The organism is Polymorphum gilvum SL003B-26A1, from assembly GCF_000192745.1.
Classification (GTDB): Bacteria; Pseudomonadota; Alphaproteobacteria; order Rhizobiales; family Stappiaceae; genus Polymorphum; species Polymorphum gilvum.
Genome location: NC_015259.1, coordinates 690,136 through 1,144,725, shown reverse-complemented (window position 1 = coordinate 1,144,725; position 454,590 = coordinate 690,136). Strand labels below are relative to the sequence as shown.

The following is a 454,590-nucleotide window of genomic DNA, read 5'->3' as shown; positions in this document are numbered from 1 at the left end:
GGGCGCATCCGCGCCTCAGGGGGCTGCTGTGGGGCGGCGAGGATCTCTCCGTCGACCTTGGCGCAACCGCCAACCGCGACGAGGCCGGCGCCTATACCGAACCGTTCCGCATGGCGCGCAATTTCTGCCTCTATGGCGCACGGCTTGCCGGCGTGCCCGCCATCGACGCCGTCTACACCGACTTTCGTGACACCGGCGGGCTGCGCCGGGAAACAGAGGCCGCCCGCCGCGACGGCTTCGCCGCCAAGGCTGCCATCCATCCGGCCCAGATCGGCGCCATCAACGCCGTCTTCACCCCGGCCGAGGCTGATCTGGCCTGGGCGCGGGCCGTGGTCGACGCCCTGGCGGTCTCCTCGACCGGCGTCGCCGTGGTCGACGGCCAGATGGTCGACGCGCCGCATCTGGCCCGCGCGCGGCGCCTCCTGGACGCCGCGCGGTGAGATCAGACCGCGGAAATGCCGCCGTTGATGCTGATCGTCTGGCCGGTCAGGCGGGCCGCCGCAGGGCTCGCCAGGAACACCACCATCGCGGCCAGGTCCTCGGGCTCGACGATGCCGAGCGAGGCCATCGTCTCGGCCTTGCCGAACAGCCTGTTGCAGAACGGATCGGCCATCAGCGTGTCGTAGAGCGGCGTGCCGCGCACGATGCTCGGCGTCAGGCAGTTGACGCGGATACCGTTGCGCTTGGCCTCGTTGGCCATGCCTCGGCAGAACATGACGATGGCCGCCATGGCCGCGCCGATCGCCGTCTCGCCCGGCGTCGCGACCTTGGCCGCGTCGGAGGCGAGGCAGATCACCGCGCCGCCGCCCTGCCGGCTCATGTGCGGCAGAACCGCCCGCGCCGGATGGATGATGCCGGCGACGATCGAAGAAATCGTCGGCATCAGCTCGGCCGTCGGGATCTGGTGCAACAGCCGCGGCATCGGATCGCCGCCGCCGCTGCTGAGCAGGATGTCGATCGAACCGAGCCGCTCCGCCGTCGCCTCGGCCAGCGCATCCGCCTCCTCCGCATGCACCGCGTTGCATTGCAGATAGTGGATCTCCGCCCCGGGAAAGCGCTCCGCCAGACGCGCGCGTGCGGCAAGGCCGCGCCCAGGCGACCGCCCGGAAATCACCAGCCGCCTCAGCCCCGCCTCGAGCAGCGCCTGCGCACCGGCATGTCCGATGCCCGCCGTGCCGCCGACCACAAGCGCCGATGCCGACGCGATGTCCACCGTCCTTCTCATTTCCACCAAGCCCTCCCAAAAGAAATTGCCTCATGAAACTTTAAATAAATAATCGGATTTATCAACAAAAAATACTTTATATTGTAAATATAAAAATTTACGATACTTGATTAATACTTCAAGTGCTATCAGAATTGCAAGTTAAGTCCGAGTTCCCGCCTTCCTTGACATGAGCCGAGCCCCTTAGGCCGTCTCGCGGTGGATCTGGACCGGCGCCCACGACGGGCCCACCGGCATCCCTCCAGGCTGTTGCGGGTGACAGGAGGCAGCAGGCTCGCGACCCGGCGCATGGTGTTGGCGATACGGTCCGGCTGGATCGCGTTGGCGCCGCCTTGGAGCGCATCATCTGAGCGCGTCAGGCCGGCCGGTTGCCGCCGGCGCGCAGCCGGGTGAAGTCGCTCTCGCACCCGCCCGGCTCGATCGAGGTCACGCGCACACCCGTGCCGTGCAGGTCGCTGCGCAGGCCGAGCGAGAACCGGCGCCCGCTCAGACGCTCATCGTCGCCCGAACGGCCGCCTTCCAGGCGTCGTATTTGCGCGCCCTGACATCGCCCGCCAGGCGCGGCTCGAAGCGTCGCTCGACCGCCCAGCTGCCGGCGAAGGTCTCCTGGTCCGGATAGACGCCGGCGCGCATGCCGGCGAGCCAGGCCGCGCCCAGCGCGGTCGTCTCCAGCACTCGCGGCCGGTCGACCGGCGCGCCGAGGATGTCGGACAGGAACTGCATCGCCCAGTCGCTGGCGCTCATGCCGCCGTCGACGCGCAGCACGCCGCCACCGGCGCCCGACGGCCAGTCGACCAGCATGGCCTCCAGCAGGTCGCGGGTCTGGAAGCCGACGCTTTCCAGCGCCGCGCGGGCGAATTCCGCCGGTCCGGAATTGCGCGTCAACCCGAAGATGGCCCCGCGGCTCTCCGCGCTCCAGTAGGGCGCGCCGAGGCCGGTAAAGGCCGGCACCAGGATCAACGACTGTCTTGGGTCGGCGCTTTCCGCCAGCGCCTGGGTCTCGTCCGCCGCACGGATGATCTTCAGCCCGTCGCGCAGCCATTGCACCACGGCTCCGGCGATGAAGATCGAGCCTTCAAGCGCGTAGGTCGGCTTGCCGTCGAACTGGTAGGCGATGGTGGTCAGCAGCCGGCTCTTCGAGGCCACCGGCGTGTCGCCGGTGTTGAGCAGCGCAAAGCAGCCGGTGCCGTAGGTCGACTTCATCATCCCGGGCGAGAAGCAGGCCTGGCCGATGGTGGCCGCCTGCTGGTCGCCGGCGACGCCGAGGATCGGGATCTCTCGGCCGAACAGGTCGGCGCGCGTGCGCCCGAACTCGGCGGCACAATCGCGCACCTCCGGCAGCATCGCCATGGGAATGTCGAGCAGCTCGCACATGGTCCGGCTCCAGCGCCCCTTGCGGATGTCGTAGAGCAGCGTGCGCGCCGCGTTGGTGGCGTCGGTCGCATGCACCGCGCCGCCGGTCAGCTTCCAGATCAGGAAGCTGTCGACCGTGCCGAACAGGAGTTCGCCGCGCTTGGCGCGCTCCCGCGCGCCCTCGACGCTGTCCAGGATCCATTTCAGCTTGGTGCCGGAGAAATAAGGATCGAGCAGCAGCCCCGTGCGCTCGCTGACCGTCGCCTCGTGGCCGGCCTCGCGCAAGTCCCGGCACAGACCCGCCGTGCGCCGGTCCTGCCAGACGATCGCCCGGTGGATCGGCTGGCCGGTCGCCCGGTCCCACACCAGCGTCGTCTCGCGCTGGTTGGTGATGCCGATCGCCGCGATGTCGGCGCCGCTCGCCCCGACCCGCTCTATCGCCGCGCGGCACGAGCCGGCCGTAGACGACCAAAGGTCGGCGGGATCGTGCTCGACCCAGCCGCTCGCCGGATAGTGCTGGGGGAATTCCTCCTGGGCGATCGATGCGATCGCCATCGTCTCGTCGAACAGGATGGCGCGGCTGGAGGTGGTGCCCTGGTCGATGGCGAGGATGTGGGTCATCGGCAAATGGTCCGTGCGGCTATCGGGGAAAGCGGACGCGTGTCCAGCGGACTATAGACCGGAAGCGGCGGCGCGGTCTGCCCCGGCTCCCGCCGCACTGCCGGTCATGAAGGCGTCCAGCGCGGCGATCGCGTCCGCGGACAGGCGCAGGCCGAGCTTCGACCGCCGCCAGACGACATCCTCTGCGCGGCGCGCGAACTCGCGCTCCATCAGCCAACGCACCTCGCGCTCCGTCAGCGATGCCCCGAACGGTCGACCGAGATCGGCATCGCTTCTGGCGTCGCCCAGCATGTCGGCAGCCTCCGTGCCGTAGGCACGCACCAGGCGGCGCGCCCAGGCGGCATCCAGGAACGGATAGGCCGCCTGCAGCTCCGCGATCAGCTCCGCCACCCCGTCGACCGGGAAGTCGCCGCCCGGAAGTGCCACACCCGCGGTCCAGGGACCCGGGACTGCGTCGAAGAACGGCGCGATCTTGTCGAGCGCGGATTCCGCCAGCCGCCGATAGGTGGTGATCTTGCCGCCGAACACGGTGAGCAGCGGCGCGCCGGCCGCCGTGTCTACGCTCAGCACGTAGTCCCGTGTCGCGGCCGTCGCCGAGGATGCGCCGTCGTCGTAGAGCGGCCGGACGCCCGAATAGGTCCACACCACGTCGTCGGCGGTGACCGGCGTGCGGAAATAGGCCGATGCGAAGCGGAGCAGGTAGTCGCGCTCCTCGGGCGTGCACTCGGGCCTGACGGAAGCGTCCGTGTGGTCGGCGTCCGTCGTGCCGATCAGCGTGAAATCGGTCTCGTAGGGAATGGCGAAGATGATCCGCCCGTCCTCGCCCTGGAAGAAGTAGCACTTGTCGTGGTCGTAGAGCCGGCGCGTGACGATGTGGCTGCCGCGCACCAGCCGCACGCCCTCGCCGGTGTCGATGCCAAGCGTGCCGCGCAGCACCTGTTCCACCCAGGGGCCGGCGGCATTGACCGCCATGCGCGCGCGCCGCGTCGCCGTCTCGCCCGTGTCGGCGTCGCGCAGGACGAGCGTCCACAGCCCGTCCTCGACGCGTGCCGAGACGACTTCGGTGCGCACCAGGATCTCCGCCCCGCATGCGGCCGCGTCGCGGGCGTTGAGCACGACGAGGCGCGAATCCTCCACCCAGCAGTCGGAATATTCGTAGGCATGCGAGAATCGGTCCTGCAGCGGCGCCCCGGCCGGATCGCGGGCAAGGTCGACCGTCGCGGTACCCGGCAGGATCCTGCGCCCGCCGAGATGGTCGTAGAGGAACAGGCCGAGCCGGATCAGCCAGGCCGGGCGGCGGCCCTTCATCCAGGGCATGACGACGCCGAGCAGCCGCGACGTCGGCGTCTCGGCCTCGAACCGCATGTCCTTGTGATAGGGCAGCACGAAGCGCATCGGCCAGCTGATGTGCGGCATGGCGGCGAGCAGAACCTCGCGCTCGATCAATGCCTCGCGCACGAGGCGGAACTCGAAATATTCCAGATAGCGCAGGCCGCCGTGGAACAGCTTGGTCGAGGCCGACGAGGTCGCCGAGGCGAGATCGCCCTGCTCCGCCAGCGCGACCGAAAGCCCGCGCCCGGCGGCGTCGCGCGCGATGCCGCAGCCGTTGATGCCGCCGCCGATAACGAACAGATCGACCGGCACGTCGTCGTTGGAACCCCGTGTCACCTGCCACCTCCGTACCCGGCGCATGCGAACTCAAACGAACCATACGATACGCCCTTCGTCAATTGACGAATTTCGTTTGATTTCGTTTATGATCGAATTCTGTTCCGACGGCATGTCAGTCGCGGGGCCGGCCCAGGATCGCACCGCATCCCGCCCGCCGGGGGTTTCGTTTCCGTTCGGTTCCCGCGGGCGCTTGCAAAACCGAACCCGACCGAACATGGTTGGCGCCTTGGGAGGTCCGAATCCGTGTCGCAGAGCTTTCGCCAGCCCGAAATCCTCGAGATCGCCCGCCAGAAGGGCAAGGTGACGGTCGATGGCCTCGCCGAGCACTTCGGCGTCACCGTCCAGACGATCCGCCGCGATCTGGCCGAACTCGCCGAAAGCGGGCGCCTGGAACGGGTCCACGGCGGCGCCATCCTGCCCTCAGGCGTCGCCAACATCGGCTACGAGGAGCGCCGCAACCTCAACCGGGCCGCCAAGCAGGCCATCGCCCGGCTGTGCGCGCGCGCCGTCCCGGACGACTGCTCGCTGTTCCTCAACATCGGCACCAGCACGGAGGCGCTTGCGCGCGAGCTGCTCCAGCACCGCAACCTGCTCGTCGTCACCAACAACATGAATGTCGCCAACATCCTGGTCGCCAACCCGTCCTGCGAGATCGTCGTCGCCGGCGGCGCGCTGCGCCGCTCCGACGGCGGGCTGACCGGACCGCTGACGACGGCGGCCGTCGAACGGTTCAAGTTCGACTACGCCGCCATCGGCTGTTCGGCCATCGACGTGGACGGCGACCTGCTCGATTTCGATATCCAGGAGGTCGGCGTCAGCCAGGCCATCCTGCGCCAGACGCGCCGCACCTTCCTGGTCTGCGACCATTTCAAGTTCCAGCGCAGCGCCCCGGTGCGCATCGGCTCGCTGGCCGACATAGACACCGTCTTCACCGACCGGCCGCTGGCCGCGTCGCTGGCCGCCCGCTGCGCCGGCTGGGATACTCGTGTCGAGCTCTGCGGGCCCTGATCCGCGCAACGCGACGCAAGACGGCCCGCCGTGGCGGGCCGTCCAGCTTGTTGACAAACCTGCAGACTCTCCAGTGTCATTCCGGCCAAGCGAAGCGCGAGCCGGAACCGGCGAGCCACGGTAACGATGATGTCAACGAAGGAGACCGAGAGGGCCTCGGCTCACCGATCCCGCATCTGCGCTTCGCTGCGTGCGGGATAACGCGCGTGGAGGTTTGTCAGCGGTCTGGTCGATGGCTGCGTGAAAAGCCTGCTTAGCGGGCCATGCCGATCAGCAGCATGGAGTCGCGCTCGCTCTGGTAGGTGTCAGCGTCGTAGGAAGCCGCCTGGTCGAGCTGTTCCTCGGTGAACGGCGCCGCGACATAGAGCGTGCCGCCCTCGTCCTCGAAGAAGCGCAGGCTCTCGAAGGCAACCGCGACCGGCTTGGCGCCGATGCCGAGGAAGCCGCCGACATCGATGACCGCCGCCTCGATCTGGCCGTCGACGGTCAGCACGACCTCGCCGACCTCGCCGAGGTCGTTCCAGGCGACATCATAGACCGTCGCGCCGATCAGGCGTTCGGAATCGATCGCGCCCTGCTGGATCTCGGTCTTGTCCGCCAGCCAGCGCTCGCGATCCGACAGTCCCTCGTTCAGCGCCTCGTTGCGCACGTCCTCGCGCGTCTCGGCGAGCGACTGCCGGATTTCGGCCGCCTCCTCGCGCACCCCGGTGCCGGCGTCGTCCATCGCGCCGGTCACGTCACGGCGCACGGAGGACATGGTCTCGCCCATGGGAATGTAATCCGGACGCTCGTAGGCCGGCGCCGCTTCCAGCTCCTCCCTGGTCGCGTCGGTCGTCACGCGGAACTCGTCCTCGTCGGTCGCGACCATCGTCAGCCGGCCGAAGTCGACGGCAACATCCTTCTCGCCGATGCCGAGGAAGCCGCCCACGCCGACGATCGCGGCACGGACCTCGCCGGTCTCGCCGATGACGATATCGTTGATCTCGCCGACGCGCTCGGCGTCTTCGGCGGACGAGACATGGACCGGCTTGCCGATCAGGTTGGAGGCCAGGTAGCCGCGCATCTGCGCGTTGGCCAGGCCGTTCATGTCGAACATGTAGACCGACGTGTTGTTCTGGGCCGGAGCGGTCGTCTGCGTTTCGGCGAACGCCGGAACGGAGATCAGCGTCACAACGGCAGTAGTGGCAAGCAGCTTGCGCAACATCGTTACATCTCCTTGAGAAAGTGTCTGGTCAATGGCGCACGGTGTCGCCGTGCTGACCGGAAAACGAAACAAGGATCTATTGGTTCCGATACTGATAATTTTCTTTTCATAAGCTTGATAAAGGCTTTGAAAAACAAAAAGCACCCCGCATTTCTGCGAGATGCTTCCGATTTTTCGGAACAAAGCTTGCGAAAGAAGAATTCCGGACTGCTCGTGCCGGCAGGCCGTTCTCGGATCCTTGTTTCAGGGTTTTGATCTCGTCCCCGGCCTCAGGCCATCGAACGTCCCGGGCCACGTGGACCGGCCAGGAACCAGACGATCACGCCGACCACCGGGAAGATCAGGATGCCCAGGGTCCACAGGATCTTGGCGCCGGTCGAAGCGCCGCTGGAGAGGGTCCTGGCGATGGCATAGACGTCCGCAATCAGGACGAGCAGGCCAATGAGTCCATATTCCATGATGTCGCTCCTCGGTTGCGCTGCAGTCACGGCTACAACGAACACACCCGTCGAACGGTTCCCGGCCCGGGCGGACCTTCTCGGCGCAAGGGTCTCCCCACCGAACCGAATGCGACAACGCTCCGGCAGGTTTCCGGCACGTCTCCGGCGGGTCTTCTGCGGGTTTCAGGACGGTTTCAGGACCCGTGCGACAGCCGCTCGCCGGAACTTCACTTCGCCTCGTCCGTTAATCTCCGAAGACACGCCGGAAAGGAGGCACGTTCGATGACCGAAGCCAAGAAAGGCGAACGCCAGAAACAACTTGAGGCACCTCTGACCCTCGCCGGGGATGCCCCGACGACCGGCGGTCGCACCGGCGGCACGCTCGCCCGAGACGTCGGCACCCGCGATCATCTCAAGCGCGCCTTCGAGCGCCCCGCAGGCATCACTCGGGTAAAAGGAAGTGACGAAAAGCAAAAATGAGTCGGCCTTCGCCCCCCCTGTGAAGGAAGATTGGAATTCTTTCCGAAGAGAATGGAACCAAGTCTCCATCAATCCGTTAAGTTGTCGGAATGAAAAACACTGAAGAGCAGGAGAAAAACGATGTTCAGCTGGGCTCTTTTCTTTCTCGTCGTCGCCCTGATCGCGGCTGTCCTTGGATTCGGCGGCATCGCCGGCACGGCGGTCTCGATCGCGAAACTCATCTTCGTCGTGGCCCTGGCGCTGTTCGTGATCTCGGCACTGGTCCACCTGGTCCGCGGCCGGGCCTGAGATCCCTGCCCCAGGACGAAGCTGAACGGGCCCGCCCAGCGCGGGCCCGTTCCCGTTTATCCATTTGTTTTTACTTTATAATTGACAAAAGAACGGAAAAGGCGACGGTCTCGGAGCCGTCGCTTATTCCTAGTCCGAAGCTGATCCGAAGCCGCCTGCCTTAACCCGACAAGGCCTCGCTCAGCAGCGCCGCCGACTGCTGAACGGCGGCATCGTCGCGCCTGAATCCTCCGCCCCCGTTCATCAGTTCTTCCAGCCGCGCCCGCGCCCGCGACACACGGCTCTTCACGGTCCCGACGCGCGTTCCGAGGATTTCCGCCGCCTCCTCGTAGGAAAAGCCGCTGGCTCCGATCAGGATCAGGGCCTCGCGCTGGTCATCAGGGATGGACTGCAGCGCGCTGAGGAAATCCGACAGCTCGAGATGGCCGGGCTGCTGCGGCGTCGACGTCAGCGTGGCCGCATAGGCACCGTCGCTGTCGGCCACCTCCCGTTTCCGCTTGCGCCCTTCCGTATAGTAGTGGTTGCGCAGGATCGTCACCAGCCACGCCGCCAGGTTGGTTCCCGGCGTGTAGCGCTCGCGATTGGCGATCGCCTTGGCGAGGGTTTCCTGAACCAGATCGTCGGCCCGATCTCGGTTGCCGCTGAGCGAGCGGGCGAAGGCCCGCAGCGAGGGGATGGCATTGACCAGGTCCCGCTTGAAATCCTGCTCGCTCATTGAACGCGCTCCTCGTCCGCCGGCTCGGCATCGAGCTGGTTGAGAAGTGCCATCATGTCGTCCGGGATGTCTTCCTCAAGCGCCTCGTTGTAGATGCGCTTCAACTGGTTCCCGATCCAGTCCTCTTTCGTGCTTCCGACAGCCCTCGGCAGTTCCAAGCTGCCGGCACCTGCTGGCCGGCTCACTTTCTTATCACGGGCCATAATCACTCCTTCGGCGAATTTCCGCGCGTTCTCGATGTCTTCCAGATACCGGATCGTAGTTGGAACGCGCCGCCCAAAAAAAAGTTCCCGGCCGCGGAACTTTTTTTTCCTAGGGAGGTTTACGTACGAACGCGAGCCCCAAGCCGCGAATTCGGCCCGTCCTTCGCGGGCTGAGCAAGGACCAGGGAAAGGAATTGGACATCATGTCGGGAAGTCTGTCTCAGCAAATCGCTCCGCATCTCCCGTATTTGCGCCGCTATGCCAGGGCGCTTGCCGGCTCGCAGAAAAGCGGCGACGCCTATGTGAAGGCCTGCCTACAGGCGATCGTCGCAGACGCCTCCGTTTTCGATCCCTCCCTCGGAACCAAGGTCGCCCTTTATCGCCTGTTCCACACCCTCTGGAACGCCACTCAGATGCCCCCGTCCGAAGCGGAAGGCGCGGTGTCCATCTTCGAGAAGACAACGCAGCAGCGACTTGCCGCGATGACGCCGGAAAGCCGGCAGACCCTGCTGCTGACGACGCTGGAAGGTTTCAAGCCGCGCGAAGCCGCGACCATCATCGGCCGTTCCGAGGCCGAAGTCTGAGAGCGGCGGTGCAAAATTCGGCCACGGTAGCGGCGGGATAGTCCTGCCGCGGGCGGCGTAAAAGTCGTCCACCTATTTTCCTTCTGCAACATGTGCAGGAGGGTCAGGGGATCTACACCGTGGACTTATATCTGAAGGTGCGTCTGGCGGTCTCGGAGGGGATGAGCCGACGTCAGGCAGCGAAGCATTTCAATATCTCACGCGACAGCGTTTCCAAGATGCTGTCGTATTCGACGCCTCCGGGCTATCGCCGTCAGGCCCCGGTGCGTCGGCCGAAGCTGGACGCCTTTGTTTCGACCATTGATCATTGGCTGGACGAAGACCTGAAGGTACCGCGCAAGCAGCGCCACACGGCCAAGCGTGTGTTCGACCGGTTGCGGGCTGAGTGCGGGTTCACCGGCGGCTATACGATCATCAAGGACTACATGCGCGAGCGGGAGCAGCGCCGGCAGGAAGTGTTCGTGCCGTTATCGCATCCGCCGGGCCACGCGCAGGCTGACTTTGGCGAGGCTGTGGTTGTCATCGGCGGCGTGGAGCAGAAGGCGCACTTCTTTGTGCTCGACCTGCCGCACAGCGACGCCTGCTATGTGCGGGCCTATCCGGCGGCGGTGTCAGAGGCCTGGATTGATGGCCACGTCCATGCGTTCGCCTTCTTCGGGGCGGTGCCACAATCGATCGTCTATGACAACGACCGCTGCCTGGTGTCGAAGATCCTGGCCGATGGCACGCGCAAGCGGACAGTGCTGTTCAGCGGCTTCCTGTCCCACTACCTGATCCGGGATCGCTATGGCCGCCCCGGCAAGGGTAATGACAAGGGAAGCGTCGAAGGCCTCGTCGGCTATGCCCGTCGCAACTTCATGGTGCCGATCCCGCGCTTTGCGACGTGGGATGAGTTCAACGCCTGGCTGGAAGAGCAATGCCGCAAGCGCCAGCGCGACAGGCTGCGCGGCGAGAGCGAGACGATCGCAGAACGGCTGCAGCGCGATCTTGCGGCGATGCGGCCGCTGCCAGCTTCGCCTTTTGAGGCCTGCGATCAGGCCAGCGGTCGGGTCTCTTCCCAGGCGCTGGTGCGCTACAGGACCAACGACTACTCCGTCCCGGTCGCCTTCGGCCATCAGGATGTATGGATCCGGGGCTATGTCGACGAGGTGGTGATCGGCTGCCGTGGCGAGATCATCGCTCGTCATCCTCGAAGCTGGGAACGGGAAGACGTTGTGTTCGACCCGCTGCATTACCTGCCGCTGATCGAACAGAAGATCAACGCGCTGGATCAGGCCGCTCCTCTTCAGGGCTGGGATCTGCCCGAGGCGTTCGCCACGCTGCGCCGCCTGATGGAAGCGCGCATGGCAAAGCATGGCCGGCGCGAGTATGTGCAGGTGCTGCGGCTGCTGGAAAGCTTCGAGCTTGCCGATCTGCATGTGGCGGTGAAGCAGGCCCTCCAGATCGGGGCCATCGGCTTCGATGCCGTCAAGCATCTTCTCCTGTGCCAGGTGGAGCGGCGGCCGCCGAGACTGGACCTGTCCATCTACCCGTACCTGCCAAGAGCCACCGTCGAGAAGACATCGGCAAAGGCCTATATGCGGCTTCTGTCGACGCATGCGGGAGATGCCGCATGAGCACCCAAGCGTCAGACAATCCCCCTGCGATCCTGCTCTCCCACACGCTCAAGACCCTCAAGCTGCCGACCTTCCAGCGCGAGTATCAGAAGCTGGCCCGGCTCTGCGCCACACAGGGCGTGGACCATGTCGGATACCTCACTCGGCTTGCTGAGCAGGAGATGATCGAACGGGATCGCCGCAAGGTCGAACGCCGCATCAAGGCGGCGAGGTTCCCGGTCGTCAAAAGCCTCGACAGCTTCGACTTCGCCGCTATCCCGAAGCTCAACAAGATGCAGGTGCTGGAGCTGGCCCGCTGCGAATGGGTCGAGCGGCGCGAGAACGTCATCGCGCTTGGCCCCAGCGGCACGGGCAAGACCCATGTGGCGCTCGGTCTCGGTCTGGCCGCCTGCCAGAAGGGCTTGTCCGTCGGCTTCACGACCGCCGCTGCCCTGGTCAGCGAGATGATGGAGGCGCGCGACGAGCGACGTCTGCTGCGTTTCCAGAAGCAGATGGCAGCCTACAAGCTCCTGATCATCGACGAACTGGGCTTCGTGCCATTGTCAAAGACCGGGGCGGAATTGCTGTTCGAGCTGATCGCGCAACGCTACGAACGCGGTGCCACCCTGATCACCAGCAATCTGCCATTCGACGAATGGACCGAGACGCTGGGATCGGAACGGCTGACCGGCGCACTGCTCGACCGGCTGACCCACCACGTCAACATCCTCGAGATGAACGGCGACAGCTATCGTCTCGCTCAAAGCCGCGCCCGAAGGGCAGGCTGAAGCCCCTCAAAAAGTCGCCAACGCCGCACGCGGGAAACTCTGGTCGGGCTACGCCCTCCCGACGTTCCCCGCGTGCGGCGTCAGGTGGCCTACTTTTACGCCGCCCAATGGACGACTTTTGCTCCGCCGTTGACAGGCGGTCACTGTCGATCGCCTTCTCGATGAAATCGCGCGCCGTCGACGCGAACACCGGCCGGCGTTCGGCGTCGTAGCTGTTCAGCAGGGCGGGCCCGCCCCAGCCCTGGAGCACGGCCGCCAGCTTCCAGCCGAGATTGCGGGCATCCTCGAAGCCGGTGTTGACGCCGTAGCCGCCGTAGGGCGGGTGGCTGTGGGCGGCGTCGCCGGCGATGAAGACCCGTTCCGTCCGATAGGCATCGGCGATCGCGATCCGCAGGTCCCAGAAGCCGATATGCTCGAACGCGACCTTGAACTCCGCCCCCACCGCGCGGTGCAGATAGGCCGCGAAGTCGAAGCTGTCGTGCGTCGTGCCCGGCGGCACCGGAGCGTGGAAGAACCACGTGTTGCCGAGATCGACGCGACCGAAGAACTGCCAGTAGCCGTCGAGATCGGGATGCAGCACGTTGTAGAATGACTTGCCCGGATAGCGCGCGAGCAGGTCGTGCAGGTCCGGGGAACGGAATACGAGAAGCACCATCAGCCGGTCGTGGTCGGTCTTGGTCTGGGTCAGTCCGGCCTTGTCGCGGATCGTCGAATGGCTGCCGTCGCAGCCGACAAGATAGCGTCCGCGCAAGGTCCGCCTGCCCGACCCGAGCCGATCGCGCACGACGAGGGTAACGCCGTCCGCATCCTGGTCGAGATCCTCCGCGACGGTGTCGTACAGGAGATCGACGGTCGGAAGGTCGGCGGCACGGCGGCGCAGCACCGCTTCGGTCGCGTATTGCGGCAGGCGTTCGTTGTCGGTGAAATAATACGGCCGGACAAGCTCGCGCTGCAGCCAGTCGTAGTGGTAGCCGCCGAGCAGCGTGCCGTAGCTGGTCAGCCCGCCGATGCCGTAGTCCGCAGGAACCGTACGCGCCGCCCTCAGCTCCCGTTCCGCCCGCCAGAAGTGGAAGTGCTCCATAGTGCGCTGGGTCAGGTTCTGACCCTTGGGGATCGGCTGGATGGTCTCGTAACGCTCCACGACGGCACAGCGCAGGCCGCGCTGGCCGAGTTCGATGGCAAGCCCCATGCCGACGGGTCCGCCGCCGACGATCAGCACATCGTGGACAATCCCGCCGCCGTTCTTTTCCGTCCTGGCCATGGCTTCGCGGTCACCGGCCGTCAGAGCGAAAGCCCGAGCAGGGCGGTCGCGTTGCCATGATAGATCTTGCGCCGCTGCGCGTCGGTGAGGTCGAGGCTGTCGATGCAGCGCATGGTCTCGCGGATGTACATCGGCCCGCCTTCCGGGTCGAACGGCGCATCGGAAGCAAACAGGACGCGGTCCTCGCCGAAGAACTCGATGGCGTGCTCGATTGCCTTGCGCGAGCCGAACGAAGCCGTATCGGCGTAGAATTCCTTGAAATAGTCCAGATGCGGCCGCTTCAGCGCCTTGCGCACGGCGGCAAGGTCGCGGTCTGTGGTGCGCGCGCCCATCTGGTCCCAGCCGGGTCCGACCCGTCCCTCGAAGAAGGGCACCATGCCGCCGGCGTGATGCGTGATCACCTTCAAGCCCGGGTACTTGTCGAACATGCGCGAGAAGACGAGGCGCGCCATGGCGGCCGAGGTTTCGTAGGGCCAGCCGAAGGTCCACCAGATTTCGTATTCGGAGCGCTTCTCGGTCTGATAGTCGGCAAAGGCCTCGCCGCGCGCGGGATGCAGCCAGACCGGCTTGCCGGCCGAGGCCATGTACTCGAAGAACGGCTCGAACTCGGCGAGGTCCAGCGGCTTGCCGGCGACGTTGGTGAAGATCTGCATGCCCGCCGCGCCCAGATCCTCGATCGCGCGCCGGCATTCGCCGACCACCGCTGCGGGATTGCTCAGCGGCGCGGTGCCGATGAAGGCCGGGAACCGCTCGGGATAGCGCTGGCACAACTCGGCAAGGGAATCGGACCCGATCCGCGACAGCTCGAGCGCCTTCGCCGGATCGGCCAGCTTTTCCAGCGGCGGCGAGGCGAGCGACAGCACCTGCATGTAGTCCGGCCCGAACATGTCCATGACCTCGAACCGGCGGTCGAGATTGGTCATCATCGGCACGGCGCCGCTGCGCATGGTGATGTCGGTCATCTCGCCGATATGGGCGATCAGGGCCTTGAAGAAGGGCTCTGGCCAGATGTGATTGAAGATGTCGATTTTCTTCATGAGCGTCCCCCTTGGTGTTGCCCTATTCGGCACAGTTCTGACAATTTGTCAATTTATCTCGCAATATGAGATTATTTCTCAATTTTGTCGCAACGCCGGCGGCTCAGCTCATCACTGATCGCTTCGGCCGCAGCGCGGATTTCGGCGGCCATCTGGTCCAGGCGATTGCCCGAGATGTCGTTGCCCGGGATCGTCAGACAGATGCTCGCGATCGGGCTCTTGCCCGTGTCGAACACCGGGGCCGCGATGCCGACCACGCCGGGCGTGACCTCGCCGTAGGCGATCGCGACCCCCGCCTTGCGCACCTTCCGGAAACTGTCCTGCACCGCTTCCGAAGTCTCGCCCAGGCCGATCGCCCGCAGATCGGCCAGGTTCTGCTCGATCAGGGGCAGCAGCTGCCGCCTCGGCAGAAACGCCATGATTGAGCGGGAAATGGCACCGCGCGCCAACGGCATCGGCCGGCCGCGCGAATAGGAACTGATCGCATCGGGGGTGGAGCATTCCGAGGCCACGCACAGGATTCGGGTGCCGTACCAGCGCACCAGCAGCGCGGCGCACGGATACTTGCCGACGAACCGCTCCAGGTACTTCTGGCCGTTGAGGATCACCGGGTCGGACTTGCGCATCAGGTAGTCCATCTCGACCACCTTCGGCCCCAGCGTGAAGCCCGTGCCTGGCATGGAGATCAGGAAGCCGGCATCCTTCAATGTCTTGAGATAGCGGTAGAGCGTCGGCCGGCTGTAGCCGAGTTCCTCCATCAGTTGCTCGGGTGTCCATTCCAGTCGGTCCTCGGAGAAGACCTCGAGAACGGACAGGACCCGTTCCAGGCTGTTGCGCGCCGTCATGTCTCACCTTCCGCTGCGGGGACAATCCTGCGGCGGCGATAAAGCTCCCGAAGCATCAGGGCAAGCCCCAAGGACACGCCCAGGATGTCGCTGTAGAGCGCCCCCTCGAATGCCTTCGCGGGGATGAGCGCAAGCAGGCCGGACAGCGCGAACAGCCCGCGCATCGGCATGCTCAGCGTGTCGGAGAAATAACCCGCGAGTGCCGAGGAGACCAGCCAGACACCCATGGTCGCCGTGGCGACCGCGATGGCGACGTCGGCCGGTTCGCCGATCAGCAGCAGGGTTGGCGAGAACACGAACAGGAACGGGATCACGTAGGCCGACCAGCCAAACCGGACGGCAGCGAAGCCCGTCGCCATCGACGACGCCTTGGCGATGCTCGCCGCGGCGAAGGCGGCCAGCGCGATCGGTGGCGTGATCATCGACATCATGCCGAAGTAGAGCACGTAGAGATGCGCGGCGACCGGCTCGATGCCGACCTGGACGAGGGCCGGCGCGACCAGCGCGGCGAGCAACACATAGACCCCGAGCGTCGGCAACCCCATGCCGAGCACGATGCAGACCAGGGCCGACAGGACGAGCAGGACGATGGCGCTGCCGCCGCCGACCTGGACGAGCGCATAGGTCAGGTTGAAGCTGAGGCCGGTGACGTTGAGCACCCCGATGACGAAACCGGAGGCCGCCGAGATCAGGATGATCTCGACCACCGCGTGCCCGGTGCGCGACAGGCTCATGAACAGGTCGACGAGCCGCGGGCGCCGGCCCTTGTAGCCGATGGCGAGCGAGGTGACGACGAGACTCACGCCGGCCAGGAGCGCCGCCCGTTCCGGCTGCCAGCGCAGGACGAACAGCGCCAGGATCAGCACAGCGAAGGACAGGATGAAATGCAGGCCCGTCAGCACCGCGCCTCCGGCCGGCAGCTGCGCTTTCGGCACCGGGCGGATACCGAGCCGCGCCGCTTCCAGATCGGCCTGGATGAACAGGGCGACGTAGTAGAGGATCGCCGGAACCAGCGCCGCCATGACCACAGCGGAATAGGGTACGGCCAGGAATTCCGCCATCAGGAAGGCCGACGCGCCCATGACGGGCGGCATCAGCTGCCCCCCGGTCGAAGCAACGGCCTCGATCGCTCCGGCCTTGTGGGCGGGATAGCCGTCGCGCTTGATCATCGGGATCGTCACCACGCCGGTGCCGACGACATTGGCCACGGCCGAGCCGGAAATCGACCCGAACAGGCCCGAGGCGAGAACGGCGATCTTCATCGAGCCGCCGCGGAACCGGCCCATCCCCAGCATCGCCGCGTCGGTGAAGAAATGGGTGCCGCCGGTGACCGCGAGCAGGCCGCCGAACAGGATAAAGGTGATCACGACCGTGGCGGCGACGGCGAGCGGCAGACCGAGGATGCCGTTGGTGTCGACGGCCATGTAGCTTGCCAGCATCTGCCAGTCCTGCGATCGGCCGGACAGGCGACCGGGCAACAGGTTTCCGAACAGCGCGTAGAGCAGGAACACCGCGATGATGATGACCAGCGCCCAGCCGGTCGCCCGGCGCAGCGCTTCCAGCACGAGAACGATGACGAGCAGTCCGGCAATCCAGATCTCCGGCGACCGCGAGAAGATCTTGAGGACGAGGTCTGGATAGCGGATCGCGATGTAGAAGACGGCCGCGAAGCTGAGCACGGCCAAAGCAATGTCGACCCACGGCACCCGCTCGCGCGCCGCATCGCGGCGCGCAGGCAGGCTCAGGTAGGCGATCGGCAGCGCAAGGGCGAGGATGGCCGCAAAGAACTGCTGCGGATAGAAGCCGACGCCGAGGTGGCGCGGCACGGACAGCGCCCAGCAGATCGCCGTCAACGTCAGCAGCAGGGCGAGACCGTCCGCGATGGGCTTCCAGTACCGCCTGGCGAGGCCAGATCCGGCTTCGCCTCCAATCGATCCGGCCATCCCGCTTCCCTTTACTTCAGGCCGGCTTCTTCAAAGAAGCGGATGGCGCCTGGATGGAATTCCGACACGCCCGGATCGCCACGCATCGCGGCCGGGTCGAAGGCCCGGAACGGCGGGAACGTGGCGACCATAGCCTCCTTGCCCTCGTGGATCGCCTTGGCCATGCGGTAGACCGCGTCCTCCGATGCGTTCGCATGGGTGAAGATCACCTGAGGGAAGGCGAAATAGGCCGCATCCTCAAGCACGCCCGGGCTGGAACCCGCCTTCATGTGGGAGAAAAACGCGGTCGGCCAGTGCTCGCGCGCCTTGGCCAGCGTCTCGTCGGTCGGATTATCGATGGCAAGCGCCCTCAAGCCGCCGACGGCCGCATCGGCCTCGCGCACCTTCGCCGCGCCATGCGCGAAGATGAAGCCGTCCGCCTCGCCGGCGATGAAGGCGTTCGCGCCCTCGACCACACTCGGTACGTAGACCGGCGTCATGTCCGCGCGGGTGAGGCCGGCCGTCGAATAGATGGCGTCGAGCTGCGGCAAGATCGTGTTCTGCGCCGTGTAGCCGTCGACCATCCGCTTGCCCTTGAGATCGGCCACGGACTTGATGTCGCTGTCCTTGCGCACGAAGATCGCTTCCTGCAGCGGCATCAGCATTGCCACCACACGCAGGTTCGGAAAGGCGGTGCCATTGAACCAGCCCTTGCCTTCGAGCGCGTAGGTGACCTCCTGCAGATTCGCCACACCGAACTCGATACCGCCCGAATTGATGAAGGGAATGAACTGGTTCGGGCTGGTCGCCGGCTGGATCGTGGTGTTGAGGCCGGCTTGGTTGGCCGCATTGGCGACGGCCGTGCCGATGTTGTGGAACAGCGATCCCGGGTTCGACGTGGCAATCCCGACGACCTGCGCCGAGGCTGACGCAGCGAAGCCCAGTCCGGCGGCGAGCGCCGCCATGGCGATGAATTTCCGCATTGCTTTCCTCCCTGGTTGACCTGGCGCCGAGCAGCGCCAAATCGATCAAAAATCCCTTATAACGAGATTTCTGATTAGAATGCCCTTGAACTACGTAGTTTTACAAGGCCTACTGCGGAAAATTTTTCGGCCGGCGCCTGCCGCCGGAGCGGGAGGAGGCGGATGATGAGAGAACCGGTGAAAAATCCCGGAAAACAGCCGAAGAACGGTGCGGAAGCGGTCCTTCTGGGTCTCAAGCGCAGTGGCGTGAACTATCTCTTTGCCAATGCCGGAACGGATTTTCCGCCGATCATAGAAGCCCTTGCGGCTCTGGGGCCGGATGAGATTCCGGAGCCGGTGACCGTGCCGCATGAGACGGCTGGCGTCGCGATGGCCCATGGCTATTACCTGGTGACCGGCAAGGCACAAGCTGTGATGGTTCATGTCAATGTTGGGCTTGCTAACAGTGTCATGGGCATGATTAACGCAGCGAGCGACAATGTTCCCGTAATCGTCCTGTCCGGTCGCACGCCGATTACGGAGAGAGGACGTCCAGGGTCGCGCATTACACCGATCCAGTACGGTCAGGAAATGTACGATCAGACCGCAATGATCGGCGAGATCACCAAATTCTACTATGAAATGCGCTATCCGGAGCAGGGCGAACCGCTGGTGGCGCGGGCGGCGGCGCTGGCGATGAGCGAGCCGAGAGGACCGGTCTATCTCAGCCTGCCGCGCGAACCCCTGATGGAGGATATCGCGCCCAGCGCCGATTTTTCCGTGCCCGCCAATCCCCCGGCGACGGCGCCCCGGCCGGACCCGGACGCCATTGCCACCGCCGCCACCTGGCTTGCCGGCGCACGCCATCCGTTGATCCTTTGCCAGCGCTCCGACACGCAAGGCCTGCTGGCCGAACGGCTGTCGGCCCTGTGCAACCGCCATGGCATCGGCGTCGTCGAACCCTTTACGATCAGGAACGTGATGGCCTCCGACGACCCCATGTTCCTCGGCTACGACCCCAGGGGGCCGATGGCCGCGGCCGACGTCGTGCTGGTGCTCGACAGCGGCGTGCCCTGGATCGAGGCTCTGCACAGGCCCGGTCCGGACGTACGCGTCATCCATGTCGGTCCCGACCCGCTTTTCCAACGCATGCCGGTGCGCGGCTATCAGGCCGACCTGGTGATAACCAGCGACGCGACCGCGGCCATCGTCGCCCTCGACGCCGCCCTCGACGCCGCCATGCCGGCATCGGACGAGCGTGCGGAAAAGCGCCGGATCGCTGCCGGAACCCTGTCGGAAACCCGCCGGACATCTGCGAAAGCCGCAGCCGTCTCGGGCTGTGCCAGCCCGATGAGCGCGGAATGGATGAGCCTGTGCCTGTCCGAAGCGCTCGACGAGCGGGCAGTGGTATTCGGAGAGCTCGGCGTGGTGCCCGGCGCGATGACGCTGAAGGGCCCCAACCGGATGTTCAACAACCCCCACTCGGGCGGGCTCGGCTGGGCGCTTCCGGCCGCCCTCGGCGCCCAACTCGCCGATCGCGAGCGGCTGGTCGTCGCCTGTATCGGCGACGGCTCCTACATCTTCGCCAACCCGGTCGCCTGCCACCAGATCGCGGAGGCGCTCGACCTGCCGATCCTGGTCATGATCAAGAACAACGGCCTGTGGAACGCCGTCCGCCGCTCGGTGGTCAACGCCTATCCGAAGGGCGCAGCCGCAAGGGCCAACACCATGCCGCTGACCTCGCTCGAACCGGCGCCGGACTATCTGCAGGTCGCCGCGGCGAGCCGCGCCTACACCGAACGCGTCGAGCACGGCAGGGATTTGCCAGCAGCGCTCGAGCGTGCGATCAAGGTGATCCGCACCGAGCGGCGGCAGGCGGTCCTCGACCTGCGCATCGCCGTTTCAGACAGCCACTGAGCCTGCCCATGCCTGCCACACGCCAGATGCACGATCCGGCTCGCCATCGGACGCCCCCGGCATGATCTACGCCTTCATCGCCTTCATCTTCGGTGGCATCCTCAAGGGCGCCACCGGCGCCGGCGCGCCGGTGATCGCGATTCCGGTCCTGGCAATGCTGTTCGACGTCCAGTTCGCGGTCACGGTGTTCATCGTGCCGAACCTACTGGTCAACATCTGGCAGGCCTGGCAGTACCGCGGCCATCTGCTGCCAGGCCGGTTTCTGCTGCTGTTCTCGGTCGCCGGGGCGCTGGGGGCTGGGATCGGCACCCACCTGCTGGCCGCCCTGCCGCCGGACACCCTGTCGCTCGGCGTCGCCGGCGTGGTCTTCGTCTACATCGCCTTCCGCCTGCTGCGCTCTGACTGGAGCCTCGCCTACAAGCCTGGCCTGGCGCTGTCGTTCCCGATGGGCATGGTCGCCGGCATCCTGCAGGGAGCGACCGGCATCTCGGCGCCGGTGTCGATCACCTTCCTCAACGCCCTGCGCCTCGGCCGCGAGACCTTCATCGCGACGATCTCGGTGTTCTTCCTGGTCATGTCGGTGCTGCAGATGGAGCGGCTCTACACGCTCGGCCTGCTCGACAGCGAGCGCTTCCTGCTCGGGCTGGCGGCGACCGCCACCGTGCTCGCCGCCATGCCGGTCGGCACACATCTGGCGAAGAAGCTGTCCCGCCAGACCTTCGACCGGCTGATCCTGGTGCTGCTCGGCGCCATCGCGATCAAGATCGTCGTCGACGCCCTGCTGTGACGGCGGCCGCAGCAGCCGCCGCCGTCAGTCCCGGCTCGCCGCCCGCATCGCCCGCCAGATCGACTGCGCCGTCGCCGGCATGTCGACGTGATGGATACCGAGCGGGGCGAGCGCATGGCAGACGGCGTTGATCACCGCCGGGATCGCCCCGACCACGCCGGCTTCGCCCGCGCCCTTGGCGCCTATGGCGTTGGCTGCGGTCGGCGTCGGCATCGGCTCCACCTTGAGCGGCGGAAAATGGTCCGCCCGCGGCATGGCATAGTCCATGAACGAGCAGGACAGCATCTGGCCGCTGCCGTCCTCGTAGACGATGTCTTCCATCAGCGCCTGGCCGACGCCCTGCGCCACGCCGCCGTGGATCTGGCCCTTCAGCAGCAGAGGATTGATGACAGTGCCGACGTCGTCGGTGACCACGTAGCGCGTGATCCGCGCCTGCCCGGTCAGCCTGTCGATCTCGACCTCGCACACGTGGGTGCCATTCGGATAGGTGCAGCCGTCCGCCGGCACGAAGGCCTTGCTGTCGAGCGCGCCGGGATTGTCCCGGGCAAGCTCTTCCAGGTCCTTGAAGCGGTTGCCGCCGGCATGCCGGAACACGCCGTCCTCGTAGGCGATCTCGTCCGCCGACACCGACCAGGCGGCGGCAAGCAGCGCCCGGCCCTTGGTCTTCACCTGCTCGGCCACATCGGCGAGCGAATGGGCGGCCGCGCCCGAAGTGTGCGAACCGAACGTGCCGACGCCCTTCTCGACACGGCGCGTGTTGCCGATCTCGAAGGAAAAGCGGTCGACGTCGAGGCCGAGCAGCGAGCCGGCAATCTGGGAGAACACCGTCTTCTGGCCCTGGCCGCCCTCGCCGCCGCCGATGCGCACGATCGGGCGGCCGTCCGCCTCGAAAACGATCTGGGCGAACTCCGGCACCGGCGGCAGCTTGCCGCCCGGACCGTTGTTGGCGATCTCGATGCCGTTGGCGAGGCCGAAGCCGAGCAAGCAGCCGCGCGCCGCCGCCTCCCGGCGTCGGACCTCGAAGCCGGCATGGTCGGCAAGCTCAAGCGCGCGCTCCATCACCGCCGGGAAGTCGCCGCTGTCGTAGACGTAATGCAGCCCGGTGCGGAACGGCATCTCGTCCGGGCGGATCAGGTTCCTGCGCCGCAGCTCGATCCGGTCGAAGCCGAGGGTCGCCGCCGCGTAGTCGATGATGCGCTCGATCGCGAACAGGGATTCCGGCCGCCCGGCGCCCCGATAGGGCGCCAGCGGCTGGGTGTGGGTGAGCACGCCATGAACGTCGGCGGTCACCACCGGCGTGCGGTACATGCCGGCCATGCCGCCATGATAGGACACGGCCATGACCAGGGCGGTGGAGCCGAGGTAGGCGCCGAGATTGACGTAGCTCTCGCTGTGCACCGCGCGGAACGTCCCGTCGGCATCGAGCGCCAGGCTGACGGTGACGTCCCAGTCGCGGGCATGCGCGTCGCCGAGATGGCCCTCCGTACGCGTCGACAGCCAGCGCACGGTGCGGCCCGTCCGCCGCGCTGCCCACACCGTCAGCGCGCTCTCGCGCGAGGGCGAGTTCTTCATGCCGAACGAGCCGCCGCAATTGGTCGAGACGACGTGGATGGGCGCGGTGCCTGGGAAATTCTGCTCCGCGAGCAGTTCCCTGGTCCGGTTGGCCGCCGGCGTGCCGGTCCAGAACGTGGTCTCGTCGGTGGCAGGATCGTGGCGGGCGATCATCGCTCGCGGCTCCAGCGGATTGGCGGTGACCCGGTTGATCCGGTAGCTCAGCGTGACGACGTGGTCGGCAGCGGCGAAGGCCGCCTCGCGCGCCGCCCGGTCGCCGAAACTCGTGCTGAACAGCCTGTTGCTGCCGGCCGCTTCCCAGACCAGCGGCGCGGACGCCTCCACCGCCGCGCGCGGATGGATCGCGGCTTCGGCGTCCTCGTAGTCGACGACCACGCGTTCCGCGGCGTCCTCGGCCTGCTCGCGAGTTTCCGCGACGACCACGGCGACCGGATCGCCGATGGCCCGGACACGGTCGATCACCAGCGGGTAGAAGTCCGGCACGAACATCGGCGCACCGTCGGGATCCGGGACGGTGAACTGGGGGCGGAAGCCGCCGATACCGTCCTCCTGCATCTCCGCCGCCGTCAGCACGGCGAGGACACCCGGCATCGCGCGCGCCGCGCTGCAGTCGATCGCCCGGATGGCCGCATGGGCATGCGGCGAGCGCACGATGACCATGACCGCCTCGTCGTCGAACGCGAGGTCGTCGGTGTAGGTCGCCATACCGGTGACAAGGTCGCGGTTTTCCAGCCGCGGAACGGCTTCCCCGATGCGCAGGACGCTCATGCGGCTCCTCCAAGGCAGTCGGCGACGGCACGGCTCGCCATCACGGAAATCAGATGCGCGCGGTAATCGGCCTGCGCATGGATGTCCGACATCAGGTCGTCCGCATCCACCCGCGCCCGCAACGCCGCCTCGGGCGAGAAGTCGACGGCGAGCGCGGCCTCCAGCACGTCCGGCCGGAACACCCCGCCGGAGCCGGCGCCGGTCACCGCGACCCGGATCGTGCCGGCACCGCGCGCGACCGCGACGCCGACCATCGCGTAGCGGGAGGCCGGGTTGGCGAACTTGGCGTAGGCGGCGGCGTCGACACGCGGGAAGCGGATCGCGACGATGAGTTCCCCGGGCTCCAGCGCCGTGGCGAAAAGCCCCTGGAAATAGTCGTCGGCCGCGATCTCGCGCCGGTCGGTGACGATGGTCGCGCCGAGCGCGAGGGCCGCGGCCGGATAGCAGGCGGCCGGGTCGTTGTTGGCCAGCGAGCCGCCGATGGTGCCGCGGCTGCGCACCTGACGGTCGCCGATATGGCCGGCCAGGCGGGGCAGGATCGGCAGCACGCGGGCAAGTTCGGCACTGGCGGCGACATCCGCATGGCGGGTCATAGCACCGATGGTCACGGTCTCGCTGCCGATCGCGATGCCGGACAGGCCCTCGATGAAGCCGAGGTCGACCAGATCGGACGGCGCGGCGAGCCGGTGCTTGAGCGTCGGGATCAGGGTCATGCCGCCGGCGAGCGGTACGGCCTCGCCGCGCTCCGCCAGCAGGGCTGCGGCTTGCGCGACGCTGCCTGCCCGATGGTAGTCGAACCGATACATGTCAGCCCTCCCCCGCCATGGCGCGGGCGGCGTCCTTCACCGCCTCGACGATGTTGTGATAGCCGGTGCAGCGGCACAGGTTGCCTTCCAACCCCTCGCGGATTTCCGCGTCGGTGAGGTCGGGACGGCCCTGCACTAGGGCGACCGCGCTCATGATCATGCCCGGCGTGCAGAAGCCGCACTGCAGGGCATGCAGGCGGTGGAAGCTGTCCTGCATCGGATGCAGGGTGCCATCCTTCGCCAGTCCCTCGATGGTGACGATTTCCGCGCCGTCCGCCTGAACCGCCAGCATCGTGCAGGATTTCACAGGCCGACCGTCGACATGGATCGTGCAGGCGCCGCACTGGCTGGTATCGCAGCCGACATGGGTGCCGGTGAGCCGAAGCGTCCGCCTGAGGAAATCGACCAGCAGCAGGTGCGGCTCGACGTCGGCGGACACGGCCTTGCCGTTGATGGTCACGGCGATGGTACGCATCGCTACCCTCCAATTTTCTCGTATTCTAAGAATCGAGACGAAATTGCCCTGACCGGTTTTAGCCGGAACGCAGCCGTTCCGCCAGCCAGTCCGCAACGAGGGGGCGATACAGCCAGGCGATATTGTTGCAGACGTGATTGCCTTCGGGGAACACGTGGAGTTCGCTTCGTGCACCGGCCCAGTCGACCTGCCGCTGCGCCTCGACCGGCGGAAAGATCGTGTCGCGAGCGCCGTGAAGGACCAGCACCGGGCACTCCGGCGCCGGCACGCCGGCCAGGGTGAAGGCCGCTGCCGCCTCGAAAGCTGCCTCGGCGGATGTCGCACCGAGCGCGAAGCGCATGTTGTCCCTATAAACCTGCGGGAACGTCGGCCACATGGCAGCAAGGTCGTGGAAGCCGTTGACGGAAACGACGCCGGCCAGATCCGGGACCGCGGTCGCAGCCCGCAAGGCCAGGTTGCCGCCGAAGGCCATGCCCATCAGGCCAAGCCGTCCGGACAGTCCGGGCTGCCCGCGCAGGAATGCGGCTGCCGCCGAAACGGCGCCGCCGATGTCGGCACGCAGCGGTCCGAACGCCCGCCCCTCGCCCTGACCCGGACCGTCGAGCGACAGGGTGGCAAGCCCCCGCTTCAGGAAATGAGCTTCCAACGCCGGAAACTCCTCCTTGGTGGAATCCGAGCCCGGCACCAGGATCACCGCGTCGACGGGCTCCTGCCCGGCCGGCCTGCGCAGGCTGGCACGCAGGTGCCCGCCCTCGAACGGGATCGCGACCAGGTCGGCCGGCGGATCGAGTAGCGGCGCGGCGCGCCGGAATGCGGCAAGCTTGCGCGCGTTCGCCGACGCCTTCTGGTCGGGATCGTCGAAGAACATGAACTGAGCGAAGTGGTAAAGCAGCGCGGCGCGCGCGTAGCCGTCGCCGGCGGTCACCCGCCGCCCCTTCGCCTCGGCCTCCTCGGCCAGGGCGAGATGGCGGTCGCCGGCCGCCGTCCAGGCCCTGCACCAGTTCGCCCAGGCGCCGGCCTCGGCCATGATCGCCCGGGCGGTGGCCGAGGCAATGCCGGCCACCTCCATGCGCGGCAGCCAGTGGCCGGCGACCGCCTCCAGTCTGTTTTCGGTCTCGGCCATGGCCCGCTCCGCAGCGTCGTGCCGCCGCTTCAGCCTGGGATTTCCAGGCCGGACGCGACCTGCCGGTTCTCGCTTTCGAGCTTCATGCCGGCGGCGAGCGCCATGGTCTCCATGAGCGCGGAGAAATCCTTCTCCAGATAGGCCGCAGGATCCGGCTGCAGCTGGGCGGCACCGAAATGCATCTGCAGCGCCTCGCGGGTGGCCGCCGTCACCGGCACGCTGACGCCGAGCTCGCGCGCGGCCTGCAGGCCGAGGTCGAGGTCCTTGCGCAGCAGCGCCGGGGTGAAGGTCGTCGTCCAGTCGAGGTTGACCAGCGCCGGCGTCTTGTAGCGGGTGAAGATCGAGCCCATCACCGAGTCGTTGATGAACGAGAGGAAGGCGTGGCGCGGCACCCCGGCCTTCTCGGCCATCAGCGTGATCTCGATCAGGTTCTGCGTGACGACGCCGAGCAGCACGTTGTGCGCGATCTTGCAGAAGCGGGCGAGTTCGCCCTCGCCGACATAGGAGACGCCGTTGCCGGCGATCGTCTGCAGATAGGGCTCGACGATTTCGTAGACGTCCTTGGGACCGGAGGCAACCGAGCTCAGCTTGCCGGCCTTGACGCACTTGCCGTTGCCTGAGACCGGCGCGGCGATCAGCTTCGCACCGCGTTCGGCGAGACGCGCCCTGAGGTCGGCCGACTGGTCGACGCCGATGCTCGAGCAGTCGACGAAGATGCCCGGGAACGAGCCGTTGGCGCCGCTGGCGATGCCGTTGGCGCCGAAATAGACCTGCTCCAGATCCTTGCCGGTGGACACCATCGTGAACACGATGTCGGCCGAGGCGAGCTCCGGCAGCGTGTCGACGATGCGCGCGCCATGCGCGCCGAGCGGTTCGGCCTTGGACTTGGTCCGGTTCCACACGCTGAGGTCGACGCCGGCCTTGGCCAGGCGCTCGGCCATCGGGTAGCCCATGCGGCCCATGCCCACCCAGGCGACCTTGTGCTTTGCATTTTCCATGACGCTTCTCCCTGAAACTCTCGTCCGCTTCCCGCACGCGCCACCGGGCCCGTCCGAAGATCGCCGCGCCTCCCGAGCCGGCTTGGGTCTGATGGAATTCGCACAAAATGTGCAAACGTTTGCATTAATGAACCGGATGTAACACAGCCTCCCGGACAGCGCAAGCCGGCTCGCGTCGCGCACCTACGGGCGCCTGCGCGGGGCCTGTGTGGGGTCTATGCAAAATGGTGATAGCTGCCCTGTTCCGAGGGAAAACCGACGACAAGCCGGAAAGAGCGTCGCAATTACGTCGCCCAGGATGCCGCGGAGCCGCCACCCGCCCACCGCCCCAGCCTGGCCTTTCCTCTTGACGGGCCGGCGATGGCGCCGCATAGTTGTGCAATCGTTTGCGAAGAAAACAACCAAGCGCGGCGATCACATCTGGGAGGAAACCGATGCGCGATATGTTGAAGACGTCGCTCGTGACGGCGGCCGTATGCGGCCTGCTCGGCGGGACGGCCCAGGCTGCGGACCCGATCAAGATCGGCGCGTCCCTGCCGCTGACCGGCAATTTTTCCGTCAGCGGGCAGAAGCACAAGGAAGGCTATGAACTGTGCGTTGACCAGATCAACGCCGCCGGCGGCCTGATCGGCCGCCCGCTCGAATTGATCGTCAGCGACAACCGCTCCGATACGGAGACCGCGATCAACCAGGCCGAGCGCCTGATCAACGTCGACAAGGCCGACGTCATCTTCGGCACCTTCTCGTCCAAGCTGACCTTCCCGGTCTCCTCGGTGCTGGAGAAATACGGCAAGGTCCATCCGGTGCCGGCGGGCGGCGCCCTGCGCATCTGGGAGCAGGGTCATAAGCACGCCTTCTACTTCCAGCAGAACGCCGCCGAATACGTTGGCGAGACCCTGGTGTCGACCATCCGCGACGTGATCCCGGCCGACCAGAGGCCGAAGAAGGCCGCGCTCGTCAACGCCGACGACTTCTTCGCCAACGCCATCGCCGCCGGCCTCCTCGGCCAGAAGGTGACCAACCCCGGTGGCGGCCTCGTTGCCGACCTCGCCCCAGGCTATCTCAAGGAATCCGAGATCGAGGTCGTCTATACCGAGACCTGGCCGGAGGAGGGCTTCTCCGACTGGCTCAACCTTGCCAACTCGATCAAGCGCTCCGGCGCCGACTTGGTCATCGGCCTGACCGCCTCGGCCGAGGAGGCCGTGCAGCTCACCCGCGCGCTCAAGACCGTGCGCGCCGACATCAAGCTGCTCTATCTCAGCCAGGGCACCCAGGCCGAGTTCCATGAAGGCCTCGGCAACGACGCCGAGGGCGTCATGGTGCACTCGTCCTGGCACGAGGAAGTGCCCTTCGTCGGCACGCTGAACGGCAAGGACTACACCAACCAGCAGTTCCTCGCCGACTTCAAGGCGAAATACGGCAAGGACGCTGACGAGGACTCGGCGATTCCCTTCGCCGTGTGCCAGGGCGTCGTGCAGGCGATCGAGGCGATCGGCACCACGGACAACGCCAAGCTGAGCGAGTGGATGCACGCGCGCACCAAGGCCGAACCGGTGCGCACCATCCTCGGCCCGTTCGCCTGGGACGAGCGCGGGCTGCCGATCGACCGGCCCTTCCTCATGGCGCAGTGGCAGGCGGGCAAGCTGAACTTCATCTACCCGACGGACGAGTTCGCCGGCGTCGCCCAGGCGATCCATCCCAAGCCGGCCTGGAAGTAATCGGCCCCGGTTCCCCGTGCGCGGCAAGCCCGCGCACGGGCCATCGCGGCAGCCGCCGGCCGCAGCCGGCCCGCCGAGTTCCAATTCCGTCCGGGAGACCATGCCTCATGCTCGAAGTGCGCAACCTGTCCAAGCACTTCGGCGGGATCCGTGCCGTCGACGACTGCACATTCACCGTCGAGCGCGGATCGATCACCGCGCTGATCGGCCCCAACGGCGCCGGCAAGACCACCGCCTTCAACTGCATCAGCAAGACGCTTACCCCCTCGGGGGGCGAGGTCTGGCTGGAGGGGCAGCGCATCGACGCGCTGCGGCCGCACCAGGTCACGCGCTGCGGCCTCAGCCGCACCTTCCAGATCACCCGCAACCTGGAGGACCTGACTGTCCTGGAAAACCTCGTCGTCCAGTCGAAGACCTCGGGCGTGAAGTCCCTGTTCGGCCCGGCGATCTCGCAGGCGGAATACGACAAGGCGATGGAGATTCTCGAGTTCCTCGGCATCACCCGCCTCGCCTACGAGGAAACCAGCAACCTGTCCTACGGCCAGAAGAAGCTGATGGATTTCGGCGCCCTGCTGATGTCCGACCCCAAGATCATCCTCCTCGACGAGCCCGCAGGAGGCATCAACCCGCGCCTGCTCGTCGAACTGGTCGACCGGATCCGCGCCCTCAACGACCGCGGCCTGACCGTGCTGATCGTCGAGCACAACATGGACCTGGTCATGTCTCTGTCCCACAAGGTCGTGGTCATGGCCCATGGTCAGGTGATTGCCGAAGGCACACCTGAGGCCGTGCAGGCGGATCCGCTTGTGCTCGAGGCCTATCTCGGCGGCGGCGCGACGCCGCATGCCGCCGAACTGAACGCGGAGGCCGCCCATGCCTGAGCTGCTCGAAGTACGCGGCGTCGTCGCCGGCTACGGCCGTGGCCCGGCCATCCTCAACGGCGCCAGCCTGACCGTGAAGCCGGGACAGGTGCAGTGCATCATCGGCCCCAACGGCGCCGGCAAGTCGACCTTGCTGAAGGCGATCGTCGGCCTGCTGCCGCTGCGCCAGGGCGAGGTGCTGCTGGAGGGCGAACGCATCGACGGCTTGCGCCCGGACCAGGTGCTGCGCAAGGGCATCTGCTTCGTGCCGCAGGAACGCGCGCTGTTTCCCAAGATGAGCGTGCGCGAGAACCTGCGCATGGGCGGCTACGTGCTCTCCGACCAGAAGCTGCTGGACCAGCGCATCGAGGAGGTGCTGGAGCAGTTCCCGATCCTGCGCGAACGCGCCCACCAGCACGCCGGGACCATGTCCGGCGGCCAGCAGCAGATGCTGGCCATGGCCCGCACCCTGCTGGTGAAGCCGAAGATCGTCATGCTCGACGAGCCCTCGCTCGGGCTCGCGCCGCAGATCGTCGAGCAGATGTTCGAGATCATGCACATGCTGTCGCGCTCCGGCATGACCGTCATCCTGGTCGAGCAGAACGCCATCGTCGGACTGAAGAATTCCACCTGGGGCACGGTGCTCGACCTCGGCACCACCCTGTTCGAGGGACCGGCGGCCGACGTACTGACCGACCCGCGCATCCAGGAACTCTACCTGGGCAAGACGCGCACCGCCGCGTGACACCGACCGCGAAGGACAGGAACCAGCAATGGTCGACGTGATCCAGATCCTCATCCTCGGGCTGGCGCTGGGAGGCGTCTATGCCCTCATGGCCTCGGGCCTGACGCTGATCTTCGGCGTCATGCGCATCGTCAACCTCGCCCATCCGATCATGATCATCGCCGGCGCCTATGTCAGCTACTGGCTGTTCAGGCTCTACGGCCTCGATCCGATCCTCTCCATGCCGATCGCCGCCGTGTTCATGTTCTGCGTCGGTCTCATCCTCTACAAGCTGGTGTTCGAGAGGGAGGCCGCCAGCGCCAAGTACTCGGAAATGACCGTGCTGCTGACCTTCGCCGTCGCTCTCTGCTTCGACGGCGCGCTCGGCGCCATGTTCTCCAACACCCAGCGCGTCACCTCGCCGTCCTACGCCACCGACGCGATCTTCATCGGCGACCTGTTCATCCCGACCGGCCAGCTCTATGCCGGCATCGCCAGCATCGCCGTCATCGGCGCGCTCATGGTGTTCCTGCACTTCACCCGCTTCGGCTACGCCATCCGCGCCACCACGCAGAACCGCGCCGCCGCCCAGCTGATGGGCGTCAATGTCGGCCTGGTATCGCTGATCACCTTCGGCATCGGCATCGGCCTGGCCGGGGCGGCCGGGGCGTTGGTGTCGTTCATCTTCTCCTTCTTCCCGGCCAAGCACTGGGAATGGATCGCCATCCTGATGTCGCTGGTCGTGCTCGGCGGCATGGGCAAGCTGGTCGGCGCCATCGTCGGCGCCATCCTCCTGTCGGTCATCGCCGCCTTCGTCGGCACCTATGCCGGCGCGACCTGGTCGACGCTGACCTTCTTCCTCGCGCTGTTCGTCATCCTGCTGGTGCGCCCGCAAGGGCTGTTCGGCGACAAGATCGAGGAGGCCTGATCATGACCATGCAAATGGACGTCAGCGACGTCATCGAGGCACGCCGCAAGCACAACCGGAGCCTGGCACGCGAAAAGGCCAGCCAGCGGGTCGTCGCCTTTCCGATCGCCCTGCTGGTGATCCTCGCCGCACTGCCCGCCCTGCAGTTCTTCGGCGGCTACAACTACCTGCTGCACCTCGTGCTCTACGCGATGATGTATGCCGCCATGGCCTCGAGCTGGAACATCCTCGGCGGCTACACCGGCTACATCTCCCTCGGGCACAACGTGTTCTTCTGCATCGGCGGCTATTTCTCCGGCATGGTCCTGGCCTATTCCGGTGTCACCTCGCTGATCACCGCGCCCGTGGCCGGCCTCGTCGCCGCCGCCGTCGGGTTCCTGGTCGGGCTGATCACGCTGCGCATGCGCGGCCCGACCTTCATCATCTCGTCGATCGCCCTGCTGATGGTCGTGCGCATCCTGTTCGACAACTGGCACTTCGTCGGCGGCGCCAACGGCGTCACCCTGCCCCAGCTCGCCATCGACGTGCAGTGGACCAAGCTGCCCTACTACTACGCCATGCTGGTCGTCGTTTCGCTGACGGTCTACGCCTCGTACCGGATCAAGCATTCGAAGTTCGGCCTCGGCCTCAGGGCGATCTCCCAGGACGAGGTGAAGGCGGAGAGCGCCGGCATCAACACCCGCCTCTACAAGGTCTCCGCCTTCGCGCTGTCGGCGTTCTTCGTCGGCATGGCCGGCGCGATCTGGGGTGAATACATCACCTACCTGCGGCCGAACATCTTCCTCATCGTGCTGATCGCAGCCAACATGGTGCTGATGTGCATCCTCGGCGGCAAGGGCACCGTGGCCGGACCCGTCGTCGGCGCGGTGCTGCTGATCGCCTTCAACGAGTTCTTCGTCACCTATTTCGGCGCCAGCGAACTCAACATCCTCGGCACCGGCGTGATCATGGTGATTGCCCTGATGTTCTTCCCGGCCGGCATTGTCGGCACGCTCGCCAAGGCGGGCAAGCTGCCGCGCTTCCTCAACTGGGACTGAGTGTCCGTTCGGCCGGCCCACGGGCCGGCCTCCCCTCCGCCGTCAATCCGGATCCACCACCATGGCCTATGTGCTCTACAACGCGCCGCAATCGACCTGCAGCCAGCGCGTCCGCTTCGTCCTCAACGCCAAGGGACTTGCCTTCGAGGAACACAAGCTGGACCTGTTCGCGGGCGACCAGCTGAAGCCGGACTACCTGGCGATCAACCCGAACGGCGTGGTTCCCGCCCTGCTCGACGATGGCGAAGCCGTGGTCGATTCCGCGGTCATCATCGAATATCTTGACGAGACGCGGCCTCATCCCGAGCCGTTGCGCCCCGCCGACGCGCTGGGTCTGGCCCGGATGCGCTCGCTGATGCGCTTCATCGACGAGGTGCCGACGCCGGCAATCCGCGTGCCGTCCTACAACCTGGCCTTCCTGCCGCATTTCCAGAAGATGAGCGAGGAAGAGTTCCTGGATCTGGCCAATTCCAAGCCGCTGCGCAAGGAGTTCCTGCTCACCATGGGCCGGACGGGCTTCCCGGAAAGCGAGATGAACTCCGCAATGGACCGGCTTAGACGCGGCATCGAGCGGATGGACAAGGTTCTGGCCGAAAGCGGCGGACCCTGGCTGATGGGCAGCCGGCTCAGCCTTGCGGATATCGCGGTGATGCCCGTGATCGTGCGGATGGACGACATCAACCTCGACCACATGTGGGACGACCGGCCCGCCGTAGCGCGCTGGTTCGAGGCGATCAGGTCGCATCCGGCCTACAAGCCGACCTACTACCACGGCGCCTTGCTGACCGAGAAATATCCGCATCTGCGCGAACAACTGGCAAGCAAGAAGGCCGGCCCGGCGTAGACGCGCCGGCACAGCTGCGCCGGACATCAACGCGCAAGCCAGCCGCCATCCAGAACCCTTCCGCGCGCCTCAGGCAACCCCGCAGCGCATTCGCCGGACATTAGCGCGAACTTCATCTCGGCATCGAGCCGCATTCCGACCCGCGCCGGCCCGGAGGTCCGGGCTCGGCGAGACCGGCAAGTAGCCTCATCCCGTTTCCGACATCCAGTCGCGGCTTTCGAGGATCGTCCTTACCCGGTGCAGGAAGGCGGCCGAATAGGCGCCGTCGAAGGCCCTGTGATCGAAGCTCTGCGCCAGCACGCCGACCGGGCGGATCGCGATGCGGTCCTCGTCCTCGCCCTCGATGACGACCGGCCGCTTGCGGATGCCGTCGGTAGACAGGATCGCCACTTCCGGCGCGTTGACGATCGGCGCGGTGAACAGGGTGCCGAACGTACCGGAATTGGACAGCGAATAGGTGCCGCCGGTCAGATCGTCAGCGGTCAGCTTGCCGGCCCGGGCCCGGTCGATCCGGTCCTTCATGGCGCGCGCCAGTCCGGCAAGATTGAGGTCTTCCGCCCCATGCACGACCGGCACCATCAAGCCGTCGTGGTCGAGGTCCACGGCGATGCCGAGGTTGACTCGCCGGTGGACCCTGAGCGCATCCCCGTCGATCGAAGCGTTGACACGCGGAAACTCGCGGATCGCCAGGCATACGGCACGGGCGATGAACGGCAGGTAGGTCAGCCGGAAGCCCCAGGCGGCCGCGTGCGCGTCGTTCAGCCGCCGCCGCGCCTTGTCGACGGCCTGGAAGTCGACCTCGACCGCCTGCGCGACATGCGGCACGTCCGTCCAGGAACGGGCCAGATGCTCGGCCGTCCGCCTGCGGATCCGGTTGAGCGGCACGAGGTCGTAGTCGCCGCCGGCGGGCAGCGACGCGCGCGCCGGCATCGGCCGGGCTTCGACCGTGGCCGGCCGGGGCGCGGCGGCGGCCGGGCTCTGCTTCTGCCTCTCGGCATAGCCCAGCACATCGTCGCGCAGGATCTTCCTGCGTCCCGCCGCAGCCAGGTCGCGCGCCAGGCCGGCGACGTCGATGCCCTGCTGCGCGGCGATGCGCCGGGCGAGCGGCGAGATCCTGAGGCCACCGGCCATGTGCCGCGACCCGAACCGTTCGGTCGGTGTGCGCACCTCGCTGTAGGGACCGAAGCCCTCCGGCGCCGGGGCCGCACCGTTCATCGCCCCCGGACCCGGATTGCCGCTGCTGGGATTGCTGCCGGCGGGATCGGCGAGGCCGGGATTGCCGCCGGTCAGCGCTGCCTGCTCGCCGATCATCGCCACGGTGGTGCCGACGGCAACGGTCTCGCCGGCCTGCACCAGCACCCGGGTCAGCGTGCCCGACTCGATCGCCTGCACCTCCATGGCGACCTTCTCGGTCTCGATCTCGAACAGCACGTCGCCGGCCGCGACGGCATCGCCCTCGCTCTTGAACCAGGTGCTGATCGTCCCTTCGGTGACCGTTTCCCCCAGCTGGGGCATCAGAACTTCCATGAGGACCCCTCGTGCCTTGTGTGTCCGTGGGTCCGCCTCACCAGGCGACCGAGATGTACTGGGTTTCCAGGAACTCCATCAGGCCCTCGTGCGCGCCCTCGCGGCCGAGACCCGACTGCTTAACGCCGCCGAACGGAGCCGCGGGATCGGAGACGAGGCCGCGGTTGAGGCCGATCATGCCGAACTCAAGGCGTTCGGAGACGCGCAGGCCGCGGCCGAGGTCCTTCGTGAAGACATAGGCGACCAGGCCATATTCGGTGGAATTCGCCCGCGCGACGATCTCGTCCTCGTCGGTGAAGGTCTGGATCGCAGCGACCGGGCCGAAGATCTCCTCGCGCAGCAGGTCGGCGTCGTCCGGCACGCCGGTCAGCACCGTCGGCGGATAGAAGAAGCCGCGGCCTTGCGGCGCCGCGCCGCCGCACCGCACCGTCGCCCCCTTTGCCACGGCATCGGCGACCAGTTCCGCGACCTTGTCGCGTGTCTCGGCATTGACCAGCGGGCCGACGTCGACCGACGGATCGAGCCCGTCGCCGACCCTGAGCTTCGCCATCCTGGCGGTGAACCTTTCCACGAAGGCCGCCTCGACCGCCGCGTGCACGTAGATGCGGTTGGCCGCCGTGCAGGCTTCGCCGAGATTGCGCATCTTGGCGAGCAGGCAGCCCTCCACCGCCGTGTCAATGTCGGCGTCCTCGAACACGATCAGCGGCGCGTTGCCGCCCAGTTCCATCGCCGGATTGACGACGCAGTCGGCCGCGCTCCGCAACAGCTTGCGCCCGACCTCGGTCGAGCCGGTGAACGACACCACCCGCACGCGCGGGTCATGCAACAGGGCGTCGACCACCGCGCCCGAACGACGCGACGGGATGACGTTGACGAGGCCTTTCGGCACGCCCGCCTCCTCCAGCAGCGGCATCAGCGCCAGCATGGTCAGCGGCGTTTCAGAGGCCGGCTTGATGATCACGGGACAGCCGGCGGCGAGCGCGGGTGCGAGCTTGCGCGTACCCATCGCCGCCGGGTAGTTCCACGGCGTCACCAGCACGGCGATGCCGGCCGGCTTGTGCTGCACCAGGATGCGCGCGCCCGACGCCGGCGCCGTCGACAGGCTGCCGATGTTGCGCACGCCTTCCTCGGAATACCAGCGGAAGAACTCGGCGGCATAGGTCGCCTCGCCCATGGCGTCGGAGCGCGCCTTGCCGTTTTCCAGCGTGATCAGCCGGGCGAAGTCCTCCTTGCGCGCAGAGAACAGCTCGAACGCCTTGCGCAGGATCTCGCAGCGCTCGCGCGGCGACCGCTTCGCCCAGTCCGCGCCGGCGCGTTCGGCGGCGTCGAGCGCAGCCACGGCGTCCTCGATGCCGGCGCTGGCGACCTCCGCCAGCACCTCCTCGCTCGCCGGGTTATAGACCGTGAACCGCTCGCCGCCGGCGGCGGGACGGAACGCGCCGTCGATGTAGAGATCGGTCGGGACGGAAGAAAGGACGGGCTTGTTCATCGGATGTCTCCTAGCCTCAGGCCATGGACCGCGTGACCGTCTCGACGATCCGGTCGACCGTCGGCAGCACGATGTCCTCCAGGTTGTCGGCGGCGGGCAGCGGAATGTGCGGCGTCGTGATGCGCACGATCGGCCCGTCAAGGTCGTAGAACAGCTCGTCCGCCGCGATGGAGGCAATCTCGGCGCCCCAGCCGCACAGGCGCGGGTTCTCCTCGACGGTGAACAGCCGTCCGGTGCGGGCGATCGAGCCGAGGATCGTCCGCGTGTCGAGCGGCACCAGCGAGCGCACGTCGATGACCTCCGCCTCGATGCCGCGCTCGGCGAGCTTCTCGGCCGCGGCAAGCGCCCGATGCACCATCAGCGCCAGCGCGACGATGGTGCAGTCCTTGCCGGGCCGCACAATCCGGGCCACGCCGAGCTGGTCGACATGCTCGCCATCGGGAACCTCGCCCTTCAGAGCATAAAGCGACTTGTGCTCGAAGAACATCACCGGATCGTCGTCGCGCACGGCGGCGGCGAGCAGGCCCTTGACGTCGGCCGGCGTCGACGGCGCGACCACCTTCAGGCCGGGGATCGCCATCGCCCAGTTCTCGACCGACTGCGAATGCTGGGCGCCGAAGCGCGAGCCGGCACCGTTGCCGCAGCGCACGACCAGCGGCAGCTTGATCTGGCCGTTGGACATGTAGCGCGCCTTGGAGAACTCGTTGGCCGGGAAGTCCCAGCACACGGCCAGGAAGTCGGAGAACATGATCTCGGCGATCGGCCGCATACCGGTCATGGCGGCCCCCATCGCCGCGCCGAGGATCGCCTGCTCGGAGATCGGCGTGTCGATCACGCGCCTGGGCCCGAAACGTTCCAGCAGGCCGACGGTCGCCTTGAACACGCCGCCGGCCGCCGCCACGTCCTCGCCGAGGAAGGCCACCCGCTCGTCGCGCTCCATTTCCTGGGCGATGCCGGCGGCCACGGCCTCGCGATAGGTCAGTTCCGCCATGCCCAGCCTCCATCGGCATATACGTCGGTCGTCAGGATGTCCTCGGGTGGCAGGGGCGCGGCCTTGCACACGGCGGTCGCGCGCTCCACCTCGGCCTTCACCGCCTGCTCGATGTCGTCTATCACCGCGTCGGCGATGCCGAACTCGGCGAGCCGCGCGCGATAGACCTTGATCGGGTCGTGCTCCTTCCAGCGCTCCAGCTCGCCCTTCGGCCGGTAGGCGCCCGGATCGGCGCGCGAATGGCCCGAGTGGCGGTAGGTCTTGCACTCGATCAGGCTCGGCCCCTCGCCGGCGCGCGCCTTCGCGAAGGCGGTCTGCGCCGTGCGGTAGACCTCGTCGGCGTCGTTGCCGTCGATGATGATCTTGTCGAGGCCGTAGGCGCCGGCCCGGTCGGCGGCCGGATGCTCGACCGCGGTGATCGCGCCGATCGGCGTGTATTCCATGTAGAGATTGTTCTCGCACACGAACACGACCGGCAGCTTGAACACCACTGCGTAGTTGAGTGCCTCGTGGAAGGCGCCGATGTTGGTCGTGCCATCGCCGAAGAACACCACCGTGACGTCGTCGTGACCGAGATACTGCGCCCGCCAGGCAGAGCCGACGGCGATCGGCAGATGCGCGCCGATGATCGCATAGGAGCCCATGACGCCGTGATCGATCGAGGTCAGGTGCATGGAGCCGCCCTTGCCGCGCATCAACCCGCAGTCGCGCTGCATCAGTTCGCCGAGCATCTGCTCCATCGGCACGCCGCGCGCCAGCGTGTGCGCGTGGCCACGATAGGTGCAGAAGCTCTTGTCGTCGGGCCGCATGGCGGCGGCGAAGCCGGCCGCGATCGCCTCCTGGCCGAGCGACAGGTGACTGGTGCCCTTGACCAGGTTCTGCAGGAACAGGTCGTAGGCGCGCTGCTCGCAATGGCGGATCTCGAGCTGCTTGCGCCACAGTTCCAGGCGCTTGTCTTCGCCGATGTCGTCGTTGCCCGGACTGGCCACGGGTTTCTTTCTTGGACGCGCCATGGGGGCCTCCCTTTCAGCGGACGATGCGGGTACGGGATTGCAGGCCGATCAGTACCGGTTGGCGATCGGCAGTTCCTCGGCCGGGAACAGCGAGATCACCTCGCAGCCCTTGTCGGTGACGACGACCTCCTCCTCGATGCGCGCGGCCGAATAGCCGTCCGCCGCCGGGCAGTAGGTTTCCAGCGCGAACACCATGCCGGTCTTGATCTCCATCGGATTGTCGAGCGAGACGGCCCGGGAGATGATCGGCCGCTCGTGCAGAGCCAGGCCGAGGCCGTGGCCGAACTGCAGGCCGAAGGCGGCGAGTTCGTTCGGGAAGCCGAGGCTTTCGGCGGTTGGCCAGACTTCCGCCACCCGATCGGTGGTCACCCCCGGCTTGATCCGCTCGATCGAGGCATCCAGCCACTCGCGGCAGCGGACATAGGCGTCGCGCTGCGCCGGCGTCGCCCGGCCGATGTTGAAGGTGCGGTAGTAGCAGGTTCGATAGCCCTGGTAGGATTGCAGGATGTCGAAGAAGGCCTGGTCGCCCGGACGGAAATAACGGTCGGTGAAGTTGTGCGGATGCGGGTTGCAGCGTTCGCCGGAAATGGCGTTGATCGCCTCGACGTCGTCCGAGCCCATCTCGTAGAGCATCTTGTTGGCCATCGCGACGATGTCGTTCTCGCGGATGCCTGGCTTCAGTTCCTCGTAGATCATGTGATAGACGCCGTCGACCATGGACGCCGCCTGGGTCAGCAACTGGATCTCGTCGACGTTCTTGATCTCGCGTGCCCCCAGCATGATCTGCTGGCCGTCGACGATGTTGAGGCCCGCCTCCTGCAGCGCGTAGAACATCGCCGTCTCTGCGTAGTCGACACCGACCGGCATGCCCGCCATGCCGGCATCGCGGATGAGTCCGGCGATCTCCTCGGCATAGAGCTTCATCAGGCCGAAGGACGGCGGAATGGTGCCGCGCATGCCGACCACGCCGGCCCGGCAGTGGTCCGGGTTGAGCCAGTCGGCATATTTCTTGTGGTGCACCGCGGCCGAACCGAAGTCCCAGACATAGGGCTCGTCGTCGCCGGTCAGCAGGCAGAACCGGCACATCTTGTCGCGTTCCCACTCGCCGATCTTGGTGCCGGAAATGTAGCGGATGTTGTTGACGTCGAAGAGCAGGAGCGAGCCGCAACCGCTGTTCTTCAGAGCATCCTTGGCCCGGCTGAGCCGGTAGCGGCGCAGCCGGTCGTGGTCGACGCGGCGCTCGAAATCGACCGACGTGTGGCCCCAGGCCGGCAGGCGGCCCTCCCAACGCCAGTTCGGGTTCATGTCGCCCGGCTGCAGGATACGCGGGTTGAGAGCCTTGTTCATGACAGATCCTCCCTGACGGGCGTGCGCGGCGGTGACCACGCGCCCGGAACCGGGCTGGCCCGGCTGCTTATGCAATCGATTGCATATAAACCGTGCCCGATTGCTTCTGTCAATGAGGATTCTGCCGCAAGGCGCGCCCAGATCGGTAACCGGACGGGAAAACGCCTTTTCCGTCTGATGGATCGCCTTGAAGGCAGCTCCCACTCAATCCTGACGTCGCCGCCGTTGCGCTGCACGGAGGAGGAAATCGAAAAACCGTCCCAGCGTCTTTGGAAACAACTTCTTACAAACGTTTGCACAGTCCTGCTATATTGTTACCAAAGAAGCCTTTTGTCGCAAGGAACCGCTGGTCAAGGCGGCTGACACGGCCGTGTAAAACCGGCTAAACCTTGTCGCGAAGAAGACTACGGATCGGATCAAGGGGACGAATGGACGACCGCACACCACCCGAGCGGAAGAAACGGCCGACGCTGAAGGATGTCGCCCGCCTCGCCGGCGTACATGTGTCGACGGTGTCGCGAACCCTGGATCCGAATGCCGATCACCTCATTCGCGACGAGGTGAAGGAGAAGATCCGGGCTGTCTGCCGGGAGTTGAACTACCGCCCGAACAGCATCGCCTCGTCGCTACGGACCAACCGGACCAAGACGATCGGCGTCGTCATTCCCGACATAACCAACCTGCTGTTCCCGCCGATCTTCCGCGGCATCGAGGACGAACTTGCCGCCCAGGGTTACGCCGCGATAATGGTCAACACCGATGGTGACGCCGACCGCGAGGAACAGCTGACGGAAACCCTGATCGCGCGTGGCGTCGACGGCATCATCGCCGCCAGCGTGCCGCGCCAGGACGCCCATATCGCGCGCATGGCCCAGCGCGGCTTTCCGATCGTCACCGTCAACCGGCGCCTTGACGATCCGTCCGTGCCCTCGGTGACCAACGACGACGATTTCGGCATCAAGCGCATCCTCACCCATCTGGTCGCACTCGGCCACCGGCGCATCGTGCACATCGCCGGTCCGCAATCGCTGTCCACCGGCAAGCTGCGCGCCGAGGCTTTCGCGCGCTACCACGCCGAAATCCTGGAGCAGGCCGAGCCGCCGGTGATCGTCTATGCAGAAAGCTTCAACGAGGCGGAGGGCGAGCGCTGCGCCGAACAGATCCTGGCCAAGGGCACGCCGGTGACGGCCGCACTCTGTGCCAATGACCGCCTCGCCATCGGTGCCATCGCCGCGTTCAAGCGGCGCGGCCTGAAGGTGCCGGAGGACATCTCGGTCACCGGCTTCAACGACATGGCACTTGTCGACCGCATCGACCCACCGCTGACCACGATCCGCATCCAGCACTACGAGATCGGCCGCAATGCCGCGCGCATGATCCTGGCGATGATCGAGAACGGCACCCTTCCGCCGGATGGCCACAAGGTGCTGCCGGTCGAGTTGGTCGTGCGCCAGTCCTCCGGGCCTGCCCCGCGCCCCTGAGGCCCGGCCTCAGCGCTCCAGCTGCCGCTCGACTACGGCGATGCCGTCGACGACCCGATCGCTGGGGTGCACGATCACCGTGTCGCCGGCAGCGAGCCCCGACAGGATCTCGACCTCCAGTCCGTTGCCGTGTCCGATCTCGACCCGCCGCTCCCGCGCCCTGCCGTCGACGACGGCGAAAACGGTCCATTGGCCATCGCGGCGGAACAGCGCGGTCAACGGCAGTTTGAGCACCCGGTCCGCCTCCCACTGCACGATCGCCGCCTCGACCCGGAACCCGTGGGCGAGCCGGGCATAGGCCTCGGACGGATCGGTCAGCGCCACCCGCACGTTGACGCGTTGTTCCTCGATGCCGAGCGCGGACACCTTGGTGAAGCCGAAGGGCTCAATGCGGGTGACCACGCCGTTGAGCGCGCTCTGCCCTCCCCAGGATTCCAGAATTACCCTCTGGCCCGGTTCGACCTTCACCGCGTCGGCAGACAGCAGGTCGATGACGATCTCAAGATTGCGCGGGTCGCCGATCTCGACCAGCGTGGCGCCCGCCTCGACGACGACCTCGCTTTCCTGCAGCACGCGCAACACCTTGCCGTCGACCGGGGAATACACCGGCACGCACGGGCAGTCACCGCGCCGGCCGATCGCGTCGACCGGCGACAGCAGCAAGCTGCGCGACCGCTCCAGTTCGTGCTTGCGCATCTCGGCGGTCGCTTCCGCCTGGGCGACCTCGGCCTTGGCCGTGCGCACCGCCAGTTGCGCTTCTTCCAGCTGGCGCGTCGAGACCGTGCCCCGCCCGGCCAGCTGTTCAGCCCGTTGCAGATCCGCCTCGGCGAAGGCGAGCTGGGCATAGCTGCGCTCCACGTTGGCCCGGGCGAGATCCAGGCCGGCGATCGCGGCCTGCACCGCGGCGCGCAGTTCAGCCTCGGTCCGCAGGTCCCTGAACCCCGGATCGATCGGCTGCAGTTCCGCGATCAGCGTCCGGTCCGCCTCGACGTCGTCGCCGGCGCGCAGGCCGATGCGCAGAAGCCGGCCGGCCACCGGCGCCGAGACCTCGTAGATGTCCCGGATCCGCGTGCGGCCTTCCTCGTCAACCGTGACGCGCAGCGGCCCTTCGGCCACGACGGCGAGGTCGACGGGGATCGGCCGCGGCCACATCATGTAGGCGACGCCGGCCGCCGACACGGCGGCGAGCGTGCCCCACAGCAGGATCCGTCGAAGGGCGACGCGCATGTCGTTACTCCCGGGTCTTCAGCACGGCGATCAGGTCGAGGTGGTCGAGGCGGCGGCGCACCATCAGCGCGGCGCCGGCGGCCGCCGCCAGGGTGACCAGGACGGCGTACCCATAGGTCGACGGCTCGACGACCGCCGGGATCCTGAACAATTCCGTATCGAACGCAGCCGCAAGATAGGTGGCAAGAAGATAGCCGATGACGCAGCCGATCGGCATCGCCAGCAGCGCCAGCAGCAGGCTCTGGCCGAGCAGGATGTAGGAAATCTCGAAGCGCGTGAAGCCGATCACCCTCAGCGTGGCGAATTCGCGCGCCCGTTCCGACAGCGCGATGCGCGCCGCGTTGTAGACCACACCGATGGCGAGCGCAGCGGCAAAGCCGCTGAATAGGCCGGTGAAGATCAGCAGCGTTTCGGCCATCGTCTCGTGGAAGGTTGCCACCGCCGCCTCGCGCAGGTTGACGAAGGCGACGCCGGGCGTGTCCTTGAGCCGGGCAAACAGCTCGGCCCGCCTGGCGTCGTCAAACAGAAGATGCACCGTGTTCACGGCCGGCCTTTCGCCCATCATCCGGTTCAGCGCCTCCAGCCGGATATAGGCCGGATAGCCGAGATAGGTGTCGAAGATGCGCACCACCGGCACCTCCAGCACCGGCCGACGCCCCTCCAGGACCTCCAGCGTGACGCGGTCGCCGAGCCGGACGTCGAGGATTTCGGCCAGCTTGCGCGATAGCACGAGCCCGTCCTCCGGCGTGCCGACCGCCCCGATCGTCTCGTCGTAGATCAGCGTCAGGCTTTGCTCCGCCGGCACGCCGGTCAGGCTGATGCGTTTCTCGCGCGGTCCGGACCGCGCGCGCGCGGCAACGCTGCGCTCGCCTTCCACCGCCATCACGCCGGGCATGGCGCGGAAGCTGTGCTCGACCTGACTCGAGCGCACCTCCGCCAGACTGATGGTCGCGTCCTGGCGCTGCGAGGCGAAGAACTGGATGTCGACCAGTCGGTTGATCGAATCCGCCCATTGCAGGGAGATGATCAGCACGGCGACCGCCATGGCGATGCCGAGCACAGTCAGGCCCGAGCGCAGCGGCCAGCGCAGCACCTGGCGGAAGATCATCCGCGTCGGCTGGTCGAGTTGCGCCGCGATCCAGCTCCTGCTCAACGCCGTGCGCGTGAACACCGGCGGCGACGGCGGCCGCATCGCCTCCGCCGGCGCGAGCCGCACCGCACGCCACACTGCCGAGGCAGTTCCGAGCAGCGCCGCGGCGAGGCTGAAGCCGCCGGCAATGAGGAAACTGTCCGGCTGCGGCCGGAACAACAGGAACGGGAACGAATAGAAGTCGGCGTAGAGGCTGGTCATGTAGTGCCCGAGCAACGCGCCCAGACCCGAGCCGAGCACGATGCCGATGACCGCGATCGCCATCACCAGCTTGATATAGTGCCAGCCAACCTCCAGATCGGAATAGCCGAACGCCTTGAGCAGGCCGACGACCCCGCGCTCGATGGCGATCAACCGGTCGACCACGACATTGGTCAGGAACGCCGCGACCGCGAGGAAGATGCTCGGTAACAGCGCCGCCATGGTCGAGAGCTGGTCGATCTCGCTCTGCAGGAACCAGTTCGACAGCTGGTCCTTGCGCGCATAGGCGCCGGTGCCGCCGTAGCGCTCCAGCAGCAGGTCCAGCCGGTCGATCACCGCCTCGGGATCCGTACCCGGCAGCAGCGTCAGCGACACGTCGTTGAAGGCGTTGTCGAGGTCGAAGGCGCCGGCCAGCGCCGCCTCGCCCATCCACAGCACGCCGTAGCGCTTGTCGTCAGGCATCAGCATGCCCGGGCCGATGGCGTAGCTGTGTTCCGGCGACAGCGCGACGCCGACCACGCGCAGCGTGCGTTTGCGGGTGTTGATCACCGCCTGCAGGCTGTCGCCGAGACCGAGCCCGTGCGCCTCGGCGAAGCGCGCGTTCAGCACTGCCTCCTCGGGCCGGAGCGGATCGGGCAGCCGGCCCTGCTGCAGCGCCAGGCGGTTGAGTAGCGGCTGGCCGCCGCGCGGCAGCGACGAAAGCAGCCCGGTAACCGGCGCGTCGAAGCCGGCGATGTCGAGCAGCGCGTACCTGACGATCCGCGGCTCGACGCTCTGCACGCCGGGGAGGTCCGCGATGCGGCGGGCGAGGTCCTTCGGCGCCCGCTTGACGGTGGCGAACACGTCGGCGAAGCGGTAGCGCTCGTAATAGGCCTCGGCGGTGGCCTCCAGCGACTGGATGTTGCCGAGCGACATGACCATCATGCCGACGCCGGTGGCGATCACCACCGCGATCGCCAGCACCTGGCCCTTGAGGTGGACGAGGTCGCGCATGAGCTTGCGGTCGAGGACGCGCATGCCGTTCACCACTGGATCAGGCTGGCCGCGACCTTGTCGCGGTTGACAGTGGTCTCGACGATCCGCCCGTCGGCGAGACGGACGACCCGGTCGGCCATCGCCGAGATACCGACGTTGTGGGTGATCAGCGCCGTCGTGGTGCCGAGGTCGCGGTTGATCGTCTCGATCGCCTCCAGCACGACGACGCCGGTCTGGCTGTCGAGCGCGCCGGTCGGCTCGTCGCACAGGAGGATGCGCGGCCGCTTGGCGATGGCCCGCGCGATTGCCACCCGCTGCTGTTCGCCGCCCGACAGCTGGGCCGGAAAATGGTCGAGCCGCGCGCCCAGCCCGACCAGTTCCAGCGCCTCCTCCGGCCGCATCGGGTCGGGCGCGATCTCGGTCACCAGCGCGACGTTCTCCGCCGCCGTCAGGCTCGGCACCAGATTGTAGAACTGGAACACGAAGCCGACGTGGTCACGGCGGAACCGGGTCAGTTCGGCATCGTCGAAGTTGGTGATATCGTGCTCCTCGAAGCGCACCGTTCCCTCGCTCGGCCGGTCCAGCCCGCCGATGATGTTGAGCAGGGTCGACTTGCCGCTGCCCGACGCCCCGATCAGCACGGCGAGTTCGCCCTCGAACAGGTCGAGGTCGACGCCGCGCAGCGCCCACACCGCGACATCGCCGCTGCCGTAGACCTTGGTCAGGCCGCGCGCCGACAGCGCCGCGCGCCGCCGCTGCGTGCCGGCCGAAGCGCCTCCGTTCTGTAGCTGAGTCTCGGTCATGCGAGGTCCGGGAGTTCGATGGCCATTGATGCCATCATCGGCGATCCGCAACAATCACGACTTGCGGTCGATCAATCGGCGCCGATGTCGCCCGCCTATCCCCGGCGCAGCCGGATCAGCCCCTTGCTCGGATCGTAGGCATAGATCGCCCCGCCGAGGAACACCGCCGTGCAGCTGGCCACCACCGCCAGCGACGTCCAGTCGACCTGCAGGTAGAGGGCGAAGCGGATCAGTTCGACGGCATAAGTGAACGGGTTGAGGGCGCAGATGTCGGCCAGCAGCACGCTGGAATCGCGCAGGCGCCACAGCGGGTAGAGCGCCGTCGAGGCGAAGAACATCGGGAAGATGACGAAGTTCATCACCCCGGCGAAGTTTTCCAACTGCCGGATCGTCGAGGAGATCAGCAGGCCGAGCGCGCCAAGCATCATGCCCGACAGGATCAGCGCCGGCAGCACTGCGAGGTAACCGAGCACCGGCGGCTCGACCTCCCAGAACCAGGCGATGGCGAGGAAGGCATAGACCTGCACGACCGACACGGCGACACCGGCCAGCAGCTTGGAGGTCAGCAGGAACCAGCGCGGATAGGGACTGACCAGCAGCACGCGCATGGCGCCCGTCTCGCGGTCGTAGACCATCGACAGCGACGACTGCATGCCGTTGAACAGCTGGATCATGGCGCACAGGCCCGGCGTCACGTAGACCTCGTAGAGCACGTAGGTCTCGTAGGGCGGCGTGATCGACAGGCCGAGCACGGCGCGGAAGCCGGCCGCGAAGATGAACAGCCACACCAGCGGGCGCACCAGCGCGGACAGGAAGCGCTCGCGCTGACGGGTGAAGCGCAGACCCTCGCGCCAGACGATGCCGCGGAAGGCGATCAGGCGGCCGCACCAGCCGAGCCGGGTCATGCCGCCGCCTCCGCGTTGAGCCCGGTCAGGCGCAGGAACGCCTCCGACAGGCCCTCCGCTCCGGCAAGTGCACCCGCTGTACCCTGCGCCAGCACCCGCCCCTTGTGCAGCACGACGACGTCGTCGTCGGGCTCGATCTCGTCGAGGATATGCGTCGCCCACAGCGCCGCGACGCCTTCCTGCTCGACCAGGCGGCGCACCAGCGCCACGACTTCGATGCGAGACTTCACGTCGAGACCCACCGTCGGTTCGTCGAGCAACAGCAGCCGCGGCCCGTGCATCAGGGCGCGCGCGATCTCGGCCCGCCGCTGCTGCCCGCCCGACAGCGCCGAGACCCGGCTGTCGAGACGGTCGGCGATGGCGACCAGCGTCGTCGCCTCGTCGATGCGCCGGCGCGTCTCGGCCCGCCCGAGCCCGTGCAACGCTGCGTGATAGGTGAGGTTCTGACGCACGGTCAGGTCTCGGTCCATGGCGCTCGACTGGAACACGACGCCGAGCGAGGCCAGCGCCGGCCCGGGCCGGCGCCGCACGTCGTAGCCGCACACCAGAATCTCGCCCGACACGTTGTCGTAGAGCCGTGTGATCAGCGAGAACAACGTCGTCTTGCCGGCGCCGTTGACGCCGAGAAGGGCCGTGAACGAGCCTTCCTTCACGCTCAGCGACACGTCGTCGAGCGCCCTGGTCTTGCCGAAGGAATGGCGGACGCCGGTGATCTGCAATGCGGTCATTCTGAGTAACCCGGAAAAATTTCGGCAGGAACGGGCCGAAGTCCTACGACATCCGCCGCCCCTGTCAGGCCCCTTGTCAGGCCCCTGTCACGCTACTGTCAGGCCGCCCGTGCGGCGACCGTAGCACTGTCCGGGACGAGGCCCTGCGGCAGTCATCTGGACCGGATCGCACCGGAACCCAAGCAGGTCGGGACCGAAGAGGCCGGAGGCCCGGCATGCGCAGGCCGGGCCTCCGTCGTCATCGCCCTTTCGGACCCATGTCTACATGCCTATTCCTTGCGCCGGTCGGTCACCTCGAAGTTGGCGTTGAGCTTCATGTCGTACTGACCGTCGGCACACTGGACGTCGTCGAGGTCATAGCCGCCATCCTCCATCTCGATGTCGTCCTCGTCGATTTCGCAGTTCATCGAGGCGAGCAGGGCATTGATCTTCTCGACCGCCTCCGGCGTCGGATCGTCGGCGAAGGCCGGAGCGGCGAGGCCGACGGCGAACGTGGCGGACAGGGCAAATGCGCGCAACATTGTATTCCTCCTCTTTCAGGTCTCGGGGATGCGGACGGCGCCGGTTCTCCTACTGGATGACGAAGACGGCCTTCTGGGTGTCGCCGGTCGATCCGGGGATGCTGAGTTCGTAGGTCCCGGGCTTGATGGCGATGAAGGACATCTCCGCTTCGCCGCCGGCGTCGAACTCGATGCTGTGCACGCCCATGGGCCGCACCTCGATCTTGTTGATGACGATCTCGTTGACCCAGACCGCGCGGAAGAACTCGCCGCCGGACAATGCCAGTTCCGCCGACCCGTCGGCGACCATCTTGATCTTGTAGTACATTCCCGACTTGAGCATGTACGGTGCCTCGGCGACCGGCTTGCCGGAGGCAAGCGTCAGCGGCGCCAGCGTCTCGCGGTTGTTCTTCGACAGCAGACCGGCAAAGCCGTAATCATGGGCGGCAGCCGGCGTCGCGAGCACAGCGGCGACGAAAGCAAGTACGGTCTTTTTCATCTGTTCCTCCCTGGTATTCGGTCAGTTCGGCGCCACTACGACGCCCCACGGCTGTTCGCCGACCTGGACGGACTTGACGACCTTCAGTTCCTCCACGTCGATGATCGACACGTCGTTGGAATTGCCGTTGGTGGTGTAGAGCCACTTCTCGTCCGGCGTGAAGGCGAGCTGCCAGACGCGCTGGCCGACCAGCAGGTACTTGTCGACTTCGAGCGTATCCCCGTTGACGACCGCGACCCGGTTCGCCGGACCGAGCGCGACGAACACCTTCTTGCCGTCGCTGGTCACGCGCACGCCCACCGGCTGGAGGGCTTCCGGCACGACGCCGGGCACCTCGAAGGTGATCTTCTTGACGATCTCGCCGCTGGTCGGGTCGATCACGCTGACCGTGCCGCCGATTTCCGCGCTGACGTAGAGACGCGAGCCGTCGGCGGTGAACTGGGCGAAGCGGGGACGCTGGTCGACCAGCACGTTCTGGACGATCTCATAAGTCTCCGTGTCGATGAAATGCGCCATGTTCGTCGTCTCGGACGTGTTGACCACGATCTTGCCGTCCGGGCTGACGCCCATGCCCTCCGGCTCGACGCCGACCGGGATCTCTGCCAGCACCTTGCGCGTCTTCACGTCGACCACTGTGACGATGTTGTCGTCCTCGTTGGCAATGAAGAGCGGATTGCCCGACGGATGCAGCACGAACAGCTCGGGATCCGGCCCGGACGGCAGGGTGTGTAGTTCCTGGTAGGTTTCCGGATCGAACACCCGCACCAGGTCGTCGTCCGAAGCGCAGACGTAGAGTTCCTTGCCGTCCGGCGAGATGGTGATGCCGCGCGGCCGCTGGCCGCCCGGGAAGGTAGCGATCACCTCGTTCGTCGTGCTGTCGAGCACGGTGATCGTGTTGCCTTTCTCGTTCGAGACAAAGACCTTGTTGGCAAGCGCCGGCGTTACGACGAGGCAGGCGGAGGCAAGAAGAAGGGCTCGGAGCATGCAGGGTCGTCCTATCGCTTGAGGGAGCAGGCCGATTCTGGCCGGTCGTGGCCCAGGGTGTCGAGATGAGACACCTGGTGCAGGAATTCCGGCTGCGGCGACACCGAGACGAGGATGCGATCGGCCGTCAGCAGGATCGGCTGGCGCAGCTGGCCGTCCCAGGACCGGAAGGTCAGCTTCTGCCCCTTGAACGCTGCCAGTTCGAAGCTCTCGCCGAGGATGTGGTCGCGCAGAACCTCGAACTCCCCGGACTTCGTCCGCGTCGCCGCTTCGCCCAGCACCCGCAGCGCGGTCCAGACCTGATAGTCCTCCTCGCGCATGAACCGGTTGGAGGCACGTTCGAAACGGTTCTGGAACTGTGTCGCACCCCAGGCCTCCTGCGCGGGGTGCCAGGTCAGCGGCCGAAGGCCCGCCGACCCGGCGACCGGGCGCGCATCCCAGGTGTGATACGGCAGATGCACCGCGAACACATCGTTCTCGTCCGCCGCCACGACGATGTCGTGCGCCTTGGCCCGTTGCGTGAAGGCCGGGATCTGCTTCTGCACCTGGACGTGGCCGGAATCGGTCCTGCGCGCCCCGCCCGTGTCCTCGAAGACGCGTTCCTCGACGATCTTTGCGCCGAATTTCCGCGCCGCGCGCCGGTAGGCATCGGCCAGCGCCAGGTCCTCCGCGTGATCGCCGGAAATGAGGAACCAGTTGCGCCAGCCCTTCCAGACCAGGAACTGCGCCAGCGAATCCGCCACCATCGCGTGGCTCGGCGCGGTGTGCAGCAGATTGGCCCGGCAGGCCTCGTTGCGCAGCCGGTCCTCGCGCGCCATGGCGTTGAGGACCAGGGCCCGGTCGCCGGCCCGGTCCGCCAGCGCCAGCGTCGTGTCGGCATCGGCCATGGTCACGATGAATCGGGTTCCCTGCGCGATCAGTTCCTCCAGCTTCGCGCCCGCCTCCTCGGCGGTGGCGACGGGAACCTCCTCGGTCAGGAACGTCTGGCCCATGAAGCGACCGGTCGTCTGGTTGTCGTCGGTGGCAAGCCGCGCGCCGGCAAAGCCGACGTCGCTTGGCGGCAGATCGAGGCGGGACGTCGGTGTGCGATTGCCCTCGCCGACGCGGATCACGGCGGAACGGATCTCCTGTGTCTCCTTGGCCAAGGCGGCGCAAGGCAGCAAGACGGCAAGCACTCCCGCCAGCGCAGTCAGGCGCATCGGCTTCCTCCCCTGTCGTTTTTCTAGATGGAGACATGCAGCGCGAGGCATGGTCAAGCCACCCAGAACCCTTTTTAATTATAAGATTTTAATAAGGAAATTGAGCCTTGCGACTTTAGGACTATTGTTCGTTCGCGCGCGCGGAGGGCATGGTTTTTCCATGTTCAGACGTCTTCTGCCTGTCGTCCTTCTTGCCCTGCTGGCAACCCCGGCTGTCGGAGGTCCTCTGCCCGACGGGGCTAGGGTCGCCTACTTCGGCCTGACCTTCATCGACACGTCGACCGAAGGGGATTTCAACGGCGAGCGCCCGGACGAGACCGAACGGTTGGCGATGGCGACGGCCTACGTGGCCGAGGACATGACCAAACGCGGCTTCACTCTGGTTTCTCTGGATCCCGTGCGCGCCGAACTGGACCGGGTCTCCAACCCGGCCAAATGCAACGGCTGCACCTTCCCAATGGCGCGCAAGATTGGCGCCGACTACGTTCTCGTCGGCGAGGTCCAGAAGACCTCCAACCTGATCCTCAGCATGAACCTCGTCCTCTCCGAGGCGGCGACGGGCAGGCAGCTTGCCGCCGGCGTCGTCGACATTCGAGGCAACACCGACGTCAGCTGGACGCGGGGCCTCGGCTATCTTCTGCGCAACCGCATCTTCAGGCAATGAGACGGGGCGAAGATTCCGCGATCGCAATCTAGGGAGCACCACATGAAGTTTCTCGCTGTCCTGGCGTCGCTCGCCATTGTCGTTCTCGGCCTAGCACCGGCTTCCGCCCATGGCCCCTCGCGCCAGAAAGTCACCGTGACCGCCAAGCTCGACGCCACGCCCGACGAGGTCTGGACGGCAATCGGCGACTTCCAGGACATGTCCTGGCACCCGGCGGTGTTCGCGACCGCGGGCGAGAACGGCAACGCCATCGATGCCACCCGCGTGCTGACGCTCGAAAAGGAGGGCGGGCCGACCATTTCCGAGCTGCTCTACAAGTACGACGCCGACAAGCGCACCTATTCCTACCGGATCGAGGCCGTGGACGTCGAAGTCCTGCCGGTGACCAACTATTCGGCCCACCTCACCGTCAAGGACGACGGCGGCAAGGCCCTGGTCGAATGGCGCGGGGCCTTCTATCGCGGTTTCCCGAACAATGATCCGCCAGCCCATCTCAACGACGAGGCGGCCGTCGCCGCCGTGACCGCCGTCTACGAGGCCGGCATGGAAGCGCTGAAGGCGAAATTCGGATCGCGCGAGTGATCCGCGTCGCAGCGCTCGTCGCCGCTCTGCTGTGCGGCGGCGCGGCGCTGGCCGGCGACCTCGCCTTCGTCACCAACCAGGGCAGCGGCACTGTCACCGTCGTCGACATCGACGCGCGCACCGTGATCCGCACCGTGGCAGTCGGCGGCAAGCCGGCCGGCGTCGCCCTGTCGCCGGACGGACGGACCGTCTATGTCGTCAGTCCCGAAACCAAAGTGCTGAATGTTCTGGCCGCCGACGGCGCCGACGTCAGCACCCTCCTTCAACTGGACGGCGGCCCCTTCGGCATCGCCGTCAACCCGGTCGACGGCCGCATCTACGTATCGGACTGGTACGGCGCCCGCGTCTGGGAGATCGATCCCGACCGCCTCGCCGTCATCCGCGAACTGGCGACCGGCGCCTCACCCTCCGGCCTCGCCGTCAGCGCGGACGGCGCCCTGCTCGTCACCGCCGACCGCGACGACAGCCAGATCTCGGTGTTCGACACCGCCACCGGCGACCGCCTTGCCGTCGTCGGCACCGGCACGCGGCCCTTCGGCGTCACCCTGCGCGACGGCCGGGCCTATACGGCTGACGTCGGCTCCAACACCGTCAGCGTCGTCGACCTCGCGACGGCGACCCTGGTCGCACAGATACCGACTGGCGAACGTCCCTATACGATCGCCTTCGCCGGCGATCTCGGCTTCGTCACCGACCAGTATGCCGACACCGTCACCGTGTTCGACGCCGAAGCCGGTCAGGTGGTAGGCAGGATGGAAGTGGGAGAGTATCCGGAGGGAATCGGGACGACATCGGACGGCCGCCTTGTTGTCGTCGCCAACTGGATGTCCAACAGCCTGAGCCTGATTGACGTCGAAAAACAAGAAGTTACGGATGAGATCGCGGTCGGAGACGGACCGAGGGCCTTCGGCGCCTTCCTGCTCGCCCCACGCTAGTTGTCCACCTCGAACTTCGTGATCGTCTCCAGCGGGTGACCGGAGAAATCCCACCCGTCGACGCCGTCCGGATACCAGTAGACTTGCCGGTAGCCGTAGCTCACGGCCCGCTTGGCGGCGTTCCAGGACATCCAGCAATCGGCCAGGCAGAAGATCACGAGCGGCTTGTCCCTGTCGCCGCCCGTGATCGCCTCAAGCCCTTGTTTCAGATACATTTCCACGTCCGGATGCAAGGCCTCGTAGCCGGTACCCGGCAGCCAGACAGCATCCTTGATGCTGACGTGCGGCTTGTCCCGCCAAAGCGTTCCAGCCGGCAGGTTGGCCGGCCGCTCGGTCTTCGGCAGCACGTCGACGAAAACGGCTTGTCCCCCCAGCCACAACGCGTGGGCGCCGGCATCGTCGAGCACCTGTGCCCCTTCGAGCGTCTCGGGAACCGGCGCCCGGTAGGGCTCCCCCCGGAACCCGTCCGGCTCCGCAACTCCGCCCGCCTGCCCCGCCGCGCCTGCCACGCAAAGCACGGAAACGAGGACGGCAAAGGCGGCCGCCCGGATCATCTATCCCCCGTCCGTCTTGAGCGCCCGACCCATGTCATCCAGCAGCGGCACACCGGCCTCGCGCAGGATCGCATCGATCTCGTCCTGCTTCTTGCGGATCAGGGAATTCAGCTTGCGCTTCCAGACCAGCTCGCCCTGACGCACCCCCATGGTGATCCGGTAGAACAGCTTCGGGCTTTCCGGCTCCTTCAGCAGGGGCGTTATCTTCAATCCGGCCATGGACTTGGCGAGCGGAGCCCCGGCCGGCCCCCACATGATCGCGGCGTCGAGCCGCCCCTCGGACAGGTCGCGAAGCATCGTCTCGATGGGGCTTTCGACACGGCGATCGACCATCAGGTTGTAGCCATGGGTCGTCGCCATCAATCCATTGCGGGCCAGATGCGACGCTGGCGGCGACCCCGCGATAACGCCGATCTCGCGGCCCTTAAGCCGACTATCCGACAGCGTATCGACCTCCGCCAGCGCACTGTCCGTGCGTGTCACGAGAACGTGAGTCGAGGTGTAGTAGTGGTTTGTATTGAGGACGAGTTCGTGTCCCTGGGCAAAGCCCAGGATCACGTCGCATTGGCCCGTCCGCAAGGTATTGCGGACGAAGCCGGTCGCCATCGGAAACCAGGTGTATTCGACCGGCATTCCGAGTTCGGCAGCGACCAGGTCAGCGATCCTGTTCTCGAACCCCTCGCCCGACTTGCTGGAAAACGGCAGGTTCGCCGGATCCGCACAGACGCGGAACGCCGTGCTCGAGACGAGGTCCGAGACCTGCGCCTGTGCCGCCGTCACCGGCAGGGCCATCAGCACGCACAGCACCAACCACCTGACCATCACCGTCACCCGCTCATGCACTCTTCTTCCTCGGCACGCAGTTCATCCGGCTTGTCGACCTTCTTGGCCGGCCGACCGCGCGCGATCGCATCCATGCCACGCGCCTTCAGATAAACATAGATGTCGTCGACGAAGCACATCACGTTCTTGTTCGTGCCGAACGCCGGCATGACCGAGTTCTCCGACGCGCCGACCTTCTGGCGACCGCTCGCGATGACCTCGATGAAGTCGTAATAGTCCATCGCCAACGCGGACTCCTTCAGGGCCGGAGCATAGGTCGATCCCTCGCCATCCGGTCCGTGGCAGACGTGACATTCGGCGTGATAGCGCCGGAAGCCCGAAAACACCGGCCAGTCGACGGTACCATCCTCGGCGATGAAGTAGGTCGGAATATCGTCCTTGGTGAACGCGCGCCCTCCTTCGACGTACTCCACCGCGACGTCCGGCTTGACCTCTTCGGCGCCGATCGGCGCACTTGCCAGGATTGCCGCAACGGCCATCACGGACGCGGACAGCAACGAGAATTTCTTGGTCATTTCTAGATCTTTCCTCCCAAAAAGCTCGGCCCCAAGAGTAAACACTTGGGGCCGAGCCGTCATCGCCGAGTTTTTACGACCTTAGTCCACAGACCTCAGTTCGGCAGCGCAAACACGGTGAGCTGGCCGCCGAGCGAGGTGTAGTCGGACAGGGCGGCATAGCCGCCGACCGCGCCGAGACCGTCGTTCGGGTTGGTCAGACCGGCCGCGAGGCCGATGCCCGCCCAGCCGCCGACGCCCGACAGGATGCCGACATACTGCTTGCCGTTGTGCTCGTAGGTCATGACGTTGCCGATGATACCGGACGGGGTCTTGAACCGGTACAGCAGTTCACCCGTCTTGGCGTCGACCGCCTTCAGATAGCCTTCCAGCGTCCCGTAGAACACGACGTCGCCAGCCGTTGCCAGGGCTCCGGACCACACCGAGAACTGCTCGGGCAGCGACCAGACGATTTCACCCTTCGTGGCGTCCCAGGCGATGAAGTTGCCCATGCCGCCATGGCTGTCCGGCGCCGGATACATCGACAGCGTCGCCCCGACATAGGGCTGGCCGGCGGTATAGCTGACGCGGAACGGCTCATAGTCCATGCAGACGTGGTTGGTCGGCACGTAGTGCAGACCGGTCCGCGGCGAGAAGGCCGCCGGCTGCTGGTCCTTGGTGCCGAGCGCCGCCGGGCAGACGCCGGTGGTGTTGACGTCCTCGCCGTTCTGCGCGGTCGAGTACTGTGCGACGACTTGCGGCCGACCGTACTGGTCGGAGTTCTTGTCCATCTCGACATGGGTCGCCCAGTTGACGACCGGATCGTACTTCTCCGCCACGAGCAACTCGCCGCTCAGGCGGTCCATCGTGTAGGCGAAGCCGTTGCGGTCGAAGTGGACCAGCACCTTGCGCATCTCGCCGTTGATCTCCTGATCGCTCAGGATCATCTCGTTGATGCCGTCGTAGTCCCACTCGTCATGCGGTGTCATCTGGTAGAACCAGCTGGCCATGCCGGTGTCGGGGTTGCGGGCCATGATGGTCATGGACCAACGGTTGTCGCCGGGACGCTGCGAGGGGTTCCAGGTCGAGGGATTGCCAGTGCCATAGTAGACGAGGTCGGCTTCCGGATCATAGGAGTACCAGCCCCAGGTGGTGCCGCCGCCGATCTTCCACTGGTCGCCTTCCCAGGTGTTCAGGCCGGAGTCCTTGCCGACCGGCTTGCCAAGATGGGTGGTCTTCTCCGGATCGACCAGAATGTCCTCGTCCGGGCCCATGGAATAGGCACGCCACACCCGCTCGCCGGTGTTCATGTTGTAGGCGGTCACGGAACCCCGTACGCCGAACTCGCCGCCGGAGATGCCGACGATGACCTTGTCCTTGACCGGCAGAACCGTCGCGGTGTTGGTCTCGCCGATGGAGGGATCGCCGTTGACGACGCTCCACAGCACCGCACCAGACTTGGCGTCCAGCGCCACGACGGTGGTATCGGCCTGGTGCAGGAACAGCTTGCCGTCGGCATAGGCAAGACCGCGATAGACGGTGTCGCAGCACATCACCGCGATGACGTCCGGATCCTGCTTGGGCTCGTAGCGCCACAGGATCTTGCCGTCGTTGTTGAGATCCAAGGCGAAAACGTTGTTCGGGAACGGCGTGTGGACATACATCACGTCGCCGACGACGAGCGGCGAGCCCTCATGGCCACGCAGGACGCCGGTCGAGAAGGTCCAGGCGACCTGCAGGTCCTTGACATTGTCCTTGTTGATCTCGTCGAGCTGGGAAAAGCGCGTGTTCGCGTAGTCGCCCGTCTGCAGGACCCATTGCTTCGGATCGCTCTGTCCCTGCAGGACAGAGTCATTTGCGAGCGCTGCATAGCTGGTCGAGACCAGCGCGGCAGCCGCGCAGAGAATCAGCTTCCTCATGTGTTTCCTCCCAAATGCATATCCGGCCTCCAATCCTCCCAATCGCCGATCCGGAGGCCGAACTCGATCACAGAGCGCACGCGTGCCTCTTATGATTTTTTTATTAGACGGAAGGGCTCGCTGCCTCGTCAATAAACCCGAGCCGATTTTGAGGCTAAAGTAGTAGGGGTAGCAGAAAGAACTTTTGCCCTACCGCTGAACGGCGAAAACGGACCGAGAAGCGAGGCCGAAACCAGGCAGAAACAGCACATTCCGCATTGCCCGGAATTCGGACAACGCAAGCCAGTTGACCGAACGATTTCGGACCGTCGGCGGCCTTTACGCGAGATCAGAGCAGCACCCGCCGGGTCCCGGCGCCCGTGCCGCCGACAGGACCTGACAGCCGCTCAGAGCGCAAGCCTGTCAGCGTGCCAACGGACGTGGTCCCGCGCGAAGGTGGATACGAAATAGTAGGAATGATCGTATCCCGGCTGCATGCGGAAGACGGACGGGACGCGAGCCTCGGCGAGCGCCGCCGACAGGGCTTCGGGCTTCAGCAGGTCGAGGAACTGATCCTTGCTGCCCTGATCGACCAGAATATCCGAATGCCACCCGACCGACCGGACCAGCAGCGTCGAATCATGGCGCAGCCAGGCGGTTTCGTCCGCCCCGAGATAGGCTCCTAGCTGCTTGCGGCCCCAGTCCGACCGTGTCGGGTGGGCGATCGGCGCGAAGGCGGACAGCGACTGATACCGGTCGGGATTGTTCATCGCCAGAGTCAGGGCGCCATGCCCGCCCATCGAATGTCCCGTAATGCCGTGGCGATCGCTGACGGCGAACTCTTTTTCCACCAGAGCGCGCAGTTCCGTCAGCACGTAGTCGTACATCTGGAAGTGAGGTGCCCACGGAGCCTGCGTCGCGTTGACGTAGAATCCCGCCCCCTTGCCGAGGTCATAGGCCTCGTCGTCGGCGACATCCGCCCCACGCGGGCTGGTATCCGGGAACACCACCGCAAGACCAGCCTCGGCCGCATGTTCCTGGAGGCCGGCCTTGGTCATGGCGTTTTCATGGGTACAGGTCAGGCCGGACAGATACCAAAGGCAGGGGACCGGCCCCGCCTCGGCCTGCGGCGGCATGTAGACCGCGAAGGTCATGTCGCAGGAGCACACTTCGGAGGCATGGGTGTAGACGCCCTGCACGCCATCGAAGCTGCGGTTTTCGGATACGGTTTGCATCAATAGTCCCCCTCGAAATGTGACGAAACTCCTAAGCCTAAGGCAGTCGGCGTCGGCGGCAACGTTTTCAGCGCACTGCCGGCACGGACCGGCGTCCAGCGCAAGCCGCACGATGCAATCGATCCGCTGATACCCGGCGGAAGCTGATGTCCTGTCATGGCGGGAGGCGCAACCGACAGTCCCCGGCGTCTGCTCCGAATGATCATCCGGCGGTCGGCGAGGCCGGGCTGCCTGTTACATCCCGCGTTTTGCCAGCCAATCCTTCATGAAGGCGATTTCGGAATCCTGAGCCTTGACGATGTCCTCCGCGAGCTTGCGGATCTCCGGGTCGGTCCCGTATTCCATCACAATCCGCGCCATATCGATGGCGCCCTGGTGATGCGCGATCATGCCGCGGACAAAATCAATATCGGCATCGCCGGTAAACTCGATCTCCATGCCCCCGTGCATGCGTGCGTTAGCTTCCCGGAACGCGGCCGTCGCCGCCGTGTCCGACCCGCCATGCGTCTCCATTGCATGGCCCTCATGGGCGGCCTTCGGCGTCGGTTGCGGGACTTTTGCCTCATCGCTCCAGCCGGAGGTCGTGAGTGCCGCCATCATCGTCACACCAGCAAATGCAGCCGTCAGCTTCGTCTTGATCGCCATTCCGTTGCTCTCCCGATCTCATGGCAACGACTGCGATTGCCCCCGTCGCATGCCTTCCGGCGAGGTTAGTCCAACCACTTTGTTCACAGTGTGACGAAGCCGAACGCATGGCCTCGCTGATACGATCGCCGCATCATGCCGACCTGTGCTGATCACGTGCGTTTCATGTGTCCAAAGACGCGTAGCCGCAACAGGCTACATGGGGTTGCGGGACCGCTCGAACCCGGGTCGGCCCGGCGTACTGGTGCCGAACCGCCCCGGGTCGACCGTCAGAAGACCACCACAGAGCGGATCGATTCACCGGCATGCATGAGATCGAAGCCCTTGTTGATCTCGTCCAGGGAAAGGATATGCGTGATCATCGGGTCGATCTCGATCTTGCCGTCCATGTACCAATCGACGATCTTGGGCACGTCGGTGCGGCCGCGTGCGCCGCCGAAGGCGGTGCCCATCCAGGTCCGGCCCGTGACGAGCTGGAACGGGCGGGTCGAGATCTCCTGTCCCGCGCCGGCAACGCCGATGATGACCGACTTGCCCCAGCCACGGTGCGCACATTCCAGCGCCTGACGCATGACCTTGACGTTGCCGGTGCAGTCGAAGGTGTAGTCGGCGCCACCGATCTGGTCCGCGCCGCGTTTCGTCATGTTCACCAGGTACGGCACGATGTCGTCGCCGACTTCCTTCGGATTGACGAAGTGGGTCATGCCGAAGCGCTCGCCCCAGGCCTTCTTGTCGTTGTTGAGGTCCACGCCGATGATCATGTCCGCGCCGGCAAGGCGCAGGCCCTGGATCACGTTGAGGCCGATGCCGCCAAGACCGAAGACGACCGCGGTCGAACCGATCTCGACCTTCGCGGTATTGATCACCGCGCCGATGCCGGTCGTCACGCCGCAGCCGATGTAGCAGATCTTGTCGAAGGGCGCGTCCGGATTGACCTTGGCGAGCGCGATCTCCGGCATCACCGTGTAGTTGGCGAAGGTCGAGCAGCCCATGTAGTGGAAGATCTTCTCCTTGCCGATGGAGAAGCGCGACGTGCCGTCGGGCATCAGTCCCTGCCCCTGCGTCGCGCGGATCGCCGTGCACAGGTTGGTCTTGCGCGACAGGCACGACGGGCATTCGCGGCATTCCGGGGTGTAGAGCGGGATGACGTGGTCGCCCGGCTTCAACGAGGTGACCCCCTTGCCCACTTCGACGACCACGCCCGCGCCCTCATGACCGAGGATCGCGGGAAACAGGCCTTCCGGATCGGCTCCGGACAGGGTGAACTCATCGGTGTGGCAGATGCCGGTCGCCTTGATCTCGACCAGGACCTCGAACGCACGCGGGCCTTCGAGCTGGACGGTCGTCACCTCAAGGGGCTTACCGGCGGCAACCGCCAATGCTGCACGCACTTCCATCTTGCGTCTCCTCTCGAAACGCCGGGCCGTCTTACGGAGTTCCCACCCGGTCAATCATGATCGATTGCGCACCCGTCGGAGCGCGCATTGGGCCGACTATATCGGCCCGCTCGCGCGAAAAGAGACAGGACATTAGTCGGAAATCGCAGGGGTTCGGGCAGCCGGCACACCTATGCCCCGGAAATGGAACGCGCCGTCCGGGGATCGGCGAGCGGCTCTTCTGCCAAAGCTTTGGAGGTGTCGCGAGAGCCGGTCTCCTCACCCGGGCCAGGGGAGCGGTGGCGCCCGGATTCTGAGACTCTCTCATTCTTATTATTTTCTCAAGAAATACCCTTTGACAGCACCGCTCCCCATCTTCGACCGTCGGGACAAAGAAATCCGGGGGAGGACAGGATGCGTCACCTGCCATCAAAGCCGAGCCGCAAAGCCCTTTCCGGCCCGCTCGCCCTGACCGCGCTCACCCTGACGCTGACAAGCCTTGTCGGCTTCGGGCAACCCGCAGTCGCCGCCAGTTTCGACGACCCCGAATGGCCCTGCATCCAGCGCAAGGTACCGCATCTCTCAATCGGCCAGATGTGGTCCGGCCCGGCCATCGACGAGGCGGTCGAGGCACGCGCGAAGGACCGGGAAATCATCGATCTTGCCGGCCGCCTTGCCGTCCGCAGGACTGCCCTTGAGGGCGCCGAAAGCCTGATCGACGCCTTCGCCAAGGCCCACGCCAGCGACCGCGAACCCGCCCTTGCCGGGCTCTTCCTCGCAACGTTCGAACGCATCGAACGGGATCGGTCCGCGATCATTGCCGGCATCGGCCGTTACGCAAAGAAACAGACGGCCTTGTCCGAACAGATCGACCGGCGCCGAACCGAACTGCATGACCTAAGGGCAGTTACCGAGCCCGACCATGACCGGATCGAGGAACTGGACGATCAGGTCACCTGGGACACGCGCATCTTCGAGGACAGGCGCCAGTCGCTCACCTACGTCTGCGAGACGCCGGTAATCCTGGAACAGCGCATCTTCGCCCTGGCTCGCATGATACTCCAGCGCCTGGAGGAATAGCCGGCTGGTTATTCCCATTCGAGTTCGGTGAACGCTGCGGTCGCGTTGCGCGGATTGATCTCGTCGAACAGCCGCCAGGTTCCGCGCTGGTCCCGGGCGATCTCCTGCGCCGCCTTGGAAAGGCTGTCGCCGCGTTTGACCGCCGCCCGGGTCTGGTCGCGCAGGGCAACCAGATAGGACCGGGTCGCCATGATGCCCTGCGGCCAGTCCAGGGGCACAGGGCCGTGCCCTGGCACCAGACGTTCGGCGGTTCTGCCCTCAAGCCGCTCGAGCACGGCGATCCAGCCGAGCAGTTCGCCATCGAGCACCGGCAGCATTTCCTCGAACACCAGATCCCCGGACCAGAACGTGCCGGTCAGCCGGTCAAAGACGGTCAGATCGTTGTTGGTATGGGCGGTCGGATGGCTTTCCAGATCGAGAATTCGCCCCCCGAGATCAAGGGTTGCCGCGCCGTCGACGCCGCGGTCCGGCGGTACGATGCCGAGCCCCATATGGACCGCCGGCCCGAGAAAGCGGCGGAAGTTCCGGTCATAGGTGTCGGCGCGGCGCGCCAGCGCGTCCGCGAGCCGATGGTTGCCGATGATCTCGGCGCCGGCCTCGCGGAAGACTTCGCCCCCGAGCGTGTGATCCGGATGCATGTGCGTCAGGACGAGATAACGGATCGGCAGGTCGGTGACCTGTCGGACCGCCGCGTAGAGGCCCTCCCCGATCGGCCGGGAGCCGCCGGCATCGATCACCGCGACCGCTTCTTCTCCGACGACGAAGCTGAGATTGGCGATGTCGCCCCGATTCTGCGGGGTGATGTCCTCGCTGCGTCCCTTGTGCACGAACACGCCCGGCGCAATCTCCGCGACGGCGAGCGCCGGAGCTTCGGCCAGGGGCGCGCAGCGCCATCCTTCAAGCCTCGCCCCGGCATGCGCGGCGACCCAGGCCGCGCTGCGGTCCGCACCGCTGGCGATGCAGGTTGCCTCGTCCAGCGGCGCAGGACTGGGTACAAGCCGCTCAGCGCAGACGTCCGGCATGGCGGCCAGACAAACGGAGAGGAAAAGCGCGAACATGATCTCGCCTTCACGAAGCGGTGAATATCCTTAATCCAGTTTAGGATTCGCCCGTCTCCCGAGTAATCAAGCACCAAGGTCCAATTTACAATCGCCCCGATTTGTGAACTGCATTGACGATAGACGCAACGGAAGGAATGCCCGAATGAGCAGGCCAATTCTTGGGGCTGTTGCTGCGGCTCTCGTTTCGATTGCCGGAAACACCACGGCCGACGAAATCAGAAACCCGCTGATCGAAAGCCAGACGTGGTCTGACCTCAGGGCCGACGTGACCGGCGACAGGGATCTTCTGCCCGGCGAGAGCCTTTTCACCCTCGACGCGCCGTTCCGCGCCCATGACGCTGCCACGGTCCCGATACGGATCGTCCAGACCGATGCATCCGCCGAGCGCATCACCGAGCTGTCGCTGATCGTGGACGAAAACCCCGCACCGATCGCCGCGACCTTCACCTTTGGCGAACTCATGGGCCGCATCGACCTTGAGACACGGGTGCGCGTCAACGCCTATTCGAACGTCCGCGCCCTCGCTACGACCGAGGACGGCAGGACCTTCATGACAGGACGGTTCGTCAAGGCCTCGGGCGGCTGTTCCGCGCCGGCCAGCAAGGATCCCCAGGTCGCCATCGACACGATGGGACAAATGAAACTGCGCCACATGAGCGGGCTGACCGCGCAGTCCGGCGCTCGTATCGAGGCCAAGCTGATGATCCGGCACCCGAATTTCTCGGGGCTCCAGCGAGATCAGGTCACTCTTCTGACCATTCCCGCCCATTTCGTCGACGAAATCGAGGTCCGTCAGGGTGACGACCTGCTGTTCAGGATGACCGGCGGAATTTCGATCAGCGAGGATCCGACGTTCCAGTTTTCCTATACGGACAACGGCGCGGAAACGGTCCATGTTCGCGCGACTGATACCAACGGCGGGATCTTCGAGGCAACATTCCGCAAGGCGGCCGTCGACGGCTGACCCTCGACCGGCCGCAATGTCGCGGAGACCCGCACGGATCGCTCTGCGCGGGTGCCTTCCAGTCATGCCGACAGACGGCGGCCTGCCGATCGCGCCCTCCTTGCCCTAGAAGCAGAGGATCTCAGCCTCAGCCTGGGCCCGCCGCAACTCGGCGACAATGACATTTGCGGGCTGCGAGTCGCGGAACAGCACGTAGCGCTCGCCCGCGGTATTTCTCAGACGCAGCACGGCCTCCGCCGATACGTAGTCGTCGTAGGGCAGCACGCTGGCGATGACGTCGATCGAACAGGAGCATCGCTGCAGGGCATCCTGGGTACGCCCGTTGACGGCCATGCAGGCGAACACATAGTCGGCCCGGGCAGCGGTCGGATAATCGTTGTAGCCCGGCGCGGTCTGGGCGCCGACGGGCCCTACGCCGAAAAGGGCGACAAGAAGCACCATCGCGAACCGATTCATTTCGCGTCCTCCTTCTGAACGAAGCGGATTTCTTCCGAGAAGGCATCGGTCCCCTCGCCTGCCCGCGCGGAAAAGAGAGCAAAATAGCCAGGGACATCAGGCGACACGACGAAGCGGATCTCGAGCTTCGAAAAAGCACCCATGCGCTCAGCATTCGGGTCCGTGGAGAATGGATGGAACACGAGTTCCTGCGCCGCCACCTTGCGACCCTCAAGTTCGTAATCCGTAGACAGCACGTCGCCGCTGGACTGCAGGGCTTCCCTAAGGCGGTTGCGGATATAGAACGGGCTGCCGCCGGTAATGCCGGCCATAGAACGCAGGCTCGATTCCAGGAACGCCAGCAGAACCGGATTGCCGGCGCTAGCGGGAAACGCGTCCAGCACGCGCTTGCGACCGTCCGCGATCATCGTGATCTCGACCTCGCGACCGGCTGCATCTCCGCGCTCCATCCTGAGGACGACCTCGCCGACCTCGATCGGCTGGAACCGCTCCACATCCGGTCCTGACCGGCGATGGCTGTAATGGAGTTCGGTCCCGATGTCCGTGCTGTCGAGAACGCCTGTCGCGAACACGGCATCTCCCGCTGCTCCGGCAAGCACGGGCACACAGGTCGCCAATGCAAATGCGAGCGCTAGAACGCTCTGGCGAAGTCCGGTCATTGTCGCACCTCCCTCGTCATTATGAATCCCCTCCCCCTCACGGTTTTCAACGCCACGCCGTAATCAGCCATCGGGCTGAGCTTGCGCCGCAGATAGCCGATGTAGACATCGACCACGTTGTCCGTACTGCCGCCTTGACCTGCCCACAGCTTGTCGAAGATCTCGCCACGGGTGACGACGGCGTCCGGACGGCTCAGAAAGAAGGTCAGCAGTGCCGCCTCCCGCTCCGTGAGCAACACCTCCCGTCCCCCACCGCGAACCATGCGTTGTTCCGGATCGAGCGTCAGATCGCCGTATCGCAATTGGTTGTCGGCACCGGAATGGCGCTGTTCCTGAACCTTCAGTCGGGCCACCAGCTCTTTGAACTCGAACGGTTTCACGACGTAGTCGTCGGCGCCGGCGACCAGTCCCGCCGTACGGTCCGATACGCGCGACAGGGCGCTCAGCATGATGATCGGAATGCGGACGCCTTTCGCGCGCAGATCCGCGACCAGCTTCGAGCCGCTTTCCTCGCCAAGCATCATGTCCACGATCGCGGCATCGGGCATTTCTGCGACCATGGCGTCGCGGGCGGCGCGGACATCGGCAGCGCACAGCGTTTCATATCCCTCTCTCTGAAGCCCGCGTGCAATCACCGATGCGATGTCCTCGTCGTCCTCAACTATCAGCACGCGCGTCATGCAGCTCCTCCTGTTCCAACGGCATGGCCTCGCCCTTCGTCAGCGGCAGAATCACGCCGACCGCAGTCCCCCGCCCATCCTTCCAGGGGCTGACGAGCCTGATCCGCCCGCCGTGATCCTCCACGATCCAGCGCGCCAGCGCCAGACCGACCCCGAAGCCGCGCCCACCGGCGTCACCCCGGGCGAACCGCTCGAAGACCCGTTCTTGCAGACGCGGTTCGAGACCCGGGCCGTCATCGCGTACCCACAGTTCCGCAGCATCTTCCCGTGCTGTCAGGACGATCGAGATGCGGCAGTTCGCCCCGGCATACTTGATCGCGTTTTCCAGCAGCCCCCCTATCACCTGACGCAGCCAGTCCGCGTCGCCGTCGACGAACAGGTCGCCTGCCAGTTCCTGATCGATAGTCACCCGATTGCGCTTGATCAGCGGCGCCAGATCCTCGAGGGCGAGCATCGCTGCGGCGTGAAGGTCGACCAGCCGCCGATCGAACTCGATCTGGCCGCTCTCGGACCGTGCGATCCGCAGCAGATCGTCGATGCGCCGATTGAGCCGCTGGGCACGCGTGCGGATGATCGAAAGCGCCTCGTCCTTCTGGGCCATGTCCGCGGTCATCCCCAGTTCGGTCTCAGCCAGGATCACGGTGAGCGGCGTTCGAAGTTCGTGGCCGACATCGGCAAAGAAGCGACGCCGTTCCGAATCGACGCGGGACAACCTTTCGTTGGCCCGCCGCAGCGCGCCGGTACGCTCGTCCACCAGATCTTCGAGGCGCGCCCGGTCGACATCGACACGCTGTCGCCGCCGCTCCAGCCGGCGCGCCATCTGGTTGATGCGCGTGAACAGGAGGCCAAGTTCGTCGCGCTGTGTAACGGGCAGCGAGAAATCAAGCGTTTCATCCCCGAGCAGTCCTGCCGCCGCCGTCGCCGCGCCGAGCCGGCGGAGCAACGGACGGACCAGCCCGAAATAGACGAGGAGCAGTATCGCCGGCGCGGCGATGGCGGCGGCAACCGCCAGCGCCGTCAGACGCGCACGCAGATCCTCAGCGGCAGCGAAAGCCGCATCGCGATTGCGCCGCTCCTCCTCGATCTGCACCCCCAGCATGGGCGAGAAGCGGCTCGCGAAACCGTCGAGCGCGATCCGCAGCGCCGTCCTGTCCGCCGCAACCGCGCCGGTGTGCGAGGCCAGCGTCCGGTCGAGATCGTCGAATTGCGCGGCAAGGCGGGCAACCGCCAGGCTCTGCGTGGCCCGCCGCGTTCGTTCGGCGGCGTCCGTTTCCGGAACCGCCAGGACATTCGCCACGACCGCCTCTTCCAGCATGGCGAACGCATCGGACACGATCCGTCGGCGTTCCGACAGGCGTGCCTGCCGGTCCTCGTCGGCCATGGTCGCATTGCCCATCTCGAAGGCAAGCACCGCGTATTCGCCAACCCGGCGCGACAATGTGGAAAAGAGTTCCATCCGCTTGTGCGCCGACAGGCCCTCGTCGGTCAGCACGGCGGCCTGGCGCGTTCCGTGGGCCGCTAGCCCTGCCGTCAGCACGGCGACCGCCGCAAGCATTGTACCGCCTGCCATGAGGCGGAACCGCAACGTCCTGAACAGCCCCCGCAGACGCATCGTTCAGGTTCCGCTCCGCGTCAGCGCCCGGATCGCGGCCATCAGCCGCCAGGGAGAAACCGGCTTCGACAACACCTTGACCCCGAGTTCCGCCGCACCGCGGCGCAGGCTGCGCGAGCGGTCGGCCGTGACGAGCAGCGCGGGGAGGTTCTGGCCCGTCATCGTGCGCAGGGCGGCGATGCTGTCAAGACCCGTGTCGGCACCGTCAAGCTGAAAGTCCGCGATGACGATGTCCGGCGTGACATCGATCTCCCGGATGAGGTCCACCGCCTCCTGGGTGCTGCCGACGTCGAGCGCGCCCATCCCCCAGCTTTCCATCAGCACCGTCATCGCGGCGCGAACCTCCGGGTCGTTCTCGACGACAAGGCCGATGACGTTCTGCATGGGGCCGAACGAACCGGTCGGCTCCATCGGCGGCGATGCGGAAAGGCTCGGGCGGTCTTCCGCGAGGTCCAGACTGACACGGAACACGCTGCCGCGACCCACCTCGCTCGACAGGCTGAGCGCATGACCGAGCTGGGCGCATGCCCGTTGCACAATGGAAAGGCCGAGCCCCATACCGGGCTTGCCACCGGCATCGCCCAGCCGGTGGAACTCCTCGAAGATCCGCTCCTGGTCGTCCGGCGCGATTCCTGGTCCCGTGTCCCACACCTCCAAAACAGCCTTGCCGCCGCGCCGGCGCACGCCGACGAGAACACGTCCGTGCTCGCTGTACTTGATCGCGTTGGACACGAGGTTCTGCGCGATCCGACGCAGGTAGGTCGGATCGCTGCGCACCGTCAGGCTGCTCGGCACGACGCGCAGCGACTGCGCGTAGCCGGTCGCAAGCTCCTGGAACTCGTCCCGCAGCGGATCGAGGATCCTCGACAGCGGCACGTTCGCCCAGTTGAACTCCTCCTTGCCGGTATCGAGGCGCGAGATGTCGAGCAGGGCGTGGAGCAACGCCTCCATCGACATGAAGGCGCGCCCGAGGCGTTGAGCGACATCGGCCTGGCCTTCGTCCAGTCCGCTGCTCTGCAGGGTCGACAGGAACAGCTTGGCCGCGCTCATCGGCTGCAGCAGATCGTGGCTGGCCGCGCGCAGGAAGCGGTTCTTGGACAGGTTTGCCGCTTCGGCCGTTTCCTTGGCCTCTCGCAAGGCGAATTCGAAGGCCTGGCGCTCGCGGATTTCGCGCGTCAGTTCCTCGTTTGCCCGGGTCAGCGCCGCCGTCCGCTCTTCCACCCGAGCCTCGAGCGTGTCCTTGGCCTGCTGGAGCGCCTTGGTCACCTCCCGCTCTGCCGTCACGTCCGTGAACATGGCGATGAAGCCGTTCTCCGGCAGGCGCTGGAAACTGGCGTCCAGGATCACCCCGTCGTTGCGGTGCAGTTCGACCCGCATCGGCGTACGGAAGCGCAGGCCGTGGATCCAGTCATCCTGCTCACCCCAGGGATGCTGGAAGATCTCGTGGCCGACCAGGTAGTCGATGATGTTGTCGATGCCGACGCCCGACCGGGTGAGGGCATAGGGTAGCGGCACCAGGTCCCGGAAGCGGTTGTTGCAGCTCACCAAGTCGCCGTCGCTGTTGAAGGTGCTCAGGCCCTGGATCAGGTGCTCGAAGGTGACGCGCGCGAGGTTGGCCTGCGCATCGATGATCTTTTCCTGCTCGCGCCGCTGCTGGCGCACCATGTCGGTGACGTCCGTGTGCAGGATCGCCAGGCCGCCGCCGAGGGTCTGGCGCTCCGACACCTGCAGCCAGCGGTCCCCCTTGAGCGCGACGGTGAAGGTCGCTTTCGGCCGGCGGCTCTGCGCAATGCGGAAATTGTACCAGTCCTCGGCCGTCTGGCCTTCCGCCAGTTCCAGTTCCTGGCTGGTCGACACCAGCGCCGCATAGCGGTCGAAGGCGATGCCGGGCTCAATGCGATGCGACACGTCGGTGAGAAGGTTCCGGAAACGCCGGTTGCAGATCACCAGCGCGCCGTTGGAAAACAGCGCGAAGCCTTCCTGCATCGCTTCGATCGCATTGACGAGGTTCTGCCGCGCCCTCTCGGCATTCGCATGGGCGAGCGCGAGTTCGCGGTTCTTCAGGCTCAGGTCGGCCAGCGCCGCATGCAGGTCGTGGGTGCGATCGTGAACCTCCTTTTCCAGCGCCGTCGCGGTCTGGAACAGCGAATAGGCCGAGCTTCCGATCGTGCTGCTGCGATCGAGGCGCGTGATGAGTGCCTCGTTGATGCGAGTGAGCTTTTCGATCTGGCGTTCCGGGCTGTCCGTGGGCCTCAGCACATAGGTCTCCGCGCTCAGGTGACGCCGGCCGAGCCCGGCCGGAAGAAGGCGACGCCGACAAATGTCTGATTGACGTGCATGCCGTGATGCTGCTCGCCATACGTGTTGAAGCCGACCATGTTGTGCCGCCGGAAGATCTGCGAGACCGTGCCCGCCATTCCGAGTCGTTCGGCGTCCAGCCGGCGCAGGATGCAGTCGAAGGACAGCACCATGTCGGGCCGGCGCGGCAGGCCGGCGAGTTCCTCTTCGAGACCGACGGCGATGTCCTGCGCATGGCCCAGCGTCAGGATGACGCCTTCGTCGATCGCCGACAGCAGCTTCAGCGCCCGCTCGGGCGTCGCCTGCTGGATTGCCCGGACGTGATAGCGGTCGCCTGCGCGTACGAGCAGGGGATTGGAGGCGAAGTCGAACGGCGACAGATCGTCGACGGATTTGCCGATCAGATAGGCGTATTCTTCGGCCGCCGGTTCGGCGTTGATCTCCATCACGAGCCGCTCGGCCGGATCCGCCCGCGTCACCACCATCCGCGTGCTGGTCGGTTCGAAATGGTCGAAGATCAGTTCCCGGGTCTCGAAGTCGGTCTCGAGCAGGCAGAGGACTGCGCAGTCGGTCTTCACGGTCGTGCCAACCGCGATTTCCGTCTTGCAAAAGGACAGGCCGTCGCCGGTGCTGCCGCCGAGCACCGGCACGCGATGCAGCACGGCATCGATCGCAGCCGCAAGAGCATCCTCCTGCCGGCTCAATCCGTCGACCAGCAGAAGGCCCAGCCGGTTCCAGCCCGGCCGCTCATCCAGGTCGGCGCCGAAACCGCGAACGATGCGCATGCAGTCAGACACGGACTGCGACCGCAAGTTCTCGATCATCTTGATCCGCGCCCGGAAATGGCGGGCCGGGAAGGCGATCGCGACGACCGAGTCACTCGTGTACCCCTCGACGGAAACTTCGCCGGCGGTCGTGCAGCCGACGCATGGAATACCAGGAAAGCTAGCGCACATCGCCCCGGCAAGCCGGGAAAAATCATAAGAACTCGATGAGAAATACATGATGAGCGAGGCCGTCATGCCGGCGAATTCCGCCTTGAATTCGCCGGCGACGGCTTCCGGATCGCCCGCCCGCGAAACCGCGAAGCGGGGTACCGCGCCTGTCAGGTCGCTGCAGATGAGTGGCTTGGTCAAGGGTGTCTCCTCCCCGAAACACCGTCAACGCCGAGGCGCCAGGGCGGGCGCCCTCAGGGCGTTTCGTTGAAAAAGAGCGCCTCCTTGGCGACAAGGACCGCCTGGGTTCTGCTGTGCGCCCCCAGCTTGCGCAGGATCGCAGTCACATGCGCCTTGACCGTCGTTTCCGCAATCGACAGGTCATAGGCGATCAGCTTGTTCGGCTTTCCGGCGCAGACGAGCTTGAGGATCTTGGTCTGCTGCGGCGTCAGCGTCGCCAGACGGCTGAGGATATCCTGCTGCGACAGGACCAGTTCCCCTTCCGCCTCCTCCGGCGTGTAGCCGTCGGGAATGTAGACCTCACCCGACCACATCTTGCGAAAGGCGGCACACATGTGCTCGCGGTCGACGTCTTTGGGCACGAAGCCGCAGGCTCCGGCAGCGAGGCTCGCCGAGACAAGCCGGGGCTTCATCAGCGCGGACACGACAGTGATCGGCACGTCGGGCAAGCGTCGCCGCAAGGCCACCAGACCTTCCGAGCCGGAAACGTCCGGCAGATTCAGGTCCAGCACCACGGCGTCCGGACGCAAACCGCCCGACAGGAGACCAAGGGCCTGGCTGAGGCTGTTGGCGGTCCGCACGTCGGTGAGGGCGAATGCCATGCGCAGCGTCAGAACCAGCGCATCGCAGAACAGCGGATGGTCGTCGATAACCAGAACCGTACCAATCTCGCCGCCCCGGCTCCGCATCTCGGGCTTCAAGCGCTCTACCGCCATGGGATGCCTGTTCCTTCGCTCGGTGACGTGTCCAAATCAGCCCTCCCGGTTTTTCATCACTCTAGACCTGGAAGCGAAATCGAACGAGACCTCATTCGCTCCGCTTGCGACTAAAGGACTAATTCTTGAAATCCGCGCGACTCTTAAGGTGAATATCCAGATCCGGAAAAGCCACGACAATTGGCTGAAGGGAGGATTCCATGACGCTTCATCCAGGCCGCCTTCTTGCGGCGGCGCTGCTGCTCGCCGCAACCGCTTGGCCGCTCGGTGCCGGCGCCGAGACCCTGCGCTTTGCCACCCTGAAAACCGGCACGGTCAACTGGGAACTCGACACGATCAAGCACTACGAACTCGACAAGAAGGCCGGGTTCGAGATGGAGATCCTCGAGATGGCCGGCAATCCCGCCACGCGCATCGCCTTCCAGGGCGGCGAGGCGGATTCCATGGTCGCGGACTGGCTCTGGGTCGCGCGCCAGCGCGCCGAGGGCAAGGACTATGTCTTCATCCCCTATTCGACCGCCGTCGGCGGCCTGCTGGTGGCACCGGACAGCCCGGTTCAGAAGCTGTCCGACCTCAAGGGCGGCAAGATCGGCATCGCCGGCGGACCGCTCGACAAGAGCTGGCTGATCCTGCTTGCCTATGCGAAGAAGACGGAAGGTCTGGACCTCGCCGCGGAGACCGAGCAGGTGTTCGGCGCGCCGCCGCTGATCTTCCAGAACGCCCTGCAGCGCGAGATCGACGCCACCATCAACTTCTGGCACTTCCTCGCCAAGATGAAGGCGAAAGGCTTCCGGGAGGTGGTCAGCGTCACCGAAGCCTCCACGGCGCTCGGCCTCGACCCCGAGACGCCGCTGCTCGGCTACGTCGTCAGCGGCGATCTGGTGAACAATAAGCCGGAGCTTGCCAAAGGCCTTGCCGAGGCGTCTCGGGCGGCCAAAACTCTGCTCGCCACCGACGATGCCGCCTGGGAGCGGTTGCGCCCGATGATGAACGTGGCCGACGCCGCCGAATTCGAGGCCTTGAAGGCCGGCTACAGGGCAGGTATCCCCGGCGAGGATTCCGTCGACGTCGAGGCGGCCCGGTCCATGTACGCCCTCATGGCCGAACTGGGCGGCGAGGAACTGGTCGGGGCTGCGAAGACCCTGCCGGACGGAGTCTTCTATCAAGGTGAGTGAGGCGAGGCAGCAGGGACGTCTGATCGGCTTCGCCTCCGGCGCATTGCTGCTGCTCGCCTGGGCCGTGGCAGCCCATCTCCACGGCGACCGGACCGTTCTGCCTTCGCCGGCGGCGGTTCTCGACGTCCTGTGGCGCGAGGCGCGCAACGGGAACCTCTGGACCCATCTGTCGGCGACCCTGCTCCGGGTTCTGGCGTCCTTTGCCATCGCCATGAGCATCGGCACGTTGCTGGGCCTGCTCATGGGGCGCAGCAGGCTGGCCAACACCTGGCTCAATCCCTGGCTGATCGCCCTGCTCAACCTCCCGGCGCTGGTCGCGATCGTGCTGGCCTACATCTGGATCGGTCTGAACGAGGTCGCGGCCGTCGTTGCAGTCGCAGTCAACAAGATCCCGGTCGTCACGGTCATGCTGCGCGAAGGCACTCGCGCCCTCGACCCGCGCCTCGACGAGATGGCACGCAGCTTCCGCATGCCGACACTCACGCGATTGCGCCACGTGGTGGTGCCCCAGCTTGCCCCCCACGTCGCCTCCGCCAGCAGGGCCGGAATCTCGCTGATCTGGAAGATCGTCCTGGTCGTGGAATTCCTCGGCCGTTCGAACGGCATCGGCTTCCAGATCCACCTCTATTTCGAGCTGTTCAACGTCGCCTATGTCCTTGCCTATGCGATCAGCTTCATCGTCGTCATGCTGACGGTCGAATATGCCGTCCTGCAGCCGTGGGAGCAGCGTGTCTCGCGCTGGCGCCGCGATGCGGATTGACATCGCCGGAAAGTCGTTCGGCTCCGTTTCCGTCCTCGGCCGGATCGAGCTGGACATCGCGTCGGGAGAACGCATCGCGCTGCTCGGGCCGTCCGGCATCGGCAAGTCGACGCTGATCCGCATGGTCGCGGGGCTCGATCGGGACTTTGCGGGACGCATCGAGGATGTGGGACGAACGGCCATCGTGTTTCAGGAGCCGACACTCCTGCCGTGGCGATCGGCCGTGCAGAATGTCACCCTGGCGACCCGCTGCAGCGCGTCAGACGCGCGGGCACTTCTGGCGGAGGTGGGCCTGGAAGGGCGCGAGGACGCATTTCCGCGCCAACTGTCGCTCGGCCAGCAGCGTCGGCTGGCGCTCGCCCGGGCCTTTGCCGCCAAACCGGCTATCCTGTTGCTCGACGAGGCCTTCGCCTCGCTCGATCCGGAAACCGCCGACCGGATGCACGCCCTGACCGAACAGATGATCCGCACCCATGGCACGGGAGCGATCCTGGCGACCCATGACCTCGACGAGGCACTGCGCCTCGGATCGCGGCTGATCGTGCTGAGCGGCCGGCCGGCGACAGTCAAGCTGGACCTTTCGCTGGCCGGCGTCCGAGACGACACCGGCCGCCGCGACGAAATCGCTGAACGGCTGAAGGTCCTCTACCAGGCCTGACGCCGCAGCCACGCGGCGTCGACGGTGGTTTCGACAATGCTCCGGGCTTTTTTGTCGCCTTTGACCGGCGTCAAACAGCCGTCACCTTGTTTGCCTATCTAATGCGGCTCTAATGCGGCCTCGTCCGCCACAACGCGGACGCTGCGACTTGTCGCGCCTTTCGAGAGCTGGAATGCGGCTGCCCATGTGGGGTATGAGCGTCGAACATGCTGCGGTGCCCGGACGTCTGCGGGTCCGCATTGCCGGGTTGCAGGGCGACGATGCGGCGTGTCGAAGCCTCGAGGAGGCCGTCAAGGCGACAGGCCTGTTCGACAGGGCCAGCGCCCGCGCCCGGACCGGCAGCCTGATCGCCGAATTCACGCGGCAGGTGCCGCACGAGACAGCGCTCGACCGGCTCCGTTCGGCGGTCGAGGCGATGGCGCCGCTTCGCGAGTCCGTACCGGCGAAACAGCCGGCAGACGGCAGGCGGCCAGACGGCAGGCAGCCGCCCGCAAGCAAGCCGACACGGGCCGGAACGGCGGACGGCAGCGCGCTCAGGTTCAGCCGCGGCTCGCTCGCCGAGATCGAAAGACGGTTCGAAACCGACCTCAAGGCCGGCCTGTCGGGCGAGGTGGCGCGCAACCGCCTGAAACAGCACGGCCCGAACGCGTTGCCCGAAGGCCAGGCCGCATCGCCGCTCCAACTGTTCATGAAGCAGTTCGAGAGCCTGCCCGTCGTCCTGCTCGCCGGGTCGGCTGTCGTCTCGGTCGCCACCGGCGGCGTCGCGGACGCGGTCGCCACGATGGCCGTCGTCGTCGTCAACGGCGTGCTCGGCTATGTGACCGAAGGCCAGGCCGAACGCACCATCCGCCGCCTGATCGACACATCGGAACAAAGTTGCACGCTGCTCCGCGACGGCGTGGAATGCGTCCTTCCGGCCCGGACCATCGTTCCGGGCGACATCATGCTTCTGCGCCCCGGCCATCATGTCGCCGCCGATGCCCGCCTCATCGCTGCGAAGGGCCTGTTGATCGATGAATCCGCGCTCACCGGCGAGAGCGTCCCGGTGATGAAATATCCTGGTGATGACGCGCCGGACGCACGGGTGCTGTCGGCACTGTCCAACATGGTGTTTGCCGGGACGATCGTCACCGCCGGCTCGGCCCTAGCGGTGGTGGTTGCAACCGGTGCCGACACTCAGATCGCAGCCATTCAGCATCTGGCCGACGCCGCCGAACGGCCCAGGGCGCCCGTGGAACAGGATCTCGACGACATCGGCAGACGGCTCGTCGGCCTCAGCCTTGCGGCTTGCGGGGTATTCTTCGGCGTCGGCTGGCTGCGTGGCTACAGCGTCTCGGTGATGCTGAAGGATGCGCTTGCCCTTGCCGTGGCTGCGGTCCCGGAGGGTCTGCCGACGGTCGCGACGACGACCATGGCCCGCGGCATCCGACGGATGGAGAAGAGCGGCATCCTGATCCGCCGTCTCGATGTCGTCGAAAGCCTCGGCGCCCTTCAGACGCTTTGCCTCGACAAGACCGGCACGCTGACAGCCAACACGATGGCCGTCGCTGCCGTCATCGCGGGCAGCACGCGTTACGACGTCGAGCGCGGGCGGCTGGTGCCCGCCGGTGGCGACGGAGACGGCGACGCGCTCCGCGCCCTCATGGAAGTGATGATCCTCAACAACGAGGCGCAGATCGACCCCGTCTCGGGTGCCGTCGATCCAGCCTCCTCGTCGGCGACCGAACGGGCCCTCCTGCAACTGGCGCTCGACTGCGGCGAGGACATTTCCGGCCTGCGCGCGGCCAGGCCCTTCACGCGCTTCATCGAACGGGAGGATGGCCGGCGCTACACCACGACGGTTCACGAAGACGCGGGAGGGCGCTTCGTCACGGTCAAGGGCAGTCCGGCCGAGGTTCTGTCCCTGTGCGAGCGGCATCGCGACGAAGCGGGGCTGCGTCCGCTGACGTCTGCAGACCGGACCCGGATCATGGCAACCAACGACGCGCTGGCGTCCATGCCCGCCCGCGTGCTGGCCTTCGCCAGCGGCGCCGCCGGAGCGGACCCCGACGACACGCAGGGTCTCGTCTGGCACGGCATCGCCGCCATGATCGATCCGCTGCGGCCGGGATCGAAGGACTTCATCGCTGCCCTGCACCGGGCCGGTATTGCCACGACCCTGATCACCGGCGATCAGATGGCCACCGCCCAGGCGGTCGCCGAACAACTCGACCTCGGCCAGGGTGCCCCGATCCGCGTCATCGACGCGGGTGACCTCGCCGCGCTCGATCCCGCGCTTCTGTCGCGCCTTGCCACCCAGGCCCACGCCTTTGCCCGCGTCAGTCCGCAGCAGAAGCTGGCGATCGTCCGCGCGATCCAGGACAGCGGCCGCGTGGTCGGCATGACCGGTGACGGCGTCAACGACGGTCCTGCGCTGAAGGCGGCGGACGTGGGCATCGCCATGGGGCAGTCCGGCACCAATCTCGCCCGCGACGTCGCCAATGTCGTGATCGCCGACGACCGGCTGCCGACGCTGGTGTCGGCCATCGCCCAGGGTCGGACCGTCTACCGCAACATTCGCCGCTCGCTGGAATATCTCGTCACCACCAATCTTTCGGAGATCATGGTCAGCATCGTCGAGGCCGTCCATGGCCCCGGCGAACTCGAAACACCGATGGAACTTCTGTGGATCAACCTGGTTACCGACATCCTGCCCGGCCTCGGCCTTGCCATGGCGGAGCCGGACGCCGACGTCATGGACGTTCCGCCGCGTGACGGCAACGGCCACATCATCCCCGGGCGCGATGCCACGCGGATGGGGATCGACGCCTCGCTGATCGCCGCCGCCGCGCTCGCGACCCATTTCCGCGGCCTGGCGCAATACGGACCGGGGCCGCAAACCCGCGGCATGACGTTCAACACCCTGGTGATGAGCCAGTTGCTCTATACACTGGGCGCCCAGCGCTTCGAGAAAGGCGGCGGGGACGACATGCAACGGCTGTTCGCCAACCGGACGCTGGATGCCGCTCTGGTCGGCGCGATCGCCCTGCAGGTGCTGCCGTTCTCCGTCCCGTGGCTCCGCAGGCTGCTGGGCATTGCGCCCATGCGCTTGGGAGATCTTGCTTTTTCGCTTGCAGCGGCGGCCGTCCCGGTCGGTTTCGCCCTTGCCCGCCATGCCCTCGACGCCGGACCCGACCGGCGTGGAAAGGAGGCCTGATGCGCAATTTCATCCACACCTCGGAATCGGTCACCCGCGGCCACCCGGACAAGCTCTGCGACCTGATATCCGACACCGTCGTCGACGCCTTCCTCGCCGCCGAGACGCCGGCGCCGGTGAATGCGGAATGCGCCCTGGCATCGGGGATCGCCTTCCTGGCGGTGCGCTGCGCCGGCGATCCGAAGACCGACCTCGCCGCCCTCGTCCGCCGCTCCATCGCTGAGGCGGGCTATACGGGACCCGGCTTCAATGCTGACAGCTGCACGATAATGACAAGCGTTTCCAAGGACTTGAGCTTCATAGGCCATGGCCCAGGCGATCCGCTCCACGTGCAGCATTCGGCCACCGTATTCGGGTATGCCTGCCGGCATACGGCGGAACTGATGCCGTTGCCGATCGTCGCGGCGCATCGGCTGACGCGGGCGCTGGAGGCGGCGCGGGCGGACGGGCGCGACCATCTCAGCCCTGATGGACAAAGCCAGGTGGCGGTGGAATTCCGCGACCGCCGGCCGGCCCGCCTGCACAACATCGGCCTAACCGTCGCCGTCGACGGCCGCACCCAAATCCCCGCCCGGGACATCGAGGAGGATCTGCGCGAGACCGTGATTGTTCCGGCGCTTCAAGGTCTTGGCACCGAAGCCGACGCGGCGACGCGGGTCGTTATCCGCCAGGTCCCGGCCGGCGGCGACGGTCTCGCCGGCCACTCCGGGCTGACCGGCCGCAAGTCGGCCAACGACGGCTACGGAGGATATGCCCGCCAGAGCACGGCCGGAATGAGCGGCAAGGATCCCTCGCGCATCGACCGCACCGCCGCCTATGCAGCACGGCACATTGCGAAATGCATTGTCTCCCAAGGACTTAGCGATGAGTGCGAGGTGCAGCTGTCCTACTGCGCCGGCGAGGACCGCCCGATCAGCCTGGAAATCGACAGCTTCGGCACCGGGAGATATCCCGACGCCGAGATATCCGCGAGCGTTTTCAGGCACTTCGACCTGACGCCGGCAGCCATCGCGACCCGCTACCGGCTCTGGCAGCTGCCCGGCGAGCGCGGCGGGCGCTTCTATGCCGATCTGGCGACCTACGGCCACATGGGCCGTACGGAGATCGACCCTCCTTGGGAAAATACAAGCGATATCATAGACTTGACTTCATAGACAGGCGCCGGCCAGAGCCCTGGAGAAAAACCGCCGGAAAGCGGCGGGAAGGGTGCAGCCCCCCTCTGGCCCGCGTCCTGAAACCGTCCTGAACCTGTCCTAAGAGTGTCTTGAGGATGTCCGGCCACCTGCACGCAGTCCGCCAAAGGTCTCCGTCACGTCGCCGGCGCCTCTCCGCTCAGGCGCCGCCGTCGCCGTTGGAGCCGCCCTCCCCCGCGCCGCCGTCGAGAGAGCCGAGCAACGACAGCGCATTGAGCGACAGGGTGGTCACCGGTCCGAACAGGTTTCCCCGTACCAGCTGGTACAGCGCGGCGGCGGTCAGCAGCGCCACGGCCGCCGAGCGCAGGTCCCACTGGCCTTCTGAGGATCGGGCGATCGCCCGGTCGACCAGGGCAACGGCGAAGCGGGCCTGCACGCCAACCGGGACGGGCTTCGGCGGCCGGCGCAGCCGCAACGGTCCGGATCCGGTCAGCCGCTCGAAAACGGCGTCGGCGGCATCGCATTCGACGATGACGCTGCCGGTGCCGGGCCGGACGAGGACGCGGCTGACGCCCTCGACCCCGGCGATGCGATCGGCGAGGTCCTCGGCGAGGCCGGCCTTGCGGTGCAGGACCTGAACGCGGAAGCGCAGGCGGGTCGCGGTCCGGTGCACCAAGTACGCCTGCACCCTGGGTTCCTGCACCCTGGGTTCCTGTCCGCTTGACGCCTGCCCCCGGGCGGCGGTCGGGTCGGCCGCTCCGGCCATGGCCGCCTCAGGCCTTGCCGGCTTCGACCGGCGCCTCGGCGGTTGCCGCGTCCTGCGCCTCGGCTGCGGCGGCGTGAAGATCCTCCTTCACCTCCGCGGCGAGATCCTCCAGATCCTCGTAGACCTCGGCGCCGGCGTTCCGGGCGGCGGCATAGGCGGCGGCACCGGCCTTGGCCGCGCCCTTGACGGCCGGCCGCACGACCCGGATCACGGTCCTCGCGACGCCGGGAACCAAGAGCAGGGCGCCGGCAGCAACCGCCGCACCGAGAAGAAACTTGCGATCGAGCAAGAGTGCTTTCCTTCGATCCTGTCGCGCCCGACGGGCGCCCGATACATGGACGGCAAGTCTATCAGCGTTTTTTGTGACACGACAATGATTGGGCAAACGCGTAGCCCGGGATTGCCGCAAAGGCGCGGGATCGCAGGCGAATCCTGTGCAGAAGCGGCCGCGGCGCACCGACGCCGCAGGCGCACTTATCCCCGCACCGCCGGAAGGTGGTAGGGTGGCGGCAATGACGACCTGCGGCACCAGACAAGACGCGCGGCCCCCATGTCCCCGGTCCTGATCGGTTTCCTCGGCAGCCTAGCGGCCGGCCTGATGACCGGCCTCGGCGCGCTGCCCGTGCTATTCGGGCGCTCGGTCTCCAAGCGCACCAACGACGTGCTGCTCGGCTTCGCCGCCGGCGTCATGCTGTCGGCGTCGTTCCTGTCGCTGATCCTGCCCGGCATCGACTCTGCCACGGACCTGTACGGCTCGCGCCTGCTCGCCGCCGGCATCGCGGCCGTCGGCATCCTCGCCGGGGCCGGCTGCATGGCGGTGCTGAACGAGGTCGTGCCGCACGAGCACTTCGTCCAGGGCCGACAGGGCCCGGAGGCGCGCGAACTGGCGCGCATCTGGCTGTTCGTGTTCGCGATCACGCTGCACAACCTTCCAGAAGGCCTGGCGGTCGGCGTCGGCTTCGGCGCCAACGGCTTCACGGCCGGGCTGCCGCTGGCCATCGGCATCGGCCTGCAGAACGCCCCGGAGGGCCTGGCCGTCGCGCTCACCCTGCTCGCCACCGGCTATCCGAGGGGCAAGGCGGTGCGTGTCGCCACCCTGACCGGCCTCGTCGAGCCGGTGACCGGCCTCGTCGGCGCCGCCGCGGTCAGCCTGTCGACCCTGGTGCTGCCCTGGGCGCTGACCTTCGCCGCCGGTGCAATGCTCTACGTCATCAGCCACGAGATCATTCCCGAGACGCACCGCCACGGCTACGAGAAGGAAGCGACGCTCGGCATCACCGTCGGGCTGGTGCTGATGATGGTCCTCGACGTCGCCTTCGCCTAAGACGGCACCGACCGGCTCTTGCCCTGAATCAAGGCCGAAGCCGGGAGGATCGCCTATCTGAACGAGACCGTCTTCCAAGCCCGGACCCGCGCATGCACGCCGTCGCAAAGCTCCTCGTCCTCGTCGCCCTGCTGAGCGGCTGGGCGCTCGCACCGGCGCCGGCCGGCGCGGAGGGCAGCCGCAGCCTCAGGGTCTACCTGTTCGCGCAGCAGGGCTGCCCCTATTGCCGCTCGGCGGCGAGCGACCTGTCGGCGCTGGCCGCCGAGGACCGGCGGATCTCGCTGGTGACGCTCTACATCGACGGCGCGAGCCCGCATCCGGCCCGCTGGTTCGAGCGCAGCCTCGCCCATTTCGGCCACGACCAGGCCGCCGTGCCGCTGGTGGTCATCGGCGACATGTCGTTCCTCGGCCACCTGTCGGGCGGCCGCAGCCGTGCGGCCTACGAGCGGGCGATCCGCCAGTGCCTGCGCGACGGCTGTCCGGACGTGGTCGCAGGCTTCGCCTTCGGCGCGCTCGACCGCGACGACACGCAGACGGTCGCCGCCGGGCACGGCAGCCGACCGGCCGGCGGCGGCCCCGATCCGGGAGCCGGGACAGGTCAACGAGAGGGCACAGCGCCCGCGCTGCCACCGACCGTGCGCCTGCCGCTCGTCGGCGACCTCGACACCGCCAGCCTGTCGCTGGCCGCGCTGACCGTGGTCATGGCCGCCGTCGACGGCTTCAATCCCTGCGCCATGTGGGTGCTGGTGTTCCTGATCGGCCTGCTGCTCGGGCTGGACGACCGGCGCCGCATGTGGATCCTCGGCGGCGCCTTCTTGTTCGCTACCGCCGCGATGTATTTCGCCGTCATGGCCGCCTGGCTGAACCTGATCCTGTTCCTCGGCGCGGTCGCCTGGCTGCGCGCAGCGATCGGCGTGCTGGCGATCGGCGCCGGCGTCCTGTTCCTGCGCGAATACTGGACGCAGCCCGATGCCGCCTGCCGGGTCACCAGCCCGGAACAGCGCTCGCGCGTGATGGCGTCCATGCGCGCGGCGGTCAACGGAAAGAACCTCGTCGTCTCGGTCGTCGGCATCATGACGCTGGCGGTCGCCGTCAACCTGATCGAGCTCCTGTGTTCCGCCGGCATCCCGGCGGTCTACACCCAGGTGCTCGCCCTCAACGACCTGCCGGCGGTCCTCCACCACGCCTACCTGCTGCTCTACGTCGTCGTTTTCCTGCTCGACGACGCGGCGATCTTCGTCACCGCGATGGTGGCGCTGCGGGTCAGCGGGCTGACCGGGCAATATGCCCGCTTCAGCCATCTGATCGGCGGCGTCGTGCTGCTCGGCCTCGGCGCGGTGCTGGTGCTGCGGCCGGACCTGCTGGCCTTCGCCTGAGCTCGCGGTTGCCCCCGTCCTCCCCGTCCCCCGCGCGTAGCCCGCGCTTCGGACCTCGCCCCGGCCGCAACGCAGCGGAGAGCCGGGGCCTACTCGCCGAGCCGCTTGCCGAAGGGACGGAAGGGGCGCGGTACCGCAGCGGCGGAGTGGGCGCGGTGCTGGTGGGTTGAACCGACCGCCCTGGCAACGAGTGGATCCCGGGTCTCGCTGCGCTCGCCCGGAATGACCTCCCGGGAGGAGTGGCAGGCCGTGCCTTGCACGCGCCCGGGGCGACGGCCCTTGCCGACGATCCGCTACAGGCGGGGGATGAAGTCGGTGCGCCGCTCGACCAGGAAGGCCTCGAACACCTCGGCCGCCCGGTTGGGCTGACGGTCTGCACGGCGGATCAGGAACCATTGCCGCAGCAGCGGCAGGCCGACATGGCGCAGCGCCACCAGCTTGCCCTCGCGCAGTTCCGAGTAGCAGGTGTGGGCGGAGATGACGGCAAGCCCGAGACCGGCCATCACCGCCTGCTTGATCGTCTCGTTGGTGCCCATCTCGACGACCTCGAAGGCGCGGCCGTGGCCGATGCGGTCGAGGAAACGCTCCATCAGGAGGCGCGTCCCGGAGCCCGGCTCGCGGGCGAGGAAGCGCTCCTTCAGCAGGTCCTCGGCGAGAATGTCGGGATCGGCGGCAAGGCGATGATCGGGTGGGGCGATCAGAACATGCGGATGGTCGCCGAGCACCGTCTGATGCACCGCGACGCCGGGCGGCGGGCGGCCCATGACGGCGAGATCGTATTCGTCGCGCTCCAGCGCCGCGATGACGGCCTCGCGGTTGCCGATCGCAAGCTTGACCCGGATGTCCGGGTGCCGTCTCTGGAACGCGGCGATGATCGCCGGGGCGAAATACTTGCCCGTGCTGACGACACCGACGACGACGGTGCCGGCGGCGCCGGTCTTGAGCGCCTGCAGCCGTTCCTGCGCCAGCGCCAGGCGCGTGTCGATCGCCTCGGCCGCGCGCAGCAGCTCGGCGCCGATCTCGGTCGGCAGGAAGCCCTCGGCGCCGCGCTCGAACAGCGGCGCACCGACGATCGACTCGAGCGTCTTCAGCTGGGTCGTCACCGCCGGCGGGGTCAGGTGCAGCACCTTGGCCGCACCGGTGACGGTGCCCTGCCCGACGGTCGTAGTCAGGGCGCGCAACTGCTTGAGGGTGAGGCTTCGCAGATCCGACATTAAATTTTTCTAACACAACATTCCAAATTTTTAAATTTTCTTTTTGGTCGCAGTCCGACATGGTCGAGCCCTGACGCGGCGCACGACCGCGGGGAGGAACACCAAGATGTCCGAGCCGACCTGCCGGCCCATAGCGATGGGCCGAACGCTGGAGCTTTGCCTCAAGCCCTATCTCGAGCGGACGGACGCTCATGCCTCCGCGGCGCGGGCCGTGCTGGCGCTGGCCGAGGCGGCGGCGGCAATCTCCGGCCTCGTCGCACTCGGGCCGCTTGCCGGCGCCCTCGGCCAGGCGACCGGCGGCGCCAATGCCGACGGCGACGAGCAGAAGCAGCTCGACGTGCAGGCGAACGACGCCGTGCTGGCGGCGCTGACCAAAACCTCCACCGCCTACTATGCCTCCGAGGAGGAGGACGCCATCCTGACCCTCGACCCGGCCGGCGACCTCGCGGTCGCCGTCGATCCGCTCGACGGCTCCTCGAACATCGACGCCAACGTCTCCATCGGCACGATCTTCTCGATCCTGCCGGCCGCGCCCGAGGGCGCCAGCGCCTCCTTCTTCGCTCCCGGCCGCCGGCAGATCGCCGCCGGCTACGTCATCTACGGCCCGCACACGGCGCTGGTGGTCTCGCTCGGCGACGGCGTCGAGCTGTTCGTGCTCGATCCCGCCGACCGGAGCTTCAAGCAGGCCCGCTCGGGCCTCGCCATCCCGGCCACGACGCGCGAATACGCCATCAACGCCTCCAACTACCGGCACTGGACCGCACCGGTGCGCCTGTTCATCGACGACTGCATCGCCGGCGCCGACGGTCCGCGCGGGCGCGACTTCAACATGCGCTGGGTCGCCTCGCTGGTCGCCGAGACGCACCGCATCTTCTCGCGCGGCGGCGTATTCCTCTATCCCGGCGACCGCCGCCCCGGCTACGAGTCCGGCCGTCTTCGCCTGCTCTACGAGGCCGCGCCGATCGCCTTCCTAGCCGAACAGGCCGGCGGCGCGGCGAGCGACGGCCTGCAGCCGATCCTCGACAAGGTCCCGACCACCCTGCACGAGCGCACGCCGCTGATCTTCGGCTCCAGCGAGAAGGTCGCCCGGCTGGTCAGCTACCACACCGATCCCGCCTTCGAGCGGTCGCAGTCGCCGCTGTTCGACCAGCGCGGCCTGTTCCGCGCCTGAGGAATAAGAGCCATGTCCATCAAGCACCCCATCATCTCCGTGACCGGCTCGTCCGGGGCCGGCACCTCGACGGTCAAGCACACCTTCGACCAGATCTTCCGGCGCGAGGGCATCCGCTCGGTGTCGATCGAGGGCGACGCCTTCCACCGCTACAACCGCGCGGAAATGAAGCGGGAGCTGGAGCGGCGCTCGGCCGAGGGCGACAACACGTTCAGCCATTTCAGCTTCGAGGCCAACGTCCTCGACCGGCTGGAGGGCGTGTTCCAGCGCTACGGCGAGACCGGGCGCGGCGAGACGCGCCACTACGTCCACGACGACCAGGAGGCCGAACGCTACGGCGTGCCGCCGGGCAACTTCACCGACTGGGCGGAGTTCGAGGCCGGCTCGGACCTGCTGTTCTACGAGGGCCTGCACGGCGCCGTGCGCGCCGAGGACATCGACATCGCCGGCAAGGCCGACCTGAAGATCGGCGTGGTGCCGGTGATCAACCTGGAATGGATCCAGAAGATCCACCGCGACCGGGCCAGCCGCGGCTATACGACCGAGGCCGTGACGGACGTCATCCTGCGCCGCATGCACGCCTATGTGCACTGCATCTGCCCGCAGTTCTCGGAGACGGACATCAACTTCCAGCGCGTGCCGGTGGTCGACACCTCGAACCCGTTCATCGCCCGCTGGATCCCGACCGCCGACGAGAGCCTGGTCGTGATCCGCTTCAAGAGCCCGCGCGGCATCGACTTCGCCTACCTGACCTCGATGATCCAGGGCAGCTGGATGAGCCGGGCGAACTCGATCGTCATCCCCGGCGGCAAGCTGGATCTGGCCATGCAGCTGATCCTGACGCCGATCATCCTGCGCCTCGTCGACACGGCGCGCCGCGCCTGACGGACACAACCCAAGGAACCGCGCCATGAACAAGCTCGCGACCGATTTCTCGCCCGCCCTGGAGGCGCAGATGGCCAATGCCGTGCGCGCCCTGTCGATGGATGCCGTGCAGATGGCCAATTCGGGCCATCCGGGCATGCCGATGGGCATGGCCGACGTCGCCACGGTGCTGTTCAACCGCTTCATGACGGTCGACCCCGCGCAGGCCGACTGGCCGGATCGCGACCGTTTCGTGCTGTCGGCCGGGCACGGCTCGATGCTGCTCTATGCGATACACCACCTGCTCGGCTACGAGGACATGGACATCGAGCAGCTGCGCCGCTTCCGCCAGCTCGGCAGCCGCACCGCCGGCCATCCCGAATACGGCCACGCGCTCGGCATCGAGACCACCACCGGCCCGCTCGGCCAGGGCATCGCCACCGCCGTCGGCATGGCACTGGCGGAAAAGATGCTCAAGGCGCGCTTCGGTGCCGACCTGGTCGACCACTGGACCTACGTCATCGCCGGCGACGGCTGCCTGATGGAGGGCATCAGCCACGAGGCGATCGACCTTGCCGGCCACCAGCGCCTCGGCCGCCTGATCGTGCTGTGGGACGACAACGCCATCACCATCGACGGTGCCACCAGCCTGTCGACCTCGATGGACCAGAAGGCGCGCTTCGAGGCCGCCGGCTGGCACGTGCAGGGCGTCGACGGCCACGACCATGCCGCCGTCGCCGCCGCCATCGAGGCCGCCCGCGCCGACGCCCGCCCGTCGCTGATCGCCTGCCGCACCATCATCGGCTACGGCGCGCCGAACAAGCAGGGCACCGCGGCGACCCACGGCTCGCCGCTCGGCGCCGCCGAGGTCGCCGCCGCGCGCGAGGCGCTCGGCTGGCCGCACGCGCCGTTCGTCGTCCCCGACGAGTTGCGCGCGGCCTGGACGGCGGCCGCCCGGCGCGGCGCGGCGGCACGCGCCCGCTGGCTGGAACGGCTGGCACGCAGCCCCAAGACCGACGCCTTCGAGGCTGCCCTCGCCGGCCCGGACCGGAGCGCGCTTGACGCCGCGGTCGATGCCTACAAGCGCCGCCTGGCGAGCGACGCGCCGACGGTCGCCACGCGCAAGGCCTCCGAGATGGCGCTCGAGGTGGTGACCGCGGCGGTGCCGTCGATGGTCGGCGGCTCCGCCGACCTGACCGGCTCCAACAACACCCGCACCAAGGCGATGCGGCCGGTGACGGCCGACGACGCCGGCGGCTCCTATCTGCATTACGGCATCCGCGAGCACGGCATGGCGGCGGCGATGAACGGCCTGGCGCTGCACGGCGGCATCGTGCCCTACGGCGGCACCTTCCTCGCCTTCGCCGACTACAGCCGGCCGGCGATCCGCCTCGGCGCGCTGATGGGGGTCCGGGCGATCCACGTCATGACCCACGATTCCATCGGGCTGGGCGAGGACGGGCCGACGCACCAGCCGGTCGAGCACCTGGCCAGCCTGCGCGCGATCCCGAACCTGCTGGTGTTCCGCCCGGCCGATGCGGTCGAGACCGCCGAGGCCTGGCAGACGGCCGTGCTGGCGCAGGCGACGCCATCGGTGCTGTGCCTGTCGCGCCAGAATCTGCCGGCGGTGCGCCTCGAACACAGCGACGAGAACCTGACCGCGCGCGGCGCCTACGTGCTGAAGGACGTCGCCGGTCGGCGCGACGTCACCCTGGTCGCGACCGGCTCCGAGGTCGCCATCGCCCTCGAGGCCGCCAGGCTGCTGGCGGAGACCGGCGTCCGCGCGGCGGTGGTTTCCGCGCCCTGTTTCGAGCTGTTCGAGCGGCAGGACGAGAGCTATCGGGCGAGCGTGCTCGGCACCGCGCCGCGGGTCGGCGTCGAGGCCGCCGTCGCCCAGGGCTGGCACCGCTGGCTCGGCACCTGGAGCGCCTTCGTCGGCATGGACGGCTTCGGTGCCTCCGCCCCGGCCGAGCAGCTCTACGCCCATTTCGGCATCACGCCGCAAAGGGTCGCCGAGGCGGCCCGCACCCTGATCAGCGCCTGAGGAGGAGGACCAAAGCCATGGCACGCATCACGCTTCGACAGCTGCTGGACCACGCCGCCGAGCACGGCTACGGCGTCCCGGCCTTCAACATCAACAACATGGAACAGGGCCTCGCGATCATGGAGGCGGCCAGGGCCTGCGACGCGCCGGTCATCATTCAGGCCTCGCGCGGTGCGCGCTCCTACGCCAACGACATCATGCTGGCGAAGATGATCGACGCATTGACCGAGATCTATCCCGACATCCCGGTATGCATGCACCAGGATCACGGCAACAACGAAGCCACCTGCATGACCGCGATCCGGCACGGCTTCACCTCGGTGATGATGGACGGCTCGCTGATGGCCGACGCCAAGACGCCGGCGAGCTACGAGTACAACGTCGCCATCACCGCCCGCGTCGCCGAAATGGCGCACTGGGTCGGCGCCTCGGTGGAAGGCGAACTCGGCGTGCTGGGCTCGCTGGAGACCGGCGAGGCAGAGGCCGAGGACGGCCACGGCGCGCAAGGCAAGCTCGGCCACGACCAGCTGCTGACCGACCCGGACCAGGCGGTCGACTTCGTGGCGCGCACCAAGGTCGACGCCCTGGCGATCGCCTGCGGCACCTCGCACGGCGCCTACAAGTTCTCGCGCAAGCCGACCGGCGACATCCTGGCGATGAGCGTGATCGAGGAGATCCACGCCAAGCTGCCGACGGTGCACCTGGTCATGCACGGCTCGTCGTCGGTGCCGCAGGAACTGCAGGACGTCATCAACCGCTACGGCGGCGAGATGCCGCAGACCTTCGGCGTACCGGTCGAGGAGATCGAGCGCGGCATCAAGCACGGCGTGCGCAAGGTCAACATCGACACCGACTGCCGCATGGCGATGGCCGGTCAGTTCCGCAAGATCGCCCAGGAGAACCCGCGCGAGTTCGATCCGCGCAAGTTCCTGAAGCCCGCCATGGACGCCATGCGCGACCTGTGCCGCGACCGCTTCGAACGCTTCGGCACCGCCGGACACGCCTCGAAAATCAAGGTCGTGCCGATGGACGAGATGGCCAGGCGCTATGCCAGCGGCGCGCTCGACCCGCGCCTCGCCGCCGCCCGGGCCGCCTGACGCCCGACAGACCAGACAGACGCAGAAGGACCAAGACCATGGACGCCAAGATGAAGGAAATCAAAGGCAAGGAACGCTACAAGGCCGGCGTGCTGAAATACGCCCAGATGGGCTACTGGGACGGCGACTACGAGCCCAAGGACACGGACGTCATCGCCCTGTTCCGCATCACGCCGCAGGACGGCGTCGATCCGATCGAGGCGGCCGCCGCTGTCGCCGGCGAAAGCTCGACTGCGACCTGGACCGTGGTGTGGACCGACCGGCTGACCGCCTGCGACAGCTACCGCGCCAAGGCCTACCGGGTCGACCCGGTGCCGGGCACGCCGGGCCAGTACTTCTGCTACGTCGCCTACGACCTGATCCTGTTCGAGGAAGGCTCGATCGCCAACCTGACCGCCTCGATCATCGGCAACGTGTTCTCGTTCAAGCCGCTCAAGGCGGCGCGGCTGGAGGACATGCGCTTCCCGGTCGCCTACGTGAAGACCTACAAGGGCCCGCCGACCGGCATTGTCGTCGAGCGCGAGCGGCTCGACAAGTTCGGCAAGCCGCTGCTCGGCGCCACGACCAAGCCGAAGCTCGGCCTGTCGGGCAAGAACTACGGCCGCGTCGTCTACGAGGGCCTGAAGGGCGGCCTCGATTTCATGAAGGACGACGAGAACATCAACTCTCAGCCGTTCATGCACTGGCGCGACCGTTTCCTGTACTGCATGGAGGCCGTCAACAAGGCCAGCGCCGAGACCGGCGAGGTCAAGGGCCACTACCTCAACATCACCGCCGGCACGATGGAGGAGATGTACCGGCGCGCCGAACTCGCCAAGGAACTCGGCTCGGTGATCGTCATGGTCGACCTGATCATCGGCTGGACGGCGATCCAGTCGATCTCGGAATGGTGCCGGCAGAACGACATGATCCTGCACATGCACCGCGCCGGCCACGGCACCTACACGCGCCAGAAGAACCACGGCATCTCGTTCCGCGTCATCGCCAAGTGGCTGCGGCTTGCCGGCGTCGACCACCTGCATTGCGGCACGGCCGTCGGCAAGCTCGAAGGCGATCCGCTGACCGTTCAGGGCTACTACAACGTCTGCCGCGAGACGCGGAACGCGGTCGACCTGCCGCGCGGCATCTTCTTCGAGCAGGACTGGGCCGACCTGAGGAAGGTCATGCCGGTCGCCTCCGGCGGCATCCATGCCGGCCAGATGCACCAGCTGCTCGACCTGTTCGGCGACGACGTCGTGCTGCAGTTCGGCGGCGGCACCATCGGCCATCCGATGGGCATCCAGGCGGGCGCGACGGCCAACCGCGTGGCGCTCGAGGCCATGGTGCTGGCCCGCAACGAAGGCCGCGACATCGTCAACGAGGGGCCGGAAATCCTGCGCGCCGCCGCCAAGTGGTGCAAGCCGCTGGAGGCCGCGCTCGATACCTGGGGCTCGATCACCTTCAACTACACCTCGACCGACACCTCGGACTTCGTGCCGACGCCGGCGGTCGCCTGACCGGCCGCGACACAAGGAGACACGACCATGCGCATCACCCAAGGCTGCTTTTCCTTCCTGCCCGATCTCACCGACGAGCAGATCGTCGCCCAGGTCGACTACTGCCTCGGCAACGACTGGGCCATCGGTATCGAGTTCACCTACGACCCGCATCCGCGCAACACCTATTGGGAGATGTGGGGCAATCCCATGTTCGACCTGAAGGACGCCGCCGGCGTGATGATGGAACTGAAGGAATGCCGCAAGGCTCATCCCGAGGCCTACATCCGACTCAACGCCTTCGATTCCACGCGCGGCTTCGAGACCGTTCGCATGTCCTTCATCGCCAACCGGCCGAAGGAGGAACCCCGGCTGAGGATGACCCGGACCGACGTCCGCGGCCGTTCGCAGCACTACTCCTGGACCCTCGACGCCTGACAGGAAAGGGCCGGCCAGCCATGTCGACACACGCAATCGCCGCAGACGGACCCGTCACCTCCGTCGACCTCGCCGAAGAGTACAAGGCCTCGGGCGTGGCGGAGATCCTCGACGAACTGGACAGGGAACTGGTCGGCCTGAAACCCGTCAAGCAGCGTATCCGCGAGATCGCCGCGCTGCTGCTGGTCGAGCGGGCGCGGAAGGCGATGGGCCTCGCCCACGAGACACCGACCCTGCACATGAGCTTCACCGGCAACCCCGGCACCGGCAAGACGACGGTGGCGCTGAGGATGGCCGGGCTTCTGCACCGGCTCGGCTACGTGCGCAAGGGCCATCTCGTCTCGGTGACCCGCGACGACCTGGTCGGTCAGTATATCGGCCACACGGCGCCCAAGACCAAGGAGGTGCTGAAGAAGGCGATGGGCGGCGTGCTGTTCATCGACGAGGCCTACTATCTGTATCGGCCCGACAACGAACGCGACTACGGCCAGGAGGCGATCGAGATCCTGCTGCAGGTGATGGAGAACAACCGCGACGACCTGGTCGTGATCCTGGCCGGCTACGCCGACCGGATGGACAGGTTCTTCTCCTCCAACCCGGGCTTCCGCTCGCGCATCGCGCATCACATCGACTTCCCCGACTATTCGGACGGGGAACTGCTGCACATCGCCGAACGGCTCCTGGCCGAGCAGAACTACCGGCTCGACGACGAGGCGAAGGCGCTGATGGCGCGCTACATCGAACTGCGCCGCGCCCAGCCGCATTTCGCCAATGCCCGCTCGATCCGCAACGCGCTCGACCGCGCACGCCTGCGCCAGGCCAACCGCCTGTTCGAGACCGCGTCGGGACCGGTGACGGCGGACGACCTGTCGACTATCACCGCCGCCGACATCGCCGTCAGCCGCGTGTTCACGATGGGCAGACCGGACGGCGAGGACTGAAGATACCTCACGCCGGAAAGGGCGTGACACAAGGGGCGGCGGGGTATACCTCCCTGACCATCCGCGACCGCCGCCCCTTTTTTCCGTTGGAGACGAGCCGACCATGACCCAGACCAGCACCCTGATCGCCCCCTCGATGCTTGCCAGCGACTTCTCGCGCCTGCGCGACGAGATCAAGGCAGTGGTCGGCGCCGGTGCGGACTGGATCCACCTCGACGTCATGGACGGGCATTTCGTGCCCAACATCACCTTCGGCCCGGACGTCATCGCCGCCATGCGCCCGCACACCGACAAGGTGTTCGACACGCACCTGATGATCGCGCCCTGCGACCTCTATCTGGAGGCCTTCGCCAAGGCCGGCTCCGACATCATCACCGTGCATGCCGAGGCCGGGCCGCATCTCGACCGCTCGCTGCAGGCGATCCGCGCGCTCGGCAAGAAGGCGGGCGTTTCGCTCAATCCCGGCACGCCGGAAAGCGTGATCGAGTACGTCCTCGACCGACTCGACCTGGTCCTGGTGATGAGCGTCAACCCGGGCTTCGGCGGTCAGAAGTTCATCCCGGCCGTGGTCGACAAGATCGCCCGCATCAAGGCGATGATCGGCGACCGGCCGATCGACATCGAGGTCGACGGCGGCGTCACCGCGGAGACCGCGCCGCTGGTCGCCCGGGCCGGCGCCAACGTGCTGGTCGCCGGCTCGGCCGTGTTCAAGGGCGGCACGCCGGAGACCGCCGACGTCTACGCCCGTCAGATCGCGGCGATCCGCCAGGCGTCGGACGCGGTGCGGACGGCGGCATGAGAGCGGTCGTCTTCGACCTCGACGGCACGCTGGTCGACAGCGTCGCGGCGATCGCCGACATCGGCAACACGCTGGTCGGCGAACTGGGCCTGGCGCCGCTCTGCCTCGACGAGGCGCGCGGCTACATCGGCAACGGCGCGGCGAAATTCGTCGAGCGCGCGCTCGCCGCCCGCGGCCGGACGCCAACCGGCGCGGACCTGCACATCCATGTCGAGCGCTTCGAGACGCTCTATGCCGCAGCACCCGGCGACGCCAACCGGCCGTTTCCCGGTGTCGAAGCGACGCTGCGGCTACTCAAGGCGCGCGGCGTCGCCCTCGGCCTGTGCACCAACAAGCCTGGCGCGCCGACGACAAACCTGCTCGCCGCGCTCGGCTGGAGCGAGCTGTTTGCGGCGGTGGTGACCGGCGACACGCTGGCGCAGAAGAAGCCCGATCCGGCGCCGCTGCACCATTGCGCGCGCCTGCTCGGCCATGCCGCAGCCGGCGGGCACATCGCCTATGTCGGCGACAGCGAGGTCGACGCGGCGACCGCCGAGGCCGCCGGCGCGCCGTTCCTGCTCTACACCGAAGGCTACCGCAAGGCGCCGGTCGAGGCGCTGCCGCACCGGGCCGCCTTTTCCGACTACGGCCGGCTGCCGGAGTTGCTCGACGCGCTGTTCGTCGACCTGGCGGAGACGCGCTGATGGCCCTGCGCGCGCTGATCTTCGACGTTGACGGTACCCTGTCGGAAACCGAGGAGGTGCACCGGCGCGCGTTCAACGAGGCCTTCGCGGCAGCGGGCCTCGACTGGCACTGGGACGCGGCGCTCTACGGCCGGCTGCTGAAGGTCACCGGCGGCAAGGAGCGCATCGCCGCCTTCGTCCGCGACCATCTGGGCCAGGCGCCCGATCCCGAGCGGATCGCCGTCCTGCACGCGGCCAAGACGGCGCGCTACGGCGCGCTGGTCGCCCAAGGCGGGCTGACCCTGCGCCCCGGCATCGCGGCGCTGATCGCCGATGCGCGCGCGGCCGGCCTGCGCCTCGCGGTGGCGACCACCACCAGCGGGCCCAACGTCGAGAGCCTGTGCCGGAGCTGCTTCGGCGCGCCGATGGCCGAGGTGTTCGACGCGATCGCCGCCGGCGACGAGGTCGCCGCCAAGAAGCCGGCGCCGGACGTCTACAGGCTCGCGCTCGACCGGCTCGGGCTGGCTGCGCAAGACTGCGTCGCGCTGGAGGATTCCCGCAACGGCCTGCTGTCGGCCAGGGCCGCCGGCCTGCGCTGCCTGGTCTCGCCCAGCCGCTACACCGCCGGCGAGGATTTCGCCGAGGCCGACGCGCGGGTCGACTGTTTCTCGGCCGTGGCCGGGATCGAGGCCCTGCAGGCGCGGCTCGGCGGCTGAGACACGCTCAGTCCGACGGGCCGAGCATCAGCCTGGGATCAACGATGCGGTCGAAGTCCTCGGCCGCGACAAGCCCGAGATCGAGACAGGCCTCGCGCAGGCTCATGTCGTGCTCGTAGGCATGGTGGGCGGCCCGGCTCGCCTTGTCGTAGCCGATCACCGGGCTGAGCGCCGTGACCAGCATCAGCGAACGTTCGACATAGGCGGCGATGCGCGCCTCGTTCGGCTCCATGCCCTCGACCAGGAAGCGGGCGAAGTTGGCACCGCCGTCGGCGAGCAGGCGCACCGACTGCAGCACCGCGTTGATCATCAGCGGCTTGTAGACGTTCATTTCAAGATGGCCGCCGGAACCGCCGATGCCGACGGCGACGTCGTTGGCCATCGCCTGCACGCAGACCATCGCCAGCGCCTCGCACTGGGTCGGGTTGACCTTGCCGGGCATGATCGACGAGCCCGGCTCGTTGGCCGGCAGCTTCAGTTCGTAGAGGCCGCAGCGCGGGCCGCAGGCCAGCAGGCGGATGTCGTTGGCGATCTTGAACAGCGAGCCGGCCAGCGTCTTCAGCGCGGCCGACAGCATGACCAGGCCGTCATGCGCGCCCTGGGCGGCGAACTTGTTCGGCGCGGTGACGAAGGGCAGGCCGGTGAGCGCGGCGATATGGGCGGCGGCCGCCTCGGCGAAGCCCTTCGGGGCGTTGATGCCGGTGCCGACCGCCGTGCCGCCCAGCGCCAGCCTGAACACGTCGCCGAGCGCGAAGTCGATCCGCGCCAAGTTGTCGTCGAGCATGGCGACATAGCCGGAGAACTCCTGGCCGAGCGTCAGCGGCGTGGCGTCCTGCAGATGCGTGCGGCCGATCTTGACGATCTGCGCCCAGGCCTGCGCCTTGGCGTCGAGGGCGTCGCGCAGGCCGGTCACCGCCGGAACCAGCCGTTGCGTGACCTGCACGGCGGCGGCGACGTTCATCGCGGCCGGGAAGCTGTCGTTGGAGGACTGCGACATGTTGACGTGATCGTTGGGATGCACCGGCCGCTTCGAGCCGAGCGTGCCGCCGGCCATCTCGATGGCCCGGTTGGCGATCACCTCGTTGACGTTCATGTTGGTCTGGGTGCCGCTGCCGGTCATCCACACGCGTAACGGAAAGTGGCCGTCGAGCCGGCCGCAGGCGACTTCCCCGGCGGCCGCGACGATCAGGTCTTTCAGATCCGCCGGCAGGACGCCCAGTTCGGCATTGGCGAGGGCGGAAGCCTGCTTCAGGATCCCGTAGGCGTGGATCAGCTCGATCGGCATCAGATCGGTGCCGATCGAGAAATAGGTCAGCGAGCGCTGCGTCTGCGCGCCCCAGTAACGGTCCTCTGGAACCTCGATCTCGCCCATGCTGTCGGTTTCGCGCCGCATGTCCGCCTCCTGCCGTTCGTCGGGCGGCGCCGGACCCGACGCCGCTCCCGTCCGAGACATGGACCGGAAGGCGCCGCGGGACAAGGTCGAAGGCGCCGGTCCCGCCCGCGACGGCGGCAGTCGGAACCGGACGGCGGGCACTAGATAGGATTGCAACTCATTCGCAATTATATTATCTTTGCAAATCGTTCTTAAAAGCGTTTGTGTTTTGCCGCGCGACGCGCCAAAGTGACATCGAAAGGCCTTCAACCGATGACCCTGTCGCCGCGTTTCCTGGTAACCCGCGCCACCGCGCTGATCGCCGCCGGCACGCTTGCTCTTATCCTTGCCCTGGCTCTTGCCCCGGCGCGGGCCGCGGCCGAGCCGCTGAAGGTGGTCGCCACCACGGCGATGATCGCCGACGCAGCCCGCCAGGTCGGCGGTGACCTGGTCGAGGTCCGCGCCCTGATGGGACCGGGCGTCGATCCGCACGCCTTCCGCCAGACCCGCACCGACATCGTCGCCATGACCAAGGCCGACCTCGTGCTGTGGCACGGCCTCTACCTGGAAGCGCAGATGGAGGGCTTCCTGCAGGGGCTCGCCGAGAAACGTCCGGTCGTCGCCGTCGCCGGGGCGCTGCCGAAGGACCACCGGTTGATCACGCACGAGGATTACGCCGACAAGTTTGATCCGCACGTGTGGATGGATCCGGCGCTATGGGCCGAGGTCGTGACCGCCGTCCGCGACGCGCTCGCCACGGCACGCCCGGAGGCCGCCGAATTCTTTACCGCCAACGCGCAGGCGCACCTGAAGGACATCGCAGCACTCGACGCCTACAGCCGCCAGGTGCTGGCTAGCGTGCCGGAAGGCGCGCGGGTGCTGCTGACCGCCCACGACGCCTTCGGCTATTTCGGCAGAGCCTACGGCTTCGAGGTCGTCGGCATCCAGGGCATCTCGACCGAGAGCGAGGCCGGCCTCAACCGCATCGCCGCGCTCGTCGACCTGCTGGTCGAGCGCAGGATCGGCGCGGTCTTCGTCGAATCCTCCGTTTCCGACCGCAACATCCGCGCCCTGATCGAGGGTGCCGCCGCCCGCGGACACACGGTCGCCGTCGGCGGCGAACTCTTCTCCGACGCCATGGGCGCGCCGGACAGCTACGAAGGCACCTATGTCGGCATGATCGATCATAACGTCACGACCATCGCCCGCGCCCTCGGCGGACAGTCGCCCGACCGCGGCATGGCCGGCCGGCTTTCCGCCGGCCTGTAGGGGGAGCCCCAGACACCATGAGCGGCCCGACCCTCGAACTGGCCACCTGCGACGGCGCGGCCACCGGCGACGACAACGCCCCGGCGGCGCTGGCGATCCGCGCCATGACCGTCAGCTACGGCGACAAGCCGGCGGTGTTCTCGGTCGACGCCGAGATGCCGGCCGGCAGCATGACCGCCATCGTCGGGCCGAACGGCGCCGGCAAGTCGACCTTGCTGAAGGCCGCGCTCGGCATCGTGCCGCGCCTGTCGGGCACGGTGACCGTCCATGGGGAGCCGCTGCGCGCGGCGCGCCACCGCATCGCCTACGTGCCCCAGCGCGCCTCCGTCGACTGGGACTTCCCGACCCGCGCGCTCGATGTGGTGCTGATGGGCCTGTCGCGCGAACTCGGCCTGCTGCGCCCGGTCCGCGCCCGCCACCGCGAGCGGGCACGCGCCTGCCTGGAGCGGGTCGGCATGGCGGATTTCGCTGACCGCCAGATCGGTCAGCTGTCCGGCGGCCAGCAACAGCGGGTGTTCCTGGCCCGCGCGCTGGCCCAGGATGCCGACCTCTACCTGCTCGACGAGCCCTTCGCCGGCGTCGACGCGGCGACCGAACGCACCATCATCGACGTCCTCAAGTCGCTCAAGGCCGAGGGACGCACGGTCGTCTGCGTCCACCACGACCTGGCCACCGTCGCCGCCTATTTCGATCGCGTGCTGCTGATCAACCTGCGCAAGATCGCCGAGGGACCTGTCGCCACGACCTTCACCGCGGCGACCTTGCAGGCAACCTACGGCGGCCGCCTCGCCGGCGCCCACATCGACCAGCTGAAGCTGCCGGCGGCCTGACGCGTCATGGTGCAACCGATCCTCGACGCCCTCCTGCTACAGGCCGGCTACAACGCCGCGCTCGTCGCCGTCGGCGCGACGCTGCTCGGCGTGTCGGCCGGCGCCGCCGGCACCTTCCTCTACCTGCGCAAGCGCACGCTGGTCAGCGACGCAGTCGCCCATGCGACGCTGCCGGGCGTCGGTCTCGCCTTCATGGCCATGGTCGCCCTCGGCGGCGACGGCCGCAGCCTGCCCGGCCTGCTCGCCGGCTCCGCGTTGTCGGCGGGTCTCGGCCTGCTCGCCGTCGACTGGATCGCGCGGCGCACGCGACTTGCCGAGGACGCCGCCATCGGCGCCGTGCTGTCGGTGTTCTTCGGCTTCGGCATCGTGCTGCTGACGGTCATCCAGAGCCTGGCGACGGGACGACAAGCCGGTCTGGAAGGGTTCCTGCTCGGCTCCACCGCCGGCATGCTTTACCAGGATGCTCTGACGATCGCCGTCGGCGGCGCGGCCGCATTGGCCGCCATCGTCGTCCTGCGCCGGCCGATGACGCTGGTCTGCTTCGATCCCGACTACGCAGCGGCGACCGGCATCGACAGCCGGCGCATCGACCTCGCCATGATGGCGCTGGCGCTCGCCATCACGGTGATCGGCCTGAAGCTGGTCGGCCTGATCCTGATCGTCGCGATGCTGATCATCCCGCCGGTCACCGCACGGCTATGGAGCGAGCGCACGGACACCGTCGTGTGGACTGCGGGCGCGCTCGGCGGCGTGTCGGGCTATGTCGGCGCCGCGCTGTCGGCCGCCCTGCCCGGACTGCCGACCGGGCCGATCATCGTGCTGGTCAGTTTCGCCCTGTTCCTCGCCTCTCTGGCCTGCGCGCCGCGCCGGGGTGTGCTCGCCGCGGCCCTCGCCTATCATCGCTTCCAGCGTCGCGTGCACCGGCGTCAGGGCCTGCTGGCGCTGGCTCACGGCGAGCCGATCCTCGACCCGCTGACTCTGCGCGTGCTGATGCGCGCCGGCCTGATGCGCCCCGACCGCGTCGCCACCGAGGCCGGCCGCGCCCAGGCGGCCAAGGCGCTGCGCGACGAGCGCCGCTGGCAGGTCGCGCGCCAGATCCACAGCGACGACGCGCTTGCCGGCCGCTACGACGGCCTGACGCCGATCGAGACGGTGCTCACCCCGGACGAGGTCGCCGACATCGATGCCCGCATCGGCGGACCGAACCCGGCGGCGGGAGGTGCATGATGAGCGAGGAATTCGTCCAGCTCAGCCTGACGCCGCTGCTGATCGGCGTGCTCGCGGCAATCGCCTGCGCCCTGCCCGGCAACTTCCTGATCCTGCGCCGCCAGGCGCTGATCGGCGACGCCATCTCCCATGTCGTGCTGCCGGGCATCGTCGTCGCCTTCCTGGTCACCGGCGCGGTTTCGACCTGGCCGATGATGCTCGGCGCCGCCGGCGCGGCGGTCGTCGCCGTCGTGCTGATCGAGGCGATCAAGCGGCTTGGCCGGATCGAGCCGGGGGCGGCCATGGGCGTCACCTTCACCGCCCTGTTCGCTGGCGGCGTGCTGCTGCTGGAGCAGAGCGACACCAGTTCGGTCCAACTCGACGTCGAGCACGCGCTCTACGGCAACCTGGAAAGCCTGATCTGGCTCGCCGCCGACGGCTGGCCGTCGTTGCTTGACCCGGTCGCGCTCGCCGGGCTGCCACCCGAACTGCCGCGCATGGCCGCCGTCGCGGGGCTCATCGCCGTGTTGACCGTGCTGTTCTGGCGGCCGCTGAAGCTGTCGACCTTCGACGAGGGCTTCGCCGCCGCGATCGGCCTGCCGACCGCGACGATCAGCTTCGGCCTCGTCATCGTCGCCGCGGTCGCCGCGGTCGCCGCCTTCGACGCGGTCGGTTCGATCATCGTCATCGCCATGTTTATCTGCCCGCCCGCCGCCGCCCGGCTGATGACCAACCGGCTTGAGGTCCAGGTGCTGTGGAGCGTCGCCTTCGCCGCCCTGTCGGCCGTGCTCGGCTATGTGCTGGCCGGCTACGGCCCGCTGTGGCTCGGCGCCGACCACGCCGTCAGCGCCGCCGGCATGATCGCCACCGTCTCCGGCGCGATCCTCGCGCTCGCCTGCCTCGCCGCCCCGCAGCGCAGCCGATAGGCGACACCCAGGCGCGTGCGTCACGAGACGACAAAGCGTGACATGCAACACAAGGGAAGATACACGAAAAAGCTACCTTTCTTCACGCGGACGACACGCAGTCCGCACCCCAGGAAGAGAGGAAAGCAAGATGATTACTTCGAAGAAAATTGCCACCTGCTTCGCCGTTATCGGGACGATGCTGTCGGTCGCGACGTCTTCGGCCAGCGCGGCCCCGAACGACGGAGCGACCCTCGGCGAGTGCTACAACAACTGGATCTCCTACTGCAACGGCCACGCGCCGAACGGCGGCGTCACCTCCTGCCACACCCAGAGCCTCGACCGCTGCGACAAGATCCACAAGGCCACTATGAGCCAGATCCCCGGCAGCCAGATCAAGGCCATGCGCGCCAACGCCCTGAAGCGGGTGACCCCGGCGCGCGCCTCAGTCCGCTGATCGCCCAGACGCGAAAAAACGGCCGTCCGGACGTCCCGTCCGGCGGCCGTTTTTCGTCTGGCGCCTCGCCGCCTAATGTTCGGCGGGCGTCACCATCGCGGTGATCGTGTCGTGGATCGAGATCGTGCCGATCGGCCGGCCCGACCCGTTGACGACATTGGCGACGCTCTCGCCGGCATCGGCGAACGTGCGGGCCGCGTCCTCAAGCCTGCTGCCGCTCTTGACCGACAGCTGCGTCGGCGCGGTGCGACCCGTTTCCATCACCGTGTCGACCCTGATCACCCGGCCGCGGTTCACCTCCTTGACGAAATCGGCGATGTAGCCGTCGGCCGGCTTGAGCACGATCTGCTGGCCGGTGCCCTGCTGGACGACGGCGCCGTCGCGCAGGATGGCGATGCGGTCGCCGAGGCGCAGCGCCTCGTCGAGGTCGTGGGTGATGAACACGATCGTCTTGTGCAGTTCCTCCTGCAGGTCGAGCAGCACCTTCTGCATGTCGACCCGGATCAGCGGATCGAGCGCGGAGAAAGCCTCGTCCATCAAAAGGATATCGGCGTCGTTGGTGAGCGCCCGGGCGAGGCCAACGCGCTGCTGCATGCCGCCAGACAGTTGATTCGGATAATAGTCCTCGTAGCCCTCCAGCCCGACACGGGCGATCCAGCGCGCGGCGCGCTGCTCCGCCTCCCGGGCGCCGATGCCCTGGATCTCCAGCCCGTAGACGACGTTCTTCATCACCGTGCGATGCGGCAGCAGGGCGAACTTCTGGAACACCATCGCCGTCTTGTGGCGGCGGAACGCGCGCAGTTCGGTCGCCGACATCCGGCACACGTCGATGCCCTCGTGGAGCACCTCGCCGGCCGTCGGCTCGATCAGCCGGTTGATGTGGCGGATCAGCGTCGACTTGCCCGAGCCGGACAGGCCCATGACCACCTGGATCTTGCCGCCCGGCATGGAGATGTTGATGTCGTTCAGGCCGAGCACGTGGTTGTAGCGCTCGTTCAGCTCGGTCTTCGACATGCCGTCTCGGACCTTGTCGACCATCGCCTTGTCGTCCGGGCCGAAGATCTTGAAGAGGTTGCGGATCTCGATGCCGCCCTGCGGATCAGCCATGGACCACCTCGGAATGCTTCTGCAGGCGCTTGCCGTAGGCCTGGGTGGCGCGGTCGAAGATGATCGCGATGGCAACGATGGCGAGCCCGTTCAGCACGCCGAGCGTGAAATACTGGTTGTTGATCGCCTGCAGCACCGGCTGGCCGAGGCCGCGCACGCCGATCATGGAGGCGACGACGACCATGGCGAGCGACATCATGATGCACTGGTTGATGCCGGCCATGATGGTCGGCAGCGCCAGCGGCAGCTGGACGTTCCTCAGCTTCTGCCAGGACGACGAGCCGAAGGCGTCGGCCGCCTCGAGCACGTCGGGGCTGACCAGGCGGATGCCGAGGTTGGTCAGCCGGATCATCGGCGGAATGGCGTAGATGACCACGGCGATGACGCCCGGCACCTTGCCCAGACCGAAGATCATCACGACGGGGATCAGATAGACGAACACCGGCATGGTCTGCATCAGGTCGAGCACCGGGTTGACCAGCGCCTGCAGCCGGTCGGAGCGCGCCATGGCGATGCCGATCGGGATGCCGAGCACGATCGCCGTCAGCGTGCACACCGCCACCATGGCAATGGTGCGCATGGTGTCCTCCCACATGCCGAGATAGCCGATCGCCATCAGCGCGGCCAGCGAGCCGAGCGTGATGCGCCAGCTGCGGCTCATCAGGAAGACAATGCCGACGATGGCGGCAAGAACGAGCGGCCAGGGCGAGGTCAGCAGCAGCTGCTCGAGCCCGATCAGGAACTGCCTGAGCGGCTCGAAGACGGTCTCCAGGGTCTCGCCATAGGCCCGGGTGAACGCCTTGAAGCTTTCGTCCACCGTCCGGCGCAGCAGCCTGAGGTCGCCGCGGCTGAGGGAAGGAAATTCGATCCAGTCCATGTCCTTGTCCTGACCTTTCAGGCCCAGTCTGCGAAGGCCCGCGCGGACGCGGGCCTCCGATCCTCTTTCAGGTCACGCCTCATCGCCTAAAGGGCTGCCTTGACCTTGTCGGCGACCTCCGGGCTGACCCATTCGGTCCAAACCTCGGGGAAGGTCTCCAGGAACCAGTAGGCGCCGTCCTCGTTGGACGCTTGGTTGTCGGACATCCAGGCGAGCACCTTGTTGGCGGTCTCGTTGCCCCAGCTGCGGGTCTTGACGTAGTCCATCGCCACGCCGGCCTTGTCGGCGAATTCCTTCGTCACCAGCGTGTAGACCTCGGACTTAACCCAGGCGTTCGGCTTGGGGTCCGGGCAATCCGCAACGACGGTGCAGGTATCCCAGTGCTCCTTGTCGTGCTCGACCTCGAAGTCGAGCCGGGTCATGTCGTACTTGCCGAGCAGGGCGGTCGGCGCCCAGTAGTAGCCGAGCCAGCCTTCCTTGCGTTCGAAGGCACGCGCGATCGAGCCGTCGAGGCCGGCCGCCGAGCCTGTGTCGATCAGCTCGAAGCCCCTCTCGTCGCCCTTGAAGGCGCGATACAGGTTGTCGGTGTTGATCTGGCAGCCCCAGCCGGAGGGGCAGTTGTGGAACGCGCCCTTGGAGCGGTCCTCTGCGCCGGGGAACAGGTCCGGACGCGCCAGGGCATCCTCGACGGTCTTCAGACCGTGCTCCTCGGCCAGATAGGTCGGCACCCACCAGCCCTCGACGCCACCGTCACTCAGAACCTCCCCGCCGATGATGAGGCGGTCTTCCTCGACCGCCTGGTCGAGCGGCTCGCGCACGGCGTTGATCCAGAACTCGGGCGCCATGTCCGGCTGGGCCTTCTCGTTCATGGAAGTGAAGGTGGGCATGGTGTCGCCGGTGACCAGTTCGACCGTGCAGCCGTAGCCTTCTTCCAGGATGATCTTGTCGATATGGGCGATCGCCCCTGCCGACGCCCAGTTCATCTCGGCCAGCGTGACCCGGCCGCAGTCTTCCGCCGCGAAAGCGGACGAGACCCCCAGCCCCATCAGGGCGGCGGTGGTGAATAGAAGCGTCTTTTTCATAGGTTCTTCTCCCATGGAGTTTCGGTTACCCCCTCACGGGAAGAGGAGATCGAGTAATAGTGCCCTGTTATATTTGGAGTAGTTCCGATACCAGGATACATTTGACGAGGAATCTTGAAAGTCAACATAGCGATCCCTCACGCCGGCCACAAATATATGACCGAAACCAAAAATGCAAATCCGTGAACCCGAACTAATGGTAACTCGCAAAATTGCCACAGGAAATACTGCATGAGAATTACCTATAGCCAGTCCATCTAATCGAAAACGCACATGCCATCAAAAAGTTCCATTTTCGATTCAGTCATGCCCATGTTCATCTGCGGAGATCGAGGTGATCGCATCCGCAGCCGGCAAGCGGACGGCAGGCCGGACGAAGCACCGCGCAACCGGCTGACGGAGGTCCCCGGCCATGCTATGGCTCGCACAGGCCGACAGACCGCCCTGCAAGGACCAACGCATGCATTCTCGCTTCGCCTCTGCCTGTCCCCTTGACGGCCCCGTCGCCTCATGACGCGAACCGTTCCCTTTCTCGCCCGCATGCAGGACGACGAACGGGCGGCCTGGATGGAGGCCCTGCCGGCAGCCTTGGCCGCGGCCGGGCTCGCCGACGTCGCCGTGCACCCTCTCGACCGGCTGGATACGGACGCGCGGCAGGCGGCGCGGGTCGCCATCGTCGCCAATCCCGAACCGGCGGACCTGCTTGAGCTTCCCAATCTCGTCTGGGTGCAGAGCCTGTGGGCGGGTGTCGAGCGACTGCTTTCCGAACTGCCGCCGTCGGCGCTGCAGATCGTACGCATGACCGATCCGCAGATGGCCGAGACCATGGCCGAGGCAGTGCTGGCCTGGACGCTCTACCTGCATCGCGACATGCCGCGCTACCGCGCCCAGCAGCGCGCCAGGGTGTGGCACGAACTGCCACTCAGGCTGCCGTCGCAGCGGCGCATCGGCCTGCTCGGTCTCGGCACGCTTGGCCGCGCCGCGGCAAGGCGCCTGATCGCCAACGGCTTTGCCGTCGCCGGCTGGAGCCGCACGCCCGCCGACGTCGCAGGCGTCGACTGCCACCACGGCCCCTCGGGCCTCGTCGCGGTGCTGGAACGCGCCGACATCGCCGTCGCACTGCTGCCGCTGACCGCCGAGACACGGGGCCTGCTGGACAAGACCCGGATGGCCCTGCTGCCGCGAGGCGCGGCGGTGATCAACTTCGCGCGCGGGCCGATCCTCGACACCGACGCGCTCCGCGACCTCCTCGACAGCGGGCATCTGTCCCATGCCGTGCTCGACGTGTTTGAGCACGAGCCGCTGCCGGCCGACGATCCGCTGTGGGCGCATCCGCAGATCACCGTGCTGCCGCATATCTCGGCGCCGACCACGCCGCAGACGGCGGCGAAGATCGCCGCCGACAATCTCGCTGCCTTCTTCGCCACCGGCGCGATACCTCAAGCGGTCGACCGCGCCCGCGGTTACTGAGTCGGGGGAACGGCTGTCGCCGTCCTGTCAAACAGCTCCGTTATAGGATCGCCGCGCGGCGCCCCGCCGCGCCCGGTGTCGCATGCCCTGGCCCCAGCCCGGGCGCCGCGCCGGATCTCCCCCTGTCACGGATGCCCCCATGCCCTCTCTTCCGATCGTCGGTGCGGCGATGACCCTCGACTTTCTCGAACTCCACCGCACGCTGATGCTGGAAAAGCCGCGCGACCTGGAACTGCAGGATTTCGTCAATGCGGACACGCTCAACGGCGACTGGCAGCCGCTGGTCGAGCGCGCGAAGGCCCTGCTCGACGGCCATCAGGGCCGGCTGGGAATCCACGGCCCGTTCTGGGGCATGAACGTCGCCAATCCCGATCCGGACATCGCCGCCATCGTCGGCAAGCGCCTGCTGCAGGGGCTGGAGGTGTGCGAGGCGCTTGGCGCCACGCACATGGTCGTGCACAGCCCCTATTCGACCTGGGACCACAACAACCTCGACAGCTACGAGAGAGGCCGAGAGAAGGTCATCGAGCGCTGCCATGCGACGATGAAGGAAGCGGTCGCCCGCGCGGAGGCCATCGGCTGCGAGCTCGTCATCGAGAACATCGAGGACAAGGATCCGCGCGACCGGGTGATCCTGGCCGAGAGCTTCAACTCGCCGGCGGTTGCCGTGTCGCTCGACACCGGCCATGCCCACTACGCGCACGGCTCGACCGGCGCGCCGCCGGTAGACCACTACGTCGCGGCGGCCGGCAACCGGTTGCGCCACGTGCACCTGCAGGATGCCGACGGCTATGCCGACCGGCACTGGAGCCTCGGCGAGGGCACGATCCGCTGGACGGCGGTGTTCGAGGCGCTCGGCCGGCTATCCAGCACCCCGCGCCTGATCATCGAGCTGCGCGACCTGACCAGGATCCCGGATTCGATCGCCCATCTCGCCGCGCTCGGGCTCGCGGAATAGCCCGCACCACGGCGCGCGGGCAGACCGCTCGGCGCGGATGAAAAACTGTCACAGAAGACTGCTACAGGGCCTCAGCCGTGCGAACCGCCCGGCACAGGATCACGCAAGGACCGTTCGACATGAAGAAACTTCTCATCGCCGCGGCCGCGCTCGTCGCCGCCGGCCAGGTTCATGCCGCAGACATTTCCGGCAAGCTCGTGCTCTACACGTCGCAGCCGAACGAGGACGCCCAGCAGACCGTCGACGCCTTCAAGGCCAAGCATCCGGCGGTCGAGGTCGAATGGGTCCGCGACGGCACGACGCAGGTCATGGCCAAGCTGCGTGCCGAGTTCGAGGCCGGCGCACCCAAGCCGGACGTGCTGCTGATCGCCGACACGGTGACCATGGAAAGCCTGAAGCGCGAAGGCCGGCTGATGGCCCATGACGGTGCCGACGTCTCCACCTACGACCCGGCGATCATGGACAAGGACAAGACCTACTTCTCCACCAAGCTGATCACGACCGGCATCATGTACCACGCCGACGCGCCGGTGAAGCCGACCTCGTACAAGGACCTGCTGAAGCCGGAAGTGAAGGGCCAGCTGGCGATGCCCTCGCCGCTGACCTCTGGTGCGGCCACCATCCACATGGTCGCCGTGACTTCGCATCCGGACCTCGGCTGGGCCTATTACGAGGGCCTGGCCGAACAGGGCGCCAACCCGCAAGGCGGCAACGGCGGCGTCTACAAGGCGATCGCCGGCGGCGAGAAGCTCTATGGCTTCATGGTCGACTACCTGCCGATCCGCGGCAAGGCCGACGGCGCGCCGGTCGAGTTCGTGTTCCCCGAGGAAGGCGTCTCGGCGGTGACCGAACCGGTGGCGATCCTGTCCACTGCGCAGAACCCGGACGCTGCCAAGGCCTTCGTCGACTTCCTGCTGTCGCAGGACGGCCAGACGCTCGCCGCCGCACAGGGCTACCTGCCGGCGCACCCCGCCGTCGCCCCGCCGGCCGGCTTCCCCGCGCGTGACACCATCAAGCTGCTCGACTTCGACCCGGCCGCGGCGCTCGAAGGCGACGCCGCCAACAAGGCCAAGTTCACCGAGATCTTCGGCGGCTGATTTCCCGCCGTGGCGCGCATCTTGAATCATGCGAACGGCGAGGGCCTCACCCTCGCCGTTCTCGTCGTGCTGGTGACGCTGCTGTGCGGCGTGCCGATGGCGCTGCTGTTCAAGGTCGGCCTGACGGTCAACGGCGAACCGAGCCTCGGCCCGCTGGTCGAGGCCGTGGCCAGCCGTTCGGTGCGCACCGCCCTCTGGCAGTCGGTCGAGAGCGGCCTGCTGTCGGCGCTCGCCGCCACCCTGCTCGGCACCGTGCTTGCGCTGGCGGTCGGACTGACCGACGTACGGCTGAAGGGGCCGCTGGTATTCTGCCTGCTGCTGCCGATGATGATCCCGCCGCATGTGACGGCGATCGCCTGGATCCAGGCCCTCGGCCCGTCGAGCCCGGTGCTGAAAACGCTCGGCCTCGCCCCGGCGATCGGGTCCAGCCATCCGATCTACTCGCGCGAGGGATTGGTCGCGCTGCTCACCCTGCAGCACACGCCCCTGGTGTTCCTGATCGTGCGCGCGGCGCTGCGCCGCTTCCCGCGCGAACTGAGCGACGCGGCGCGCATCTGCGGCGCGGCCCCCTTCGCCATGCTGCGGCGGGTGACATTGCCGCTGCTGGCACCGTCGCTGCTCGCCGGCTTCGCCCTCGCCTTCGTCGCCGCCCTCGGCAACTTCGGCATCAACGCGCTGATCGGCATTCCGGCGCGCTACACCACCCTGCCGGTCCTGCTCTGGCGCAGGCTCGCCAGCTTCGGGCCCGACGTGCTACCCAACGTCGCGGTCGTCTCGGTGCTGCTGGCGGCGGTCGCACTCGCCGCCATCGCCGTGCAGATGCTGCTCCAGCGGCGGCTGCGCACAGCGCTGGTCGGCCTGCCGCAGGCCCCGCTCGCCATCGCGCTGGGACACCGCCGGCTCGTTGCCGAGGCCGGCCTGTGGCTGTTCGTCGTCGCCACGCTGGCGCTGCCCGGCGCCTCGCTCCTCGCCACCGCCCTGGTCAGGACCTACGGCCTGCCGCTGACCGGCGACACGATCACCTTCGCCAACTTCGCCGAGGTGCTGTGGCGCCAGTCGGTGACGCTGCGCGCCTTCGCCAACTCCACCGCGATCGCCGCCCTGGCCGCCGCCGCCATCGCCCTGATCTCGATCGGCCTCGGCTATTTTCTGGCCCTGCGCCCTGGCACGCCCGGGCGCCTGGCCGCCATTGCCTCGGGTCAGGCCGATGTCGCCTTCGCGGTTCCTGGGCTGGTCATGTCGATCGCCTTCATCCTCGCCTTCATCCGGCCGCTGCCGCTCGTCGGCGTGTCGCTCTACGGCACGCTATGGATCATCCTGATCGCCTATGTCGGCGTGTTCCTCGCCGTCGGGCTGAAGCCGGTCGCTGCCGCCTACGTGCAGATGGACGCGAGCCTGGAGGACGCCGCACGCGTCTGCGGCGCCGGCTTCGCGCGGCGCCTGTCGCGCATCTTCGCGCCGCTCGTCGCCCCGGCCGCCGCCTCCGGCGCGATCCTCGTGTTCCTGACCGCCTACAACGAGGTGACCGTTTCCGCGCTGCTGTGGTCGTCGGGCAACGAGACCATCGGCACCACGATCTTCAACTACGAGGACGGCGGCTCGACGACGCTCGCCGCCGCCATGTCGACCGTCGTGGTGCTGGCGACGGTCGTCGTCATGGTCGCCATGAACGGCCTCGCCCGGCGCGTGCCGGCGGGCACGATCCCCTGGCGCGACTGACTGCCCCGACCAAGATGTAAAGGTAACTTGACATTTGCCGGCTGCACGCATATGTCAAGTTACCTTTACATTCGAGCCCAAAAGGGGAAACGTCGTGACCCGCCGCTTCTTTCTTGAACTCGCAGGAGCCACGCTGCTTTATGGGTTTGCGCTGGCCGTCGGCCTGGCGCTGGCGAACCGGCTGCCGACCGGCAGCCTCGGATGGTACGCGGCCTCTCTCGCCCCGGTTCCGACCCTGATACCAATCACGGTGATCCTAGTGCGCACCGTCGCCCGGCTGGACGAACTGCAGCGCAGGATCCAGCTTGAGGCGCTCGCCGTCGCCTTTGCCGGAACCGGGCTCCTGTCCATGAGCTACGGCTTTCTGGAGGACATCGGTTTCCCGCAGCTTTCCATGTTCGTCGTCTGGCCGACGATGGCCTCGCTCTGGGCCGCCACCGTCGTCATCAACCAGACCCGCTACAAATGAGAAACCGCGTCAGAGCCTTGAGACAGGAGAACGGCTGGTCTCAGGCAGATCTGGCGGCGCGGCTCGACGTTTCCCGTCAAACGGTCATTTCCATCGAAACCGGGAAATACGACCCAAGCCTGCCGCTCGCCTTTGCGATCGCCCGCCTGTTCGGGAAGAAGGTCGAGGATGTCTTCGAGGCGTGACCGCCTGATGGTCACCCATGTCCGCCGACGGGCAGGACCCATCCCGCCTCGAACGCAAGCGGCAGGACCTCGCCGACCGATACCTTGTGCGGGACGTTGACCAGGATCGGCTGGTCGCTCCCCTGCGCGCGACCCAGCGCCTCCCAATGGCCGCCCCGGTAGGTCGCCCGCTCGATCACCGTCTCGATCGCCCCCTCCCCGGCTATCCGCACCTGTTCGGGGCGCACAACGACCCTTGCCGGTCCGGTGCCGGTCCCTACGCTGCAGGACATCTCGAATGTCTGTCCGAAAACGTCGACACGGGCCCGGGGGCCGTACACCCCGGTCACGACGGCGCTCACGATCGTGCTGCGCCCGATGAAGCCGGCCACCCGCGCGTCGGCCGGCCGGCTGTAGAGGACGTCCGGCGCATCCGCCTGCAGGATCTGCCCCTGCCAGAGGATCGCGATCCGGTCGGCGAGCGCCATCGCCTCGCGCTGGTCGTGGGTGATGAACAGCGTGGTCGCGCCGCTGGCGCGGTGGAAGGCGGCAATCTCCTCCTCCATCGCGCCGCGCAGATGTGGGTCGAGGTTGGCGAGCGGCTCGTCCATCAGGATCGTCCGCGCCCCTTGCGCGAGGCAGCGCGCAAGGGCGACGCGCTGGCGCTGGCCACCCGAGAGATCCGCCGGCCGGCGCTCGGCAAAGGCGCCGAGTTCGACCGTCGCAAGGCAGTCGGCGGTGCGCCGCGCCACCTCGGCGCCGGCAAGCCCGGCTGTCTGCAACGGAAAGGCGACGTTGCCGGCAACCGACATGTGCGGCCACAGGGCGTAGGACTGGAACACGACGCCGACGTTGCGCGCCTCGGGCGGCAGATGCAGGCGCGGACCGGCCACGTCCCGGCCGCCGATGCGGATCGTCCCGCCGTCGAGCGGTTCGAGCCCCGCGATCAGCCGCAGAAGCGTGGACTTGCCGCAGCCGGACGGGCCGAGCACGACGAAAAACTCGCCGTCGCCGATGTCGAGCGACACGCCGTCGACGGCCCTGTGCGACCCGAATGCCTTGGAGACGTCGGTGAGAACGATGGACATGGCGCGGACATAGGCGAGCCGTATGACAGGACGATAAACCCCCGCGCCCGCCGCCGCGTCACTTGCCGCGCCGGTTCAGCGCGGCGGCCAGCGCCGCAGCCATGGCGCCGGTCTCGCCGCCACCGGCCGGGCGCCCCCCGCCCGGCCGGCCGCCCTTCGGCGCGCCGCCGCCGGGGCGGGGTCCGCGCGGATCGCGCGGACCGCCGTCGTCGCGGCGCTCGCGGGCGGCCTGGTAGTCGACCGCCTGGCGCATGCTCAGCGAGATGCGCTTGCGCTTCTGGTCGACTTCCAGGACGGTGACCGACACGATGTCGCCGGCCTTGACCACCTTGTGCGGGTCGTCGACGAACCGGTCGGCGAGCTGCGACACGTGGACAAGCCCGTCCTGATGCACGCCGATGTCGACGAAGGCGCCGAAATTGGTGACGTTGGTCACCGTGCCTTCGAGCTTCATGCCCGGCTTCAGGTCGGAGATTTCCTCGACGCCCTCCTGGAGGGCTGCGGTCTTGAACTCGGGACGCGGGTCGCGGCCGGGCTTCTCCAGTTCGGCGATGATGTCCCTGACCGTCGGCAGACCGAAGCGCTCGTCGGTGAATCGCTCCGGATCGAGGCTCTTCAAGAAGCCGCTGTCGCCCATCAGCGCGCGCACGTCGCGGCCGCAGGCCTTCACGATGCGCTCGGCGAGCGGATAGGTTTCCGGGTGCACCGACGAGGCGTCGAGCGGGTTGTCGCCGTCGGGGATCCTGAGGAAGCCCGCGCACAGTTCGAAGGCCTTGGCGCCGAGGCGCGGCACCTCCATCAGCTGCTTGCGGTTCCGGAACCGGCCGATCGCCTCGCGGTGCTCGACCACCGCGCGGGCGAGGCTCTCGCTCAGGCCGGAGATGCGCGCGAGCAGCGCCGGCGAGGCGGTGTTGAGGTCGACGCCGACCGCGTTGACCGCGTCCTCCACGACCGCGTCGAGGGCCCGGGCGAGCTTCGACTGGTTGACGTCGTGCTGGTACTGGCCGACGCCGATCGACTTCGGCTCGATCTTGACCAGTTCGGCGAGCGGGTCCTGCAGGCGCCGGGCAATCGAAGCGGCGCCGCGCAGGGACACGTCGACGCCAGGCATTTCCTTGGCGGCGAGTTCGGACGCCGAATAGACCGAGGCCCCGGCTTCGTTGACGATCACCTTGACCGGACGCTGCGCCGCCGGGATGTCGGCGAGCACGTCGGCGGCGAGCCGGTCGGTCTCGCGGCTGGCCGTGCCGTTGCCGATGGCGATCAGGCCGACCTTGTGCTTCGCGATCAGCGCCAGCAGCGTCGCGCGCGACCCCGCGACGTCGTTCCTCGGCTGGAACGGATAGATGGTCGCGGTGTCCACGAGCTTGCCGGTGGCGTCGACCACGGCGACCTTGACGCCGGTGCGGATGCCGGGATCGAGCCCGAGCGTCGCCCTCGCGCCGGCGGGAGCGGCGAGCAGCAGGTCCTTGAGGTTGCGGGCAAAGACCTGGATCGCCTCCTCCTCCGCCTTTTCGCGCAGCACGCCCATCAGGTCGAGCTCCAGGTGAAGGGCGAGCTTCACCTTCCAAGCCCAGCGCGCCACGTCCATGAGCCACTTGTCCGCCGGCCGGCCCTTGTCGGCGATGCCGGCGGCATGGGCGACCATGCGCTCGGCCGGCTTCAGCGGCGACGGATCGTCAACGTCGACGACGAGGTCGACGGAAAGCACGCCCTCGTTGCGGCCGCGAAACAGGGCGAGCGCCCGGTGGCTCGGGATCTTCGACCATTTCTCCCGATAGTCGAAATAGTCCGCGAACTTGGCACCCGCCTCCTGCTGGCCGTCGACCACAGCCGACTTCACGACGCCATTGTCCATCAGGTGCTGCCGCAGCCGGCCGACCAGTTCGGCATTTTCGGAAAACCGTTCCATCAGGATCTGGCGCGCGCCGTCGAGCGCCGCCTTGACGTCCTCGACGCCCTTGTCCGCGTCGACATAGGCGACCGCCTCCGTCTCCGGCACCTTCAGCGGGTCGGCGAGCAGCGCGTCGGCGAGCGGCTCGAGGCCCGCCTCCCTGGCGATCTGCGCCTTGGTGCGCCGCTTCTTCTTGTACGGCAGGTAGAGATCCTCCAGCACCGCCTTGGTGTCGGCGGCGGCGATCCGGGCCGCCAGGTCGTCGGTCAGCTTACCCTGTTCCTCGATCGACTTCAGGATCGCCGCGCGGCGGTCCTCCATCTCGCGCAGGTAGATCAGCCGTTCCTCCAGCTTGCGCAGTTGGGTGTCGTCTAGGCCGCCGGTCGCCTCCTTGCGGTAACGGGCGATGAACGGCACGGTCGAGCCCTCGTCGAGCAGCGTCACCGTCGCATTCACCTGATTGGGCTGGCAGCCGATCTCCACGGCGATGCGTCGTGCGATGCGGAGCGCAACGTCGGGGCTGACGGCGGCGGGCTTCCTGGCCGGGGCGGTGGCGGTCTCGACGATCTCGGACATGCTTCTACACTTGCGTTCGTTGGATCAGGACGGGCGACCATAGGGCGCGCGCGGGCCGCGATAAAGCCGAAGCGGCCGGCGATTAACAGGGAAGTGACGGGCCGGTCTAGCGCACCACGGTGATCGTCTCGGCGGCGCGGGTGACGGCGGTGTAGAGCCAGCGCTCGCGGTGGTCGCGGAAGGCGAAGCTCTCGTCGAACAGCACGACGTCGTCCCATTGCGAGCCCTGCGCCTTGTGCACGGTGAGCGCGTAGCCGTAGTCGAACTCGTCGGCCTTGCGGCGGATAGCGTAGGGGATCTGCTCGGCGCCGTCCTCGAACATCGCCGGCAGAACCTTGACCTGCACCGCCTGCTTGCCCGGCTCGTCCTCCGGCAGCACGTCGAAGCGCAGCGTGTTGCCCTGCGGCGGGCGCAGACGCTTGACCGTCCACAGGCCGCCGTTGAGCAGGCCCTTGGTCTTGTCGTTCCTGAGGCACACCAGCTTGTCGCCGACCGCCGGCATCGGCGTGGTGAAGCCCTTCAGTTCGCGGATGCGGTTGTTGTAGAGTCGCCGGGTGCGGTTGGTGCCGACCAGCACCTGGTCGGCGGCGAGGATGCGCTCCTTGCCGATCTCCTTGCGCGAGATCACCCGGCTGTCGCCGTAGCTGCCGTAGGCCAGGTCGCCGCCCTCGCGGATGGTCATCGACAGGCGCACGATCGGATTGTCCTGCGCCTGGCGGTGCACCTCGGTCAGCATCACGTCCGGCTCGGCCTCGGTGAAATAGCCGCCGCCCTTGACCGGCGGCAACTGCGCGGGGTCGCCGAGCACCAGCACCGGCGTGCCGAAGGAAAGCAGGTCCCGACCGAGTTCCTCGTCGACCATCGAGCATTCGTCGATGACGATGAGTCGGGCGCCCGCCGCGGCGCTGTCGCGCTTCAGCGCAAACTGCGGTCCCGGATCGGCGTCATCCTCGCCCATCTCGTCCTCTTCCTTCGCCGCGCGCGGCCGGTAGATCAGCGAATGGATCGTGCCAGCGTCGGCGCAGCCCTTCTGACGCAGCACATGCGCCGCCTTGCCGGTGAAGGCGCCGAAGCAGACGTCGCCGTCGACGCCCTCGGCCAGGTGGCGGGCGAGCGTCGTCTTGCCCGTGCCGGCATAGCCGAACAGGCGGAACACCTGCCGGTCGCCGCGCTTCAGCCACGCGGCGGCCTCCGTCAGGGCCTTGTCCTGTTGCGCCGACCAGAGCATGAAGTGATTCCCGTTTCGTTCTCGCGGGCTAGGAATAGCCGGTTTCGACCAGACGCGCACGGGGGAATTGACCATGCTTGTGACCCGGCCGCCGTCGTCGCGCCAAGACGGAACCGTACACTCCGCCCGCGGTATGCCATTCCGGCGCAAGCTGGACTCCATCAGCCGCCGGCGTATGGTGATGGGCCGAGAGAGCGCGGCGTCCCGGATCCCGGCCTGCGCAGACATGACGACCGAGTAGTGGCAAGGTCACGCGGCGTGGATTCCCGATCAAGTCGGGGACGACCGACCGGGGATGCCGTGTGGATCCTCCGGTCCGCTCAAGCCACCTTCGCCGCCAGCCGCTTGCGGATGCTGTCGACATCCGCCTTGGGCGTCGCGGCGAACAGCGTCTTCGTGTAGGGGTGCTGCGGATCGCCGAACACCGCGTCACGGCTGCCGTATTCGACCACCTCGCCGAAATACATCACCATCACCGTGTCGGCGATATAGCGCACCACCGAGAGGTCGTGGCTGATGAAGACATAGGTCAGGCCCATCTCGTCCTGAAGGTCGGCGAGCAGGTTGAGGATCTGCGCCTGGACAGAGAGATCCAGCGCCGACACCGGCTCGTCGAGCACCAGCAGCTTCGGCTTCAGCATGATCGCCCGGGCGATCGCCACCCGCTGGCGCTGGCCGCCGGAGAACATGTGCGGATAACGGCCGTAGTGCTCGGGCTTCAACCCGACCTTCTCGAGCATGGCCAGCGCCGCGTCGCGCCGCTCGGCCGCCGGCATGTCGGTGTTGAGCAGCAGCGGCTCCTCCAGCACGTGGCCGATCTTCTGGCGCGGGTTAAGCGAACCGTAGGGGTTCTGGAACACGATCTGCACCTTGCGGCGCATCTCGCGCGACACGCCGGTCTTCGCGATGTCGATCGGCAGTCCGTCGATCTCGATCGTGCCGGAGGTCTGCGGGTCGATCATGGTCAGGATGCGGGCCAGGGTCGACTTGCCGCAGCCGCTCTCGCCGACCACGGCAAGCGTCGTGCCGCGCGCAACGTCGAAGGACACGCCCTTGACCGCCTGCAGCACCCGCGGCCTGGAAAACAGGCCGCCGCCGATGACATAGTCACGCGTGATGTTGCAGACCTTGAGGATCGGTTCGCTCATGCTCCGGCCTCCGTGCTGTAGCTGGCAGCGAAGTCGCTCACGGTCGGCAGGCGGTCGCCGGTGGCGTTCTCCGGCAGCGCCGACAGCAGCGCGCGCGTGTAGGGATGCTTGGGCGCCTCGAACAGCGACAGCACGTCGGCCTCCTCCATCTTCCGCCCCTGGTATTGCACGATCACCCGGTCGGCGGTCTCCGCGACCACGCCCATGTCGTGGGTGATCATGATCAGCGCCATGCCGCTGTCCCGCTGCAGGTTCATCAACAGGTCGAGGATCTGCTTCTGGATCGTCACGTCCAGCGCCGTTGTCGGTTCGTCGGCGATCAGGAGCCTGGGCGAACAGGCGATCGCCATGGCAATCATGACGCGCTGGCACTGGCCGCCCGACATCTGGTGCGGGAAGGCCGACAGCCGGCGTTCGGGCTCCGGGATGCCGACGGCGCGCATCAGGTCGAGCACCCGTGCCTTGCGCTGCTTCGCGGTCAGGCCGGTGTGCACCTTGAGCGCCTCGCCGAGCTGGAAGCCGACCGTGAAGCACGGATTGAGGCTGGCGATCGGCTCCTGGAAGATCATCGAGATGTCCTTGCCGATGACCTTGCGGCGCTGCTTCGGGCTGAGGCTGCGCAGATCGAAGCCCTCGAAGGTCATCCTGTCGGCCGTGATGGTGGCGGTGTCGGGCAGCAGGCCCATGACCGCCAGCATTGCGACCGACTTGCCGGAGCCGGATTCGCCGACGATCGCCAGCACCTCGCCGGCATCGACCGTGTAGTCGACGCCGTCGAGCGCCCGGAACGGACCTTTCGCCGTGTCGAACTCGACCCTGAGGTTGCGGATTTCGAGAAGCGGCATGGTCAGCTCCTCTTCAGCTTGGGATCGAGCGCGTCGCGCAGGCCGTCGCCGACCAGGTTGATGGCGAGCACCGTGATCAGGATGGCGAGGCCGGGGAAGGTCACCACCCACCAGGCGCGGAGGATGAATTCGCGCGCCTCGGCCAGCATGGTGCCCCATTCCGGCGTCGGCGGCTGGGCCCCCATGCCGAGGAAGCCGAGCGCGGCGGCGTCGAGGATCGCGTTGGAGAAGGACAGCGTCGCCTGCACGATCAGCGGTGCCAGGCAGTTGGGCAGGATGGTCCTGAACATCAGCCTGAGATGGCCGGCACCGGCGACGCGGGCGGCGATCACGTAGTCGCGACTGCGCTCGGCGAGCACCGCGGCGCGCGTCAGGCGGACGAAATGCGGCTGCAGCACCAGCGCGATGGCAATCATCGCATTCATCAGGCCGGGTCCCAGGATCGCCACCAGCACGAGGGCAAGAAGCAGCGACGGGAACGCCAGGATGATGTCCATCACGCGCATGATGAAGGTGTCGACCGCACCGCGCAGATAGCCTGCCACGAGGCCAAGGACGATGCCGCCGGTCAGCGCGATGACCACGACGATGACGCCGATGAACAGCGAATAGCGGGCGCCGAAGATCAGCCTGGAGAGGATATCGCGGCCGACGGCGTCGGTGCCGAGCAGGAACGTCGCCTTGCCGCCCTCGGTCCAGGCCGGCGGTACGAGGAAGCTGTCGCGGTACTGAATGTCGGGGCTGTGCGGGGCGACGAGCGGCGCGAACACCGCGGTCAGCACCAGCAGGGTGAACACGACGAGCCCGACGACGGCGCCGCGGTTCTGCGAGAAATAGTACCAGAACTCGGCCAGCATCGCCCGTCTCGCGTTGCGGCTTTCCTGGCTGATCTTTTCGGCCGAAACCGGAGCGGCCGGGGAGGATTGCGTCATGACTTGGTCCTTCCGCTCAGGTGTGGCGGATGCGCGGGTTGATCAGCCCGTACAACACGTCGACGATCAGGTTGACCAGCATGATGATGCCGGCGATCAGGAGCAGCCCGCCCTGCACGACGAAGTAGTCGCGCCGCGAGATGCTGTCGACCAGCCACTTGCCGATGCCCGGCCAGGAGAAGATCGTCTCGGTCAGGATCGCTCCGGCGAGCAGCACGCCGATCTGCAGCCCGATGGTGGTGATGACCGGAATGAGCGCGTTGCGCAGCGCATGCAGGCCGATCACCCGGGCGGGCGGCAGTCCCTTCGCTCGCGCCGTGCGCACATAGTCTTCGCCCAGCACCTCCAGCATCGCCGAACGGGTCTGGCGCGCGATGACGGCGAGCGGAATGGTGGCCAGCACGACCGACGGCAGGATCAGGTGGCGGACCGCCGACACGAAGGCGCCCTTCTCGCCCGACAGCAGGCTGTCGATCAGCATGAAGCCTGTCACCTGCGGGAAGAAGTACATCAGCGAGATGCGACCGGAGACCGGCGTCCACTGCAGGATGCCGGAGAACAGGATGATCAGCAGCAGGCCCCACCAGAAGATCGGCATTGAATAGCCGACCAGCGCGGTGCCCATGATCGCCTGGTCGGCGACCGAGCCGCGCTTGACCGCAGCGAAGATGCCGGCGGGGATGCCGAGCGCGACGGCGATCACGATGGCACAGAGCGAGAGTTCGACCGTCGCCGGGAACAGTGTCAGGAACTCGGTCAGGACCGGCTTCTTGGAGGCGAAGGACGTGCCGAGATCGCCCTGGAAGACGTTGAGCAGATAGTCGAGATACTGCTGCCACAGGGGCTTGTCGAAGCCCATCTGCTTCATCAGTTGGGCCTTGCGCTCGGGGTCCATGCCGCGCTCGCCGGCGAGCAGGTCGAGCGGATCGCCAGGCAGCAGGCGGATGAAGCTGAAGGCGACCAGGGTCACGCCGAGAAAGGTCGGGATCAGCAGGCCGAGGCGGCCGAGAAGGAAACGTATCATGGTCGGGTCCGGATCGGGCGGACCGGCGGCGGCCGCGATCAGCGGCGCGGGACGCCAGCCCGACAAGCGCGGACGCCGGCGGAGAACCACCGGCGCCGCCGAGCGTACGGGGCCTTATTCGGCGATGTCGACGCCGTCGAACCGGTGGCCGCCGAGCGGGTCCATGACGTAGCCCGAGACCTTGGCCGACATCGGCATGAACACGACGGAATGGGCGATGGTCGCCCACGGCGCCTGCTCCTTGAACACGACCTGCGCCTGCTCGTAGAGCTTGGTGCGTTCCGCCTTGTCGGAGACGGTCTTCGCCTTCTGGATCAGGGCGTCGAAATCCTCGTTGCACCACTGGGCCCGGTTGGCGCCGCCGACGGCATCGCACCCGAGCAGAACAGCGAGGAAGTTGTCCGGATCGCCGTTGTCGCCGGTCCAGCCGAGCAGCACCGCGCCGTCGCGGTTCACGTCCTTGGAGCGGTTGAGGTATTCACCCCACTCGTAGGACACGATCTCGACCTTGACGCCGACCTTGTCGAAGTCGGACTGGATGACCTCTGCCATGCGGCGGGCGTTCGGGTTGTACGGACGCTGCACCGGCATCGCCCACACCTTCATGGAAAGATCCTTGACGCCAGCCTCCTCGAGCATCTTCTTCGCCGCTTCGGGATCGTAGGGATCATCCTGGATGGCGTCGTTGTAGGACCACATGGTCGGCGGGATCGGGTTCTTCGCTGCCTCGCCGGAGCCCTGGAACACGGCGTCGAGGATCGCCTGCTTGTTGATCGCCATGTTCAGCGCCTTGCGGACGTCCGCCCTGTCAAACGGCGCCTGCTTGGTGTTGTAGGCGAGATAGCCGACGTTGAGACCCTGCTGCTCCAGCATCTGAAGGGTCGAATCGGCCTTGATGTCGGCGATGTCGGCCGGCGCCGGATACGGCATCACATGGCACTCGCCGGCCTTGAGCTTCTGCAGGCGCACGGCCGCGTCCGGCGTTATGGCGAAAACGAGGTTGTCGATCGCCTGCTTGCCGCCCCAGTAGTCGGCGAAGGCCTGGTAGCGGATCACCGCATCCTTCTGATAGCCGACGAAGGCGAACGGACCGGTGCCGACCGGCTGCTGGTTCAGCAGTTCCTTGGTGCCGGCCTTTTCAAGCTGCGCGGCGTATTCGGCCGAGAACACAGACGCGAAGTCCATGGCGAGGTTGGCCAGCATCGGCGCTTCGGGGCGCGACAGCACGAACTTCACGGTGTGGTCGTCGACCTTGACGATCTCCTTGATCAGGTCCGGCATGGACATGCCGTTGAAATATTCCCAGGCCGTCCCGGCGGTGTATTCGTGCCACGGATGGTCCTTCTTGAGCTGGCGCTCGAAGGAGAAGATCACGTCGTCGGCGTTGAACTCGCGCGTCGGGGTGAAGAAGCCCGTGGTATGGACCTTGACGCCCTTGCGCAGGTTGAACGTGTACTCCAGGCCATCGTCGGACACGCTCCAGCTTTCGGCCAGGCCCGGGACGACTTCGGTGGTGCCGCGCTTGAACTCGACCAGACGGTTGTAGACCGGCTTGGACGAAGCGTCGAAGGTCGTGCCGGAGGTGTAGAGCGCCGGGTCGAAGCCTTCCGGCGACCCTTCCGAGCAATAGACGAGGGTCTTGGCCGAAGCGCCCGAAGCCGCGATGACGGTCATGCTGACGCCAAGCAGCGCCGCCTTCAGCGATTTGCGGATAATCATCAAACTATTCTCCCCTTGATGACATGAACGGATATCGCGACGTCGAACGCGTGCGCGTGTCTGCAATCCGCCCTGGCGCGCAATTAGGCGCCTTTTCACACCGAAATCAACCGGCGCCACATTTCTAAATTAACGTCGAAAACGAAATTTTTTTACTGGGTCAGCAGCTCTGACATAAGCGAAATTCCGAAATGAACCTGCCTCTCAGAACAACGTTCCGTTACGTCTGTCTGTTTTTGATCATCCGGTCAAATTATTGAAATTGCAACACGTTTCAGGCCGATCTCAACAGCCTGCCGGGCTGACGCGGTTGCCCGCGCCGCCCGCAGGACCGACCGCGGCAACATCCATCCCTTGCCGCACCGCACCATCGCGCGCAGGAGCGGTTTCTCCCGGATCGGCCCGAAAAGGGAAAATTTCTTGCGCCCGACGGGCGGCTCGCCGAGGCGGGACGCCCGGCTATGCGCTGCCCGGAGCCCCGGCAGAGCCGGCCGGAGCATCCGCATCCCCCGCATCCTCGCCCGCCGGTGCCTGGCCGTCGCGGCCCCTGCCCGCGGCCGGATGCGGTCTGCCTTCGTGATAGGTGACCTGCGGGAACGGGATCTCGATGCCCCGCTCGTCGAAGACGTCCTTGATGAACTCGTTGTAGGCCCGTCCGGTCGCCCACTGGGAACCCGGAAAGGTCTTGATGCGCGCGCGCAGATCGACGGACGAGGCTCCGAAGTTGACCACGCCGTGCATCTCCAGGTCGCCGATGATGGAGGCGCCGGCCGGACTCGCCTTGAGCCGGTCGAAGGCCTCCTGCATCGCAGCCTTCGCCTGCCTGATGTCCGTGTCGTAGGACACGCCGACCAGCGCGACATGGTAGGAGAAATCGCGCATGAAGTTCGACACCATGTCGACCGAGGAGAACGGCACGATGTGGGTGGTGCCGTCGAGGTCGCGAATGCGCACGGAGCGCACGGTCAGCCGCTCGACGACGCCGGTCACGCCGCCCACGGTGACGACGTCGCCTTCGTTGATGGCGTTCTCGATCTGGATGAAGGCGCCGGTGATGATGTCCTTGACCAGCGTCTGGGCGCCGAAGGAGACCGCCAGGCCGAGCACGCCCGCACCGGCGATCAGCGGCCCGATGTCGACGCCGAGTTCCGACAACGACAGCAGCGCCGCCATGATGATGACGACGACCGTGAAGGCATTGCGAAACAGCTGGAACAGCGTCCGCTCTCGGGACGAGATGATGTAGCCGGAGCGCTCGCGTAGGCGCAGGTCAACCCACGACATCACCGTCAGCCAGATCGCGAACGCGACCAGGACGGTGATTCCGGCCGACGCGAAGCGACCGAGGAAGGCCGACCCAACCTCGCTGCGCACCAAACTCGAGAAATCCAGGACCGACCAGATGTCGGCGAGGATGAATATGGTGCCGAGGAACACGATCATCCGCATGATCTTCAGCAGGCGCGGCACGAAGGCGTTGAGGCGGCCTTCGAGCGCCGGCAGGGTCTGCCTCAGGTCGGCCGGAACCCGGATGCCGCCGTCGATCGCTCGCGTCATCACCAGCGAGAGCAGGAAGCCCGCCATGATGGTCAGGATCGACAGGCTGGTCGAGCGCATCAGCAGGCCGACGGCCTCGAACGGCCGGGTGATCCAGATACCGAACACCGTGAGGATGTAGGCAACCGCCAGAACGGCCCATGTCCGTCCGAGGATCGTCAGAGCGTGTCGGGCCAGTTCGCTGTCCAGGGTGGCGGCGTAGCGGATCGTCTCGTCGCGGACCTTGACGCGGTTGATCAGAATGATGGCGATGGACAGCGCTGCGGCGGCGAATACGATCACCACCCGCAGGGCGTTGCCGACGACGAAGGAGATCGTGAGATTCGCCATCGGCACCGCCAGCATGACGCCATAGCCGAGCAGCGCGATCACGAAACCGATGCGCGACGACCAGTACTTCGCCGATGGCGTGCTGAACGGCAGCAGGCGCAGTTTCTCCCGCCGCGGCGCAAACACGAAGCGGACGGCCACCCGGGCGAGCGCGGTGGCGACGAAGGCGTTGAGCGTCAGGTTCTCGAACAGCGAGATGCCGGGCAACAGGGGGCCGAACTCGGCGAGCGCGGCAACCGTTCCGCCGATGAAGCCGAGGCCGATGGTAACGACGTCGACCAGGGTCCCCAGCACCAGCACGCCCGCCTTCCACAGCCAGCCCCGGCGCTCCGCCTTTTGCTCCAGAGCGTCGAAGAACCGGATCGCGACCATCTGGGCAGCGAGATAGACCACCATCGCGCAACCGAACACGGCGATCAGTTCCACCAGCGTCTGCTGGACCCGATCCCATTTGACCGTGACGTCGCCCTTGACCAACAGGGTGAAGCCCTTGAGCGAGGACGTCAGCCGGGCGGTGACGTCGGCAACGTCCGCGATCAGGCCACGGGTGTAGTCGCCTATCCACAGGGCGAAGGTTTCCCGCGCGGCGGTCTCGGCGACCGATGTCCCAGCGGTCGGCGCAACCGCCGGCGCGGCGGCTGGCCGGTCGGCGCCTGCACCTGCATTCAGACCCTGCAGAAGACCGATCAGGGCGGCCCGCCCCGCGGGATCCTGGAGCAGCCGCACCAGGGCGTCTCGCGCCGCCGCAGTGTCCTCGGATGCGGTACTGCCGTCCTGTCCGGGCAGTTCGGACGCCGCCGGCACGGGCTCCTCCGCCACCTCGGTGCTTCCCCCTGTCGGCGCCGTGTCCTGGGCCAGGACGGGCACGGCAAGCAGCAGGACGAGAAGGAAGGAGGCGAACGGGCGAAGCAGGGTGGGCATGCGGACGGATCCAGACGGTCGGCTGTGTGATCGTTCTGTGAAATAGCAGAGATAGGCCGGTTTGGCACATGTGCCCAGCCCACCACGGTTCGTTTGTGGGCGAACGCCCTACCGGCAGCAAGGCCACGGGAGGGAAGCGAAGGAAAAGGCGAGCCTGCCCGCAAGGAGAACACCAGCGTCGCGGTCCGGTTCCGCACTGTCCGCCGCGCGACGGGCCAAGCCGGCCCGATGGTCCGGTTAATGGCAGTTCACCATGTTCCCTAACGCTATCCTAACCTAGGCAGTTCTAACATCGGCGGTGGCCTGAGGTAGGGAACATGCTGGACAGTCTCATCGATCTTGCGCGACAGTCGTCGACCGACGCTCGGGGCGCCTTGATGCAGAGCATCGCCGACGTGTTCCTGAAGGGCGTTGGCAAGCATTCCGAGGCCGAATTGAGGCTGTTCGGCGACATCCTCCTACGCCTGCTCCAGTGCACCAGCGTCGAGCACCGCGCCGCCCTGTCGCGTCGCATCGCGCCGTGCAAGGACATGCCCTCCGCCGTCGCCCTGCAACTGGCCGGCGACGTCATCGCCGTGGCACGGCCTGTGCTTGAGAAATCCCAGGCCCTTGGCGAAGAGCAGCTGCTTGAACTGGCCCGCCGTCTCGACGAGAGTCACCTCGCTGTCCTCGCCCGCCGGGAGGATCTCACGCCGCCGGTTTCGGATACCCTGGTCCGGCGCGGCCGCACCACGGTGTGGCGGACGATCGCCGGCAACCGCAAGATCCAACTGTCCGAGGGCGCCATGCGCAACCTCGCCCGCCAGGCGGTCAAGGATGCCGTCCTGCGCGAGGACATCACCACACGGCGGGACCTGACCCCGGCGATCTGCGCCTGGTTGATCCCGCACGTCAACCCGAGGACTAGAGCGCGCCTCGAGGCCGTCGCCTCAGGACGCATCTCGGGAGAGGAACTCGACGCCATCGCAGCACGCAAGGCCCTGCGCCGCCGGCTAGGGCCGAGCCTCGACACCTCCGACGCCACCAAGCTGTGGCAGTTCGTGCAGGCGGAGGAGACTACCCTCGACGAACTCATGCTGGTGCTGCTGGAGGACAACCGGCTGCTGCATGCCGCCGACCTGCTGGCCAGCGCCACGCGCACGCAGAAAGCCCATGTCCGCAACGCGGTGTTCGGCGGCGATTCGGACAAGATCGTCGGCTTCGCCCGCAACGTCGGCCTCAAGCCGGAGACCTTCGCGGCGCTGGTTCGGGCCCGCTGCAAGAATCTGCGCATCCCGGAATCGCAGGCCGACAGCCTGATCGAGAAATACGAGGCGCTGACGCCCGGGCGCGGGACGCGCCGAACGGACCCCGTCTTCGCCCGCCGCCGACCGGCCGCACCGCGCCTATCCGCCTAGTCCCGCCGGCACAGCATCGCGGCAAGGGCGGTCGTCAGGGTCGCCGCAGCATAGAACCACAACCCGGGCAAAACGCTCGCCTTGGCCAGACCGCTGGTCTTGGCCGCGAACAGCACCAGCGCGACCAGCATCACGTCCATCATCGACCATTTGCTGACCGCGCCGAGCAGGGCGAGCGAGCGCGCCTTGCCGCCGGTCAGAGCCGCGACGTGGATCAGGCATAGCTTGACCGCGGGAAGGCCGACGGAGAACAGCGCGACGGCAACCGCGATGACATGGTCGCCCTTGGTCCATAGTCCCTCGACCATCTCCAGCAGCGACGGCCGGTCCTCGAGAAAATACAGCCGCTCCATGCGGATCATCGGCTGCGTGATCCCGAGCGCGAAGCAGAAGGTCGCGACGGGCAGCAGCAGGGCGGTGGCGAGGCGCAGGATCACGGGCAGGCGGCAGCCAGACGAGTGGAGGCCGCGTGCCGCAGGGCGCCCGGCCGGAAGGACGACACCGCACTATCGGCCAGAACGGGTCGGATTGCCAGAGCCCGGCAAGGCTCCGGATCAGGCGCCCTTCGGGCGTCAAGGGTCGGATCAGATGGTCTTGAAGACGATCGGGATCGATCCGCGCAGCCGGCCGACAGGCCGGGCCGCGCATCGGGCTGCGGTCAGCGCGCGCGCATCCGGCCGGCGACCTCGTCGAGTTGGTCCTGCTCCGCCTGGTCGAGGCTGTCGCGCTCGCGCTGCTGATCGCGTTCCTCGAGCTGCTCGAACTTCTTCAGTTCCTCGATGGCTTCGCTCAGGTCGTCGCGGGCGCGTTCGAGCTGCTCGTTCAGCTCGAGGGCAGAATTCCGAAGGTTGTCGCGCCGCGTCGCCGCAGCCTTGGCATAGGTCGGATAGGCGAAGTGAGTCACGTCGGTGATGCCGACGCGCTCCTGCTCGGAGCGGATCTGGTCGTCGAGTTCGTCCGCCATGCGGTTGAACTCGGCGATCATGGCTTCGATCTGCGTCACCTGGCGCCGCTTCTCGTCAACCTGGAAACGCTTCAGGCGAATGAGGCTGTCTCGGGACTTCATTACTCGTTACTCCCCTAACGCTCCCAGATTACGCCGGAGTCATTTCCAAAAGGTTGGCGAGCCGCAAATACCCCTCTTCCAGCGCCGTCGCCTCGTCCTTGGTCTGGCTCAAAAAGCCTTCCAGCGCGTCGTGGCGGGCGATCGCCTCGTCGACGACCGGATCCGAACCGCGCCGGTAGGCACCGAGCCGGATCAGTTCCTCCATGTCCGAGAAGGTCGCCATCAACTGGCGTGCCTTGCGCAGCACCGGCACGAGCGGTTCGGGCACGCAGCGCGGCATGGTGCGCGAGACCGACTTGAGCACGTTGATGGCCGGATAGCGACCGCGCTCGGCGATCGAGCGCTCCATCACCACATGGCCGTCGAGGATGCCGCGCACGGCGTCGGCGACCGGCTCGTTATGGTTGTCGCCCTCCACCAGAACCGTGAACAGGCCGGTGATCGAGCCAGAGCCGACCCGGCCCGGCCCGGCGCGCTCGAGCAGGCGCGGCAGTTCGGTGAATACCGTCGGCGTGTAGCCCTTCGAGGTCGGCGGTTCGCCGATCGACAGTCCGATCTCGCGCTGCGCCATGGCAAAGCGCGTCACCGAATCCATCATGCACAGGACCTTGGCGCCCTCGTCGCGGAAGTGCTCCGCCACGGTCATCGCCAGATAGGCCGCCTGGCGGCGCATCAGCACGCTCTCGTCGGACGTCGCCACCACGACGACGGAGCGGGCGAGGCCCGCCTCGCCCAGATCGTCCTCGATGAACTCCTGCACCTCGCGGCCGCGCTCGCCGATCAGCCCGATGACGGCAACGTCGCAGTCGGTGTTGCGCGCCAGCATCGACATGAGAACGGACTTGCCGACGCCCGAGCCGGCGAAGATGCCCATGCGCTGGCCCTCGCAGCAGGTCACGAAGGTGTTGAGCGCGCGCACGCCGAGATCGAGCGGCGGCCCGACCCGCGCCCGCTCGGAAGCCGGCGGCGGCGCCGAGCGCAGGCGCCGCGGCGTCTCTCCGCCCGGCAGCGCGCCCTTGCCGTCGATCGGCTCGCCCATCGCGTTGATCACCCGGCCGAGCCAGGCATTGGCGGGATGCACGACGCTCTCGCGCGCGGCGATCACCGCCTTGCAGCCCATGCGCACGCCTTCAAGCCCTGCAAACGGCATGCACAGCGCGTGCCCGTCGCGAAATCCGACCACCTCGGCCGAGACCGGCGTGACGCCGTCGCCGATGTCGATGGTCAGGCGCGAGCCGACGCTCATCTCGTGAATGGGCCCCGCGATCTCGACCAGAAGCCCCTGGACGGCCACGACGCGGCCGTAGATCTGGGTCGGCAGAAGCGATTCGATTTCCGCAAAGAGCGCTTTCAAGCGACATCTCCTCAATTCAGCCGCCCGATGGTAACCGATCGTTTACGTCTCTGCTTAATGTTAATGAACGAAGCGTTGAGAGGCGAAAGCCATTTCAGGGCCGACGGCTTGGTGAAAACGAGTCCGTGGGGATCGGCTGTGCCGGTTTCTTAAAGTGAAACATGAAGTGGTTGGATCTCACGTTTTTTTAGAGATCTCAGCCTCTTGACCGGTTTTTCACAGATTCGTTTTCATGGCGCTTGCTGCTACGAATCAGAATTTGTTAACCATTGGACATTAGCTTTGAGTCGGGGTTAACAGCAGTCCTTCGTAGCCGGCGCCGACAAAGCCGTTGCGACTTGCCCAGGATAGGCAGCACAAGGGGATTGGCATGCGTGTGTTGTTGATTGAGGACGATAGCGCCACCGCGCAGAGCATCGAGCTGATGCTCAAGTCCGAGAATTTCAACGTCTACACGACGGATCTTGGCGAGGAAGGAATCGACCTCGGCAAACTCTACGACTACGATATCATCATGCTGGATCTGAACCTCCCGGACATGTCCGGTTACGAGGTTCTGCGCACATTGCGCGTGTCCAAGGTGAAGACGCCGATCCTGATCCTCTCCGGCCTCGCCGGCATCGAGGACAAGGTGCGCGGCCTCGGCTTCGGCGCCGACGACTACATGACCAAGCCGTTCCACAAGGACGAACTGGTCGCCCGCATCCACGCCATCGTGCGCCGTTCCAAGGGCCATGCCCAGTCGGTGATCGTCACCGGCGACCTGCGGGTCAACCTGGACACCAAGACCGTCGAGGTCGGCGGCCAGCGCGTGCACCTGACCGGCAAGGAGTACCAGATGTTGGAGCTGCTTTCGCTCCGCAAGGGCACGACGCTCACCAAGGAAATGTTCCTGAACCACCTCTACGGCGGCATGGACGAGCCGGAACTGAAGATCATCGACGTCTTCATCTGCAAGCTGCGCAAGAAGCTGGCCGCCGCCACCTCGGGCAAGAACTACATCGAGACCGTCTGGGGTCGCGGCTACGTGCTGCGCGAGCCGGACATGGAAGCCGCTGCCTGACCGGCGCTGACCGTCCCTGAGGTCGACCGATATGTCCCCCGCCGGCTCACCGGCGGGGTTTTTGCTTGGTCGGCTGCGACGGCCGCGGGCAAGGGTGCCCCGGCGGGACGTCCCCTGCCCCGGAGTCGCAGGTCACAGGCTCAGTTGATAGCTCGCCGGAACGTAGCGGAAGCCGTCGCCTTTCGTCTCGACGAAACCGAGCGCCGGGAACGGCATGTGATAGCCGACGAACGGAATCCGGTCGGCCGCGATCATGCCGAAGACGTTCCGGCGTGCCGCGGCGGCGGCTTCCTTGTCCATGTCGAAGCGCACCTCCCAGTCCGGATAGGCCAGAGACCAAACGTAGTGGTTGGCAGTGTCGGCCGTCACCAGGAGCCGCTGGCCGTCCGATTCCAGATGGAAGACCATGTGACCTGGAGTATGACCGAAGGCCTCCATCGCAGTCACCCCCGACGCTACCGAACCGCCGTCGGAGACGAACGTCATCTTGTCGGCGAACGGCTTCACATTTGCGGCGAACAGCTTTGCCGCGCCGTTCGCTTCCGGATCCTGGGCGGCCCAGAAATCGTATTCCTTCTGTCCGGCGACATACCGGGCATTGGGGAAGGCCGGCGCGCCGCCCTCCAGCAGGCCGCCGATGTGGTCCGGGTGCATGTGGGTCAGCACCACGACATCGATCTGTTCCGGCGAGTAGCCGGCGCTTGCGAGCGCGGCGCGCATGTTGCCGCGCCCCGGCCGTCCGCCCTCGCCGACGCCTGTATCGAACAGGATCAGTTCGCTGCCGGTGTTCACCACGCTCGGCGTGAAGAACATCTTCATCCTGTCGATCGGCAGATGGTTTTCGGCCGATGCCGCACCGAACGCCTCGACGGAGGCGTTCATGCCGAAGGTCTTCTGCGGCTCGTCGGCGGTCACCGCGCCGTCCAGCAGTGTCGTCACTTCGAAGCCACCCAGCGTGAAGCGGGCGACGGGCGAGAACATCGGTCCCTTTATGTCCGCGGCGGCAAATGCCGGCAGGGCTCCGGATCCGGCCATCGATCCGGCCAGCACGGCGCCGCCGGCGCCCAGCAGCGCCGCACGGCGCGAGAGTTGGACTTCAAACCCTGACATGGTCTTCTCCCCATTTCGCTCTGACAGATCTGGCGCCGGCGCATGCCGGCTCAGGCCTAATCTGGGGCACGGCGAGGCATCCTCCAGCAAAAACGGGTGCTGAATTCGGATAGCGGTTCACGATTTCTTGAGTGGCGGAGAACCGATGCCGGTCTTTGCAACGCAAAGACCGGCCGGGATCGAATGATCCCGACCGGCCGTGGAGCGAAATTTCGCGTCCGGAACGCCCTAGACGCCAGTCAATCCACCGGCGACGGCGTACCGGGGCACTGCCCGCGCCGCAGGCTGCTTGGGTTGGTACAGACCGCGCTGCCCCGGCACGGGCTGGAACGCGTCGGTCAGGCCGACCACGGTTTCCGCCGCCCCGAGCACCAGAAAGCCGTCCTCGGGCATCAGCTTGGCGATCCGCTGCAGGATGTCGATCTTGGTCTGCTGATCGAAATAGATCAGCACGTTGCGGCAGAACACGATGTCGAACTCGCCGAGATGGCTGAAGTTCTCCAGCAGGTTCAGCTTGCGCCACTCGATCATCGCGCGCAGGTCCGGATTGATCTGCCACAGGTCGCCCTGCTGCGTGAAATATTTCAACAGCATCTGGATCGGCAGCCCGCGCTGGACCTCGAACTGGCTGTAGATGCCGGCCTTGGCCTTTTCCAGCACTTCCGTCGACAGGTCGGTGCCCAGGATGCGCACCCGCCATCCGGCGACCTTCGCGCCCGCTTCCCTCAGGCAGATGCCCAGCGAATAGGGCTCCTGCCCCGTCGATGCGGCGGCGCACCAGATCTTGAAGCTGCGGGTCTTGGATCGCTTATCCAGCATGGCCGGCAGCATCGTGTTGGTGAAATGCTCGAACGGCGTCTTGTCCCGGAAGAAGAACGATTCGTTGGTCGTCATCGCTTCCACGACGTTGCTGGCCAGCGCGGCATTGCCGCCGCGCTGCAGCGCGGACACCAGCGCACTCAGCGTGTCGATGCCGGTCTTTCGGGCCACCGGCACGAGGCGGCTTTCGACGAGATACTGCTTGTCGTCGGACAGCACCAGGCCGGAGCGCTCCTTCAGGAACCTCTTGAGGAACTCGTACTCGCTCGGCGTCATCGGACCATCCCTTTCAAAACGCGGACGATCTTGGGTCCGATTTCCGCGAGCGGCAGCACGTCGCTGCACATGCCCGTGTTGGCGGCCGCGCCCGGCATGCCCCACACGACGCTCGAGGCTTCGTCCTGGGTGATGACGCTGCCGCCGCCGGCGGCGATCGTCTTGACGCCGTTGGCTCCGTCATGGCCCATGCCGGTCAGGATCAGGCCGAGGGTCGCCGACCCGTAGACCTTGGCCACGCTGTCGAACAACGGGTCGACGGCCGGCTTGCAGAAGTTGACGGGCGGGTCGTCGGTCAGACGCACCTTCACCGCTCCGGCATCCTTCTCCAGGATCATGTGCTTGCCGCCCGGCGCGACGTAGATGTGTCCGGGCATGAGGGTGTCGCCGGTCTCCGCTTCCTTGGACGGGCGTAGCGCCGCCTTGCCGAGATGCTCGGCCAGGATCGCTGTGAACGTCGGCGGCATGTGCTGAGTCACGACCACCGGGATCTCGCCGATCGATGTGCCGATGTCGCGCATGACCTGCTGCAACGCCTGCGGACCGCCGGTCGAACTGCCGATCGCCAGGATCCGCGGCCGCGCCGAGGAATAGGGCCGCAGCTTGAGCGCGCCCTTGGCCGCCGGTTCCGGCGCTGCGGCGCGGGCGGTCATCGCGGATGGCGCGGCGCGGGCCGCGAGCGCGCCGACGGGCGCCAGGGAGGCCGTGCGGCCGGCGTTCGTCTCGGCCCGCATCACGCGACCACGACCGCGCAGCCTGCGGGCGCGCTCGCCGAGGGCCTTGACCTTGTCGATCAGTTCGCGCCGGAAGTCGACCGATGTGGTCACTTCCGAAGTGGTTTCCGGTTTGGGGACATAGTCGGCGGCGCCCAGCGACAGCGCCTTGAGGCTGATCTCGGCGTTGCGACGGGTCAGGGTCGACGCCATCACGACGACCAGGTCGCGCTTCTTGGCGAGCATCAGCGGCAGCGCCGTCAGGCCGTCCATCTCCGGCATCTCGATGTCGAGGACGACCACGTCCGGATCGCTGCGCAGGATGTCGTCGACCGCCAGCTTGCCGTTTCGGTGCGAGGCCACCACGGCGAGGGCGGGATCGGCGTCCAGCCACCGGCCGAGCAATCCGCGAATGACTACCGCGTCATCGACGACCATGACCCGGATGGGATCGGTGTTCGGGGTTGAGCCCGTTGTATAGTTCGTTTGAGCGAAGGCCATGGCACAATCCAACTGTACGGCTCAGATCAGGCCGACTTCCTGAAACTTGGCTTCGACGATCTCGCGATCGAAGGGTTTCATGATGTATTCGTTGGCCCCCGCACGGATGGCGCGCGCGATATGCGCGACATCGTTCTCGGTCGTGCAGAACACGACGATCGGCTTCTCCCCGCCGGCTTCGCGGCGCAAGCTGGTCAGGAATTCGAGCCCGTCCATGACGGGCATGTTCCAGTCGAGCAAAATGGCATCCGGCATGCTCTTGCGGCAGGCGTCCAGGGCCTGCTGCCCGTCCTCCGCTTCGGTGATCTGGAACTGCATGTCTTCCAGGATCCGTCGGGCGACCTTCCGGATCACGCTGGAATCATCGACGACAAGACACTGTTTCATCTGCCCGTTCTCCACATTGGCCACCGTTCTTTGGAGCGGCTGCCTCAGGCTGCCATCGGTTCGTTCATCATTGCGCCCAGCAGGCGCTCGACATCGAGGATCACCATCAGTTGACCGTCGAGCCGATGCACGCCGCCGGAGATTTCCGCCCAGCGCTTGTCGAGGTTGGTCGGGTTGGGCTCGGCGCCCTTGGCCGGCAGGTTCAGGACCTCGCCGACGGTGTCGATCACCAGGCCGTAGGATTCGTGCTTGTACTCGATGCCGACCGCCATCATCTGGCCATCCTCTCGCGGCGGCAGGTGCAGGCGCCGGCGCATGTCGATCGCCGTCACGATCCGGCCGCGCAGGTTCAGCACGCCGGCGACTTCCGGTGCCGACAGCGGCACGCGGGTGACGCTTTCCGGCACGAAGACGTCGTGCACCTGGGAGATGGGCAGCCCGAACAGCTGCCCGCCGATCACCACGGTGACGTACTGAATCGTGTCGCCGCCGGTAGCGACGTTGTGTTCGAGCCCGTTCATGCGGCTACTCCCATTTCACCCGAGAACACGTCCTTGAGGGCAGCGATCAGGCCCGGACGGTCGAATTTCGCCACGTAGTCGTCGAAGCCGGCCTGGCGGCCGCGTTCGATCGATGCCGGCGTGACCATGGCCGACAGGGCCAGGATCGGCATCTTGCGGAAGCGCGGGTCGCGGCGCAGGGCCTCGCAGAATTCGAAGCCGTTGACGCGCGGCATCTCGATGTCGCTGACGATCGCCTGGAACTCGGCGCCGTTTTCCAGCAGTTCGAAGGCTTCGTCCGGTCCGCTGCAGGTGGTCACGTCGTAGCCCGCCGCCTTCAGCACCGGCGTCAGCATGTTGCGGAAGAACGGCGAGTCGTCGACGAACAGCACCTTCTTGGTCAGCGAGCGGATGTCCATCTCCTTGCGCATGAACCAGTCTTCGAAGGCCTGCGGCAGGTAGTAGCCGAGGTCGATGATCTCGGTCGCGCGCTCCTTGATGACCGCCGAGCCGAGGATGCCCGGCCGTTCGGAGCCGACCTCGATCTGCAGCCGGTCCTCGACGATGTCGACGATCTCGTCGACGACGAGGCCCATGGAGCGGCCCGAGTCGGAGAACACCAGCATCGGCTGGGTGCCCTCGGTCTTGTGGTGATCGCCTTCGTTGACATAGACCAGCGGCATCAGCGCGCCGCGGTACTGCACTAGGTCGCGGCCGTTGGAGCGTTCGATCTTGGAGACCTCGAACTCCTCCAGGCGGGTGACCAGCGACAGCGGCACCGCCTTGGGCTCCGGCGCACCGGCGCGGAACAGCAGCAGCGAGATCGTCGACTGTCCGTCCATGGCCTTGCGGCGCGAATCCTCGGCCTCTTCCTCGACCTGCTCTGCGACCGCGCTGGACGCATGGCTGGCCATGGCCGAGGCGATGCCGTTCGGGTCGATGATCATGATCACCGACCCGTCGCCGAGAATGGTGTTGCCCGAGAACATGACCAGGTTGCGCAGCATGGTCGACATCGGCTTGACGACGATTTCCTCCGTATGGAACACACCGTCGACGACCACGCCGAAGGTCTGGCTGCCGACCTGCATGACCACGATGAAGCCGTTATCCTCGTCGATGGCGTTCTTGTCGTTGTCGCCCTCGTAGATCCCGAGCAACTGCGACAGGTGCAGCAGCGGCAGCAGCTTGTTGCGCAGGCGCAGGACCGGGGTGTCCTTGATCCGCTCGATGCGGTGTTCGGAATTGGTCTGGACGCGCACCAGTTCGACGACCGACAACTGCGGGATGGCGAAGCGGTCGCCGCTCGCTTCCACGATCAGCGTCGACACGATGGCCAGCGTCAGCGGGATCTTGATGATGAAGCTCGAGCCCTTGCCCGGCGTCGAGCGCAGGTCGACGGTGCCGCCGATCAGTTCGATGTTGTTGCGCACCACATCCATGCCGACGCCGCGGCCGGACACGCTGGTGACGGAGGCGGCGGTGGAGAACCCGGCAGCAAAGATGAAGCGATGGATCTGTGCATCGGTCATCTTCTCGAGTTCGGCTTCCGTCGCCAGACCGCGCTCGATCGCCTTGGTTTTGATCTTGTCGACGTCGAGGCCCTTGCCGTCGTCCTTCACCTCGATGATGATGTGGCCGCCCTCATGATAGGCGGCAAGGGTGATCGTTCCCTTCTCCGGCTTGCCCTTGGCGCGACGCTCGGCCGGCATCTCCAGGCCGTGGTCGGCGGAGTTGCGGACCATGTGGGTCAGCGGGTCCTTGATCATCTCCAGAACCTGGCGGTCAAGTTCCGTCTCGGCGCCGATCATGTCGAGTTCGATCGGCTTCTCCAATTCCTGGCTAAGGTCGCGCACGATGCGCGGCAGCTTCTGCCAGGCGTTGCCGATCGGCTGCATGCGCGTCTTCATGACGCCTTCCTGCAACTCCGCCGTCACGTTGGACAGGCGTTGCAGCGGCACCTTGAACTCGCTGTCCTCGTGCCGGCGGACGATCTCGAGCAACTGGTTGCGGGTGAGCACCAGTTCCGAAACCATCGTCATCAGGTGTTCGAGGGTCTCGACCGCGACCCGGATGCTCTGGTTTGACACCGATGACCCGCCGGACTTCTTGTCCTTGGCCGGAGCGGCGTCGTCATCCTGGACGGCGTCGGCGGTCGCCGTCTTGCCGGCGGGACGCGCCGGGGCCTTGGCAGTTGCCTGCGCTTTGGCGGCTTCCGCCGCCTGCGCGGTGGCTTCGATGTCCACCTCGACCGAGGTCTCGCGGAAGGCACGCTCCAGTTCGTCGAGCGACACCTCGCCCGGGCGCAGCGGGCGCTCCAGTTCCTGATAGAGTACGCTCGCATCGGCGGCCGGTTCCGGCTCCGGCTCCGGCTCGGGCGCGGCTGCCGCGGCGTCGGCGCTCGTCGACATGCGCTCGAGTTCGGAGATCAGATCGCTGTCGTCGCCCTGCGGCTCCTCGCCCTCGGCGGCCTCGAGTTCGGCCAGGATTTCCTTGATCCGGTCGATCGAGCTGAGGATCAGCGACACGGCCTCGGGCGTCACCGGCACGCCATCGCGGAACTTGCCCATCAGGGTCTCCGCTGCGTGAGCGATTCCTTCGAGTCGCGGCAGGCCCAGGAACCCGCAGGTGCCTTTGATCGTGTGCACCAGGCGGAAAATGTTATCGAGAATTGTCGCGTTGTTCGGTTCTTGCTCGAACTTCACGAGTTCAACGTCGACAACATCGAGACTTTCGCTGGTCTCGGTCAGAAATTCCCTGAGGAGGTCGTCCATGGCCTGCACTCACCCGACTTGTTACTGGTTCCGCGTCCCGAGAGACGGCTGGACCGGGATGTCCATGCGAGCGAGGTTGAGCCTAAACTGTTAAGATACACTGAAACAAAGACAGGGGTGGATGAGGATTTCAGCTAGCCTGACGTGCGGTAAGCCGGACGACATCATCGTCCTTGGACAGGCTGATCGTCATGCCGCATTCGCGGGCGAGCAGGAATGTGTAGATCGGCTGAACGGAATGCGCGTCGACCCGCTCGGGCTCCTGTCCGCCAAGTGTTTCCTGCATTCCCAGGGGAATGCGCGGATTGAGCCCCTTGGCCTCGAGCGTGAACACCGGCGCGGCGGGTTCTCCGGTCATGGACACGGTAATGTCGCCGCCGCGCGGAACGCATTGGTTGGCGATCAAGACTAAATTAAGCAAAAGTTTAACAAAGTTCTTCGGCATCAGGTGCCGGTCGACCTGCCAGATCAGGTTTGATTTCTCGTTCTCCATGAAACCGCTAGCGACGACTTGGGCGTCGCCGAGATCGATTTCCGCACCGGCAGAGCCGGCTGCTCCGAATGCCAGCCGGGCGAACTGCAGCTTCGCCGAGGCCTGGCGGGCGCTCTTGCGGATCAGGTCCATGGCGAATTCGCGCATGTCCTCAGACCCCTCCTCGTCCAGGACCTCCAGTCCGTTGATGATCGCGCCGACCGGACTGATGATGTCGTGGCAGATCCGGCTCGAGACGAGGGCCGACAGATCGAGCGACGAGAGGTCTTTGAGTTCGGACATGGCGGGGTGGTGCTCCTGGTCGACGCAAGCCGGTCGGATGATTCGCGGATGTGGACGAAAACGTTACACAGCACCGACTGCCCTGCCAAGCCGCGCCGCCCCTTAAAGCCGCGGAGAACAGCCGGTTTTCAGCGCATTCGCATCGGCCTGTGTCGTCGTCGATTCCAGTTCGATGATGAACAGGAAGCGGTTGACGACGGAGTGGAAGAAATACAGGCGGCCGTCGAGGATCGCGAAGATGGCGGGATTGCCCGCAGTGGCGTACCCTTCGGCCAGCGCGTAAGCTCCGCAGCCCGTGTATTGCGGCACATAGACCTCCGGCGAGCGCTCGAAGGCGGCGCGATTTCCCTCGTTGACGAACAGCCATTTCACGCCGCGCCACTGGTGCTCGAACCTCCGGTCGCCCAGACGCGCCCGGCGGTCGACGAAATAGGCCACCGGATCGTGCCCGCCGATCGCATAGCCGCCGATCGGATCCGTCAGGTAGTAGGCCGGCCGTGCCTGGCCCGTGCCGGAGCCGGCGAGCGGCACCGCCGCCGTCAGAACGCCCGGCACGACAAGACGGAGCCATATCCTGGTCAGAATTCGACTACACTCTCGCATCGATTCGGCTCGCGGAACTGTCGGCCTGCCTGCGAATCGGCACAGGCATGTCACGATAGCACACGCGGTCCTCACGGCGCCTCGCGAGCGGGTGCTCGCGCTACGGGAGAAGCGACAGCATGACGGCATCGACACGAACCGCCCCGTTCGGATGGATCAAGGCGGCGCTGGCCACCGCCATGGCAATGATGGCGTTGGCCGGCCCGGCATCGGCCCAGAACACGCAGGCACCGGGCAGCAACTACAACCAGAACGAGATCGTTGCGGCCGGCCACAAGTTCTTCGGCTCCGTCTCCGGCGGGCTGGCGTCGGTGGTCGAGAACGCGGTCAAGCAATACGGCGAACCGAACGGCTACATCCTCGGCGAGGAAGGCTCCGGCGCCATCGTCGCCGGCGCCCGCTACGGCGAGGGCGAGCTTTATACCCGCAACGCCGGGGTCCATAAGATCTTCTGGCAGGGCCCTTCGATCGGATGGGACTTCGGCGGCGACGGCGCCCGCGTGATGATGCTGATCTACAACCTGCCGACCGTCGAGGCCATCTATCGCCGCTACGTCGGCGTCAACGGCTCCGCCTATCTGGTCGGCGGTTTCGGCATGACCGTCCTGTCCAACGACAACATCATCGTCGTGCCCGTGCGCTCCGGGGTCGGCGCCCGCCTCGGTATCAACATGGGCTATCTCAAGTTCACCCAGAAGCCCACCTGGAACCCCTTCTGACCGAGCGTTCCTCGGGTCTTGCGACGCATCCCCTTGGCCTGCAACGCTGTGTCGGGTATTCATGGTATTCGTTTCCTGCCATTTCCGACAGCGAGGCAGCTTGTGATCGAAGCGGCGATGTATGTGGCTCTCGGGTTTTTATCGGCCAGTCTGGCCGGGCTGGCCATCGCCTCGGCGGTCTGGAAGCGGGCCGTTCGCCTGACGCGGGAAGCCGTTCTGGCCACCAACCCGTCGAGCTACGCCGAGGTTCGCGCCGCTCAGGACAGCGCGCGCGCCGAGCACGCCCTGACAGTCCGCCGGCTCGAACGCGAGTTGGAAAGCCTGAAGGAAGCCTCCGTCGCCATGCGCCTGGACCTTGGCCGGGCCTTGCGCGCCGAGAAGGCGCTCGTCGCCGAACGCGACGCCCTCGCACAGCAGCAGCGGGAATTGAACGCTACCCGCGAGGCCCAGACAGCGGAACTCGACCGCCTGCGCAAGGAAGCAGCCCAGGCCCGTCACCAACTGGAGGCGGCCTCCCGTGCCGAGGCCGCAGCGGCCAAGGCAGATGGCGGGCACCCATCAGGGCATGAGTGGAGGGAAGCGGCCGACACCATGGCGCTCGCCACCATTACCGGCCTGGAGGCCCAGATCGCCACGCTCAAGCGTCGCCTGGAGGATTCCGAACGAGGAGCGGAGATCCTCGCCGAACAGGTCGCCCCGGATGCTGATGCGGACGGTCTTCGGCATCTCGTCGCCCGGCTGGAAAGTCAGCTCGTCGACATGGAAGCCGACTACATCGCTGCCCAGGCCGAGGTCGCGCGCCTGACGCTGCATCTCGACATGGCCGATGCCGCTCCCGACGAGAGGATCTCGCGTCTCGACGGGCAACTTAAGCAGGCTGCGGCCGAACAGGCGCGGCTGGCCGCCCGTGTCCAGGACCGCGAGCGGGTGCTGTCGCGCAGCCGTACCGAGATTGCCCGCCTGCGTCGCGAAATGGCGCGGGGCGAAGGCATCGCTGCCCTGCGGCAGGACTTGAAGGACCTCGCCAGAAAGATTGCCGGACCGTCCGGCGCGGATGCCGCGGAAGCACCAGCCCGGGATATGCCGGAGGCCGGGAACCCGGCGCGAACCGCAAAGTCGGAGACCAAGACGACAGCGCCCGCGAAACGCCGCGCCCCGACCGCCGAGGGAGAGGCCCGCTCGGCAGCCGAACTCGCCGGCCGCATCGTCAAGGCGAGCAAGGCCGCCGCAGCTGCCGGTCCGGCCGCCTCGGCCAATCCGTCGGCTCCGGATCCGGACAAGAAGAAAGTCGTCGCCTAGCTGCGGGCTTCGGCCCGCGAGCCGTCGAACCAGTGCTGCGTTCGATTGGCCAGGGCGACCAGCGACAGCATCACCGGCACCTCGACCAGCACCCCGACCACCGTCGCCAGCGCCGCTCCCGAATTGAGGCCGTAGAGGCTGATCGCCACGGCGACCGCCAGTTCGAAGAAATTCGACGTGCCGATCATCGCGCAGGGCGCGGCGATGCGGAACGGCACCTTGAGGGCGTAGGCGGCTCCGTAGGCGACTGCGAAGATGCCGTAGGACTGGATCAGCAGCGGCACGGCGATCAGCACGATCAGCATCGGCTGGGCGAGGATAACCTGACCCTGGAATCCGAACAGCAGCACGACGGTCGCCAGCAACCCGCTGATCGACGCCGGCTTCAGCCGGTGAAGGAACGCCGCCAGCGCCTCGCCGCCATCCCGGCGGGCCGTCAGGCGGTGGCGGGTGAAGACGCCGGCCGCGAGCGGCACCACCACATAGAGCACGACCGACAGCAGGAGCGTGCCCCAGGGCACCGGGATGTCGGTCACCCCGAGCAGCAAGGCAACGATCGGCGCGTAGGCGAATACCATGATCACGTCGTTCACGCTGACCTGCACGAGCGTGTAGTTGGCGTCGCCACGGGTCAGTTGCGACCAGACGAAGACCATCGCCGTGCAGGGCGCGGCGCCGAGCAGGATCAGCCCGGCAATGTAGCCGTCCGCATCCGCCGGCGGAATGAGATCCGAGAACAGCCCCTTGAAGAACAGAACGCCGAGCACCGCCATGGTGAAAGGCTTGACCAGCCAGTTGACCACGAGCGTGATCAGCAGCCCCCTGGGCTGTTCCGCGACGCGCGGCAGGCTGGCGAAATCGACGGCCACCATCATAGGATAGACCATCGCCCAGATCAGCACGGCGACGACCAGATTGACCTTGGCGACTTCCATCGCTGCAAGGACCTGGAACACGCCAGGCATCAGTTCGCCGAGAGCGAGACCGGCAGCTATGCACAGCGCGACCCAGACGCTCAGGTATTTTTCAAAGAACGACATGCTCGGTCTGGCCTCACTCTGCCGTGGATTGGGCTTGGGTGGCGCCGTCCATGCGGCCGATGTCGTGCATGCGGGCGCGCAGCGTCAGCGTATCGAGGCTGCGGATCGGCAGGCTGACGAAGGCGATTATGCGGTTGCGCATGAACTGCATCGCCTGCTTGAAGGCGGCGCGCCGGACGTACTCCGGACCCTCGACGGCGGCCGGATCCTCGATGCCCCAGTGCGCGGTCATCGGCTGGCCGGGCCAGGCGGGACAGGCTTCGCCGGCGGCGTTGTCGCAGACGGTGAAGACGAAATCCATCATCGGCGCGCCTTCGGCGGCGAATTCGTCCCAGTTCTTGGAGCGTAGGCCCGCTGTCGGGATCTCGGCGGCCTCCAGCACTTCCAGGGTCATCGGATGGACCGCCCCCTTCGGCGCGGAGCCGGCCGAATAGGCGCGGAACCGGCCGCCACCGAGATGGTTCAGCAGGGCTTCGCCCAGGATGGACCGGGCGGAATTGCCCGTGCACAGGAACAACACGTTGTAGACGCGATCGGAAGGCTCGGCAGTCGGCATGGCATCCTCCTCAGCAGGCGCAGGCGATTTTTTCGATGAGGGGCTGGCACAGGTCCGGCTCCCCCCCACAGCAGTTCTCCAGCAGGAATCCGAGCAGGCCCCGGATACCCTCGAAATCGGCGAAATAACGGACGGCACGCCCCTCGCGCCGGCTGGCGATCAATCCGGCGCCCTGCAGGATGCCGAGGTTGGTCGACAGGGTGTTCTGGCGGACGTCGAGCTTGCGCGCGATGTCGCCGGCCAGGCAGCCGTCCTGGCCGCACTGGATCAGCAGGCGGAACACGGCGAGCCGCGTTTCCTGCGACAAGGCCGAGAAGGCCTGGAGGGCTTTAATTTCATCCATATTTCTTGATTACTCGATATTTTGAAGTATGGCAAGGGCCGCCTTGCCGTTCTGTTCGATGATCGGCACGACCTGCACCGCCTGCCACGGGCAGGCGAAGATCCTGCGGGCTTCGGAACGCGACGCACGGCTTCCGAGGCGCACGGACGCGCAGGAAGGACGAAATGTGGGAAGGATATGGCACTCCCAAGGGGACTCGAACCCCTGTTTCCGCCGTGAGAGGGCGGCGTCCTGGACCGCTAGACGATGGGAGCGTCGGCGCGCCATCGCGCGCTTCGCTTGAGGATTGCGGATATAGGCTGCCCGGCGCGTCGGCGCAAGGCCTTTTGCCGGCTGCGCACAAAAAGTCTCAGCGGGAGACCAGATCGGTCCGGCCGATCAGCGCGCCGCTCGTCGCGTCGTAGTGCAGGATCGCAGCCGCCTCGCCCTCGCGGATCAGCACGATCAGCCGGCCACCGCTCAGTTCCACGTCCTCGACGCGCGCCTGCGACGGCAGGGCGATCGTCGCGGCAATCGCTCCGGAGGCCGGTGTGCTTGCGGAATTGACCTTGTAGAGGATAGCTGCGAAGACGGCGACGAAGCCGGCGACCATCACCAGGCTCGAGCCGGCCAGAAGCCGCCGCAGCTTGGTCTGGACGCGCGCGGTCGCCGGATCAAGCGGCGTCTCGTCCTCATCGTCGCGCCGCCCCTTGTCGTCGAAGACGGGATTGTTCATGAACGAAACTTCTCCTGAAGCGCGCCACACCGGCCTTTCGGACGGTCCGGACGCGCGGTTCACCCTGCAGGTCGGGGCGGAAGATGCCGGCAAGCGGCTCGACGCCGTGCTGGCAGCGCACCTGGCGGACCTCAGCCGCACGCGCGTGCAGGCCCTGATCCGCTCCGGCGAGGTCACGGTCGACGGCGGCAAGATAGTGGAGCCGAAATACCGGGTCAACGAGGGGGCGACGCTCGCCCTAGGCCTGCCCGAACCGGAGGAGGCCGAACCAAAAGGCGAGGACATCCCGCTCGTCGTCGTCTACGAGGACGACGACCTGATCGTCATCGACAAGCCGGCCGGCCTGGTCGTTCATCCCGGCGCCGGCAACTGGACCGGCACGCTGGTCAACGCGCTCATCCGCCATTGCGGCGACAGCCTATCTGGCATCGGCGGGGTCAGACGCCCGGGCATCGTCCACCGGCTCGACAAGGAGACCTCCGGGCTCCTCGTCGTCGCCAAGACCGATGCCGCCCACAAGGGTCTGTCCGAGCAGTTCGCCGACCACGGCCGTTCCGGTCCGCTCGAGCGCGCTTATGCAGCCCTCGTCTGGGGCGCTCCCGCCACCCTGCGCGGCACCGTCGATGCCAATCTCGCCCGTTCGGACGCCAACCGCCAGAAGATCTCCGTGGTGCGCAACGGCGGGCGTCACGCCGTCACCCACTGGCAGGTGCTGGAGCGTTTCGGACCGGCCGACCAGCCGGCGGTCGCTTCGCTGCTCGAATGCCGGCTGGAGACCGGCCGCACCCACCAGATTCGCGTCCACATGGCCCATATCGGCCACCCGCTGATCGGCGACCAGATCTACGGCGCGGGGTTCAGGACGAAAGCGAACCGGTTTCCGGAGCCTATCCGGACACATGTAGGAGGGTTTCCGCGCCAGGCTCTGCACGCCGGCCTGCTCGCCTTCGCCCATCCGCGGACCGGCGAGACCCTGCGCTTCGAGAGCCCCTATCCCGATGATTTCCAACAGCTTCTCGGCGCATTACGAAAATTTTAGGATCGTAAAACACCGATAAGTCGTGTTTTTGGCGTATTCGGGCTTATATTGGTCGCCACGCGGGCCGGGAACCGGCCGCCGGATGCAAGCGTTTGCCATTGAGATTCCTCGGCAATCGGCCGCGGGAACGGCCTTTGCGAAGGCATCGGGGGAACGCTTAGAACGGGAGAAAGGGGGCGCATTTCATGGCCCAGAACGTGCCGATGCTCACCGCCGGGGAAGGCGGACTGAGCCGCTATCTCGACGAGATCAGGCGGTTTCCGATGCTGGAACCGCAGGAAGAATACATGCTCGCCAAGCGCTACAAGGAGCATGACGACCCCGCCGCAGCGGAACGGCTGGTCAACTCTCACCTCCGCCTTGTCGCAAAGATTGCAATGGGTTACCGCGGCTACGGGCTGCCGCTCGGCGAAGTCGTGTCCGAGGGCAACGTCGGCCTTATGCAGGCCGTCAAGCGCTTCGAGCCGGACAAGGGCTTCCGCCTGGCCACCTATGCCATGTGGTGGATCAAGGCCGCCATCCAGGAATACATCCTGCGCTCCTGGTCGCTGGTCAAGATGGGGACCACCGCCAACCAGAAACGCCTGTTCTTCAACCTGCGCCGCCTCAAGGGTCGCATCCAGGCGCTCGAGGAAGGCGACCTGAAGCCGGAGCAGGTCCAGGAGATCGCCACCAAGCTCGGCGTGCCCGAAGAAGATGTCGTGTCGATGAACCGCCGCCTGGCCGGCGACGCCTCGCTCAACGCGCCGATCCGCGCCGCCGAGGCCGACTCCGGCGAATGGCAGGACTGGCTGGTGGACGAATCCGAAAGCCAGGAAACCCTGCTGGCCAATCAGGAGGAACTGGACATTCGCCGCAAGCTGCTCGGCGACGCCATGGACATTCTCACCGAGCGCGAGCGTCGCATCTTCGAGGCTCGCCGCCTGGCCGAAGATCCGATCACGCTGGAAGAGCTGTCCACCGAATTCGGCGTCAGTCGCGAGCGCGTGCGCCAGATCGAGGTTCGCGCCTTCGAGAAGATCCAGAAGGCCGTGCGCAAGAGCGCACGCGACCTGGAGCAGCCGTCCCTCGCCTGAGCGCGACGGCACTGGCATCGAACACAGACGGGCCGCGCGGCAGATGCCGCGCGGCCCGTTTTCCTGTGCAGGACCGGCCGTTTGTCGCGCCGTCCCGGCTCAGCGGATCTCGGCCGCGTAGGTCTCGACCGGAACCAGTTCCTTGATCAGGCCGTTCACGTGCAGGAATTCGGCGAAGCGGCGGTAGCGCCCGGCGTCGAGGGCGGACGGCCGCTTGGCGAAGCGGGCCAGCGTGTCGCTCCAGGCACGCCGGTTGAGATCATCGTCGAGATTGGGATAGGCCGCGACGAACGCCTGCCAGGCCTCATCCGGATGGTTGGTCAGATAGATGGTCGCCGCCTCGACCGCCGAGAGAAAACGGACAAGACGCGGGTCGCCCGTCCTGTCCTTGTGCGCCACGTAGATCAGCTCGTCGAACACCGGCACGCCGTTCTCCTCGGGATAGAAGGCCCTGCCCCGCTTGCCCTCCAGCTCGAGCTGCGTCAGTTCGAAGTTGCGGTAGCCGCCGATGACGGCGTCGACCTGTCCGGACAGCAGCGCCGGCGACAGCGCGAAGTTGACGTTGATCAGTTCGACGTCAGCGGCGCTCAGGCCCTGCGACTTCAACATCTGGCCGAGCATGGCGTCCTCGAAGCCGGACACCGAGAAGCCGATCTTCTTGCCCTTAAGGTCCGCAAGCGTCCTGATCGGACCGTCCTCCAGCACGATCAGCGAGTTCAACGGCGTCTCCACCAGCGTGCCGATCCAGCGGATCGGCAGGCCCTCGTCGATCTGCGCGTGCAAGGTCGCCTGATAGGAGATCGCGATGTCGCCCTGTCCTGCCGCGACCAGCTTCGGCGGCATGGCCGGATCGGCCGGTTCGATCAACTCAACGTCCAGGCCTTCGGCCGCGAAGAAGCCCTTGGTCAGGGCCGTGATCACCGGCGCGTGGTCCGGGTTGGTGAACCAGTCGAGAAGCACGGTCAGCTTGTCGGCCGCCCGCGCCGGCGTCTGTAAGGCAAGAAGCGCGGCCAGGGCAAGGGGAATCAATCGTGTCATTTGTCAGCTCCCGTTGGATTGAAAACGCGGAATGGGGGATCAATCCTCGCGCTGCCAGGGCACGAGGCGGCGCGTCGCCCGCTCGACGGCAAAGCGCAGAAGCAGGACCATCGCGGCAAGAAGCACGAGGGCGGCGAACATCATGTCCGTCTGCATGCGGGCGTTGCTCTGCAGCATGATGAAGGCCAGCCCGCCCTTGGCGCCGACCCACTCGCCGACGATTGCCCCGATCGGCGCGAACACGGCGGCGATCCGGATACCAGACGCCAGCGCGGGCAAAGCCGAGGGAATGCGAAAGTGGATCAGCTCCCGAAAACGCCCGACCCGGTAGAGACGAGCAAGGTCGGCAAGGCCCGCGTCGAGCCGACGCAGGCCGTCGTAGTAGGTGGAGGTGACCGCGAAGAAGATCACCAGCACCGCCATGACGATCTTCGAGGACAGGCCGAAGCCGAGCCACAGCACCAGGATCGGCGCGATAGCAAAGACCGGCAGCGCCTGGGTCACCAGCACGGCCGGCAGCAGCGCCCGGCGCACCAGCGGCAACAGCCACATCGCCAGCGCCAGGGCCGAGCCGGCGACGATGCCCAGCACGAAGCCGAGTACCGTCTCATAGGCGGTGATCGCCGCATGCTCGAGCAGGAAGCCTCCCTGCCGGCGAAAGGCGTCCGCGACCCGCAGCGGCCCGGGCAGCATGTAGGGAGGCACGTCGAACAGGCGAACGGCGCCTTCCCACAGACCGATAAGCAGAGCCGCGCTCGCAAGACCGGACAGGATGGTCTTCATGGCGCCCCGCAGAAGTCAGCGGGACGATCGACGTAGGAACCGGCCGCGCGAGGCCGAGCGATGCAAAAGAACGGCCGGAGCCGGCCGAAGACATATGACACGTCAGGATCTCCCGTCTTCGGCAGTTGCCGAATGCGACATTGGAGATCCGGGATAAGGCTAAAGGCTTCCGTCCCTTCGCCGGCATGACCCGGATCAGGTTCTAAGGGTTCGGCGCAAGCGCCATCTCAGCTCCCTGGAGCACCCCTCGGACCGTGTCTAGGATGAAATGATCGGCCCCTTATTGCAAGGGGTTTTGTGCATCCCGCAAGACCGGAACGGGGCTGGCAGATCAGCCGCCGCTGCCCCAGACCGTCATGGCCTGCTCCAGCGCCCGCGATCCCGGCGTCCCCTTCTCCAGGGTCAGGATGGCGCGCTTGCCAGTGTCGTAGAGGATCGGGATATCGATCCAGCCGCGCTCGCGCATGAGCGCGATATTGCGTTCGCGTTCGCTCTCGATGCTCGACAGGGCGATCCAGAAATAGCCCGGTGCGACCTTGACCGACGCCCCGAGCAGGGCGTCACCGCGCGCTTCTTCGGTCGGCTTCATGACCAGTCCGGGCACGTTCGCGACGTCCCGGCCGGAGAAGCCCTCAGGCAACTGGAACTGGACCTCTACCAGATGGCTAGCTGGCAGCGAACTATCGGTGTTCGGCTTGATACGGATCGTCACCGATACGTTGCGGTCGGGAATTTCCGCATTGGCCGCCAGAACGGTCTCCTTGCGGCCCGAGGCGTCGGTTTCCTCGGTCACGGACCAGGCGACTCGCCCCTGCGACGCGGTGCCCGAACCGCTTGCATCTTCGCCCTCCTCATAGAGGATCGAGCGCTGCGCGACGATCGTTTCCGGCGCCACTTCCGCCGTCGGAGCAGCCGGCGCGGGCACCACCGCCGGGGCCTCGGCCGCCGGTGGCGGCTCAAGAGGCGCCGGGGCGGGTGCGGGCTGCGTCGGCGCGGGCGTCGCTTCGACGTCGCCGGACGGCGTGACGATCGTGCCGCCGGCAGGCTGCGTCGGCGTGATCAGCGTGGTCGTCACCGACCGGGCGTCGGGCGCCGCCGGCTGCCCATTGTCGTCCAGCAGCCGGTCGGTGCTCTTCTCCGAACGTGCGCCGTTCTCCTCCACCGGAGCCGGTGCCTGGGCAGGTTCGGGAGCCTGCGGCGCTACCGCGACCTCCGGCGGACTGCTGTCGCCGGCAAACAGGTCGGACAGCGTATCGCGTTGCGAATAGACGACGGCACCGATGCCGATCACGATCAGGACGAGGCCTGCCAGCAATACGTAAGATGTAAGGGTACTCGCCTTGCCGCGATCGCTCGCGCGCGGTTGCGGCCGCCGCGGACGCTTTGCCTCCTCGGCGACCGGAGCCTCCTCCGGAGCTGCGGTCGCACCGAAATCCCCGCTGCGCTTGCGTTCGCCCGCATCCGCCGTCCGTATCCGGGTGTCGCCGGAAAAATCCCTCGGGCCGGTGAGCGCGGAAAGAGGACCCGGTTCGGGCTGGACCGGCGCCCTGGGACCTGTGGAAGCACCGAAGGTCGGCTCCCTGCGCGGCGGCGACGCCTCGCCCGCCTCCGCGTCGGGGGAAAAGGCATCCTTTGCGCTCTGAACGGCGCGGCTGGAAGCTGCTCCGAGCTTTTCGGCGTCGCGTACGGCCGTTCCGAGCGGCGCCCCAAGCGGAGCCCTGGCCGGCGCTGCCGGAGAGGGCGCTGCCGGAGAGGGCGCGGGCGGAGACGGGGGCGGCGTGGCGGCTGGCGCGGTCGACACGCTCTGCGTGGCGGAAGACGGTACCTGAACGGTCGGGATCGGCGCCGCCTGCTCGGCGGCCGCAGGTCGGCCGAGACCGAGCGTCTCGCGCGCGGCTTCGGCCTCGACCTTGCGGATCGCCTCTTCCAGGCGCAATTGTTCGGCGGTGATTTCGGAGGGCGAGAGCGGCGGTTCGTAGGCCTTGAGCTGATTGACGATCGCGTTGCGTGCGCGGCTGTAGACGCTGCGGCGCGCAGCGCCGTTGTTCTCCGGCAGGGAGGCGATTGTTTTCTTCAGGATCGAATAATAGTCAGCCATAGGCTCGCTCGCGGGGAGTTCGCATCCGAAACAAAGGCTTATACCAAAGTCATCCGAATGCGAACCTTTTGTTGACGCTCCGGCGACCTGCACGTGCTGCCTGCACGCATCCGCAGGCACACGCCGCACCGACCAGTCGCGGTGCCCTCGTCATCGGATCGCTCAATCCTGGAACGGGTTCTGCACCAGGATCGTATCGTCGCGTTCCGGACTCGTCGACAGCAGGGCCACCGGCGCTCCAATCAGTTCTTCCACGTGGCGGACGTATTTCACCGCCTGCGCCGGAAGGTCCGCCCAGCTGCGTGCGCCTTCGGTCGACTCTTTCCACCCCGGGAGGGTTTCGTAGATCGGTACGACGCGCTCCTGGGCACCCTGCGATGCAGGAAGATAGTCGATTCGCTTGCCGTCCAGTTCATAGCCGACGCAGATTTTCAGCTCTTCCAGACCGTCCAGCACGTCAAGCTTGGTCAGTGCGATACCGTTGATGCCGGAGGTGCACACAGTCTGGCGGACCAGGACGGCATCGAACCACCCGCACCGCCGCTTGCGCCCGGTCACCGTGCCGAACTCGTGGCCTCGGGTGCCCAGAAAATCGCCGATCTCGTTGACCTGCTCGGTAGGGAACGGACCTTCTCCGACGCGCGTCGTGTAGGCTTTGGTGATCCCGAGCACGTAGCCGACCGATCCCGGCCCGAGACCGGAGCCCGTCGCCGCCTGTCCGGCCACAGTGTTGGACGAGGTGACGAACGGATAGGTCCCGTGGTCGATGTCGAGCAGCGCGCCCTGCGCGCCTTCGAACAGCAGCCGCTTGCCCTCGCGGCGCTGGCGGTCGAGCAGGCTCCAGACGGAGTCCATGTAGGGCAGGACCTTGTCGGCGACCGAGGCGAGTTCGTCGTAGATCGCCTGGGCAGACACCGGATCCTGGCCGAGCCCCATGCGCAGGGCATTGTGATGCACCAGCAGCCGGTCGATCTTTGCCGGCAGGGTCGACAGGTTGGCGAGATCCATCAGCCGGATCGCCCGGCGACCGACCTTGTCCTCGTAGGCCGGGCCGATGCCGCGCTTGGTGGTGCCTATCCGGGTGCCGGTATTCGAGCTTTCGCGCAGCGCGTCGAGTTCCCGATGCAGCGACAGGATCAGCGTGACGTTCTCGGCGATGCGCAGCATCTGCGGGTCGACCGTGACGCCCTGGGCGCCCAGCCGGCCGATCTCATCGACCAGCGCGTGCGGATCGAGCACCACGCCGTTGCCGATCACCGACAGCTTGCCCCGGACGACGCCGGACGGCAGCAAGGACAGCTTGTAGCTGACGCCGTCGATCACCAGGGTGTGGCCGGCATTGTGCCCGCCCTGGAAGCGGACGACCACGTCGGCCTGCTCGGACAGCCAATCGACGATCTTGCCCTTGCCTTCGTCCCCCCACTGCGACCCGACGACAACCACATTGGCCATAGGTGCCATGCCCTCCTGAAACCGGTCCTTCTTGCCCCGGCGCTCCACCGCGGAGCGCCGACGCGCAAAGCCCCGGCAGGATACCGGGGCAAACAGCGCGCGACTATAGTCTTTCCCGGCGCCGGTTGCGAGCCCCGGACGGTCCTTTTCCGCCGGTCCCTGCACCGAGTGATCGCTGTGTCCGCGCCGCGCCTGTACCGGTAGTTCCAAAGCTCGCGTTTCGGGTTTTGCCCCTCGGTCCGCTGTGCTACGCCGCTCCCACGTCGCCTGGCCGTCCGGCCAGACCTTCGACTTCGGAACCCTCGAATGACGCTTGTAAACTGGCTGCTTCTCGGACTTCTCGGCGCGATCTGGGGCGGGGCGTTCCTGTTCGCCAAGGTCGCCGTCGCCGAAATTCCACCCTTCGTGCTGGTGTTCCTACGGGTCGCCCCTGCCGCTGCCGTGCTCCATCTGGCTCTGGTCCTGACCGGCCGGCGGTTCCCGCGCGAGGCGAAGCTGCTCGGCGCATTCTGCGTCATGGGGCTGCTCAACAACACGATCCCCTTCTCGCTGATCGTCTGGGGGCAGACCGAGATCGCCGCTGGTCTGGCGTCCATCCTGAACGCCACCACGCCGATCTTCACCTTTCTGGTCGCCGCAGTGCTGCTGCATCAGGAGACCGTGGCAGCGCACCGCGTGGCCGGCGTTCTGGTCGGCTTCTGCGGGGTCGTCGTGATGCTCTCTGCCAGCATCGCCGGCCTCGCCGACGATCCTCTCTGGGCCCAGGCAGCCTGCCTCGGGGCGGCGCTGTCCTATGCTCTGGCGGCGGCCTTCGCCAGGCGATTCCGCGATCTTCCGCCCCTCGTCACGGCCACAGGCCAACTCACCGCCTCCAGCGTGATCATCCTGCCGGTCGCCGCCGTCACGGCGGGCGCGTGGTCGCCGCTTGCGACCAGCGGCGTCGTCTGGCTCAACGTGCTGGCGCTCGGCATCGTCGCCACAGCAGGGGCCTACCTGATCTATTTCCACCTGCTCGCCCGTGCCGGCGCGACCAACGCCTCGCTGGTCACGTTGCTGATCCCGGCCAGTGCCATCCTGTCCGGCCACCTGCTCCTCGGCGAGCGTTTGTCGCTCGCCCAGGTCGCCGGCCTCGGCCTCTTGTTCGCCGGGCTCCTGCTGCTCGACGGCCGGATCCTGGCGCTCGCGCGGCGCGGGGCTGCCTGAACGCGAAAGGGGCGACTCGCAGCGAGTCGCCCCTGACCGGTTTTGCGGCGAACGCGGATCAGAACTTGAGCAGCTTGACCTGCTTCACCAGCGGCAGCGCGTTGATCTGCTCCAGCGTCCGGGCGGGGACGTCGCCGTCGACCTCGATCAGGGCGATCGCGTCGCCGCCGGCCTCGGTGCGACCGAGGTTGAAGGTGGCAATGTTGACACCGGCCTGGCCGAGTAGGGTGCCGAACTTGCCGATAAATCCGGGCTTGTCCTCGTTCGTGATGTAGAGCATGTGCGGGCCGAGTTCGGCTTCCATGTTGATGCCCTTCACCTGGATGATGCGCGGCTTGCCGTCGGCAAACACCGTGCCGGCGACCGATCGCTCCTGGCGCTCGGTGATCACAGTCAGGCGGATGTAGGTCTCATAGGCCCCCATCTGCTCCCGCCGGACCTCTTCGACATGGATGTCGCGCTCCCGCGCCATGGCCGGCGCCGAGACCATGTTCACGGTCTGCAGCAGCGGCGTCAGCACCCCGGTCAGGGCCGCCGCTGTCAGGGCCTTGGTGTTCATCTCGGCGACCGCACCTTCGTATTCCAGCCGGATGCCTTTGATTCCGGTCTCGGTGAGTTGGCCGGCGAAGGAGCCGAGTTGTTCGGCGAGGCGGACGAAGGGCGTCAGCCGCGGCGCCTCATCGGCCGAGATCGACGGCATGTTGAGAGCGTTGGTGACCGCGCCGTTGATCAGGTAATCGGACATCTGCTCGGCCACCTGCAGCGCCACGTTTTCCTGCGCTTCCTCGGTGGAGGCGCCCAGATGTGGCGTGCAGACCAGGTTCGGCGCACCGAACAGGACGTTTTCCTTTGCCGGCTCCTCCGTGAACACGTCGAAGGCGGCGCCGGCGATCTTGCCGCTGTCGAGCCCCTCGCGCACCGCCTTCTCGTCAACCAAGCCGCCGCGGGCGCAATTGATGATGTAAACGCCCTGCTTCATCTTGGCGATCGCCTCTGCCGAGATGATGTTGCGCGTCTTGTCGGTCAGCGGCGTGTGCAGCGTGATGAAATCGGCACGACGGAACAACTCGTCCAGTTCCACCTTCTCGACACCGAGGTCCTGCGCGCGCTCGCCCGAGAGGAACGGATCATAGGCGAGCACCTTCATCTTGAGCCCGATCGCGCGGTCGGCGACGATCGAGCCGATGTTGCCGCAGCCGATCAGGCCAAGCGTCTTGGCGGTGATCTCGACGCCCATGAACTTGGACTTCTCCCACTTGCCGGCCTGGGTCGAGGCGTCGGCGGCTGGGATCTGGCGCGCGACCGAGAACATCATCGCGATTGCGTGTTCGGCGGTGGTGATGGCATTGCCGAACGGCGTGTTCATCACGATGATGCCCTTCGCCGTGGCGGCCGGGATCTCGACGTTGTCGACACCGATGCCGGCGCGACCGATCACCTTCAGGTTGGTTGCCGCCTCGATGATCTTGGCCGTCACTTTCGTGGCAGAGCGGATCGCCAGACCGTCGTACTGGCCGATCACTTCGAGCAGCTTGTCCTTGTCCTTGCCGAGGTTCGGCTGGAAGTCGACCTCGACACCGCGGTCCTTGAAGATCTGGATGGCGGCCGGCGACAGACTGTCGGAAATGAGGACTCGGGGAGCCATGATGCGTGTCCCTTGAAAACGGCGCGCTGCGCCCGCCAGGACCGGAGCGGTCGGGGCACGGCCCGGGCACGGGGCCCGGGCGCGGCAGCGCAGGTGGTTGGATGCGTTGTCGGATCAGGCGGCGTTGGCCAGCGCGGATTTCTGGGCCGCGAAGGCCCAATCCAGCCAAGGCACCAACGCCTCGATGTCGGACGTCTCTACCGTTGCCCCGCACCAGATACGGAAGCCGGACGGTGCGTCGCGATAGGCGCCGATGTCATGGGCGACCCCTTCGGACTCCAGCGCCGAAACCATCGCCTTGGCGAAGGCGGCCTGACCGGCCTCGTCGAGTGCGGTCACCACCGGATCGACGATCTTCAGGCAAACGGAGGTGTTGGAGCGCGTTGCCGGATCGACGGCGAGGAAGTCGACCCAATCGGTGCGCGCCACCCAGTCGGACAAAACCTTGGCATTGGCATCGGCGCGGCCGATCAGCCCGTCGAGGCCACCGATGGAGGCTGCCCAGTCGAGCGCGTCGATATAGTCCTCGACGCACAGCATGGACGGGGTGTTGATCGTCTCGCCCTTGAAGATGCCCTCGTTCAGCTTGCCCTTGGAGGTCAGCCGGAAGATCTTCGGCATCGGCCAGGCCGGGGTATGGCTCTCCAGACGCGCGACGGCGCGTGGGCTGAGGATCAGCATGCCATGAGCTGCCTCGCCGCCGAGCACCTTCTGCCAGGAGAAGGTGACCACGTCGAGCTTGGCGAAATCCATCGCCTGGGCGAAGGCCGCCGAGGTGGCGTCGCAGATGGTCAGCCCTGCGCGGTCAGCGGGGATCCAGTCGGCATTCGGTAGCCGCACGCCCGAGGTCGTACCGTTCCAGGTGAACACCACGTCGCGGCTGAAGTCGACGCTCGACAGGTCCGGCAGTTCGCCGTAGCCGGCCTCGATCACTCGGGCGTCGAGCTTGAGCTGCTTGACGACGTCGGTGACCCAGCCGGAGCCGAAGCTTTCCCAGGCCAGCATGTCGACGCCGCGCGCGCCGAGCAGCGACCACAATGCCATCTCGACGGCACCGGTATCGGAGGCCGGAACGATGCCGATCCGGTAGTCGGCCGGAACCTGGAGGACGCTGCGCGTCTTGTCGATCGCTTCGGCGAGCTTGGCCTTACCGACCTTGGCGCGATGAGAGCGCCCGAGCGGCGCATCGGCGAGGACCTCGAGGGACCAGCCGGGTCGCTTGGCGCAGGGACCGGAGGAAAAATGGGAATTTGCCGGCCGACGGGCCGGTTTTGCAGTCGCTGTCATGATGCTACCCTTTCAGATAGGCGCCCCTCGTTGGGGAGGGGTGTCCCGCTGACCGGCATAGGCTCATTGAGACGCGCGGTCAATGACCGAAAAGCAGCAGACCCCGTTTCGCCCGGCACCGACGAACAAAGGCCGGCGTTGCCGCCGGCCTTGCTGCGAAACCGAATGCCTCGGAGGCGATCAGAACCTGCGCGTGATCGGCTCGGACGGATAGAGCATCGACTGCGGCGCCGAAGCCGCGTAGCTGTCGAAGTTGTAGCGCACGCCGAGACGGATCTCGTGGGCGGTCAGATCTTTGTACTTCACGCGGCTCTGGCCGGTGCCGACGTTGTGCAGCTTGACCGACTTGGCGTCGCCGAGGTTCTTGTAGCGATAGCCCGCGTCGATGCTCCAGTTCGGCGTGACGGCATAGGAAGCACCGGCCATCAGGGCCCAGGCGAGGTTCCACTGGCTGTGCGAGCCGTCATAGGAGGTCGTCGCCGCCCCCGGGTTGGTCGACTTGACGTTCGAGACGTTCACCCAGGCCGCGCCGATGCCGGCGCCGACATAGGGCGTGATGTTGTACCACGTGCCGATGTCGACATAGCCGTTCAGCATCACGGTCCACACGTCGATGTCGGCGGTTTCGACCGAATAGCTGCCGAAGCAGGGCGCGCAGGGCGCCAAGCCCTTGTAGCCGGCCGGCGTCTCGTAGTCGACGGTCAGGTCGGCGCGGAAATAGTCGGTGAACTTGTAGCCGACGCCCGCGCCGATCATCCACGCGTCGTCGAGCTCGTTGCTGCGGAACCGCAGGTTACCGACCACCGGATCGTTGAACGACCCCTTCGGCTCTTCGTAGAGCTTGTAGCCGATGTCGCCGCGCAGGTACCAGCCGCCGACGGCCGGCACTTCGGGAATATGTTCGATAATCGGCGCCGGCATGTCGGCCGCGAAGACCGCGGTTGAAACGGCCATCGCGACGCCGGCCAAAGACAATTGCTTGAATACGCTGCCCATGTCCTGGTCCTTCATAAGAAGCGTCCGCACCGTTCGGCCGCGGCCCGCACTTGGAACACAGGCAATTATTTCACGAAAACGATTAAGGCAGACTTAACCGTATTCTTTAACCCAGATTTTTTACCTTAATACAGAGTTAACACGACAAGTGATCCGTAACATTGCCTTAAGTAAAGCACCCGCCATGGCAGCAGCCGTCCAAAAAGGGGCTATCGAACGGCGCGAACCGACGGCGATCAGGCCGCGGACTGGGCGACCACGTCGGCGATGTCGTTGACCACCTGGTTGACCAGGGCCGCGTCGTCGCCTTCCGCCATCACGCGGATCAGCGGCTCGGTTCCCGAGGCGCGGATGACGAGGCGACCGTCCTTGCCGAGGCGGCTGCGGCCGTCGTCGATCGCTAACCTGACGCGGTCGGTCTCCAGCGGCGTCCCGCCGGCGTAGCGCACGTTCTTCAGCACCTGCGGCACCGGCTCGAACTTGCGGCACACTTCCGACACCGACCGGTTCTGCTCGCGCACGCAGGCGAGCACCTGCAGCGCGGCGATCAGGCCGTCGCCGGTGGTCGCGAAGTCCGACAGCACGATGTGGCCGGACTGCTCGCCGCCGACGTTGTAGCCCTCGGCCCGCATGTGCTCGACCACGTAGCGGTCGCCGACCTTGGTGCGGGCGAGGCTCAGCCCGAGCCCGCCGAGATAGCGTTCCAGTCCCAGGTTCGACATTACGGTGGCAACGATTCCCGGCGCCGACAGGCGGCCGCTGGATTGCCAGGATTCGGCGACGACCGCCATCAACTGGTCGCCGTCCACGGTCCGCCCTTGCTCGTCGATGATGATCACGCGGTCGGCGTCGCCGTCGAGCGCAATGCCGATGTCGGCGCGCACCTCGTGCACCTTCGCCACCACCGCCTCGGTCGATGTCGACCCGCAGTCCCTGTTGATGTTGAAGCCGTCGGGCGCCACGCCCAGGCTGACGACCTCGGCACCAAGCTCCCATAACGCCTCGGGGGCAACCTTGTAGGCGGCCCCGTTGGCGCAGTCGATCACCACCCGCAGGCCCTCCAGGCTCATCTCGCGCGGCAGGGTGCGCTTGGCGAACTCGATGTAGCGCTGCTGCGCCCCGTCAATTCGCTTGGCCCGGCCGAGGTCGGTCGACGCGGAAAGCCGCGACGTCAGATCGCTGTCGATCAGGCCTTCGATCTGCAACTCGATCTCGTCGCTGAGCTTGTAGCCGTCTGGGCCGAAGAACTTGATGCCGTTATCACCGAACGGATTGTGGGAGGCTGAGATCATCACGCCGAGATCGGCGCGCAGCGAGCGCGTCAGCATGGCGACCGCCGGGGTCGGCATCGGCCCGAGCAGGAAAACGTCGAGACCGACGGAGGTGAAGCCGGCGACCAGCGCGTTTTCCAGCATGTAGCCGGACAGCCGCGTGTCCTTGCCGATCACGACCCGGTTGCGGTAGCCGCCGTTGCGGAACATCAGGCCCGCCGCCATGCCGACCTTGAGGGCGACTTCCGCCGTCATCGGATGAATGTTGGCCGTGCCCCGGATTCCGTCGGTTCCGAAATATCTGCGCATGGTCTTGTTCGCTGCCCTCACTTCGCGTGCATGCCGCTCGTCTTAGCGCGAACGATGGCAGAAATCGGTTCAAAATTTGTGAGCGACTGTTACGACGGAAAACGCCCGGCCGCTTCGGCCGGGCGTCGTGTCTCGGGTTGACCGCTCCGGGGATCAGACCTGAGGCTGGGGTTCCATGCCGCCGGCCGGCTCGCCGCCCTCGCCGCCGCGCTTGGCGCCGGTGGTCGGCACTGCCGAGGAGCGGCCGATCGGCTGGTCGTCGTCCGTCTCGCGGATCGGCGGCTTGCCGGCGAGAAGGTCCTTGATTTCCTCGCCCGACAGGGTCTCGTACTCGAGCAGGCCCTTGGCGATCGTGTGCAGCTGGTCCTCATGCTCGCTGAGGACCTTCTTCGCCGTCTCGTAGCCCTGGTTGACGAAGGCCTTGATCTCCGCGTCGACGATCTTCTGGGTCTCGTCGGAGACGTTCTGGCTCTTGGCGACCGAATGGCCGAGGAACACCTCTTCCTGGTTCTCGCCATAGAGCAGCGGGCCGAGCTTGTCGGACATGCCGAACTGGGTCGCCATCGCCCGGGCAAGACGCGTCGCCATCTGGATGTCGCCCGAGGCGCCGGAAGTAACCTTCTCGTAGCCGAAGATCATCTCTTCCGCCACGCGCCCGCCCATGGCGACGGCAAGGTCGGCCTTGCACTTGGCGCGTGTCAGCGACACCTGGTCCTTTTCCGGCAGGCGCATGACCATGCCGAGCGCGCGACCGCGCGGGATGATGGTCGCCTTGTGGATCGGGTCGGAGGCCGGCATGTGCAGGGCGACCAGCGCGTGTCCCGCCTCGTGATAGGCGGTCAACCGCTTCTCTTCCTCGGTCATCACCAGCGTGCGGCGTTCCGCACCCATCATGACCTTGTCCTTGGCGTCCTCGAACTCGGCCATGGTGACCAGGCGCTTGGACCGGCGGGCAGCCAGCAGCGCTGCCTCGTTGACCAGGTTCATCAGGTCCGCGCCCGAGAACCCCGGCGTGCCGCGCGCCAGCGTCTTGACGTCGACGTCCGGCGCCAGAGGCACCTTGCGCATGTGCACCTTGAGGATCTTCTCGCGACCGGTGATGTCCGGGTTCGGCACAACGATCTGCCGGTCGAAGCGGCCCGGGCGCAGCAGGGCCGGATCGAGCACGTCCGGCCGGTTCGTGGCCGCGATGATGATGATGCCCTCGTTCGGTTCGAAGCCGTCCATCTCGACCAGCAGTTGGTTCAGCGTCTGCTCGCGTTCGTCGTTGCCGCCGCCGAGTCCGGCGCCGCGATGACGGCCGACCGCGTCGATCTCGTCGATGAAGATGATGCAGGGCGCATTCTTCTTGGCCTGCTCGAACATGTCACGAACGCGGCTGGCACCCACGCCGACGAACATCTCGACGAAGTCGGAGCCCGAGATGGTGAAGAACGGTACGTTCGCCTCGCCGGCGACCGCGCGCGCGGTCAGCGTCTTGCCGGTGCCCGGAGGACCGACCAGAAGCACGCCGCGGGGAATGCGTCCGCCGAGACGCTGGAATTTCTGCGGGTCGCGCAGGAATTCGACGATCTCCTGCAGATCTTCCTTGGCCTCGTCGATGCCGGCCACGTCGTCGAAGGTGACGCGACCATGCGCCTCGGTCAGCAGCTTCGCCTTGGACTTGCCGAAACCCATGGCCTTGCCGCCCGAGCCCTGCATCTGGCGCATCACGAAGATCCAGATGCCGAGGATGATCAGCATCGGGAACCAGGAGATCAGCGCGCTGATCAGCGAGAAGTTCTCCGACGGCGGACGCGCGTTGATCAGCACGCCCTTCTCGCGCAGCTGCTCCACATACTGCGCGTTGTCCGGAGCATAGGACTGGAACGCGCCGCCATTGGTGTAGCGGCCAGTGATCTGCTGCTGCTGGATCGTGACTTCGCGGATTTCGCCCTGCTCAGCCTGGTTGAGGAACTGCGAGAACGGGATCTCGTTCGTTGCCGTCCGCTGGTTCGGGCTCTGGAACAGCTGGAACAGCGCGATCAGCAGGAGCGCGATGATCACCCAGAGAGCAAAGTTTCGGAAATTTGCGTTCATTTCGGTCCCTTGTCCACCGTGCGGTGGCCGTCTGCGCGCGGGTCTGTGCCCTTTGCCTGACAAGATAGGTCGGCGCGATGCCCCTGCCAAGGAGGTGCGCCATTGTTGCCCAGTTCGACTGACTTTTTTATTAAACCGCGCAATGAATCTTTGCCCGTCGCCTCCTCGCCCCTGACAGATGTCGCAAGGGTCCCGTCACCCCGTCCGCACAGCTCCCCCGACCTCCGGCGGAAACGGGCGGAATCGCGACACCCTCGCCTGCCCCTGATGCGCACGCGGCGCCATGAGGCCGGGGACGAACAGCAACCTTCCGTCCGCGTCGACGATCGCCGGCGCGCAGGCAAAGGCGTCCCGCGGCCAGCCCGTCGGCCACGTCAGCCGATCGATCTCGACGCCGGCCTCGGCCAGCGCACGCACGGCCAGTGACCCGCCATCGACCGGCGCCCGGACCAGGTAGCGGCCGTCCCAAATGCCGTCCTCGCCCGGTGCCAGGTCGAGCGGCGCCGGCCAGGTCCGCCCGCGCTCGCGCCACAGCCGCAGTACCGGCCCGCTGCGCCGCAACACCACCCCCCCCAAGGTCCGGCTCGCCGCCTCGCCGGCCAGCAGCGCCGCCGTGGCCGGCTCCAGAGCCTCGAGGCGCGGGCCGTGCTCGGCACCGCCGGTCGCTCGGATCAGGCGCGACAGCGACCGCAACCGCACCTCTTCGGGCGCTTCGGCGAGTGGCGCGACCGCGATCTCGGCCGGGCCCGCCGGATGGACGCGGCAATGGTCGCGGACCAGCCGCTCGGCCCAGCCGTCGAGCGCGTCGGCGGCCCGGCGCAGCCGCGCGGCCGTCGCCGCCAGGCGCGCCTGGTCGAGGCCTTCCTCCGCCAAAAGCAGGCCCAGTCGGCGCAGCCGGGCGCGCTTGTAGCGCAGGTCCGTGTTGGAGGGGTCTTCGAACCAGCTTAGGCCGGCCGCCTCCAGTGTTGCGATCAGCCGCGCCTTGGGCACGTCCAGCAGCGGTCGCAGGATCCGTACGCCGACTGGCCCGTCGGCCTCGTCGGCGGCCATTGCGGCCAGTCCATAAACGCCGCTGCCGCGCGTCAGCCGGTCGAGGAACGTTTCTGCCTGGTCGTCGCGGTGATGGGCGACGGCAAGCGCAGAAAGCGACAGCGCGCGCATGCGGGCGCCGATCAGGGTGTAGCGTGCCTCCCGGGCGGTCGCCTGAAGATTCGGCGCTCCCTTGCGTCCTGCCCAGGTCAGGATTTCGTGCGGCAGACAATAGCCAGCGCACAGGCGGTGCACATGCTCGGCCTCGGCGCGCGCCTCGGCGCGCAGACCGTGGTCGACGGTGAAGACATGGGCCTGAGGTGCACGCGCGGTGCGGCGCTGCCAGTCGGCGAAGAGATGAAGCAGGGCGAGAGAATCCGCCCCCCCGGAAACCGCTATGGCCAATCGGTCCAGATCGAGCAGCGGCATGAACAGGGCGTCGGCGTCGTCCGACGAGAATGGCCGAACGGCGTCGGTCTCAGGAGCATCCGGCACGTTGCTGTTCGGCCCGCGCCTGGTCCAGGACCGCCTTCGGCGCCCCGGGGAATTTGGTCAGCAGTTCGGAATAGGTTGCGCAGGCAGCGTCGGTCTGGCCGAGACCGTTGAGCGACAGGCCCAGCTTCAGCAGACTGTCCGGCGCCTTCTGGTCGCCCGGATAGTCCGTGTAGGTCTTCAGGAAGGCATCGGCCGCGGCACGGTACTCGCCCTGCGCCAGCAGGCTCTCGCCCAGCCAGTACTGGGCATTGGAGACCAGCCGATCGTTCGGATAGGTGTCGATGAAGATGCGGAACGCCTGTTCGGCCTGAGCATAATCCCCATTCAGCGCGAAGGAATAGGCTCGATCGTAGTCCGTGCGGGCGTCGCCCGTCACGTCGAGGCTGGCGATCTGGCCGCCGATCGGATCGCCGACGCTCACGCCCGGCGGCGCCGTGCCGGTGGCAGGCGGCGACACCACCGCCTGTCCGCGGGCAAGCGCAGAGAGGTCGAGCGGACCGGCTCCCGGACCGGCTTCAACAGCCGCGCCCGCCGGTGCATCCCGATAGCCGCCGCTAGCGGCCCATTCGGCGTCGCCGGATCCCTCGGCCGGCAGGGTTCCGAGCGTACCGGAGGAGGCCGGCGGGATCGCTCCCGCCGACGTTGTCCCGTTTGCGGCCGTTGCCGGCGCGCTCGCGGGCGGCACGTCCGACCGTTTGGCCGGGCGTCCGCCTTCCAGTTGCTGGAAGCGATACTCGTTGTCTTCCTGCATGCGCCGCATCTGGTCCTGCAGCTCGCGCAGCTGGTAGGACAGCTGCTCGATCTGCCCGGTCAGCCGGCGCAGCCGTTCTTCCATGTCGTTGAGCCGCACCTGCGACTCGTCGTTGCCGCGCCCGAACAACTGGGCGCTGACGGGCGTGGACAGCGCCCCGATCATCCATACCGCAGCGGCCAGGGCCGCCAGGGTTCTTGCCATTGCCATGCTTTCCCTCCGGTCTGCCAAGAGGCATCCGATGGATAGCACAGGGCACGCCGACTTCGGCCAAAATTTGGCGGCTTCGGCAGAATGCGGCCGGCCGGTCATGCACGCATGCAAAAACGGCCGGAGGAGGACCCGCCGGCCGTCCGCAACGCGCGCGCCGCGCCGGTCAGCTGCCGGCGTTGTTCAGCACGGTGACCGCGCGCCGGTTCTGCGACCAGCAGCTGTCGTCGTTACACACCGCCACCGGACGTTCCTTGCCGTAGGAAATCGTGCGGATGCGGGACGCCGCAACGCCGCGCGAGACCAGATAATCCCGCGCCGAATTGGCGCGCCGGGCGCCGAGTGCGATGTTGTACTCGCGGGTGCCGCGTTCGTCGGCATGCCCCTCGAGCGTAATCGTGTACCTGCTGTAGAGGTTCAGCCACTGCGCCTGCTTGTCGAGCGTCGCCCGTGCCTGCGTGGACAGCGTCGATTGGTCTTCCGCGAAGAAGACCCGGTCGCCGACGTTGACGACGAAATCCTGGCCGCTGCCCGGCGTGACGTTGCCGTCCAGCCCGTCCGGCTTGGTCTGCGCGCATGCCGCAAGAGCCAGGGTCAGACCGATGATCGCCGCGATGCGCGCGCCGCGCGCCATCATACCCGTATTCAACATTCCGATACTCCTCGTCCCCACCGTGCCCCGACAGGGTGAACAGAACCTATACGATGGTCGTTAAGGGCCGGTTGGCAAATATGGTTGGCAAACCGTTAATCCGCCTTCCCGCCCCGGCGCGGCGGCATTGCCGCGCCGGGGTTTGCGTCGCGTGTAGCGACGGTAGACGTCCCGCCTCAGTCGATCAAGGGCGACCAGGACGGATCCGATGCGAAAGCCGGCGTGGTGACCCGCTGTTCGTTGTAGCCGGTCAGGTCGACCGTCCAGATCTGCGGCCCGCCGTTGGCTCCCGGCGTGTCGCGGAAGAACACCAGGACGCGGCCGTTCGGCGCCCAGGACGGGCCTTCGTTGTGATAGCCTTCGGTCAGGATGCGCTCGCCCTTGCCGTCGGGCCGCATGACACCGATCATGAACCGTCCCTGGTGCTGCTTGGTGAAGGCGATCAGGTCGCCGCGCGGCGACCACACCGGGGTCGAATAGCGACCGGGTCCGAAACTGATGCGTTGGGCGTTGGAGCCGTCGGCGTTCATGACATAGAGCTGCTGCGAGCCGCCGCGATCCGATTCGAACACGATCTGGCGCCCGTCCGGAGAATAGGACGGGCTGGTGTCGATCGCCGGCGTATTGGTCAGCCGCGTCGTCGCCCGCGAGCGCAGGTCCATGACGAAGATGTTGGCGTTGCCGCCCTGCTGCAGGCTCATGATCACCCGCTGGCCGTCCGGCGAGAAGCGCGGCGCGAAGGTCATGCCGGGGAAGTTGCCGACGATCTCGCGCTGTCCGGTCTCGATGTTGAGCAGGAAGACGCTCGGGTCGCCGCTGCCGAAGGACATGTAGGTGATTTCCTGGCTGGTCGGCGAGAACCGCGGCGTCAGCACCAGTTCGTCGCCGCGCGTCAGGTAACGCATGTTGGCGCCGTCCTGATCCATGATCGCCAGACGCTTGACCCGCTTGCTCTTCGGGCCGGACTCGTCGACGAAGACGATGCGCGTGTCGAAATAGCCCTTCTCTCCGGTCAGCCTCTCGTAGATCGCGTCAGCGATGATGTGGGCGAGCCGGCGCCAGTTTTCCGGCGTGGTGAAGAACTGCTGACCGAGCATCTGCTCCGACGCGAACACGTCCCACAAGCGGAATTCGGCCCTCAGGCGACCGTCCGCCTGGCGCGTCACCGATCCGGTGACCAGCGCCTGCGCGCCGATCGTCCGCCAGTCGCCGAAGCGTGGCGCCGTGTTCACGCTCAGGTTCTTCTCGATGAAGCTCGCCGGATCGAGCGGCCGGAACAGGCCGGAACGTCTCAGGTCCGCCGCGATTACCGACGTCAGTTCGCGTGCCAGCTGCGCGTCGCCGCCCTCCGGCGAGAAGTCCGGCAACGCGATCGGCATCGGCTCGATCTGGCCCTGCGTGATGTCGATCTCGATCAGGGCCGCGGCCGGTCCGGCGTGGAGAAGGCTCGCGGCCGCAAGAAGGCAGCCGGCCGCCGCCGCTTTGACGCGGGACAGGAAGCGGGTCGGGTTCGGCAAGTCTCTCATTGGCATAGAGGCTCCTGGTTCTTCGTCCTAACCGCCCAGCAGCTCGCGGGGGTCGAAATTGATGATCACGTCCTTCCAGGTCTCGTATTTGTTGCCCGGCAGCGAATACGGCGCGCAGCGCATCACCGCGCGCACGGCACTGTCGGAGGCCGCGCGGAAGGACGGGTTGGAACTGGAATTGAGCACGCGCGGGCTGCCGTCGACAGCCCCGTCGACGGTCAGCTGGAATTGCAGGCGCACCAGCAGGTCGTCCGCGCCGGCGGCACCGACCGGGGGATTCCAGCAGCGCGAGATCTGGCCACGCAGCGCGTCGAGTTCCGACTGCGACATGCGCACGTTGGCCTCCCCGCGCGCCGTGCCGAGCGATGCCGGCTGCGTCGAGGCGGCAGTGCCGCCGCCGGACGGATCGATCTTGTTGAGCAGCGCCGAGATCTGGTTCGGGTTGAAGGTGTCCTCGCGCGGCCTCTGGGCGGTCTGGGTCTTCGGCGGCGGCGTCGGCTTCGTGCGCGGCACCACCTTGACCGGCGTCGGCTCGGCCGTCTTCGGGGCAGCCTCCGCGGGCGCTTCGGCTGCCTTGGGTTCCGGCTCGGGGGCGGGGGCGGGCTCCGGGGGCGTCGCGACCGGCTCCGGTTTCGGGGGTTCGGGCTTCACCGGCGCCGGCTCGGGAGCGGGCGCCGGAGCCGGCGGCTCGGGCGCCTTCACCGGTTGAGGCGCTGGCCGCGGGCTCGGCGGCGTCGGCATTTCCACCTTGGCCTCGCCGGTCGTCTTTTCGGGATCCGGTGCATCGTCGCGCTTGGTTTCTGTCGGTCTGACCGCCGCCACCTCGCGCAGTTCCGCGTTTCTCTCGCCCTTCAGCACGCGCGTGACGTCCTCGATCGGAATCAGATCCACCGACAGGGATTCAACCGGCTTGACCTCAAAGCGTTCCGAAGCCGGCAGGGCGATGAAACCCCAGGCCAGAACCGCCAGATGACCCGTCACTGAGGCGATGAAGCCGCCGCGCATGATTTCCTTAGGAACCCCGTTCCTCGAGTGTCACCAGCCCGAGCCGCTTGAACCCGGCCGCGTTGATCCGGCCCATGACCCTCATCATGGTGCCGTAGTCCGCATTGCTGTCACCGCGCACATAGATGCGTTCGTCATATCCGTTGGCCGCGATGGCCTCGAGTTTCGGCACGACCTCGTCCAGAGGGATTTCCGTGTTCTGGATGAAGATCTGGCCGGCGGCGTTGACCGAAATGGTGATCGGCTCGGTGTCCCCTTCGAGCGGTTTGGCACGAGATTCCGGCAAATCGATGGGCACGCCGACCGTCAGCAGGGGTGCTGCCACCATGAAGATGATCAGCAGCACGAGCATGACGTCGACAAACGGCGTCACGTTGATTTCGCTCATCGGCGCATGGCGGCGGCGCCGGCGGCGACCGCTGCCCGAACTTCCGCCCGTTCCCAGTTGCATCGCCATCGGCTAGATCCGCTCGTCGATCTGGCGCGACAGGATCGCCGAGAATTCGTCGGCGAAGCCCTCCATACGGGCCGACAGCTTGCCGACATCCGTCGACAGCTTGTTGTAGGCGATGACCGCGGGAATGGCGGCGAGCAGGCCCAGTGCGGTCGCGAACAGCGCCTCGGCGATGCCCGGCGCCACGACGGCGAGGTTGGTGCTCTCCGAGGCAGCGATCGCCTGGAACGAGGTCATGATGCCCCACACCGTGCCGAACAGGCCGATGAACGGCGCCGCCGAGCCGACAGTCGCCAGGATCAGCAGGCGGGCCTCAAGGCGCTCGATCTCGCGCTGGATGGTCACGTCCATGACACGGTCGATGCGCTGCTGCAGGCTTGCCAGCGCCGGCCGCGCGCCTTCGTGGCTGCGCTTCCATTCGCGCATCGCCGCCACAAACAGCGCCGCCATCGAATGGTTCGCCCGGTTCGACAGGGTCTTGTAGAGCTCTTCCAGCGACTGGCCCGACCAGAACACGGTCTCGAACCGCGTCATCTGGCGCTTGGTTCGCGCGAAGAGCACGACCTTGTCGAAAATGATCGCCCAGCACCACACCGAGGCGCCGATCAGCCCGATCATGACCAGCTTGACGACGATATGCGCCTGCAGGAACAGGGCGAAGAACGACAGGTCGCCATGGGGGGCCGCCAACGTCGACTGCGCGATTTCATTCATGTAAGTGGGACCTCTTGGCCGTGGAGTATGAGCCTGTTGCAGCGCGTCGCGCCTGCCATCATGTCCGTACCGAAACATTCGGTCCAACTCCCGGACCGGCGGCTTTCCTGACCGCTGAATTTGGCAAAACTGGGACTTCGCAAGGAGAAACGGTTCAGCCTAAAGGAATCGATTAAGGTTACTCCCGTGTTAAAGACACGGTCGGTTCACGAACATTTTTTCGCAATCGGATAGGTGCTGCTGCATCGCGCCCGCTGCCAGCACGCGCCGCATCGGCTCAGGCGGGCCGAAGCCGGTCGGCGATGGTGCGGGGCAATCGGGTCGGGCGGCCGTCGGCACCGATCACCGCGACGGTGACCGCCGCAGAAGCGATGAGGTCGCCATCGCGTTGCGCCTCCTGGAGGAGCACGATGCGCGCCCCGCGCAACTCCACCAGGCGCGTGCCGATCTCCAGGACGTCGTCGATGCGCGCAGGCTTGAGGAAGTCGATGTCCATATGCCGCACAGCGAATGCCAAAGCGCTGCCGTGCTGCCCCTCGGCGAGCGCGTGGTGATGGACGCCGGCAAGACGCAGGAAATCGGAACGGCCGCGCTCGAAGAATTTCACATAGGCCCCGTGATAGACGACCCCGGTGAAATCGGTGTCCTCGTAGTAGACGCGGACGGCAAGGACGTGGCTGCCGTCGCTCAATCGCCCGGAGAGGTCGGGCCAACGCGCTGTCATTGCTCGCATCCTGCGTTGTCGCGGGGCTCCCATTTCCGACAATCCGGCACCTTGCGCAAGGCCCGCGCCGGAGACCGCCAAAGGAAAAGGGCTCCGCCGGGACAAGCCGCTGCGAAGCCCTTGCCGAAGGGGTACGACCGGGTCAGGCTGCGGCCACCTGGTCGAGGAAGCGTTCCACGGAGCGGCGCAGCGTCTCGGCCTGCCGTTTCATTTCGAGTGTCGCGCTTTGCATGGTCGCCGCGGATTCGGAGTTTTCCGTGACGTCCTCGTTGAGGGCGGCCACCGCCGAAGTCACGGCGAGGGTCCCCTGCGCGGCCTCCGCGACGTTGCGCGAGATCTCGCCCGTCGCCGAGCCCTGCTCGCGTACCGCGCCGGCGATCGAGGCGGTGTAGTTGTTGACCTCCTCCATCGACTGCGACACTTCCGCGATCTTCTCGACCGCGTCCGAGGTCGATGCCTGGATGGCGGCGATTTGGGTTGAGATCTCCTCCGTCGCCTTGGCGGTCTGACCGGCCAGTTCCTTGACCTCGGCCGCGACCACGGCGAAGCCCTTGCCCGCATCGCCGGCGCGCGCCGCCTCGATGGTGGCGTTCAAGGCCAGAAGGTTGGTCTGCTCGGCGATCGCCTGGATCAGCGTAACCACCTCGCCGATCTTGTTGGCCGCATTGGCAAGGCCCGAGATCTTGGCGTTGGAGGACTGCGCATTGGCCGTCGTCCGGCCGACGACATCCGCCGTCGTCGCCACCTGGCGAGAGATTTCCGCGATGGATGCGTTCAGTTCCTCCGTCGCCGAGGCGACGGCCTGCACGTTCGCGGAGGCGTTTTCCGAATCGCCCACCGCCTGCGCGCCCCGACTTGCCGCTACGGCCGAACGGTCGCTCAGCACCGCCGAAATCGCCTCGACGCGAGTAATGTTCTCCTCCACCGCACCGAGCACAGACTGCGCCTCGCTGCGGAAATTGCTGATCAGCGTATCGATCGCCATCTCGCGATTCTCCCGCGCGATATGGCCGACCTTGCGCTCCTCCGCCAGGCGTTCTCGTTCGATCGAGCTGTCCTTGAACACCGCGATGCAGCGGGCCATCTCGCCGATCTCGTCGCTGCGCTCGATCGCGTTGATCTCAACGGCAAGCTCGCCGTCGGCGATACGCCGGGCCGCCGCCGACAGCGTCGCCAGCGGCGCGAACATGCGGCCCGTGAGCCACCAGACGATCGCCATCATGGGCAGCAGGCACACGACCGCCGAGATGATCACGCCGTAGGTGATCCTGGAGGCGGCGGCGGAAAGTTCGGTCTGCTCGACCGCTTCGGCGACGGAGAACGCCTTGTCCCCGACCGTGCTCTCCACCTTGGAGAAGCGCATGGCGGTGCCGCCGATGGTGAGCGTGTCCGGCGCCGTGTTGATCTCCGCCAGGCGATGGACCTCCACCGGCCCGCCCCCGGCCGCGAACATGGCCACGGTGCCCTCGCCGTCGATCAGCAGCGCGCGCTCAGTCTCTCCAACGCCGGTCCTGTCGCTCATCAGGGCGGCCAGGCGGTCCATGTTCACCGTATAGGCGACAACGCCGAAGAAGCGGTCGAGATAATAGACGGGTGCGGCAAGGACCAGCTTGACCGTGCCGTCCGGCCGGATGCTGAAACCGGACGTGGCGGTTTGCCCGGCGGCCAGCGTTCCGGCCCCATTCGCCGCCAGCAGCGGTGCGACGGCAGCCTTCAGCGGACTTGCCGCCAGTTCGGGCGCCTCGACGTGGCGGGCGAAGTCCTCCTCCTTGCGGAAGGTATAGATGATGTTGCCCTCCACATCCGACAGGGCGACGTCCGAGAACAGGCCCTGCCCGATCAGGTCCTGGAAGGCGATGTGCACGGCCCCGTGATTGCTGGCGTAGTAGTTCGAGTTCGCGACCTCGACCAGGAGGTGGCGTTCGCCTTCCGGATGCGGGTTGTTGTCGACGAAGACGTCGCGCAGCTGTGCGGTCTGGTTTTCCTTGAGCGCCTTCCAGCCCGCTGTGGTCTTCATCAGGGCATCCTTGGCGTCGGTCAGCGACGCGAAGAACTTCGCGGCGTCGGTGACCTGGGCAAGCGCCAGTTCCAGCGTCTTGCGCTTGCCCTGGGTCGCGCTCGTCAGTGCCCGGTCGGCCTGTTCGTTCGCGACGCCGCTCGCAAGGTTTGCGGTCACGACCACCGTCGCAGCGCACATCACGGCGGCACCGGCGAAGAACATCAGCGCAAGCTTGTTCGAAAGGCGGTTTCTGATCATTGAAAGGCTCCCCCCAAGATGCGGCATTGTCGCCAGAAGGGGGAAACAAAACCTTAAAACGGGCGCGACCTCCACGCACAACTGTCGATAGCGCAGGTAACATGGTCCTGCGCATCCTGATCGTCTTTCGCGGTGCGGCGAGATCTGGCAAGACCGGCGTAAGAACCGGCGTCCGCCTCACGACGCGTCGTCGGCGAAAAGCCCCAATTGCGGTACGTCGGGACGCTGCGGCACGGCAAGGCCGAGGTGGCGGAACGCCAGGGCGGTGAGCAGGCGGCCGCGCGGCGTGCGCTGCAGGAAGCCGTTCTGGATCAGGTAGGGCTCGACGATTTCCTCGATGGCGTCGCGCGGCTCGGACAGCGCCGCCGCGATGGTCTCGATGCCGACCGGTCCGCCGCCGAAATTCAGCGCGATCTGCGTCAGGTAGCGCCGGTCGAGGCTGTCGAGCCCGGCACCATCGACCTCCAGTTGCGACAGCGCCCGGTCCGCCACCTCGCGGTCGACCGCCTGCTTGCCGGCCACCACCGCGAAATCGCGCACCCGGCGCAGCAGCCGCCCGGCGATACGCGGCGTGCCGCGCGAGCGCTTGGCGATTTCCCGCGCCCCGTCCGGCGCCATGCCGATGCCGAGGATGCGCGCGCCGCGGTTGACGATCAGTTCCAATTCCTCGACCGTGTAGAATTCGAGCCGGACGGGAATGCCGAACCGGTCGCGCAGCGGCGTCGTCAGCAGCCCGAGCCGGGTCGTCGCCGCCACCAGCGTGAACTTGGCGAGGTCGATCTTGACCGAGCGCGCCGCCGGCCCCTCGCCGATGATCAGGTCGAGTTGGAAATCCTCCATCGCCGGGTAGAGCACTTCCTCCACCGCCGGGCTCAATCGGTGGATCTCGTCGATGAACAGGACGTCGCGTTCCTCCAGGTTGGTCAGCAGCGCCGCGAGGTCGCCCGCCTTGGCGATCACCGGCCCGGAGGTGGCGCGGAAGTTGACGCCGAGTTCGCGCGCCATGATCTGGGCCAGCGTCGTCTTGCCGAGACCCGGCGGGCCGACGAACAGCACGTGATCGAGCGCCTCGCCGCGCGCCTTCGCCGCCTCGATGAAGATCTTCAGGTTGGCGCGCGCCTGCGCCTGGCCGACGAACTCGTCGAGCGCCTGCGGGCGCATGGTGGTGTCGATCTCGTCGCCCCGGATCTGCGGCGTCACGATCCGCTGGTTGTCGTCCATCCGCCCTCGTCCCGCCCTCGTCTCCGGGCCCTTACTGGGCCAGTTCCCTCAAGCCGAGCCGGATCAGCGTCTCGGTTGTCGCGGCCTCTCCGGCCGCCTTCAGCGCCCTGGCCACCGCCGCGCTCGCCTGCGGCTGGGCATAGCCCAGGTTGGTCAGCGCCGAAACCGCCTCGGCGACCGGCCGCGCCGCGACATCGTCGCCGACCGCTTGCGCCACGGCCAGCGTGTCGGCGTCGATGCTGGCATAGCCTGGCGCCTTGTCCTTCAGTTCGGCGAGGATGCGTTCGGCCACCCGCTTGCCGACCCCCGGAGCACGCGAGATCGTCGCCTTATCGCCGAGCGCGATGGCATTGGCGATCTCGCCCGCCTTGAGCACGCCGAGCACCGCCAGCGCCACCTTGGCCCCGACGCCCTGCACCGTCATCAGCAGGCGGAACCACTCGCGTTCGGCCTCCTGGGCGAAGCCGTAGAGCCGGATCATGTCCTCGCGCACCAGCGTCTCGATGAACAGCACCGCCGCCTCCCCGGTGCGCGGCAGGCCCTGCAGCACGCGCGAGGGGCAATGCACCTGGTAGCCGACCCCGTGCACGTCGAGGACGACATGGTCCTCGCCGTAGCTGTCGACGATGCCCTTGAGCTTGCCGATCATGCCGCACCCGCCTCCGCCAGGCGCGCCTGCGCCGAGCCCCTGTGATGCGCGTGGCAGATCGCGATGGCCAGCGCGTCGGCCGCGTCGTCGGTGTCGAACCGCGCCCGCGGCATCAGGATCTTGACCATCGCCCGAATCTGCTCTTTCTCCGCGTGGCCCGTGCCGACCACCGTCTTCTTGACCAGGTTCGGCGCGTATTCGGCGACGGGCAGGCCGGCCAGCGCCGGCACCAGCAACGCAATGCCGCGCGCTTGACCGAGCTTCAGCGTCGCGCCCGCGTCCTTGTTGACGAAGGTATGCTCGACCGCCGCCTCGGCCGGCTCCTCGCGGGCGACGATCGCGGACAGGCCGTCGTGCAGCTGCACCAGCCGCTCGGCCAGACCCCGCTTGTCGTCCGAGGTCACCGTTCCGGCGCCCAGAAAGGTCAAGCGGTTACCGAGCGCCTCGATCAGGCCCCAGCCGGTGCGGCGCAGTCCCGGATCTATGCCGAGGATTCGAATCGGATGCATCATGGAACAAAGCGGTAACAAAACTCGCGCCTTGACGCCACAAAAGCCTGCCGCTACGCCTCGCGCTGCCGTCCTTTTCCCGCCTGCGGGGCTTCATGCTCGATTTCGCCGCCGTCGACCCGGCCAATCTCTGGCTCGCGATCGCCACGCTGACCCTCGCCGGCCTGGTCCGCGGCTTCGCCGGCTTCGGCGCCGGCATGATCTACATGCCCGTGGCCGCCAGCCTGATGCCGCCGCCGATCGCCGCCGCCAGCTTTCTGGTGCTCGATTCCGTCGTCGCGCTGCCGCTCGTGGTGCGCGCTGCGCGCATCTGCGACTGGAAGACGGTCACGCCGACCGTCGTCGGCGCCGTGCTGTTCGTCCACGCCGGCGCCTGGCTGCTCGCAAACACCGACGTCCTGCTGCTGCGCTGGACGATTTCCGCCCTGGTGATCGCACTGCTCGCCCTGCTGGTGTCGGGCTGGCGCTATCACGGCACGCCGACGCGACCTGTCTCGTTCGGCGTCGGCGCGGTCGCCGGGGTGCTAGGCGGTGTCAGCCAGGTGTCGGGACCGCCGGTCGTCGCCTTCTGGCTCTCCGGCACCCAGTCGCCCGCCATCGTGCGCGCCAACCTCATCATGTTCTTCGCACTGGCCAGCCTGGGCAGCTACGTCGCCTACTGGCTCGCAGGGTTCTTCACCCTCGATGTCCTGCGCCTGATCGCGCTCGGCTTTCCCGCCTATGCGTTGGCGATCTTTCTCGGCTCGCGCGGCTTCGGTAAGGCCAACCCGGCTCTCTACCGCGTGATCGCCTACACCCTGATCGCCGTCGCAGCGCTCACCAGCCTGCCCATCCTCGACGGCCTGCTGCGCTGACGCCAGACCGGCGCGCACGAAAAAGGCGGGGTCGAGCCCCGCCTTCCGACCGATCCAGCTGTTTCGCCTGGCCACGTCAGCCGGCGAGCGCCGCCATCGTCTCCTCGTCGATGTCGAAGTTGGCGTAGACGTTCTGCACGTCGTCATCGTCCTCGAGCAGGCCGACCAGCTTCATCAGCGTCTGCGCCTTTTCGGAATCGACCGGCGTCAGCGTCTGCGGCTTCCAGACGATCTTGACCGATTCCGGCTCGCCCAGCGCGCCTTCCAGGGCCTTGGACACGTCGCCCAGGTCCTCGAATGCGCAGATGATCGTGTGGGTGTCGGCATCGGACTGGACATCCTCCGCCCCCGCCTCGATCGCCGCCTCCAGCACCGTTTCCGCGCCACCCGCCTTGCCCGGGTAGAGGATCTCGCCGACCCGGTCGAACATGAACGACACCGAGCCCGTCTCGCCCATCGCCCCGCCGCACTTGGTGAAATAGGAGCGCACGTTGGACGCAGTGCGGTTGCGGTTGTCGGTCAGCGCCTCGACGATGACCGCGACGCCGCCCGGACCGTAGCCCTCGTAGCGGATCTCGTCGTAGGATTCCGCATCGCCGCCCTGCGACTTGTTGATCGCCCGCTGGATGTTCTCCTTGGGCATCGACTGCGCCTTGGCGTTCTGGATGGCGAGGCGCAGGCGCGGGTTCGAGGCTGGGTCCGGATCGCCGTGCTTGGCGGCGACGGTGATTTCCTTCGACAGCTTGGAGAAAAGCTTCGAGCGGACCGCGTCCTGGCGGCCCTTGCGGTGCATGATGTTCTTGAACTGTGAATGTCCGGCCATGGTATTCCCGGCAGTTATTGATCGTTTGTCGTGCGGAATGCGACGCTTATAGGCAAAGGCGCCGGCAAAATCCAGTGGCCGCGAACGCCGCCCGTCAGCGTCCTGCGCTGCTCCAGAACGGTGGCAGCACGGGCTCGAGGCGCCCGCCGATGCGCACAGGTGCAACCACCGTCGCGAGCCCCGTGGCGTCGTCCGTCTCCACCGCCACCCCGCAGATCGTCGCTTCGCCGAGCGCCGGGGTGAAGCGGCTGCCCGGCACCTTGCGCAGGAAACGCTGCAGGGGCTCATCCTTTTCCATGCCAAGCACGCTGTCGTAGTCGCCGCACATGCCGGCGTCCGAAAGATAGGCCGTGCCACCCGGCAGGATCTGGTGGTCGGCCGTCGGCACGTGGGTGTGGGTGCCGACGACGAGGCTGGCCCGGCCGTCGAGGAAATGGCCCATCGCCTGCTTCTCGCTGGTCGCCTCGGCGTGAACGTCGACCACGATGGCATCGACCACCACGCCGAGCGGGCAATCGTTGAGCGCCCGGTCGATCGCCGCGAACGGATCGTCGAGGCTTTCCATGAACACCCGGCCCATGACGTTGGCGACCAGCACCCGTGCACCGTTGCGCGCCGTGTAGAGATTGACGCCGCGCCCCGGCGTGCCGGGCGGGAAGTTCAGGGGCCTCAGCAGGCGGTCCTGACGCTCGATGTAGACCAGCGTTTCCCGCTGGTCCCAGATGTGGTTACCGGTCGTCACCACGTCGGCCCCGGCGTCGAGCACGTCCTGCAGGATCTGCTCGGTGATGCCGAAGCCCGAGGCGGAATTCTCGCCGTTGACGATGACGAAGTCGAGCCCGTGGTCGGCAACCAGGCCCGGCAGCGCCTCGATGACCGCGGTCCGGCCGGCGCGTCCGACCAGGTCGCCGAGAAACAGCAGCTTCATGTGTCCACGCTCGTGTCGAACCGGCGGTAGCCCGCCTCGGTCAGGATGGCCTCGAGCGGCTGGTCGTGCGGCTCGGTCGGCACGTGATCCACCTCCTGCACGGAAAAGGCAAGGCCGATGCGCCGCACCGGCCCGAGCCGCTCCAGCGCCGCGATCGCCGTGTCGTAGTGGCCCTTGCCGTAGCCGAGCCGTCCGCCCCTGCGATCGAACGCCGCCAGCGGCACCAGCAGCACGTCCGGCCGCAGTTCGGGCGACGCCTCCTCCGGCTCCACCGTGCCGAAGCCCGCCGGAACCAGCCTGGTCTCGCGGTCGAGCCGGCGGAAGATCATGTGGGGCTTCCTGACCACCGGCAGGCACAGCTGGTGGCCGGCCTGCTGCAGGCGCGCCATCAGCGGACGCGGATCGATCTCGTCGCGGATCGGCCAGAAACCCGAGACGACTGCCCCCGGCACGATGTCGAGCACCTCGGCGGCTTCGGCGAGCGCGAGGCCGGCCTCGATCCGCCGCGTCGGTGGCAGCGCCGCACGCCGCCCCAGCGCCTGCTCGCGCAGGGCTTCCTTCAGGTCGGCGATGGCGGTCGGGGCTGCGGTCACGGCACGATGGCTGGCTGATGCGGGGCGGATGTCGGGCCGCGCGCACGGCCTTGCGAAGAGCGGACGCAGCCACACAGACCGTTGGAAGGTGCAATCCCGGGAAACCTACAGTGTAGGTGGGCGCCGTGTGCTCCAGCCCAGGGGCCGGAACAGGGACAGCTCCCTAGGGAATGCGTAAGGCCCCGGGGATAGTGTTTCCTGACGAGTCGCGCAGCCGCGCCGTCCCGAATATAGGCTGCCGGCTCGGCCATTGCCAGAGCGATTGGCAGAGCGACTGGCAGAGTCCCGGCCCTGCTTCGGCCGCCGCTCGGCTCACCCCTGCCGGAGGCTCCGGTTCAGCCCCTCGGCCAGTGTCTCGATGCGCCTGGCCGCATCGTCGATCTTGGCGACCAGGTCGGCCTCGCTGCGGTTCATGTGGTCGAGCGCCGCCGCCCGCGCGTCGCGGGTCGCCGCCAGTTCGCTTTCCAGCGCCTTGACCTTCTTCTCCATCTCCGCCAGCTCGTCGGTGACCATGATGCCTGCCATTACCGTCAGCCGCTGGTCGCCGATCTCGCCGAAGTTCCGGCGCAGTTCGTCGATACAGCCGTCGAACCGCCGCGCAAGCCCGATCAGCCGCTCCTCCTCGCCGTCGTCGCAGGCCATGCGGAACGAGCGCCCATTGATGGTGACGTTGATCTGCGCCATTCGCGGGTCAGCCTCCGTGCGCGTCCAGAACCGTGCGGATCGATTCCATTGCGGAGACCAGCCGCCGCGACACGTCGCGATTGGCTTCCTCCAGCCCCTTGGCGCGCGCCTCGACCCGGTCAAGCGTGGCGGCAAGTTGCGAGCGGTCCTCGCCGAGCCGCTGCAGGTCCTCGTGCAGCGCGTTCAGCGAGCGATCGCTGTCCAGACGCCGCTCCACCGACGCTTCCAGGTGCCCGAGGGCCGTTGAAAGCCGCGCCAGTGCGGATTCGAGTGTACGGCTCGCCCCCGAGCCTGCATCTGCCATCAGGTCAAACCCACCTTGTCAGGCATACCACCACGGCGGCGCCAACCGAAAACCGGCCCTGAACACAACTCCTGGCGGTGTCCCGGAGAGCCCACGCAAGATTTAAAGCAAGCTGCGAGCGCGCGGCAATAAGAGGATGAACAAACTTAACGGTTTTTGAACGCGCTCACCGTCCGAGGGAACTTTAGGCAAACCGCAGAGGCTGCGTCAATGGCGCGCAGGCCGCCTCCGCAACGCGGCTTGCGCCCTGCGGCACTTTCGCCTTTGTTGACTCGCCAAGGGTTCCTGATATTTGTCGGGCGCCTTTGGTCGGCCCTCGGGCGGATGCCGCCTGCGACAGGCGCGGCGACCCGCGCATCGACCCCGTGTCCCAAGCCGGAGAGAAGGCGCACCTCGAAGAGACCGGCGCTTCGCCGACCCAAGCAGCGGGATGAATATGACCGATCTTGAAAAACACCAGCGCATGGCGAACGCGATCCGCTTCCTGGCGATGGATGCCGTGGAAAAGGCCAAGTCCGGCCACCCGGGTCTGCCCATGGGCGCAGCCGACATCGCGACGGTGTTGTTCACCCAGTTCCTGAAATTCGACCCGACCGCTCCCGACTGGCCCGACCGCGATCGCTTCGTGCTGTCCGCCGGCCACGGTTCGATGCTTCTCTACGGCGCGCTCTACCTGCTCGGTTACGAGGACTTCAGCCTCGACGAACTGAAGAACTTCCGCCAGATCGGCGCCAGGACCGCCGGCCATCCCGAATTCGGCCATGGCGCCGGCATCGAGACGACCACCGGCCCGCTCGGCCAGGGTCTTGCGAACGCCGTCGGCATGGCGATCGCCGAGCGGCTGCAGGCCACCCGCTTCGGCGACGATCTCGTCGACCACTACACCTACGTGCTCGCCGGCGACGGCTGCCTGATGGAAGGCATCAGCCAGGAGGCGCTGACGCTGGCCGGCCACCTGAAGCTGAGCAAGCTGATCGTCATCTGGGACGACAATGGCATCTCGATCGACGGCCGCGTCGACGTCACCGATTCCACCGACCAGATCGCCCGTTTCGAGGCCTCCGGCTGGGCGACCATCCGCGTCGACGGCCACGATCCGGCTGCCATCGCCGCCGCCCTGCGCACCGCCCAGGCCAGCGACCGCCCGACCCTGATCGCGGCCAAGACCACCATCGGCTTCGGCGCGCCGACCAAGGCCGGCAGCGCCAAGGTTCACGGCTCGCCGCTCGGCGCCGACGAGATTGCCGCCACGCGCAAGGCGCTGAACTGGCCGCACGCCCCCTTCGAGATCCCCAGCGACGTTCTCGACGCCTGGCGCATCGCCGGTCTGCGCTCGGCCCACGCGCACAAGGACTGGGAAAAGCGCTTCGCCGCCAAGGACGCCGAGACGCGCGCCGAATTCGAGCGCCGCAACCGCGGCGACCTGCCCGCCGCCCTCAAGCCGGCGCTCCAGGCCTACAAGAAGAAGTTGGCGGAGGAGCGCCCGACGCTCGCCACCCGCCAGGCCTCGGAAGCGGTGCTGACCGTCATCAACGAGGTGGTGCCCGAAACGATCGGCGGCTCCGCCGACCTGACCGGCTCCAACAACACCAAGACCCCGCAGACCCTGCCGGTGACGCCGGACGATTTCTCCGGCCGCTACATCCACTGGGGCATCCGCGAACACGGCATGGCCGCGGCCATGAACGGCATGGCGCTGCACGGCGGCGTCATTCCCTATTCCGGTACCTTTCTGGTCTTCTCGGACTACTGCCGTCCCGCCCTGCGTCTCGCCGCGCTGATGAAGCAACGGGTCATCCACGTCATGACCCACGATTCCATCGGCCTTGGCGAGGACGGCCCGACGCACCAGCCGGTCGAGCACTTCGCCGCCCTGCGCGCCATTCCCGACCTGCTGTTCTTCCGCCCCGCTGACGTCACCGAGACGCTGGAGTGCTGGCAGCTGGCGCTGGCCGCCGACGACAAGCCGTCGGTGCTCGCCCTGACGCGCCAGGGCCTCGCCGCCCAGCGCACCGCCTTCGAGGAAGACAACCTGTGCGCCCGCGGCGCCTATGTCCTGGCCGACGCCGAGGAAGGCGCGGCGGCGACGATCTTCGCCTCCGGCTCGGAGGTCGAGATCGCCATGGCCGCCCGCACCGCCCTGGCCGCCGACGGCATCGCCACCCGCGTGGTGTCGGTGCCCTGCTTCGAGCTGTTCGAGCAGCAGTCGGACGACTACCGGGCTGCCGTGATCGGCAACAGCCCGGTCAAGGTCGCGGTCGAGGCCGGCATTCGCATGGGCTGGGACCGCTTCATCGGGTCGGACGGTCTGTTCGTCGGCATGACCGGCTTCGGCGCCAGCGGCCCCTACAAGGAACTCTACGCGCATTTCGGCATCACCTCGGCCGCCGTGGCGGCCGCGGTCAAGGCCGGCCTCGCCGGCAAGGAGAACGTCTGACAGACGGCGGCGGCGTCCCCGGCCCGGCGGGCGCCGTTCTTCTTTCTCACGGGCAGGTGGACTCCTGCCCACAACTCGGTCGGCGCCCGCCGACAGGCCGGCGCCGCGGTGCCGGCGGCGGCGCCCGCAAGGAACGGGAGTGAACTATGGTGACCAGGGTTTCCATCAACGGGTTCGGCCGCATCGGCCGCAACGTGCTGCGCGCGATCGTCGAGTCCGGCCGCACCGACATCGAGGTCGTGGCGATCAACGACCTCGGTCCGGTCGAGACCAACGCCCACCTGCTGCGTCACGATTCGGTGCATGGCAAGTTCCCCGCGAAGGTGACTGTCGAGGGCGACAGCATCCGCATCGACGGCGGCAAGCCGATCAGGGTCACCGCCATCCGCGACCCCAAGGACCTGCCCTGGGCCGATCTCGGCGTCGAGGTCGCGATGGAATGCACCGGCATCTTTACCGACAAGCCCAAGGCCGAGGCCCATCTGGCCGCCGGCGCCAAGCGCGTGCTGGTCTCCGCCCCCTCCAACGGTGCCGACAAGACCATCGTCTACGGCGTCAACCACGACGCCCTGACCGGCGCCGACATGGTCGTCTCGAACGCCTCCTGCACCACCAATTGCCTGGCGCCGGTGGCCTACGTCCTCAATGCCGCGGTCGGCATCGAGAAGGGCTTCATGACCACCATCCACTCCTACACCGGCGACCAGCCGACGCTCGACACCATGCACAAGGACCTCTACCGCGCCCGCGCCGCGGCCATGTCCATGATCCCGACCTCGACCGGTGCCGCCAAGGCCGTCGGCCTCGTCCTGCCCGAACTGAACGGCAAGCTCGACGGCGTCGCCATCCGCGTGCCGACCCCGAACGTCTCGGTCGTCGACTTCAAGTTCATCGCCAGGCGCCCGACCACCGTCGACGAGATCAACGCCGCCATCCGCGACGCCGCCAACGGCAAGCTGAAGGGCATCCTCGGCTTCACCGACGAGCCGCTGGTGTCCATGGACTTCAACCACGACAGCCACTCCTCGGTCTTCCACATGGACCAGACCAAGGTGATGGACGGCACGCTGGTGCGCATCCTGTCCTGGTACGACAACGAATGGGGCTTCTCCAACCGCATGTCCGACACCGCGGTGGCGCTCGCCAGCCGCATTTGATAGGTTGCCCACAAGGGAAGCCTGCATGAACGAAGCATCGAAGCCAACGGAAGAGTTCTCGAAGCTGGTCGATCTCATTTCCGACCGTCTTCCGGATCTTCGTTGTCTTCGATGCCATCACGATGGGTTCTACCTGTCGCAGGACTTGAGTCCTCCTGGGTACTCCTTTGGCGAAGTTCCCGACCTGATCATTCAGTCGGAACGGGCGGGAATTCCTCCGATCACCACGCTGGTGTGCCGGCGTTGCGGACATATCGAACAGCACCTCACCTCTGTGCTGATCAATATCAAGCCGACCGAGGCAACTCCCTGATGACGAGTATCGTCCCCTTTCCCCCAGGCAAGGGCTCAGCCTCCGGAGGGGGACCAGAGGGGCCGACGATGGAACAGCGCGTTGCAGCCTTGGAGGCGACCTGTGGCAGGATCGAAGCCGCGCTAGGACGCCTCGAACCGGCAATCCGCCAGATCGCAGAGGACAGCAGGGACTTCCGCAAGAGCGTGTCCGGAATCGAAACCGATATCGCACGGATGGAAGGAAGGATGAGCGGCCTCGAGGGGCGCGTCTCGTCCATCCCCACCACACTTCAAATGGTCGTGCTTGTCCTCACCACCTGGGGTGCGGGCGCAGCACTTGTCTTCACCGTTGTGAGATACGCCCAACCATGACCTTCAAGACCCTCGACGATCTGGCCGGCATTGCCGGCAAGCGCGCCCTCGTCCGCGTCGACCTCAACGTCCCGATGAAGGACGGCAGGATCACCGACGACACCCGCATCCGCGCGGTCGCGCCGACTATTCTCGATCTCGCCGCCAAGGGCGCGAAGGTCGTCCTGCTCGCCCATTTCGGCCGGCCCAAAGGCCAGGCGGTCGCCGATATGAGCCTCGCCCCGGTCGCCCCCGCCGTTGCCGAGGTGCTCGGCAGGCCCGTCGCCTTCGCCGCCGACTGCATCGGCGACGCTGCCTCCGCGGCCGTCGACGCGATGGCCGACGGCGAGGTCCTGCTGCTGGAGAACACCCGATTCCACGCCGGCGAGGAGAAGAACGACGACGCCTTCGCCAAGGCGCTCGCTGCCAATGGCGACCTCTACGTCAACGACGCCTTCTCGGCCGCCCACCGCGCCCATGCCTCGACCGAGGGCCTCGCCCGCCTGCTGCCGGCCTATGCCGGGCGCACCATGCAGGCCGAGCTGGAAGCCCTCGGCGCCGCGCTCGGCGCGCCGAAGCGGCCGGTGCTTGCCGTCGTCGGAGGCGCCAAGGTGTCGTCCAAGATCGATCTTCTGGAAAACCTCGTCGGCAAGGTCGACATGCTGGTGATCGGCGGCGGCATGGCCAACACCTTCCTCGCCGCCCGGGGTGTCGACGTCGGCAAGTCGCTGTGCGAGCATGACCTCGCCGAGACCGTGCGCACCATCATGGCCGCAGCCGAAAGGTCGGGCTGCGAGATCGTGCTTCCGGCCGATGCGGTCGTGGCGCGCGAATTCAAGGCGGGCGCGGCCAACGAGACCGTCGGCCTCGACGCCATTCCGGCCGACGCCATGATCCTCGACGTCGGCGCCGCCTCGATCGAGGCCGTGAAGGCCGCGATCGACCGCGCCGCCACCCTGGTCTGGAACGGCCCGCTCGGCGCCTTCGAGATCGAGCCCTTCGACAAGGCCACCGTCGCGGCCGCGCGTCACGCGGCGGATCGCACGAAAGCGGGCAAGCTGCTGTCGGTCGCCGGCGGCGGCGACACGGTCGCGGCCCTCAACCATGCCGGCGCGGGCGCCGACTTCTCCTATGTCTCGACCGCCGGCGGCGCCTTCCTGGAATGGCTGGAAGGCAAGGAACTGCCGGGCGTCAAGGCCCTCGACGCCTGAACCGGCGACTGAACCGGCCGGAAATCAGGCCCCGCGCCCGGAAGGGGCGCGGGCGTCGCATGCACCGGCCGCCGTTTAAATCGATATAAATCTCGCCGGCTGCCTTCTCGGCCGTTGGACTGATTTGCACGGATCGAAAATCACGCTAGACACGCAGCGCCCGGACCCTGACCCCGCCCGCCGGAACCCGGACCGCCCTGCGGCCGTTTCCGGCTCGAGCGACCTTGTCCATGGTCCGCGATCCGTTTCATCCCGCGCGCGACGCGCCGACCGCATTCAAGTGGAGACGCAACATGGCACGAATTACCCTCCGGCAACTGCTCGATCATGCCGCCGAGCATGACTACGGCGTGCCCGCCTTCAACATCAACAACATGGAACAGGCGCTCGCGATCATGGAAGCCGCGGACGCGACCGACTCGCCCGTCATCATCCAAGCGTCCCGCGGCGCCCGCTCCTACGCCCACGACGTCATGCTCAAGCACATGATGGACGCGGTCACCGAGATCTACCCGCACATCCCGGTCTGCGTGCACCTCGACCACGGCAACGAGCCGGCGACCTGCATGACCGCCATCCAGGCCGGGTTCACCTCCGTGATGATGGACGGCTCGCTCACCGCCGACGGCAAGACCCCCGCCGACTGGACCTACAACGTCGGCGTGACGAAGACCGTCGTCGACATGGCCCATCTCGGCGGCATCTCGGTGGAAGGCGAACTCGGCGTGCTCGGCAGCCTTGAGACCGGCATGGGTGACAAGGAGGACGGCCACGGCGCCGAGGGCAAGCTCTCCCACGACCAACTGCTGACCGACCCGGACGAAGCGGTCAAGTTCGTCAGGGAGACCAAGGTCGACGCGCTCGCCATCGCCATGGGCACCTCCCACGGCGCTTACAAGTTCACCCGCAAGCCGGACGGCGAGATTCTGGCGATGCACGTGATCGAGGAGATCCACCGGCGCCTGCCGGAAACGCATCTCGTCATGCACGGCTCCTCCTCGGTGCCGCAGGATCTTCAGGATATCATCAACAAGTACGGCGGCAAGATGCCCCAGACCTGGGGTGTGCCGGTCGAGGAGATCCAGCGCGGCATCAAGAACGGTGTGCGCAAGATCAACATCGACACCGACAACCGCATGGCGATGACCGGCCAGATCCGCAAGATCCTCGCCGAGAACCCGGGCGAGTTCGACCCGCGCAAGTACCTCAAGCCCGCCCGCGATGCCATGACGAAGCTCTGCACGGAGCGCCTGGAAGCCTTCAACACCGCAGGTCAGGCTTCGAAGATCAGAAAGGTCCTCACGCTGGCCGAAATGGCCGCCCGCTACAAGTCCGGCGCCCTGGACCCGAAGATCGCCTGACGCGCTTCGGCCGTCGCTTCGCCTGCACCACCGGAAGAGGGGCCTTGCGTCCCTCTTTCGCCGTCTTTAGGGACATACAGTCGATATAGTGATCGACGCCTCGAGCCGATGACGCTGTCGGCCGCATCAACGGACACCGCCTTGAACCGCCCGCGCCTCTTTCTCGTCACGCCGCCCGATCCCGTGCCGGCCGATTTCCTCGGTCCGCTTGAGCAGGCCCTCGGCGGCGGCGATGTCGCCTGCGTGCTGATCTACTGCCCGACCTCGGAGTCGCGGGCCCTGCAGGCGACCGCCGAGGCTTTGGTGCCGTCGATCCAGGCCGCCGGCGCGGCCGCCCTCGTCTACCGCGACACCCAGGCCGCCGGCCGCTCCGGCGCCGACGGCGTCCATGTCGACACCTCGCTCGAGGACATCAAGCTGGCCGTCGAGAGTCTTCGGCCGACCCGCATCGTCGGCGCCGGTGGCACCAAGCTGAAGCACGAGGACATGGAAATCGCCGAGACCGGCGTCGACTACCTGTTCTACGGCCGCCTCGACCTCGACGAGCGCCCCGAGCCTCACCCGAAGACGATCGAGCGCGCGGCCTGGTGGGCCGAGCTGTTCCAGACGCCCTGCGTCGCCCTTGCCGGCAACACCGCCGACTCGATCGAGGCCGCGGCCGCGACCGGCGCTGATTTCGTTGCCATCAAGGATGCGGTCTGGCAGCATCCCGACGGACCGGCCGCAGCGGTGCGCGCGGCCAATGCCATCCTGGAGCGGCACCCGTTCGAAGAAGCGAGTTGATGCACATGCGGGACCGGCCCCGTAACGCAGCCCGGAGTACCTCTCCGCAAACCGCTCTGTGCACCGCCGTGCTTGCGTCCCTGGTCGCCCCCCTTGTCTGCGGCCTCGCCGTGCTTGCGGTGGCCGCCGCGCCCGCCGTCGCACAGGCCCAGACACCCGTTCCGCCGCCCGCGCCCGAGCAGGTCGCTCCGGCCGATGCCCAGCAGGAGGCGGCTCCAGAGGGCGACGGCGCTGCCGGACCGCTGCGTCTGGTCAGCCTGATCGAGGTCGGCCCGCCGGGCCTCGACGCCGACGCCGAGGTCACCGCCGACATCGCCTACGGCGCTTTCCAGCGCGGCTGGTACCTGACCGCTGTCGCGCTTGCCACGCCGCTCGCGGAAGCCGGTGACGCCGCCGCCCAGACCCTGCTCGGCGTGATGCAGGAAACCGGTCTCGGCATCGCCCAGGACAAGCGTCGCGCCGCCGAATGGTATCAGGTCGCCACTGTCACGGGCGATCCCGGCGCGGCGTTCCGCCTGGCCCAGCTCTACCTGCTCGGCCAGGGCGTGGAGCGCGACAAGAAGAAGGCCGCCGACCTGTTCGAGATCGCCGCCGATGCCGGCAATCCCTCGGCCATGTACAATCTCGCCATCCTCTACCAGGAGGGAGAAGGCCGGCCCTACAACGAGGCCGAGGCCGCAAAGCTGCTCGAACGCGCCGCCGACCTCGGCGACACCGAGGCCCAGTACTCCCTCGGCCTGCAGTATCTGGAGGGCAACGCCACCATCCGCGATCCCGCCCGCGGCGCCTTCTGGCTCGGCCGCGCCGCCCGCCGCGGCCATGTCTCCGCGCAGGTCTACTACGGCATCCTGCGCTTCCAGGGAAAGGGCGTCGAACCGGACGAGGCGGAGGCCGCCGACTGGTTCGAACGCGCCGCCGCCGCCGGCAATCCGGTCGCCATGAACCGCCTCGCCCGCATCTATGCCTACGGCCGTGGCCGCGATGTCGATCCGGTCGCCGCCGCCTCCTGGCACTACGTCGCGCGCGCACTCGGCCTGTCCGACCTCGAACTCGACGGCTATGTCGCCGGCCTCGACCAGCAGACGGTTGACCGGGCCCTCGCCAGGACGCGCGACCTCGCCGCCACCTTGATGCCGAAACGGGAGGACCCGTCGCTCGCCGCGCCCTGAGGCGCCGGACCGCTCCGGCTTTTTTCCTTGAAACGGCGCCCGTTTTGTGTTGGACAGGCGCGTCGTCGGTGCCAGCGCCGCCTGCGGCTCCCGCCGGCCGGCGCGCGCCGTCCCCCGTTTCACAGCTTTTGCAATCGGTCGTTCCATGAAAATCAACGGTAACGAGATCAAGCCCGGCAACGTCCTCCAGCACCAGGACACGCTCTGGGCCGTCGTCAAGGTCGAACACGTCAAGCCCGGCAAGGGCGGCGCCTTCGCCCAGGTCGAAATGAAGAACCTCCTCGACGGTCGCAAGCTCAACGAGCGTTTCCGCTCCGAGGACAAGGTCGAGCGCGTCCGCCTGGAACAGAAGGACTTCCAGTACCTCTACACCCAGGAAGACATGCTGATCTTCATGGACACCGAGACCTACGAGCAGCTGGAACTGCAGAAGGACTTCGTCGGCGACCGCTCGGCGTTCCTGCAGGACGGCATGATGGTCACCGTCGAACTGCACGAGGACCGGCCGATCGGCATCACCCTGCCCCAGTATGTCACGCTTCAGATCGCCGAGGCCGACGCCGTCGTGAAGGGTCAGACCCAGTCGTCGTCCTACAAGCCCGCGATCATGGAGAACGGCGTGCGCGTCATGGTGCCGCCCTTCATCACCGCCGGCGAGAAGATCATCGTCGACACCGGCACGCTGGAATATGTCCGCCGCGCGGACTGACCGTCCGACACGCCATATCCACGCCGCGCGGGTCCGCGCGGCGCACCACCCGACAACCGGCAGCAGTCCATGGCGCGCACAGCCCTCCTCAACGTAATGGTCCAGGCCGCGATAAAGGCCGGCCGTAGCCTCGTCCGCGATTTCGGCGAGGTGGAGAACCTCCAGGTGTCCCGCAAGGGCCCGAGCGACTTCGTCTCCGCCGCCGACCGCCGCGCCGAGGAGATCGTGCGCGCGGAGCTGACCAAGGCCCGCCCCGCCTATGGCCTGCTGATGGAGGAATCGGGCGCGACGGAGGGCACCGACGGCCAGCACCGCTGGATCGTCGACCCGCTCGACGGCACCACCAACTTCCTGCACGGCATCCCGATCTTCGCCGTCTCGATCGCGCTGGAGCGCCAGGGCCAGATCGTTGCCGGCGTGATCTTCAATCCGGTGATGGACGAGCTCTATACGACCGAGCGCGGCCGCGGCGCGTTCCTCAACGACCGCCGCCTGCGCGTCGCCGGCCGCACCGCGCTGCCCGACTGCCTGATCGGCACCGGCATCCCCTTCCTCGGCAAGGGCGACCACGGCCGTGCCTTGAGGGAAATCCGCCAGGTCATGCCCGAAGTCGCCGGCATCCGCCGCTGCGGCGCCGCCGCCCTCGACCTCGCCTGGGTCGCCGCCGGTCGCTACGACGGCTTCTGGGAGCATGGCCTGTCCCCCTGGGACATGGCCGCCGGCATCCTCATGGTGCGCGAGGCCGGCGGCTTCGTCTGCGACATCAACGGCCGGGACGACATGCTGGAGACAGGCTCGATCGTTGCCGGCAACGAGGCCGTCCAGGGCCATCTGCGCAAGCTGCTCGCCGCCGCCAGGGACTGAACCGAGGCAGAACCGACGACCGAACCGGGCACGACGCCGGGCCGCCGGCCCTTGCCATTAATGCGTGGTTAACCGTTTGCCCCGGTCGGATTAACGGTTTTCAACGGTCCGGCATTCGCGCTATCACAGGGGCCATGTGAAACAGGCGGAAGCTTGGCGGCTCATGGCACGCGAATTCGATCCCTACAGTCTGTCCAGCCCGAAGGCATACCTGTCCTTCATGATCATCTTCCTGGTGATCGTCGCCTTCATTGCCTTCATCCTCTACCGGCAGATCTCGACCGCCTTCATGAGCAACCCGGGCCTCAACGGCCTGATCGTCATGGTCGCGGTGTTCGGCATCCTGCTCACCTTCGGCCGCGTCATCCGCCTGTTCCCGGAGATCACGTGGGTCAACGGCTTCCGCCTCGGCGATCCCGGCCTCGAGGTGCGCCGCCCGCCGGTGCTGCTGGCGCCCATGGCCACGCTGCTCGGCAACAAGGTCGGCGAAATGGCGCTGACGCCGATGACCGCGCGCTCGATCCTCGATTCCATCGGCATGCGCCTCGACGAGGCGCGTGAGATCTCGCGCTACCTGACCGGCCTTCTGGTCTTCCTAGGCCTGCTCGGCACCTTCTGGGGCCTGCTGCAGACGGTCAGCGCCGTCGGCGCCACCATCCAGTCGCTCGACGTCGGCTCGGGCGACGCCAACGTCATCTTCGAGGACCTCAAGGCCGGCCTCGAGGCCCCGCTCAGCGGCATGGGCACCGCCTTTTCCTCGTCCCTGTTCGGCCTCACCGGCTCGCTCGTCCTCGGCTTCCTCGACCTGCAGGCCGGCCAGGCGCAGAACCGCTTCTACAACGAGCTGGAGGACTGGCTGTCGACCCTGACCGACATCGAGCCGGAGGAAGGCGTGCTGCGCCCCCCGCCCGCCCCCACCGAGCAGCTGCAGCAGGCGATCGACCGCCTGCGCCGCTCGGTCGAGGAAGGCGGCGGCAAGCAGGCCAACCAGGCCATGGCCAACCTCGCCGAAGGCATCCAGGGCCTCGTCAAGCACGTGCGCTCGGAGCAGCAGATGATGCGCGACTGGGCCGAGACCCAGGCCGACCAGCAGAAGCGCATCGAGGCCCTGCTGGCCTCCATTTCCGCCGCCTTCGACCGCGCGAAGGACTGAGGCCGTGGCCGGCTCGCGCGTCCGCAGGCGACCCCAGGGCACCGACTACTGGCCCGGCTTCGTCGACGCCATGGCGACGCTGCTGCTGGTCATCATCTTCCTGCTGTCGATCTTCATGCTGGCGCAGTTCTTCCTCAGCCAGCAGCTGTCCGGCCGCGACACGGTACTCAACCGCCTGAACGCCCAGATCAGCGAGCTGACCGAACTGCTGGCGCTGGAGCGCGCCTCCAGCCGCGAACTGGAAGACACCATCACCACCCTGCAGGCGAGCCTCGGCGAGGCCACCTCCGAGCGCGACCGGCTGGTCGGCCTGCTCGACGACCGCTCCGGCGCCGCCGCCGCGGCCGGCGGTCGCGCCGCCGCGCTGGAGGGCATGCTCGACGAGGAGAAGCAGATCAGCCAGCGGGCGCTTGCCCAGGTCGAGCTGCTCAACCAGCAGATCGCCGCCCTGCGCCGCCAGCTCGCCGCCGCCAACGCCGCGCTCGAGGCCTCCGAAGCCAAGGAGCAGGAAAGCCAGGCCAAGATCGCCAGCCTGGGCCGCCGGCTCAACGCCGCCCTCGTCCAGCGCGTGCAGGAGCTGTCCCGCTACCGCTCCGACTTCTTCGGCCGGCTGCGCGAGATCCTGTCCCAGCGCTCCGACATCCGCGTCGTCGGCGACCGCTTCGTGTTCCAGTCCGAGGTGCTGTTCCCGTCCGGCTCGGACGAGATCAACCCCGCCGGTACCGTCGAACTCGGCAAGCTGGCCGAGGCGATCCTGGAACTGGAGGCGCAGATCCCCGAGGAGATCAACTGGGTCCTGCGCGTCGACGGCCATACCGATTCCCGTCCGCTGTCGGGCACCGGCCGGCTGCGCAACAACTGGGAACTGTCGTCGGCCCGCGCGATCTCCGTGGTCCGCTACCTGATCGACCGCGGCGTCGACCCCAAGCGCCTGGTTGCCGCCGGCTTCGGCGAGTTCCAGCCGCTGGAGGACGGCGACAGCCCCGAGGCGCTGGCCCGCAACCGCCGCATCGAGTTGAAGCTCACCGAACGCTGAGCGCAGCGCTACGTTTTGCGGCCTCGGGCCAGCCGTTCTCGCAGCCACACCCGGATCTCCTTGCCGCTCAGGAACAGCGGCAGCCGTGAAGGCCCTTCCTCCTGCGCGAAGGACAGGCCCACCCGGTCGATCTCGCCGGCGCCGGTGACGTCGCGCACGATCAGGTCGACCTCGCCGCAGGTGACACGGTCGCCAACCTCCGCCGTACCGCCCAGTCGCTGCAGCATGAAGTCCGCGATGCTCTGGTCCAGGTGCCGGTCCGGGATGGAGCGCAGGCCGTAGGCGTTGATCAGGTCGATCAGCGGCTGGCGCGGATCGAGGACAAACTTCCCGAAGAAGTCGGCGTCGTCGACGGTCAGTTTGGCGGGGCTGGCGAACAGCCGGTCGAGCAGGTGGATGTACTGGGGCGCGACGAACATGTAGACGAGATCGTCCTCCTGCAGCCGACCGGCATACTGGTAGCGCATGGACCGACCGTCGCGCACCACGAGCGACGGCCGGGCCCAGCGCGGCAGGCGTTCGCCGAGCAGCACCGGGCTTTCGCGCACCACGCGATAGACGATCAGCTCGTGGTCCGCCCGACCGGGCAGTTCGAGACCGACGCGCTCCACCGGCCCGATCCGCACCGGCACGATCAGACCGAGCCAGCGGGCCATCGGCCGGATCGTCCAGCCCTGCAGCAGCAGCGACGTCAGCACAATGATATAGGCGATGTTGAACAGCAGCTGGCCGTCCGGCAGACCGGCAGCGAGCGGGATGATGCCGAGCAGGATCGACACCGCGCCGCGCAAGCCGACCCACGCGATGAACGCCGTCTCGTTGCGCTGGTAACCGAACGGCAGCAGGCAGAGCCAGACCGCCATCGGCCGGCAGAAGAGCGTCAGCGCGACCGCGAGCGCGACGGCCGGCAGTGCGATGTCGAGGAACTGCGACGGCGTTGCCAGCAGGCCGAGGGTAAGGAACATGGCGATCTGCGCCATCCAGGTCAGGCCTTCCAGGAAGCGGCGCAGGCCCATGTAGCCGGTGATGCCGCTGTTGCCGGCGACAAGCCCGGCGACATAGACCGCCAGGAAGCCGCTGCCGCCCACCATGCCGACGAAGCCGAACAGGCACACCGCCGCCGACAGCACGCCGATCGGATAGAGCGCCCCTTCGAGCGTGATCCGCTTCGCGGCGGCGACGAGGGCGTAGCCGCCGGCAAATCCCATGACGGCGCCGATGCCCATCTGGATCGCGAAGCCTGCGGCCAGGTCCTGCCAGACCTTCGCCGCCGCGGCCTCCCCGGCAAGGATCAGTTCCAGCAGCACGACCGTCAGGAAGATCGCCATCGGGTCGTTCGAACCCGATTCCACCTCGAGGGTGGACCGCACCTGGTCGCGGAGCGTGATGCCGCCCACCCGCAGCAGGAAGAACACGGCGGCCGCATCGGTCGATCCGACGATCGCGCCGAGCAGGAACGCCTCCAGCCTGGGCAGGCCGAAGATGAAATGGGCGAAGACGCCGACCAGTGCCGCTGTCAGCAGCACGCCGAGCGTCGCCAGCGTCACCGCCGGGGCGGCCGCCTGGCGGAACGAGCGCAGCTTGGTGTCGAAGCCGGAATCGAACAGGATGACTGCGAGCGCGAGACTGCCGATCAGATAGGCGGAGTTGGCATCGTCGTACCGGATGCCGAGCCCGTCCTCGCCTGCGAGCAGGCCGATCGACAGGAACACCAGCAGCAAGGGGGCGCCATAGCGGAACGCCAGGGCACTGGTCATAACCGAGGCAAGGACGAGACCGGAGCCGATGAGGAAGACCGGAAAGATCAAGTCTAGCATCGCCGGCTCTGCTCGCTTCCTCGCCCGGTTTGCCGTCGTTCCGCTTCGCATGCGGACACTCGCCGCTGCCAATGACGGTCTGGTCCACGAGACCCGTCAGCGCATTGCGGCAGAAGTGGGGCGGACCCTTCCTTTCTGCCCGCGCAACCTTGCGCGGACACGGATTCGCCGTGGCGCGGCGGGTCACGCGTCAGCGCGAGGGGTGCCGAATCGTCGCGCGAAGGCGTGACAATTCGGCAACCCTGTCTCCGTTGCTTCCGGTTCGCGATGCCGCCACGCCATGCGGGATGCCGGACAGGGGCGGGCACGAAAAAGCCGCCGGACGCGTCCGGCAGCTCAGCGTGTCGACACACCCGCAGCTTCTCCGCTGTCATTCCGGCCAAGCGGAGCGCGAGCCGGAACCGGAGAGCCACGGTGTCGATGATGTCAAGACGGAGACCGGGAGGCCCCGGCTCGCCGATCCCGTATCTGCGCTTCGCTGCGTGCGGGATGACGCGTTTGGAGCTTTGTCGGCCCTCGGCCGCCGGACGGTATCCGGCGGCTGGTCCGCTCGACGGTCGCCCGTTCAGAGCCGGTGGTCGTCGTCCTCGTCCCGCTTCGACTTCTTGAGCGAGTTGAGCTTGGCGAACACCGCGTCGGCGTCGATCGCCTCCTCTTCCTCGCGCGGCCGGCGGTCCATGGTGAAGGCGGCGGCGATCGCCTCCTCGCTGGTCGACTCCTCGACCGGCACCAGGGTCTCGGCGTACTCCGGCTCCGGCCGCGGCGGAGCGTTCTTGGCCGCCTTCTCGACCTCCATGTCCAGTTCGATCTGGCTGCACAGGCCGAGGGTGACCGGATCGGACGGCGTCAGGTTGGCCGAATTCCAGTGCGTGCGCTCGCGGATCGCCTGGATCGTCGGCTTGGTCGTGCCGACCAGGCGCATGATCTGCGCATCCTTCAGTTCGGGATGGTTGCGCACCAGCCACAGGATCGCATTCGGCCGGTCCTGGCGGCGCGACACAGGCGTGTAGCGCGGGCCGCGGCGCTTGCTCTCCGGCACCACCACCTTCGAGCCCTGGAGCTTGAGATGGTAGTTCGGGTCGCGCTGGCCCTTCTCGATCTCTTCGCGGGTGAGCTGGCCGGTCAGCACAGGGTCGAGGCCCTTGATGCCCTGGGCCGCCTCGCCGTCGGCGATCGCCTTGACTTCGAGGGGATGGAGTTTGCAGAAGGCCGCGATCTGGGTGAAGCTCAGGGCCGTGTTGTCGACGAGCCAGACGGCGGTGGCCTTCGGCATGAGGGGCGTGTTGGCCATCGGGTGTAATCCTCCTGTGGGCTTCCTCGCCCGGCAGGGCGAAAAAGCAACATTCCAATCGATTTGATGGGAGATTGACCCGAATATAGGCATCAACGGCGCGAAACGCAATTGCTGCGCGTCGCGACGGCACAGGTTTTCCGCGTGTCTGCGGCTTCGGCGACCCTCCCGCGCCCCAATCGGAGCTTAATCGACCGTCAGCACGATCTTGCCGATGTGGCCGGAACTTTCCATGCGCCGGTGCGCATCCGCCGCCTTCGCCAGCGGGAAAGTCGAATCCATCACCGGCCTGACGGTGCCGGCCTCCAGCAGGGGCCAGACCTTGTCTTTCAACGCGGCGGCGATCGCCGCCTTGAATGCCGTGTCGCGCGGCCGCAGCGTCGAGCCGGTATGGATCAGGCGCTTCTGCATCAGGCGGGAGAAATTGACGTTTTCAGAGATGCCGTTGAGCGTTGCGATCTGGCAGATGCGCCCCTCCACCGCGGCCACCTTCCAGTTCTTCTCGACATAATCGCCGCCGACCATGTCGAGGATGACGTGCACGCCCTCGCCGCCGGTCTCGGCCAGGATCTCGGCGACGAAGTCCTGCTTGTTGTAGTCGATCGCCACGTCGGCGCCGAGCGCCCTCACCGCGTCGAGTTTTTCCGCCGAGCCGACGGTGGTATAGACCTTGGCGCCGAACGCCTTGGCGAGCTGGATCGCCGTCGTGCCGATGCCCGACGTGCCGCCATGGACCAGGAACCGTTCTCCGGCCCTCAGCCCGACCCGGTCGAACACGTTGCTCCACACGGTGAAGAACGTCTCCGGCACGGCGGCAGCCTCCTCCATCGTGAAGCCCGCCGGCACCGGCAGCGCATGGCTCTCGTGCACCTTGCAGTATTCCGCATAGCCGCCGCCCGGCACCAGCGCCGTCACCCGGTCGCCGACCGCGAAGGCGGTGACCTGCGTGCCGACCGCCGCCACCGTCCCGGCGACCTCCAGCCCGGGCAGGTCGGAAGCGTCCTTCGGCGGCGGATAGGCGCCCATGCGCTGCAGCACGTCCGGCCGGTTCACCCCGGCAGCCGCGACCTTGATCAGGATCTCGCGGCCGAGCGGCACCGGCACATGCCTCTGCTCCGGTGCCAGAACGTCCGGCCCTCCGGGGGCGGTGATCGCGATGGCAGTCATCATGCTCGGCAGTTCGCTCATCGGGGCCTCCTCGGATCGGACGGTGGTGCCGTCGTTCGACGGTGCGGCCTGTCATGTACCGCGCCCGTCCGCGGCTGGCAATTCGGGGCTCTTGGGCTATCCTGAACCGGAAACGCTAGGCGTACCGAGTCAAGGCGCAGGTGTCGCGCTCTTCCGGCAGCGCTCCGGCGGGTCTCCGGCCGGTCTCCGGAGACAAGTAGGACAGGTTCAGGAGGCCTTGATGGACGATTTCGAGACACGGGGACGAACGGCCAAGGCGGTCGGGACAGTATTCGCAGGCCAGGAGCTAGACGCCCTGTCGGAGACAGAACTTGCTGAAAGAATTGAGAAACTTGAGGCAGAGATCGAGCGGACAAGGGCTGAACTGACGAAAAGGAGATCCGTCAGAGCGGCCGCCGACGCGCTCTTCACGAACGGATCTGCGTAATTATCACAATGTTTACGATAACAGATATGTGATGATCCAATTCGAGTCACTCGAATCGGTAAAAGTTTAGTCGTTTACTTCTTGTTAAGCTTTCTGATTGATAACTAAAACGTCCAGTCATCTGGATTTCGAGTGGCTCCTGTCCACTCTGTTTGACGCCTCCCTGTTAATGACTTCGAGCCGCGGGTTCCGCGGCTCTTTTTTTCGTCATCCCGCCATAGTAGGGTTAACCCCGTTCCGCGACGCCGGACCGCATTTTTGGGCGAGTGGCACGGCAGTTGCTCCGTAGGACCCGAGCGTCACGCGGTGTCCCGAAATCGGACGCCGGTGGATAAGGGTCCCGGCGCGGGACCGGGTTTCAGGTAGAAGGCGTAACGACCCATGACGGACGATTCCAGGAAGCGCAGCACGTCGCCCGAGATGGTCAGCTTCGCGGACCGTTTGGCTGCCTCGCAGAAGTTCCAGGCCCTGTTCCAGGAAGGCATGGGTTTGGTTGAGGAAACAGCAACTTACCTCGACGGCGAGGGCCGCTCGCAATCCAAGCGGCTGCCGCGGCCGGCGTCGCTCGCCTATGCGACGGAATCGATGCGCCTGACCACCCGGCTGATGCAGCTAGCGTCCTGGCTGCTGCTGCAGCGCGCCGTCAATGAGGGAGAAATGACCGTCGAGCAGGCCGGCAGCGAGAAGAACAAGGTCCGGCTCGACAAGCTCAGCAGCGCCACAGGCGGCTCGGCATGGAATGACCTGCCCGAACACCTGCAGGATCTTATCCACCGGTCGATCCGTCTTCAGGAGCGCATCCGCCATCTCGACGCCATGCTCTATCCGAAACCCGACGACACCGCAGAAGCAGTTGAAAACACTATGGAAAATCCGGTCGCGTCGCAACTGAACCAGCTCTACGCGGCCTTCGGCAGAGCGGGCTGAAAAGCCCTTCCTTCCGCCTGATTCCCTCCTCTGCCAACAAAAAACCCGGCACGAGGCCGGGTTTTTATCCGCGCAATCTGGCGGCCTTACGACCCCAGGAAACCCGCGTACTTGTTCTTGAACCGGGACACGCGCCCGCCGCGGTCCATCAACTGGCGGTCGCCGCCGGTCCAGGCCGGGTGCGAATTCGGATCGATGTCCAGCTGCAGGGTATCCCCCTCCGACCCATAGGTCGAGCGGGTAAAATACTCGGTGCCATCGGTCATTACGACCTTGATGGTGTGGTAGTCGGGATGGATATCCTTTTTCATCGCCGGTCCTTTCCAGCACCTTCCGCAGCCCGTCGGCACGGGCCTGCCAGCGCGGTGCATGTATCAGAAAACGGGCCAGCGTACCGAAAGCGGACGCAGCCCCTGGAAACATGAGGCGCTGCTATACCCCAAGACGGCCGTCAAAACAAGGCTGCCGGACCGGCCGGCGCCGGCATTTTTCTTCTTGGAATCGGCGCCCGGTTGTTCCAAGTGGAAGGCAGCAAGAGGAACCATCTGGAGATCCGCGTTTTGGCCCGAAACCGATCCGGCGCCCCGACAGGAGGCGAAGCCGCCGAACGGCGGTCCCTTCGTCCCCTGCGCCAGCTCCTTCCCTACCTGGCGCGCTACAAGGCGATGGTTGCCGGCGCGCTGCTCGCCCTGCTGGCCGCCGCCTGCGTGACGCTGGTGCTGCCGATCGCGGTGCGACGCATGATCGACAGTGGCTTCGGCGCCGACGATCCCGCCCTCATCAACAATTATTTCCTCATGCTGATCGGCGTAGCGGCCGCCCTCGCGCTGGCCAGCGCCACGCGCTACTACCTCGTCATGTGGATCGGCGAACGCATTGTCAGCGATGTCCGCACGGACGTGTTCGCGCATCTCACACGCCTCAGTCCCGCGTTCTTCGACACCGCGAAATCGGGCGAGATCCTGTCGCGGCTGACCGCCGACACCACCCAGATCAAGTCCGCCTTCGGCGCCAGCGCGTCCATCGCCATGCGCAATCTGGTCATGTTCGTCGGCGCGGTGACATTGATGATCGTCACCAGTCCGCGGCTGTCGGTCATCGTCCTGGCGGCCATTCCGATCATCGTCCTGCCGCTGATCGGCTTCGGTCGAGCCGTCCGCCGCCGCTCGCGCACAGCCCAGGACACTCTTGCAGCAGCATCGGCCTTCGCCGCGGAGATGCTCGGCGCCGTCCGCACGCTCCAGGCTTTCACGAGCGAACGCTTCGCCGCCCGCCGCTTCGGCCAGTCTGTCGAAACCGCCTTCACGGCCGCCCGCACCGCAACGGCAGCCCGAGCCGTCCTGACCGGCTTCGCCATCTTTATCATCGCCTCCAGCGTCGTCGCCGTGCTCTGGATCGGCGCGGCCGATGTCTTCGCCGGACGGATGACCGGCGGAGAACTCGGCCAGTTCCTGCTTTACTCGATCCTGGCGGCAGGCGCCCTCGGCGAGCTTTCGCAGGTCTGGGGCGAGATCTCCCAGGCAGCGGGTGCGGCCGAGCGGCTGAGTGAAATCCTGCGCATCGAGCCGGAAATCCAGCCCCCCAGGGATCCGATCCTCCTTCCCGAACCTCCGCGCGGCGCAATCGCCTTCGAGGGCGTTTCCTTTGCCTATCGCGGCAGCGGCGCGATGCCCGTCCTGCACGACATCGATCTCGCCGTCGCGCCCGGAGAGACGGTCGCCGTCGTCGGCCCCTCGGGGGCCGGAAAGTCGACGCTGTTCCATCTGCTGATGCGGTTCTACGATCCGACCAAGGGCACGGTGCGGCTCGACGAGATCGACCTGCGCGCGGCCGAGCCCGAAGACGTCCGCCGTCGCATCGCGCTCGTCCCCCAGGACACCATGATCTTCGGGGCCAGTGCCGCCGAAAACATCGCCTACGGCCGCCCCGAAGCCAGTCCGGCGGAAATACGCAAGGCGGCCGAGGCAGCCCTCGCCGGCGACTTCATCACCGCGATGCCGAACGGCTATGACACGGCGATCGGAGAACGCGGCATCACCTTGTCCGGGGGGCAGAGACAGCGGATCGCGATCGCCCGTGCGATTCTCAAGGACGCTCCGGTGCTGCTGCTCGACGAGGCCACGAGTGCCCTCGACGCCGAGAGCGAAACGCTGGTGCAAATGGCGCTGGAGCGGCTCATGGCCGGCCGAACCACGCTCGTCATCGCCCACAGGCTGGCCACCGTGCTGAAGGCCGACCGTATCGTCGTGATGAACGAGGGACGTATCGTCGAGTCGGGTCGCCACGACGACCTTGTCGCCGCCGGTGGCCTCTATGCCAAGCTGGCGCGGCTTCAGTTCCAGGCCGGCGCCGAAGCCCTCGCGGGCGCTCCCGCCAAATAGATCACCCGATGCTTCGCCTATTCGGCGTCCGGAACGGCGACCGTGTAGTTCAACGGCAAGCGACCACCATCGGCGTAGAGCGTCTGGCCGGTGACGTAAGAGGCATCGCCGGATGCCAGGAACGCGGCAACACCGGCAATTTCGGAGGGCTCGCCGACCCGCCCCATCGGCGTCCGCGACAGGATGCGCGCCCGCGCGGCAGGATCGCTGTTCACCGAGGCCAGCATCTCCGTCATGATCGACCCTGGACCGATCGCATTGACCCGAATGCCATGGGGCGCCAGCGCCAGGGCGGTCGCCTTCGTCAGTTGCGCGACGCCGCCCTTGGAGACGCAATAGGGAACCTGCCCCGGAATGGCGAGCACCGCGTTGATCGACGACATGTTGATGATCGTGCCGGGCTCGCCGCCGGCTTCGACCTTCTCGACCATGTGGCGCGCGACGGCCTGGGAGCACAGGAAGGTACCCTTCAGATTGACCTGCAGGACGCGATCGAAATCGGCTTCCTCGAGATCGAGGAAATCGGCGCCGACCGCAATGCCAGCGTTGTTGACCAGAATGTCGATGTCTCCGAAGGCATTGAGCGTCTCGGCAACGAGGTTGCGCACGTCCAGCCTTTCAGCGACGTTGCAATGGATGAAGAGCGCTTCACCGATCGCCCGCAGATCTTCCGCCGCGGCTTCACCGGCATCATCGTCGACGTCGGCGATCACCACCTTGGCCCCGTCGATGGCAAAGCGTCTTGCGATTGCCAGTCCGATGCCACGCGCGGCGCCGGTGATGATCGCGACCTTGTTGGTAAGGGACACGGGCATTCCTCACAGGTCCTTGAACGAAACGAGCCGCCGAAACGGCGGCTCGCACAATAGGAGCAACAACGGGTGCTGTCGATGCCCGGCTCGACCTTACGATTCGCCGACGATGCCATGGGCGCGCAGGGCAGCCTCGATTTCGTCAAGAATGGCCGGATCGTCGATCGTCGCCGGCATCTTGTATTCCTGGCCGTCGGCGATCTGACGCATCGTGCCTCGGAGGATCTTGCCGGACCGCGTCTTCGGCAGACGATCGACGGTGATCGCGATCTTGAACGCGGCGACCGGCCCGATCTGGTCGCGCACCAGGCGGACGAGATCGGCCTCGATCTCCGCGTGCGGGCGCGTGACGCCGGCCTTCAGGACAACGAAGCCGCAGGGCAACTGGCCTTTGAGCTGGTCCGAGATGCCGATCACGGCGCATTCGGCGACATCCGGATGCGCCGACAGGACCTCCTCCATCGCGCCGGTCGAAAGCCGGTGGCCGGCGACGTTGATGATGTCATCGGTCCGCGCCATGATTGACAGATAGCCATCTTCGTCGATGACGCCTGCATCCGCCGTCTTGTAGTAACCCGGAAATTCGGCCAGATAGCTCGAACGGAACCGTTCGTCTGCATTCCACAGCGTGGGCAGGCAGCCAGGAGGCAACGGCAGTTTGACCACGATGTTGCCGAGCGTGCCGGCCGGAAGCGGATGGCCGGCATCGTCAAGCACGCGCACGTCGTAACCGGGCATCGGCACGGTCGGAGAGCCATGCTTGACCGGCAGCATGCCGAGTCCCATCGGATTGCCGACGATGGCCCAGCCGGTCTCCGTCTGCCACCAGTGGTCGATCACCGGCACGCCGAGCTTGTCCTCGGCCCATTTGATCGTGTCGGGATCGGCCCGCTCGCCGGCCAGGAACAGCGTCCGGAACAGGGCGAGATCGTAATCGGCAATCAGCCTGCCCTCCGGGTCCTCCTTCTTGATCGCCCGGAATGCCGTCGGGGCGGTGAACAGCGCCACCACGTTGTGATCCGAGATCACCCGCCAGAACACGCCCGCATCGGGCGTTCCGACCGGCTTGCCTTCGAACACCACCGTCGCGCAGCCGTGCAACAGCGGCGCATAGACGATGTACGAATGTCCGACCACCCAGCCGACATCCGAGGCCGCCCAAAACACCTCGCCCGGCTGGATGCCGTAGAGGTTGGACATCGACCACTTCAGAGCGACCATATGTCCACCGTTGTCGCGCACGACCCCCTTGGGTTGGCCGGTCGTGCCGGACGTGTAGAGGATGTAAAGAGGGTCGGTCGCCTTGACCGGGACGCAATCCACGGTGCGCCCAGAGGCAAGCGCATCGGCCATCAGGGCGCCAAGATCCCGGTCGCGCCCCTCCACCAGTTGCGCGGTGACCTGCTCGCGCTGGACGATGAAGCAGTGGGCCGGCTTGTGCCGGGCCTGGGCGACAGCCTCGTCCAGCAGCGGTTTGTACGCGATCACGCGCCCCGGCTCGATGCCGCAGGACGCGGAGATGATCGCCTTGGGCAGGGCGTCGTCGATCCGGGTCGCCAGTTCATGCGCGGCGAAGCCCCCGAAAACCACGGAATGGATCGCGCCCAGCCGGGCGCAGGCGAGCATCGCCATCACCGCTTCGGGGATCATCGGCATGTAGATGATGACCCGGTCGCCCTTCTCGACCCCGCCGTCGCGCAGCACTGCCGCCATGGCCTGCACCTTCGCCAGCAGTTCCTCATAGGTGTAGGTCTTCCGGGCACCGGTGATCGGACTGTCGTAGATCAGTGCCGGCTGGCCGGGCCGTCCTCGCTCGACGTGCCGATCAAGACAATTATAGCAAGTGTTGCATTCGCCGCCGACGAACCAGCGACCATAAACGCCGGCATCCGGATCGAAGACCGTGTCGTAGGGTTTGAACCAATCGATGTCCGCAGCAGCATCGGCCCAGAAGGCTTCGGGATCGCGCTTCCAGGCCTCATAAGTTTCGTTGTAGCGACTAGCCATCTCAGTTCGTCCTCCCCGGAAACAGCTTTCCGACCACGCTGCCGCACTCGGTTTTTCGCCCCGAGAGTGCGAAACGGCGGCCGTTTTCGCAATAGCTACGCGCTAAGACATTCGAAGGGATGGGGTCTTTACGTAAACCTCCGGACTATGTTTGATACGGCCACTCTCCTCGATGGCCTGCACCGGCCCCTACATTGGATCCTCTCCCACATGGCGCCGATCACCGACCCGATCTTCTATGCCGCGGCCATACCTGCGGTCATTCTCGCAGGCCTCTCCAAGGGCGGCTTCGGCGGCTCCATAGGCATGCTGGCCGTGCCCCTTATGGCGCTGGTGATTCCCCCCTTGCAAGCGGCCGGGATCATGCTGCCGATCCTGCTGGTCATGGATGCCGTCGGACTGTTCGCCTACCGCGGCACATTCGATCGGCGCACCCTCCTGATCCTGTTGCCGGCCGGCGTTGCCGGCGTAGGCATCGGCTGGGCCACGGCAGCCTGGGTCGAGGATGCCCATGTGCGCCTGATCGTCGGCGTGATCGCGCTGCTTTTCGTCGCCGACTACCTGCTCGGCGGCGCCCGCTCGCGCGAACCGCGCCCGCAGCGTACCGGGCCCGGCCTGCTGTGGGGATCGGTCGCAGGCTTCACCAGCTTCGTCAGCCATACGGGCGGCCCGCCGTTCCAGCTCTACGTCGTACCGCTGCGCCTCGCTCCGGCGGTCTTTGCAGGAACGGCCGTGATCTTTTTCAGCGTCATCAACGCCATCAAGCTCGTGCCCTATTTCTACCTCGGCCAGTTCGACGCCACCAACCTGGTCACCTCGGCGGTGCTTCTGCCCCTGGCTCCGCTCGCAACCCTTGCCGGCGTGCGCCTGGTCCGGCTGGTCGACCAGGGCCTGTTCTACCGGCTGATCTATGCCTTCATGGCCATCGTCGGCCTGAAGCTGGTCTGGGACGGCGCCTGGCCCCTGCTCGGCTGAGCATTGCCCGGCCGCTCCACCCGCGCGCCGATTCCATTGCCAGCGTTGGGAATCCGCGGTTTGATGGCGCCAACGACGAAGAACGGGAGGAGCCTCGATGGCCGGCAACGGCAGCCCCTACACACGCGATCTCGACCGGACGGCGGCCAACTACGCGCCCTTGAGCCCGCTTAGCTTTCTTGCCCGCGCCGCCGACGTGTTCCCGGACCGAACGGCCGTCGTGCACGGCTCGCAGCGGTTCGACTATCGCACCTTCTACCGGCGATGCCGCGCGCTCGCCTCGGCGCTCGCCGGGCTTGGCATCGGCAGGAACGACACCGTCACCGTGATGCTCTCCAACGTCCCTCCGATGCTGGAGGCCCATTACGGCGTACCGATGGCCGGGGCGGTGCTGCATTCGCTCAATACCCGCCTCGATGCGGCGATCATCGCCTTCCAGCTGGATCACGCGGAGTCGCGCGTCGTCATCACCGATCGGGAGTTCGCGCCTGTGATGAGGCAGGCGCTCGCCCTGGCCAGGGTGCGTCCGGTGGTGATCGACTATTCCGATCCAGTCTACCCGCAGGAGGGGGAACGGCTCGGCTGCATCGACTACGATGCGTTCGTCGCGTCCGGCGACCCGAACTTTGCCTGGTCGTTGCCGGAGGATGAATGGGACGCGATCACACTGAACTACACGTCCGGCACGACCGGCAACCCGAAGGGCGTGGTCTACCATCATCGCGGCGCCTATCTGCTCGCCCAAGCCAACATCCTGACCGCCTCGATGGCCAAGCACCCGGTCTATCTGTGGACCCTACCGATGTTTCACTGCAACGGCTGGTGCTTTCCCTGGTCCCTCTCGGTCGTCTCCGGAACCCATGTCTGCCTGCGCTGGGTCCGGCCCAAGGCGATCTGGGACCTGATCGCCGACGAAGGCGTCACCCATCTGTGCGGCGCGCCGATCATCATGTCGACCCTGCTCGGCACCCCGCCAGTGGACAAGCGGAGCCTCGACCGGACCGTCGAATTCTTCACCGCCGCCGCTCCTCCACCTGAGTCCGTGCTTGCCGCCATGAAGGACGCCGGCTTCAACGTCACTCATCTCTATGGGCTGACAGAGGTCTACGGGCCAGCCGTGGTCAACGACTGGAAAGGCGAGTGGGACGGGCTACCGGCCGACGAACAGGCCGCCAAGAAGGCCCGCCAGGGCGTGCGCTACGTCGCACTCGAAGGCCTGACGGTCATGGATCCGGCGACCATGACGCCGGTACCGGCGGACGGCCAGACCCTCGGCGAGGTCATGTTCCGCGGCAACGTTGTCATGAAGGGCTACCTCAAAAACCGCGAGGCGACCGAGGAGGCATTTGCCGGCGGCTGGTTCCATTCCGGCGACCTCGGCGTGCTTCACCCCGACGGCTATATCCAGCTCAAGGACCGCTCCAAGGACATCATCATTTCCGGCGGCGAGAACATCTCCTCCATCGAGGTGGAAGACGTCCTCTACAAGCACCCAGCCGTCCAGGCCGCCGCCGTGGTCGCCAGACCCGACGAGCGATGGGGCGAGACGCCCTGCGCCTTCGTGGAACTGAAGGCCGGCGCGCAGACGAGCGAAGAGGAGATCATCGCGTTTTGCCGCGCGCGCATGGCGCACTTCAAGGCGCCGCGAACGGTCGTCTTCTGTGAATTGCCGAAGACCTCGACCGGCAAGATCCAGAAATTCGCGTTGCGCGAACGAGCGCGCGGCCTCTGAACTGCCGACCCGGGCCGGGAAACGAAAAAACGCCGCGGCACGCCGCGGCGTTTTTTTTCGGGCCAAATGGCCAAGAACGAAGGAGCAGGCTAGTGGACCGTCTCAATGGTCCTGAGCTTCTGGATTTCGTCCTTGAGCCGCAGCTTGTGTCGCTTCATTTCCGCCAGTTCCAGGGAATCTACGCTGGGATGGAGAAGCGCATCTTCGATTTGCCGCTCGAGGGCGGCATGACGGCGCTCCAATTCGGCGAGATGCGACTGCATTGACATGGATGGGCCTCCTTGTCTATTGGCTCAGACGCAAGCATAGTGCCATAGCTACGACCGGTTTGTCGAATGCGGAAAATACGTGCTGCTTCAATTCCCGCAATACCGCAGCGCGAAACGCATCTTACGATTACGTAAGATTTAAGAATAAACCAAGTACCCACAACTTTTTCAACAGTCGGGAACCCGACTGCCACCGCAATTTGCGGACAAAAACAAAATGTTAGCCTTTTCCGACCGAAATTCGGCTCGATCCGCCTCCAAACGCGGTGTACCTTCATTCAAGTGTCGGCAAGACGGGATCAAGTAGATTGCCGGCGAAGGACTTTTGCCCGGCTTGGGCATCAGCGTCCGACGTGATTTGTGTCTGGGGAGTTCCATGTCGGAAACCGATGAAAAAGCTCTCAGGATGGAACTGGCGCAACTGCGGCAGGAACATCGCGACCTTGATTCGGCAGTCCAGGCGCTCGCATCCCTCGGCTCCGCCGACGCCTTGCAACTGCAGCGCCTGAAGAAAAAGAAGCTCATGATTCGCGACCGTATCGCCGTGCTCGAAGACCAACTCTTCCCCGACATCATCGCCTGACAGAAAACTTGACCCGGACCCCTGCGAAGGACGCAGATGACTGCCCTTGCGCGCCGGGGGCGCACACCTATAATCCGCGCCTTCCCGAGTCCAAAGGGTCGACAAGGAGAGCTTATGGCCAACGGGGGCGTACCGGTCGCGATCATCATGGGCAGCCAATCGGACTGGCCGACCATGAAACATGCCGCCGACATTCTGGACCATCTCGGCATCCCCTATGCCGCCAGGATCGTGTCGGCCCATCGCACCCCGGAGCGGATGTATACCTTCGCCAGGAGCGCGCGCGCCGAAGGCTTCAAGGTGATCATCGCCGGTGCTGGCGGCGCCGCGCACCTGCCGGGCATGACGGCTTCGCTGACCCCGCTGCCGGTCTTCGGCGTGCCGATCGAATCGCGCACGCTAAAAGGCGAGGACAGCCTGCTGTCGATCGTGCAGATGCCCGCCGGCATCCCGGTCGGCACGCTGGCCATCGGCAAGGCCGGCGCCGTCAACGCCGCCCTTCTGGCTGCCGCCGTGCTGGCCCTGACCGACGAAACGCTTGCCGAAAGACTCGACAGCCATCGCAAGGCGCAGAGCGACTCCGTCGCCGAGTTTCCTTCCGACGAATTTTGAGGTTCCCATGGCGGACACCGTGCGGCTTCGGCCCGGCGATACGATCGGAATCCTCGGCGGCGGGCAACTCGGCCGCATGTTGGCGCTCGCCGCCGCGAGCCTGGGCCTCAAGACCCACATCTTCTGTCCGGAGCCCGACAGCCCGGCCTTCGACGTGACGGCCGACTTCACCATCGCGGCCTACGACGACATCGGCGCCCTGAACGCCTTCGCCGCCGCCGTGTCGGTGGTCACCTACGAATTCGAGAACGTGCCGGGTCCGACGGCGGCGCATCTTGCCGCCCGTGTTCCGGTTCGCCCCGGCCCGACGGCGCTCGAAGTCTCCCAGGACCGGCTGAGCGAAAAGGACTTCCTGAGTGGCGCCGGCATCGAGCTTGCCACCTACGCCCGCATCGACAGCGACGACGACCTGAAGGCTGCCCTGGAGCGGTTCGGCGGCCGCGGCGTGTTGAAGACCCGGCGCTTCGGTTACGATGGCAAGGGCCAGGTGATGCTCCGGCAGGCGTCCGACCAGCGCGGCGCGCGCCGGGCCATAGGCGATGCACCGGCGGTGCTCGAACAACTGATCACCTTCGAGAAGGAGGTGTCCGTCATCGTCGCGCGCGGCGTCTCCGGACAGACCGAAGTCTATGACGTCACCGAAAACCGCCATGAGCACCATATCCTGAAGACGTCGACGGTGCCGGCGTCCGTTTCTGCGTCAACCGCGGCGACGGCAAAGACGATCGCCGGAAAGATCGCCGAAAGCCTGGACTATGTCGGCGTCATGGGCGTCGAGATGTTCGTCGTGGCCGACGGTGATGGTGAACGCCTGCTCGTCAACGAAATCGCGCCGCGTGTCCATAACTCCGGTCACTGGACAGAGGACGCCTGCCTGACCTCCCAGTTCGAACAACACATGCGCGCTGTCGCCGGCTGGCCGCTCGGCTCGGCGGAACGCCACTCGGACGTGATCATGGAGAACCTGATTGGCAACGAGGCTGAGTCCTGGGAGGAGATCCTTCGGGAGCCCGGCGCGCGACTGCATCTCTACGGCAAGCGCGCCAGCCGTCCCGGGCGGAAGATGGGCCACGTTAACCGCATCCGGCCGAAGTCCGCCTAGACCCGCACCAGGCCGAGCCGCTCGCGGTTGGCGAACCGCCAGATGGCCATGGAAGCCGTGGCGGCGAGACCGCCGGCAAGCCCCCACCAGATGCCGATGCCGCCGAGGCCGACACCGAAGGCAAGGCCATAGGACAGGCCAACCCCGATCACCCAGTAGCCCAGCAGCGCGAAGACGAGCGGGACGACAGTGTCGCCGAGGCCGCGCAGCATGCTGCCGCCGCTGATCTGCGCTCCGTCGAAAAGCTGGAAAAGCGCTGCCACGCTCAGAAATGACACCGCGATCGCCAGCACGTCGGCCGCCTGCGGGTTGTCGAAATCGAGGAACAGCGAGACCAGCACGTCCGGGACGGTCCAGAAGGTGACGGCCGCACAGCCCATGAACCCGAGCGTCAGCCCGAGTGCCGTCCAGCCGGCCCTGCCGATACCCGCCAGGTCGCCCCGGCCCATCGCGAGGCCGACCCGCGCCATGCCGGCCTGGCTCAATCCGACCGGAACCATGAACACGATCGACGCGATCTGGAGGGCGATCCCGTGCGCGGCCAGCGGCAGGGTGCCGATCCAGCCCATCATCACCGCCGATCCGGAAAACAGGACGCCCTCGGCCACGATGACCGTCCCGATCGGCCAGCCGAACCGGACGATCTGGAAGAACACCGGCCAGTCGGACCGCCACAGGCGGCCGAAGATCGTGTACCGGCGCAGCCGGCGATGCCGGGTGACGTAGACGACCAGCAAGACAAAGTTCATCGACGCCGTGAACACCGAAGCGATCGCAGCACCGACCAGTTCCAGGCGCGGCGCCCCCAACAGGCCGAAGATCAGGACATAGTCCAGCCCCGCATTGACGACCGCACCGCCGAGGGTGGTCCACAGCAGGATCTGCGTGCACTCCATCACGGTGAGGAAGGCGCGAAGCGCCATGATCGCGAGCGACGGCAGCAGCGTCCACTGCATCACCAGCATATAGCCGCCGGCAAGCCGGGAGATCTCCGGATCCTGTCCCAGCAGCACCAGGATCTGCTCCGTGAAGGACAGCGTCACCCAGACCGGCAGGCAGTAGAGCGCGACGACCCAGAGGCCCATGCGAACCACCCGCCGGAGGTCTCGCGGCGTCTTCTGGCCGACCGCCCTGGCCGCCAGCGGGATCACCGCCTGGGTCACGCCCATTCCGAAGAACCAGAACAGGATGAACAGGTTGAACGCGAGGACCGCCGCAGCGAGTTCCTCTGCGCCGAGCCAGCCGATCATCACCACGTCCGTCGTGTTGATCGCCATTTGCGCCAATTGGGCGCCGACCAGCGGCAGGCCCAGGGTCAGGGTCGGCTTGATGTCGCTGCGCCACAGACCGATGGCAGCGCCGTCCTCCGCGGCTATACGGTTCACGTTAGCCATTCCCGGCTCCCGAAATCGCACGGACGGAAATACGCTCGTGCGCGCCAAGAGTTAGTCGGCCGGAGCGAGACTGTCCAGCGGATCGCTCCAGTCGTCCCGCCGCCCGTCAAGGCGACCGGTTGCGCCGGTGCAAGCACCCGGAAATGTCCCGAAATCCGCCGCTTCCAGCTGGGTAGACGCCAGTGGACAAAGCGCCGTGATTCTGGTAATGACCCGCGCCAGTGAGCGACGCGTCAGCGGCGACGTGGTCGTATGACCCAGCCGGCGGCATGGCTTCGCTTCCTGAACATGAATTCTGTAGCACGCCCGCAACGCTGTTTGCAGGCAGTGGAAGGATGGGATTAGACGCGTGCAGGTTCTGGTTCGCGACAACAACGTCGATCAGGCGCTGAAGGCGCTGAAGAAAAAGATGCAGCGCGAGGGCATCTTCCGCGAGATGAAGCTTCGCGGCCACTATGAGAAGCCCTCGGAGAAGAAGGCGCGCGAAAAGGCCGAAGCCATCCGCCGCGCCCGCAAGCTGGCGCGCAAGCGCGCCCAGCGCGAAGGACTTGTCCCGGGCAAGGCTACCCGTCGTTGAGACCCGGGCGCATCCGCTCGATGCGCCGCGCGATGCCCTGGCAACGGCCATGAACCGGGCCGGTCGGACTTCCGGCCGGCCTTTTGGCTTTTCCGGCGAAATTTCCTATATCCCTAACGAATTGGGCAGAGCGCCTGCAATCGGTTGGTTGACAAGATGACGCATGCCAGCAGACTTCGCATGATCGCCACCCTGGCAGGCCTGATCCTGCTCGGCGGCTGCCAGACGTCCGAAATCTACAACGACGTGCCGATCGACCGGGCCGCCGGCTCGGACGCCAATATCGCGTCGCTGACCGCCGTGATCACGGCCAATCCCGCCGACGCGCAAGCCTACAACACCCGCGGCATCGCCTACGGCCGGGCCGGCAGGCTCGACAAGGCGTTGGAGGATTTCAATACCGCCTTGCGCCTGGATCCCTCGTCCTATCAGGCCTATGCAAACCGCGCCCTGGTGGAAAGGCGGCGCGGCCAGATGCAGAATGCCATCGCCGACTACGACCGCGCCCTGCGGGTCAAACCGGACTACGACGTCGCGCTGGTGGGACGCGGCAACACCTATCGCCAGCTCGGCCAGTACGCCCAGGCGCTGCGCGACTTCGACACCGTCATACGGCGCAACAGTTCCGACGCGCGGGCCTTTCACAATCGCGGCCTGATCTATCAGGCCCAGGGCCTGCATGCCTTCGCGATCGAGGATTTCGCGACGGCGATCGGGCTCAATCCGAATGCGGCGGAGCCCTATATCGCGCGGGGAATTTCCTACCTGGCGATCAACGATCCCAACGCCGCCCTGTCCGATCTCTCCGATGCGGTCAATCTCGACAAGAACTCCGCAAGCGCCTGGGCGAACCGGGGTATCGCCTTGGAAATGCTTGGAAAAAAGAACGACGCGCAGCGCAACTACAACCGCGCGATCGGCCTCGACGGCAGCAACGTGGTCGCCCGGGACGGGCTTTCCCGCGTGAACCGGGGCTGAAACGGCATCCCGAACGCCTCCTACTTGTCTGCTACATCCCTGCTAAAACCCACCGGATACCCACCGGAGACCTGCGGCGGTCAGAACGGGCACGGCGCATGGAAGGCGCAGCGCCGCCCGTCGGCCGGATGATGGATCTCCAGATCCTCGGCATGCAGCTGCAGCCGGTCGGCGGCGCTCAGGGCATCGTCGTGGGCGTAGAGATTGTCGCCGAGGATCGGATGGCCGAGACTGAGCATGTGCACGCGCAACTGGTGCGAACGACCGGTGACCGGCATGAGGCGGACCCGGGTGACGCCGCGCTGACGCGCCAACACCTGCCAGCGGGTCAGGGCAGGCCTGCCGGTTTCGACACAAACCTTCTGCATGGGCCGGTTCGGCCAGTCGCAGACGAGCGGCAGGTCGACCTCGCCGGCCTCGCCCTCCAGTTCGCCCCACAGGCGGGCGACATAGGCCTTGGCCGTCCTGCGACGCTCGAACTGGAGGCCGAGGTGGCGATGGGCGGCGGCGTTCAGCGCCAGCACCATGACGCCTGAGGTGTCCATGTCGAGCCGGTGGACGATGCGCGCCTGCGCGAAGCGCTCCCGTGCCCGGCTTTCCAGGCAGTCGGCATGACCTTCGCCCTTGCCCGGCACGCTGAGCAGGCCGCTCGGCTTGACGACGACCAGGATGTCGTCGTCCGCATGCAGCACGTCGAGGCGCGGCTCGCGCGGCGGGGCGTAGCGGAACGGCTTGGGGACTACGCTCGTCATCGGCCCGCCTATACAGCGTCCGGCGCAAAAAGGGAAAGGCGCAGCGACCGCGGATCGCTGCGCCGGATCTCCCGTTCAGGTCAGGCGTGCCCGGAGCAGTACCCGGAGCAGTACCCGGCTCAGACGGTGAGGATCGCCAGAATGCCGGTCAGGACGAAAACGGCGGCGGCCGGGATCCAGCCCTTGGCGCCCATCGCCATGCCGACCGCCAGGGCGACGATGTTGGCGATCATCATGACCCAGCCGAGGATGGTGGCCGAGGTGCCGCCGAAGGCAAACATGATCAGGCACAGGACCACCGTCAGGACGACGATAGTGCCGATCTTGGAAAAGTTGATGAAGCCTTCGTAGGTACGCTCGTGTTCGGCGTAGTCCATGGCCGGCGCGGAATGTTCAGACATGCGTTCCCCCAGGATCTCGTTAGAGTCGGTTCGTCCGGCCCTTTATAGCAAAGCCCTCGGTCCGGGCAATCGCCTGCTTGCCGGACAATGCAAGCGAAGCCGCACCGCCTGAGACGGCCTCAGGCGGCCGGATGCTGCGGCCCGAGCCCGGCGGCGGCGAGCACGGCGTCCTGCCGGGCACGCACCTTCGCGGCCTCGAAGCCCTCGATCTGTTCGTTGAACAGCCGGTAGAAGTTCAGTTCCGCACGCAGGTGCAGGAACACGCCGCCCAGCCCGATGGCCGCCCGGTCCATGAACACGAATTCGCGCGGCACGCGCACCGGACCCTGTTCCTTCAGCGCCTTGTGCACCCGGAACGCTTCCCGCCGGCCATATTCCGCCGGACTGATGCCGTCGGCGATCGCCCGGACCCGGTCACTCAGCAGCGGACCGTAGATGAACCGGGCCCAGATGTTCAGCGTGTCGATGAGCTCCCTCGTCAGGCCCTTGAAGCCCCAGCGCTCGTAGGCCGAGACGATGCGCTCGTCGTCATCGTGGAGCAGGCCGAGATAGAGGTCGACGACGCCTTCGACGAAGCTTTCCGGGAAGATGCGGATGCAGCCGTAATCGAGCAGGTTGATGCCGGCCGGCTCGTCGGCGTCGGAAAACACCGTGTAGTTGCCGAGATGCGGATCGCCGTGGATGACGCCGTAATGGCTGAAGGGATGCCACCAGGCGTGGAACATGGTCGCCGCCAGCCGGTTGCGCGCCTCCAGGCCGTGGTCCTTGAAGTCGAGCAGCGGCCGGCCATCCAGCCAGCCCATGGTGAGCAGGCGCCGCGTGGACAGGTCGGGCACGACCTCGGGCACGCGGATGCGCGGCTCGTCGGCCAGGATCCGGCGATAGACGACGATGTGAGCCGCCTCGCGGGCGTAGTCGAGTTCCTCGCGCACCCGGGCGCCGATCTCCTTGGCGATCTCGCGGGTGTCGATAGCCGGCCGCATGCGCCGGTGCAGCGAGAACAGCATGGACAGCTGCTGCAGGTCCGCCTCGACCGCCGAGGCCATGTCCGGATACTGCAGCTTGCAGGCGAGCGGGGCGCCGACGAGGCTGGTCGCCCGGTGCACCTGGCCGAGCGAGGCCGCGGCGGCCGGCTCGTGCTCGAAGGAGGCGAAGCGCGCCTGCCAGTCGGCACCCAGTTCGGCGCGCATGCGCCGCTTGACGAAGGCCCAGCCCATGGGCGGCGCGTTGGCCTGGAGCTTGGCCAGTTCGGTCGAATATTCCGGCGGCAGCACGTCGGGGATGGTCGACAGCAGCTGCGCGACCTTCATCAGCGGCCCCTTGAGGCCGCCTAGGGCCGCGGCCAGGTCCGCCGCGCCCTTCTCGTTGTCCAGGTCCATGCCGAGCAGGCGAGCACCGGCAAGCTTGGCAGCGATGCCGCCGACATTGGTGCCGACCCGGGCATAGCGGCCGACCCTTGCGGTCAGGCGGTTGGCTTCGCGGTCGCGTTCGGACGCCATGACGGGTCTGATCCTCCACAATGATACCGGCCAGGGCACAGGCCCCTCCGCTATGTAGGCCGTTTCGATGGCCGGACCAGAGTCAGGCCAGCGTCAGTCAGACCGGAGTCAGTCAGGCGGGCGCCGCCGCGAAGGCCTGCAGCGCCGCTGCGATCCGGTCGCGATGGCGGGTCAGGCCCTTGTAGGCGAGCTGGTCGACGTCGAGCGCCAGGAGCTGGGTGAGCAGCCCGGCGGCGAGTTCCGCTCTCCTCGGGTGGTCCTCCAGGGCGCGGATCGGGTCGTGATGGATCTTGATCGTGAACAGCACGTCGCCGCTGTCCGGCAGCCGGCGCAGGGTCTGGCGCTCGACCCGAACGAACAGCGCGGCCAGCGCCGAGGCGCCGTCGGCCTCGATCTGCGGCGTCAGCTGCTTCGGTTCGGGATGATGCAGGTCGGCATCGTCATAGATCGACCAGTTGAGCCGCCCGACCAGCTGATCCGGTTTCAGGTTGTCGAAGATGCGGTCGACGACCTGGCCCATGCGGCCGGCGAAGCCCGGCACCTTGGTGTGGATGGCCGCCATCGGCTGGCCGAACTTTTCGGCCAGCGACCAGGACGAGGGAAAGCACAGCGAGGCGGCGGCGAGCCGGTAGCCGCCCTCGCCCTTGCGCATGATCACCAGGTCTTCCTGCACCAGCCGGGAGGCGGTCAGCAGCGGCGGCTCGTCGGCGTCGAGCGCGACGCGGCGATCGGTCGCACCCTGCGCTCCGGTGACGATCACGGCATCGCCGGCGCGCCGGTAGCGCGTCGGATGGGCCTCGGACAGATGCGCGACGAGCATGCGCAGCACTTCGGCCTGCGCCGCCCCGGTCTCCGGCTCGGCGCGGAAGACGACGTCGCGACGCTCGGCAAGCAAACGCGCCTTCTGGTCGAGATGGGCAATCAGATGGCCGTCGGGATCGAACCATGCGGCCGGCGCCACCGGTTCCAGCCCGATGGAGAACGGTTGTTTCGAGCCGTCATAGGGGGTGTGCCGGAAAACGTTCATGATGCGGCGGGGGCGGGTGTGCCGCGTGCCGCATGGGCCAGCTCCAGCCGCACCATCGCGCGCAGCCCTGGCATGTCACTGATCGCCCTCATCGGTCCAACTGCTCCATGACCTCGTGGTCCAACCCGTTCAACGGATTTGCGTCGAAGATAATCCGGGCTCACGGAAAGGTCGAGCAGCCCGTCCGGGCTGGTCTCGCGGCGCGCGACGTCGCAGGCCGGCAGCAATGTCGCCTGCACGCGGGCCCTCCTCTGGCAGCTTCGGTTCCTTGCCGATCCACCGACCCGGTCCCAGCCGCAGGCCCGCCTTCGGAACGCAAGGGATGGCTCAGGAATACCCCGCTTCTTTCTGGTGGCGGACGGCCAGGACCACCGCCACATCGCCGTCCAGCCGGTACAGCGCGACATAGCCGCTGTCGCCAAAACCAATCAGCCATTCCCGGAACGCCGGATCCATCGTCTCGACCGGGCGCCCCGCGCCGGGATGCGCCGCCACCACCTGCATTTCCTCGCGTATCGCCCGCACGGCACGGGACGCGGCGGCGGGGTTCCTCAAGGCGAGGAAGCGGTAGCAGCGCTGGACGTCCCGCAGGGCTTCCGGCGTCCAGATCAATCGCGGCATTGCGGCGGGTCCACGTCCTCCCCAGCCTCGAGCCGCGCCAGCCAGTCATCAGCCTCGGCGTGGGGGACGTGCCGACCGGTCGCCTGATAGGCTCCCCAGGCGGTCATCGCATCTTGCCTGAGCGCCTCGCGCTTTTCCTCGCGCTCGACATACTGGGTGATCGCCTCGCGCATCAGGAAATGCGCGGAGCGGCGCTGCGCCTTGGCGAGCTGGCGGACCCGATCGTGAACATCCGGATCGAGCTTCACGGTGACGGGATGGGCAGCAGGCATGGACGCTCCTCGGGTATCAAAAGGTAATACCAAAAATATCACATGTCCTTCCGCCGTGCCACGGGCATCGCCCCGGCGGATCGCCTCTCGCCGCGCCTGCGGACGCTTCGCCTTCCGAGGCATGCCCGCGACTCACGCGCCGTCCATTGCCTCCAGTTCGTCGATGATGCGCTCGATCACGGACAGGCCCTTCTTCCAGAAGTCCGGGTCCGCCGCATCGAGGCCGAAGGGCGCGAGCAACTCGGAATGGTGCCGCGTGCCGCCGGCCTTCAGCAGGGCGAAGTACTTCTTCGCGAAGCCTTCCTCGGCCTCCTGGTAGACCGCATAGAGCGAATTCACCAGGCAGTCGCCGAAGGCATAGGCATAGACGTAGAACGGCGAGTGGATGAAATGCGGGATGTAGGTCCAGAAGGTCTCGTACCCCTCGCCGAGCCGGATCGCCGGACCGAGGCTCTCGGCCTGCACCTCGAGCCAGATCTCGCCGATCCGCTCCGACGTAAGCTCGCCGTCGCGGCGCTCCGCGTGCACCTTGCGCTCGAAGGTGTAGAAGGCGATCTGGCGCACGACGGTGTTGATCATGTCCTCCGCCTTGGCTGCCAGCATGACCTTGCGCGCGGCCGGCGTCGTCGCCTTGTCGAGCAAAGCGCGGAAGGTCAGCATCTCGCCAAACACGGACGCCGTCTCGGCGAGCGTCAGCGGCGTCGGCGCCATCAGCGGCCCGTTCGGCGCCGCCAACACCTGGTGGACGCCGTGGCCGAGCTCATGGGCGAGCGTCATGACGTCGCGCGTCTTGCCCAGGTAGTTGACCAGCACATAGGGATGCGCGCTCGGCACGGTCGGGTGGGCGAAGGCGCCGGGCGCCTTGCCATCGCGCGCCGGGGCGTCGATCCAGTTTCGGACGAAGAACCGCCCGGCGATCTCCGACATCTCCGGCGAGAAGCCGGCATAGGCGGCAAGCACCGTGTCGCGCGCCTCCTCCCAGGGAATGACGCGCGTGTCGGCCTTGGGCAGCGGCGCGTTGCGGTCCCAGTGGTTGAGCCGCTCCATGCCGAGCCAGCGCGCCTTGAGGCGGTAGTAGCGGTGCGACAGGCGCGGATAGGCCTCGCGCACGGCGGCGACCATGGCGTCGACGACCTCGCGCTCGACCCGGTTGGCGAGGTGGCGGCTGTCGGCGATGTCCTCGAACTTGCGCCAGCGGTCGGAGATTTCCTTGTCCTTGGCCAGCGTGTTGGTGATCAGCGTGAACAGCCGCAGATTGTCGCGGAAGGTCGCCGCCAGCGCCTCGGCGGCCGCCTTCCGGGTCGCAGGATCCGCGTCCTGCAGCAGGTTCAGCGTCGGCTCGACGGCGAGCTCGCGACCGTCGACGGAAAAGCGCAGCGAGGCGATGGTCTCGTCGAACAGGCGGTTCCAGGCGCCGCGCCCGGTCACCGACTTCTCGTGGAACAGCTGCTCGACCCGGTCCTCGAGCTGGTAAGGCTTCTCCTTGCGCAGATCCTCGAACCAGGGCCGGTAATGGGCAAGGCCCGCGTCGGCGGCAAGCGCCGCCTCCAGCACCGCGTCGTCGATCGAGTTGAGCTCCAGGGTGAAGAACAGCAGATGCGAGCCGGCGGTGGTGATGCGCTCCTGCACGTCGCCGTAGAACTTCTGCCGCGCCGGATCCGTGGTCTGGCCGGAATAGACCAGGCCGGCGAAGGAGATCAGCCGGCCGAGCAGGTCCTCCAGCGCCTCGTAGGCCTTGACCGCGGCGAGCAGGCCGGCGCGGTCGCCGGACGCCAGATCCGCCAGCGTGCCCTTGTAGGCCGTCTCGAAGGCCTTCGAACGGTCCAGCGCGGCGGCGAGGTCCGCCTTGACCTCCGGCGCATCGGGCGCGGGATAGAGATCCGTCAGGTCCCATTCGGGCAGGCTGCCGAGGGCGGCGGCGGATCGGGCGGGATCGGAACGGGTCATGGGTCCTCCGGTTGGATGTCGCGGCCGGCTGGACGCGGACGCGAGCCGGCATTCCCCCTGTTTAGGGCGCAATGCCCCGGTTCGGCAATCGCCGGCCTCAGCACGGGCTGCCATCGGGTGGACGATTTGTTTACCCGCCTTCGACCAAGATGGCCCGAATTGGAACAGTTGCCAGCCGTTCGCGGCGCAGACGAGGCCCCATCACCATGCAGCCGGCCACCGGGCGCATCCTGATCGTCGACGACGACCCGATCCAGCGCCGCCTTCTCCAGGAGGCGGTGCAGCGCTTCGGCTACCGGTTCAAGACCGCCGACAACGGCGCCGAGGCGGTGCGCATCATGACCGGACCGGAAGGCGCCGAGATAGACCTCGTCATCCTCGATATGGTGATGCCCGAACTCGACGGCATCGGCGTGCTGCGCCGGCTGCGCGCGGAACGCATCGCCACGCCGGTGATCGTGCAGACCGCCCACGGCGGCATCGACACGGTGGTCAACGCCATGACCGCGGGCGCGCAGGACTTCGTCGTCAAGCCGGTGGCGCCGGAGCGCCTCGACGTGTCGATCCGCAACCTGCTCAAGGTCTCCGCGCTGGAGGGCGAGATCACCCGCATCCGCAAGCAGGCCGCCGGAACGCTGACCTTCGCCGACATCGTCACCAAGTCGCCGGCGATGGAACGGGTGCTCAGGCTCGGCCAGCGTGCCGCCTCGTCCACCATCCCGATCCTGATCGAGGGCGAGAGCGGCGTCGGCAAGGAGCTGATCGCGCGCGCCATCCAGGGGTCGGGCGAGCGCAAGTCGAAGCCCTTCGTCACCGTCAACTGCGGCGCGATCCCCGACAACCTGGTCGAGTCGATCCTGTTCGGCCATGAGAAGGGCGCCTTCACCGGCGCCGTCGACAGGCACGTCGGCAAGTTCCAGGAGGCCCATGGCGGCACCCTGTTCCTCGACGAGGTCGGCGAACTGCCGATGGAGGTGCAGGTCAAGCTGCTGCGCGCCCTGCAGGAGGGCGAGATCGACCCGATCGGCGCGCGCCGGCCGGCGAAGGTCGACTTCCGACTGATCTCGGCGACCAACCGGCGGCTGATCGACCTGGTCAAGGAGGGCCGCTTCCGCGAAGACCTCTACTATCGGCTCAACGTGTTCCCGATCTGGATCCCGCCGCTGCGCGACCGCACGGAGGACATCCCGGCGCTGGTGCGCCACTTCCTCGCCCGCTTCGCCGCCGAGGAGGGCAAGCCGCAGGTGAGTTCGGTCGCGCCCGAGGCGCTGGCGATGCTGCAGGCCTATGCCTGGCCGGGCAACATCCGCCAGCTGGAGAACGCCGTGTTCCGCGCCGTCGTGCTGTGCGACGGCGACCATCTGACCGTCGCCGACTTCCCGCAGGTCGCAGCCGCCCTCGACCATCCCCTGCCCGCCGCCGAGATGCCCGCCGTCGAGGCGCCCGCCGGCGCCCGTCCGGCCGCCGAGCCCGCCTTCGCCGCGCCGGACGGCTCGGCGCCGTTCGGCTTCATGCGCAGCCTCGCCGACGACGGCCACGTGCGCACGCTCGAGGCGGTCGAGGAGGAGATGATCCGCACCGCGATCCATCACTATGCCGGGCGCATGACCGAGGTCGCCCGGCGGCTTGGCATCGGCCGCTCGACGCTCTACCGCAAGCTCAAGGACTACGGCCTCGACGACGGCGACGCGCAGGACGCGGCCGAATAGGCCGGGGGCCGCCCGAACCGACGAATCCGCTTGCGTGTCCTCCTTTCGCGACAAGATCAGGCGCCGGAAAGGCCCGTCGGGGCGACGCAAACGGTCGACGTTTTGATATTTTTTCATTTAAAATCATATATTTGAATGAAAACAGAGGACTGCGGGATATTTTCTTGTCAGACGTTGCATTTCCGCCACTATTGGGCCTCAAATGAAATCACGGTAAAATGTTCTTAACTTGGGGCGGCTAGTTTCACTCCCGTGATCGGGGGGGTGCAAACCGGTCGGAAGACCGTCAGACTGCGAGAAGTGATTTGCGTGAACGGATAGTTCGAAGCTACGCCGTCAAGGGGTTGCAGCGTGCCGCGGCTCTTGTATGCGTATTGGGCGCCCTCCTCCTGGCGCCGCTCCTGATCGTTCCGGATCTTTCCGCCGCTCATGCGGAAACCAGGACCCTCAAGCTCTACAACACGCACACCAAGGAACGGGTGGAGATCACCTTCAAGAAGAACGGTCGCTACGTTCCCTCCGGCCTGCGCGACATCAACCGCTTCCTGCGTGACTGGCGTCGCAACGAGATGACCACCATCGACCCGCAGCTGCTGGACCTAGTCTGGGAAGTGTATCAGGAGGTCGGCGGGCGCGATTACATCCACGTGGTCTCCAGCTACCGCTCTCCGGCCACCAACAACATGCTGCGCCAACGTTCACGCGGGGTAGCCCAGAACAGCCAGCACACGCGCGGCAAGGCGATGGATTTCTTCATCCCCGGCGTCGACCTGACAACCCTGCGGGCCACGGGCCTGCGCAAGCAGGTCGGCGGCGTCGGCTTCTATCCGACCTCCGGCTCGCCCTTCGTCCATCTGGATACCGGCAGCGTGCGGCACTGGCCGAAGATGTCCCGCGCCCAGCTTGCCAAGGTCTTCCCCGATGGGCGAACCGTTCACATCCCGTCCGACGGCAAGCCGATGGCCGGATATCAGCAGGCGCTCGCCGACCTCAAGTCCGGGCGCCGTTCGTCGCCGACCGTGGTCGCCGCCGCCGCGCCTTCGGGCACCGGGCCGCGTACCACCGGCCAGAATCTGACCGCCGGCCAGGATGGCGACCTGGTCCGCCCCGCCCCCGGACGCAGCAGGAACTTCCTCGCCGCCCTGTTCTCCGACGAGGAGGAGGACAACGAAGAGGCGGTCGCCTCCGCCCGCGTCGCGGCCGTGCGGCCGGGCGCACCGGTTCCGCCGGGCGCCGTTCCGGGCAACGCTCCGGGCGTCGGGCAGACCGCCAACGCCTCGACGGCCGGCGCCAACGCCCCTGTCACCGTCGCACCGCCGGTGCCCGTGCTCAAAGCGGAAGCCGCCCCCCAGCCGACCGAAGACCCCGCACCGGCCGTGTCCGTGCCGGCACTGGTGGCCACCGCGCTGCCGCGCACCAAGCCGCAGCCGGCGGCCGGCACTCTGACCCTCGCCTCGGCTGCCACGGCCGCGCCGAACACGCTCGATTCCCAGCGCCTCGCGCTCGAAAGCGGCGCCGCACCCGCGGCGGCCTCCACCCCGATCATTGCGAGCACTGCGACCGTCGCGCCGGCCGACGCCGGCCGCTTCGCCCTGCCGCCGATCAAGCCCGCCGCGCTCGTTGCCTCCACGGCGACGGACCCGGTTGCCGCCATCGTCGCCGCGACCGGCGGCGATCCGGACGCTGCTCGCAAGCCCCAGATCGGCACCAGCACCCTTGCCTATGCCTCGGCGACCGGAACGCCGGCCCAGCCGACAGCCCAGTCTCTGCTGCAGGAGAAGGTCGCGGCAGCTGCCGCAAGAGCCGCCGAGGCCCGCAACAAGCCCGCCAGGCCGACGTCCGTTTCCGGTCAGGTTCCGCCGGCCGTGATTCACGATCCGCTGGCCGGCTTCGCCAGCCTGCCCGACAAGTCCGCGCCGCAGCTGATCTCCGGAACCGCGACGACCCGCAACGGCACGTTCTCGATGCTCAGCCACCCGAACCAGCGCGCCCTGAACACCTTCCTGGCGCCGGGCAACCGGTTCCTGAGCAAGGGCTTCGACAGACTGCCGTACGACGACCTGCGCACGGACCGCTTCGCCGGCGCCGCCGTGGTCGTCCTTCCGGTCATGTTCACCCGCTGAGCCGCAGTCCGACGAGCCGCAAGCGGTGCGAGGCGGGCTGTCCCGCCCGTGCCCTGCGTTCCTAGCGTGAGATCGGCCGCAGCCAAGCGCAGAATCGGGGCCAAGCGCCAAGGGCGCAGCGGTGCGCACCGAGCCAATCAACCAACGCTCTGGCAACGAACAGGCCCCGGGTCTCGCGCTGCTCGCCCGGGGTGACGGCGGAGGGCTGCTCGCCCGGGTGACCTCCGGGAGGGAGGCCCGACCCGATGACCTTCGGGCGGGTCGTGACGAGGCTGCGGCGGCCGGGCCCGCACGGGCGCGAGTGGACCGCGATGGGGCGAACCCATCGCAGTCCGAGGTTACATGTTGCCCTGAACCGCCATGCCGAGGGCCTGCAGGTAAAGGTCGAGGACGGCCTCTTCCTCTTCGCGCTCATGCGGCTGCTTCTTGCGCAGCGAGATCACCTTGCGCAGGATCTTGACGTCGAAACCGTTGCCCTTGGCCTCCGCATAGACGTCCTTGATGTCGTCGGAGATGACCTTCTTCTCCTCTTCCAAGCGCTCGATACGCTCGACAAAGGCTCGCAGCTGGTCCGCGGCAACGCCGCCCGGATCTGACATGGGTAGGCTACTCCTGTTGGGTTGGATCGGGGCATTGCCCTGCCAGACTCCCGGCGGCCGGTCAAGACGCCTGGCCGCCACACCAGACGCTGGTCCCGCTATGGCAATCGGTCTCAATGGCCGGGATGGCTGGTCTTGAACGCTTCCTTCTGGGCCTCGGAGGCTTCGGTCTGGTACTTTTCCTTCCAGACATCATAGGGCATGCCGTAGACGGTCTCGCGTGCCTCGTCCTTCGGCATGTCGATACCGCGTGCCTGCGCCGCCTCCTGGTACCAGTTGGACAAGCAGTTGCGGCAGAAGCCGGCGAGATTCATCAGGTCAATATTCTGCACGTCGGTCCGCTGGCGCAGGTGCTCGACCAGGCGCCGGAACGCGGCGGCTTCCAGTTCGGTGCGGGTCTTCTCGTCAAGGCTCATCGCTGTCTCTCCCTGGCATTGGCCGCTCGGGCGGGCCGGTCAGTCGCCGCGCGATCCATAGTGGCAGATTTCGCGCAACGCGGGCATTCCGGCAAGACCCGCGAGCAACGGCGTCAGGCGCTCCGCCCAGTCGGCGACGCCGGTCTCGTCCGCGATCAGGTCCTGGCGCACCTCGATCAACGCATGGGCGAGGCCGCGCGAGGTGCAGTGACGGTACATGGTGTCGTTCTTGAGCGCGCCGTCATAAGGCTCATTGTCGCCGACGACCAGGGCGGGATCGCGCGCGAGACCCTCCAGCAGGGGAACCACCGCGCGCGGGTCCTTGTCCCACAGGATGCCGGCGTGCCACGGCCGCGGCGTGCCGCGCCAGACCGGCGTGTAGCTGTGGATCGATATCACCACCGGCGGGGAGCCAAGCGCGAGCATGCGGTCGAGCGTCGTCTCGATCAGATCGTGATAGGGCCGGTGGAAGCGCTCGATGCGGGACTGCCGCTCCGCCGCATCGATGCGGGCATTGCCCGGCACCACGGCCCCGTCCGACAACCGCATGACGATGGTCGGATCGTCCTCGCCGCGGTTGGGATCAATCAGCAGCCGGGAGAAGGTCGTGAACAGGGCCGGCGCGTTCAGCCGGCGCGCCAGTTCCAGCGTCAGCGGACGCACGCCGATGTCATAGGCGATGTGACGCCGGAACTGATCTGCCGGCAGGCCGAGGTCGCCGTATTCGACCGGGATGTCGTTGCGGGCATGGTCGCAAAGGAGCAGCAACCCGCCGGCAAGGTCACCCTCGACGGATTCGGTCGGCACGAAGGGCGCGCTATGGGCCTGGGGCCGGGCGGAGGTCTGGCAGGTCATGATCGGCACGGACGGGCGCAATTGCGGATGACGCAGGGATCGGAGTTCCGTAGGAATAGAGCAACACACCCGGCGAACCAACACCCATTGCATGGCAACCGACACCCGTTTCGCACCTTTCCTCAAGAGCCTGTTCGATGCCGCCGTGGCAGCGGCGCATCCCGCACAGTGCCTGCCAGCCCACCTGCCCGAAGCCGACGGACGCATCGTCCTGCTGGCCGCCGGCAAGGCGGGTGGGGCGATGACCGAGGTTGCCGAACGGCACTACCGCGAGGACCGCGGGCTGGGGCCCGACCGTCTGACCGGGCTGTGCGTAACGCGCCACGGCTATGCGCGGCCAACCGGCAGCCTCGAACTGGTCGAGGCCGGTCACCCCGTGCCCGACGAGGCCGGCGTCGAGGCCACACGGCGGGTGCTCGACCTCGCCCGGACCGCCGGCCCGGGCGATCATGTCGTGGTGCTGCTGTCGGGCGGCGGCTCGGCCAACTGGATCGCGCCGGTCGCCGGCGTCTCGCTGGCGGACAAGCAGGCGCTGACCAAGGCCCTGCTGCGCTCCGGCGCGACGATCGACGAGATCAACACCGTGCGCAAGCACCTGTCACGCATCAAGGGCGGCCACCTGGCCCAGGCGCTCGGGCGCGGCGCACGGCTGACCACGCTGGCGATCTCCGACGTGCCGCGCGACGACCCGGCGGTGATCGCCTCGGGACCGACCGTGCCGGATCCGACGACGCTCGCCGATGCCCGCGCGATCTGCCTTGCGCGCGGCATCGAGCCGGCCGCCTCGATCCGCGCCGCGCTTGCCGATCCGGCCAACGAGACCCCCAAGCCGGGCGATGCCGCCTTCGAGCCGACCACCTTCCGGATCGTCGCCCGGCCGAAGGCCTCGCTCGAGGCGGCGGCGCGCGTCGCCGAGGCTGCCGGCTACGTGGCCGTACTGCTCGGCGACAGCCTGGAGGGCGAGGCACGCGATCGCGCGGCGGAGCACGCCCGCCTGGCCCGCGAGATGGCGGGGGCCGGACGGCGCTGTGTGCTTTTGTCGGGCGGCGAACTGACGGTTACGATTCGCGGCGACGGACGCGGCGGACCGAACCAGGAATACGCGCTGGCTCTGGCGCTGGCTCTTGACGGGGCTCCCGGCATTGCGGCGCTCGCGGGCGACACCGACGGCACCGACGGCGGACGCGGGCTTTCCACAGATCCGGCCGGCGCCCTCGTCGATCCCGGCACACTGGACCGCGCGCGGGCCAGGGGCCTTGATGCCGCCTCATTTCTGGCCAGAAACGACAGCACGGGTTTTTTCGAGACACTCTCGGATCTGCTCGTCCCGGGACCGACCTATACGAATGTCAACGACTTCCGAGCCATCGTCGTTGACAAGACCTGACCGGCCCCGCAAAAAGCCTAGATTCGAATGCCGCGAGACAAGCGATTGCAGATGAACACAAATGGGGTGCGCCGCCTGTCGGGATCGATCATCCACCGACTGCTTGCCGGAATGCCGGCAAGTGCCCTGGCCGCACTTCTCGCTCTGGCGGTGTTCGTGGATCCTGCCCGGGCGGACTTGCGCCTGTGCAACAAGACCGAAAGCCAGGTCGGTGTCGCCATCGGCTACAAGGACAAGACCGACTGGGTCACGGAAGGCTGGTGGAACCTTTCCCCCAATTCCTGCGAGACGCTGGTTCCGGGTGCCCTGGTGTCACGGTATTATTACATCTACGCGGTTGATTACGACCAGTTCGGCGAATGGGGCGGACGTGCCTACATGTGCACGCGCGAAAAGGAATTCACCATCCGCGGGATAGAGGATTGCGTGGCGCGCGGCTACGAACGCACGGGCTTCTTCGAGATCGATACGGGCGAACAGAGCAATTGGACGGTTCAACTCACCGAACCGGTACAGCAGGGGACAGGCGGACGATGAGGCGCAACAGACGGGTAAAGATCCTCGCAACCCTCGGCCCGTCGTCCTCAGATCAGGCTAGCATTGAGAAGCTCTACCAGGCCGGCGCGGACGTGTTCCGCATCAACATGAGCCATGCCGACCACGCTCTGATGCGCGAGCTGGTCGGGCGGATCCGGGCGGTCGAGGACGCCGTGCGCCGGCCGATCGGCATCCTGGCCGACCTGCAGGGCCCCAAGCTGCGCGTCGGCAAGTTCACCGACGGCCCGGTAGTGCTTGAGGACGGTGCGACCTTCGTGCTCGATTCCGATCCCGCCCCCGGCGACGTCACCCGCGTCCATCTGCCGCATCCGGAAATCCTGCGCGCACTGGAGCCCGGCCACCGCCTGCTGCTCGACGACGGCAAGATCCGCCTCAGCGTGAGCGAATGCACGGCCGAGCGCGCGGTGACCCGCGTCGAGGTCGGCGGCAAGCTGTCCGACAAGAAGGGCGTCAGCGTGCCCGACAGCGAGATCGCCATGAGCGCGCTGACCAACAAGGACCGCAGCGACCTGACGGCGGTGCTCGACGCCGGCGTCGACTGGGTCGCCCTGTCCTTCATCCAGCGCCCGGACGACATCGCTGAGGTGCGCAAGATCGTCCGTGGACGCGCCGGCGTGCTGGCCAAGATCGAGAAGCCGCAGGCGATCGACCGGCTGGACGAGATCATCGAGTTGTCGGACGCGCTGATGGTGGCGCGCGGCGACCTCGGCGTCGAGATGCCGCTGGAGAAGGTTCCCGGACTGCAGAAGCGCATCACCCGCGCCGCGCGGCGCGCCGGCAAGCCGGTCGTCGTCGCGACCCAGATGCTGGAATCGATGATCACCGCGCCGGTGCCGACACGCGCCGAGGTGTCGGACGTGGCGACCGCGGTGTTCGAGGGCGCCGATGCGATCATGCTGTCGGCCGAATCGGCCGCCGGCCAGTTCCCGGTCGAGGCGGTCCAGACCATGGACCGGATCGCCCAGGAGGTCGAGCAGGACGCCAACTACCGCACCATCGTGCACGCCCAGCGCACGGACCCGGAAGCCACCGGCGCCGACGCGATCTCCGCCGCCGCGCGCCAGATCGCCGAGACTCTGAACCTCGCCGCCGTGGTCTGCTACACCTCCTCGGGCGCGACCGGCCTGCGCGCCGCGCGCGAGCGCCCGTCGACGCCGGTCATCGCCCTGTCGCCGGTCGTCTCCACCGCGCGCCGCCTGGCGCTTGCCTGGGGCCTGCACTGCGTCGTCAGCGAGGACGCCCACGACGAGAACGACATGGTCGACCGCGCCTGCCGGATCTCCTACCAGGAGCATTTCGCCAAGCCGGGCCAGCGCATCATCATCACCGCCGGCGTGCCCTTCGGCACCCCCGGCTCGACCAACATGCTGCGCATCGCCTTCGTCGGCAGCGACGGCCTCGGCGGCATCTGAGCCGGAGGCCGGAAGCCGGCCCGCAAGACGGCCGGGATCAGACCGCCGTCTTGTGCTGTCCGGCGCGCGCGATCACCTCGGCCAGCGCGGCGATCGCGGTCCGGGTTTCCTGGCCGTGGGTATGGTGCGGCATGTGGCCGGCGCCTTCCAGCACGATCAGCCGGACGTTGGGCAGGTCCTGCTTGAGGCCGGCCGCATGGATGGTCGGCCACACGACCCTGTCGTCGTCGCCGGTGATGACCACGGCCGGCTGGCGCAGCGAGGGATAGAACGGCGCCTGTTCGGCCAGGTGATCGTTGAGCGCGGCGAGGTCGCAGGCATTGGCGCGGAAGCTGCGCGGACGGAACACCAGCGGCAGCCCGATGGCGCGCGCATAGCCCTGCGGCGGCTCGCCCGGAGCGAACACGCCACGCAGGGACGACGGCGCCATCAGTTCGGCCGCCGGCAGCGCCAGCGTATGACACAGCAGCGGCCCCACCCCGGGCAGCGCGGCAAACCGGTAGTACCAGGACACCTTGCCCGGCCAGGGGTGGCTGGCCGGCGCGACGAGGGCGAGGCCGCGCACCCGCGCCGGCTCCTCAAGCGCGAGCGCGGCGGCGACTGCGGCGCCGAAGGAATGGCCGACGGCGACGCAGCGGTCGATGCCGCAGTGCTCGAGCAGGGCCGCGATACGGCGCGCCTGGGCGGCGGGCGCGGCCTGCAGCGGATCCGAGCGCTCGGAATGGCCGAGGCCGGGGCGATCGACGAACAGCATCGGATAACGGCCGCGCAACGGCTCCAGGAAGGCCAGTTCGAGATCGGCCAGGTTGCCGCTCGCCCCGTGCAGGAACACCAGCACGGGCAGGTCTGCGCGGCCAGGGTCAGGAGGCACGAAGCGATAGTGCAGGCGCTCGCCGGCGATCTCCGCGAAGGAGCCCGTCGGACGGTGCGCAGCAAGGATCCTGCGCCGGCGGAATTCGGTGTAGCCCGCCAGCAGGGCCAGCACGGCGAGAAACGTGGCAATCATGGCGTCGACATAGCGCGGTTCACGCCGAAACGGAAGCGGGCTCCTGCGCCGCCATCCGGACCGCGCCCCGGACCGCGCCCCGTCCGGCCCTTGGCCCGCCGGCCGGCATCAGATCGGCGCGCCCTGCTCGGCCTTTTCCAGCGCCTCGACGGCCTTGCGGGCAGTGTCGAGACCGGGATTGATCTCGAGCGCCCGCCGGAAGGATTGCAGGGCGGCAGCGCGCTCGTCGAGCTGGCGCTGGATGATGCCGAGGCCGGACAGCGCACCCCAGTGGCGCGGCTCGAGCGCGAGCACTCGCTCGATGTCGACCAGCGAGCGGCCGTAGTCCTGCAGCAGGTAGTGGGCGGTCGCGCGCCGGTTCCAGCCTTCGGTGTAGTCGGGCCTGAGGGACACGACGGTGTCAAGCAGGTCGAGGGCGAGCGGATGGTTGCCGGCCTTGAGCGCGCTCGCGGCCCGTTCCATCAGCAGGTCGACGGTGTCGCTGCCCGACTGCAGCCACAGGATCTGGATCTTGCGGGCGATGCGCCGGGCGGTCTCGTCGTCGGGAGCCGCGGCGAGGTTGCGGAAGAGGACGTCGAGCGGTGTGTCCTCGGGCGGCGCCTCGACACCCTCGACGCTCTCGTCGGGCAGCGTGCCGAGATCGTCGGGCGAGGCCTCCTCCTCGCCCGGCCCGAGCTGGGAAGGAAGGGCGGGCGGCGCGGCCTCAAGGGCCGGCAGCCAGACGAACAGGAATCCGAGAAGCACAAAAATCCGCATGCCGACGAGTATGATCCGTCGGCTGCGGCGGTCAATCCGAGAAACGCACAAGGAGGCGCTCACGAGTTCGCGAGCGCGTCTGCGGCTCAGCCCTGGCGGGCCTTGTAGCGCGGGTTCTTCTTGTTGATGATGTAGACGCGGCCCTTGCGGCGAACCATGCGGTTTTCCCGGTGACGCGCCATCAGCGACTTGAGCGAGTTCTTGATCTTCATCGTTCCGTCCCCCGGAAGGGCCCTGCTGTTCAACTCAAAAGAAACGGGCGCGTGAAGCGCCCGCATGGACGGCGGCCTTGCGGGCGGGACCGCATCGCGCCGAATGGCGCACGATCCCTCTCCCCGGCTGCCTGCACAGCGACCGGCCGTGACCGTCCGCTGCGCGAAAATGGTGGGCGTGACAGGGATTGAACCTGTGACCCCTACGATGTCAACGTAGTGCTCTCCCGCTGAGCTACACGCCCGAAAACCTCGGAAAGAAGCGCCGAAGCGCTGCGGTGGACAGCGATATAACGGGGATCGCCGACCGGTGCAAGACCCGAAATCGGAGAACCGTCAAACAATCGACGGCCTTCCTGCCGCCCCCTGCCAGCCTGTGGAAAGCCGACTCAGGCTGCCAGCATGCGCTCCACTTCCTGGACCAGGTCCTTCAGGTGGAACGGCTTGGACAGCACCTTGGCGTCCTTGGGCGCGTTGGAATCGGGATTGAGCGCCACGGCGGCGAAGCCGGTGATGAACATCACCTTGAGATCCGGATCGAGCTGGGTCGCGCGCCGCGCCAGTTCGATGCCGTCCATCTCGGGCATCACGATGTCGGTCAGCAGCAGGGCGAAGGGTTCCTCGCGCAGCCGTTCATAGGCGCTCCGGCCGTTGTCGAACGAGACCACGTCGTGGCCGGCATTTTCGAGCGCCTTCGCCAGAAAGCGCCGCATATCGTTGTCGTCTTCCGCCAGAAGGATCCGCGACATGTTCTGCAACCGTCAAACTCCACCATGAACGCTCCAGCGCAGGCTGCCCCGCTCCGGACTTTCCGGTTTTATAGTTCCAATTCGCCGTAAAGATAGAGTGAAGCACGGCCGAACGCGCAGCGCCACGACTTGTTGTGGACAGGTGCGTTGATTCCTTGGCAACATTACGGTGTGACAATTCCCGGTCGAAAGTGGGCGCGGGGGTCGGGCGCCGGATCTAAAGAGCGGAAGAGCAGAATGCGGATCGTGACAGACTTTCGCGAGGAACCGGCCTTCGAGGTCCTCGCCCCGGCCGACCAGCGACTGCCCTTCGTGTTCAACTCGCCGCATTCCGGCCACTGCTATCCGCACGGCTTCCTCGCCGCCTCGCGCCTCGACGCCCTGGCGATCCGCCGATCGGAGGATGCCTATGTCGACGAACTGTTCGCCTCGGTCGTGCCGCTCGGCGCACCGATGCTGCGGGCGCATTTCCCGCGCGCCTATCTCGACGTCAACCGCGAGCCGTATGAGCTCGATCCCAAGATGTTCGACGGCCGCCTGCCCTCCTACGCCAACGTGCGCTCGATACGCGTCGCCGGAGGGCTCGGCACCATCGCGCGGGTGGTCAGCGAATCCCAGGAGATCTACGCCGGTCGCCTGCCGGTCGACGAGGCGATGTACCGGATCGAGGAGATCTACAAGCCCTATCACAACACGCTGCGCCGGCTGCTGGCGCACACCCATGTCGCCTTCGGCTATGCGGTGCTGATCGACTGCCACTCAATGCCCTCGTCCGTGCGCTGCCAGACCACCGGCACGCGGCCGGACTTCATCCTCGGCGACCGCTATGGCACGAGTTGTCCGGTCGAGCTGACCGACGCGGCGGCGACCATTCTGAAGGCCAAGGGCTACACGGTCAGCCGCAACAAGCCCTATGCCGGCGGCTTCATCACCGAACACTACGGCCGGCCGGCCAAGGGCCTGCACGCCCTGCAGATCGAGATCAACCGCGGCCTCTACATGGACGAGGCCACCCACGAGCGCACGCCGGGATTCGACGCGCTGGCACGCGACCTTGCGGACTTCGCCTTCGAACTGACGGCCATGCCGGACGGCGCCTTCGCCACCGGCGCCATCGCAGCCGAGTAGCCGCGCCTAGCCATGACGACGGAACTGCCGTCGGGACCTTCCGCCCGGGCAAAAAAAGGGGCCGCTCTCGTGAGAGGCGGCCCGAGTCTAGGGAGGAAACGCCCAAGGAGGGCGGCGCTACAACGCAACGCGTCGTATCGCGCTGCAACAAGTTCGCATTGCAATGCACAAAGGTCAAGGGCTCAGATGTCGCATTTCGCGTTTCGCTTTGACGGCCGATGGCGCGACCCGCTACAAGGCGGAGGCGCGGAGATTTATTTAAGTCGCTGAAATAAAGGGAATTCTGCGCAAAAACCCGTAACCCGGACCGCCCGGCTGACGTCTCAGGTCGCCAGGCCATGCAACAGGCGCAATCCACCCATGCAGCTGGAACATGACTTCTTCCCCTTCCTGGAGCGTCTGGCGGCAGCGTCCGCGGCGGCGATCCTGCCGCATTTCCGCACCGATCACGCCGTCGAGAGCAAGCTCGCGGGCGGCTTCGATCCGGTGACCATCGCCGACCGCGCCGGCGAGGCGGCGATGCGCGCGCTGATCAACGAGACCTACCCGGACCACGGCATCCTGGGCGAGGAATACGGCCTGGAACGCACCGATGCGGAACATGTGTGGGTGCTCGACCCGATCGACGGCACGCGCGCCTTTATCACCGGCCTGCCCACCTGGGGCACGCTGATCGGGCTGAAGACGGCCGGCAGACCGTGTCTCGGCATGATGGTCCAGCCCTATGTCGGCGAACGCTATTGCGGCGACACGCAGTCGGCCTGGTACAAGGGGCCGCTCGGCGAGCGCAGGCTGACGGCACGGCCCTGCCGGGCGTTGAAGGATGCGGTCGTGCTGACCACGTCGCCGCGCATCCTGCAGGAGGTCGAGCGCGAGGCCTACGACCGGCTGGAAGCGCAGGCGCGCCTCGCCCGCTACGGCACCGACTGCTATGCCTATTGCATGGTCGCGGCCGGCCACGCCGACCTGGTCGTCGAGACCGGCCTGCAGCCGTATGACGTCGTCGCCCTGGCGCCGATCGTCGAGGGCGCCGGCGGCGTGATGACCACCTGGACCGGCGGTTCGCCGGTCGACGGCGGCCGCATCGTCGCCAGCGGCGATCCGCACCTGCACGACATCGTGCTCACCGAACTGTCGCGCGTGCCGGTCTGAGAACCCGATCGCTTCAGTCCTGCCCGGGAATGAAGGCGTCGAAGGCTGCCCAGAACTGGTCACGGTAGACGTCCGCTTCCATCATCAACTCATGCTGTGCGCCGGGGATCTCGACATAGCCGGCCGCCTTGGTCCGCGTGGCCAGATCCTCGGCCGCGCGGGTCGAGACGATCCGGTCGTTACCCGCCGCGACGATGAGCATCGGCAGGCGCACGCTGGGGCCGAAATCCGGATGGCGGAACCGGCGCAGGGCGCGGGCCGCGGCGTAGAGCCAGCCGTTGGTCGGCGACCCGACGCCGAGATGCGGAGCCGCGGCCAGCACCGCGTTCATACGCTCGAAGCGGACGCGGTCGCTGGTCAGCTTGTTCGCCTCGAAGGTCGTGGTCACCACGCCATTGCCGGTGGGGATGAAGGCGCGCCCGAAACCGAGCCAGGTCAACACCGCGGCGACGCGATAGATCAGGCGTTCCTTCGGGCCGAAGTCGCGCAGGCCGATCAGCGGCGCGCAGAGCACCGCCCGGTGGATCTGCGTACGCAGGCGTTCGGCCGCCGACAGCAGCACGGCGCCGCCGGTCGAATGGGCGAGCGCGAAATGCGGTCCCGGACAATCGGCAAGCGAAACGGAGTCGATGACGGTTTCGAGGTCGATCCGGTAGCGGGAAAAGTCGCGGATGTGGCCGCGGACCGGGTTGCGCAACTGGCGGTTCGAGCCGCCCTGGCCGCGCCAGTCGAAGGCGACGACGGCAAAGCCACGCTTCCGGAGGTCGGCCACGACCTCGAAGTACTTCTCGATGAACTCGGCGCGCCCGTGCAGCAGGGTGACCGTGCCCCGGATCGTCCCGCCGGCCGCGGGCCAGCGCGCATAGCGAATGGAGGCGCCGTCCGGCGTGTCGACATAACCGCAGACCGCTCCGGGCGGCACGGGGTTTTCGGGAAGATCGATGAGGCTCATGAATTCTTTCGCGTGCGGACGACTGCCAACTGATACAGATCCGTCCGGCGGGCCTCAACAGGAATTGCCCCGCGATCCGGCCGGCACAGGGCTCGGACGGACCGCGGAAGCGCACCTTCGCATGCCGCTTACCAGCGATGGCCGCCGTGCGGGCCGTAGCCGGCCGGCCGACGCTCGAGGATGCGTGCGGTATAGGCGTCGACGATGAGCTGCTGGGGCATGCCGCGCCAGCCGACCGCCCGCACGACATAGACCGAACCGCGCGGTTGCATGTCCGCCACGTGCCGGTAGCCCTGGTGGACGAGGCTCCTGCGGATCTCGTGCGGTTGCAGGCGGCCGTGCCGGCCATGGCGGCGATCGTCATCCCAGCCCCGACCGCCGCGGCGATAGTCGATCTGGACGGCAGCCGGTACCTCGGCGGTCGGGCCGCGGGACGCGGCCTGCGCCTGGGCGCCGGAGAACTGGGCGGCGAAAAGGGTCGCTCCGGCAAGGATGGCGGTGGCGAAGGTCTTCTTGAACATCGGTGCATCTCCGTCTCTACGAGGGGCATTGGACGACCGGTCTCGCCGATCGTGGAGACGACTGTGCCGCACAGCGCTTGAACGGCAGCGGAAGGCGCCGTTCATCGCCCGTTCACACGCCCGGCCCGGGATGCAGGGACCAGGATGCAGGGACTTGAAACGCCGGGTCGGATTGCCCACCTCATTCCCGCAGGCGCCAGTAGGGCCTGCGGAAAAGACCGGCTTCCCGCCGCAAAATGGGGGAAGCGTCAGTCGGATGTTCTGTTGCTCAAGAAGAGGACTCACGAACCATGCGTCATCTCGATTTCAGCCCGCTCTACCGGTCGACCGTCGGCTTCGACCGTCTGTTCTCCATGCTGGACCAGATGAATTCCGATGCGCCGAGCTATCCGCCCTACAACATCGAGCGCACCGGCGAGAACGCTTACCGCATCAGCATGGCCGTGGCCGGCTTCGCGGACAAGGACCTCTCGGTCGAGGCCAAGGAACACGTGCTGACGGTCAAGGGCGAGAAACCCGCAGAGGAAGACGGCCGTGACGTGCTCTATCGCGGCATCGCCTCGCGCGCCTTCGAGCGCCGTTTCCAGCTTGCCGAATTCGTCCGCGTCGAGGGCGCGCATCTGGAGAACGGTCTGCTGCACATCGACCTGGTGCGGGAAGTTCCCGAGGCGATGAAGCCGCGCCGGATCGAGATCGCGACCGGCGCGCCGAAGCAGATCGAGACCCTGTCGGCATAACGCGCCGCTCGAAACGGCCCCATCAGCCACACGAAGGCGCCCGCATCTCGGGCGCCTTTTTCGTTCAAGGCCCGAGGCCAGGACCGCTCAGTCCGCGCCGGCTGCCAGCGCCAGGAACCGGTCGACCTCGTCGACCGTGGTGGCGAAGGAGGCGACGAGGCGCACCAGCGCCTCGTCCGCAGCGGGACGCTCGCCCTCCGGCAGGCCCTCGGCCGACCATTCGTGGCAGCGCTGGCCGGCCGCCTCAAGCCGGGCCAGCCGGTCGCGCGGCAGGATCGCGAACACCGCGTTGGCCGCAACCGGCCAGGCGAGCCGGGCCGCGCCCGAAGCCACCAGGCCGGCGCCGAGCCGCGCGGCCATGGCATTGGCGTGACGGGCGTTGTCGAGCCAGTGGCCGTCGGCGAGATAGCCGTCGAACTGGGCGGCGACGAAGCGGCTCTTGGAGAGCAGGTGCCCGGCCCGCTTGCGCAGGTAGCCGAACTCCTTCGCGGCGGCGGGATCGAAGAACACGACGGCCTCGGCGCACCAGCAGCCGTTCTTGGTGGCGCCGAAGGACAGCACGTCGACGCCGGCCTTCCAGGTCATCTCAGCCGGGCTGACATCGAGACCAACGAGGGCGTTGGCGAAGCGGGCGCCGTCCATGTGCAGCGGCACGCCGCGGCCTGCGGCGACGCGCTTCAGCGCCCGGATCTCGTCGACCGCGTAGACGGTGCCGGATTCGGTCGCCTGGGTGATCGACACGGCTGCGACCTGGCCGTGATGGACGACGCCGTCCGGATGCGCCGCCATCGCCCGCTCGAGGGCGGCCGGGCCAATCTTGCCGCCCTCCCCGTCGATACCGCGCAGCTTCATGCCGCCGGTCAGGAACTCCGGGCAGCCGCATTCGTCGACCTGGATGTGCGACTCGGCATGGCAGAACACCACTCCGCCGGGCCGCGCGACGGCCGACAAGGCGAGCGCATTGGCCGCCGTGCCGGTCGCGACGAAGAACACCGCGACGTCGCGTTCGAACAGCTCGGCAAGGCGCGCGGTGACGGCTTGCGTCAGCGGATCGGTGCCGTAGGCGGGCTCAAAGCCGGCATTGTGGCGGGCCAGTGCCGCCATCACCGCCGCGCTGGCGCCGGCCCAGTTGTCGCTTGCGAAGGTCATCACACGCTTTAATCAGGAACCCTGCAGCCTGGCAAGGCGCCGTCTCGGTCCGGACTCCGGCTCAGTAGTACCGCTTGCCGCCGCGCCAGAGCCGGCCGAGCAGGCCGTCCAGCGACAGGCCGCCCGGCCCCTTGAGCACCAGCACCAGGAGCACGAACGCCCACAGCAGCCGCTGGTCGGCGATCATCGCGCCCGGATTGCCGTCGAACAAGGCGCCGACGGTGGCGGCGCCGACATGGTGGCCGGTGATGTCTACATAGCTCATCACGATCACGAAGCCGATCATGCCGAGGCTGGCGGCGCGGGTGAACAGACCGGCGACAACCATGACCGGCAGGAGAAACTCGGCCCAGGTGCCAAGCAGCACGATCAGGCCGTAGGGAAAGAAGGCGATCCGGCCGGTATCGTAGCTGACCGCTTCCATCATGGCGGGCAGGATCTGTGCATAGGCCCCGACACTCGGTTCGAGGAATCCGAACGGCCCCGGCCCGACCTTGGTCAGCGCCGAGTTGAGAAAATAGACCAGCAGCACGGAGGCGAACACGAAGCGGGCCGCCAGACCGACGAACCAGCCGTCGGTGAGCCGTTCCAGACCGCCGAACACGGCCACATAGAGACGAACGGAAAAACCGATCAAAGCAGACATGCTGTAAACCTTCCCCCATGCCGGCACGCGGTCGCCGGCGTTCAAGTAAGATGGACCGCTACGGCGCAAGCCCGGCGAACGCCCCGGAGGCCAGCAGGACGGCCAGGCCGTCGGCAAGAACCAGATCCGGATCAGCGGACACGGCCAGCTCGCTCGCCGCGCCGAGCGTCGCCCCGCCAAGCAGGGCGGCGGCGAGCGCGGCTGTTCCCGGATCGAGGCTGCGGAGTTCCACGTCGACGTCCGGACGCGTGACCAGAACAGTCTGGGCGGCGTGCAGATCCCCTGGCTGCGGGCTGCCCAGCTCGAAGCGGTTGGCGCGCGCAAGCTCGAACACCGGCCAACGCGACGCGACAAGGCGGGCGGCCGGATGGGCGACAAGGCGCAGCCCGTCGAGCGCCTCGGCGGGCAGCAGCGCCAGCGCCCCGGGCGCAAGCACTGCCTCATCCACCGCATGATAGGCCGACAGCCAGGCCCACTCGAGCCGTCCGACGTCGCCGAGGTAAGGATAGTCGGCAAGCGGCGGAAAGCGCTCGACGAAGTCCGGAAAGGTGTCGCCATACAGGATCAGCACCGGCGAGCGGGGCGGATGCCCGGCGACATAGAGGCGCGCAAGCGCACGGAAATAATCCGCCCCGAGCAGCGCGGCGAGCGCCGGAAACGTCGCCAGCAGGCAATCGACCAGACCGACGACGACGTTGTTCCGGTAGACGCCGAAACGGCGCTTCGGCGAGCGGCCTCCGGACACGGAAAGCCCCTCCGGCACCGGCAGGTCGGGGCGCAGCAGCGCGGCGCCGAAGCCGGCGTTGCCGTCAGGCGAGGGCACAGCGCGCCTCCCCGGGACCGAGATCCGCCAGGATGCGGTCAGCCTCCTCTGCCTGGCCCTTCAGTACCGGCCAGGACGGCACGTCGTTGTCCCATTCGATCAGCGTCGGCAGCGGCCCGCTGCGCGCAACGGTGTCGGCAAAAAGACGCCAGACCTGCGCGTCGACGGCCCGGTCGTGAGCGTCTATCAACAGCGGTCGGCCCTCGTCGTCGGCATCCGGCGCATGGCCGCCGAGATGAATCTCGCCGACGGCGGCGAGCGGAAAGGCGGCCAGATAGACCTCCGGCGAGCGGCCGTGATTAATGGCAGAGACATAGGCATTGTTGACGTCGAGCAGCAGGCCGCAGCCGGTGCGGCGCACGAGTTCGGACAGGAACTCGAGTTCGCTCATGGTGCTGCGCTCGAAGGCGACATAGGTCGACGGATTTTCCAGCAGCATGGGGCGCCCGAGCCTCTCCTGGACCTGGTCGACATGCTCCGCGACCCGGCCCAGGGTCAGCGCGTCGTAAGGCACCGGCAGGAGGTCGTTGTAACAGACCGTATCGTGCGATGACCATGCCAGATGCTCGGAGAACAGACCTGGTTCGTAGCGTTCGACGAGGCGCTTGAGACGGGAAAGATGGTTCGTGTCGAGCGGGTCCTCGCCGCCGATCGACAGGCCGACGCCGTGCAGCGACAGTGGATAGTCGCGCCGGATCGCCTCGAGCGTGCGGTGCGGCGCGCCACCGTCGCCCATGTAGTTCTCGGCATGCACCTCGAAGAAGCCGATGTCCGGCCGGGTTGCGAGGATCTCGGCGCAATGGTCCGGCTTGAGGCCGACACCGGCCCGTCGGGGAACGGCGGTCGCGGTCCGCGCGGACCGGTGCGAAGGCATAACGGCATCTCCTCCAGAGCCGGGTCGGTGGGCAAAGCGTGGTTCCGCTCAGGCGGCGGGCAAGTCGCGTTCGAGTTCGGTCAGCGATCCCTTGCGGTCGCCGGGCAACTCCATCGTCTCGCAGGTGCCCTGCGGCACCAGCGTCCAGGCGTTACCCTGGTAGTCGACCGTCGAGGTGCCGGCGCAGGTAGTGCCCGGCCCGGCCTTGCAGTCGTTCTTGCCCTTCAGCGAAACGCCGTAGCACTTCTCCTTGGCCTGCGCACCGGCAGCGGTCGGCGCGGCCACGGAAGCGACGGCGGTAGCGACGGCGGCGGCCAGGCAGGCCGTCGAAAGAACTTTGTTTCTCATGCGATTTTCCCCTTCTGTGCATCGGTGGCGGCAATCAGACCGCCTCGGTCGAGACCCTCAGAGAGTGGCGATCAGCGGGATCACTGGGAAATCAATCGGCCGTGACATTTTGGCCCGCCGGACATCACTTTACGGAAAGCGGGCGTGAAATTTTGTTGCGCCGAACACCGGCAGGGCAACCGAAAGCGCCAAAAGGGCCGGTCCGGGAGAAATAAATACAATTTCTCGGCCGATAAACGGTCTTGCTCCCCCGGACGAAATCTGGCATGGTCGCGCGGCTCGGAATAGGGCAGGAATGCTGTCCCTTTTGGAACGTCGGCAAAACGTGATAGGGACTAGCACGTAGACAGGCCGAAGCACCTTTGGGCGCCGCCCCCGTCCGCCGAACGGCGCGGGTGATCCGGCGCTCGCAAGGCCGGGCGGCGCGGCAAGGCCGCTCCGACCATGGAACGGTTCGCTTTGTGGGGGCGAAGCGTTAAAAACTGACAGAGCCGCGGCACATCGCCAGGGTCGTCGCACGGGTCGCAAACCGACAGGGGCGCTATCCGAACGGAACCCGCGACGGCATGGGCCGCGGAAGCACTGGTACTACAGTGAGGGCGCTGATGACGAAGAGAGAGCTGACGACCAGCACAGCCATGGCGACGAGCGGGCGCGAGACGGGCGTGAAGGCCCGAGCCGCGACCACGTTCGCCACCCGACTGAGCGAGGCGGCGGACAAGGGATTGTACAATCCCGCTCGCGAGCACGACGCCTGCGGCGTCGGCTTCATCGCGCAGATGAAAGGCGTCAAGTCGCACCGTGTCGTCGCCGATGGCCTGAAGATTCTCGAGAACCTGACCCACCGTGGCGCCGTCGGCGCCGACCCGCTGATGGGCGACGGCGCCGGCATGCTGGTGCAGATCCCGCACGCCTTCTTCGCCGCCGAACTGGCGGCGAGCGGCATCGCCCTGCCCGAGCCCGGCCAGTACGGCGTCGGCTTCCTGTTCCTGCCGCAGGACGCCGCCCTGCGCGCCAAATGCGAGGAGATCGTCGAGCGCGTCATCCACCAGGAAGGCCAGCGGGTGATCGGCTGGCGCGACGTGCCGGTCGACAACTCCTCGCTGTCCAAGGCGCACGACATCGCCGCGACCGAACCGGTGTCGCGCCAAGTGTTCATTGCCTGCACCGACTGCGCCGACCAGACCACTTTCGAGCGCCGTCTCTACGTGCTGCGCAAGGTCATTTCCAACACCGTGCGCGCGGAAACCGGCACGGCGAAGAAAGGCTTCTACGTCGTCTCGATGTCGAGCCGGACCGTCGTCTACAAGGGCATGTTCCTCGCCTACCAGCTCGGCGCCTACTACAAGGACCTGAAGGACGAACGCTTCGTGTCGGCGCTGGCGCTGGTGCATCAGCGCTTTTCGACCAACACCTTCCCGTCCTGGGAACTGTCGCATCCTTACCGGATGGTCGCCCACAACGGCGAGATCAACACGCTACGCGGCAACGTCAACTGGATGGCGGCGCGCCAGGCGTCGGTGTCGTCGCCACTGTTCGGCGACGACATCGGCAAACTGTGGCCGATCTCCTACGAGGGCCAGTCGGACACCGCCTGCTTCGACAATGCGCTCGAGTTCCTGGTCATGGGCGGCTATTCGCTCGCCCATGCCGCGATGATGCTGATCCCGGAAGCCTGGGCCGGCAACCCGCTGATGGACGAGAACCGGCGCGCCTTCTACGAATACCATGCCGCTATCATGGAGCCGTGGGACGGCCCGGCGGCGGTCGCCTTCACCGACGGGCGCCAGATCGGCGCCACGCTCGACCGTAACGGCCTGCGGCCGGCCCGCTACATCGTCACCGACGACGACTATGTCATCATGTCGTCCGAGGTCGGCGTGCTGCCGGTGGCGGAGGAAAGAATCGTCCGCAAGTGGCGCCTTCAGCCGGGCAAGATGCTGCTCATCGACCTGGAGCAGGGCCGCATCATCTCCGACGACGAGATCAAGCGCCAGCTGTCGACCGCCAATCCCTACAAGGACTGGCTGCATCGTTCGCAGATCGTGCTGGAGGACATGCCCGGCGTGCGCGAGCGCGCCCCCGTCGCCGGCGAGAGCCTGCTCGACCGCCAGCAGGCGTTCGGCTACACGCAGGAGGACATAAAGCTCCTGATGCAGCCGATGGCGACCGTCGGCCAGGAAGCCGTCGGCTCCATGGGCACGGACACGCCGATCTCGGCGCTGTCGGACAAATCCAAGCTGCTCTACACCTATTTCAAGCAGAACTTCGCCCAGGTGACCAACCCGCCGATCGACCCGATCCGCGAGGAACTGGTCATGAGCCTGGTGTCCTTCATCGGTCCGCGGCCGAACCTGTTCGATCTCAAGGGCCTGTCGACGTCCAAGCGTCTGGAAGTGCGCCAGCCGATCCTGACCAACGACGACCTGGAGAAGATCCGCGCCATCGGCGACCTGGCCGACAACCAGTTCTCGGCCAAGACGCTGGACATCACCTATGCCTCCGAGAAAGGCGCGGCCGGCATGGAGGACGCGCTCGACGGATTGTGCCAGCGCGCCGAGAAAGCCGTGCTCAACGGCTACAACATCATCATCCTGTCCGACCGTCTGATCAGCCGGGCCCGGATCGCGATTCCGGCGCTGCTGGCGACCGCCGCCGTGCATCATCACCTGATCCGCAAGGGTCTGCGGACCTCGGTCGGCCTCGTCGTCGAGACGGGCGAGGCGCGCGAGGTGCATCACTTCTGCGTGCTTGCCGGTTACGGGGCAGAGGCGATCAACCCGTATCTCGCCTTCGAGACGCTGTTGTCGATGCATGCGGAACTCGACTTCCCCGAGGAGGTCGACGCCGACGAGGTCGTCTACCGCTACATCAAGTCGATCGACAAGGGCATCCTCAAGGTCATGTCCAAGATGGGCATCTCGACCTACCAGTCCTATTGCGGCGCGCAGATCTTCGACGCCGTCGGCCTGTCGTCGGAATTCGTCGACAAGTACTTCTTCGGCACGGCGACGAGCATCGAGGGCATCGGCCTCGGGGAAGTCGCAGAAGAGACCGTCGTGCGCCATCGGGAAGCCTTCGACGACGTGCCCGTGCTGCGCCGCGCGCTCGACGTCGGCGGCGAGTACAATTACCGCGTGCGCGGCGAAAGCCACATGTGGACGCCCGATTCGATCGCGGTGCTGCAGCACGCGGTGCGCTCCAAGCTGCCCGACAAGTTCCGCGAGTTCTCCGACATGGTGAACAGGGAAAGCGGGCGCTTCGCGATCCGCGGCCTGTTCCGCATCAAGAGTGCCGAGGAACTCGGCCGCACGCCGATCGACCTTGCCGAGGTCGAGCCGGCGGAGGCGATCGTCAAGCGCTTCGTCACCGGCGCCATGTCCTTCGGCTCCATCTCGCGCGAGGCGCACACGACGCTGGCGATCGCCATGAACGCCATCGGCGGCAAGTCGAACACCGGCGAGGGCGGCGAGGAGGCGGAACGCTTCATGCCGCTGCCCGACGGGTCGACGAACCCGCAGCGCTCGGCGATCAAGCAGGTTGCCTCGGGCCGCTTCGGCGTGACCACCGAATACCTGGTCAACGCCGACGTGCTCCAGATCAAGGTCGCGCAGGGCGCCAAGCCCGGCGAGGGCGGCCAGTTGCCCGGCCACAAGGTCGACGCGGTGATCGCCAAGGTGCGCCACTCCACCCCCGGCGTCGGCCTGATCTCGCCCCCGCCGCACCATGACATCTATTCGATCGAGGATCTGGCCCAGCTGATCTACGATCTGAAGAACGTCAACCCGGCGGCCGACATCTCGGTCAAGCTGGTGTCGGAGGTCGGTGTCGGCACGGTCGCGGCCGGTGTCGCCAAGGCGCGCGCCGACCACATCACCATCTCCGGCTACGACGGCGGCACCGGCGCCTCGCCGCTGACCTCGATCAAGCATGCCGGATCCCCGTGGGAAATCGGCCTCGCCGAAACCCAGCAGACCCTGGTGCTGAACGGCCTGCGCTCGCGCGTCGCCCTGCAGGTCGACGGCGGTCTCAGGACCGGCCGCGACGTGCTCGTCGGCGCCCTGCTCGGTGCTGACGAGTTCGGCTTCGCGACCGCTCCGCTGATCGCGGCCGGCTGCCTGATGATGCGCAAGTGCCACCTGAACACCTGCCCGGTCGGCATAGCCACCCAGGATCCGGTGCTGCGCAAGCGCTTCAAGGGCACGCCCGAACACGTCATCAACTACTTCTTCTTCGTCGCCGAGGAACTGCGAGAGCTGATGGCCGCGCTCGGAGTCGCCCGGCTGGACGACATCATCGGCCGCACCGAATTCCTGGACAAGGAGCGGGCGATCGAGCACTGGAAGGCGAAGGGTCTGGACTTCGGCCGGATCTTCTACCATCCGGACGCAAAGCCGGAAGAGATCCGCTGGACCAGCCGCCAGCAGCATCCGATCGACGACATCCTCGACCGCAAGCTGATCGCCGCCGCCAGGCCGGCTCTAGAGGACAAGGTGCCGACCGCCATCGAGGAGACGATCTGCTCGGTCGACCGCTCGGTCGGTGCCATGCTGTCGGGCGAGATCGCCAAGCGTTACGGCCACAAGGGCCTGCCCAACGACACCCTGCGCATCAGCTTGAAGGGCACCGCCGGGCAGGCCTTCGGCGCCTTCGTCGCCCGTGGCGTGACCATGGATCTGGTCGGCGACGCCAACGACTATGTCGGCAAGGGCCTCTCGGGCGGCCGGCTGATCGTGCGGCCGTCCGAGGCGTCACGGATCGTCGCCGAGGATTCCATCATCGTCGGCAATACGGTGCTCTATGGCGCGACGGAAGGCGAATGCTACTTCCGCGGCGTCGCCGGCGAGCGCTTCGCCGTGCGCAACTCGGGCGCCGTCGCGGTCGTCGAGGGCGTTGGCGACCACGGCTGCGAATACATGACCGGCGGCGTGGTCGTGGTCATCGGCGCGACGGGACGCAACTTCGCCGCCGGCATGTCGGGCGGCATCGCCTATGTGCTGGACGAGGACGGCACCTTCGCCTCGCGCTGCAACCTGGCGATGGTCGACATCGAGCCGGTGACCGAAGAGGACGACCTGCTGGAAAAGCTGCACCATCACGGCGGCGACCTGGAGCACAAGGGCCGGGTCGACGTCAGCGGCGACATGACCCGTCACGACGACGAGCGCCTGCGCCAACTGCTGACCAACCACCTGCACTACACGGGTTCCACCCGGGCCAAGGCGATCCTCGACGCCTGGGACGTCTACCGGCCCAAGTTCGTCAAGGTGATGCCGGTCGAATACCGCCGCGCGTTGCGCGAGATGGAAGAAAAACGCATGGGCATGGTGGCAGCCGAATAGCCGCCGAAACGTCCGTCGCGGACCGGCTCGCCGCCGGTCCGCGACCACCGACAACAACAGGCAGTCTCCCGCACCATCCTTCGGTCGAGGCTGCCGGGACCAGAGACTTTTTGAGGAGGTCGCCTTGGGCAAGGTAACCGGATTTCTGGAGATCGACCGGCAGGAGCAGAAGTATCAGCCGGCCTCGGATCGCATCCGCCACTTTCGGGAATTCACCATCCCGCTGAACGAAGCCGAGGTCGAACGCCAGGCAGCGCGCTGCATGGACTGCGGCATTCCCTATTGCCACGGCCCGACCGGCTGCCCGGTGCACAATCAGATCCCGGACTGGAACGACCTAGTCTATCAGGGCGACTGGGAACTGGCCCTGCGCAACCTGCATTCGACCAACAATTTCCCCGAGTTCACCGGCCGCATCTGCCCTGCCCCCTGTGAGGAGGCCTGCACGCTGAATCTCGAGGACGTGCCGGTCAACATCAAGACAATCGAGCAGGCGATCGCCGACAAGGGCTGGGCCGAGGGCTGGATCGTGCCCGAGCCGTCGAGCACCAAGACCGGCAAGACCGTCGCCGTGGTCGGCTCAGGTCCCGCGGGCCTGGCCGCCGCCCAGCAGCTGGCGCGGGCCGGTCATACGGTGCATGTCTACGAGCGCGAACCCAAGGCCGGCGGCCTGCTGCGCTACGGCATCCCCGATTTCAAGATGGAGAAGCACTTCATCGACCGCCGCGTTGCGCAGATGCAGGGCGAGGGGGTCACCTTCCACTACGGCGTCAATGTCGGCGTCACGGAGTCGCTCGAAGGCCTCGCCGCCCGCCATGACGCGGTGATCCTCGCCGCTGGCGCCGAACGGCCGCGCGATCCGGGCGTCGGCGGCATGGACCTTGAAGGCTGCCACTGGGCTATGGACTATCTGGTGCAGCAGAACCGGCGCATCGGCCGGGAGGACGTCTCGCACGAGGCGCCGATCTGGGCAGCCGGCAAGCATGTCGTGGTCATCGGCGGCGGCGACACCGCCTCGGACTGCGTCGGCACGGCCTTCCGCCAGGGCGCCCTGTCGGTCACCCAGCTCGACATCCGCCCGATCCCGCCACTCAAGGAAGACAAGCTGACCATCTGGCCGTACTGGCCGACGAAGTTCCGTACCTCCTCCTCCCAGGCCGAAGGGGCCGAGCGCGAGTTTTCCGCCGCGACGCTCGAACTTGTCGGGGAGGACGGACATGTCACCGGCGTTCGGTGCGCCCGCGTCGACGACAAGCGCCGGCCGATCCCGGGCACCGAATTCATCCTGCGCGCCGACCTGGTCATGGCCGCGATCGGCTTCTCCGGCCCGCGCCTCGACACCTTCATCGCGCAGTCGGGCGACAGGCTGAAGCTCGACGGCCGCACCAACGTGCTGGCCAACACCACCGACTACAAGACCAGCATGGACAAGGTGTTCGCCGCCGGCGACGTCCGCAAGGGACAGTCTCTGGTGGTGTGGGCGATCCGCGAGGGCCGCCAAGCCGCCCGCGCCGTCGACGAATTCCTGACCGGGTGCTCCAACCTGCCGCGCTGACGGCGGACCGTCGCTCAGCGCAGGACTGAGCCGGCGGGAAGACGGGTGTCGTCGACCCGGCCGGCGACCGGTTCCAGGCTCTCGCCGCGCACAAAGAATCGATGGCGCAGGCTGTCCGGCTCGGGCGCCGGCGGCGCGCCGGCCTCGCCGACCAGTTCGTCCTCCGGCGAGGCCGTCCGGCCGGTCAGCACGATGAAGTTCGGATCGTCCTCGACGCCCTCGAAGGCAAGGCCGCCGTATCCGCCCAGCAGGCGCGACAGCTCGCGCTCGACGAAGAAGGCGACCTTGCGGTAGCCCGCCCAGGTGAAGGCGATGCCGTCCTGGGTCCGCAGGCGCCGGCGCTGGCCGTCGACGTCGGGACCGAAGGCGGCGTATTTCTCGTCATCGTCAAGAAACACTTTCGAGATGTCGACATAGACGCCCCGCGCCGCTTCGACCTCCTGCTGGAAGATCCGGTTGAGGAGGGTGAACTCGGCATCGGTGCGCGCCGCCTCAGCCGGCGGCAGCCCGACCCAGACGACCGGCTTGCGCTCCTGCCGCACCACCTGCACCAGCGACTTGACGCGGGCACCATAGGCCGCGATCCAGGCCTCCGATCCGAACGGCAGCGGCTCTGCGGCACCAGGCAACTCGATCAGATCGTGCCACCCCAGCATGACGACCACTGCCTTGACGTTGTCGCCACGCAAGCGCGCCAGGACGCGCTCGTTCCACGCCGGGGCGGTCGCACCGGCAAGACCCCGCCCGGTTTCGATCAGCCCGTCGATCCGGACCACCGGCTTTTGAGCCAGCGTGAAGGCGAGACCGTCCTTGACGCCCTGGGCCATGCGGTCGCCGACGACGAGAATGACGCCCGCGTCGGGATCCTTCGGCAGCTCGGCAAAGGCCGGCGGCGTGCCGGCCGGGACGGCGGGCTGCGCCGGCGCCTGCCGCGCCACCGGTTTCTGCTCCTGGACGGGACGCTGCGGCCCGGTAACGCCGAACAGCCGCATCAGCGGACGGAACGGATTGAAGCCGCTGCCACGCTCTTCCGGCGGCGGCATGACAGGCCGGCCGCTGTTCTGGGCAAACGCCGGTTCGAGCGCAGCCGTTAGCGACAGGCAGATCGCCAAGGCAGCGCAGGACACCAGCATCCAAAACTTCGACCTGTCACCCGGCACCGCATCTCTCCCGGCATTTCGGCCAGCAGTATAGCGCAGCGCCAGACCACGCCGAAACCACTAGCTGTCCATTTTGAGGCGTGCCAGCAGAACTACGGAAGCGTAGCCGTCCGGAATCAGGCCGCGCGCCTGTTGATAGGCCCTGATGCCGCGGCGGGTAGCCGGTCCGATCTGGCCGTCCGGTTCGCCGACATGGAAGCCCTTGCGGTTGAGCGCAGTCTGCAACTCGATCGTCTCCTCGCGGGTCAGCGGCAGATGCTCGCGCGACCAGTCGCCGACGAAGCCGGACCCGCCGATGATGCGGTCCGCCAGATGTCCGACCGCTAGCGCATAGGACGTGGCATTGTTGTAGCGCTTGATGACGAAGAAGTTGCGCAGCATCAGGAAGGCGGGCCCGGCCGCACCGGCCGGAAGCACGAGGACGGCATTGTCGTCCAAGCGCGGGAAGTCGCGTCCGTTGGCGCGCCGGATCCCCATCCGCTGCCATTCGCGCAGAGTCTTGGTCGTGCTGTCGTCGGCAAGTCCGTAGTCGAAGCCACGCGGCAGAGCGATCTCGTATCCCCACGTCTTGCCGGTCTGCCAGCCGTGTTCCTTCAGGTAGTTGGCCGTGGATGCCAGGGCATCGGGAATCGACGTCCAGATGTCGCGCCGACCGTCGCCGTTGTAGTCGGCGGCATAACGCTTCCAACTCGACGGCATGAACTGGGTGTGGCCCATCGCGCCGGCCCAGGACCCGATCATCTGGTCGTGGCGGATGTGACCGGCCTGCACGATGCCGAGCGCGGTAACCAGTTCCGAACGCCAAAACTCCTGGCGGCGCGGCGCGCCATAGGCAAGCGTCGCCAGCGCCCGGATCACGTTGTGCTTGCCCATGAAGCCGCCGTAGTTGGTCTCCATGCCCCACACGGCGAGCACGACGGCGCGGTCGACGCCATAACGCTGCTCGATCGCGCGCAGCACGTCGCCATACTGGGCGAGCATGGCCTTGCCGGTTTCGACACGGGTGTCCGACACCGCCCCGGCCAGATAATCCCAGATCGGCTTGACGAACTCCGACTGCCGGTTCATCAGGCGGATCGTGTCGGGATCCGGGCTCATGCCGGTGAAGACCGCGTTGTAGGTCGCCGCCGAGATCCCCGCCGCCCTCGCTTCGGGCCAGAATCCACGCACCCACGTATCGAACGCCGCATCGGCACGCGCCACCTGCGCCGTGCCGAGCGACAGCAGCGACAGGATCAGCGCGATCCGGCCGGCAGACCGGCCCGTGCCACCGCGAACAAACGGCATCAAGAGCATGCCGCACACTCCGGTTTTCGTCATTCAGGCCTCCTTCTCGCCTGGACTGCCCCCGCACCCCGCAGCGATGTCCGGCTTCGACGCGGTCGTCGAGCCTTCAATGACGGATCCGCACGCCGGCCTGGATCCTGTTCTCGTCATAGTCCGCTCCGCCGACCGTGCTGTCGAAGTTCCGATAGGTGTATGACGCGGTCAAGGCGACGTTGCGCGTCAGCGCATAGGTCGCACCCGCGAGCCCGGTCGCCGTCCGTTCGTCCAGCGCCATGCCCTGATAGGTACGCAGGGAATAACCCGCGCCGACCTCACCGGTCAGGCGATCGCTGAACGCATGCGCGACCCGCAGATCGGCCGAATAGAGGATCGAGCCGGAGGCGCCGTCGATGTCGGTGGCGTTGAACGCCGTGCCGACGCCGCCGGTGACGGTCGTCAACCGGCTCGGCGACCAGACCAGGGATCCTTCGGCGACAACGCCCGCAAGATCGCGCAGCCGCGCATCGTCGAGCCTCTCCACCCGCCAGCCGGCGCCGATCTCGCCCGCAAGCTTCGGCCCGGCGAGGATCCTGGTGCCGACCTTGGCCTGGTAGCCGACCGCATCACGCCGTTCGCACAGCGCATCGGAACAGGTGTGGTCGAAACTCCGGTGCAGGACGGTGCCCTCGACGAAGGGCTCGAGCATCGCGCCGGTCAGTCCGTCGAGCCTGAGACTGGCCGACAGCACGGTGTTGTCGCGTCCGCCCCGCCGCCCGGTCGCCGGCGCCGCCGTGTAGACGGTGCGTTCGATGTCGCCGCGCAGGGTCACGCCCAGCAGGCCGGCGGCCTGGGTCACGCCGACGGACGCGTTCAAGCCGTGCACGTCGCCGTCGCCGGACGGATTTTCCGCGCTTGACGCATCCTCGCGCGAATAGGACCAGGCGGCATTGGTGTTCACCGCGGTCTGATCCGACAGGTCCAGGCGCAGGGCTCCCGAGACCGACAGGCTTGGGTCGTCGTCCGCGCTGGAGTCGGGGTAGACCACATAGGCGCCGCGCAAGGCGAGATCGAGCCGGTGCCGCGACCAGTCCGACGATACGGTAACGTCAGGCGCCAGGCTCGTGTAATAGCTTCCGGAACCTCCGGCACTGCCCTGCGCGTTGTCGGTCCAGCCCGTGGTCAGGGTCATCTGCGGACGGATCGTGAAGGTGCCGACCCGCAGCCCTTGGGCCGCATCATAGAGCGTATCGCCTTCGAAGATGCCGTCTTCGGCCATCCCGCGCCGGCCGCCGATCGAGCGGATGCCGTCCACGGTCGCGAGGCGATCGGAGAACGGGCGCACCGGATCCTGCCGACCGCCTCCGGTGAGTCCGGTCGAGCCGATCTCGGTCGCTGCGGCATTGGTTTCGTCGGCCGCACCGGGCCGACGCCGCACCGGCCGCGGCAGCGTGTCCGAGGTGGCGTCGACTCCGTCGTCCGGCCCGTATCCGGCCTCGTCCAGCGGATCGGCGACACCATCAAAGGTCGATCTGCGCAGGTCGCCGCCAAAAGTCTGCGCCTGCAGCGGCGCAACACCGCCGGCGAGGAGAAGCGCAGCAAGGGCGAGACGGCGGAACATGCAAAGACCGGCAACGGGATGACAAGGTCGGTTTCCAGCAGCCTGCCCGAACATGGTTAATGCACCGTTTCGAAACGGCCCGTCAGTTGTCCCCAGCCGGCCGTCCGCGACGGCTGCTGCGCCAACTCGGCGCTTGCGCGGCCGGACGCGCTGGCATAGACAAAACAGGGGTTGGGCAAGGAACATGGGCGAAACAGGAACATCACGATGCAGAGCTCCATTGCGCCCCTCGACACCAACGGCCTGAAGGCGGAAAGCAAGGCCTGCCTGGAATCGGCGGACCGGACGCTCGCGACCGAAATCTCGGCCCTGATCGCGCTGCGCGACGCGCTGCGTAACGGGCTTGGCACGCCGTTCGTGCGCACCGTGGACCTCCTGCGCAGCATCTCCGGCCGCGTCATCGTCACCGGCATCGGCAAGAGCGGCCACATCGGCACCAAGATGGCGGCATCGATGGCCTCCACCGGCACGCCGGCCTTCTTCGTCCATGCCAGCGAAGCCAGTCACGGTGATCTCGGCATGATCACACCGGACGACGTCGTCGTGGCGATCTCCTGGTCCGGCGAGACCATGGAACTTGCCAGCATCATCGCCTACACGCGCCGCTTCAAGGTGCCGCTAGTCGCGATCACCTCCTCGCCGCAGAGCGCGCTCGGCAAGGCGGCAGATATCGTCCTGGCCATGCCCCAGGTCACCGAGGCTTGTCCCCACGGTCTTGCCCCGACCTCGTCGACGCTGATCCAGATGGCAATCGGCGATGCCCTTGCAGTCGCGCTGCTTGAGGCACGCGGGTTCACGGCTCAGGAATTCCGCATCTTCCATCCCGGCGGCAAGCTCGGTGCCAGCCTGCGCCTAGCCCGCGACATAATGCATTCGGGCGAGGCCATGCCGCTGACACCGAAGGGGACGCTGATGCGCGAGGCGATCGTGATGATGACCCAGAAGGGTTTCGGTATCGTCGGCGTCGTCGACGAACTGAACCGCCTGGTCGGCATCGTCACCGACGGCGACCTGCGCCGGCACATCAGCACCAACTTCCTCGACAAGACCGTCGAGGAAATCATGACATCGACGCCCAAGACCATTCCCGGCGACATCCTTTCGGCAGCGGCGCTGGAGTTCATCAACGCCTCCTCGATCACGGCAGTGTTCGTCGTCGAGGACGGCCGTCCGATCGGCATCATCCACCTGCACGATCTGCTGCGGATCGGAGCCGCCTGAACCGGCGCTCCGGGCGCGGCCTTGCGCAAGACATGATCGTTTTGCAGCGTAACTTTTCGATCCGGTTAGGGATTGATTAGCGACGACACCTCTACACTCGCCACCGACAAGCAACGGGCGCAAGCCCCAGTCGTGGTGTGCATTTATGGATCTGGCCACTCTACTCGGTATTGTGGGCGCGTTCTGCGTCGTGCTCGTCGCCATTTTCCTCGGCGGCAGCTTCACTCAGTTCGTCGACATCCCCTCGATCCTGATCGTCGTCGGTGGCGGCATGGCGGCGACCCTGGTGCGCTTCCCCCTCGCCGGCATCGGCTCGGCTTTCGCCGTCGGCGGCAAGGTCGCCTTCTCCGGCAAGACCATCAAGCCGCGCGACCTGATCGAGGAAATCAGCCATCTCGGCGAGATCGTGCGCAAGTCCGGCCCGCTCGGCCTGGAGAATGTCGACGTTTCCGACCCGACCCTGGCCAAGGGCGTCCAGTACATCGCCGACGGCTACGAGATCGACTTCATCCGCGAATCCATGGAGCGGGAGCGCGACCTGACGCTGACGCGCCTGTCGGAGGGCAAGCGCGTGTTCAAGGCGCTCGGCGACAGCGCGCCGGCCTTCGGCATGATCGGGACCCTGGTCGGCCTGGTGCAGATGCTCGCCAACATGGACGATCCGTCGGCGATCGGCCCGTCGATGGCGGTCGCGCTGCTGACCACGCTCTACGGGGCGCTCATTTCCAACGTCGTCTGCTTGCCGATCGTCGACAAGCTGGACGCCAAGTTCGATGTCGAGGAACTGAACCAGACGCTGATCATCGACGGCATCCTGCAGATCCGAGAATCCAAGAGCCCAGCGCTGATCCGCGAGATGCTGATCGCCTACCTGCCCGAGAAATCGCGCGCCGGTCTGGTCGACGCGGCCTGACCTGACGAGGCCGGGAGACCCGCCATGGCGAAGAAGAAACAGCAATCAAGCGGCGCCCCGGAATGGCTGGTGACCTTCGCCGACCTGATGTCCCTGCTGGTGTGCTTCTTCGTGCTGATCATCTCCTTTTCCATCCAGGACCGGGAGAAGATGCAGGTGGTCGCCGGCTCCATGCGCGACGCCTTCGGCGTGAAGGAGAGTTCGCGCCGGACCGGCATCATCGAGATCGAGGGCATCCCGATCCGCGACTACATGAAACATGTCACCCAGGTTCCGCAGGAACTGGATTCCGACTTCGCCGCCGAGCGGCATGAGAAGAAGTCGAAGCAAGGCCCCGAGGCGAACACCCACGATACCGTCGAGGCGGACATCGAGAAGTCCCGCCAATTCGCCACGGCCGCCGCTTCGCTGCGCCAGGCTTTCCAGGAGATGCCTGAGATCACGGAGATTTCCAGCAACATCATCATGGAAGAGACCGAAGAGGGCCTGAACATCCTGATCGTCGACCAGGACGGCCGATCGATGTTCCGCGAGGGCTCGAAATATCCTTACGAGACGACCCGCCGGCTGCTCGCCAAGATGGCGCCGGTACTCGCGGAAATGCCGAACCGAATCCAAATCACCGGGCACACGACGACCGGCGGAACAACGGCCGACCCGAGCTACACCGGCTGGGAGCTGTCGTCAGACCGCGCCAATATCGCCCGCATGATCCTCACGGAATACGGCATCCCGGCGGACCAGATCCACTCCGTTGTCGGCAAGGCGGACTCAGAACCGCTGTTCCCGAACGATCCGTTCCTGGCCGCGAACCGCCGGATCGGCATCCTGCTGATGTCCGAGGCCCCGCCGGTGCCGCCCGGTCACAGGCTCTAGGGGTACCCGGACCAGAAGTCAGGCCGAAGCATCCGCATCCGACACAACGAGTTGCGCTCCTTCAATCCGCTCGATCCGCACCCTGGCCCCCGCCGGAAGGTCCGGCCCTGTGACGCGCCAGACCGTGTCGTCGATCGACAGATGACCGCTGCCCTGTTCGAGCGGCCGTTCCAGAATGAACACGCGGCCGATGTAGCGGCTGCCGCGCCGGTTCAGATTCGGATCCCCCTCCGTCCTGCCGGTGCGGTTCATGAGCCGCCGGCCGACGAACAGGCTGACCAGAGACAGAACGAGAAACAGGCCCAGCGCGACCTGCCAGGACAGATCCACGACCAGGGCGAGCGTGCCGACGAGAATGGCCGCGATGCCGAACCACAGAAAGATCGTGCCCGGAACGACGACCTCAAGCCCCAGCAGCAACAGCCCGAGCACCCACCAATTCCAGGGGCCGAGTTCGTAGATGAGGCGCTCGACCAGGCTCATGCAACTCCCCCGGCACCGCCCTCGTCGCCGCGACCGCGTCCCGTGTTCGGCACCCGAGCCGGTCCCGCCGCCGCGCCGCCCTCTCCGCCGTCCTTGCCGAAGGCCTCGCGAGCGATCTCGCCGATGCCGCTCAGCGCGCCAAGCAGCGAGGACGCTTCCATCGGCAGGATCAGGGTCTTCTGGTTGCGCGAGACGGCAAGCTCGCGGAACGCCTCGATGTACTTGTTGGCGACGAAGTAATTGATGGCCTGGACATCGCCGGCGGAGATCGCCTCGCTGACCATCTGCGTCGCCTTGGCCTCGGCCTCGGCCTCGCGTTCACGCGCCTCTGCATCGCGGAAGGCGGCCTCCCGGCGGCCTTCGGCCTCCAGGATCAGCGACTGCTTGTGCCCCTCGGCTTTCAGGATTTCCGCCTGGCGCTTGCCCTCAGCCTCAAGAATCGCTGCCCGCTTGTCGCGCTCGGCCTTCATCTGGCGCGCCATCGCGTCGACCAGGTCGCGGGGCGGGTTGATATCCTTGATCTCGATGCGGGTGATCTTGATGCCCCACGGCTCCACCGCCGCGTCGACCACGCGCAGCAGCCGGGCGTTGATCTCGTCGCGGTTGGAGAGCAGTTCGTCCAGGTCCATAGACCCCATGACGGAACGGATGTTGGTCATGGTCAGGTTGAGGACCGCATTTTCCAGTCCCATGACTTCGTAGGCCGCCCGCGCCGCATCGAGCACCTGGTAGAAGGTCACGCCGTCGGCGGTGACGGTGGCATTGTCGCGCGTGATGACCTCCTGCGAGGGAACATCGAGCACTTGCTCCATCATGTTCAGCTTGTGCCCGATGCGGTCGATGAACGGAACGATGAAATTGAGCCCCGGCATCAGTGTCTTGCGGTAACGCCCGAAGCGTTCGACGGTGTGGTTGTAGCCCTGCGGAATCGTCTTGACCCCGGCGATGACGACCAGGATGACGAGAACCAGTAGAACGATCAGGACGATATCCAGTCCGAACAGCTGCTGCGGCATCCGGTTCTCCCCGTGTTCTGCCAATCCATGAACCGGGGCGAGTATGCGTCGGATTCGGATGGGCGGCTAGATCGGCGCCCGCCTCCGGGCACGAAAAAGGCGCGGCCGAGTGTCCGGCCGCGCCCATTGCATTCATTCGCGCTCAGATCCAGCCGGACAGCTCGCGCCGGACGACGGCCTCGATCACATCCATGCCCAGATCGCTGTCGTTGAGACAGGGAATATGGGTGAAATGCTCGCCACCGTGTTCGTGGAAGATCTCTCCCGCCTCACCGGCGATCTCCTCCAGGGTTTCCAGGCAGTCGGCGACGAAGCCCGGATTCATCACCGCGATCCGCTTGACACCATCCTTCGCCAGCGCCTCGACGGTCTTGTCGGTGTAGGGCTGCAGCCACTCCTCCGGACCAAAACGCGACTGGAAGGTGACGCGCAGCCTGTCCTTGTCCCAGCCGAGCCGCTCGCGCATCAGCCGCGTCGTCTTCTGGCAGTGGCAATGGTAGGGATCGCCCTTTCGGAAATAGGATTGCGGGATGCCGTGATAGGAGGTCAGCACAAGGTCCGGCTCGAAGTCGAGGCCGGCGAGGTGCCGTTCCACCGAAAGCGCCAGCGCCTCCACATAGACCGGATCGTCATGGTAGGGCGGCACGGTGCGGATCGCAGGCTGCCAGCGCATGTCGAGCAACGCCTTGCATACCTCGTCGTTGACCGTCGCCGTCGTGGTCGCCGAATACTGCGGATAAAGCGGGAATACGAGAATTCGGTCGCAGCCATCCGCCTTGAGCGCTTCCAGTCGCGACCGGATCGATGGCTGGCCGTAGCGCATGGCCCAGTCGACCGACAGCCGGCCGCCGGTCAACCCGAGCCGCTCGGCCAGCTTGTCGGACTGGCTGCGCGTGATGGTACGCAACGGAGACTCGTCGCGTTCCTTGTTCCAGATCTCTTCGTAGGCCTTGCCGGATTTCTTCGGTCGCGTCATGAGCACGATGCCGTGCAGGATCGGATACCAGATCGCCTTGGGCCACTCGATAACCCGCTTGTCCGACAGGAACTCGCGCAGGTAGCGGCGCATCGGCCAGTAGCTTGTCCCGTCCGGCGTGCCCAGATTGACGAGCAGCACGCCGATCCGTCCGGTCTTTACGGGCGGGTGGTCCTGTGGCAGCCGGACGGACTGCAGGACACGGATGTGGTCTGCCGGAAACTGACTGGCGGTGATCTTGGTCATGAACTCCCCGGGGGAACGAGCGGACGCGGGTCACAGGGCCCTTGATAGCCCTACAATGTCCAAGGTCCAATACGTCAATTCCACCGAGTCAGATCAGTCCGCCCGGAACAGCCTGTCTCCCGGCACGACCACCGGCGAGACTTCAGCCGTAATCGCGCTCGTCTGAGATGACCTTTCCGTCGTTCGGCAGGCTGCCCGGCGGGACCAGGGACACCTCTCCCTTGAGCTTGGTGACCTCGCGCAGGGTCGCGGAAACCGCCTCAGCCAGCCCTTCCGCCGGAGCCTCGGCCTCTACGGCAAAGGTCATCGCATCCTGGTCACCCTTGCGCAGCACGGTCAGGCGCGCTCTGGCAATGTCGGGATGCCGGGCCAGGATATCGGCGATCTGAACCGGGTCGACGAACATGCCCTTGATCTTCGTCCGCTGGTCGGCCCGCCCCAGCCAGCCGGCTATGCGCTGGTTGGTGCGCCCGCAGGGCGACAGGCCCGGCAGAACCGCCGACAGATCGCCGGTGCCGAAACGGATCAGCGGATAGGTGCGATTGAACACCGTCACGACGAGTTCGCCGACCTCGCCGTCGGCGACGGGCGTGCCTGTGCCGGGGCGAACGATCTCGACGATGTAGTCCTCGTTGACGATCATGCCGTCCATGGCCTCGGACTCATAGGCGATGACGCCGAGGTCCGCCGTCGCATAGCACTGGCGCACGGCGATGCCACGATCTGCATACTCGGCCCGCAAGCTCGGGAACAGGGCGCCACCGGAGACCAGCGCCCGAGTCATCGACGAGGCATCGCGCCCCATGTCCTTCGCCTTGTCGAGCAGGATCTTCAGGTAGTCCGGCGTGCCCACATAGGCGGCAGGCCGCAGGGTCGCGATCGCCTCGACCTGGGCCTCGCTGTTGCCGACGCCTGCGGGAAAAACCGCGCAGCCGAGCGCCCGCGCACCGTGATCGAGGATGAAACCGCCCGGTGTCAAGTGGTAGGAGAACGCATTGAGCACGACGTCCCCCGGCCGGATGCCAGCGGCGAACAGCGCCCGGGCGCCGTTCCACGGGTCATCGCCTGCCGCCTGCGGCTCCCAGATCGGGCCCGGCGACATGAACACGCGGGCGACACCGGCGAGCGACCCGGCGAGGAAGCCGCCGAACGGGGGCTCCTCCTTCTGCCGAAGCAGCAAGTCGGACTTGCGCAGGACTGGCAGCGCGGCCAGCGCCTCGCGCGAGGTCACCGAACCGGGGTCGACACCGGCGAGATGGCGCGCCCAGCCCGGCGCCCTGTCGATGGCGTGACGCAGGAGGCCCGGCAATCTGGCAAAAAGTTCCGCCTCGCGCTGTTCCGGCGACTGCCGTTCGCGCGCATCGAATTCAACACGGCTCATGATCGGTCCTCGCGTTCCTGCCCCGTTACGCCAGCCAGCGCTTGCGACGCTTGTAGTGTTTGACATTGCGGAAGGACTTGCGGCCCTCGCCACCGACGCCGAGGTAGAACTCCTTGACATCCTCGTTATCGCGTAGCGCCTTGGCATCCCCGTCGAGCACGATGCGCCCCGATTCCACGATGTAGCCATAGGTGGCGTATTTCAGCGCGACATTCGTGTTCTGCTCGGCCAGCAGGAACGACACGCCTTCCCGCTCGTTGAGCTGCTTGACGATCTCGAAGATTTCCTCGACCAGTTGCGGCGCCAGTCCCATGGACGGCTCATCCAGAAGAATCATCTTCGGCCGGCTCATGAGGGCCCGGCCGATGGCGCACATCTGCTGCTCGCCGCCCGAGGTATAGCCCGCCTGACTCTGACGGCGTTCCCGCAGACGCGGAAAATAGGTGTAGACCATTTCCAGGTCGGCCTTGATGGCGCTCGCGCCATCGCGCCGCGTATAGGCACCGGTCAGGAGGTTTTCCTCGATGGTCAGATGGCCGAAGCAGTGGCGGCCCTCCATGACCTGGATGCAGCCACGGCGCACCAGATCGTTGGGCGACAGGTCCTGTACCTGTTCACCCTCGAAGGTTATGTTGCCCTTGGTCACGTCGCCGCGCTCGGCGCCGAGCAGGTTGGAAATCGCCTTCAGTGTCGTGGTCTTGCCCGCCCCGTTGGCACCGAGCAGGGCGACGATGCCTCCCTTCGGAACGGTTAGCGACACGCCCTTCAGCACGAGGATGACGTGGTCGTAGATCACCTCGATGTTGTTGACCTTCAGGATCGGGGCATCCGCCGCCGCGGTCGTCGCGTCTGAACTGATTGCCTGATGTTCCATTCGGCATCTTCCCGATGCTTGGCCAAAGACCGGGAACCGGTTTCGGCGGTCAGCGGTTGAGGAGTGTGACAGTCGTCCTGCCGGGCGACCCGCAAGATGCAGGACGCACGGATCACCTTTGTCTTCACCCGTTCGAGGACTGGCTGCGGGCGGGTACCGCCCGCAGCCCTTCGTCAGATCCGGTGACTTACTCGCCGGCGCAGGGAACGTCGCGCTCCGGCCACGGGGCATTGGTCTTGACGTATTCCTCTGCGGCGGCAACCAGCAGGGGCTGCACCACATCAACCATCGGCGAGAACCAGTCGGTGGCCCTCTGCCAGGTCGTCCCGTCCCATTCGACGACATAGACGTCGTTGTGGCCGTTGTGGTCTTCACAGGACAGCTTGAGGGGGGCCATGAAGTCCGTCATGCCCATCTCGGCGATGCGGGCAGCGTCGATGTCGAGGGCTTCGAAACCGGCCCGAACGTCCTCGGCGTTGACCACTTTCTTGCCGGTCAACTGCTGGGCCCGCCGGATGGCCTCGGCGATCAGCATCGAGTTGTAGACGCCACGGTTGTAGAGATTGTCGGCGAACTTGGCCGGATCCACCTGGCTCTTGCCGGCGTCGACGACATACTTCTTGATGTCGGAGATGACCGGGAAGTCGGTACCAACGCCGTGGAAGTTGAGGGTCCGGTAGCCCTTGGCGTCCATGCCGCCAGCGGCCGCGTCGTCGTTGCCGCCCGACCACCACACGCCGTAGAAACGGTCCATCGGATAGCGGATCTTGGTCGCTTCCTTGACGGCGGTCGGGTTCATCGCGCCCCAGCCCCACATGATCATGTAATCCGGACGGTCGCGGCGCACGTTCAGCCACTGCGACGACTGGTTCTGCATTTCGGTAGCCGGAACCGGATACTGCGTCAGCGTGAAGCCGTAGTCCTTCGACAACTGCTCCATCAGCGGAATCGGCTCGCGTCCGTAACCGGCGTCGAGGAAGATGTAGCCGATCTTCTTGCCCTTGAGATTTTCCAGGCCGCCCTCGCGGTTGGCTATGTCCTTGACGATGGCGGACGCGCCGTCCCAGTAGGTCGCCGGGGGGTTGAAGATCCACGGGAAGGTCTTGCCCTCGGCCGCAGCCGACAGGCCGTAGGCCATCGACAGGACCGGGATCCTGTCAGCGGATGCCTTCGGGATGACCTGCAGCGTGATGCCGGTCGAATAGGGGTTGAGCACGACGGGGTTCTTCGGCTTGACGAGTTCGTAGCACTCCACACCCTTTTGTGTATTGTAGCCAGTCTCGCATTCCTCGACGACGATCTTGACGCCGCCGATGCCGCCGTCACGCTCGTTGAGCATGGTCAGATAGTCGCTCATGCCGTTGGCGATCGGAATGCCCGAGCCCGCGAACGGTCCGGTGCGATAGCTGAACAGCGGCACGTAGATGGAGTCCTCGGCCTGGACCTGAGGCGCGGCAAGGCTGCCGGCCATGATCGCCCCGGCGAGGCCGTAAGCCAGATAGCTGTGTTTCATCATCTTCCTCCCAAGTTCCCGGCCCTCCAGTGCCGGGATGTGAAGCCATCAGCCGTGGCACCGGGCCGGCTTCCATGCCCGGACGACTTTTCGCGGTCCCGCGAGGCGCGGTCTGCGACGGGATCAGCCGTAGGGGAACGGCCAGACCCTCAGTTTTTCCTTCCCGATCCGCCACAGCCGGGCGAGCCCGTGCGGTTCCGTGATCAGGAAGAAAATGATCAGCGCGCCGACGATCATGAACGTCAGGTGCTGGACGGTTTCCGCAGCCACGGACAGACCCAGCGACGGCAGCAGGACGCGCAGGAGAACGGGCAGGATCCAGATGAACGCAGCCCCCATGTAGCAGCCGGTCAAGCTGCCGAGACCGCCGAGGATCGCCATGAAAAGGACTTGGAACGACAAGCTGATGGCGAAAGCGGACGGTTCGGCAGCGCCGAGCCAGAAGAACACCATCATCGCGCCGGCGACGCCGCACAGATAGGACGACACCGCGAAGGCCGACAGCTTGGCCGTCAGGGGACGCACGCCGATCAGTTCGGCAGCGATGTCCATGTCCCGGATCATCATCCACTGGCGGCCGATGCGTCCCCGGATGACGTTGGACACCAGCCAAGTCAACGCGATGACGATGCTCAGCACGATGAAATACCGGGTCAGCGGCGTTGCTGCGGCGCCCGTGGCAATCACGCCGAACAGTTCGCGCTGCTGGACCTCGATCGCGCCCGAGGCGTTGTAGTTGTAGAGCCAGGGAATGCGGATGAAGCACCATTCGAGAAAGAACTGCGCCGCCAGCGTCGTCACGGCCAGGTAGAGACCCTTGATCCGCAGGCTGGGTAGACCGAACACCACACCGATGCCGGCGGAAAACACGCCTGAAAGCAGGATCACCAGGATCAGGTTGGCCTCGGGGAAGATGCTCGTCAGCTTGTAGGCAGAATAGGCACCGACGCCCATGAAAGCCCCGGTTCCAAGCGACAGCTGTCCCGCGTATCCGGTCAGGATGTTGAGTCCGATGGTCGCCAGCGCAAACACCAGGAACGGGATCATGATCGACGTCAGGAAGAAGGCGTTTGCGGTTAGCGGTATGACGACGAACGCGATGGCCAGGATGATGCCGAGCCCGATCCGGTCCTGCCGGATCGGGAACAGTGCCTGGTCCGCCTCGTAGCTCGTCTTGAACTGGCCGGCTTCACGATAGAACATGGAACCTCACACCCGCTCGATGATGCGTTCGCCGAAGAGACCCTGCGGACGGAACAAGAGGAAGATCAGGGCGATGATGTAGGCGAGCCAAGACTCGATCCCGCCGCCCACCATCGGCCCCCAGTAGATCTCGCCGAGCTTCTCGCCGAAGCCGATGATAAGCCCGCCGATGATCGCTCCGGGGATCGAGGTGAAGCCGCCAAGAATGAGTACCGGCAGCGCCTTGAAGGCGATGATCTCGAGCGCGAAGGAAACGTCCGAGCGCGCGCCCCACATGATCCCGGTCGCAAGCGCGACGATGCCGGCGGCGAACCAGACGATGGCCCATATCTGGTTCAGCGAGATGCCCACCGACAGCGCCGCCTGATGGTCGTCGGCGACCGCCCGCAAAGCGCGCCCGATGCGGGTCTTGTTGAAGAAGACGCCGAGGCCTGCCACCATGACCATGGCGATCACCGCCGCAGCGATGTCGATGTGCTGCAGGATGACGAGGCCGCCGTCGCCCATTTCGATGGCAGTCGATCCGGTCGGCAGCCAGAGTTCGTCGGCGATCATGCGCTTGGGCTCGCCGCCGAAGACGAGCTCACCGAATCCGATCAGGAAGTAAGTCAAGCCGATCGTCGCCATCAGCAGGATGATGTCCGGTTGGTTGACCAGCGGTCTCATCACCACCCGCTCGACGCCATAGGCGAGAACGCCCATAACGCCGATGGTCAGAAGCAGGGCAAGAAAGGCCGGCACGCCGTTCTCGTGCAGGCCGACAAGGGTCAGGCCGGCGAACACGACCATGATGCCCTGCGCGAAGTTGAACACGCCGGAAGCCTTGAAGATCAACACGAAGCCGAGCGCTATGAGGGCGTAGAGGATACCCGAGACGAACCCCTCCCACAGGACCTGCAGCAAGAAATCCGGTTGCTCGACCATCTGGACGAAGGGATCGATGATGATGTCGTAGACCATGACTGTCCCCTCGTTAGTGCGCCACGCCCAGATAGGCGTCGATAACGTCCTGATTGGCCTGCACTTCCGCCGGGACCCCGTCGGCGATTTTCCTGCCGTAGTCGAGCACCACGACGCGGTCGGACAAGTCCATGACAACCCCCATATCGTGCTCGATCAATGCGATCGTGGTGCCGAATTCCTGGTTCACGTCGAGGATGAAGCGGCTCATGTCCTCCTTCTCCTCCAGGTTCATGCCCGCCATCGGCTCGTCGAGCAGCAACAGATCGGGCTCCATGGCCAGCGCCCGGCCGAGCTCGACGCGCTTCTGGAGGCCGTAGGGCAGCTTGCCGACCGGCGTCTTGCGAATCGCCTGGATCTCGAGAAAGTCGATGATGTCCTCGACCTTCTTGCGGTGCTCGATCTCTTCGTTGCGCGCCGGGCCGTAATGCAGCACCTGCCAGAAGAAATTCCTGTGCATCTTCAGGGTCCGGCCGGACATGATGTTGTCCAGCGTGGTCATGCCCTTGAAAAGCGCCACGTTCTGGAACGTGCGAGCGATCCCCTGGCTGGCCGCCTCGTAGGGTCTCATCTTGCGCCGGACCTGACCGCGCCAGGTGATCGTGCCCTCCTGCGGATGATAGAAGCCGTTAATGACATTGAGCATCGACGTCTTGCCGGCGCCGTTGGGGCCGATAATGGCGCGGATCTCGCCCTTGCGGATGTCGAAGGAAATGTCGGTGATCGCCTTCACGCCACCGAAGGACAGCGACACGTTGTCGACCCGCAGCAACACTTCGCGCTCGGCCGCTTCCGGTTCTTCGACCGCCGTCTCGGGCAGGTGTCTGACAGCCGTCACAGCACTCATTCCGCGGCCTCCCGCATCCTCTCGCCCGCAACATGGGGCGTCATGTCCCGGATTTCGATGGTGGCCTCGATCGCGCCGACGCGGCCGTCCTCAAAGGTGACCTCGGTGCGGACGTGCCGCGACCTGGAGCCGTCGTAGAGGCCTTCGATCAGCGGCGCGTAACGCTCCGCTATGAAGCTCCGGCGCACCTTCTGGGTGCGCGTGAGTTCGCCGTCGTCCGCGTCCAGTTCCTTGTGCAGGATGAGGAACCGCCGGATCTGCGCACCCGCCATCATGGGCTCGTTGGCAAGGTCCCGGTTCACCTGATCGACGTGGGACTCGATCATTCGGTACACGTCCGGATGCGCGGCGAGTTCCTGATAGCTGGCGTAGTTCACATTGTTGCGTTCCGCCCAGCTGCCAACCGCGGTCAGGTCGATGTTGATGAACACGGCCGTGAAGTCGCGCTCATGGCCGAAAGCGACGACTTCCTTGATGTTGGGGAAGAACTTCAGCTTGTTCTCGATGTATTTCGGAGCGAACAGCGACCCGTCGTTCAGCCGGCCGACGTCCTTGGCGCGGTCGATGATCTTCAGGTGACCGTTGTCGGCGATGAAGCCGGCGTCGCCGGTGTGCACCCAGCCGTCCCCTGTCTTGGTCGTGCGGGTTGCTTCGTCGTTCTTGTAGTAGCCGATGAAGACGCCGGGCGAACGGTAAAGCACCTCGCCGTTGTCGGCGATCTTGAGTTCGACCTGCGGCGCCGGCTTGCCGACGGTGTCGCCGTAGATCTCGCCGTCCGGCTGCAGGGTGATGTAGACGCTGGCTTCGGTCTGGCCGTAGAGCTGCTTGAGGTTGAGGCCGAGCGAGCGGTAGAAGCGGAAGATCTCCGGCCCGATCGCCTCGCCGGCGGTATAGCCGACCTTGAGCCGTGTGAAGCCTATGCGGTTCTTGAGCGGACCGTAGACCAGAATCTCGCCCAGCGCATAGAGGATCCGGTCCGAGACCGGCACCGGCTCGCGGTTGAGGATCTTCTCGCCCGACCGGCGCGCGACGTCCATGAAGAAGTCGAACATCCGCTTCTTGAGGCGTCCGGCGTCCTCCATGCGCACCATGATCCTGGTGAGCAGCGCCTCGAAGACGCGAGGCGGCGCGAAGAAATAGGTCGGCGCGATCTCGAGCCGGTCGAGGTCGACCGTGTCGAGGCTTTCCGGACAGTTGACGCAGTACCCGGCGGTGTAGGCCTGAGCGAGCGAGAACACGTGGTCGCCGATCCACGCCATCGGCAGGTAGGCGAGCACCTCCTCGGTCTCATCCAGCTTGTCGAAGGCATTGCCGTTGCGGGCCGAGACGATCAGGTTGTCGAAAGACAGCATCACGCCCTTCGGCCGGCCGGTGGTGCCGGAGGTGTAGAGAATGACGGCGAGGTCACTGCCGTCATACGGGGCAAAACCGTCCTCCCATGCCTTCGCGACGGCGGGATCGCTCTTCTGGATGGCGCGCCCTCGCTCCTGAACGGACGTGAAATCGTGCAGATGGGTGTGGTCGTAACCGCGCAGTCCGCGGGGCTCGTCATAGACGACGGTCCTGAGCGACGGGACCTGCTCCTGCATGGAAAGCAGCTTGTCGACCTGCTCCTGATCCTCGACCACGGCAAACCGAACTTCCGCGTGACCGAGAACGAAGGCCATCTCCTCCGCAACCGAGTCCGCATAGACGGGTACCGGAACGGCGCCCAACGCCTGGGCAGCAACCATGGACCAGTAGAGCCGCGGCCGGTTGGAGCCGACGATGGCAACCTTGTCGCCCGCCGTCATACCGAGGTCCTTGAGCCCCAGCGACAAGGCTCGGGTCTCTTCTAGGACCTCGGCCCAAGTCCAGCTTTGCCAGATCCCGAGATCCTTCTCGCGCATTGCGGTCCTGTTCCCGAGATCCCGCGCGTTGCGCAGAAGAATCTTGGGAAAGGTGTCCGCGTCGCGTGCGGCGACGTCGGCCAGCCCTGCCATAGCGTATTCCACCCTCTTCGCACGCCCCTTTTCGGGGTCGCATTTGATTACGCATGAGACTACTTCCGCGCCCTTTCGTTCAAGTCTTTTCCGGACCGGCGATCGGATCGGAGGGCTGTCTCATGCGTTCGGACGTGACGCTAGCCATGGGGCATTGCGCCAATATGTGTGAATTGTGTCGAATTGTGTCATCCAGAGTCATTCCACCGCGTGGCTGACTGGCGTGCGCGGCAGGCCTTGCCTAGAGTGACATCATGACACGGTCCGATCCCCAATCCGAACTGCTGGACCTGCTCCAGGCGGCCCTCGATCATGTCAATCAGGGCTTTTCGGTGTTCGATGCCGATCTCCGGCTTGTCGCGTGGAACCGCGGCCTATGGGAGATGCTCGATTTCCCCCAGGCGCTGGCCAAACGCGGCACGCATCTGGCCGATTTCCTGCGCGTGAACGCGGAACGTGGCGAGTACGGTCCGGGGGATACGGAGGCCAAGATCGCTCGCCGCGTCGAGCGCGCAAGACTGTTCCAGCCCCACTATTTCGAGCGCATCCGCCCCAATGGCCAGGTGATCGCAGTCAGCGGGCGACCTTTGCCGCAAGGCGGCTTCGTCACCACCTATACCGACGTCACGGAGGAGCGGCGACGCCAGGAGAAACTTGAACGGACCGTGGAAGAACGGACCCGGGCCCTGCGACAGAGCGAGGACTGGCTGCGCCTCGTCACCGACAACGTGCCGGCGCTGATCGCCTACATGGGACCCGGCCCGGTCTTCCGGTTCGCGAACCGCCGCTACGCCGACTGGTTCGGTCACTCGATCGCCTCGATCGTCGGCCGCTCCCCGCAGGACGTGGTCGGCCAGGAACTCTATGCCGAACTGGAGCCGCATATCGAACACGCGTTCGCCGGCAATGCAGTGTCCTACGAATACAGCCGCCGCAAGGCGGACGGCGACGTCGCCTACATGCGCTCGACGCTGATCCCGGACATGACCATCGACGGACGGACGCTCGGCGTATTCGTGCTGTCGCTCGACGCCACCGAGCAGAAGCGCAGCGAGGCGACGCTGGTCCAGTCGCAGCGCATGGATGCGGTCGGCAAGCTGACCGGCGGCCTGGCGCATGACTTCAATAACCTTCTGGCCATCCTGATGGGCAACCTTCTGAGCCTGAAGCGCAAGGGGCAGGACGTGACCGTGCAGGAGGTCCTCGCGCATCTGGAGCCCATGCTGCAGGCAGCGCAGCGCGGCACCGACCTGACCCAACGGCTGCTCGCGTTCAGCCGCGGCAAGGCCACCGAGACCCACGACGTGCCGCTGCAGGGCGTGCTCAACAATGTCGCAACCCTGCTGAAGGGGTCGATGCCCGGCAACGTTGCCCTCGAGATCCGCTCGTCCACAGACAGACTGATCGCCAGGCTCGACCCGACCCAGATCGAGAATGCGATCGTCAATCTTGTTTTCAATGCCCGCGACGCCCTGCCCGACGGCGGCAAGATCACCATCACGCTCGACGAGACCGACCTGCCGGTCAAGGAGGCCGCGAAGGCGGGCCTCGGTCCGGGCCTATATGCCCGCCTGACCGTCCGGGATACGGGCATCGGCATGAGCGAGGACACCCGTCTGCGGGTCTTCGAACCGTTTTTCACCACCAAGCAATTCGGCACCGGCAGCGGGCTCGGCCTGTCCATGGTCTATGGCTTCGCGCGGCAGTCGGGCGGGTCGGTGGACATCGAGACCGTCCCCGGGGAGGGTACCGCCGTCACATTGCTTCTGCCGGCACGCAGGAGACCGGATACGATCAGAGCCGCAGGCCCGTGGCCGGACGACCTACCACCGCTGCCGGAGGGCAACGGCGAACTGATCCTGCTGGTCGAAGACGATGCGGCCGTGGCCGCAACGATCACCGAACAACTCCAGGACCTCGGCTACACGGTGCTGGCTGCCGAAAGCGCCGAGGATGCGCGCAGCCTGGCGCGCGACGTGCCGGAAATCCGTGCGCTGCTCACGGATATCGTCATGCCCGGCCAGGTCAATGGCCTTGCCCTCGCCCGCGCGATCAGCACCGAGCGCGCGAGCCTCGGCATTGCCCTCATGACCGGATACGCTGACTGGAGCGGACTCGGCGCAGACGGCTCCGAGCCCCCGTTTCCGGTACTCGCCAAACCGTTCGACAGCCGGACGCTCGCGGAAACCCTTAGGACGATCCTGACGACATGATCCCGACCGCATCAGCCCCCGCCGCCTCATCCGACGGCAAGCAGAATGCGCCGCTCGTCTATATCGTCGACGACGAAAAGGACATCTGTGCCTTGCTGGCGCGGACGCTGGAGGTCTACGGCTTCCAGACGGCGAGTTTCCCGCGGGCCGGCGACATGCTGAAATCCCTCGACCGACAGCCTCCCGACGCCTGCCTGATCGACCTCGGCCTCCCGGACATGGAGGGGCTGACGCTGATCAACGAGATCCGCCGCCGGACATCGGTGCCGATCATCGTCCTTTCGGCGCGCAGCCATTCCTCCGACCGGGTCATGGGACTGGAGATGGGCGCAGATGATTATGTGGTCAAGCCGTTCGACCCGCGCGAGGTGGTGGCGCGGATAAGATCGGTGCTGCGGCGCTCGTCAGACCGGCCCAGATCCGGCGAAACCGGCAGGATCGCGCGATTTTCGTCGTGGCTCTTCGAACCCGGATCGCACCGTCTGGTGTCGCCGGAAGGGGAAGAGACGTTCCTGTCGACCGGCGAGGCGGCGCTGCTCGAGGCGCTGCTGCGCGCGCCGCGCCGGGTGCTGTCGCGCGACTACCTGCTCGAGCACGGCGGCCGCGACGAAAGCCTCGACCGGTCCATCGACGTGCGCGTCTCGCGCATCCGCAAGAAGCTGTCGACCTCCGACGGGCCATCGCTTATCCGCACCATCTACGGATCCGGCTACATGCTGACCACCAGCGTGGAGTGGGACTGAGGCGGCACTCATTCCGCCGCCGCGCTCAGCGGACGGCCGGTCCGGAAGGCCTCGCGCAGGGCCGGAACCTGCGCATCCGATCGGCGTATCGCCTCCTCCCTGACCGGGCCGAAGCCCCGGATCGCCGCCGGATAGGCCGCCAGCACCACCGCCGCGTCGTAGCGTTCCGCATCGAGGCGTTCGGCGATATCCGCCACCACGGCCCGGTACTCCGCCAGCACCCGGCGCTCCATCCGCCGCTCCCTGGAGTGCCCGAACGGATCGAGCGGCGTGCCCCGCAGCCCCTTCATACGCGCCAGCAGCCGGAAAACGGGCAGCATCCAGGGACCGAAGCGGCGCTTGGCCGGGCGGCCGGTCCTCGGGTCGGGGCGCGACAGGAGCGGCGGCGCGAGGTGGAATTCGAGTCTCGTCCATGTCTCGAACGTGTCCTGCAACCGTCCGACGAACCTCCGGTCCGTGTAGAGCCGGGCGACCTCGTACTCGTCCTTGATCGCCATCATTCGGAAAAGCTGCTCGGCGACCGTCCGCGACAGTTCGTCCCGGCCGGGAGCGACCGCCCGCTCGCGCGCCCGGATGCGCTCGACCAGTTCGCCGTAGCGATGGCCGTAGGCGGCGTTGTGGTAGTCGGTGAGAAAGGCCTGGCGACGGCGTACCATCTCGCCGAGACCCTGCTCGGCAACCGGCCTGCCGCCCTGCGCTGTGCCGGCAAGGCGCGCAACGCCGTCCGGATCGGCGGCAGCGGCCCGGCCCCAGCGGAAGGCGTCCAGGTTCATGGCGACCGACACGCCGTTGAGTTCGATCGCCTGTTCGATGCTCGCTGCTTCCAGCGGCACGGCGCCCTGCTGGTAGGCGCAGCCGAGCATGAACAGGTTGGCGGCGATGGTGTCGCCGAACAGATCGCCGGCAAGCCGGGTCGCATCGAGGAACAGCGCCCTGCCGGCTGCGGTGCGATCACGGATCGCCTTTTCCAGCCGCTTGCCGGGCAGGCTGAAATCGGCGTCGCGGGTGAAGTCGCCCGGCAACGTCTGATGGGTGTTGACGACCGCCACGGTCCTGCGCGGATCGCAGGCCGCGAGAACCTTGGCGGTGCCGGCGACGACGATGTCGCAACCGATGACGAGATCCGCACCGCCGGCAGCGATGCGGATGGTCGAGATGTCCTCAGGGCGCAGCGCCAGCTTCAGGTGGCTGGTCACCGCTCCGCCCTTCTGAGCGAGCCCCGCCATGTCGATGATGCCGCAACCCCGCCCCTCGATATGGGCGGCCATGCCGAGGATGGCGCCGACGGTGACAACGCCGGTGCCGCCGACGCCCGTGATCAGGATGCCGTAGAGGCCGTCGAGCGGAACCTTGTCCGGCTCGGCGACAGCCGGCGGCGCGCGCCGCACCGCCTCGCGCGTCTTCAGTCGGGCGCCATGGACCGTGACGAAGCTCGGGCAGAAGCCCTTCAGGCAGGAGAAATCCTTGTTGCAGCTCGACTGGTCGATCTGGCGCTTGCGACCCCATTCGGTCTCCAGCGGCTGGATCGCGACGCAGTTCGACTGCATGCCACAGTCGCCGCAGCCCTCGCAGACCAGATCGTTGATGAATACCCGCCGGTCGGGGTCGGGAAACGTCCCGCGCTTGCGCCGCCGGCGCTTCTCGGCCGCGCAGGTCTGGTCGTAGATCAGCACCGTCAGGCCGGGCGTTGCGGCCAGGTCCTCCTCCACCGCGATCAGGTCGTCGCGGTGATCGATGGTGGTGCCCTGCGGCCAGGCGGTCCCGGCCGTATACTTGCCAGGCTCGTCGGTGACGACGGCGATGCGTGTCACTCCCTCGGCAGCGACCTGGCCGGCGATCTGCGGCACGGTCAGTCCGCCGTCGTTGCGCTGGCCGCCGGTCATGGCGACCGCATCGTTGAACAGGATCTTGTAGGTCATGGTGACGCCGGCCGCCCGCGCCGCCCGGATCGCCATCGAACCGGAATGGTTGTAGGTGCCGTCGCCGATGTTCTGGAACACGTGCCCGCGGGTCGAGAACGGCGCCTCGCCGACCCAGTTGGCGCCCTCGCCGCCCATCTGGGTGTAGCCTTCGGTGTTGCGATCCATCCACTGGACCATGTAGTGGCAGCCGATGCCCGCATAGGCACGCGCGCCGTCCGGTATACGAGTCGACGAATTGTGGGGGCAGCCGGGGCAGAAATAGGGGATGCGGCTGGCGACGTCCTTCGTCGTCGCCAGGGTCGCCTGCAGGTCGCGCAGGACCTCGACCCGTCGCGCCAAGTCCTCGTTGGGTGCGCTCAGCAGAAGCCGCTCGCCGATCGCGATGCCGATCTCGTTGCTGTCCAGCGCCCCCTGCGAGCGGAACAGCGGCCTGCCTTCCTCGTCCGCCTTGCCGACGATCCGCGGCGCATTCGCCGTGCCGTAGAGCGCTTCCTTGAGCTGCGTCTCGATCAGCGCGCGCTTCTCTTCCACGACGACGACAAGATCGAGCCCCCGAGCGAAGCTGCGCGCGCCGGCGGCATCGAGCGGCCAGGGGCAGCCGACCTTGTAGAGCCTCAGCCCGAGTGTCGCCGCGCGCGTCTCGTCGATGCCGAGGTCTTCGAGCGCCTGCAGCACATCGAGATAGCTCTTGCCCGTCGAAATGATGCCCATCTTCGGCGATCGGCCACCGCGCAGGATCATGCGATCGATGCCGTTGGCGGCCAGGAAGGCGCGGGCGGCCGGCAACTTGAACTCGTGCAGGCGCGCTTCCTGGACCACCGGATGATCGTTGGGACGGATCGACAGGCCACCGGCCGGCAGGTCGAAGTCCGGGGTCACGAAGCTCATGCGGTCGGGTCGGCCGTCGATCGAGGCGGTCGATTCGACCGTGTCCTTGACGCATTTCAGACCGGTCCAGATGCCGGCATAGCGCGACAGCGCCCAGCCGAACAGGCCGTAGTCGAGGATCTCCTGCACGCCTGCCGGATTGAGGATCGGCATCATCGCGTCGACCAGCGCGAATTCCGACTGGTGCGCGGTGGTCGAACTCTCGCAGGTATGGTCGTCGCCCATCAGCGCCAGCACGCCGCCAAGCGGCGCGGTCCCGGCGAGATTGGCGTGCCGGAACGCATCGCCGGAACGGTCGACGCCCGGCCCCTTGCCGTACCAGATGCCGAACACGCCGTCGAAGCGTCCCTCGCCACGCATCTGGGCCTGCTGGGTGCCCCACAGCGCGGTCGCAGCGAGATCCTCGTTGATGGCGGTCTGGAACAGCACGTCGGCCGGCGCGAGCACCCCGGCGGCGCGCTGGAACTGCTGGTCGAGCGCGCCTAGGGGCGAGCCGCGATAGCCGGTGACATAGCCTGCGGTGTTGTGGCCCGCCGCCCGGTCGCGGGCCTTCTGCATCAGGGTGAGACGGATCAGCGCCTGGGTTCCGGAGACATAGATCCGCTCCCTGGAAAGATCGTACTTATCATCCAGATGAACCGAATTGCGCGTCATGCAGGGCCTCCCTCGCGCCTGGCCCGGACCATCCTCCTTCCGAGTCAGCGCAGGAGACCAGTTAAGACGGCGAGGCGGGGCCGGATCAAGTGCGGGCAGCAGACTGGCGGATCCCGACGGGACAAAACTGTTTCAACGCGCCGCGCAGCGGCCAGCGCCTCGGCCCGGCCAAGTCAAGGCCATCCGCACCCTTCGGCGCCCTCGTCAAGCCCTTTCAGCCGTAGATCGTCTTCGGCAACCAGGTTGCCATGCCCGGAAAGACCCACAGGATCGCCAGCATCAGCAGTTGGAGGAGCACGAAGGGGATGATGCCGCGATAGATGTCCGAACTGCGTACCGCAGCCGGCGCGACGCCGCGCAGATAGAACAGCGCGAAGCCGAACGGCGGGGTCAGGAACGAGGTCTGCAGGTTGATCGCCATCATGACGCCGAGCCAGGCCGGGCTCATGGCGCTGCCGTCGGGCATCGGCAGCTTGAGCAGGATCGGGGCGACCAGCGGCACGACGACGAAGACGATCTCGAGGAAATCGAGGAAGAAGCCGAGCACGAACATCACCAGCATCACGGCGACCATGGCGCCGAGCGCGCCGCCGGGTAGGTCCGCAAGAGCGCGATGCACCAGTTCGTCGCCGCCGAGGTCGCGGAACACCAGCGAGAAGAAGGTCGCACCGATCATGATCGTGAACACCATCGCCGTGATCTCGGTCGACGAGCGCAGCGCCGAGACGAGGACCTTGTCGCGCAGGATGCGGTGGAGCGAGACGAGTACACCCCAGGCGACCGCCGCGCACAGGACGCTGGCAGCGGCGATGCCGATCTGTTCGAGCGGCGCGATTTCCGTCCGGGCGACGCGCAGGTCGACGACAGCCGACAGCACGAAGGCCGCGACCAAGGCCAGGGCTGCAACCCAGATCGGCGCCGGCCGAGCCGGATCGGCCCGCTGGCCGGCGAGCAGCACGGAGCCGACGGCGCCGACGGCGGCGGCTTCGGTCGGCGTCGCGACGCCGCCGAGGATCGATCCCAGCACGGCGACGATCAGCGTCAGTGGCGGTACCAGAACCTTGGCGATGCGCGTCCAGTCCAGAGCCTCGGACGACGATGCCAACGGCGGCGCGTCATGCGGCCTGCGGATCGCGACGGCGGTCTGGTAGACGATGTAGAGCCCGACCAGGCCCAGTCCCGGCAGCAAGGCGGCGGCGAACAGATCGCCGACGGAGAACGGATCCGGCGACCAGTTGCCGAGCTCGCGCTGCGCGGTCTGATAGGCCGTCGAGAGCTGGTCGGCGAGGAACACCAGCACGATCGAGGGCGGGATGATCTGGCCGAGGGTACCGGCGGCGGCGATCGAGCCGGTCGCAAGGCGCGGGTTGTAGCCGTTGCGCAGCATGGTCGGTAGCGACAGCAGCCCCATGGTCACCACCGTGGCGCCGACGATGCCGGTCGACGCGGCGAGCAGCGCGCCGACGATCGACACCGACAGGCCGAGGCCACCGGGAAAGCGCCCGAACAGGGTGCCCATGGCCTCGAGCAGATCCTCGGCGACCCTGGACCGCTCGAGCATGATGCCCATGAAGATGAACAACGGCACGGCAATCAGCGTCTCGTTGGTCATGATGCCGAAGATGCGCAGAGGGATCGCGCCCAGCGACAGCGACGCGCCGGCCAGCTGGCCGAGCAGGGCGAAGACGAGGGCGACGCCGGCGAGCGTGAAGGCGACCGGGAAACCGGCCATCAGGCAGATGCAGGCGGCCGCGAACATGAGCAGGTCGAGCATCGGCAGAAGCGTTTCGAACATGCCTCACTCCCGCCCGGCGCTGTAGGCCGACCGTACGGCGTCGGGCCCGGCGAGCGCCGCTGCGGCGCGCAGGATCAGCGCCAGGCCCTGAAGGGCAAGCAGGCCGGCATAGGCGAGGATGGCCGTCTTGAGCACGAAGATGGCCGGAATGCCCGAAGTCTCGCGCGAGCCTTCCAGGATGCTCCAGGCCATGGCGACGAAGGGCCAGGACTGGACCCAGATCACGACGCACATGGGCAGCAGGAACAGGACGGCACCGACAAGATCGACCGCCGCCCGCGCCGCCGGCGCAGCCTCCCGGTAGAAGACGTCGACGCGCACATGGGCGTTGACCGCCAAGCTGTAGCCGGCCGTCAGCATGAACAGGAACCCGTGCATGTAGAGAATCGATTCCTGCGCCCAGATCGAGCCGACACCGAACACATAGCGCAGCAGCACGACGGCGAACTGCACGAACACGATGGCAATCATCAGCCACGAAACGGCTGCGCCGACCGCGAGGTTGAAGGTCGTGATCGCCCTGGCGATACGGTTCATCTTCTGCCCTGATTCCTGCATATGAAAACGGGAGGAGACCCTAGCCTCCTCCCGCGCCTTTGTCTCGCCCGACCTCGCGGTCAGAAGTTGAGCGACACGTCGCGATGGTTGGACAGGCAACCGGCGACGGCGAGGGCCATGGCCTCGGGCAGCCGGGCCTGCTGGCGCAGGCCGATGGTGTCGCCGATGGCGGCATCGAGCGCATCGAGTTCGGGCAGCAGTTCGGCCGCCGCCAGCTGGCGCCAGGCGAGATCCGCCTGCAGGGCGGCGATGGACTGATCGACGGCCTCGACCGCCTTGGCCGCATCGGGGGAGGCGCTGCGCATGATCTTGCGCGCCTCGTTGAGGCCCGTGCGGATGTCGCTCGTGCCGTCGATGGCGCCGATCCGGGCGCGCACATCCTCGATCCGCTCCAGGGCGGCCGGCGTCTCCATCGACAGGATCGCGTCCTTGAGCGCCGTGAAATCCACCTCCATCGCCGCCAGGGCCGACGCCCCGCCGAGCACGCCGCGCAGCTTGGCGATCGGCTCATAGGCCTGGTCGACCGTCCGCCGATAGGTTTGCCGAGCCTTGTTCTCGGCCGTCTGGATCGTGGCGAAGACGGTGTGCTTCTCGTCCCACTCGACCGGGATCCGCGCCAGTATTGCGTCGTGTTCGACCTTCAACTCCTCGATCCGCTCGCGGGCAGCCTCGCCGCGCTCGGCCGAGTAGATCTGGCCCTCACCGGAGCGCGACACGATCACCTGCAGATCCTTGATGGTCTCATCGATGCGCCGGGCGTCGCGCTGCATGGCGCGGACCTCGACATGGAGCGGGCGGTAGGCGACGGCGGCCTCGGCGACGGCGCGCTCCGCCGCAACGATGTCCGCCATCAGCGGCATCGCCTTGCCGGCCGCGTCCAGCCCGGTCTCGAAGTCCTTCTGGAGGTCCTTCGGCAGGTAGTCGACATCAAGTGCGGTGGCGCGCGCCAGGGCGGCGGAGATCCTGTCGCCCTCGGCGACGAAGCGCTGCGCCATCAGGCTTTCCATGCAGTACTGCAGGCGCGGGTTCTTCGGCGGCGGCGCGGTTTCCGACAGGAGCGACGAGCGGTTCGGCAGGTAGTTCACCAGCGGCGGATAGTAGCCGACGATGCCGAGCGCCAGCAGTTGCAGCGAGATGAAGGCGATCACGCCCTTGTACATGTCGAGCGTGCGCACCACCGCTGGTGCCACGCCGCGCAGGTAGAATAGGGCGAAGCCGAACGGTGGTGTCAGGAACGAGGTCTGGATGTTCAGGCCGATCATGACGCCGAGCCAGACGGCGGTGATGTTGGCCGACGGGTCGGCGAGCAAGATCGGCGCCACGATCGGCACCACCACCACGGCGATCTCGATGAAGTCGAGGAAGAAGCCCAGGATGAAGATCACCAGCATGACGATGAAGAACTGCGCCCAGAAGCCGCCGGGCAGGCTCTGCAGGAACTCGCGCACCAGTTCCTCGCCGCCGAAGGCGCGGAAGGTCGAGGTCAGCATGGCCGCGCCGATCAGGATGATGAACACCAGCGACGAGGTCTTGGCGGTCTCGACCATCACCTCGCGCAGGGTGTTTTCGATCTTCAGCGTACGCCAGCCGCTCCAGGTCACGGCGATCAGCAGCAGCGAAACCGCTATCAGTGCGATCACCAGCCCGAGCACGTCGTCGCTGGTCTGGATGCGCTTGATGTTGAGATTGTAGAAGCTGAGCACGACCGCGAGGGCGAGCAGCGCCAGGATGGCGATGATCGCCGGCGTGTAGGCACCGCGCGCCTCCCCCCGCAGCCGGTAGCCGGCCATCACCATGGCGCCGATCGCACCGATCGCACCGGCCTGGTTGACGGTGGCGATGCCGCCGATGATCGAGCCGAGCACCATGAAGATCAGCGCCAGCGGCGGCACCAGGGTGACCACCACCTGGACGGCGAACTTGCGGTCGAACCTGCCCTCGAAGGGCACGGCCGGCGCTGCCTTCGGATTCAAGAGGGCGAAGCCCAGGATGAACGCCATGTAGAGGCCGACGAGCACCAGCCCCGGCAGGAACGCGCCAAGGAACATCTCGCCGGCGCTGGTCGAGGAGATGGCGAAGTCGGACGGCAGCGTGACCTCGCCGGTCGTCTCCCGGTACAGCGCCTGGCGAATCGAGCCGGCCTGGTCGACCGCACTGGCGAGCTGGTCGGCGAGGATGATCAGCACGATCGACGGCGGGATGATCTGTCCGAGCGTGCCCGAAGCGGCGATGGTGCCGGTCGCCAGCGGCACGGAATACTTGTTGCGCAGCATCGCCGGCAGCGAGATCAGGCCCATGGCGACGACGGTGGCGCCGACGATGCCGGTGGTGGCGGCCAGCAGCGCGCCGACGAACACCACCGAGATGCCGAGGCCGCCGGGGATCGGGCCGAACAGGCGGGCCATGGTGACCAGCAGGTCTTCCGCGATCTTGGAGCGCTGCAGCATGATGCCCATGAACACGAAAAGCGGAATCGCGATCAGCGTGTCGCGGTCGGCCTCCCAGTAGATGCCGCGGAAGTTGGTCACGCCGGCCGACAACCACTGTCCGGGCCCGCCGAGGGCGAAATAGGCGTCGACATTGCCGGCGAAGACGTAGCCGGCGAGCGCGGCGAGGCCGACCGTGAGGATCGCCGAACCGGGCAGCGCGAAAGCGACCGGAAAGCCGGAACCAAGCGCCGCGGCCATCAGCACGATGAGGAGGATGAGAAAGAACAGTTCCATGGATGGCGGTCTCTGGCGGTCTCTGACGTCTCTGGCGCTTTACTGAACGGCGTGGACGTCGTGGTTGCGCCCGCCCGGCTCGCCCCGGATGTCGGCGACGGCATCGAACAGGTAGCTGACGAACTGGATGAGCATCGACACGGCGAACACGCCGAGGAAGCCTGCCATCAGGTATTTGACATAGAGGCCGAAGCCCGCCTGGGTCGTCTCGTAGGCGAGAATCGGACTGTTGATGACGTTCTGCCTGCCACCCATCCCGATGATCAGGATGACCCAGCACATGGACATGCCGAGCAGAACCGAGCCGACGGCGTTGACCCAGCCCTTGGTGCGCGGCGCGAGGCCGGCGTAGAACACGTCGACGCGCACATGACCTTCCTCCAGCAGCGTGTAGGCGCTGGCGAACAGGAACAGGGCTGCGTACCAGAAGCGGACCAGGTCGGCCATGAAGGCCTGCTCATAGGAGAAGATGAAGCGTCCGATGACGATCAGCAACTCGGCGACGACCACGAGAAGCGCCAGCCATGTGAAGCCGAGCGTCCGGGTGAAGGCTGCGATCAGCACCGACAGGGCGATCAGCGGCATGTGCACATAGGCGCCGCGGAACTGCGACCGGCCGAGGTCGGCGGTCAGTTGCGTGCCGACGACACCCTCCAGCAGGCCTTCGACGCGAAGGAACGAGATGACGGCGTCGGCAATCCCAACACTCAGGACCGCCCAGAAGGCGGCGCGGATGAGAAAGGCGTTGATGTCGCTGACGCAGCGGCTGTCGACCCGAAGCGGGCGTGTCGCCGTCCGCAGCACGAACAGCACTGCGACGACCGACAACAGGCCATAGAGACCGGCCTGGGCCCAGGCGAAGCCGATCGCCATGCTGCCATTGCCCGATCCGCCGAAGACCGGCGCGATGCCGGGCAGCCCCTGCCAGTAGGTCAGGTAGTTGTTCAGGAGAAAGGCCGCCATCACCGCGAGGTTCACCCAGCCGAACAGCCGGATGAGGATGACGCCGCGGACAGGAGCGGAGGGCATGCGCGTCGAGGACGACGCTGCATCTTGAACCGGGTTCAAGGCCGTCATTTCGGGGTGCCTCTACAGCCGCTTGGTTGGTCGATGGAAGACGGAGCGCACGTGCGCCCCGTCCCCGCCATCTTTTCGAACCTCGATTGACCTTAGACGGTGATACCCAGAACGCGGTTGCGCTGCTCGGTGTAGCCGGTGTCGGCGAGCAGCATCCAGCGGCCGATCTCGCTGCGCGCCTTGGCGAAGCTCTCGTGGGTCCGCCGCGCCAGGTCGCTGTGCTGGACAGTCTCGTCGAACACGGCTTCGGAAGCCTCGCCGAAAGCGTCATAGACCTCGTCGGAGAACTTCTTCAGCACGACCCCATGCTCGTTGATCAGCTTGTCGAGATAGGCGCCGTTGTTCGCGTTCGCCTCGGCCATCGCCTTGGCGTTCTCCTCGTTGCAGGCGGCCTCGATGATCATCTGGTCGATCGATGACAGCTTGGAGAACCAGGACTTGTTCATGCCGAGCGCCAGCGCGGAACCCGGCTCGTGCATGCCCGGATAGTAGTAGTACTTGGCGGCCTCGTAGAATTTCATGAAATAGTCGTTCCACGGACCGACCCACTCGGTCGCGTCGACGGCACCCGACACCAGGTTTTCGTAGATCTGGCCGCCCGGCAGCGATACGGGCGACGCGCCGAGCTTGGCCATGACGTCGCCACCCAGGCCCGGGATGCGCATCTTCAGGCCCTTGAGGTCGTCGGCGGTCTCGATCTCCTTGTTGAACCAGCCGCCCATCTGCACGCCGGTGTTGCCGGCATTGAAGTTCTTCAGGCCGAACTGGTCGGCGAGTTCGTCCCACAGTTCCTGGCCACCGCCGTACTTGATCCAGGCGTCGAACTCGGTGTAGGTCAGGCCGAAGGGAACCGCGGTGAAATAGCCCCAGGCGGGATGCTTGCCCTTCCAGTAGTAGTCGGCGCCGATATAGGCTTGGGCGTTGCCGGAAGCGACCTCGTCGAAGGAGTCGAACGCACCGACGCGCTCGCCGGCGGCGAAATACTGGACGTTGATGCGACCTTCGGTCAGTTCGCCGATGCGGGCGGCGAGGCGCTGCGCGGAGATGCCGAGACCCGGCATGTCGCGCGGCCAAGTGGACACGATCACCATGTCGGTGCGTGCCTGGGCTATGGCCGGCGCGGCCAGCGAGCCTGCAACCACGGCACTGCCCGCACCGATACCTGCATTCTTGATAAACGAACGGCGATCCATACTACTAGTCCTCCCGACTATGGACGTTTGGTCCATCGGCACCACCACGTGCACCGATCAATCTATGTGTCTAGGTGATCGGTCGAGGGTCGCGCTAGTCGTGTTACTGCGCATGAGATCGGTATAAATACTGAATACAATGGATGAGTGGGTAGCCCGGGAACGGCGCCAGAAGAACGAGACGATCTGGAGTCCGAAGGACGTGACATTCAAGACAAAACTGTTCGTTATTACCGTCCTTCCGCTGGTTGCGGTGTCGATCCTGGTGGGTGCGATCACCGCCTTTCAGGCGTCCCGCCTCATCGAAGTCCAGACATCTACCGTGGAGCAGAGAATCCTGGCCAGCAAGCGCCAAGAGCTCCAGAACACGGTCGCGCTGGCCCTGACCTCGATCAAGATCCTCTACGACCACGAGCCCGGCGGCCGGCAGGCCGCGCAGGAGGAAGCCAAGAGGATCCTGCACGACGTCACCTTCGGCGAGGACGGCTATTTCTTCGTCTATCTGCGCGACGGCACCAACATCGTGCATCCGAAGCTGCCGCATCTGGTCGGTAACAAGTGGTGGGACCTGCAGGATCCGAAAGGCGACTTCGTCATCCGCAACCTGATGCTCGCGGCACAATCGGGTGGTGGCTTCCACCGCTACATCTGGGACAAGCCGAGCATCGGCGTCGAGGCGGAAAAACTTGGCTACGCGGTGATGCTCGACAAATGGGACTGGATGCTGGGAACCGGACTTTACATCGACGACATCGCCCAGCAGGTCGACGCGATCCGGGCCGACTTCACCGCCAACGTTCGCCAGACCCTGCTGGTCATCTTCCTGATCACCATGGTCGCCATTCTTCTCATCCTCAGTGCCGTGGCCACGGTGAGCTTCTCCGAACAGAAGTTCGCGGACGGAAAGCTGAAGGAACTCACCCATCGCATCGTCGACATCCAGGAACAGGAACGCAAACGCGTCTCCAGCGAGCTTCACGACAGCATTTCCCAGTTGCTCGTGTCCGTACGCTACGGCATCGAAATGATCCATTCCAAAGCCGCCGGCACCCTGGACCTGCAGCGGCAGGCGGAGAACTGCCTGCGCATCCTGGACGATGCGATCAGCGAAGTGCGCCGGATTTCCAAGGACCTGCGCCCGAGCGTGCTCGACGACATGGGGCTGGCTGCGGCGCTGGTCAGCCTGGCCAAGGATTTCGAGTCGCAATCGGGAATCACAGTCCGCGTCTCGACCGAGCGGTGCCGCGCCCGCCTTTCGGATTCGGCCAAGACCGGTCTCTACCGGGTCGTGCAGGAAGCCCTGACGAATGTCGCCAAGCATGCCGCTGCCGACGAAGTGCGCATCGCCCTGTCGGCAGGGGTGAAAGATCTCACGCTGTCGATCGAGGACAACGGCGTCGGCCTGCCCTCGCCGATCCCGACGGCCAACGGCCTCGGCATCCGCAACATGCTGGAACGGGTGGAGACGCATGGCGGCACGATGACCATGTCGCGACTGCCGCTCGGGGGAACAGCCATTCGCGTCACCATGCCGCTTGCCACTTCCAACGGACCCGTTGAAGCGGCATGATGTCTGTCCTTCCAGAGGTGTTGCGATCATGACATCGACACAGACCCAACGTCCGATCCGAATACTTCTGGCGGACGATCACGAACTGGTCCGGGCCGGGATCCGCACCCGCCTGGAGGAAGTCGATAACTTGCTCATCGTCGGCGAGGCGTTCGACGGACGCCAAGCGCTCGAAATGGCCGGATCGCTGGTCCCCGACATCGTGCTGATGGACATATCCATGCCGGTGATGAACGGCCTCGAGGCAACGGAGGCGATCCGGCGACGCTATCCGCACATGAGCGTTCTGGTCCTGTCAATCTATGACAATCCGGAATACGTGCGCGGCGTGATGCAGGCCGGAGCCCGCGGCTACCTGCTGAAGGACATTTCCGCGCGCGAAATGATCAATGCAGTCACAGCCATCGCCGATGGCGGCTATTATTTCTCCTCCAAGGTCGGGCCGACCCTGATGGAGGCCAGGCCCAGTTGTTCGGGCGTCGATCGTTACGGCCTCACCGAGCGCGAGCGGGAAGTCCTGCAGGGCGTTGCACGCGGACAGGCGAACAAGGAAATCGCCAAGGCACTCGGCATCAGCGTCCGCACCGTGGAATCCCATCGGCTTAACATCCGCGACAAGGTCGGCAGCGGCAACGCCGCCCATCTCTACCGGATCGCCCAGGAACTCCAACTCGTCTGAGACGGACAGCCGCGACCGCCGTGGTGTGTGGCGCGCCCGCCGGCTTTATGTCAGACTCCGGCCCAAAATCCCTTCAGCTCACGCACGAGCCCATCTTCGACAACGAGGCATCATGACGAAACCCCTGGTTCTGGTCACCGCGGACGTGAAGGCCGTCGACGGCTACCGTTGGCATGCCGCCACATCCACCTATCTGGAAGCGGTTCTGAAAGGTAGCAACGCGATTCCGATGATCCTGCCGTCGCTCGGCGCCGCCATCGATCTCGACGCCGCACTCGACCGCGTCGACGGCGTGCTCGCGACCGGGTCACGCTCCAACGTCAATCCCGACCTTTATGGCGGCGAGGCGAGCGAGGCGAACGGGCCCTACGACCCGGACCGCGACGCCACCACGCTGCCGCTGCTGCGCCGGGCGATCGAACGCGGCATCCCGGTTCTGGCGATCTGCCGCGGCATGCAGGAACTCAACGTCGCCATGGGTGGCACGCTCCTCACCGAGATCCAGGATATGGAGGGCCGGCACGACCATCGCGCCCCGGCGTCGGACGTCCAGGACGAGCGCTTTGCAATCGCCCATCCGATCGAGATCCGTGCAGGCGGGGCGCTTCACGCCGCGCTTGCCGCCGACAGCGTCGAGGTCAATTCCCTGCACCGCCAAGCGCTCGGCGACCTCGGACGCAACCTCGTCGTCGAGGCCCGCGCAGAGGACGGCACGATCGAGGCGGTGTCGGTGAAGGAGGCACCGGGCTTCGTGCTGGCAACGCAGTGGCATCCCGAGTACTGGATCGCCTGCGACGGCCCGTCGCAGAAGCTGTTCGGCGCCTTCGGACGCGCCGTCGAAGCCTATCGCTTGTCCAGGTGCGCCAGCCTCGCCGCCGAATAGACCGGAGACGCCCCATGGCCCGCGATCACGACCATGACCACGACCATCCGCATGACCATTCCGAACTATCGGAAACGGAGGTTCGGGTCCGGGCGCTAGAGACCGTCCTGACCGAAAAGGGCTATATCGATCCGGCCGCGCTGGACGAACTGATCGAGACCTACGAAACGAGGGTGGGGCCGAAGAACGGTGCCCGGGTCGTCGCCAGGGCCTGGAGCGATCCGGCGTTCCGGACCTGGCTGCTGGAGGATGCGACCGCGGCGATCCGCTCACTCGGCTATATCGGCCGCCAGGGCGAGCACATGGTCGCGGTCGAGAACACCGCAACAACGCACAATCTGGTCGTCTGCACACTGTGTTCCTGCTATCCGTGGCCGGTGCTCGGCCTGCCTCCGGTCTGGTACAAGTCGCCCGCCTACCGGTCGAAAGCCGTGCGCGACCCGCGCGGCACCCTGGCCGATTTCGGCGTCGCCCTGCCCGAAGAGACCGAAATCAGGGTCTGGGATTCGACCGCCGAAGTGCGCTATCTGGTCGTGCCGATGCGCCCAGCCGGAACCGAGGGCTGGAGCGAGGAGGCGCTTGCCGGCCTCGTCTCGCGCGACAGCATGATCGGCACAGGCCTCGCCCTGGCGCCCGGCCGCACCGGGGAGATGAAGCCATGAACGGCGCCCAGGATCTCGGTGGCATGATGGGCTTCGGGCCGGTCCAGCCGGAACCGCACGAGCCGCCGTTCCATGCCGAATGGGAACGGCGGGCGTTCGCCATCACCCTCGCCATGGGGGCGGCCGGATCCTGGTCGCTCGACGCTTCGCGCTTCGCCCGCGAGAGCTTGCCGCCGGCACGGTATCTGACGTCGAGCTACTATCAGATCTGGCTCGCAGGCCTTGAGCGTCTGCTCGAGGAACGTGGGCTGGTCGGTGCCGACGAGATCGCCACTGGGCACGCCCTGACCCCGCCCAAGCCGGTCAGGCGCGTGCTGAAAGCGGCAGACGTCGCCGCCACACTCGGCCGCGGCGGCCCGGTCGACCGTCCGCCGACGGCGCCCGCCCGCTTCGCCGTCGGTGATGCGGTGCTGGCAAGGAACATGCACCCTGAAGGACACACCCGGCTCCCGCGCTATGTGCGTGGGCGTGCCGGCGTGGTCGAGGCGATACACGGCTGTCATGTCTTTCCCGACAGCAACGCCGCGGGTCGGGGCGAACAGCCCTCCTGGCTGTATGGCATTGCCTTCCGGGGCAGGGAGCTGTGGGGCGAGGGCACCGATCCCCGGCTCGTCGTGCGGGTCGACCTGTGGGAGCCCTATCTTGAAGGCGCCTGAGCTTTCTTCCGATGCGGTCAGCGTGATCACCGACACCATGCCGGGCCTGCCGCGCGACGGCGACACCCCGGTATTCCGCGAACCCTGGGAGGCCCGCGTCTTCTCGATGACCGTCAAGGCCCACGAAGCCGGGCTGTTTTCGTGGAGCGAATGGACCCGGGCGCTCGGAGCGGAGATTGCCCGCGCCGGAACGACCGATGGCGGCGAAGACTATTATCGCCACTGGCTGGCGGCGTTCGAACGCCTGGTCTCCGAGAAGGGCGTGGCTTCGTCCGAGGCACTGGAGGAGACCCGGCGGGCCTGGGACCGCGCCGCCCGCGCGACGCCCCACGGCCAGCCGATCGTGCTCGCGCGCTGATCGGAGCGCTCAGCCCCAGCCGAGGGTGGCGATCAGGAGCGTCGCCCCGAGCAGGAACACCACGGCTGCGGCGACGATTTCGATCGCCCGGTGCAGGCGCACTGCCCAGACGCTGTCCCCGCCGAAGAAACGCACCGCCGCACCCTTGGCGCCGACGGCGAGCGTGGCGAGCGCCGCGACGGTGATGCCGGTGCCGAGCGCCATCGCCAGCGTCGAACCGATGCCCGCGACAATCATGCCCTGCGACAGGGCGAACACCAGCACGATCAGCGCTCCGGAGCAGGGCCTCAGCCCGATGGCGAGGACGATCGAGGCCGCACGGCCGACCGTCAGTTCCTCCTTCAGCATCTCCGGCGTCGGCGCGTGAATGTGGCCGCAGGAGGAACAGACGCCGTCCGGCGCGTGATCGTGATCATGGGACGGATCACCGTGACCATGATGATGGCGGTCTTGATCGTGAGCGTGATCATGGTGATGGTGATGGTGATGGCCGCCGGTCGTGGCGCCGGCCAGCATCGGCCGCAGCGCCTTGACCCAGAGCAGCCAGGCGCCGAGCGCCGTCACCAGCGCGTAGGAGCCGATCTCAAGCCAGCGCGCCGTGTCCTGGATGGCGATGGAGGTGAGGCGGAACACTACGGCCGCAGCGCCGACCAGAAGGATCGCGGTCAGCGCCTGGGCGAAGGCGGAGACGAAGGATAGCGCAACACCCTTCTTCAGCGTGTCGCCGCTGGCCAGCACGTAGGACGCGATGATCGCCTTGCCGTGGCCCGGGCCGGCGGCGTGGAAGATGCCGTAAGCGAAGGACAGGCCGGCCAGAAGCCAGGCCGCATCGGAGTTGGAGCGGAAGGCACGCAGGGCGGCGACCAGCTTCTGGTAGAACTCCGACTGCAGCCGCGCGACGGTGCCGAAGAGGCGGTCGGCCATGCCGACGGACGCGCCCGGCGCGGTTGCCGCGCCATCGTCCGCGCCCGCCAGCGTCCGCAAGCGGACGCCTCCCTCGAGCGCCGGCATGTCCACAGCGGCGGCAGGCATCTCAGCCGGTTGGGCGGCTACACCGGGCATCCCTGCGCAGGTGACGATCATCTGGTTGACCTGGGAGGCGGCCGCGTCCTGAAGCTCGGGCGGCAGGTCACGCTGGTCGGGACCGATCGACGCGAGGGCGGCCGCCGTCGCGCTGTCAAGTTCCGGCGGCTCGCGCCGCTCGATGCTGCAACCCGCATCCGGCGCGTTGCGCAGGCCGAGCGCTTCCTCGCCCCGGGCGAAGCGGAAATCGACGTAGTAGGTCGGGTCATAGACGTCGAGCGTGATCGGTCGGCTCGCGTCGGTCGGCTCCTTGAGCGGCAGGGTGAAATGCAACTCAAGCAGCTGCACGCTCTGCATCGCCGTCTCGCCGCTACGCGCGGCATCCTCGCGGATCGCCGCGATGTCCTCCGGCTTCATCGCCCAGTAGTCCTGAAGCGCGACCTCGACCACCTCCAACCAATAGGTTTCCGGTTTGCGAAAATCCAGCTCCACGCGCGCGTTGTCGCCGAAGGTGAAGTAGCCGTATTCCTCCATGCTGTCGACGTTGACCTTGGCGAGGTCGGCCAGTTCCTCGCTGCTGAAGATGCCGTCGCCATCGGTATCGAAGCCCTGGATCGCGAAGGCGGTATAGGCGTCGTCGAAGCGGAACACCTGATGCACGGCGACGGCGCCACCGCTGTCGTCGAACACGAGCTGCGTGCGCGCCTCGACGAACACGTGCGGATGCGCACCGGCCGGCACGAGCGGCACGCATAGCAAAGCCGCCGCCACCAGCCCCCTGACCAGCGTCCTGCGCAGCGAATTCAACGTCGATATCCTGGTGCAAGCCACGGCGAAACCCCGAAAGATCAGATGACGCTGCTGTGCCCGCCGATCGCGGCAGGATCAAGGCCCGCGCCCCGGTTTTCCCGTCCGGCAAGAAGAGCTTTAGCCGGCCGACGGGTCACGCTCAGCCCGGACAGTCTTCGCCGGACTTGCGGCGCTCAGCGGCCCAACCGGACAGGAAATCGACGAAGGAGCGTACCTTGCCGGACAGGTGACGGCGGTGCGGATAGACGGCATATATGGCCGGGCCGTCCAGTTCATAGGCTTCCAGCATCGCAACGAGCCGCCCGGCCTCGATGTCGGCGTTGACGAACATCAGCGGCGTGCGCAGGAAGCCGAGGTTGCACAGCGCGGCGTCGCGGGCCGCCGAGGCGCTGTTGACCTCGACTCGGCCCTTCACCGGCACGCTGATCCGTTCGCCGTCGACCATGAAGGCCCAGTTGGCCTTGAATCGGTAGTTGGTGTCGACGATACAGGGCCGCTGCGCCAGATCCGCCGGGACCTGAGGCACGCCATGGGCGGCGATCACCTCGGGCGTTGCCACGATGACCGTCCGGAACGGCGCGATCTTGCGCGCGATCAGACTGGAATCCTCCAGGTCCGTCACCCGGATGGCGACGTCGAATCCCTCCTCGACCAGATCGACGAACCGGTCGTCGAGCCTCAGGTCCAGTGTGATCTCCGGCTCGGCGACCAGGAATTCCATCACCGCCCGGTTGAGCAGCCCGTCGCCCATGGAGCGCGGCGCCGAAACACGCAGGCGCCCGCGTGCCTCCCGATGGGTGGACTGTACCGAGGCCTGCAGGTCGTCGATCCGCTGAAGTATGTCGGCTGCTTCCTTGTAGTAGGCCTCACCCACCTCGGTCAGCGAGATCTGACGCGTCGTGCGGTTGAGCAGGCGGACGCCGAGTTCGTCTTCCAGTTCGCCGATGTATTTCGATACCAGCGCCTTCGAGCGGCCCATTTCCCGGGCGGCAGCGGAAAAGCCGTTGCTCTCGACGACCTGCAGGAAGCAGCGCATGCGGGTTATGGCGTCCAAGGTATCCTCCGCGGGATCGGCAATCAGGCAAACAGGTCGCGATATTGTCCGGAGAAGCCGCTTCCCTGCGCCCGGTCGCAGGCACTCAGCATGTCGAAGGCATGATCGAACCACCTGAAGACGAAATGGCTCACGGCCGCCTGCCGGATCATCCGGTCCGGCGTGAGGCCCCCGAGTGTCTTGACGAAGCCGGCATCGGCCCAGAACAGACGGGTGGCGTGGAGGAACGGCATCGCCTCGTGGCAGTTCTTGCCCAGCAGCCGCTGCTGGTTGACGATATCCTGCAGAATGAAGTCCGCCTCGGTCAGGAGTGCGAAAATCCGATCGAACAGAGGCTGGCCCAGATACACGCTCTGGAATTCGACCTCGGTGTAGACCGCCAGTGTATCGGCCAGCGTCCGCCTGGCGTTCTTCATCACCTCGAACTCGTAGCCCTGGATGTCGATCTTGAACAGGTCGACGCAGTCGAGCGCCGCCACGTCGTCCAAACGAAAGGTCGGGATCCGCCTCTCTTCCACCGTGTGAAGGAAATCGAGGCCGGCGGTCGCCTCCGTCACCGCCCGGTTGAGGGGATAAAGTGTCCACTTAACCTTCTTGGCTAACGAATGACATGACGGTTTCGACAGGCCGTCTGCCTTGGTTGCGGTAGCCCAGATGCGGGCGCTCTGTGTTGTAGTGGACGAGCCAGGCGTCGAGATCGGCCTGCAGGGCTTCGACGGTCTCGTAGAAAGTCTCGCGCATCTTCACCCGGAAGAACTCGTCCAGCACCGTGCCGTTGAAGCGCTCGACGAAGCCGTTGGTCTTTGGCGTCTTCACCTTCGTGCGGCGGTGCTCGATGCCATTGAGGTCGAGATAGAGCTCGTAAGGATGCCGGTCCGTCCCGCAGAACTCGCGGCCATTGTCGGTCAGCACGGCTTTCACCGGCAAATCGAGATGGCGGTAGAAGGGCAGCACGTCGTTGTGCAGTACTGCGACCGCCGCCTCGGGCTGCTTGGAGACGTGCAGGAAGCCGAAGGCGTAGCTGCCGAAGGTATCGACCACGGCGTGCAGATAGACCTTGCCGACGCCCTTGAGACTGCCCACGAAGAACGTGTCGGCCGACAGGAGCTCGCCCGGCGCGCTTGATTCCACGTGCCTTTCCCGGAAGCAGGGGTTCAGCTTCTCCAGGAAGGCGGCCTGTTCGGGCGTGATCTCGATGGCCGTCTCGGCGTTCTGTGCCTCCAGCGCCAGCCAGCGCTCGACCTTGGTGCCGAGGCCGCTTTCGTTGAGGATCTTCTGGATGGTGATCGACGACACCCGGACACCTTCCAGCGCCAGCATCGCCTCGTGCCGATTACAGCCATAGGCGGGATGCGCCAGCGCAAGCTCCTTGATCCTGTCCACCACCTCGGGCGCCGTCGTCTGCGGATGGCTCTTGTGGATCGGCGGCAGGTCCTTCAGCCCGTCGAACCCTTGCGTCTGAAACCGGCGCTTCCACTCGTAGAAGCTGGTCCGGTCCATGCCTCGCTGACGGCAGGCCTCGGCGACGTTGCCGAGTTCCCTCGCCAGCTCAAGCACGCTCAAACGCTGCTGCGCCACCTTGCTGGCGGCATCACGAGGCGAGGCCTGCCTTGCTGTTGATGATTGTCCCATGGGATCTTCCTCCTTTCCAACGATAGCACGGAAAGAAGGTTAAGTGCACAGATAAAGCGACGACGTGGCATCGAAATTGTTGACGTACAGCGTTTGTTCGTTGCCGTCGCCGAGCGCGTAGGGACGGATGTCGGCGAGCGGCTCGTGTTCATTCCTGTAGCGGGCCTTGTCCTCGAGCGGTTCGAAGCCGACGATCTTCTCGACCAGATCGAAGTCGATCAAGGACTGGTAGATGTGTCGTTCGGTGTCGAGATTCTGGGCGCCTATATCGATGATGGTCAGCTTCGCCGGCAGGATCGTCGAAAAAAGCCGGGCAGCCTCGCCGTCAATGGCCGCCTGGCGGTCGGTGGCCGACGCGGCGTTCCTGCGGGCTTCGGCTTCCGGGGAGCCGGCGATCGCGGCAGCGATGTCGAGCGTAGACGCGCCGCCGTCGAGTTGCGACACCCAATGATCGAGTCCGCCTGCGTCGGCTTCACGTCCGAGAATGCCGCGGTAGAAAACCCTGACCAGTTCCCTGTTGTCCATTGCCCATCGCCCCACTTGGCCCGAAGTGTCCAGTTTCCCGCAACCGAGCCGGCGAATGCCGGCCCCGTTTCCCCTAAGCCACTGCAGCGCCCCCATCGGCACGCGAATCGTGTGCCCCTTCAAGGCCGCCGCGCGCGTTGCGCACAATCATGCCGGCGTGGCCCATCGTATCGGAATAGCCCTCGCCGAGCACCACCACTTGGTGGCCGGCGCGCTCCAGCGCCCGCACCACATCGGGATCGAAACGCGCCTCGAGCCGGAGCGCGGTCGTCTCGTCGCCCCAGGTACGCCCGAGCAGCCAGCGCGGCGCATCGATGGCCGCGCCGACCGGCATGCCGTTCAACACGTGACGGACGAAGATCGCCGCCTGAGTCTGCGGCTGGCCCTCGCCGCCCATGGTGCCATAGGTGACGAGCCGGCCGTCGTCGAGCCGGGCCATAGCCGGATTGAGGGTGTGGAACGGCAGGCGCCCGGGTTCGAGCGCATTGAGCGCGTCGGGATGCAGCGAGAAGCTGGTGCCGCGGTTCTGCCAGATGATGCCCGTGCGCGGCAGCACGCAGCCCGAGCCGAACTCCCAGTAGATCGACTGGATGAACGAGACCGCACAGCCCTTTGCGTCGACCGCGCCCATCCAGACCGTGTCGCCGGCCGACGGATCGCTCTGCCAGTCCTGCACGCGTGTCAGACTGATGCTGTCCGCCGCCGCCGCCAGCCAGTTCGGCGCAAGGAAGGCGGAGGGACTTTCCGGCAACCGATCCGGATCGGTAACCACCCGGTCACGTACCAGGAAGGCGCGCTTGGTCGCCTCGACCAGACCGTGGACAAGACCGAAGCCCTCGCACGCCGGCACGGCTAACCGGTCGTAGAGGCCGAGGATGATCAGCGACGCTAACCCCTGAGTCGGCGGCGGCGCGTTGAAGATCGTCCCCGCCCGGACTCGGACCGAAAGCGGCAGGCGCACGCGCGCCTCGTAGTGCTGCAGATCCGCCTTCGTGACCGGCGAACCGATCGCTTCCAGATCGGCAGCGATCTCAGCGCCGACGTCGCCGCGGTAGAACTCGTCGAACCCCTCCGCAGCCAGATGCTGCAGCGTATCGGCGAGTCGCTCCTGTCTCAGCAGGTCACCTTCCTTGGGTGCCGCGCCCTCCTTCAAGAACACGGCGGCGAAGCCGGGCTGGTCCTTGAGTTCCGCCAGCTTCTGCGCCGTCAGTTCAGACTGGCTACGGCTCACCCGGATGCCATCCTTGGCATGGCGGATCGCCGCGGCGAGCAACTCGCGATTGGGGATCCGGCCTGCGCCGACCGCCAGAGCGGCGTCCTTCGCCTTCGCCCAGCCTCCGACCGTGCCGGCAACCGTCAGCGCGGCCATCGGGCCGCGCGTCGGGATCGCTCCATGGCCGGCCTTGTTGTAGGCGGCGATGGTGGCCCCGGATCCTGCCGGGCCGCAGGCGGCAATGACCTTCGGATCCCTGCCCGGCTCGGCGATCATCCAGAAGCCGTCGCCACCAAGGGCATTCATGTGCGGATAGACGACGGCAATGGCCGCCGCTGCCGCGATCATCGCCTCGATCGCCGAACCGCCTTCGGCGAGGATCTCCGCGCCGGCCTCGGCAGCCGCCATGTGGGGCGCGACGACCATGCCGCCCGATGAGGTGATCGTATCCATTGCCTCTCCGTGGATCCTCTATCGGTTCCTGGCAGGACCGCGCCGCCGTCGAGCGCCACGGATGGCCAGGACAACCGCTAGCGCAGGGAAATGATGCCCGCCTCGCCGGCCTCCGAACCGAAGACCAGGCGCTCGCCGCCCCTGTCCCAGGCAAGGCTCGACACGGGCGCCTTGCCGGGCCGGCGGAGCAGCACCTCGGCGTTGTCCTCGAACCGGCAAATCAGCACCATGCCGTCCTGGTAACCGACCGCCGCGACCTCTTCCTTCGGATGACAGGCGACCGCCGTGACCAGAGCATCGCCGCGAGAACCGAGCTGGAGCGGATTCTGGCCCATCGGTCCCGTCTTGCCGAAGAAGGGCCAGGCGATGGCGGCATTGGCTCCTGAGGTCATCAGGTAGCGCCCCTTCGCCGACCAGCTCCAGGACTTCACCTTCGCTGGATAGCCGGTCATGCGCATGTCTTGGCCGTCCTTCAGCCGCCAACCGTGAAGCGCGTTCTCCTGCATCGCCGTGACGAGATATTTGCCATCGGGCGAGAAGGTGATTGCGAGGTGAGCGCCCTTCCATTCGAGTTGCTGCGGCTTTCCGAGCGTGTTGACCCACCACAGTGTCGCGCCGTCGTAGCGGGCGACCGCGAGCCGCAGCCCCTTGGGCGCGAAGGCGAGACCTCCGACCGCGCGCTCGTGCGAGAACTCCTTTTCGGTGCCATCGGCAAGGCGCACCCAGGCGGTCCGTCCGCTGGCGAAGGCGACGGTCCCGGACGGGCCGCAAGCCACGAGGTCGATCCACTTGCGCGGCCGCTCGGCGAGTGTGGTTACTCTTCCGTCAGCAGTAACCTGCCGGATCAGGCCGTCATCGCCGCCGGTGACCAGCCCCGATCCGTCGGGGCGCTCTTCGGCAGCGAGCAGGCCGCCCTTGTGCGCGGCAAGCCGCATCTCGCCGCCGGTGGCGAGCACGACGCTCCCCTCGCCGAGGGCAAAATAGGGCGTGTCGTTCAGGAACCCCGCGCGGACGACGAAGCCGGCGACATCGACAGGGACAACGGTCGTCACATCCGCCTCACGCTGCGCAGGCTTCGAAGCTTTGCTTCAGCTGGTCGAAATCCAGATCCCGACCGATGAAGACGAGGCGGCTCTCCCGCGCCTCCTCCGCCTTCCAGTCGCGCTGGTGATCGCCCTCGACGATCATGTGCACACCCTGGATGACGTAGCGCTGGGGATCGCCCTTGAACGCCAGGATCCCCTTCAGACGCAGGATGTTCGGCCCCTTGAACTGGGTCACCTGGTTGATCCAGGGGAAGAACATGTCCGGGTCGAGGTCCCCTGCCTTCAGCGAGATGCTGCGCACCGAATGCGGATTTTCGTGATGGTGATGACCCTGATCATGATGATCGTGGCCGCAGTCCGGACCGCAGACGTGGTCAGGATCGTGATCGTGATGGTGGTGTTCGTGTTCGCGGCCGTGGTGATGATGCTCATGATCGCAGTCCGGGCCGCATTCGTGCGCGTGGTGGCCGTTGTCCAAGAACTGCGGGTCGAGCGACAGGATTCGATCGAGATCGAAGGCGCCCCGGTCCAGAACGGACGCAAGGTCGATCGCGCAGCGCTCGGTACGATGGCGTAGCGCATAGGGATTGATGGCCCGGATCCGCGCCTCGACCTCCGCCAGCTCCTCTGCCGAGACCAGGTCGGTCTTGTTGATCAGGATGACGTCGGCGAAGGCGATCTGGTCTTCGGCCTCCTCGGTGTCCTCCAGTCGCTGCAGCACGTGCCGGGCATCGACGACCGCGACAACGGCATCGAGCTTGGCAGCCGCCCGCACGTCCTCGTCCATGAAGAAGGTCTGCGCCACCGGCGCCGGGTCGGCGACGCCTGTCGTCTCGACGATAATGGCGTCGAAGGCGCCGCGCCGCTTCATCAGGTTCTGCACCGTGCGGATCAGGTCGCCGCGCACCGTGCAGCAGATGCAGCCGTTGTTCATCTCGAAGATCTCCTCGTCGGATTCGACGAGCAGGTCGTTGTCGATGCCGATCTCGCCGAACTCGTTGACGATGACGGCGTAGCGCTGGCCGTGGTTCTCCGAGAGGATGCGGTTGAGCAGCGTCGTCTTTCCCGCTCCCAGATAGCCGGTCAGCACGGTGACCGGGATCTGGGCTGCGGCGGCGCCTTCGGTCGGGGCGGTGGTCATGGCGACTGTATCCTGTTGCTTGACGGCGGACGGCGCGGCCCGTCGACCGCTCTCGTCCGACTCGCGTCGGGTGTTGGCCGCACTATAGGTCGTCGCGGCGTCAAGTTCACGCGCTCAAGTTAGGCACGAAAGTCGAAAGCGGGATCGGAGCAAAGGCCTGCGGACGGCGAAGATCCCTTTCCCGCGCACGCCCTTTTCAGTCTGCAGCCGAGCGGCTAATGCTCACCAGGACAAGATACGCAACGCCAGGCCGCCCTGCGGCCCGGCAAAGAAGCGGACCGCAGGGAGGAACCATGCTGAAGACCATTGCCGGCTTCGACCGCATCGGCGAGGAGAACGCCTTCGCCGTGCTGGCCCGTGCCAACGCCCTCGCCGCGCAGGGCCGCGACATCATCAATCTCGGCATCGGCCAGCCGGATTTCCGCACGCCCGAGCACATCGTCGAGGCGGCGATCAAGGCGCTGCGGGACGGCCACCACGGCTACACCCCGGCGACCGGCATCCTGCCCCTTCGCGAGGCCGTCTGCGCCGACCTGAAGGCGCGCCTGAACGTCACGGCAGATCCGGACAACGTCGTCATCGTGCCCGGCGGCAAGGTGACCATGTTCATGGCGATCCTGATGTTCGGCGAGCCGGGCGTGGACATCCTCTATCCGGACCCGGGTTTCCCGATCTACCGCTCGATGATCGAGTTCACCGGCGCCCGGCCCGTGCCGGTGCCGATCCGCGAGGAAAACGACTTCGCCTTTTCCGCCGAGGAGACCCTGGCGCTGCTGACCCCACAGACGCGTCTGCTGATCCTGAACTCGCCGGCCAACCCGACCGGGGGAATCACTCCACGCGCCGAGATCGAAACATTGGTCAGGGGCCTGGAAGCTAGACCCGACATCGCTGTCCTGTCCGACGAGATCTATTCGCAGATGACCTACGACGGCAACGAGCACGTCTCGCTGCTGGAGTTCGACTCTATCCGCGATCATGTCATCCTGCTCGACGGCTGGTCGAAGACCTACGCCATGACCGGCTGGCGCATGGGCTATGCGGTGTGGCCGGACGCGCTGGTCGACAAGGCCCGCAAGCTCGCCGTCAACTGTTGGTCCTGCGTCAACGCGCCGGCCCAATACGCTGGCCTCGCCGCCCTGACCGGCCCGCAGGACGCGGCGCGCGCCATGGTCGAGGAGTTCGATCGCCGCCGGAAGGTGGTCGTCGACGGTCTGAACGCCCTGCCGGGCGTTTCCTGCCGCACCCCGCTCGGCGCCTTCTATGCCTTTCCCAACATCACCGCGACTGGCTGGAAAGCCAAGTCGCTCGCCTCCGCGCTGCTGGAGCAGGCCGGCGTCGCCACCATCGGCGGACCCGACTTCGGCATCCTCGGCGAGGGCTACATCCGCCTGTCCTATGCCAATTCGACCGAGAACATCCAGAAGGCGCTCGCCCGCATGGGCGAATTCCTGGACACCAACCGAAAGGATTGAGCGAGGGGGGTCAGGGACCGAACACCAGCGGCGCCAACGTCGTGGCAACGACCGCGACCACCGCGATGGCGATCACGTTGAGCAGCATGCCGGCGCGCAGCATCTGCGCGCCGGTGACCGCGCCCGAGCCGAACACAATAGCGTTCGGTGGCGTCGCCACCGGCAGCATGAAGCCGAGCGAGGCGGCCAGCGCAACCGGCAGGGCAAGGCTCAGCGGATCGGCGCCCATCCCCACGGCGGCCGCACCGGCGACCGGCAGGAACACCGCCGCCATCGCCGTGTTGCTTGCCAGTTCGCCCAGATAGACGATGATCGCCATCACCAGCAGGATCATCAGCGCCTCTGGCAGCCGCTCCAGCGCCGACAGCATCGAGCCGATCCACTCGGCGAGGCCGCTGTCGCCAATCGCCCCGGCCAGCGCAAGGCCGCCGCCGAACAGGATCAGAACGTCCCAGCGCAGGGCTTTCAGGTCCGCCCAGCGCAGCAGGAACTCGCCCTTCTTCCAGTCGGCCGGCAGCAGGAACAGCAACACGGCACCGGTCATCGCGATGCCGGCGTCGGTCAGGCCGAGGCCCGGAACGAGGCTGTCGATCAGCGGCCGCGTCAGCCAGCCGAGCGCGACCAGGCTCATGACTGCGGCCACCGTCTTTTCGGGACCGCCCATCGGCGGCAGGACATCCTCGGCGGGCGCTTCGCGTTGGATAATCGCAGCGTCGAGCGCCGGCATCCGGAAGGTGACACGGGTCAGTTGCAGCCAAGCAAGCGGCAGCAGCACCAGCACGACCGGGATGCCGACCAGCATCCAGGTAGCGAAGCCGACGTCGACGCCGTAGGCATCCTTCATGTAGCCGGCGAACAGGGCGTTTGGTGGCGTGCCGATCAGCGTACCCATGCCGCCGATGGTTGCCGCATAGGCGATTGACAGCATCAGAGCCGGGGAAAAGCCGTTCGGCCGGGTCGGGTCGGCGATCCCGCGGTCGACGTAGCGGGCAACGATCGACTGGCCGATCGGCAGCATGACCATCGCCGTGGCCGTGTTGCTGATCCACATCGACAGGAAGGCGGTGATCGCCATCACCCCGCCGATCACCGCGGCCGGCTGCTCGCCGACCAGCCGCACCACGCGCGCGGCCAACCGGCGGTGCAAGTTCCAGCGTTCCAGCGCGCGCGCCAGGATAAAGCCGCCAAGGAACAGGAAGATCAGCGGGTTGGAATAGGACACTGCAGTGGCGTCCAGCGTCCGCGCTCCGAGCAGGGGAAACAGCACCAGCGGCAGGAGGGCGGTGATGGCGAGCGGGACGGCTTCCGTCATCCACCAGACCGCCATCAGCACGCCGACCGCGGCAACCGCCTGCGCCGACGGACCGAGGCCGGCCGGCGCCGGCGTCAGCAGGATGGCCAGGCTCAGGATTGGCCCGGCAATGAGCCCGACCCTGCGGATGCCCGACGGGGCGGCGGTTTCGGAAAAAGCGGCTTGCTCGGACATGGTCTCGATGGCGCTCCCGGACGAGATCGGTAAGGGTTTTCCAGCGGCGTGGAAGTTCAGCGGCTGAGTTCAGGGGCAAGCCGTACGCCCGGCGGCGGCGAACTGTCCCGCACCCGAAGATCCGGCTCGATCAGAATCAGCGTGTCTGGGACCTGCTCGCCGGCGATCTGGCGCAGCAGCGTCCAGGCAGCCAGGCGGCCGATTTCATCCGGGTGATTGCGGACTGTGGTGAGCGCCGGCGTGCGGCTGGCCGCCCCGTCGATGTCGTCATAGCCGGTCACCGCCATGTCCCGGCCGGGCTCGACGCCTCGGCGTCGCAATTCCGGCATCATGCCGAGGGCGATGAGGTCGTTGAAACACATCACCGCGGTCGGCCTGTCGGCATGATCGAGGACCTGCGGCACCACGGCACGTCCGTCGGCCTGGGTCATCAACTCCGGGATGTCGATCTGTCGTTCCGGATCAAGGCCAGCTTCCTCCAGTGCACGCCTCCATCCGCCATGGCGATCGCGCCCGGTCGAGCTTGCCCGCCGGCCGCCGACCATGGCGATCTTCCGGTGCCCCTGCTCTATCAGGTGGCGGGTAACCGTATGGGCGCCCTTGGCATCGTCGCCGCGCACGCAGGGCGCATGAGCGCCTGGCACCTCGCGGCACACCAACGTCACCGGAATACCCTGCTCGACCAATCGGTTGATCTCCTCCGCCGAGGTGCCGACCGATGGGCACAGGATCAGGCCATCGGCGCGATGCTGTAGCAGCATGTCGATGAAGGCGCGCTGGCGGGCGACGTCGTCGCGGTGATTGCAGATGAACACCATCTGCCCCTCCGCCTCGAGGACATCCTCGAGCGCGGAGAAGATCTCGGCAAAATAGGGGTTGAGGATGTCATGCACCGCGACGCCGACGATCTGTGTGCGCGCGGTGCGCAGCGAGGCAGCTGACCGGTTGTAGATGTATCCGATCCGGTGCGCGGTTTCCTTTACCCTCCGGCGCGTATCCTCGGCCACCAGCGGCGAATCGCGAAGGGCCAGCGATACGGTAGCCGTGGATATGCCGAGTTGCTCGGCAATATCGCCGAGCGTCAGACGGCGCGTCCGCGCCTCGTCCCCGCCCGGCTCCCCTGCACCGCGTCGTGCGCTCATCGGCGCGCCTTGGATCGGTGCTCGGCAGGCGTGCAGGTCGACATCGCGGCGGTCCGGAACAGAAGGCGGGTTCGGCCGTCAGTCTGCCCGGAAGCTCTCGCCCATGCAACAGCCCTACATGCAAAGCCCTAGCGGCGGGCGGCCTCGTCGAACTCTTCGCGCAGGTTGACGACGACGCGCCGGTTCTGCACGTGGCAGGTCAGTTCGTCGCAGTCGGTCACCGGCCGTTCGATCCCGTAACCCTTGATCCACATCCGCTTGCCGTCGACGCCGAGGGCGACCAGCGCATCCCGCACGGCCTCGGCCCGCTTCGTCGACAGCGCCTTGTTGGCCGCCTCGCTGCCGGGATCGTCGGCATGGCCCTGGATCTTGACCAGCCAGCGCGGGTTCGCCCTGAGCCAAGCGGCCTGCTTGTCGATGGTCATGCGTGCGGTTTCGGTCAGCTCGGCCGAGCCCCTGTCGAAGAAGATCCGCCGACCGACGTTGATCATGAACTCCTCTTCAGAGCCCGGCCTGATGTCGACGAATCCCGCCGCCGCCGCATTGGTCACGTCCGGGGTCGTCAGCGTGTCGACGCTGCTGCATCCCGCAAGCATAAGCAGAGTCGCCGCCGCTGTTAGGCCGGCGCGGCGGACAAATGTCTTCGAAACCAAAACTCAGCCCCCTCGTGGTCTAGGCGCCGTCAGCCCGGATCGGCGCCGAGATGCTCCAGCACGAGCACCCGGGTGCCCTGCGGGCAGCGCTGGTAGAGATCGATGACGTCCTCCGGAAACATGCGGACGCATCCGCTCGATACGTTCCTCCCGATGCTCCACGGCTCCAGCGTGCCGTGCAGTCGGTAGCCGAGATCCTGGCCGTCGCGGTACAGATAGAGCGCCCGGGGGCCGAGCGGATTGTTCTCGGCGCCCCCCTCGACCATACGCGGCAGGTCGGGTTGGCGTTGGAGCATCTCCGGCGGCGGCACCCAGCGCGGCCACAGCGCCTTGCGGTCGATGCGTGCGCGGCCGAACCACTGGAAACCCTCGCGGCCGACGCCGACGCCGTAACGCAGGGCCGTGTTGTTCTCGAACACGACATAGAGAAAATGGTTGCGGGTATCGACCACCACCGATCCCGGCGGCTCCGGGCTGAAATACTTGACCATCTGGCGGTGCCAGACCGGGTCGATCCGCTTGAAGTTGGTCAGCCGGTAGCGAAAGCCATTGTCCTGCGCATAGCCGGCGAAATAGGCATTGGCGGCGGTGTTGGCGAAGGCCGACCCGCCCATGGCGAGACCGGCGCCAATTGCAGCGCCTCCGGCAAGCAAATCGCGTCGTGTGATCGGCATGACGGCCCTCCTGTCCCTGGATCCGTGCAACCGCTCCCGCCCCTCCGGGCGCGCCGTGGCGCAATCCGCAGCCGGGACAAGAGCCGACCCTTCGTATTTGTGCCGAAGTGTTCCGTTCCGTCAACCGTGGCACCGGCGTCAATGTCGTTTGACGATCCGCTCGCGGTAGAGGATGTAGAGACCCGAGGCGATCACAACGGCCGAGCCGACGAGGGTCCACGGACCCGGAACGTCGCCGAACACCAGAAAGCCGAGGCCGACCATCCAGACGATCTGCAGGTAGGTGAAGGGTGCCAGCAGCGGCGCCGGCGCCAGCCGATGGGCGATGATGAAGATCCAGTGGCCGAACCCGCCATAGAGCCCGGTCGACAGCAGCAGCAGCCAGTGGAACCCGCTCGCGGGCGTTTCCCAGAGGGAGAGCCCGGCCGGCGTCATCGCGACGGTCGGCACGGCCGCCGAGATGATCAGCATGCCGATGGTCGAATTGCTGCCCGCGAGCATGCGCGTGAACAGGGCGTAGAAGGCATAGCAGATCATCGCGCCGATCGAGTAGATCGCTGCCCAGTGCATGCCGCCCAGGCCCGGGCGTGCGATGATCAGGACTCCGATGAAGCCCACGATGATCGCGATCCAGCGCCGCAGGCCCGCCCATTCGCCCAGCAACGGGCCGGCAAGCGCCGTGACGACGAACGGGCCCGCGAACATGATCGACATGGTCTCGGCAAGCTGCAGGTACTGGACAGCAAGGAAATTGAAGAAGGTCGAGCCAAGAAGGGCGAGGCCGCGGACGAACTGCAGGCCCGGCCGATCGGTCCGGAAGATCTCCGGCGCGCGCCAGACACGGAACACGACGACAGCGAAGACCAGATGGGTCAGGAAGCGGACCCAAACCACCTGCAGCGGCGGCAGGTCGACGACCAGGTATTTCGCCGTCGCGTCCAGGCAGGAGAAGCACAGGCAGGCGAGCACGATGAGCACGATGCCCATGACCGGCGTCCTGGGCGTCTCGGCCGGGACGGCTGCCCGCGCCGCATCACCCGCGTCGACGGCCGGAGCCGCGACCTCGTCCCTGTTGTTCATGAGCATCGTCCAGAAAGGATTGCGGCGTAGCAGGCAGCCGCGATCATCGCCCGAAGCGTAAGCCTTCGCGGCATGACCCGAAAGGCCGGATTGCCGGCAAGCGGTACGGCGCGGACACGACGCGGCCGGATGGTCTACCATGCCCCCGAACGAGAACCGAAAGGGACCCCATGCCGACAGCTTCAATCGACACGCCGGTGGGGCGACTTTTCGTCACCGAGGAAGACGGCGCAATCGTGCGCCTGTCATGGCAGGCGAAGGCGAAAGGCGACGTGACACAAGTGCTCGCCGAGGCATTGCGCCAGATCGGCGCCTATTTCGCCGGCGAGCTCAAACGGTTCGACCTGCCCCTGGCGCCGGCGGGGCCGGAACTGCACCAGCAGGTGTTCAAGGCGATGCTGGCGATCCCCTACGGCGAGACCCGGACCTATGGCGAGATCGCACGGGAACTCGGCACCTATGGTCAGCCTGTCGGTCAGGCCTGCGGAGCCAATCCGATTCCCGTCGTCATCCCCTGCCACAGGGTGCTGTCGGCGGATGGCCTAAGGTCTGTTGAGATTCATCGGGAGTTTATCACGGCGGCTGCGAGATGAATGATGGCGATAAAGCTTGTGTCGGTTTTGTCAGCGCGCATGGCGATGCGTTTGAACTCCTTGAGCTTGCAGAAGAAATTCTCGATGAGGTGACGCCATTTGTACATCTCGGTATCGAGCGGCAGCGGCTTGGCGCGGCGCGGATGCTGGGAGATGACGACCTTGGCGCCGCGCTCGTCGAGGTCGGCGATGATGGCATTGCTGTCGAAAGCCTTGTCGGCGATCAGCGCGTCGAAAGAGAGGCCTTCGATGAGCGGCGGCACGCCGACCGTGTCGAAGCGATGGCCGGGCAGCAGGACGAAGCGCACGAGATTGCCGAGGGCATCGGTGAGCGCGAGGATCTTGGTGGTCATGCCGCCCTTGGAGCGGCCTATGGCCTGGCTCTGAGTCCCCCTTTTGCGCCCTGGCCATGGCGGTGGACCTTGACGATGGTGGCATCGACCATGGCGTATTCCATGTCCGGCTCCTCCGAGCAGGCCTCGAAAAGCCGCACGAAAACATCGGCTTTGACCCAATCTCGGTATCGCTTGAAGACGGTGTTCCAGTTGCCGAAGAAAGCCGGCAGATCACGCCACGGACTTCCCGTCCGCACAATCCACAGAACCGCTTCGACGAAGCGCCGGTTGTCGCTGCCGCTGCGTCCGGGGTCCGTCGGCTTGCCCAGACAATGCGGTTCCATTTTCGCCCACTGGGCGTCAGTCAGTACGAATCGTTCCATCCAAAGCTTGAAGCACGATCAAGCCCAAAGTGGAATCCTGAATCTCAACAGACCTTAGGCGGCTATTCCGGCACCGGTGGCCTCGACACCAAGATCGCGCTGCTGAAGCTCGAGGGCGGCTATCCGTTCCTGCTGTGACAAGCGCGCACGCCGCTCAGGCCGCGGCAACGCCGGCGAGGAACTTCTCGATCTCCGACCGGAAGCGTCGCGTGGTGTCGAACGCCATGCCCGTCGCCTCCAGCACCGAGGACGCCGAGCGGTTGGTCTCGACCACGGCCTTGTCGAGCACGCCTATGTTGGCGACGACCGTCTCGCTGCGCTGCGCCGCACTCTGGATGTTGGCGCTGATCTCGTTGGTCGCCGCGCCCTGCTCGGTGACGGAGGCGGCGATCGCTCCGGTGTACTCGTTGACCTCGGCCATGGTCGCGGCAATGGCCCGGATCGCTGCCGCGGCATCGTCGGTGGAACCCTGGATGGCGGCGATCTGGCTGGAGATCTCCTCGGTCGCCTTGGAGGTCTGGTTGGCCAGTTCCTTCACTTCCGCGGCGACGACCGCGAAGCCGCGGCCGGCCTCGCCGGCGCGCGCCGCCTCGATCGTGGCGTTCAGGGCCAGAAGGTTGGTCTGCTCGGCAATCGCCCGGATCAGGACCACGATCTCGCCGATCTTGCTGGCCGCCGACGCCAGACCGGCAACCTTCTCGTTGGTCTCCCGGGCACCGCTCGTCGCCTTCTCGACGATGCTGGTGGTACGCGTCACCTGCTGCGAGATCTCCTCGATCGACGAGGCCAGTTCCTCCGCCGCACCGGCCACCGACTGTACGTTGCTGGACGCTTCTCGGGAGGCGCCGCCGGCTTCCCTGGCCTGGTCGGCACTGGTCTTCGCGACGCTCTCCAGGCCGCGGGCAGTCTCCTCCAGGCTGGCATTGGCGCTGTCGACGGATGCCAGCAGATCCTGTGCCGTGGCCTGGAACGCCGCGATCATGGCCTCGACGCGCCGCTGCCGCTCCTCGCGGGCAAGCCGGTCGCCCTGCTGCTGGCGCTCCAGCCGGCCCTGTTCCTCTCGGTTGTCGCGGCACACGACCACGGCGCGCGCAATGTCGCCGATCTCGTCCGGCCTGCCCGTGCCCTTGACCTCGAAGGCGGTGTTGCCCTGGGCGAGGTCGGCGATCTGCGCCGTGACCCTGCGCAAGGGCGAGAAGATGCAGCGGTTGGCGTAGAACAGCGTGCCGCCGGCAAGCGCCAGCAGGAGCAGCCCGATGCCGATGCCGACCGACCGGGCCGAGGCGGCGATCGACAGATAGGCCGTCCGGTCGACCGCGATCAGCGCCACGACAATGGGAGTGCCAGAATAGTCGCCGATCTGCAGCTGGTCGACGAAATACCGGCCGGAGGCGGCTTCCGCCCCGCCGGCGGCGGTCACCGCCAGCAGGCCGACCGGATCCATGTCCTGCGGCAGCCGGCTGCCGATCACCTCGTAGCCCTTGTCCGTGTTGCGCAGGATTGCGACCGGATAGCCGGTCTTGGCAGTAAAGTTCTCGACGAACTGATCGTGGAAGTTGAGACCGAACTCGACGGATCCGACATGAGTTCCGTCGTGCAGGATCGGCACCACGCCGCGGTTGCCAATGCCCGCGACCCCGCTTTCCAGTCCCGAGATCGGCGCAACCTTGCGGTTCGTCTCCACCACCGTCTGGCGGAACGAGGACAGGTCGTCGCCGAACTGCTCCGGCTTGTGCACGCGCAGGAGCGTAGTCGCCGGCGGCAGGTGGAACTGGAACTGCTGGATGCCGTCCTGCTTCATTGCCGGGAAGGTCGGCAGGAACTCTGCCGCCAGGCCGTCACGATCCTGGGCGGCGACCTTCGACTGGACGCCGGCCTGGCCGGCGACGACCTTGGCAAGCATCAGCGCCTGGCGGCTTTCCGCCTCGACCTGCGCCATCAGCTGCTGCTTTGCCGCGCTCACCTCGCGGGCGAGCGCCATGGCGGTCAGGTCGCGCGACAGCCACTGTGCGATGCCGACGGACGCCGCCGCGCCGACGACGGCAAGGCCGAAGATGACGAGCAGAAGTCTGGCACGCATGGTCTTCATCGGGATCTCCAGAACGACGGACGGGCAACGGTCCTTTCGCTCGACCGGCAATGCCGCCCCGTTTCAAGGGAGAGAATGAAGAAACAGGCTTTCCAAATCCTTAAACACGCTGCACGGCAAATAATACACGCTCAGTACATATATCAACCGACGAATATCGCCTAATCATAGCCCATTTTTTCAGCAGAACCCTGGAAATCAATTAGCTCCTGACACCCTGGACTTGGACAAATACCCTCGCCACAGGTTCGGCATCCGCTGCAGCAAGCCGGGTCAGCGTCCCCACAAACCGCGGACGCTCCTCTTGTCCGCTACAAGCTGGCATAAGCGGGAACGCCACGCCGATCATCGCCGCTGGTGAGAAAACAGCCGCACCGGTCCGCCATGAGGTGAATCTCCCCACGCGCGCTTTAGACAGCAGCCGCCGTCACGCCTCCAACGCGACCGGCTCGGTCGTGGCTTCCGCCGCAGCGGCGATATCGTCCTCGCCGTCCGAATCCGGCTCGTCGAGCGCGGCGAGCGACAGGTTGCGCTCGACGTGGCGTAGCAGCTTGCGGAGCTTCTTGCGGTCCTTGTCGTCGAGGCCGGCCATGGCGTCCTTCTCCAGCCGTTTCCAGGCCTTGTCGACGGCACCGATGCGCCCCCGCCCTTCCTCGGTCAGGAACACCCGCGCCAGGCGCCCATCGCTCTCCGACACCTGGCGGCTGACCAGCCCCTGCGCCGACAGGCGGGTCACCATCTTGGTCACGGTCGGCGGCTGGACGCCGAGCGCCAGGGCCAACTGGCTCATCGTCCGCCCGTCCGCGTCGGCCAGTACCTTGAGCACCAGTTCCTGGCCCGGATGCAGACCGATGCGCATCAGATGGCCGCCCGAGCGCGCCCGCTGCGCCTTGGCCGCCTGCAGCAGACGATAGGTCACGCTTTTCTTGTAGTTGAACACCATGGCGGGATTCCTCCGACAGGTTCGCTCGATCCGGACGGCGCCATCGCAGCACCGCGATTCGCCGGAACCGTAGACGGCTTGCTTAACCGTCGAATGACGATGCACCATCCGGCGTACAATTTCAGAACCGTTTCAACCTGCGCGTCACCATGGCAAGATAACAGGATCTGCTCTCCGAGGTCGAACTGTCCATCTTGTAGTGCGCAAGATAGAGCGTCCTGCAGCGCGGCGCGCACAGGGCACGCATGCCACGCAGGAGCGTCCTGCGCCCCGGCTCGCCGATCAGTTTCGACACCCACCAGCTCGCTCCGCAGGTGGTCACGACGGCAATCTTGCGGATGTGCTGCATGCGCGGACGCATGCCGCTCGCCTCGGTCGGCATCTCGAAGGTGACATGCGGCACCCAAACCCGATCGAGCCAGCCCTTCAGCATTGCCGGCAGGCCGAACCACCAGGTCGGATAGACGAACACCAGCATCTCGCACCACAGGATGTTCTCGACATGTGTCCTGACCGGCTCGACGTTGCTGCCATGGTCATGGTAGCCGCGCCGCTCCTCGGCGTTCATCGCCGGCTGGAAGCCTTCGGCATAGAGGTCGACCAGGCGGATTTCGTGGCCAGCAGCCTCCAGGCTCGCCAGGACGGTCCTGAGTACGGCCGCGTTGAAGCTTTCCGCGCAGGGATGGCAATAGACGACCAGCGCGCGCATCAGAACCGCTCCATCGCCTTTCCGACCCTGCCGAGGAAGGCGGCGCGGTCGTCGTCTGTGGCACGGTTCATGTCGTAGAGTGCCATGTAGGACAGCGGCGCGGCCGGCTTGATGACCGCGCGCAGCACCCGTGTCGCGATCTTGCGCGGCGGATCGCCGACCAGGAAGGCGCGCAGGCGGGTGCCGCCGTAGGTGGTGACCACGGTCAGCTTGCGGATGTTGTGCAGGCTGGGCGCGACCTTGCCATTCTTCATCTTGAACGACACGCCGGGCAGGAAAACCCGATCAAAGAAGCCCTTTAGGATCGCCGGCAGACCGAAGTTCCACACCGGGTGCACCAGCACCAGGGCCTCGGCGGCGAGCAGCCGGTCGACGTAGGAGGCGACGTTCGCCCGGTTGATGTCGAGGTCATGGTAGGCCAGCCGCTCCTCGCGGGTCAGCCGCGGATCGAAGCCTTCGGCATAGAGGTCGCAGTCGTCGACCTCGTGCCCCGCCGACCTCAGTCCGTCGAGGACCCGCTGGTGCAAGGCGGCGGCGAAACTCGTCTCGACCGGGTGGGCGAAAAGAACCAGAACGCGCATGGAAAACATCTCCGGCATGCGGGCATGCGGAAGGGACGGCCCGAAGGATTCGCGGGTGCAATCCCTTCGGGCGGCCTGGCCGGCGCCCCCGATGTGTCAAATGTCAGGCCCGTTTCAGGCCCGGGAACAGAAACAGCTTGTCGCTCGAATAGTCGTAGTTCGGATCCTCCCAGGCGATCATCTTGCCCGGGTTGAGCAGGCCCTTCGGATCCGCCTCGCGCTTGAAGGCGAGCTGGACGTCGTCGGTCTGCTTCATGCCGCCCTCTTCCAGCGTATAGCGGTGCGGATTGAAGATCGGACAGCCGTTCTCCTCGTGCAGCCGCATGATCTCGTTCAGCCGTTCCTCGGTGGTGTAGCGCACGACCGGCAGGCCGAAGCAGGTGATCTTGCCGTCGAAGCGCACGAACTCCAGATGGGCCGGCACCTCGTCGCCGAGCAGGTCGGTCATGATCCGCACCTTCTCGACATGGTTCGGGAACGGATACAGCACCTGCAGGTAGGTAATCGCCGGATCGACCCTGAGGCCGCGCAGCGTCGTGTGGTTCCACGCCAGTTCGTAGACCGGCGGCAGGCCCTTCTTAGCGTCCTCGTCGACCGTATCCGAGCGGTACAGGATCGAGGCCTTCGGCTGACGGCCGACGAAGGCCGCGAACGCGTCCATGGCGAAGGGGGCCACCATGCACACCACCACCGACTGGTCCTTGCGGATGTATTTCTGGTGGCGCAGGAAATAGTCGTGCGGCAGCGGCGCGGAGATCGGCGCCAGTTCCTTCAGCAGCAGGCCGTCCTGGTTGCCGACGGCATCGGCGAAACGCACGCCGTCCATGAAGGCATCGAAGCCGACGACGACGTCGACCCAGTCGTAGGCGGCGGTCAACGGCATCTCCACTTCGGTGATGACCCCGTTGGTGCCGTAGGCATGCATGACCTTGTGCAGGTCCTCGCCGGTCATCTCCAGGACGCGCGGCTCCGCCTCCAGCGTCAGCACCCTGAGCCGGATGACGTTGCCGAGATCGCGCAGCCCGCCCCAGTTGATCGAGCCGATGCCGCCCGAGCCGCCGGCGATGAAGCCGCCGATCGTCGCGGTCCGGTAGGTCGAGGGATGCAGGCGCAGTTCCTGGCCCGAGTGGGCCCGGGTCTCCTCGTCGATTTTGGAGATGATCGCGCCCGCCTCGGCGACCACGACTCCCGGCCGGATCTCCTTGACCTTGTTGAGTTCGGCAAGGTTCAAGATGACGCCGCCCGACAGCGGCATGGCCTGGCCGTAGTTGCCGGTGCCGGCGCCGCGCACGGTGACCGGCACGTCGTGGGCGTAGCAGGACTTGAGGACGCGGATCACCTCGGCCTCGGACTTCGGCGTGACCACGAGGTCGCCGGTAACATGGTCGAGTTGCTGCTTGAGAACCGGCGAGTACCAGAAGAAATCTCGGCTCTTCTGTTTGACGATCTGCGGATTGTCCTCGATCTGCAGGCCGGACAGATCGGCCTTGAGGCTGTCGAGCGCGCTCATTGTGCTGCTCCTTGTGCTGCGGAAGACGCAAGAACCATGATGTCGTCGAGTTCCCGGTAGTCGGGCAGGATGCGGTCGATCGCGCACCCGGCGCGCAACACCTCGCGAGGACCGTGCGGACGTGACAACGTCTCGCTCCAGGTGCGCGTCCGGAACAGGATCAGGTCGGCGGGTGCCCCCTCCGCCAGCCGGCCGTGGCCGGGCTGGCGCAGCATCGCTGCCGGAGCGGTCGTCACCGTCCGGATCCAGTCCGCGATCGGATGATCAAAATGCAGGATCCGCGTCGCCTGCGCATAGACCTCGATCAAATCGAGATCGCCATAGGCATAGAACGGATCACGCGTGTTGTCGGAGGCGACTGCGACCGGGATGCCGCGCGCCTTCATCTCGTGCAGCAGGGTCACGCCGCGCCAGCGCGGCGTACGCCCCGCGACACGGTCCTGCAGGTACATGTTGCACATCGGCAGCGAGACGACGCCGATCCCGGCCTCAGCCACCAGATCGAGCGTGCGGTCGGCCTCCTCGGCGCCCTGGTTGGCGAGCGAGCAGCAGTGACCGCAGACGATCCGGCCCTCGAAGCGGTTGCGGATCGCGGCCTCGGCGATGCGGCGCAGGGTGACGGCGGCCGGATCGGCGGTCTCGTCGACATGGAAGTCGAGGTCGAGACCGCGCGCCATCGCCGCCTGAAAGACCGCGTCAAGATGCGCGTCGATGCCAGGAATCATGTAGGTGACGGCACCGAGAATGCCGCCGGCCTCCCGGACCCGGTCCGCGATGCGCGCGAGGAAATCACCATCGAGGTCGAGCCGGTCGATGCCGAACAGGCAGGAGCCCTGAAGCTCGATCCTGCCCCGCCATTCGGCGCGAATCTCCTTGAAAACCGGCCAGGAGATCTCATCCTGCGGCGGCAGGCTGTCGATATGGGTCCGGATCAGCGACGTGCCGTGGGCATGGGCGCAGCGCAGGCCGAATTCCATGCGGCGGCGCACGTCCGCGGCGGTCCAGTTGGCCGCCCGGTCCTCGCCGACGGCGGCGAGCGCCCCCATGAACGTGCCGTCCGGATTGGCCTTGCGCGGCGCGATGTGCCCCTTGTCGAGGTGCGTGTGCATGTCGACAAGGGTCGGCAGCACCATGCCGGCATCGAGATCGAACACCGCCGGCCCGTCCCCCGCGAGGGTCCCGGCCGGCGCGATGCGTCTCAACCGCCCGCCGCAAATCTCCAGATCGACCGCAATCAGCGCCGCCGCCGCGCCGCCGCCGAGCGGCGCGGGCAGCAGGCAGGATGGAACCGAGGCGTTGGCGAGAACGCCCTCGCCCGCGAGCGGGCGCGTCAGGACTGCGCCCATCTCAGTTCTCCCGCTTCAGGGCACTCTCGTGCCAGCGGCGCAGCAGCAGATGCGAGATGAGGCTGGTGACGAAGAAGATCACCACGCCGGTCACCGACAGCAGGATTAGCGCTGCGAACAATCGGGGAATGTTGAGACGAAATTGGGATTCCAGCAACCGGTAGGCCAAGCCCGACTGGGCGCCCGCCGAGCCGGCGGCGAACTCCGCCACGACAGCCGCGATCAGCGCCAGGCCGCCGGCAATCCGCAATCCGGCCAAGAAATAGGGCAACGCGTTGGGGATCTTCAGCAGCATCAGCGTCTGCCAGCGGCTGGCGCCGTAGAGCTCGAACAGGTTGAGCAGATTGTGATCGGTCGACTTCAGCCCCTGCGTGGTGTTCGACAGGATCGGGAAGAAGGCGACGATCCAGGCGCAGATCAGCAGCGCCGCCTGGGTGGTCGGCGCATAGATCAGGATCAGCGGCGCAATGGCGACGATGGGCGTCACCTGCAGGATGACGGCATAGGGATAGAGCGCCAGTTCGATCCAGCGCGACTGCGCCATCAGGATCGCGATGCCGACGCCGCCGACAAGGGCGATCCCGAGCGCCGTCAAGGTGATCTTGAGCGTGATCAGCAGGGCGCCGGACAGCGTGCCCCAGTCGTCGATCAGCGACTGCAGCACCCGGGACGGGCTTGGCAGGATGTAGTGGGGCACGTCGTAGGCGCTGACGTACCAGGCCCACACCACGATCAGCAGGGCGAGCATCGTCAGCGGCACCGCGATCTTCAGCAGCCGCTCGCCGAGTCCCTCGGCCCGCGGTGCGATCGGTGCCGGTTCGTCCAGTTTGGCCGGCGTCACGTCGACGCCCTTTTCAGTGTCGAGCGCTGTCATAGGTGGTCATTCACGTCCATGGCTGCATGCAGCGCGGCGGACGCCTCCCGGCAGAAGTCGTTGTAGACGGACGAGGTGCGGAACTCTTCCTCGCGCGGATAGGGCGCGTCGACGGCCATGTCGTTGACGACCCGGCCCGGGCGCGCGGCCATGACCACGATCCGGTTGGACAGGTAGACGCTCTCGAACACCGAATGGGTAACGAAGATCACGGTCCAGCCGAATTTCTCCCACAGGTGCAGCAGGTCGTTGTTCAGCTTGAAACGGGTGATCTCGTCCAGCGCAGCGAAGGGCTCGTCCATCAGCAGCAGCTTCGGCCGGGTCACCAGCGCCCGGGCGATCGACACGCGCATCTTCATCCCGCCGGACAGTTCGCGCGGATAGGCGTCGGCGAACTTGTCCAGGCCGACCATCTGCAACGCAGCGAGCACCTCGTCGCGGGCGGCAGCTTTCGACACGCCCTTCAGCCGCAGCGGCAGCCAGACGTTGCCGAACACCGTCGCCCAAGGCATCAGGGTCGGTTCCTGGAACACGAAGCTGATCTCGGGATGGGCCTTGCCGGAGGCGTCGTGACCGGAGGTCGGCCAGTCGATCGATCCGGCCGACGGATCCCCGAGGCCGGCGATGATGCGCAGCACGGTCGACTTGCCGCAGCCGGACGGGCCGAGCAGGCTGATGAATTCCCCCTGGCGCACGTCGAGCGTCATGTCCTGAAGCGCGACGGTGCCGTTGGAGAAGATCTTGGAAACGCCCTCGAGCCGGACAAGCGGACGGCCGGAACGCGCCGACGGCGTCACGGCCGGCCCCTGGGCCGGGCCGGGCACGGAATTGGTTGGACTCGACACCCTGAAGTCTGCCTTTTTCTGGTCGCAGGAACGCACGGCACAGCCCTCGGAGCCGGCAACAAGTCCGGCTCCGAGGGGGCAAGCCGGACGACTTACTTCTTCAGGTTCATCCCGACGCCCTTGCAGACGAACTCGGTGGTGTAGACCTTGGTGATGTCGATGCCTTCCTTGACGACGCCGGCCTTGACCATCGCGTCATAGAAGGCGCTCTGCTTCTCGTCGGTCATGCAGCCGATGCCCTTTTCCAGGGCCTCGCCCGATTCGACCAGACCGAACGACTTCATCGTCTCGATCGAGAACGCGATCTGGTCGTCGGTCATTTCGGGGTTGTCTTTCTTGATCAGCTCGTTGGCGGCCGCGTTATCGCCATAGAGATAAGTGTACCAGCCCTCGATGGTGGCATCGACGAAGCGCTGGGTCAGGTCCTTGTTGGCCTCGACGAAATCCTTGCGACCCTCGATCATGGTCGAATAGGTCTCGAAGCCGGCGTCGGCGAGCAGGAACAGCTTCGGCTTGATACCGCCTTCCTTCTCGATGGCGAAGGGCTCGGAGGTGATGTAGCCCTGCTGCGCGGACTGCTTGTCGGCGAGGAATGGACCCGGGTTGAAGGTATAGGGCTTGTACTGCTCGTCGCGGAAGCCCTCGTAGGCCGACTTCATCCACTGGAAATAGGAGGCAAAGCCATCCTTGCCCATGAAGATCGTCGGCAGTTTGGCGAGGTCTTCGAACTTTTCCAGGCCCTGGTCCGGATGCGCAATCAGCACCTGCGGATCCTTCTGGAAGATCGCTGCTACCTCGATGACCGGGATGTCCTCGGCCAGTGCATTGAGCGGCTGCAGCATGTTGCCGGCCATGTAGAACTGGATCTTGCCGGCGAGCAGTAGGGCGCGGTTGGCCGCCTGCGGACCGCCCTGCACGATCTCAACCTTCAGGCCGTACTTCTCGTAGGTGCCGTCGGCGACGGCCTGATAGTAGCCGCCGTGCTCAGCCTGGGCGAGCCAGTTGGTGCCGAACTTCACTTCGTCCAGAGCCTGAGCGCTGGTCGAAGCGGCGAGCGCCGCGGCGAGGATGCCAAGGGTGGAAAGGATACGCATGTTGTCTTCCGCCTCCATATGCTTTTTCAAAGCTCTGCCGCTGTGCCTCCTCAGGCCCTGGGAGCGGTTCAGGCAATCACGCCAGATCGTTTTTGCAAGCCATGTGCCAGACGCCCCGGCAGGACTACCCGCCCGGCCGGTAGTCACGCGACCCGCCCCGATTCGCCTTCGCGATCGCATCCGCACCGCCTGGATCCGCCCCCCGAAACGGCGCATGTCGGCCCGATAATGTGCACAAAAAAACGGCAAGCGCCACAAGCTTCGCCACCCTTGAAGCTTGCGACGAAGCTCCTGGGCACCTAGCGTCTGGAGATCCAGCCCAATCCGGAAATATGCGAGTGTTTCCATGTCCCGTGCCCTCACTCCCCTCACCATTCGCCGGCCGTTCGCCCGCTACAGCCACGCCGTCGAAGTGCCGGCCGACCACCGGCTCGTCTTCGCCTCCGGCCAGCTTGGCATTGACGCCAATGACACCGTTCCCGAGGGGGTCGAAGCCCAGGCGCGCCTGTGCTTCCAGAACGTCGGAGCGATTCTCGCCGATGCCGGCATGGGCTTCGAGAACATCGTCCGGATCAATGCCTTCGTCACCGGCCGCGAACACCTGCCGGGCTACATGAGAGTACGCGACGAGTTTGCCGGCACGCCGCCACCGGCCTCGACGCTGATGATCGTGTCGGGATTCGCGCGCGAGGAATTCGTCGTCGAGATCGAAGTGATCGCTGCCAAGGCCGCGCTCTGAGCATTCGACTTCCCCTTCCCTGCTTCCCCGTCCCTGCCCGCCTGCTTGCATTCGCTTCGGCGAGGTCGCATAAGGCGGCGGGACAACGGGAGGGACCGCTTGATGTTGCGAACGCTGGGGGCGCTGGCATCCGCCCGTCCGCGGGATATGCTCGCCCTTTTCTGCCTGAGCCAGATCGTCCTGTGGACCGTGCTCCCGGGCCTCGCCAGTTCGGCACCCGCCCTCGACGTTGCCAACCTGATCGTCTGGGGCCAGGAATGGCAGCTCGGCTACTACAAGCACCCGCCGCTGCCGGCCTGGCTGCTGGAGATCGCCCGGCTCGGCCTCGGCGGGCCGATCTGGGGTCCGCTGCTGCTCAGCCAGATCTTCATCGCGCTGACCTACCTGTTCGTCTTCCTGCTCGGACGGCGCCTGCTCGGCGAGCGTGATGCGGTCATCGGCACGGCCCTGCTGGCGGGCGTCTACTACTTTTCCTGGCCGACTCCGGAATTCAACCACAACGTCGTCCAGATGCCGCTGTGGGCGGCCGCGTTCTTTGTCTTCTCCCTGATCCACGACACCCCTCGACGGCTCTTTCCCTGGCTCGCGCTCGGCCTGATCGCCGGCATTGGCCTCTATGCGAAATACTCGGTCCTCGTTCAGTTCGCCGTGTTCGGCCTGTGGGTGCTGGCGGATCCGCGGCTTCGCCCGGCTTTACGTTCGCCGGGTCCCTGGCTCGGCGCAATCCTGGCCGTCGTGCTGGCGCTTCCGCATCTCCTCTGGCTGATCGAGTCCGATTTCCTGCCGATCGCCTATGCACGCGAACGCAGCGCTCTCGAAAGCGGCTCTCCGTGGCGAGCGTTCGACTTCGTCCTGACCCAGGCCGCAGACCATCTGCCGATGCTGTTACCGCTGGCGCTCGGCCTGTTGCCCTGGCGCCGGGCTGCACCGGCCGCCGTCGCGCCTGCCGGTGCCCTGCGCTTTCTCGCGATCGCCACCTTCGGCCCCGCTCTTTTCACCGCGCTTGTCGCCCTCACGGGCAACACGGGGGTCAAGGACATGTGGGGGGCACCCATGTTCGCCACCTCGGGGCTCTTCGTGACCGCCTTGATCCGTTCGCGCCTGGGCGAGGCCGACGCCGGACGGCTGCTGGCCGGCTGCTTCGCGCTCGTCGCCGGGTTTTCCCTCGCCTATGCGCTGCAGGTGCCGGTCGCAACCGCATTTGACCGCAAGATGCCCCGCATCGGCTATCCGATGGCCGAGATCGGCGCGGAAATGACCCGGATCTGGCGCGACAAGACCGGCAAGCCACTGGTCTTCGTCGGCGGCGACGGCTGGATCTCCTGCCTCGTCAGCCTCGGCAGCGACGACAGTCCGTCGGTCCTGTTCGACTGGAACCACGACTTCTCGCCCTGGATAGGCGAACGGGACATCGAGACCTACGGCATCCTCGCCGTCTGGCGCGCCGGCCAGACCGTCCTGCTGCCACAGGATCGCAAGCCCAGAGCGGAAGGGAGCGTCAGTATTCCCTGGGACGGACCGGCGACGCTCGACCTTCACTACGCAATCTATGATTAGGCCGAGCAGCCAGTCGGAAACGGATGACAAGCGTCATGCTCAACAAAAATTTCTTTCGTTGAGCATGACGCTTGCCTGATGTTCAACAAAAAAATATTCTGTTGAACAAAGGCTGGTTACACAATGTTCGAACGACACTCGACGACGGCCCATGCTGCCTACAACGATTTGCTCCGGTCGCTTCTCGACGACGAAGTCGCCGAGATACGCGGGACGCCTACCCGCGTCGAGAGGAATGGAAAACACTATTGGTATGACACCTTCCGTGTCGGATCGGACGTCCGCAAGCGCTACATCGGCGAAGACAGCGCCCCCCTGAGAGCACGGTTAAAACGCCACGCGGACCTTCGCGCCAGGGCCGCGGAACGCCGCGCGCACCGCTCCCGCCTGGTCCGTCTGCTGCGTGCGGAACGCTTTCTTGGGACCGACGGTGCAACGGGCAGCCTCCTGTCCGCCATGGCCGCGGCCGGCGTGTTCCGCCTCGGCGGCACCGTCGTCGGCACCCACGCCTTTCGCCTTTACGAAGGGGAACTTGGCGTCAGATACGGTTTCGACCAATCGGCATCGACGGACGACGTCGACATCGTGAGTTTTGAACGATTGTCGCTGGTCCTGCAGGATGTCGTGGAGCCGCCGGCGCAGGATGTATTGGCGGACTTCGACTTCGAGGCGGTGCCAAGCCTGCACAAGGGCAGCGTCTGGCGCTGGCGTCAGACCCGCAGCAACACGCTGGTCGAATTCCTCACGCCGTCTTTCGCCGAAAGCGAAGATTTGCGGCCCTTGGCAGCCCTCCGCGTGACGGCGCAATCCCTCCACTACCTGAATTACCTGATCGCCGATCCGATCCCGGCCGCAGTCCTGTACCGCAGCGGCGTGCTGGTTCAGATTCCGAGACCGGAGCGTTTCGCCATCCACAAGCTCATCGTGGCCGACCGCCGGCTAGAAGGAGCCGACAGCCTGAAGGCCTACAAGGACCGCATGCAGGCCGATTTCCTCATCGAGGTCCTGTCGGAGGACCGGCCTGACGATCTGGCCGAAGCCTTTGCGGAGGCACAGGCGCGTGGCGCGCGCTGGCGGGAGCGGATCGAGCGGACGCTGTCCCGGCTGCCAGACGCCGCGAACCGCCTCGAAGCCCTTGTGTGACCGACGTCGACCCCTGCCCAATAATTCATCGCGCCGAGGACTTGCACAGGCTCGCGAAGCGCTTCAAGACTAGACCTCGGCTCGCCTCCGGGCCAGTGTCGCTTCGCGCGAGGCGCACCTTTCAATGACATTTCCTGCGCGGAACTCGGGCGGCTCCGGCCGCTATCAAAGCCTGCAGGTCCAGGGATAAGGACCATTTTCATGCGCATGTGGATCAAGGATCCGATCGCCATCCTGGCCGAGGGCGCGGAACGCGGCGTGGTCGTCGAGGACGGCGTCATCGTCGAACTGGTGGCCTCGGGCAAAGAACCGATGCTGCCGGTCGACCGGAGCTTCGACGCCTCAAGACACGTCATCATTCCCGGCCTCGTCAACACGCATCACCACTTCTTCCAGACCCTGACGCGCGCCCATCCCCAAGCCATCAACAAGGAACTGTTTCCCTGGCTCAACGCGCTCTATCCGATCTGGGCGCGCAACGTCACGCCGGAGAATTTCCGCCTCGGCACGCGCCTGGCGCTGACAGAACTGCTGATGTCCGGCTGCACGGCGGCCTCCGACCACCATTACCTGTATCCGGCCGGCCTGGAGAGCGCCATGGACATCCAGGCCGAGGAGGCGATGCGGGTCGGCGTCCGCATGACGCTGACGCGCGGCTCGATGAACCTGTCCCAGAAGGACGGCGGCCTGCCGCCCGACGCGGTGGTGCAGGACGAGGACACCATCCTCGCCGACTGCGAGCGGGTGCTGTCGCGCTACCATGACCGGTCGAAAGGCGCGATGCTGCAGGTCGCGCTCGCCCCCTGCGCGCCGTTCACCGTTACCAAGCGTCTGATGCGCGACAGCGTGACGCTGGCCGAGAAATACGACTGCCGCCTTCATACGCACCTCGGCGAAACCCTTGACGAGGACGCCTACTGCCTTGAGCATTTCAAATGCCGACCGGTCGACTATCTGGAGGAGTGCGGCTGGCTGAACGAACGGGTGTGGCTGGCGCACGGCATCCATTTCAACGACGACGAGGTGAGGCGCCTCGGCCATGCCTGCGTCGGCGTCTGCCACTGCCCTACCTCCAACATGGTGCTTGCCTCCGGCCAGTGCCGGACCAGGGAACTGGAGGCGGCTGGCTCGCCGGTCGGGCTGGGCGTCGACGGCTCGGCGTCGAACGACAACTCCAACCTGATCGAAAGCGTGCGCCACGCCCTGATGATCAACCGCCTGACCTACGACGCCGCCTCGGTCACTCATTTCGACGCCTTCCGCTGGGCCACGGAAGGCTCCGCCCGCTGCCTCGGCCGCGACGACATCGGCGCCATCAAGGTCGGCAGGATGGCCGACATGGCCTTCTACACCCTCGACGAACTGCGCTTCTCCGGCGCCGGCGACCCGATCGCCGCCCTTGTCCTGTGCGGCGCCCACGCCGCCGACCGGGTCATGGTCGGCGGCGACTGGAAGGTCGAGGACGGACTGCCGACCGGCATCGACGTCGCCAGTCTGCGCCACGAGCACGGCCAGGCGGCACGACGCTTCCTGGAGAGCCTGTAAGGATCCCACCGCACCAGGGCCCGGCCGTTTCTCCCGGCCGAGGCCGGGCGGTCACGGACAGGGCACGGCGCCTCCGCCGGCGGGGTCGGCGCCGCAGATCGTGAGCGGGTTGCCGCCATCGTTCACGGCCACGAGATCGAGATAGTTGGTCGACTCCTCCGGATGGCCTTGCGGTGCCGGCTGCGAGAACTCCTGCAGGACGGTGTTGACAAAGTCCTCGACCGAAGCGCGGTCAAACGGATCCGTCCGCACATTGCAGACCTCGGCATAGCTCTGAACGCTCGCCGGATAGGGACCGCTCCACTTCTGCTCGATGTTGTCGATAATGTCCTGATAGAGCTGATCGTCGCTGTGGGTGACGTCGATCAGGTAGTCGGCGTTGGCGAGGTCCGTGCTGCCGTTGCCGACCAGGGCGCAGCCGGTCACGCCGCCGCTGAGCTTCCTGATCGCGTCAGCATACTGCGCGTTGGTCTTCTTCAGCAGGCTGTCCGGCCCGGCACCCGATCCGCACACGGCGAAGAACACCTCCGTCGGCGTTGCCGGATGCGCCGCCTTCAGGTTAGCGGCAAATGTGTCGTGGTTGAAGCCGTCGATGACGTCCTGTCCGCCGTGCGCGGCGATGTAAAGCGTCGGGAAACCGTCGAAGGCCGCTGGCGTGTCGGTGATCGCGGCGACGGAGCCATCGGCCTTCATGAAATACAGCGCCGCCGACCCGTGCTTGACGCGCGACCACTCCCAGTCGAATGCCGCCGACGGATCTTCGCACAGGTCGGCCATGACGAGCGTCGCCGTCTGCGCGCCGGCCGCCGCCGGCAGGATCGAAAGTACCAGGGCAAGGCAGGTCGTTTTCATGTCCATCTCCCAGTCGTCGGACCGGCTCGGTCCGGATGACGCGAAGGACGCTGGAAAACGCCGGTTGTGAATGCCTCAGTCGACGGCTTTCAGCGCCTGCGCCAGCACCGCGATCAGCAGCGCCAGCACGGCGACGAGCAGGAACGCAGCGCGCAACGAAAGGACCTCTCCGATGAAGCCGAGCAGCGGCGGTCCCATCAGGAAGGCGCCGTAGCCGAGCGTCGAAACGGCGGCGAGCGCGGCGCCCGGCGACATGTCCGGATCGGACGCGGCGCGCGAAAAAGCGATCGGAAAGATCACCGCATAGCCAAGACCGAGGATGGCGCAACCGGTCCAGATCAGCCAGGCATCGCTGCCAAGTACCACGAGCAGGCCGCCGGCAAAGGCGGCCAGACCGCTCGCCCGCGCCGTGGCGATCTGGCCGAAGCGGGCGATCACCTTGTCGCCGGCAAGGCGCATGACGACCATGGCGACGGAGAAAACGGCAAAGCCGATCGCCGCTTTCGACGGCGCAATGCCGAGTTCCTGGATCTGGTAGATGGCTGCCCAGTCGGTGACTGCACCCTCGCCCACCGCCGCGCAGAAGGCCATGCCGCCGACCAGGAGCAGCGCCCCGCGCGGCAGGGCGATGAACGGCGGCCGCTTCGCCTGCGGCCCGGCTCGGGTCGAGGTCCACGGCACCAGCACCAGCGGTGCCGCGCTTAGCGCCAGCACCGCGGCGGAACTCCAGAAATGCAGCGGCAGAGACCAGCCGAGCCAGATCGTCAGCGCACCGGCGCCGGCACCCGCGCCCGCCCCGAGGCTGTAGAGACCGTGCAGCGACGACATGATCGGCCGGCCGGCGGCCCTTTCCACCTCGGCCCCCCAGGCATTCATGGCCACATCCGTCGCGCCGATCGCAGCGCCGAACAGCAGCAGCAGCGGGGCCATCACCCAGACCTCGGTCGCGAACGGCAGGACCGTAAACATGACAAGGAACGCCGCTGCGAATGCCTTGGCGCCAGGCGCCGCGCCCAGCGTGTCGATCGCCCGCCCGGCGAGGGGAAAGGCGAGGATGCCGCCGCCGGCCATCAGCAGCAGCAGCAGGCCAAAGGACGCCTCCGTCAGGCCGAGCATCGCCTTGATTTCGGGCACCCGCGCAGCCCAGGCGCCGATCACGGCTCCGAAGACGAAGAAGATCGCGGAAACGGCGAGCCGCGCGCGGCCGGTCAGGGACATGAAGGAAAAACCGAAGGGCTGAATGAAAACCGAGCAGGCCGAGCCGGGCTTTGCGACCGGGAACTTTCTGACCGGATTTCGCCGCCTTGGCAAGCAGGCGCCGGCAGACCGCCCGTTCAGAACGTCATACACGGACCGATTGCAGTGCCGACAGAACGGGCATGACGTGCCGGCCAGCTGCCGGTAAGGTGCCGGAAAATTGCCAACGCACGAGGTTCCCATGACCGCCCTTCCGCTCCGCTACTGGCATGAGATGACCACGCTCGACTTCGCCGATCCGTCCGTGAAGGACTGGATCGCCGTTCTACCCGTCGCCGCGATCGAGCAGCACGGCCCGCACCTGCCGGTCTTCACCGACACAGCCATCGCGATAGGCCAGGTGCGCCGCACGCTCGACATGCTGCCCGCCGACATCCCGGCGACCTTCCTGCCCGTGCAGGCGATCGGCAAGTCGAACGAGCACATCTCCTCGCCCGGCACCCTGACCCTGTCCTGGGACACGGTGACCCGGGCCTGGCTCGAGATCGGCCACAGCGTCGCGCGCGCCGGCATCCGCAAGCTGGTCATCATCAACTCCCACGGCGGCAACGTGCCGATCATCGACATCGTCGCGCGCGAGCTGCGGGTCACCCACGAGATGCTGGTTACCGCCACCGCCTGGTCGCGCTTCGGCCAACCCGAGGGCCTGTTCCCGTCCGAGGAATTCACCTACGGCATCCACGGCGGCGACGTCGAAACCTCGCTCATGCTGCACCTGCATCCGGAGCTGGTGCGCATGGAGCTGGCCGAGGACTTCACCTCGGCCCAGCAGGACTTCATCAAGGAGTTCAAGTATCTGCGCGGACACGGCCAGCAGCAGTTCGGCTGGAAGGCGCAGGACCTCGGCGCCAAGGGCGCGCTCGGCAACGCCGCCAACGCCAGCGCGGACAAGGGCAGGGCCTCGCTCGACCACGCCGCGCGCGAATTCGTAGAGCTGCTGAAGGACGTGCATGCCTTCGACATCAAGCGCCTGTGGTCGCCCGAGGGGTGACGGTCCGCCGAAGGCGGCGCCGAGTCGCCAGGCCTCGCCGACACCCTACATCCTGTGCGGGATATGGAGCGCCAGCCCCGGCCAGGCGTGAAGGGCCAGAACGGTCGCCAGCATCAGGGCGAGAAACGGCAGCACGCCCCGCGCGACGTCGGCAAACGGCACCCGCGCGAGCGCCTGGACGACGTAGAGATTGAGCCCGACGGGCGGCGTGATCAGGGCACATTCGACCAGAACGACCATGTAGACGCCGAACCAGACCGGATCGAAGCCCATGGCGAGGGCCGACGGCAGCAGCACCAACGTCACGATCAGCATCATCGACAGCGCCTCGAGCACCAGCCCCGCGAGCAGCAGCACCGCCGAAACGACGATCAGGAAGGCCAGCGGGCCGAATGCCGCATCGAAGACGAAGGCGGCGATGTCCTGCGGAATCCGGTAGAGCGTAATCGCCTCGCCGAACAGTCTGGCGCCGCAAACGACCAGCAGGATCGCAACCGTGGTCGCCATGCTCTCGAAGACGGAGTCACGCAGGCCCTTCCAGCTCAGAGAGCGCAGTACGCCGGCGGCGACGACCAGGGCTCCGGCAAAGCCGATGGCCGCCGCTTCCGTCGGTGTCGCGGCCCCGGAATAGAGGACACCGATGACGACGGCTGCAAGAACCACCGAGGGCAGCGCCCGCACGCTGGCCTGCGAGCGCTCGTTCCAGGCGGCCGGCGCTCCCGGCCGGACGCCGGACCGGCGCGCGTGGAGCATGGCAAAGGCAACGAACAGGCAGATCAGGAGCAGGCCCGGACCGATGCCGGCGAGAAACAGGTCGATCACCGGCTGGCCGGTGACGAAACCGTAGACGATCATCGGGATCGATGGCGGGATCAGGATGCCGAGCGTGCCGACTGCGGCCAGCAGGCCATAGACGAACCGCCGCTCGTAGCCGCGCGAGATCATCTCCGGCATCGCCGCCGTGCCGATGGTCGCCGCCGTCGCGACGGACGAGCCGGAAACAGCGGCAAACACCGCGCAGGACAGGATCGTCGCCAGGGCGACACCGCCCGGCCAATGACCTACCCAGGCATGGGCGGCGGCGAACAGGTCCCGCCCGACTCCGGCCTTGAGCAGGGTGTTCGACATCAGCAGGAAGAGCGGCACCGACAGCAGCAGAGATCCGTCCAGAGTCGACAGCACCGTCTGCGGCACGGCAAGCGGCGACGCACCGGCGGCGACCAGCATGGCGAGGCCGAGTCCGCCGAGGGCGAAGGCAACGGGCACGCGCAACAGCAGCAGGGCGAACAGCCCCGCGAGGAGTGCCGTCGCAGTCATTCCCGCGCCCCGGGCCCGTTGGCAAGCGCGTCGAGCTCGCCCGCCAGCGCCCGCTTCGCCTCGATCAGAGCCTGAACGAAGAGCAGCGCGAAGCCGAACGGGACGGCCAGGTCGGCGGTCCAGGCCGGCAGATGAGGTACCGCTTCCGACCCGGGGCCGCGAGAGATCGACTCGACTGCAATGGCCCAGCCCTGCCAGACCACCACGGCGCTGAACAGCGCCACCACCAGCATGGCGAACGCCTCGGTATAGCGGCGTTGCTGCGCGCTCAGCAGCGCAACCAGGACGTCGACAGCGATATGCCGCCGGGCCCCGAGCAGCCAAGCCATGGCGAGCAATGTTCCCCAGACCAGGCACAGCTGCGCCAGGTCCGCCGCCCAGGCAACCGGCCCGACCGGCAACCGTCTGGCCAGCAGGTCACAGGCCAGCAGCGCCCCCGCCATCACGAAGAGCACGGCCGAGACCCAGGCCAGCCGGACGGTGAGGCGCAGGAACGCGGCCGTCATGGGACAACACGGCCCTCAACGGCGGCATCGGAATTCCGCTTCATCGAGCCGGCACGCAATCGGGACCCAATGCCATTCCCCGCCATCCACATCCCGGCACCCAAGGTGATGATCTCATTGGTTTTCCTCCGCAGACCGATCCGGAACACTGGCGCACCCGGGCAGATCGGTCAACACGAGCGCCGGACGGATGCGGAGCGTACCCTGCCGTCCATTGCCGGCCTTGCGCCGGTCTCCGTCATCGTTTGATATGGCCCGACGCACCGACCTGTTTTCCAGAGCGAAGGACCCCTGCGCCATGACCCGTCCCGACATCCTGATGCCGTCCCCCATGCGCGACATCGTCACCGCCGGCCTGGAAGCGGCGTTCACCGTGCACAAGACCTATGACGCCGCGGAGCCGGAGGCCGCGATCGATGCGGTCGCCGACCGCATCCGGGGCATCGCCGTCGTCGGCCGGCGGATCGACAAGGCGATGGTCGACCGGTTCCCGAACCTGGAGATCGTCGCCAACTTCGGCGTCGGCTACGACAATGTCGACGCGGCTTATTGCGGCTCGAAGGGCATCGTGGTCACCAACACGCCGGACGTGCTGACCGAGGAGGTCGCCGACACGGCGATCGGCCTGATGCTCATGACCGTGCGCGAACTGTCGGCCGCCGAGCGCTGGCTGCGCGCCGGCAAATGGGAAAACGAGGGACCCTATCCGCTGACCCGCGCCACGCTGCGCGGGCGCACCCTCGGCATCCTCGGTCTGGGACGTATCGGCAAGGCCATCGCGCATCGCGCCGAAGCCTTCGGCATGCCCGTGCACTATCACGGTCGCCACCGTCAGGCGGATGTCGCCTACACCTATCATGACAGCCTGGTGAGCCTGGCCGAGGCGGTCGACACGCTGATGCTGGTCGCCCCCGGCGGCGCGGACACCCATCACATGGTCGGCGAACGGGTGCTCAAGGCCCTCGGCCCCGACGGCATCCTGATCAACGTCGGACGCGGCACTGTGGTCAGCGAGACGGCACTGGTCGCGGCCCTGCGGAAGGGGACGATCCTCGCCGCTGGCCTTGACGTGTTCGAGAACGAGCCGCACGTGCCGCAAGCTCTGGTCGACTGCCCCAACGTGGTGCTGCTGCCCCATGTCGGCTCCGCCTCCGTGCATACCCGCAACGCCATGGGCCAGCTCGTCGTCGACAACCTCACCGCCTGGTTCCGGACCGGCAAGGCCGTCACCCCGGTGCCCGAAACGCCGCAGAGGACCTGACGGCCCGGTGCCGACCAGCCCTGCGCAAGCTTGCCCGGCTAGATTCTCGCATGATGCCAGCCCCGCGGCGAGCCCGCGTGGGGACGGAGGGAGGACAGGCATGGCCGCAGGGACCCCAGATTCGGAGCACCGCCGCCATCCGCGACGACGCACCCGCCTGCGGACCGGCAAGATCGCCGATGCGGACAACCGTTTCCTGAGCGAATGCACCATCTTCGACGTCTCCGCCGGCGGCGCACGACTGATGGTGCCCGAGCACCTCAACCTGCCTGCCGAGATCATCCTCTTCGACGATCTGGAAAAGACCGTCGCACTCGCCTCGGTGCGCTGGCGGCGCGGCAACCAGGTCGGCATCCAATACGAAGTCACGCCGGCCAGCCTCAGGTATTTCGCCTCCCCGAAGCTGCGCTCGCTCGCCCAGCGCTACTACGCCCGCACCGACTGACGCGCCGGTCGCCGCAGCCGCTCGGCGGACAGGGCAAATTGCCGCGCGCCTTGACTTCGCCGCTTTGCTGGGGCCTGTTGCCGGCAAGGGATCCCCCTTCCAAGTCAGACGAGGACGCGATGATCAGGTCGTTCGCAGCCGCACTCCTGTCCCTGTTCGTGGCGCTGCCCGCCAGTGCCGAGGAGCTCATCATGAAAGACATTACGATCGGCACCGGCGAGGAAGCCGATGTCGGCAAGACCGTGGTCGTCCACTACACCGGATGGCTGATGGACGGCACCAAGTTCGATTCCAGCCTCGACCGCAACCAGCCGTTTTCCTTTACCCTCGGCGAGCGTCGGGTGATCCCGGGCTGGGAGCAGGGCGTCGTCGGCATGAAGGTCGGCGGCAAGCGCGAACTCGTGATCCCGCCCGAGCTCGCCTATGGCGCGCGCGGCGCCGGCGGCGTCATTCCGCCCAACGCGACGCTGAAGTTCGAGGTCGAGCTTCTGGCGGTGAAGGGCAAGAGCTATTCCGACCTCGGCAACGGTGAACTCAAGGCTAAGATCACCGCCGGCGTGCCGGTGATCGACATCCGCATGCCCGACGAGTGGAAGCAGACCGGCGTCGTACCGGGCAGCCATCTGATCACCTTCTTCAACGCACAGGGCCAGGTGAACCCGGAGTTCGGCACCGAACTGCAGAAGGTCGTCTCCGGCCCCGACGCCGAGGTGATCTTCATCTGCCGGACAGGCAACCGCAGCTCGGTGCTCGCCAAGTATCTCGCCGAACAGGCCGGCTTCACCCGGATCGCCAACGTCGAGAAGGGCATCGTCGACTGGATCGCGTCGGGCGGCGAGGTTACGACGGCCACCATGCCGGACAACTGCTGGCTCTGCTGAACCGGTCTTGCGGCCCGGCGGCGTCGGTTAACGCGTATCGCCGGGCCAGGGTTGAGCCTTAACCACGTTTTTCACGACAATCTTAACCGTTTGCGCCGACCCTTGAGCCGTTCCCGTACGAAACGGCAAGGAGTTGGGCGTGCGCAGTCGGTCCTTGACGACGGCGATCCTGATCGGCAGCGGCCTGATCCTGGCGGGCTGCGGCAGCATTTCCGGGGTCACCGGCCTCGGCTGGATGACGCGGTCGTCCGATCTGGTCGCCTACAACGACACCGAATGGTGCGTGCCGCGCCCGCTCAAGAAGGTGCTCAACCGCGTCGCCGCCCGCTACGGCAGGGTCACCGTGCATTCGACCAAGCGCTGGTGGCTGGAGAACTGGTGGAAGGGCGGCGCCAGCAATTCCTATCACCTGAACTGCAAGGCGGTCGACTTCTCGGTGCGTGGCGACCCGAACGCGGTGCTCGCCTTCCTCAAGGCGCAGCCGGAGGTCGGCGGCTACAAGCGCTACGCCTCCGGCCACTACCACATCGACACCGGCCCGCGCCGCACCTGGTAGGGTTCGCTCCGGCAGGCGGCCGTGGCCGTCAGCCGAACTCGCCCATCTCCAGCGCCAGTTCCCAGGCCACGGGGTCGAAGCCGAGCAGCGTCCTGGTCTTGCCCTCGGCGATCGGTCGCTTGATGGTCGAGGGATGCTCGAGCATCACCGCCAGCGCGCTGTCGGCATCCGTGACGCCGTCCTTCACCCCGTCCGGAAGCTTGCGCCACGTCGTGCCGCGCCGGTTCAGCACGGTGTCCCAGCCGAAGGCCTCGACGAACGCCGCGAGCTTGTCGCGGTCGACCCCCTGCGTCTTGTAGTCGTGGAACCGATAGGCGACGCCGGCCCCGTCCAGGAACGCGCGCGCCTTCTTCACCGTGTCGCAGTTCTTGATACCGTAGACGATCATGGAAGTCCTTCGCGAAAGGGAATAATCCGGGACAAGGATGCAAACTGCCCTGAAGATGCCGATCTGACCGGGCGAGGCAACCTTGAAATTGCCAAATCGAACGCACGGGCGTCGCTCGTGGCACTGTCAGCGGCGTTTCTGGACGGCATCTCCAACCGGTAGAAATTTCCTGCTGTCCGGATCCAGGTTCCAGACCGAGGCATTCGCCACTTGCGCCGGCTCAATGGCTTCCGTGGGGTCCAGCGCTCCGTACCGATCGGCGCGGATCAAGAGCGTGAAATCAACGGACGTGGTCCCGTGCCACTCGGGATCGTCTCCGACCTTGCTCCAACAATCGTAGACATAGTGAACCTGGACGAGACCCGGTCCATGGAACCGCTGCGGATCCGTCTCCTCGTTGTAGACGATCTCGCAGCCCTTGAAGGCGAAACGGTCGGTCTTGTGCTGCCCGTACGCCTCTCCATCGCCGGCCGTGTTGGTCTTCCGCGTGCAGGCTGAAGCGCCGAAGCTTGGCGGAACGGCGGATATTTCCACCTTGTCGATGACCGCCGAGCCGTGCCCGAAAGGCGCGAGAACGAGAGTCGTGAGGCCGCGATCATCCGCCTCGAAGGCCGAGGCGGGGCGGACCAGGAAGTCTCCGGCGATCGTGACGGTGACGGGTATGCGAACGACCCAGTGCTCGGCAAATCCGGGTTCGCCGAGCTTGCGCAGCTTCGCGGACTCCGGCACCGACGCGCTGTTCAGGAACGCACCATGGAAGGCGTATTCCTTGAGGTTGTGCGCGCCCTCGCCGACGGCCGGCTGGATCAGCATCAGCGACCGGCGAAGCTCCATGTGGAAGGTGTGAACCACCGACCGGGTCTTGCGTTCCTGCACTTGGATGACCGTCCTGGTGCTCGCCGCCCGCAGATCCGGGTCGGTGTCAGCCGGTACCGGCCTCAAGCATCGGCAGCTTTCGGCCGCGATCACCCGATCCGGCTCGCCCCGTTCGGGCCGCCCCTCGCGCATCCGGCAGGAACAGGTCGGAGGCAGCTTGCCTTTCGGAATCCGCCGCGTCTTGAGAACCTTGCCGAAAGCCTCGATCAATTGCTCGTCCGTGACAGTGGCGACCGATCGGCAGTCCGCCGGATGGAGCCGGTCGAGTCGGCCGTCCGTATCGTACCGGGCAATGGACCCCCGCAGGTCGATCTGCACCTGGCCCTTGCGGAACCCCAATCCGCCGGGGTGATAGGGGTCGAGCAGCGCACCGACGTCACGATAGCTCCTGCCGCGTACCTTGAAATCGAGCGCCAGACCCTCGGCATGCAAAGCCGCCAATGTCCCCGACCCGGCCCGGCCCTTGTCGGAGGGCGCCTTCCAGCCCGCAAGCACGGTTACGGCCTCGCCATCGAGCAGCGTGTTCTTATACGCCTGCAGCAGGCTCGCGATCATCAGCAGATTTCGCAGGACCCCGATCGAGGGAGTCTGGGTCTGACCCTTGAGCAGGCTCTGCCAGTCCACGTCTGGCGTGCACGAGGCGCCCTCGGGAACGGCAATCCCTCGTCCCTTGCGATCCTTTGAGGCTCCCTTGGTGACGAGCCAGGCGTGAAGCGCCTCCGGCGTCCAGATATCGCGGGCCGAAGCGGTCACCGTGACGATGGCCTCGATTGTCTCGCTGCAGTCGGCCGTCTCGGGGCAGGACAGGCTCATCTGCGGTATCAGCAGCTGGATCCGGCTTTGCCGTCCCCAGAGCTCGGCGGACAGGATTCCCTCCCCCGGACATGCTCCGACATTGAACGTCAGCGTGCTGGTGTGACGGTTCTTCGCCGCTTTGGACAACCGGCTTCGGTGGATCTCGGTCGCCTCATGGCTGGCCGCCGGCGCCCACTTCCAGACGACCTCGAAATCCTTGAGCGAAACGTCCGTTGGCGGCAGGCTTTCGCCCTCCGGCTTGGCCGTTCCCGTCTTGCGGAAACTGTCGTCGTCACCGATTTCGATCTCATGCAGGATGCATCGGGGACAGGGCTTGAGCAGGGAAAGACCATCAGGCCCGGCCGCGTATTCGGACTCCACGCCGATCGGGCGCAACTCTTCGCCGGATTGCACATTGCAGAAAAGGCGCAGCAGGCGACAGTCACGATCCTTGTGGTAGAAGGCGTCGCCGTGTCCCGTCCAGAAAGGATAGGCCTTGGTGTCCTGCGCCGGCGGCGTCCAGGGCGCGGTCTGCCGGGGTACCGCGTCTTCGGCCACGCAACCGCACGGTTCGTAGCCGGCCTTCAGGGCGTCCTTGGCGTTTCGGAACGTTTTCAGCCCGAAGCCGCGCAGGATGTTGCCCAGCGCGCAGTCCTTTTCGTGGAACCGCTTGTCGATCGTGGTCCCGACGAACCGGTGGTAAAGGATCCCGTGGCCGTCGGGCTGCTTCTGCCCTTGGGCTCGATCGCTGCGGCCAGAACCCATTATCGCCTCCCCTCCCTGCGGCCCGCCCGCACCCGGCCCGGCGGGCTCCGATACACGTCGCCCAGGCTTGACGGGTCAGTATGGCCACAGCCTCGGAAAACCGGCCAGTCGGGGAACTACGGTCTCGACCCGCTCACGTTCCGGCGAGCTTGCCGGGGTTCATCAGGCCGTGCGGATCGGCGACGCGCTTGAATTCCGGCTGCGGCGCGTCGACGCGTTTCCAGCCGGCGTTGTCGAGCACGAAGGTATGCGGGTTGGACACGGCCGCGCCCATGGCATCGAGCGTGGCGATCACCTCGTCCAGCCGGGCATCGGACGTGTAGCGGACCAGCGGCAGGGCCGAGCAGACGACGCGTCCGAAGCGACGCTGGAACTCCAGGTGCAGCAGCAACTCGTCGCCGAAGGTCGCCGCCACCGTGTCGACCAGTTCGAGCATGCCGTCCGGCGGGAAGCGGACCTGCAGATAGGTGATGTCCGGCTCGCGCTTGAGGGCATGCAGGGTGGTGTGGTTCCAGGTGTATTCGTAGAGCGGACCGGGCGACCCGAGCCCCTCGAAGGCGACCCTGTCGGCTTCTTCGGCGCTGCGCGCGAAGGTGACCTCGCCGCCGAAGCGCGCCGCCATGTCGATCAGCGCCCCGGCCTGCGGTTCGCTGACCATTACGATCGCCGCCGCGCGCCCCTCCGGCACGTAGGCCGAGAGCCGGCCGAGCTTGGGCGGGATCCGCGGGTCGAAGACGCTGACCAGTTTCTTGGCGATGCCCTCCGCCTCCGTGAGTGCCTGGCCGAACCGCGCCGCCCTGGCCAGATCGGGAAAGGCGAGGATGCGCTCCGCCCAGGGATGGCGCGGCGCCAGCGGCACGGTCACCGACAGGAGGATGCCGTTGATGCCATAGGCGTGCAGCACCTTGAGCACGTCCGGGCCTTCCAGCCTCAGCACCCGCGGGTTTTCCTCGACCGTCGCGACCTCGACGGCGAGCACGGCACCCGGATCGGCGATCTGGCCCCAGGTGCACGAGCCCGCGCCTGCCGCCCCGCCGGCGACGAAACCGCCGATGGTCGCCTGCTTGCGCGTCGAGGGATGGAAGCGCAGTTCCCAGCCCTGCGGCGCCAGCGCCTTGTCGATCTCCAGCATAGTCGCGCCGGCCTCGAAGGTACCGACGCCCGGACTGACTGAAACGACGCCATCGAGTGCCCCCATGTCGAGCACGACGCCGCCCGAAAGCGGGATCGCCTGACCGTAGTTGCCGGTTCCGCCGCCGCGCACGGTCAGCGGCAGGCGCGTCCGCGCCGCCGCGGCGGCGACCGCCAGCACCTCGTCGCGATTGCGCGGACGCACCGCAATGTCGCCTCTGCAGTCCGCCAGCTGACGCTTCAGGATCGGGGAGAACCAATAGAAGTCAAGGCTCTTCAGCTTGAGCGTGGCCGCGTCGTCATGAGCGGGAACATCACCAATCTGCTTGCGGAATTCGTCGAGCGGCGGCATACGGTTCCTCGTGTCTTGGGGCAGCGAAGCCCGGAGCATCAGCCGCACGGTGAAGCAAGCTGCGGGCCAAAGGCAAGCCTCGCGGCACCCGGGACGGCGGATCGGAGCAACGGCAAGGCAGGCGGAGCCCTTCATGGCAAAGGCCGTTCAGCGACATCCCCCGGGCGCCGGCACGCTGCCGCAGCGCCTGCGCCTGATCGCGGGGCTGATCCTGTTTGCCTTCGCGGCCACCCATTTCCTCAACCACGCCCTCGGCAACGTGTCGCTGGACTGGATGCAGCGTGGCCAAGACATGCGCTATGCGGTGACGCACAGCCTGCCCGGCACGCTCCTGCTCTACGCGGCCCTGCCCGTTCATGTGCTCCTGTCGCTGTGGAAGTTCGCCCGCCGGCGCACCTGGCACATGCCCGCCTGGGAAGCGGCGCAGATCCTGCTCGGCCTCGCCATTCCTTGGTTCATGGTCAAGCACATCATGGCAACGCGCGGCGCCGAGACGCTGTTCGACTCAATGATCGACTACCGGCACGAGCTGTCCGTGCTGTGGCCGGGCGACGCCGTCCTGCAAAGCCTGTTCCTGGTCATCGTCTGGCTGCACGGCTGCATCGGCGTGCACTACTGGCTGCGCCTGAAGGCCTGGTACGCGCCCTGCCGGACGCCGCTGTTCGCCCTGGCGATCGCCATCCCCCTGCTCGCCCTCACCGGCTGGATTTCCGCCGCCCGCCGCCTCGTGCTCGAAGGCCAGGTCAAGCTCAACGTCACGCCTGAGCAGAAGGTCGAACTGCTCGCCTTGACCGAGACCGGCCGCATGCTGTTCTACGGCCTGCTCGCCGCCGCCGTCCTGCTGTTCGTCGCCCGCAAGCTGCTGGCGCTGACCCGGCCGAGCATCACGATCCGCTATCTGGGCGAAAAGGCGGTCAAGGCGCGTCCGGGACCGACCCTGCTCGAGATCAGCCGCATGAAGCGCGTGCCGCACATGTCCGTGTGCGGCGGCCGCGCGCGCTGCTCGACCTGCCGGACGCTGATCGTGGCCGGCGCCGACGGCCTGCCGCGGCCCGATCCGGCCGAACTGCAGGTGCTGAAACGCATCCATGCCGGCAGCGACGTGCGCCTCGCTTGTCAGGTCCGCCCCTGCGGCGACCTCGTCGTCCGCCCCCTGCTCGCCAGCGGTGCGTCCCTGCCCAAGGACGCGATCCACGACCGCTACCGCTGGGGCACGGAACAGCCGGTCGCGGTCATGTTCGTCGACCTGCGCGGCTTCACCGCGCTCAGCGAGGGCCGCCTGCCCTTCGACGTCGTGTTCATCCTGAACCGCTACGTCGACAGCGTCGTGCGCGTCATCCGCCGCCACGACGGCGTCATCGACAAGGTGATGGGCGACGGCATCATGGCGCTCTACGGCATCGAGAGCGATCTGGCCGCCGCATCCCGGGCGGCGCTGCGCACCATCGTCGACCTCGGTGCGGAACTGCACCTCATCAACCGCGACCTCGCCGACCAGATCGGCGCGCCGCTGCGCATCGCCGTCGGCCTTCATGGCGGTCCGGCGATCCTCGGCCGCATCGGCCTCGACGGTCGCAACGGCGTCGCCTCCGGCCTGACCGCCCTCGGCGACGTCGTCAACGTCGCCAGCCGGCTGGAGGGCGTCGCCAAGGAACAGAACGCCTTGGCCGCCATCTCCCTCGACATCGTGAACGCCGCCGGTCTCGACCGCGACGCGCTCGCCCCCCTGTGCCAGGTGTCGATCCGTGGCCGGACCGCGCCGCTCGACGTCGCCTGCCCGCCCGATGTCGACATCCTGCGCAGCGCGATGGAGACGAGCCGGGCCGGTTGATCCGGGCTGCCACGGCGCGTCTGCAACCGGCTCAACGTCAATTGGTTTCGAAATTACCCTGATATCACAAAAATCTAGCTCTGGACGCGGTGCTGTCCCGTTGCGATGATGACAGATGCGATCAGCCACAGGCAGTCATGGCCTGGTCATGGCCGGACGCAACGCTGCCGACGAATCGGGGACCAAACTCCCGCAGGGGCAGAGCCGGAGAAGGAGCAGGGGAACATGCTGAATCGTCGTCTGACCGCGGCGGCCGCCCTGGCAGCCGCAATCGCCGCGGTCCCCGCGAGTGCGGAAACGCTGAAATATGCCTATCAGGGCACGCTCAACCAGCTGGACCCGTACAGCCTCAACGAGACCTTCACCCTGTCGGCCGTGGGCAACGTGTACGAAGGCCTGACCCGGCGCAACGAGAACCTGGAAATCGAGCCGTCGCTCGCCGAAAGCTGGGAGATCGTCGAGCCGAACCGCTGGCGCTTCCACCTGCGCCAGGGCGTCAAGTTCCACAACGGCAACGATTTCACCGCCGAGGATGTGGTCTTCTCGGCCACCCGCCTGCGCTCGGAGGGCTCCGATCTCGCCAAGCGTCTGGGGACGGACGTCGAGGTCGTGGCGGTCGACGACCACACGGTCGATTTCGTCCTGCCGGGACCGAACCCGATCCTGCACCACGAGTGGGACACCTGGTACATCATGGACAAGGAGTGGACCGAGGGGAACGGCGCCGTCAGGGTCACCTCGGCGTCTGACACGAGTTCGAATTTCGCCGCCTTCAACACCAACGGCACGGGCCCCTTCAAGCTGGTCAGCCACGAACCGGGCGTGAAGACCGTATTCGAGAAGAACCCGGACTGGTGGGACACGACCAGGCACAACATCGACCGCGTCGAGTTCACCCCGATCGCCTCCGACGCCACCCGCGTCGCGGCGCTGCTGTCGGGAGAACTCGACATGGTCTATCCGGTACCGGTCCAGGACATCAGGCGCGTCGAGGACAATTCCGGCACCCGCGCCCTGACCGGGCCGGAACTGCGCACGATCTTCCTCGGCCTCGACCAGCGCCGCGACGAACTGCTCTACTCGGACGTCAAGGGCAGGAACCCGTTCAAGGACGTCCGGGTGCGCAAGGCCTTCTACCAGGCGATCGACATCGAGGCGATCAAGTCCAGGGTCATGCGCAACATGGCGGAACCGACGGCCCTGCTCATTGCGCCGCTGCTCTTTGAGCGCGCCGACGAGTTCCAGCGCTTCCCCTACGACCCGCAAGCCTCCAGGGCCCTGCTCGCCGAGGCCGGCTATCCCGACGGCTTCTCGGTCACGATGGACTGCCCCAACGACCGCTACGTGAACGACGAGGCCATCTGCCAGGCGGTTGCCGCCATGCTCGCCCGCGTCGGCGTCAAGGTCGCCCTGAACGCCCAGCCCAAGGCGCAGTATTTCGCCCGTATCCTGCCCTCGGGCGGTTACGACACGTCGTTCTACATGCTCGGCTGGACGCCCGGATCGCTCGACGGCTGGAACGTGATCGACAACCTGCTGACCTGCCGCGACGATGCCGGCAAGGGTGGCGCGTTCAATCTGGGCGGCTACTGCAACGACAAGGTCGACGCCCTTGCCGCCGAGATCCTGTCGGAAAACGACCCGGCCAGGCGCGACGCGCTGATCGCCGAGGCCTTCCGCATCACCCATGAGGAGATCGCGCATCTGCCGCTGCACCAGCAAAGCCTCGCCTGGGGCGTCTCGGACCGGCTCACGGTCGCCCAGCGCGCCGACGACCAGTTCCTGTTCCGCTTCGTGACCAAGAACTGACCCCGCCAGACCCCGCCCGCTTGCGGATCGAGGTGTCCGGAAGCGGGACCGAACCCCGGAACGGTTCCTGATGCTCGGTTTCGCATTCCGCCGCCTGCTGCAGGCGGGCATCGTCATGGTTACAGTCGCGCTGATCGCGTTCAGCCTGTTCCGTTTCGTCGGCGACCCCGTCAACCAGATGGTCGGCATGGAGACCTCCGTCGAGCAGCGCGCCGCCCTGCGCCAGGAACTCGGCCTGAACGATCCGGTCCTCGTCCAGTTCGCCCGCTTCGTCGCCAACGCCGCCCGCTTCGACTTCGGCACGTCCTACCAGTTCCGCCAGCCGGTCGCCGACCTGTTCGCCAGGCGCATTCCGGCCACCCTGGAACTCAGCTTCGCGTCTGCAGTGCTGGCCCTCGCCCTCGGCATCCCGATGGGCGTCTATGCCGGCCTCAAGCGCGATTCACCCCTGTCCCGCCTGTTCCTGTCGCTGTCCCTGGTCGGCATCTCGCTGCCGACCTTCTTCATCGGCATTCTGCTGATCTTCCTGTTTTCGGTGACCTTGCAGTGGCTGCCGAGCTTCGGCCGCGGTGAGATCGTACAGGTCGGCTCCTGGTGGACCACGGGGTTCCTGACCGCGTCCGGGCTGAAGGCCCTGGTGCTGCCCTCGATCACCCTCGGCCTCTACCAGATGACGCTGATCATGCGCCTGATCCGAGCCGAGATGCTGGAGGTCATCCGCACCGACTACATCAAGTTCGCCCGCGCCCGCGGCCTGCCGGACCGGCTTGTCCATTTCCGCCACGCGCTTAAAAACACCCTGGTGCCCGTCGTCACCATCACAGGCCTGCAACTCGGCTCCATCATCGCCTTCGCCACCATCACCGAGACCGTGTTCCAGTGGCCTGGCATGGGCCTGATGTTCCTGCAGGCGGTGCGCAACGTCGACATCCCGATCATGGCTGCCTACCTGATGCTCACCGCCTTCCTGTTCGTGACGATCAACTTCGTCGTCGACATCCTCTATTACCTGATCGACCCGCGCCTGCGGGTCGATCAGGCCTGAACGGGAGACGAGCGATGGCCGCTCCCGCCGCTCCCGATCCGCCCCCTGCGCGCAGCGGCGCACCGAAACGCGCGCTCGCCCGCGCCCTCGACAGCGACCTGCTGCATTCCTTCCTGCGCTCCAGGGTGACGGTGATCGCCGCGCTCGGCACCCTCGCCTGCGTCGCTGCGGCGTTCCTGTCGCCCTGGATCGCGCCGCACGATCCCTTCGACCTCGCCGCCATCAGCATCCTCGATTCACGCCTGCCGCCGGTGTGGCTGGAAGAGGGCGATGCCCGCTTCCTGTTCGGCACCGACGACCAGGGCCGCGACCTGTTGTCCGGCATCCTCTACGGCATGCGGATCTCGCTCGTGGTCGGCGTCTGCTCGGTCGCCGCCGCCGCCATCCTCGGCATCGCGCTCGGACTCATCGCCGGCTATTTCGGCGGCCGCACCGATGCGCTGATCATGCGCATCGCCGACGTCCAGCTCACCTTTCCGGCGATCCTGATCGCGCTGCTGGTCGACGGCGCCGCGCGCGGCCTTTTCGGCTCCCTCGACCGAGAAGTCTACGCCTTCTGGATCCTGATCTTCGCCCTCGCGCTGTCGTTCTGGGTCCAGTATGCGCGCACCGTCCGCGGCTCGACGATGGTGGAGAAAAGCAAGGACTACGTCCAGGCGGCGCGCGTGATCGGCATTCCCGCCCCCGTCATCATGGTCCGCCACATCCTGCCCAACGTCATGGGGCCGGTCCTCGTCATCGCCACCCTCAACCTCGCCATCGCCATCGTCACCGAAGCGACGCTGTCCTTCCTCGGTGTCGGCATGCCGCCGACCCAACCCTCGCTTGGCACGCTGATCGCGACCGGCAACGACTTCCTCTATTCCGGCGAATGGTGGATCGCGATCTTCCCCGGCCTCGCCCTCGCGCTGCTGGTGCTCGCCGTCAACCTGCTCGGCGACTGGCTGCGCGACGCGCTGAACCCGAAGCTGCGCTGAGGAGATGCCATGACCGTCCTCGAGATCCGCGGCCTCAGGGTCGAGTTTCCCGGTCGCAGGTCGACCTTCGTCGCCGTCGACGGCCTCGACCTGGCGCTCGATCCCGGCAGGATCCTCGGCATCGTCGGCGAGAGCGGCGCCGGCAAGTCGACCGTCGGCAACGCGGTCATCGGGCTTCTGGCCGAGCCCGGCCGCATCGCCGCCGGCGAGATCCGCCTCGACGGCGAGCGGATCGACACGCTCGACGAGGCGCGCATGCGGCGCCTGCGCGGCCGGCGCATCGCCATGATCTTCCAGGACCCGCTGACCTCGCTCGACCCGCTGCAGACGATCGAATCCCAGCTCGTCGAGACCATCCGCACCCACTTGCCGCTGTCGCGCGCCGAGGCGCGCCGGCGCGCCGTCGACCTCCTCGACGCCGTCGGCATTCCCGACCCGGCCATACGCATCCGCCAGTACCCGCACCAGTTCTCCGGCGGCATGCGCCAGCGCGCGGTGATCGCGCTGGCGCTGTGCGCGAACCCTGAGATGATCGTCGCCGACGAGCCGACCACCGCGCTCGACGTCTCCATCCAGGCGCAGATCCTCACCCTGCTGAAGGACCTGTGCGCCCGTCGCAACGTCGCCATGATGCTCATCACACACGACATGGGCGTCATCGCCGACATCACCGACCATGTCGCCGTCATGTACCGGGGCAGGCTGGTCGAATACGGCGAGACCGCCAAGGTGCTGGGCGATCCCGATCACCCCTACACCCGCAGCCTGATCTCCGCCGTGCCCAGGCCCGACGTCAAGGTGGAGCGGTTCCCCGTCGTCGACTACATCGAGGCGGCCGGCACGCCGACGCGCCGCATCGACGTCGCCACCCACTGGCTCGGCCAGGCGCGCGCCTACGGCCGCATCGACGGGCCGCTGCTGTGCGTGCGCGACCTCGACATGCGGTTCCGCACGCGCACCTCGATCCTGCCCTCGCGCCGGCGCCATGTCGATGCCCTGAAGAAGGTGAGCTTCGACATCTTCCCCGGCGAGACCTTCGGCCTCGTCGGCGAGAGCGGCTCGGGCAAGTCGACCATCGCCCGCGTCATCGCCGGCCTCTGCCGGCCGACCGGCGGCTCGGTCGCCTTCGCCGGCACGGAGCTCACCGCGCCGGCGCGCCGGCGCGAGGTCCTGGCCATGCGCCGCCAGATGCAGATGATCTTCCAGGATCCCTATTCCTCGCTGAACGCGCGCATGCGCGTCGCCGACATCGTCGCCGAGCCGATCCGCTTCCACCGGCTGGCCGGGTCCGGCGCCGAGGTGCGCCGCATCGTCGACGACCTGCTCGATCACGTCGGCCTCGGCACCGCGGCCGGGGCGAAATACCCGCACGAGTTCTCCGGCGGCCAGCGCCAACGCATCTCGATCGCCCGGGCGCTCGCCACCCGGCCGCGGTTCCTGATCTGCGACGAGCCGACCTCGGCGCTCGACGTCTCGATCCAGGCGCAGATCCTCAACCTGCTGAAGGACCTTCAGGACGAACTCGGCCTGACAATGCTGTTCATCAGCCACGACCTCGCCGTCATCCGCCAGATGTGCAGCCGCATCGGCGTCATGCGCCACGGCGCGCTGTGTGAGGTGGCGACCGCCGACGACCTGTTCGAACGCCCGCAGCATCCCTACACGCAAGACCTGCTGCGCCTGATGCCGTCCATGACGCTGCTGTCGCGCGCCGGACTGGGCGAGGCCCCTGACCGGGTGGAAACGAAAATCGGGGAGGGGTTGCCCCCTCCCCAGTGAGAAACGCCCGGATGAATGTCGAGAAACGGATCGGACCCTTAAATGCGGCGGATCGCAAGGACTTCCTATACGTCAAGTGTACCGCAACAGGCTCGCGCCGGAAGGGCATACACGCTCATATTTCAGGCAGAAGCGGCGGGATCTGCGCAAAAAAGCGCGGCAACCCGCACAAGGCTTGACCTTCCAGTGACTGGAAGGCCTATCTAGGCGCACGATACCTGAATTCCTGACAGGACACATCAGCCATGGACGCTGCCGTCACACCCCTTGCCGGGCAGGTTACCCTCGCCATTGACGGACTGCATTGCGGAAGCTGCGTCCGCAAGGTCGAGGCGGCGCTGAACCGCGTCGACGGCGTCGGCAGTGTTGCCGTCGACCGGAGCAACGCCCGCGCCGAGATCGCGCTGACCCGTCCGGTTCCGACCGACGCCCTGATTGCGGCGGTCGAGGCCGCCGGTTTCGGCGCCCGACTGCCCGGCCCCGCGCAACGGATCGTGCTCGACGTCACCGGCATGCACTGCCGCAGCTGCGTCGGCCGAATCGAACAGGCTCTGGCCGGCCTGCCCGGCGTCGGCGGCGTCGCCGTCGACCTCGCCCGCAAGCAGGTCGAGGTCTCGCTCGTCGACCCGGTCACCACTCCTGCGACCCTGGTCGAAACGCTGGAACGCCTCGGCTTCGGCGCCAGCATCCCTGCGCCGGGCATTCCCGCGCAGTCGACAACGGCCCAAGCCGCATCCAAAGCCGACGCCACCGTGCTCGAACGCCGGCCCGTCCCTCCCTCCGCGCCCGCCAGAGGAGACGGCGACACCGTCACGCTCGACATCACCGGCATGACCTGCGCCAACTGCGCCGTCAGCGTCGAGAAGGCGCTCGCCGGCACGCCGGGCGTGATCGGGGCCAGCGTCAATGTCGCGCTCGAGAACGCCACCGTGTCGCTGGCACAGCCGGTGCCGGCCGAGACGCTGATCGCAGCCGTCGAGAAGGCCGGCTATGGCGCCCGCCTCCAGCCGCGGGACCTCGCCTCCGTGCGCGCCGCGCGCGAGGAGGCCGAAGCGACCGCCCGGGCCCACGAACGCCGGATGCTGCTGCTCTTTGTGCTCTCCGCGCTGCTGACCGCACCGCTCGCCCTGCCCATGGCGCTGATGCCCTTCGGCATCCACTGGATGCCCGCTCCCCTCGTCCAGTTGGCCCTCGCCGCCCCGGTCCAGGTGCTGGTGGGCGCCCGCTTCTACAGGGGCGCGTTCCACGCCCTGCGCAGCGGCGGCGCCAACATGGATGTGCTCGTCGCGCTCGGCACCTCGGCGGCCTTCGGCTACAGCCTGTTTCGTGTCTTCGTGCCCGAAGCGTCCGGTCCCGGTCACCTCTATTTCGAGGCCTCTGCGGTGATCCTGACGCTGGTGCTGCTCGGCAAGCTGCTGGAGGCGCGCGCCAAGCGTTCCACCTCGGCCGCCGTGCGCGCCCTGCTGGCGCTGCGGCCGGACGTGGCCAACCGCCTGGTCGGCGACGCGATCGAGACCGTTCCGGTGGCGCAACTCCGCCTCGGCGACATCGTGCTGGTGCGCCCAGGCGAACGCGTGCCCGTCGACGGACGGATCCTCGCGGGTGCGAGCGAACTCGACGAAGCGCTGATCACCGGCGAAAGCCTGCCGGTCGGCAAGGGCGTCGGCGATGCCGTGACCGCCGGCACCGTCAACGGCTCGGGCGCATTGCGCGTCGAGACCACCGCGCTCGGCGAGGACACCACCCTTGCCCGCATCATCCGCCTGGTCGAGGGCGCCCAGGCGAAGAAGGCTCCGGTGCAGAAGCTGGTCGACCGGGTTGCCGCCGTCTTCGTACCGATTGTCGTCGTGGTCTCCCTCGTCACCTTCGGCGCCTGGATGGCCTTCGGCCCCGGCCTGGAGCAGGCGATCGGCGCCGCCGTCGCCGTGCTCGTCATTGCCTGCCCCTGCGCTCTCGGCCTCGCCACGCCGACCGCCCTGGTCGCCGGCACCGGCGCCGCCGCCCGCGCCGGCATTCTGATCCGCGACATCGACGCGCTGGAGATCGCCCACCGGGTCCGCACCGTCGCCTTCGACAAGACCGGCACGCTGACCGAGGGGCGCCCCGTCGTCACCGACATCATCGCCTTCGACAAGGACGCCGACCGCCTTCTTGCCGTCGCCGCCTCGGCCCAGATGGCGAGCGAACACCCGCTCGCCCGCGCCATGGTCGAGGCCGCCCAGGCAAGGGGCCTGCCGCTCGCCCCGCCCGACGAGTTCGAGGCAGTGCCCGGCCAGGGCATGGTCGCCATGATCGGCGCCCATTCCGTCGCCATCGGCAACACCGCGCTCATGGACCAGTTGAAGGTCGACCGCTTCACCGCCGACTCCCTGCGCCGCACGCTCGAGGCCGAGGCGAAGACCAGCGTCACCGTCGCCGTCGACGGCCGCGCCGTCGGGGTCATCGCACTGGCCGACACCGTCCGCCCTGGAGCCGCCGCCGCGATTGAGGCGCTCCGCAGGCGCCAGGTACGAACAGTCATGATCACGGGCGATTCGGAAGCCGTCGCCAGGACGGTTGCCGGCCAGATCGGCCTCGACGATCTGCGCGCCGGCGTCCGTCCGGAGCAGAAGGCGGCAGCCATCGCCGAGTTGCGGGCCGGCGGCGACGCCGTCGCCATGGTTGGCGACGGCCTCAACGACGCCCCCGCGCTCGCCGCCGCGGACATCGGCATCGCCATGGGCTCGGGTGCCGATGTCGCCATGGAGACCGCCGGCATCACCCTGATGCGGAGCGATCCGCGGCTGGTTCCGGCCGCCCTCGACGTATCGCGCGTCACCTTGCGCAAGATCCGTCAGAACCTGTTCTGGGCCTTCGTCTACAACGTCGTCGGCATCCCGCTCGCAGCCTTCGGCCTGCTCTCCCCGGCGCTCGCGGGCGCTGCCATGGCGATGAGTTCCGTCTCCGTGGTCACCAACGCCGGGCTGTTGCGGCGCTGGAATCCCACGATATAGTCCTCCAGGATTCGAAGGAGGAGTTGGTCGAGGTGGACATTCCGGATCGTTGCGACGTGATCATCGCCGGCGGCGGTCCCTGTGGGCTGATGCTGGCCAACGAACTCGGTCGGCGCGGCGTGACCGCCGTGCTTGTCGATCTGAAGCCGGACACGGCCTTCAATCCGCAGGCCAACGCCACCCAGGCCCGTACCATGGAGCACTATCGGCGGCTCGGTTTCGCCGACGAGATTCGGGCGCTCGGCCTGCCTTCGGACTATCCGACCGACATCGCCTATTTCACCCGCCACACGGCGCATGAACTGGCGCGCATCGAACTGCCGTCCGCATCCCGGGCCGCGGATGTCGCCAAGCACTCGAAGGGTGCCTGGAGCACGTCCGAACTTCCCCACCGCGTATCGCAGAAGTTCGTCGAGAAGGTCCTGCGCGCCAAGGCCGAAGCGCTGGACGGGATCTCCGTCAACTACGGCTGGAGGCTCCGGGACTTCACCGACACCGGCGACGGCGTAGTGGCGGAGGTCGAGAACGTTTCGGACGGCAGCCGGACAACGGTGTCCGGCCTGTGGCTGGTCGGCGCCGACGGCGCTCGCAGCTTCGTGCGCCAGAAGCTGGGCTTTTCCTATGCCGGCGAGACCGGCGTCGTCCGCGACTTCATGGGCGGGCGCATGTACGCCGTCTACCTGCGGGCTCCCGCCTTCTATGACGTCGTCCCGCACAAGCGCGCTTGGATGTACTGCACCTTCAATTCCGAGCGGCGCAGTTTCATGGCCAGCGTCAACGGGCGCGACGAATTCGCCTTCCACACTCAGCTGAAGGACGGCGAGGACGAGGAGGCGATAACCGACGAGCGCGCGCGGGCGATGGTCCTGCAGGCGGTCTTTGCCGGCGCGCCGCCTGCGGATTTCGAGATCGAGATCCTGTCGCGCGGCGGCTGGACCGCCGGCCATGCCCTGGTGTCGGACGGCATGCAGGCGGACCGCGTCTTCATCGGTGGCGATGCGGCGCATCTGTTCACCCCCGCCGGCGGGCTCGGCTACAACACGGCAATCGAGGACGCCGTCAACCTCGGCTGGAAGCTCGCCGCCGTCGTCAAGGGCATCGCGGCGCCGTCGTTGCTCGACAGCTACGCGGCGGAGCGCCGCCCGGTCGCGGTGCGCAACACCGGCTATGCCCGCGCCTTCGCCGACTCCATGGGTCATTTCCGCCCCGATCCGGACCTGGAGCGGGACAGTCCTGCCGGGGAGGCCGCGCGCCGGCGCGCCGGCGCGCACTTCAACGCCCATGTCCGTCGCGAGTTCGACATTCCCGGCGTCACCTTCGGCGCGCGCTACGACGGCTCGCCGATCATCGTCGCCGATGGCACCGAGCCGCCGCCAGACGCCGCCAACGACTATCGGCCGACCGCCTGTCCGGGCGGCCGCGCGCCGCACATCTGGATCGACGGCGAAACCTCTCTCTACGACCTGTTCGGCTTCGAATGGACCCTGCTGCGTCTCGGCGCCGATGCCCCGCCGGGCACAGCCTTCGAAACCGCCGCCCGTGCCGCCGGGCTGGACCTGAGGCTGGTCCATGTCCCCACCGCAGAAGCCCGCGCGCTCTACGAGGCACGGCTCGCTCTGGTGCGTCCGGATCAGGTCGTCGCCTGGCGCGGCGACGCCGACGAGGAGGCCGACGCAATCCTCGCACAGGCCGCCGGGCTCGCCTGACTGCCTACCCCGAGGCCCGTCAGGCATGCTAATCATCGCGATCTAATCGATTGAGTCCGGCCGCGCCGGCGACGAGGGAGAGACGCTCATGCCCGACCGCACCCGACGCTACCTGCGTTCGACCGCCTGGTTCGACAACCCCGATGACCCGGGCATGACCGCGCTCTACATCGAGCGCTACCTGAACTTCGGCCTGACGCGCGCGGAGTTGCAATCCGGCAAGCCGATCATCGGCATCGCCCAGACCGGCTCGGACCTGTCGCCCTGCAACCGCCATCACCTCGAGCTGGCTAGGCGTGTGCGCGAGGGCATCGTCGCCGCCGGCGGCGTCTGTTTCGAGTTCCCGGTCCATCCGATCCAGGAAACCGGCAAGCGCCCGACCGCCGCGCTCGACCGCAACCTCGCCTATCTCGGCCTCGTCGAGGTGCTGCACGGCTATCCGATCGACGGCGTCGTGCTGACAATCGGCTGCGACAAGACCACGCCGGCCTGCCTGATGGCCGCCGCGACCGTCAACATCCCGGCCATCGCCCTGTCGGTCGGGCCGATGCTCAACGGCTGGCACAAGGGCGAGCGCACCGGCTCGGGCACCATCGTGTGGAAGGCGCGCGAAATGCTCGCCGCCGGCGAGATCGACTACGACGGCTTCATGGACCTGGTGGCCTCCTCCGCACCCTCCGTCGGCTACTGCAACACCATGGGGACGGCAACGACGATGAACTCGCTCGCCGAGGCACTCGGCATGCAGTTGCCCGGAGCCGCCGCCATTCCCGCACCCTACCGCGAGCGCGGCCAGATCGCCTACGAGACCGGCCGGCGCATCGTCGACATGGTCTGGGAGGACCTCAAGCCTTCCGACATCATGACGCGCGCTGCCTTCGAGAACGCTATCGTCGTCAACTCCGCCATCGGCGGCTCGACCAACGCGCCGATCCATCTGAACGCCATCGCCGCCCATCTCGGCGTGCCGCTCGACAACGACGACTGGCAGGATATCGGCCTCGACGTGCCGCTGCTGGTCAACCTGCAGCCGGCGGGCGAATATCTCGGCGAGGACTATCATCACGCCGGAGGCGTGCCCGCCGTCGTCGGAGAGTTGCTGCGCGCCGGCCGCCTGCCCCATCCCGAGGCGGTCACCGCCAACGGCCGGACCATCCGCGAGAACTGCATCGCCTGTGAGATCGCTGCGCCGGAGGTCATTCGCCCGTTCGACCGGCCGCTGAAGGAGCGCGCCGGTTTCCTCAACCTGAAGGGCAACCTGTTCGACAGCGCGCTCATGAAGACCAGCGTGATCTCGCCGGACTTCCGCCAGCGCTACCTGTCCAACCCCGACGATCCGGACGCCTTCGAGGGCCGCGCCGTCGTCTTCGAGGGGCCGGAGGACTATCACGCCCGCATCGACGACCCTGCGCTGGAGATCGACGAGCACTGCCTGCTGTTCATCCGCGGCACCGGCCCGATCGGCTATCCGGGCGGCGCCGAGGTGGTCAACATGCAGCCGCCGGCCGCGCTTCTGAAGCGCGGCATCCGTTCCCTGCCATGCATAGGCGACGGCCGCCAGTCCGGCACCTCCGGCTCGCCGTCGATCCTCAACGCCGCTCCGGAGGCTGCCGCGATGGGCGGGCTGGCGCTCGTGCGAACCGGCGACCGGGTCCGCATCGACCTGAAGCGGGGCACGGCGAACATTCTGGTCTCCGACGAGGACCTGGCCGCCCGCCGCGCCGAACTCGAGGCCGCCGGCGGCTTCGCTTACGCGCCGCACCAGACGCCCTGGCAGGAGATCCAGCGCGGCATGGTCGAGCAGTTCGACAAGGGCATGGTCCTCAGGCCGGCGGTCAAGTACCGCGACGTCGCCCACACCGGTGGCCTGCCACGCAACAACCACTGACCGGCTGCCCCGGGTCGGCCTCTGGCCGGCTTGGGGCCACGCCGCGGCGTTCAACTCTCGGCCGATGTCGCAACGGCACGACTTGACGATTACGTAAACGGCATGTTTGGGTCCCGATGAACCGGCGCCGGCTGCGTCGACTTTCCGGAGACCGACCCATGACCCTTGAAGGCCTGACCGAAACCGTGCGTGCCAAGGTGGCCGGCGGCGGCATTGACCGCAGCGTGACGTTCGATTGCGGGGACGCCGGCGTCATCCGTGTCGACGGCACCCTCGTCACCAACGAGGACGTGCCGTCCGACTGCACCGTCATGATATCCGCCGGCACCCTCGCAAGCCTTCTGGCCGGCGAGCTCAATCCGACCATGGCCTTCATGATGGGCAAGATCAAGGTCGCCGGCGACATGAGCGTCGCCATGAAGCTCGGCAAGATCGTCTGAGCCATCGCCGTCCAAGCCTGTCGCGGCGCTTGACGCGATCGGGACGAACGGCGTCGGTCGGACGGACCGGCGCCGCTTTCTTCCGCTTGCGCGAACCTCCTGTCAGGCCGGCAGCGCGCCGGACTTCTTGGCCGCGTGGGTGGCGATCAGGTCCATGATCGGGGGCGACAGGGCATCGTAGGGCTCGAGCCCCAGGTCGCGCAGCCGCGAGCGCACCGCCCCCATCTTCGACGGATCGTAGCCGGATTCGATGATCGACGACACGAAGGCGGCGAATTCCGGCGGCGACCAACCCTGCTCGTCCGACAGCTCGGTATGGATGAAGTCGAGGCCGTAGAGCGGATGCTCGGTGTTCTCGATCCGCCCGTACATGTGCACGCCGCAGTCCTTGCAGGCGTAGCGCTGGATCGGCGCGGCCGGGTTGACGATCTGCAGCTTGTCGCCGTTGGCGATCACCTGCACCGCCTCGCGCGGCACCACTGCGATCTGGCTGAACACCGCCCCCTTCGGCTTCCAGCACTTGGTGCAGCCGCATACGTGGTTGTGCGCGCTCTGGGCGCTGATCTTCACCTTCACCGGATTGGTCTTGCAGTGGCAGGTCAACGTGCCGCCGCTGAAGCCCGCCCGAGCCGGCGGAAAGCCGTTGTCCACCTGGGGGTGGATCTTGATGTTGCTCGGCATCGGCCGGGCCGGTTTCGACGGGGCGCTGCCTCCGCCGAAGATACTGGAAAGGAATGACATTGCGACGCACCTCCCTGCGTGTTTGCTCGCGCGCCTTCTGGGAAGGACGCGCCGGGAGCCCGCTCGTCTGATACCGAAAGCTGCGCGGTACCGGCGGTGGCCGGCCATTGCCTCGACAGCAAAGACTTTCGCCCGTCAAAACGGACAACCCCACGAAAATAATAGGAACGTCAGCCGCGCCGCCGCGAGCCCCACCTAGGTACAAATCCCGGTTGCGCTGCACACAAGCGTGGCGGTCATCTTGCGGCTCCGACGCGAAGAGCCGGAGCGATGCCCCGGCCCTTGTCCGTGTCGCGCCGGTCGCGCTCAGCGGTTGATGATGAGCTCCGGTCCCATGAGGCTGTAGGGCAACCAGGTCGACAGCACCGGCACGTAGGTGACCAGGATCAGGAACACGAACAGGATCGCCACGAAGGGGGCCGCCGCCCGTACCACCTGCACCAGGCTCATGCCGGTGATACCGGAGGTGACGAACAGGTTGAGCCCGATCGGCGGCGTGATCATGCCGATCTCCATGTTCACCACCATGATGATGCCGAGGTGGATCGGGTCGACGCCGAGCTGCATGCCGATCGGGAACACCACGGGCGCGACGATCAGGAGCAAGCCGGACGGCTCCATGAACTGGCCGCCGATCAGGAGCAGGATGTTGACCGCGATCAGGAAGGTGAACCAGTTGAAGCCGGCGCCGACCATCCAGTCGGTGATCGCCTGCGGGATGCGCTCCGAGGTCAGCACATGGGCGAACAGCAGCGCGTTGACGATGATGAACATCAGCATGATCGTCGTCTTGGCCGCGTCGACCAGCACCTTCTTGGTGTCGGCATGGACGCAGCCGGGCAGGAAATAGACCGCCGTGAGCCACAGGTTGCGCAGGATCGCCCCCTGGATGGTCTCGCTCTCCTTGCGCATCGGCACGCCCTTCAGTGGTCCCATGTCGCGGTAGACGAACACCGCGATCAGAAAGGCATAGACCGCCGCCACTGCTGCCGCTTCGGTGGGCGTGAACACGCCGCCATAGATGCCGCCGAGGATGATGATGATCAGCAGCAGGCCGAAGCCGGCCTCGCCGGCCGCCGACAGCACTTCCGGCACGCCGGCGAACGGCTGCTTCGGCATCTTCTTGAGCCGCGCGTTGACGTAGATCGCGATCATCAGCATCAGGCCGGCAACGAGGCCGGGTATGACGCCGGCCAGGAACATGCGTCCGACCGACACGTCGGTCGCCGCCGCGTAGACCACCATGACGATGGACGGCGGGATCAGGATGCCGAGCGTGCCGGCATTGGCAATCACGCCGGCGGCGAATTCCTTGGTGTAGCCGACCTGGCGCATGCCCGCGATGGCGATGGTGCCGATGGCAACCACGGTGGCCGGCGAGGAGCCGGACAGCGCCGCGAACAGCATGCACGAGAACACCGCTGCAATGGCGAGGCCGCCCCGCACATGGCCGACGCAGGCGATGGCGAAGCGGATGATGCGCCGCGCCACTCCGCCCGTCGACATGAAGGCCGAGGCCAGGATGAAGAACGGGATCGCCAGCAGCGTGTAGTTCTGCGACGCCGTGAACAGCTGCAACGCGACCGATGAGATCGAGTCCTTGGAGAAGAAGGCGATCGTCAGCACGCTCGACAGGCCGAGCGAGATGGCGATCGGGACGCCCAGGAAGAGGAGGGCGAGGACCAGGATGAACAGGGCTGCGGCTTCCATGATGTCCCCCTCAGTCCTTCAGCACGTCTTTGTTCTCGGCGACGAGCTCTTCCGCCTCGTGCGCCGCGATCATCATCTCGCGCTCGCCACGGACGATCTGCCAGGCCGCCTGCAGGCAGCGGAAGGCGAACAGCGCGAGGCCGATGGGCAGGATCAGGTAGGCGATCCAGCGCTGCACGCGCTGCTTGGTGCCGAAGGTCTCCTGGATGAACTCCGGATAGCGCAGGTCGTCGAGGCCGATGCCGATCTTGTACATCTTGGACCAGTAGTCGATCGCTCCGCCCCGCGCGTTGGCGCCGAACAGCTGCAGCCAGTCGGACGACAGCAGGATGACGCCATAGGCGACGCCGCACAGCGCGCCGAACACGGCGACGGTGCGAAACAGCCGGGTGGGCAGCAGCCGCACGACGGCATCGACGCCCAGATGCGCGCCGATCTTCACGCCGTAGCTCATGCCAAACAGGATCAGCCAGGCGAACAGGATACGGGTGAATTCAAGCGCGCCGGTCCAGCCCGAATTGAAGCCGTAGCGCGCAACCACCTGGGTGAAGGTCACGATGGTCATCGCCGCGAGCAGGAACGCCAGCACGCCCTCCTCGAAGCGCGTGACCCAATTGTCGACGCGTTGCATGAGTTCCCCCGCACGGTGCCGATTGGCTTGTTGCTTGTTCTGCCGCGCGTTCTCCGCGCGCAGGCTGCGGAAAGGCCGGGACGGCCTTTCCGCGTCTCGGACGTGTCCGCTCAGCTCGCGTTGTTGGCCGCGACGGCGGCGTCGATGAGCTCCTTGCCGATGTCGCCCTCGAAGCGTTCCCAAACCGGCTTCATGGCATCCATCCAGGCCTTGCGCTGATCGGCGTTCAGCTCGCGGATGGTCGAGCCGGCGTCGAGAATGCGCTGGCGGTTTTGCGCTTCCATGTTGGCGACTTCGGCATTCGCTGCGGCCGTCACTTCCTCGGTGATCTTGAGGAACTGCTCGCGCACGTCCGGCTCCAGGCTGTTGAGCCATTCATCGGAGGTGACCAGCAGGTAGGCCAGAACCTGATGATTGGTCTCGGTGATGCCGTCCTGCACCTCGAAGAACTTTTGAGTGTAGATGTTCGACCAGGAGTTCTCCTGGCCGTCGACGACGCCGGTCTGCAGCGCGCCGTAGACCTCCTTGAAAGCCAGCTTCTGGGCGTTGGCGCCCATGGCGGCGATCATCGCCTCGGCGACGTCCGAGGTCTGGATGCGGAACTTCAGGCCCTTGGCATCGGTGGGCAGCAGCAGCGGCTTGTTGGCCGAGAACTGCTTCAGGCCGGAGTTCCAGTAGCCCAGCCCGAGGTAGCCGACGTCGGTCATCGAGTTCAGCAGGTCCTTGCCTGCATCGCTGGCCGTGAACCGGTCAACGGCCTCCAGGTCCTGGAACAGGAACGGCAGGTCGAACAGGCGGAACTTGAGCGTGTAGGCCTCGAACTTCGACAGCGAGGGCGCCGCCAGCTGGACGTCGCCGAGCAGCAGCGCTTCCATCACCTTGTCGTCGTCGAACAGCTGCGAGTTCGGGAACACCTGCATGCAGGCCTTGCCGTTCATCTCCTCGTTGATGCGCTTGGCCAGCAGCGTCGCCGCATCGCCCTTCGGATGGCCGCTTCCGGCAACCACGTGGCTGAACTTGATGACGATTTCGCCGTCCTGGCAGTCGTCGGCAAGCGCCGGACCGGCAAGGGCGAAGGAGACGGCCGCGGTGGCCGCCAGCAGGAACTTTTTCATGAATGTCCTCCCAGACATCTTGGTTTGGGCCGCGGGCGCGACCGGACTTGATTTTGGCCGCAGGGCGCGGCCGGACGCCGTAAGGTTAGCAAGCCGCATGCCAGGAACGGCTCACCCGCCGTCTGCACGCAATCCGCAGGCAATCCTGGGTCTGCGTCCGCTTCGAACGCGCCAATCGCAATGCCGATGGGTCGAAAGCCACCCTTCGCATCCCTCCGATGTGTCGATTCCGACACATGCCCGTGCCGTCAGACTCGGTCGGCGTCCTCACGCCCCAGCCCGTATTTGCGCATCTTCTCGTACAGCGCCTTGCGCGACAGCCCGAGCGCCTCGTAGGTAGCCTTGATGCTGCCGTCGTTGCGCGCGAGTTCCGCGGCGATCAGCGATTTCTCGTAGGCGGCAACCTTGGCGAACAATCCGTCGGCGCCAGCCTCGGACGCGTCGTCGACCGCCTCCAGCCCGAGCACGAAGCGGTCGGCAACGTTTCGTAGTTCGCGCACGTTGCCCGTCCAGGACCTCGTCATCAGGTCGGCGACGAAATCGCTCGGGACGTCGGGGATCTCGCGGCGGTAACGGGCGCGCGCCTCGCGCGCCAGATGATGGAACAGCAGCGGGATGTCCTCGCGCCGCTCGCGCAACGGCGGGATCGCGACCGTCACCACATTGAGGCGGTAGAACAGGTCTTGGCGGAACCGCCCCTCCGCGCTCGCCCGCTCCAGATCGTCCTTGGTCGCCGCAATGAAGCGCACGTCGAGCGCGATCGCCCTGTTGGAGCCGAGTCGCTCGATGGTCCGCGTCTCGATCACCCTGAGCAGCTTGACCTGCAGTTCCAGCGGCATGGATTCGATTTCGTCGAGGAACACCGTGCCGCCGTGGGCATGCTCCAGCTTGCCGATGCGCTGGCCGCTGGCGCCGGTGAAGGCGCCCTTCTCGTGGCCGAACAGCTCCGACTCGATGATGTCGGCCGGCAGCGCGCCGCAGTTCAGCGCCACGAACGGCTTGTCGCCGCGCGGCCCTTCCTCGTGCAGGGCGCGCGCCACCACCTCCTTGCCGGCCCCGGTCTCGCCGAGGATCAGCACGTCCGCGTCGGTCGTCGCCAGCGCCAGCACCTTGCGGCGCAACCGTTCCATGCCCGCCGACCGGCCGACCAGGCGCCCTTCCAATCCCGAACGATCGGCCAGTTCCTGGCGCAGCGCCCGATTCTCCAGCACCAGCCGCCGCTTTTCCAGCGCCCGCTCGATGACCGCGGCAAGCCCCGCCACGGCGAAAGGCTTTTCCAGGAAGTCGTAGGCCCCGGCCCGCATCGCCTCCACCGCCAGCGGCACGTCGCCGTGGCCGGTGATCAGGATCACCGGCAGCGCCGGATCGATCTCGAACGCCCGGCGCATCAGGTCCAGTCCGTCGGTCTTCGGCATCTTGATATCAGTTACCAGCACCCCGTAGAAGTCCCGGCCGATCCATTCCGTCACGCCATCGGCACCGTCGAACGCAATGACGTCGTGGCCGACGAGTTCGAGCCCCTGGGCAAGCGCGTCGCGCAGTTCGTCGTCGTCGTCGACCAGCAGGACTTTGATCCGATCCATGGAGTTCCCTATTCCGCCGCCGTCCGCACGGCCTGTGCCAGGGGCAGGCGCATGACGAAGCGCGCGCCGCCCTCGGGCCGGTTTTCAGCCGTCAGGCTGCCCGAGAAGTCGTGGACGATCTTGTAGGCGATCGACAGGCCGAGACCGAGACCGGCGCCGACGTCCTTCGTGGTGAAGAACGGGTCGAAGATCTGTCCCATCGCCACCTCCGGAATCCCCGTGCCGTTGTCGGCGACGGACAGCCTCACCTCGCCATCGGCGACATCGACGTCGAGGTCGATTGCCGGGTCCTCCCTGCCGCGCACCGCGTCGATGGCGTTGGCGACGAGATTCATGATCACCTGTTCGAGCCGGATCCGCCCCGCCAAGACCACCAGGTCGCCATCCGGCAGCCGGGTCGTCAGCCGGATGCCCTGCTGGCGGACCTGCGGCGTCAGCAGCAACAGCGCCTCGTCGATCGCCTGGCGCAGCGACACGGGCTGTAGATCGGTGCCGGCCCGCCGTGTGAAGCCCTTCAGCGTGCGCGCGATCTCGGCCATGCGCGCCACCAGGCCGCCGATCCTGGCGAGGGACTCGGTCGCCCGCTCCGGCTCGCCCCGCGCGATCAGCAGCGTGGCGTTTTCCGCATTGGTGCGGATCGCCGCCAGCGGCTGGTTGTATTCGTGGCTGAGCGCAGCCGACATGTGGCCGAGAGTCGCCAGCTTGGCCGCCTGCACCAGTTCGGCCTGAGCCCGCCTGAGCTCCGCTTCCGCCGCCAGCCGCTCCTCGATCTCGGCTTCCAGGCGCTGGTTGGCGCGCGTCAGGTCGATCGTCCGGCTGCGCACCCGCCGCTCCAGCCGCAAGGCGGCCGCCCTGTCGCTGCGCAGGCGCCGGATCAGGCCCTCGCGCCGCTCGACCGCCGACCAGACCGCGCCGGCCCCGATGACGCAGAGCAGGAAGGCGATCAGCATGGCGTTGGCCGACTGCGTGCGCGCCTCGGCGACGTCCGACAGGATGACCACCTTCCAGCCGAGCACCGGCAGGTCCTCCCTGAGTTCCAGGAAGGCCCGTCCGCCCGCCTGCTGCGCCGGGCGCACCAGGCGGAATCGGCCCAGGTGGCCGCCCGCGCGCAGCAGATCGATCGCTGCGCCGCGCCCCGGCGCCGTATCGGTGCGCAAGGTCGTGCCGCGCCAGTCGTGGACGTTGGTCACCACCACGACATCGTTCTCGTCGAGCGCGACCAGCGCGTCCTTGCTCAGCGCCCAAGCCTGCTCGACGTCGTCGAGGCGAACCCGCACCGCCACCACCCCGGCCAGCCGGTCGCGCACGCGGATCGGCGACGCGAACACGTAGCTTGCCGGCTGCCAGCCGTTGCCCGGGATCAGTTGCCGACCGAGCTGGCCCATGGCTGCCTCGCGGAATGCCTTGGGGATCCACTGCCGTCCGAGCAGCGCGCCGGAGTTGGTCGAGGCATCGCTGGTGGCGATCGTTTCGCCCTGCGGCGACAGGAACCACACCTCCTTGGCGCCCGACATGCCCGCTGCGATCGCCGCGATCCGGCCGCCCTCCTCCGCATCGCGCCGCTCGACGACGTCGGCCACGTCCGGGCGACGCGCCGTCAGCGGCGTCATCAGGCGGAACTTGTCGAGCAGGCGTTCCAGCGCGCCGCTCTGTACCGCCAGCGCCGCGTCCTTGCGCACTTCCAGGTCGCTCAGGAAGAAGCGCAGGCTAATCGCCCCGGTCAGCCAGACGATCGCCGCGCTCGAAGCCAGCAGGGCGACCGCGACGACGAGTTTCAGGCGGCGCGCGCGCCGGCGTTGGTAGCGCTGGGTCATGGCGCCATCATAGCAGCAAGCTGCCTGCGAAGAACCGGCTCACGACGCCGCCTTCGATCCGCCCCGCCTGCGGTCCTCCCGCATCATCGCGGCCCCCTTTTCTGCGATCATCACGGTCGGCGCGTTGGTGTTGCCCGAGGTGATGGTCGGCATCACCGAGGCGTCGGCGACGCGGATGCCGGCAAGTCCGCGCAGCCGCAACCTGCCGTCGACGACGGATGCCTCATCGGCGCCCATGCGGCAGGTGCCGACCGGATGGAAGATGGTCGTGCCGATGTCGCCGGCCGCCCGGGCCAGGTCCTCGTCGGTCTCGATCCGCGCCCCCGGCAGGTATTCCTCCGGTGCGTATTTCTTCAGCGCCTGCGCCGCCATGATCCGCCGCGTCAGGCGGATCGAATCCGCCGCCACCTTGCGGTCCGAGGATGCCGACAGGTAGTTCGGGCGGATCTCCGGCTGCACGGCCGCGTCGGCGCTGGCGATGTGGACGTGGCCGCGGCTGTCGGGGCGCAGGTTGCACACGCTCGCCGTGATCGCCGGGAACGCATGCAGCGGCTCGCCGAACCTGTCGAGCGACAGCGGCTGCACGTGATATTCGATGTTGGCCGTTTCGAACGAGGGATCCGAGCGCGCGAACGCGCCGAGCTGACTCGGCGCCATCGACATCGGCCCGGCGCGCCTGAGCGCATAATCCAGCGCGATGCGCGTCTTGCCGGCGAGCGTGCCGGCCAGCTGGTTCAGCGTCCGCGCGCCCCTGACCTTGAAAATGGTGCGCAGCTGCAGGTGGTCCTGCAGGTTCTCGCCGACCCCCGGCAGCTCGTGCTGCACGGCCAGACCGACCTTCTCCAGCACATCCGGGCGGCCGATTCCGGACAGTTCCAGCAACTGCGGTGAGCCGATCGAGCCGGCGGCGAGCACCAGTTCGCCGGAAATCGAAGCCCGCGCCGGCCGGCCGGCGACCGTCAGTTCCAGCGCGCTTGCCCGCCCCTCCTCGATCACGATGCGGCGGGCATGCGCGCCGGTGACGATCTTCAGATTGGCCCGCCCCAGCGCCGGCCTCAGGAAGCCCTTCGCCGTGTTCCAGCGGATGCCGGCGCGCTGGTTGACCTGGAAATAGGCCGAGCCGAAATTGTCGCCGGTGTTGAAATCCCTGATCTTCGGGATGCCCACTTCCTCGCAGGCGTCGCGGAACGCATCCAGCACCTCCCACGACAGCCGCTGTTCCTCGACGCGCAGCCCGCCGCCTTGGCCGTGCAGCGCGTCGTTCCAGGCATAGTGGTCCTCGGACGCGCGGAAATGCGGTAGCACGTCGTCCCAGCCCCAGCCGGTCAGGCCGAGCTGGCGCCAGTGGTCGTAGTCGCGTGCCTGGCCGCGCATGTAGATCATGCCGTTGATCGACGAGCAGCCGCCAAGCACCTTGCCGCGGGGATAATTCAGCGCGCGCCCGTTCAGGCCCGGCTCGGGCGCCGTCGTGAAGCACCAGTCGGTGCGCGGGTTGCCCATGCAGTAGAGATAGCCGACCGGGATGTGGACCCAGATATAGTTGTCCTTGCCGCCAGCCTCCAGCAGAAGAACCCGCACGTCCGGATCCGCCGACAGCCTGTTGGCCAGCACGCAGCCGGCCGAGCCGGCCCCGACCACGACATAGTCCCAGGCGCCCAGATCCTGCATCGGTCCTCCCCGCGCATTGGCGTCACGGCCCTGTCATAGGCGCATCGCGCAAGGGCGCGCAAGTAGGGCGAAACCCGACGCGGCGTCGCGCCGCGGCCCCAGCTTACGACAGTTCGGCCTCGCGTACGGCGTATTCGATCTCGTCGACCAGCGCGGGGTCGAGGTCGAGCCGGGCAGCCAGCATGTCGAGATAGGCTTTCTCGGCCCGATGGTCGGGATCGATCGCCAGCCGCGAGGCGGCATAGATCTCGGCCGCCTCCTCCGGCGTGCGCGCCAGCGTCACCACCTTGTCCATGTCGAGCGGCGCGCGCAGTTCGTCCATCAGGAACGCCTTTTCGTCCGCGCCAAGCCCGGCTTCGTCCATCTTGCCGAAGATCCTGCGCTGTTCTTCGGCGTCGATATGCCCGTCGGCCTTGGCCGCCGCGATCATTGCGCTGAGTAGGGCGGTCGCCACGCGTGCCTCGCCGCCCGGCGCCTGCGCCGGGTCGAAGCCCGTGCCCTTCGGCGCCTCCAGGCGGAAGTCGGTGCCGCGCGCGTCCGTCGGCCGATGCGGCTCGATCCGGCCCTGCTTGCCGGCCTGGTAGTCCTGATAGGCCCGGTAGGCAAGCCCTGCAACCAGCGCCAGCCCGCCGTAGGTGACCGCCGTCTTGCCGAGCTTGCGCCCGGTCTTGGTGCCGAGCAGCAGACCGGCCAGCCCACCGACCGCCAGTCCGCCGCGCTGCGAAGACAGCAAGTCGCGCCCACGCCGCATCAGGTCGTCGGACCCGGCCTTGCCGGACGCGCCGGACGAACCGGCGCCGAGAACCTGGTCGAGAAGGGATTTGGGATCGAACATGACGGCGGTCTCCGCGAGGGGTTGCAGACTGGATCGCCGGTGACATGGTGTCGGGCCGGACGCCCTGCAAGCCCCTCTGCCAGGGCTGCGGTCAGGGCTGCGGTCAGTGCCTGGCCAGCGGCAGGATGTTGTCGTCCTTCAGCGTCTCCATGGCGATCGACGAGCGCACGTTCTGAACCGCCTCGTGCGGCAGCAGATCGTCGTTGATCACCCGGCTCAGCGCCTTCAGGTCCGGCACCACGATCTTCAGCATGTAGTCGACGTCGCCGGTCAGCGTGTGCGCCTCCTGCACCTCCGGCATCGCCGCCACCATGGCCCGGAAGCGGCGCGCGTTCTCGCGGCTGTGCGCGCCGAGCGTCACGCCGACGAAGGCAGTCACCGAGAACCCCAGCCGCTCCGGCGCCAGATCGGCCCGGTAGCGGCGGATGATGCCTTCCGCCTCCAGCCTCTGTCGCCGCCGCGACACCTGGCTCGCCGACAGGCCGATGCGCTCGCCGAGTTGCTGGTTGGTCAGCGCCGCGTTCTCCTGCAGCGCGGCGAGCAGCTTGAGATCGAAGCCGTCCGTTTCCTCAATCATTCGCCAGACCCGATTTTTTTGCACGTTCCATGCGTGATGATACGTGTTTTCGCGCAGTTTGCACACATCTTGCGCGCAAGCCGCCGCATTCTGGATCTCACGCACACCCAGAGGAGGACAGCATGGGACCCTTTCCGCACGACGCCCCGCCGGCGAAGATCGGCACCGACAACCCCGCCGGCACCGACGGCTTCGAATTCGTCGAATTCGCCCATCCCGAGCCGGAAAAGCTCGATACCCTGTTCCAGCGGATGGGCTACACGCCGGTCGCCAGGCACCGGACCAAGGCGATCACCGTCTACCGCCAGGGCGACATCAACTACATCCTCAACGCCGAGCCGGGTAGCCACGCCATGCGCTTCGTCGACGCCCACGGCCCCTGCGCCCCGTCCATGGCCTGGCGTGTGGTCGACGCGCGGCACGCCTTCGACCATGCCGTATCGAAGGGGGCTACCCCCTATGAGGGCGACGACAAGGCGCTCGACGTTCCGGCCATCGTCGGCATCGGCGGCTCGCTGATCTATTTCGTCGACATCTACGGCGCCAAGGGCTCGCCCTATTCGGCCGAGTTCGACTGGCTCGGCGACGTCGACCCGCGCCCGGAAGGGGTCGGCTTCTACTATCTCGACCACCTGACCCACAACGTCTATCGCGGCAACATGGACAAGTGGTGGGACTTCTACCGCGAACTGTTCGGCTTCTCCCAGATCCATTATTTCGACATCGACGGCCGCATCACGGGCCTGGTCAGCCGCGCCATCACCTCGCCCTGCGGCAAGATCCGCATCCCGCTCAACGAGTCCAAGGACGACACCAGCCAGATCGTCGAGTACCTGAAGAAGTACAAGGGCGAGGGCATCCAGCACATCGCCGTCGGCACCGATGCGATCTACGACGCCACCGACCGGCTCGCCGACAACGGCCTGAAGTTCATGCCCGGCCCGCCGGACACCTATTACGAGATGTCCCGCGACCGCGTGCGCGGCCATGACGAGCCGATCGAGCGGATGAAGAAGCACGGCATCCTGATCGACGGCGAGGGTGTTGTGAACGGCGGCATGACCAGGATCCTGCTGCAGATCTTCTCCAAGACCGTGATCGGTCCGATCTTCTTCGAGTTCATCCAGCGCAAGGGCGACGAAGGCTTCGGCGAAGGCAACTTCCGCGCCCTGTTCGAGTCGATCGAGGAAGACCAGATCCGCCGCGGCGTACTCAAGGTCGACGCTGCCGAATAGGCCGTCTCGACGGCAGGCGCCTCCGCAGGGCAGGCACACTTCCCTCCCTGCGGGGACGGATCAGGGGGGATGGTCAGCGGCGTCGACCGGACGCAAGGCGCGCCTCGGCCGGCCTGCGTCTTACGCCACGCTCCGCAGGTCGCTCAGAATCGCCTGCGCCCAGGCGTGGGCGTCCTCGCGGCACAGGCGGTCGAACATCGCCTGCCATCGGTCGCGCCGTTCCTCCAGCGGCATGGTGATCGCACTCTGCAGTCCCTGGGCGACCTCCTCGGCCGAATGCGGGTTGACGACCAGCGCTTCCGGCATCCCCTCAGCCGCGCCGGCGAAGCGCGACAGCACCAGCACGCCCGGATCCTCCGCCCGCTGGGCAGCGACATATTCCTTCGCGACCAGGTTCATGCCGTCGCGCAGCGGCGTCACAAGGCCGACCCGGCTCGCCCGGTAGATCCCGGCCAGCACGCGGCGCGGGAAGGAGCGGGTCAGGAAGCGGATCGGGGTCCAGTCGATGTCGGAGAACCGGCCGTTGACGTGGCCGGTCAGTTCCTCCAGCGTCCGGCGGATCTCGATATAGGCGTCCAGTTCGGAGCGCGACGGCGGCGCGATCTGCATCAATGACACTCGGCCGCGGTTTTCCGGATAGTCGTCCAGCAGCCGCTCGAACGCCCGGAAACGTTCCGGCAGGCCCTTGGAATAGTCGATCCGGTCGACGCCGATGATCTGCTGGCGCCCGGCCAGCTGCTTCTCCAGCCGCGACACGCTGCGCCGCGCTTCGGGCGACATGGCGAATTTAGAGAACGCCTCCGCGTCGATGCCGATCGGATAGGCCTTGACGATGACGGTTCGCCCTCCGGCGCTCAGCCTGCTGTCGCCGACTTCCGTCCCGCCCAGTTCCTCGACCACGAAGCGGCGGAAATTGGCCGCGTCCCGCCGCGTCTGGAAGCCGATCAGGTCATAGGCCAGCATCGCCCGCACGATCGAGCCGGCATTGGGCAGCGCGGCCAGGATCTCCGGCGCGGGAAACGGGATGTGCAGGAAGAAGCCGATCGGATTGCCAACCTCCATCGCTCTCAGCGCCGCGGCGAAGGTCAGGAAATGGTAGTCGTGCACCCACAGGACGTCGTCCGCCTCAATCAGCGGGCGCAACCGGGTCGCGAAGCGGTCGTTGACCTGGCGATAGCCGGTCTCATGGCGCCTGTCGAATACGGCGAGGTCGAGCCGGTAGTGTAGAACTGGCCACAGCGTCCGGTTTGCATAGCCGGCGTAGTAATCCTCGTAGTCGGCCGGCGTGATGTCGATCTGAGCCAGTTGGACCGCCTTGGTCCTCTGCTCTTTGATCTGGCCGAAGGTGCCTTCCTCCGACACCTCGCCGCTCCAGCCGAACCACAGTCCGCCGGTCTGCGTCAGCGCGTCGACCAGCGCGACTGCCAGACCGCCGGCCCGGCCGGTGTCCTTCAGTGGCCCGACCCGGTTGGATACGACGACCAGGCGCCCCATGCGTTCTGTCCTCCTGCTCCGCGGCCTGCCGCCGGCGGGGCGAGGCCGTTCAGACGACCGTCTCCCAGCCGGCGCTCAGCCGCACCGCTCCGTTGATAATGCCGACCATCGAGTAGGTCTGCGGGAAATTGCCCCACAGCTCTCCCGTGGCCGGCGCCGTGTCCTCCGACAGCAGGCCGACGTGGTTGCGGCAGGACAGCATGGTTTCGTAGATCTCCCGGGCCTCCTCCCGGCGGCCGATGCGCGCGAGCGCATCGATGTACCAGAAGGTGCAGATGTTGAACGCGTTCTCCGGCGCGCCGAAGTCGTCCGGCGCGTGGTAGCGAAACAGGTGGCTGCCGCGCCGCAGTGCCGCGCCGATGCGGTCCACCGTGGCGATGAACCGGGGATCTTTTGCCGGCAAAAAACCGACCTCGGCCATCAGCAGCAGGCTGGCGTCGAGATCGGAGCCCTCGAAGCTCTCGACGAAGGCGCCGATGCGCTCGTTCCAGCCACGCGTGCAGATCGTCGCATGGATCGTGTCCGCCCGCGCCCGCCACGCGGCCGCCCGTTCGGGCAGCGAGAATTGTCCGGCGATCTTGGCCAGCCGGTCGCAAGCGGCCCAGCACATCAGCGACGACGAGGTGTGAACGCGCGCCCGCGTCCGCAGTTCCCACAACCCCGCGTCCGGCTGGTCGTGCATGGCGAAGGCCCGCTCGCCGACCTTCTCCAGCCGCTGGAAGTCCTCCAGCCCCGGCTGGTGCAGCAGGCGCCGGTCGAAATAGGCCTGCGCCGCGCCGAGCACGATGTTGCCGTAGACGTCGTGCTGGAAATGCTCGTAGGCCTGGTTGCCGACGCGCACCGGGCCGTCGCCGCGATAGCCCGGCAGGTCGACCGTCTCCTCGACCAGGCGCTCCTCCAGCCCGATGCCGAACAACGGCTGGACGTAGCCGCCGTTGGTCACCGCGACGATGTTGTTGAGGTAGCGCAGGTAGTTCTCCATCGTCTCCATTTCGGAGAGCGAATTCAGCGCGCGCACGACGAAGAAGGCGTCGCGCAGCCAGCAGTAGCGATAGTCCCAGGTGCGCCCGGTGCCGGCGGCCTCCGGGATCGAGGTCGTCGCGGCGGCGACGATCGCGCCGGTCTCCTCGTAGGTACACAGCTTCAGCGTGATCGCCGCCCGGATCACCGCCTCCTGGTATTCCAGCGGCAGGCCGAGCCGGCGCGTCCAGGCCCGCCAGTGCTGCTCGGTCTGCTCCTCGAAGTCGCGGCACAGCGTTTCCGGGTTGTCTGTCAGCGATTCGTCCGGGCCGAGATGGAACGACAGCGGCCCGTCGAGCAGGAATGGCGTCTCCGCGCGCACGTAGGTCACCGACGCGTTGGTGGTCAGCCGCAGCGTCGTGCCGTTGCCGACGAAGCGGATGTGGTTGGAGCCGGTGGTGATCTCCGGCGCGCGCTGGCCCCAGGCGAAGCGCGGCCTGAGCCGCACCCGGATGCGCGGATGGCCGACCAGCGGCCGCACGCGGCGCACCAGCGTAGTCGGCCGGTACATGCGGCCCTTGGCGGAAAAGCGCGGCGCGAAGTCGGTGATCTCGATGCCGTTGCCCTCGCCGTCGAACACGCGCGTCTTCACGATCGCGGTGTTCGGCACATAGGCCTGCTCGCTGTGCACGGCGCCGTTGAGCTCGATGGCGAAGGCGCCGTCGCCGGCCTCGCCGGCGCTGCCGAGGAGCGCGTGGAACACCGGGTCGCCGTCGAAACGCGGCAGGCAGCACCACACCACCGTCCCCATCCGGTCGATCAGCGCCGCGAACGAGCAGTTGCCGACCATGGCCAGATCGAGCGAGGGCGTGATCGCCGCGGGCGCGCTCCAGCTCACGGCTGGCACTCCAGCGCCGGCGCCAGCGTCTCCAGCCAGGCATGCACGGCGGCGACGTCGGCGAGCCGGTACGACGCGCAACTCTCGCCCGCCCCGACCTTGATCGCCAGCCCGCCGGCGGCAAGCGCCGCGCGCATGCCGTCCTCGTCGGTGACGTCGTCGCCGACATAGACCGGGACACGGCCCTCGAACGGCGCATGCGCCATGAAGGCGCGCAGCGCGCTGCCCTTGTCGCGGTCGAACGGCTTGGCCTCGACCACCATCTTGCCGCGCACCAGATGCAGCCCCGGCATCACCGCGGTCGCCTCGACGAGCAGCGCCTCGACCTCGCCAGCGCGCTCCGGCGCGGCGCGGTAGTGGACGGCCAGCGCCGGCCCCTTGTCCTCCAGGAACACGCCGTCGCGCAGCAGCCCTGAGGCGTTCAGCAGCCCGCGCAGCGCCCGGATCTCGGCGCCCGCCTCCTCGCGCCGCACCGGCGTGTCCGGCGCGTCGCGGTGCTCGAGACCGTGCAGGCCGGCGGCGGCCAAGTGCAGCGGCGCGAGATGGACGTCGATCTCGGCGATCGGCCGGCCGGAGATGATCGCGACCGCGCCGCCGAGGCGGCGGCGCAGCCGGTCGAGGGCGTCGACGAGGGCGCCGTCGACCTGGACGGCGTCGGGTCGCGGCGCGAGATCGACCAGGGTTCCGTCGAAATCGAGGAACAAGGCCGCATCCGCGGTCAAACGGGGCGCTTCCATCATGGCCCCTTCTTAGGCGCTGCCTCGCCGCGATTCCAGTCCGGCGGCCCGCTTTTTCCCCCTCCGGACTGCCTCAAATGCGGGCACTGTCGCCGCAAGGCAACGCCCGCGCGCCCCGTGGCGCGCGGGCCGGAAGCCGTGGCTCACACGAACAGGTTGACCAGACTTTCCAGGTACTCCTGCCGTCCCGACACCGGCTGCGGCTCCAGGCGGTCGCGGCTGACCCGCTCCGCCAGATCCTCCAGCGACCGCTCGCCCGAAAGGATCGCCGCGTTCTCCGGCCTGTCCCAGCCGGCATAGCGGGCGTCGGCGGTCGCCTGCAGCCGCCCGTCCTCGATCATCGCCGCCGCCGCCAACAGCCCGCGCGCGATCGCGTCGGCCGAACCGACATGGGCCTGGATCAGATCGACCGCATCGAGCGACTGGCGCCTCAGCTTGGCGTCGAAGTTGGTGCCGCCGGTCGTGAAGCCGCCGCCCTTGAGGATCTCGCGATAGGCCAGCGCCAGTTCCGGCACGTTCATGGCGAACTGGTCGGTGTCCCAGCCCGACTGATAGTCGTTGCGGTTCATGTCGACCGAACCGAAGATGCCGAGCGCATGGGCGAGCGCCAGCTCGTGCTCGAACGAATGGCCGGCCAGGATCGCATGGCCCTGCTCGATGTTGACCTTGACCTCGGCCTCCAGCCCGTAGGCCTTCAGGAAGCCGTAGACCGTGGCGACGTCGAAGTCGTACTGGTGCTTGGTCGGCTCCTGCGGCTTCGGCTCGATCAGGATCGTTCCCGTAAAACCGATCCGGTGCTTGTACTCGACCACCAGGGCGAGGAACCGTCCGAGCTGGTCCAGCTCGCGCTTCAGGTCCGTGTTGAGCAGCGTCTCGTAGCCCTCGCGCCCGCCCCACAGCACGTAGTTGGCGCCGCCGAGGCGATGGGTGACGTCGAGCGCGGTCTTCACCTGTGCGGCCGCGTAGGCGAACACCTCCGGGTCCGGGTTGGTCGCCGCCCCGGCCATGTAGCGGCGGTTGGAGAACAGGTTCGCCGTGCCCCACAGCAGCCTCGTCCCGCTGTCGGCCATCTTGCCCTCGAACACATCGGCGATGGCGTTGACGTTGGCGTTGCTCTCCGCCAGCGTCGCGCCCTCCGGCGCGATGTCGCGGTCGTGGAAGGTGAAGAACGGCAGGCCGAGCAGGTCGAACATCTCGAAGGCGACGTCCGCCTTCAGCCGCGCCTGCGCCATCGGGTCGCCCGCCGCCATCCAGGCGCGCTGGAACGTCTCGCCGCCGAACGGGTCGGTGCCCGGCCAGCAGAACGAATGCCAATAGCACACGGCCAGCCGCAGATGGTCCTCCAAGCGCTTGCCGAGCACCACCCTGTCCTTGTCGTAGAAGCGATAGCCGTAGGGCTCGCGGGCATCGGCGCCGACGAAGCGGACCGGCTCCAGTCCGTCGAAAAATCCAGTGGCCACCTCAGATCTCCTTCAATGCGGGATAGAGCTTGCGCCAGCGGGCATGGGCCTCGCCGTAGGCGCGCGAAAGGGTCGGGTCGGGGTCGATGCTGACGCTGAGCGGCGGCGGCTCGAACAGGCCGTCGAGGCGGCCGAGCGCAGCCGCCTGGCCGAGCCGCGCGGCGCCGAAGGCGGCGCCGAAGTCGCCGTCGGCGGGAATGTCGATACTGACGCCGAGCACACTGGAGAGGATCCTCACCCAGGTCCGCGAGCGCGAGCCGCCGCCCACCGCCGTCAGCCGGTCGATGCGCGCGCCCGCCGCGACCAGCGCCTCGAGGCAGTCCTTGAGCGCGAAGGCGACGCCGTCGAGCACAGAATGGGTCAGGCTGTCGCGCCCGCTCTCGTGGCCGAGGCCGACGAAGGCGCCGCGGATGGCGGCATCGTTGTGCGGCGTGCGCTCGCCCGAAAGATACGGCAGGAACAGCACCGGCGCCGGCCCGTCGACCGGCCCGAGCGCCGCAGTCAGCGCCTCGGGCCTTTCGCCCAGCGTCCTTGCCAACCAGTTCAGGCTGTCGGTCGCCGACAGGATCACGCCCATCTGGTGCCAGGTCTGCGGCACCGCGTGACAGAACGCATGCACCGCGCTGGCGACATTGGGCGAGAACCGGTCGTTGGTGACAAACAGCACCCCCGAGGTGCCGAGGGACACGAAGGCCGTGCCCGGCGCGACGGCGCCGACACCGCAGGCAGACGCCGCATTGTCGCCCGCCCCGCCGGCGACCACCGGGACCTTTGCGAAGCCCCAGCGAGCGGCAAGTTCCGCGCGCACCGCCCCGGACGCCTCTGATCCCTCGACCAGCCGCGGCATGTGGTCGAGGCCCAGGCCCGTCGCCGCCAGCAGCGGTTCGCACCAGGCGCGCGCGCCGACGTCCATCCACAGCGTGCCGGCGCTGTCGGACATGTCGGAGGCGTGCTCGCCGGTCAGCTTCAGCCGCACGTAGTCCTTCGGCAGCAGCACCCGGGCGGTCCGGGCGAAGATCTCCGGCTCGTGCGCGCGCACCCAGGCGAGCTTGGGCGCGGTGAAGCCGGGCATGACCCGGTTGCCGCCAAGCGTCCAGAACCGCGGCTCGGCCGCCTCCAGCGCCGCACATTCCGCCGCAGAGCGCCCGTCGTTCCACAGGATGCACGGCCTCAGCGGCCGGTCTGCGGCGTCCAGCAGCGTCGCCCCATGCATCTGGCCCGACAAGCCGATGCCGGCGACCACAGCCATCTGTACCGGATATTCCGCGGCGAGACCGTCGAGCACCGCAACGCAGGCGTCCCACCAGGCGTCCGGGTCCTGTTCGGACCAGCTCGGCTGCGGTCGCTCGACCGTCAGCGGCGCGCTCGCCGAGGCGACCTGGTCCTGGTCCTCGTCGAGCAGGATCGCCTTCACCGAACTGGTGCCGATATCGAGGCCGAGATACATGAGGTGCGCCCCTCATTCTGATGCAGGGAAAACCCGGACGGCGACGGTCCGGGCGTCGGTGGAAATCTGCGGGCCCAGGAATCAGGCGGCGGCGCTCTCCCCGCCGACCGCCCCCGGACCCGGCGCGGCGCCGGGCGGGCACTTGCCGAGGATGATCATCCCCAGCACCTCGTCCTTGGTCACCTGCCGGGTCTCGGCGGTGCCGACCAACTGGCCGTTCTTCATCACCGCCAGCCGGTCGGCGAGTTCGAACACGTCGTGGATGTCGTGGCTGATCAGGAAGATGCCGAGGCCCTGCTTCTTCAACTCCTGGATCAGGTCGGCGACCATCTGCGTCTCCTGCACGCCCAGCGCCGCCGTCGGCTCGTCCATGATCAGGATGCGGGCGTTGAAATACACCGCCCGGGCGATTGCTACCGACTGCCGCTGGCCGCCGGAAAGCGCCTTCACCGGGGCCTTGAACTTGCGGAAGTTCGGATTGAGCCGACCCATGATCTTGCGCGTCTCGGCCTCCATCCGGTCGTCGTCGACGAAGCCGAGCGGCGTCACCAGTTCGCGGCCAAGAAACAGGTTCGAGGCGGCGTCCAGGTTGTCGGCCAGCGCCAGCGTCTGGTAGATCGTCTCGATGTTGTGGGCGCGCGCGTCGCGCGGGCTGTGGATCGTCGCCTTCTTCCCGTCGATCAGGATATCGCCGCTGTCGGCCCGGTAGGCGCCCGACAGGATCTTGATCAGCGTCGACTTGCCGGCGCCGTTGTGGCCGAGCAGGCCGACGACTTCCCCGGGACGCAGGTCGACGGAGACGTGATCGACCGCGCGAACGCCGCCGAAGGAGATGCAGATGTCCTTCATCTGGACCAGGGGCGCCGCCATGGCTCAGTCTCCCGTCCGCTTGCGGTAGAGGATGTCGACCAGCACGGCGACCACGAGCACGATGCCGACCACGATGTTCTGCAGCGGCGCGTCGACGCCGACCATCGCCATGCCCGACTGCAGCGACTGCATGATCAGCGCGCCGAGGATGGCACCGTAGATCGTGCCAACACCGCCCGACAGGGCGGTGCCGCCGATCACCGCGGCCGCGATCACGCGAAGTTCGTCCAGCGTGCCGATGTCGTTGGTCGAGAAGCCGAGCCGGGCCGCCGCCACCGCCGCCGACAGGGCGCACAGCCCGCCCATGATGGCGAACACCTTGACGGTCAGGAGCCGGGTGTTGATGCCCGACAGCTCGGCCGCGTCCGGATTGCCGCCGGCGGCGAAGATGTAGCGGCCGAGCCGCGTACGCCTTGCGACGACGGTCATTGCCACCGCGACCGCGATCAGCAGCAGCACCGAATAGGGAATGCCGTAGCCCATGGTCAGGCCGTCGGGCAGCGTCTCGTCGCGCTGCTCGAACATCCGCTGCAGGCGCGCCGTCGGGATGTCGTAGGCGTTCAGCGTCGCGACGAAGCCGAGGATGATCGCGGCGATCAGCGCCCCGATCACGCCTTCCGCCCACGCCGGCTTGACCGGGAACCCGTGCACCGCCTTGCGCCGGCGTGAGGCGATCAGCAGGGCGAGCGCGGCCGCCACCGAAACCATGCCGAACGCCCAGGAGGCGGCCTCGCCGAGCGTGCCGCCGATGCCGCCAATCGTGGTGAAGGTCTCGTCGAGCGGCCCGATGGTCTGGCCGTTGGTGATGAACCAGGCGGTGTTGCGCCACACCAGCAGTCCGCCGAGGGTGACGATGAAGGCGGGAATGCCGAGATAGCCGATCATCCAGCCCTGGAACGCGCCGATGGCGACGCCGACGACAAGCCCGGCGAAGATCGCCAGGATCCAGATCGCCGGATGGCCGAGGCCGAGCCACTGCGGCAGGATCTGCGTCTGCACCACGGCCATCACCGCCGCCACCGTGGCGAGCAGCGCGCCGACCGACAGGTCGATGTGGCGCGTGACAATCACGAACACCATGCCCGTCGCCATGATGGCGACGGACACCGTCTGGATGGTCAGGTTGAAGATGTTGCGCGGCGTCAGGAAGCGGCCGTCGGTGAACACGTTGAAGATCAGGCACAGTACCACGAAGGCGCCGATCATGCCGAGCAGGCGCGTGTCCAGCTGCAGCGCGGATAGGAAGCGTCGGGCCGTCGGGGTCTTCGACCCGGACAGGGCGGCATCGGACATCGGATGGCTCCCGTTTGGCGACCGTTGCGTCAGTGCGGATTGGACACCCGGCCGGCCTGTCGGTCAATAAGGCCTCGCTCGGCAAGGCTCGGCACTGCCCCGGCCTGTGCGGCCGGGGCAGTGTCGGCGAGGTCTGGACGGATCAGTTGCAGGGTGCCGGGCCGGCCTCGACGCCCTGGCACAGGGCCTCCTTGGAGATCCAGCCGGCGTCGACGACGACGGTCAGATTGTCCTTGGTGACCGGCAGCGGCTCGAGGAAGCGGGCGGTCAGCTCCGTCCCCGCCGGCGAGGTCCACGTGCCGGCCCCCTCGATGGAGTCCATCGCGCCGCCCTTGGCCAGCGCCACGGCGATCTCGCCGGCCGCCTTGCCGAGCTCGCGCGCATCCTTCCACACCGAGACGGTCTGCGTGCCCTTGGCGACGCGGTTCAGCGCCGCGTGGTCGCCGTCCTGGCCGGACACCGGGATGCCCTGCATGCCCTGGGCGGTCAGCGCGGCGACCACGCCGCCGGCCGTGCCGTCGTTGGAGGCGACCACCGCATCGACCTTGTTGTCGTTTGCGGTCAGGATCTGTTCCATGTTGCGCTGCGCGTTGGCCGGCAGCCAGCCGTCGGTATAGGCCTCGCCGACGATCTTGATCTTGCCGGCGTCGATCGCCGCCTGCAGCACCTCCTGCTGGCCGCCGCGCAGGAAGTCGGCGTTCGGGTCGGTCGGCGAGCCCTTGATCATCACGTAGGTGCCTTCCGGCGCCAGCTTCTGCACCTCGCGCGCCTGCATGCGGCCGACCTCGACATTGTCGAAGGTCAGATAGAAGGCGCGCGCGTCCTCGATCAGCCGGTCGTAGCCGACCACCGGGATGCCCTCGTCGGCGGCCGCCTGCACGGCCGGGCCGATCGCCTGCGAATCCTGCGCGAGGATGATCAGCGCATTGGCGCCTTGGGCGATCAGCGCCTCGATGTCGGACAGCTGCTTGGCCGAAGAACTTTGCGCGTCGGCGGAAATATACTTGGCGCCGGCGGCCTCGAGCGCGGCCTTGATCGCCGCCTCGTCGGTCTTCCAGCGCTCCTCCTGGAAATTCGACCAGCTCACGCCGACGGTGATGTCCTGGGCGAAAGCGGGAGAAAGGACGGTGGCGGACATGAGCGCGCCCGCGAGAATCCTGGCAATCGTGCGCATAGCGGTGTTTCCTCCTGAAGACGCAGCCCCTTGTCTCGAGGCGTCGCCTTGTTCATCCCGAGGGCGGGTTCGGCCCTCACCTGCCGGACGCGCGGCGATATTTTTTTTAGCGTCCGAAAAAAAGTTGCTCCAAACCATGACGGCTGTCAACATGGTTTTGGAACCTGCTATGCAGGTCGACGCACCGCACCGGCCGGCAAGAAAGACCGGCACCAGGACCGGCGGCGGCAGGAAACGCTTCAGGAAAGACACGCCACGCGATGACGAAGAAGGCGGACAAGGACCAGATCCGGCGGCAGAACCGCAGCATCATCCTCCAGGCCCTGCGCCGCGAGGGCCAGATGGCGCGCATCGATCTCGGCCGTGCCACCCGCCTCAGCCCGGCGACGATCACCGCGATCACCTCCGACATGCTCGACGAGGGCCTTATCGTCGGCATCGAGGCCGACGAGCCTAAGGCGCCGCTCGCCCGCGGCCGCCCGCGCAGCCTGCTCGCCCTCAACGGCGCCGCCGCCTCGGTCGTTGGCGTCCGCCTCTCGGTCAACTCGATCGACCTGGCGCTCGCCGACTTCACCGGCCGCATCTCCTGCAGCCGCCGTGTCCCCTTCGACACTGCGCGCGCCGACCGCGACAGCTTCCCCGCCCTGCTGGTCGCCCGCATCCGCGAGTTCGTCGCGGACTCGGCGGTCGATCCCGCCTCCGTGCGCGAGATCGGCGTCGCCTCCCAGGGCATCGTCGACACGACCACCGGCGAAATCGTCTGGAGCCCAGCCTTCGCCGGCCGCCACATCCCGATCGTCGCGCCGCTCTGCGACGCCTTCTCCGCCGACTGCACCTTGTCCAACGACACCAACATGATCACCGAGGCCCTGCACTGGTCGGAGCCCGGACGCTACAGCGGCACCTTCGCCGTCGTCATGATCGACTACGGCGTCGGCATGGGCCTCTTTCTCGACGACCACCTATTCGTCGGCGCGACCGGCGCGGCGGCCGAGATCGGCCATGCCAACCACATCCCCGGTGGCGCCCTGTGCCGCTGCGGCCGGCGCGGCTGCCTCGAGGCCTATCTCGCCGACTACGCCCTGCTGCGCAGCGCCACTGGTCTTGCCGAGGACACCGACCCGGCCCGCGTGCCGGTCACGGGCCGGACGTTCGAGGACCTGGCCCAGCGCGCCGGGGCGGGCGACCGGGCGGTGCTCGACACGCTGGAGCGGGCCGGGCGCGCGCTTGGCTACGGCCTCGCCCGCCTGCTCGCCGTCATCGACCCGCAGCGCGTGGTGCTCACCGGCGCCGGCGTGTGCACCGTCCCCTACATGCGCGCCGCCATGGACGCCGCGCTGGAAGACGCCCTGGTCGAGGACCTGCGTCGCGCCGTCGAGATCGATGTCGTGCCCTGGAACGAGGACTTCATCCGCCGCGGCCTGATCGCACGCGCCATGCGCCGCCTCGACCGCGGTATCTTCGCCGCCGCCGGCAGTTCCCGCCGCCGCCCCTCCGACGCCCGCCCGCAACGGCGCACGGCCTGACCTCGCGCGTCCGGTCGGACGGTGCCGGCCTCCGGTTTGCGCCGCGATTCCGGGATCGGCGAAAAAAGTGCATGATCGGGTCTCCGAAAAGCTGATTCCTTCGTTTTTTCGTCGTCGCTTTTTCCTTATGGTCCGGCCTCGGACATTTCCCGTCGAAGGGGGCATACGCAGCATGATCCTACCGTGCATCCTGTCGGGCGGCGTCGGCACGCGCCTGTGGCCGCTGTCGCGCCGCAAGCGGCCCAAGCAGTTCCTGCCCATCTTCCAGGGTCAGAGCCTGCTGCAGAAGACCTGCCTGCGCTGCACCGGCGACGATTTCGCCGCGCCGATCGTCATCGGCAACCAGGAACACCGCTTCCTGATCGGCGAACAGCTGGCCGAGATCGGCGTCAGGGCCGACACCATCCTGCTCGAGCCGGAAGGGCGCAACACCGCCGCGCCGGCCGCCGCCGCGGCGCTGATCGCGCTCGAGCGCGATCCCGACGCCCTCGTCCTGCTGCTGCCCTCCGACCACCTGATCGAGCGCGAAGACGTCTTCCGCGCCGCCGTGGCGGATGCCGTCGAGGCCGCCCGCGCCGGCGCCATCGTCACCTTCGGCATCACCCCGACCGAGCCCAACACCGGCTTCGGCTACATCCGCCTGAAGCCGGGCGACGATCCCGTGCGCGCGGTCGAGGCCTTCGTCGAGAAGCCCGACCTCGACACCGCCCGCCGCTTCCTGGACGACGGCAACTACGTCTGGAACGCCGGCATCTTCCTCTATTCCGCCGCCGCCATGGTCGCCGCCTTCGAGCGCCACGCGCCGCAGATCCTCGATGGCGTGCGCGCCGCCCTCGCCGCCAGCTACGCCGACCTCGACTTCACCCGCCTCGACGCCGAGACCTTCGGTCAGATCGACAACATCTCGATCGACTACGCCATCATGGAGCGCGTCGACTCCATCGCCTGCGTGCCGATGGCGCCGCAGTGGAACGACCTCGGCTCCTGGGCCGCGGTCTGGGACGTCATGCCCAAGAACGGCCACGGCAACGCCGGCCTCGGCGACACCCGCTTCCTCGACGCCGACAACTGCCTCGCCTATGCCGAGGACAGCCTCGTCTCGGTCATCGGCCTGACCGACATCCTGGTCGTCGCGACGCGTGACGCCGTGCTGGTCGCCGACAAGACCCGCTCCCAGGACGTCAAGAAGCTGGTCGAAAGCCTGGATGCGGAGAACCGCCCGGAAACCGTCGCCCACCCGCGCTCCTACCGGCCCTGGGGCTGGACCGAACGCATCAACACCGGCGACCGCTTCGCCGTCCATTCGATGCTGATCAAGCCGGACTGCGAGCTGTCGCTGCAGAGCCACGTGCACCGGGCTGAGCACTGGGTGGTCGTCTCCGGCACCATCGAGATCACCATCGAGGGCGAGACCAAGCTGCTGACCGAGAACCAGTCCGCCTACGTCCCGCTCGGTGCCCGCCATCGCCTGTACAACCCCGGCAAGATCCCGGCACGCATGATCGAGGTCCAGTCGGGCAGCTACCTCGGCGACGACGACATCCGCCGCCACGCCTGATGCCATTCGCCCCTTGCGGGCGGGAACGGACGCAGTCAAGCCCGCCTCGGGCTGCTGACAACCCTCGGCTTCGTCATTCCGGCCGCAGCGAAACGGAGAGCCGGAACCGGAGAGCCGAGGCGTTGCCGGTTCCGGCTCTTTGACCTGTCGGGACCAGGGCTCACCGACCCCGCATCTCCGCGTCGCGGCCTGCCGGATTACGACGGTGTTCGTTTGTCGTTAATCTGCGCACGGGCTGGACGGCTGCCGGGAGTGGCGGAAGCGCAAACGCCGGCTCACACGCCGTAATAGTCCCGATACCAGTCGACGAAGGCCCTCACCCCGTCGGCGACCGGCGTGCTCGGCCGGAAACCGGTCGCCGCGACGAGGTCCTCGACGTCGGCCCAGGTGGCGGAGACGTCGCCCGGCTGCATCGGCAGCAGCTCGCGTCGGGCGGTCCGGCCGGTCGCCGCCTCGATCGCCTCCAGGTAGGTCAGCAGTTCGACCGGCTGGCTGTTGCCGATGTTGTAGATCCGGTAAGGGGCGGCGCTCGACGCCGGATCGGGCCGTTCCGCTTCCCAGGCCGGATCAGGCGCGGCCGGCCTGTCGGCGATCCGCACCACCCCTTCCACGATGTCGTCGATATAGGTGAAGTCACGCACCATGCGCCCCTCGTTGTAGAGCGGCACCGGCTCGCCCGCGAGGATCGCCTTGGTGAACTTGAACAGCGCCATGTCCGGCCGACCCCACGGGCCGTAGACGGTGAAGAAGCGCAGCCCCGTGCAGGGGATGGCGAACAGATGGGCGTAGGCATGCGCCATCATCTCGTTGGCCTTCTTGGTCGCCGCATAGAAGGACACCGGATGGTTGCCGCCGCGGTGCGGCGACAGCGGCATCGCCTTGTCGAGGCCGAACACCGACGAGGTCGAGGCGAACACCAGGTGGTCGACAGGATGCGCGCGCGCCGCTTCCAGGATGTTCAGGAAGCCGGTGATGTTGGCGTCGACATAGTCCTGCGGCGCGTCGAGGCTGTGGCGCACGCCCGCCTGGGCGGCCAGGTGGATGATGCGCTCGGGCGCGTGGCGCCGGAACACCGCCGTCACCGCCTCGCGGTCCTCGACCGACACCTGCTCCTCGTGGAAATGGTTCGATGCCCTCAGCCGGGCGAGCCGCGCCTCCTTCAGCGCCGGATCGTAATAGGCATTGACGTTGTCGATCCCGACGACCCGCCAGCCGTCGTCGAGCAGCCGCTGCGCCACATGCGACCCGATGAACCCGGCCGACCCGGTAACCAGAACTGTCCGCACCCTCTCGCCGCTCCTTCGTCAACCCGCCCGTCCCGGGCCCCGCTTCACTACCACCTCTCCCGGTCAGGTCAACGCCAATCGCCTGCGCTGCCCCCCTGAGGCGGGCCGCCGCGGCAGCGGCCGGCAACAGGAGCGACCGGATCGGGCCGCCGCGCCTCGACGTGCCGTCGCCACCGCCATCGGCCGGCCTGCAAGTCGTCCGCTGCCGCCTTTTTGATCATGTCGAATGAGCACGCATTTTCAAGCACTTACAGTCATTAAAAATATGACTAACTAACTCATATTATTTTGTTTTTCGAAAATATTTGACTATTTGGCCAAATTTTTTTCCAATGCTTCCAAGGCAGTCCGTTCGCGAAAAGAAACGGACGCCGGACATAGATCGCCACCCTTCCGGAGATCCCGATGACCGAGACCGTCCAAGGTCCCGACGTTGCGCCCGCACGCCTGACGCCGGACCAGTACGCGCGCAATTTCTGCGACCTGCATCCGCGCCTCGATCCCCACGAGGCGCAAGTCGAGGCCGACCGCTGCTACTTCTGCCACGACGCTCCCTGCGTCCAGGCCTGCCCGACCAGCATCGACATCCCGCTGTTCATCCGCCAGATCGCCACCGGCAATCCGACCGGCTCGGCCAGGACGATCTTCGCCCAGAACATTCTCGGCGGCATGTGTGCCCGCGTCTGCCCGACCGAAACCCTGTGCGAACAAGCCTGCGTCCGCAACGAGGCGGAGGACAAGCCGGTCAAGATCGGCGAGCTGCAGCGCTACGCCACCGACCACTACATGGACACTCATGCCACGACGCCGTTCACCCGCGCCGCGCCGACCGGCAAGCGGGTCGCGGTCGTCGGCGCCGGTCCCGCGGGCCTGTCCTGCGCCCACCGCCTCGCCGTCCACGGCCACGAGGTCACGATCTTCGACGCCCGACCCAAGGCCGGCGGCCTCAACGAATACGGCATCGCTTCCTACAAGGCGGTCGACGATTTCGCGGCCCGCGAGGTGGCGTTCATCCTGTCGATCGGCGGCATCCGCGTCGAGACCGGCCGGCGCCTTGGCACCGACCTCGACCTCGCCGCCCTGCGCGCCGACCATGACGCCGTGTTCCTCGCCATCGGCCTCGCCGGCGTCAACGGCCTCGGCGTGCCCGGCGAGGACCTCGGCAACGTGCTCGACGCGGTCGACTACATCGCCGACCTGCGCCAGACGAGAGACCTGTCGAGCCTGCCGATCGGCCGCCGGGTCGTCGTCATCGGCGGCGGCATGACCGCCATAGATATGGCCGTGCAGGCCAGACTGCTTGGTGCCGAGGACGTCACCATCGCCTACCGGCGCGGCCAGGAGCAGATGAACGCCAGCGAATACGAACAGCATCTCGCCCAGACCAACGGCGTCAGGATCATGCTCTGGGCCCAGCCCAGGGCGATGAGGGGCACGAACGGCCCGAGCAATGGCCAGGTGACGGAGATCGAACTGGAGCGCACCGCCCAGGGCCCCGACGGGCGCCTGGTCGGCACCGGCGAGACGGTGACGCTCGCCGCCGACATGGTGTTCAAGGCGGTCGGCCAGAAGCTCGAGCAGGGCGATCTCGCCGGCATCGGCGGCCTGACCGTCGACAAGGGACGGATCGTGGTCGACGCCGACCGCCGCACCAGCCTCGACGGCGTCTGGGCCGGCGGCGACTGCGTCCTCGGCGGCGAGGACCTGACCGTCGCGGCGGTGGAGGACGGCAAGATCGCCGCCGAAGCCATCCACCGCGCCCTGTCCGCCTGAGCCTTGTCCGCCTGACCCAGTCCGGCCTGACCCTGGCCGCCTGACGCCCGTTCACGCCCTATCCGGAGATCGCACCATGGCTGATCTGAGATCCGAATTCGCCGGCATCAAGTCCCCGAACCCGTTCTGGCTCGCCTCCGCGCCGCCGACCGACAAGGAATACAACGTCGTACGCGCCTTCAAGGCCGGCTGGGGCGGCGTCGTCTGGAAGACGCTCGGCGACCCCATCGTCAACGTCAACGGCCCGCGCTACGGCGCTATCCACGGCAAGGACCGCCAGCTCATCGGCCTCAACAACATCGAGCTGATCACCGACCGGCCGCTGGAGGTCAACCTGCAGGAAATCAAGCGGGTCAAGCGCGACTGGAAGGACCGGGCGCTGGTCGTGTCGCTGATGGTGCCCTGCGAGGAACACTACTGGCAGACGATCCTGAAGCAGGTCGAGGACACCGAGGCCGATGGCGTCGAACTCAATTTCGGCTGTCCGCACGGAATGAGCGAGCGCGGCATGGGCTCGGCGGTCGGTCAGGTGCCGGAATACATCGAGATGGTCACCCGCTGGTGCAAGCAGCACACCCGCATGCCGGTCATCGTCAAGCTGACGCCGAACATCACCGACATCCGCAAGCCCGCCCGGGCGGCCAGGGCCGGCGGGGCCGATGCGGTGTCGCTGATCAACACCATCAACTCGATCGTCTCGGTCGATCTCGATCGCATGTGCCCGAGCCCGACCATCGACGGCAAGGGCGCCCACGGCGGCTATTGCGGTCCGGCGGTCAAGCCGATCGCGCTCAACATGGTCGCCGAGATCGCCCGCGATCCGGAGACCGCCGGCCTGCCGATCTCCGGCATCGGCGGTGTCACCACCTGGCGCGACGCGGCCGAGTTCATGGCGCTCGGCGCCGGCAACGTCCAGGTCTGCACCGCCGCCATGACCTACGGCTTCAAGATCGTCGAGGACATGATCGAGGGCCTGAAGGACTGGATGGACGGCGCCGGCCATTCCGGCGTGTCGGAGTTCGTCGGCCGCGCCGTGCCGAACTGCTCCGACTGGCAGCACCTCAACCTCAACTACATCGCCAAGGCCAAGATCGACCAGGATCTGTGCATCAAGTGCGGTCGCTGTCACATCGCCTGCGAGGACACCTCCCACCAGGCGATCACCAGCATGGTCGACGGGGTGCGCCGGTTCGAGGTCATCGACGCCGAATGCGTCGGCTGCAACCTGTGCGTCAACGTCTGCCCGGTCGAGAACTGCATCACCATGGAACCGATGACGCCGGGCAGCGTCGACCCGCGCACCGGCAGGACCGTCGATGCGACCTATGCCAACTGGACGACCCATCCGAGGAACCCCAACGCCCTGCAGGCGGCGGAGTAGCGACGGCAGCAAGGGGCCGGCAGGGGATCGGCGGGTTTCGAGCCGGAAGCCGGAGCGAAGTGGGACAGAAGCAGGACACGCCGGGGCGGGGCGCGATATCTGCCATTTTCCATATTAGCTTCAAGGTCTTATCAGGATAAAACCCAGAAAAGGGCGCCCGGTGGGCGCCCTTTCCGCAAGATATCGGTCCGACTCAGAGCTTGTCGGTGACCACCGTCGTGGTGGCGCCTTCCGGCTCCTTGGTGATGACCGGATCGGAGCCGCCGGAGAGCAGCGACTTGACCGTCCGCTCATACGCCTCCATGTCCAGCCGGCCATCGGAGCCATCGACAAGCTTGTTGATTTCGCTCACCATTCTGACCTGATGCTTCTCCGTCTGGGCGCCGGTGGCGTCGTTCTCGAGCACGATCTCGGCGGCCTCTTCCGGGTTCTCGGCGGCATAGGCCCAGCCCTTCATCGACGCGCGCACGAAGCGGGCGAGCTTGTCGACCATCGCCTCGTCCTTGAGGCTGGCCTCGAGCACGTAGAGCCCATCCTCCAGGGTCGCAACCCCTTGATCTTCATACTTGAATACGATCAGGTCGTCCGGGGAGATGCCCGCATCGATGACCTGCCAGTACTCGTTGTAGGTCATCGTCGAGATGCAGTCCGCCTGCTTCTGCAGCAAAGGATCGACGTTGAAACCCTGCTTCAGCACGGTCACCCCGTCCGATCCGCCCTCGGTCGGGATGCCGAGCTGGCTCATCCACGACAGGAACGGATACTCGTTGCCGAAGAACCAGACACCGAGCGTGCGCCCCTTGAAGTCGTCCGGAGAGGTAATTCCCGTTTCCTTCAAGCAGGTTAGCATCATGCCCGACTTCTTGAACGGCTGCGCGATGTTGACCAGCGGCACGCCCTTCTCGCGGCTCGCCAGCGCCGACGGCATCCAGTCGATGATCACGTCCGCCCCGCCGCCGGCGATTACCTGCGGCGGCGCGATGTCCGGCCCGCCCGGCTTGATCGTCACGTCGAGGCCTTCCTCGTCGTAGAAGCCCTTGTCCTTGGCCACGTAATAGCCGGCGAACTGGCCCTGCGTGACCCACTTGAGCTGCAGCGTCAGCTGGTCCGCCGCCTGCGCCGCGCCGGCAACCAGTGCGCCGGCCAGCGCCGTTGCGGCGGCCAGGGCCTTGAATGTCATCTGCGCCATTTCCGTTCTCCTCATGGTCTGCCGCGACTGCCGTCGCCGGCCTGGAAAGTCTGTGTCGCCTGGGATTGCGTCACGCGATCCGGGCATCGCAACCGCCCCGCCGCGGCCATCCGCCTGGCGGAACCTATTGATATCCGGTCGAGAATCAGGTCCCTCCTCCACCCGGTTGGCCCGGGCTTGCTTGTGCGACATACGGCTGCGGCATCTCCGCCGCCCCGTTCAATCGGCCCGCCCCACCGCTGAAACCGGCTTGCCGCCGGCCCGCCGCAAGCTGACCAATTGGTCAAAAAACCTAGGAATATGCCGGCCGTTTGGTCAAGCCGATTGTTTGCGCAAGCGGGCTTATTTTCGCATCAGACCAACCCCGCCGCACCCCGCCGGATCGTCATTCTACATTCATATGAACGTCGTTCAGCATTCATGTGAGCCCACTATGCGTCACTCGGCAACGCACAGGCGCGCGGTCGACACCGCGCCGTCCCTGGAAGGACCTTGGCACGCGGACGATGCAGGCTCAATACGACGTCACGAAACGGCAAGCGGACATCGCCGATCTGGTACAGGCCCACGGCTTCATGGCGGTCGATGCGCTCGCCGAGCGGTTTGACGTCACCACCCAGACGATCCGCCGCGACCTCAACCGGCTGTGCGAGATGGGTGTGCTGCGGCGGACCCATGGTGGCGTCGAGCCGCCGGTCCTGTCGGCGAACATGCACTATCGCGCCCGCCAGATCCTCAACCTCCCGGCCAAGCGCCGGATCGCGGCCTGCGTCGCCGCGATGATTCCGGACGGCGCCTCAATCGCGTTTTCGATCGGCACCACGCCCGAGATCGTCATGCAGGCCCTCGTCGCGCACGACCGCCTCAAGATCTTCACCAACAACCTCAACGTCGCCTTCAGCGCCTGCGAGAACGCCGGGTTCGAGATCACGGTTGCCGGCGGCCGTCTTCGTCCGGGCGATCGCGACATTCTCGGCACCTCGACGCAGGAATTCTTCGCCAGCTACAAGGTCGATTTCGGCATCTTCGGCGTGGCCGGCGTCGACGAGGACGGCACCCTGCTCGATTTCCACGAGGAAGAGGTCGCCGCACGCCAGGCGATCCTCGCCAACTGCCGGCAGTCGATCCTGGTCCTCGACCACAGCAAGTTCGGCCGGGCAGCGCATGTTCGCGGCGGCCATATTTCCGAGGTCGCGCAGATCGTCTGCGACCGGCAGGTCCCCTCTGCCCTGGTCGTTCTCCTGGCGCGCACGCGAACGCGTATCCTATCAGCAACCACAGAGGACGGCGGATGAGACCGGCCGACACGTCCACGGCCCTGCGCGGCCAGTCGATCGAATGCGCCGCCGTCACCAAGCAATGGAGCGGCGCCGCTGCCGTCGACGGCATATCGCTGCACGTTCCACAGGGAACCTTCACCGTGCTGCTCGGCCCCTCCGGCTGCGGCAAGTCGACGACCCTGCGCATGATTGCCGGCCTGGAAGCGGCCGACGGCGGCAAGATCGCGATCGGAGGGCGCGACGTGACCCGCCTGCCGCCCGCAAGCCGCGACATCGCCATGGTTTTTCAGTCCTACGCCTTGTTTCCGCATCTGACCGTGGCGGAAAACATCGTCTTCGGGCTGAAGGTCCGGCGGCTGCCGCGCGCCGAACGGGACCGGCGGCTGCGGAAAGTCGCCGATCTCCTTGGCCTCTCGGCCTTGCTCGACCGCAAGCCGGCTCAGCTGTCAGGCGGCCAGCAGCAGCGTGTCGCCCTCGGCCGCGCGATCGTCTCCGAGAAGCCCGTCTGCCTGATGGACGAGCCGCTGTCGAACCTCGACGCGAAGCTGCGCCACGAGATGCGGATCGAGATCCGCGCGCTGCAGCGGCAAATCGGCTTCACCATGGTCTATGTCACCCATGACCAGATCGAGGCGATCACCATGGCCGACCAGATCGTGCTCATGAACAAGGGCCGGATAGAGCAGGTCGCCGCACCCCGGGACATCTACGCCCGTCCCGCGTCTCCCTTCGTCGCCCGTTTCATCGGCACACCGCCGATGAACATCCTGACAGCCGCCGAGATTCCCGGGACCGCGCCGGACCAGGCAGGCCTGTTGCTCGGCGTCCGGCCGGAAGCGCTGCGCATTGCCGAAGGCGCCCGTCTCCGCGCAACGGTCACTGCGGTCGAGTACCTGGGTGCCGATGTGCTCGTCGATTGCACCCTCGGATCGCAGATCATGCAGGTTCGCGTGCCCGGATCCCAGGAGATCCGCGTCGGATCCGAGGTCGGCCTGGTCGCGAAGGAAACGGACCTGCATGTGTTTGACGCCGAGACCGGGGGGCGTCTGGACGAGCGCATCCACGAGTTCGGGCCGCTGTTGCGGCCCTGAGTCGGCTTCCGCAAGGAAGCGCACTCCGCCGCGCAGCGTCGCGGCGGCCAACAAGGGAAGGCAGCCAATGTTCAAGACCATCTTCATGAAGGCCGTCGCCACGACGGCACTTACCGTCGGCACCTGGGCGTCCGCCCAGGCCGTCGACCTGCAGTTCTATTTCCCGGTCGCCGTCGGCGGCGGCGCGGCGGACGTCATCCAGAGCCTGACCGACGAATATGTCGCGGCCAACCCGGGCGTGAAGATCGACGCCGTCTACGCCGGCTCGTATCAGGACACCATCACCAAGGTCATCACCTCTGCCCGCGGCGGCACGCCGCCGCAGCTGTCGGTCGCCCTGTCCGCGGACATGTTCACCCTCATCGACGAGGACCTGGTCATTCCCTTCGACGACTTCATCAAGACCGACGAAGACAAGGCCTGGCTCGAAGGCTTCTACCCGGCCTTCATGGAAAACAGCCAGACCGGCGGCAAGACCTACGGCATCCCGTTCCAGCGCTCCACGCCGGTGATGTACTGGAACAAGGAAGCCTTCAGGGAAGCCGGACTTGATCCGGACGTTGCGCCGGCAACCTGGGAAGAACTGGTCGAGTTCGGCAAGAAGCTGACCAAGAAGGACGCCAACGGCAACGTCACCCAGTGGGGCGTGCGTATTCCGACCTCCGGCTTCCCCTACTGGCTGTTCCAGGGCCTGACCACGCAGAACGACGTGATCCTCGCCAACAGCGACGGCAACAAGACCAACTTCGACGACCCCAAGGTGGTCGAGGCCGCTCAGTACCTCGTCGACCTCAGCAAGGTCCATGGCGTGATGGAGCCGGGCATCGTGGAATGGGGCACCACGCCGAAGGCCTTCTTCGAGCGCCAGGCCGCCATCATGTGGACCACCACCGGCAACCTGACCAACGTGCGCAACAACGCGCCCTTCGACTTCGGCGTGGCCATGCTGCCGGCCAACAAGCGCCGCGGCGCGCCGACCGGCGGCGGCAACTTCTACCTGTTCAAGGGCTCGTCCGAGGAACAACTCGCGGCTGCCGTCGACTTCGTGAAGTGGATTTCCGCCCCTGAGCAGGCCGCCAAGTGGACGATCGCAACCGGCTATGTCGCCCCGCGCCCGGATGCCTGGGAAACCGAGGCGATGAAGGCCTATGCCGCTGACTTCCCCGCCGTGACCGTTGCCCGCGACCAGCTCGAGTTCGCCGTCGCCGAGCTGGCAACCTACCAGAACCAGCGCGTCACCACCCTGCTCAACGATGCGCTCGCCGCAGCCATCACCGGGCAGAAGGACGCTGCAAGCGCGCTGAAGGAGGCCCAGGCCCAGGCCGAGGAAATCCTCAAGGAATACCGCTGACAGAACCGACCGCGGGGCGGCTCGCGCCGCCCCGCCCCTTCCGGCCTCGCCTTGCGAGCCACCGGCATCACCAGAAACGGCAGAGACACTTACGGTGACGAGCGGACTGATGCTGCGGCGGGAATGGATCTATGGCTGGCTGCTGCTGTTGCCGGCGCTGGTGTTCCTATTCGCCTTCACCCACCTGCCTGCGATCGCCACGATCTGGCACAGCTTCCACTCGACTCCGCGCGGCCGGCGACCGGCGCGCTTCATCGGGCTGGACAACTACGAGAAGCTGATCGGCGACCCGGTGTTCTGGAAGGTGCTCGGCAACAACGCCTGGTTCGCCCTCGGGACCATCCCGACCTCGATCGGCATCGCCTTGCTGATGGCCCTTTGGGTCAACGACAGGCTCGCCGGTCGTGCGGCGGTGCGCATGGCCTACTTCGCCCCGACCGTCCTGCCGCTGATCGCGGTCGCCAACATCTGGCTGTTCTTCTACACGCCCGGCTTCGGCCTGTTCGACCAGATCACGGCAGCGCTGTTCGGCTGGCCGCAAAGCAACCTGCTCGGCGACCACACCACCGCCCTCGGCGCGATCATCGTGGTGACCATATGGAAGGAGGCCGGCTTCTTCATGATCTTCTACTTGGCCGCCCTGCAATCGATCCCGGTCTCGCTGGTAGAAGCGGCACGGGTAGAGGGCGCCGGACGCTGGACGATCTTCCGCCGGATCATCTTTCCCCTGCTGATGCCGACCACGCTGTTCGTGTCCGTCAATGCAGTCATCAACTCGTTCCGGCTTGTCGACCACATCTTCCTCCTGACCGGCGGCGGGCCCGACAACGCGTCCTCGCTGCTGCTGTTCTACATCTACGAAATCGCCTTCAAATACTGGGAGACGGGCTACGGGGCGACGTTGACGGTCGTGCTCCTTGCCCTGCTGTCGGCGTTGGCGATCGGCCAGTTCTTCCTGTTCGACCGACGGATCCACTACAAATGACCCGCTTCGCTCCGGACATCGACCGATGGCTGAACACACTCGGCGCCTGGGCTCTGGCGGTGCTTTGGGTGCTGCCGCTCGCCTATGCGGTATGGACCGCGGTACACCCGGCTGCCTATGAGGCCCGCTTCGACCTGTTTGCGCCGCTGACGGCAGACAATTTCGCCAAGGCCTGGAACGCGGCTCCCTTCAGTCGCTATTTCCTCAACACCTTCATCCTGGTGACGGGCATCCTCGCCTGCCAACTCGTGCTGTGCACCCTGGCGGCCTTCGCCTTCGCCCGGTTCCGGTTTCCCGGCAGATCCGCCCTGTTCGCCCTCGTGCTGCTGCAATTGCTGGTGATGCCCGACATTCTAATCGTCGAAAACTACAGGACCATGCGCCAACTCGGCCTGGTCGACACGATCACGGCGATCGCCCTGCCCTATGTCGCGTCCGGCTTCGCGATCTTCCTGCTGCGTCAAACCTTCATGACCATCCCGCGCGAACTGGACGAGGCCGCGCGCGTCGAGGGTTCGTCCTATCTCGGCCTGTTGTGGCGCATCTACATACCGTTGGCCAAGCCGACCTATCTCGCCTTCGGCCTGGTGTCGGTAAGTCACCACTGGAACAATTTCCTCTGGCCGCTGATCGTCACAAACTCAGTCAATACCCGGCCGGTAACCGTCGGGCTCAGCGTCTTCTCGGCCGTCGATTCCGGCATCGAATGGGCGACCATCAACGCGGCCACGTTGATGACCTCCGGACCACTGCTGATCGCCTTTCTGCTGTTCCAGCGCCAGTTCGTCCAAAGTTTCATGCGCGCAGGGATCAAGTAGGGAAGCTTCGCGGCCCCCGGCTCTTGGGTCGCTTCCAGCTTGCGTGTAGTGTCGGCGCCATCGGGAAGCGGGAGGAAGGCGCCGATGACACGGGTTGCGATCGTCGCGATGGGCGAGATGGGAGCGGCGATCGGCGGCAAGCTGGTCCGAGCCGGCCTCCCGGTGGCGAGCGTGCTTGGCGGCCGCAGCAACGAAACACGGGCGCGGGCTGACGAGGCACGCGTCGCCGACGCCGGCAGCCTCGACGCCCTGCTGGCGGACTGCGACCTGTTCCTGTCGATCGTGCCGCCCGCGCAGGCCATGGCGCTCGCCAAGGCCGTTGCCGTCGTCGCCCGGCGCGACGGCCGAGCCTTCACCTTCGTCGACTGCAACGCCATCTCGCCCGCGCAGACGCGCGAGATCGGCGCCCTGTTCGCGGGCAGCCTTGTGCGGTTCGTCGACGGCGGCATCATCGGCCAGCCACCTGGCGCGAAGATCCCCCGCTTCTACCGCTCCGGTCCGGCCTGCCCCGCGCTTGACGGCCTCGACGGTCTGGCCTTCGATCTGCGTGATCTCGGGCCGGAGGTCGGCGCGGCATCCGGCCTGAAGATGAGCTACGCGGCGATCAGCAAGGGCCTCAATGCCCTGCTGACCGCCGCCGCACTGACGGCGGACCGCCTCGGCCTGCTCGACGCATGGCTGGCGGAACTCGCCGCCAGTCAGCCGGACCTGTTGCGCAGGGCGGAGACGGCCATCCCCAGGCTTCCCGCCGACGCCGGCCGCTGGACCGCGGAGATGGAGGAGATCGCGGCGACCTTCGCCGCGGTCGGCGTGCCTTCCGGATTTCACGAGGGAGCCGCCCAGACCATGTCCCTGCTGGCGCACTCGCCGTTCGGCGCCGAGACGCGCCGGACGCTCGACACGAGCCGGGATCTGCGCGCCACCTTGCGCGGCCTTTCCGAAACCTGAGGCCTGCTAATCCGACGACCGAACCAAGACGGCTTCCGCGTCCGTGCCGTGGATCTTCCTTGCCCCTCAGAAGACGCCGGACGAACGCCGACATCACCGGCCGATTTGGGCTTCCCCAGACCCGCGAACAATGATTCAAATTATCCCGGACGGGAGACTGGCGGCAGCTGCGGTGTTGCCGGCAAACATGCCGGCAAACGTGATAGCCCCCTGCAGTCCCGCGAAACCTCGACGCACGCAGGAAAAGGGAACAAGTGCATGGCAGCCCAAGCGGAATCCGTCACGCATATCGACGACGACCGATTCAAGGTGACGGAATGGCGGTTCGCCCCCGGCGCCGAGACCGGCTGGCACGTCCACGGGCATGACTATGTGATCGTCCCGCTGACCGACGGGACCCTGGAACTCAGCCATCCTGACGGTTCGACCAGCACGGCGCCCCTCTTACAGGGCGTCCCCTATTCGCGCCGTACCGGCGTCTCCCACAACGTCGTCAACGGCGGCGACGGCTATCTCGCCTTCCTGGAAATCGAGGTCGTGGACGACGCGCCGGTCCGGCGGCGGCTCGCCACGCTCGAGCGCTTTGCCGACGCCTGGAACGCCGGTGACGTCGACGCGCTGATGGCCTGCATGGCCGATGGCTGCGAATTCCTCTCCGCGCTCGGACCAACGCCGGAAGGCACGCGCCACGTAGGACGCGATGCCGTGCGCGCCGCCTATGAGGCGATCTTTGCGGCCTATTCCAGCGCGGCGTGGACCGAGGTGCGCCACAGCATCAGCGGCGATATCGGCTTGTCGACCTGGCGATTCGTCGGCACGGACAGGGAAGGACGCGACGTGGATGTCCACGGCTGCGACGTGTTGACCTTCGCGGGTGACCTGATCGCGGTCAAGGATTCCTACCGCAAGGCGCGGCCCTGAACCCGCAGGCATCCATTCTTCGCGCCGGAGGCACGGCAGCCGCCGGCAAGCGGGTACTGCTTGCCGGCCGCCGGATCTCCGGCGGCCGGCTTCGGCACGGTTACTTCATCAGGTCGGCTACCGGAATGGCCTCGGAGATGGTCCATTCGTCGACGACGCCCGGCTTGCCATTCGACGTTTCCACGATCAGGTAGCGCGCGCGGTTCTGGTGGTGCAACTCGCTGGTGAAGGTGCGCGGGCCGAACAGGGTCGGCTCGTCGCGCATCTTTTCCAGTTCCGCCACGACGGCACCAGCCTCGGTGGTGCCGGCCCGTTCCACCGCCTTCGCCCAAACGTCGACCATCACATAGCCGGGGTAAGTATACTGCGTCGACGGCTCGGCGCCGGTGACGGCCTGGAACTTGGCGTTGAAGGCGGTGACCTGCGGGTTCGGATCATCGCCGTAGATCGAGCCCTGCACCGGAACGAAGAAGTTCGACAGGTCCGGGACGGCGGACAGCCAGTAGCTGCCGTCGACGCCGGAGCCGTTGAGGATCATCGAGTTGATGCCGGCGGCGCGGAGCTGCTTGATGGCCGAGACCGCACCCGGCATCATCGTGCACAGCATGATCGCGTCCGGCTCTTCCGGCAGCGACTTGATGCGCGTGATCTGGGCTGCGATCGAGGCATCCTCGTTCTTGAAGGTGTCCTCGCCGACGAGCTTGGCGTCCGCGAGCTTGGGCAGCATCCAGTCGAAGCCGTCGCAGATGCCCTTGTTGTATTCCGTCCAGGTGTCGAGCAGGCGATAGAAGGTGCGGGCTTCCTTCTTGGTGTAGGCCCATTCCGCCATCGTCGCCCCTTGCACGGCGGCCAGCACGGACGCCGAGAAGCTGTGCGGGCCGACGCCCTGGATGCCGGCCTTGATCGATTCCGCGCACAGGAAGAACGACACCCTGCCGGAGCTTTCCGCCGCCAGAGCGGCCGGCGCACCGAAGTCGTAGTCACAGGAGACGACAACGAGATCGGCGCCTGCGTCGACGACACTCAAGCCGGCCTTGGCGCCCTCGGCACGATCCGTCTTGGTGTCGGCATTGACGACTTCGATCTGCTTGCCGAGCAGGCCGCCAGCGGCGTTGATCTCCGAAATGCGGATCATTGCCGCATCCTGGGCGGGCTTGTCATAGGCCTGCATGAAGCCCGATTCCGCCGTGGCGAAGCCGATGATGATCCGGTCGTCATCGGCCAGCGCGGGAAGAGCGCACAGCGCAGTGCTCGCGAGAGCGACCGCCCAACGTGTCATCAGTGTCATGTCATGAACTCCTCTGGTGGTTTACCTTGCAATGGAACCGGCAGTCCCGGCCTCTGAGGTCCGGGTTGCTTCCGGTGTGGCAGACCTGGCGCGCGGCCAGGAAAGTTCGCGGTTACCCATGATGCCGGCGGGCCGGAACATCAGGATCACGATCATCACGATCCCCAGGGCGATTTCCTGCATGCCGTTCGGCAGGGCGAACGTGGAACTGCCCACGGACACGCCCTGCTCCAGCCAGCGCAGTACCTGGATCAGGATCGACAGGAGGACGACGCCCAGCACCGCCCCCGAAAGACTGCCCATGCCGCCCACAACCAGCATCGACAGCGTGATGAAGGTCAGGCCGAGGTAGAAGGTGTCGGGCGTCACCAGACCGATCGAATGTGCGAACAGCGCGCCTCCAAGCCCCATGATCGCTCCCGACACGGTGAAGGCGATCAGCCGCTCGCGCGGAATGTCCACTCCGGATGCCGCCGCCGCGGTCGGCTCGTCGCGTGCCGCCCGCAGCGCAAGACCTGCACGGCTGATGGCATGGAGCCAGGCCAGAAAGATCATCGCGATCGCGGCGATCAGATAGGGCCAGGGACTGCGCACAATCGGAATGCCCACCACCGAGGAGGTTGCGCCGGTGACGCTCGCCCAGTTGGAATAGATCGTGTTGATCATGGCCAGCATGGCGAAGGTGGCGATCGACGCCGCAATGCCGGACAGACGCATCAGCACGCGCCCGAACAGAAACGCGAAGATGGCCGCGAAGAGCGCCGCTAGCACCGCAGCACCCCAATAGGGAAGCTGTATCTGGATCAGCCAGTCCGGCAGGCCCGGCAGCGACATGCGCTTCATCATCGGCGGTATCGTCAGCCAGGCCGCCGCATAGGCGCCGAGGCACGTGAAGCCGATATGCCCGAAGGAAATCACTCCGGAATTGCCGATGAAGACGTAGAGACCGACGACGAGTATCACGCGGAGGAAGATGTCGATGACGGTCTGGTTGAACGGCCTCGATTCGACGAAGAAGGCCAAAAGGGCCAGACCGACGAGGATGAGAGACAGCAGAACCGGCGTGAGGATCGTGCGGCGGGCGACCGAAGCTCTCCTGGACATGGATCAGACCCTTTCCTTGGTACCGCGTGCGGACAGGAGCCCCTGCGGCCGCCAGATCAACACGAGGATCACCGCCCCGTAGACGAAAGCGTCGCGGAACGGCCGCGCCTCGACGGGGAGCGCAAACTGCATCGTCACCGAGGCTGCACCGAGCAAGAATCCGGCCAGGACGGCGCCGGGCAGACTGCCCAGTCCTCCGATCACTGTGGCGATGAAGGCCATCAGCATGACCGCGCCGCCCATCTGGATGTCGGCCGTCCCGGTCTGACTGCCGAGGATCAGCGCGATGGCGGCGGCCAGGGCTCCGGAGAGCGCGAAGGCGCCCATGATCACACGGTTGGCCCTGACCCCGAGCATGCGCGCCATGGTGAAGTTTTCCGCCGCTGCGCGCATTTCGAGGCCGAAGCGGGTACGACGCAGGAAGGCGGTGAGCGTGAGCAGGATGGCGATGGTCACCGCGATGGTGATCACCTGGAGCAGCGGAATGCGCGCTCCGAAGAGCTCGATGGGCTGCGCCAGACCGGGCAAGAGCAGGATCGACTTCGGCCGGCTGGAGAACAGCATCAGCAGGAAATAGCGAATGACGAAGCCGAGCGCGAAGGAGGCGATCATCATCGTGGCCGGGTTGGCCCGCCGGAACCGACGGAACACGACCAGTTCGGAGAGCACGGACAGGCCGGCCCCGACCGCAAGCATGAACGGAATCAGCAGGAACCAGGGCAACTGGCCGGCAAAGACGATGGCCACGGCATCCACGGACGGCCAGAGCAGCGCGAACAGCGAGAAGGCGATGACGTCGCCATGGGCGAAGTTCACCAGCCGCATTACGCCGAAGATCAGAGCGATGCCGAGCGCCCCGAGCGCGTAGAGCGATCCGAGGCTCAGGGCATCGAAGAGGATTTGCAGTGTCCCCGGCATCAGTGGTCTCCATATCCGAAATAGGCTGCCTGGAGCGCCTCGCTCTGCCCCATGGCGCGGGCATCGCCGTCCAGGAGCACCTCGCCGCCCCGCATCAGGATCATCCGTCCGCCGACCATCATGGCGCGGGTCGAGCTTTGCTCGACGATCAGCAGGCTCAGAGCATGCTGCGCCCGGAGCGCGATCAGCCGGTCGTAAACCTGGTCGATGATGTTGGGGGCAAGCCCCAGGGACGGTTCGTCGATCGCGATGAGCCTCGGATTGGTCATCAGCGCGCGACCGATCACCAGCATCTGCTGCTGGCCGCCGGACAGGAGTCCGGCCTGACCGTGCCGTCGCTCCTTGAGAATCGGAAACGCATCGTAGATCAGTTCGAGCTCGCTGGCCGCGCGCGAGCGCCAGTTACGTTCGCGCGCATGCATGCCTGTGCCGAGCAGGAGGTTCTCCTCGACGGTGAGGCTGCCAAAGACCTCGCGCCCCTCCGGCACCATCGACAGGCCGAGCCGGGCGATGTCCTCCGGCGCCCGGCCGGTAATGTCGTTGCCTGCGAGGTCGATGCGCCCGCCCGCAGGCGGCGTCACGCCTGCGATCGCGCGCAGCAGCGAGGATTTGCCCGCCCCGTTGGGACCGGTCACGAACAGGATCTCGCCCTCTTCCATCGACAGGGAAACGTTGCGCACCGCGGTCAGACGGCCGTAGCGGATGGTCACGTTGGACAGGGAAAGCAGGCTCATTGCATCACCTCTAGGACAGGCAGCCTCGTGTCGGCGGCCGTACCCATGTAGGCGTGGCGGACCTTTTCGCTGTCGCGGATAACGGCAGGCGGGCCGGATTCGATCACCGCGCCCGAGTCCAGCACGACGATATGGTCGCACAGGTCCAAGACCAGCCCGACATTGTGCTCGATCAGCAGCACGCCACAGCCCATTTCACCGGCGATGCGGCGGATCAGGCCGGCGAGATCAGCCACCTCCGGAGCGCTCATGCCCGCGGCCGGCTCGTCAAGCAGCACATAGCCCGGTCGCCCCATAAGGGCGCGACCGATGGCGACGCGCCGCTCGTCCGTGTATGGCAGGGTGCCGGCGATCCGGTCGGCCAGGGGCGAGATGCCGATCCAGTCGAGCATCGTCTCGGCCTCGGCGATCGCAGCCGCCCGGCTCTGACCAAGACCAACGCCGGTGACTTCCAGATTGTCGATCACCGGCAGGTCGCGGAACAGCCGCCCTCCCTGGAAGGTGCGGGCGACCCCGCGTCGGCGCACCTCGTGCGGCTGCAGTCCAGTCAGGGCGGCGCCGTCCAGCGTCACCGCCCCTTCCGTCGGGCCCTGAAAGCCCGTCAGCACATTGACGAGGGTCGTCTTTCCGGCCCCGTTGGGACCGATGAGGCCGGTGATCCGGCCCGGCTCGATGGAAAGGGTCACATGCGACAGGGCTCTGAGCCCCGCGAAGGCGACCGACACCCCGTCTGCGCTGAGTTGCTTCATTTGCCCTCCGTCCGGTTGCGGGTGATCAGGTAGGAACCGCTTTCGTCAAGCACGGCCGTCCATCCCGGTTCGATCACGATGGTTGTGGTGACTTCCTCGATGATCGCCGGTCCTTCGACCCGGGCGCCGGCCCCAAGCAGGCCGCCGTCGATGATCGGTGTGCTGCGGCGGGAGCCGTCGGCGCCGAACACCGCATCGCGGTGGCCCTTCAGGGCCTCATCCGGTCGGACACCTGCTCCCAGATGCATGCGCTTCGGCTTGTCGAGAAGGCCGTAGAGGGTGCTTTCGATGTTGACGACCTCGACCGTCGAATGCCGCTCCGAGTAGGTGTAGAGCTGCTCGTGCCGCCGGTGGAACGCCTCGCGGATCGCCTCGACCGAACTGGCGTCGACGGTGAAGCGGTCAATCTCGACCGTGCATTCGTGCACCTGTCCGACATAGCGCATGTCCAGGCTGCGCCGGATCGCGATGCTGCCGTCGTCGAAGCCGTCGGCCTTCAGATGTGCGATGCCCTGCGCCTCGATCTCGTGGAAGAGGGCATCGACCCGTGCATAGGCGGCATCGTTGTCGAGCCGCAGCGGCGCGGTCGCCATGTAATTGTACTTGACGTCGGAGATGATCTGCCCGAAGGCGCACAGGCCCGACGCGAGCTTCGGCAGGACGATCGTGTTGATACCCATGGCTTCGGCAAGCGCCGTGATATGGGCCGCCGTCGCACCGCCGGCCCCGACCAGCACGAAGTCGCGCGGATCGTAGCCGCGTTCCACCGTCACGCGCCGGATGCCGTTGACCATGTTGGCGTTGACGATGGTGAACATGCCGTAGGCTGCTCGCTCGACCGTCAGGCCGAGTGGCTCCGCAAGGTTGGTACGGATCGCGTCATGGGCCTTGCGGTAGTCGAGCGGCAACCGGCCGCCCACCAGACCGTCCGGGTTGAGATAGCCGAGCACGAGGTTCGCGTCCGAGACGGTCGGCAGCGTACCGCCCTGGCCGTAGCAGGCCGGCCCCGGATCCGACCCGGCCGATTGCGGCCCCATCTGCATCAGGCCCATCTCGTCGATCCAGCCGATCGAACCGCCGCCGGCGCCGAGCGTCTCGACCTGGATCATCGGCACGCCAATCCGGTAACGCAGAAAATCTATGTTCTTGTTGATGTTGGTCAGACCATCCTTGGTCAGCGTGATGTCGAAGGATGTGCCGCCCATGTCGACCGTGATGACGTCGCGCTTGCCGAAGGGCTCGCAGACATACTGGCCGGCGGCGGGGGCCGAGGCGGGGCCGGAGTTGATGGCATAGACCGACCTGTCGGTCATCGCCTGACCGATCGCCAGCCCACCGTTGGACTGGAAGTAGCGCACCGGCTGCCTCGCCCCGAGCGCCTGGAAATAGGCATCCACGGCATCGACATAGCGCTTCATGATCGGCGCCAGATAGGCGTTGACCACGGCCGTTGAGGTCCGCGTGTACTCGCGCACCTGCGGATAGAGTTCCGATCCCAGGGTGAGGATGGCGCCCGGCATCATCTCGCGCACGATCGCGCCGGCGCGGCGCTCGTGATCGGGATGCAGCACCGACCAGACGAAGCTGATCGCCACGGTCTCCACGCCCTCGGCACGAAACAACTCGCATGCGGCGCGCACATCGTCCTCATTGAGCGGCATGCGGACCCGGCCGTCGGAGAGCACGCGCTCGCGCGCACCGCGCCGCAGGTAGCGCGGCACGAGCATCGTCGCAGGCGGATATTCGGGATCGTAGCGGTAGCCGTCCTCCTTGTGGCCGAGACGGATCTCGAGGCTGTCCTCGTGACCGGCCGTACAGATCAGTCCGGTCTTGGCACCCTTGTGCTGGATCAGGGCGTTTAGGCCGACCGTGGTGCCGTTGATGCACAGATCGCAGTTCGGAATGATCTCGCTTGCGGCAACCCCGAGGTCCTCGGAAATCAGCGCCAGCCCGTTGCGGATTGCAAGGGTCGGGTCCTGGGGAGTGGACAAGGCCTTGTAGAGGCGCACCTGGCCGCTCCTGTCAGCCAGGACGAAGTCGGTGAACGTGCCGCCCGCGTCGATACCCAGTCGATATTCGGTTCTCATCGTCTCGTCTCCCTCACAGTGCGGTGCCGGCGCGGCGTTGCGCGCGCAGGGCATCGGTTGCGGCCATGTCCACGGCCAGGGTTGCGGGGTCAGCGATGACGACGCCGTAGTCCTCCTTTGCTCCTTCGACGGACACCAGTCCGTTCTTCACGTCCCAGACGACCTTCTCCACGGCGCGTTCCATCGGGTCGCCGTAGCCGCCGCCGCCGGGGTTCATATTGGTGATGCGGTCGCCCGGGCGGATGACCTCGATGACATTTTCCCGGATGATCCGGCTTTCGTCGCCCTTGACGAGCTCCAGCCGCCCGACCTTGCGGTCAACCAGCGTCGAGGCCGCCCCCGCGGCGCCGACCGCCGGAATGCGCCGGCCTTCTCCGAAGGTGATGAAGGTCATGTCGTCGTTGAGAGGCTCGACCTCCCAGGCGGTCCCGGATCCCCCCCGGAACTTCCCCGCCCCGCCGGAATCGGTCATCAGCGAGTAGCGGTGGATGATGATCGGGTAGCTGTATTCCAGCAGTTCGACGTCGCCCGAGGTGAGCGCCCCGAAGCAACATTCCGGTCCGCAGGCGTGCCAGCCGTCCTGGCTGGGCGTGGCGCCGGCGCCCGAGATGATGGTCGCCAGCACCATGGTGACGTATTCCTCGTCGTGGCGCTTGTCCCAGCCGGCGATGTTCAGGCCGTTGGCGTGTCCCCAGCTGGCCGAAACCTTGGACGGCACAGCCTTCTCGAAGGCAAGGCGCACCGCGTCGGTGAGCGTTTCCATCGGCGTGGTGGTGCAGTTCATGTGCGGTGCGGGTTCTTTTGCGTTGCACAGGGTGCCCTTCGGCCCCATGTCCACCGTCACGCAGCGGTAAAGCCCCTCGTTGTAGGGCGGCGGCAACTGGGCGAACATCATCAGTCCAAGGTAGACGCCGGAATAACTGTTGCCCTCGTAGCTGTTGATGAAATACGGGATTTGCGGCGGGCTGGAGATCTCGATGTGGCAGTTGTCGCCGGCGATGGTGACCTTCGCCTTGATCTCGAAATCGCCGAAACCGTGGCCCGCGTCCTCAAGGATCGCCGAGCCCTCGTAGCTGCCGTCCGGCACCGAGGCGATCAGCCCGCGCATCTGGCGCTCCGCCATGTCGAGAAGGGTGTCGATGCAGGCGTCGACCTGTTCCTCGCCATACTTGTCGAGCATGGCAATCAGCGCGCGCTCGCCCACCTGGCAGGCGCCGATCAGCGCATTGAAGTCGCCTTCCTGATCGCGCCTGGCCCGCATGTTGGTGAGCAGCAGGTTCAGCACGTCCTTGCGCGGGACGCCGCGATCCCACACCTTCACCGGCGGAATGCGCAGGCATTCGGCGTAGATTTCCTTGGCGTTGGGGTTGTAGCCCGCCGGCACAGGTCCGCCGACATCGGTCAGGTGCCCCTTGCAAACCGTCCAGTACTTCAGCTTGCCCTTGTAGAACACCGGCCGGTAGAAGCAGGTGTCGATGGCGTGGCTCCCGCCCCAGGCCGGGTCGTTGTGGATGATCAGGTCGCCCTCGTGGATGTCGCCCTCGAAGTACCTGGCGACGACCTTCATTGCCGGGATCAAGGAGCCGAGGTGGATCGGGATGTCCTGGCCCTGCAAGATCATCTCCGGCCGCGCGTTAAACAGGGCGGTCGAATAGTCATGGGCGAGATTGAACACGCTCGAGCGCGCGGTCTTTTCCAGCGACAACGTCATCTCGCGTTGCGTGGTTTCCAGAATGCCGCGCACCACCGACAGGGTGATCGGATCGACGTCGGCTCTTCCGGGGGCGTTCCCCTTTGTCATGTTGCAGCCTCCATAACGAGGCCGCGCAAAAGGGCGACGTTCGGGCCGAAGGCCCGTCCGGACTGCCAATTATCCCCTCTGCGCGGCGTCTTATGCACCGTTGAGGGGAACAGGCTAGACACGTTTGCCGGGCGCCGTCTTTGCAGCCGGTGCATGGCTTTTTGACGCTGAGCGCACTTCGCCTTTCTGGAGGCAGGTCGCGCTTTACAGGCGCACAAAGGCATGGCCAACTTAGGCCAACGGAGGGTCGCGTCTTGAAGACCACGATCACGACCAAGGACATCGACATCGCGGGGCGCAGCCGACATTGGCATGAAGCCATAGGACGCGCCTATTTTCCCCTCGACCTCACATTCCGCTCGCCGGAGGCGTTCGACGGGGAGCTCAGCATGTGGCAACTGGGCGAGGTATCCCTGTCCCGGCTTACCTCCGATGCCCTGTTGTACCGGCGGCTGCCGAAACACTTCCAGCAGCCAGGTCCGGAGGAGTTCCTGGTCACCCTGCCCGCCAAGTCCGAGGTCCGTTTCAGCCAGGGCGGCAAGGAAGTCCGCGCGGCGCCCGGGAGCTTCTTCATCGAGCGCAGTCACGAGCCGTACGAGTTCAGCCATGCGGAGCATGCGGATCTTTGGGTCATGAAGCTGTCTTCGGCGATGCTGGGCACACGTCTGCGCGCACCGGGCCGCTTCTGCTCGCTGGAGTTCGATGCGACGAACGGCGCCAACGGTCTCTTCGTCGACATGATCCATCTCATCCCGCAACGATACGACGCCATGACCGAGGAAACCCGGTCGACCGTCGGACGGCAGCTGGTCGACCTGCTGGCGCTTGCGCTGCAGTCCGACGAGCGGGTCCTCACCTCGGGGGCGAGTTCGGTGCGTGCCGCGCATCTCGGCCGGATCGAGGCCTTCGTACGCCGTCACATCGCCAACCCCGATCTCGGCCCCGATGAGGTCGCCGCCGGCTGCGGCATTTCGGTGCGCTACCTGCATGAACTTTTGCGCGACACGAACCAGACACTCGGCCAGTGGATCCGAGACCAGAGGCTGGCCGCGGCCTACGAGGATCTTCGCAATTCCGCCGACGGCCGATCCATCGGCGAGATCGCCTATGCGCGCGGCTTCACCGATCAGGCTCAGTTCTCCCGTGCCTTCCGGAACCGCTACGGCATCACGCCCACGGAAGCGAGAATCGGGCAACGCGGCGAGGGCTGAGAAAGTCACGGCCCCCGCCTCCACTCTCAGCGCCCGAGATGCGCGCGGACGCGTTGCAGCGCCGCCGCACGGTCCGCGCGTGCCGCCAAGGCCTGTTCCATCGTCACTTCGACGAAACGGGCAGGCATGTGCGGCTGGAGCTGACCGATGAGGTCCATGTCGGCAGAGATCACGGTGCCGACCATCATGTAGCCCCCCCCGGAAACCGCGTCGCGATGCAGCACGATCGGTTCGGTTCCGCCCGGCACCTGAATCGAGCCGTAGGGATAGCAGGCATCGACGATGTTCGACGGATTGGAACCTGCACCGAACGGCTGCTTGCGCGGCACGAAGTCGAGCGGCGTACCGCCCCGGAAGCGATAACCGATACGGTCGGCCTCGGGCGCGACCTTCCAGGTATCGGCGAAAAAGCGCCGGCCGGCATCGGCCGTGATGCGGTGCCAGTAGAGCCCAGGCAGCATCCGCAGTTCGGCTGGATTGCCCGGTTGCCGCCGCAGATTCGACGGAACCGACCCACCGCCGGCTGCAGCGCTCGCACCGATAGGTAACTCGTCGCCGGCCTGCAGGGCGCGCCCCTCGTGGCCTCCGAGCGCTCCGAGGGTATAGGTGGAGCGCGAACCGAGCTTCAGCGGCACGTCGATGCCGCCGGAAACGGCTATGTAAATGCGTGCGCCGGACTTCAGGAATCCGAAGGACAGGCGATCCCCCGCCTTGACCGGAAATGCCTCCCAGCCGCTGCGTTCCTCGCCGTTGACCTTTGGGGGCAGGTCGCCGCCGGTCACGGCTACCGTGGCGGGAGCGGTAAACTCGAGTTCAGGGCCGAGAAAAACGGCCTCGAGAACGGCCGCCCCTTCGTCGTTGCCGACCAGCATGTTGGCGGCACGCAGGCTGAAGCGGTCCATGCCGCCCGAAAGCGGAATGCCCAGATGGTAGTAGCCGGGCCGGCCAAGGTCCTGCACGGTGGTGGAGAGACCGGGAGAAATCACCTTAACGGCCATGGAGAACCTCCATCAGCTTGGTGTTGGTGCCATCGATGTCGCGGTTGAAATCGGACAGGCTGAAGGTGCAGTCGCGGATAAGCGGTTCGAAGCGGTTGGCCTCGACCTCTTCCAGCGCCGCGTCATACTCGTCGCGGGTAATCGGCTTCCACTTCACGATGTCGCCTGGACGGAAGAAGCACATTTCGTCCTGCAGATAAGACACTTTCTGGTTCGGGTCGTAGATTGGCATTGGCGTGATCCCGAACATCTGGTAGCCGCCGGCGCCTCTCACCGAATAGATACACGAGAAGCAGCCGCCGTGACCGACGGTCAGCTTCGGCGTATCGGTACGCGGGCGCAGATATTTCGGCACCTCGAGTTGCCGTTTGCGTTCGACCATCTGATAGAGGAACGGCAGGCCTGCAACGAAGCCGACCATGGACACGAACCACGGCTGGCTGGAGTGCGCCTTGACGAACTCTTCGACCGATCCGAGGCCGTTCACCGCGGCGGCATATTCCAGGTCGGTCGACTTAGGGTCCTGGTGGCGCTCACGAAAGCGCATCAGCGTCTCATGCGTCCAGGGATCCTGGTAGAACACTGGGACTTCCATGATTCGGGTCTTGAGGCTGGCGTCGGACTTGGCCGCCGCCCCTTCCATCGACTGCAATTCCTTCAGCAGGTCATCCGGCTTGATCTGATCCGGATCGAACTTGATCTGGAAGCTGGCGTTGGCCGGACAGATCTCGGTAACACCGCGGATCGACGCGGCGCGTACCGCATTTGTCATCGACAGGCTGGTGAAGAATGCCTCAAGCGACATCTCCTCGGAGACCTCGGCGAAGATGTGTTCGTCGCCGCCGAACGAAAAGCGTATCGACATGGAATCGGCCCTCCTTTCTCAGGTTTCAGGGTCGGGGATCAGGGTGCCAGCATGCTGGTCGAGCCAGGATTCAAGCCACCGCGTGTGCACGTCCGCAGCCTGCACGGCGGGATCGGCGGCCAGAGCGGTGAACAGCGGCTTGGTCGTCTTGAGGCCCGCGATACGCAACTCGGCCAAGGCGCGCACGAGGCGGACGATGGCAGCCTCGCGCGTTTCGCCGTGCACGATGAGCTTGGCCAGAAGCGAATCGTAGAAGGGCGGGACCGCATATCCCGGGTAAAGCATGGAATCGAACCGAACACCTGGGCCGCCTGGCACACGCAAGTCGCCCACCGTGCCGGGAAAGGGCACGAAATCGCGCGCAGGGTCTTCCGCGTTGATCCGGACCTCGATCGCGTGACCGCTGACGGCGATGTCGCGCTGGCGCAGCCGCAGAGGCTCGCCGCCTGCAATCCGGAGCATCTCGGCGACCAGATCGATGCCGGTGATCATCTCGGTCACCGGATGCTCGACCTGGATACGGGTGTTCATCTCGATGAAATAGAAGCGATCTTCGGCATCGTCGTAGAGGTATTCGATCGTCCCGGCGCCGGAATAGCCGACGGCGCGGGCAAGGCGCACCGCGGACGCGCACAGCTCCTCTCGCACCTTGTCGGACAAGGCCAGCGACGGCGCCTCTTCCCAGACCTTCTGCCGGCGCCGCTGCAGCGAGCATTCGCGTTCGAAGCAGTGCACCGCATCGGCGCCATCGCCAAGGACCTGAACCTCGATGTGCCGGGCCCGGCCGATGACCTTTTCCATGTAGAGGCCGCCGTCGCCGAAGGCGGCGAGCGCCTCGGCGGCAGCCTGCGGAAACGCCTTCTCGAACTCGGCGAGATTGTTGGCTATGCGGATGCCCCGGCCGCCGCCACCGGCCGCGGCCTTGATCATCACCGGAAAGCCGGTATCGATCAGGATCGCGCGGGCTTCCTCGATGGATGCCACCCGCCCCATGGAGCCCGGCACCACCGGTACGCCCGCCGCATGGGCAGCCGAGCGTGCCGCTACCTTGTCGCCCATCAGGCGGATAGCATCCCCCGAGGGACCGACGAACACCAGCCCCTTCGCGGCGACCGCGTCGGAAAAAGCGGCATTCTCGGCCAGGAACCCGTAACCCGGATGGACGCTGTCGCAACCGGTGTCGACCGCCGCCTGCAGGATGGCGCCGATGTCGAGATAGCTTTTCTTCGGGGCCGGCGGACCGATGTGGACCGCCTCATCCGCGAGTTGCACATGCAGCGCGTCTCGGTCGGCGTCCGAATAGACTGCCACGGTCGCTATGCCGAGATCGCGCGCGGCACGGATCACCCGCACCGCGATTTCGCCCCGGTTGGCGACCAGAAGCTTGCGCAGCATCAATCGATCTCCGCCAGAACCGCCCCGGCCATCACGGGCTCCTCGTTGTCGGCGACAAACCGGATATTTGTGCCGGCCACCTCGGCCTTCACCTCGTGAAAGCTCTTCATCACCTCGATCAGTCCGATCACGTCACCCGCGGCAACGCTGTCGCCGTCGGCCTTGTAGGGCGGCTGATCCGGCGCCGGGCTGCGGTAGAAGGTTCCGGGCAGATGGGAAAGGATCTGGGCCATGAGATGCTCCTGTCAGGCGGTAAACGGGGCGACGGCGGCGCTTACGGCGCGCGCGATATCCGGGGCGTTCGGTGTGTCGGAGTGGATGCAGATCGTTTCGCATCGCACGGGGATGTCACTGCCGTCTGTGGCGGTCCCCTTGCCCTCGGTGATGGCGCGCACGCAGCGGGCCGCCATCAGTGCAGGGTCCTTGGCCTCATGCTCGCGCGTGACGATCAGACTGCCGTCAGGCCGATAATCGAGATCGGCATAGAATTCGGCCACGAAGCGATGGCCGCGGGCCGGATAGATCGTCTCGTGCAGCGTCCCCGTCATGCCCAGGATCGGAACCTGAAACACATCCGCCGCATCGCAGACCGCGTGGGCGATCTCTTCCTGACGCGCGGCCATGCCATACAGGCTGCCATGGGGCTTGATGTGGTTGAGTTCCATTCCCTCAGCCTTCAGAAAGCCGAGCAGGGCACCGATCTGGTAGATCAGGCAGTTGGCCATCTCCTCGCGGCCGATCTTCATTTCGCGGCGGCCGAAGCCCTGCAGGTCCGGAAGCGAGGGATGCGCGCCGACCTTCACCCCGTGGCTCTTCGCCAGGCGGACAGTTTCGCGCATGTGATTGAAATCAGAGGCATGAAACCCGCATGCGACATTGGCGATGTGGATGAACGGCATGATGCCGGCATCGTCGCCGATGCGGTACAGGCCGAAGCTCTCACCCATGTCACAGTTTATGGTTACCGCCATAGCCCCCTCCGAAATGCTTCTTTGGAGGAAGTGTTGGACGCGCGAACGATATTGTAAAATACGAAATTTTAAATCACCGTATCGAAAATTTCGATACGGACGCGCCATGACCCTGACCCTGAAGCAAGTACGATATTTCATAGCCGCCGCAGAAACCGGCCAGATCAGTCACGCGGCCATGGAGATGAACATCTCGCAGTCGGCCGTGACGGCGGCGATCCAGGGGTTGGAAACTCAGCTCGGCGTGCGGCTGCTTGAGCGCAGACCCACCGGCGTGACCATGACCGCCGAGGGAGCGCGCTTTCTCAATCATGCCCGCGCCATCGTCGCTGCGGTCGACGATGCCGTACGCAGTCCTCTGGGCGAAGGCGCGCGCATCACCGGGCGCGTACGTCTCGGCGTCACTTACACGGTCGCCGGCTACTTCATGGCACGCCACTACGCCCGCTTTCGCCGCAGCTATCCGGGCATAACGCTGGACATGATCGAACTGCCGCGAAGCGCCGTCGAGGAGGCGCTGGTCGACGGCCAACTCGATCTGTCGGTCATGCTGACCTCGAACCTCTCCAACCACCGCGTCCTGGACCACGAAACGCTGTTCCGCTCGCGTAGACGACTGTGGCTGCCCTCCGATCATCCGCTGCTGTCCGCTCCGGCCATCACCCTGGCCGATGTCGCGCAGGAACCCTACATCATGCTGACGGTCGACGAGGCCAGCGAAACGGCGGGGCGCTACTGGGAAAGGGCCGGGCTGCAGCCGGAAACGGTTTTCGTGACGTCCTCGGTCGAGGCCGTCCGCTCCATGGTGGCGGCAGGCATGGGCCTCACGATCCTGTCGGACATGGTTTACCGGCCTTGGTCCCTGGAGGGTCAGAGGATCGAACTGCGTACGCTGGTCGACAGCATCCCGAGCATGGATGTGGGCCTCGCCTGGGCCCGTGAACGGCCGATGCAAGAAGCCGCCGCCGTCTTCCGTGCCTTCATTTCCGTAGCGCTTGGCAGCGGCTGACAGACCCAGACAGCAGGACGCACCGAAGCCACTCGGCGTGTCCTGCCGTCTATGACCTGGAGTTCGGGCGATCAGGCTGTCAGACCGCCGATGCAAGCGTATTTCAGCTCTGTGAACTCGGCGATGCCGTGGTGCGATCCTTCGCGAGAGTTGCCGCTTTCCTTGATGCCGCCAAACGGCGCCAGTTCGGTCGAGATACGACCCGAATTGACCCCGACCATGCCGTACTCGAGCGCTTCCAGGACCCGGAAGATACGCCCCACGTCCCGCGCGTAGAAATAGGCGGCGAGCCCCGACTCCGTGTTGTTGGCAGCCGCGATCGCCTCGGCTTCGGCATGGAAGCGGAAGACCGGCGCGACGGGCCCGAAGGTCTCCTCGGCCGCGATCTGCATGCCTTCTGCCGCATCCGCAATCACCGTAGGCTCGAAGAAGGTGTGGCCGAGTGTGTGCCGTTTGCCGCCCGCCACCACCCGCGCTCCCTTGCCGAGCGCATCGGAAATGTGCCGCTCGACCTTGGAAACCGCCCGCTCGTTGATCAACGGTCCCTGGACGACACCCTCTTCAAAGCCGTTGCCGACCTTGAGCGTGGCCACGCGCGCCGCCAGCTTGTCGACAAAGGCGTCGTACACCGCATCATGGACGTAGAAGCGGTTCGAACAGACGCAGGTCTGACCCATGTTGCGGTATTTCGACGCAATCGCTCCCTCGACGGCCGCATCGAGATCGGCATCGTCGAAGACGATGAACGGCGCATTGCCGCCGAGTTCGAGCGCCACCTTCTTGACCGTCGTTGCCGCCTGAGCCATCAGCAGCTTGCCGACAGCGGTCGAACCGGTGAAGCCGACGAAACGGACCTTGGGGTGGCTGGTAAGCACGCCGCCGATGGCCACGGCATCGCCGGTCAGCACGTTCACTGTGCCTTTGGGGAAGCCGGCGCGATGGGCCAGTTCGGCCAACGCCAGGGCCGTCAGTGGCGTTTCTGGCGCCGGCTTGACAACCACCGTGCATCCGGCGGCGAGTGCCGGCGCGATCTTGCGGGTGATCATGGCCGCCGGAAAGTTCCACGGCGTGATCGCAGCGACGACGCCGATCGGCTGGCGCAGCACCAGCAGGCGGGCATCAGTGGTGTGCGAGGGCAGGATCTCGCCCAGCACTCGCTTGGCCTCCTCGGCGTAGAACTCGACGAACGACGCCGCATAGTCGATCTCGCCCAATGCTTCAGGATAGGGCTTACCCTGCTCGCTGGTGAGGATCGCGGCGAGGTCCGCCCGGTTGGCCATGATCAGGTCGAACCAGGCGCGCAGCACCGTGCTGCGCTCCCGGGCCGTCAGGGCGGCCCAGGACTTGAACGCCGCCGCAGCAACCTCGACGGCCTGCACAGCCTGGTCGGCGCCCATGTCGGGCACCTTGGCGAGGACCCGACCGGTGGCCGGGTCGGTGACGTCGACGCGTCCCTCGCCCACGAAGCAACCGTCGATATAGCACTGGGATTTCAGCAGCGTCGGATCGGTAAGCGACCGCATGCCGTACTCCTTTTCCTTGTCGTCAGGCCTTGGCGGCAACCAGCGCCCGGGTCAGCTTGTCGAGCCCCTCGTCGAGCAGTTCGTCGCTGATCGTCAGGGGATTGAGAATGCGGATCGTGTTGGCGTGAACCCCACAGGACAGCACGATGAGGCCGTCGTCCAGAGCGGCATTGACGACCCGTTTCGTTGCGTCGGCATCCGGCGTCCACGTCGCCCCGGGCGCAATGACGTCGAACGCGATCATGGCGCCGGGTCCGCGGATCGCGGCAATCGCAACGGTGTCGTTGCGCATGCGCGCCCGTTCGAGGCTGGCCTTGATCCGCGCACCGATGGCATTCGCGCGGTCGATCAGCTTCTCCTCGGCGATGACGTCGAGGACGGCGAGCGCCGCCACGCAGGCGATTGGGCTGCCGGCGTAGGTGCCGCCGAGGCCGCCGGGCTCGGGCGCATCCATGATCTCGGCGCGGCCGATCACCCCGGACAGCGGAAAGCCTCCGGCAAGCGACTTCGCCACGGTGATCAGATCGGGCTCGACGCCCGAATGCTCGATGCCGAACATCTTGCCGGTGCGCGCGAAGCCGGTCTGGACTTCGTCGGCGATCAGCACCATGCCGTGGCGATCGCAGAGGTCGCGCAGTGCAGCGATCAGCTCAGTCGGCGCCGGCAGAAAGCCGCCCTCCCCCTGGACCGGCTCGACGATGATGGCCGCGACCTCGCTCGGCTCGATGTCGGCGCGGAACAGGAAGTCGAGGCTCTTGAGCGCATCGGCGACGCTGACGCCGAGTTCGTCCGACGGGAATGGCGCGTGGAAGATCCCGGCCGGAGAAATGCCGAACTTCCTCTTGTAGGGCGCCACCTTTCCGGTCAGCGCCATGGTCAACGCGGTGCGACCGTGGAACCCGCCGGCAAAGGCGATGACGCCGGTACGCCCTGTGTGGGCACGAGCGATCTTGATGGCATTCTCGACGGCTTCGGCGCCGGTCGTGAACAGAAGCGATTTGGCAGGACCCTTGAACGGCGCCAGGGCGTTCAGCCGCTCGCACAGCTCGACATACGGCTCGTAGGGCGCGACCTGGAACGCGGTATGGGTGAAGGCGTCGAGCTGACGGGCGACCGCCGCCATCACCTTGGGATGCCTATGACCGGTGTTCAACACCGCGATACCCCCTGCGAAATCGATGTAGCGCTTGCCCTCGACGTCCCACAGTTCGGAATTATCGGCCCGCGCCGCAAAGATCGGATAGGCGGTCGAAACGCCGCGCGGGATGGCACCCTGTCGGCGCTGCTGCAAAGAGGAATTGTCCACGGTGTGATCTCCAGACTGGTTTTCGGCCGTGATGATAGGGACGATGCGCGGCAGGTGGTACGACATTGATTTACACAGTGTGGTGCATCATAGTTTCCACTGCTCTTCATGGCCCGGAGCCCTATGACTGTCAAAGGTCCGAACGATAGCGCGACCAGAACCCTTTCGCGCCTGCCGCCGCTGATCCTCCTGCGCGCCTTCGAAGCGGTCGGCCGCACCGGCAGTATGCGAAAGGCGGCCGACGATATCGGTGTAAGCCACACCGTGGTCAGCCGGCACGTGCGCAATCTGGAGGCCTGGATGGGCTGCAAGCTTGTGGCCGCCGGTCCACGCGGAGTGGCGCTTACCGACGCGGGCGAGATCCTGCTGGCGAGCGTGAGCCGCGCGTTCCAGGCGATCGCCACGACTGCATCCGAACTGCGCCCCCGCCCCCGCGGCGGCAGCATTCGAATCTGGAGCATGCCGGGCCTCGCATCGCGCTGGCTGACGCCGCGAATCTCGGAGATCGAAAAGCAACTCGCTGGCGCGGACATCGTCTTGCGCTCGACGTCGGTCCTGCCTGATTTTGCCCGGTCAGAAGCGGATCTCGTGATCGGCTTCGGTCCCTTTGACGGTCTGCCGGACGGCGCGATCCGTCTTGTCCAGCCGCGTATGTTTCCCGTCGCCTCGGTCCGCTGGCTTACAGAAAACGGCATGCCGGAAAGCCTGGCACGGCTGCCGATGTTGCCGCTCATTCACGAGGAGAGCCACCGCCAGTGGCACGACTGGTTCGAGGCTGCTCAGGTACAGGTCCGGGGGCCGCTCAGCGGACCACGGCTGGGCGACGCCAATCTCGGCTTCGACGCCGCCCTCGCCGGTCAGGGCATTGCCCTCGTCAGCCGGGTGCTCGCTCAGCGCGAACTGGAAACCGCAGCGCTGCACGAACTGTTCGACACAGACATACGGCTCGGAGGTTACTATCTGCTGGCGTCTCCCGAGCGCCGCGCGGATCCCGCCATCGGCCATTTCACCCGGTGGATCGCGGACGAATTGGCCAAATCCGAGCAGACATGACCACGGCAGCGACTACCACAAGGGCGGATCTTTCGGAGGTGCCCCGGCTGCATAAAAGATGGCACCAGTCTCCTTGCCGACAGACCCGCATGATCTGCTGCCTCCGCTCAGGCGTTGCCCTGCCCCCATTGCCTGACGTCGCCATAGGCCTGAGGGAACTCGGCTAGGTCGTGATGGACAAGACCACGCACACCGACCAGTCGGTGGCGCCAGCTTCCGTCGGGATCGAACTCGTGCATCAGATAGCCGACCGCTTTCAGGCCATAACCGGGCTGCCAGGGATCGGAGATCATGAACGACGTCGCCGGCGCCCACACGTGCCGCGTGGCCGCCACTTCGCTATCGCGGTACTGATGCACATGGCCACTGGCCACGATCGCCGGGACGGCGCCGCCCAAGGCCTCCAACAGGCGCTGCCGCGGGCCGTGGGTGGTGAAGCGGTTGCTCGCGAGCATCTCGTCGTAGCTTAAGTCCATCAACGGCTTGTGCAGGAAGAGTGCAAGCGCGCGGCCGCCGAGCGTCGAACATGCCCGCCTGACCATTTCCTGCTGCTCCGCCTCGCCGGGCAGGTCGAGGCCAAGCAGAAGCGCGTTCAACCCGATCAGGCGCCAGCCGGGAATGTCGATCGACCAGAAATCGTCGCCGACGACGCGGCGATAGCGCTCGAGGCGCGTCGCATCGACCGGCTGGCGGCGGGCGACATCGAGATGTGAGAGCGGCGGTGCAAAATTCGGCCACGGTAGCGGCGGGATAGTCCTGCCGCGGGCGGCGTAAAAGTCGTCCACCTATTTTCCTTCTGCAACATGTGCAGGAGGGTCAGGGGATCTACACCGTGGACTTATATCTGAAGGTGCGTCTGGCGGTCTCGGAGGGGATGAGCCGACGTCAGGCAGCGAAGCATTTCAATATCTCACGCGACAGCGTTTCCAAGATGCTGTCGTATTCGACGCCTCCGGGCTATCGCCGTCAGGCCCCGGTGCGTCGGCCGAAGCTGGACGCCTTTGTTTCGACCATTGATCATTGGCTGGACGAAGACCTGAAGGTACCGCGCAAGCAGCGCCACACGGCCAAGCGTGTGTTCGACCGGTTGCGGGCTGAGTGCGGGTTCACCGGCGGCTATACGATCATCAAGGACTACATGCGCGAGCGGGAGCAGCGCCGGCAGGAAGTGTTCGTGCCGTTATCGCATCCGCCGGGCCACGCGCAGGCTGACTTTGGCGAGGCTGTGGTTGTCATCGGCGGCGTGGAGCAGAAGGCGCACTTCTTTGTGCTCGACCTGCCGCACAGCGACGCCTGCTATGTGCGGGCCTATCCGGCGGCGGTGTCAGAGGCCTGGATTGATGGCCACGTCCATGCGTTCGCCTTCTTCGGGGCGGTGCCACAATCGATCGTCTATGACAACGACCGCTGCCTGGTGTCGAAGATCCTGGCCGATGGCACGCGCAAGCGGACAGTGCTGTTCAGCGGCTTCCTGTCCCACTACCTGATCCGGGATCGCTATGGCCGCCCCGGCAAGGGTAATGACAAGGGAAGCGTCGAAGGCCTCGTCGGCTATGCCCGTCGCAACTTCATGGTGCCGATCCCGCGCTTTGCGACGTGGGATGAGTTCAACGCCTGGCTGGAAGAGCAATGCCGCAAGCGCCAGCGCGACAGGCTGCGCGGCGAGAGCGAGACGATCGCAGAACGGCTGCAGCGCGATCTTGCGGCGATGCGGCCGCTGCCAGCTTCGCCTTTTGAGGCCTGCGATCAGGCCAGCGGTCGGGTCTCTTCCCAGGCGCTGGTGCGCTACAGGACCAACGACTACTCCGTCCCGGTCGCCTTCGGCCATCAGGATGTATGGATCCGGGGCTATGTCGACGAGGTGGTGATCGGCTGCCGTGGCGAGATCATCGCTCGTCATCCTCGAAGCTGGGAACGGGAAGACGTTGTGTTCGACCCGCTGCATTACCTGCCGCTGATCGAACAGAAGATCAACGCGCTGGATCAGGCCGCTCCTCTTCAGGGCTGGGATCTGCCCGAGGCGTTCGCCACGCTGCGCCGCCTGATGGAAGCGCGCATGGCAAAGCATGGCCGGCGCGAGTATGTGCAGGTGCTGCGGCTGCTGGAAAGCTTCGAGCTTGCCGATCTGCATGTGGCGGTGAAGCAGGCCCTCCAGATCGGGGCCATCGGCTTCGATGCCGTCAAGCATCTTCTCCTGTGCCAGGTGGAGCGGCGGCCGCCGAGACTGGACCTGTCCATCTACCCGTACCTGCCAAGAGCCACCGTCGAGAAGACATCGGCAAAGGCCTATATGCGGCTTCTGTCGACGCATGCGGGAGATGCCGCATGAGCACCCAAGCGTCAGACAATCCCCCTGCGATCCTGCTCTCCCACACGCTCAAGACCCTCAAGCTGCCGACCTTCCAGCGCGAGTATCAGAAGCTGGCCCGGCTCTGCGCCACACAGGGCGTGGACCATGTCGGATACCTCACTCGGCTTGCTGAGCAGGAGATGATCGAACGGGATCGCCGCAAGGTCGAACGCCGCATCAAGGCGGCGAGGTTCCCGGTCGTCAAAAGCCTCGACAGCTTCGACTTCGCCGCTATCCCGAAGCTCAACAAGATGCAGGTGCTGGAGCTGGCCCGCTGCGAATGGGTCGAGCGGCGCGAGAACGTCATCGCGCTTGGCCCCAGCGGCACGGGCAAGACCCATGTGGCGCTCGGTCTCGGTCTGGCCGCCTGCCAGAAGGGCTTGTCCGTCGGCTTCACGACCGCCGCTGCCCTGGTCAGCGAGATGATGGAGGCGCGCGACGAGCGACGTCTGCTGCGTTTCCAGAAGCAGATGGCAGCCTACAAGCTCCTGATCATCGACGAACTGGGCTTCGTGCCATTGTCAAAGACCGGGGCGGAATTGCTGTTCGAGCTGATCGCGCAACGCTACGAACGCGGTGCCACCCTGATCACCAGCAATCTGCCATTCGACGAATGGACCGAGACGCTGGGATCGGAACGGCTGACCGGCGCACTGCTCGACCGGCTGACCCACCACGTCAACATCCTCGAGATGAACGGCGACAGCTATCGTCTCGCTCAAAGCCGCGCCCGAAGGGCAGGCTGAAGCCCCTCAAAAAGTCGCCAACGCCGCACGCGGGAAACTCTGGTCGGGCTACGCCCTCCCGACGTTCCCCGCGTGCGGCGTCAGGTGGCCTACTTTTACGCCGCCCAATGGACGACTTTTGCTCCGCCGTTGACAATCGATGAACGCCACCGCCGAAGCGACAGCGAGCCGCGCATGTCGGGGTTCAAGTCCCTTATGCTTTCCATCTCGGCCGTGTCCGGTTCCATAAAGGCCCCGCAACTCGGCCATGTACTGGGTCAACGCGGACAGATTCCTGAGTATCAACCTGATGTTCTCGGCTCCCTTCGCAGCATCAGGAATTCCTTCAGGCACCAACTTTAATTCTTTCGTCAGAGCCTTCGTTAGCTTTGGAAGATCATCCGATTTACCGAACGAAACGCCTCGTTTGGTAAGGATCGTTTTGCAGCAGCTTTCCAGTAATTCTTTCGCGGTGCCAAGTGCTAACGCTGGATCAGCATCTATGGCGTTCTCGACGCGCTCGATCTCCTTTTGCATCCAAGCGGCATCCAGTGCATCCGCAACGGTACGCGCCCGCGATACAGAGCGGTGATGATGGTTGCGAATCGCCTGACCGACATAACGGGGACGACCGGCGATCTTCTCTTCCTCTATCAAATGCCAACCATGCGGACGTAGCTGATCATTGAAGTGTTGCAGCAGCTTCAGCGTTTCGTTTCGATCCGGTCTGACAACCGGATGTAATACCTCGCACAAGAATCGAAGAAACTCATCGGGTGGAGCGCTCATCAACCGAAAGCGAGAATCGTCGAAAATCCAATCCTCGGGCCAGTCGTCGTTGTTTACGCGGTGCTGCCAGATATCGCCGGCTGCGTCCTGAAATCGGGAATCTGTGGAAGGTAGACTTTCTAGGTCGTAGAGACGGCCCAGAAACTCCACGTCCCCTAAGGACCCAAACCAACTCACATTCTCCAATCGCATGCCGTCAAAAATATTTTTTCTGGCGCTTCTTGGGATATCGCCAGCAGGTTTTCTCCAATCCGACTTTGGTTGAATTTTCGGGGAAATGACCACTGAATACCAATCAGTCGTTTCTTGTTCCAGAAGAGGCGACAAACGGCTATTGATCTGATTGGCCAGCGTATCTTTCTTGTTGCCTAAGCGGGCATACTCCTTTGGATTCAACTGCAAATAAATGGTCCAATTTGTCGTGCCGCCGTTCCAATTGTCGTACCCGGTGGCCTCGACTCTATGGACTGCCGACTGGACAGTTCTAAAAACCTCGCCATTTCAGTGAGATTTTGATTCAATGCCTCCGTTGGAACAGGAGAATGATGCGGGATGCGGGGCCAGCCAGGATTTTTCGATATCGACGAACGGTTGAAGCGTCTGAGCGACCTCGGCGATCAACTCGAGGCCTTTGCCGGAGCGGTTGATTTCGAGATTTTCCGGGCCGATCTGGTGAAGGCGCTGGCCTATTCGGATGGATCCCAAGGCGGCCGACCGCCCTTCGACCCCGTGATGATGTTCAAGGTGCTGGTCATCCAGGCCGCCAATAGCCTGTCGGATGAACGGACCGAGTTCCTGATCAGCGACCGATTGTCTTTCATGCGCTTTCTCGGGCTTGGGCTTTCGGATCGCGTTCCGGATGCGCGGACGATCTGGCTGTTCCGGGAGAAGCTCACCAAAGCCGATGCGATCCAAGCCTTGTTCGACCGGTTCGACGCCGCGCTGCGGGCCTCGGGCTACATCGCCATGGGCGGGCAGATTGTGGATGCCAGCCTGATCGCCGCGCCGAAGCAGCGCAATACCGAGGATGAGAAGAACGATCTCAAGGAGGGGCGTATCCCGGAAGAATGGAAGGCCAAGCCGGCCAAACTCCGGCAAAAGGATCGGGATGCCAGATGGACCGTCAAGTTCTCGAAGGCGAAGGAGCGGCCTGATGGAACCAAGCCGCCGGTTGATATCGCGATCCCGGCCTTCGGGTATCAAAACCACATCTCGATCGACCGGCGGTTCGGCCTGATCCGGAAGTGGCAGGCCACGGACGCCGCGGCGTATGAGGGCGCACGTCTGCGTGAGGGGCTGCTCGACAAGTCCAACACAGCCAGCCACGTCTGGGCAGATACGGCGTATCGGTCCAAGGCCAACGAGATGTTCATGGACGAGAACGGCTTCGTCTCATGCGTTCATCGGAAAAAGCCGAAGGGGCGGCCAATGCCGCGTCGGACAGCGATCGCCAACGGCCGCAAATCGAAAATCCGCAGCCATGTCGAGCATGTCTTTGCCGAGCAGAAATCGAGAATGAGCCTCGTGATCCGCACGATCGGCATTGCTCGCGCCACGCTGAAAATCGGCATGGCCAACATCGTCTATAACGTGAAACGGCTGATCTGCCTCGAAAAGGCGGCGATGGCATAGCGGGATCGGCCGAGGCGTCGGGTCGACAGCCGAAATCTGTCGTCTTCGCGCCGATCATGAGCCTGCTTCACAACTCTGCCGGGGAAATGCTGGTGTCAAAATCGGCAAGGGTCGAGTTGATAGAACCGTCCGACTTCAAAAGATCGGCAGCATCGACCAAACCATCCGCAACCAGCATCTCCGCCGTCGTCGCCAAAAAGTCCTCGAAGTTGTCCGGGTAGCTATCCATTTCGTCTATAGCTCCCCCTTGAAAGCCCGATGTTGGAGGGAGGCGAATAGTGTTGAAGCGATGTCCAAGGATGCTTGAAACTGGGCCTCTTCAGCTCTGAGGGACATCAGTTTCTCGGCGTAAACGCGTTGAATTTCGACAGGAGGAATCGCTGTTGGAATGGATTGAAACTCCTTCGCGTTGATGTTGGCCATACCCACAATATTCTTGCACATGTTGCGGAGCACAGCCTTGCCGTGGGTCGAGTTCAGATAGCCGCTGATATAGTGGGTGTTTCCTCGTGCATTCGCCCGCCCGCGAACAAGATAACCAGCAATCGCCATAGGTTCCGCCTGGGTGACTACGGCAGTCTTTCCGACGAGTTCCTTACTGTTGGTTCGGTTGAAAAGAAGGTCGCCGGGGCGTGTCGTGTACTTGTCAAATTCCTTATCGGACAGCTCAATGTGTTTCAGGTCGGACAAGTCGATGCGTCCGTCGTAGGTTACATTGCCCATGCGCAACATCGGCAAACCGCGCCCTTCAGAGTTTGCCTTGCCGGACGAGCCGTATTTTGCTTCCTTCAGCAGGTCGCCAATGACGCCCATTGGCCAACCTTTCGGGTTTGTCGCCGGGTCCCCGAACATCTCATGAAAGATGGCCTGGCCGAGGGTGTTGAGTTTGTCGAGGGCGCGGGAGCGGAGGCGGCGCAGCGCATCCGCCTGATCAAGTATTCCCGCAATACGTCTCTGCTCGTCCAAGGTCGGAAGCGGTATCTTAAGCTCTTTCAGGCTATCAATCGGAAAGTTATCGGCCGTCGTGGCGCGAACCCATTTAAGGATGATGGGTTCGGCCGCTTTTACAATATGAGCGAGATACTCTGGATGTGCCCTGTCAGAGCAAATCAGGGCTTTCAGATCCTGATTGATCGCAACTTCGCGACGCGTGATGCCTACAGGGAGCGTATGCTTGAGAATGCCGGATCGGTTGACCAGTAAAATGGACCTCGCCGGAATTAGGTTCGTTGCGCTGTCGGCCACTGCCTCAGGTGTTATCTTGTCGATTGCGTCGGATATATCCCATACCTTCATGTCCTTGGGTGTAACCCAAGGGATATCGCCTTGGTAGTATTCTGGTTTGCGCTTGGACGGAGTTCCTCCGCCCTTCACTTCAGTCACATCACCAATTGGCACCATGGTCATCCCAGCATCTCCTCAAGCCGGTCCAGACCTTCGGTGATTTCGGCCTCGATCGCACGCAGCTCGGCGACGATCTCCTTCGGGGATTGGTAGGCGACCTCTTCGTGCTGCACCTCCTTGTAGCGGTTGAGCGACAGGTCCCATGATCCGGTCGCCCGGATATCGGCCACTGGTACCAAGAAGCTCTGCGCGGTGCGGGGGCGCTCAGCCTCGGCGGCGAGATTTCCCCACCGGGCCAGGATGTCGGGCAGATTGTTCTTTTCGTGTTCTGCCTCGGTCAGCGGCTGAGCAGGTGTCGGCCCCTGCTTTTCGGGCGGCAAGAGTTCCGCACGCTTGTCATCGAGGCTGAGACCGTCGGCCGCCACGTCATAGAACCAGACATTCTCGGTGCCACCGACGCCAGTCTTGGTGAAGAGGAGGATTGCGGTGGACACACCCGCGTAAGGACGGAACACGCCCGAGGGCAGCTTGATGACCGCATCGAGCTTGTGGTCCTCGACAAGCATGCGGCGGATGTCCTTGTGCGCACCGGACGAACCGAACAGGACGCCGTCAGGCACAATCACCGCCGCCCTGCCTCCTGTTTTCAGGAGACGCAGGAAGAGCGCGATGAACAGAAGCTCCGTCTTCCTCGTCTTGACGATCTTCTGGAGATCCTTGGCGGTCGCCTCGTAATCGAGCGATCCGGCGAAAGGCGGATTCGCCAGCACCAGGGAATAGGCACCCGCGTCCTCGGCATGGTCCTCGGCCAGGCTGTCGCGATAGGTAACATTCGGGTTCTCGACGCCGTGCAGCGTCATGTTCATGGCGCCGATGCGCAGCATGGTGGTGTCGAAATCGAACCCGTGGAACAGACCCTCGTGGAAATGCTTCCGCAATGCAGGGTCGCGCATCAGTTCGGGATGCTTTTCGCGAAGATACTCACCAGCGGCTACGAGGAAGCCGCAGGTGCCGGCGGCGGGGTCACAGATCGCGTCGGTGGGCTTCGGCGCGGTCATCTCGACCATCAGCCGGATGATGTGCCGTGGTGTGCGGAACTGGCCATTCTGACCGGCGCTCGCGATCTTCGCGAGCATGTACTCATATACGTCGCCTTTGGTGTCGCGATCCTCCATGGGGATGCGATCGAGCTTCTCGACCACCTTCGCCAGCAGCGCCGGATTGGAGAACCCAAGGCGGGCGTCACGCATCAGCTTGCCGTAGCTGGACTGACTTCCGTTGAGCGCGCGCAGGAACGGAAAGACGTGCTCGTCGACCACGTCCATCATCTCGCGTGGCTCGAAGTTCTTGAACCGCGACCAACGGAGATCGTCATAGGGGCGGCCCTTATCGTCCCGCCCCTCCGGGAAGATACGGCGCTCCATTGGAATCTTGAGCGTCTGGCTCTTGCGCTCTTCAACGGTGTGCAGGTCGTCCAGACGCTTGATGAACAGCAGATAGGTCATCTGCTCCATGACGGAGAGCGGATTGGCGACGCCGCCTGCCCAGAAGTCGTTCCAGATGCTGTCGATCTGGCTCCGGATTTCGCCGGTCAGCATGATTTGCCCCACCTCATAATGTTGTTCTTGACCTTCAAGCCGGCGTCTCCCCGTTTCACTGCATCGCCTCAGCCAAGGCGGCATCAAATTCCACACGGTTGGTGACGACGACGGGCGTCTCGTGTGGATCGTCGAGGACATCCGCCACGTCCAAACGCAAGCGTTTTCGGAAGTAGTAAAGCAGCGCCCGCCTGACGGGGATTGCGATACTGTCGTCGCGCATGCCGTAATCCTGCGCGATTATCTTTCTCTGATTCTCGCCGATCTTCGGATTGGGCGAAAGTTCCACGTCGAAGAAAACTGCCCACTGCTTATCTTCTTCGGGTCGCGCCCCGGGCTCCCCGAGCGACCGGACCTCAAGGCATCGCGAGAGAAGGAAATCCTTGAACCTGTTGTCGATGTGACAGAAGGCGCGGACGTGCCAGCGAAAGCCATCGCTGCCGAAGGCATGAGGGCTGATACGCCTCCAAACAGGCTCCGGCCGCTGCTCGTTCATCGACTGATAGAGAACCTCAACCGAGGCTTGGCCCCGGACCGCAGCCAGGATCATACGGAGGACAGCGATGTCCACCCGGCGATGCGGCACGGGCATGGTATCCACGCTCGGGGGGCTGGTCAGCCATGTCCGCTCACCGTGGAGAGCGGGATCGGCCGCGAACAGAAGCTGCGCGAGGTAGCGATCTGCGTCCGGTTTCAGGAAGCGCGGGCGGAACGACTCGGTCGCGAAGTAGCGCTTCTCGCTGCGGTCATACCGCACGTTATCGGGCGCGAGTTCCTGGTACTGGGTCAGGTCCTTCGACGCCTGCGGCACCGATACGCCGAAAAATCCGGTGATGTCTGAGCGGTTGATGCCGCCCTCCCAGAAGAGGCGGAACTCAATAAACTCAAGCCGTTGCTCGACCCCCCACCGTAGCTCTGGGCCACCTCCCGACATGTGCGCTCCGATCCGTACAGTAACTTTATTGACAGCGAAACACTGCCCGTATACTTTCTTATCCCATAGGGGAATCGCCGTCAACGCATTTGGAGAGAGCGATGTCGAAGAACGACCGGTATGTGGTCAAACACCCGAAGGGCTGGGCTGTGAAAGGCGCTGGCGCGGAGCGGGCCAGTAGCGTCCATGAACGACAGGCGGATGCCGAACGTGCGGCCAAGCAGGTCGTGGAAAAGGCGGGAGGCGGCGAAGTGCGGATTCAGGGCCGCGACGGAAAGTGGCGCGATTCCGATACGGTTGCGCCTGGCAATGACCCCAACCCGCCCAAAGACATGAAGCATTAGACGCAAGGAAGGGCCGATCATGAAGCTCAAGCAGTTCCGTATCCAGAACTACCGCTCGATCACCGACAGCGGGCTTATTCATGTCGGCCAACTCACCTCACTTCTCGGCCGGAATGAAAGCGGCAAATCCAACCTACTGCGCGCGCTTCACAGCTTGAACCCGAGCGACGGCTTCAAGGCGCTCAGCAAGGTGAAGGATTTTCCCCGGCATCGCAGACTTGAGGAGTGTTCCGACACCACCCCTGTCGTCGCCACGTTGTGGGAGTTGGACAACGCGGACAGGACTGAACTGGGCAAGCTATGGGCGCGCGGTGGAACCGCCATAGCGGTCCGAATTGGCCGCGCTTATGGCGACAGGAGGACAGTGGGATTCGAGGGCGTGTCCGCCCAAGAATTTGATGCTGCCGCGATCAAGTCGAAAATTCGCAAGATCGTTCCAGCAGTAAAAGCCAAAGCCGCCAAGCTGGACGAACAAGTGCGTACCGTTCTGGAGGCTGCCGCTGACAAGTTTGACGCGGACGTTGCCCCGTCGGCAGATGCGCTTGCATGGGCCAACAAGGCGAAGCCTGCTCTTGCTGCGTTGCGCCAGGCAATGGCTACAGCCGATGCCGAACTTACCGACACACAGGACGCTCATGTGGCCGAGCTGGAGGACCTCGCCAACACAATCGCCGGGGACATAGAAGGCGAAAAGAACGCGCGCCAATGGGCGATCGCACAGATGCCCGTATTCATGTATCTGGATGAATATCCCGAACTGAACGGCCACCAAAATGTCGCGGAATTTCTTCAGCGAAAAGAACAGAACCAGCAGACGCCTGCCGACGTCAATTTCGAGAAGATGTGCAAGGTTGCGGGACTTCGACCTCAGGAACTGCAAAGCCTCCTTGGCCAGAAAGTGTAGAAGTTTAGACTTCGTCGGACAGTTGACATCTGGATGTCGGTCGGGTCGCGCCTGTCGGATGCCGATCAGGCTGCGATCATTTTCTCCTTTGCGAGCGGCTTGGCGTCAAGAAATGTCTGCATCGGCGTCTTGCCGAAGCACCATCTGCCCTGGTGCTCACGCTGCTCGTTGTAGCTCCTGATCCAGTCGTCGAGGTCGGCTTGCAGCTCGTCCACGGACCGATAGATCTTCTTTCGGAACACGACGCGGTAGAACTCCTCGAGCACGGTCTTGTGGAACCGCTCCACGATGCCGTTCGTCTGCGGGCTCTTCGCCTTCGTCCTGGAATGGTCGATATCCTCGACCGCGAGGTAGAGCTCGTATTCGTGGCGCTCGGGGTTGCCGCAGAACTCCGTGCCGCGGTCGGTCAGCACCCGGCACAGCTTTACCTCCTGGGCATCGAAGAACGGCACCACGCGGTCGTTCAGGAGATCGGCCGCCGTGATCGGCGTCTTGCGGTCGTAGAGCTTGGCGAAGGCCACCTTCGAGTAGGTGTCGACGAAAGTCTGCTGATAGATCCGTCCCACGCCTTTCATGTTGCCAACGTAAAAGGTGTCCTGCGCGCCGCAGTAGCCCGGGCATTCGCTCTCGAACTCGCCATGGGCTTCCTTGTCGGCCTTGGCCTTCTCGAGGGCGGCGAGTTGGCTCTCGGTCAGCACGATCCCGTCCTGGGCGACTTTCGCCTCCAGCGCCTTCAGGCGCTTCTTCATCGTCTCCAGGTCATTGCGCTGCCAGACGCCGCGCACGCCCGCCGGCGAGATCGAATGCCCGCGCTTGCGCAGCTCGTTGGCGATCCGCACCTGTCCATAGGCCGGCAGCTCCAGCGCCAGCTCGATGACCAGCGCTTCCACCTCCGGCGCCACCCGGTTCGCCAGAAGCGGCTTGCGCCGGCTGAGTTCCTGCAGCGCCATCTCGCCCCCGGTCTCGTAGAGCTCCTTGAAGCGATAGAAGCTGTCCCGTGAATAGCCCATCATCTTGCAGGCCTGGCTTACATTGCCGAGCTGCCGGGCGAGCTCCAGCAGCCCCACCTTCGCACGAATGATCTTCTGGTCCTTGGTCATCTCGACGTCCTCCAACGCCGAGGCCGGGCGTTACGCCACCCCAACCGCTCCACGCCCGGCCTCGGCTCTCACCTCAGCTTCACGATGCCGCCTGTCAGATCAAGTCATAACTTATACACAGAAAGAACATGAGACGCGCAACCAGCTCGCCAATCGGGCTAGCGCAGTTATTACGTCAGAAATCCGCCGGCTTTGGAAAGACCGCCCGTTGAAGGTCCGGTTCGATACGGATGCCGAGCATATCAACACCTTCGTATCCGACCCGAATGCTACCTTCGATGTCGAGGTAAACCTCAACGAACGGAGTCGCGGCTTTCAGTGGTTCTTTTCGTTCTATGTGACTTTTGCAGCCGACACGAAAGGCGGTGCGGCCGAAGACGCTATCCTTCTCCTCGATGAACCGGGGCTTTATCTTCATGCAAAATCGCAACGAGATTTGCTGAACCACTTCGAGGCCGACTTTAAGAACCAGATTCTGTATACGACACATTCCCCGTTCATGGTTCCGACGCACCGGCTAGATACCGTTCGCACGGTCAGCATTGCTGAAGAAGTCGGAACCACCGTGTCGAACGACCCCTCTGGGGACGCGCGGACACTGTTTCCGCTGCAAGCAGCGCTTGGCTACGACCTGGCACAGAGCCTATTCATTGGGCCGAACAATCTTGTTGTCGAAGGCGTCACCGACTACTGGGCATTGTCCTCGATCTCCGAATACCTGAATTCCAACGGCGGAGGTGGGCTGAGAGGGGACATCACGATCACGCCAGCAGGCGGTGCACAGAAGATCCCCTACATGGTCGCCTTGCTTTCATCGGAGCAATTGAACGTGCTGGCCCTTCTCGATCATGAGAAGGACGCGAAGACCACACGCGATGAGCTGGTGAAGTCGAAGCTCATCAGCGACAAGAACGTGATCTTCATTGCAGATGCGTTCGGCTCGTCGCCGCCGAAGGAAGCCGATATGGAAGACCTGATTGATCCCAAGGTGTACGAAACCCTGGTACATGAAAGTTACGCAAAAGAGCTAAAAGGCGTCTCCCTCAAGGTGAACGACAAAATTCCGCGTATCGCGAAGCGCTTCGAAGATGCATTCAAGACAGCCGGCTTGGACTTTCACAAGACCAGACCGATGCGGCTATTGCTTGCAAAGATGGGGACGGACCCAAAGCAGATTGTGACACAGGACGTAGCGGACCGGTTCCGGACGCTATGTGAAGTCGCCAACAACCGTATTTCGGCCGGATAAGTTGTGCACTTAACCTTCTTTCCGTGCTATCGTTGGAAAGGAGGAAGATCCCATGGGACAATCATCAACAGCAAGGCAGGCCTCGCCTCGTGATGCCGCCAGCAAGGTGGCGCAGCAGCGTTTGAGCGTGCTTGAGCTGGCGAGGGAACTCGGCAACGTCGCCGAGGCCTGCCGTCAGCGAGGCATGGACCGGACCAGCTTCTACGAGTGGAAGCGCCGGTTTCAGACGCAAGGGTTCGACGGGCTGAAGGACCTGCCGCCGATCCACAAGAGCCATCCGCAGACGACGGCGCCCGAGGTGGTGGACAGGATCAAGGAGCTTGCGCTGGCGCATCCCGCCTATGGCTGTAATCGGCACGAGGCGATGCTGGCGCTGGAAGGTGTCCGGGTGTCGTCGATCACCATCCAGAAGATCCTCAACGAAAGCGGCCTCGGCACCAAGGTCGAGCGCTGGCTGGCGCTGGAGGCACAGAACGCCGAGACGGCCATCGAGATCACGCCCGAACAGGCCGCCTTCCTGGAGAAGCTGAACCCCTGCTTCCGGGAAAGGCACGTGGAATCAAGCGCGCCGGGCGAGCTCCTGTCGGCCGACACGTTCTTCGTGGGCAGTCTCAAGGGCGTCGGCAAGGTCTATCTGCACGCCGTGGTCGATACCTTCGGCAGCTACGCCTTCGGCTTCCTGCACGTCTCCAAGCAGCCCGAGGCGGCGGTCGCAGTACTGCACAACGACGTGCTGCCCTTCTACCGCCATCTCGATTTGCCGGTGAAAGCCGTGCTGACCGACAATGGCCGCGAGTTCTGCGGGACGGACCGGCATCCTTACGAGCTCTATCTCGACCTCAATGGCATCGAGCACCGCCGCACGAAGGTGAAGACGCCAAAGACCAACGGCTTCGTCGAGCGCTTCAACGGCACGGTGCTGGACGAGTTCTTCCGGGTGAAGATGCGCGAGACTTTCTACGAGACCGTCGAAGCCCTGCAGGCCGATCTCGACGCCTGGCTCGTCCACTACAACACAGAGCGCCCGCATCTGGGCTACCGCAACCAAGGCAGACGGCCTGTCGAAACCGTCATGTCATTCGTTAGCCAAGAAGGTTAAGTGGACAGATAAGTGACGTTCAGACTGCACCCGCTCGCCCGCCCGGTAGGTGCCGGTATAGTGTAGCGGGCGACACATTAAGGCGTTTGGCCACTTCCGCGACGCTTACCTCAGGGTCGCGCAAGAGGGCTCTGGCGTCGCGGATGTCCGATTGGGATAGTTTCGGTCGACGGCCGCCCTTGCGGCCACGGGCACGGGCGGCATCCAGTCCAGCTCTTGTGCGCTCGCGGATGATTGCGCGCTCGAACTGTGCCAGCGCGCCGAAGATGTGGAACACCAGCATGCCGCCGGCGGTCGTCGTGTCGATGGCCTCGGTCATGGAAAGGAAGCCCATGCCCTTCGAGTGGAGAAGCTCCACCGTGTCGATGAGCTGCCGCATGGACCGGGCCAGGCGGTCGAGCTTCCAGACGACAAGTGTGTCGCCGGGCCTCATAAAGTCGAGCGCACGCTCAAGCTCCGGACGGTCGCGCTGCGCGCCGGAAGCGGTCTCGACGAAGACCCGTTCGCACCCGGCCGCCTCAAGGGCGTCGGTTTGGAGGGTCAGATTCTGTTCCGCGGTAGATACTCGGGCATAACCAATATTCACTCTTCTCAAATTCCGTTAATTGAAACGTGTTTAGTTTATCAGGTTTCGGGATGAGTTTTGAGAAAAAGACGAAAGGCGGAAACTGGTTCCGCCTTTCTCAAATCGACCGCGCCCTCATGAACGGTCGTTTTTGCGAGGCAGTTTTACAGCCTCCAACGCTGCCGCCGTCTCGTCGAATCCGCTGCGACGGGCTTCGTCCGCAAGATACCGGATGCACCACGCGAGGCGATTGGCTTCGATGCGGGACTGATGTTCACCGCTATGCGGCGAGGATGCCGGCCATTCGGTATCGTGGGTCATGCCGCAACCCTTTCCTGACGAAGCTCGGCAAGGTTGGCGATGAGGGAGCCCGTCGCGCCAGCACGCTTGCGTACACGCGCCAGATACTCGGACGACACCTCCAGCCACTCAGCCGCAGCCGTGTCGGTGCCGGTCTCCATGGTCTTGCCAAGGCGGATGGGGTTCCAGCCGGCCCGGCGCATGATCGGCTCCATGCGGATGTCGGACACCGACACATAGGCGCGGAGCCCGGTGAACTGGCCAAATTCCAGCATCCCGGCCATGAGGACGGCCGCGATGTTCGCCGGCGCCGTCGCCTGATCGGCACAGAAGCGGGTGCTTTCCCAGATGTCGTGCGCGCACGGCATCTCCCCGTCCACCAGCTCCGGGAACACATCGGCCAGCAGGTACGGACCTGTCGTCGGCAGGAGCCGCGTGCAGGCGTTCACGCGGCCGTCCAGCGCAGTGTGAACAAGGTAATGCGCGTCCGGCAGGTCGAACTGGTCGAGCTCCAGCCCGTTGACAACAGTGACATCCCAGCCAAGCCGTTCCCTGAAGACGCTCCGGCGGAGCTGGTGCATGGACGCGAGCGCATCCCAATGCAGGTGTGCGTTCTCTTTCGATATGATGTGAAGCAATGGCTTCCCTCCCAAATTGTTTGGGAGCATTCAGCCAGAGATCGCGTGCGCTGCCATCCTGTGAACCGTCACAGGTTACTGGCGAGTAAAGCGGTTTCACGGGGAAATCATGCCCTCCATGATGGCCTTGACGACCGCATGGTAGACATTGGTCACGCCCATCTTGGCGCGGACGTTGTCGAGGTGGAAATAGACCGTCCGGGCGGAGATGCCGAGGATGCGGGAGATTTCCCAGGCGGACTTCCCGGCAGCTATCCACAGAAGGCATTCGCGCTCCCGCCGCGTCAGGCTGACGGTGGTCCGGCCGGAACGCCCAAGGGCGAGAAGCTCGCGGGCGTGATTGTGGAAGGCGAGCGACATCAGGTGAACGTCCTTACCGACAGTGGACATCAGGCGGGCAAGGCCCCTCGCGCCATGGTCGGACACCATGGATGCCATCGCGAGCGAACCGCGGGCGCCATGGATCGGAATGCCGACCCCCTCCCCCAACCCGAACTCGGTCGCTTCAGCGAAGAGCCTGCGCTGTTCGGGTGACGGCTCCATACCAAAGGACATGGCGCTCCAGGTGAAGGGTGCGACCTGCGACGGTCCGTTCAGGATGACCGGATCGACACGGTGGTAGCCGTTGTCGATGTAGTGGCTGTACCAGGCGTCGGGGAAGGTGGTCAGGATGAGCGGCTTCTCGTCCGGTAGCGCGTCCGTGCGAATGACCTGATAGGCCCACTCTCGGAAGCCCAGATCCCAGAGCGATTTCGAGAATGCGGCTTCAAGAGACGCAACGTCCTCCACGTCGCGGATATGGTCCAGAAAGCCGATGACGGTCGATCGAATGTCCTGACGGTCCTCTCATGTGAATAGGTGAATACTTATGAAGTTGAACGAAAATTCGTGAAATAACGAAATGTGTATGTCATCATTTACTGAATTCGTCCTTTCGACAAAACAAGAACAAGAAAGAATGGACATGACCCTTTTCATCGGAACCATTTCCCAGAAGGGCGGCGTCGGCAAAAGCACGCTGGCGCGGCTGATCGCCCGTGAGTACGCGCTCGCAGGCTGGAACGTGAAGATCGCGGACCTAGAGCAGATTCCCATCATTCTGGTTCATACCCGGCAGCGGTGAAGAATCCTCGGCAATCGTCCGTGGTGACGGCGTCGATGGCGTCACGGATGGCGTCCCAGAGGCTGGTGACGGTCCGCGCGGCCGTCTTCTTCAGGAGAGCCTTGACCTTCGAGAAGGCCATTTCGATCGGGTTGAAGTCCGGACTGTAGGGCGGCAGGAAGCAGAGTTCCGCGCCTGCTCGCTCGATCGCCGCGCGGATCGCCGGCGGCTTGTGGGCCGGCAGGTTGTCCATCACCACGATGTCGCCGGGCCGCAGGGTCGGGACCAGGACCTGGTCGACATAGGCGAGGAAGGCGGCGCCGCTCATGGCACCGTCCAGGGTCATCGGCGCGGTCATGCCGGACAGGCGGAGGGCTCCGACGAAGGTGGTCGTCTTCCAGTGACCGTGGGGAACCGGCGCCCGGCACCGCTCGCCGCGGGCCGCACGGCCATACATCCGGGCCATCTTGGTCGAGGTCCCGCACTCGTCGATGAACACCAGTCGCTCCGGGTCGAGATCGGGCTGCCTCTCGAACCAGGCGAGGCGGCGCCGGGCTACGTCGGCACGCGCTTGCTCGGCGGCGTGCGCAGTCTTTTTTTCCGCGTCACGCCGTGACGCTGGAAGAACCGGCAGACGATGCTCGGCGTCGGACGATAGGCCACGGCCGCATCCAGCCGCTCGGCGATCTCCGCCAAGGTCAGATCCGGCGTCTGATCGATCCATTCCAGGATCAGGCCGCGGTGCGCGTCGATCCGGTGAGAGCGATGATTGCCGCCCCGCTTGTCGGCTTCGACGTGCCCGCGCGTCCGCGCGCGCTCGACCCACCGGATCGCCGACGACACGCCAACCCCGAACCGAGCCGCCGCAGCTCGGCGCGACGCACCGGCTTCTACGGCTTCGACAACACGGCGGCGCAGATCAACGGACAAGGATTTGGCCATGAGGGCTGGCCTCCTTCACCAGCCCTCATCTTGAATCACGATCCCGCAAATTTGGGAATCCCTCTTGATTCCGAAACCACACAAAACGCTCTAGACATCCAGCAGGGCACTAGCTTCAGCTGGCAGGCGCGGCGCCTTCAGCGCAGCGTCGAGCCGGTGGTCGCGGTCGAACGCTTCGGCACCGTCGGCCAGGCCGTGAAGGCGGCGGCCGGATACGACCTGATGATCCTCGACGGCCCGCCGCACGCGACCATGGGCACGCACCAGATTGCCGAGGCCAGCACGCTCGTCGTGCTGCCGACCGGACTCGCGTTGGACGATCTCGAACCGACCGTGCTGCTCGCCCATGAGCTGACCAAGAAAGGCGTGCCCGCCGACAGGATCGCCGTCGCCTTCTGCCGCGTCGGCGACAGCGAAGCCGAGCTTGCGGAGGCCAGCGCCTATGTGCGGCAGGCCGGATACCGGCATCTGACGAACGTGCTGCCGGAGAAGACCGGCTTCCGCCGCGCCAGCGACGAAGGCCGCGCACCGACGGAAACGCGCTTTCCCTCTCTCAACGAACGCGCGGCGGCCATCGCCCAGGAACTGGCCGACATCATCGAGACGCGCACCGGCAGGGAGGCGGCATAGGATGACGAAGATTCTCCCACCGCGTCGCAATGGCAAAGGTCTGCCGCCCGCGCCCATGCAGGTCGTGCACAATCTCGACCGCGCGGAAAGCGGCGCCCAGAAGCCGCTCAACTTCAAGGTCAGTCCGGAGTTTCACCGCGAGTACAAAGCCTACGCGGCTGTGCACGGCATCTCGATGGTGGACCTGCTGCGCGAAGGCTTCGATCTGGTGAAGCAGCGGCGCGGATGACGAAATAACGCAAGGACGATTTCGTCATATAGAGAAATAACGCCAGACTACAACCTGTGAAGATTCACAGGTTATGTAAGCCGCTTGCGATTCCGACATGAAGTACAGGAAGGCGTTGCCGACCCCCTGGGAACAGTCACTTCTCGGAGTGTGCTGGAAGGGTCGGCAACACTTCCATTATTGTCTTAATCGAGACGAATTACCACACGTCAGCCAAACAAATCGGCACCCGGCCCATAAGCCCTTGGGAACAGTAAACACCAAGGAGTGTGCTATGGGACATTTTCGTCTGCTATGGCGTCTCGCCAGATTCGCCCTATTCGAGCTACCCATCTGCCTGCTGATCGCGGCGCTGATGTGGGCTCTCATCGACAACCTCACCGTCGGCACCGACAGGCTGCTCGTGCTGGGAATGGCGGGAAGCATCGCCTTCGCCGGAATCCTCTTCTTCGCCTATAGCCTCTTCCGCCGACCGAGCGACGCGCACGGCACGGCCGCGTTTGCGACGACGGCCGACATCGGTCGCGCAGGCCTGCGGTCACGCGGCGTCATCCTCGGCAAGAAGGGCGGACGCTTCGTCCGCTTCGACCGGCCGGGCCACCTGCTCACCTTTGCGCCGACCCGTTCCGGCAAGGGCGTCGGTGTCGTCATCCCCAACCTGCTCGACCATCCGGGTTCGGTGGTGGTGACGGACATCAAGGGAGAGAACTATCGCATCACGGCGCGGCACCGCGGCACGCTCGGGCCGGTGCATGCCTTCGCGCCTTTCGATCCGGACATCGAAAGCGCCTGCTACAACCCGGTCGAGTTCATCCGCGCGGGCACCGTCAACGATGTGGATGACGCACGGCTGATCGCCGAGATGATTGTCGCGCCGGAAAATCACGAACCGAACCACTGGGAGCGCGAGGCGCGGGTGCTCGTCACCGGCCTGCTGCTCCATATCGCCCATGATCTGCCGCCCGGCCGCCGGAACCTGCGCGAGCTGCGGGTTCTGCTCATGCGGTCGCGCGAGGGATTTGACGGCGTGCTCGTCGGCATGGCCGATGCCAAGCACCCCATTGTGCAACGGATCGCGCAGGGGTTCTCGCAGAAGGAGGACAAGGAGCGCTCGGCCGTCATATCGACGGCGCAGACGCGGACGGAGGTGTTCGACAGCCCCCAGCTCGGGGCGATCACCAGCCGCTCCACCTTCCGGCTCGAAGACCTGAAGAACGGCGTCATGTCCGTTTTCCTGATCATCCCGCCGGAGTACGTCTCCGTCTACCAGCCCTTCCTGCGCCTGATGGTCGGGCTCACCACGGCCGCGATGACACGCAACAAGCGGATACCCCGGCATCCGGTGCTGTTCCTGCTCGATGAGCTGCCCGCTCTCGGGCCGATGCGGCCGATCGAAGACGGCATCGGCTACCTGGCTGGCTACGGCGCGCACCTGTGGCTGTTCGTCCAGGACCTCGACCAGCTCCAGAAAACCTATCGCAAGTGGCGCTCGATGATCGCCAACTGCGCGGTGCGGCAAGCCTTCAATGTCCAGGACGATGAGACGGCGCTGTTGCTCTCAGCGATGCTCGGCCAACGCACCGTTAGGGTCTCCAGCGGCGGCAAGAGCGGGCAGTTCCCCTGGCTCGGGCTGGCATCGAACTACAGCGAACAGCACAGCGAGATCGGGCGGCAGTTGCTGGCACCGTCCGAAATCATGCTGCTGCCCGAGAGCTGCCAACTTCTGTTCGTGCAGGGATGCCGCCCGATCCTGGCACAGAAGCTCCGCTACTTCGAGGAGCGCGCCTTCAAGGGGCGCTGGATGCCCTGGCGGATGGAGGCGGCCGAGGACGATCCCGGCGCGCTCATCTCCGCCGACATGATGAAATAACGAAAGGATGAAAGGATGAAATCGTTCAATGAAGATATCGGCGGATATGCCTTCCTCGGCCTGCTCATCGCCACAGTCTGGGCCATCCCGCTCGCTGTGTTCCTGCACCGCGACGCGCATGGAAGTCCGATGGAGTTGCCCCGCTGCGACGAAGCACGCTCTTTGGACCAGGTTCGCACCGCGCTCGAAGCGCAGGGAGGTCGGACCGTCCTCGGTCTATACGCCGCATCGGAAGTCCGAAGCGGCGCCAGCCGCGACTATAGGCGCTGCACGGCGACCGTCGTCACAAGCGACCGGGAAGCCCACATTGGGTTCACCATCGGCTGGCATGACCGCCGGAACGGCATCCCCTTCTGGACAGGCGACGGGCTGTAGCCTCCTGGACCGGGACTGTCGAACCATTGACATGCTCGCCCAAAGTAATTACATTGTTACTACATAGGAGGATATGGCAATGAAAGTGAATCTGGTTCCGATCGGCAATTCCAAGGGCGTGCGGATTCCAAGCTCGGTCATCAAGGAATGCGGCTTCGGCGAGCAAATCGAGATGCGCGTCGAGCACGGCATTGTGGTGCTGGCGCCCGCCCGCCGTACTCGCGATGGCTGGGATGGCGCGTTCGCGAAGATGGCTGCCGCCAAGGACGATGCCCTGCTTGTCCCCGACACGATGGATCATGATTGGGACAAGGAGGAATGGGAGTGGTAGCGGATGTCCGGCGTTATGACGTGTATCTGGTGAATCTCGACCCCACACTGGGGTCAGAGATCAAGAAGACCCGGCCTTGCCTGGTCATCTCGCCGGACGAGATGAACCGGCACATCCGGACGGTCATCATCGCTCCCATGACTTCCGTGCGGCGGGACTACCCGAGCCGCGTCGATGTCACCTTCCAGCGCAAGAAAGGACAAGTGGTTCTCGACCAGATACGGACAGTGGACAAGGCGCGCCTCGCCAAGCATCTCGGACGCCTCCCGGAGCCGCGTTGTCGCGAGGTCGCCGACCTTCTTCAGCAGATGTTCGCCTACGAATAGCCTTCGTTCCGTAATGACACCATCAAGGTGTCAGTGTCCGGCCCTGAACGTGCTTTTTCCGATGGGAACCGGCTGGCCCATCGGCGACGCACGCCTTCCAGCACGCTGCCGATGCTCCCGGCCTGTCGAACCGCCATACGGTCTCCACGACAGATTGGGCGGGCAGGCTGTTTTTGCTCACTGGCCGCAGCGTCAGCGTCCGCTCTTCCTCATCGCAGGTTTCCACCAGAATCTCGCCATCCCCGATCGCGAAATGCTGGTGCAGAAGGCAGATACCGAAGCGGTCGGTCTTCCCGTAGCGGTCCAGCACGGCTCGTATCTCGTCGAGGCAAGCGCCGTCATCACCAGATATAGGCGCGATATCGTCAATATGGGGAAGTCCTTGGTAAACGAGCGCAAGCATGTTCATTTTTCGTCCTCCCTGTCATTCGCGATATTCGGGCTCGGTCACATAAGGCACTGCAAGAATTTTGGGAGTTATTGTGCCATGCAGTGTTTGGCAGACAAGTGGCGAGAAGCGGACGCAACAGAAGACATCCTCCAATCAGCCAGGGACTTCAATCAAGCAATGATTGGGCGCGAAATACGCGCCGGCGAAAGCCTGGCGCGAATGAAAGCCGAGGACGTGCTGCAGGGGATCCAATCCTGCATGTCGCGCGGCGGCCGTATTCTTGGGCTTCCGCTTGACAGTGCATTCCTGGGAACCCGCGCGCTGTCAGAGTTTCTGGGATGGTGCGACACACAAGACCTGCGCGTGGCTATCGAACCGGAAAGCCGGGACCAAGCACTGTTGCTCATCAGTCCGAAAGAATGCCGGTAAGCAGCTAATGCAGGCCACCAAACTTCCCACGTTCAAGGTGGTCATGGCTGACGGAAGCCCCAGCCTCGTTCCGCGTAAAGCGCACAGACCGCACCAATCAGCGCGTTTGCCTGCGACAAGCTGAACACCTCCGGCTCGAAGCCGCCCGCCCAATCCACCATGTCCCGGTGTTCGGGGTGGCCGGGATCGGCCAATGCGTCCAGAAACTCCGGATAGCGATAGTCCCCACCACAATCCTCCGGCGGACATGCGCGCGTGCCGGCGATGCAGCGCGGCATGAAATGGCGCGCGGAGGCGGGCGCCGCGACATCCTCGACTGTGATCAGGTGCTTCCAGTTGTCGCCGAAATCGTAGACGTAAAGGAACTCCATTCCCTTTGTGAGGATTTTCGCCAGCGTTTGCTTCCGCTCGTCCGCATAACCGTCCTCCGGCCCGAACTTGTCGTTCTCCGGCACCTCGAAGCGCTTTCCCTCGATCTCGAACATGTGCAGGTGGTAGTCCTGCCAGCCCATGGCCCCTTGCAGGACGGCGTGAAGTTCCCGCAGTGTCAGCGTGCCCGGAACAATGATGCGACGCCAGATTTCCGGCTCAATGCCGATTAACTGAACCTTGATCTGAAATGCCGAGTTCGCGGCGGTGACCTTCTTCTTGCTGGGCATACGCTGCTCCCCTTTTTGTTGTTCCTCTCAATCCTACCAGCCGGTTCGGCACCTGCGATGCGAAAGCCGCGCGGTAGGAAGCCTCATTTATCGAACAGCGTCAGGTCGAGCCCGAACGCCCGGCCCCGTTCGCGCTTCCGCTCCCGCTCAAGTTTGCGTTCCTTGGCCACGCGCCAAGCGCGATGGAGCTGTTCGCGCCGCTCGTCCGACAGGCGGCTGCGTTGGATGGCCTTCTCGGTCACGCGCGACAGTGCCCGCGCCCGCGCCTTGATCTTCTCCAGCATCGTCTCCTTCAGCACCTGCGGGCTGCCCGCGATCTGCTGTAGCATCTCGTAGTCGCGGATGGCCTGCTTCACCCGCCGCCTGGCCTGCTCGATCTCAGAGCGCGTATGCTCCAGCCGGTTCCGGGCATCCCGCCACCGGCGGCGGCGCTCGATGATGTAGCGGTAGTAGCGCCTGGCCTCCTTGCGGTCGGCCGTCCGCGTGTCGCCCAGCCGCATCCCGCGCACCGCCCCCAGGATGAAGGGGTCCTTCTCGATCATGCGTTCGGCGTCGCGGATGCCGAACTTCTCCTCCAGGTCATCCCAGACCGCGCGGGCCTTGACGGCATCCCGGTAGACCTTGCCCAGAATGTCGTCGAGGCTGCGGTCGCGCTTCTGAAGCCATGCCTCGTCACGGGGCACCTGCTTCTCGGCGAAGGACTGCTGACGCTCCGCATAGCGCACCTTGCCCGCGGCTGTCCGGTAGGACGCCTCGATCTGGCTCCAGTAGCGGAAGTCCATGTCGGCTTCGTCGAAGCGCCGCACGGCCGCCTCGGCCGGGTCGCGGTCCGGCTCCTCGGCGAACATGCCCTCCACGGTGCGCCGCTCGGGCGGGGCCATGCCCGACGTATCGGGCGTCGGCTCCTCTTTGCCCCGATCCCGCTGTGCAACACGCGCGGCCCGCCGCGCCATGTGGTCGTCGAAGCTCTCCGCGAAGCGTTCCTCCAGGGTATGGAAGCGGACACCCTTGCCCATGTCGGACAGCTTGGCGAAGCGCTCCCCGTCGGTGAGGATCAGCCCCTGCCCCTTGCGCTCCAGGGTGACGCCCTTGTCGGCGAGCCGCTGGGCCAGGTCATCCCAGTCGCGGGCGCGGATGAAATCGTCCTTCAGGCGTCGGCGCAGGTCGGCGATGTCGTCCTTGGCGAAGGGGATCTGCGCCTCGCGCTGCTCCCGCCGCGCCTGCCAGTATTCGGCGTCAGAGACGGTGGGGCCGAAGTCCTCCACCACGTCCCGGCCGAGTTGGCGCTCGTACTCGCGGTTGCGCAGGATGTTGAGGCCATGCTCCTGCGCCAGCTCCTGCACGATGCCGGTCAGCCGCCGCCCGTCCTGATGCCGGTCATAGGCGACGTGCTTCTCGGGATGCACCCGGTTGACCAGAAAATGCAGGTGGGGGTGTTCCGTGTCGCGGTGGCTGTAGACCAGGAGCTGATGCTCCGTCAGGCCCATCCGCTCGATGACCTGCTGGGCGACCTTGCGCTTTACCTCCGGCGTCACCTTCCCCGCCGCCGCGTCCTTCGGGTCGAAGGTGATCATGAAGTGATAGGCCGGCTGCTTACAGCGGACGGATTTCGCGGCCGTCGCATCCATGACGGCCGCCGCTGCGCGCGGGTCGTCGGTCAAAAGGTTGCGGGTCTCGACGAACTCCACCCGGTCGGGGGAGAGCCCCTTGATCTGGCCGGCGAGATAGAGTGCCGAGCCTCGGAAGCTCTCCGGCTGACGGGCGGGCACCTTAAAGCGCATCGCTGCCCTCCGGGCCATCGGGCTTGCCCTCCGGCTCCCGTCCCTTCGGCCCCTTGGCGACAGCCTTGTGGATCGGGGCGAGCACGTCCTTCAGGATGGTGAGCGCCTCGTCGCGTTCCTCGTCGTCGATGTCCTTGCCGGAGTTGGCGCGGCGGGCGAGGCTGTTGATCAGGTGGCCGATGCCGTTGACGGCCTCGACGTGGCTCATGAGGACGGGCGCCAGGTCGGCGCGGTCGGTCAGGCGCTCGACCATCTCCTTGCCGACATAGACCGCCCATGGCCGGTAGGTCTCATCGCCGGTGGCGGCTTCGAGCTGGGCGAGGTTGTTGGCGATCCGCCCCAGTTCGTAGAACACGTCCTCGATGGCCTTTGCTTTCGCCGGCTTGGCCCGGGGTTTCCGACCCATCGCGGTCTCACGGACATAGTCGGCGAAGGTGACGCCGGCCTCGACGGCGCGCTGCTGGATGGCGCGCTGCTCGGCGCGGGTCAGGCGGATGCGGGCGACGACATCGCGGCGATCCTCGGGGGCTTTCGGTCTGCGTCCTGCCATGCCGGTGCCTCCCCGTTCAACAGTCCCGGAAGGGGAGGATCAGGGTGCCGTGACTCTCCCTCCCTTGAGGCCGCAGGGCCGAATGGCGAGGCAAGATGGCGACGCTTGAGACCCCGGCAGGGGGTCGAATGCGGAGCCTGTTGGGCGAAAAACAATGCCGTCGGTCGTCCCCGTCAGGGGCGAGCGGAGGGGCTGGCCGCAGGCCGCCCGTCAGGTATTTTTGTAGACCAACATCCATCTTGCCTCCCCCCTGTGACGCGAAAACCCTCCCCCACTTATGGGGTCGGTCCACAGGGCGGAGTGGATTCGGACTGACAGGTCAGATACTTAATGCCAACGATGGATAACGCGAGACTAACCGCAATCGCTCTGAATCACAAGCCTCAACACGTGCCAACGGCCACCAACAACATCCGCCGCCGGAACCCGGCACAGCACCAGCGGGCGGTCGGCGGCGCGTCAGCGCCGTCGCGACCGGCCGGATGGGGCGACGGATTGCCATGCGAAAAGCCCGCCGAGGACAAACCCGGCGGGATGGATGATGGGCTCAGCACGGGCCGGTCTGACCGGCGGCGACCTTCGCCAGGATTTGCTCGATGCAGACTTCCACGGGGCGCCCGATGGTCCACGAGATGTCTATATGGAGCGTCATCCAAAAGTCCGGGGTCTCGATCCCGGCTTCGCGCAGAGCCTGGCGGACCAGCGCTTCATAGTCCTGCGAGTAGTATCCATGACGGGGTTCTCGGCTTGGCAACATGATCATTCCTCCTTGTGGTTTTCGGCCGCGACCGTCGCGGCCTTCGTTGGCGTCATGACCGGCGTCGCCTGAGTGGGTCGGTGCACCCGCAGGGCCGCAGCAACGCGAAGGACCTCGAAGCGCGACTTTCTTGATGATGTGGACACCCACCACTGCTAAACGGCAAACTAAATTGATTGCCGAAATGAATAATGAAAGGGTTTTTGAATGTCCGGCCTGACAATAGGTATTGATATCGCTAAGCGTGTTTTTCAGGTGCACGCCATAGATAATGAAACTGGTGAAGTGATCGCCAAAAAGCTACGGCGCTCTGAATTTCTCTCCTATTTTGAAAAGCTGCCAGCAAGTCTGGTTGGACTTGAATCTTGTGGGTCAGCCCATCACTGGGCACGTGAGCTGACCAGGCTCGGCCATCGCGTCAAAATGATGAATGCGATGTATGTGAAGCCCTACGTCAAGCGCGGAAAGAACGACGCTGTTGATGCCGAAGCCATCTGCGAGGCGTTGACACGGCCAACAATGCGCTTTGTCCCGGCTAAATCAGTAGAACAGCAATCCGTACTGATGATTCATCGCACAAGAGCCTTGCTCGTGCGGCAGCGGACAATGCTGATAAATGCGTTGCGTGGCCATTTGGCCGAGCTTGGGATTGTTGCCCCACAGGGGATTGAGAGGGTATCCGAGCTCATCGGCCGAACCTTAGGGGCCGAAATCGATGAGGCGAAGGTTCCAAAGCTCGTTCGCGAAATGATTGTCATTTATGCGGAGCAGATCAAGAAGATCAACGAACAGATCAAGGACCTGGAACGCAAATTGCGGTTATGGCATCGAACGAGCGAAGACAGCCGGAGGCTGGCGACGATCCCCGGCATCGGATTTATAACCGCAACCGCATTGGTCGCCACCATAACGAACCTGTCGTCGTTTCAATCAGGACGCGCTTTTGCTGCATGGCTCGGCCTGACACCGAAATCCGCTTCGACAGGTGGTCGGGTGCGTAATGGCCGTATCAGCAAAGCGGGAGACCGGCACCTACGCGCGCTCCTTGTGCTCGGTGCAACATCAGTCATCAGAAGGGTACGAGCCGGTCAGCCGACACCGCTTTATGCATGGGCGAACAGGTTGCTTGCCAAGAAGCCAGCGCGGCTTGCAACAGTTGCGCTAGCTAGAGCAGATTCCCATCATTCTGGTTCATACCCGGCAGCGGTGAAGAATCCTCGGCAATCGTCCGTGGTGACGGCGTCGATGGCGTCACGGATGGCGTCCCAGAGGCTGGTGACGGTCCGCGCGGCCGTCTTCTTCAGGAGAGCCTTGACCTTCGAGAAGGCCATTTCGATCGGGTTGAAGTCCGGACTGTAGGGCGGCAGGAAGCAGAGTTCCGCGCCTGCTCGCTCGATCGCCGCGCGGATCGCCGGCGGCTTGTGGGCCGGCAGGTTGTCCATCACCACGATGTCGCCGGGCCGCAGGGTCGGGACCAGGACCTGGTCGACATAGGCGAGGAAGGCGGCGCCGCTCATGGCACCGTCCAGGGTCATCGGCGCGGTCATGCCGGACAGGCGGAGGGCTCCGACGAAGGTGGTCGTCTTCCAGTGACCGTGGGGAACCGGCGCCCGGCACCGCTCGCCGCGGGCCGCACGGCCATACATCCGGGCCATCTTGGTCGAGGTCCCGCACTCGTCGATGAACACCAGTCGCTCCGGGTCGAGATCGGGCTGCCTCTCGAACCAGGCGAGGCGGCGCCGGGCTACGTCGGCACGCGCTTGCTCGGCGGCGTGCGCAGTCTTTTTTTCCGCGTCACGCCGTGACGCTGGAAGAACCGGCAGACGATGCTCGGCGTCGGACGATAGGCCACGGCCGCATCCAGCCGCTCGGCGATCTCCGCCAAGGTCAGATCCGGCGTCTGATCGATCCATTCCAGGATCAGGCCGCGGTGCGCGTCGATCCGGTGAGAGCGATGATTGCCGCCCCGCTTGTCGGCTTCGACGTGCCCGCGCGTCCGCGCGCGCTCGACCCACCGGATCGCCGACGACACGCCAACCCCGAACCGAGCCGCCGCAGCTCGGCGCGACGCACCGGCTTCTACGGCTTCGACAACACGGCGGCGCAGATCAACGGACAAGGATTTGGCCATGAGGGCTGGCCTCCTTCACCAGCCCTCATCTTGAATCACGATCCCGCAAATTTGGGAATCCCTCTTGATTCCGAAACCACACAAAACGCTCTAACAAGATGGCCAGAATTTCATGGGCAGTTTTGGCGAGAAATACAGCTTATCAGCCGGAGCAAGCCGCAGCCGCGGCTTAACTGATAGGCTGATCACCAGTTCGGGAGGGCGTGCACTGTAAATGATGAATACCGGTTTGAACCGGAAACCAGGAAAACCCGTTCGCGTGGATGCATCGTAACGTATGCGATTTCTTGATAGGGACCTAGGTTTGCGGATTTCATCAGGGCCCCGCAGTGTTTGTGCTGCGATATCAGAGGCCGGACACATGTGAGCACTCTGCCGGATTTATTCATTTCAAATGCACTTCTTCTTGACAGGGTGGGTGTCCACACATGCCCCGCGAGGAATGCGGCGTCAGCCGCAGGGGAAGAAAGTCGGGGAGAGAGGTTGCGCCGCACACGGGTGACGCCATGACAGCCAAGAACGAAAGGCCGCCGCCGGTTGTCGGATGGGGTCGCAAGGAGGATGCATCTGTCGGTAAGACGCCGTCATGGGCAGTTTCGCAGTACGGCGACCGAGACGTCTCACAAGTGACCGCAGGGATGCGCGGCCATGGCGTTGGCAGGTCACCGCTCGGTGGCCAAGGGTCCACAGAGTGATGCAAACAAAGACCGCCGAAGCTGGCAGCATCGAAAACCCTCCCGAGGGAAACCGGCATCGTGCCGTCGCGCCCCAGCGGCAGCAGTGACCTCGCACGGATATGACGAAGCCCCGCCGGGATACCCGACGGGGCTGGGTGCGCGGTCGCGGCTGGGTCAGGCGGCCAGCGGTCGACCCTGGTGGCGCCGCAGGTCCATCAGGGCGATGGCGCAGCCGATCGGGCTCAGGCCCCGGTCGTAGGCGCGGACGATGTCGGCGTACTGGTCCTCGTCAATGTCGTCGCCCGTCTCCAGCAGGTAGTTGTCCTCGACCTCGATGACGTACTCGTCCCAGGTCAGGTCCAGAAAGCTGTCGGTGGTGTTCAGTCGGTTCATGATCTTTCCTCCTTCCGTTGTCCTGGCCGCGACCGCGGCCTTCCATGGGCGACGAAAGGCGGCGGCAAAGGCGGCCAGCCGCACCCGCAGGGCCGGAACGAAGTGGAGGACGGCGAGGCCCGTCTTTCTTGAGCGAAGCGACCGCGAGGAAGGCGCCGCAGGCGCCGGGGAAGAAAGTCGGGCGCGAGCCGTTGCGGCGGGCGCCGCCGACGCCACGTTCGCCCAGGTCAGGAAGGCCCGCCGGTCACGGCCAGAGGAAGGATGGAAAGGCCCCGGCTGAACACGCCGGCTGTCTCGCAGTCTGACATGCCGGACGGCGGCATCGGGGCTCCAGGCGCCTGCCGGGCAAGGCGACGATCAGCGGGAGGCAGGTGTCCCCATCGGCCTGCTCACCGAGGCTGAGCCAGTGCGTGTCCTTCGGCCTGTTCGGCGGTGACTCATGGCGTCCGTCAGCCAACCCACCACACGACAAAAGCCGCCCGTTACCGGGCGGCTTCGTCGATGGTGCAAGCGGCTCACCACCATGATGTGTAGAACACCGTCTTCCCTTCGGCGATGGCCGCGCGCGCTTTGGCGATGAAGTCGAGGTCGAGCTCGATCTCATCGGGGCGCGTCGTGCCGAAGAAGAAGCCCTCGGTGTGCGGCAGTGCGTTCGCCTCGATGTCTGCCTCCAGCCGGTCGAGGTCGTCCACCGTCAGCGCGACGTTCACGCAGTTGAAGGTGTCGTCCTGCCCGCCCTTCTCGCGGTAGAGCTGCTCCATCCAGCCATGCAGGTTGGGGTGCTTTCGCCAATAGGCGAGTTCGGCGGCGGTCTCGGCGGTGAAGTCCACTTCGGCCTCGACGGCTTCGGCGGTGGTGAAGGCGTACATATCCAGTCCCATGATGATCTCCTTTCGATCGTTGGTTGCTCGTCCTGACGGACGCGACCGAAAGGGCGGGCGGCATGAGCCGCCGCCGTCCTGACCAACACGGGCGGGCTTGCCCGCTGGCGCGGGCGGGTCATGGACGGCAAGGCGCCGTCCGCCAGGCACGCGGAACCTCCTTAGGACGGGCAACGGACCGGAAGGGGTCGGGACTGGATGCGTTCGCCCGCCGAAGCACGGCGACCGGAGAGCACGAAGAGGCCCCACCGTCAGGGCGACGGAGGCGTCCTCAGCTGCACCAAGAAAAATCCCTCCCGCGTACGCGGGAGGGAAACCGTTCAAGTGTTGAGGCGACTAGCCGTTCCGGACGCACCGGACGAGGAGGCTGCGCTTCTTGTCGACGGGCTCTTCGCTGCCGTCGTACAGGTACTTGGACCACGCGGCATGACTGTGGAACTGGTCAGACGTCCAGTACCACCACTCCGTCAGGCCCCCGATGACACCGTCTTCCTGAAGACGATGCAGCAGGGTGAGTTCGGCCAGCGTCGGCAGCCGCCAGTTCTCGTGGCCTCCGTGAGCCTGCTGCGCCGCCAGGTCGCGTGCCTCCGGCCACGTGTGAGAGCCAGACACGTCGTACGGCATCGCGAAAAGCGCAAGTCCAGTGTCAGGCGAAACCCCGACATAGACCGATCCGTCGAGCATGATGTCGCCCGGCTTCGGACCTTTGGAACCGAACGTTTCACCGCAGCCAGCCGCCCTCGCCGCTTCGAGTCCGTGGTATATCATCGCCCTCGTAGCTTCGAGCGCGCCGATCACTTCGCGCTCTTTCATGAGGGAATCTTCGAGCGCTTTGACGATGCCGCGCTCCCAGGCCAGAGCGTTCTCGATCTCGTCCAGAGTGTCCAGTTTTGACTTAGACATGTATAGAAATCGCCGCAATCTGTTGCGGCGAGCCTCCTGTTGAAAGTCGAAAAGAGAAGGGTGCGCATTTCGCCTAAATGTCGACACATATAAAAAAGAAATGAAACATTTCTTTGTTTATAAATAAAAAACATAACTATGTCGATCTATTTTAAATATAACTGCGAATTTTTGCCTAGTGTCGACGCTTATTGCTTGAACTCAATCTCAATGAAGCTCGCAGCCTGTAAAAAAAGCACAATAGGCAGAGTGAGGGCGGTTCGCAGCTCCGACCAAAAAGCCCCCGCTGCCGAAGCGACGGGGGCGGTTGGTGGAAGTTCAATCGAGGCGGATTGCGAGCTGACCTTCGCCGGCCCGAGGGCACTCGGTGATAAGGTAGCCAAGACGGTTGACGAAGTGGAAGCCACTCAGAAGGTAGAGACCGTCGTCGTCATCGCCGCTGACGAGCGTCCAGACGCAGGCCGGGTCGGCGGCCTTCACGGCATCGAGTTCGGGGCCGAAAGTCTCGAACATCAGGCCATCGAAGGGCGCATCCGTTCGGATGGTATTGCGGACGGGGCGATTGGAAGCCAGCCAATCGTCGTAGCTGATGGCTGGCATGGGCGGCGTCGGTTCGGGGTTGGCCGCCTCGCGGGCGACCTCCTGAAGCGCGAGCTTGAAGCCGGTCGCGACGCCGTCGGCTTCTTTCCACGCATCCCAGTCGTCAGGGTCGTCGGTGTCTTCGGCGAGACGTGCGGCCTCGGCGTGCAGGCGTTGCAGATGGATGTCGGTCAAAGTGAGCATGATGAAATCGTCCATTCGTTAAATCGTTAAACTATCGGCGAGGCAGTGCCGCCCGCCGTGTGGCGGGCGACGTCGCCTGCGGTCAGCGGCTCCAGATGAGGGCGAAGCCCTTGTCCTGCTGCTCGACCAGGTTGGCGTAGATCGGGGCGACGAAGCTCGGGTCGTCCAGCTTGACCGAGATGTACTCGTTGCCGCCCTTGCTGGTGCGGTGCCAGGCCGCGCCGATCTCAACGGTGCCCGCCTTGACGCGGAAGTCGGGGGCGGAGTCGTTGGTCTTCTCGACGCCGGCGATCGCGACCTTGGTGGCCTTGAGGCCGAGGGTCTGGATGGTGCCGGTGAAGCCGCTGTCGGTCTTGGTGAAGGTGCCGATGGTTGCCATGATGAAAGTCTCCTTAAGTTTGGTTCTGGCGGTCGCGCCCATCGCGACCTTTCCATGGCCCATGACAGAGACCGTCGAAGCACGGCCCCGCACCCGAAGGGCTTAAACGCAGTGGGAGACGGCAAGCGGGCTGTTTCTTGGAGCGAAGCGCCCGCGAGGAATGCGGCGCAGCCGCAGGGGAAGAAACCGACCGCGCGCCGTTGCGGGGCCGGGCGACGGGCTCAGATGTGGCCATGACAGGAAAGGACGCAGATGGGTGCTGACCGACCCAAACAGTCAGGAAGCTCAGCCTTGGCGACCTCGGCCGCCCTTCATCCGACAAAGCGGCGCGGCGGCATCAGATCCCGCTGGCCGATGTCGGCCAGTCGCGTTCATCGGTGATGTCGAGAAGCCGCCCTTGCCCCCGTCACGACGCCAAGGCGGCAGACGAGTAAACGGCGCACGCCGCACCTGCATTGGCACGGCGCACCCGAGGGTACGGTCAGCGGGAATCCGACCCGTTTCGGATCGCCTTCACAAGCCAACCGACGAGCATCAGGACATAGAACAGCCCGACAGCCGCGAACGGGCCGACGAACAGCACCGCAATGAAGGCGTCGGCGCTGCCTGTGCTGGTGCTGACGAAAGCGGCTAGGACGATGACCGCGAGGGTGACGATGATGGGCATGACGAACCTGCCAGTAACGAATTGACGAGAGAACGAAAGGAAGCCCGCCCCGCAGGGCGGGCTTCCTCGGACGGTCAGGCCGCCGCTTGCGCGAGGTCGTCCTCGTCGGCCTCGATGTCGGACGGGTCGGCATTGTCGTCGTGTTCGTCCGCCTCGATGTCCTCGGCCTCCTGCTCGGCGGGCGCATCCGCCGTCACGGCGGGGAACAGCATGGCTCCGGGCAGCCAGTTCCGCCCCTGCTCCCGCAGGTCGGCGGGCAGGGTCGCGTCATTCTCGGCGCAGCGCTGGAAGTGCTTGGCCAGCGCATCCGCCAGCTTGCCCTTGGTGTAGTCCTTGAGCTTGCCGAGGCGGGATACCGCCCCGCTCTCGCGGGCGATGGCTTCCAAGTGCTCCTTGCGGCGGCGATAGAGGAAGTCCTCGTCGGGCACCCAGCGGTCGCGCATATCCACGCCCAAATCCACGGCCACCTGATTGAACAGGCTGTCGGTGGTGTCGAGCGCCTCCATGCTCTCCTGCCCGAAGGCCAGCGCCGTCAGCAGCAGGTGAAGCTGTTCAAGCTTGCTGTCGGACAGCGACTTGACCGCCGCGTAAAGCTGCTCGGCGCTCTTGTCGTCGCCCAACAGCACATCCCATGCGCCACGGCTCGGGCGGGCGTAAGGGTGGCGCTTGCCGCCCTCCAAACCCAGCGCCGCGACGAACTCCTGCGCTGTCCGTTCCACGGCGCTGTAGCTGACGGGCGGGTTGTCGCTCGTGCAGAAATACGCCAGCGCGGGGTGGGCATCGACGGCGATGCGTCCGTGATAGCGGATACCGCGCATCATCTGGATGGCGGCGACTTCCTTGGCCTTGCGGGCATCGGCCAGCAAGGCTTCCATCACGGCCATGCTCTTATGAGCGGCGACCATCCGCACCACAGGCCCCGTGTATTCGGGTTGCGGCTTGGGCGTTGCGGGCGCTGCCGCCGTCGCCTCGGCCACGCTCGGACGCACGTCGCGGCGGACAAGCCCTTCGCGCACTTCCACCCGACCGCTCGGCTTGAAGTGGATGACCACGCCGCCCGCTTCATCCTGCTCGGTGTCGGCCTCGCGGTACTGCCACCACGGCGCATAGCCCTCCGTCAGCAACTCCACGAAAGCCGCACCCGCTTCGCGGTGATGCGCGGCCAGCGCCTCGACTGCTTGCGACTGCAAGCGGAAGAACTGCTCGGCATCGTCAAAGAAGGTGTTGTCGTCGGCGGCGAACAGGTCGGCGGTGACGGTGCCCTCGTACTGCTCCATCGGAAAGATGGCCAGCGCCACGGCGGGCTTTTCGCCCGTCAACATGCCGCGCACATCGTCGGCATCGTAGTGATACCCCTGCTCCAACCGCTCGATGAGGGCGCGTTGCTGGTCATGGGTGGCCAAGGTCAGCGCCTCGGCAATCGACAGGGAAAACTCGCCCTCCCGCACCAACGCTTTGGCCTCTTCACAGAGTGAGGCGAGTGCCACGCGGCGCTTGACGGTCAGCACCGACACGCCCGCTTTCGCGGCCACGTCCTCAAGGCTGGCACCCTCGCCCAACAGGGCGGCGAACGCCTCGGCCTCGTCCATGGGGGCAAGCTGCTCCCGCTGGATATTCTCGACGGTGGCCAGCCGCAACGCGTCGGCCTCGGTCAGTCCGCCACGTACCTCGACGGCAACGGGATAATCCTTCCCGATGTCGCCACGCTCGGCCAACAGCGACAGGGCGCGATAGCGCCGCTCGCCCGACACGATGCGGAACTTCCGCCCGTCCTTGCGGACAACAAGGTTTTGCAGAAGGCCGTCGGCTTTGATGGATGCTGCCAGCCCGTCGAGGGCGGCAGCATCCATGCTGCGGCGGGGGTTGTTGCCGTCAGCGACGGTCAGCTTGTTCAGGGGGATGGTCTGGATGGTCATGGGTAGGATTCCTTTCGATTGAATGAGCGCCCGCGCCGAGGCACGGGCGCGGTTTGGTCAGGCGCGGATGAAACCGTGTTGTCGGGCTTCGTCGGCGTAGGCCGTCAGGCTCTTGTTCGGCGTGAAATGCTGGTCGCGCTCGATGGTCAGGCCACCGGGGCCACGGATGGCGGCAAGCTCCGACAGGCGGACGCTTCCCAATTCGGGGCTGCCCATGCCCAAATCGCAGAGGCCAAAGGCGATGTCCTCGTCCTCGGGGTCGAGTTCGGACAGCAGCCACGTCGCCGCGCCCCATGGGCAGAACAGCTTCACCACAGGCCAAAAATCGTGCGTGTCGCCGTCATCCTCGATGCGCGCGGCGTTCTCGCGCCCCTTGGCACGCATCCGGGCGCGTTGCCCGTCGGTCAGCAGCGCGGCAGCGCTGCCAAGGTTCGTCGTCGTGTCATTCATTGGCTCAATCCTCCGTGCAGTCGTTACAGGCGGCACAGGACACACACGCCCCGCGCCTGAACCTCTGCCCAGCGGCGAGCGACGACAGGAGAACCAGTGATATTCAGTGAGTGCCGTCGGCCTGGCGGCGTCGCGCCGACCTCCGACGGGCTCCAAGAGAGCCGCCCCAAAGGGGTGCAATCCGGCCAACACGGGAGCGCAGCGAACGGAGCGGGCAGGCCGGACGGCGACCTTGGGCAAGCCCGGCGAGGTCGGCACAAGCTGGCCAGAGAGGTTCCGCGCGCAGCGCGATCAACAAATCAACCGCGGCCCAAAGGGCCGACCGCTGCCGCCGCACAGGGTAGTGAAGCGCGGGTCCCGGTGCGGCGGTAATTACGGGATCATGACCGAGTGGCGCCGATGATCGCGCAGGGCGACGTACGGCGATGAAGCGGTATCAAGATGGTTCGGTCACGAAGGTTTATGCGCATGCGCGCAAGCGCTTCTGCCTGACGGAGCGTTGCGGGGCGACAGCCCTGCTCGAAGGGGTGACGGAAAACGCCGAAGGCGGTTGCAGGCAGGGGAAGACGTTCCCCTCCGAAACTGACCTCACCTTCTGCCAGCCGACTGACTAAGGTCTGTTGAGATTCATCGGGAGTTTATCACGGCGGCTGCGAGATGAATGATGGCGATAAAGCTTGTGTCGGTTTTGTCAGCGCGCATGGCGATGCGTTTGAACTCCTTGAGCTTGCAGAAGAAATTCTCGATGAGGTGACGCCATTTGTACATCTCGGTATCGAGCGGCAGCGGCTTGGCGCGGCGCGGGTGCTGGGAGATGACGACCTTGGCGCCGCGCTCGTCGAGGTCGGCGATGATGGCATTGCTGTCGAAAGCCTTGTCGGCGATCAGCGCGTCGAAAGAGAGGCCTTCGATGAGCGGCGGCACGCCGACCGTGTCGAAGCGATGGCCGGGCAGCAGGACGAAGCGCACGAGATTGCCGAGGGCATCGGTGAGCGCGAGGATCTTGGTGGTCATGCCGCCCTTGGAGCGGCCTATGGCCTGGCTCTGAGTCCCCCTTTTGCGCCCTGGCCATGGCGGTGGACCTTGACGATGGTGGCATCGACCATGGCGTATTCCATGTCCGGCTCCTCCGAGCAGGCCTCGAAAAGCCGCACGAAAACATCGGCTTTGACCCAATCTCGGTATCGCTTGAAGACGGTGTTCCAGTTGCCGAAGAAAGCCGGCAGATCACGCCACGGACTTCCCGTCCGCACAATCCACAGAACCGCTTCGACGAAGCGCCGGTTGTCGCTGCCGCTGCGTCCGGGGTCCGTCGGCTTGCCCAGACAATGCGGTTCCATTTTCGCCCACTGGGCGTCAGTCAGTACGAATCGTTCCATCCAAAGCTTGAAGCACGATCAAGCCCAAAGTGGAATCCTGAATCTCAACAGACCTTAGTGCGTCTCCACCGTAACTCCGAGGCCCGTCAGGGTGGCTACCGCTGCGTCTGAAGCCGCCGTTCGTGCGCCGACGCCCGGCTCTTGCAAGTCAATCAGACGTTCATTCGTCCAAGTCCCGACAGATGAAAGAGCGATGAGCAGGTTATCCGTGAAGCTCGACGGCTTGGGAACAGTCCCATTGATTCGTACCTGTCTCATGGACGTGGCGGCTGCCCATATGGTCCCGGACATCGTGAGCGTATTCGCCCCCATGACGGTCATGAAATTCACCCCGGCCGGCAGGTCGGCCAAGTCGCCGCCGAGGGTGGTCGATCCGAAGAGCCGCAGGTGGGTAAGGCCGGCCGGCAGGGCGGCGACGTCGCCGCTAAGGGTGTTCGAACCCGTGACGTTCAAGTAGGTCAGACTGGACGGCAAGGCGGCGACGTTGCCGCTGAGTGAGGTGTTCGGCCCCTGAACGTTCAGGTAGGTCAGACCGGCCGGAAGGGCGGCGATGTCGCCGACGAACGAGACGTTGGCCCCTTGAAGGTTCAAGTAGGTCAATCTAGCCGGTAGTTCGGTGATATTGCCAAGGAGGCTGTTCGACCCCGTGACCTGCAAGTGGGTCAGACCGGTCGGCAGGTCGGCGATGTCACCGCTGATTGTATTCGGCACGGTGATTTGCAAGTGGGTCAGACCTGCCGGAAGGTCGGCGACGTTAAAGGCCCAGCCGGGCTCCGCGGCGGTATTTGATTGGAGACGAGTGATTGCTGCGCCTGTGGTCGATCGGACGCGAACGCTGCCGTTGAAAGGGGCCGCATAGGCGTGGGATCGGTTGCTGCCGGAGTTAACCAGCTCAACCGTACCATCGCCCCAGTCAACCTCCCATTGCGAGCCATCAGCGGTATCGATACGGAGCACGGTGGCTCCGGCCGCACTCAGGTTGAGCGCGAGGGGCAACCAAGTCGCATAGGAGACGGAGGCGACATTGGAAGCAGGATGACCCATGCCTGACGGATTGCGAGCGGCGTTCGCCGGGACTTGAACGCTGACCGTACCTTGCGCGGTGGGGGTCACCTCGACCGTGTAGACGATGTTGTCAGCGGTGGCGAGGTTGGCCGCGGTGCCGTTGACGACGACGAGTTCGCCGAGGGTGAGCGGGTCGCCGGTCATCGGCTGGTTGAAGGTGATGGTGAAGGGGATCGGCACCACGTCGGTGGGCGAGACGGCGTTGGTGGAGACCACTGCGGCAGGCGACGGCAGGATGGGACTGCCGCTGCCGAGATCCACGACTGTGTCTGCGAACGTGACGACGGCCGGCAACGTGCCGGTCAGGATGTCGCCGCCGTTGAGGTCGATGCTGGTGATCGTGGCCGATGATGCACCATCGTCGCCGGGGAGCAGCGTGTAGGTGAACAAGAGCGTTGCGCTGCCGGAGCCCGAGGCATAGTCGGCGGTGCGAGGCGTGCCGTTGATGGTCAGCGTCATGCGCGGCGCGCCGCTGACAGTGACGGGCCGCGAGAAGTTCAAGGCTAGAGCAGCGGTCTGGCCTACGGTGGTGGCAGTGGCGGCGACAGCGGGCGCGGCCACCGGATAGGGAGCGACCTTGCTCTCCGTCAGCGGGGTGCCGACCCAGTCAAGCCTCAAGCTGACGCTCTCGGCGTGGTCCTCGAAGGTCGGAGTGCCCGCTGCGACCGGTGAGACACTGCCACCGCCGAGCACCACCATATCCCGTGCAGTAGCTTCCTGAATTGGCCCGGCCGAGGCGCGAGCACGGATTGCACCATCGCGAACCCGAACGGTCGAGATGCCTGCGGCGGATCGTGCGTCAATGTCGGTACCCAGCAATTCGATGGTGCCGCCTGGCACATTGATGACGTGAGCGACCGACCCCGACGTGTACTGGAACAGTCCCGATATGAGCGTGATAACGCCGACCCCGATCTCGACGGTGGAGTTCTGGCCGACGGTGAGCAACGCGCCGCTGCCGAAGCGGATGCGCAGCACAGCGCCCGGCGTGTCGGCGACCACAATTGTGGCGGCCACGGGCACAGTTCCGCCAACGCTAGCCGCGAACGTCAGTCCGGCGGAAATAATGGTGTTGGCGCCGACTGTCTCGGTGACCGTGCCGCGCAGCTCGGCCTTCAGACGCTCCTGAGTGCGGATGATGTTCTCGCGCCGGACCTTCTCGTAGCGGCGATCGAGGACGGAGCTTTCGGGCGCATCAACGACGCGCAGCTGCTCGGACAACGGCACACCGAAACGGTAGCGCAGCTGTGTGCCGGCCTCAGCATATCGTGACGCGTCATTGGGGTCGACGAGGGCCAGACGCATGCGGAGCACCGGGACGGGGCTGTATTCAACGGCGTACTGTCGGCCAGTGAGATTGGTCTCGCCATCGCGCCACCACAAGAACTGGCGGGCGAACAGTTCGACGTTCGGCGCCCCCGGCAAGCGGCCTGAGATCTCCAGGTCGTAACCCGACAAGGCGCGCTCCTCATAGCCGAAGCGGCTGTCCTTCCAGTCTTTGAGGCGGAAATAGCGGTTGGCTGATAGGCCAAATCGCTCGGACTTGGCATCGAGACCGATGCTGAACCGCGTGTGGCTACGCTGGGTACTGTAGTCGAAGAACGCATTGGGGCCGATGAGCCATTGGCGGTCGGGAGTGAGGCCACGATAGGCGAGGCCGGCATTGTATGTGGATGCCGCCGCCTCGCGCGTCATGCCGAGTTGGGCGAAGGCGCTGTGATGGCTGTCGCCGGTCTCGTAGAGCGGTTGCACGGCGATGGCCGACCAGATGGGGCGGCCACTGCTCGACAGAGTGTAGTCCAGTTCCAAATGCGCCAAGGCATGCAGGTCGGACGCGGCTCCCGTGGAGCGTGCCGCCTCAGCGGCGGCACGGACGCCGCTGAAGGCCAGTTCGGTAACGAGATCGCTGGCCTCCCCATCGCCTACCCAAAGCCGGCGCACCAAGTTGCGTGCGGTACTCGTTCCTTCAGCGGCGAGATTGCGGGTCAGATGACTTTGAAAGACGGACAAGAGGTCATCGCCCTCCATCGGCGCATCGCCACCCTCGAACACCGCAAGGCCGGTGGCCAAACGGTCCTCAGCGAGACAGGTCAACCGCCGCTCGGCAACGGCGCGCACCGCGCGGGTAGCCGTACGGTTGTTGACGCCGTCACCAACGGAACGCAGATCACGGTCCCAATCGAGAAAGACCCCGCCGAGTGCCGAGGATGGGCGCCGCTCCAAGCGGTCAGTCGAGAAGCCAGATGAGGCGGAAAGCTCGCTGTCGGCAGCCATGAACGGCGCACCTGGAAACGCCGTCGATCCGCCGGCTGATACCGGCATGCCAGTCAGAACCAGCGCTGCACAAAGCACATGACCAAGCCAAAGTCCAACTCGCGGCAAATGAAACACACTCAACAAACAAAATTGTTTTCAATTATACTCAACTGTAACACAATATAATTTTGATTGTAATTGGATTGGTGGCTGTATTTGGCCAATTTATCTGAATATCTGCTGGAATTTTTTTCTGTGTCAGAAGCGCAACTAGTATCGATCTATATAAGTGGACGCGTAATTCATTACATCAAAGGCAAGAGTTTTTATGTTCATTGGCGTTAAGATTTTCCTTGGAATATCGCTTAGCATGGTCCCTGCGTTGATCAGCTTCGACGCAAGGGGACAGGAGCCGCAACGCACGGGGCAGCATTTCACGTCGCAGTCCTGCTCCCTTGAGCCTCCTGTTCTTGAGACAAGCCTCTACAGGGAACAGCTTTTCACTGTGCTCGACGAAGAAATACGTCGTCTGGAAACTATAATTTCGGAGTTTACGTCGGAGGTAGAAATCGTCTGGGTTTCACCGCCACATCCACGGGAGCCAAATGTCTGGGTTTCACCGCCGCCGCCCGACAAGCTGTCCACTTAACCTTCTTGGCTAACGAATGACATGACGGTTTCGACAGGCCGTCTGCCTTGGTTGCGGTAGCCCAGATGCGGGCGCTCTGTGTTGTAGTGGACGAGCCAGGCGTCGAGATCGGCCTGCAGGGCTTCGACGGTCTCGTAGAAAGTCTCGCGCATCTTCACCCGGAAGAACTCGTCCAGCACCGTGCCGTTGAAGCGCTCGACGAAGCCGTTGGTCTTTGGCGTCTTCACCTTCGTGCGGCGGTGCTCGATGCCATTGAGGTCGAGATAGAGCTCGTAAGGATGCCGGTCCGTCCCGCAGAACTCGCGGCCATTGTCGGTCAGCACGGCTTTCACCGGCAAATCGAGATGGCGGTAGAAGGGCAGCACGTCGTTGTGCAGTACTGCGACCGCCGCCTCGGGCTGCTTGGAGACGTGCAGGAAGCCGAAGGCGTAGCTGCCGAAGGTATCGACCACGGCGTGCAGATAGACCTTGCCGACGCCCTTGAGACTGCCCACGAAGAACGTGTCGGCCGACAGGAGCTCGCCCGGCGCGCTTGATTCCACGTGCCTTTCCCGGAAGCAGGGGTTCAGCTTCTCCAGGAAGGCGGCCTGTTCGGGCGTGATCTCGATGGCCGTCTCGGCGTTCTGTGCCTCCAGCGCCAGCCAGCGCTCGACCTTGGTGCCGAGGCCGCTTTCGTTGAGGATCTTCTGGATGGTGATCGACGACACCCGGACACCTTCCAGCGCCAGCATCGCCTCGTGCCGATTACAGCCATAGGCGGGATGCGCCAGCGCAAGCTCCTTGATCCTGTCCACCACCTCGGGCGCCGTCGTCTGCGGATGGCTCTTGTGGATCGGCGGCAGGTCCTTCAGCCCGTCGAACCCTTGCGTCTGAAACCGGCGCTTCCACTCGTAGAAGCTGGTCCGGTCCATGCCTCGCTGACGGCAGGCCTCGGCGACGTTGCCGAGTTCCCTCGCCAGCTCAAGCACGCTCAAACGCTGCTGCGCCACCTTGCTGGCGGCATCACGAGGCGAGGCCTGCCTTGCTGTTGATGATTGTCCCATGGGATCTTCCTCCTTTCCAACGATAGCACGGAAAGAAGGTTAAGTGCACACTCTAGCGTTTGACATCTCAACCCCGCCCCAGCGGCGGCGTAAGCATCGTTTCGGCGTGCACATCTTCCACACCAACGTGAAGGAACTGCCCGCTGGAATGCGGCGGTTAATTTTAATGTCCAAGGACCTTGCAAAAGCTCTTGCGATCGTCGCTATCATCGCCGCCATCTTTGGCGGTTTCCTGCTCGGCCTCTCCCTCCCGGAGGGGGCGGCCTGGCTCGTCGCTGGCGGCGGTCTGGCGATCGTTGCGATTGCCGGCTGGCTGGCCGTCGCGCTGCTCGGCTCGGAGCAGGCCGCGGCCGGCACCGTGTTGACTGGCCTGGTTATGTGGGTCGTGATCCTAGCTGGAACCATGCTCAGTGGCCTGGCCGTGAGCGTTGGGGCGGTGGCCATGGCTATGGTCGGGCTGGGCGCGGTCGGTGCGATCACCGCTGTGACCTGTGTCGCAGCGAATGACGCCATCAACGACAGCTACGCTGGTCGATAACGAAGGAGCCGTCCCCGCAAGGGGGCGGCTTTTTCACGGCTAGGCGTTGCTGGAAACGCTCGACCTCTGCCTCTTGGCCCAGCCCTTCCCCTCTGTGACGGAATGGGCAATTCAGTCACAGAAATCAAGATCGAAAAATCCAGTTAATCCCAGAGCTTCCGGGCCATCCGTCGCTCTTCGGCGCCGACAGCGTCGCCGTAGATCGCCGTGGTCGCCAGCTTGGCGTGGCCGAGCCACTTCTGAAGCAGGGTGATCGGGATGCCGCGCTCCAGCGCGGCCACGCCAAAGCCGTGGCGCAAGCCCTTCGCCGTCGCGTGCGGCCCGCTAACGCCGGCCGCCGCCATGACTTCCTTCACGCGACGGTGCCCTGTCATACGGTGCCATGGCCAAAGCCGCGCCGACGCGCCACCATCGGGCGCACCCTGAGCGGCGCGCACGTTGTGCACGCGGTCGAGTTCGGCCAGCACTGTCGGCGACACCGGTACGGCCCGATGCACGCCGATACGGCGCTTCTTCAGGCTTCGGAAGACGATGACGCCCGCCCGCATGTCGATATGGTCGGCAGTCAACGCGAGCGCCTCGGAGAGGCGGCAGCCCGTGTCCTTCAGCACAAGGCAGAGCGTGTAGACCTCCGGCGCCTGGTTCTTCGCAGCCCTGATGAAGGCCCGCCGTTCGGCCTCGGTCAGGTATTTCCGATGACCGGCCGGGTCGAACAGGCTCCAGTCCATATCGCCTCGCGCGTGATTGAAGGCCGTCCCTCCGTCGCTGTTTCAACTTCTTGAATCGTAACGCAGGACCGCCCGAGCGAGCGACAGTATTGCCCATTCTGTAACTCGATTTGCCGAAGGGTCTGTGGCAGCCGCGCAACGTGGGTTTTCAACTGCGGCTAATGGGTCCAGAGCGATCAATATCCCTTTCTCCTTCTCGTGAGGCTCCCATGTCGAAGGCTTCCCGCTCTTTCAGCCGTATTCATGCGGCGCTCGTCGGCGCTGTGCTGACCATCGGTATTGCCAGTGCGCAGGCTCAAGAGACGAACCGAGCCGACCGCGTCCCCGAACTTGAGGTGCGCCGCACCTTTATCGATCAGCATTGGGCCATTCATGCCCCAACCGCTGACCAGGTCACTTTCGATCTGTCCACGGGCGGCCGGGGGCGAATAACTCGCATCGGGCTGTTCATTCAGGGGACATGGTCCGTCGATGGGCAGGGAGAGCTATGCCTCACGGCAGAGGCGGGCTCAGACATCGCGCCCGGCACGCGGCTTTGCCATGTGTTCCACCGCGAGGGCGAAGGCTATGCGGTGGCGGTTCAGGGCCACACGCCCATGCCGGTGTTCTTCGTGGACCAGCAGACGAGACTGTTCGTGGACAGCACGAAACGGTCGGGCGGGTGACCCATGCAGGAAGTGACGATGACGCGGCGCTTCACCCTTGAGCGAGACACGACTCTCGCGCAGGCGACGGCCGCAACCATGAAGGCCGTGGAAGCGGCATTTGGCGGGATATTCGAGCAAACCTCGGATGGCAGCTTCTCCGGCACGGGACGCGCCTTTCCGCAGCAACAGCGGAATGCCTTCGACCGGAAGACAGGCGCCGAGGTCGGCTACAACATCAAGATCAGCGGAAAACTCAAGGATCACGGAAACGGTGAGTTTTCAGCGATGGTCGCCCTGACCGGCGATGGCGCCAACACGGTCGGTCGGCTGATGAAGGCTGGCAGCGTCCTCAACATCGTCGTATTGCCGGTTCTGGGTGGGGTCCTGAGCCTAGGCATGTTCCGGGGGGCGTTGTTCGCCGGTCTGATCGGCGCCGGCATCGGCCTTGCACTCGCTCTCGCGATAGCCAGCGCCTTCCGGAAGCTCCCCGAGAAGGCCATGCACAATGCCCGCGCTGCCGTGGAAGGCAAGCTCGCAGCAATTGAGTTTCAAAGCGCTGACTAGCCACAGACAGTCTAGCCAATGGCATCGACGGTGAGCACCATTGGTCCTGGCTCCGCGACCGCAATCGGCCTTCTCGCCGAATTGATTAGCCATGATGGTATCGGAATGGCCGCGATGGTGGCGTTGCGGAGATAACCCCATTCGCGGGCTGACGCGGAACACCTCGGCGAGCGCAAGCAGGAGAAGGCTTGCCCTGCCGAACCACGTCTCAGACGCGCGTAGAAACCCTCGCAGCTGTTCGGATGTCTTCAATCCTGACGCCAGTGCGGGCAAGCTGCGCCCGCATCTCGTTGAAGACGGCAGCCGAACCTGCGGGATCAGAGATTGTCAGGATCGCCGTGAACGGCACGCCTTCATCGGGTATCGTCTCCCCGGCCCGCGTTAGATAGCTGACGAACATGCGCCAGTTCGACGACTTTCCCACGCCACGCATGTTCTTCGTGAACATCTTGGTAGGACTCCACTTGAAACCATGCTCGATGCGTTCGGCTTCGACAGCGGGTCCGTTGGCGCGCCCTGGTAGGTAGGCGGCCTCCAGCCGTCCTCTCCAGCCCGGCTTACCAGTCTTGTCAAAGTCCTCCTGCTGGAGGGCGGCTTCGATGTTCACCCGGACGAATTCAGCCCCGAAGCTGGTATCGAGCGGTGGCGAGGAAACGAGCGTCAAGCGTGCCTGCCCACGGCATTTGCCTTCAGGTGTCACGAGCGAGGGTGGCCAGCTGAACTGGAACGAAACCTGTTGGTCCCTACGCAGACGGTGAGCGAAGACGAGCGTGATTGCATGGTCACTGCCTTCAAGTATCTCATTGGCGCTCGGCGGCATTCCGAAACCGGCAAGGTCGCGGGCGATGCCCGAAAGCGCCTTCGATGTGAGGGGCTCAGGTATGCGTGCGTGGTGCATCAGCAAACCGATGATCGTCTCGCGCGAGACGTCGCCTTCGATGCTGTGATCAAGCATGGCAGCGGTCTTGGCCACGAGCGGTGCAGCGTAGCTCGTGCCGCAGCCATCGCCGACAGCGCCGTCAGGTAAGAGGGAAAAAAGACCGTGGCCGAGCGGCGACTGCGGTGAGCCGGTACCACCAATATGCGCGAGGTCAGGCTTCACGCCAGCTCGGAGGCCCGGCCCTCGTCGGGAGTATCGCGCAGGGGCATGAGGAATGCAGGTCGCCAAGCCTGGCGGATTGAGGGCTGCGACCGAGACGCTGCGGATGCTCTCCGCCGGCATCAGGAGGCCATCGTTCCTCGCAGACGCGAGAGCGACCAAGGCATGGGTCTCATCGGCGGGCCATTCTGGACGCGTGTCCTGCGGCGCAGTGTTCCCTGCCGAAATGAAAAAAATCGCGTCATTTTGTTCGGCGATGGCATCGAGCCGGGCTGCGAGATAGCCGTACTGGTCAGGCTCTGCCTGATGTTGGACATTCAGACTTAGATTGTAGATCCGCGTTGCGTGCCGGGTGCTCGCGTCGGTGACGGCATTGCCGATTTCATCGAAAAAGTCTCCGACTCCGCTCGGATAATAGTTCTGGAAGACCGGCTTGTTCTCATCCGGGAAGATGGCGATGTCGACAAGAGCGACGCCGTCCGGCTCCGGACAGATGGCACCGCCGTTGAGGGCGTTGCCTCCGACGGCAAGGCCGGCGATAAAGGTGCCGTGAGCGAGGCTCTTGTCCTCATCCGCCAAGGTGTCCCAACGATCAACGACCCAAGCATCAAGCCCGCCGGATACCCCGCCGTCGATGACCGCCATCTTCGGATAGGCCCGCGCCGTCACCGGCTCAGGCAGTGTGACCGTCGTTGGGCGGATGCGCCCACTAGCTGTGGATGAGCGCGCGGAAAGGTGCTCGTCGATGATGGTGCGAGTGATGATCGGCGGAAGCTCGATGCGGCGAACTAGGGGATGGTTGTCGAGGAACGTCAGGAGCCGCTTGTGCCGGTCTATATTAGGATCGAAGGGAGCAACTTCCCGGCCGGAGCGGCGATCCGCCGACCGCTGAAGGAACAGCGCGGGTGGGCTGGGCGATTTTTCAATGCGGAGCGAAATTTGTGCGCGATCCCGGCGCGGTGTCGTCAACCGCTCGGCAACGAGCCCCTGTCCGAGGGATTGGAGGCCCTCGACGAATGTGCGGTAGAGGAGTTGTCGGTCCTGATCGACCGCATCCCACTGCGCGCGAGGCGGCGGCACATCGAAAAGCTCCACATGGTAGGCACTCCCCGTCATGGGGTTCGCCAGCCAATCCACGGCTTCCTCAACAGAAAAGCGGCGACGGTCGGAAGGTCCATATAGCTCGATGCGCTCGATCGCGCCGGTTTCGCTTCGGGCGCCGCTGGGGTGCGGCACAAGCTTGCCGCTGTTCGGATCGCGCTTGACCTGGGTCGTGGTCTCAGCGCTCTCAACGGCAGCTTGAATACGACGGAGGGCTGTAGGACGGGCTTCCACGAAGATTTCACCCAGATCACCGCCGCCGACAACAGGGGTGAGTTCGGGCTTGAACAAAGCCCGGACGGGCCGGTGGCTCTTGGCCCAGGCGGAGCGCCGCAGGACGAGCTTGAGGATGCCTATGTTCCCCGTCGACCGCCGGCTTAACGAATCGGCGACACTGGCGAGCTGACCGGAAATGGCGGCCTTATGGCGCACAAAGTCGCGATCCTCATGAGCGAAGAAGTCTTTCTTCGGCCCGCCGCCGCCCTTGTCGCGGACTTCTTCAAAGCTGTCCTGGTTGAGGATAATTTGTACGGGTGCTGCCATGGGTCATCCCCTTTCGTCACCGTAGGCAGAGGCCGACTTTCCGATCTGTCTACTAATCGTGGATTTATCCTTGCCGGCGACCTTGCCAATGTCTTCGTAGCTTAGTTGAAGCTGGTCATCCCGGCTCCATTCCTTAAAGAGCACCCGGTTCTCGGCAAACAGAAGTTCGCGCCGCTTGGGGTCTAGACGGGCGCTGTTGAGGGTTGCGAACTGTCGCAGCGTATCGAGTAGGTGCTTCGGTTCGCCACTACGCATCGCGATCGACTTCTTGTAGGTGCGGACCAGGGCTTCGATTTCTGCACCGGTCGCGCCTTCCGTGAACCAGGCGAGCAACCGGAGATGTCCTTCGGGCGCCTGCACCGGCGGCATGAAGCTCCGCGCAATCTCGACACGAACGTGGAAGTCGGGCTTTGGAATCTCAAGCTGAACCTCGAAACGCCGCCAGACGGCTGGATCGAGCAGGTTCTGATGGTTCGTGATGCCGATGGTGATACCGACGTCGCGCCGTGCATCGAGATTCTGGAGGAGTGAGTTCACGACCCTCTTGATCTCTCCAACTTCCTGCGGGTCGTCCCGGAGCTTGGCAACAGCATCGAACTCATCTAGCAGCAGGATACAGCGGTAGCGATTGGCAAACGCAAACAGGCTACCGATGTTGCGGGATGTGGTTCCCAGGAATGAGGAGACAAGCCCGTCGATACGAGCGAGTACAATAGGCATTTCCAGCTGAGCCGCGATCCAAAGAGCAAGACGGGTCTTGCCGGTTCCTGGAGCGCCATAGATCAGACACGTTCGCGATGGCTGAACGTCCATTTCCTGAAGCTCAGCAAAATTCCTCCACTCGTCGATGATCGATCGGATGGCCTCGGCGACTGTCGCATTGAAGAGCGGCGGCGCTGAGTTGATGTCTTTCGGAAAGATCACATCGACTAGGGGGGCTGCTGTCTCGCGGTCAACTGGCAGCTGCGTTTTAGGCGTGAGCGCCTCTCCCGGCATTTCTGCACGAGACCGTGAGAGACGGCTTGGAGCGACCTCAATCATTTTGTCGGCATTTGTGAGAAGCGCCGCGATCGCAGACGCGGCTTTCTTGTCCCCGGCCTGGCTCAACGCGTCGCGCAGGCGCTCAACCTGCTTGCGCGCAGCTGCCGTGGGCTGCGCCAAGGCAGCTCGACACAGTGCCTGCACGATCGGGAAATGCTCCATCCTCCACCACCTTCACTCTGACTTTTGTTGAGCATATCGCGAGCATCGTTGCACGTCAACGGGCGTTTGTTGCACCATTTTTCTATCAGATTGCCGATTATGCTGATTCTGATGCGTTTGGCGTGCCGTCGTCGCCGCATCTTAGGATGCCTGTACGAAAGAGGAGATGGTGAGGCCGCCTAAGCGGCGGCCTCGGTGATGTCGTCGGATTGCAGGCCACCGAGGAAGTCCGTGGCCTTGGCTGCCTGCGAGGCGGCGGTGAAGATGGCCTTCTTGTCGGCCTTGAGCACCTTCAGCCAGTTGTCGATGTAGGCGGCGTGATCCGGGCGCTGGGTGAGCGTCACGCCCAGATCGGCGCACAGGAACGCCGCGCCAAGTTCGGCCACGAGTTCCTCCATGGCGTAGGCGTCATCGCCGAAGCGTTTGCCGAATTGCCGGTCGCAGCGGCGATCGTTTCCCGTCCAGTGGGTCAGTTCGTGCAGCATCGTGGCGTAGTAGCTCTCGGTCGCCGTGCTGGTCTCGGTGCCGAGGAAGCGCTCGCGTTCGGGCATCTGGATGATGTCGTCCGACGGACGGTAGAAGGCGCGGGTGCCGCCGTGGCGGATGGTGGCGCCGGTGCCGGTGACGAAGCGCTCGGCCGCGTCGATGACCTGCACGGGGTCCTTGGGCTCGGGGAGCGCGGGAGCCTCGTAGCCGTCCACCTGGTCGGCGTTGAAGACCCAGCTTGCGCGTGCCATGAGGCGCTTGCCGTGCTCGGTCGTGCCGTCGTCGTTCTGCTCTTCCACGTCGAACTCGCGGTAGAAGACCACCAAGCTCGACTTCTCGCCCTTGCGGACCTGACAGCCCTTGTTCTGCCATTGGCGGTAGGTGCCCCAGGTGCCCGTGCTGAAGCCGCGGGCTTGTCCTGCGGCCCACAGGCTGACGACGTTGATGCCGCGATAGGCTTTGGCGGTGTCGATGTTGACGGGGCGGTTCAGGCCCTCGCCGCTGCGGTGCCAGGGCATCTGCCAGTCGCCCGCGCCCGCCTCGATGGCGGCGATGATGTTGTTCGTGACCTGGGTGTAAACGTCGATGCGTTGTGCGGTCATGGTTCCTCTCCTTGTCTTTGCGACCGCGCCCATCGCGGCCGTCCGATGGCGACCGGAGAGGCAGGGCCAAGACGGACGGCGCACCCCAAGAGGCGAGGAAGGGCGAAGCCCTGACCGGGAAACGCACGGGCTGGAGGGAACCGGAAGACGGTGGGCGGGCTGTTTCTTGGAGCGCAGCGCCGCGAGGAATGCGGCCTCGGCCGCAGGGGAAGAAACTGACCGACCGCCGTTGCGCCGCACGGCGTCCCTGCCAGGTCAGCCACACCTGAGGACGGCTCGTGGGCAGCGGTCAGCGGCAAGGATCAGAGGAACTTCGCCAACAGGGGATTTGGAGCCCAGAGTCCGAACAGCCCCACCGTCAGGGGGCGGCGGGGCCATTTGGGAGACTGTCATGATGCCCATTGGCGCAAGGCATCGAGGGCTTATGGCCACTGGTAACAATCGGCGCCTGACAGCCGCGGCGACCCTGAAACGTCAACCTCGGGCAGCACTCAAGTCATAGGAAGATCAGGCAAATCGGGGTACAAGGAATCGACAGAACAAGAGGGGGTCTGGTCTGCGGGCGGAGGGCGGATGGTGTTCGGCAAGCTGTTCGGGGGTGGAAAGAAAGACCGGCCGGTAGACCCGGACGCCGGCAAGTCGCATCTGCGTATCCTAGTGGAAACGCTCGATCCGGCGTGGCGCGAGGCGTTCGTGATGGTCGCTAACGACCCTCAGCTGGACTCGGTCTACAGGGACATTCTCTACCGCCAACTGGCGCAGGGTCAGATCGAGGAGGCGCGCACGACGCTGCGCCAAGTCATCCCGATGATGACCAAGGCGAACCGCGACCGCATCCAGCACCTCGGACAAGCACAGGCATGGGCGAGCGATGATGACCTGCTGCGGGCGGGGATATTCTCGCACAAGGGCACGGCCTTTCCGGTGGACTATCTGGAGCTGGGCTACATGCCGAGGCAGCGGTCGAACGGCGAGCCCGTAAGGCTGCCGGTCATGTTTCACGGCGAAGGCCACCTTCTGACGGTGGCGCCGACCGGCTCTGGCAAGGGGCAGCGGTTCATCCTGCGCACGCTGCTGGAGTTCGAGGGGCCGGTGGTAGTGCTCGATCCCAAGGGCGAGAACTACCGCGAGACGGCATGGCGTCGGGACCTTTACGGCCAGGTCTATAAATGGGCGCCGGGCGAGCCCGATTCCGACTGCTACAACCCGCTTGATCGGGTGAAGGGCTGGGACGACGCGCGGCTTCTCGCCGAATTGCTGGTCGTGCCACAGAGCAAGGAGCCGTTCTGGGACGATGCCGCCCGCGACTTACTGACGGGCTTGATCTTCTACGTCATGCACCGCCGGCCGCGCGAGCGGCGCAACATGCGCGAAGTCTGCCGCCTGCTGGCGGCGAGCAAGGCCGATTTCGACGCGATGGTCGAGGATCTCCAAGGGTCGGACGACGAACGACTGCAAGAGCTGGGCAACATCATCGAGACGCAATCGGAGGCGCTGCGCGCCTCGATCACGACGACGCTGCGCACGCAGCTGGCGGTGTGGCGCTCCGACGACGTGGTGGCCGTAACCTCCAGCTCGACGCCGGGCTGGTCAGTGGAGACCATTCTCCGCGAGGACAACAGCTGGGTCATGCAAGCTGCGAAGGCCGGCCGCCCACCGGGTTGGTACTACGACGAAGCAGCTGAGGAGGCCCAAGTCGGCCGGGCAGCTTCGATCTACTTGATTGTGTCGCCGGAGAAGATGAGTTCGATGCGCACGGTGCTGCGCGTCATGCTGGGCCAGCATTTGAGCGAAGCGATCCGGGTCCGCAGGATGCTCGACGAGGAGAACGCGACCGACGCGGACCTGCCAAAGAGCTATCCCAACTGGCCGATGACGTTCTACTTCGACGAGATGCCGCAACTCGGCTACATGCGCATCATCGAGGACGCGGTGGCGATCACGCGGAGCTACCGCATCCGGCTGTGGCTGTTCACCCAGGACATGGCGCAGCTGAAGGAGGTCTACCAGAAATGGGAAAGCCTCATCGCCAATTGCCGGTGCCAGGTCTATTTCCGCCCGAATGATCAGACGACGGCAGAGCATGTCGCGAACCGCCTCGGCAAGCGCAAGGACCTGTGGGGCGGCGAAGATTGGGTGGCCTCGCCACAGCAACTGATGGGGCCTGAGTTCCGTGAGGATTGCGTCATCATCCAGGACGGGCTGACGATCCGCGCCCGGATGTTCAAGCCCTACTACGCCGATGAGGATCTGCAAGACTGGGTGGTCGAGCAGAAAAACAAACTCGGCGACGAGATACACCGCGCCCCGCGCCCCGGACCAACTCCAGTCATGGACCCGGCGCCGGAGGACGAAGAGCCGGAGGCGGAAGCGTCCGTCACCGCATCGCCGGAAGACGCCGATCTGCAAGGGGATGCCGACTACCAGGCGGAGCTGGCGGCACTGCAAGCGCGCATGCGCGCCCGCAAGGCCGGTGCGCCCGAAGCAACCAAGAATGCCGATGAAGGGGACGGCGGAGCGCCTGAGCGGCCCGCTGGATCATCGGAGCCGCTGCGCCGCCCTCCAACACCGCCGAGCTTCGACGAATGAACAGAAACGGCTCCTGTTGCGCCTCGCGCCCCTTCAAGAGCGATACGGTGGGGGCAATCGCGACGCCGCCAGAATAGCGAGGTCAAAAGGATGAGTGGAAGTCTGGTCATAGGCGCGCTTATTGCCGCGCCGCTCTGCTATCTCTTCATGCGCTGGTATCTGAGGCGCCTGCCGAAGTCGAAAAGCTGGCGCGAGCAGTTCGATGAGGGACACAATGCGGCTCGGGCGAGATCGGAGCAGATTGCAGAGCAGTCCCGGCAGTATCAGGAAATCCAGAAGGCGAAGCGTGAAGGCAGGCAGTCGGATCAGGATAACGCCTGAACCGAGAACTGAAACGGCCCTCCTTGCAGCAGGCAGAAGGACTGCCAAACACGACAGCTTGTTCCTGGTAAGGCTTGCAGGCGGTTTGCCAGCGGCATTCGGCTGGCATCACCCATTCGGACCCCATTCGAGAGCCCCTTTGCCGACCGCACAGCGCCTTCGCCGTGTCCGACGGAATGCCGCTGATGGCATTGAGCACCGCTCCGCAGGTACAAACGAGGTTGGCGTTGCCGAAGAAGAACTGGTAGAGACCAGGCAGGTTGGACTGCAGAGTTTTTCCACAGGCGGCAGCGTTTTAAGTGTTTTAATATTTGTTTTAATTGGTTTTAACCTCGTCTGATCATCGGAAATTGACGCAAACCGCCGCGATCAGCGGAAGGCCAGGTCCGCAATAGACAGGCTCCGGTCCGCAATAGACAGCGCTTCGGTCCGCAATGGACAGTGACGGGTCCGCAATAGACAGCCTATCCACAGGCCGCGATTTTAGGCGAACGGCTACGTACGGAAAGGTCGTGGGACTGTCTATTGCGGACTCCAGAAGGATCAGGCCGCGGCCGGTTAGCTCGGGACGTGATGAGCAGAAGGGGACCGTCCTTGCCATTGGCCTCGGCCAATTCATAGTCTGGCAAGTCATTGGCCGCGATGAGCTGACGTAGCTCATGGGCGAACTTCTTGAGCTGCCGCGTCGTCCCGCAACGGGCATGCACGGTCTCGAAGGAGTACGCCGCCTCACCGGTGCCAGCCGCTTTGCGGGCGAGGCGATAGATGAATCGGGCCAGTCCCTTTCTGATGAGGAAATAGTCCGCGTTGACCGTCAGAATCTCGGGCTTCTGGTGGCCGGTCACACCCTGATAAATCCAGTCGGGGATGGTGATCTCCAAAGACCCGACCCGGCCCGTGTCGGTGCGCGTCGCGACGGTAGCGCCGGCGATGAGTGGAAAGTATCCGGCACGCCGGCCGGCCTTCCGGCGGTCGGCGACCGAAATCTTGATGTAGGTGCCTTGCAGCCTGTCGAGGGCCTGCTCCAACGCTTCGTATTGGCGGCCGCCGAAGGGCATCCGACAGAACTTGAATATCTCGGCGCTGTGCGGTCGGAACTTTGCCGAGGGCATGTCTCCAAGGCCAGCGCGGTAACGCCGCATGGCGTCGGCCAGGTGACTGATCATCATCAGCACGATGTCATAGTCATAGACGGTAGCCATGCCATCGGCACCGCCCTTCACCTCCACGACCGCATCAGCAAGTTCGTAGCGGATCGTATCACCCTTCCGCGTCTGGCTTTTCGAGAGCCGGAACACGGCGATGTCCATCAGGCCGATACCGTCCTTGACGGGGATGTCGCAGAGTGAGGGAACGAAGAAGTCCGGCTGGTTGTCGTTCGCCGGGGCTGGGCGCATGGAGGGGTTCGGAGCTGTCCGCTCGATGGTCTCGCGAAGCCGGTCGATGGTGTGCTTGAGCGAGCCTGCCTGACTGGCGGCGGTTGCTGGCGGACGCACAGTCTTCATCCGATGGCGATACCTCATAGTTCGTCATTTGTTCTTATCACGATACCACAAGCGCCGTCCGAGTGGCGCGCAATCTTCGCAAAGCCCTAGGGGCAGCGCCCCTGCTGGATTTGACGGAGAATTGTGGGCAGCCGTTGGGAGCAACTGCCCCTAAATTGCCCCTGGGCGCAAAAACGCACTCGATCCAGAGATCGAGGCGTTATCATAAGTCACTGATATTCTGAGGTAAACTTGGTTGCGGGGGTAGGATTTGAACCTACGACCTTCAGGTTATGAGCCAAGCGAAAAGCCATTCTCGGCACACTCTGTCAACACTTCTCAACAATCATAGCATTGAAATCACATCATTTTTCCGATGAGCCCTTCAGGCTCTTGTTGAGAGTTTTTGGTTTTCAGTGTGCCAAAAATGTGCCAAAAACGGTTTGGCACATCGCCCATTTCCCCGGCTCCCGAGGCTCACATGGCAACGATCCAGAAGCGCGAAGGCAAGAAAGGCCCGTCCTATCGGGTCATGGTGCGGATGAAGGGCTTCCCGATGCAGGTGAAGACCTTCAAGCGCCTGACGGACGCCAAGCAGTGGGCGCAGGACACCGAAAGCGGCATCCGCAAGGGTGAAGTCAAGAACGTCGTCCGAACGGCGGCGACCAAGACCCTTCAGGACGTTATCGACCGCTTCCGCAAGGAAGTGTTCATCCACCGGGCAGAGAGCACCAAGCGGGCGGAAGGCTCCTTCCTGGCCTATTGGGAGAAGGCGTTGGGGAGCTACGCCCTCGCCTACATCACCGCCGATATGGTCAGCGAGAAGATGGCGGAGCTGGCCGCCGCTGGCGACGGCCGCCGCAAGGCGGACGAGGATGCAGAGGCGGACAAGCCGAAGGCAGCGCCCAAGCCGAAGAGCCGCAAAACCCTGAAGCACTACCGCGACACGCTGGCGGTGTTGTTCAAATACGCGATCCAATGGGGCTGGACGGCCTCAAGCCCACTCGACGGCGTGAACCGGATCACCAAGATCAGGAACGAACGCACCCGTTACCTGAGCGACGAGGAACGCAAGCGTTTGCTCGACGCCTGCAAGGCCAGCGACAACGAGCACCTCTATCCCGTGGTCGTGTTCGCCCTCTCGACCGGCGCGCGAAAGAGCGAAATCCTCGGTCTGACGCTGGACGATCTGGACCTGACCCGCGACACGGCCATCCTGCGGGATACCAAGAACGGTGACACGCGGGCGGTGCCTGTTGTCCACCACCTACGCGACCTGCTGGAAGATCAGGTCGAGACGGTCAACAGGTTCTATGACGAGCTGGAGCCCCCGGCCGACACCCGCTGGCTGTTCCCGCGCCGGGACGGCCAAGAGCCGATCGACATCCGCAAGGCGTGGGAGAACGCCCGCGACGCGGCCAAGATCAACGACTTCCGCTTCCACGACCTGCGGCACTCGACGGCAAGCTACCTCGCCATGAACGGGGCCAGCCTCGTCGAAATCGCGGAAATCCTTGGCCACCGGACCCTTCAGATGGTCCGGCGCTATGCCCACCTGTCAGAGAGCCACGTCAAGGGCGTGGTCAGGGAATTGAATGAAAAGATGTTCTGAGGCATAAAAAAGGTTCCTGCTCCTTTTGAGGCCCCTCGAACCATGAGGTTGTCATGGTTGACTATCGGGACCTGGCGACCGTGAAGCAGGTGGCGGCGGAAGCGCCGTTCATCACGGAAGCCACGCTGCGCTGGTGGATATTCCATGCGGAGACGAATGGACTGAAACCCGCGCTGCTGAAGATCGGTGGCCGGGTCTATATCGACCGCGCCGAGTTCAACAAATGGCTGGAGAGCCAGCGCATGGCTCCCAAGCCGTTGAAGCCTGCGGCCTGACACGGCCCCTATCCTCGACCGAAGCCCCGCCGCAAGGCGGGGCTTCTTTGCTGTTACAATGACCACCCTCCGCTCCAAGCTATAACAGACCCTCCAAGGTAATGACCATATCGCCTCTTATTCAATGAACTTGGTCATAAATTATACCTCTTGAACGATTGACATCTTGGCGCGCCTTTCGGCGGATTATTATCCGATGTATTTCCAACATTTATTTTTATTAAGGCGAGAAGTTTCTAATTTAGAACGTATTATTAGATTTCTTGTTCAGATCGGAGTTTTTTACTGCCGCTCTATTGATCATCCAACTCCCTCCGATCATGCTGAAGCCTAACCCGAGCAAAAGAGGAGCCCCAACATTTCCATGAATGAGGTTCGATGCCATCGAAGTTGAAAGCAGCATGAGACTAAACTCGCCCCCATGAGCGAGAATGATTCCAGTTCGCCATGAGGTCTGAAGCGACTCGCCGAATGATCGGGCGACGAGCAAAACGATCAGCGTCTTGCCCGCGAATATGATCGCGAGCCAGATCAGCACCACAGGCCATACAGATGGAATGATCCAAAGTGGCAATTGCGTTCCGATGCCGACAAAGAAAATCCCGACAAACAAATCGCGGAAGGGCCGAATCTCGTTCTCGACAGCATGGCGCGCGTCACCCTCACCGATAATCATGCCGGCCGCGAATGCGGCGAGTGCCGGAGAAAGACCGGCGGAGGCCGCGACAATCGCAGACCCTAGTGCAATGGTGAGCGCGAGGAGCTGGGCAAGTTCCGGATCGCCACGCGACGCTACCCAACGGGCAAGCACCTGCAACGGGCCACGGGCAATGAACAGAGCTGCAACCAATGCCATTGCACTGGCGACGACCGTTATCACGCCATACCCTTCGGCGGCTCCACTCATCGAATCGTGCAGAAGCAGGAATGCGACAGCTGCCAAGTCTTGAAACAGAAGCACTGCAATGGCCAGACGTCCTTGGGCCGATCCCAGAGCGTTCGCGCTTGCGAGCACCTTGAGGCACATGGCCGTGGATGACATGGCAACGGCCCCGCCGATGAGGATTGCGGGGACGGGCGCGAGATCGAAGATCAGACTCGCTACCAACGACACCGTTATCGTCGTGACTACAACCTGCACGGCTCCAAGACCGAAGACATGCTTCCTGAGCGTTACGAGCTTCTCGAACGAGAATTCCAGGCCAAGAGCGAACAGCAGGAGTACCACTCCGATCTCGCCAATGCTGCTCAGGGCAGCGCTCTCCGCAATCAGGCCGAGGCCGGCAGGTCCGATGACTATGCCGGCAAGAATGTAACCGACAATGCTGGGCACGCCGATCCGTGAACATATCGTCACGAGCACGAACGCGGCAAAGACCAACAAGGCCGCACTTTCGACAAATCCGGTCACGCCATGCATGTTCTTCTCCTGATGGCATGGCGCAGGTAAGGCCAATACCTGTAAACTCTAGACGTGCGAGCGCGCCCACTGCGCTATCTGCGCGGCAGGCATTGCACCGCTCGTTCTCGCAATTTCCTTCCCGCTACTGAACAGGATCATGGTGGGAATGCCGCGGATCCCGTGGCGGCCGGCGATCTTCTGTTCGGCTTCCGTATCGAGCTTACCAAGGCGGAAATTTGGTTCGAGCGACTGCGCCGCCGCCTCGAATTGGGGCGCCATCATCTTGCATGGCCCGCACCACTCGGCCCAGAAATCGACCAGCAATGGCAGTTCGGCATTCGCATGACGGTCAAAATTAGCCGCTGTAAGCGTGACGGGCCTGCCTTGAAAGAGAGGCGCGCCGCAGCGTCCGCAATTGGGATTATCGGTCAGGCGCTCTTGCGGCACCCTATTGGTGGAATTGCACTGCGGGCAAGCGACCGTGGGCATCCTGTATCCTTTCGTTGACGAGCCGGTCTTGGCGGCCGGCTGATGCAAGCATTCAGCGCGTGGACATGGCGCGGCGCGCCTCTCGCTGCCGCGGCTCGGGCAGGTATTCCACGCCACCGCCCTGGCGCCGAACCGGCTGCGGATAGAGCGTCATCAGCTCCAGTATTTCCTTGGGCATGTCCGTTCCAACGGGCAGGCCCATGTCGCGGGCCTCATCGGCAGAGATGGGATAGTCGTGGGTCCAAGTGCCCGTCGCCAGCTTCGCCGCCACGGACGCCGCGCGGTTCTCGTCCATTTTGTCGGACAGCAAGTGTTTTGCGAACGCCTCGATCTGCGCAATGGCCTTGCGACCGACATCGGCCATGATCAGGGTCTGGTCGTCGATCTCGGCGATGGGTTTCTCCTCGACGACCTTGATGAGCGAGGCAGCAGGCAGCTGGCCAAGTTGCGGATCGACGGGTCCCAGCACGGAATGTTCGCACATCACGATCTCGTCGGCAGCGAGTGCGATCAGCGTGCCACCGGACATCGCGTAGTGTGGCACAAACACTGTGACCTTGCCCTTGTGTCCCTGAATGGCGCGGGCAATCTGTGTTGCCGCCAGCACAAGGCCGCCCGGTGTGTGCAGCACGATGTCGAGCGGCACTTCGTCGTCGGTCATCTGGATCGCGCGCAGGACTTCCTCCGAGTCATTGACGTCGATGTAGCGCATCAGGGGGAAACCAAGCAGGTTCATAGTCTCCTGCCGATGAATCAGCAGAATGACGCGACTGCCGCGCTTCTTCTCGATGTTGGCGATCTTACGTGTGCGCATCGCCTCAAGATATCGGCGCTGCAGAACCGGCTGCAGCGCCGAAATGATGAAGAACAGCCAGAACAGCTGCATTATGTCCATGGACCTTGTCCTCCTTCCCGTCGGCCATCCGGCAGAAAGCCATAGATGCCCTCGTCGCGATAATAGTGGCGATAGGCATCGGCGCGCCTTCGCAGGAGTGGCGTTACAAGCCAACCGGCGAGAAACCCGCCGATATGCGCCCACCAGGCGATCCCGCCCGTGGCCTGATCGCTGCCGAGCGACAGAAAGCCGGGAATGACCTGCATGAAAAACCAGATCATCGCGAAAATGACCGCGCGCACTTCGAAGAAGAGGGGAATGAACAGAATCGGCACGATCACTACCAGCCGAGCCGCCGGAAACATGCGTGCGTAGCAACCGATCACGCCCGCGATCGCCCCCGATGCGCCAAGCGCGGGAACGACTGAGTCGGGGTTCGCCAGCGCGTGAGCCAGTCCGGCTGCCACACCACAGAACAGATAGAACAGCGTGAATCTACCCGGTCCAAGCCGATCTTCGACGGCGGGGCCGAAGATCCAGAGCGTCCACATGTTCAATATGAGGTGCAGCCAGCCCCCGTGCAGGAAGATATTGGTCAGGAACGGGGTCCAGTCCGACGGGGCGACGAGGCTTAGCTGTCCGAAGAAGCGCGAGGGCACCAGCGCGAACTCGAACAGGAACCGGTCCAGCACGCGCGGCGGCAGGCTGGTCTGATAGAGAAACGCGAGAACGTTTACGCCGATGACCGCCCATACCATGACGGGCGGGTAGCGGCGCGCGACGCTGTCAAGATAGGGAAACAAGCGGCAGATCCTCGCTCGCGCTAGACATTCCGTTCATTGTTCTTTCCCGGCTATCCTCACGCCCGTCCAGGCCGGGGGATCGGAGGCCGGGAAGGATTCGAGCGAGGCTTCGAGCACCGGATCGAATTCGGCCTGTTCTTGCGACGACAGGTCCACCGTGCCTTCTTGCTCGACCGCGCGGCGGAGGCGGTGATCGTAGTGCTCCCGATCCAGGCGCATCGGAATGCGATAGGCTTCCGGCGCATCGGCTCCCTTGTAGAGTCGATGCCGTACCTCGCCCCGCCAGTGGTCAGGCGCACGCCGGTGAGTCGTGTCCTCGCGCACGATGTAGCGCCAGTCCTGCCGCTCCGCGAATGCCACGGCGCTTTCGCGGTCGGGAAACTTCAGCCGGATCGGACGATAGGGATCGTCGCTGGAGGTATATCCCATCAGCGGCTCGATGTGGGGCGGGCGCGACGGCTCGAATTCCAGTATCCAGTAGTTGGGCCGCGGCGCCGATGTCATCGCGGAACGTGCCGGCCGGTAAATGATCGCGTTCGGAACGTCCCATGATCTCATGTTGGTCCCGGGTATCTTCGGCGGAAAGGGTGGACGATTGTGACCGCGCATCATGGTGCTTCCCCTCGGTTATCCCCCAGAAAAGCGCGTTCCAGCCGGGCGCGATCCCGCAGGGGCTGTGGAATTCGCACCCTCCTCTGGTGAGCACTCTCAAAAAGCGCATGAGCGGTATCGGAAGACTGACCTGAGTCACGCAGTTTATCGCGAAGATAATCGCGAGCCGACTGGACGATCCGGGTCACGTCGTCTTCATGAATGCCGAGAACCGAAGAGGCCTTTTCAAGCGGGGTGTCGTTCAGATCGACAAGGAACAGGACCCTGCGCCATAGCGCCGGAAGACCGGCGATCGCCCGATGCAAGAACAGCGCGTCCTGCCGTTTAGCGACCGCCGTTTCGGGGTCGTCCACACCGTCGTCGGCGACGAGTTCCTCGAGCATCAGCACGTCGTCGGGCTGGTAGAACTCGAACATCTCCTCATCCGACTCAGTAGGCTCCGCGGCCGGCACCTCGGGCGCCACGTCGATCGGGGCGGCATCCTCGGGCACCGCGCGGCGCGCGGCCTGCGCCTCGGCCTCAATGGTCTCGAAGGCCAGTTGCGTCAGCCAGTCCCGGACGGAGAATTCGGTCGGCCGCCGCTCGAAGCGATCGAGCCCATTGAGGATCGTCGCATCGACGATATCGCGAACGGCAAGATAGCCCTGTGGTACCGATCCGCTGCATTCGAGATAGGTCAACTCACGCCTGACGGTGTCGTAGACCGTATCGAGATGATCCTCGATCAGGTCGAAGAAGAGTTGGCGCCGCTCCGCCTCCGCCGCATCCCGCGCGGGCGGCAGCGGGGCGCCGATCCGGCGCCGGCGGGCGGGACGCTTGTACTCCGGCTCGTGCTTGAGGCGCGCCACATGCCGATCGACCTGGTGGCGCAGGTCGGCAAAGGCCTTGCGCAGGACAGGCTCGATCTCGAACCCCTCTTCCTGCGCCGCGATCACGCCCAATGGCAGTTGCAGGCGCAGGCTGACTTTGATGCGCGTCTTGCCCCTCGTCTGGGAGGCGACGACTTCGAGCCGGACGAGATTCTCGCGGAAGCGTACAAGATGCGGTTCAAGTTGCCGCACCTCTTCCTCGATGACCTCAGGCGCGCGCTGTTGGCCGTGCCGGTCAAGATTGCGAAATGCTCTGATTACTTCCATGCCGTATGACCTTGCCTGTCGCTTTTTGACGAGATGAGCCGGCGCGACCGAATCGCGCCGGCCAGTCCTTCACGACGTCACCCGGTAGACTTACCGTCCTTGGACTGCCCCTTATCCTTGGTGTCGACCGGGACATCGGGCGTCGGAGCGTCCGCCTTGTTTTCGGCAACTTCGCTGGACTCGTCGATCCCGGCCTCGGCCTGATCGTCGGGGCTGTCCTCACCGCTGTCCTTTGCGATCTTTTCGAACACCACCTTCTGTTCGCCCGGCGACCAAGCGACGCGGACCTTGTCACCATCCTCGATCCGCCCGGAGAGCATCTCACGGGCTAGCTCGGTCTCCAGCTCCGACCGGATCAGCCGGCGCAGCTCGCGGGCGCCGAATTCAGGGCGGAAGCCCACTGCGCCGAAGTGGTCCACCACGCCCACGTCGAACTCGAGTTCGACGCCCTGGCCGAGGGCGGTCCTCTTCACCCGGTTCAGCTGCAACTCGACGATCTGGCGGATCTCCGACTGATTCAGTGAGTGGAAGACGATGATCTCGTCGATCCGGTTGATGAACTCGGGCCGGAAATGGCCGCGCAACACTTCCATCAGTTCGGACTTCTGCTTTGCCTCGTCGAACTCCTTGGTGCCGCGTTTCTTAAGGTTACGCTGGATGATGTCCGAACCGAGGTTCGAGGTGGCGATGATGATGGTGTTGGTGAAGTCCACCACGCGCCCCTTGCCGTCGGTCAGCCGGCCGTCGTCGAACACCTGCAACAGAATGTTGTAGACATCCGGGTGCGCCTTCTCGATCTCGTCGAGCAGCACGACCGAATAGGGCCGACGGCGCACCTTCTCGGTCAGTTGCCCGCCTTCGTCGTATCCGACGTAGCCGGGAGGCGCGCCCACCAGCCGGGCGACCGAATGGCGCTCGCCATACTCGGACATGTCGATGCGGATGATTGCGTCCTGATCGCCAAAGATTACTTCGGCGAGCGTCTTGGCCAGTTCCGTCTTGCCAACCCCGGTCGGCCCGAGGAACAGGAAGGTCGCGGTCGGGCCACGTCCCTCGCGCAGTCCTGCGCGCGCGAGGCGCACCGCATCGGCCACGGCGCGGATGGCCTCTTCCTGGCCGATGACGCGCTCGTGCAGCTTCTCCTCAAGCTTGAGGAGCTTGTCCTTCTCCTCGGTGGTCAGATCAGTGACCGGAACGCCGGTGATCTTCGAGACGATCTGCGCAACATGATCGGCGCGCACCTCGGCGGTCGCCGAAGCCTGGTCGCGCTTCCAAATCTCCAGAAGCTCGTCCAGCTCCTTCTGCTTCTGTTCGAGTTCCCTCTTCAATTCCGCTGCCCGGTCGAATTGCTTGCGGGCTGCGGCATAGTCCTGCTCGCGCTTGATCTGCGCGACCTCGGCCTCCAGCTCCTGGACGTCCACGGGGCGCGCTGTGGCGCTGATCTTCACACGTGCGGCGGCCTGATCGATCAGGTCGATCGCTTTGTCAGGCATGAAACGGCCAGTGATGTAGCGGTCCGAAAGCTCGGCCGCCGCGACGATGGCCTCGTCGGTGATCGTCACCTTGTGGTGCGCCTCCAGCGTGTCGCGCAGACCCCGCAGGATCATGATGACCTGAGCGACCGTGGGTTCCTCGACATAAACCGGCTGGAAGCGGCGTTCGAGTGCTGCGTCCTTCTCGATGTATTTCTGGTACTCGTTGAGCGTCGTCGCACCGATCAGGTTCAGCTCGCCCCGCGCCAACGCCGGCTTGAAGGTGTTGGCGATGTCTAGACCGCCTTCGCCGCCGCCCTGACCGGCGCCGACGATGGTATGGATCTCGTCGATGAACAGGATCAGACTGTCCTTCTCCTCGGTGATCTCCTTGAGGATCTTCTGGACTCGCTCCTCGAACTCGCCGCGATACTTCGACCCGGCCACCATCGAGTTGATGTTGAGCTCCACGAGCCGCTTGTCGCGCAGCGCCTCTGGCACTTCCCCCGCGACGATCCGTTGTGCAAGTCCCTCGACGATGGCGGTCTTGCCCACGCCGGGCTCGCCGATCAGCACCGGGTTGTTCTTTTTCCGGCGGGCCAGCACTTCGATCGTCGTCTCGATCTCGCGGGCACGGCCGATGACGGGGTCGAGCTTGCCCTCGCGGGCGAGCTTCGTCAGGTCACGGCTGAACTGGTCCAGATCGGGCGTGCTGGAAGGCGCCTCCACGCGGCCTTCCTCGGCTCCCTTGCCCACGACCTTGGTCACCTGCTGGCGAAGCGCCTGCGGCGTGAGGCCGTACTTGCGCAGGATAGACGCGGCCAGGCCCTCGCCCTCCTCGGCGAGGCCGATCAGCAGATGCTCGGGGCCGACATAGGAATGGCCGAGTTCGTTCGAGGCGATGAAGGCCCGGTTCAGCGCGTCCTTCAGGCGAGGACTGACGCCGATTTCGCCCTGCGTCTTGGCCTCTCCACGCTTCGCTTCCTTCTCGATCTGGCGCCGCAGATCGTCCACATCGACCTTGAACTGTTCCAGGATCGTCTTGACGACGTCGGACGAGGTCAATGCCAAAAGCAAATGTTCGGTATCGACCTCGCTGCGCCCGAACTCTCCGGCCTTCTGTGCGGCATCCTGCAACAGCTTGTTGCCCTGTTCGCTCAGCCGGTCAGCGATGGTGCGTCCGCCGCCGCGCCGCGATCCACGCCGCGGCGCACCCTCACCGAAAGTGGCCTCGACGACATCGTCATCGCCGTCACCCATGGAGCCGAGCGTGCCGCCCCGCAGCGGGCTGTCACCAAAGAGGCTGCCGAATCCGCTGTCGCCGAAGAACTCGTCAAAAAGGGAATGCCGCCCGAACAGGGACTCCAGCGGCGAGGCGCTGCGGCCCGACCGGCGCACCATCTCGCGGTAATGCTGGTCGCAAAGCTCCATGTTCTGAATTCTGCCGTTCACCGAGGCGCGCACGCGCGCCGTCGCCGGGCGACCGCAAATATCGCAAGCTCCGTTTGCCATTCGTCTTCTCCGTTTCTTTATCCAGTCAGGGTTGTCCGCCGATCATCTGCGCCAGTGACAGTGTCACGCAGCGACGGCTTCCGTTCTTTTCACCTTGGACCCAATTGCCACCAGATCGGGCTCGTCCAGTGTCTCGCGTTGCAGGAGATCCTGCGCCGATTGCTCGAGCAGCGCCCGGTTGGCTTCGAGAAGCGAGAGGGTGCGCTTGAACACGCCATCCACGATGTCGCGCACCTTCGCGTCCATCCGCTCGGCAGTGGCGTCGCTGTAGCGGCGGTTCAGCCACGACGACTGGTCGCCGGTGCCGAGAAAGCCGGGCCGATCGGTGTCGTAGCTGACATGCCCGAGGTCTTCGTCCATCCCGTACCGCGCGACCATGGCGCGGGCGATATCGGTGGCCTTGACCAGATCGTCGGCCGCCCCGGTCGAGACATGATTGTAGATGATCTTCTCGGCCGCGCGCCCGCCAAGCAGGACTGCGATCTTGTTCTCCAGCTCCTCCCGCGTCATCAGGAAGCGGTCCTCGGTCGGGCGCTGGATAGTGTAGCCGAGCGCGCCAATTCCGCGCGGGATGATCGAGACCTTGTGCACCGGGTCCACCCCCGGCAGAGCCATCGCCACCAGCGCGTGCCCCATCTCGTGGTGCGCCACGATCTCGCGCTCGCGCGGGTTCAGAACGCGGTTCTTCTTCTCCAACCCGGCGATGATGCGCTCCACGGCATTGTTGAAGTCGTCCATCGTCACCGCATCGGCCTTGCGGCGCGTGGCGAGCAATGCTGCCTCATTGACGAGATTGGCAAGATCGGCGCCCGAGAAGCCGGGCGTGAGCGCTGCGACCTTCTCGGCATCGACGTCCGGGGCGAGCTTCACCTTTTTCATGTGAACGCCAAGAATCTGCACACGTCCCTTCTTATCCGGCCGATCCACCAACACCTGCCGGTCAAAGCGTCCGGCCCGCAACAGCGCCGGATCGAGAATCTCCGGGCGATTCGTGGCCGCAAGCAGCACGATGCCGACTGATGGGTCGAAGCCATCGAGCTCGGTCAGAAGCTGGTTCAGCGTCTGCTCACGCTCATCGTGGCCGCCGGCGATCTGTCCGGAGGAGCGCGCCCGCCCAAGAGCGTCGAGTTCGTCGATGAAGATGATCGCCGGCGCGGATTTCCGGGCCTGCTCGAACAGGTCGCGCACCCGTGCGGCACCGACGCCCACGAACATCTCGACGAACTCTGATCCCGAGATCGAAAAGAAGGTCACGCCCGCCTCACCCGCCACCGCGCGCGCGAGAAGCGTCTTGCCGGTGCCCGGCGGCCCAACGAGCAATATGCCTTTGGGGATATGTGCGCCCAGCTTTCCGTATTCGGCCGGGTTCTTGAGGAACTCCACGACCTCCTCGAGTTCGGCCTTGGCCTCGTCCACACCGGCCACGTCGGCGAAGCTGACGCCGGTTTCTTTTTCCATGTAAACCTTGGCCTTGCTGCGGCCGACCTGCATGAACCCGCCGAAGCCCTGCTTGTCGGCGAACTTGCGGAACAGCAGCATCCAGATTCCGAAGAAAACAAGCGCTGGCGCCACCCAGGAAATCAGCGTGCCGAGAAAAGTGTTTTGCGGAACGCCAGTGATCTCGATACCTGACCGGTCTATCCGCTCCAGGATTGCGGGATTCACTACGGTCGTCACGAACTGCTTCTTGCCGTCGACCGGTTCGGCGAAGGTGCCTGTGATAGTGTCTGCCCCGACCGCGACAGAGGAAATTTTCCCGTCAGCGAGATACTTCTCGAACTGGCTGTAGCTGATCGGCGCGACGGATTGCCAGCCGGCGATCAGGTTCTGGATGAAAAGCACGGCTATGAAAGCCACCACCCAGTACCAGATGTTGTATTCGGTCTTCCTTTCCATGCCGCTTGTCCCTTTCACTGGCGCCCGAGCCGCGCCCTGATCCGCTCGAGCAGCGCCAGCAGGATGCGCCTTTCGTCTGCCGACAGATCCTGCAGGATTTCATGTTCGAGCGCCGATTGCCGCGGCGCGAGTTCCTCCAGCATCGCCCGGGCCTTCGACGTTGCGGTGACGATCTGCGACCGCCTGTCGTCGAGCGAGGGCGACCGCTCGACCCAGCCGCCCCGGACCATGCGATCGACGAGCTGGCCCGCAGTGGCCGGGCCGACCTCAAGTCGGTCGGCCAGATCGCCGATGGTCAGCCCGGGCGCATCCTCTACATGCGCCGCCGCCATCCAGGACAGGCGGGTCAGACCGCTGTCGCGGATGTCTTGGTCGATCCGCTGCTGGATGAGCTGCGCGACCCGGTGAATCGTCGTCCCGATCAGCGCGATGTCCGAAGAGATCATGGGTATCCTTCCTCCGGTTGCATGAGACACAGGATAGACCGCACTCCATCCAACGTGCAATGCATGCATCATATATGCTTGCATAATAAATGGAACCGCCTATCTTTATAGGCGGTCTCCGAACC

At 66.1% G+C, this 454,590-nt stretch carries 414 protein-coding genes, 2 tRNA genes, 1 other RNA gene, 1 pseudogene and 1 riboswitch (1 of these 419 only partly in view); of the genes and pseudogenes, 158 read left to right on the top strand and 260 right to left on the bottom strand.

Translation table 11 applies throughout. From position 1 onward, the window contains the following. Positions 1-440, top strand: partial view of an HpcH/HpaI aldolase/citrate lyase family protein gene (locus SL003B_RS05400; RefSeq protein ID WP_013651813.1) — the 3' portion only. 418 nt of this gene lie to the left of the window's left edge; 440 of the gene's 858 nt are visible here — the last part of the coding sequence; its start codon lies off the left edge, out of view; its stop codon occupies positions 438-440. A 2-nt stretch (positions 441-442) separates the two neighbouring features. On the opposite strand, the gene SL003B_RS05395 is transcribed toward SL003B_RS05400, so the two are convergent. From SL003B_RS05395 to glpD, 3 genes are all read right to left on the bottom strand, one after another. Further along, the gene (locus SL003B_RS05395) at positions 443-1,225 is read right to left on the bottom strand and encodes an SDR family NAD(P)-dependent oxidoreductase (RefSeq protein WP_041375391.1); all 783 of its coding nucleotides are present in this window, start codon (positions 1,223-1,225) and stop codon (positions 443-445) included. A gap of 486 nt (positions 1,226-1,711) precedes the next feature. Next, the gene (gene glpK, locus SL003B_RS05390) at positions 1,712-3,199 is read right to left on the bottom strand and encodes a glycerol kinase GlpK (protein ID WP_013651811.1); all 1,488 of its coding nucleotides are present in this window, start codon (positions 3,197-3,199) and stop codon (positions 1,712-1,714) included. A gap of 51 nt (positions 3,200-3,250) precedes the next feature. Further along, positions 3,251-4,891: a glycerol-3-phosphate dehydrogenase gene (gene glpD / locus SL003B_RS05385; RefSeq protein ID WP_049792550.1), complete on the bottom strand. Its 1,641-nt coding sequence runs from the start codon at positions 4,889-4,891 to the stop codon at positions 3,251-3,253. 222 nt (positions 4,892-5,113) lie between these two features. Here glpD and SL003B_RS05380 point away from each other — a divergent pair, with 222 nt between their 5' ends. Next, positions 5,114-5,878, top strand: a complete 765-nt coding sequence (locus tag SL003B_RS05380) for a DeoR/GlpR family DNA-binding transcription regulator (protein WP_013651809.1) — start codon at positions 5,114-5,116, stop codon at positions 5,876-5,878. A gap of 253 nt (positions 5,879-6,131) precedes the next feature. On the opposite strand, the gene SL003B_RS05375 is transcribed toward SL003B_RS05380, so the two are convergent. Both SL003B_RS05375 and SL003B_RS05370 read right to left on the bottom strand, forming a co-directional pair. After that, the gene (locus tag SL003B_RS05375) at positions 6,132-7,082 is read right to left on the bottom strand and encodes a PRC-barrel domain-containing protein (protein ID WP_013651808.1); all 951 of its coding nucleotides are present in this window, start codon (positions 7,080-7,082) and stop codon (positions 6,132-6,134) included. 269 nt (positions 7,083-7,351) lie between these two features. Then, positions 7,352-7,540, bottom strand: coding sequence for a PLD nuclease N-terminal domain-containing protein (locus SL003B_RS05370; protein WP_013651807.1), 189 nt, complete (start codon positions 7,538-7,540; stop codon positions 7,352-7,354). Positions 7,541-7,804: 264 nt separating this feature from the next. On the opposite strand from SL003B_RS05370, the gene SL003B_RS23295 reads away from it, so the two are divergent. Both SL003B_RS23295 and SL003B_RS22680 read left to right on the top strand, forming a co-directional pair. Continuing rightward, positions 7,805-8,002: a hypothetical protein gene (locus tag SL003B_RS23295; RefSeq protein ID WP_148259255.1), complete on the top strand. Its 198-nt coding sequence runs from the start codon at positions 7,805-7,807 to the stop codon at positions 8,000-8,002. Positions 8,003-8,122: 120 nt separating this feature from the next. Continuing rightward, complete coding sequence (locus tag SL003B_RS22680) at positions 8,123-8,290, top strand: DUF1328 domain-containing protein (protein ID WP_041375389.1); 168 nt, start codon at positions 8,123-8,125, stop codon at positions 8,288-8,290. A 160-nt stretch (positions 8,291-8,450) separates the two neighbouring features. Here SL003B_RS22680 and SL003B_RS05355 read toward each other — a convergent pair whose 3' ends face one another. After that, complete coding sequence (locus SL003B_RS05355) at positions 8,451-9,005, bottom strand: sigma-70 family RNA polymerase sigma factor (protein WP_013651806.1); 555 nt, start codon at positions 9,003-9,005, stop codon at positions 8,451-8,453. Continuing rightward, positions 9,002-9,208, bottom strand: coding sequence for a NepR family anti-sigma factor (locus SL003B_RS05350; protein ID WP_041375388.1), 207 nt, complete (start codon positions 9,206-9,208; stop codon positions 9,002-9,004). The genes SL003B_RS05355 and SL003B_RS05350 overlap by 4 nt, the downstream gene beginning before the upstream one ends. Positions 9,209-9,411: 203 nt before the next feature. Here SL003B_RS05350 and SL003B_RS05345 point away from each other — a divergent pair, with 203 nt between their 5' ends. From SL003B_RS05345 to istB (SL003B_RS05335), 3 genes are all read left to right on the top strand, one after another. After that, entirely contained in the window at positions 9,412-9,792 is a 381-nt protein-coding gene (locus tag SL003B_RS05345; RefSeq protein WP_422613600.1) for a hypothetical protein, read from the top strand. A 119-nt stretch (positions 9,793-9,911) separates the two neighbouring features. Beyond that, complete coding sequence (istA, locus tag SL003B_RS05340) at positions 9,912-11,408, top strand: IS21 family transposase (protein WP_013650724.1); 1,497 nt, start codon at positions 9,912-9,914, stop codon at positions 11,406-11,408. Then, entirely contained in the window at positions 11,405-12,175 is a 771-nt protein-coding gene (gene istB, locus SL003B_RS05335; protein WP_013650723.1) for an IS21-like element helper ATPase IstB, read from the top strand. Before istA (SL003B_RS05340) ends, istB (SL003B_RS05335) begins: the two co-directional genes overlap by 4 nt. Here istB (SL003B_RS05335) and SL003B_RS05330 read toward each other — a convergent pair. From SL003B_RS05330 to SL003B_RS05310, 5 genes are all read right to left on the bottom strand, one after another. Further along, a complete protein-coding gene (locus SL003B_RS05330) occupies positions 12,108-13,436 on the bottom strand; it encodes an FAD-dependent monooxygenase (protein ID WP_013651803.1) in 1,329 nt (442 codons plus the stop codon). The two genes, istB (SL003B_RS05335) and SL003B_RS05330, sit on opposite strands and share 68 nt — an antisense overlap. Before the next feature lie 20 nt (positions 13,437-13,456). Beyond that, entirely contained in the window at positions 13,457-14,473 is a 1,017-nt protein-coding gene (locus SL003B_RS05325) for an amidohydrolase family protein (RefSeq protein WP_013651802.1), read from the bottom strand. 71 nt (positions 14,474-14,544) lie between these two features. Further along, positions 14,545-15,318, bottom strand: a complete 774-nt coding sequence (locus SL003B_RS05320; RefSeq protein ID WP_013651801.1) for an IclR family transcriptional regulator — start codon at positions 15,316-15,318, stop codon at positions 14,545-14,547. After that, a complete protein-coding gene (locus tag SL003B_RS05315; protein ID WP_013651800.1) occupies positions 15,315-17,261 on the bottom strand; it encodes a TRAP transporter permease in 1,947 nt (648 codons plus the stop codon). Before SL003B_RS05315 ends, SL003B_RS05320 begins: the two co-directional genes overlap by 4 nt. A gap of 11 nt (positions 17,262-17,272) precedes the next feature. Beyond that, entirely contained in the window at positions 17,273-18,223 is a 951-nt protein-coding gene (locus SL003B_RS05310; protein WP_013651799.1) for a TAXI family TRAP transporter solute-binding subunit, read from the bottom strand. A gap of 162 nt (positions 18,224-18,385) precedes the next feature. Here SL003B_RS05310 and SL003B_RS05305 point away from each other — a divergent pair, with 162 nt between their 5' ends. Together SL003B_RS05305 and SL003B_RS05300 are read left to right on the top strand one after the other, a co-directional pair. Further along, positions 18,386-20,119 carry a thiamine pyrophosphate-requiring protein gene (locus SL003B_RS05305; RefSeq protein ID WP_013651798.1) on the top strand — a complete coding sequence of 578 codons (1,734 nt, stop codon included), beginning with the start codon at positions 18,386-18,388 and terminating at the stop codon, positions 20,117-20,119. A gap of 61 nt (positions 20,120-20,180) precedes the next feature. Further along, positions 20,181-20,906 (top strand): sulfite exporter TauE/SafE family protein, encoded by a 726-nt coding sequence (locus SL003B_RS05300; protein ID WP_013651797.1) that lies wholly within the window; start codon positions 20,181-20,183, stop codon positions 20,904-20,906. A 24-nt stretch (positions 20,907-20,930) separates the two neighbouring features. Here SL003B_RS05300 and SL003B_RS05295 read toward each other — a convergent pair whose 3' ends face one another. Genes SL003B_RS05295 through SL003B_RS05275 form a run of 5 tightly spaced genes read right to left on the bottom strand, consistent with a single transcriptional unit; the run spans position 20,931 to position 26,648 of the window. After that, positions 20,931-23,246, bottom strand: coding sequence for a xanthine dehydrogenase family protein molybdopterin-binding subunit (locus tag SL003B_RS05295; protein ID WP_013651796.1), 2,316 nt, complete (start codon positions 23,244-23,246; stop codon positions 20,931-20,933). After that, entirely contained in the window at positions 23,243-24,052 is an 810-nt protein-coding gene (locus tag SL003B_RS05290; RefSeq protein ID WP_013651795.1) for an FAD binding domain-containing protein, read from the bottom strand. The genes SL003B_RS05295 and SL003B_RS05290 overlap by 4 nt, the downstream gene beginning before the upstream one ends. A gap of 1 nt (position 24,053) precedes the next feature. After that, complete coding sequence (locus tag SL003B_RS05285) at positions 24,054-24,527, bottom strand: (2Fe-2S)-binding protein (RefSeq protein ID WP_013651794.1); 474 nt, start codon at positions 24,525-24,527, stop codon at positions 24,054-24,056. 58 nt (positions 24,528-24,585) lie between these two features. After that, the gene (locus SL003B_RS05280) at positions 24,586-25,650 is read right to left on the bottom strand and encodes an alpha/beta hydrolase family protein (RefSeq protein WP_013651793.1); all 1,065 of its coding nucleotides are present in this window, start codon (positions 25,648-25,650) and stop codon (positions 24,586-24,588) included. 29 nt (positions 25,651-25,679) lie between these two features. After that, the gene (locus SL003B_RS05275; protein ID WP_013651792.1) at positions 25,680-26,648 is read right to left on the bottom strand and encodes an NAD(P)-dependent oxidoreductase; all 969 of its coding nucleotides are present in this window, start codon (positions 26,646-26,648) and stop codon (positions 25,680-25,682) included. Between the two features lie 434 nt (positions 26,649-27,082). Here SL003B_RS05275 and SL003B_RS05270 point away from each other — a divergent pair, with 434 nt between their 5' ends. The 6 genes from SL003B_RS05270 to SL003B_RS05245 all read left to right on the top strand — a co-directional run bounded on the left by SL003B_RS05270 (position 27,083) and on the right by SL003B_RS05245 (position 32,759). After that, positions 27,083-28,366: an amino acid ABC transporter substrate-binding protein gene (locus SL003B_RS05270; protein ID WP_013651791.1), complete on the top strand. Its 1,284-nt coding sequence runs from the start codon at positions 27,083-27,085 to the stop codon at positions 28,364-28,366. A gap of 107 nt (positions 28,367-28,473) precedes the next feature. Next, positions 28,474-29,247, top strand: coding sequence for an ABC transporter ATP-binding protein (locus tag SL003B_RS05265; protein ID WP_013651790.1), 774 nt, complete (start codon positions 28,474-28,476; stop codon positions 29,245-29,247). Further along, positions 29,240-29,971 carry an ABC transporter ATP-binding protein gene (locus SL003B_RS05260; protein ID WP_013651789.1) on the top strand — a complete coding sequence of 244 codons (732 nt, stop codon included), beginning with the start codon at positions 29,240-29,242 and terminating at the stop codon, positions 29,969-29,971. Before SL003B_RS05265 ends, SL003B_RS05260 begins: the two co-directional genes overlap by 8 nt. A 28-nt stretch (positions 29,972-29,999) precedes the next feature. Next, positions 30,000-30,878: a branched-chain amino acid ABC transporter permease gene (locus SL003B_RS05255; protein ID WP_013651788.1), complete on the top strand. Its 879-nt coding sequence runs from the start codon at positions 30,000-30,002 to the stop codon at positions 30,876-30,878. Between the two features lie 2 nt (positions 30,879-30,880). Next, a complete protein-coding gene (locus SL003B_RS05250) occupies positions 30,881-31,915 on the top strand; it encodes a branched-chain amino acid ABC transporter permease (RefSeq protein WP_013651787.1) in 1,035 nt (344 codons plus the stop codon). A 61-nt stretch (positions 31,916-31,976) separates the two neighbouring features. Continuing rightward, on the top strand, positions 31,977-32,759 hold the full coding sequence (locus SL003B_RS05245) for a glutathione S-transferase family protein (protein WP_013651786.1): 783 nt from the start codon (positions 31,977-31,979) through the stop codon (positions 32,757-32,759). A 186-nt stretch (positions 32,760-32,945) separates the two neighbouring features. Here SL003B_RS05245 and SL003B_RS05240 read toward each other — a convergent pair whose 3' ends face one another. The 5 genes from SL003B_RS05240 to SL003B_RS05220 are packed head-to-tail and all read right to left on the bottom strand — an operon-like array spanning position 32,946 to position 39,126. Next, positions 32,946-34,286 (bottom strand): dihydrolipoamide acetyltransferase family protein, encoded by a 1,341-nt coding sequence (locus SL003B_RS05240; RefSeq protein ID WP_013651785.1) that lies wholly within the window; start codon positions 34,284-34,286, stop codon positions 32,946-32,948. Positions 34,287-34,323: 37 nt separating this feature from the next. Next, positions 34,324-35,775, bottom strand: coding sequence for an NAD-dependent succinate-semialdehyde dehydrogenase (locus SL003B_RS05235; RefSeq protein ID WP_013651784.1), 1,452 nt, complete (start codon positions 35,773-35,775; stop codon positions 34,324-34,326). Between the two features lie 16 nt (positions 35,776-35,791). Next, a complete protein-coding gene (locus SL003B_RS05230; protein WP_013651783.1) occupies positions 35,792-36,766 on the bottom strand; it encodes an alpha-ketoacid dehydrogenase subunit beta in 975 nt (324 codons plus the stop codon). Beyond that, the gene (locus SL003B_RS05225) at positions 36,754-37,779 is read right to left on the bottom strand and encodes a thiamine pyrophosphate-dependent dehydrogenase E1 component subunit alpha (protein ID WP_013651782.1); all 1,026 of its coding nucleotides are present in this window, start codon (positions 37,777-37,779) and stop codon (positions 36,754-36,756) included. The genes SL003B_RS05230 and SL003B_RS05225 overlap by 13 nt, the downstream gene beginning before the upstream one ends. A 48-nt stretch (positions 37,780-37,827) precedes the next feature. Continuing rightward, positions 37,828-39,126: a M24 family metallopeptidase gene (locus SL003B_RS05220; RefSeq protein ID WP_013651781.1), complete on the bottom strand. Its 1,299-nt coding sequence runs from the start codon at positions 39,124-39,126 to the stop codon at positions 37,828-37,830. 428 nt (positions 39,127-39,554) lie between these two features. Between SL003B_RS05220 and SL003B_RS05215 the strand changes: the two genes are divergently transcribed. Next, positions 39,555-40,607 (top strand): LacI family DNA-binding transcriptional regulator, encoded by a 1,053-nt coding sequence (locus tag SL003B_RS05215; RefSeq protein WP_013651779.1) that lies wholly within the window; start codon positions 39,555-39,557, stop codon positions 40,605-40,607. A gap of 9 nt (positions 40,608-40,616) precedes the next feature. Here the strand turns inward: SL003B_RS05215 and SL003B_RS05210 are convergent, their stop codons facing one another. The 9 genes from SL003B_RS05210 to SL003B_RS05170 all read right to left on the bottom strand — a co-directional run bounded on the left by SL003B_RS05210 (position 40,617) and on the right by SL003B_RS05170 (position 49,778). After that, complete coding sequence (locus SL003B_RS05210; RefSeq protein WP_013651778.1) at positions 40,617-41,834, bottom strand: efflux RND transporter periplasmic adaptor subunit; 1,218 nt, start codon at positions 41,832-41,834, stop codon at positions 40,617-40,619. A 4-nt stretch (positions 41,835-41,838) separates the two neighbouring features. Then, complete coding sequence (locus SL003B_RS05205) at positions 41,839-44,202, bottom strand: ABC transporter permease (protein ID WP_041375861.1); 2,364 nt, start codon at positions 44,200-44,202, stop codon at positions 41,839-41,841. 5 nt (positions 44,203-44,207) lie between these two features. Then, positions 44,208-44,963: an ABC transporter ATP-binding protein gene (locus SL003B_RS05200; protein ID WP_013651776.1), complete on the bottom strand. Its 756-nt coding sequence runs from the start codon at positions 44,961-44,963 to the stop codon at positions 44,208-44,210. A 95-nt stretch (positions 44,964-45,058) separates the two neighbouring features. After that, positions 45,059-45,868 (bottom strand): ABC transporter permease, encoded by an 810-nt coding sequence (locus SL003B_RS05195; protein WP_013651775.1) that lies wholly within the window; start codon positions 45,866-45,868, stop codon positions 45,059-45,061. Further along, entirely contained in the window at positions 45,865-46,596 is a 732-nt protein-coding gene (locus SL003B_RS05190; protein ID WP_013651774.1) for an ABC transporter ATP-binding protein, read from the bottom strand. Before SL003B_RS05190 ends, SL003B_RS05195 begins: the two co-directional genes overlap by 4 nt. Positions 46,597-46,865: 269 nt before the next feature. Further along, positions 46,866-47,117, bottom strand: coding sequence for a hypothetical protein (locus SL003B_RS05185; RefSeq protein WP_013651773.1), 252 nt, complete (start codon positions 47,115-47,117; stop codon positions 46,866-46,868). Positions 47,118-47,166: 49 nt separating this feature from the next. Then, positions 47,167-47,595 carry a cupredoxin domain-containing protein gene (locus SL003B_RS05180; RefSeq protein ID WP_013651772.1) on the bottom strand — a complete coding sequence of 143 codons (429 nt, stop codon included), beginning with the start codon at positions 47,593-47,595 and terminating at the stop codon, positions 47,167-47,169. Between the two features lie 21 nt (positions 47,596-47,616). Continuing rightward, positions 47,617-48,579, bottom strand: a complete 963-nt coding sequence (locus tag SL003B_RS05175) for a YVTN family beta-propeller repeat protein (RefSeq protein ID WP_013651771.1) — start codon at positions 48,577-48,579, stop codon at positions 47,617-47,619. A gap of 11 nt (positions 48,580-48,590) precedes the next feature. After that, entirely contained in the window at positions 48,591-49,778 is a 1,188-nt protein-coding gene (locus SL003B_RS05170; protein ID WP_013651770.1) for an ABC transporter substrate-binding protein, read from the bottom strand. Positions 49,779-49,938: 160 nt separating this feature from the next. Between SL003B_RS05170 and SL003B_RS05165 the strand changes: the two genes are divergently transcribed. From SL003B_RS05165 to SL003B_RS05155, 3 genes are read left to right on the top strand one after another with little or no spacing between them, the layout of a single operon-like run. Then, complete coding sequence (locus SL003B_RS05165; RefSeq protein WP_013651769.1) at positions 49,939-50,442, top strand: DUF3280 domain-containing protein; 504 nt, start codon at positions 49,939-49,941, stop codon at positions 50,440-50,442. A gap of 42 nt (positions 50,443-50,484) precedes the next feature. Next, positions 50,485-51,024 carry an SRPBCC family protein gene (locus SL003B_RS05160; protein WP_013651768.1) on the top strand — a complete coding sequence of 180 codons (540 nt, stop codon included), beginning with the start codon at positions 50,485-50,487 and terminating at the stop codon, positions 51,022-51,024. Beyond that, on the top strand, positions 51,021-51,959 hold the full coding sequence (locus tag SL003B_RS05155; protein WP_013651767.1) for an SMP-30/gluconolactonase/LRE family protein: 939 nt from the start codon (positions 51,021-51,023) through the stop codon (positions 51,957-51,959). Before SL003B_RS05160 ends, SL003B_RS05155 begins: the two co-directional genes overlap by 4 nt. Here SL003B_RS05155 and SL003B_RS05150 read toward each other — a convergent pair. From SL003B_RS05150 to SL003B_RS05120, 7 genes are all read right to left on the bottom strand, one after another. Further along, positions 51,956-52,513 carry a PQQ-dependent catabolism-associated CXXCW motif protein gene (locus SL003B_RS05150; RefSeq protein ID WP_013651766.1) on the bottom strand — a complete coding sequence of 186 codons (558 nt, stop codon included), beginning with the start codon at positions 52,511-52,513 and terminating at the stop codon, positions 51,956-51,958. The two genes, SL003B_RS05155 and SL003B_RS05150, sit on opposite strands and share 4 nt — an antisense overlap. Continuing rightward, positions 52,514-53,335: a substrate-binding domain-containing protein gene (locus SL003B_RS05145; RefSeq protein WP_041375387.1), complete on the bottom strand. Its 822-nt coding sequence runs from the start codon at positions 53,333-53,335 to the stop codon at positions 52,514-52,516. It abuts the gene before it with no gap. Between the two features lie 5 nt (positions 53,336-53,340). After that, entirely contained in the window at positions 53,341-53,871 is a 531-nt protein-coding gene (locus SL003B_RS05140; RefSeq protein ID WP_013651764.1) for a c-type cytochrome, methanol metabolism-related, read from the bottom strand. A 95-nt stretch (positions 53,872-53,966) separates the two neighbouring features. Next, on the bottom strand, positions 53,967-55,769 hold the full coding sequence (xoxF5, locus tag SL003B_RS05135) for a lanthanide-dependent methanol dehydrogenase XoxF5 (protein ID WP_013651763.1): 1,803 nt from the start codon (positions 55,767-55,769) through the stop codon (positions 53,967-53,969). 386 nt (positions 55,770-56,155) lie between these two features. Then, on the bottom strand, positions 56,156-56,983 hold the full coding sequence (fghA, locus tag SL003B_RS05130; RefSeq protein ID WP_013651762.1) for an S-formylglutathione hydrolase: 828 nt from the start codon (positions 56,981-56,983) through the stop codon (positions 56,156-56,158). 234 nt (positions 56,984-57,217) lie between these two features. After that, complete coding sequence (copM, locus tag SL003B_RS05125) at positions 57,218-57,628, bottom strand: CopM family metallochaperone (protein ID WP_013651761.1); 411 nt, start codon at positions 57,626-57,628, stop codon at positions 57,218-57,220. Positions 57,629-57,897: 269 nt separating this feature from the next. Then, entirely contained in the window at positions 57,898-59,025 is a 1,128-nt protein-coding gene (locus SL003B_RS05120; protein WP_013651760.1) for an S-(hydroxymethyl)glutathione dehydrogenase/class III alcohol dehydrogenase, read from the bottom strand. 393 nt (positions 59,026-59,418) lie between these two features. On the opposite strand from SL003B_RS05120, the gene SL003B_RS05115 reads away from it, so the two are divergent. Then, positions 59,419-60,084 carry a hypothetical protein gene (locus SL003B_RS05115; RefSeq protein ID WP_013651759.1) on the top strand — a complete coding sequence of 222 codons (666 nt, stop codon included), beginning with the start codon at positions 59,419-59,421 and terminating at the stop codon, positions 60,082-60,084. An 8-nt stretch (positions 60,085-60,092) separates the two neighbouring features. Here SL003B_RS05115 and SL003B_RS05110 read toward each other — a convergent pair whose 3' ends face one another. Continuing rightward, positions 60,093-61,142, bottom strand: a complete 1,050-nt coding sequence (locus tag SL003B_RS05110) for a quinoprotein relay system zinc metallohydrolase 2 (RefSeq protein WP_013651758.1) — start codon at positions 61,140-61,142, stop codon at positions 60,093-60,095. Positions 61,143-61,287: 145 nt separating this feature from the next. Between SL003B_RS05110 and SL003B_RS05105 the strand changes: the two genes are divergently transcribed. Next, positions 61,288-62,109, top strand: a complete 822-nt coding sequence (locus SL003B_RS05105) for a quinoprotein dehydrogenase-associated SoxYZ-like carrier (RefSeq protein WP_013651757.1) — start codon at positions 61,288-61,290, stop codon at positions 62,107-62,109. Positions 62,110-62,214: 105 nt separating this feature from the next. Here the strand turns inward: SL003B_RS05105 and SL003B_RS05100 are convergent, their stop codons facing one another. The 7 genes from SL003B_RS05100 to SL003B_RS05070 all read right to left on the bottom strand — a co-directional run bounded on the left by SL003B_RS05100 (position 62,215) and on the right by SL003B_RS05070 (position 69,705). Further along, the gene (locus SL003B_RS05100) at positions 62,215-62,565 is read right to left on the bottom strand and encodes a hypothetical protein (RefSeq protein ID WP_013651756.1); all 351 of its coding nucleotides are present in this window, start codon (positions 62,563-62,565) and stop codon (positions 62,215-62,217) included. Beyond that, positions 62,562-63,059 (bottom strand): vWA domain-containing protein, encoded by a 498-nt coding sequence (locus tag SL003B_RS05095; protein WP_148259254.1) that lies wholly within the window; start codon positions 63,057-63,059, stop codon positions 62,562-62,564. Before SL003B_RS05095 ends, SL003B_RS05100 begins: the two co-directional genes overlap by 4 nt. A 161-nt stretch (positions 63,060-63,220) precedes the next feature. Beyond that, on the bottom strand, positions 63,221-63,904 hold the full coding sequence (locus tag SL003B_RS05090) for a response regulator transcription factor (RefSeq protein ID WP_013651754.1): 684 nt from the start codon (positions 63,902-63,904) through the stop codon (positions 63,221-63,223). Next, positions 63,882-65,285 carry a sensor histidine kinase gene (locus tag SL003B_RS05085; protein ID WP_158306627.1) on the bottom strand — a complete coding sequence of 468 codons (1,404 nt, stop codon included), beginning with the start codon at positions 65,283-65,285 and terminating at the stop codon, positions 63,882-63,884. The genes SL003B_RS05090 and SL003B_RS05085 overlap by 23 nt, the downstream gene beginning before the upstream one ends. Positions 65,286-65,519: 234 nt before the next feature. Then, positions 65,520-67,775 (bottom strand): PAS-domain containing protein, encoded by a 2,256-nt coding sequence (locus SL003B_RS05080; RefSeq protein ID WP_013651752.1) that lies wholly within the window; start codon positions 67,773-67,775, stop codon positions 65,520-65,522. Between the two features lie 14 nt (positions 67,776-67,789). Next, positions 67,790-68,950: an FIST N-terminal domain-containing protein gene (locus SL003B_RS05075; RefSeq protein WP_013651751.1), complete on the bottom strand. Its 1,161-nt coding sequence runs from the start codon at positions 68,948-68,950 to the stop codon at positions 67,790-67,792. Between the two features lie 53 nt (positions 68,951-69,003). Next, positions 69,004-69,705 (bottom strand): LuxR C-terminal-related transcriptional regulator, encoded by a 702-nt coding sequence (locus tag SL003B_RS05070; protein WP_013651750.1) that lies wholly within the window; start codon positions 69,703-69,705, stop codon positions 69,004-69,006. Between the two features lie 200 nt (positions 69,706-69,905). On the opposite strand from SL003B_RS05070, the gene SL003B_RS05065 reads away from it, so the two are divergent. From SL003B_RS05065 to SL003B_RS05045, 5 genes are all read left to right on the top strand, one after another. Next, positions 69,906-70,880 (top strand): ABC transporter substrate-binding protein, encoded by a 975-nt coding sequence (locus SL003B_RS05065; RefSeq protein WP_013651749.1) that lies wholly within the window; start codon positions 69,906-69,908, stop codon positions 70,878-70,880. Further along, on the top strand, positions 70,873-71,640 hold the full coding sequence (locus SL003B_RS05060; protein WP_013651748.1) for an ABC transporter permease: 768 nt from the start codon (positions 70,873-70,875) through the stop codon (positions 71,638-71,640). Before SL003B_RS05065 ends, SL003B_RS05060 begins: the two co-directional genes overlap by 8 nt. Next, the gene (locus SL003B_RS05055) at positions 71,630-72,298 is read left to right on the top strand and encodes an ABC transporter ATP-binding protein (protein WP_013651747.1); all 669 of its coding nucleotides are present in this window, start codon (positions 71,630-71,632) and stop codon (positions 72,296-72,298) included. The genes SL003B_RS05060 and SL003B_RS05055 overlap by 11 nt, the downstream gene beginning before the upstream one ends. A gap of 172 nt (positions 72,299-72,470) precedes the next feature. Next, entirely contained in the window at positions 72,471-75,494 is a 3,024-nt protein-coding gene (locus SL003B_RS05050; protein WP_158306626.1) for a cation-translocating P-type ATPase, read from the top strand. Further along, on the top strand, positions 75,494-76,648 hold the full coding sequence (locus tag SL003B_RS05045; protein ID WP_013651745.1) for a methionine adenosyltransferase: 1,155 nt from the start codon (positions 75,494-75,496) through the stop codon (positions 76,646-76,648). Before SL003B_RS05050 ends, SL003B_RS05045 begins: the two co-directional genes overlap by 1 nt. A 178-nt stretch (positions 76,649-76,826) precedes the next feature. On the opposite strand, the gene SL003B_RS05040 is transcribed toward SL003B_RS05045, so the two are convergent. Both SL003B_RS05040 and SL003B_RS23515 read right to left on the bottom strand, forming a co-directional pair. Next, positions 76,827-77,330 carry a hypothetical protein gene (locus tag SL003B_RS05040; RefSeq protein ID WP_148259253.1) on the bottom strand — a complete coding sequence of 168 codons (504 nt, stop codon included), beginning with the start codon at positions 77,328-77,330 and terminating at the stop codon, positions 76,827-76,829. Positions 77,331-77,400: 70 nt separating this feature from the next. Continuing rightward, complete coding sequence (locus SL003B_RS23515; protein WP_013651743.1) at positions 77,401-77,682, bottom strand: DUF5132 domain-containing protein; 282 nt, start codon at positions 77,680-77,682, stop codon at positions 77,401-77,403. A 261-nt stretch (positions 77,683-77,943) separates the two neighbouring features. Here SL003B_RS23515 and SL003B_RS05030 point away from each other — a divergent pair, with 261 nt between their 5' ends. Continuing rightward, the gene (locus SL003B_RS05030) at positions 77,944-78,717 is read left to right on the top strand and encodes a ZIP family metal transporter (protein ID WP_013651742.1); all 774 of its coding nucleotides are present in this window, start codon (positions 77,944-77,946) and stop codon (positions 78,715-78,717) included. A 92-nt stretch (positions 78,718-78,809) separates the two neighbouring features. After that, complete coding sequence (locus tag SL003B_RS22225) at positions 78,810-80,093, top strand: hypothetical protein (RefSeq protein WP_013651741.1); 1,284 nt, start codon at positions 78,810-78,812, stop codon at positions 80,091-80,093. Between the two features lie 293 nt (positions 80,094-80,386). On the opposite strand, the gene SL003B_RS05020 is transcribed toward SL003B_RS22225, so the two are convergent. Next, a complete protein-coding gene (locus tag SL003B_RS05020) occupies positions 80,387-81,307 on the bottom strand; it encodes a LysR substrate-binding domain-containing protein (RefSeq protein WP_013651740.1) in 921 nt (306 codons plus the stop codon). 136 nt (positions 81,308-81,443) lie between these two features. Between SL003B_RS05020 and SL003B_RS05015 the strand changes: the two genes are divergently transcribed. From SL003B_RS05015 to SL003B_RS04970, 10 genes are all read left to right on the top strand, one after another. Continuing rightward, a complete protein-coding gene (locus SL003B_RS05015) occupies positions 81,444-82,478 on the top strand; it encodes a class 1 fructose-bisphosphatase (protein ID WP_148259400.1) in 1,035 nt (344 codons plus the stop codon). 12 nt (positions 82,479-82,490) lie between these two features. After that, positions 82,491-83,363: a phosphoribulokinase gene (locus tag SL003B_RS05010; protein ID WP_013651738.1), complete on the top strand. Its 873-nt coding sequence runs from the start codon at positions 82,491-82,493 to the stop codon at positions 83,361-83,363. A gap of 25 nt (positions 83,364-83,388) precedes the next feature. Next, positions 83,389-85,386, top strand: a complete 1,998-nt coding sequence (gene tkt, locus SL003B_RS05005; protein WP_013651737.1) for a transketolase — start codon at positions 83,389-83,391, stop codon at positions 85,384-85,386. A gap of 17 nt (positions 85,387-85,403) precedes the next feature. After that, the gene (fba, locus tag SL003B_RS05000) at positions 85,404-86,483 is read left to right on the top strand and encodes a class II fructose-bisphosphate aldolase (RefSeq protein WP_013651736.1); all 1,080 of its coding nucleotides are present in this window, start codon (positions 85,404-85,406) and stop codon (positions 86,481-86,483) included. A 38-nt stretch (positions 86,484-86,521) separates the two neighbouring features. Next, positions 86,522-87,979 (top strand): form I ribulose bisphosphate carboxylase large subunit, encoded by a 1,458-nt coding sequence (locus SL003B_RS04995; protein WP_013651735.1) that lies wholly within the window; start codon positions 86,522-86,524, stop codon positions 87,977-87,979. 27 nt (positions 87,980-88,006) lie between these two features. Beyond that, positions 88,007-88,396: a ribulose bisphosphate carboxylase small subunit gene (locus SL003B_RS04990; RefSeq protein ID WP_013651734.1), complete on the top strand. Its 390-nt coding sequence runs from the start codon at positions 88,007-88,009 to the stop codon at positions 88,394-88,396. A 20-nt stretch (positions 88,397-88,416) separates the two neighbouring features. Next, positions 88,417-89,337, top strand: a complete 921-nt coding sequence (gene cbbX, locus SL003B_RS04985; RefSeq protein ID WP_013651733.1) for a CbbX protein — start codon at positions 88,417-88,419, stop codon at positions 89,335-89,337. Between the two features lie 103 nt (positions 89,338-89,440). After that, on the top strand, positions 89,441-90,136 hold the full coding sequence (gene rpe, locus SL003B_RS04980) for a ribulose-phosphate 3-epimerase (protein ID WP_013651732.1): 696 nt from the start codon (positions 89,441-89,443) through the stop codon (positions 90,134-90,136). After that, complete coding sequence (gph, locus tag SL003B_RS04975; RefSeq protein WP_013651731.1) at positions 90,133-90,819, top strand: phosphoglycolate phosphatase; 687 nt, start codon at positions 90,133-90,135, stop codon at positions 90,817-90,819. The genes rpe and gph overlap by 4 nt, the downstream gene beginning before the upstream one ends. After that, positions 90,819-91,514 (top strand): HAD-IA family hydrolase, encoded by a 696-nt coding sequence (locus tag SL003B_RS04970; protein ID WP_013651730.1) that lies wholly within the window; start codon positions 90,819-90,821, stop codon positions 91,512-91,514. The genes gph and SL003B_RS04970 overlap by 1 nt, the downstream gene beginning before the upstream one ends. Positions 91,515-91,521: 7 nt before the next feature. Here the strand turns inward: SL003B_RS04970 and fumC are convergent, their stop codons facing one another. Then, a complete protein-coding gene (gene fumC, locus SL003B_RS04965) occupies positions 91,522-92,907 on the bottom strand; it encodes a class II fumarate hydratase (RefSeq protein WP_013651729.1) in 1,386 nt (461 codons plus the stop codon). 252 nt (positions 92,908-93,159) lie between these two features. Between fumC and SL003B_RS04960 the strand changes: the two genes are divergently transcribed. The 5 genes from SL003B_RS04960 to SL003B_RS04940 all read left to right on the top strand — a co-directional run bounded on the left by SL003B_RS04960 (position 93,160) and on the right by SL003B_RS04940 (position 97,553). Continuing rightward, complete coding sequence (locus SL003B_RS04960) at positions 93,160-94,155, top strand: metal ABC transporter solute-binding protein, Zn/Mn family (protein ID WP_013651728.1); 996 nt, start codon at positions 93,160-93,162, stop codon at positions 94,153-94,155. 17 nt (positions 94,156-94,172) lie between these two features. After that, positions 94,173-94,985 carry a metal ABC transporter ATP-binding protein gene (locus SL003B_RS04955; protein WP_013651727.1) on the top strand — a complete coding sequence of 271 codons (813 nt, stop codon included), beginning with the start codon at positions 94,173-94,175 and terminating at the stop codon, positions 94,983-94,985. 6 nt (positions 94,986-94,991) lie between these two features. Continuing rightward, positions 94,992-96,212, top strand: a complete 1,221-nt coding sequence (locus tag SL003B_RS04950) for a metal ABC transporter permease (protein WP_013651726.1) — start codon at positions 94,992-94,994, stop codon at positions 96,210-96,212. Next, on the top strand, positions 96,212-97,117 hold the full coding sequence (locus SL003B_RS04945) for a metal ABC transporter permease (RefSeq protein WP_013651725.1): 906 nt from the start codon (positions 96,212-96,214) through the stop codon (positions 97,115-97,117). The genes SL003B_RS04950 and SL003B_RS04945 overlap by 1 nt, the downstream gene beginning before the upstream one ends. Positions 97,118-97,247: 130 nt before the next feature. Further along, positions 97,248-97,553, top strand: coding sequence for a hypothetical protein (locus tag SL003B_RS04940; RefSeq protein WP_013651724.1), 306 nt, complete (start codon positions 97,248-97,250; stop codon positions 97,551-97,553). A 72-nt stretch (positions 97,554-97,625) separates the two neighbouring features. Here the strand turns inward: SL003B_RS04940 and SL003B_RS04935 are convergent, their stop codons facing one another. The 3 genes from SL003B_RS04935 to SL003B_RS04925 all read right to left on the bottom strand — a co-directional run bounded on the left by SL003B_RS04935 (position 97,626) and on the right by SL003B_RS04925 (position 100,619). Beyond that, positions 97,626-98,660 (bottom strand): quaternary amine ABC transporter ATP-binding protein, encoded by a 1,035-nt coding sequence (locus tag SL003B_RS04935; RefSeq protein ID WP_013651723.1) that lies wholly within the window; start codon positions 98,658-98,660, stop codon positions 97,626-97,628. Continuing rightward, positions 98,653-99,537: an ABC transporter permease gene (locus SL003B_RS04930; protein WP_013651722.1), complete on the bottom strand. Its 885-nt coding sequence runs from the start codon at positions 99,535-99,537 to the stop codon at positions 98,653-98,655. The genes SL003B_RS04935 and SL003B_RS04930 overlap by 8 nt, the downstream gene beginning before the upstream one ends. 86 nt (positions 99,538-99,623) lie before the next feature. Next, positions 99,624-100,619, bottom strand: a complete 996-nt coding sequence (locus tag SL003B_RS04925) for an ABC transporter substrate-binding protein (RefSeq protein WP_013651721.1) — start codon at positions 100,617-100,619, stop codon at positions 99,624-99,626. A gap of 510 nt (positions 100,620-101,129) precedes the next feature. On the opposite strand from SL003B_RS04925, the gene SL003B_RS04920 reads away from it, so the two are divergent. From SL003B_RS04920 to SL003B_RS04895, 6 genes are all read left to right on the top strand, one after another. Further along, on the top strand, positions 101,130-102,089 hold the full coding sequence (locus tag SL003B_RS04920) for a 2-hydroxyacid dehydrogenase (protein WP_013651720.1): 960 nt from the start codon (positions 101,130-101,132) through the stop codon (positions 102,087-102,089). 139 nt (positions 102,090-102,228) lie between these two features. Continuing rightward, positions 102,229-103,047 (top strand): sugar phosphate isomerase/epimerase family protein, encoded by an 819-nt coding sequence (locus tag SL003B_RS04915; RefSeq protein WP_013651719.1) that lies wholly within the window; start codon positions 102,229-102,231, stop codon positions 103,045-103,047. A gap of 119 nt (positions 103,048-103,166) precedes the next feature. Beyond that, on the top strand, positions 103,167-104,144 hold the full coding sequence (locus tag SL003B_RS04910; protein WP_041375385.1) for an ABC transporter substrate-binding protein: 978 nt from the start codon (positions 103,167-103,169) through the stop codon (positions 104,142-104,144). A 21-nt stretch (positions 104,145-104,165) separates the two neighbouring features. Continuing rightward, positions 104,166-105,863: an ABC transporter permease gene (locus tag SL003B_RS04905; protein ID WP_242390329.1), complete on the top strand. Its 1,698-nt coding sequence runs from the start codon at positions 104,166-104,168 to the stop codon at positions 105,861-105,863. A gap of 94 nt (positions 105,864-105,957) precedes the next feature. Next, complete coding sequence (locus SL003B_RS04900; RefSeq protein ID WP_013651716.1) at positions 105,958-106,332, top strand: hypothetical protein; 375 nt, start codon at positions 105,958-105,960, stop codon at positions 106,330-106,332. Further along, the gene (locus SL003B_RS04895; protein ID WP_041375384.1) at positions 106,329-106,517 is read left to right on the top strand and encodes a helix-turn-helix domain-containing protein; all 189 of its coding nucleotides are present in this window, start codon (positions 106,329-106,331) and stop codon (positions 106,515-106,517) included. The genes SL003B_RS04900 and SL003B_RS04895 overlap by 4 nt, the downstream gene beginning before the upstream one ends. A gap of 11 nt (positions 106,518-106,528) precedes the next feature. Here the strand turns inward: SL003B_RS04895 and SL003B_RS04890 are convergent, their stop codons facing one another. The 9 genes from SL003B_RS04890 to SL003B_RS04850 form a co-directional block, all read right to left on the bottom strand. Beyond that, positions 106,529-107,584, bottom strand: a complete 1,056-nt coding sequence (locus tag SL003B_RS04890) for an ABC transporter ATP-binding protein (RefSeq protein WP_013651714.1) — start codon at positions 107,582-107,584, stop codon at positions 106,529-106,531. Between the two features lie 58 nt (positions 107,585-107,642). Then, positions 107,643-110,054 carry a Tex family protein gene (locus tag SL003B_RS04885; RefSeq protein ID WP_013651713.1) on the bottom strand — a complete coding sequence of 804 codons (2,412 nt, stop codon included), beginning with the start codon at positions 110,052-110,054 and terminating at the stop codon, positions 107,643-107,645. 106 nt (positions 110,055-110,160) lie between these two features. Continuing rightward, entirely contained in the window at positions 110,161-111,282 is a 1,122-nt protein-coding gene (locus SL003B_RS04880) for an ATP-dependent DNA helicase (protein ID WP_013651712.1), read from the bottom strand. A 320-nt stretch (positions 111,283-111,602) separates the two neighbouring features. Further along, positions 111,603-112,430 (bottom strand): ABC transporter ATP-binding protein, encoded by an 828-nt coding sequence (locus SL003B_RS04875; protein ID WP_013651711.1) that lies wholly within the window; start codon positions 112,428-112,430, stop codon positions 111,603-111,605. Beyond that, positions 112,427-113,275 (bottom strand): ABC transporter ATP-binding protein, encoded by an 849-nt coding sequence (locus SL003B_RS04870; RefSeq protein ID WP_013651710.1) that lies wholly within the window; start codon positions 113,273-113,275, stop codon positions 112,427-112,429. The genes SL003B_RS04875 and SL003B_RS04870 overlap by 4 nt, the downstream gene beginning before the upstream one ends. A gap of 2 nt (positions 113,276-113,277) precedes the next feature. Beyond that, positions 113,278-114,132, bottom strand: coding sequence for an ABC transporter permease subunit (locus tag SL003B_RS04865; RefSeq protein WP_242390382.1), 855 nt, complete (start codon positions 114,130-114,132; stop codon positions 113,278-113,280). Between the two features lie 91 nt (positions 114,133-114,223). Then, positions 114,224-115,231 carry an ABC transporter permease subunit gene (locus tag SL003B_RS04860; protein WP_041375847.1) on the bottom strand — a complete coding sequence of 336 codons (1,008 nt, stop codon included), beginning with the start codon at positions 115,229-115,231 and terminating at the stop codon, positions 114,224-114,226. 114 nt (positions 115,232-115,345) lie between these two features. Continuing rightward, entirely contained in the window at positions 115,346-116,950 is a 1,605-nt protein-coding gene (locus SL003B_RS04855) for an ABC transporter substrate-binding protein (RefSeq protein ID WP_013651707.1), read from the bottom strand. Positions 116,951-117,409: 459 nt separating this feature from the next. Next, positions 117,410-119,758, bottom strand: coding sequence for a mechanosensitive ion channel domain-containing protein (locus SL003B_RS04850; RefSeq protein ID WP_013651706.1), 2,349 nt, complete (start codon positions 119,756-119,758; stop codon positions 117,410-117,412). A gap of 317 nt (positions 119,759-120,075) precedes the next feature. Between SL003B_RS04850 and SL003B_RS04845 the strand changes: the two genes are divergently transcribed. After that, positions 120,076-121,155, top strand: a complete 1,080-nt coding sequence (locus SL003B_RS04845) for a DUF2336 domain-containing protein (protein WP_013651705.1) — start codon at positions 120,076-120,078, stop codon at positions 121,153-121,155. On the opposite strand, the gene SL003B_RS04840 is transcribed toward SL003B_RS04845, so the two are convergent. From SL003B_RS04840 to fliI, 3 genes are all read right to left on the bottom strand, one after another. Next, entirely contained in the window at positions 121,152-121,592 is a 441-nt protein-coding gene (locus SL003B_RS04840; RefSeq protein WP_013651704.1) for a paraquat-inducible protein A, read from the bottom strand. The genes SL003B_RS04845 and SL003B_RS04840 overlap by 4 nt on opposite strands. Before the next feature lie 221 nt (positions 121,593-121,813). Next, positions 121,814-122,221, bottom strand: coding sequence for a flagellar export protein FliJ (gene fliJ / locus SL003B_RS04835; protein WP_013651703.1), 408 nt, complete (start codon positions 122,219-122,221; stop codon positions 121,814-121,816). A 28-nt stretch (positions 122,222-122,249) separates the two neighbouring features. Next, entirely contained in the window at positions 122,250-123,575 is a 1,326-nt protein-coding gene (gene fliI / locus SL003B_RS04830; protein WP_013651702.1) for a flagellar protein export ATPase FliI, read from the bottom strand. Between the two features lie 370 nt (positions 123,576-123,945). On the opposite strand from fliI, the gene ctrA reads away from it, so the two are divergent. After that, on the top strand, positions 123,946-124,638 hold the full coding sequence (gene ctrA, locus SL003B_RS04825; RefSeq protein WP_041375382.1) for a response regulator transcription factor CtrA: 693 nt from the start codon (positions 123,946-123,948) through the stop codon (positions 124,636-124,638). A gap of 132 nt (positions 124,639-124,770) precedes the next feature. On the opposite strand, the gene SL003B_RS04820 is transcribed toward ctrA, so the two are convergent. The 8 genes from SL003B_RS04820 to SL003B_RS04785 all read right to left on the bottom strand — a co-directional run bounded on the left by SL003B_RS04820 (position 124,771) and on the right by SL003B_RS04785 (position 133,048). Further along, a complete protein-coding gene (locus SL003B_RS04820) occupies positions 124,771-125,748 on the bottom strand; it encodes an MBL fold metallo-hydrolase (RefSeq protein WP_013651700.1) in 978 nt (325 codons plus the stop codon). Between the two features lie 228 nt (positions 125,749-125,976). After that, on the bottom strand, positions 125,977-126,843 hold the full coding sequence (locus SL003B_RS04815) for a CheR family methyltransferase (protein WP_013651699.1): 867 nt from the start codon (positions 126,841-126,843) through the stop codon (positions 125,977-125,979). Continuing rightward, positions 126,840-128,057, bottom strand: a complete 1,218-nt coding sequence (locus tag SL003B_RS04810) for a protein-glutamate methylesterase/protein-glutamine glutaminase (RefSeq protein WP_041375381.1) — start codon at positions 128,055-128,057, stop codon at positions 126,840-126,842. Before SL003B_RS04810 ends, SL003B_RS04815 begins: the two co-directional genes overlap by 4 nt. 21 nt (positions 128,058-128,078) lie before the next feature. Then, positions 128,079-128,468: a response regulator gene (locus SL003B_RS04805; protein ID WP_277914617.1), complete on the bottom strand. Its 390-nt coding sequence runs from the start codon at positions 128,466-128,468 to the stop codon at positions 128,079-128,081. Positions 128,469-128,488: 20 nt separating this feature from the next. Continuing rightward, positions 128,489-128,965, bottom strand: coding sequence for a chemotaxis protein CheW (locus SL003B_RS04800; RefSeq protein WP_013651696.1), 477 nt, complete (start codon positions 128,963-128,965; stop codon positions 128,489-128,491). Further along, complete coding sequence (locus SL003B_RS04795) at positions 128,962-131,718, bottom strand: hybrid sensor histidine kinase/response regulator (RefSeq protein WP_013651695.1); 2,757 nt, start codon at positions 131,716-131,718, stop codon at positions 128,962-128,964. The genes SL003B_RS04800 and SL003B_RS04795 overlap by 4 nt, the downstream gene beginning before the upstream one ends. 130 nt (positions 131,719-131,848) lie before the next feature. Next, positions 131,849-132,493: a histidine phosphotransferase ChpT gene (gene chpT / locus SL003B_RS04790; RefSeq protein WP_013651694.1), complete on the bottom strand. Its 645-nt coding sequence runs from the start codon at positions 132,491-132,493 to the stop codon at positions 131,849-131,851. A 102-nt stretch (positions 132,494-132,595) separates the two neighbouring features. Then, positions 132,596-133,048 carry a YHS domain-containing (seleno)protein gene (locus SL003B_RS04785; protein ID WP_013651693.1) on the bottom strand — a complete coding sequence of 151 codons (453 nt, stop codon included), beginning with the start codon at positions 133,046-133,048 and terminating at the stop codon, positions 132,596-132,598. Positions 133,049-133,215: 167 nt separating this feature from the next. Between SL003B_RS04785 and SL003B_RS04780 the strand changes: the two genes are divergently transcribed. Further along, the gene (locus SL003B_RS04780) at positions 133,216-133,815 is read left to right on the top strand and encodes a DUF1134 domain-containing protein (protein WP_013651692.1); all 600 of its coding nucleotides are present in this window, start codon (positions 133,216-133,218) and stop codon (positions 133,813-133,815) included. Between the two features lie 117 nt (positions 133,816-133,932). Continuing rightward, positions 133,933-135,114, top strand: a complete 1,182-nt coding sequence (locus tag SL003B_RS04775) for a coiled-coil domain-containing protein (protein ID WP_148259252.1) — start codon at positions 133,933-133,935, stop codon at positions 135,112-135,114. On the opposite strand, the gene arsB is transcribed toward SL003B_RS04775, so the two are convergent. The 5 genes from arsB to SL003B_RS04750 all read right to left on the bottom strand — a co-directional run bounded on the left by arsB (position 135,111) and on the right by SL003B_RS04750 (position 137,768). After that, entirely contained in the window at positions 135,111-136,154 is a 1,044-nt protein-coding gene (gene arsB / locus SL003B_RS04770) for an ACR3 family arsenite efflux transporter (protein WP_013651690.1), read from the bottom strand. The genes SL003B_RS04775 and arsB overlap by 4 nt on opposite strands. Positions 136,155-136,167: 13 nt before the next feature. Beyond that, the gene (locus SL003B_RS04765; RefSeq protein ID WP_013651689.1) at positions 136,168-136,710 is read right to left on the bottom strand and encodes an arsenate reductase ArsC; all 543 of its coding nucleotides are present in this window, start codon (positions 136,708-136,710) and stop codon (positions 136,168-136,170) included. 10 nt (positions 136,711-136,720) lie between these two features. Further along, positions 136,721-137,053, bottom strand: a complete 333-nt coding sequence (locus SL003B_RS04760; protein WP_013651688.1) for an ArsR/SmtB family transcription factor — start codon at positions 137,051-137,053, stop codon at positions 136,721-136,723. A gap of 178 nt (positions 137,054-137,231) precedes the next feature. Next, positions 137,232-137,307, bottom strand: a tRNA-Glu gene (locus SL003B_RS04755). A gap of 95 nt (positions 137,308-137,402) precedes the next feature. Then, the gene (locus tag SL003B_RS04750; protein ID WP_013651687.1) at positions 137,403-137,768 is read right to left on the bottom strand and encodes a DUF6476 family protein; all 366 of its coding nucleotides are present in this window, start codon (positions 137,766-137,768) and stop codon (positions 137,403-137,405) included. Here SL003B_RS04750 and SL003B_RS04745 point away from each other — a divergent pair. Next, on the top strand, positions 137,767-138,807 hold the full coding sequence (locus SL003B_RS04745; RefSeq protein ID WP_013651686.1) for an RluA family pseudouridine synthase: 1,041 nt from the start codon (positions 137,767-137,769) through the stop codon (positions 138,805-138,807). The genes SL003B_RS04750 and SL003B_RS04745 overlap by 2 nt on opposite strands. 185 nt (positions 138,808-138,992) lie before the next feature. Further along, positions 138,993-139,883 (top strand): RNA polymerase sigma factor RpoH, encoded by an 891-nt coding sequence (gene rpoH, locus SL003B_RS04740; RefSeq protein ID WP_013651685.1) that lies wholly within the window; start codon positions 138,993-138,995, stop codon positions 139,881-139,883. A gap of 99 nt (positions 139,884-139,982) precedes the next feature. Here rpoH and SL003B_RS04735 read toward each other — a convergent pair whose 3' ends face one another. The 4 genes from SL003B_RS04735 to SL003B_RS04720 form a co-directional block, all read right to left on the bottom strand. Further along, positions 139,983-140,921, bottom strand: a complete 939-nt coding sequence (locus tag SL003B_RS04735; RefSeq protein WP_013651684.1) for an ABC transporter substrate-binding protein — start codon at positions 140,919-140,921, stop codon at positions 139,983-139,985. A 39-nt stretch (positions 140,922-140,960) separates the two neighbouring features. Continuing rightward, a complete protein-coding gene (locus SL003B_RS04730) occupies positions 140,961-141,704 on the bottom strand; it encodes an ABC transporter permease (protein WP_013651683.1) in 744 nt (247 codons plus the stop codon). A 155-nt stretch (positions 141,705-141,859) separates the two neighbouring features. Continuing rightward, positions 141,860-141,962: riboswitch (TPP riboswitch) on the bottom strand. Positions 141,963-142,035: 73 nt separating this feature from the next. Then, positions 142,036-143,802, bottom strand: a complete 1,767-nt coding sequence (locus SL003B_RS04725; RefSeq protein ID WP_013651682.1) for a hypothetical protein — start codon at positions 143,800-143,802, stop codon at positions 142,036-142,038. Positions 143,803-143,964: 162 nt separating this feature from the next. Next, positions 143,965-145,254, bottom strand: coding sequence for an adenylosuccinate synthase (locus SL003B_RS04720; RefSeq protein WP_013651681.1), 1,290 nt, complete (start codon positions 145,252-145,254; stop codon positions 143,965-143,967). A gap of 306 nt (positions 145,255-145,560) precedes the next feature. Between SL003B_RS04720 and SL003B_RS04715 the strand changes: the two genes are divergently transcribed. Further along, entirely contained in the window at positions 145,561-146,457 is an 897-nt protein-coding gene (locus tag SL003B_RS04715) for a DMT family transporter (protein WP_013651680.1), read from the top strand. 58 nt (positions 146,458-146,515) lie between these two features. Here SL003B_RS04715 and serA read toward each other — a convergent pair whose 3' ends face one another. The 17 genes from serA to ruvC form a co-directional block, all read right to left on the bottom strand. Further along, complete coding sequence (gene serA / locus SL003B_RS04710; RefSeq protein WP_013651679.1) at positions 146,516-148,102, bottom strand: phosphoglycerate dehydrogenase; 1,587 nt, start codon at positions 148,100-148,102, stop codon at positions 146,516-146,518. Between the two features lie 114 nt (positions 148,103-148,216). Then, positions 148,217-149,389 carry a phosphoserine transaminase gene (locus SL003B_RS04705; RefSeq protein WP_013651678.1) on the bottom strand — a complete coding sequence of 391 codons (1,173 nt, stop codon included), beginning with the start codon at positions 149,387-149,389 and terminating at the stop codon, positions 148,217-148,219. 180 nt (positions 149,390-149,569) lie between these two features. Beyond that, the gene (locus SL003B_RS04700; protein ID WP_013651677.1) at positions 149,570-150,400 is read right to left on the bottom strand and encodes an outer membrane protein; all 831 of its coding nucleotides are present in this window, start codon (positions 150,398-150,400) and stop codon (positions 149,570-149,572) included. A gap of 221 nt (positions 150,401-150,621) precedes the next feature. Then, positions 150,622-151,965, bottom strand: coding sequence for a phosphoglucosamine mutase (gene glmM / locus SL003B_RS04695; RefSeq protein ID WP_041375380.1), 1,344 nt, complete (start codon positions 151,963-151,965; stop codon positions 150,622-150,624). A gap of 153 nt (positions 151,966-152,118) precedes the next feature. Continuing rightward, positions 152,119-154,044, bottom strand: coding sequence for an ATP-dependent zinc metalloprotease FtsH (ftsH, locus tag SL003B_RS04690; protein ID WP_013651675.1), 1,926 nt, complete (start codon positions 154,042-154,044; stop codon positions 152,119-152,121). Positions 154,045-154,239: 195 nt separating this feature from the next. Continuing rightward, positions 154,240-155,568, bottom strand: coding sequence for a tRNA lysidine(34) synthetase TilS (gene tilS / locus SL003B_RS04685; RefSeq protein WP_013651674.1), 1,329 nt, complete (start codon positions 155,566-155,568; stop codon positions 154,240-154,242). Continuing rightward, a complete protein-coding gene (ybgF, locus tag SL003B_RS04680; protein ID WP_041375379.1) occupies positions 155,552-156,529 on the bottom strand; it encodes a tol-pal system protein YbgF in 978 nt (325 codons plus the stop codon). Before ybgF ends, tilS begins: the two co-directional genes overlap by 17 nt. A 166-nt stretch (positions 156,530-156,695) precedes the next feature. After that, entirely contained in the window at positions 156,696-157,181 is a 486-nt protein-coding gene (pal, locus tag SL003B_RS04675) for a peptidoglycan-associated lipoprotein Pal (RefSeq protein WP_013651672.1), read from the bottom strand. Positions 157,182-157,357: 176 nt separating this feature from the next. Next, positions 157,358-158,707 carry a Tol-Pal system beta propeller repeat protein TolB gene (gene tolB / locus SL003B_RS04670; protein WP_013651671.1) on the bottom strand — a complete coding sequence of 450 codons (1,350 nt, stop codon included), beginning with the start codon at positions 158,705-158,707 and terminating at the stop codon, positions 157,358-157,360. 27 nt (positions 158,708-158,734) lie between these two features. Continuing rightward, positions 158,735-159,712 (bottom strand): cell envelope integrity TolA family protein, encoded by a 978-nt coding sequence (locus SL003B_RS04665; RefSeq protein ID WP_013651670.1) that lies wholly within the window; start codon positions 159,710-159,712, stop codon positions 158,735-158,737. A 7-nt stretch (positions 159,713-159,719) separates the two neighbouring features. Next, positions 159,720-160,169, bottom strand: a complete 450-nt coding sequence (gene tolR / locus SL003B_RS04660; RefSeq protein WP_013651669.1) for a protein TolR — start codon at positions 160,167-160,169, stop codon at positions 159,720-159,722. A 3-nt stretch (positions 160,170-160,172) separates the two neighbouring features. After that, on the bottom strand, positions 160,173-160,880 hold the full coding sequence (gene tolQ / locus SL003B_RS04655; RefSeq protein WP_013651668.1) for a protein TolQ: 708 nt from the start codon (positions 160,878-160,880) through the stop codon (positions 160,173-160,175). A 277-nt stretch (positions 160,881-161,157) separates the two neighbouring features. After that, positions 161,158-161,604: a tol-pal system-associated acyl-CoA thioesterase gene (gene ybgC, locus SL003B_RS04650; protein ID WP_013651667.1), complete on the bottom strand. Its 447-nt coding sequence runs from the start codon at positions 161,602-161,604 to the stop codon at positions 161,158-161,160. A 142-nt stretch (positions 161,605-161,746) separates the two neighbouring features. Next, positions 161,747-163,861 carry a methyl-accepting chemotaxis protein gene (locus SL003B_RS04645; RefSeq protein ID WP_013651666.1) on the bottom strand — a complete coding sequence of 705 codons (2,115 nt, stop codon included), beginning with the start codon at positions 163,859-163,861 and terminating at the stop codon, positions 161,747-161,749. 177 nt (positions 163,862-164,038) lie between these two features. Further along, positions 164,039-165,082 carry a Holliday junction branch migration DNA helicase RuvB gene (gene ruvB, locus SL003B_RS04640; RefSeq protein WP_013651665.1) on the bottom strand — a complete coding sequence of 348 codons (1,044 nt, stop codon included), beginning with the start codon at positions 165,080-165,082 and terminating at the stop codon, positions 164,039-164,041. A gap of 31 nt (positions 165,083-165,113) precedes the next feature. Further along, positions 165,114-165,731, bottom strand: a complete 618-nt coding sequence (gene ruvA / locus SL003B_RS04635) for a Holliday junction branch migration protein RuvA (RefSeq protein ID WP_013651664.1) — start codon at positions 165,729-165,731, stop codon at positions 165,114-165,116. Beyond that, complete coding sequence (ruvC, locus tag SL003B_RS04630) at positions 165,728-166,231, bottom strand: crossover junction endodeoxyribonuclease RuvC (protein ID WP_242390381.1); 504 nt, start codon at positions 166,229-166,231, stop codon at positions 165,728-165,730. Before ruvC ends, ruvA begins: the two co-directional genes overlap by 4 nt. Positions 166,232-166,335: 104 nt before the next feature. On the opposite strand from ruvC, the gene SL003B_RS04625 reads away from it, so the two are divergent. Further along, entirely contained in the window at positions 166,336-167,094 is a 759-nt protein-coding gene (locus SL003B_RS04625; protein WP_013651662.1) for a sulfite exporter TauE/SafE family protein, read from the top strand. A gap of 76 nt (positions 167,095-167,170) precedes the next feature. Here the strand turns inward: SL003B_RS04625 and SL003B_RS04620 are convergent, their stop codons facing one another. The 6 genes from SL003B_RS04620 to SL003B_RS04600 form a co-directional block, all read right to left on the bottom strand. Next, the gene (locus tag SL003B_RS04620; RefSeq protein ID WP_013651661.1) at positions 167,171-167,917 is read right to left on the bottom strand and encodes a YebC/PmpR family DNA-binding transcriptional regulator; all 747 of its coding nucleotides are present in this window, start codon (positions 167,915-167,917) and stop codon (positions 167,171-167,173) included. 94 nt (positions 167,918-168,011) lie between these two features. Beyond that, entirely contained in the window at positions 168,012-168,845 is an 834-nt protein-coding gene (locus SL003B_RS04615) for a TIGR00282 family metallophosphoesterase (RefSeq protein ID WP_013651660.1), read from the bottom strand. Beyond that, positions 168,842-169,438, bottom strand: a complete 597-nt coding sequence (locus SL003B_RS04610; RefSeq protein ID WP_013651659.1) for a 5-formyltetrahydrofolate cyclo-ligase — start codon at positions 169,436-169,438, stop codon at positions 168,842-168,844. Before SL003B_RS04610 ends, SL003B_RS04615 begins: the two co-directional genes overlap by 4 nt. 62 nt (positions 169,439-169,500) lie before the next feature. Further along, positions 169,501-169,658, bottom strand: a non-coding RNA gene (gene ssrS / locus SL003B_RS22670) — 6S RNA. A gap of 92 nt (positions 169,659-169,750) precedes the next feature. Further along, the gene (locus SL003B_RS04605; RefSeq protein WP_013651658.1) at positions 169,751-170,122 is read right to left on the bottom strand and encodes a cell division protein ZapA; all 372 of its coding nucleotides are present in this window, start codon (positions 170,120-170,122) and stop codon (positions 169,751-169,753) included. Between the two features lie 7 nt (positions 170,123-170,129). Then, the gene (locus SL003B_RS04600; RefSeq protein ID WP_049792547.1) at positions 170,130-170,426 is read right to left on the bottom strand and encodes a DUF4164 domain-containing protein; all 297 of its coding nucleotides are present in this window, start codon (positions 170,424-170,426) and stop codon (positions 170,130-170,132) included. A gap of 436 nt (positions 170,427-170,862) precedes the next feature. Between SL003B_RS04600 and tkt (SL003B_RS04595) the strand changes: the two genes are divergently transcribed. The 12 genes from tkt (SL003B_RS04595) to SL003B_RS04545 all read left to right on the top strand — a co-directional run bounded on the left by tkt (SL003B_RS04595) (position 170,863) and on the right by SL003B_RS04545 (position 182,951). Further along, positions 170,863-172,863, top strand: coding sequence for a transketolase (tkt, locus tag SL003B_RS04595; RefSeq protein ID WP_013651656.1), 2,001 nt, complete (start codon positions 170,863-170,865; stop codon positions 172,861-172,863). 146 nt (positions 172,864-173,009) lie between these two features. Then, a complete protein-coding gene (gap, locus tag SL003B_RS04590) occupies positions 173,010-174,020 on the top strand; it encodes a type I glyceraldehyde-3-phosphate dehydrogenase (protein ID WP_013651655.1) in 1,011 nt (336 codons plus the stop codon). A gap of 25 nt (positions 174,021-174,045) precedes the next feature. Further along, the gene (locus tag SL003B_RS23290) at positions 174,046-174,333 is read left to right on the top strand and encodes a hypothetical protein (protein ID WP_013651654.1); all 288 of its coding nucleotides are present in this window, start codon (positions 174,046-174,048) and stop codon (positions 174,331-174,333) included. Between the two features lie 68 nt (positions 174,334-174,401). Continuing rightward, positions 174,402-174,686: a hypothetical protein gene (locus SL003B_RS04585; RefSeq protein ID WP_013651653.1), complete on the top strand. Its 285-nt coding sequence runs from the start codon at positions 174,402-174,404 to the stop codon at positions 174,684-174,686. Further along, positions 174,683-175,876 carry a phosphoglycerate kinase gene (locus SL003B_RS04580; RefSeq protein WP_013651652.1) on the top strand — a complete coding sequence of 398 codons (1,194 nt, stop codon included), beginning with the start codon at positions 174,683-174,685 and terminating at the stop codon, positions 175,874-175,876. Before SL003B_RS04585 ends, SL003B_RS04580 begins: the two co-directional genes overlap by 4 nt. Before the next feature lie 293 nt (positions 175,877-176,169). Then, positions 176,170-177,237: a class II fructose-bisphosphate aldolase gene (fba, locus tag SL003B_RS04575; RefSeq protein WP_041375839.1), complete on the top strand. Its 1,068-nt coding sequence runs from the start codon at positions 176,170-176,172 to the stop codon at positions 177,235-177,237. Positions 177,238-177,378: 141 nt separating this feature from the next. Continuing rightward, positions 177,379-178,020 (top strand): thiamine phosphate synthase, encoded by a 642-nt coding sequence (locus SL003B_RS04570; RefSeq protein WP_041375838.1) that lies wholly within the window; start codon positions 177,379-177,381, stop codon positions 178,018-178,020. 68 nt (positions 178,021-178,088) lie between these two features. Then, positions 178,089-179,189, top strand: coding sequence for a tetratricopeptide repeat protein (locus tag SL003B_RS04565; protein WP_013651649.1), 1,101 nt, complete (start codon positions 178,089-178,091; stop codon positions 179,187-179,189). Between the two features lie 145 nt (positions 179,190-179,334). Beyond that, positions 179,335-179,898, top strand: a complete 564-nt coding sequence (efp, locus tag SL003B_RS04560) for an elongation factor P (protein ID WP_013651648.1) — start codon at positions 179,335-179,337, stop codon at positions 179,896-179,898. A 69-nt stretch (positions 179,899-179,967) separates the two neighbouring features. Then, complete coding sequence (locus tag SL003B_RS04555; RefSeq protein WP_013651647.1) at positions 179,968-180,762, top strand: inositol monophosphatase family protein; 795 nt, start codon at positions 179,968-179,970, stop codon at positions 180,760-180,762. Between the two features lie 163 nt (positions 180,763-180,925). Beyond that, a complete protein-coding gene (locus tag SL003B_RS04550) occupies positions 180,926-181,915 on the top strand; it encodes a hypothetical protein (RefSeq protein ID WP_013651646.1) in 990 nt (329 codons plus the stop codon). 4 nt (positions 181,916-181,919) lie between these two features. After that, positions 181,920-182,951: a peptidoglycan -binding protein gene (locus SL003B_RS04545; protein ID WP_013651645.1), complete on the top strand. Its 1,032-nt coding sequence runs from the start codon at positions 181,920-181,922 to the stop codon at positions 182,949-182,951. Between the two features lie 8 nt (positions 182,952-182,959). Here SL003B_RS04545 and SL003B_RS04540 read toward each other — a convergent pair whose 3' ends face one another. From SL003B_RS04540 to SL003B_RS04530, 3 genes are all read right to left on the bottom strand, one after another. Further along, entirely contained in the window at positions 182,960-184,768 is a 1,809-nt protein-coding gene (locus SL003B_RS04540; RefSeq protein WP_041375378.1) for a potassium/proton antiporter, read from the bottom strand. A gap of 565 nt (positions 184,769-185,333) precedes the next feature. Further along, on the bottom strand, positions 185,334-186,059 hold the full coding sequence (locus SL003B_RS04535; RefSeq protein ID WP_013651642.1) for a DUF1013 domain-containing protein: 726 nt from the start codon (positions 186,057-186,059) through the stop codon (positions 185,334-185,336). Between the two features lie 186 nt (positions 186,060-186,245). Then, entirely contained in the window at positions 186,246-187,247 is a 1,002-nt protein-coding gene (locus SL003B_RS04530) for an NAD(P)H-quinone oxidoreductase (protein ID WP_013651641.1), read from the bottom strand. 220 nt (positions 187,248-187,467) lie between these two features. Here SL003B_RS04530 and SL003B_RS23285 point away from each other — a divergent pair, with 220 nt between their 5' ends. Together SL003B_RS23285 and rcdA are read left to right on the top strand one after the other, a co-directional pair. Next, positions 187,468-187,674, top strand: a complete 207-nt coding sequence (locus SL003B_RS23285; RefSeq protein WP_041375377.1) for a DUF1192 domain-containing protein — start codon at positions 187,468-187,470, stop codon at positions 187,672-187,674. A gap of 381 nt (positions 187,675-188,055) precedes the next feature. Beyond that, positions 188,056-188,601, top strand: coding sequence for a protease adaptor protein RcdA (rcdA, locus tag SL003B_RS04520; RefSeq protein WP_013651640.1), 546 nt, complete (start codon positions 188,056-188,058; stop codon positions 188,599-188,601). 86 nt (positions 188,602-188,687) lie between these two features. On the opposite strand, the gene rpmE is transcribed toward rcdA, so the two are convergent. Beyond that, the gene (gene rpmE, locus SL003B_RS04515; protein WP_013651639.1) at positions 188,688-188,912 is read right to left on the bottom strand and encodes a 50S ribosomal protein L31; all 225 of its coding nucleotides are present in this window, start codon (positions 188,910-188,912) and stop codon (positions 188,688-188,690) included. Positions 188,913-189,161: 249 nt separating this feature from the next. Here rpmE and SL003B_RS04510 point away from each other — a divergent pair, with 249 nt between their 5' ends. Next, on the top strand, positions 189,162-190,982 hold the full coding sequence (locus SL003B_RS04510; protein WP_041375837.1) for an ABC transporter transmembrane domain-containing protein: 1,821 nt from the start codon (positions 189,162-189,164) through the stop codon (positions 190,980-190,982). Between the two features lie 17 nt (positions 190,983-190,999). On the opposite strand, the gene SL003B_RS04505 is transcribed toward SL003B_RS04510, so the two are convergent. Both SL003B_RS04505 and SL003B_RS04500 read right to left on the bottom strand, forming a co-directional pair. After that, positions 191,000-191,797 (bottom strand): SDR family NAD(P)-dependent oxidoreductase, encoded by a 798-nt coding sequence (locus SL003B_RS04505; RefSeq protein WP_083812046.1) that lies wholly within the window; start codon positions 191,795-191,797, stop codon positions 191,000-191,002. A gap of 90 nt (positions 191,798-191,887) precedes the next feature. Further along, positions 191,888-193,801 (bottom strand): propionyl-CoA synthetase, encoded by a 1,914-nt coding sequence (locus SL003B_RS04500; RefSeq protein WP_013651636.1) that lies wholly within the window; start codon positions 193,799-193,801, stop codon positions 191,888-191,890. Positions 193,802-194,011: 210 nt separating this feature from the next. On the opposite strand from SL003B_RS04500, the gene SL003B_RS04495 reads away from it, so the two are divergent. Further along, on the top strand, positions 194,012-194,776 hold the full coding sequence (locus tag SL003B_RS04495) for a sulfite exporter TauE/SafE family protein (RefSeq protein WP_013651635.1): 765 nt from the start codon (positions 194,012-194,014) through the stop codon (positions 194,774-194,776). A gap of 97 nt (positions 194,777-194,873) precedes the next feature. Beyond that, complete coding sequence (locus SL003B_RS04490; protein ID WP_013651634.1) at positions 194,874-196,508, top strand: acyl-CoA synthetase; 1,635 nt, start codon at positions 194,874-194,876, stop codon at positions 196,506-196,508. 89 nt (positions 196,509-196,597) lie between these two features. Here the strand turns inward: SL003B_RS04490 and SL003B_RS22660 are convergent, their stop codons facing one another. Next, a complete protein-coding gene (locus tag SL003B_RS22660; RefSeq protein WP_242390378.1) occupies positions 196,598-196,771 on the bottom strand; it encodes a YdcH family protein in 174 nt (57 codons plus the stop codon). A gap of 382 nt (positions 196,772-197,153) precedes the next feature. On the opposite strand from SL003B_RS22660, the gene SL003B_RS04485 reads away from it, so the two are divergent. From SL003B_RS04485 to SL003B_RS04475, 3 genes are all read left to right on the top strand, one after another. Further along, positions 197,154-197,360, top strand: coding sequence for a YdcH family protein (locus SL003B_RS04485; RefSeq protein WP_041375376.1), 207 nt, complete (start codon positions 197,154-197,156; stop codon positions 197,358-197,360). Positions 197,361-197,474: 114 nt separating this feature from the next. Next, the gene (gene purE / locus SL003B_RS04480) at positions 197,475-197,972 is read left to right on the top strand and encodes a 5-(carboxyamino)imidazole ribonucleotide mutase (RefSeq protein ID WP_013651631.1); all 498 of its coding nucleotides are present in this window, start codon (positions 197,475-197,477) and stop codon (positions 197,970-197,972) included. 7 nt (positions 197,973-197,979) lie between these two features. Continuing rightward, the gene (locus SL003B_RS04475) at positions 197,980-199,074 is read left to right on the top strand and encodes a 5-(carboxyamino)imidazole ribonucleotide synthase (RefSeq protein ID WP_013651630.1); all 1,095 of its coding nucleotides are present in this window, start codon (positions 197,980-197,982) and stop codon (positions 199,072-199,074) included. On the opposite strand, the gene SL003B_RS04470 is transcribed toward SL003B_RS04475, so the two are convergent. Beyond that, positions 199,071-200,468 carry an MATE family efflux transporter gene (locus SL003B_RS04470; RefSeq protein ID WP_013651629.1) on the bottom strand — a complete coding sequence of 466 codons (1,398 nt, stop codon included), beginning with the start codon at positions 200,466-200,468 and terminating at the stop codon, positions 199,071-199,073. The two genes, SL003B_RS04475 and SL003B_RS04470, sit on opposite strands and share 4 nt — an antisense overlap. A gap of 349 nt (positions 200,469-200,817) precedes the next feature. Here SL003B_RS04470 and rpsU point away from each other — a divergent pair, with 349 nt between their 5' ends. Both rpsU and SL003B_RS04460 read left to right on the top strand, forming a co-directional pair. Further along, the gene (rpsU, locus tag SL003B_RS04465; RefSeq protein ID WP_013651628.1) at positions 200,818-201,045 is read left to right on the top strand and encodes a 30S ribosomal protein S21; all 228 of its coding nucleotides are present in this window, start codon (positions 200,818-200,820) and stop codon (positions 201,043-201,045) included. Positions 201,046-201,225: 180 nt separating this feature from the next. Further along, positions 201,226-202,023, top strand: a complete 798-nt coding sequence (locus SL003B_RS04460) for a tetratricopeptide repeat protein (RefSeq protein ID WP_041375375.1) — start codon at positions 201,226-201,228, stop codon at positions 202,021-202,023. A gap of 80 nt (positions 202,024-202,103) precedes the next feature. Here the strand turns inward: SL003B_RS04460 and SL003B_RS04455 are convergent, their stop codons facing one another. From SL003B_RS04455 to SL003B_RS04425, 7 genes are all read right to left on the bottom strand, one after another. Beyond that, on the bottom strand, positions 202,104-202,775 hold the full coding sequence (locus SL003B_RS04455; protein ID WP_013651626.1) for a pseudouridine synthase: 672 nt from the start codon (positions 202,773-202,775) through the stop codon (positions 202,104-202,106). A gap of 119 nt (positions 202,776-202,894) precedes the next feature. After that, positions 202,895-203,176, bottom strand: coding sequence for an aa3-type cytochrome c oxidase subunit IV (locus tag SL003B_RS04450; protein WP_041375374.1), 282 nt, complete (start codon positions 203,174-203,176; stop codon positions 202,895-202,897). A gap of 119 nt (positions 203,177-203,295) precedes the next feature. Then, positions 203,296-204,675, bottom strand: coding sequence for an ABC1 kinase family protein (locus SL003B_RS04445; RefSeq protein ID WP_013651624.1), 1,380 nt, complete (start codon positions 204,673-204,675; stop codon positions 203,296-203,298). Positions 204,676-204,787: 112 nt separating this feature from the next. After that, the gene (locus tag SL003B_RS04440; protein ID WP_013651623.1) at positions 204,788-205,702 is read right to left on the bottom strand and encodes a heme-dependent oxidative N-demethylase family protein; all 915 of its coding nucleotides are present in this window, start codon (positions 205,700-205,702) and stop codon (positions 204,788-204,790) included. Positions 205,703-206,029: 327 nt separating this feature from the next. After that, positions 206,030-206,323: a type II toxin-antitoxin system RelE/ParE family toxin gene (locus SL003B_RS04435; protein ID WP_013651621.1), complete on the bottom strand. Its 294-nt coding sequence runs from the start codon at positions 206,321-206,323 to the stop codon at positions 206,030-206,032. Continuing rightward, entirely contained in the window at positions 206,311-206,595 is a 285-nt protein-coding gene (locus SL003B_RS04430; protein WP_013651620.1) for a CopG family ribbon-helix-helix protein, read from the bottom strand. The genes SL003B_RS04435 and SL003B_RS04430 overlap by 13 nt, the downstream gene beginning before the upstream one ends. Positions 206,596-206,727: 132 nt before the next feature. Further along, positions 206,728-208,542 (bottom strand): M3 family oligoendopeptidase, encoded by a 1,815-nt coding sequence (locus tag SL003B_RS04425; protein ID WP_013651619.1) that lies wholly within the window; start codon positions 208,540-208,542, stop codon positions 206,728-206,730. 206 nt (positions 208,543-208,748) lie between these two features. On the opposite strand from SL003B_RS04425, the gene SL003B_RS04420 reads away from it, so the two are divergent. Together SL003B_RS04420 and SL003B_RS04415 are read left to right on the top strand one after the other, a co-directional pair. Then, positions 208,749-210,251 carry a sigma-54-dependent transcriptional regulator gene (locus SL003B_RS04420; protein ID WP_013651617.1) on the top strand — a complete coding sequence of 501 codons (1,503 nt, stop codon included), beginning with the start codon at positions 208,749-208,751 and terminating at the stop codon, positions 210,249-210,251. Between the two features lie 374 nt (positions 210,252-210,625). After that, positions 210,626-212,374, top strand: a complete 1,749-nt coding sequence (locus SL003B_RS04415) for a peptidoglycan L,D-endopeptidase MepK (protein WP_013651616.1) — start codon at positions 210,626-210,628, stop codon at positions 212,372-212,374. A gap of 338 nt (positions 212,375-212,712) precedes the next feature. Here the strand turns inward: SL003B_RS04415 and SL003B_RS04410 are convergent, their stop codons facing one another. From SL003B_RS04410 to SL003B_RS04400, 3 genes are all read right to left on the bottom strand, one after another. Beyond that, a complete protein-coding gene (locus tag SL003B_RS04410) occupies positions 212,713-212,973 on the bottom strand; it encodes a DUF2312 domain-containing protein (protein ID WP_013651615.1) in 261 nt (86 codons plus the stop codon). A 113-nt stretch (positions 212,974-213,086) separates the two neighbouring features. Then, entirely contained in the window at positions 213,087-213,389 is a 303-nt protein-coding gene (locus SL003B_RS04405; RefSeq protein WP_013651614.1) for a DUF1244 domain-containing protein, read from the bottom strand. Between the two features lie 39 nt (positions 213,390-213,428). Then, positions 213,429-214,244, bottom strand: coding sequence for an N-formylglutamate amidohydrolase (locus tag SL003B_RS04400; RefSeq protein ID WP_049792648.1), 816 nt, complete (start codon positions 214,242-214,244; stop codon positions 213,429-213,431). 91 nt (positions 214,245-214,335) lie between these two features. On the opposite strand from SL003B_RS04400, the gene SL003B_RS04395 reads away from it, so the two are divergent. The 3 genes from SL003B_RS04395 to pyk are packed head-to-tail and all read left to right on the top strand — an operon-like array spanning position 214,336 to position 217,601. Continuing rightward, positions 214,336-215,631 carry a glycerate kinase type-2 family protein gene (locus SL003B_RS04395; protein ID WP_013651612.1) on the top strand — a complete coding sequence of 432 codons (1,296 nt, stop codon included), beginning with the start codon at positions 214,336-214,338 and terminating at the stop codon, positions 215,629-215,631. Between the two features lie 51 nt (positions 215,632-215,682). Beyond that, complete coding sequence (locus SL003B_RS04390) at positions 215,683-216,168, top strand: DUF1036 domain-containing protein (RefSeq protein ID WP_242390327.1); 486 nt, start codon at positions 215,683-215,685, stop codon at positions 216,166-216,168. Continuing rightward, positions 216,165-217,601, top strand: a complete 1,437-nt coding sequence (pyk, locus tag SL003B_RS04385) for a pyruvate kinase (RefSeq protein ID WP_013651610.1) — start codon at positions 216,165-216,167, stop codon at positions 217,599-217,601. The genes SL003B_RS04390 and pyk overlap by 4 nt, the downstream gene beginning before the upstream one ends. Positions 217,602-217,638: 37 nt before the next feature. On the opposite strand, the gene SL003B_RS04380 is transcribed toward pyk, so the two are convergent. The 5 genes from SL003B_RS04380 to cpdR all read right to left on the bottom strand — a co-directional run bounded on the left by SL003B_RS04380 (position 217,639) and on the right by cpdR (position 220,324). Next, on the bottom strand, positions 217,639-218,607 hold the full coding sequence (locus tag SL003B_RS04380) for an alpha/beta fold hydrolase (RefSeq protein ID WP_013651609.1): 969 nt from the start codon (positions 218,605-218,607) through the stop codon (positions 217,639-217,641). Positions 218,608-218,715: 108 nt separating this feature from the next. After that, positions 218,716-219,363 (bottom strand): tetratricopeptide repeat protein, encoded by a 648-nt coding sequence (locus SL003B_RS04375; RefSeq protein ID WP_013651608.1) that lies wholly within the window; start codon positions 219,361-219,363, stop codon positions 218,716-218,718. An 86-nt stretch (positions 219,364-219,449) separates the two neighbouring features. After that, entirely contained in the window at positions 219,450-219,575 is a 126-nt protein-coding gene (gene ykgO / locus SL003B_RS04370) for a type B 50S ribosomal protein L36 (RefSeq protein ID WP_013651607.1), read from the bottom strand. A 170-nt stretch (positions 219,576-219,745) separates the two neighbouring features. Then, a tRNA-Val gene (locus SL003B_RS04365) sits at positions 219,746-219,820 on the bottom strand. A gap of 144 nt (positions 219,821-219,964) precedes the next feature. Further along, a complete protein-coding gene (gene cpdR, locus SL003B_RS04360) occupies positions 219,965-220,324 on the bottom strand; it encodes a cell cycle two-component system response regulator CpdR (protein WP_041375833.1) in 360 nt (119 codons plus the stop codon). Positions 220,325-220,561: 237 nt separating this feature from the next. Here cpdR and SL003B_RS04355 point away from each other — a divergent pair, with 237 nt between their 5' ends. Together SL003B_RS04355 and hisN are read left to right on the top strand one after the other, a co-directional pair. Then, on the top strand, positions 220,562-221,452 hold the full coding sequence (locus SL003B_RS04355; protein WP_013651605.1) for an N-formylglutamate amidohydrolase: 891 nt from the start codon (positions 220,562-220,564) through the stop codon (positions 221,450-221,452). Positions 221,453-221,812: 360 nt separating this feature from the next. Beyond that, complete coding sequence (gene hisN, locus SL003B_RS04350) at positions 221,813-222,604, top strand: histidinol-phosphatase (protein ID WP_013651604.1); 792 nt, start codon at positions 221,813-221,815, stop codon at positions 222,602-222,604. Positions 222,605-222,617: 13 nt separating this feature from the next. Here hisN and SL003B_RS04345 read toward each other — a convergent pair whose 3' ends face one another. Both SL003B_RS04345 and SL003B_RS04340 read right to left on the bottom strand, forming a co-directional pair. Continuing rightward, a complete protein-coding gene (locus tag SL003B_RS04345) occupies positions 222,618-223,556 on the bottom strand; it encodes an alpha/beta hydrolase (RefSeq protein WP_013651603.1) in 939 nt (312 codons plus the stop codon). A gap of 128 nt (positions 223,557-223,684) precedes the next feature. Continuing rightward, entirely contained in the window at positions 223,685-224,077 is a 393-nt protein-coding gene (locus tag SL003B_RS04340) for a hypothetical protein (RefSeq protein WP_013651602.1), read from the bottom strand. A 290-nt stretch (positions 224,078-224,367) separates the two neighbouring features. On the opposite strand from SL003B_RS04340, the gene SL003B_RS04335 reads away from it, so the two are divergent. Beyond that, positions 224,368-224,814, top strand: coding sequence for an Hsp20 family protein (locus SL003B_RS04335; protein ID WP_013651601.1), 447 nt, complete (start codon positions 224,368-224,370; stop codon positions 224,812-224,814). 87 nt (positions 224,815-224,901) lie between these two features. Here SL003B_RS04335 and SL003B_RS04330 read toward each other — a convergent pair whose 3' ends face one another. The 5 genes from SL003B_RS04330 to SL003B_RS04310 form a co-directional block, all read right to left on the bottom strand. Then, positions 224,902-225,963: a threonine aldolase family protein gene (locus tag SL003B_RS04330; protein WP_013651600.1), complete on the bottom strand. Its 1,062-nt coding sequence runs from the start codon at positions 225,961-225,963 to the stop codon at positions 224,902-224,904. Positions 225,964-226,024: 61 nt separating this feature from the next. Continuing rightward, positions 226,025-226,609, bottom strand: coding sequence for a DoxX family membrane protein (locus SL003B_RS04325; RefSeq protein WP_013651599.1), 585 nt, complete (start codon positions 226,607-226,609; stop codon positions 226,025-226,027). A gap of 58 nt (positions 226,610-226,667) precedes the next feature. Next, a complete protein-coding gene (locus SL003B_RS04320) occupies positions 226,668-227,432 on the bottom strand; it encodes an HvfC/BufC N-terminal domain-containing protein (RefSeq protein WP_013651598.1) in 765 nt (254 codons plus the stop codon). Further along, positions 227,419-228,306: an MNIO family bufferin maturase gene (bufB, locus tag SL003B_RS04315; RefSeq protein WP_013651597.1), complete on the bottom strand. Its 888-nt coding sequence runs from the start codon at positions 228,304-228,306 to the stop codon at positions 227,419-227,421. Before bufB ends, SL003B_RS04320 begins: the two co-directional genes overlap by 14 nt. 48 nt (positions 228,307-228,354) lie before the next feature. Beyond that, positions 228,355-228,654: a BufA1 family periplasmic bufferin-type metallophore gene (locus tag SL003B_RS04310; protein ID WP_013651596.1), complete on the bottom strand. Its 300-nt coding sequence runs from the start codon at positions 228,652-228,654 to the stop codon at positions 228,355-228,357. Positions 228,655-229,259: 605 nt separating this feature from the next. On the opposite strand from SL003B_RS04310, the gene gltB reads away from it, so the two are divergent. Both gltB and SL003B_RS04300 read left to right on the top strand, forming a co-directional pair. After that, positions 229,260-233,996, top strand: a complete 4,737-nt coding sequence (gene gltB / locus SL003B_RS04305; protein ID WP_041375373.1) for a glutamate synthase large subunit — start codon at positions 229,260-229,262, stop codon at positions 233,994-233,996. A 124-nt stretch (positions 233,997-234,120) separates the two neighbouring features. Beyond that, positions 234,121-235,551 (top strand): glutamate synthase subunit beta, encoded by a 1,431-nt coding sequence (locus SL003B_RS04300; protein ID WP_013651594.1) that lies wholly within the window; start codon positions 234,121-234,123, stop codon positions 235,549-235,551. Positions 235,552-235,565: 14 nt separating this feature from the next. Here SL003B_RS04300 and SL003B_RS04295 read toward each other — a convergent pair whose 3' ends face one another. The 3 genes from SL003B_RS04295 to SL003B_RS04285 all read right to left on the bottom strand — a co-directional run bounded on the left by SL003B_RS04295 (position 235,566) and on the right by SL003B_RS04285 (position 239,781). Further along, positions 235,566-236,684 carry an SGNH/GDSL hydrolase family protein gene (locus SL003B_RS04295; protein ID WP_013651593.1) on the bottom strand — a complete coding sequence of 373 codons (1,119 nt, stop codon included), beginning with the start codon at positions 236,682-236,684 and terminating at the stop codon, positions 235,566-235,568. An 87-nt stretch (positions 236,685-236,771) separates the two neighbouring features. After that, a complete protein-coding gene (locus SL003B_RS04290) occupies positions 236,772-238,031 on the bottom strand; it encodes a lytic murein transglycosylase (protein ID WP_013651592.1) in 1,260 nt (419 codons plus the stop codon). A 73-nt stretch (positions 238,032-238,104) separates the two neighbouring features. Continuing rightward, positions 238,105-239,781 (bottom strand): outer membrane beta-barrel protein, encoded by a 1,677-nt coding sequence (locus SL003B_RS04285; protein WP_242390326.1) that lies wholly within the window; start codon positions 239,779-239,781, stop codon positions 238,105-238,107. Between the two features lie 21 nt (positions 239,782-239,802). Between SL003B_RS04285 and SL003B_RS04280 the strand changes: the two genes are divergently transcribed. The 3 genes from SL003B_RS04280 to SL003B_RS04270 all read left to right on the top strand — a co-directional run bounded on the left by SL003B_RS04280 (position 239,803) and on the right by SL003B_RS04270 (position 242,605). Continuing rightward, a complete protein-coding gene (locus SL003B_RS04280; protein WP_013651590.1) occupies positions 239,803-240,816 on the top strand; it encodes a KpsF/GutQ family sugar-phosphate isomerase in 1,014 nt (337 codons plus the stop codon). Between the two features lie 145 nt (positions 240,817-240,961). Next, a complete protein-coding gene (locus SL003B_RS04275; RefSeq protein WP_041375372.1) occupies positions 240,962-241,729 on the top strand; it encodes a MotA/TolQ/ExbB proton channel family protein in 768 nt (255 codons plus the stop codon). Between the two features lie 24 nt (positions 241,730-241,753). Beyond that, positions 241,754-242,605 carry an OmpA/MotB family protein gene (locus tag SL003B_RS04270; protein WP_013651588.1) on the top strand — a complete coding sequence of 284 codons (852 nt, stop codon included), beginning with the start codon at positions 241,754-241,756 and terminating at the stop codon, positions 242,603-242,605. Between the two features lie 18 nt (positions 242,606-242,623). Here SL003B_RS04270 and SL003B_RS04265 read toward each other — a convergent pair whose 3' ends face one another. The 10 genes from SL003B_RS04265 to SL003B_RS04220 form a co-directional block, all read right to left on the bottom strand. Next, positions 242,624-243,088: an NfeD family protein gene (locus SL003B_RS04265; protein ID WP_013651587.1), complete on the bottom strand. Its 465-nt coding sequence runs from the start codon at positions 243,086-243,088 to the stop codon at positions 242,624-242,626. Continuing rightward, positions 243,085-244,104: an SPFH domain-containing protein gene (locus SL003B_RS04260; protein ID WP_013651586.1), complete on the bottom strand. Its 1,020-nt coding sequence runs from the start codon at positions 244,102-244,104 to the stop codon at positions 243,085-243,087. Before SL003B_RS04260 ends, SL003B_RS04265 begins: the two co-directional genes overlap by 4 nt. A gap of 142 nt (positions 244,105-244,246) precedes the next feature. Further along, entirely contained in the window at positions 244,247-245,326 is a 1,080-nt protein-coding gene (gene hemH / locus SL003B_RS04255) for a ferrochelatase (protein WP_013651585.1), read from the bottom strand. Between the two features lie 142 nt (positions 245,327-245,468). Next, a complete protein-coding gene (locus tag SL003B_RS04250; RefSeq protein WP_013651584.1) occupies positions 245,469-246,707 on the bottom strand; it encodes a phenylacetate--CoA ligase family protein in 1,239 nt (412 codons plus the stop codon). A 25-nt stretch (positions 246,708-246,732) separates the two neighbouring features. After that, a complete protein-coding gene (locus SL003B_RS04245; protein WP_013651583.1) occupies positions 246,733-247,581 on the bottom strand; it encodes an ABC transporter ATP-binding protein in 849 nt (282 codons plus the stop codon). A 187-nt stretch (positions 247,582-247,768) separates the two neighbouring features. Beyond that, positions 247,769-249,094: an ABC transporter substrate-binding protein gene (locus tag SL003B_RS04240; RefSeq protein ID WP_013651582.1), complete on the bottom strand. Its 1,326-nt coding sequence runs from the start codon at positions 249,092-249,094 to the stop codon at positions 247,769-247,771. A gap of 123 nt (positions 249,095-249,217) precedes the next feature. After that, the gene (locus tag SL003B_RS04235; RefSeq protein WP_013651581.1) at positions 249,218-250,297 is read right to left on the bottom strand and encodes a branched-chain amino acid ABC transporter permease; all 1,080 of its coding nucleotides are present in this window, start codon (positions 250,295-250,297) and stop codon (positions 249,218-249,220) included. A gap of 6 nt (positions 250,298-250,303) precedes the next feature. Next, positions 250,304-251,257: a branched-chain amino acid ABC transporter permease gene (locus SL003B_RS04230; RefSeq protein ID WP_013651580.1), complete on the bottom strand. Its 954-nt coding sequence runs from the start codon at positions 251,255-251,257 to the stop codon at positions 250,304-250,306. A gap of 13 nt (positions 251,258-251,270) precedes the next feature. Beyond that, positions 251,271-252,104 carry an ABC transporter ATP-binding protein gene (locus SL003B_RS04225; RefSeq protein WP_013651579.1) on the bottom strand — a complete coding sequence of 278 codons (834 nt, stop codon included), beginning with the start codon at positions 252,102-252,104 and terminating at the stop codon, positions 251,271-251,273. Next, positions 252,101-254,086, bottom strand: a complete 1,986-nt coding sequence (locus SL003B_RS04220) for an AMP-binding protein (RefSeq protein ID WP_013651578.1) — start codon at positions 254,084-254,086, stop codon at positions 252,101-252,103. Before SL003B_RS04220 ends, SL003B_RS04225 begins: the two co-directional genes overlap by 4 nt. Positions 254,087-254,340: 254 nt before the next feature. On the opposite strand from SL003B_RS04220, the gene SL003B_RS04215 reads away from it, so the two are divergent. Together SL003B_RS04215 and SL003B_RS04210 are read left to right on the top strand one after the other, a co-directional pair. Continuing rightward, positions 254,341-256,299 (top strand): PAS-domain containing protein, encoded by a 1,959-nt coding sequence (locus SL003B_RS04215; RefSeq protein WP_013651577.1) that lies wholly within the window; start codon positions 254,341-254,343, stop codon positions 256,297-256,299. Beyond that, positions 256,296-257,042: a response regulator transcription factor gene (locus SL003B_RS04210; protein WP_013651576.1), complete on the top strand. Its 747-nt coding sequence runs from the start codon at positions 256,296-256,298 to the stop codon at positions 257,040-257,042. Before SL003B_RS04215 ends, SL003B_RS04210 begins: the two co-directional genes overlap by 4 nt. Before the next feature lie 8 nt (positions 257,043-257,050). Here the strand turns inward: SL003B_RS04210 and SL003B_RS04205 are convergent, their stop codons facing one another. The 6 genes from SL003B_RS04205 to SL003B_RS04180 all read right to left on the bottom strand — a co-directional run bounded on the left by SL003B_RS04205 (position 257,051) and on the right by SL003B_RS04180 (position 267,852). Further along, a complete protein-coding gene (locus SL003B_RS04205) occupies positions 257,051-260,506 on the bottom strand; it encodes an indolepyruvate ferredoxin oxidoreductase family protein (RefSeq protein ID WP_013651575.1) in 3,456 nt (1,151 codons plus the stop codon). 214 nt (positions 260,507-260,720) lie between these two features. Beyond that, the gene (locus tag SL003B_RS04200; protein ID WP_013651574.1) at positions 260,721-262,301 is read right to left on the bottom strand and encodes a TRAP transporter large permease; all 1,581 of its coding nucleotides are present in this window, start codon (positions 262,299-262,301) and stop codon (positions 260,721-260,723) included. A gap of 3 nt (positions 262,302-262,304) precedes the next feature. Then, positions 262,305-262,838: a TRAP transporter small permease subunit gene (locus tag SL003B_RS04195; protein WP_013651573.1), complete on the bottom strand. Its 534-nt coding sequence runs from the start codon at positions 262,836-262,838 to the stop codon at positions 262,305-262,307. An 80-nt stretch (positions 262,839-262,918) separates the two neighbouring features. Beyond that, positions 262,919-265,582 (bottom strand): TRAP transporter large permease subunit, encoded by a 2,664-nt coding sequence (locus tag SL003B_RS04190; RefSeq protein WP_013651572.1) that lies wholly within the window; start codon positions 265,580-265,582, stop codon positions 262,919-262,921. 39 nt (positions 265,583-265,621) lie between these two features. Next, positions 265,622-266,659 carry a TRAP transporter small permease subunit gene (locus SL003B_RS04185; protein ID WP_041375371.1) on the bottom strand — a complete coding sequence of 346 codons (1,038 nt, stop codon included), beginning with the start codon at positions 266,657-266,659 and terminating at the stop codon, positions 265,622-265,624. Between the two features lie 92 nt (positions 266,660-266,751). Continuing rightward, positions 266,752-267,852 carry a TRAP transporter substrate-binding protein gene (locus SL003B_RS04180; RefSeq protein ID WP_013651570.1) on the bottom strand — a complete coding sequence of 367 codons (1,101 nt, stop codon included), beginning with the start codon at positions 267,850-267,852 and terminating at the stop codon, positions 266,752-266,754. A gap of 202 nt (positions 267,853-268,054) precedes the next feature. Between SL003B_RS04180 and SL003B_RS04175 the strand changes: the two genes are divergently transcribed. The 6 genes from SL003B_RS04175 to SL003B_RS04150 all read left to right on the top strand — a co-directional run bounded on the left by SL003B_RS04175 (position 268,055) and on the right by SL003B_RS04150 (position 272,660). Then, positions 268,055-269,422, top strand: coding sequence for a cache domain-containing protein (locus tag SL003B_RS04175; protein ID WP_041375828.1), 1,368 nt, complete (start codon positions 268,055-268,057; stop codon positions 269,420-269,422). Positions 269,423-269,450: 28 nt separating this feature from the next. Then, positions 269,451-270,101: a response regulator transcription factor gene (locus tag SL003B_RS04170; protein WP_013651568.1), complete on the top strand. Its 651-nt coding sequence runs from the start codon at positions 269,451-269,453 to the stop codon at positions 270,099-270,101. 112 nt (positions 270,102-270,213) lie between these two features. Beyond that, positions 270,214-270,984, top strand: coding sequence for a gamma-glutamyl-gamma-aminobutyrate hydrolase family protein (locus tag SL003B_RS04165; RefSeq protein WP_013651567.1), 771 nt, complete (start codon positions 270,214-270,216; stop codon positions 270,982-270,984). A gap of 14 nt (positions 270,985-270,998) precedes the next feature. After that, positions 270,999-271,646 carry a nitrile hydratase subunit alpha gene (nthA, locus tag SL003B_RS04160; RefSeq protein WP_013651566.1) on the top strand — a complete coding sequence of 216 codons (648 nt, stop codon included), beginning with the start codon at positions 270,999-271,001 and terminating at the stop codon, positions 271,644-271,646. Next, positions 271,643-272,302 carry a nitrile hydratase subunit beta gene (nthB, locus tag SL003B_RS04155; protein ID WP_013651565.1) on the top strand — a complete coding sequence of 220 codons (660 nt, stop codon included), beginning with the start codon at positions 271,643-271,645 and terminating at the stop codon, positions 272,300-272,302. Before nthA ends, nthB begins: the two co-directional genes overlap by 4 nt. Beyond that, positions 272,289-272,660: a nitrile hydratase accessory protein gene (locus tag SL003B_RS04150; RefSeq protein WP_013651564.1), complete on the top strand. Its 372-nt coding sequence runs from the start codon at positions 272,289-272,291 to the stop codon at positions 272,658-272,660. The genes nthB and SL003B_RS04150 overlap by 14 nt, the downstream gene beginning before the upstream one ends. Before the next feature lie 9 nt (positions 272,661-272,669). Here SL003B_RS04150 and SL003B_RS04145 read toward each other — a convergent pair whose 3' ends face one another. The 8 genes from SL003B_RS04145 to SL003B_RS04110 all read right to left on the bottom strand — a co-directional run bounded on the left by SL003B_RS04145 (position 272,670) and on the right by SL003B_RS04110 (position 281,557). Next, positions 272,670-274,490: a HoxN/HupN/NixA family nickel/cobalt transporter gene (locus SL003B_RS04145; protein WP_013651563.1), complete on the bottom strand. Its 1,821-nt coding sequence runs from the start codon at positions 274,488-274,490 to the stop codon at positions 272,670-272,672. Positions 274,491-274,632: 142 nt separating this feature from the next. Continuing rightward, on the bottom strand, positions 274,633-275,547 hold the full coding sequence (locus tag SL003B_RS04140; protein WP_013651562.1) for a LysR family transcriptional regulator: 915 nt from the start codon (positions 275,545-275,547) through the stop codon (positions 274,633-274,635). 23 nt (positions 275,548-275,570) lie between these two features. Next, positions 275,571-276,104 (bottom strand): FkbM family methyltransferase, encoded by a 534-nt coding sequence (locus SL003B_RS04135; protein ID WP_013651561.1) that lies wholly within the window; start codon positions 276,102-276,104, stop codon positions 275,571-275,573. A gap of 28 nt (positions 276,105-276,132) precedes the next feature. Further along, the gene (locus SL003B_RS04130; protein ID WP_013651429.1) at positions 276,133-277,179 is read right to left on the bottom strand and encodes an IS481 family transposase; all 1,047 of its coding nucleotides are present in this window, start codon (positions 277,177-277,179) and stop codon (positions 276,133-276,135) included. 39 nt (positions 277,180-277,218) lie between these two features. Then, positions 277,219-277,800, bottom strand: a complete 582-nt coding sequence (locus tag SL003B_RS04125; protein WP_083812043.1) for a DUF4214 domain-containing protein — start codon at positions 277,798-277,800, stop codon at positions 277,219-277,221. After that, the gene (locus tag SL003B_RS04120) at positions 277,778-279,370 is read right to left on the bottom strand and encodes a gamma-glutamyltransferase family protein (RefSeq protein ID WP_013651559.1); all 1,593 of its coding nucleotides are present in this window, start codon (positions 279,368-279,370) and stop codon (positions 277,778-277,780) included. The genes SL003B_RS04125 and SL003B_RS04120 overlap by 23 nt, the downstream gene beginning before the upstream one ends. A 77-nt stretch (positions 279,371-279,447) precedes the next feature. Further along, on the bottom strand, positions 279,448-280,422 hold the full coding sequence (locus SL003B_RS04115; RefSeq protein ID WP_013651558.1) for a WD40 repeat domain-containing protein: 975 nt from the start codon (positions 280,420-280,422) through the stop codon (positions 279,448-279,450). A gap of 7 nt (positions 280,423-280,429) precedes the next feature. Continuing rightward, positions 280,430-281,557: a CobW family GTP-binding protein gene (locus SL003B_RS04110; RefSeq protein WP_013651557.1), complete on the bottom strand. Its 1,128-nt coding sequence runs from the start codon at positions 281,555-281,557 to the stop codon at positions 280,430-280,432. Positions 281,558-281,850: 293 nt separating this feature from the next. On the opposite strand from SL003B_RS04110, the gene SL003B_RS04105 reads away from it, so the two are divergent. Beyond that, on the top strand, positions 281,851-283,032 hold the full coding sequence (locus SL003B_RS04105; RefSeq protein ID WP_013651556.1) for a pyridoxal phosphate-dependent aminotransferase: 1,182 nt from the start codon (positions 281,851-281,853) through the stop codon (positions 283,030-283,032). A gap of 10 nt (positions 283,033-283,042) precedes the next feature. Here the strand turns inward: SL003B_RS04105 and SL003B_RS04100 are convergent, their stop codons facing one another. The 5 genes from SL003B_RS04100 to SL003B_RS04080 form a co-directional block, all read right to left on the bottom strand. Next, the gene (locus tag SL003B_RS04100; protein WP_013651555.1) at positions 283,043-284,518 is read right to left on the bottom strand and encodes an SLC13 family permease; all 1,476 of its coding nucleotides are present in this window, start codon (positions 284,516-284,518) and stop codon (positions 283,043-283,045) included. A gap of 56 nt (positions 284,519-284,574) precedes the next feature. Then, positions 284,575-285,660 (bottom strand): LacI family DNA-binding transcriptional regulator, encoded by a 1,086-nt coding sequence (locus SL003B_RS04095; RefSeq protein ID WP_013651554.1) that lies wholly within the window; start codon positions 285,658-285,660, stop codon positions 284,575-284,577. A 128-nt stretch (positions 285,661-285,788) separates the two neighbouring features. Then, the gene (locus SL003B_RS04090; RefSeq protein ID WP_013651553.1) at positions 285,789-286,256 is read right to left on the bottom strand and encodes an OmpA family protein; all 468 of its coding nucleotides are present in this window, start codon (positions 286,254-286,256) and stop codon (positions 285,789-285,791) included. 86 nt (positions 286,257-286,342) lie between these two features. After that, on the bottom strand, positions 286,343-286,987 hold the full coding sequence (locus SL003B_RS04085; RefSeq protein ID WP_013651552.1) for a L,D-transpeptidase: 645 nt from the start codon (positions 286,985-286,987) through the stop codon (positions 286,343-286,345). A 138-nt stretch (positions 286,988-287,125) separates the two neighbouring features. Beyond that, on the bottom strand, positions 287,126-288,067 hold the full coding sequence (locus SL003B_RS04080; RefSeq protein ID WP_013651551.1) for a DMT family transporter: 942 nt from the start codon (positions 288,065-288,067) through the stop codon (positions 287,126-287,128). A 170-nt stretch (positions 288,068-288,237) separates the two neighbouring features. Between SL003B_RS04080 and SL003B_RS04075 the strand changes: the two genes are divergently transcribed. After that, a complete protein-coding gene (locus tag SL003B_RS04075) occupies positions 288,238-288,660 on the top strand; it encodes a methylated-DNA--[protein]-cysteine S-methyltransferase (protein ID WP_013651550.1) in 423 nt (140 codons plus the stop codon). Here SL003B_RS04075 and SL003B_RS23280 read toward each other — a convergent pair. The 10 genes from SL003B_RS23280 to SL003B_RS04020 all read right to left on the bottom strand — a co-directional run bounded on the left by SL003B_RS23280 (position 288,627) and on the right by SL003B_RS04020 (position 299,369). Then, a protein-coding gene (locus tag SL003B_RS23280; protein WP_148259246.1) for an IS5 family transposase occupies positions 288,627-289,378 on the bottom strand; the annotation gives its coding sequence in 2 pieces (ribosomal slippage) (positions 288,627-289,048 and positions 289,048-289,378; 753 coding nt in all). The genes SL003B_RS04075 and SL003B_RS23280 overlap by 34 nt on opposite strands. Positions 289,379-289,532: 154 nt before the next feature. Continuing rightward, on the bottom strand, positions 289,533-291,467 hold the full coding sequence (locus tag SL003B_RS04060) for a methyl-accepting chemotaxis protein (protein ID WP_013651549.1): 1,935 nt from the start codon (positions 291,465-291,467) through the stop codon (positions 289,533-289,535). Positions 291,468-291,894: 427 nt separating this feature from the next. Continuing rightward, positions 291,895-292,410, bottom strand: a complete 516-nt coding sequence (locus SL003B_RS04055; protein WP_013651548.1) for a MarR family winged helix-turn-helix transcriptional regulator — start codon at positions 292,408-292,410, stop codon at positions 291,895-291,897. 121 nt (positions 292,411-292,531) lie between these two features. Beyond that, positions 292,532-293,119 carry an NAD(P)H-dependent oxidoreductase gene (locus SL003B_RS04050; protein ID WP_013651547.1) on the bottom strand — a complete coding sequence of 196 codons (588 nt, stop codon included), beginning with the start codon at positions 293,117-293,119 and terminating at the stop codon, positions 292,532-292,534. Then, entirely contained in the window at positions 293,119-293,700 is a 582-nt protein-coding gene (locus SL003B_RS04045) for an NAD(P)H-dependent oxidoreductase (protein ID WP_013651546.1), read from the bottom strand. Before SL003B_RS04045 ends, SL003B_RS04050 begins: the two co-directional genes overlap by 1 nt. 103 nt (positions 293,701-293,803) lie before the next feature. Then, entirely contained in the window at positions 293,804-295,210 is a 1,407-nt protein-coding gene (locus SL003B_RS04040; RefSeq protein WP_013651545.1) for an FAD-binding oxidoreductase, read from the bottom strand. Next, the gene (locus tag SL003B_RS04035; protein ID WP_013651544.1) at positions 295,207-296,556 is read right to left on the bottom strand and encodes a cytosine deaminase; all 1,350 of its coding nucleotides are present in this window, start codon (positions 296,554-296,556) and stop codon (positions 295,207-295,209) included. The genes SL003B_RS04040 and SL003B_RS04035 overlap by 4 nt, the downstream gene beginning before the upstream one ends. Before the next feature lies 1 nt (position 296,557). Continuing rightward, complete coding sequence (locus tag SL003B_RS04030) at positions 296,558-297,430, bottom strand: ABC transporter permease (RefSeq protein WP_013651543.1); 873 nt, start codon at positions 297,428-297,430, stop codon at positions 296,558-296,560. Beyond that, a complete protein-coding gene (locus SL003B_RS04025) occupies positions 297,427-298,311 on the bottom strand; it encodes an ABC transporter ATP-binding protein (RefSeq protein ID WP_013651542.1) in 885 nt (294 codons plus the stop codon). Before SL003B_RS04025 ends, SL003B_RS04030 begins: the two co-directional genes overlap by 4 nt. A 56-nt stretch (positions 298,312-298,367) precedes the next feature. Continuing rightward, complete coding sequence (locus SL003B_RS04020; protein WP_041375818.1) at positions 298,368-299,369, bottom strand: ABC transporter substrate-binding protein; 1,002 nt, start codon at positions 299,367-299,369, stop codon at positions 298,368-298,370. A 346-nt stretch (positions 299,370-299,715) separates the two neighbouring features. Between SL003B_RS04020 and SL003B_RS04015 the strand changes: the two genes are divergently transcribed. The 4 genes from SL003B_RS04015 to SL003B_RS04000 all read left to right on the top strand — a co-directional run bounded on the left by SL003B_RS04015 (position 299,716) and on the right by SL003B_RS04000 (position 304,353). Next, entirely contained in the window at positions 299,716-300,108 is a 393-nt protein-coding gene (locus tag SL003B_RS04015) for a RidA family protein (RefSeq protein WP_013651540.1), read from the top strand. Positions 300,109-300,210: 102 nt separating this feature from the next. Continuing rightward, the gene (locus SL003B_RS04010) at positions 300,211-301,665 is read left to right on the top strand and encodes a glycosyltransferase family 39 protein (protein WP_013651539.1); all 1,455 of its coding nucleotides are present in this window, start codon (positions 300,211-300,213) and stop codon (positions 301,663-301,665) included. A gap of 123 nt (positions 301,666-301,788) precedes the next feature. Further along, positions 301,789-302,808, top strand: coding sequence for a nucleotidyltransferase family protein (locus SL003B_RS04005; RefSeq protein WP_013651538.1), 1,020 nt, complete (start codon positions 301,789-301,791; stop codon positions 302,806-302,808). 201 nt (positions 302,809-303,009) lie between these two features. Continuing rightward, positions 303,010-304,353, top strand: a complete 1,344-nt coding sequence (locus tag SL003B_RS04000) for an 8-oxoguanine deaminase (protein ID WP_013651537.1) — start codon at positions 303,010-303,012, stop codon at positions 304,351-304,353. Between the two features lie 51 nt (positions 304,354-304,404). On the opposite strand, the gene SL003B_RS03995 is transcribed toward SL003B_RS04000, so the two are convergent. Together SL003B_RS03995 and SL003B_RS03990 are read right to left on the bottom strand one after the other, a co-directional pair. Continuing rightward, positions 304,405-305,205 (bottom strand): hypothetical protein, encoded by an 801-nt coding sequence (locus tag SL003B_RS03995; RefSeq protein WP_013651536.1) that lies wholly within the window; start codon positions 305,203-305,205, stop codon positions 304,405-304,407. Between the two features lie 75 nt (positions 305,206-305,280). Then, entirely contained in the window at positions 305,281-306,423 is a 1,143-nt protein-coding gene (locus SL003B_RS03990) for an MFS transporter (RefSeq protein ID WP_041375817.1), read from the bottom strand. A 220-nt stretch (positions 306,424-306,643) separates the two neighbouring features. Between SL003B_RS03990 and SL003B_RS03985 the strand changes: the two genes are divergently transcribed. Continuing rightward, entirely contained in the window at positions 306,644-307,453 is an 810-nt protein-coding gene (locus SL003B_RS03985; protein ID WP_013651534.1) for a creatininase family protein, read from the top strand. A gap of 45 nt (positions 307,454-307,498) precedes the next feature. Here the strand turns inward: SL003B_RS03985 and SL003B_RS03980 are convergent, their stop codons facing one another. Together SL003B_RS03980 and SL003B_RS03975 are read right to left on the bottom strand one after the other, a co-directional pair. Further along, positions 307,499-308,770 (bottom strand): TRAP transporter large permease, encoded by a 1,272-nt coding sequence (locus SL003B_RS03980; protein ID WP_013651533.1) that lies wholly within the window; start codon positions 308,768-308,770, stop codon positions 307,499-307,501. Beyond that, complete coding sequence (locus tag SL003B_RS03975) at positions 308,767-309,276, bottom strand: TRAP transporter small permease (protein ID WP_013651532.1); 510 nt, start codon at positions 309,274-309,276, stop codon at positions 308,767-308,769. Before SL003B_RS03975 ends, SL003B_RS03980 begins: the two co-directional genes overlap by 4 nt. 298 nt (positions 309,277-309,574) lie before the next feature. On the opposite strand from SL003B_RS03975, the gene SL003B_RS03970 reads away from it, so the two are divergent. From SL003B_RS03970 to SL003B_RS03955, 4 genes are all read left to right on the top strand, one after another. After that, the gene (locus SL003B_RS03970; RefSeq protein ID WP_041375368.1) at positions 309,575-310,537 is read left to right on the top strand and encodes a 2-hydroxyacid dehydrogenase; all 963 of its coding nucleotides are present in this window, start codon (positions 309,575-309,577) and stop codon (positions 310,535-310,537) included. A gap of 100 nt (positions 310,538-310,637) precedes the next feature. Further along, the gene (locus SL003B_RS03965; RefSeq protein ID WP_013651530.1) at positions 310,638-310,982 is read left to right on the top strand and encodes a PilZ domain-containing protein; all 345 of its coding nucleotides are present in this window, start codon (positions 310,638-310,640) and stop codon (positions 310,980-310,982) included. Between the two features lie 119 nt (positions 310,983-311,101). After that, the gene (locus tag SL003B_RS03960) at positions 311,102-311,863 is read left to right on the top strand and encodes an FKBP-type peptidyl-prolyl cis-trans isomerase (RefSeq protein WP_013651529.1); all 762 of its coding nucleotides are present in this window, start codon (positions 311,102-311,104) and stop codon (positions 311,861-311,863) included. Positions 311,864-312,002: 139 nt separating this feature from the next. Next, the gene (locus tag SL003B_RS03955; RefSeq protein ID WP_013651528.1) at positions 312,003-312,419 is read left to right on the top strand and encodes a YcbK family protein; all 417 of its coding nucleotides are present in this window, start codon (positions 312,003-312,005) and stop codon (positions 312,417-312,419) included. Between the two features lie 28 nt (positions 312,420-312,447). Here the strand turns inward: SL003B_RS03955 and SL003B_RS03950 are convergent, their stop codons facing one another. The 3 genes from SL003B_RS03950 to SL003B_RS03940 form a co-directional block, all read right to left on the bottom strand. Further along, complete coding sequence (locus SL003B_RS03950) at positions 312,448-312,807, bottom strand: ArsC family reductase (RefSeq protein WP_013651527.1); 360 nt, start codon at positions 312,805-312,807, stop codon at positions 312,448-312,450. A gap of 126 nt (positions 312,808-312,933) precedes the next feature. Continuing rightward, positions 312,934-315,243 carry a hypothetical protein gene (locus tag SL003B_RS03945; RefSeq protein WP_013651526.1) on the bottom strand — a complete coding sequence of 770 codons (2,310 nt, stop codon included), beginning with the start codon at positions 315,241-315,243 and terminating at the stop codon, positions 312,934-312,936. A 133-nt stretch (positions 315,244-315,376) separates the two neighbouring features. Beyond that, the gene (locus tag SL003B_RS03940) at positions 315,377-316,726 is read right to left on the bottom strand and encodes an FAD-binding oxidoreductase (RefSeq protein WP_013651525.1); all 1,350 of its coding nucleotides are present in this window, start codon (positions 316,724-316,726) and stop codon (positions 315,377-315,379) included. A 133-nt stretch (positions 316,727-316,859) separates the two neighbouring features. Between SL003B_RS03940 and SL003B_RS03935 the strand changes: the two genes are divergently transcribed. The 9 genes from SL003B_RS03935 (at position 316,860) to SL003B_RS03895 (ending at position 331,194) form a co-directional block, all read left to right on the top strand. Further along, complete coding sequence (locus tag SL003B_RS03935) at positions 316,860-318,557, top strand: adenylate/guanylate cyclase domain-containing protein (RefSeq protein WP_013651524.1); 1,698 nt, start codon at positions 316,860-316,862, stop codon at positions 318,555-318,557. 225 nt (positions 318,558-318,782) lie between these two features. Then, complete coding sequence (locus SL003B_RS03930) at positions 318,783-320,366, top strand: ABC transporter substrate-binding protein (RefSeq protein WP_013651523.1); 1,584 nt, start codon at positions 318,783-318,785, stop codon at positions 320,364-320,366. A 70-nt stretch (positions 320,367-320,436) separates the two neighbouring features. Further along, the gene (locus SL003B_RS03925) at positions 320,437-321,411 is read left to right on the top strand and encodes an ABC transporter permease (RefSeq protein ID WP_013651522.1); all 975 of its coding nucleotides are present in this window, start codon (positions 320,437-320,439) and stop codon (positions 321,409-321,411) included. Between the two features lie 14 nt (positions 321,412-321,425). Next, on the top strand, positions 321,426-322,388 hold the full coding sequence (locus SL003B_RS03920; protein WP_013651521.1) for an ABC transporter permease: 963 nt from the start codon (positions 321,426-321,428) through the stop codon (positions 322,386-322,388). 9 nt (positions 322,389-322,397) lie between these two features. Beyond that, complete coding sequence (locus SL003B_RS03915) at positions 322,398-324,167, top strand: dipeptide ABC transporter ATP-binding protein (protein ID WP_013651520.1); 1,770 nt, start codon at positions 322,398-322,400, stop codon at positions 324,165-324,167. Between the two features lie 245 nt (positions 324,168-324,412). Next, positions 324,413-327,160, top strand: coding sequence for a heavy metal translocating P-type ATPase (locus SL003B_RS03910; RefSeq protein ID WP_013651519.1), 2,748 nt, complete (start codon positions 324,413-324,415; stop codon positions 327,158-327,160). 32 nt (positions 327,161-327,192) lie between these two features. Continuing rightward, complete coding sequence (locus SL003B_RS03905) at positions 327,193-328,866, top strand: FAD-dependent oxidoreductase (RefSeq protein ID WP_013651518.1); 1,674 nt, start codon at positions 327,193-327,195, stop codon at positions 328,864-328,866. Between the two features lie 88 nt (positions 328,867-328,954). Beyond that, positions 328,955-330,754, top strand: coding sequence for an IlvD/Edd family dehydratase (locus SL003B_RS03900; protein ID WP_013651517.1), 1,800 nt, complete (start codon positions 328,955-328,957; stop codon positions 330,752-330,754). Between the two features lie 116 nt (positions 330,755-330,870). Continuing rightward, a complete protein-coding gene (locus SL003B_RS03895) occupies positions 330,871-331,194 on the top strand; it encodes an SCP2 sterol-binding domain-containing protein (RefSeq protein ID WP_083812041.1) in 324 nt (107 codons plus the stop codon). A 102-nt stretch (positions 331,195-331,296) separates the two neighbouring features. Here SL003B_RS03895 and gfa read toward each other — a convergent pair whose 3' ends face one another. The 9 genes from gfa to SL003B_RS03850 form a co-directional block, all read right to left on the bottom strand. Further along, positions 331,297-331,875 (bottom strand): S-(hydroxymethyl)glutathione synthase, encoded by a 579-nt coding sequence (gene gfa / locus SL003B_RS03890; protein ID WP_041375367.1) that lies wholly within the window; start codon positions 331,873-331,875, stop codon positions 331,297-331,299. A gap of 366 nt (positions 331,876-332,241) precedes the next feature. Beyond that, a complete protein-coding gene (locus SL003B_RS03885) occupies positions 332,242-333,645 on the bottom strand; it encodes a TRAP transporter large permease (protein WP_013651514.1) in 1,404 nt (467 codons plus the stop codon). Between the two features lie 10 nt (positions 333,646-333,655). Then, complete coding sequence (locus SL003B_RS03880; RefSeq protein WP_013651513.1) at positions 333,656-334,276, bottom strand: TRAP transporter small permease; 621 nt, start codon at positions 334,274-334,276, stop codon at positions 333,656-333,658. 110 nt (positions 334,277-334,386) lie between these two features. Next, positions 334,387-335,391 (bottom strand): DctP family TRAP transporter solute-binding subunit, encoded by a 1,005-nt coding sequence (locus SL003B_RS03875; protein ID WP_013651512.1) that lies wholly within the window; start codon positions 335,389-335,391, stop codon positions 334,387-334,389. Positions 335,392-335,639: 248 nt separating this feature from the next. Beyond that, complete coding sequence (locus tag SL003B_RS03870) at positions 335,640-336,974, bottom strand: sigma-54-dependent transcriptional regulator (RefSeq protein ID WP_013651511.1); 1,335 nt, start codon at positions 336,972-336,974, stop codon at positions 335,640-335,642. A gap of 8 nt (positions 336,975-336,982) precedes the next feature. Further along, positions 336,983-338,788, bottom strand: a complete 1,806-nt coding sequence (locus SL003B_RS03865) for a sensor histidine kinase (protein WP_013651510.1) — start codon at positions 338,786-338,788, stop codon at positions 336,983-336,985. A gap of 39 nt (positions 338,789-338,827) precedes the next feature. Then, the gene (locus SL003B_RS03860) at positions 338,828-340,456 is read right to left on the bottom strand and encodes a GMC family oxidoreductase (RefSeq protein ID WP_013651509.1); all 1,629 of its coding nucleotides are present in this window, start codon (positions 340,454-340,456) and stop codon (positions 338,828-338,830) included. 103 nt (positions 340,457-340,559) lie between these two features. Beyond that, positions 340,560-341,291, bottom strand: coding sequence for a tellurite resistance TerB family protein (locus tag SL003B_RS03855; RefSeq protein ID WP_013651508.1), 732 nt, complete (start codon positions 341,289-341,291; stop codon positions 340,560-340,562). A 103-nt stretch (positions 341,292-341,394) separates the two neighbouring features. After that, on the bottom strand, positions 341,395-341,868 hold the full coding sequence (locus SL003B_RS03850; protein WP_013651507.1) for an Lrp/AsnC family transcriptional regulator: 474 nt from the start codon (positions 341,866-341,868) through the stop codon (positions 341,395-341,397). 122 nt (positions 341,869-341,990) lie between these two features. Here SL003B_RS03850 and hppD point away from each other — a divergent pair, with 122 nt between their 5' ends. Beyond that, a complete protein-coding gene (gene hppD / locus SL003B_RS03845; RefSeq protein ID WP_013651506.1) occupies positions 341,991-343,103 on the top strand; it encodes a 4-hydroxyphenylpyruvate dioxygenase in 1,113 nt (370 codons plus the stop codon). A 120-nt stretch (positions 343,104-343,223) separates the two neighbouring features. Here the strand turns inward: hppD and SL003B_RS03840 are convergent, their stop codons facing one another. The 8 genes from SL003B_RS03840 to xylF form a co-directional block, all read right to left on the bottom strand. After that, positions 343,224-344,597 carry an alpha,alpha-trehalose-phosphate synthase (UDP-forming) gene (locus SL003B_RS03840; RefSeq protein ID WP_013651505.1) on the bottom strand — a complete coding sequence of 458 codons (1,374 nt, stop codon included), beginning with the start codon at positions 344,595-344,597 and terminating at the stop codon, positions 343,224-343,226. A gap of 49 nt (positions 344,598-344,646) precedes the next feature. After that, complete coding sequence (locus SL003B_RS03835; RefSeq protein ID WP_013651504.1) at positions 344,647-346,455, bottom strand: glycoside hydrolase family 15 protein; 1,809 nt, start codon at positions 346,453-346,455, stop codon at positions 344,647-344,649. Next, positions 346,452-347,195, bottom strand: coding sequence for a trehalose-phosphatase (gene otsB, locus SL003B_RS03830; protein WP_041375366.1), 744 nt, complete (start codon positions 347,193-347,195; stop codon positions 346,452-346,454). The genes SL003B_RS03835 and otsB overlap by 4 nt, the downstream gene beginning before the upstream one ends. A gap of 140 nt (positions 347,196-347,335) precedes the next feature. Next, positions 347,336-348,628 carry a xylose isomerase gene (gene xylA, locus SL003B_RS03825; protein WP_242390376.1) on the bottom strand — a complete coding sequence of 431 codons (1,293 nt, stop codon included), beginning with the start codon at positions 348,626-348,628 and terminating at the stop codon, positions 347,336-347,338. 25 nt (positions 348,629-348,653) lie between these two features. Next, positions 348,654-350,099 carry a xylulokinase gene (gene xylB / locus SL003B_RS03820; protein WP_013651501.1) on the bottom strand — a complete coding sequence of 482 codons (1,446 nt, stop codon included), beginning with the start codon at positions 350,097-350,099 and terminating at the stop codon, positions 348,654-348,656. An 81-nt stretch (positions 350,100-350,180) separates the two neighbouring features. Continuing rightward, positions 350,181-350,969 carry an ATP-binding cassette domain-containing protein gene (locus SL003B_RS03815; RefSeq protein ID WP_013651500.1) on the bottom strand — a complete coding sequence of 263 codons (789 nt, stop codon included), beginning with the start codon at positions 350,967-350,969 and terminating at the stop codon, positions 350,181-350,183. Between the two features lie 3 nt (positions 350,970-350,972). Next, positions 350,973-352,262: a sugar ABC transporter permease gene (locus SL003B_RS03810; protein WP_013651499.1), complete on the bottom strand. Its 1,290-nt coding sequence runs from the start codon at positions 352,260-352,262 to the stop codon at positions 350,973-350,975. Between the two features lie 142 nt (positions 352,263-352,404). Then, positions 352,405-353,436: a D-xylose ABC transporter substrate-binding protein gene (xylF, locus tag SL003B_RS03805; protein ID WP_013651498.1), complete on the bottom strand. Its 1,032-nt coding sequence runs from the start codon at positions 353,434-353,436 to the stop codon at positions 352,405-352,407. Between the two features lie 260 nt (positions 353,437-353,696). On the opposite strand from xylF, the gene SL003B_RS03800 reads away from it, so the two are divergent. Both SL003B_RS03800 and SL003B_RS03795 read left to right on the top strand, forming a co-directional pair. Next, on the top strand, positions 353,697-354,962 hold the full coding sequence (locus tag SL003B_RS03800) for an ROK family transcriptional regulator (RefSeq protein WP_013651497.1): 1,266 nt from the start codon (positions 353,697-353,699) through the stop codon (positions 354,960-354,962). A 172-nt stretch (positions 354,963-355,134) separates the two neighbouring features. Further along, positions 355,135-356,520 carry a mannose-1-phosphate guanylyltransferase/mannose-6-phosphate isomerase gene (locus SL003B_RS03795; protein ID WP_013651496.1) on the top strand — a complete coding sequence of 462 codons (1,386 nt, stop codon included), beginning with the start codon at positions 355,135-355,137 and terminating at the stop codon, positions 356,518-356,520. 275 nt (positions 356,521-356,795) lie between these two features. Here SL003B_RS03795 and SL003B_RS03790 read toward each other — a convergent pair whose 3' ends face one another. Further along, the gene (locus SL003B_RS03790; RefSeq protein ID WP_013651495.1) at positions 356,796-357,806 is read right to left on the bottom strand and encodes an NAD-dependent epimerase; all 1,011 of its coding nucleotides are present in this window, start codon (positions 357,804-357,806) and stop codon (positions 356,796-356,798) included. A gap of 405 nt (positions 357,807-358,211) precedes the next feature. Between SL003B_RS03790 and SL003B_RS03785 the strand changes: the two genes are divergently transcribed. Both SL003B_RS03785 and preA read left to right on the top strand, forming a co-directional pair. Continuing rightward, on the top strand, positions 358,212-359,579 hold the full coding sequence (locus tag SL003B_RS03785) for an NAD(P)-dependent oxidoreductase (protein ID WP_013651494.1): 1,368 nt from the start codon (positions 358,212-358,214) through the stop codon (positions 359,577-359,579). Between the two features lie 76 nt (positions 359,580-359,655). Further along, on the top strand, positions 359,656-360,960 hold the full coding sequence (gene preA / locus SL003B_RS03780) for an NAD-dependent dihydropyrimidine dehydrogenase subunit PreA (protein ID WP_013651493.1): 1,305 nt from the start codon (positions 359,656-359,658) through the stop codon (positions 360,958-360,960). 193 nt (positions 360,961-361,153) lie between these two features. Here preA and SL003B_RS03775 read toward each other — a convergent pair whose 3' ends face one another. Further along, positions 361,154-362,149, bottom strand: a complete 996-nt coding sequence (locus SL003B_RS03775) for an ABC transporter substrate-binding protein (RefSeq protein ID WP_013651492.1) — start codon at positions 362,147-362,149, stop codon at positions 361,154-361,156. Between the two features lie 506 nt (positions 362,150-362,655). Between SL003B_RS03775 and SL003B_RS03770 the strand changes: the two genes are divergently transcribed. The 7 genes from SL003B_RS03770 (at position 362,656) to SL003B_RS23955 (ending at position 369,543) form a co-directional block, all read left to right on the top strand. Beyond that, entirely contained in the window at positions 362,656-363,444 is a 789-nt protein-coding gene (locus SL003B_RS03770; protein WP_013651491.1) for a DeoR/GlpR family DNA-binding transcription regulator, read from the top strand. Next, positions 363,441-364,520, top strand: a complete 1,080-nt coding sequence (locus tag SL003B_RS03765; RefSeq protein WP_013651490.1) for an ABC transporter ATP-binding protein — start codon at positions 363,441-363,443, stop codon at positions 364,518-364,520. Before SL003B_RS03770 ends, SL003B_RS03765 begins: the two co-directional genes overlap by 4 nt. Positions 364,521-364,587: 67 nt before the next feature. After that, positions 364,588-365,871, top strand: a complete 1,284-nt coding sequence (locus tag SL003B_RS03760) for an ABC transporter substrate-binding protein (RefSeq protein WP_013651489.1) — start codon at positions 364,588-364,590, stop codon at positions 365,869-365,871. Positions 365,872-365,980: 109 nt separating this feature from the next. After that, positions 365,981-366,856: a carbohydrate ABC transporter permease gene (locus tag SL003B_RS03755; protein ID WP_041375365.1), complete on the top strand. Its 876-nt coding sequence runs from the start codon at positions 365,981-365,983 to the stop codon at positions 366,854-366,856. Continuing rightward, complete coding sequence (locus SL003B_RS03750) at positions 366,853-367,674, top strand: carbohydrate ABC transporter permease (RefSeq protein WP_013651487.1); 822 nt, start codon at positions 366,853-366,855, stop codon at positions 367,672-367,674. Before SL003B_RS03755 ends, SL003B_RS03750 begins: the two co-directional genes overlap by 4 nt. Before the next feature lie 84 nt (positions 367,675-367,758). Then, positions 367,759-368,622, top strand: a complete 864-nt coding sequence (locus SL003B_RS03745) for an NAD(P)-dependent oxidoreductase (protein WP_013651486.1) — start codon at positions 367,759-367,761, stop codon at positions 368,620-368,622. A 258-nt stretch (positions 368,623-368,880) separates the two neighbouring features. After that, the gene (locus SL003B_RS23955; RefSeq protein WP_013651485.1) at positions 368,881-369,543 is read left to right on the top strand and encodes a nuclear transport factor 2 family protein; all 663 of its coding nucleotides are present in this window, start codon (positions 368,881-368,883) and stop codon (positions 369,541-369,543) included. Between the two features lie 100 nt (positions 369,544-369,643). Here the strand turns inward: SL003B_RS23955 and SL003B_RS03735 are convergent, their stop codons facing one another. From SL003B_RS03735 to capB, 7 genes are all read right to left on the bottom strand, one after another. Next, positions 369,644-370,831, bottom strand: a complete 1,188-nt coding sequence (locus SL003B_RS03735) for an ABC transporter substrate-binding protein (protein WP_013651484.1) — start codon at positions 370,829-370,831, stop codon at positions 369,644-369,646. A 21-nt stretch (positions 370,832-370,852) separates the two neighbouring features. Then, positions 370,853-371,854 carry a branched-chain amino acid ABC transporter permease gene (locus tag SL003B_RS03730; RefSeq protein WP_206771960.1) on the bottom strand — a complete coding sequence of 334 codons (1,002 nt, stop codon included), beginning with the start codon at positions 371,852-371,854 and terminating at the stop codon, positions 370,853-370,855. A gap of 84 nt (positions 371,855-371,938) precedes the next feature. Continuing rightward, positions 371,939-372,853, bottom strand: coding sequence for a branched-chain amino acid ABC transporter permease (locus SL003B_RS03725; protein WP_013651482.1), 915 nt, complete (start codon positions 372,851-372,853; stop codon positions 371,939-371,941). Further along, positions 372,853-373,587: an ABC transporter ATP-binding protein gene (locus SL003B_RS03720; protein ID WP_013651481.1), complete on the bottom strand. Its 735-nt coding sequence runs from the start codon at positions 373,585-373,587 to the stop codon at positions 372,853-372,855. Before SL003B_RS03720 ends, SL003B_RS03725 begins: the two co-directional genes overlap by 1 nt. Then, a complete protein-coding gene (locus SL003B_RS03715) occupies positions 373,584-374,336 on the bottom strand; it encodes an ABC transporter ATP-binding protein (protein ID WP_013651480.1) in 753 nt (250 codons plus the stop codon). Before SL003B_RS03715 ends, SL003B_RS03720 begins: the two co-directional genes overlap by 4 nt. Next, the gene (capA, locus tag SL003B_RS03710; protein WP_013651479.1) at positions 374,333-376,423 is read right to left on the bottom strand and encodes a caprolactamase subunit alpha; all 2,091 of its coding nucleotides are present in this window, start codon (positions 376,421-376,423) and stop codon (positions 374,333-374,335) included. Before capA ends, SL003B_RS03715 begins: the two co-directional genes overlap by 4 nt. A 13-nt stretch (positions 376,424-376,436) precedes the next feature. After that, the gene (gene capB / locus SL003B_RS03705) at positions 376,437-378,224 is read right to left on the bottom strand and encodes a caprolactamase subunit beta (protein ID WP_013651478.1); all 1,788 of its coding nucleotides are present in this window, start codon (positions 378,222-378,224) and stop codon (positions 376,437-376,439) included. A gap of 254 nt (positions 378,225-378,478) precedes the next feature. On the opposite strand from capB, the gene SL003B_RS03700 reads away from it, so the two are divergent. Beyond that, positions 378,479-379,435 carry an AraC family transcriptional regulator gene (locus tag SL003B_RS03700; RefSeq protein ID WP_013651476.1) on the top strand — a complete coding sequence of 319 codons (957 nt, stop codon included), beginning with the start codon at positions 378,479-378,481 and terminating at the stop codon, positions 379,433-379,435. Between the two features lie 26 nt (positions 379,436-379,461). On the opposite strand, the gene SL003B_RS03695 is transcribed toward SL003B_RS03700, so the two are convergent. The 5 genes from SL003B_RS03695 to SL003B_RS03675 are packed head-to-tail and all read right to left on the bottom strand — an operon-like array spanning position 379,462 to position 383,664. Further along, positions 379,462-380,433, bottom strand: coding sequence for a 5-oxoprolinase subunit C family protein (locus SL003B_RS03695; RefSeq protein ID WP_013651475.1), 972 nt, complete (start codon positions 380,431-380,433; stop codon positions 379,462-379,464). Beyond that, on the bottom strand, positions 380,423-381,298 hold the full coding sequence (locus SL003B_RS03690) for a 5-oxoprolinase subunit B family protein (RefSeq protein ID WP_013651474.1): 876 nt from the start codon (positions 381,296-381,298) through the stop codon (positions 380,423-380,425). Before SL003B_RS03690 ends, SL003B_RS03695 begins: the two co-directional genes overlap by 11 nt. Before the next feature lie 18 nt (positions 381,299-381,316). After that, the gene (locus tag SL003B_RS03685; RefSeq protein ID WP_013651473.1) at positions 381,317-382,693 is read right to left on the bottom strand and encodes an acetyl-CoA carboxylase biotin carboxylase subunit; all 1,377 of its coding nucleotides are present in this window, start codon (positions 382,691-382,693) and stop codon (positions 381,317-381,319) included. Further along, positions 382,693-382,926 carry an acetyl-CoA carboxylase gene (locus tag SL003B_RS03680; protein WP_013651472.1) on the bottom strand — a complete coding sequence of 78 codons (234 nt, stop codon included), beginning with the start codon at positions 382,924-382,926 and terminating at the stop codon, positions 382,693-382,695. The genes SL003B_RS03685 and SL003B_RS03680 overlap by 1 nt, the downstream gene beginning before the upstream one ends. A gap of 12 nt (positions 382,927-382,938) precedes the next feature. Continuing rightward, the gene (locus tag SL003B_RS03675; protein ID WP_013651471.1) at positions 382,939-383,664 is read right to left on the bottom strand and encodes a LamB/YcsF family protein; all 726 of its coding nucleotides are present in this window, start codon (positions 383,662-383,664) and stop codon (positions 382,939-382,941) included. 106 nt (positions 383,665-383,770) lie between these two features. Between SL003B_RS03675 and SL003B_RS03670 the strand changes: the two genes are divergently transcribed. Further along, entirely contained in the window at positions 383,771-384,673 is a 903-nt protein-coding gene (locus tag SL003B_RS03670; protein ID WP_013651470.1) for a LysR family transcriptional regulator, read from the top strand. A 71-nt stretch (positions 384,674-384,744) separates the two neighbouring features. On the opposite strand, the gene SL003B_RS03665 is transcribed toward SL003B_RS03670, so the two are convergent. Both SL003B_RS03665 and gabT read right to left on the bottom strand, forming a co-directional pair. Continuing rightward, the gene (locus tag SL003B_RS03665) at positions 384,745-386,196 is read right to left on the bottom strand and encodes an NAD-dependent succinate-semialdehyde dehydrogenase (protein WP_013651469.1); all 1,452 of its coding nucleotides are present in this window, start codon (positions 386,194-386,196) and stop codon (positions 384,745-384,747) included. Between the two features lie 22 nt (positions 386,197-386,218). Beyond that, complete coding sequence (gene gabT, locus SL003B_RS03660; RefSeq protein ID WP_013651468.1) at positions 386,219-387,502, bottom strand: 4-aminobutyrate--2-oxoglutarate transaminase; 1,284 nt, start codon at positions 387,500-387,502, stop codon at positions 386,219-386,221. Between the two features lie 123 nt (positions 387,503-387,625). Here gabT and SL003B_RS03655 point away from each other — a divergent pair, with 123 nt between their 5' ends. After that, positions 387,626-388,555 (top strand): LysR substrate-binding domain-containing protein, encoded by a 930-nt coding sequence (locus tag SL003B_RS03655; protein WP_013651467.1) that lies wholly within the window; start codon positions 387,626-387,628, stop codon positions 388,553-388,555. A 107-nt stretch (positions 388,556-388,662) separates the two neighbouring features. Here SL003B_RS03655 and SL003B_RS03650 read toward each other — a convergent pair whose 3' ends face one another. After that, positions 388,663-389,340 carry a Purple acid phosphatase gene (locus SL003B_RS03650; RefSeq protein WP_013651466.1) on the bottom strand — a complete coding sequence of 226 codons (678 nt, stop codon included), beginning with the start codon at positions 389,338-389,340 and terminating at the stop codon, positions 388,663-388,665. Between the two features lie 47 nt (positions 389,341-389,387). Here SL003B_RS03650 and istA (SL003B_RS03645) point away from each other — a divergent pair, with 47 nt between their 5' ends. Then, positions 389,388-390,884, top strand: coding sequence for an IS21 family transposase (gene istA, locus SL003B_RS03645; RefSeq protein WP_013650724.1), 1,497 nt, complete (start codon positions 389,388-389,390; stop codon positions 390,882-390,884). After that, complete coding sequence (istB, locus tag SL003B_RS03640; protein ID WP_013650723.1) at positions 390,881-391,651, top strand: IS21-like element helper ATPase IstB; 771 nt, start codon at positions 390,881-390,883, stop codon at positions 391,649-391,651. The genes istA (SL003B_RS03645) and istB (SL003B_RS03640) overlap by 4 nt, the downstream gene beginning before the upstream one ends. 48 nt (positions 391,652-391,699) lie before the next feature. Here istB (SL003B_RS03640) and SL003B_RS22645 read toward each other — a convergent pair whose 3' ends face one another. Then, positions 391,700-392,821, bottom strand: coding sequence for an abortive infection family protein (locus tag SL003B_RS22645; RefSeq protein ID WP_206771957.1), 1,122 nt, complete (start codon positions 392,819-392,821; stop codon positions 391,700-391,702). 150 nt (positions 392,822-392,971) lie between these two features. Here SL003B_RS22645 and SL003B_RS03635 point away from each other — a divergent pair, with 150 nt between their 5' ends. Beyond that, the gene (locus SL003B_RS03635) at positions 392,972-394,051 is read left to right on the top strand and encodes an IS5/IS1182 family transposase (RefSeq protein WP_013651464.1); all 1,080 of its coding nucleotides are present in this window, start codon (positions 392,972-392,974) and stop codon (positions 394,049-394,051) included. Between the two features lie 67 nt (positions 394,052-394,118). Here the strand turns inward: SL003B_RS03635 and SL003B_RS23510 are convergent, their stop codons facing one another. The 4 genes from SL003B_RS23510 to SL003B_RS03620 are packed head-to-tail and all read right to left on the bottom strand — an operon-like array spanning position 394,119 to position 397,927. After that, the gene (locus SL003B_RS23510) at positions 394,119-394,280 is read right to left on the bottom strand and encodes a hypothetical protein (RefSeq protein WP_158306625.1); all 162 of its coding nucleotides are present in this window, start codon (positions 394,278-394,280) and stop codon (positions 394,119-394,121) included. A gap of 5 nt (positions 394,281-394,285) precedes the next feature. Next, positions 394,286-395,458: a restriction endonuclease subunit S gene (locus tag SL003B_RS03630; protein ID WP_013651463.1), complete on the bottom strand. Its 1,173-nt coding sequence runs from the start codon at positions 395,456-395,458 to the stop codon at positions 394,286-394,288. Next, a complete protein-coding gene (locus tag SL003B_RS03625) occupies positions 395,455-396,993 on the bottom strand; it encodes a type I restriction-modification system subunit M (protein ID WP_013651462.1) in 1,539 nt (512 codons plus the stop codon). The genes SL003B_RS03630 and SL003B_RS03625 overlap by 4 nt, the downstream gene beginning before the upstream one ends. 55 nt (positions 396,994-397,048) lie before the next feature. After that, a complete protein-coding gene (locus tag SL003B_RS03620) occupies positions 397,049-397,927 on the bottom strand; it encodes a BrxR family helix-turn-helix transcriptional regulator (RefSeq protein WP_013651461.1) in 879 nt (292 codons plus the stop codon). Between the two features lie 101 nt (positions 397,928-398,028). Between SL003B_RS03620 and SL003B_RS03615 the strand changes: the two genes are divergently transcribed. Further along, positions 398,029-398,271, top strand: coding sequence for a DUF2188 domain-containing protein (locus SL003B_RS03615; protein WP_013651460.1), 243 nt, complete (start codon positions 398,029-398,031; stop codon positions 398,269-398,271). A 19-nt stretch (positions 398,272-398,290) separates the two neighbouring features. Next, positions 398,291-399,175 carry an AAA family ATPase gene (locus SL003B_RS03610; RefSeq protein WP_013651459.1) on the top strand — a complete coding sequence of 295 codons (885 nt, stop codon included), beginning with the start codon at positions 398,291-398,293 and terminating at the stop codon, positions 399,173-399,175. A 65-nt stretch (positions 399,176-399,240) separates the two neighbouring features. Here SL003B_RS03610 and SL003B_RS03605 read toward each other — a convergent pair whose 3' ends face one another. Then, positions 399,241-400,275 carry an IS481 family transposase gene (locus SL003B_RS03605; protein WP_013651458.1) on the bottom strand — a complete coding sequence of 345 codons (1,035 nt, stop codon included), beginning with the start codon at positions 400,273-400,275 and terminating at the stop codon, positions 399,241-399,243. Between SL003B_RS03605 and SL003B_RS03600 the strand changes: the two genes are divergently transcribed. Both SL003B_RS03600 and SL003B_RS03595 read left to right on the top strand, forming a co-directional pair. Continuing rightward, positions 400,268-401,524, top strand: a complete 1,257-nt coding sequence (locus tag SL003B_RS03600) for an ATP-dependent nuclease (protein WP_206771956.1) — start codon at positions 400,268-400,270, stop codon at positions 401,522-401,524. The two genes, SL003B_RS03605 and SL003B_RS03600, sit on opposite strands and share 8 nt — an antisense overlap. 52 nt (positions 401,525-401,576) lie before the next feature. Next, positions 401,577-402,623, top strand: a complete 1,047-nt coding sequence (locus SL003B_RS03595) for an IS481 family transposase (protein ID WP_013651429.1) — start codon at positions 401,577-401,579, stop codon at positions 402,621-402,623. Between the two features lie 19 nt (positions 402,624-402,642). Here the strand turns inward: SL003B_RS03595 and SL003B_RS03590 are convergent, their stop codons facing one another. The 4 genes from SL003B_RS03590 to SL003B_RS03580 all read right to left on the bottom strand — a co-directional run bounded on the left by SL003B_RS03590 (position 402,643) and on the right by SL003B_RS03580 (position 404,915). Beyond that, positions 402,643-403,209, bottom strand: a complete 567-nt coding sequence (locus tag SL003B_RS03590; RefSeq protein ID WP_013651456.1) for a recombinase family protein — start codon at positions 403,207-403,209, stop codon at positions 402,643-402,645. Between the two features lie 114 nt (positions 403,210-403,323). Further along, positions 403,324-403,509, bottom strand: a complete 186-nt coding sequence (locus SL003B_RS23265; RefSeq protein WP_148259249.1) for a hypothetical protein — start codon at positions 403,507-403,509, stop codon at positions 403,324-403,326. Further along, positions 403,506-404,126, bottom strand: coding sequence for an acyl-homoserine-lactone synthase (locus tag SL003B_RS03585; protein ID WP_049792546.1), 621 nt, complete (start codon positions 404,124-404,126; stop codon positions 403,506-403,508). Before SL003B_RS03585 ends, SL003B_RS23265 begins: the two co-directional genes overlap by 4 nt. A gap of 96 nt (positions 404,127-404,222) precedes the next feature. After that, positions 404,223-404,915, bottom strand: coding sequence for a helix-turn-helix transcriptional regulator (locus tag SL003B_RS03580; RefSeq protein WP_013651454.1), 693 nt, complete (start codon positions 404,913-404,915; stop codon positions 404,223-404,225). A 175-nt stretch (positions 404,916-405,090) separates the two neighbouring features. Here SL003B_RS03580 and SL003B_RS23260 point away from each other — a divergent pair, with 175 nt between their 5' ends. Continuing rightward, the gene (locus SL003B_RS23260; RefSeq protein WP_193371722.1) at positions 405,091-405,249 is read left to right on the top strand and encodes a nucleotide-binding protein; all 159 of its coding nucleotides are present in this window, start codon (positions 405,091-405,093) and stop codon (positions 405,247-405,249) included. On the opposite strand, the gene SL003B_RS03575 is transcribed toward SL003B_RS23260, so the two are convergent. Next, positions 405,221-406,170 (bottom strand): IS630 family transposase gene (locus SL003B_RS03575; RefSeq protein WP_085997565.1). Its coding sequence is split into 2 segments (ribosomal slippage): positions 405,221-405,831 and positions 405,831-406,170, totalling 951 coding nucleotides; the frame shifts between segments, so codons are not numbered across the junction. The two genes, SL003B_RS23260 and SL003B_RS03575, sit on opposite strands and share 29 nt — an antisense overlap. A 51-nt stretch (positions 406,171-406,221) precedes the next feature. Here SL003B_RS03575 and SL003B_RS03565 point away from each other — a divergent pair. From SL003B_RS03565 to SL003B_RS03540, 6 genes are all read left to right on the top strand, one after another. Beyond that, complete coding sequence (locus SL003B_RS03565) at positions 406,222-406,800, top strand: phosphonate ABC transporter ATPase (RefSeq protein WP_242390324.1); 579 nt, start codon at positions 406,222-406,224, stop codon at positions 406,798-406,800. 1 nt (position 406,801) lies between these two features. Continuing rightward, on the top strand, positions 406,802-407,029 hold the full coding sequence (locus tag SL003B_RS03560; protein ID WP_041375363.1) for a hypothetical protein: 228 nt from the start codon (positions 406,802-406,804) through the stop codon (positions 407,027-407,029). A 97-nt stretch (positions 407,030-407,126) separates the two neighbouring features. Further along, a complete protein-coding gene (locus SL003B_RS03555) occupies positions 407,127-408,899 on the top strand; it encodes a type IV secretory system conjugative DNA transfer family protein (protein WP_242390323.1) in 1,773 nt (590 codons plus the stop codon). Positions 408,900-408,914: 15 nt separating this feature from the next. Continuing rightward, positions 408,915-409,274 (top strand): hypothetical protein, encoded by a 360-nt coding sequence (locus SL003B_RS03550; protein ID WP_013651449.1) that lies wholly within the window; start codon positions 408,915-408,917, stop codon positions 409,272-409,274. Between the two features lie 79 nt (positions 409,275-409,353). Continuing rightward, complete coding sequence (locus SL003B_RS03545; RefSeq protein ID WP_013651448.1) at positions 409,354-409,605, top strand: AbrB/MazE/SpoVT family DNA-binding domain-containing protein; 252 nt, start codon at positions 409,354-409,356, stop codon at positions 409,603-409,605. Further along, complete coding sequence (locus SL003B_RS03540) at positions 409,599-409,931, top strand: type II toxin-antitoxin system PemK/MazF family toxin (RefSeq protein ID WP_013651447.1); 333 nt, start codon at positions 409,599-409,601, stop codon at positions 409,929-409,931. The genes SL003B_RS03545 and SL003B_RS03540 overlap by 7 nt, the downstream gene beginning before the upstream one ends. A 22-nt stretch (positions 409,932-409,953) precedes the next feature. Here the strand turns inward: SL003B_RS03540 and SL003B_RS23255 are convergent, their stop codons facing one another. Continuing rightward, a complete protein-coding gene (locus SL003B_RS23255) occupies positions 409,954-410,340 on the bottom strand; it encodes a hypothetical protein (RefSeq protein WP_013651446.1) in 387 nt (128 codons plus the stop codon). Positions 410,341-410,418: 78 nt separating this feature from the next. On the opposite strand from SL003B_RS23255, the gene SL003B_RS23250 reads away from it, so the two are divergent. Next, a complete protein-coding gene (locus tag SL003B_RS23250; RefSeq protein ID WP_148259248.1) occupies positions 410,419-410,751 on the top strand; it encodes a hypothetical protein in 333 nt (110 codons plus the stop codon). A 41-nt stretch (positions 410,752-410,792) separates the two neighbouring features. Here the strand turns inward: SL003B_RS23250 and SL003B_RS03530 are convergent, their stop codons facing one another. The 4 genes from SL003B_RS03530 to SL003B_RS03515 all read right to left on the bottom strand — a co-directional run bounded on the left by SL003B_RS03530 (position 410,793) and on the right by SL003B_RS03515 (position 414,498). Beyond that, on the bottom strand, positions 410,793-411,410 hold the full coding sequence (locus tag SL003B_RS03530) for a plasmid pRiA4b ORF-3 family protein (protein ID WP_013651444.1): 618 nt from the start codon (positions 411,408-411,410) through the stop codon (positions 410,793-410,795). 83 nt (positions 411,411-411,493) lie between these two features. After that, entirely contained in the window at positions 411,494-413,191 is a 1,698-nt protein-coding gene (locus tag SL003B_RS03525) for a relaxase/mobilization nuclease domain-containing protein (RefSeq protein WP_013651443.1), read from the bottom strand. Then, entirely contained in the window at positions 413,181-413,741 is a 561-nt protein-coding gene (locus SL003B_RS03520; RefSeq protein ID WP_013651442.1) for a plasmid mobilization protein, read from the bottom strand. The genes SL003B_RS03525 and SL003B_RS03520 overlap by 11 nt, the downstream gene beginning before the upstream one ends. Positions 413,742-414,288: 547 nt before the next feature. Then, a complete protein-coding gene (locus SL003B_RS03515; RefSeq protein ID WP_148259247.1) occupies positions 414,289-414,498 on the bottom strand; it encodes a hypothetical protein in 210 nt (69 codons plus the stop codon). A gap of 207 nt (positions 414,499-414,705) precedes the next feature. On the opposite strand from SL003B_RS03515, the pseudogene SL003B_RS23780 reads away from it, so the two are divergent. Further along, positions 414,706-415,656: pseudogene (locus SL003B_RS23780) on the top strand (IS110 family RNA-guided transposase); the annotation flags it as partial. Positions 415,657-415,679: 23 nt separating this feature from the next. Here SL003B_RS23780 and SL003B_RS03510 read toward each other — a convergent pair. The 12 genes from SL003B_RS03510 to SL003B_RS03440 form a co-directional block, all read right to left on the bottom strand. After that, a protein-coding gene (locus SL003B_RS03510) for an IS630 family transposase (protein WP_085997565.1) occupies positions 415,680-416,629 on the bottom strand; the annotation gives its coding sequence in 2 pieces (ribosomal slippage) (positions 415,680-416,290 and positions 416,290-416,629; 951 coding nt in all). Between the two features lie 851 nt (positions 416,630-417,480). Further along, on the bottom strand, positions 417,481-417,699 hold the full coding sequence (locus tag SL003B_RS23660; RefSeq protein WP_041375359.1) for a hypothetical protein: 219 nt from the start codon (positions 417,697-417,699) through the stop codon (positions 417,481-417,483). Between the two features lie 515 nt (positions 417,700-418,214). Next, positions 418,215-418,580 carry a hypothetical protein gene (locus tag SL003B_RS03495; RefSeq protein WP_013651438.1) on the bottom strand — a complete coding sequence of 122 codons (366 nt, stop codon included), beginning with the start codon at positions 418,578-418,580 and terminating at the stop codon, positions 418,215-418,217. A 336-nt stretch (positions 418,581-418,916) separates the two neighbouring features. Next, a complete protein-coding gene (locus tag SL003B_RS03490) occupies positions 418,917-419,483 on the bottom strand; it encodes an Lcl C-terminal domain-containing protein (RefSeq protein ID WP_013651437.1) in 567 nt (188 codons plus the stop codon). A 318-nt stretch (positions 419,484-419,801) separates the two neighbouring features. After that, complete coding sequence (locus tag SL003B_RS22220; protein WP_013651436.1) at positions 419,802-420,281, bottom strand: hypothetical protein; 480 nt, start codon at positions 420,279-420,281, stop codon at positions 419,802-419,804. Positions 420,282-420,348: 67 nt separating this feature from the next. Then, positions 420,349-420,645 (bottom strand): DUF736 domain-containing protein, encoded by a 297-nt coding sequence (locus SL003B_RS03480; protein ID WP_013651435.1) that lies wholly within the window; start codon positions 420,643-420,645, stop codon positions 420,349-420,351. 481 nt (positions 420,646-421,126) lie between these two features. Beyond that, entirely contained in the window at positions 421,127-421,312 is a 186-nt protein-coding gene (locus tag SL003B_RS03475) for a hypothetical protein (protein ID WP_041375358.1), read from the bottom strand. Between the two features lie 74 nt (positions 421,313-421,386). Next, positions 421,387-423,228, bottom strand: a complete 1,842-nt coding sequence (locus tag SL003B_RS03470; RefSeq protein ID WP_013651434.1) for a ParB/RepB/Spo0J family partition protein — start codon at positions 423,226-423,228, stop codon at positions 421,387-421,389. Between the two features lie 57 nt (positions 423,229-423,285). After that, complete coding sequence (locus SL003B_RS03465) at positions 423,286-423,678, bottom strand: DUF2958 domain-containing protein (RefSeq protein WP_013651433.1); 393 nt, start codon at positions 423,676-423,678, stop codon at positions 423,286-423,288. 627 nt (positions 423,679-424,305) lie between these two features. Next, positions 424,306-425,057 (bottom strand): IS5 family transposase gene (locus SL003B_RS23245; protein ID WP_148259246.1). Its coding sequence is split into 2 segments (ribosomal slippage): positions 424,306-424,727 and positions 424,727-425,057, totalling 753 coding nucleotides; the frame shifts between segments, so codons are not numbered across the junction. A 54-nt stretch (positions 425,058-425,111) separates the two neighbouring features. Then, complete coding sequence (locus SL003B_RS03445) at positions 425,112-428,396, bottom strand: inverse autotransporter beta domain-containing protein (RefSeq protein WP_041375355.1); 3,285 nt, start codon at positions 428,394-428,396, stop codon at positions 425,112-425,114. Between the two features lie 627 nt (positions 428,397-429,023). Continuing rightward, complete coding sequence (locus SL003B_RS03440) at positions 429,024-430,070, bottom strand: IS481 family transposase (protein ID WP_013651429.1); 1,047 nt, start codon at positions 430,068-430,070, stop codon at positions 429,024-429,026. Positions 430,071-430,176: 106 nt separating this feature from the next. Between SL003B_RS03440 and SL003B_RS03435 the strand changes: the two genes are divergently transcribed. Continuing rightward, the gene (locus SL003B_RS03435; RefSeq protein ID WP_148259245.1) at positions 430,177-430,608 is read left to right on the top strand and encodes a hypothetical protein; all 432 of its coding nucleotides are present in this window, start codon (positions 430,177-430,179) and stop codon (positions 430,606-430,608) included. A gap of 143 nt (positions 430,609-430,751) precedes the next feature. Here SL003B_RS03435 and SL003B_RS03430 read toward each other — a convergent pair whose 3' ends face one another. Continuing rightward, the gene (locus SL003B_RS03430) at positions 430,752-431,336 is read right to left on the bottom strand and encodes a tyrosine-type recombinase/integrase (RefSeq protein ID WP_013651427.1); all 585 of its coding nucleotides are present in this window, start codon (positions 431,334-431,336) and stop codon (positions 430,752-430,754) included. Between the two features lie 209 nt (positions 431,337-431,545). On the opposite strand from SL003B_RS03430, the gene SL003B_RS03425 reads away from it, so the two are divergent. After that, positions 431,546-432,001, top strand: a complete 456-nt coding sequence (locus tag SL003B_RS03425; protein ID WP_041375353.1) for a hypothetical protein — start codon at positions 431,546-431,548, stop codon at positions 431,999-432,001. A 3-nt stretch (positions 432,002-432,004) separates the two neighbouring features. After that, entirely contained in the window at positions 432,005-432,547 is a 543-nt protein-coding gene (locus SL003B_RS03420) for a hypothetical protein (RefSeq protein ID WP_013651426.1), read from the top strand. A gap of 208 nt (positions 432,548-432,755) precedes the next feature. On the opposite strand, the gene SL003B_RS03415 is transcribed toward SL003B_RS03420, so the two are convergent. From SL003B_RS03415 to SL003B_RS03405, 3 genes are all read right to left on the bottom strand, one after another. Further along, on the bottom strand, positions 432,756-435,290 hold the full coding sequence (locus SL003B_RS03415) for a S8 family peptidase (protein WP_013651425.1): 2,535 nt from the start codon (positions 435,288-435,290) through the stop codon (positions 432,756-432,758). A 3-nt stretch (positions 435,291-435,293) separates the two neighbouring features. Beyond that, positions 435,294-436,493: an AAA family ATPase gene (locus tag SL003B_RS03410; RefSeq protein WP_013651424.1), complete on the bottom strand. Its 1,200-nt coding sequence runs from the start codon at positions 436,491-436,493 to the stop codon at positions 435,294-435,296. 179 nt (positions 436,494-436,672) lie between these two features. Continuing rightward, positions 436,673-437,581 (bottom strand): ArdC family protein, encoded by a 909-nt coding sequence (locus SL003B_RS03405; RefSeq protein WP_041375352.1) that lies wholly within the window; start codon positions 437,579-437,581, stop codon positions 436,673-436,675. Between the two features lie 573 nt (positions 437,582-438,154). On the opposite strand from SL003B_RS03405, the gene SL003B_RS03400 reads away from it, so the two are divergent. Beyond that, positions 438,155-440,170, top strand: a complete 2,016-nt coding sequence (locus SL003B_RS03400; RefSeq protein ID WP_013651422.1) for a type IV secretory system conjugative DNA transfer family protein — start codon at positions 438,155-438,157, stop codon at positions 440,168-440,170. Between the two features lie 90 nt (positions 440,171-440,260). After that, positions 440,261-440,491 carry a small multi-drug export protein gene (locus SL003B_RS03395; protein WP_013651421.1) on the top strand — a complete coding sequence of 77 codons (231 nt, stop codon included), beginning with the start codon at positions 440,261-440,263 and terminating at the stop codon, positions 440,489-440,491. Between the two features lie 464 nt (positions 440,492-440,955). Here the strand turns inward: SL003B_RS03395 and SL003B_RS03390 are convergent, their stop codons facing one another. Then, the gene (locus SL003B_RS03390) at positions 440,956-441,996 is read right to left on the bottom strand and encodes a replication initiator protein A (RefSeq protein WP_013651420.1); all 1,041 of its coding nucleotides are present in this window, start codon (positions 441,994-441,996) and stop codon (positions 440,956-440,958) included. Between the two features lie 460 nt (positions 441,997-442,456). Between SL003B_RS03390 and SL003B_RS03385 the strand changes: the two genes are divergently transcribed. Next, entirely contained in the window at positions 442,457-443,587 is a 1,131-nt protein-coding gene (locus tag SL003B_RS03385) for a tyrosine-type recombinase/integrase (RefSeq protein ID WP_013651419.1), read from the top strand. 53 nt (positions 443,588-443,640) lie between these two features. After that, positions 443,641-443,862, top strand: coding sequence for a helix-turn-helix domain-containing protein (locus SL003B_RS03380; protein ID WP_013651418.1), 222 nt, complete (start codon positions 443,641-443,643; stop codon positions 443,860-443,862). Positions 443,863-444,103: 241 nt separating this feature from the next. On the opposite strand, the gene SL003B_RS03375 is transcribed toward SL003B_RS03380, so the two are convergent. The 9 genes from SL003B_RS03375 to SL003B_RS03335 all read right to left on the bottom strand — a co-directional run bounded on the left by SL003B_RS03375 (position 444,104) and on the right by SL003B_RS03335 (position 454,465). Further along, positions 444,104-445,282 carry a cation:proton antiporter domain-containing protein gene (locus SL003B_RS03375; RefSeq protein WP_013651417.1) on the bottom strand — a complete coding sequence of 393 codons (1,179 nt, stop codon included), beginning with the start codon at positions 445,280-445,282 and terminating at the stop codon, positions 444,104-444,106. A 48-nt stretch (positions 445,283-445,330) separates the two neighbouring features. Beyond that, the gene (gene trxC / locus SL003B_RS03370) at positions 445,331-445,753 is read right to left on the bottom strand and encodes a thioredoxin TrxC (RefSeq protein ID WP_041375351.1); all 423 of its coding nucleotides are present in this window, start codon (positions 445,751-445,753) and stop codon (positions 445,331-445,333) included. A gap of 52 nt (positions 445,754-445,805) precedes the next feature. Further along, complete coding sequence (locus tag SL003B_RS03365) at positions 445,806-446,648, bottom strand: SDH family Clp fold serine proteinase (protein ID WP_013651415.1); 843 nt, start codon at positions 446,646-446,648, stop codon at positions 445,806-445,808. Next, positions 446,639-447,391 (bottom strand): rhomboid family intramembrane serine protease, encoded by a 753-nt coding sequence (locus tag SL003B_RS03360; RefSeq protein ID WP_013651414.1) that lies wholly within the window; start codon positions 447,389-447,391, stop codon positions 446,639-446,641. The genes SL003B_RS03365 and SL003B_RS03360 overlap by 10 nt, the downstream gene beginning before the upstream one ends. 33 nt (positions 447,392-447,424) lie before the next feature. After that, positions 447,425-448,003 (bottom strand): NADH dehydrogenase ubiquinone Fe-S protein 4, encoded by a 579-nt coding sequence (locus SL003B_RS03355; protein ID WP_041375350.1) that lies wholly within the window; start codon positions 448,001-448,003, stop codon positions 447,425-447,427. Then, positions 448,000-449,139: an RNA polymerase sigma factor gene (locus tag SL003B_RS03350; protein WP_013651412.1), complete on the bottom strand. Its 1,140-nt coding sequence runs from the start codon at positions 449,137-449,139 to the stop codon at positions 448,000-448,002. The genes SL003B_RS03355 and SL003B_RS03350 overlap by 4 nt, the downstream gene beginning before the upstream one ends. A gap of 77 nt (positions 449,140-449,216) precedes the next feature. After that, positions 449,217-452,123, bottom strand: coding sequence for an ATP-dependent Clp protease ATP-binding subunit (locus SL003B_RS03345; protein WP_013651411.1), 2,907 nt, complete (start codon positions 452,121-452,123; stop codon positions 449,217-449,219). A 63-nt stretch (positions 452,124-452,186) separates the two neighbouring features. After that, entirely contained in the window at positions 452,187-454,019 is a 1,833-nt protein-coding gene (gene ftsH / locus SL003B_RS03340; protein ID WP_013651410.1) for an ATP-dependent zinc metalloprotease FtsH, read from the bottom strand. 14 nt (positions 454,020-454,033) lie between these two features. After that, entirely contained in the window at positions 454,034-454,465 is a 432-nt protein-coding gene (locus tag SL003B_RS03335) for a MarR family winged helix-turn-helix transcriptional regulator (RefSeq protein ID WP_013651409.1), read from the bottom strand. Positions 454,466-454,590 lie beyond the last annotated feature (125 nt).

Bases quoted from the DNA above. Each gene is read 5' to 3' on its own strand.
- SL003B_RS05395 (WP_041375391.1), bottom strand. From the start codon at position 1,225: ATGAGAAGGACGGTGGACATCGCGTCGGCATCGGCGCTTGTGGTCGGC.
- glpK (WP_013651811.1), bottom strand. From the start codon at position 3,199: ATGACCCACATCCTCGCCATCGACCAGGGCACCACCTCCAGCCGCGCC.
- glpD (WP_049792550.1), bottom strand. From the start codon at position 4,891: ATGCGCCGGGTACGGAGGTGGCAGGTGACACGGGGTTCCAACGACGAC.
- SL003B_RS05375 (WP_013651808.1), bottom strand. From the start codon at position 7,082: ATGTTGCGCAAGCTGCTTGCCACTACTGCCGTTGTGACGCTGATCTCC.
- SL003B_RS05370 (WP_013651807.1), bottom strand. From the start codon at position 7,540: ATGGAATATGGACTCATTGGCCTGCTCGTCCTGATTGCGGACGTCTAT.
- SL003B_RS23295 (WP_148259255.1), top strand. From the start codon at position 7,805: ATGACCGAAGCCAAGAAAGGCGAACGCCAGAAACAACTTGAGGCACCT.
- SL003B_RS22680 (WP_041375389.1), top strand. From the start codon at position 8,123: ATGTTCAGCTGGGCTCTTTTCTTTCTCGTCGTCGCCCTGATCGCGGCT.
- SL003B_RS05355 (WP_013651806.1), bottom strand. From the start codon at position 9,005: ATGAGCGAGCAGGATTTCAAGCGGGACCTGGTCAATGCCATCCCCTCG.
- SL003B_RS05350 (WP_041375388.1), bottom strand. From the start codon at position 9,208: ATGGCCCGTGATAAGAAAGTGAGCCGGCCAGCAGGTGCCGGCAGCTTG.
- SL003B_RS05345 (WP_422613600.1), top strand. From the start codon at position 9,412: ATGTCGGGAAGTCTGTCTCAGCAAATCGCTCCGCATCTCCCGTATTTG.
- istB (WP_013650723.1), top strand. From the start codon at position 11,405: ATGAGCACCCAAGCGTCAGACAATCCCCCTGCGATCCTGCTCTCCCAC.
- SL003B_RS05330 (WP_013651803.1), bottom strand. From the start codon at position 13,436: ATGGCCAGGACGGAAAAGAACGGCGGCGGGATTGTCCACGATGTGCTG.
- SL003B_RS05325 (WP_013651802.1), bottom strand. From the start codon at position 14,473: ATGAAGAAAATCGACATCTTCAATCACATCTGGCCAGAGCCCTTCTTC.
- SL003B_RS05320 (WP_013651801.1), bottom strand. From the start codon at position 15,318: ATGACGGCGCGCAACAGCCTGGAACGGGTCCTGTCCGTTCTCGAGGTC.
- SL003B_RS05315 (WP_013651800.1), bottom strand. From the start codon at position 17,261: ATGGCCGGATCGATTGGAGGCGAAGCCGGATCTGGCCTCGCCAGGCGG.
- SL003B_RS05310 (WP_013651799.1), bottom strand. From the start codon at position 18,223: ATGCGGAAATTCATCGCCATGGCGGCGCTCGCCGCCGGACTGGGCTTC.
- SL003B_RS05305 (WP_013651798.1), top strand. From the start codon at position 18,386: ATGATGAGAGAACCGGTGAAAAATCCCGGAAAACAGCCGAAGAACGGT.
- SL003B_RS05300 (WP_013651797.1), top strand. From the start codon at position 20,181: ATGATCTACGCCTTCATCGCCTTCATCTTCGGTGGCATCCTCAAGGGC.
- SL003B_RS05295 (WP_013651796.1), bottom strand. From the start codon at position 23,246: ATGAGCGTCCTGCGCATCGGGGAAGCCGTTCCGCGGCTGGAAAACCGC.
- SL003B_RS05290 (WP_013651795.1), bottom strand. From the start codon at position 24,052: ATGTATCGGTTCGACTACCATCGGGCAGGCAGCGTCGCGCAAGCCGCA.
- SL003B_RS05285 (WP_013651794.1), bottom strand. From the start codon at position 24,527: ATGCGTACCATCGCCGTGACCATCAACGGCAAGGCCGTGTCCGCCGAC.
- SL003B_RS05280 (WP_013651793.1), bottom strand. From the start codon at position 25,650: ATGGCCGAGACCGAAAACAGACTGGAGGCGGTCGCCGGCCACTGGCTG.
- SL003B_RS05275 (WP_013651792.1), bottom strand. From the start codon at position 26,648: ATGGAAAATGCAAAGCACAAGGTCGCCTGGGTGGGCATGGGCCGCATG.
- SL003B_RS05270 (WP_013651791.1), top strand. From the start codon at position 27,083: ATGCGCGATATGTTGAAGACGTCGCTCGTGACGGCGGCCGTATGCGGC.
- SL003B_RS05265 (WP_013651790.1), top strand. From the start codon at position 28,474: ATGCTCGAAGTGCGCAACCTGTCCAAGCACTTCGGCGGGATCCGTGCC.
- SL003B_RS05260 (WP_013651789.1), top strand. From the start codon at position 29,240: ATGCCTGAGCTGCTCGAAGTACGCGGCGTCGTCGCCGGCTACGGCCGT.
- SL003B_RS05255 (WP_013651788.1), top strand. From the start codon at position 30,000: ATGGTCGACGTGATCCAGATCCTCATCCTCGGGCTGGCGCTGGGAGGC.
- SL003B_RS05250 (WP_013651787.1), top strand. From the start codon at position 30,881: ATGACCATGCAAATGGACGTCAGCGACGTCATCGAGGCACGCCGCAAG.
- SL003B_RS05245 (WP_013651786.1), top strand. From the start codon at position 31,977: ATGGCCTATGTGCTCTACAACGCGCCGCAATCGACCTGCAGCCAGCGC.
- SL003B_RS05240 (WP_013651785.1), bottom strand. From the start codon at position 34,286: ATGGAAGTTCTGATGCCCCAGCTGGGGGAAACGGTCACCGAAGGGACG.
- SL003B_RS05235 (WP_013651784.1), bottom strand. From the start codon at position 35,775: ATGAACAAGCCCGTCCTTTCTTCCGTCCCGACCGATCTCTACATCGAC.
- SL003B_RS05230 (WP_013651783.1), bottom strand. From the start codon at position 36,766: ATGGCGGAACTGACCTATCGCGAGGCCGTGGCCGCCGGCATCGCCCAG.
- SL003B_RS05225 (WP_013651782.1), bottom strand. From the start codon at position 37,779: ATGGCGCGTCCAAGAAAGAAACCCGTGGCCAGTCCGGGCAACGACGAC.
- SL003B_RS05220 (WP_013651781.1), bottom strand. From the start codon at position 39,126: ATGAACAAGGCTCTCAACCCGCGTATCCTGCAGCCGGGCGACATGAAC.
- SL003B_RS05215 (WP_013651779.1), top strand. From the start codon at position 39,555: ATGGACGACCGCACACCACCCGAGCGGAAGAAACGGCCGACGCTGAAG.
- SL003B_RS05210 (WP_013651778.1), bottom strand. From the start codon at position 41,834: ATGCGCGTCGCCCTTCGACGGATCCTGCTGTGGGGCACGCTCGCCGCC.
- SL003B_RS05205 (WP_041375861.1), bottom strand. From the start codon at position 44,202: ATGCGCGTCCTCGACCGCAAGCTCATGCGCGACCTCGTCCACCTCAAG.
- SL003B_RS05200 (WP_013651776.1), bottom strand. From the start codon at position 44,963: ATGACCGAGACTCAGCTACAGAACGGAGGCGCTTCGGCCGGCACGCAG.
- SL003B_RS05195 (WP_013651775.1), bottom strand. From the start codon at position 45,868: ATGACCCGGCTCGGCTGGTGCGGCCGCCTGATCGCCTTCCGCGGCATC.
- SL003B_RS05190 (WP_013651774.1), bottom strand. From the start codon at position 46,596: ATGACCGCATTGCAGATCACCGGCGTCCGCCATTCCTTCGGCAAGACC.
- SL003B_RS05185 (WP_013651773.1), bottom strand. From the start codon at position 47,117: ATGTTGCGCGCATTTGCCCTGTCCGCCACGTTCGCCGTCGGCCTCGCC.
- SL003B_RS05180 (WP_013651772.1), bottom strand. From the start codon at position 47,595: ATGAAAAAGACCGTACTTGCTTTCGTCGCCGCTGTGCTCGCGACGCCG.
- SL003B_RS05175 (WP_013651771.1), bottom strand. From the start codon at position 48,579: ATGCTCCGAGCCCTTCTTCTTGCCTCCGCCTGCCTCGTCGTAACGCCG.
- SL003B_RS05170 (WP_013651770.1), bottom strand. From the start codon at position 49,778: ATGCGCCTGACTGCGCTGGCGGGAGTGCTTGCCGTCTTGCTGCCTTGC.
- SL003B_RS05165 (WP_013651769.1), top strand. From the start codon at position 49,939: ATGTTCAGACGTCTTCTGCCTGTCGTCCTTCTTGCCCTGCTGGCAACC.
- SL003B_RS05160 (WP_013651768.1), top strand. From the start codon at position 50,485: ATGAAGTTTCTCGCTGTCCTGGCGTCGCTCGCCATTGTCGTTCTCGGC.
- SL003B_RS05150 (WP_013651766.1), bottom strand. From the start codon at position 52,513: ATGATCCGGGCGGCCGCCTTTGCCGTCCTCGTTTCCGTGCTTTGCGTG.
- SL003B_RS05145 (WP_041375387.1), bottom strand. From the start codon at position 53,335: ATGGTCAGGTGGTTGGTGCTGTGCGTGCTGATGGCCCTGCCGGTGACG.
- SL003B_RS05140 (WP_013651764.1), bottom strand. From the start codon at position 53,871: ATGACCAAGAAATTCTCGTTGCTGTCCGCGTCCGTGATGGCCGTTGCG.
- xoxF5 (WP_013651763.1), bottom strand. From the start codon at position 55,769: ATGAGGAAGCTGATTCTCTGCGCGGCTGCCGCGCTGGTCTCGACCAGC.
- fghA (WP_013651762.1), bottom strand. From the start codon at position 56,983: ATGCAAACCGTATCCGAAAACCGCAGCTTCGATGGCGTGCAGGGCGTC.
- copM (WP_013651761.1), bottom strand. From the start codon at position 57,628: ATGGCGATCAAGACGAAGCTGACGGCTGCATTTGCTGGTGTGACGATG.
- SL003B_RS05120 (WP_013651760.1), bottom strand. From the start codon at position 59,025: ATGGAAGTGCGTGCAGCATTGGCGGTTGCCGCCGGTAAGCCCCTTGAG.
- SL003B_RS05115 (WP_013651759.1), top strand. From the start codon at position 59,419: ATGCGTCACCTGCCATCAAAGCCGAGCCGCAAAGCCCTTTCCGGCCCG.
- SL003B_RS05110 (WP_013651758.1), bottom strand. From the start codon at position 61,142: ATGTTCGCGCTTTTCCTCTCCGTTTGTCTGGCCGCCATGCCGGACGTC.
- SL003B_RS05105 (WP_013651757.1), top strand. From the start codon at position 61,288: ATGAGCAGGCCAATTCTTGGGGCTGTTGCTGCGGCTCTCGTTTCGATT.
- SL003B_RS05100 (WP_013651756.1), bottom strand. From the start codon at position 62,565: ATGAATCGGTTCGCGATGGTGCTTCTTGTCGCCCTTTTCGGCGTAGGG.
- SL003B_RS05090 (WP_013651754.1), bottom strand. From the start codon at position 63,904: ATGACGCGCGTGCTGATAGTTGAGGACGACGAGGACATCGCATCGGTG.
- SL003B_RS05085 (WP_158306627.1), bottom strand. From the start codon at position 65,285: ATGGCCGACGAGGACCGGCAGGCACGCCTGTCGGAACGCCGACGGATC.
- SL003B_RS05070 (WP_013651750.1), bottom strand. From the start codon at position 69,705: ATGGCGGTAGAGCGCTTGAAGCCCGAGATGCGGAGCCGGGGCGGCGAG.
- SL003B_RS05065 (WP_013651749.1), top strand. From the start codon at position 69,906: ATGACGCTTCATCCAGGCCGCCTTCTTGCGGCGGCGCTGCTGCTCGCC.
- SL003B_RS05055 (WP_013651747.1), top strand. From the start codon at position 71,630: ATGCGGATTGACATCGCCGGAAAGTCGTTCGGCTCCGTTTCCGTCCTC.
- SL003B_RS05050 (WP_158306626.1), top strand. From the start codon at position 72,471: ATGCGGCTGCCCATGTGGGGTATGAGCGTCGAACATGCTGCGGTGCCC.
- SL003B_RS05045 (WP_013651745.1), top strand. From the start codon at position 75,494: ATGCGCAATTTCATCCACACCTCGGAATCGGTCACCCGCGGCCACCCG.
- SL003B_RS05030 (WP_013651742.1), top strand. From the start codon at position 77,944: ATGTCCCCGGTCCTGATCGGTTTCCTCGGCAGCCTAGCGGCCGGCCTG.
- SL003B_RS22225 (WP_013651741.1), top strand. From the start codon at position 78,810: ATGCACGCCGTCGCAAAGCTCCTCGTCCTCGTCGCCCTGCTGAGCGGC.
- SL003B_RS05020 (WP_013651740.1), bottom strand. From the start codon at position 81,307: ATGTCGGATCTGCGAAGCCTCACCCTCAAGCAGTTGCGCGCCCTGACT.
- SL003B_RS05015 (WP_148259400.1), top strand. From the start codon at position 81,444: ATGGGCCGAACGCTGGAGCTTTGCCTCAAGCCCTATCTCGAGCGGACG.
- SL003B_RS05010 (WP_013651738.1), top strand. From the start codon at position 82,491: ATGTCCATCAAGCACCCCATCATCTCCGTGACCGGCTCGTCCGGGGCC.
- tkt (WP_013651737.1), top strand. From the start codon at position 83,389: ATGAACAAGCTCGCGACCGATTTCTCGCCCGCCCTGGAGGCGCAGATG.
- fba (WP_013651736.1), top strand. From the start codon at position 85,404: ATGGCACGCATCACGCTTCGACAGCTGCTGGACCACGCCGCCGAGCAC.
- SL003B_RS04995 (WP_013651735.1), top strand. From the start codon at position 86,522: ATGGACGCCAAGATGAAGGAAATCAAAGGCAAGGAACGCTACAAGGCC.
- SL003B_RS04990 (WP_013651734.1), top strand. From the start codon at position 88,007: ATGCGCATCACCCAAGGCTGCTTTTCCTTCCTGCCCGATCTCACCGAC.
- cbbX (WP_013651733.1), top strand. From the start codon at position 88,417: ATGTCGACACACGCAATCGCCGCAGACGGACCCGTCACCTCCGTCGAC.
- rpe (WP_013651732.1), top strand. From the start codon at position 89,441: ATGACCCAGACCAGCACCCTGATCGCCCCCTCGATGCTTGCCAGCGAC.
- gph (WP_013651731.1), top strand. From the start codon at position 90,133: ATGAGAGCGGTCGTCTTCGACCTCGACGGCACGCTGGTCGACAGCGTC.
- SL003B_RS04970 (WP_013651730.1), top strand. From the start codon at position 90,819: ATGGCCCTGCGCGCGCTGATCTTCGACGTTGACGGTACCCTGTCGGAA.
- fumC (WP_013651729.1), bottom strand. From the start codon at position 92,907: ATGCGGCGCGAAACCGACAGCATGGGCGAGATCGAGGTTCCAGAGGAC.
- SL003B_RS04960 (WP_013651728.1), top strand. From the start codon at position 93,160: ATGACCCTGTCGCCGCGTTTCCTGGTAACCCGCGCCACCGCGCTGATC.
- SL003B_RS04955 (WP_013651727.1), top strand. From the start codon at position 94,173: ATGAGCGGCCCGACCCTCGAACTGGCCACCTGCGACGGCGCGGCCACC.
- SL003B_RS04950 (WP_013651726.1), top strand. From the start codon at position 94,992: ATGGTGCAACCGATCCTCGACGCCCTCCTGCTACAGGCCGGCTACAAC.
- SL003B_RS04945 (WP_013651725.1), top strand. From the start codon at position 96,212: ATGAGCGAGGAATTCGTCCAGCTCAGCCTGACGCCGCTGCTGATCGGC.
- SL003B_RS04940 (WP_013651724.1), top strand. From the start codon at position 97,248: ATGATTACTTCGAAGAAAATTGCCACCTGCTTCGCCGTTATCGGGACG.
- SL003B_RS04935 (WP_013651723.1), bottom strand. From the start codon at position 98,660: ATGGCTGATCCGCAGGGCGGCATCGAGATCCGCAACCTCTTCAAGATC.
- SL003B_RS04930 (WP_013651722.1), bottom strand. From the start codon at position 99,537: ATGGACTGGATCGAATTTCCTTCCCTCAGCCGCGGCGACCTCAGGCTG.
- SL003B_RS04925 (WP_013651721.1), bottom strand. From the start codon at position 100,619: ATGAAAAAGACGCTTCTATTCACCACCGCCGCCCTGATGGGGCTGGGG.
- SL003B_RS04920 (WP_013651720.1), top strand. From the start codon at position 101,130: ATGACGCGAACCGTTCCCTTTCTCGCCCGCATGCAGGACGACGAACGG.
- SL003B_RS04915 (WP_013651719.1), top strand. From the start codon at position 102,229: ATGCCCTCTCTTCCGATCGTCGGTGCGGCGATGACCCTCGACTTTCTC.
- SL003B_RS04910 (WP_041375385.1), top strand. From the start codon at position 103,167: ATGAAGAAACTTCTCATCGCCGCGGCCGCGCTCGTCGCCGCCGGCCAG.
- SL003B_RS04895 (WP_041375384.1), top strand. From the start codon at position 106,329: ATGAGAAACCGCGTCAGAGCCTTGAGACAGGAGAACGGCTGGTCTCAG.
- SL003B_RS04890 (WP_013651714.1), bottom strand. From the start codon at position 107,584: ATGTCCATCGTTCTCACCGACGTCTCCAAGGCATTCGGGTCGCACAGG.
- SL003B_RS04885 (WP_013651713.1), bottom strand. From the start codon at position 110,054: ATGTCCGAGATCGTCGAGACCGCCACCGCCCCGGCCAGGAAGCCCGCC.
- SL003B_RS04880 (WP_013651712.1), bottom strand. From the start codon at position 111,282: ATGCTCTGGTCGGCGCAACAGGACAAGGCCCTGACGGAGGCCGCCGCG.
- SL003B_RS04875 (WP_013651711.1), bottom strand. From the start codon at position 112,430: ATGAGCGAACCGATCCTCAAGGTCTGCAACATCACGCGTGACTATGTC.
- SL003B_RS04870 (WP_013651710.1), bottom strand. From the start codon at position 113,275: ATGCCGCTTCTCGAAATCCGCAACCTCAGGGTCGAGTTCGACACGGCG.
- SL003B_RS04865 (WP_242390382.1), bottom strand. From the start codon at position 114,132: ATGCTGGCCGAGTTCTGGTACTATTTCTCGCAGAACCGCGGCGCCGTC.
- SL003B_RS04860 (WP_041375847.1), bottom strand. From the start codon at position 115,231: ATGATACGTTTCCTTCTCGGCCGCCTCGGCCTGCTGATCCCGACCTTT.
- SL003B_RS04855 (WP_013651707.1), bottom strand. From the start codon at position 116,950: ATGATTATCCGCAAATCGCTGAAGGCGGCGCTGCTTGGCGTCAGCATG.
- SL003B_RS04850 (WP_013651706.1), bottom strand. From the start codon at position 119,758: ATGCCCACCCTGCTTCGCCCGTTCGCCTCCTTCCTTCTCGTCCTGCTG.
- SL003B_RS04845 (WP_013651705.1), top strand. From the start codon at position 120,076: ATGCTGGACAGTCTCATCGATCTTGCGCGACAGTCGTCGACCGACGCT.
- fliJ (WP_013651703.1), bottom strand. From the start codon at position 122,221: ATGAAGTCCCGAGACAGCCTCATTCGCCTGAAGCGTTTCCAGGTTGAC.
- ctrA (WP_041375382.1), top strand. From the start codon at position 123,946: ATGCGTGTGTTGTTGATTGAGGACGATAGCGCCACCGCGCAGAGCATC.
- SL003B_RS04820 (WP_013651700.1), bottom strand. From the start codon at position 125,748: ATGTCAGGGTTTGAAGTCCAACTCTCGCGCCGTGCGGCGCTGCTGGGC.
- SL003B_RS04815 (WP_013651699.1), bottom strand. From the start codon at position 126,843: ATGACGCCGAGCGAGTACGAGTTCCTCAAGAGGTTCCTGAAGGAGCGC.
- SL003B_RS04810 (WP_041375381.1), bottom strand. From the start codon at position 128,057: ATGGCCTTCGCTCAAACGAACTATACAACGGGCTCAACCCCGAACACC.
- SL003B_RS04800 (WP_013651696.1), bottom strand. From the start codon at position 128,965: ATGAACGGGCTCGAACACAACGTCGCTACCGGCGGCGACACGATTCAG.
- SL003B_RS04795 (WP_013651695.1), bottom strand. From the start codon at position 131,718: ATGGACGACCTCCTCAGGGAATTTCTGACCGAGACCAGCGAAAGTCTC.
- chpT (WP_013651694.1), bottom strand. From the start codon at position 132,493: ATGTCCGAACTCAAAGACCTCTCGTCGCTCGATCTGTCGGCCCTCGTC.
- SL003B_RS04780 (WP_013651692.1), top strand. From the start codon at position 133,216: ATGACGGCATCGACACGAACCGCCCCGTTCGGATGGATCAAGGCGGCG.
- SL003B_RS04775 (WP_148259252.1), top strand. From the start codon at position 133,933: ATGTATGTGGCTCTCGGGTTTTTATCGGCCAGTCTGGCCGGGCTGGCC.
- arsB (WP_013651690.1), bottom strand. From the start codon at position 136,154: ATGTCGTTCTTTGAAAAATACCTGAGCGTCTGGGTCGCGCTGTGCATA.
- SL003B_RS04765 (WP_013651689.1), bottom strand. From the start codon at position 136,710: ATGCCGACTGCCGAGCCTTCCGATCGCGTCTACAACGTGTTGTTCCTG.
- SL003B_RS04760 (WP_013651688.1), bottom strand. From the start codon at position 137,053: ATGGATGAAATTAAAGCCCTCCAGGCCTTCTCGGCCTTGTCGCAGGAA.
- SL003B_RS04745 (WP_013651686.1), top strand. From the start codon at position 137,767: ATGAACGAAACTTCTCCTGAAGCGCGCCACACCGGCCTTTCGGACGGT.
- SL003B_RS04750 (WP_013651687.1), bottom strand. From the start codon at position 137,768: ATGAACAATCCCGTCTTCGACGACAAGGGGCGGCGCGACGATGAGGAC.
- rpoH (WP_013651685.1), top strand. From the start codon at position 138,993: ATGGCCCAGAACGTGCCGATGCTCACCGCCGGGGAAGGCGGACTGAGC.
- SL003B_RS04735 (WP_013651684.1), bottom strand. From the start codon at position 140,921: ATGACACGATTGATTCCCCTTGCCCTGGCCGCGCTTCTTGCCTTACAG.
- SL003B_RS04730 (WP_013651683.1), bottom strand. From the start codon at position 141,704: ATGAAGACCATCCTGTCCGGTCTTGCGAGCGCGGCTCTGCTTATCGGT.
- SL003B_RS04725 (WP_013651682.1), bottom strand. From the start codon at position 143,802: ATGGCTGACTATTATTCGATCCTGAAGAAAACAATCGCCTCCCTGCCG.
- SL003B_RS04720 (WP_013651681.1), bottom strand. From the start codon at position 145,254: ATGGCCAATGTGGTTGTCGTCGGGTCGCAGTGGGGGGACGAAGGCAAG.
- SL003B_RS04715 (WP_013651680.1), top strand. From the start codon at position 145,561: ATGACGCTTGTAAACTGGCTGCTTCTCGGACTTCTCGGCGCGATCTGG.
- serA (WP_013651679.1), bottom strand. From the start codon at position 148,102: ATGGCTCCCCGAGTCCTCATTTCCGACAGTCTGTCGCCGGCCGCCATC.
- SL003B_RS04705 (WP_013651678.1), bottom strand. From the start codon at position 149,389: ATGACAGCGACTGCAAAACCGGCCCGTCGGCCGGCAAATTCCCATTTT.
- SL003B_RS04700 (WP_013651677.1), bottom strand. From the start codon at position 150,400: ATGAAGGACCAGGACATGGGCAGCGTATTCAAGCAATTGTCTTTGGCC.
- glmM (WP_041375380.1), bottom strand. From the start codon at position 151,965: ATGCGCAGATATTTCGGAACCGACGGAATCCGGGGCACGGCCAACATT.
- ftsH (WP_013651675.1), bottom strand. From the start codon at position 154,044: ATGAACGCAAATTTCCGAAACTTTGCTCTCTGGGTGATCATCGCGCTC.
- ybgF (WP_041375379.1), bottom strand. From the start codon at position 156,529: ATGGCAATGGCAAGAACCCTGGCGGCCCTGGCCGCTGCGGTATGGATG.
- pal (WP_013651672.1), bottom strand. From the start codon at position 157,181: ATGTTGAATACGGGTATGATGGCGCGCGGCGCGCGCATCGCGGCGATC.
- tolB (WP_013651671.1), bottom strand. From the start codon at position 158,707: ATGAGAGACTTGCCGAACCCGACCCGCTTCCTGTCCCGCGTCAAAGCG.
- SL003B_RS04665 (WP_013651670.1), bottom strand. From the start codon at position 159,712: ATGCGCGGCGGCTTCATCGCCTCAGTGACGGGTCATCTGGCGGTTCTG.
- tolR (WP_013651669.1), bottom strand. From the start codon at position 160,169: ATGGCGATGCAACTGGGAACGGGCGGAAGTTCGGGCAGCGGTCGCCGC.
- tolQ (WP_013651668.1), bottom strand. From the start codon at position 160,880: ATGAATGAAATCGCGCAGTCGACGTTGGCGGCCCCCCATGGCGACCTG.
- ybgC (WP_013651667.1), bottom strand. From the start codon at position 161,604: ATGACAGCGCGTTGGCCCGACCTCTCCGGGCGATTGAGCGACGGCAGC.
- SL003B_RS04645 (WP_013651666.1), bottom strand. From the start codon at position 163,861: ATGATCAGAAACCGCCTTTCGAACAAGCTTGCGCTGATGTTCTTCGCC.
- ruvB (WP_013651665.1), bottom strand. From the start codon at position 165,082: ATGGACGACAACCAGCGGATCGTGACGCCGCAGATCCGGGGCGACGAG.
- ruvA (WP_013651664.1), bottom strand. From the start codon at position 165,731: ATGATCGGCAAGCTCAAGGGCATCGTCGACAGCTACGGCGAGGACCAT.
- SL003B_RS04625 (WP_013651662.1), top strand. From the start codon at position 166,336: ATGCTCGATTTCGCCGCCGTCGACCCGGCCAATCTCTGGCTCGCGATC.
- SL003B_RS04620 (WP_013651661.1), bottom strand. From the start codon at position 167,917: ATGGCCGGACATTCACAGTTCAAGAACATCATGCACCGCAAGGGCCGC.
- SL003B_RS04615 (WP_013651660.1), bottom strand. From the start codon at position 168,845: ATGAAGCTGCTGTTTCTCGGCGACCTGGTCGGACGCGCCGGCCGGACC.
- SL003B_RS04605 (WP_013651658.1), bottom strand. From the start codon at position 170,122: ATGGCGCAGATCAACGTCACCATCAATGGGCGCTCGTTCCGCATGGCC.
- SL003B_RS04600 (WP_049792547.1), bottom strand. From the start codon at position 170,426: ATGGCAGATGCAGGCTCGGGGGCGAGCCGTACACTCGAATCCGCACTG.
- tkt (WP_013651656.1), top strand. From the start codon at position 170,863: ATGACCGATCTTGAAAAACACCAGCGCATGGCGAACGCGATCCGCTTC.
- gap (WP_013651655.1), top strand. From the start codon at position 173,010: ATGGTGACCAGGGTTTCCATCAACGGGTTCGGCCGCATCGGCCGCAAC.
- SL003B_RS23290 (WP_013651654.1), top strand. From the start codon at position 174,046: ATGAACGAAGCATCGAAGCCAACGGAAGAGTTCTCGAAGCTGGTCGAT.
- SL003B_RS04585 (WP_013651653.1), top strand. From the start codon at position 174,402: ATGGAACAGCGCGTTGCAGCCTTGGAGGCGACCTGTGGCAGGATCGAA.
- SL003B_RS04580 (WP_013651652.1), top strand. From the start codon at position 174,683: ATGACCTTCAAGACCCTCGACGATCTGGCCGGCATTGCCGGCAAGCGC.
- fba (WP_041375839.1), top strand. From the start codon at position 176,170: ATGGCACGAATTACCCTCCGGCAACTGCTCGATCATGCCGCCGAGCAT.
- efp (WP_013651648.1), top strand. From the start codon at position 179,335: ATGAAAATCAACGGTAACGAGATCAAGCCCGGCAACGTCCTCCAGCAC.
- SL003B_RS04555 (WP_013651647.1), top strand. From the start codon at position 179,968: ATGGCGCGCACAGCCCTCCTCAACGTAATGGTCCAGGCCGCGATAAAG.
- SL003B_RS04550 (WP_013651646.1), top strand. From the start codon at position 180,926: ATGGCACGCGAATTCGATCCCTACAGTCTGTCCAGCCCGAAGGCATAC.
- SL003B_RS04540 (WP_041375378.1), bottom strand. From the start codon at position 184,768: ATGCTAGACTTGATCTTTCCGGTCTTCCTCATCGGCTCCGGTCTCGTC.
- SL003B_RS04535 (WP_013651642.1), bottom strand. From the start codon at position 186,059: ATGGCCAACACGCCCCTCATGCCGAAGGCCACCGCCGTCTGGCTCGTC.
- SL003B_RS04530 (WP_013651641.1), bottom strand. From the start codon at position 187,247: ATGAGCGAACTGCCGAGCATGATGACTGCCATCGCGATCACCGCCCCC.
- SL003B_RS23285 (WP_041375377.1), top strand. From the start codon at position 187,468: ATGGACGATTTCGAGACACGGGGACGAACGGCCAAGGCGGTCGGGACA.
- rcdA (WP_013651640.1), top strand. From the start codon at position 188,056: ATGACGGACGATTCCAGGAAGCGCAGCACGTCGCCCGAGATGGTCAGC.
- rpmE (WP_013651639.1), bottom strand. From the start codon at position 188,912: ATGAAAAAGGATATCCATCCCGACTACCACACCATCAAGGTCGTAATG.
- SL003B_RS04505 (WP_083812046.1), bottom strand. From the start codon at position 191,797: ATGCCCGTGTCCCTTACCAACAAGGTCGCGATCATCACCGGCGCCGCG.
- SL003B_RS04500 (WP_013651636.1), bottom strand. From the start codon at position 193,801: ATGGCTAGTCGCTACAACGAAACTTATGAGGCCTGGAAGCGCGATCCC.
- SL003B_RS04495 (WP_013651635.1), top strand. From the start codon at position 194,012: ATGGCGCCGATCACCGACCCGATCTTCTATGCCGCGGCCATACCTGCG.
- SL003B_RS04490 (WP_013651634.1), top strand. From the start codon at position 194,874: ATGGCCGGCAACGGCAGCCCCTACACACGCGATCTCGACCGGACGGCG.
- SL003B_RS22660 (WP_242390378.1), bottom strand. From the start codon at position 196,771: ATGCAGTCGCATCTCGCCGAATTGGAGCGCCGTCATGCCGCCCTCGAG.
- SL003B_RS04485 (WP_041375376.1), top strand. From the start codon at position 197,154: ATGTCGGAAACCGATGAAAAAGCTCTCAGGATGGAACTGGCGCAACTG.
- purE (WP_013651631.1), top strand. From the start codon at position 197,475: ATGGCCAACGGGGGCGTACCGGTCGCGATCATCATGGGCAGCCAATCG.
- SL003B_RS04475 (WP_013651630.1), top strand. From the start codon at position 197,980: ATGGCGGACACCGTGCGGCTTCGGCCCGGCGATACGATCGGAATCCTC.
- SL003B_RS04470 (WP_013651629.1), bottom strand. From the start codon at position 200,468: ATGGCTAACGTGAACCGTATAGCCGCGGAGGACGGCGCTGCCATCGGT.
- SL003B_RS04460 (WP_041375375.1), top strand. From the start codon at position 201,226: ATGATCGCCACCCTGGCAGGCCTGATCCTGCTCGGCGGCTGCCAGACG.
- SL003B_RS04455 (WP_013651626.1), bottom strand. From the start codon at position 202,775: ATGACGAGCGTAGTCCCCAAGCCGTTCCGCTACGCCCCGCCGCGCGAG.
- SL003B_RS04450 (WP_041375374.1), bottom strand. From the start codon at position 203,176: ATGTCTGAACATTCCGCGCCGGCCATGGACTACGCCGAACACGAGCGT.
- SL003B_RS04445 (WP_013651624.1), bottom strand. From the start codon at position 204,675: ATGGCGTCCGAACGCGACCGCGAAGCCAACCGCCTGACCGCAAGGGTC.
- SL003B_RS04440 (WP_013651623.1), bottom strand. From the start codon at position 205,702: ATGAACGTTTTCCGGCACACCCCCTATGACGGCTCGAAACAACCGTTC.
- SL003B_RS04435 (WP_013651621.1), bottom strand. From the start codon at position 206,323: ATGCCGCGATTGATCTGGACGCCGGAAGCCCTGCGGGACGTCCAGCGC.
- SL003B_RS04430 (WP_013651620.1), bottom strand. From the start codon at position 206,595: ATGCCTGCTGCCCATCCCGTCACCGTGAAGCTCGATCCGGATGTTCAC.
- SL003B_RS04425 (WP_013651619.1), bottom strand. From the start codon at position 208,542: ATGACCCGTTCCGATCCCGCCCGATCCGCCGCCGCCCTCGGCAGCCTG.
- SL003B_RS04420 (WP_013651617.1), top strand. From the start codon at position 208,749: ATGCAGCCGGCCACCGGGCGCATCCTGATCGTCGACGACGACCCGATC.
- SL003B_RS04410 (WP_013651615.1), bottom strand. From the start codon at position 212,973: ATGTCAGATCCGGGCGGCGTTGCCGCGGACCAGCTGCGAGCCTTTGTC.
- SL003B_RS04405 (WP_013651614.1), bottom strand. From the start codon at position 213,389: ATGAGCCTTGACGAGAAGACCCGCACCGAACTGGAAGCCGCCGCGTTC.
- SL003B_RS04400 (WP_049792648.1), bottom strand. From the start codon at position 214,244: ATGACCTGCCAGACCTCCGCCCGGCCCCAGGCCCATAGCGCGCCCTTC.
- SL003B_RS04395 (WP_013651612.1), top strand. From the start codon at position 214,336: ATGGCAACCGACACCCGTTTCGCACCTTTCCTCAAGAGCCTGTTCGAT.
- SL003B_RS04390 (WP_242390327.1), top strand. From the start codon at position 215,683: ATGAACACAAATGGGGTGCGCCGCCTGTCGGGATCGATCATCCACCGA.
- pyk (WP_013651610.1), top strand. From the start codon at position 216,165: ATGAGGCGCAACAGACGGGTAAAGATCCTCGCAACCCTCGGCCCGTCG.
- SL003B_RS04380 (WP_013651609.1), bottom strand. From the start codon at position 218,607: ATGATTGCCACGTTTCTCGCCGTGCTGGCCCTGCTGGCGGGCTACACC.
- SL003B_RS04375 (WP_013651608.1), bottom strand. From the start codon at position 219,363: ATGCGGATTTTTGTGCTTCTCGGATTCCTGTTCGTCTGGCTGCCGGCC.
- ykgO (WP_013651607.1), bottom strand. From the start codon at position 219,575: ATGAAGATCAAGAACTCGCTCAAGTCGCTGATGGCGCGTCACCGGGAA.
- cpdR (WP_041375833.1), bottom strand. From the start codon at position 220,324: ATGTCGCGGATCCTTCTGGCGGAAGACGACAACGATATGCGGCGCTTT.
- SL003B_RS04355 (WP_013651605.1), top strand. From the start codon at position 220,562: ATGCGGATCGTGACAGACTTTCGCGAGGAACCGGCCTTCGAGGTCCTC.
- hisN (WP_013651604.1), top strand. From the start codon at position 221,813: ATGCAGCTGGAACATGACTTCTTCCCCTTCCTGGAGCGTCTGGCGGCA.
- SL003B_RS04345 (WP_013651603.1), bottom strand. From the start codon at position 223,556: ATGAGCCTCATCGATCTTCCCGAAAACCCCGTGCCGCCCGGAGCGGTC.
- SL003B_RS04340 (WP_013651602.1), bottom strand. From the start codon at position 224,077: ATGTTCAAGAAGACCTTCGCCACCGCCATCCTTGCCGGAGCGACCCTT.
- SL003B_RS04335 (WP_013651601.1), top strand. From the start codon at position 224,368: ATGCGTCATCTCGATTTCAGCCCGCTCTACCGGTCGACCGTCGGCTTC.
- SL003B_RS04330 (WP_013651600.1), bottom strand. From the start codon at position 225,963: ATGACCTTCGCAAGCGACAACTGGGCCGGCGCCAGCGCGGCGGTGATG.
- SL003B_RS04325 (WP_013651599.1), bottom strand. From the start codon at position 226,609: ATGTCTGCTTTGATCGGTTTTTCCGTTCGTCTCTATGTGGCCGTGTTC.
- bufB (WP_013651597.1), bottom strand. From the start codon at position 228,306: ATGCCTTCGCACCGGTCCGCGCGGACCGCGACCGCCGTTCCCCGACGG.
- SL003B_RS04310 (WP_013651596.1), bottom strand. From the start codon at position 228,654: ATGAGAAACAAAGTTCTTTCGACGGCCTGCCTGGCCGCCGCCGTCGCT.
- gltB (WP_041375373.1), top strand. From the start codon at position 229,260: ATGACGAAGAGAGAGCTGACGACCAGCACAGCCATGGCGACGAGCGGG.
- SL003B_RS04295 (WP_013651593.1), bottom strand. From the start codon at position 236,684: ATGCTGGTGTCCTGCGCTGCCTTGGCGATCTGCCTGTCGCTAACGGCT.
- SL003B_RS04290 (WP_013651592.1), bottom strand. From the start codon at position 238,031: ATGACGAAAACCGGAGTGTGCGGCATGCTCTTGATGCCGTTTGTTCGC.
- SL003B_RS04285 (WP_242390326.1), bottom strand. From the start codon at position 239,781: ATGTTCCTTGCCCAACCCCTGTTTTGTCTATGCCAGCGCGTCCGGCCG.
- SL003B_RS04280 (WP_013651590.1), top strand. From the start codon at position 239,803: ATGCAGAGCTCCATTGCGCCCCTCGACACCAACGGCCTGAAGGCGGAA.
- SL003B_RS04275 (WP_041375372.1), top strand. From the start codon at position 240,962: ATGGATCTGGCCACTCTACTCGGTATTGTGGGCGCGTTCTGCGTCGTG.
- SL003B_RS04270 (WP_013651588.1), top strand. From the start codon at position 241,754: ATGGCGAAGAAGAAACAGCAATCAAGCGGCGCCCCGGAATGGCTGGTG.
- SL003B_RS04265 (WP_013651587.1), bottom strand. From the start codon at position 243,088: ATGAGCCTGGTCGAGCGCCTCATCTACGAACTCGGCCCCTGGAATTGG.
- SL003B_RS04260 (WP_013651586.1), bottom strand. From the start codon at position 244,104: ATGCCGCAGCAGCTGTTCGGACTGGATATCGTCCTGATCGTTCTACTG.
- hemH (WP_013651585.1), bottom strand. From the start codon at position 245,326: ATGACCAAGATCACCGCCAGTCAGTTTCCGGCAGACCACATCCGTGTC.
- SL003B_RS04250 (WP_013651584.1), bottom strand. From the start codon at position 246,707: ATGAGCCGTGTTGAATTCGATGCGCGCGAACGGCAGTCGCCGGAACAG.
- SL003B_RS04245 (WP_013651583.1), bottom strand. From the start codon at position 247,581: ATGGAACATCAGGCAATCAGTTCAGACGCGACGACCGCGGCGGCGGAT.
- SL003B_RS04240 (WP_013651582.1), bottom strand. From the start codon at position 249,094: ATGAAACACAGCTATCTGGCTTACGGCCTCGCCGGGGCGATCATGGCC.
- SL003B_RS04235 (WP_013651581.1), bottom strand. From the start codon at position 250,297: ATGTTCTATCGTGAAGCCGGCCAGTTCAAGACGAGCTACGAGGCGGAC.
- SL003B_RS04230 (WP_013651580.1), bottom strand. From the start codon at position 251,257: ATGGTCTACGACATCATCATCGATCCCTTCGTCCAGATGGTCGAGCAA.
- SL003B_RS04225 (WP_013651579.1), bottom strand. From the start codon at position 252,104: ATGAGTGCTGTGACGGCTGTCAGACACCTGCCCGAGACGGCGGTCGAA.
- SL003B_RS04220 (WP_013651578.1), bottom strand. From the start codon at position 254,086: ATGGCAGGGCTGGCCGACGTCGCCGCACGCGACGCGGACACCTTTCCC.
- SL003B_RS04215 (WP_013651577.1), top strand. From the start codon at position 254,341: ATGACACGGTCCGATCCCCAATCCGAACTGCTGGACCTGCTCCAGGCG.
- SL003B_RS04210 (WP_013651576.1), top strand. From the start codon at position 256,296: ATGATCCCGACCGCATCAGCCCCCGCCGCCTCATCCGACGGCAAGCAG.
- SL003B_RS04205 (WP_013651575.1), bottom strand. From the start codon at position 260,506: ATGACGCGCAATTCGGTTCATCTGGATGATAAGTACGATCTTTCCAGG.
- SL003B_RS04200 (WP_013651574.1), bottom strand. From the start codon at position 262,301: ATGTTCGAAACGCTTCTGCCGATGCTCGACCTGCTCATGTTCGCGGCC.
- SL003B_RS04195 (WP_013651573.1), bottom strand. From the start codon at position 262,838: ATGAACCGTATCGCCAGGGCGATCACGACCTTCAACCTCGCGGTCGGC.
- SL003B_RS04190 (WP_013651572.1), bottom strand. From the start codon at position 265,582: ATGGAACTGTTCTTTCTCATCCTCCTCATCGTGCTGATGGCCGCGGCG.
- SL003B_RS04185 (WP_041375371.1), bottom strand. From the start codon at position 266,659: ATGACGGCCTTGAACCCGGTTCAAGATGCAGCGTCGTCCTCGACGCGC.
- SL003B_RS04180 (WP_013651570.1), bottom strand. From the start codon at position 267,852: ATGGATCGCCGTTCGTTTATCAAGAATGCAGGTATCGGTGCGGGCAGT.
- SL003B_RS04170 (WP_013651568.1), top strand. From the start codon at position 269,451: ATGACATCGACACAGACCCAACGTCCGATCCGAATACTTCTGGCGGAC.
- SL003B_RS04165 (WP_013651567.1), top strand. From the start codon at position 270,214: ATGACGAAACCCCTGGTTCTGGTCACCGCGGACGTGAAGGCCGTCGAC.
- nthA (WP_013651566.1), top strand. From the start codon at position 270,999: ATGGCCCGCGATCACGACCATGACCACGACCATCCGCATGACCATTCC.
- nthB (WP_013651565.1), top strand. From the start codon at position 271,643: ATGAACGGCGCCCAGGATCTCGGTGGCATGATGGGCTTCGGGCCGGTC.
- SL003B_RS04130 (WP_013651429.1), bottom strand. From the start codon at position 277,179: ATGGGACAATCATCAACAGCAAGGCAGGCCTCGCCTCGTGATGCCGCC.
- SL003B_RS04125 (WP_083812043.1), bottom strand. From the start codon at position 277,800: ATGGGGGCGCTGCAGTGGCTTAGGGGAAACGGGGCCGGCATTCGCCGG.
- SL003B_RS04120 (WP_013651559.1), bottom strand. From the start codon at position 279,370: ATGGATACGATCACCTCATCGGGCGGCATGGTCGTCGCGCCCCACATG.
- SL003B_RS04110 (WP_013651557.1), bottom strand. From the start codon at position 281,557: ATGACCACCGCCCCGACCGAAGGCGCCGCCGCAGCCCAGATCCCGGTC.
- SL003B_RS04105 (WP_013651556.1), top strand. From the start codon at position 281,851: ATGCTGAAGACCATTGCCGGCTTCGACCGCATCGGCGAGGAGAACGCC.
- SL003B_RS04100 (WP_013651555.1), bottom strand. From the start codon at position 284,518: ATGTCCGAGCAAGCCGCTTTTTCCGAAACCGCCGCCCCGTCGGGCATC.
- SL003B_RS04095 (WP_013651554.1), bottom strand. From the start codon at position 285,660: ATGAGCGCACGACGCGGTGCAGGGGAGCCGGGCGGGGACGAGGCGCGG.
- SL003B_RS04090 (WP_013651553.1), bottom strand. From the start codon at position 286,256: ATGCTTGCGGGATGCAGCAGCGTCGACACGCTGACGACCCCGGACGTG.
- SL003B_RS04085 (WP_013651552.1), bottom strand. From the start codon at position 286,987: ATGCCGATCACACGACGCGATTTGCTTGCCGGAGGCGCTGCAATTGGC.
- SL003B_RS04080 (WP_013651551.1), bottom strand. From the start codon at position 288,067: ATGAACAACAGGGACGAGGTCGCGGCTCCGGCCGTCGACGCGGGTGAT.
- SL003B_RS04075 (WP_013651550.1), top strand. From the start codon at position 288,238: ATGCCGACAGCTTCAATCGACACGCCGGTGGGGCGACTTTTCGTCACC.
- SL003B_RS04060 (WP_013651549.1), bottom strand. From the start codon at position 291,467: ATGAAGACCATGCGTGCCAGACTTCTGCTCGTCATCTTCGGCCTTGCC.
- SL003B_RS04055 (WP_013651548.1), bottom strand. From the start codon at position 292,410: ATGGTGTTCAACTACAAGAAAAGCGTGACCTATCGTCTGCTGCAGGCG.
- SL003B_RS04050 (WP_013651547.1), bottom strand. From the start codon at position 293,119: ATGCGCGCGCTGGTCGTCTATTGCCATCCCTGCGCGGAAAGCTTCAAC.
- SL003B_RS04045 (WP_013651546.1), bottom strand. From the start codon at position 293,700: ATGCGCGTTCTGGTTCTTTTCGCCCACCCGGTCGAGACGAGTTTCGCC.
- SL003B_RS04040 (WP_013651545.1), bottom strand. From the start codon at position 295,210: ATGAGCGCGCTCGACAGCCTCAAGGCCGATCTGTCCGGCCTGCAGATC.
- SL003B_RS04035 (WP_013651544.1), bottom strand. From the start codon at position 296,556: ATGGGCGCAGTCCTGACGCGCCCGCTCGCGGGCGAGGGCGTTCTCGCC.
- SL003B_RS04030 (WP_013651543.1), bottom strand. From the start codon at position 297,430: ATGACAGCGCTCGACACTGAAAAGGGCGTCGACGTGACGCCGGCCAAA.
- SL003B_RS04020 (WP_041375818.1), bottom strand. From the start codon at position 299,369: ATGCGTATCCTTTCCACCCTTGGCATCCTCGCCGCGGCGCTCGCCGCT.
- SL003B_RS04015 (WP_013651540.1), top strand. From the start codon at position 299,716: ATGTCCCGTGCCCTCACTCCCCTCACCATTCGCCGGCCGTTCGCCCGC.
- SL003B_RS04010 (WP_013651539.1), top strand. From the start codon at position 300,211: ATGTTGCGAACGCTGGGGGCGCTGGCATCCGCCCGTCCGCGGGATATG.
- SL003B_RS04005 (WP_013651538.1), top strand. From the start codon at position 301,789: ATGTTCGAACGACACTCGACGACGGCCCATGCTGCCTACAACGATTTG.
- SL003B_RS04000 (WP_013651537.1), top strand. From the start codon at position 303,010: ATGCGCATGTGGATCAAGGATCCGATCGCCATCCTGGCCGAGGGCGCG.
- SL003B_RS03995 (WP_013651536.1), bottom strand. From the start codon at position 305,205: ATGAAAACGACCTGCCTTGCCCTGGTACTTTCGATCCTGCCGGCGGCG.
- SL003B_RS03990 (WP_041375817.1), bottom strand. From the start codon at position 306,423: ATGTCCCTGACCGGCCGCGCGCGGCTCGCCGTTTCCGCGATCTTCTTC.
- SL003B_RS03985 (WP_013651534.1), top strand. From the start codon at position 306,644: ATGACCGCCCTTCCGCTCCGCTACTGGCATGAGATGACCACGCTCGAC.
- SL003B_RS03980 (WP_013651533.1), bottom strand. From the start codon at position 308,770: ATGACTGCGACGGCACTCCTCGCGGGGCTGTTCGCCCTGCTGCTGTTG.
- SL003B_RS03975 (WP_013651532.1), bottom strand. From the start codon at position 309,276: ATGACGGCCGCGTTCCTGCGCCTCACCGTCCGGCTGGCCTGGGTCTCG.
- SL003B_RS03970 (WP_041375368.1), top strand. From the start codon at position 309,575: ATGACCCGTCCCGACATCCTGATGCCGTCCCCCATGCGCGACATCGTC.
- SL003B_RS03965 (WP_013651530.1), top strand. From the start codon at position 310,638: ATGGCCGCAGGGACCCCAGATTCGGAGCACCGCCGCCATCCGCGACGA.
- SL003B_RS03960 (WP_013651529.1), top strand. From the start codon at position 311,102: ATGATCAGGTCGTTCGCAGCCGCACTCCTGTCCCTGTTCGTGGCGCTG.
- SL003B_RS03950 (WP_013651527.1), bottom strand. From the start codon at position 312,807: ATGATCGTCTACGGTATCAAGAACTGCGACACGGTGAAGAAGGCGCGC.
- SL003B_RS03945 (WP_013651526.1), bottom strand. From the start codon at position 315,243: ATGGGTTCTGGCCGCAGCGATCGAGCCCAAGGGCAGAAGCAGCCCGAC.
- SL003B_RS03940 (WP_013651525.1), bottom strand. From the start codon at position 316,726: ATGCCGCCGCTCGACGAATTCCGCAAGCAGATTGGTGATGTTCCCGCT.
- SL003B_RS03935 (WP_013651524.1), top strand. From the start codon at position 316,860: ATGGCAAAGGCCGTTCAGCGACATCCCCCGGGCGCCGGCACGCTGCCG.
- SL003B_RS03930 (WP_013651523.1), top strand. From the start codon at position 318,783: ATGCTGAATCGTCGTCTGACCGCGGCGGCCGCCCTGGCAGCCGCAATC.
- SL003B_RS03925 (WP_013651522.1), top strand. From the start codon at position 320,437: ATGCTCGGTTTCGCATTCCGCCGCCTGCTGCAGGCGGGCATCGTCATG.
- SL003B_RS03920 (WP_013651521.1), top strand. From the start codon at position 321,426: ATGGCCGCTCCCGCCGCTCCCGATCCGCCCCCTGCGCGCAGCGGCGCA.
- SL003B_RS03915 (WP_013651520.1), top strand. From the start codon at position 322,398: ATGACCGTCCTCGAGATCCGCGGCCTCAGGGTCGAGTTTCCCGGTCGC.
- SL003B_RS03910 (WP_013651519.1), top strand. From the start codon at position 324,413: ATGGACGCTGCCGTCACACCCCTTGCCGGGCAGGTTACCCTCGCCATT.
- SL003B_RS03900 (WP_013651517.1), top strand. From the start codon at position 328,955: ATGCCCGACCGCACCCGACGCTACCTGCGTTCGACCGCCTGGTTCGAC.
- SL003B_RS03895 (WP_083812041.1), top strand. From the start codon at position 330,871: ATGAACCGGCGCCGGCTGCGTCGACTTTCCGGAGACCGACCCATGACC.
- gfa (WP_041375367.1), bottom strand. From the start codon at position 331,875: ATGCCGAGCAACATCAAGATCCACCCCCAGGTGGACAACGGCTTTCCG.
- SL003B_RS03885 (WP_013651514.1), bottom strand. From the start codon at position 333,645: ATGGAAGCCGCAGCCCTGTTCATCCTGGTCCTCGCCCTCCTCTTCCTG.
- SL003B_RS03880 (WP_013651513.1), bottom strand. From the start codon at position 334,276: ATGCAACGCGTCGACAATTGGGTCACGCGCTTCGAGGAGGGCGTGCTG.
- SL003B_RS03875 (WP_013651512.1), bottom strand. From the start codon at position 335,391: ATGAAAAAGTTCCTGCTGGCGGCCACCGCGGCCGTCTCCTTCGCCCTT.
- SL003B_RS03870 (WP_013651511.1), bottom strand. From the start codon at position 336,974: ATGGATCGGATCAAAGTCCTGCTGGTCGACGACGACGACGAACTGCGC.
- SL003B_RS03865 (WP_013651510.1), bottom strand. From the start codon at position 338,788: ATGACCCAGCGCTACCAACGCCGGCGCGCGCGCCGCCTGAAACTCGTC.
- SL003B_RS03860 (WP_013651509.1), bottom strand. From the start codon at position 340,456: ATGCAGGATCTGGGCGCCTGGGACTATGTCGTGGTCGGGGCCGGCTCG.
- SL003B_RS03855 (WP_013651508.1), bottom strand. From the start codon at position 341,291: ATGTTCGATCCCAAATCCCTTCTCGACCAGGTTCTCGGCGCCGGTTCG.
- SL003B_RS03850 (WP_013651507.1), bottom strand. From the start codon at position 341,868: ATGATTGAGGAAACGGACGGCTTCGATCTCAAGCTGCTCGCCGCGCTG.
- hppD (WP_013651506.1), top strand. From the start codon at position 341,991: ATGGGACCCTTTCCGCACGACGCCCCGCCGGCGAAGATCGGCACCGAC.
- SL003B_RS03840 (WP_013651505.1), bottom strand. From the start codon at position 344,597: ATGGGGCGCCTGGTCGTCGTATCCAACCGGGTCGGGCCACTGAAGGAC.
- otsB (WP_041375366.1), bottom strand. From the start codon at position 347,195: ATGATGGAAGCGCCCCGTTTGACCGCGGATGCGGCCTTGTTCCTCGAT.
- xylB (WP_013651501.1), bottom strand. From the start codon at position 350,099: ATGTATCTCGGCCTCGATATCGGCACCAGTTCGGTGAAGGCGATCCTG.
- SL003B_RS03815 (WP_013651500.1), bottom strand. From the start codon at position 350,969: ATGGCGGCGCCCCTGGTCCAGATGAAGGACATCTGCATCTCCTTCGGC.
- SL003B_RS03810 (WP_013651499.1), bottom strand. From the start codon at position 352,262: ATGTCCGATGCCGCCCTGTCCGGGTCGAAGACCCCGACGGCCCGACGC.
- xylF (WP_013651498.1), bottom strand. From the start codon at position 353,436: ATGCGCACGATTGCCAGGATTCTCGCGGGCGCGCTCATGTCCGCCACC.
- SL003B_RS03800 (WP_013651497.1), top strand. From the start codon at position 353,697: ATGACGAAGAAGGCGGACAAGGACCAGATCCGGCGGCAGAACCGCAGC.
- SL003B_RS03795 (WP_013651496.1), top strand. From the start codon at position 355,135: ATGATCCTACCGTGCATCCTGTCGGGCGGCGTCGGCACGCGCCTGTGG.
- SL003B_RS03785 (WP_013651494.1), top strand. From the start codon at position 358,212: ATGACCGAGACCGTCCAAGGTCCCGACGTTGCGCCCGCACGCCTGACG.
- preA (WP_013651493.1), top strand. From the start codon at position 359,656: ATGGCTGATCTGAGATCCGAATTCGCCGGCATCAAGTCCCCGAACCCG.
- SL003B_RS03775 (WP_013651492.1), bottom strand. From the start codon at position 362,149: ATGGCGCAGATGACATTCAAGGCCCTGGCCGCCGCAACGGCGCTGGCC.
- SL003B_RS03770 (WP_013651491.1), top strand. From the start codon at position 362,656: ATGCAGGCTCAATACGACGTCACGAAACGGCAAGCGGACATCGCCGAT.
- SL003B_RS03765 (WP_013651490.1), top strand. From the start codon at position 363,441: ATGAGACCGGCCGACACGTCCACGGCCCTGCGCGGCCAGTCGATCGAA.
- SL003B_RS03760 (WP_013651489.1), top strand. From the start codon at position 364,588: ATGTTCAAGACCATCTTCATGAAGGCCGTCGCCACGACGGCACTTACC.
- SL003B_RS03755 (WP_041375365.1), top strand. From the start codon at position 365,981: ATGCTGCGGCGGGAATGGATCTATGGCTGGCTGCTGCTGTTGCCGGCG.
- SL003B_RS03750 (WP_013651487.1), top strand. From the start codon at position 366,853: ATGACCCGCTTCGCTCCGGACATCGACCGATGGCTGAACACACTCGGC.
- SL003B_RS03745 (WP_013651486.1), top strand. From the start codon at position 367,759: ATGACACGGGTTGCGATCGTCGCGATGGGCGAGATGGGAGCGGCGATC.
- SL003B_RS23955 (WP_013651485.1), top strand. From the start codon at position 368,881: ATGGCAGCCCAAGCGGAATCCGTCACGCATATCGACGACGACCGATTC.
- SL003B_RS03735 (WP_013651484.1), bottom strand. From the start codon at position 370,831: ATGACACTGATGACACGTTGGGCGGTCGCTCTCGCGAGCACTGCGCTG.
- SL003B_RS03725 (WP_013651482.1), bottom strand. From the start codon at position 372,853: ATGCCGGGGACACTGCAAATCCTCTTCGATGCCCTGAGCCTCGGATCG.
- SL003B_RS03720 (WP_013651481.1), bottom strand. From the start codon at position 373,587: ATGAGCCTGCTTTCCCTGTCCAACGTGACCATCCGCTACGGCCGTCTG.
- SL003B_RS03715 (WP_013651480.1), bottom strand. From the start codon at position 374,336: ATGAAGCAACTCAGCGCAGACGGGGTGTCGGTCGCCTTCGCGGGGCTC.
- capA (WP_013651479.1), bottom strand. From the start codon at position 376,423: ATGAGAACCGAATATCGACTGGGTATCGACGCGGGCGGCACGTTCACC.
- capB (WP_013651478.1), bottom strand. From the start codon at position 378,224: ATGACAAAGGGGAACGCCCCCGGAAGAGCCGACGTCGATCCGATCACC.
- SL003B_RS03695 (WP_013651475.1), bottom strand. From the start codon at position 380,433: ATGGCCGTTAAGGTGATTTCTCCCGGTCTCTCCACCACCGTGCAGGAC.
- SL003B_RS03690 (WP_013651474.1), bottom strand. From the start codon at position 381,298: ATGTCGATACGCTTTTCGTTCGGCGGCGACGAACACATCTTCGCCGAG.
- SL003B_RS03685 (WP_013651473.1), bottom strand. From the start codon at position 382,693: ATGCTGCGCAAGCTTCTGGTCGCCAACCGGGGCGAAATCGCGGTGCGG.
- SL003B_RS03680 (WP_013651472.1), bottom strand. From the start codon at position 382,926: ATGGCCCAGATCCTTTCCCATCTGCCCGGAACCTTCTACCGCAGCCCG.
- SL003B_RS03675 (WP_013651471.1), bottom strand. From the start codon at position 383,664: ATGGCGGTAACCATAAACTGTGACATGGGTGAGAGCTTCGGCCTGTAC.
- SL003B_RS03670 (WP_013651470.1), top strand. From the start codon at position 383,771: ATGACCCTGACCCTGAAGCAAGTACGATATTTCATAGCCGCCGCAGAA.
- SL003B_RS03665 (WP_013651469.1), bottom strand. From the start codon at position 386,196: ATGCGGTCGCTTACCGATCCGACGCTGCTGAAATCCCAGTGCTATATC.
- SL003B_RS03655 (WP_013651467.1), top strand. From the start codon at position 387,626: ATGACTGTCAAAGGTCCGAACGATAGCGCGACCAGAACCCTTTCGCGC.
- istB (WP_013650723.1), top strand. From the start codon at position 390,881: ATGAGCACCCAAGCGTCAGACAATCCCCCTGCGATCCTGCTCTCCCAC.
- SL003B_RS03635 (WP_013651464.1), top strand. From the start codon at position 392,972: ATGCGGGGCCAGCCAGGATTTTTCGATATCGACGAACGGTTGAAGCGT.
- SL003B_RS23510 (WP_158306625.1), bottom strand. From the start codon at position 394,280: ATGGATAGCTACCCGGACAACTTCGAGGACTTTTTGGCGACGACGGCG.
- SL003B_RS03630 (WP_013651463.1), bottom strand. From the start codon at position 395,458: ATGACCATGGTGCCAATTGGTGATGTGACTGAAGTGAAGGGCGGAGGA.
- SL003B_RS03625 (WP_013651462.1), bottom strand. From the start codon at position 396,993: ATGCTGACCGGCGAAATCCGGAGCCAGATCGACAGCATCTGGAACGAC.
- SL003B_RS03620 (WP_013651461.1), bottom strand. From the start codon at position 397,927: ATGTCGGGAGGTGGCCCAGAGCTACGGTGGGGGGTCGAGCAACGGCTT.
- SL003B_RS03615 (WP_013651460.1), top strand. From the start codon at position 398,029: ATGTCGAAGAACGACCGGTATGTGGTCAAACACCCGAAGGGCTGGGCT.
- SL003B_RS03610 (WP_013651459.1), top strand. From the start codon at position 398,291: ATGAAGCTCAAGCAGTTCCGTATCCAGAACTACCGCTCGATCACCGAC.
- SL003B_RS03605 (WP_013651458.1), bottom strand. From the start codon at position 400,275: ATGACCAAGGACCAGAAGATCATTCGTGCGAAGGTGGGGCTGCTGGAG.
- SL003B_RS03595 (WP_013651429.1), top strand. From the start codon at position 401,577: ATGGGACAATCATCAACAGCAAGGCAGGCCTCGCCTCGTGATGCCGCC.
- SL003B_RS23265 (WP_148259249.1), bottom strand. From the start codon at position 403,509: ATGACCCACGATACCGAATGGCCGGCATCCTCGCCGCATAGCGGTGAA.
- SL003B_RS23260 (WP_193371722.1), top strand. From the start codon at position 405,091: ATGACCCTTTTCATCGGAACCATTTCCCAGAAGGGCGGCGTCGGCAAA.
- SL003B_RS03560 (WP_041375363.1), top strand. From the start codon at position 406,802: ATGACGAAGATTCTCCCACCGCGTCGCAATGGCAAAGGTCTGCCGCCC.
- SL003B_RS03555 (WP_242390323.1), top strand. From the start codon at position 407,127: ATGAAGTACAGGAAGGCGTTGCCGACCCCCTGGGAACAGTCACTTCTC.
- SL003B_RS03550 (WP_013651449.1), top strand. From the start codon at position 408,915: ATGAAATCGTTCAATGAAGATATCGGCGGATATGCCTTCCTCGGCCTG.
- SL003B_RS03545 (WP_013651448.1), top strand. From the start codon at position 409,354: ATGAAAGTGAATCTGGTTCCGATCGGCAATTCCAAGGGCGTGCGGATT.
- SL003B_RS23255 (WP_013651446.1), bottom strand. From the start codon at position 410,340: ATGAACATGCTTGCGCTCGTTTACCAAGGACTTCCCCATATTGACGAT.
- SL003B_RS23250 (WP_148259248.1), top strand. From the start codon at position 410,419: ATGCAGTGTTTGGCAGACAAGTGGCGAGAAGCGGACGCAACAGAAGAC.
- SL003B_RS03530 (WP_013651444.1), bottom strand. From the start codon at position 411,410: ATGCCCAGCAAGAAGAAGGTCACCGCCGCGAACTCGGCATTTCAGATC.
- SL003B_RS03525 (WP_013651443.1), bottom strand. From the start codon at position 413,191: ATGCGCTTTAAGGTGCCCGCCCGTCAGCCGGAGAGCTTCCGAGGCTCG.
- SL003B_RS03520 (WP_013651442.1), bottom strand. From the start codon at position 413,741: ATGGCAGGACGCAGACCGAAAGCCCCCGAGGATCGCCGCGATGTCGTC.
- SL003B_RS03515 (WP_148259247.1), bottom strand. From the start codon at position 414,498: ATGTTGCCAAGCCGAGAACCCCGTCATGGATACTACTCGCAGGACTAT.
- SL003B_RS23660 (WP_041375359.1), bottom strand. From the start codon at position 417,699: ATGAACCGACTGAACACCACCGACAGCTTTCTGGACCTGACCTGGGAC.
- SL003B_RS03495 (WP_013651438.1), bottom strand. From the start codon at position 418,580: ATGGGACTGGATATGTACGCCTTCACCACCGCCGAAGCCGTCGAGGCC.
- SL003B_RS03490 (WP_013651437.1), bottom strand. From the start codon at position 419,483: ATGTCTAAGTCAAAACTGGACACTCTGGACGAGATCGAGAACGCTCTG.
- SL003B_RS22220 (WP_013651436.1), bottom strand. From the start codon at position 420,281: ATGGACGATTTCATCATGCTCACTTTGACCGACATCCATCTGCAACGC.
- SL003B_RS03480 (WP_013651435.1), bottom strand. From the start codon at position 420,645: ATGGCAACCATCGGCACCTTCACCAAGACCGACAGCGGCTTCACCGGC.
- SL003B_RS03475 (WP_041375358.1), bottom strand. From the start codon at position 421,312: ATGCCCATCATCGTCACCCTCGCGGTCATCGTCCTAGCCGCTTTCGTC.
- SL003B_RS03470 (WP_013651434.1), bottom strand. From the start codon at position 423,228: ATGACCATCCAGACCATCCCCCTGAACAAGCTGACCGTCGCTGACGGC.
- SL003B_RS03465 (WP_013651433.1), bottom strand. From the start codon at position 423,678: ATGAATGACACGACGACGAACCTTGGCAGCGCTGCCGCGCTGCTGACC.
- SL003B_RS03445 (WP_041375355.1), bottom strand. From the start codon at position 428,396: ATGGCTGCCGACAGCGAGCTTTCCGCCTCATCTGGCTTCTCGACTGAC.
- SL003B_RS03440 (WP_013651429.1), bottom strand. From the start codon at position 430,070: ATGGGACAATCATCAACAGCAAGGCAGGCCTCGCCTCGTGATGCCGCC.
- SL003B_RS03430 (WP_013651427.1), bottom strand. From the start codon at position 431,336: ATGGACTGGAGCCTGTTCGACCCGGCCGGTCATCGGAAATACCTGACC.
- SL003B_RS03425 (WP_041375353.1), top strand. From the start codon at position 431,546: ATGTCGAAGGCTTCCCGCTCTTTCAGCCGTATTCATGCGGCGCTCGTC.
- SL003B_RS03420 (WP_013651426.1), top strand. From the start codon at position 432,005: ATGCAGGAAGTGACGATGACGCGGCGCTTCACCCTTGAGCGAGACACG.
- SL003B_RS03415 (WP_013651425.1), bottom strand. From the start codon at position 435,290: ATGGCAGCACCCGTACAAATTATCCTCAACCAGGACAGCTTTGAAGAA.
- SL003B_RS03410 (WP_013651424.1), bottom strand. From the start codon at position 436,493: ATGGAGCATTTCCCGATCGTGCAGGCACTGTGTCGAGCTGCCTTGGCG.
- SL003B_RS03405 (WP_041375352.1), bottom strand. From the start codon at position 437,581: ATGACCGCACAACGCATCGACGTTTACACCCAGGTCACGAACAACATC.
- SL003B_RS03400 (WP_013651422.1), top strand. From the start codon at position 438,155: ATGGTGTTCGGCAAGCTGTTCGGGGGTGGAAAGAAAGACCGGCCGGTA.
- SL003B_RS03395 (WP_013651421.1), top strand. From the start codon at position 440,261: ATGAGTGGAAGTCTGGTCATAGGCGCGCTTATTGCCGCGCCGCTCTGC.
- SL003B_RS03390 (WP_013651420.1), bottom strand. From the start codon at position 441,996: ATGAAGACTGTGCGTCCGCCAGCAACCGCCGCCAGTCAGGCAGGCTCG.
- SL003B_RS03385 (WP_013651419.1), top strand. From the start codon at position 442,457: ATGGCAACGATCCAGAAGCGCGAAGGCAAGAAAGGCCCGTCCTATCGG.
- SL003B_RS03380 (WP_013651418.1), top strand. From the start codon at position 443,641: ATGGTTGACTATCGGGACCTGGCGACCGTGAAGCAGGTGGCGGCGGAA.
- SL003B_RS03375 (WP_013651417.1), bottom strand. From the start codon at position 445,282: ATGCATGGCGTGACCGGATTTGTCGAAAGTGCGGCCTTGTTGGTCTTT.
- trxC (WP_041375351.1), bottom strand. From the start codon at position 445,753: ATGCCCACGGTCGCTTGCCCGCAGTGCAATTCCACCAATAGGGTGCCG.
- SL003B_RS03365 (WP_013651415.1), bottom strand. From the start codon at position 446,648: ATGGACATAATGCAGCTGTTCTGGCTGTTCTTCATCATTTCGGCGCTG.
- SL003B_RS03355 (WP_041375350.1), bottom strand. From the start codon at position 448,003: ATGATGCGCGGTCACAATCGTCCACCCTTTCCGCCGAAGATACCCGGG.
- SL003B_RS03350 (WP_013651412.1), bottom strand. From the start codon at position 449,139: ATGGAAGTAATCAGAGCATTTCGCAATCTTGACCGGCACGGCCAACAG.
- SL003B_RS03345 (WP_013651411.1), bottom strand. From the start codon at position 452,123: ATGGCAAACGGAGCTTGCGATATTTGCGGTCGCCCGGCGACGGCGCGC.
- ftsH (WP_013651410.1), bottom strand. From the start codon at position 454,019: ATGGAAAGGAAGACCGAATACAACATCTGGTACTGGGTGGTGGCTTTC.
- SL003B_RS03335 (WP_013651409.1), bottom strand. From the start codon at position 454,465: ATGATCTCTTCGGACATCGCGCTGATCGGGACGACGATTCACCGGGTC.